Source organism: Luteimonas sp. MC1895, assembly GCF_016457215.1.
Lineage (GTDB): Bacteria > Pseudomonadota > Gammaproteobacteria > Xanthomonadales > Xanthomonadaceae > Luteimonas.
The window spans coordinates 55,952-509,467 of record NZ_JAEMDY010000002.1 but is presented as its reverse complement, the minus strand read 5'-3'; the positions used below and the strand labels follow the sequence as shown (position 1 = coordinate 509,467).

Here is a 453,516-nt window from a genome sequence, read left to right as displayed (position 1 = left end):
TGTGGTTTGCGCCCCGATGTGGTGTCGGCTTGAACGCATTGTTAGGTCGCTGCCACCGTGATCTTTAGGCCAAGCGCATGCGCGACCTTGGATACGGTAGCGAAGCTCGGGTTGCCTTGCCCCGAAAGAGCCTTGTACAAGCCCATTCGGGTCATGCCGGTTTTCTCGGCGAGCTGGGTCATGTTGCGAGCTCGGGCCACATCTCCGAGCGCAGCCACCAGCAGCGCGGGATCATCTTCTTCTGCGCATGCGTTCAAGTACGCAGCAATGTCCGCTTCCGTCTCCAGGTAATCTGCGGTGTCGTAGCGGCTGAACTTCTCTTTTACTTTGGTCATGGCTAGTCCTCCCATTGCTTGGCAATGCTCTGCGCAAGCTTGATGTCTTGGCTTTGGGTGGATTTGGTGCCGCCGCAGAGCAGCAGCACAAGTGTTTGATTACGAAGGTGTAGTAAACCCGATACCCGGGGCCGTGATCTATTTTGAGCTCGCAGATCCCACCCTTGAGCGCTCGGTGCTGCCCTGGGTTCTCCAGCGACAACCGCCGGATACGCACCTCTATGCGAGCCTTTACTTGACGGTCGCGCAAAGCGCGTAACCATGCATCGAAAGTGTCGCTCTTGAGGATCTCGACCATGGCAGGGAGAGTAAACCACGGTTGTCTATGTGTCAACCACGGTTGACTATCACCAGCGGCCTAACACCGGAGTTAAGCCGTGCCGCGAAGCGGCATCGGCTTGAACGATTTGTTAGACCGCAGAAATTGCCAAACTAAGTGCGACAAATCCAGCGCCCCGAAAAGCGAAGGTGAGCTGGCAGACTGGAAGGGACTCTGATCCGGCAAGAAAGGAGCCCCCAGCCGTGAAGTACTGCCAGCTCACCAGTGACGAACGATACCTGATCTCCCAGCTCCGCAAGGCCAAGTGCAGCGTGGCCGAGATCGCCGAGACTCTAGGCCGCCACCGCAGCACCATTTACCGCGAGATCAAGCGCAACCTGACCCCCTGTCCGAAGGGTGGGCATTACTGCCACAGGAAGGCCCAGGAACGTCGGAACGGGCGGCTGCGGCGAAGCCGCCGCGGCCAGCACCACGCGCCTTGGCAGGACGAACGGGTCGAGGCCCTGCTGATGCAGCAGTGGAGCCCCGAGCAGATCGCGGCCGTGCTGCGAAAGAACGAGTTCGCGATCAGCTTTCAATCCATCTACCGCCATGTGCGGCGCGACTGGCGAGCCGGCGGCACGCTCTATATGGAACTGCGGCGCCGTTACAAGCGGCGGAAGCGCCACTACGGTCTGGAGCGCCGCGGCCGGCTACAGGGCAAGCGCATGATCGAAGATCGACCTGCCGAGATCGAGGCTCGAGACGCGGTCGGCCACTGGGAAATCGACACGGTCATGGGCGCGTCCTGGGAGAAGCCGTGCATCGTGACCCTGGTCGAGCGTGCCACGGGATACCTCATGATCGGCAAGCTGCCCAACCGCACGACGAAGGCGCTGAATCGCCGCGTCGTCGAGATGATCAAAGCCGCGCCACTGCCCTGCGCCACGATCACGTCCGACAACGGCACCGAGTTCCATGGCTATGCCGAGATCGAAGCCGCAACCGGCACGACGATCTACTTCGCCCGGCCACACCACCCGTGGCAGCGCGGCACCAACGAGAACACCAACGGACTCATTCGCCAGTACCTCCCCAAGGGAAAGAGCATGGCGAACCTGACCCAGAAGCAGTGCGATGCGATCGCACACAAACTCAATACCAGGCCGAGGAAGCGCTATGAGTATCAGACGCCAGAACAGCGCGCTTGCGCTTGATCAGGATTGTCGCACTTGGTGGTTGAATTCACCGCGCACTAGCCGCCCCGTCCTGTAGCCGTTCTAGCTTTCTCAGCTTGTGGACCAGAAGCCTGGCCCCACTCTCATCCACGAAGTCCTCGTACATGACAGTGCTGTCTCTCAAGTGCAGCTCGAGGCGGTTTAGAACAGCCCGCAACGCCGCTAGCATCTGCTCCACGAGAGCCCTGCTTATGCCGCTCAGCGGGTCGGAGCCTCGATTGCTGAGGTAGTTGTGATCCTGATGAGCAATGCGCTTGTTGCGATGTTCGCGTGCAAACTCCGCCGAGTCCAACGCCTTGTCACAAAGGGATTGGACCTCGGCCCGTAGCACGAGATCCGTTATCAACGGAGGCAGCGACTGTATTGTGAGGTTCTTGTTCTTGCCTGTTGCCGGCGGATCTGTCATTCGCGAAACCCCGAGCAAGACACTGTCCCACAGCTCGTCCTGCACGATCTTGAAGAACAGGCCAGCGGTTCGATTAAGCAAGTGAACCGTCTCCGTGTCATCTCCGAACAGCTGACGGTACTGCTGCCAAAGGACGTGGAGCTCCACAAGCTTCCGATAGAGCTCGTAGAAGCTGGCACCTAGCTCCTCTCCCATCGAGGAGATGTATTCGGCACGTATCTCATCCATGGATCGCGTGATCATCCGGGTGCGCCCTAACGCCTGAATTAAGCCGAGCCGCGAAGCGGGTTCGGCTTGAATGAATTGTTAGGCCACAAGCCGCTAGAACTGAACTTGCGAGCCATACACAACCTCCCCGGACTTTACTTGCTCCTCCACGGCGCGCAAGCGTGATTGAACTTTGCGCCAATGCCTCAGCCAGTGGACAAGTAGCGGAAGACCAAAGAGCAACCACGAAAGGCCTGCCACCAGAACAGCGGCGTCACTCTCCAAAGGGTTCCGCCAGAGCAGAAGCATGGCGAGCAGAACGCTGAAGAGTATGCCGCCGGCACCAGCTGCAAGAACCGAACGCATACGCATGCGCGCAACGACTCGGCGAGCCTCCTTCAGGTCTTGCAACGTGATTCGATCTGAACTGTCCATGTGGCCTAACACCAGAATTAAGCCGTGCCGCGAAGCGGCATCGGCTTGAATGACTCGTTAGGCCGCCGATACCTGGCACCTGGCCCAACCCCTGAGCCGAACACTACAACAACTTGCCGCGCCTTTGCCGTGCCCGAGTGCGGAGCCGAGAGCGGCAACTCGCGCGGCGACGAACGCTCACGGCCAGCGACACGAGGCCGACTCGGGATGATCATGCTTGCGCTGAAGCCGCGCCTGTCCGAAGCCGGGGTGCTCCACGAGCGCCTGTCGATGCCTTCACCGCGCGTGCGAGGTGCAAATGCAATGAATGAGCGAGGCGCTACCGCGTGCCTGAAACCCGGCAACAACAGTGCGGGAAACAAGGCCTAACGCCCGAATTAAGCCGCGCCGCGAAGCGGCGTCGGCTTGAATGAATTGTTAGGCCGTGGCTACTCCATACCCCGCGCTTCTGCACACCAATCCTGAGAAGCCGGATCGAGCGTAAAGAACAACGTGAGAGAAGTTGAGTCTCCGCCGCTGCCCGAGCTCTGTCCAACGACTGCGACGGCGCGCCGCGCGCCTTGATTCAGGGCGTATGCGGTTTGCCGGAATGGGTTCGGGCCGGCGTGGCACAGGCGACGCATAGTGATGCCCGAGTCAGCCATCGCTCGCTCGAAGTCGAACTCGCAGCTGACGGTGTCACAGGACGGGGAGATGCTAATTTGCTCCGGGCCAAACTTAGCGAGGCCAGAAGAAGCCATGTGCAGCTCCCATTGCACAGGCTCCAAGCGCTGCCGGAGGTTCTGCAATTCTTTGCCTGCGACGCTGACCCTAGCGGTTCCACGACGGCAGGAACTAGAAGTTCCGCATCCTCTTGTTTCGACTCCGACGGATTGCCACAGAATCTCAGGAGTTGAAGCTGAAGCGCCCATGGACCACTCGGGAGCCGAGCCCGGCGAAGCCAAAAACGCAGACACAACCTTGTTGAGTGGGATGGGCTTATCAGCTGCGAAGGCAAAGGCGGGAACGAAGGCCATCAGTGCTGCGGCTACACCAAGCTTCATACTTCACACTCCTAGAAAGGTTGCTTCCACGGCCTAACACTTAAGTTAAGCCGCGCCGCAGCGGGGCGTGAAGCACATGGCAAGCTTTTTCTGCCATGTGGTTTGCGCCCCGATGAGGTGTCGGCTTGAACGCATTGTTAGGCGGCACCACGACACACCTCTGGCGGGCAGACCACCACGTGACAATTCTCGTGCGCTTCTAGCATGGGCGTCAGCACCCTATCGCTGGCGGAACAAAGTGCAACGGACATGACGCTTTTTGGGCCCAAGGCGCGGACAAGATCACGCGAGAAGAGTGCCTGGCCCATGAGGTACATGCCGAGCAGACTGTTCTTCGTTTGTACTGAGACGACGTCGCGACCCGCAACGTCGAAACGCGTGCCCGGCGGCGCGATAGCTGCAGGCTCTCCAAGCACGATAAGTCCGTCTAGCAACCTACGGCCTTGACCCGGCGCCCTCGGCACCACAAGAAACTCTTCGAGCAGTAGCCCACCGATCTGGCTCCAGTACCAGCGGGTCATCGGGGTTTCGAGTCTGCTCATGTGCCGCCTAACACCTAAGTTAAGCCGACCCGCGCAGTGGAGCGGTGCACATGGCAAGCTCTTCCTGCCATGTGGGCCGTGTAACGAAGCGGGTTCGGCTTGAACGCATTGTTAGGCCGCACCGCGACGGGCAGCCTCAATATCTCGGAGGAACTGCTCCTTGTTCCGTGGAGAAATCATGAGCGACCTTCCCGAGCCGTAGTCAATACGCAGCCGGTCCAATGAAAGCGCTGGGCTGGAGAGCGCGTTGGAACTGGGCGTAATGCTAGTGATGTCCGCTACTTTGATGTGCCACTTGAACGGGCCGCTTTGTACTCTTAGCTGACGGGGCTCCAACGTATAGCGCGTTGAAAGCAACAGCCAGATAGGCAGGCCGACGCCGATGACGGCGATGAACGCGGCCACGGGCCACGCAGCGGGGGACCCGTCAGACACGGTTACGATAGCGGCGAAAAGTGACACCGCAATCGCAACTGCGAGAATAGCAAGCAACCACGCATCAGTTTTTGATTTGTAAACGGTCGCCATAGCCTTCCTCTGCGGCCTAACGCCTAAGTTAAGCCGACCCGCGCAGTGGAGTGGACCAGGTGGCAAGCTTTACCTGCCGCCTGGGCCGCGTAACGAAGCGGGTTCGGCTTGAACGCATTGTTAGGCGGCACCTGGTTTGCTGCCGCCAGCGATGTGCCAGATTACGCCAACGCATACGCTCAGTAGACCGATACCGAACGCCACCGCAGCGGACGCCGGAGTTTGACCGGTCAAGTAGTAGACCCCAAGAGCTACGACGATACCCACAGCGGTTGGAATGATTATCCGACGCACGAGCAGTAGGTCTAGCCAGCTCCCCGCCAGGTCAAACAGATCGATCGCCATAGATTTCCCCAGTGCCGCCTAACACCTAAGTTAAGCCGTGCCGCGAAGCGGCATCGGCTTGAATGACTTGTTAGGCAGCACGCTCACGGCGCCGCCCGATGTAGATTGCAGCAACCAACAGGACAATTGAAGCAGCAAGCGTGGCGAACGACTGGTACAAGAGCCGCATGCCGACCTGACAGTAAGCCTCCGGGTGATCAAGCGAAGTGGCTCCGCAATGACCGAAGCGCAGATGGGCAGTCGCATGTGCGGAAAGAAGCCACCAAAGCCCTAGCAGCCCAAGGGCCGCACCAAAGATAAAAAGCACTGCTCGGATAGCCTTGCGCTTGCTCATGCTGCCTAACACCTAAGTTAAGCCGAGACGCGCAGTGGAGCGAAGCACATGGCAAGCTGTATCTGCCATGTGCTTTGCGTAACGAAGCGGCTTCGGCTTGAACGCATTGTTAGGCCGCGCGCCGCTCACGCCACGCAGCCACAGCCCAGCCGACGGCGGCTCCGCCAATACCGCCCCAGAGGCCCCCGAGGGTGAAACGCTCGCCTGCGAAGTACGCAACAGCCGCACCGATGGGGAAGCCCACCAACACGAACGCGGCGATGAAACGTCTGAGCGCAAGGCTTCGGTTCTCGACCTCACGCTTGCGCCGAAGCTCCGTCTGAACTTTCAGGTCCGGCTCAAGAATGGCTTGCGCGATCGCTTCGGCTTGCTGCTTTTCCATGTGCCGGGACTCCCGATTAGCGGCCTAATACCAGAGTTAAGCCGTGCCGCGAAGCGGCATCGGCTTGAACGACTCGTTAGGCCGCCGTTCCCTGGCACCTGCGCCCGGCGTGCGGCAGCCCAACCCCTGAGGCGAACAGTACAACAAGCGCCGTGCCTGGTGCTGCCGAAACGCACCATGCGCGCGGCCACGAACCCTCACCGCGCACTGCCCGAAGCCGACCCGGCAGGTCGAATCTTGCGAAGAGTCGCGCCTGTCCGAAGCCGAGGCGCTGAAGGGCTGACGGCCGATGCCCGCACCGCGCGTGCGAGGTGCAAACGCTGCGGATGAGCGAGGCGCTACGGATTGCCTGGAACCCGGCAACAACAGTGCGGGAAACAAGGCCTAACACCTAAGTTAAGCCGAGTAGCGTAGTGGAGCGAAACACATGGCAAGCTTTACCTGCCATGTGTTTTGCGTAACGAAGCGGATTCGGCTTGAACGCATTGTTAGGCATGCATGCTACGGCCCCCAGCCGTCGATGTTGCGAACTACGCCAAAACGACAGCATTCTGGGGCGCTCTTTGGCCGACTACCGGTACCATCTGGCTTGAACACCTCAAAGTCGCCAGTCACTCCAACTAGCCGCGGCTCTGGCAGCTCGCCTTGCCTGGTCTCCAGGAACGTCACGATATCGGGAATAGCCGGGCCCTCGAGCACCACGACTGACTGGGTGGCCGTCGCTTCTACAGCATCTTGGGTGAGGTAGAGCCATACCACTGGCCTGTCCGAGTGGTCACGACCTATAACTCCCCAACCACGCACCGAAATACGGCGCCCATCGTAGGTTCGCGGGTTGGCGAGCAGTTGTGTGCCAGTCGTTGCACAGGAGTGATCATCTGCACGGTTTCCAACGAAGACGCAAGCGCCTGCAGGCGCCCAGCCGCGTTCGAGTGGGGGCGCAGTCTCAGCGCCGCCACAGGCAGCAAGCATCAGGAGTAACAATGTGCCGACGAAACGAATAAGCATGCCTAACACCAGAATTAAGCCGCGTCGCGAAGCGACGTCGGCTTGAATGACTCGTTAGGCCGCACAGCCGCAGCCTGACGCTCTCGTAACAGCTTGCCTGACACCAACAGATTCTTTGCTGGAACGACCAAGCCTGACTCGAATGGGGTAAAAAGCACCGTCATTATGATCATCGGAACAAGGCCGATCGTCTTGGCAGTTGGGTCAATCGCTCGGCAAGTTCGATGTACCGCTGCTGCGTAGGTGATGACAGGGGGAACTGTGATGAGCGCCAGGAAGATTGAGCTGGCGACTACCGCTCTGGACGAGTGCGCCAATGCAGTGATGATCATGGCAGCGAACCACGCCACATGAACCAAATAGCTTTGTAGCAGCCGCCGCCTCTGCTTGATCAGTTTGGGGATCAGAGATGCGTCCATTGCGGCCTAACACCCAAGTTAAGCCGCGCCGCAGCGGGGCGTGAAGCACATGGCAAGCTGTACCTGCCGTGTGGTTTGCGCCCCGATGTGGTGTCGGCTTGAACGCATTGTTAGGTCGCTGCCACCGTGATCTTTAGGCCAAGCGCATGCGCGACCTTGGATACGGTAGCGAAGCTCGGGTTGCCTTGCCCCGAAAGAGCCTTGTACAAGCCCATTCGGGTCATGCCGGTTTTCTCGGCGAGCTGGGTCATGTTGCGAGCTCGGGCCACATCTCCGAGCGCAGCCACCAGCAGCGCGGGATCATCTTCTTCTGCGCATGCGTTCAAGTACGCAGCAATGTCCGCTTCCGTCTCCAGGTAATCTGCGGTGTCGTAGCGGCTGAACTTCTCTTTTACTTTGGTCATGGCTAGTCCTCCCATTGCTTGGCAATGCTCTGCGCAAGCTTGATGTCTTGGCTTTGGGTGGATTTGGTGCCGCCGCAGAGCAGCAGCACAAGTGTTTGATTACGAAGGTGTAGTAAACCCGATACCCGGGGCCGTGATCTATTTTGAGCTCGCAGATCCCACCCTTGAGCGCTCGGTGCTGCCCTGGGTTCTCCAGCGACAACCGCCGGATACGCACCTCTATGCGAGCCTTTACTTGACGGTCGCGCAAAGCGCGTAACCATGCATCGAAAGTGTCGCTCTTGAGGATCTCGACCATGGCAGGGAGAGTAAACCACGGTTGTCTATGTGTCAACCACGGTTGACTATCACCAGCGGCCTAACCCCTAAGTTAAGCCGACCCGCGCAGTGAAGCGAACCACATGGCAAGCTCTTCCTGCCATGTGGGGCGCGTAACGAAGCGGGTTCGGCTTGAACGCATTGTTAGGCCCCACCGGTAGAACCCACGAGTACCAGTACAAGATAGCTGAGAAGCCCAAGTGGCAGGCAAACGCGGATACGGCGCACGAAACGTGCAGCCACGGGAGCATTAAGTTGGCGAGCCCTTGAACCGAGGGCAATCTTCACTACCTCGGCTCCGACGTTCGGATTGGCGACTCGAGGAAAGCCGGTATAGAAGAAGTCCAATGCTCCACGAACATTGACCCATTCTGGCTTCTCGGCAGCGATGACTCCATGCAGCCGAAACATCGCATGCAAGTAAACGAATGTGCACAGGAATGCGATGACTGCTGCAATGGAGATCACGAGCTGCGCCATGTGGGGCCTAACGCCTGAATTAAGCCGCGCCGCGAAGCGGTGTCGGCTTGAATGAATTGTTAGGCCTACAGCGACTCATTGAAACTAGCCGAGCAGAACGGACAGCATTTTGCTTGGCGACCGAAACGACGCAGCGGACCAAAATGTGCAGCAAGTGCAGCCAAAGAGCCTGCGCACCTCGGGCAACGGAACGAGAAGCATAGCGCCAAGAGAAGCCCCGCCTGGATTGCGAGAAGGCCGACGGCAACCAGAAGGGCATATGGCGCTGCGGAAACGTCAAGCCAGATAAGTCCTACAGAAACGAGCCCGAGAACAATGATGGGCCAACCGTAGCGGTTTGCCTTTATCTGCAAGTGGTCGTCAATTGTCATGGAGGCCTAACACCAAAGTTAAGCCGGGGCGCAGCGGGGCGTGAAGCACATGGCAAGCTGTACCTGCCATGTGGTTTGCGCACCGATGCGGCCTCGGCTTGAACGCATTGTTAGGCACGCGTCTCGAGCAGGATGCCCAAGAAGACCGAGATGAATCCCGCGAGGAGCAAGCTGACCAAAGCCAAGCATAAGCCAGCAAGAAACCGAGCCCAACTACTCCGGAATTTCCGATCTATAACGACGGCAGCACTTCTCCCAAGTGGGAGCGCGATCGCACCGCCGACCAAGCCGCCTATAAGACCCAGTCCAATCACGAATCCGTAGGCAACGAAGGCCGTGACTAACCCCGTTAAAAGCTGCACATATCGGACAGAACGCGCGACACTGATTTCAGACGCCGTAAAGGCGGCTACTCTTTCAATGTTTTCTGCAGAGTAATCAAGTCCACGCCTCTTAAGTTCGGACTCCGCAACTGGGAGCGCATCGTCGGTGAACAGTGAAACGCCCCAGCGCCGCAATAGCTCTTCATCGCTGAGCGCGCCAATCGTTGTCCGCAATGTTTCCGATGAGACTTGCATATGAGCCCCCCCAAAGCGCCTAACACCTAAGTTAAGCCGACCCGCGCAGTGGAGTGGACCAGGTGGCAAGCTTTACCTGCCGCCTGGGCCGCGTAACGAAGCGGGTTCGGCTTGAACGCATTGTTAGGCCGCGGCCCACAACGCACCTACACATGCTTAATCCACTCCCGCACAATTGCAACCAGCGGGCCGCTCTTCTGCACCAAGTCTTCCCGACCGGTGATACCGATCGATGCGCGGTCGGGCCCAAGCCACTTAAGCAGCATGTGCGGATCCGCGATAGCGTCTCGCGGAACCGTCCGCTTGGATCTGGCTCCAAGGTGAAGGATGAGCTGCAGAGAGTTCTTAGCCCGCAGATGCATCGTGGCAAAGTGCTCAGACGTTTTGAAGCTCGGTGCGTTCCACTTGACCTCCTCGGTGATCTTCGGATCAGCCTTGAGCAGGACTTTTCTAAGTGCAACAACTTCTTGCTTGAGCGGGTGATCGAGCGCAGCAAGGAAGGACTGCACAGTAGCAGCTGGCTTGCGGCTCTTCTCTGCCATCTCCGTGCACCTCCCCTAGCGGCCTAACACTTGAATTAAGCCGCGCCACGAAGTGGCGTCGGCTTGAATGAATGGTTAGGTGCCCAGCGCACGCAGCTAGCCTACGAACTGCTTGGTGAGGAAAGCAACTAGTAGCGCGGCGACGATGCCGAACACCCACTTGAGCAGGGAAGAAACATGCTTGCCAGCCTTGCCAGTGAGAGATGCAGCACGAGCTCGCTCCTCCAGCACGCCAAGGTACTCACGGCCGGCAACAGTGATACGAGGATCAACGAAAGCCGAGCCGCTCAGGCTAGAAGCATCAATCGCCTCAAGGTGACCGGACTCGACGAGGTCTCGGACAGCCTCAGCGGGTACGGGTGAATTTGCGTCGACGTTGGCCGGCAAAGTGCCGGCAGCAGCCTGTCGCAGAATCAGCAAGTGCGGGTCAGTGTCCATGGGCGCCTAACGCTTGAATTAAGCCGCGCCGCGAAGCGGCGTCGGCTTGAATGAATTGTTAGGGCGCGCACTCATGATGTTGGCGTCACTGATCTATGTACTGACGATAACAAACGTACGGAATGCTGGCCTGTACTACTCGACCTGTTGAATCAGTCTCAACAGAGCCGGAGCAACTGTATGTTTTTCCGTCAATTGTCCAATCAAAATCAGCGTAGAACTCCGTCGGCGACTCCTTTGTTACATCTCCAACGGAAGAGACTACCGCCCCACCAATACTTATGTCCTTCTGCAGGGCATTGAGGACGTCTCGTTTGAAATCTGAAACTTGGCTGCCTGTCTGACCCGCACCGTGGCTCTGAGGCTCTGGATAAGAACACGCCGTCTCTATGATGTAGGCGTAGTTGGATTCGCTCGGCATCCTATGCCAGCCATCAGCGCTAAGGTTGGTCTTTGTTCTTAACGCGCCACTGCTACTGAACAGAAGAATTTCATTGAACTTGACGGCCCCAGACTCGCAGTTGAATTCGTTGAATGAAAGCGTGTAGTCGCCTTTGGGGTGTTCTCCATCACGGAGTTGAACGAGCTTTACCCAAGCTTGTCTCTCGGTGTGCTGAGCATTGCTGTACTTGATTGACTCTGCATCAATCAGAACGGCCTTGTCCGTTGTTCTTTCAATCTCAACCCAATCGGCAGATATTGCTGAAATTGGCAAGAGTGCCAGCAACGTGAGTGCCTTCATCCAGTCCCCCTGTTGTTTGGTAGCGCCCTAACACCTGAATTAAGCCGCGCCGCGAAGCGGCGTCGGCTTGAATGAACTGTTAGGCGGCGCACCAGAGTGTAATGCCGCCGATGACAAACAGTACCAACCACGACAGGTGCTTGCCCCTGGTAAGAAGCAGCGGCAGGACCCCGGACGCAACGAAGGTTAGCCCGATGATCTGGAGCATGCCCGACACTGTGAGGTCGCCGCGACCCGCGTGCACCAAGAGCGCAGCAAAGCCGAGCCACGCGACTGTGGTGATATGCCAGGCAAAGCGCAACGTTTGGGTCGTGAACTCCGAGCTGCCGAATAGCTTTGGCAGATCACTGCGACGAAACAGGCGAGTGAGGATGTACCGCTCCCCGAGGAACGAATGGGCCGCGCCCGAAGCCACGGCGAGAACTGCTGCGAAGTAGAGAAGTCCTTCCATAGCCGCCTAACAGTTGAATTAAGCCGCGCCACGAAGTGGCGTCGGCTTGAATGAATGGTTAGCCCACGGCTAGTTCAACTAGCCGCCGGCTCTTCTCAAGGATCTCTCGCCTACAGGACCCTTCGATGAGACCAAACTGTTCATGATCGCGCTGCTCATGTGACAGGGCCGATAGAGCTGTTAGCGCCCATCCCGATTGCTCTCCTCGATGCTCACAGTCATGTCGTGAGCAATTCCGAAGACGACGGAGAGAACTGCACCGAGCAGGCTCGTGATCCGCACCAAGTCAGGAGCCCAAGAACTGTTGGGCAACGAATAGACACCAAAGAAGACACCCCCCAACAGGTACGCGCTCAGGCCTAGCGGAGTGTGTCGCACCCATCCGCGCCCCCACACTGTTCCCAATCTACGAAGTGCGCGGTCAAGAGGCGATGCGAAGAACGTCGTCCCGGCCAGCGCCAAAGTGCAGAGGACAATTAGTAGCAGAGGATGGTCGCTTCGCTCGATTGGGATGTCTGGCATGGGGGCTAACGCCAGAATTAAGCCGTGTCGCGAAGCGGCATCGGCTTGAATGATTTGTTAGCTGCCGCCCGCGATACCGACGGCGCCCAGCAGCTTTCTCAATGTGGCGGACGAGTAGCGTACCTCCGTGGGCGTTTCCGACAAGGGCGGCGGGGCGTCTGCTTGTCTCAACGTCTCAGTGAGCCCGCTTGTACTTCCGTATATCGGTGCCATCACCGTGAGTGGCTCTGGGCTTGGCAGCGAACCACGAAGTGCTTGGTAGACGAGAATCGCGTTCAGTAGCGCTAATTCTTTTCCAGGATGCATGCCGTCAGGAGCAAACCACGTTAGCTCGGGCGCTGCACTGCGTAGGCGCCGCAGCTTCTCCGACACCTCGATGTATGGAATTCCCGCCTCCGCGGCTGCGGCAGACTCGGCTTCGATCAAGCGTTGAGACGCAGCCGGGTGAGGCTGGTACGACCCAAGAAGTACAACAGACGCTCCGCTCTGCTCGGCAAGAGCAGTCAAGTCCTTGATTGCTCGCCGCGACTGAACACAAGTGTCAGGACCGAAGGAGCACATCAGGTCGCCACCGCGCTCCTGAAGAACAAGTGCCGTGTACTTCCTCTCATCTAGCGCCCGCGCGACCGACCCGTCACCGACTCGCTGAGTCAGCGTTGCTCCGCCGCTCACGATCATGTCACTAGCGATGGGCTTCCCGTTGGCCGCGGCCAGGGCTGAGAAGACTGCTGGCGCATTCCCTACGTAGGTGAGGCTGTTCCCGACGAAAAGCACCCTTTCTGATTGTCGTGGCGGATTCTGCACGCTGCACGATGTGCAGATCATCAGGATGGAGAGAAGCAGAGATACGAGTGAGCGCATAGGTTCTAAGGCAGCTAACACCTAAGTTAAGCCGAGACGCGTAGTGGAGCAAAGCACATGGCAAGCTGTACCTGCCATGTGCTTTGCGTAACGAAGCGGCTTCGGCTTGAACGCATTGTTAGGCCGCGCCGCCAGACAGCCTGCCCCACGATTGCCGAAGACCCACAAGGTGGACGATGCCGATCAGAAGGCAGATTGAAGAGCTTACTACCCAGAAGGTCACGCTGTTTCCGGGGAAGTACGCCATGACCGGTACAAATGCGACACCCCGGACAATGTAGATGGCCGTGATCGCCGAAAGGACAGTACGCGGTAACGGCAGTCTGCGAATCACGCCGGCCCCGGACAGAGCGTAAGCGCTCCAAGCCGCAAGAACGCCGGCGATTACCAGGGTGACGACGGTGGGATACCAGTGGCCGGCCGAGTGCAGCTGTGCCATTTGCTCGCCGGCGCCCAAAAGCCGAAACAGCGGTGCGCCTATTACCAGGCACGCCAGATGCATCAGCGCTGCGAGCCCGCTAAGGGCGGCGCCGACTACGAGAAGCTTGTTGATTGGACTGGCCATGTAGCTCCCCAGCGGCCTAACGCTTGAATTAAGCCGCGCCGCGAAGCGGTGTCGGCTTGAATGAATTGTTAGGGCGCACCCGCATGGGTCAGCCCCGATCAATATCTATGACATGGCGAGGCTGAAACCAAAGAGGCATGCCGGCTTGGATGGTGTCTGTACAGTACGGGTCATTGTCCAGCGCCCCAAAGTACCAGTCACCGTGCCGCTCTTTGACTTGGACCCACATACGCTCCCCGTGATCTACGAGATCACCGGAGTCATTGGGCGCACGGATGTAGAAACGGATCTTGACGATTGACCCAGGCTCAAGCGACTTGCGGTCACTGAGCGGGGGAATCCAGAACTTGCCTGGATTCTCGGCATGCGCTATCTCGCCGTCGTCGATCATCCAGCCATCAGCCTCCAATGTTGTCAGTTGCGGAGTGGTCACAAGTGCGCCCTAACACCTAAGTTAAGCCGACCCGCGCAGTGGAGTGGACCAGGTGGCAAGCTTTACCTGCCGCCTGGGCCGCGTAACGAAGCGGGTTCGGCTTGAACGCATTGTTAGGCGGACACCCGCGATGCCCGCCACTCCTTGAAGAACTGCTCATTGTCAGCGATCAGTTCTGAAAGGTCTCCTTGAGCATCCAGTTGTTGAAGTGCATCTCGTGCGATCCGCATAGCGTCGTCGCCCTCTTGAATCGTGGTGCTGCTGCTCTTGAGAGTGAATCCAAGCGTGTCGATCGCGGACTGAATTGCTTTCTGCCGTTCAACCAGTCTTGCGTTCCGTTGCCTTGTGGTTCCGTTGGCCACAAGTCTTCGATAGGTCATGAGAGCCGCCAGGACTGCGACGACGAGAGCTACGGGAACGAGGAAGTCCATGATGTCCGCCTAACACTAGAGTTAAGCCGTGCCGCGAAGCGGCATCGGCTTGAACGACTCGTTAGGCCGCCGTTCCCTGGCACCCTGCGCCCGACGCGCGGCAGCCCAACCCCTAATACGAACAGTACAACAAGCGCCGTGTCTGGTGCTGCCGAAACGCGCCATGCGCGCGGCCAAGAACTCTCACCGCGGCCCGTCCGAAGCCGACTCGGCAGGTCGAATTTTGCGGAGAGTCGCGCCTATCCGAAGCCGAGCTGCTTCACGGCCTACCACCGACGCCGCTCACCGCGCGTGCGATGTGCAAATGCCATGGATGAGCGAGATGTTCCAGCTCGCCTGGACCTTGTCCCCGGCAGTGCGGGAAACAAGGCCTAACACCTAAGTTAAGCCGAGACGCGTAGTGGAGCGGACCAGGTGGCAAGCTTTACCTGCCGCCTGGACCGCATAACGAAGCGGCTTCGGCTTGAACGCATTGTTAGGCCGCCGCGGCCCGAACCAGACCTGCGCCAGCCCAACACCTGAGCGAACACTACAACAAGTCCTGGCCGGGAGTATCGGCTCGGTCTGATCGGAGTCGGACGTATCGAGCGCGCGGCCAAGAACTCTCACAGCGCCCTTTCCGAAGCCGACTCGGCCGGTCGAATCTTGCGAAGAGTCGCGCCTGTCCGAAGCCGAGGTGTTGCAGGGCTGACTGCCGATGCCTGTACCGCGCGTGCGAAGTGCAAACGCTGCGGATAAGCGAGGTGCTACAGGTCGCCTGGAACCCGGCAACAACAGTGCGGGAAACAAGGCCTAACGCCTGAGTTAAGCCGCGCCGCGTAGTGGAGCGAACACATGGCAAGCTTTATCTGCCATGTGGCTCGCGTAACGAAGCGGCGTCGGCTTGAACGAACTGTTAGGCCGCGCCCGCATGACTACATACAAGTAGAACAACGGGTCAGCGACCGATCAAACTTGGTTTGTGAATATTGCTCCAGGGCAGCCAGATCAGTGCTACAGAACTTGATGTAGTCGCCGGTTGTGAAGTTGCCAATCTTGGCGCTGGACATTGAGCCATGAGTCGCTGCGTGAACCATGGGGTATTGCGGCACCCTCCCAGCGCGATCGACGTTTGCGACGAAGCCGTGCGGGTTGGCCTGAACCCACCTGAGGTATCCAGTCTCGTCATTGTCAAACAGCTCGACCATGATTCTCTCCGGTTGTCGAAGCGGTTGATAGCGGCCTAACACTAAGTAGATCCCAAAAGCGGAATGTAGCAGCCCCACCTCGCCACACCCCACCGCCCAGTCACCAGAAAAATCCCACCCCGAATCAAGCCCTTGGCCCCTGCCGCCGCGTGCCGGCTGCGGTAACGCTTCCGGAAAATACCTCATGGACGAGGCGGTATGTCATACCGGGACAACGATGAGGCGGTAATCGGGATCCAGCAGGGTGCACCTCCGCCCCGTCTCCTCGACCAGGTTCGCATTCGCTGCCGGACCAGGCACTACAGCATCCGGACCGAGCGGGCCTACGTGGGCTGGGCGCGCCGCTTCATCCTGGCGAACAACCGCCGCCACCCGCGCGAGCTCGGGCTGGCCGAGGTCGAGGCCTTCCTGTCGTCGCTCGCGGTGCGTGACGACGTCGCGGCCAGCACGCAGAACCAGGCGCTCTCGGCGCTGCTGTTCCTCTACAGGGAGGTGCTGGGCGTCGAGCTGCCGTGGGTCGGCTCGGTCACGCGGGCCAAGCGCCCCAAGCGCCTGCCGGTGGTGTTGACGCACGCGGAGGTACGGGCGCTGCTCGCGCTGGTCGACGGCCAGGTGGGCCTGATGGCCTCGCTGCTCTACGGCGCGGGCATGCGCCTGCTGGAAGCGGCGCGGCTGCGGGTCAAGGACATGGACTTCGGGCGGCGGGAGATCGTGGTGCGCAACGGCAAGGGCGGCAAGGACCGGCGCGTGCCACTGCCGCGCCGGCTCGAGGCTGGCCTGCTTGCGCAGGTCGAGCGCGTGCGCGTGCTCCACGCGCGCGATCTCGCCGACGGCTTCGGGGAGGTCTGGCTTCCGCACGCGCTGTCGCGGAAATACCCGACCGCCGCCCGCGAATTCGGCTGGCAGTACGTGTTCCCGTCCTCGCGGCTGTCGGAGGACCCGCGCGGTGGGACGCGGCGCCGCCACCATGTCGACGAGGCCGTGCTGCAGCGCGCGGTCAAGGCGGCGCGCGTGCAGGCCGGCATCGACAAGCCGGCGACCTGCCACACGCTGCGCCATTCCTTCGCCACCCATCTGCTGGAGTCGGGCCACGACATCCGCACGGTGCAGGAGCTGCTGGGGCACAAGGACGTGGCCACGACGCAGATCTACACGCACGTGCTCGGCCGCGGCGCGGGCGGCGTGCTCAGCCCGCTCGACCGCGACTGAGCGCCGGTCGGGGACGCATCGCCTCAGGCCGGCGGCAGCGGCAGCCCGCGCATCGGCTTCACCGTGCGCAGCACGAAGCTCGAGTTCACGTCGCCCACGCCGGGGCGCGCCAGCACGCGGTCGAGCAGGAACCGGGAGAAGTGTTCGAGGTCGGCGACCATCACCTGCAGCAGGTAGTCCATGTCGCCAGTCAGGGCGTGGCAGGCCACGACCTCGTCCCATGCGTTAACGCCGCGGGCGAAGTCCGCGACCGCGGCGGCGTCGTGGTGGTTGAGGCGGATGCGCACGAAGGCGGTCAGTCCCAGGCCGATGCGCTCGGGGTCGACTTCGGCGCGGTAGCCGGCGATCACGCCGCTGCGCTCGAGCCGCTGCACGCGCCGCAGGCAGGCCGAGGGCGAGAGGTGCACGCGCTCGGCGAGTTCGGCATTGCTCAGCCGGCCCTGCCGCTGCAGTTCGGCGAGCAGCTGGAGGTCGGTGCGGTCGAGGCTGGTGTCGAGGCGGGGCATGCGGCGCTCCGTTCGGCGTGCAGCGCAAGGATATTGCGGGGATCGCCGACTTCATGGCAAGGATCGCAAGCATCTTGCGCACTCGAGGCGCTAGAGTCGATGGGTCATGGCGTCATCGCGCACGAAAGCTGCGTCGGCAGTCAGCGCGCCCCGCCGAACCAGGAGTCCACCATGTCCGCCCAGGCCCCCGTCCAGCCCCGCCGCGTCGAGAACCTCCACACCGACAAGGGCAAGGTGCCGGTCTACGCCACGGGCGTGGTCGACCAGAACTGGGGCGGCTACACCGCGGAGGACCACGCGACCTGGGCGACGCTGTTCGAACGCCAGCGCCGGCTGCTGGTCGGCCGCGCCAGCGAGGCCTTCCTCACCGCGCAGGACGCGATGGGCATGACGCCCGACCGCATCCCGAAGTACGACGACCTGAACGCGGTGCTGGAACCCGCCACCGGCTGGCGGCTGATCGGCGTCGAGGGCCTGCTGCCGGAGCTCGACTTCTTCGAGCACCTGGCCAACCGCCGCTTCCCGGTCACCTGGTGGATCCGTCGCCCCGACCAGATCGATTACATCGAAGAGCCCGACCTCTTCCACGACCTGTTCGGCCATGTGCCGCTGCTGATGAACCCGGTGTTCGCCGACTACATGGCCGCCTACGGCCGCGGCGGGGTCAAGGCGCACGGCATCGGCGCGGAGGCGCTGCAGAACCTGACGCGCCTGTACTGGTACACGGTGGAGTTCGGCCTGATCCGCGAGGCCGACGGGCTGCGCATCTATGGCAGCGGCATCGTCTCGTCCAGCGGCGAGTCGGTGCACGCGCTGGAGTCGCCGGCGCCCAACCGCATCGGCTTCGACCTCGAGCGCATCATGCGCACGCGCTACCGCATCGACACCTACCAGAAGACCTATTTCGTCATCGACAGCTTCGAGCAGCTGATGGCCGCGACCGGTCCCGACTTCACGCCGATCTATGCGCGCCTGGCCGAGCAGCCGTCGATCCCCGCCGGCACCGTGCTCGACTCCGACGCCGTCTTCCAGCGCGGCACCGGCGAAGGCTGGTCCACCGACGGCGACGTCTGACCCCGCCGCCCCACCCCCGCCCCGCGCCCTGCAGGAGCGGCCACAGCCGCGATCGCCCCGAACCTCCACGCCCTGTAGGAGCGGCTACAGCCGCGATCGCTCTGGGCCCTTGGCCAGCGGCCACCTGCCTGCCCGATACCCTGTGCCGATCGCGGCTGTAGCCGCTCCTACAGGTCGGTCCACGCGCCGGCGCGCCCACGCTCGCTGCTCCGGGCCGCAGCATTGCAACCACACCGTTCCGCGCCCGCGACCCGCGCTCACGTCCCCGGGCGCAGCCCACGGGCGACAATGTCGACATGACTGCCTCCCCCCTGCACCGCCTGCCGGCCATCGCGCTGGCCACCCTCTCCTTCGCCATCGCCACCGCCCTCGCCTCCGCCCCGGCGCAGGCCCAGGACATCGTCAGTCCTCGTGCCACGGCCTCCTCCCCCGCGAGCGCGCCCGATGCCTCCGGGTCCACGCCGGACTCCACCCCCACCTCCCTCGACGCCGTCGTGGTCGAAGCCACCCGCCTGCGCACCGTCCCGGCCTTCGACACCCCCGCCTCCACCGCCACCATCGACCTGGACGGCGAACGCGCGGGCGCCGATGGCGATGTCTCCGAAGTCCTGCGCGGCGTCCCCGGCCTGCTGGCGCGCGACCGCCAGAACCTGGCCCAGGACACCCAGCTCTCGATCCGCGGCTTCGGCGCGCGCGCGACCTTCGGGGTGCGCGGCCTGCGCCTGTACGCCGACGGCATCCCGGCCTCGATGCCCGACGGCCAGGGCCAGCTCTCGCACTTCAGCCTGGCCGGCGCCGAGCGCATCGAGGTGCTGCGCGGTCCGTTCTCGGCGCTGCACGGCAATTCGTCGGGCGGCGTGGTCTCGATCCACAGCGCCGACGGCCAGGCCGGCGATCCCTGGCGGCTGCGCGCGACCGTCGGCAGCGACGGCACCTGGACCGGTGCGGCGCGCCTGCTCGGCGGCAACGACGTGGTCGGCTACAACCTTTCGCTCTCGCGGCTGGACACCGATGGCTGGCGCGACCATTCGGCGGCACGCCGCGACGTGGCCAACCTCAAGCTCGGCTTCGACCTGGGCGATCGCCGCTCGCTGGACCTGGTGCTCAACCACGTCGACATCCCCGAAGCCCGCGATCCCCTGGGCCTGACCGCGCAGCAGGTGCGCGAGAACCCGCGCCAGGCGGTCGCCAACGCGTACCTCTACGACACCCGCAAGAGCGTGCGCCAGTCGCAGGCCGGCGCAGTGTTCGAGCAGGGCTTCGGCCAGGCGCAGGCGCTGCGGCTGTCGGCCTGGGGCGGCGACCGCGAGGTCACCCAGGTGCTGCCGATCCCGCCGGCGCCGCAGCGCAATCCGCTGCATTCCGGCGGCGTGATCGACCTCGACAACCGCTACGCCGGCTACGACGCGCGCTGGTCGTGGAGCGGCAGCCTCGCCGACCGCCCGCTCGAGGTCGCCGCGGGCATCGCCGGCGAGCGCCAGCGCCAGCGCCGCCGCGGCTTCGAGAACTTCGTCGGCGACGCGCTGGGCGTGCGCGGTGCGCTGCGCCGCGACGAGCGCAACGAGGTCGAGACCGAGGACCTGTACGCGCAGGCCTGGTGGCGGTTCGCACCGCGCTGGTCGCTGCTGCTCGGCGCGCGCCGCAGCGAGGTGGAGTTCACCTCGCGCGACGGTTACGTCACCGCCGGCAACCCCGACGACAGCGGCCGGGTCGACTACTCGGAAACCTCGCCGGTGGCCGGCATCACCTTTGCGCCCTCCGAGCACCTGCGGATCTACGCCTCCGCGGGCCGTGGTTTCGAGACGCCGACCTTCAACGAACTCTCCTACCGCGCCGACGGCGGCGCCGGCCTGGCCTTCGGGCTGCGTCCGGCGGTGAGCGACAACTACGAGCTCGGCCTGAAGTGGCGCACGGCCACCGGCGGCCAGCTCGAGGCGGCGCTGTTCCGCGCCGACACCGATGACGAGATCGCGGTGGCGACCAACGTGGCCGGCCGCAGCAGCTACCGCAACGCCGGCGGCGCCCGCCGCCAGGGCGTGGAGCTGTCGTGGCTGCAGCCTCTGGGCGATGCCTGGGACCTGCAGCTGGCGGCAACCCGGCTCGAGGCCGAGTTCCGCGGCGGTGGGGTGGACGCCGGCGCGATCGTGCCCGGTGCGCGCATCCCGGGCGTGCCGGAGCGCCAGGGCTTCGCCCGCCTGCAGTGGAACGCCGGCGGCCCCTGGACCGCCGCGCTCGAAGCCGAGGCCATCGGCGACGTGGTGGTGAACGACGCCGGCACCGAGGCCGCGTCCGGTTACGGGCTGCTGCACATGGAGGCCTCGCGCCGCTGGAACACCTCGGCCGGTCCGCTGCGCGTGTTTGCGCGCGTCGACAACGTCCTCGACCGGGACCACATCGGCTCGGTGATCGTCAACGAAGGCAACGGCCGCTTCTACGAACCCGGCGCCGGCCGCACCTGGCTGCTGGGCCTGGAGTGGCAGCTCGACCGCCGCTGACGGCCCACCCCCACCCCCGTCCTCCCCCTGCAGGAGCGGCTACAGCCGCGATCGCCTCGTCGTCGATCCATCGCCAGACCCGATCGCGGCTGTAGCCGTTCCTACAGGGGATGCCTCGCCCGCGGGGCGCGGGCCAACGCCCCTGCAGCCGCCGGGCCCTTGGGCGACAATGGCGGCCCCGTCCGCCACTGCGCAGGTCCGCGATGTCCAGCCATGTCTCCCTCACCCGCCACCTGATCGAGGAGCAGCGCGCCGGCCGCATCAATGCCGACCTGCGCCAGCTGATCGCGGTGGTCGCCCGCGCCTGCACCAGCATCTCGATCGCGGTCGGCAAGGGCGCGCTGGGCGGCGTGCTGGGTGACGCCGGCACCGGCAACATCCAGGGCGAGGCGCAGAAGAAGCTCGACGTGCTGTCCAACGAGATCCTGCTCGAGGCCAACGCCTGGGGCGGGCATCTCGCCGCCTGCGCCTCGGAAGAGATGGACCACTGCTTCCCGATCCCCGACGCGTATCCGCGCGGCAACTACCTGCTGCTCTTCGATCCCCTCGACGGCTCCAGCAACATCGACGTCAACGTGTCGGTCGGAACCATCTTCTCGGTGCTGTGCTGCCCCGAGGGCACGGCCGCGGCCTGCGACGAGGACTTCCTGCAGCCGGGCACCGATCAGGTCGCCGCCGGCTACTGCGTCTACGGCCCGCAGACCACGCTGGTGCTGACCTTCGGCCACGGCACCCACGCCTTCACCCTCGATCGCGAGTCGGGCACCTTCATGCTGACGCGCGAGGCGATCCGCATCCCCGAGGAGACGAAGGAGTTCGCGATCAACATGTCCAACCAGCGCCACTGGGAGGGGCCGATGCAGGACTACGTGCGCGACCTGCTGGCCGGCAAGGAAGGGCCGCGCGGCAAGGACTTCAACATGCGCTGGGTGGCCTCGATGGTCGCCGACGTGCATCGCATCCTGACCCGCGGCGGCATCTTCATCTATCCCTGGGACCGCAAGGACCCCGGCAAGGCCGGCAAGCTGCGCCTGATGTACGAGGCCAACCCGATGTCCTTCCTGGTCGAACAGGCCGGCGGCGCCGCCACCAACGGCCGCGACCGCATCATGGAGATCGCCCCCACGCAGCTGCACCAGCGCGTGCCGGTCTTCCTCGGTTCGAAGTCCGAAGTCGAAGCCGCCACCCGCTACCACCGCGACCACGACGGGGGCTGATTCGCTCCGGTCCTGGCGGTTGGAGCAGAGCTTTGCCACGGATCACGCGGATGACGCGGATTTGCGCGGATAGAGCAGGAGTAGAAGAGAGCTTCTGTCTGTCTTGCGCGTGGTCTGACCGTCGGCCATGGCGAAGCCCGGACGAAGCGCTTCAGCAATCGCCCGCCCAGTTTTCTCCGCCAACTGTTTCTCCGCCAACTGTTCTTTTCCGCGCAATCTGCTTCATCGCGCCATCCGCTTGATCCGTGTAAATCCGCTCTTATCCGCGTCCATCCGTGGCAAAAAAATGCTCTTCCCCCCACCCGGAGCCCGAAATGCACGACAGCGCTGACTTCATCGAAGTGACGCCCGGCGCGCTCGACGCGGCGACGTGCGCGGCGATCGTCGAGCGCATGCGGGGGAGCGATGCGCTGCAGCCGGGGCGGGTGGGCAGCGGGGTGTTTCCCGAGCTGAAGAAGAGTCGCGACATCGGCCTGGCCGGGCGTGCCGACTGGGCCGATGTCGAGCAGGCGCTCAATGTCGCGGTCTACTCGGGGCTGCTGGCCTATCTGCGCCGGTATCCGCAAGCGCTCATCGCGCCGCTGATGCTGCAGCAGCCAGGTCCGGACGGCGCGCTGCGACGCCTGGAGGCGGACGACATCACGGCGATGGACGACCGCGCGCTGGGCCAGTTGGCCATGGCCTGCCTGCGCCCGGGAACGGTCAACCTGCAGTGGTATGCCGACGGCGAGGGCGGCTATCCCTATTGGCACTGCGAGCTGTATCCCCGCGACGCGCCGGCCGAGACCCTGCATCGCCACCTGCTGTGGACGCTTTACCTCAATGACGGCTTCGAGGCCGGCGAGACCGAGTTCCTGTTCCAGGGCCGCAAGGTTGCACCGCGCACCGGCGACCTGCTGATCGCGCCCACCGCCTTCACCCACACCCACCGCGGCAACCGCCCGCGGGGCGGCGACAAGTTCATCGCCACCAGCTGGATCCTGTTCCAGCGCGCCGAGGCGCTCTTCCCCGCGTCCTAGATCCGGCCCGGCCGAGCTCTACGAATCCCGCGGGTGGTTGAGCATCAGCCAGTACAGCCCGACCTGCTTCACCGCGCCCATGAACTGGTCGAAGTCCACCGGCTTGCGGATATAGCTGTTGGCGCCCAGCGAGTAGCAGGCCTCGACGTCGAAGGGCTCGGTGCTGGTGGTCATGACCACCACCGGCAGGCTGCGCGTATCGCTGTCGGCACGGATCGCCTGCAGCACCTCGCGTCCGTCCATGCGCGGCATGTTGAGGTCGAGCAGCACCAGCGCAGGCGCGTCGTGGCGGACCTGGCCCGCCCACTGCCCGCGCCCGAACAGGTAGTCCAGGGCCTCGACGCCGTTGTCGACGACATGCAGCGGGTTCGCGATCTGCGCCTGCGCGAAGGCGATCCGCGTCAGCTCGACGTCGTCCGGATTGTCCTCCACCAGCAGGATCGGGCGGTTGCTCATGACGGCTCCCGCTCACCGACCGCCGGCAGTTCGACGTGGAACATGCTGCCTTCGCCCGGCACGCTCTGTGCGCCGATGCTGCCGTGCATCCGCGCGACGATGCGGCGCGCGATCGCCAGCCCGAGGCCATGACCGCCGCCATCGTCGGCCCCGTGCAGGCGCTGGAACGGTTCGAACACGCGTTCGCTGTGCCGGGCTTCGAAGCCGCTGCCCTGGTCGCGCACGCGGATGCGCACGCGCTCGCCGACGCGCTCGGCGTCGACCGTGATGCGCACCGACTCGCGTGCGGCGGAAAACTTCCAGGCGTTGTGCAGCAGCTGGTCGAAGACCTGCTTCAACTGGCGTTCGTCCGCGCGCACCCGCATGTCCGGCTGGACCGTGGCTTCGACCGCACGGCCGGGCTCGGCATCGCAGAGTTCGACCAGCGCCCAGTCCACCAGCAGGCTGGCGTCGACGTCGGTGATCTCCAGTGGATCGTGCGATGCACGCGACAGCGCCTGCAGCGAATCGATCAGCGCGGCCATGCGCGCGGCGGCGGCGCGGATGCGCGCGAGCTGTCCGCGCCCGGTGTCGTCCAGGCGTTCGCCCGAACCCGCTTCCAGCATGGCCGCGAAGCCCTCGATCGCGCGCAGCGGCGCGCGCAGGTCATGCGCGATACCGTGCGAAACCAGGGCATGGTCCTTGAGGACATCGGCAAGCTCGGCCTCGCAGTCACGCAAACGCTGGCCGAGGTCGTCCGGGGCCGTCGCCGCCGCGCCGGCCGGACCGCTCTGCCCGGCTGTCTCCGCGGCGTGGCCCAGTTGCTCTTTCATCGGCGCACCGTACACCAGGGGGACGTCGCCGGTGCGTGTAAGCAGCGCGGCCCAGGGCCTAGAACAGGCTTCCCTGGGGCGACGGTACAGGTTCGCGCACGGGCTTCGCGGGCGGTACGAACCGGCTGCAGTCGAGCGACGGCAGGCGGGTGAATCCCAGCTGTCGCCAGGCCTTGCGGAAGCGTGCCGCCAGCAGCTGGGCGAAGGGTCCTTCGCCACGCATGCGCGTGCCGAACCCGCTGTCGTAGTCGCGGCCACCGCGCATCTGCGAGACCAGGCTCATCACGTGCGCGGCGCGGTCCGGATAGTGCTGCGCGAGCCATTCACGCCACACCTCCTTCAGCTCGTGCGGCAGGCGCAGCAGCACGTATGACGCGTCGCGCGCACCCGCATCGCGCGCGGCGGTGAGGATCGCCTCGAGCTCGCCATCGGTGATCGCCGGGATGACCGGGGCCACCATCACGCTGACCGGCACGCCGGCTTCGTGCAGCCCGGCGATCGCCTTCAACCGCGCATGGGGCGCCGAGGCCCGCGGCTCCATGCGCGCGGCCAGGCGGTTGTCGAGCGTGGTGACCGAGAGCGAGACCTGCACCAGGCCCTGCGCGGCCATCGGCACCAGCAGGTCGAGGTCGCGCAGCACCAGCGCGTTCTTGGTGATCAGGTGCACCGGATGCCGGGTCTCGGCCAGCACCTCGAGCAGGCCGCGGGTGATGCGCTCGCGGCGTTCCAGCGGCTGGTAGGCATCGGTGTTCACGCCCAGGGCGATCGGCGAGCAGGCGTGGCGCGGGCGCGCGAGCTCGGCGCGCAGCAGCTCGACCGCATTGGTCTTCGCGAACAGCCGGGTTTCGAAGTCGAGGCCGGGCGACAGGTCGAGGTAGGCGTGGCTGGGCCGGGCAAAGCAGTAGACGCAGCCGTGTTCGCAGCCGCGGTAGGGGTTGATCGACTGGCTGAAGCCGATGTCGGGCGACTGGTTGTGGCTGATGATGCTGCGCGCGCGCTCCACGGTGACCACCGTGGCGGGGCCGGGGTCGAGCGCTTCGCCGCTGGCGTCGCTGAAGTCGTGGCCCGATCCCCAGCCATCGTCCTCGCGGCTGGCCGAGCGCTGTTCGAAGCGGCCGGTCACGCGCGAGGCCGCGCCGCGGCCCTTGAGGGGCCCCAGGGCGGCCAGCCTGGCTTTGCCATCGTCGCGCATGCGGCTAGCCTAGGCGCCGGTTGTCTCAGTCCCTGCGACGGGGGAAGCGTCTGGACGTGTTGCGCGATGCCTGGCAGGGCCTGCTGTCGATTCCCCACTTGGGCAGCTGGCTGATCGCGGCCTGGGCGGCCTACCTGTTGCTGCTGGGCGGCTGGATCGTGCTGCAGAAGCGCGAGCCGGTGGCGACGCTCAGCTGGCTGCTGGGCCTGGCCCTCCTGCCCTATCTCGGCTTCCTGATCTACCACGTGTTCGGACCGCAGCGGATCCGGCGCCAGCGCCTGCGCCGCGCGCGCAGCCGCGAGTCCATGGCCGCGTCTCCCGCCTTCGACGCGGGCGCGCACGTCGACGCCGCCGAGCTCGCCCGCCTCGGCACCGCCAGCACCGGGCTCGCCCCTTCCACCGCGCGCGACGTGCGCCTGCTGGTCGACGGCGCCGCCAAGTACGAGGCCCTGCTGGCCGACATCGCCCGCGCCACCCGCCATGTCCACCTCGAGTACTACATCTACGAGCCCGACCGGACCGGCACCGCGCTGCGCGATGCGCTGGCCGAACGCGCGCGGGCCGGGGTCGAGGTCAGGCTGCTGGTGGACGCGATCGGATCGGGCGCGGCGCGGCGATTCTTCCAGCCGCTGCTCGACGCCGGCGGCGAGCTGGCCTGGTTCCACCCGATGCGCCTGGGGCAGTTCTGGCGCCGGCCCTGGGCCAACCTGCGCACCCACCGCAAGATCGTGGTGATCGACGGCCGCATCGCCTACACCGGCGGCATGAACATCACAGACGAGCAGGACGAACGCCTCGGCGACGCTGCCTATCGCGACCTGCACCTGCGCCTGGAAGGCGAGGTGGTGCGGCGGCTGCAGCTGGTGTTCTGCGAGGACTGGGCCTACGCGACCGGCGACCGGCAGTTCCTGTCGAACGTCGCGCGCGATGCGCCGGCGGATGCCGCCCCCGGACCGGTGCGTGCGCAGGTGCTGGTCTCCGGACCGGACTCGCCCTGGGAGGCGATCCACCGCATGCACGTCTCGGCGATCCACGCCGCCAAGGCGCGGGTGTGGATGACCACGCCGTATTTCGTGCCCGGCGAGGCGGCGATGATGGCGCTGACCTCGGCCGCCGCCGCAGGCCTCGACGTCCGCCTGCTGGTCCCGCGGGAGAGCGACTCGAAGCTGGTCACGCTGGCCGCGCGCTCCTACTTCGGCGCCCTGCTGCTCGCCGGGGTGAAGATCTACGAATACGGCCCGCGCATGCTGCACAGCAAGAGCCTGCTGGTCGACGACGAACTGGTGCTGGTGGGCAGCGCGAACTTCGACCACCGCAGCTTCCGGCTGAACTTCGAGGTCTCGGTGCTGTTCGACGATCCCGGCATCGCCGCGCAGATGGCGGCCCTCTTCGAGGGCGAACTCGCCAGCGCCCCGCGCGTCCAGCGCGGCCGCCACCGCCCCCTCTTCCGCGCCCGCCTTCCCGAAGCCCTCGCCCGCCTCCTCTCCCCCCTCCTGTAGCCGCGGCTACCCGACCCTTGAGTCCGATCACGCTGCCCCGGCCTCGACACACCGCCAACCATCGCCGCCGCCGCCCCAAACTGCGACCAGCGGCAAGCTCCAAGCGCCCGGCGGCCGCGCGCCGCCCAGCCTAGCCGGGCTAGACTTCGCCATCGATCCCGCGGAGAAAGTCCATGCCCTGGCTGTTCCTCCTCCTGGCCGTGGCCGCGTTCGCGGTGGCGCTCAACGCATCCTCGATGGCGCTCGCCGTCCTCTGCCTGCTCGTGGCGCTCGCCGGCATCGTGGCCTGGGTCCTCGGCCTGCTGGCCCAGCGCGTCGGCAACCAGTCGCGCGACGACAGCATGATGCTCGACCCGCTGGAGCTGAAGCGCCTGCGCGAGGATGCGGAAGCCCGCCGCGCGGCTGCCGGATCTTCGATCGGCGCGACAGCGGCAGCGTCAGCAGGCGCGGCCGCGAGTTCTGGCGGGGCGGGCGCCCATGTCGCTCCGCAATCGGTGGACGTCTCCCAGGGCTGAGCCGCGTTGCGCGCTGCGATCCAGCCCCGATCCGGCGTTCACCGGACTCCCGTCTGCTTCCAGCCCTTCGTACGGGCCGGGCTCGAACGGCCCGAGCGGCGTATCCTCCCGCGTCATGACCCGCCTCAGCGTCAACCTCAACAAGGTCGCCGTGCTGCGCAACTCGCGCGGCGGCGCCGAACCGGACGTGCTGCGCGCCGCGCGCACCTGCCTGGATGCCGGCGCCCACGGCCTCACCCTGCATCCACGCCCGGACGCGCGCCATGCCCGTGCCGACGACGTCATGGCGCTCGCCGCCCTGGCGACGGCACGCGGCGTCGAGCTCAACCTCGAAGGCAACCCGTTCGCCGCTCCGCGCCCGGGCTATCCCGGCTTCATCGCCCTCTGTCGCGAAGCGCGCCCGGCGCAGGCGACCCTGGTTCCGGATGACGACGGCCAGATCACCTCGGACCACGGCTTCGACTTCGCCCGCGACCGTGAACGCCTGGCGCCGCTGATCACCGAGCTGCGCGGCTTCGGCTGCCGCGTGAGCCTGTTCGCCGACGCCGGCAGCGCCGTCGAGTCCGCGGCCGAAGCCGGCGCGGACCGCATCGAGATCTATACCGGCCCCTTCGCCGAGGCCCACGCCGCCGGCACCCCGGACGACGCCCTCGCCGCCTGCGCCGACACCGCGCGCCGTGCCAGTGCCGCCGGCCTGGGCGTCAACGCCGGCCACGACCTCAGCCAGGCCAACCTGCGCGACTTCGTGGCCGCCGTCCCCGGCGTCGAAGAAGTCTCCATCGGCCACGCCCTGATCAGCGAAGCCCTCTACGAAGGTCTCGACACCACCATCCGCCGCTACCTCACCCTCCTCCACCCCCTCCGCCCTCTCCGCGCCCTGTAGGAGCGGCTACAGCCGCGATGGCGAAGGACCTTTTTGCCACGGATTTACGCAGATCAAAGCGGATTGACACGGATAGAGCAGGGGTCACTCGGGATACAGAGGGTGACGGAAACGCCGCATTCCGCGACACGAGCGATGTGGCGGTACAGGGCGCGCCGAAACCCAGGGGATGCGGAACCACGGAGGCCCGCCCCTCGGGAATGTCCAAGCGATGGCCAACCCCCCAAACGCATCCGAAAGAGACTGGCTGCAGCGCCGCCCATTGGCCCTTGCCTGAAGCAGATCCGCGTAATCCGCGTAATCCGCGTAAATCCGTGGCAAAAGCTCTTCCCTTTATCCAGACAGGCGACTGCAGCCCCGTCCGATCTCGCCCTTTCCAACTCTCCTGCGTCGGCTCTATCCGTGTCAATCCGCTTTGATCTGCGTAAATCCGTGGCAAAAACAGGCCCTTCGCCATCGCGGCTGTAGCCGCTCCTACAGGGGCGTGCTCCCCCGATCGACGGGCACAAAAAAAAGCCGCCCCTGGGGGCGGCGCAAGAAAGCAAGCGTGTTGTTCCTCCCGGCGCGCTGCAGGCGACGCCGGGAAGATCTTGCGGATCAGTTCCTGACGAAACCGATCTTCATCATCTGTGCGTTCTTCGCTTCGGCCAGCACCTTGGCCAGCACCCCGTAGTCGGCATCGGCGTTGACGTCGATCTCGAGCGTGGGCTGGTTGTTCGGATCGCGCTGGACCTCGCTTTCCATCATGTTGCGCAGCGCCGACATCGGCGCCGGGCTGTCGTTCCAGAAGACCTGGCCGCCGGCATCGATGCGCAGGCGGATCGGCTCCGGAGGATCCACCGGGTTCACCGGTGGATTCGTCGAGCGCTGCGGCAGGTCGATGTCGATCGGATACGACAGCTGTGGGGCGGTGACCATGAAGATGATGAGCAGCACCAGCATCACGTCGCAGAGCGGAATGATGTTGATGTCGGCCATCGGGCCGTCACCGGAATCGGAAGAAAAAGCCATGGTGCAAACTCCGGATCAGTTGCTCTCGCGGGTGGCGACGAAGCCGACCTTGCGCATGCCTTGCTGCTGCGCGACCTGGACGACTTCCTTGACCATCCCGTACTTCGTGGTCTTGTCGGCGCGGACGTTGACCGGCGGCTGCGGGGTCTTCTGCGCTTCGACCGCCAGCGAACTCTCCAGAAGCTGGAGCGTCACCGGCGAATCGTTGAGGAAGATCTCGCCGCTGTCGGTCACCGCGATGGTGATGGGCATCGCGGCCGGAGCCGAGTCCGGCCGCTCGTCCAGGTTGGCCTGCGGGAGCTCGACCTTGACCTTGTGGGCCATCAGCGGCGCCGTGACCATGAAGATGATCAGCAGCACCAGCATCACGTCGACCAGCGGCACGATATTGATCGTGGCGTTGACCTTGTCATGGCCTCTACCACTTGAACTGTAAGCCATGTCGGTTCTCCTCGGGCCTGTCCGTCTGCGCTTAGTGCTTCTGCTCGCCGACGCGCGAGCCGGTGGCGAAGAAGTCGTGCAGGTCGTGGGCGAAGGTGTCGAGCTTGTTGTTCACGCCGCGGTTCAGGCGGACGAAGAAGTTGTAGCCGAGCACCGCCGGGATCGCGACGCCGAGGCCGATCGCGGTCATGATCAGCGCCTCGCCGACCGGACCGGCAACCGCGCCGATGTCGGCCTGGCCGCTGGCGCCGATGCGGATCAGGGCGCGGTAGATGCCCCACACGGTGCCGAGCAGGCCGACGAACGGCGCGGTCGCACCGACGGTGGCGAGCACGGTCAGGCCGGCCTCGAGCTTCAGCGACTCGCGGGTCACGCCCTGGCGCAGCGCGCGGTCGACGAACTCGGAGCGGTTGAGCGACTCGACCAGGCGCGAACCTTCATGGCGCTGGTGGTGCGCGGCGGCCTGGGCGGCATCGAGCGCGACCTTGGAGAAGGGCTCGCTGCGACGCTCTTCTTCCATCGAACGGATCGCGTCCTGCGCGTTCTGGGTTTCCCAGAACGTGTTGATCACGCGGTCGGAGCTCCCGCGCAGGCGGGCGTGCTTGATGGCGTTGAAGATGATCCAGTAGATCGACATGGCCGACATGATCAGGAGGGTGATGAGCACCACCCAGCCGACCGCGTCCATGTGTTGGATCATGTCCGCGAAGCCCATCTGCTGGAGCGCTGCGGCGTTGCTGCCTCCAGCGGCGGGGACGTTAGTGGTTTCCTGCAGCATGACGCTTACCTTCTAGATGTTGGAATGTTGGAAAAGGGTGGAGCGGGCGGAGCGGTGGGGCAAAGCTTGCAGCGGATCGCTGTTGCGGACGCTTCAGAGGACGAAGTCCACCGGGACGCGGACGCGGCCGGCCACGGGGACGCCATCACGCACTTCCGGGTTGAAGCGCCAGCGGCGGGCGGCATCGATCGCGGCGCGGTCGAGGTCACGGTTGCGGCTGGACTTCTCGACCGACACGTTGGTCACGTTACCCGAAGCATCGACCTCGACCACTAGGACGACCTGGCCGGTGATGCCGGCGCGAAGGGCGGCCGGCGGGTACTTCGGCGGGTTCATGCTCTTGGACGACGGATCCACGCTGGCGCCGATGCTCGGGGCCGGGGCCGGGGGAGCAGGCGGGGCCGGCGGCGGGGCCGGGGTGTCGATCGGCGACGGCTCGTCGAAGACCACCGGCGGATCCTCCGGCGGCGGCGGCAGCGGCGAGGGCTGCGGCGGCACCAGCTCGCGGATCGGCTGCGGCTCCGGCGGCTTTGGCGGCGGCGGCGGCGGCGGCGGGGGCGGCGGCGGCGGTTCGATGATCACCACGCGGGTGACCTGTTCCTCCTCCTGCGCGGCGCCGGGCGGATTGACCGGGGCGAGCAGGAGCAGGACGGCGGCGGCGTGGAAGGCCACCACCATGGTGAAACCGGCGATACGCGCCCAGTTGAGGCCCTCGTCCTGTTCGTTGTTCCGGTCAAGGGTCGTGGCGTGCTGCGTCATGCGGGGAACTCGAGTCTGGCCGGGCGGCGAGCGCCCCGAATGTTGTCTGGATCCGCGACCGTGTTCTGCGCGGGAATTTCCAAGCTTAACCCAATCGTGCAGCGCAGTACCACCGCACGAAAGGACATGTTTTGACCTGCCGTATCAGCGCGCAAGCAGCTTGCGCGCCTCTTCGGGATTGCTCAGGCCCTTGTCGAGGGCCTTCTGCGCCGCGGCCTTGGAGTCGGCCCCGCGGCCCTCGTTGGCCAGTGCCTTGGCCAGGTTGAGCCAGGTGCTGCCGTCATCGTCCAGCGGCGCGGCCTTGCCGTAGAACTCGATCGCCTTGTCGTACTGGTCGGTGAAGTAGTAGGCCTGGGCCAGCGAGGCATAGGTCCGGTAGTCGCCCTTGAGGATGCCCTTGTCGAGGCCCTCGTTGAGGACCGCGATGGCCTTGGCCTCGCCGCCCTCGGTGTTGAGGTAGAGCGCCGAGAGGTTGCTGTAGTCGCGATCCTCGCTGAGCTCGCCGGCCTGGCGCAGGCGCTCGTAGACCTCGATCGCCCTGGCGTGGTCGTCGGCCTGGAGGTAGATGTTGGCGAGGTTGAGCTGGGCGCGCTTGTCGCCGGGCACCTGCGCGGCGACCTGTTCGGCCAGGGCCGTGGCTTCGCCGGGGCGGCCGGCGTCGGCGTAGGAGGCCATCAGCAGCTGGGTCCAGTCCGGACGCGCGTCCGGATTGCCCTTGACGACCGGTTCGAGCGCGGCGATCGCCTCGTCGAAGCGCTCCAGGCGGTACAGGGCGTTGCCGCGCATCACGTGCACGTCCGCCTTCTCGGTGCGGGTCTCGGAGACCAGGCGATCGAGGGTGGCCAGCGCGCCGGTGTAGTCGTCCTCCACCAGCTGGATCTGCGCGATCGCCAGCATGGTGCCGTAGTGCTCGTTGTTGCCCAGGCCGTCGAGCTGGATCGCCTGCTGGAGCAGGTCGGCGGCGCGCGCGTTGTCCTCGTTGATCAGGAGGTCGGCCAGCAGGCGCAGGCTGATCGCGCGCTCGTAGGCATTGGCCTTGTCGTTGTCGAGGATCACCTTGGCCGCGGCTTCGGTCGCGGCCAGGTCACCAGCCTGCTGCGCTTCGGACAGTTTGTTGATCTGCGGGCCGATGCGCGGGGTCGCGCGCAGCCCGGGATCCTTGCGGGTGGCCGCGGGATATTCGTTCACCACGTCGGCCTTCGGCGCGGACGCTTCCTGCTGCTGGCGCGAGGAGCTACGGCGCTCGGAGGCGCCGCGGGCCTGCGCGAACGCATCGGCGGCGGTGCCCAGGGCGAGCACGGCGGCCATCGCGGCAACCAGGTAATGGCGTTGGGGATTCGAAGCGGACATGGGGACCTCTCGGGTGCGGTGCACGGGGGCCGCGTGTGCACGGGGGGTGCCAAAACTAACAGAACGGGAACCGCCGGCGCGACCGCACCATTGGCACATGCCTAACGCGTCAGCCGCAGGCAGGGCGACGGCCGCCGGCGCGGGCCTGCTCGTAGGTCGGGACCAGCGCCGCGGCCCGGGACTGGAGCTCGCCGATGCGCGCGGCGGGGTCCGGATGGGTCGACAGCCACTGCGGCGAACGCGCGCCACCGCTGGCGGCGATCATGTTCTGCCACAGGTTGACCGCCTCGCGGGGGTCGAAGCCGGCGGCCGCCATCAGGCGCTGTCCGACCACGTCCGCCTCGCTCTCCTGCACGCGCGAGCCCGGCAGCAGGAACGCCGTCTGCAGCGCCGCGCCGCCCAGCTGGTTGGTGGTCTGGGTGGCGCCCTCGCCGTAGCGCGAGCCCACCAGGGCGCCAACCACGCCCAGCGCGCCCTGTGCGCCCATCTGGCGGGTGATGCGTTCGTCGTGGTGCTTCTCGACCACGTGGCCGACCTCGTGGGCGATGACCGCCGCCAGCTGGTCCTGGTTGCGGGCCACGCCGAGGATGCCGGTGTAGACGCCGACCTTGCCGCCCGGCAGCGCGAAGGCGTTGGGGTTGTCGTCGACGAACACCGCGGTTTCCCAGGCGATCCGCCGCTGGTCGGCGGGCAGCTGGGCGACGATCGCGTTGACCACGCAGCTCACGTAGCGCTTCTGGCCCGCGTCGCCGGTCTGGCGCATCTGCGTCTTCTGCTCGGTGAAGGCCTGCGCCCCCATCTGGTCGAGCTGCTCCTGGGACACCGCCCCGACGTACTGGGTGCGCCCGGTGGACGAGGTGGTGGTGGCACAGGCCGCGACCGCCAGGGTGGCGGCGACGGCGGCGGCAATCGGGAGGGTCTTCATCGTGACGTCCTGGATGGGCTCTGGACGTTGTAGGCCCCGCGAGCTGAAGGCGGCGTCAACCGCCCTGTTCAGACGTCAAGATTCGACACCCGCAGCGCGTTGTCCTCGATGAAGGCCCGTCGCGGCTCGACCACGTCACCCATGAGGGTGCTGAAGATCTGGTCGGCACCCACGGCGTCCTCGATCGTCACCTGCAGCAGGCGGCGCGTCTCCGGATTCACCGTGGTGTCCCACAGCTGCTCGGGGTTCATTTCGCCCAGGCCCTTGAAGCGCTGGATCTGGCGGCCCTTCTTGGCCTCCTCGAGCAGCCAGGCCTGGGCCTGGGAGAAGCTGGAGATGGCCTGTGCACGGTTGCCGCGGATGATCTGGGCGCCTTCGCGCACCAGGCCGCTCAGCAGCGCCGCGGCGTCACGCAGCGCACGCAGTTCGCCGCCCTCGAAAGCCGAGAACGGCAGCACCTGGACCGCATCCACGCCCATGTGGCGGCGCTTGACCACCAGCGCCGGCCCCACGCCCTCGGTGGCCGGCTGGAACTCCAGCGCATAGCGCGGCTTGCCCAGGCCGGATTCGTTCAGGCGCTTTTCCAGCAGGTCGAGCTCGTGGCGCTCGTCGACGTTGCGGGTCAGCGCATCGGCATCCAGCGGCGTGAAGTCGACCAGCGCGCCCAGCAGCTCCGGATCGTAGCGCCAGGCGTTGCGGGCGATGGTGTCGCGCGCCGCGGCGTACGCCAGCAGCAGCCGCTCCAGGCCCTCGCCGGTGATCGGCGGCTCGCCGCTGGCGGGCACCAGCGAGGCGCCCTCGACCGCGTTGCCGGCCAGGTAGGCGTCGAGCGCCGCGTCGTCCTTCAGGTACAGCTCGGTCTTGCCCTGCTTGATCTTGTACAGCGGCGGCAGGCCGATATAGATGTGGCCGCGCTCGATCAGCTCCGGCATCTGCCGGTAGAAGAAGGTCAGCAGCAGGGTGCGGATATGGGCGCCGTCGACGTCGGCGTCGGTCATGATGATGATGCGGTGGTAGCGCAGCTTGTCCGGGTTGTACTCGTCCTTGCCGATGCCCGTGCCCAGCGCGGTGATCAGCGTGCCGACTTCGGCCGAGCCCAGCATGCGGTCGAAGCGCGCGCGCTCGACATTGAGGATCTTGCCCCTGAGCGGCAGCACCGCCTGGTTCTTGCGGTTGCGGCCCTGCTTGGCCGAGCCGCCGGCCGAGTCACCCTCGACGATGAACAGTTCCGACAGCGCCGGATCCTTCTCCTGGCAGTCGGCGAGCTTGCCGGGCAGGCCGGCGATGTCCAGCGCGCCCTTGCGACGCGTGAGGTCGCGGGCCTTGCGCGCGGCCTCGCGGGCGCGCGCGGCGTCGACGATCTTGCCGGCGATCGCCTTGGCCTCGCTCGGGTTCTCCTGCAGGAACTCCTGCAGCTTGGCGCCGAAGGTGTGCTCCACCACCGGGCGCACGTCCGAACTGACCAGCTTTTCCTTGGTCTGCGAGGAGAAGCTCGGGTCCGGCACCTTCACCGACAGCACCGCGATCATGCCTTCGCGCATGTCGTCGCCCGACAGGCTGACCTTGGCCTGCCTGGCAACGCCGTTCTGCTCGATGTAGTTGGTGAGCGTGCGCGTGAGCGCCGCGCGGAAGCCCTGCAGGTGGGTACCGCCGTCCTTCTGCGGGATGTTGTTGGTGAAGCAGAACATGGTCTCCTGGTAGGAGTCCGTCCACTGCAGCGCCACCTCGACGGTGATCCCGTTCTCCTCGCCCGACACCGCGATGACCTTGGGGTGCAGGGGCGTCTTCAGCTGCGCCAGGTGCTCGACGAAGGAGCGGATGCCGCCCTCGTACTCGAACACGTCGCGACGCGCCTCGCCGCGCTCGTCGGCCAGCGTGATCTTGACCCCGGAGTTGAGGAAGGACAGCTCGCGCAGGCGGCGCGCCAGGATCTCGTAGTGGAACTCGACGTCGCTGAAGATCCCGGTGGCGGGCTTGAAGCGCAGCGTGGTGCCGCGGCGCGTGCCGGCCGGGCCCACGGCCTTGAGCGGGTACAGCGGCTCGCCCAGCGCGTATTCCTGCTGGTGGTGTTCGCCGTCGCGCCAGATGTCGAGCCACAGGTGCTCGCTCAGCGCGTTGACCACCGACACGCCGACGCCGTGCAGGCCGCCGGAGACCTTGTAGCTGTTGTCATCGAATTTTCCGCCGGCGTGCAGCACGGTGAGGATGACCTCGGCGGCCGAGACGTTCTCTTCCTTGTGGATGTCGACCGGGATGCCGCGACCGTTGTCCGACACCGAGACCGAGCCGTCCTCGTGGATGATCACCGAGATGTCGTCGGCGTGGCCGGCCAGCGCCTCGTCGATCGAGTTGTCCACGACCTCGAACACCATGTGGTGCAGGCCGGTGCCGTCATGCACGTCGCCGATGTACATGCCGGGACGCTTGCGGACGGCCTCGAGGCCGCGCAGGACGGTGATCTTGCTGGAATCGTAGCCGGTGTTGGCGGCGGTCTCGGGGGTGCTGCCGTGGTCTTCGGTCATCGAGGTGCTTCTGGCCGTGGAAACGCCCGGCAATGGCCGGCGCACGGGGGCCGCGCGCGACACATTACTTATAGGGCTTGAGACGGCGATTATAGCATTTCGGGGCCGTTGGCAAGGGGTTTGGCGGGGCAGGCGCCGATGGGGCTGGGCGCGGGCATCGCGGGGGCATCAGCCAGGAATCAGCGTGCGGCTTTGAAGACAAGCTGCGGCAGCGCGACGCGCTTGATGCTGACGAGTCGAATCCCGCAGATTGGCTCAGTGTGGCCACGACAGGACGGCAGGATCAATGCGGAGGCCCTGAACACTCCGGAGCCGCAACGGCCTGGGGTTGGATACTTTGCATCTGCTCCACACGTTTCACGTGGAACACCCCGCCTGCCTCGAGGCGCCAGCCTGCCTCGGGCGAATTCCGCGATGATGCCGAGAGGCAATAAAAAAGGAGGGCGGCACGCTGACGCCGCAAACCGATGGCAGGTATCGACAGGGACATCCGTTCGTCAGGGGCGGCGTGGACAGGTGGATGGAGACCCAGGCGAGACCAGACTGAACCGCTCTAAGGCTGTGAGGGCACCACAGCACCTTGTTTCACGTGAAACAGGCGCGATCCCACACTCCCTTGGAGCTGATCCGTCCCGGTCACAAACGCCTGCGCCGGCGTGCCGCCAAGAAACGCCAACACGCGCGTCCGATGCTCCGCATCCAGCTCCGAGGCGAGGTCGTCCAGGGCGATCACCGGCCAGTCGCCGCGCTCTTCCGCACAATCCGTCGCCTGCGCGAACAGGCAGGACAGCGCCGCCAGCTTCGCCTGCCCACGCGACAGGGCCTCGCCGTCCTGCTTCCCATCAAGCCGAAGGCGCCAGTGGGCCCGGTGTGGGCCCACGCTGGTATGCCCGATCATCCGGTCCCGCTCCCGTGCCACGGCCAGGGCGTCCGCCAGAGACAGGTTCGACTGCCGCCAGCCCGGTTCGAAGTCCAGCTGGGGGCGCCCGAGCGACGGCGCCAGGGCCTGCGAGACCGTCTCCAGACGCTCCTGCAGCCGGTCAAGGTACAGGGCGCGCCGGCGCGTCAGCTCCTCGCCGGACGCCGCAAGCTCATGATCCCAGGCCGCGATCTGTCCGGCAGCGGCACCGGACTTCAGCAGCGCATTGCGCTGCTTCAATGCGCGAGAATACCGACGCCAGACCGGAAGAAACCCCTGTTCCACGTGGAACAGACCCCAGTCGACAAAGCGGCGTCGCGGTTCGCCCCCGCCGGACACCAGTGCGTGGCTTCCGGGTTCGAACGTGACCACCATGAAGGCTGCACACAGCTCCCCCAGATGACCGATCGCGCGCCCGTCGATCCGCGCCTCCCAGCTGGCGCCCGCGTGGCGCAGGCCCACCTTGTGGCTGGCTGCGTCCGCGTCGTCGCGCCATTCGGCGAATACCTCGACCGCGCTGGCTCCAGTCCGCACCAGGCCGTCGCGCACGCGGCCACGAAAGCTGCGCCCGTAGGCGAGCAGGTGCAGGCCCTCCAGCACGCTGGTCTTCCCGGCACCGTTGGGCCCGACCAGCACGTTGAGGCCCGGGCCCGGCTCAAGCGCCACCTCCACCAGGTTGCGCAGGTCCCTGAGCTGCAGCCGCGTCAGGCGCACACCCGCGCCCCCGGAAAAGCAGAACGCCCGGACCTGGCCGGGCGTTCCTGTTCCACGTGGAACCTGGCCGGGTTCACAGCCTCAGCGGCATCACGACATGGCGTGAACGCTCATTGGCCGCCTCGCGCACCAGCGCCGAGGAATTCGCGTCGCGCAGCGCCAGCACCACGGTCTCGTCGCGCAGGGCACCCAGGGCGTCGAGCAGGTAGTTCACGTTGAAGCCCACGGCCAGGCCGTCGACCAGGGTATCGGCCTCGATCTCTTCCTGCGCTTCTTCCTGCTCGGGGTTGTGGGCGCTGATCTTGAGCTGGCCCGGCGACACCTCGATGCGTACGCCGCGGTACTTCTCGTTCGACAGGATGGCCGCGCGCTGCAGGGCGGCGCGCAGGACCTCACGATCGACCTTGACCTCGCGGTCGGCGCCGATCGGAATCACCGCCTCGTAGTCCGGGAAGCGGCCGTCGATGAGCTTGCTGGTGAAGGTGACGTCGTCACGCTTCACGCGGATGTGGTTGCGGCCCATTTCCAGTTCCAGCACCCGGTCGCCGCCCTCCAGCAGGCGCTGCAGCTCGGTCACGCCCTTGCGCGGCACGATGATCTGGCGCTTGGCATGGGCGCCGCCCTCGAGCGCGGCCTCGCACAGCGCCAGGCGGTGGCCGTCGGTGGCCACGCAGCGCAGGCGATGTTCACCCAGGTCGAAGAGAAGGCCATTGAGGTAGTAGCGAACGTCCTGCTGGGCCATCGCGAACGCGGTGCGCTCGATCAGCTCCTTGAGCGCCGCCTCCGGCACCTCGACCCGCTCGGTGGCCTCGACCTCGTCGATCGACGGGAAGTCATTGGCGGGGAGGCTCGCCAGGGTGAAGCGGCTGCGGCCGGCCTGGACGGTGATCCGGTCACCGGACTGGCTCACCGTCACCTTGCTGCCGTCGGGCAGCGCCCGGACGATGTCGAACAGCTTGCGGGCCGGGATCGTGACCTCACCGTCCTGGGCGTCGTCAACCGCGCAGCGCGCCACCATCTCGACCTCGAGGTCGGTACCGGTCAGCGAAAGCTGGCCGTCCTTCACCAGGGCCAGCAGGTTTGCCAGCACCGGCAGCGTCTGCCGGCGTTCGACCACGTTGACGACCTGCGCCAACGGCTTCAGGAAGGCTTCTCGCTGCAGACTGAAACGCATGCCGGTGGTATCCCCTTGCCCTAGCTCTTGAATTGGATAAATACAAAAAACGGTGGTGGTGGTGTCCGGAAAATCAGTTGACAACCATCACAAACGATTGATTTTAAACGGTATTTCCTTCCGACAACCCCGTGGACAAGCCGGCTTCCAGCGGTGGGAGAACCTGTGGACAACTTCCGGTCCCCGATCGGGACGACGACTTGTCCACAGCTTGTCCCGGGTCCGTCCACCGGCTTTGCAGCCCCTGTTTCGACCCCACTGCCGGGCTCATTCGCTGAGCTTGCGGATGAGCTTGTCCCAGTCCTCGCGGAGCTTGCCGTCGGTCTGCGCCAGGGCGCGGATCTGCCGGCAGGCATGCAGGACCGTGGTGTGGTCCCGACCCGAGAAGGCGTCGCCGATTTCGGGCAGGCTGTGCTCGGTCAGTTCCTTGGCCAGCGCCATCGCCATCTGGCGCGGACGGGCCAGGGAACGGGTCCGCTTCTTGCCCAGCATGTCCTTGATCTGCAGACCATAGTAGTCTGCCACGGTCTTCTGGATATTGGGGATGCTGATCGCCGCCTGCTGGGCGCGCAGCAGGTCGCGCAGCGTCTCCTGGGCGAACTCGGTGGTGATCGCGCGGCCGGTGAAGTTGGCCTGGGCGGACAGCGTATTCAGCGCCCCCTCGAGGTCGCGCACGTTCGACGGCATCTTCTTGGCCAGCAGGAAGGCGACGTCCTCGGGGATGTGCACGCCGCGCTCGCGCGCCTTGGCCAGCACGATGGCCGCGCGGGTCTCGAAATCCGGCGGGTCGATGCCCACGGGCAGGCCCCAGGCCAGGCGCGACTTCAGGCGCGGCTCCAGGCCCTCCACTTCGCGCGGGAACCGGTCGCAGGTCATGATGATCTGCTGGCGGCCCTCGAACAGCGCGTTGAAGGTGTGGAAGAACTCCTCCTGCGTGCGGTCCTTGCCGGCGAAGAACTGGATGTCGTCGATCAGCAGCGCGTCGAGCTGCTGGAACTGGCGCTTGAACTGGTCCGCCGTGCGTTCCTGCAGCGCGCGGAAGAACGCGGTGTAGAAGTCGTTGGAGCGCATGTAAAGCACCCGCGCGCCGGGGTTGTTGCGGCGCATCTCGTTGCCGGCCGCGAACATCAGGTGGGTCTTGCCCAGCCCGGTGCCGCCGTACAGCAGCAGCGGGTTGTGCGCCCGGTCACCGGGCTTCTGCGCCGCCTGCCAGGCCGCCGCGCGACCCAGCTGGTTGCTGCGCCCTTCGACGAAGTTCTCGAAGGTGTAATGCGGATCGAGGTTGCCGTGGAACGCCGCCGCGCTCGCGGTCGCCGAGGCGGCATTGGCCGCGGCGGTCGCGGTCACGCGCTGCGGTGCCGGCGCCACGGGCATCGAACCGATTTCGAGCGAGACGTCGGCGCCGCCGCCGAAATGCCCCAGCAGTTCGCGGATGCGCGGCAGGTAGCGTTCCAGCACCGCATCGCGCACGAAGGCGTTGGGCGCGTAGAGCACGGTCGCATCCTCGCGGCGCGCGGCCTGCAGCGGCCTCAGCCAGGTGTGGACATCCTCGGCCGGGAGTTCGGCTTCCAGGCGTTCGAGGCAGCGGGGCCAGGCATCCATGTGGGAGTTCACATCACCGACAGCGAGACCGCCGCGCGTCGTGGCAGGCCACGTGTGGCGGAGGTGGAAAGGGGGAGGCCAGCCTATCACCGCGGTTCCCGGCCTGCTCGCGCGAACGCGCCCGGGCGGGCAGGGCGCGGAGCCCGGGTTTGACCCGGGCCGCCGTCGCGCACTAGAATCTCCGGTTCTTTCCTCCGCGTCACGCTCAGAGCAACCGCCATGGCCACCAAGCGCACCTACCAGCCCAGCAACCTCAAGCGCAAGCGCGACCACGGCTTCCGTGCCCGCATGGCGACCGCCGACGGCCGCAAGATCCTGGCCCGCCGCCGCGCCAAGGGTCGCAAGCGCCTCACCGCCTGATGACCGCGGGCGGCCTGCACTCCGGCCGCCCCGCCGCGTCCCACGTTCCGATGGACCGCCGCTTGCCGCGCCAGGCGCGCGTACGCGTGCGCGCGGATTTCGACCGCATCTTCGGCGAGGGCCGCCGCACCGGCACGCCCCTGCTCGCCCTGCACCTGCTCCGCGACGGCCAGCCGGCGCGGCTGGGCCTTGCCGTGTCGCGCAAGGTCGATCGCCGCGCGGTCGGCCGCAACCGCATCAAGCGCGCCCTGCGCGAGGAGTTCCGCGCGCTGCGCGACGTGCTGCCGCCGGCGGCCTATGTCGTGGTCGCGCGCCATGCCGCGGCGAGCGCCACCCGCGTCGCGCTGCGCATGGCCTTCCACGACGCCCTGCGCCGTGCCGGCGCGTTGCCCGCGCCCGACCCGGGCGTCACAATGCCCGCCGCTTCCCCCGTCCACGTCCCTGCGCCGCGCTCCAGCGGCGAATGAGCCTGCCTGCCCGATGAACCAGACCCGCACCTTCCTGATCTTCGCCTGGCTGATGGTGGCGACCCTGCTGTGGATGGAATGGGGCAAGGAGCAGCGCGAACCGTTGCCGGCCGCGGAGGCCACGAGCGCGACCGTGGCGCCCGGAGCGACGATCCCCGGCGCGCCCGCGGCCGTCCCCGGAACACCGGCCGTGCCCGGCGCGGTGCCCGACGCACCGCCCGCCGCGGCGCTGCCCGGCGTCAACGCGCAGGCGACCGCCACGCCGGACGCGCCCGGCCTGGTCGAGGTGCGCACCGATGTCCTCGACCTGGCCCTGCGTGGCGGCGCCGTCGCCCGCGCCGACCTGCTCGGCTTCCCGGAGACGCGCGACGAGGGCAGCGCGCCGGTGCGCATGTTCGACGACGCCCCCGCGCGCTTCTATGCCGCGCAGAGCGGCTGGGTAAGCTCGGCCAGCGCCGCGCCGAGCCACGAGTCCGGCTTCGTGCCGGAGTCGCCGGCGACGACGTACGCCCTGGCCGCCGATGCGGACACCCTCGAGGTGCCCTTCGTCTGGCACGGCCCGGATGGCGTCAGCATCCGCCGCAGCTACGTCTTCACCCGCGGCAGCTACGCCGTCGAGGTGCGCGACACCATCTACAACAAGAGCGACAGCGTCTGGCAGGGCCACGTCTATCGCCAGCTGGTGCGCCTGCCGCAGGTGCTGAAGACCGGCTGGACCAACCCCGAGTCCTTCAGCCTGTACGGCGCGACCTGGTTCAGCCCCGGCCAGGGATACGAGCGCGTGCGCTACGCCGACTTCGCCGACGAGGGCGCGGTCAACGCCCGCCAGTCCGGCGGCTGGCTGGCCATGCTCCAGCACCACTTCTTCAGCGCCTGGATCCCCGGCGCGAGCGACGAGGTCACGATCTCGCTGCACACCGTGCCCGGCCCCTCCGGCGGCATGCACCACCTGATCCGCGAAGTGGGACCCGGCCTGGCCGTCGCCCCCGGCGAGCAGGCCACCAGCAGCGCGCGCCTGTGGGTGGGCCCGAAGCTGGTCGGCCAGATCAAGGCCCAGCAGGTCCCGGGCCTCGACCGCGCGGTCGACTACAGCCGCTTTTCGGTGTTCGCGGTCCTCGGCGAAGGCCTGTTCTGGATCCTCGACAAGCTCCACGGCCTGTTCCAGAACTGGGGCTGGTCGATCATCGGCCTGGTGCTGGTGGTCAAGGCCATCCTGTACCCGCTGTCCAAGGCGCAGTACCAGTCGATGGCGAAGATGCGCAAGTTCCAGCCGCGCATCCAGCAGCTCAAGGAGCGTTACGGCGACGACAAGCAGAAGTTCCAGGTCGCCATGATGGAGCTGTACAAGAAGGAGAAGATCAATCCCGTCGGCGGCTGCCTGCCGGTGCTGCTGCAGATGCCGATCTGGCTGGCGCTGTACTGGGTGCTGCTGGAGTCGGTGGAGCTGCGCCACGCGCCCTGGATCGGCTGGATCCAGGACCTGACCGCGCGCGATCCGTGGTTCATCCTGCCGGTGCTCAACATCGCCGTGATGTGGGCGACCCAGAAGCTGTCGCCGATGGTCGGCATGGATCCGATGCAGCAGAAGATGATGCAGCTGATGCCGCTCATCTTCGGCGTCTTCATGATCTTCTTCCCGTCGGGCCTGGTGCTGTACTGGGTCACCAACGGCGCGCTGGGCCTGCTGCAGCAGTGGTGGCTGATCCGCAAGTACGCCGACACGACCGGCAGCAGCGACAAGCCGGACGCCGGCGGCAAGCCTGCGAAGGCCATTGCCAGGGACTGAAGCCGGGCGGCCCGCTCGCCGGCTGCCGCGATGACCCGCGCCGCCACCGAGACCATCGCCGCCGTGGCCACCGCGCCCGGCAGCGGTGGCGTCGGCATCGTCCGGCTGTCGGGTCCCGACGCGCTTGCGATCGCGCGCGTGCTCTGCGCGCGTGATGCCCTCACGCCGCGGCATGCGCACCATGTGCGATTCCTCGACGCTGCGGGCGACGCCCTCGACGACGGCATCGCCCTGTTGTTCCAGGCGCCGGCCAGCTACACCGGCGAAGACGTCGTGGAGCTGCAGGCACACGGCAACCCGGTGCTGCTGCAGGCGATCGTCGCGCGCTGCTGCGCGCTGGGCGCGCGCCTGGCGAGGCCGGGTGAATTCACCGAGCGCGCCTTCCTCAACGGTCGCCTGGACCTGGCCCAGGCCGAGGCCGTGGCCGACCTCATCGCCGCGGGCGACCTGACCGCCGCGCGGGCGGCCCGGCGTTCGCTCGATGGCCGCTTCTCGCGTCGCGTCGAGGCCATCGCCGCCGAGCTGCTGGCGATCCGCGTGCACGCCGAGGCCGCCATCGATTTCGCCGACGAGCCGCTCGAGACCCTCGGCGGCGCGCAGCTCGCGGCACGGCTGCAGCGCGCGCGCGCCGCCCTCGAGGCGCTGCTCGGTGACGCCAAACGCGGCCGCCGGCTGCGCGACGGCCTGCACGCCGTGATCGTCGGTCCGCCCAACGCGGGCAAGAGTTCGCTGCTCAACGCGCTGGCCGGCAGCGAGCGCGCCATCGTCACCGACGTCGCCGGCACCACGCGCGACCTGCTGCGCGAGACCGTGCACGTCGACGGTGCGGAACTGGTGCTGGTGGACACCGCCGGACTGCGCGAGGAAGGCGACGCCATCGAGCGCGAAGGCATGCGTCGCGCGCGCCAGGAGCTCGGGAAGGCCGGACTCGCCATCGCCGTGGTCGATGCGCGTGATCCCGACGCCGGTCGCGCCGCCGTGGCCGCCGACGTGGATGGCGTCCCGCAGGTGCTGTGGCTGCACAACAAGGCCGACCTGCTGGCCGCGCACGCGCCGGCGCCGCCGCCAGGCGAGCTGCGCGTCTCCGCGACGACCGGGCAGGGCATGGATGCGCTGCACGCGCGCCTGCGCACGCTGGTCATGGGCGACGCCGCGGGCGACGGCGAGTTCACCGCGCGCGCGCGCCACGTGGACGCGCTGCGGCGCGCCGCCCTTGCCCTGGACGACGCGGCGCACGCGCTGGAGGTCGAGGCGCTGGATCTGGCGGCCGAGTCGCTCCGTGACGCGCATCACGCTTTGGGCGATATCACCGGCCGGGTCGATGCCGATGCGCTGCTCGGCCACATCTTTTCCAGCTTCTGCATCGGAAAATAAGCGCCTGGACAACGTGACGGGTGTTGACAAACAGCGCCGCGTATCGCGTCCTAGGCACACGTGCGGTTCCGCACTCCAGGGGGAGTACACATCGATGTTGCTGAACAACCAAGCTTCCGCGTGGCGGGGACTGCCGCGCGTTGCGCTCGCCGCGGCGCTGGTCATCGCGATCGCGGCCTGCGGCAAGGACGACGCGCCGGCACAGCCGGACGCCGCCGCCACCGGCACCGCGGCGGCCGGCGCCAACGCGACCGAGGCCGCCGCCGAACAGGCCGCGGCGCAGGCCGACGCGCTGGCCGCGCTGGGCCCTGACGAACTCCGCGAGCGCGGCCGCACGGCCTATGCCGAAAGCCGGCTCTACGCCCCGGCCGGGGACAACGCGCTGGAGTACTACCTCGCCCTGCGCGAGAAGTCGCCGGGCGATGCGGCCGTGGCCAGCGCGCTCACCGACCTGATGCCGATGCTGGTGATCGCGACCGAGCAGGCGCGCGACCGCGAGGACTTCGAGGAGTCGCGCCGCCTGGCGGCGCTGGTCGCGCGCGCCGACGCCACCCATCCCGCGCTGCAACGCCTGCAGGCGTCGATCGACACGGCCGACGCAGCGGTCAAGCAGCGCATCGAGCAGCAGGCGCTCAGCACCGAACAGGAAGCCGAACGCCAGCGCCAGCTCGCAACCGAACGCGAAAAGGCCCAGGCCGACCAGCAGCGCGTCGCCGCCGAGCAGCTGGCCGAACAGCAGCGCACCGCCGAGCGTGACGCCGCGGCGCGCGTCGAAGCCGAGCGCGTCGCCGCGGAGCAGCGCGCGGCCGAACAGCGTGCCGCCGAGCAGCGCCAGGCCCAGCAGCCGGCCACGCCGCCGCCCGCCCCGGCCGCGGCCGCCGCGCCCACCCTGCGTCCGCTCAGCACGCCGGCACCGCGCTATCCCGCCGATGCCCTGCGCGCCGCGCAGTCGGGCGAGGTGCAGGTGGAGTTCACCGTGGCGCCCGACGGCAGCGTCAGCGACGCGCGCGTGGTGCGCGCCGACCCGCCGCGGGTGTTCGACCGCGAGGCCGTCGCCGCGGTCCGCCGCTGGCGCTTCGAGCCGGTCGCGCAGGCGGTCACCACGCGCCGCACCATCGCCTTCAACCCCGGCGGCTGACGGCGCGCGGCGGCGCCTCTGCCGCCAACGAAAAAGCCCGGCCACTGGCCGGGCTTTTTCATGTCCCGCGATCCTGGCTCAGGCCGAGATCGCCAGCTTCTCGCGGTGGTACAGCCGCGCCGCCATCAGCCACAGCAGCATGCCGAGGCCGAAGCCGGCACCCAGGTAGGTCGCCCACTCGAGCGGCGAGATCCACTCGCTGCGCACGATCTTCAGCAGCATCTGGTTCTGGCCCAGGAACGGCACCGCGAACTGCCACAGCTCGTTCTTGATCGGGTTCACCAGCAGCACGATCGTCGGCAGGATCGGCAGCAGCATCAGGATGCTCATGTAGCTCTGGGCTTCCTTCACCGACTTCACGCTGGCGGCGATCAGGGTCAGCAGGGTCGTTCCGATCAGCACCATCGGCAGCAGCACCGCAAGCACCTGCAGCATCATCGACGCGGAGACGGTCACCAGCTGGATCGACGCCGGCGCCAGCGCGAAGCTCAGCCGGAAGGCGACCAGGATCAGCGCCAGGCTGAGCATGCCGAACAGGCAGGCGGCGAGGATCTTGCCGCTCATGATCGCCGCGCGCGACGAGGGCGTGGCCAGCAGCGGTTCGAGCGATTGCCGCTCGCGCTCGCCGGCGGTGACGTCGATCACCAGGTAGGCGCCGCCCAGGAAGGCGCTCAGGATCAGGAAGTAGGGCAGGATCGCCAGCAACATCCCGCGCTTTGCCTCGGGCGTCGCGACGTCACGCTGCGCGGGCAGCACGGCCATCGTGGCTTCCGGGCTGATTCCGCGGCTGATCATGCGCAGCGCGCCGACCTGCTGGCTGTACTCGCCGACCGCGGCGCGCACCCGGTCGACCGGGATGCGGGAATCCTGGCGCGACGAGTCGTACAGGATCTCGACCGTCGCCATGCGGCTGCCGCGCCACTGCTCCGGAAACGCCTCCGGGATCCGCAGCACCACGTCGTGGTCCTGCTCGCGCAGGGCGCGTTCGGGCTCCGCGGGCGGATCGACCGCCTCGATGTCGCGGGTGCCGAGGAAGGCCACCAGGCTGGGCGCGTGCGCGGCACCGATCACCGGCAATTCCAGCACCGACTCCAGCTGGGTCCGCGCGCGCTTCTCGATCATCGTGCTCATGCCGATGACCAGCAGCGGGAACAGGAGGGGGCCCATCAGCAGGCCCAGCATCACCGTGCGGCGGTCGCGGAACAGGTCGACCAGTTCCTTGCGGGCCACGGTCCACAGCGTGTTGTTCGACAGTCTCATGCGGACAGGCCCTCCTCGGTGCCGATCAGGTTGACGAAGGCGTCCTCGAGGTTGTCCTCGCCCGACCGCGCGCGCAGCTCGTCGGGCGTGCCGCTGGCGCGGACCTCGCCCTGGGCGATGATCACGATGCGGTCACAGAGCGCGGCGACCTCCTGCATGATGTGGCTGCTGAAGATCACGCAGTGGCCCTGCGCGCGCAGCTCCTGCAGGAAGCTGCGCAGGCCGCGCGTGGTCATCACGTCCAGGCCGTTGGTCGGCTCGTCGAGGATCACGTTGCGCGGCGCATGCACCAGCGCGCGCGCGATCGCGGTCTTGGTGCGCTGGCCCTGCGAGAAGCCCTCGGTGCGGCGGTCGAGGAAGTCCTCCATGCCCAGCGTGCGCGACATCGAGTCGATGCGCGCCGCGATCGTGGCCTCGTCGAGCCCGTGCAGGCGGCCGAAGTAGGCGATGTTCTCGCGCGCGGTCAGGCGCTTGTAGACGCCACGCGCGTCGGGCAGCACGCCCAGGTTGCGGCGCACCGCGGTGGCGTCTGTGGCCACGTCCAGGCCGTCGACGCGCACCGAGCCGCGGTCGGGCGCCATCAGCGTGTACAGCATCCGCAGGGTGGTGGTCTTGCCGGCGCCGTTGGGGCCGAGCAGGCCGGTGATTTCGCCGTCGCGGGCGGCGAAGCCGACGCCGCGCACGGCGTGCACCGGGCCCGACTTGGCCTTGAAGGTCTTGTGCAGATCATGGACTTCGATCATCTCAGGGCTCCCAACCGTAATTGCCCGCGAAGGGCGGCGCCGCGGCGAGGCGGTCGAGGCAGCTGGCGTCGATGCCGGCGGCATCGGCGCGCTCGATGAACTGCGCGAACAGCTTCGGCATGCAGCCGACGCCGATCACGTTGTGGCCCTGGCCGGGCGCGACCAGGTGGCGTCCCTTGGGCAGGTGCCCGATCACCTCCTCGCCATAGCGCGGGGGGGTCACCGGATCGAACTCGCCGCTGATCGCCAGCACCGGCACGTCGCCGGTGAGCGGATCACGGAAGCCCTCGGCGCGCGGTGCCGTCGGCCACGCCGGGCACTGCGCCTGGAACAGCTCGACCATGCTGTTGCCGAGCAGGCTGCCGGCGTCGCCGGGATCGGGCGCCATGTCCATCGCGTCCTCGGTGCAGATCACCGACAGCTGCATGCCGTGCGCCATCTGGCCGCCGACCGAGTCCATCAGCATCCGCGACTGCGCCAGCATCGGTGCGTAGCGTCCGGCCGAGGCCTCGTGCAGCAGCAGGGGCAGGGTGGCGGCGGCCGCGGGCTGATAGGAGAACATGCGCAGCAGGACCGCCAGGTGCGCGAACGCCGGCTGCTCCTCCAGCCATTCGCCGCTGACCGGGTGGCGGTACTGCACCGGCGGCAGGCCACCGGCCTCGAGCGTCGCGCGCACCGCGCGCAGCTGCGCCGCCGGGTCACCCAGGTTGCGCGCGCAGGCGGGTTCGTCGCGGCAGCGCGCGAACTGCGCGTCCAGCGCCTGCTCCAGGTTCCGGGCGTGTTCCTGGCCCAGCACCATCGCGTTGGGCGCCACGCCGTCCAGCACCACGGTGCGGGTGGAGGCGGGAAAGGCCTTGGCGTACTGCTGGGCGACGCGCGTGCCGTAGGACACGCCGGCGAGGTTGAACTGCGGCGCGCCAAGCGCCTCGCGCACCCGCTCGAGGTCGCGCACGTGGTCCATCGTCGCGTAGCGGCGCAGGTCGGTGTCCACCGCCAGTGCGTCACGGCAGCGCTCGGTGAAGGCGCGCATGGCCGCGGGATCCAGGTCCTCCGCGCCGAAGGCGTTGTCGCCCTGCTCGTCCTCGCAGCGCAGCGGATGCGACTGGCCGGTGCCGCGGGCATCGACCAGCAGCACGTGGCGGTTGCGGCGCACGTCCTTGAACGCGGCCGCGACCTGGGGATAGGACTCCAGCGCCGACTGGCCCGGCCCACCGGCGATCATCACCACGGGGTCCGGCTCGGCCGGCCCCTCGGAGGGCAGCAGGGCGAGCGCGAGGCCGATGCGCCGGCCGTCCGGTGCGTCGTGGTCCTCGGGCACCTCGAAGTGGGCGCACTGGGCCTCGACCGCGCGCGCGCCGACCGCGCTCAGCGAACAGGGTTCGAACGCGATGTCGCCCACGCGCAGGTGGCCGTCGGGCGTCGCGCCGCCGGCGGTGCCGCTGTCCGGCGCTGCGCAGCCGGCGGCGAGCGCCGCGGCCAGCAGCGTGGCGAGGGTGTTGCCACGTGTACTCATGCGGGATCCTCGGGTTGGAAAATGGATTCGATGCTGGAGCCGAACAGCGCGGCGATGCGGAACGCGACCGGCAGGCTGGGGTCGTACTTTCCGGTTTCGATCGCGTTGACCGTCTGCCTGGACACGTTCAGACGTTCCCCCAGCTGCGCCTGTGACCAGCCGCGCTCCTCGCGCAGATCGCGCACCCGGTTCCTCACTGGTAGCGCCGGGTCAGCGCGGCGCGTATCAACGAGTACGCCAGCAGCAGGAGCGGAAACACCCACAGGCCGGTCCTGCCCGTGACCTCGACCGCGCCGGCCAGGTGCAGGCCACCGGCGGCGGCGACGACGCTGCAGGTCAGCGCGGTGGCGAGCGCGACCGAGACCAGCTCCACGCGCTGCTGGAGTTCGTCGAGCAGGCGCATGTAGCGCGCGAAGGCCCAGCAGGCCCACAGCACCAGCACCGCGGGCAGGCCGGCGGCCGCGATCCGCAGCCCACCGGCGGGCACGCTGTCGAGCAGGTCCGGCCAGCGGTCGATGGCCAGCGCGTACAGCAGCACCGGCGGCGCGAAGTCCAGCGCGATGCGCAGGGCGCGGGCGCGCGGATAGGTGTCCAGCAGCCCGGGCGACCACAGCAGCAGCAGCCCGGTGCTCAGCCCGGCGCTGCCGAGGGCGATGAGCCAGGGCGCGAGCGCGTCAGGTACCGCGACACGCGATGCGGGCAGCAGCACCACCAGGAGGACGACGGCACCCACCGCGGCCAGCAGGCCGTAGCGCAGGCGCGTGTTCGGGGCGGGTCGATCGCGGGTCATCGCAGGCTCGTGTCAAGGACGCTTGACACGAGGTTGCCGCAGCCGCGTCGATGTGTCAAGCGTCCTTGACACCTTTCCCGGGCTACTTGCTGCTGACGTATTTCTCGCGCCGGATATGCGGGATCGGCAGGCCCTGTTCCTTCAGCGCCTCGAAGCAGGCGTCGACCATGTCCGGATTGCCGCAGAGATACGCGATGTCGCCGCCGGCCGAGGGCGCGAACTCCGCGAGGAACTGCTGCACGTAGCCGTGGCGCACGTCGGGATGGTCGTGCGCGGAGCCGGGCCCGGGCAGCGCACGCGAGAAGCACGGCACGAAGCGGAAGCCCGGGTGTGCGTTGGCAAAGGCGCGGAATTCGTCACCGTAGAGCAGCTCGTCGGGCGTGCGGGCGCCGAACAGCAGCACCACCTCCGCGCCACGCGCGGCCATGGCCTGCTCCAGCAGCGGCAGCATCGCGCGATACGGGGTGACGCCGGTGCCGGTGCCGATCAGCAGGTAGCGGCGGTTGTCGTCGCGCGGCTGCAGGCAGAAGCGGCCGAAGGGGCCGCTGGCCTGCAGCGTGTCGCCGATGTCCAGGTTCTCGAACAGGGCCGTGGCCGCGCCGCCGGGGACGTAGCTCACCGCGATCTCGACCAGCTCGCCGGGGCCCATTGCGTGGTCGTGGATGGTCGCCAGCGAATAACTGCGCTTGGCCGCCGTGCCGTCTGCATAGGTGAAGTGCACCTGCAGGAACTGCCCCGGGATGTAGTCCAGCGGCTGCCCGTCGTGGCGGGTGAAGGCCAGATGGGCGACGGTGGGCGCCAGCATGCGGCGCGAGGCGAGCTTGAGCGGAAACAGTGCGGGCACGTTGGAACGGACCATTGCCGGGCCGGGGCCCACGGGACTCCTATACTACCGCTCCCCTGCGAACCCCCGCGGCAAGGAGTCCCGATGAGCGAAGCCGCCATGCCTGCCGCGCTGTCGGTGCGCGACCTGCGCAAGACCTACGACAACGGCGTCGAAGCCCTCAAGGGCGTGTCGCTCGAGGTCGCACCGGGCGATTTCTACGCGCTGCTGGGCCCCAACGGCGCCGGCAAGTCGACCCTGATCGGCATCGTCTCGTCGCTGGTCAACAAGACCTCGGGCGAGGTGCGCGTGTTCGACGTCGACCTGCACGCCGAGCGCGACCGCGCGATGCGCCTGCTCGGCCTGGTGCCGCAGGAAATCAACTTCAACATGTTCGAGAAGCCGCTCGACATCCTGGTCAACTACGCCGGCTTCTACGGCATCCCGCGCGCGGTGGCGATCGCGCGCGCCGAGGAGGAACTGCGTTCGGCCCAGCTGTGGGACAAGGCGGAGAAGATGAGCCGCACGCTCTCGGGCGGCATGAAGCGCCGGCTGATGATCGCGCGCGCGATGATGACCCGGCCGAGGCTGCTGATCCTCGACGAGCCCACCGCCGGCGTCGACATCGAGATCCGCCGCGGCATGTGGCAGACCCTGCGCCGCATCAACGCCGCCGGCACCACCATCATCCTGACCACGCACTACCTGGAGGAGGCGGAGAACCTGTGCCGCAACCTGGCGATCATCGACCACGGCCGGATCGTCGAAGCCGGGCCGATGCGCGCGCTGCTGTCGCGGCTGGACGTCGAAGGCTTCCTGCTCGACGTCGAGGACGCGCTGCCGGCGACCCTGCCGGCGATTCCCGGCGCCGAGGTGCGCGCGGTGGATGCGCACACGCTCGACGTCGACATGCCGCGCGCGATGGACCTCAACCGCGTGTTCGCCGCGCTCGATGCCGCGGGCATCCGCGTGCGCTCGATGCGCAACAAGTCCAACCGGCTGGAGGAGCTGTTCGTGCGCATGACCGGAGATGGCGCCACCGGCGCGACCGGCACGGAGGCCGCGGCATGAGCGCGAAGTCCCCGGCGTCGTCCGCCGGGCGCGCGCAGCCGGTGCTGCGCTCCAACCTCGTGGCGCTGGGCACCATCGCACGGCGCGAGGTGATGCGCATCCTGCGCATCTGGAGCCAGACCCTGGTGCCGCCGGCGATCACCATGACCCTGTACTTCCTGATCTTCGGCGGCCTGATCGGCAGCCGCATCGGGACCATGGACGGCATCGGCTACATGGACTTCATCGTCCCCGGGCTGGTGATGATGAGCGTGATCCAGAACAGCTACGGCAACATCTCCTCGAGTTTCTTCGGCGCCAAGTTCGGCCGCCACGTCGAGGAACTGCTGGTCAGCCCGATGCCGCCGTGGGTGATCCTGGGCGGCTACGTCGCCGGCGCCGTGCTGCGCGGGCTGCTGGTCGGCGTGATCGTGCTGTGCATCGCGATGCTGTTCACCACCGTGCGCATCCCGCATCCGTGGGTGACGCTGTCGACGGTGCTGCTGGGCGCGACGATCTTCTCGCTGGCGGGCTTCGTCAACGCGGTGTTCGCGAAGAAGTTCGACGACGTGGCGATCGTGCCGATCTTCATCCTCACCCCGCTGACCTACCTGGGCGGCGTGTTCTATTCGGTGCGCCTGCTTCCCGACTGGGCCGAGGCCGCGACGCATGCCAACCCGATCTTCTACATGGTCAACGCCTTCCGCTACGGCCTCCTGGGGCAGAGCGACGTGCCGCTGTGGATCGCGTATGCGCTGATGTTGGCCTTCGTGGTGGCGCTGGGCGCGCTGGGCCTGTGGCTGCTCAAGCGGGGCGTGGGCCTGCGCAGCTGAGGCCGTGCGGGTCGCGGCGCGCGCGCGGGCTTCGCTACACTCCATCTCCCCTGGGAGAGGAGAGTGCTGGATGCAGACGAAGACGACCCTGTTGGCCCTGGCCGTGGGCCTGGCCCTGATGGCCGGATGCGCGAAGCAGGACGAGACCGCCGCCGTGGCCGACGCTCCGGCGCCTGCCGCCGGCGAGGCCCCGGCCACCGATACGGCGGACACGCCGGCCGACGCGATGGTTGACCCGGCGGACGCCGCGGCCCCGGCGGCCGCCGAAACGGTGGCGCCGGCCGCGCCCGATGCCGCCGCGTTCGACATGGAGGCGATCCCTGTCAGCACCGCGACGCTGCCGGAGTGGCCCTACGTGCAGCTGCCGGCCGGCTACGTGTTCGACGACGCCGACCGCCTGGGCGAACGCACCAAGGACCTGGCGCGCATCCCGGTGTGGACCGGCGGCCAGCTGCTGTGGGTCGAAGGCAAGGTCTTCAGCGACGACATCGAGAACGTCGACGGCAAGACCTTCTCGCGGTTCGAGCTGGCCAAGGGCCTGCGCCAGCAGATCGAATCGCTCGGCGGCGTGCGCCTGGCCGAGCGCAGCTACGAACGCGACACCTACATGGCGAACGAAAAGGCGCTGGACGACTTCCGCCAGGAGTTCAGCGACGTCCAGGACGCCTACTGGTACGACAAGGACATGGAGACCTACGTGATCCGCCGCGGCGACAGCCTGGTGTGGATCGTCCTTGAAGCGCGCAACAGCAACGGCGCCGTGCTGGTCGCCGAGGGCCCCGCGCCGGAGGCGCCTGCCGGGTGACGGCCTAGCCGGCTGGAGCCGGCAGGCCGAAGAACGCGCGCGCGGTGGCCGTGGCATTCGCCGCGGTCACCGCGACCTCCTCGCCGCGGTCGCGCGCGAGTTCCTCGACGATGTGCCCGAGGTACATCGGCTCGTTGCGCCGGTCCCTGGGCCTCGGCTCGAGGGTACGCGGCAGCAGGTAGGGCGCGTCGGTTTCCACCATCAGCCGGTTTGCCGGGATGTTGCCGACGATCTCGCGCAGGTGCTGGCCGCGGCGCTCGTCGCACAGCCAGCCGGTGATGCCGATGTGCCAGTCGTGGTCGAGGCAGTCGAAGAGTTCTTCTCGGCTGCCGGTGAAGCAGTGCACCACGACGGGCCCGATGCGGCCTTCGAAGTCCTTCATGATCCCGACGAAATCGGCGTGGGCGTCGCGCTGGTGCAGGAACAGCGGCTTGCCGGTGTCCGCGGCGATCTCCAGCTGGCGCTCGAAGGCCTTGCGCTGCGCCGGGCGCGGGGAGAAGTCGCGGAAATAGTCGAGCCCGGTCTCGCCGACGGCCACCACTTCGGGATGCGCATGCAGCGCGCGCATTTCGGCGTCGCACTCGGCGGTGTATTCGCCGGCGTGGTGCGGATGCACGCCCGCGGTGGCGAACCATTCCCCGGGCCGCGTGCGCGCCAGCTCCAGGGCCAGCGGTGAATGCTCGCGGCTGGCGCCGGTCAGCACCGCCTGCACCACGCCGGCATCGCGGGCGCGCTGCCAGACCTGGTCGCGGTCGCGGTCGAAGCTGTCGTGGGTGAGGTTGAGGCCGATGTCGATCAGTTGCATGCGGCCATTGTAGGTGCCATGCCGGTATCCCGTGTCCGCGGTCATTGCAGCGGAAGTCCGTATCCTTTGCGCGTGCAGGACTCGACCTTGCCCATCGACGAGCTTCTTCCCGCGATCCGCGCGTCGCTGGAGCAGCACCCGCGCCTGGTGCTGGAGGCGCCGCCGGGCGCCGGCAAGACCACCCGGGTGCCGCTGGCGCTGCTCGTCGCGCCGTGGCTGGACGGCCGGCGGATCGTGATGCTGGAACCGCGCAGGGTCGCGGCGCGCGCCGCGGCCGGCTTCATGGCGGCGTCGCTGGGCGAGGAGGTCGGGCGCACCGTCGGCTATCGCATCCGCTTCGAGAGCCGGGTCTCGGCCGCCACGCGGGTCGAGGTGGTCACCGAGGGCATCCTCACCCGCATGCTGCAGGACGATCCCGCGCTCGAGGGCGTAGGTGCGCTGCTGTTCGACGAGTTCCATGAGCGCCACCTGGCCGCCGACCTCGGGCTGGCGCTGGCGCTCGACGTGCAGGCGGGGCTGCGCGAGGACCTGCGCATCGTGGTGATGTCGGCGACGCTCGACGGCGAGCGGCTCGCCGGGTTCCTCGACGCGCCGCGCCTGTCCAGCGCGGGCCGGAGCTTCCCCGTGGAGCTGGCCCACGTCCCGGCGCGGCGCGATGAGGCGCTGGAACACCAGCTGCGGCGCACGGTGGAGTTGGCGCTGCTGCGGCACCCGGGCGACGTGCTGGCGTTCCTGCCGGGACGGCGCGAGATCGCGCGCGCGGCGGCGGTGCTGGCGGGCAGCGACGCGCTGCGCGACGCCGGCGCCGACGTGCTGGAGCTGCACGGCGACCTGCCGGTCGAGGAGCAGTCCCGGCTGCTGCGTCCCGCCACCGACGGCCGCCGGCGCGTGGTGCTGGCGACCAACGTCGCCGAATCCAGCGTGACCCTGCCCGGCGTGCGCGTGGTCATCGACAGCGGGCTCGCGCGCGAGCCACGCCACGACCCCAACAGCGGCTTCAGCCGGCTGGACGTGGTGCGCATCGCCCAGGCCTCCGCCGACCAGCGCGCCGGCCGAGCCGGGCGGGTGGCCCCGGGCTGGGCCTACCGGCTGTGGCCGGAGTCGCAGCGGCTGGAGCCGCAGCGGCGCCCGGAGATCGCCCAGGTGGAGCTGGCGTTGCTGGCGCTGGAGCTCGCGGCCTGGGGCAGTGATGCGCTGCGCTTCGTTGATCCGCCGCCGCGCGGGGCGATGGCCGCGGCGCGCGACCTGCTGCAGCAGCTCGGCGCGCTGCAGGCGCCGCCGGTATCGCAGGGCGGCCGCGATGGCGCGCAGGACGTCGCGGGCACGGCTGCCCCGGCTGCCCCGACGTCCCTCCGGATCACCCCCGCCGGCCGGCGGATGCTGGCACTCGGCACGCACCCGCGCCTGGCCGCGATGCTGGTCGCCGCGCGCGGTCCGGTCGCCGGGGCGCTGGCCTGCGACCTCGCCGCACTGCTGGAGGCGCGCGATCCCCTGCGTACGCGCAGCGACGCGCTGGCGGCCCGCTGGCGGGCCCTGGCCGCCTGGCGCGACCGCCGCGTGCCGGCCGAGGCGAGCCGCTCGGCGCTGGCCGCGATCGACGCCGCCGCGCGCCAGTGGCGCCGCCGCCTGCGGCTGGAGGCCCCGCCGCCCGGCAACCTGCCGGGGCATGCGCTCGGTGACCTGCTCGCCCATGCCTTTCCCGACCGCGTCGCCGCGCGCCATCCCCTCGACCTGCGCCGCTACCAGCTGGCCAACGGCCGCATGGCGCGCTTGCTCGACGACAGCGAGCTGCTCGGCGAGCCCTGGCTGGTCGCCACCGAACTGCGCTTCGAGGCGCGCGGCGACGCCTTGCTGCTGCGTGCCGCGCCGGTGGACGAGGCCGCGCTGCGCCGGGACTTCGCCGATCGCTTCGTCGAGCGCGACGAGACCCGCTGGGACGCCGCCCGCCGTGCCCTGGTCGCCGAGCGCGTGCGCCGCTTCGCCGGCATCGTGCTCGACAGCCGTCCGGCCGGGCGCCCGGATCCGGCGGCGGCCGCGCAGGCGTTGACCGACGCGGTGCGCGACCTTGGGCTGGACGTGCTGCCGTGGAGCGAGGGCCTGCGCCAGTGGCGCGCGCGCGTGGCCAGCCTGCGCGCCTGGATGCCGGAGCTCGGCCTGCCCGATGTCGGCGATGACGCGCTGATGGCCGGCCTGGACGCGTGGCTGCGCCCGGCGTTCGAGGGCAGGTCGCGGCTGGACGCGCTCGGCACCGAGCAGCTGGCCGCGGCGCTGCGCGCGCGGCTGGACTGGTCGCTGCAGCAGAGGCTCGACGCGCTCGCGCCGCTGCGCGTCCGCGTGCCTTCCGGGCAGGAGCGCGCGATCGAGTACGCGATCGGCGACGACGGCGCGCCGCGTCCGCCGGTGCTCGCGGTGAAGCTGCAGGAGCTCTTCGGCCTGGCCGATACGCCGCGGATCGCCGACGGCCGGGTCCCGCTGCTGCTGCACCTGCTCTCGCCCGCGGGCCGGCCGCTGCAGGTGACCACCGACCTGCGCAGCTTCTGGGACCGGACCTGGCCGGAGGTGCGTCGTGAAATGAACGGCCGCTACCCCAGGCATCCGTGGCCCGAGGATCCGTGGAACGCCGTTCCCACCCACCGGGCGCGGCCGCGCGGCGGCTGAACGGGTGCGCGCCGGATCACGCCGGCACCACGGCGCGCGCCGGACACTGCGGCCCTGTCCCACCATCCCCCGCGCGGCCATCGCCGCCGTACCGCTTCCAGGAGTTCCGCATGCGCAAGCGCACCCTCATCCGCGACGTCCGCAACACCATTCCCGATCGCGCGCTGGACCTCGCCGGTCGTCTTGGCGACGGCTTCCGCCATGGCGCCGACGGCGCCGGCAAGTGGCTACAGGACGTGCCCGGCACGGCCGGCGACTGGCTGCACGGCGCACAGGCCGGGGCCGGCAAGTGGCTGCAGGCCGGCATGGCCATGGGCGCGGCCCGCACCGGCGTGCGCGCCGTGGGTACCGTCGCCCGCCGCCATCCGGTCGCCCTGACCGCGGCCGCGGTCGGCATCGGCGCGGCGCTGTATGCGGTGTCGCGTCATCGCCGCAAGCTGGCCGAGCGCGACGCCATCGAAGGTCGCTCGAGCCGCATCCGGAAGGCGCTGGACCGCCACGAGCAGGATCCGCACGCGAGCGACGTGGGCGACCACGCCGCATCGCGCCAGCAGGACTGACGTTCCGGCAGGCGTGAGTGGCGCGGGGCCGCAGGGTCCCGCGTCGCCTCAGGCGGCGGGCACTTCCGGCAGCTCCACCACGAAGCAGGCGCCACCGCCCTCGCGATCCTCGTACCAGAGCTGGCCGCCGGCGTCGGTCACGATCTGGCGCGCCAGTGACAGACCCAGGCCGCTCGAGGTGCCGGCGCGTGCCGGATCAGCCTCGGTCAGGCGCGCGAACGGCGTGAACAGCTCGCGCTGGCGGTCGCGCGGGATCCCCGGCCCCCGGTCGCAGACGCGCAGCTGCCAATAGCCCGGCGCGCCGGTCGCGCAGGCGACCTCGACGTCGCTGCCGGGCGCGTACTTCATCGCGTTGCCGATCAGGTTGCCGGCCACCTGGCGCAGCACCAGTTCGTCCATCGCCACCACGCCGTCGACGCGCTCGCCGACGTGCAGCTGGCTGCCGCTGTCCTCGAACTGCAGGCCGTAGCGGCCGACGATCCACTCCACCACCGTCACCAGCGCCACGCGCGCATCGCGGGCGCTGCGCGCGCCGCGGGCACGGGCCTGGGTTTCCAGGTAGCGGCTGATGTAGCCCAGGCCTTCGTCGGCGCTCTCGCGGATCATCTGCAGGTAGCGCGGCACGCGCTCGGGCTTGAGCGTGCCGGACACCAGGATGTCGCTGGCGAAGACCACGCTGGTCAGCGGGTTCTTCAGGTCGTGCGCCACCAGGTTGACCAGCTCCTGGCGCTCGCGCGCCACCTGCTCCAGGCGGTCGCGCGCGAGCTTGAGGCCGATGTGCGCGTTGACGCGCGCCACCAGTTCCTCGGGGATGAAGGGCTTGACCACGTAGTCGACCGCACCGGCCTCGAAGGCGCGCAGCAGCAGCCCGCGGTCCTGGGCGGCGGTCAGGAACACCACCGGAACCCGTGGCAGCAGGGCGCGCAGGCGGATCTCCTCCATCACGCCGAAGCCGTCCATGCCCGGCATCATCATGTCGAGCAGGATCAGGTCCGGCGGCTGGGTTTCGGCGATCACGAGCGCGGCCTCGCCGTCGCCGGCGACCGCGACCTCGTAGCCCTGCCGTTCCAGCAGCGCACTGACGACGCGCAGGTTGGCGGCCTGGTCGTCGACGACGAGGACCCGGCCCCGGTTCTGGTTTGCCTTCATGGCCCCATTCCGCGGTCCGCGGGACACCCTGTCACGCGGGGACCCAAAACGTTAGCAGAAAGTGCAGGCGCCCAATACAGCAAGGGCCGGGCGTGGCGTCGCGGACCTCGAGGCGGCCTGAACCGTTCAGCTGAAGACCCGGGCCGCGGGCAATTCGCGCCATTCCCCGGGCCCGAGGTCGTCGAGCGCCGCGCCGCCGATGGCGCGGCGCACCAGGCGCAGCGTCGGCAGGCCGACGGCCGCGGTCATCCTGCGGACCTGGCGGTTGCGGCCCTCGCGGATCACCAGTTCCAGCCAGGCATCGGGCACGGTCTTGCGCGCCCGGACCGGTGGATCGCGCGGCCACAGCGGCAGTGCGGGCTCAAGCAGGCGGGCGAGTGCCGGTCGGGTCGGGCCGTCGCGCAGTTCCACGCCGTCACGCAGGCGCTGCAGCTGCCCGGGCTGCGGATCGCCTTCCACCTGGACCAGGTAGGTCTTGGCCAGCTTGTGGCGCGGATCGGTGATGCGATGCACCAGGGCGCCGTCGTCGGTCAGCAGCAGCAGGCCCTCGCTGTCGTGGTCGAGTCGGCCGGCCGGGTAGACGCCGGCCGGAAGGCCGAAGCCGCCGAGGGTCGGCCGCGGCGGCGTGCTCCGGTCGGTGAACTGGCAGAGCACGCCGTAGGGCTTGTTGAACGCGACCAGCACTCAGGGCTTGATGAAGCGGAGCGTCATCCGGTCGCTCTCGCCGATGGCCTGGTACATCTGGCGATCCTCGGCGTCGTGGTTGTTGCCCGGCGGCAGGGTCCACACGCCATTGGGATGGTTGCGGGTGTCGCGCGGGTTGGCATTGATCTCGCTGGCCTCGTCCAGGCGGAAGCCCGCGGCGGTGGCCAGCGCGATCACCTGGTCCTGGCCGACGTAGCCGGTCTTGTCGTCGGCGGGCACGTCGGCCGCGGCGCGGTGTTCGACCACGCCCAGCACGCCGCCCGGCTTCAGCACGTCGAAGAAGCCCTTGAACATGCCCTCGGCGATGCCGTCCGACCGCCAGTTGTGCACGTTGCGGAAGGTCAGCACCGCATCGGCCGAGGCGGCAGGGCCAAACACCGGTGCCTTCGGGTCGTACAGCGCCACCCGGGCGTCGGAAAACTGTGCCGGCTTCGCGGCGAACAGCGCCTCCAGGCCATCCTTCGAACGCGTGGCGTAGTCGCGCGCGCGTCCTTCCGGCCGCGCCTGCGGATCGACCACCGCGGCGACGTAGCCGGTGCGCAGCCACGGTGCGAGGATCTCGGCGTACCAGCCGCCACCGGGCGTGACTTCGACCACGGTCTGGCCGGTTTCGATGCCGAAGAACGACAGCGTCTCGCGCGGATGGCGGTACTGGTCGCGCGCGACGTTCCCGGGCGAGCGCCAGGCGCCGCCCAGGGCCTGGTCGAGCAGCGGATCGGGGGCGCGCATCGACATGCCGGCGGCCTTGGCGGGCGTGGCGGCCGGCTCGGCGTGGGCGTGTGCAGCGTCGGCGTGCGCATCCTGGGTGTCCGCAGCCGGGCTGGTGGTGCAGGCGGCGAGCAGGATCGGGAGCAGCAGGGGCGAAAGGCGTGCGGCCATGGTCTGGGTTCCGTCGGGCGGTCGAGTCCGCAAGCCTAACCGCTCAGCCGGGCGGATGCGGGATACGGCGCCACGTCGAGGTAGCCGCCGCCGCGCAGGCGCGCCTGCACCTGGCGCCACCAGGCCGCCTCGAAGATCCCCGGATGTGCCTCCAGCAGCGCCGCGCGCAGCGCCGGCGACAGGCCGAGGAAACTCGGGAACAGCGCCGGGAACACGTGGTCGGCGCGCGCGTACAGCCAGTCCTCCAGCGGCCGGGTCTCGTCGTCCTCGTGCACCGGCGGCAGGTCGCGGAAGGTCACGTCCTCCAGCAGGCAGAGTTCGTCGAAGTCGTAGAACAGTGCGCGGCCGTGCCGCGACACGCCGAAGTTCTTCAGCAGCAGGTCGCCTGGAAAGATGCCGCTGCGCGCGAGGTCGGTGATCGACTGGCCGTAGTCGAGCACGGCGCTGCGTGCCTGTGCCCCGGGCGATTCCCGTGCGTAGAGGTCGAGCGGACGCAGCCGGCGCTCCACGTAGCAGTGGCGCACCAGCACCATGTCGCCCTCGGCGCTGACGGTGTCGGCGCAGCCCTCGAGCAGCTCATCCAGCATGTCGGGCTCGAACGCCGCACGCGGGAAGCGCAGACGCCGGAACTCCTGCGCCTCCACCAGCCGGCCGACGCGGTCGCGGCGCGCCACCAGGCGGTACTTGGCCTCGATGTCGGCGCGCACGCTGTCCTTGGGCTCGGCGAAGCGGTCGCGGATGACCTTGAACACCACCGGCAACCCGCGCGGGGTGAACACCGCCATGACCATGCCGCGCACGCCGTCGGCACGCACCAGCCGCTCCTCCGGGTGGGCGGCGAAGTGGCGCTGGATCTCGCGGTAGCGCTCGGTCTTGCCCTGCTTGCCGCGGCCGAGCACCGAGTACAGCTCCGACACCGGCTTGCCCGGCAGCAGCGCGTGCACGAAGGCCACCGCGTCGCCGACCCGGCGCAGGTCGGCCATGAACCAGCTGCGCGCGTAGCCGAACAGCATCGACACCTGCGCGCGCTCGGTGAGCACGGCATCGGCGCGCACGCCGTCGTCGCCATGCACCAGCGCCACCACCAGCGGGCGCGGGCCGTCGCCGGCGAATACCCGGCCCACCAGGTAGGCGCGGCGCTCGCGGAAGAAGACGGTGTCGAGCAGCTGGACGTCGGGGCCGCCGGGAGCGTCGGCCGCCGGATCCGATGGCGGCAGCCGCGCCTGGATCGCGTCGGCGATCGCGCGCGCGTCGCCATCCGGGTCGCGGTGCGGGAATCCGCGTGCGCCCAGCGCCGCGCGCCAGCGTGACGGCGCATCCGCGCCCGCCGGCAGCGGATGCAGTTCGCCCGGGCAGTCGGGATCACCGGCGGCGTCGCTGCCGGGCTCGTGGAACTCCAGCGCGGGCGCCACGCCCTCGGTCAGGAAGAAGCGCCGCGACATCGAGTTGAACAGCGTGCGCGCCATCGCCGCGTCGTGCCGGGCCGCGGTCAGCGCGGCATAGGCCTCGCACACCGCGGCCCAGAACGGCCGCGACCGCATGCGCTCGCCGACCAGGGCCTCGAAGCGTCCCAGCGCCTCGGCCAGGAAGCCGTCCTGCAGGTCGATGCGCGCCACGGCGTCGGCCTGCGCGCCCTGCCACTCGCGGCGCATGAAGCGCCGGCGCGCGCGCCGGGTCAGGTCGCCGAAACGGGCGTCGTAGTCCTCGAACGCGTCCAGCACCAGGGCGGCCGCGCGCTGCACCAGGGGATCGCTCGGGGATGGCGCCATGCGGCGAGTGTGGCGCAGATGGAGCGGGCGCGGGATCTCCGGCCGGAAACGACGATGCCCGCGACTCGCGTCGCGGGCATCGCCGGTCGTGCTGCAGCCGCTGGCGGGATCAGAGGTGCTTGATGATCTCGTCGGCGAACTCGCTGCACTTCACCTCGGTCGCGCCGTCCATCAGGCGGGCGAAGTCGTAGGTGACGCGCTTCGAGCCGATCGCCCCGTCCATCGCCTTGATGATGGCGTCGGCGGCCTCGGTCCAGCCCATGTAGCGCAGCATCATCTCGCCCGACAGGATCACCGAACCCGGATTGACCTTGTCGAGATCGGCGTACTTCGGCGCCGTGCCGTGCGTGGCCTCGAACACCGCGTGGCCGGTCACGTAGTTGATGTTGGCGCCCGGCGCGATGCCGATGCCGCCGACCTGCGCGGCCAGCGCATCGGACAGGTAGTCGCCGTTGAGGTTGAGCGTGGCCGACACGTCGTATTCGCGCGGACGCAGCAGGATCTGCTGCAGGAAGGCGTCGGCGATCGCGTCCTTGATGATGATGCCCGCGCCCGGCTTGCCCTCGGGGATGACGTGCCAGGGGCCACCGTCGAGTTCGACCGCGCCGAACTGCTCGCGCGCGACCTTGTAGCCGAAGTCGCGGAACGCGCCCTCGGTGAACTTCATGATGTTGCCCTTGTGCACCAGCGTCACCGACTTGCGGCCGTTGGCGATCGCGTACTCGATCGACGCCTTCACCAGGCGCTCGGTGCCCTGCCAGCTGACCGGCTTGATGCCGACGCCGACATTGACCGAGGTATCGGTGGCCGGCTGGCCGACCGCGCCAAGCTGGTCGTTCCAGGCGGTGGCCTTGTCGGCGGTGCCGAAGCGGATCTTGTCGAAGCCCTTCGGGAATTCCTTCTGCAGGAAGTCCAGCACCTTCTGCGCATCGGCCGAGCCCGGCTCGAACTCGATGCCGGCGTAGATGTCCTCGGTGTTCTCGCGGAAGATCACCATGTCGACGTCGCCCGGCTTCTTCACCGGCGAGGGCACGCCTTCGAACCAGCGCACCGGGCGCAGGCAGACGTAGAGGTCGAGCATCTGGCGCAGCGCGACGTTGAGCGAGCGGATGCCACCGCCGACCGGCGTGGTCAGGGGGCCCTTGATGCTCACCAGGTACTCGCGGCAGGCTTCGACGGATGACTCCGGCAGCCATTCGCCGGTCTGGTTGAAGGCCTTTTCGCCGGCCAGCACTTCCATCCACTCGAGCTTGCGCTTGCCGCCGTAGGCCTTGGCGACCGCGGCGTCGAGCACGCGCACGCTGGCGCGCCAGATGTCGGGACCGGTGCCGTCGCCTTCGATGAAGGGGATGATCGGGCGGTCGGGGACGCTGAGTCCCTGCGCGGTCTTGGTGATCGGGCTGCCGCCTGCGGGCACGGCCGGGGTGAAGTCTGCCATCGGGTTCCTCCGTGGGGTGCCGCGGCGCCGTGGCGCGCGGCGGATGTGGACCGCCATTGTCGCGCTTCGCGGCAGCGCCGGCAAAGCCGCCACACCGGGGTGAGGGCGGATCGCAGCTGTAGCTGCTCCAACAGGAGCAGGACGAGGCCACCCCGCGTATCTGTAGGAGCAGCTACAGCTGCGACCAGCAAAAAGCCCGGCCCCCTGGGGAGCCGGGCTTCTGGAGTACGCCGCCCTTAGCGGACCTCGAAATCGCGGGTCTGCACCACCCCGCCGTCATGCAGGATCTCGACCCGGTAGTTGCCGGTCGGCCAGCCGTCGGGCTTGCTGATCTTGAACGCGGTGGCGCCGGTGCCGGTGAAGTCGAACGCCTGGCTGGTCTCGTCGACGGCCTGGTCGCCCTCGTAGGTCCAGCGCGCGGTGAGCTGGCCGCGCTGCGGCGAGGCCGGATCGGACGAGGTCGTCGCAACCGACGCGTAGATGGTGTCGGTGGGGGCGAAGGTCGTGGCCGGGGTGGTCACGCGGTTGTCGGCACCGATCGCGTTGCCCAGGTCGACCGCGGTGACGCTGACCACGGGCGCGGCGGCGGGCGCCGGTGCCGGCGCGGGGGCCGGCGCGGCCACGGGCGGCGGCGGCGGGGCCGGCTCGTCCTTCTTGCAGCCGGCGAGCGCCAGCGTGGCCAGCAGGGCCGCGGCAAGCGCGACGGGCATCGGGTGTCGGGTCATAGGGTGTCTCCGTGGGGGCTGGTGGTGCCGCCGTCGTCCTCGCGGGTCGCGGCGGGAATCCTGAGCACCTGGCCGGGCTGGATCCGGTCGGGATCCTCCAGCTGGTCGCGGTTGGCCTCGAAGATGCGCGACCACTGGCTGGCCCGGCCGTAGTGCGCCTTGGCGATGTGCGAGAGCGTGTCGCCCCGCTGCACGGTGTACTGGCGTTCGCCGACGGCCTCTTCGGTCGAGGTGACCGACGACTGCACATTGCTGAAATCGGGCCGGGACGACGCGACCTGCTCGGTGCTGCTGACGCCGGACTGGACGTTGCCGAAATCGGGCTTGCCGGTCCGGTCCTGGTTGCCCGGGGTCGTGCCGCGAGGCTTCAGCGACAGCGAGCCGGGATCCTTCGGGTTCTGCGGTGTGCTCATGGGGCCTCCTGTGCCGCGCGAAGCGCCGACAGGTATACACCGGCCCCGTTAAGGAAATATCGAAGCGGCCCTACTGCCGCGGATCGCGCGCGGCGGCCGGTGGCGCAAGGCCGGGCGTGGCCCGCCAGGGGTTGATGTCGAGCCCCCCGCGGCGCGTGTAGCGCGCCTCCACCGACAGCGCCTCCGGCCGGCAGCGCGCCATCACGTCGACGAACACCTGTTCGACGCACTGCTCGTGGAAGCCGGCGTGCTCGCGGAAGGAGACGAGGTAGCGCAGCAGGCCGGCGCGGTCGATGCGCGGGCCGCGATACGCGACGCGGATGCTGGCCCAGTCCGGCTGGCCGGTCACCGGGCAGTTCGACTTCAGCAGCGCCGAGTGCAGGACCTCGTCGACGCGCGCGCCAGCGTCGGCGGTGAGCAGCGCGGCGTTGGGCGCGTCGTACTCGTCGCAGGCGAGGTCGAGGCCGTCGAGCGACACCGGGGCCGGCGCGCCCGGCGCCGTGCCGTCGCCGGCATCCACGGGCGGCAGGCCGAACTCGACCGCCACCGGGGCGCCAGCGGCGGCCGACAGGTCCGCGCTGATCCGCGCCTGCACGTCGGCGCGGCTGTCGAAACGGGTGCCGTTGAGCGAGTTCAGGTACAGCTTCAGCGACTTCGACTCGACCAGGTTCGGCGACTCCGCCGGCACCAGCAAAGTGGCCGTCTCCACCAACGGCCGTCCGCGACCGTCGAGCCACGACAGCTCATAGGCATGCCAGCGGTCATGGCCGGCAAAAGGCAGGCCCCCGCCACCGAACCCGAGCGCCGCACGGCCCTGCGCACGCGCGATCGGAAACAGCAGCGACGGATCATAGGCACGCGGATAGGCGACCTCGCGGCCAAGCGGGAGTTCACTGGTCATCCCGCCATTATCGCGCGTCGGTGTCGGCAGGTCCGGGAATCAGAAGAAGAAGCGTTGCCACGGATCACGCGGATCACGCGGATTACACGGATTGGTCCGCGGCGCGCCCACGCATCGACGTTGAGCAAAGGTGTCCAGGGCCGCCTCGGGCCACCTCTGATTTCCGGTTTGATCCGCGTAAATCCGCGTGATCCGCGTCATCCGTGGCAAAAAAAGCTCTCGAGCCCCCCCTCAGCTCCCGCCATGCAGGTAGTCCAGCGAGAGCTGCAGCATCGCGCGCAGGCCCAGGTCGAGAGCGGATTCGTCGAGGAAGAACTGCGGCGAGTGGTTGCTGGGGGCCTTCGCCGGGTCCTGTCCGGCGGGCGTCGCGCCGACGAAGAAGAACACCGCCGGCACTTCGCGGGCGTAGTACGAGAAGTCCTCGGCGCCCATGTTGAGCGGCATGTCGACGAGGTTGCCGGTCCCGGCCACCGCTTCCAGGCTCGGGCGCATTCGCGCGGTCAGCGCCGGGTCGTTGGCGGTGACCGGCGTGCCCTCGATGTCGGGGACCTTCGCCACCACCGTGGCCCCGTGCGCGGCGGCGACCTTTTCCGCCACGTTGGCCAGGTCGGCGAACACCGCTTCGCGCATGCCTTCGTCGAACGTGCGGATGGTCCCGACCAGCTCGACCCGGTCGGGGATGATGTTGAAGCGCACGCCGCCGCGGATCGCGCCGAAGCTCAGCACAACCGGCAGCCTGGAGATGTCCTGGCGGCGGCTGACCACGGTCTGCGCGGTACCGATGATGTCGGCTGCGGCCACGATCGGATCGACGCCGCCCCAGGGGCGCGAGCCATGCGTCTGCCGGCCCTGGACCACGATGTTGAAACGGTCGGACGCGGCCATCGTCGGCCCGCTGCGCACGCCGAGCTGGCCGGCGTTGAGGGTCGAGAAGACATGCAGGCCGAACACCGCGTCGGGCCGGAAGTCCTTGAAGATGCCCTGCGCCAGCATTTCCTCCGCGCCGCCCTGCTCGCCGTCGGGCGGGCCCTCTTCGGCTGGCTGGAAGACGAACAGCACCTCCCCCGGCAGCTCGTCGCGCATCGCCACCAGGGCTTCGGCCACGCCCATCAGGATGCTGGTGTGGGCATCGTGGCCGCAGGCATGCATCACCCCGACGGTTTCGCCGTTGAAGGTCGCGGTGGCCCTGGAGGCGAACGGCAGGCCGGTGGCCTCGGTCACCGGCAGCGCATCCATGTCGGCACGCAGCGCGATGCGCGGGCCGGGCCGTCCACCCTTGAGCACCGCGGTGACGCCGGTGGTGGCGATGCCGGTCTCCGGTTCCAGGCCCAGCGCGCGCAGGTGTGCGGCAACCAGCGCCGCGGTGCGCGTTTCGCGGTTGCCGAGCTCGGGGTGCTGGTGGAGGTCGCGGCGCCACTCGACCACCTTGTCCTGCAGCCGCTGGGCGGCGTCGGCCACCTCGGCGCGCTGGCTCGCCTGGGCGTGGACGGGATGGGTGGACAGCCCCAGCGCCAGCGCGCAGGACAGCAGCAGGAGCCTGGACATCGCGAGTTCCCCGGGTTGGCTGGTGGTGGCCGCCATCGTGCACCAGGCCGGGGCGGGGCGGAATGCACGGCGCGCGGGCCGCCCCGGGCCTTCACGGGGCTGGTCTATAAGGGGGCGCGGCGGATGGGGATCCGCCCACAACCCGACGGGAGAGAGCCGGTATGGGCAAGCGGACGAAAGCAGTCGTGCGCACGCTGCTGTGTGCGTCGCTGGGCATGGTGATCGGAACGGGTGCGGCCGTCGCGGCCGATGCAGGCACGCTGCTGCCGAAGCAGCTTGCGGGCCCGGCCACGGAGTTCGCCGCGATGCGGGCGCCGGATCCGGCGGACGCCGCGATCCTCTCGCGCAGCGCACTGCTGCCAGTGGCCTTCGATGCGTCCGGGCGCGCCGAGCTGCGCGTTCCGGTGCACCAGGGCCGGCTGGAGGCGATGCTGCTTTCCGGCGGCGCGGACTGGTCGCCGCGGCTGCTGTCGCCAGCCGGCGTGGAGCTGCCGCGCGCGACGCTTGCCCGCCACGCGCAGGACGCACGCCTGGGCGGCGAACACGATGGCCAGGGCGGCACCGTGCTCCGCCTCGACGGCCTGGTGCGCGGCGACTGGACGCTGCGCCTGCAGGCGCAGCCCGGTGGCGAACGCCGCGGCTACCTGCTGCTGAAGGGCGACGACGCGCTCGAGCTCGCCTCGCACCAGGCGCACCGTCGCCAACTGGTGGGCGAGCGGATGGACATCGTCGCGATGCTGGCCGCCGACGACGGCAGCGCTGTCGCGCTGGGCCGCGACGCCGGGCATATCCGCTCCGCGCAGCTGCGGATCGTGGCGCCCGACGGCCGCGAGTCCCTGCAGCCGATGTTCGACGACGGTCGCCACGGCGACGGCGCCGCTGGCGACGGCCGCCTGGCCGGCGGCTTCGTGCCAGGCGCGGCCGGTACCTGGATCGCGCAGGTCATCGTGCATGGCCACGACCGCAGCGGCACGCCCTTCGTGCGCACGGCCGAGCATGCGCTGCCGGTGATCGCCGCCGGCCCGCGGCTGGCGACGGCCGCGGCCACCGCGTCGTACGCGGCACCCGGCCGGCTGGCGGTGCGGCTGCCGCTTGCTGACGCGAAGCCCGGATCGCACTACCGCGTGCTGGCCGAGGTCTGGGGCCGCGACGGCCGGGGCGGCGAGGTGCCGGTGGCCTGGATCGGCGGCATGGCCGAAGCCGGTCCGGACGGCCTGTCGCTCGGTCTCGACGAGCGCTGGATCGCGCGCTCCGGGGCCGGGGCGCCGTTCGAACTGCGCGCGCTCCGGATCGAGGATCCCGACCACTTCATCCCGCTGGCCACCGCCGCGCGCCTGCCGCTGTCGACGCCGCGCCTGCGCCTCCAGCGCAGCGGCATGTCGACCGCCATCGACGAGCTGATGACCATGGGGCCGCGCCCGGCATCGCCCGATGCGCGCGCCACCGCCACCGGACGCAAGCTGGTGCTGGTGCATGGCTACTGTTCCGGCGGCGTGTGGCCGCAGGCGCAGTTCGCCAATTCGGCCACCTTCCTCGATGCCAACCAGAACCGCAGCCACGACCAGTTCGCCCAGCGCATCAAGACCTTCGGCGCGCAATGGAACTCGTTCGGCACCGTCGCCCACAGCCAGGGCGGCGCGGCTTCGCTGCACCTCTACGCCTACTACTGGAGCGGACTGGACAACGCCGCCGGTTCGCGGCTGATGCAGTCGGTGGGCACGCCCTATCAGGGCACCAACCTGTCGGGGATCCTGGCCACCGTGGGCAACTGGTTCGGCGTGGCCTGCGGATCGAACAGCAACATGACCTACAGCGGCGCCTCCGCCTGGCTGGCGGGCATCCCGACCTCGGCGCGCGCGAAGGTGAACTACTACACCACCGCCTTCCGCACCACGAACTGGTACACCAACGACTACTGCAACGCCGCCAGCGACCTGGTGCTGGGCGACCCGGAGGACGGCACGGTCGAACGCGCCTATGCCCAGCTTCCCGGCGCGACCAACCGCGGCCACACCGCGGGCCAGTGCCACACCGCGGGCATGCGTGATCCCGCGCAGTACCGCGACGCCGCCCGCAACGCCACGATGAGCGCAAACGCCGCGCGTTGACGTGGTCGCGCCCTGTAGGAGCGGCTGCAGCCGCTCCTACAGGTGGGGGCGGGCGAGGTAGGCGGTGGACTGCATCTCGCTCAGGCGGGATGCCGTCCGTTCGAAGGCGCCGGCCAGCCGCTCGCCCGCGTACAGGGCGTGCGGCGGCGCGTCGGCGGTGCAGACCAGCTTGACGTTGCGGTCGTAGGCCTCGTCGATGAAGGTGACGAAGCGGCGCGCGGCGTCGTCGCGCGTCGCATCCATCAACGGGATTCCACCCAGCAGCACGGTATGGAACTCGGTGGCGATCTCGATGTAGTCGGACGAGCCGCGCGGGCCTTCGCACAGCGCGGCGAAATCGAACCAGGCCATGCCCGGGCAGCGCGCGCGGGTGGCGATGCGGCGGCCGCCGAGCTCGATGCTGCCGTCGCGGTGCGCGTCGTCGCCGCCGAGCGCCCGCCAGCGCGAGGCCAGCCAGGCGTTGGATCCGGCGTCCAGCGGCGCCTGGTAGACCGGCGAGCGGGTCAGCTCGCGCAGCCGGTAGTCGGTGTCGCTGACGATCTCCAGGACCTGGCAGTGCGTCTCCAGCAGCGTGATCGCGGGCAGGAAGCGCGCGCGCTGCAGGCCGTCGGCGTACAGGCCCGAGGGCTGGATGTTGGAGGTCGTCACCAGCACGATGCCCTCGGCGAACATGCGCTCCAGCACGCGCGCCAGCAGCATGGCGTCGCCGATGTCGCTGACGAAGAACTCGTCCAGCACCAGCAGGCGCAGCGAGCGCCGCCATTCGGCCACGATCGAGGCCAGCGGGTCGCGCTCGCCGGCGTGTTCGCGCAGGCGCTCGTGGACCACGCGCATGAAGCGGTGGAAGTGGGTGCGGCGCTTGCCGTTGCCGTCGCCGCCGGTCGCGTCCAGCTTCGCCACCGGCAGCGGCAGCCCGGCGTAGAACAGGTCGACCATGAAGGTCTTGCCGCGGCCCACGCCGCCCCAGAGGTAGAGGCCCTGCGGAGTGGTCTGGCCCTTGCCGCCACCGAGGGTGCGCGCCAGCCAGCCGCGCCGGGGCGCGGCCAGCAGCGCGTGGTGCACGCGGTCGAGCGCGGCCAGAGGCGCGTGCTGCGCGGGATCGTCGGTCCACTCGCCGCGGGCAACGCCCTCGCGGTAGGCCTGCGACGGCGCCGGTGACGCGGCTGCGTCAGCCACGGGCCGCCGGCAGGTGGCGACGGACGCCGCTCCTGATCGCACCGCGCAGGTCGATCAGCTTGCGGTGGAAGAAGTGGCTGGTGTCGGGCATCCGCACCAGCTCCGGTTCGGCCTTGAGGCGCTCCAGCCAGGCATACACGGCCTGCGGGTCGACCACCTCGTCGGCTTCGCCCTGCACCACCAGCCAGGGCATGGTCGGGGTGGTGACCGACGCGAAATCCCAGCGCCCGGCCGGCGGTGCGATCGAGATGAGCATCGACGGCTGCAGCTCGGCGGCCATCGCCAGGCTGACATAGGCGCCGAAGCTGAAGCCCGCCAGCCACAGCTGGTCGTCCGGGCGGCTGGCGCGGACCCAGTCCGCCACCGCGCGCAGGTCGTCCTGTTCGCCACGGCCCTCGTCGTACTGGCCCCCGGATGCGCCGGTGCCGCGGAAGTTGAAGCGCACCGTGGCCAGGCCCGACTCGCGCAGCGCGCGCGCGGCCATCGTGACCACCTTGTTGTGCATGGTGCCGCCCTCGGTGGGCAGCGGATGGCAGACGATGGCGGTGGCCGGCAGCCGCTCGACGTCGTCGCCGGGCAGGTCCACCGCCACCTCGAGCGCGCCGGTGGGTCCGGGCAAGGTCAGGGTGCCGGATGCGTCCGGGAATGCGGGGTGGCTGGTCATGCGGCCATGATAAGCGCTGCGGCGCCGGCGCCCGGCGACGGCCGGCCGTTCAGCGCGGCGAGCGCAGCCGCAGACCCACGACGGCGGGGTCGTGGTCGGACGCACGCCACGGCGAAGATGCCTGTTCCCCGGCGTTGGCCGCCGGATCGACGACGTTCGACGCCTCATCGGCGTTGCTGTGCCAGATCGCCGCATCCTGCAGCCGGTCGCCGAGCGCGGGGCTCAGCAGCACGTGGTCGAGGCGACCCGCCTGGGCGTCGTACACATAGGTATAGGGCTGGCCCGCGTCGGCGGTGGCCAGCGCGTCGCGCCAGCCGGCGGCGATGAAGCCGCGGACCGGGTCTTCCTGCGCGTAGGCGTTGAGGTCGCCGAGCACCGCGACCAGGTCGCTGCCGCTGCCGGTGGGATCGCCGGCCAGCCAGTCGCGCAGGGCTTGGCCCGAGGCGCGGCGCGTGGCGTTGAAGCAGGCCTGGCCATCGCCCTGGTCGAGGTCGGCCCCGGCGGCGTCGCGGCAGCCCTTGGACTTGAAGTGGTTGGCGACCACGACGAAGGCCGGCCCGCGGCCGGCACGGAAGGCCTGGGCCAGCGGCGCCCGGCTGAGCGGCCCGAACGGCCCGGCCTCGAGCGTCGCCGGGCGACCGACCGGGGCCACGCGGTCGGCACGGTAGATCATGCCGACGCGGATGGGGTTGTCGCCGGGACCGCGGCCGGCATCCACCAGCCGCCAGCGCAGGCCCTGCGGATCCAGCGCGGCCACCAGCTGCGCCAGGCTCGACTCGGCGCCATGGCCGTCGTTCTCCAGCTCCAGCAGGGCGACGATGTCGGCGTCCAGCGAGGACAGCGTGGCCACCAGGCGCGCGAGCTGGGCCGCGTATTCGCCGGGGGTACGAGCGCCGCGTGCGGTGGGGAAACCGCCGCCCTGGCCGTCGCCGTTGAACAGGTTCTGCAGGTTGAGGCTGGCCAGGCGCAGTTCGCCCTCCACCGTCGGCGCCGCGGGCCGGGTGGCCGGCTGCAGCGTGTCGACGTCGGCCAGCGCCAGCCGCGGGCCGGCGTCATCGACGGTGAGCACGCCTTCCACCGCCTCGAGCGTTCCGCCGCTGCGCCAGACCTGCGCATGTCGCGCCACCCTGGGTGCCAGCACTAGGGTCAGGCTGCGCGCGCGGTTGGCCGCGGCCACGGCCTGGGCCGCCGCGCCCGGCAGCGCGACCTCGGTGGGCGTGCGCAGGCGTTCGCCGAACGCCGCGACCACGCTCGCGTCGCGCTCCAGGCGATGGTTGCCCGAGATCACCAGAGGCGCGGTGATGCGCACGCGCCGGCCATCCAGCGCGGACCAGTCGGACGGCGCCGTCGCGATGTCGACGACGCCGGCGGAGGTGGCCGGAGGCGCGGGCGCAGCCGGCGGACGCGACGCCAGGCCGGCGCAGCCGGCAAGCGCCAGCACCAGGCTCAGGGACAGGGCGGTGTTCATGCGGGTCATGGTCGTGCGTCCGGGTGGCGAGGGCGGAAACGAAGACGCCGCCCGGAAGGCGGCGTCGGTCGCGGCGGTTGGCCGGCTTACTGCAGGTTGTCGACCATCCAGTCGACGGTGGCCACGACCTGCTCATCGGTCAGCGCCGGGTTGCCGCCCTTGGCCGGCATCATGCCGGCGGCGCCGGTGAAGCCTTCGATGGCGTGGCGGTTCAGCGTCTCGGCACCCTGCGCGATGCGCGCGGCCCACTCGGCGCGCACCATCTTCGGCGCGCCACCGGCGCCCGAGGTGTGGCAGCCCGCGCACAGGTTGTTGTAGATCACCGAGCCATCGAGCGTCCCGCCATAGGCGACCTGCGCGGCGGCGGACGCGGCGGCTGCAGCGGCGGCCGCGGCCTGCGCGGCGGCGCCGGTGTCGCCGGCATACACGGCGCCGATCGGCGCGATGCGGCTGGCGGTGCGCTGCGCGACGCCCGGGTCGACTTCGGTGGGAAGCGACTTGTGCACGAAATAGGAACCCACGATCAGGCCGAAGGTGACCAGGGACAGGAAGCCGATCACCAGCGAGAAGCGCTTGAGGAAGTCGAGGTCGTAGTTGCGCACGGAACACCTTGATGGGCGTGGCCGGGCGGCCACAGCTGCGCAGGATTATAGAGCACAGGTCCGCGGGCGGGGCGCCATCTGCTAGGATGACGCCTTCGCCGCGCCTCCGATGCCTGCCGTCCATTGACGGTTTCCGGAGGTGCCCCAAGGCGCAGCTGGCCCGGTTTTCCCGCGCTGCAGACCCGCTCCGGACGCACCCCTGCGCCGGGCGACTGCGTGCTGCGTCCCGACAAGCCCGTGTGGCTTCACCAAGGGAGCGCCCGACCGCCCGTGGCCGAATCATCGTTCTACCAGCTCCAGACCCCGACCGTCCTGCTCCTGCTGCTCGCCTTCTACGGCGGCACGTTCCTGATGTCCCGGCGCATCGCGCTCAAGGACGAGAGCGTCGACGGCTACATGACCTCCAACGGCGCGGTGGGCTACGGCATCTCCGCCGCCAGCATGACCGCCACCTGGATCTGGGCGGCCTCCTTCTACGCCGCCGCCACCTCCGGCTACAAGTACGGCATCTCCGGGCCGATCCACTACGGGCTGTGGGGCGCGCTGATGATCCTCTTCATCTATCCCTTCGGCCGCCGCTTCCGCGAGGTCGCGCCCGAGGCGCATACGCTGGCCGAGATCATGCACGCCCGCCACGGGCGCTCCAGCCAGCTGATCCTGGCCGGCTCCAACATCGCCGGCAGCGTGATCAGCCTGATGGCCAACTTCACCGCCGCCGGCGCGCTGGTGGCGATGCTGTCGCCGCTGGACTTCGTGCACGGCGTGATGATCGCCGGCATCGGCACGCTGTCGTACACGCTGTGGTCGGGCTTCCGCGCATCGGTCCTGACCGACGTGGTGCAGGTGGCGGCGATGCTCGGCGCGGCCGCGCTGATCATTCCGCTGGTGTTCTTCAATGCCGGCGGCATCGAGGCCGTCTCGCAGGGCTGGGACCGGCTGAGCGCCGAACAGGCGTCGATGTTCTCGAAGACCGCCTTCCTCGAACAGGGCGCGCCGTACTTCGTCGCCGTGCTGGCCTATGCGATCGGCAACCAGACCATCGCCCAGCGCCTGTTCGCGGTGCGCGAGGACCTGATCAAGCCGACCTTCATCTCGGCCACCATCAGCTACGGCGCGACGGTGATCGGACTGGGCATGCTGGGCGTGGTGGCGCTGATGGTCGGCATCGAGCCGGCCGGCGGCGACCACAACAACCTGATCCCGCAGATGGCCTCGAACTACCTGGGCCCGGTGATGATCGGCGTGTTCTTCATCATGGTGATCGGCTCGCTGTCGTCCACCGCCGACTCCGACCTTGCCGCGCTGTCGTCGATCATGATGACCGACATCTACGGCAAGAACCTCGCGCGCGGCAAGGTGAACCCGGCCACGATGCTGTGGGTTGGACGCATCACCATGATCGTCGCCACCACCGCCGGGCTGATCTTCGCCAGCTTCCGGATCGACATCCTGGCGCTGCTGGTGTTCGTGGGCGCACTGTGGGGCTCGATCGTGTTCCCGGTGATCGCCAGCTTCTACTGGAAGAAGGTCAACAACCGCGCCTTCACCACCGCGGTCCTGGTGTCGCTGGTGGCGTTCACCGTGGCGCGTTTCCAGCTGCTGCCGATCGTGGGCGTGTACGCGCTGGTGCTGGAGCTGTTCGCGACCGTCGGCATTGGCGTGGTGCTGGGGCTGATGACCTTCGGCTTCTTCGGCAAGCGCGCCGGGCTGACCGTGGGCGCGCTGGCGATGGTGGTGCTCGCGCCGTTCACCTTCGGCTTCCTGCGCGACTACCCGGTGCTGCTGAGTTCACTCAACGCCTATGGCGTGAGCACCGTGGTCTGCTCGCTGCTCAGCTTCCGCAGCCGCGAGGATTTCGACTTCGCGCTGCTGGCCAAGCGCGTGCGCAACTTCGAGCCGGCTCCGCCAGCGCCGGCGCCCGCGTCCGCGGCGGGGCGAAACGATGGCATCCCGGCACTGGCAAAGGAGGCGACCCGATGAGGGACCTGTTGATGGTGGCCTACGTGCTGACCTGGCCGGTGATCGTGCTGGTGATGATGTTCGTCATGGGGCGCGGCGTCTGGCGTGACGTGCGCCGCGCGCGCCGCAGGCGCGAAGACCTGGTGTGAGACAGCGCCGGAAGCGCGCCATGCCTCGGCCCGTGCAGGCAAATGACGCGTTCATGCAGATTGCGCTGGCGTCCACGCGCCAGCCTTCACCCTGCTGGGATGGGAGGGGGGAGGAGACTCGGCCACCCCCACCCGATGGTTCCCCACAATGGACAGGCCACCCCATGCGTCACTCCGTCAGCCACAGGACCGCTCCGCGTCCGGGCAGGCGCTGGCCGCGGACATTTCCTTGCACGATTCACCGCGCTCGCTCGCCGCGGCGCCGCAGCCGATCCGGGTCCCCGGGACGCGTGGCTTCCCCCTCATCGTGCACTGCCATCTGCGCTGGGACTTCGTCTGGCAACGCCCGCAGCAGCTGTTCTCGCGCCTGGCGCCGGATCATCCGGTCCTCTTCATCGAGGAACCGATGCACGGGGCGGCGGAGCCGTCGCTCGACATCACCGAGCCCTTTCCCAACCTCGTCCGCCTGGTGCCGCAGCTGCCGCACGGCGCGGCCGGGGACAGCGACGGCGAGTGGCGCCTGCTGCTGCCGCTGATCGAGCACGCGCTGGCCACCCATCCGCTGATGGCCGGCCGCTATGACGATGCCGTGCAGTGGTTCTATTCGCCCATGAGCGCGCCGGTGCTGCTGGGCCGCTTCGGCACCCGGGGCACGGTGTACGACTGCATGGACGAACTGGCGAACTTCCGCTTCGCGCCGCCGGACATCACCGAGCGCGAGCAGTACCTGATGGCGCGCGCCGACATCGTCTACACCGGCGGCCACCAGCTCTTCGAATCCAAGTCGCGGCACCATTCCAACGTGCACTTCCACGGCTGCGGCGTCGATGCGAGCCACTTCGGCCGCGCGCGCCTGGCGTCGACGCAGGTGCCGGAGCGGGTGGCCAGCCTGCCGGGCCCGGTATTCGGCTATTTCGGCGTGATCGACGAGCGACTGGACTACGGCCTTATCGAAGCCCTCGCGCGCGACTTCCCGGAGGCCTCGGTCGTGATGGCCGGCCCGCTGGCCAAGGTCTCGGCCGAGGAGCTTCCCGACCTGCCCAACATCCATTGGCTCGGCCAGCAGGCGTATGACGCGCTGCCGGCGCTGGTGAAGGGCTTCGACGTCTGCCTGATGCCGTTCGCACTCAACGAGGCGACGCGCTGCATCAACCCGACCAAGACGCTGGAATACATGGCCGCAGGGAAGCCCATCGTTTCGACGGCGGTTCCGGACGTGGTCCACCACTTCACGCCGGTCGTCTCCGTGGCGCAGGACCACGAAGGATTCCTCGACGCGGTGGCGCTGGCCGCGCGCGAGCCGGATCCGGTGCTGCTGCGCGAAGGCATCGCGCGTGCCATGCAGGCGTCGTGGGACTCCACCGTCGCGACGATGCGGACCGAGCTGCTGGACGCGGTGCGCGCGGTGCGTGCCGAAGCGGCGACCGCGCAATGAAGCCGGTCCTGGTGGTCGGCGCCGGCTTCTCCGGTGCCGTGGTCGCGCGGCAGCTGGCCGAGGCCGGCCTGCAGGTGCTGGTGATCGACCGGCGCGACCATATCGGCGGCAACGCGCACGACCGCCCCGACGCGCACGGCGTGCTGGTGCATCCCTACGGGCCGCACATCTTCCACACCAACGCGGCGCGCATCTTCGATTACCTCTCGCGCTTCACCGGCTGGCGGCCGTACGAGCACCGCGTGCTGGCCAGCGTGGACGGGATGCTGGTCCCGGTGCCGATCAACATCGACACCGTCAACCGGCTGTACGGACTGGACCTGGACGAGGGCAGCATCCAGGCCTTCTACGACCGGGTCCGCGAGCCACGCGACCCGATCACCACCAGCGAGGACGTGGTGGTCAATGCCGTCGGCCACGACCTCTACCGCAAGTTCTTCCAGGGCTATACGCGCAAGCAGTGGGGGCTGGATCCGTCCGAGCTGGCGGCGTCGGTGGCCGCGCGCGTGCCGGTGCGCACCGACCGCGACGACCGCTACTTCACCGACCGCTACCAGTGCATGCCCGACGAAGGCTATACGCGCATGTTCGAGCGGCTGCTCGACCATCCGGGCATCCGCGTCGAGACCGGCGTCGACTTCTTCCGGCATCGCGACCGGCTGGACGCGCGGCACACGGTCTACACCGGGCCGGTCGATGCCTGGTTCGGGCACTACTTCGGCGCGCTGCCCTACCGATCGCTGCGCTTCGAGCACGAGCACCTGCCGGACACGCCGCAGTTCCAGACGGTGGGTACGGTGAACTATCCGAACGAACACGCGTACACGCGCATCACCGAGTTCCGCCATCTCACCGGCCAGGCGCACGGCGGCACTTCGATCGTGCGCGAATACCCGCAGGACGAAGGCGAGCCCTACTACCCGGTGCCCAGGCCGCAGAACGAAGCGCTGTACAAGCGCTACGAGGCCCTGGCCTTGCAGGAGCGCGGCGTGACCTTCGTCGGCCGGCTGGCGCAGTACCGGTACTACAACATGGACCAGTGCGTGGGCGCGGCGCTGAAGGCGGCCGAGTACGTGCTCGAGAAACTCGACCTGCCCGCGGTGGACGCGGTTCCGCAGCGCAGCGCGGCGATGGTGGCGGAGCCGGCGACGCCGGGCGCCTAGGGCCATGCGCGGCGCGGCCGCACGCCAGCCCTCCGGTGACGCGGCCCCCGAGCTGTGGGGCGGCGTGGAATGCACGATCAATCGGGTGCGCGATCGCTGGTTCAGCCAGCTCGAACGCAGCGGTCACCTGCAGCGCGAGTCGGATCTCGACGCCTTCGCCGCGCTGGGCGTGCGCGCGCTGCGCCAGCCGGTGCTGTGGGAACAGGTCGCGCCCGACGAGGCCCAGGACGGTGACTGGGCGTGGGCGACGCGTCGTCTGCAGCGCCTGCGCGCGCTGGACATCGAACCCATCGTCGGCCTCGTCCACCACGGCAGCGGTCCGGCGCACACCAGCCTGGTGTCGCCCTGCTTCCCGGCCAAGCTGGCCGCATACGCGGGGGCCGTGGCGACGCGCTACCCATGGGTCACCCACTACACGCCGGTCAACGAGCCGCTGACGACGGCACGCTTCAGCGGGCTCTACGGCCACTGGTATCCGCACGGCCGCGATCCCGCCATCTTCTGGCGTGCGCTGCACGCGCAGTGCCGCGGCACGGTGCTGGCGATGCAGGCGATCCGGGCGGTCCAGCCCGACGCGCGCCTGGTGCAGACCGACGACCTGGGCCGCACCTGGTCGACGCCTCGCCTGGCCCACCAGGCGGCGTTCAACAACCAGCTGCGCTGGCTGGGCTGGGACCTGCTGTGCGGAACCGTCGACCCGGGCCACGCGCTCTGGAGCTGGCTGCTGGACGTCTGCGCCGCGCGGCCCGACGAGATCCTCTGGTTCGCCGCGCATCCCTGCCCGCCGGACATCGTCGGCATCAACCACTACGTCACCAGCAACCGCTTCCTCGACGAGCGGCTCGAGCGCTATCCGCCCGACACCCACGGGGGCAACGGCCGCGAACGCTATGCCGACGTCGAGGCGGTGCGCGTGCTCGAGGGACACGCCGGTGGCATCGGCGCGCTGCTCGGCGAGGCCTGGGCGCGCTATGGCCGCCCGATCGCGGTGACCGAAGTGCACCTGCACGCGCCGCGCGAGGACCAGCTGCGCTGGCTGTGGGACAGCTGGCAGGCGGCCTGCGCCGCGCGCCGCGAGGGTATCGACGTGCGCGCGGTCACCGTGTGGGCGCTGCTCGGCAGCCGCGACTGGGACGGCCTGCTGACCCAGCACAGCGACTATTACGAGCCCGGCGCCTTCGACGTGCGCAACGGCCGCCGCCGCCCGACCGCAATCGCGCGGCTGGCGCGCGACCTGGCGACCGGCGACGCCCCGGGACACCCGGTGCTGTCAGGGCCGGGCTGGTGGGCGCGGCCGGAGCGGCTGCTGCATCCGCGGGTGGACATGGCCGAGGCGCGGAATGCCGCGGCTGGCCCGGGCGCGCCCGCGCGGCCGCTGCTGATCACCGGCGCGAGCGGCACGCTGGGCCGCGCGTTCGCCCGCATCTGCATCGCGCGCGGGCTGGCGCACCGCCTGCTGGACCGCGCCGCGCTCGATATCGCCGACCCGGCGGCGGTGCACGATGCGCTGGCGCGCTGGCAGCCATGGGCGGTGGTGAATGCCGCGGGTTACGTGCGCGTCGACGAGGCCGAGCGCGACCACGCACGCTGCTTCCGCGAGAACAGCGACGGGCCTGCCACGCTGGCCGCCGGCTGCGCCCGTGCCGGCGTCGCCTTCGCGACCTTCTCCAGCGACCTGGTGTTCGACGGCGCCGGCGACGCGCCCTACCTGGAGGACGCGGCCGTGGCCCCGCTCAGCGTCTATGGCGAGAGCAAGGCGCGCGCCGAATCACGCGTCCTGGCCCACCATCCGGCGGCCCTGGTGGTCCGGACCAGCGCGTTCTTCGGACCGTGGGACCCGCACAACTTCGTCTCCTGCGCGCTGCGCGCCCTGGGCCAGGGCGCGCCCTTCGCCGCGGCCGAGGACGTGACCGTCTCGCCGACCTACGTGCCCGACCTGGTGCACGCCTGCCTGGACCTGCTGGTCGACGGCGAATCGGGCGTCTGGCACCTGACCAATGGCCAACCCGTCACCTGGGCCGACTTCGCGCGCCGCGCGGCGGCCGCGGCCGGGACCGATGCACGCAGCCTCCGGCCCTGCAGGGCCGACGGACTGGGCTGGGTGGCGCGGCGTCCGCGCTACAGCGCGCTGGGAACGTCCAGGGTGTTCGCGATGCCGGGCCTGGACGATGCCATCCTGCGCTGCGTGCGCAGCATGGCGGCCTGATGCCGCGAAAGACGATGGCGCGCCTGGAGGGATTCGAACCCCCGACCAATGGCTTCGGAAGCCACTACTCTATCCGGCTGAGCTACAGGCGCGCAGACCGCCATTTTCCACTATCCCGGCGGATGTTGCGAGCGGCATGTAGCGTCGGCCCCGGCGCCTGCCCGCCGCCCGCGACGAAGGCCGGCGGTACCATGGGCGCCATGTCCTACGAACGTTACGAGTCGCGCACGCCTGCCGTGGCCGGCTGGCGCGAACGCCTTGGCCTGTACTGGAAACTCATGCGCGCGGACCGGCCGATCGGCTGGCTGCTGCTGCTCTGGCCCACGTGGTGGGGCCTGTGGATCGCGGCCGGGGGCCTGCCGCCGCCGTGGATCCTGTTCGTCTTCAGCGCCGGCGTGTGGCTCACGCGCGCGGCCGGCTGCGTGATCAACGATTACGCCGACCGATGGCTGGATCCGCACGTCAAGCGCACCCGCGAGCGCCCGCTGGCGACCGGTGCGGTCCGCGGCCGCGAGGCCCTGGCGCTGTTCGCGGTGCTGATGCTGGCGGCCTTCGCGCTGGTGCTGACGCTCAACCGGCTGACCATCCTGATGAGCCTCGTCGGCGTGTTCCTGGCCGCGACCTATCCCTACCTCAAGCGCTATACCCACCTGCCGCAGGTCTACCTCGGCATGGCCTTCGGCTGGGGCATCCCGATGGCCTTCGCCGCCGTGCAGGGCGAAGTGCCGCCGGTGGCCTGGGTGCTGTACGCCACCAACATCCTGTGGTCGACGGCGTACGACACCTGGTACGCCATGGTCGACCGCGATGACGACCTGCGCATCGGCTCGAAGTCGACCGCGATCCTGTTCGGCGACATGGACCTGGTGATCCAGGGCGTGCTGTACGCGCTGGTGTTCCTGGGCCTGGGCCTGGTCGGGCGGCAGGCGGAGCTGGGAACCTGGTACTGGGCCGGCCTTGCGGTGGCCTTCGTGCTGGTGCTGCGCCAGTTCTGGATCTGCCGCCATCGCGAGCGCGAGCCCTGCTTCCGCGCCTTCCTCGACAACCACTGGGTGGGCATGGTGGTGTTCGCCGGCATCGCGGCCGATCTCGCGCTGCGCGGGCCGGCCTGACCGCGCCGATGGCGCAGGCTCCCGACCAGCCGCCCGGCGTGACGCCTGGCCCGAGGCCCGACCAGCCGCCCGGCCCGACGCCGCGTCCGTCGGCGCTGTCGGCGATGCGCTATCCCGTGTTCCGCCGCGTCTGGCTGGCCAGCGCATCGTCCAACTTCGGCGGCATGATCCAGTCGGTCGGCGCGTCCTGGCTGATGCTCTCGATCGCGCAGTCGGCCGACATGGTCGCGCTGGTCCAGGCCTCGGTCGCGCTGCCGGTGGTGCTGTTCTCGCTGGTGGCCGGCGCGATGGCCGACAGCTTCGACCGCCGCCGGATGATGCTGGCGGCCCAGGTCTTCATGCTGCTGGTCTCGGTCGTGCTGGCGGTGTGCGCCTGGGCGGGGCTGATCACGCCGTGGCTGCTGCTGCTCTTCACCTTCCTGATCGGCTGCGGTTCGGCGTTCAACGCGCCGGCGTGGCAGGCGTCGGTGGGCGACATGGTGCCGCGAGCCGAGCTGCCCGGCGCGGTCGCCTTCAACAGCATGGGCTTCAACATCGCGCGCAGCGTGGGCCCGGCGATCGGCGGCGCGATCGTCGCGGCGGCGGGCGCGGCCGCGGCGTTCGCGGTCAATGCGGTGAGCTACGTCGCCCTGGTCGTGGTGCTGGCGCGCTGGCGCCCGGAGCGGAGCCCGCGCCAGCTTCCGCGCGAGGCGCTCGGCAGCGCGATGGCCGCCGGCCTGCGCTACGTGGCGATGTCGCCGGCCATCCGCACCGTGCTGGTGCGCGCGGTGGTCTTCGGCATCGGCGCGAGCGCGATCATGGCGCTGATGCCGCTGGTGGCCAGGGACGTGATCGCGGGCGGGCCGATGACCTACGGCCTGCTGCTGGGCGCCTTCGGGCTGGGCGCGATCGGCGGCGCGATGGGCAGCACGCGCCTGCGCGAGTCGCTGTCGAGCGAGTCCCTGGTGCGCTGCGCCTGCGTCGCGTTCGCGGCCGGCGCGGCGATCGCGGCGGTGAGCGGGATGCTGCTGCTGACGATGGTGGCCCTGTCGCTGTGCGGTGCGTCCTGGGTGCTGGCGCTGTCGACCTTCAACGTCACCGTGCAGCTGTCCACGCCGCGCTGGGTGGTGGCCCGGGCGCTGTCGCTGTACCAGATGGCGGCGTTCGGCGGCATGGCCCTGGGCAGCTGGCAGTGGGGCGCGATCGCCGACCGCAGCGACGTGCGCACCGCGCTGTTCGTGGCCGCCGCGACCATGCTGGCGAGCGCCGCGCTGGGCCTGTGGATCCCGCTGGCCCGGCTCGCCGAGCTCAACCTCGATCCGCTCCGCCCCTGGCGCGAGCCGGACACGGCGGTCCCGGTGCAGGCACGCACCGGGCCGGTGGTGGTCACGATCGAGTACCGGATCGGCGAAGAGGACGTGCTGGAGTTCCTCGGCGCGATGGCCGAGCGGCGCCGGATCCGCCGCCGCGACGGCGCGCGCCACTGGCGGGTGATGCGTGACCTGGCCGACCCGGAGGTCTGGATCGAGCGCTACGCGACGCCGACCTGGCTCGACTACATCCGCCACACCAGCCGCCTCACCCACGACGACGCCACGATCCCGGCGCAGCTGCGCGCGCTGCACCGCGGGCCCGAGGCGCCGCGCGTCCGGCGCATGATCGAGCGCCAGACCAGCGCCCTGCACACCGAGCCGGCCGCGGACCCGCAGGTGCTGACCGAACCGACCGCGGACTCCATCCGCCCCTCGTAGCGCTCACGGGGCGCGCGCGCAGACCCAGGCGTCGACGCGGTCGGCGCCGGCATCGAGCAGGGCATCGGCCGCCGCGTACAGGGTGGCGCCGGTGGTCATCACGTCGTCGACCAGGACCACGTGGGCGGGCACCGGCCGGGTGCCCGGCACCTCGAAGGCGTCGTGCAGGTTGGCCGCGCGCGCGCCGGCGTCCAGCCGCGACTGCGCGGCGGTGGCGCGCCTTCGGCGGAGCAGGTCGCCGCGCACCGGGATGCCGAGCATCCGGCCCAGCGGCCGGGCCAGTTCCAGCGCCTGGTTGTAGCCGCGTTCGCGAAGCCGCTGGCGGTGCAGGGGGATCGGGACCAGCGCGTCGGGTCGGCTGCGCTGTGCGAAGGCGACGGCCATGGACTGCGCCAGCAGGCGTCCCGCCGCCAGGTCGCGGTGGAACTTCAGCCGCGGCAGCAGGCGGTCGAGTGGAAAGCCGTAGAGGAAGGCGGCGTGCGCTTCCGCCAGCGGTGGCGGGTCGTGCTGGCAGGCGCTGCAGAGTCGGCTAAATGGGTACGCGGGCGGCCTCGCGGCCTTGTCCCCGTGTGTTGTGCAAGCGGCTTCCGTGCGGGCGCCTTCTGTAGGAGCGGCTACAGCCGCGATCGCCGTCGCGGTATCCCTGCCAATCGCGGCTGTAGCCGCTCCTACAAACGGCGGCAGCGGCAGCGGCAGCAGCGGCAGCGGCATCGCGCAGCTCAGGCAGGCCGGCGGCATCCACGGCAGGGCGGCCTCGCAGTGCGCGCAGAGGTCCAAGCGGCCGGGCGCGGGCTCCGTGCACACCAGGCAGCGCGGCGCCCAGAGTCGGCGGCCCAGCCGGGACAGCCAGCCGTCAACCGCGGCGGCCCGCGCGAGGTTGACAGGTCCGGGCATGCTTTCCAGACTGCCCGGTCTGCCTGCGCCAGGCCCTCAGGAACCCGCCATGCCCGCCGTCAGCGAATTCCCCGCCCGCGAGGCGGCCACGCCGCGCCATGACTGGACCCGCAGCGAGGTCGAGGCCCTGTTCGAGCTGCCGTTCCCCGAGCTGCTGTTCCGCGCCGCCAGCGTGCACCGCCAGGCCTTCGATCCCGCCGAGGTCCAGGTCAGCACCCTGCTGTCGGTGAAAACCGGCGGCTGCCCCGAGGACTGCGCCTACTGCCCGCAGGCCCAGCGCTACGACACCGGCGTCGACGCGCAGAAGCTGATGGAGACCGAAGCGGTGCTGGAAAAGGCCCGCCAGGCCAAGGCCGCCGGCGCCTCTCGCTTCTGCATGGGCGCCGCCTGGCGCTCGCCCAAGGACCGCGACATCCCGAAGGTGGCCGCGATGATCGCCGGGGTGAAGTCGCTCGGCCTCGAAACCTGCGCCACGCTCGGCATGCTCAGTGCGCCGCAGGCGCAGGCGCTGAAGGACGCGGGCCTCGACTACTACAACCACAACATCGACACCGATCCCGAGCACTACGGCGCGATCATCCGCACCCGCGAGCTGCAGGACCGCTTCGACACGCTCGGCCACGTGCGCGACGCCGGGCTCAAGACCTGCTGCGGCGGCATCGTGGGCATGGGCGAGACCCGCCGCCAGCGCGCCGGCTTCCTGCAGACCCTGGCGACGATGCCGGCGCACCCGGACTCGGTGCCGATCAATCGCCTGGTCCAGGTCGAAGGCACGCCGCTGCACGGCACCACCGAACTGGATCCCTTCGAGTTCGTGCGCACGATCGCCGTGGCCCGCATCCTGATGCCGCGTTCGATGGTGCGGCTTTCCGCCGGGCGCGAGCAGATGTCCGACGAGTTGCAGGCGCTGTGCTTCTCGGCCGGCGCCAACTCGATCTTCCACGGCGAGAAGCTGCTGACCACCGGCAACCCGGACGTCGCCCGCGACCAGGCGCTGTTCGAGCGCCTCGGCCTGCGCGCGATGCAGGTCTCCGTCGATGCCGAAGGCCATGACCATGGCGGCACCGTGCACGCCGACATCGTCGGCCAGCCCGGTCGCTGCGTCGCCTAGGATCGCCGCATGGCCGCCGCACGCCCCGATCTCCGCCGCCGCGTCCAGGCCCAGCGCGCGGACGCGCTCGCCCACGACCTGGTGCGCAGCCGCCGCGTGGTGACCCGCCGCGACGGCGTGCGCCTGCAGATCGACGACCGCTGGCTGCTGAACTTCTGCGGCAACGACTATCTCGGCCTCGCCCAGCAGTTCCAGGTGGTCGATGCGGTGCAGGGCGCGGCCGCGCGCGACGGCGTCGGCGGCATCGGCTCGCACCTGGTGTGCGGCCACCACGTCGCGCATGAAGCCCTGGAGCGCGAGGTCGCCGACTGGCTGCAGGTGCCGCGCGCGCTGGTCTTCGGCAGCGGCTATGCGGCCAACCTGGCCGTGCAGCAGGCGCTGCTGGGCGAGGACGACACCAGCGTGCAGGACCGCCTCAACCACGCCAGCCTGATCGACGGCGCGCGCCTGGCCGGCTGCCGCCTGCGCCGCTACCCGCACGGCGACGCCGAGGGCGCGCTGCGCCAGCTGCGCACCGTGCCCACCGGCGCCGCGATGCTGGCCACCGACGGCGTCTTCAGCATGGACGGCGACGTCGCGCCGCTGCGCCAGCTGGCGCTGGTGGCGCGCGTGCAGTCGGCGCTGCTGTACGTCGACGATGCGCACGGCGTGGGCGTGCTCGGCCCCGGCGGTCGCGGCAGCGTGGCCGAGGCGCGCCTGGGCGTGGACGAGGTGCCGCTGCAACTGGTGACCCTGGGCAAGGCGCTGGGCGGCTACGGCGCGGTGGTCGCCGGCGACGTCGACCTGGTCGAACACCTGGCCGGCAACGCGCGCCCCTACCTCTACACCACCGCGCTGCCGCCGCCGCAGGCCGCGGCGGCGCTGGCGGCGGTGAAGCTCGCGCGTCGCGAACACTGGCGGCGCGACAAGCTCGCCGCGCTGGTGCAGCGCTTCCGCGATGGCATGCACGCGCGCGGCTTCGCGCTCCCCGACTCCGCCACGCCGATCCAGCCGGTGCCGTGTGGCGACAACGCGCGCGCCCTCGACATGGCGGCGCGCCTGGAGGTCGAGGGTTTCCGCGTCGCCGCGATCCGCCCGCCGACCGTGCCCGAGGGTCGCGCGCGCCTGCGCGTGACGCTGTGCGCGGCCCACGGCGAGGACCAGGTCGATGCGCTGGTCGCCGCGCTCGCGCGGGCCCGCGACGCCATCGACGCCGCGCGCGCCGCCTGATCCCGTGTCGCCTGCAGCTCCCGCCACCAGCCGCGCGCTGGCCGCCGTCGGCCTCGGCCTGTGCTCGGCGCTGTTCTTCACCATGACCTACGTGCTCAATCGCGTCGGTGCGAATGCCGGCGGCGACTGGACCTGGACCGCCTGCCTGCGCTACCTGATCACCCTGCCGCTGCTGCTTCCGCTGCTGCCGTGGCAGGGCGGCGCGGCGCCGGTGTGGCGCGCCATCCGCCGCCATCCCCTGGCCTGGCTGCGCTGCAGCGCGATCGGTTTCGGCGCGTTCTACCTGCTGCTGTCGTTCGCCGCGTCCAGCGGCCCGTCGTGGCTGGTCGCGGGCAGCTTCCAGTTCACCGTGGTTGCGGGGATCCTGTGCGCGCCGCTGCTGTATCGCGACGCGCGCCGGCGGATCCCGCGCGCCGCGCTGATGGTCGCGGCGCTGATCCTGGCCGGCGTGCTGCTGCTGCAGGCCGGCCACGGCGGCGGTGCCATCGACCGCGCCGGCTGGATCGCGCTGGCCTGCGTGCTCGGCGCCGCGGTGGCCTATCCGCTGGGCAACCGCCTGCTGCTGCTGCACCTGGAGCGCAGTGGCGAGGACCTCAACGCCACCCAGCGCGTGTTCGGCATGACCCTGGCCAGCCAGCCGCTGTGGTGGCTGGTCGCGGCCTGGGCCTGGACGCGCAGCGGCGCGCCGCCGGCGGACCAGGTGTGGCTGGCGGCGGGCGTCGCGCTGAGCGCCGGCGTGATCGCCAGCATCCTGTTCTTCCAGGCCACCGGCATGGTGCGCGACAACCCGACGGCGCTTGGCGGCGTCGAGGCGATGCAGGGTTCCGAGCTGCTGTTCGCGATCGTGATCGGCGTGCTGTTCCTCGGCGAGCCGGTGCCCGGCGCGGTCGGCCTCGCGGGCGCGGCGCTGATCATCGGTGGCATCGGCGTCTTCGCCTGGCTGGTGTCGCGCCACGCGGCCGGCCATCCGGCGCGCCAGCGCGCGCTGCGCACGGACAAGGGCGCATGAGCGCGGACCTGCACATCGACGTGCACGGCCGCGGCGCGCCGCTGGTGCTGCTGCACGGCTGGGCGATGCACGGCGGCGTATTCGCACCGCTGGTGGCGCGGCTGGCGGATCGCTTCGAGCTGCATGTCGTCGACCTGCCAGGCCACGGCCGCAGCCGCGACAGCGCCGTCGCGCTCGAGCCGGACGCGGTGGTCGCGGCGGTGGCCGCGCGCGTGCCGGCCGCGCCCTGGCTCGGCTGGTCGCTCGGCGGCATGTTCGCGCTGCGCGCGGCGGCGCTGCGCCCGACGCAGGTGCCGGGACTGGTGATGCTGTGTTCGGCGCCGCGCTTCGTACGCGACGCTGCGCCGATCGCGGCTGTAGCCGCTCCTACAGCCCCGAGGCCAGCCGCGACTGCCACACCAGGCCATGCAACTGCAGGAGCGGCTACAGCCGCGATCGACGACAGCGGCAGATACGGCATGTCGGCGGAGATCTTCGCCAACTTCGCCAAGGGCCTGCGCGACGATTACCACGGCACCCTGGAGCGCTTCATCGCGCTCGAAGCCTTCGGCTCGGACGACGCCCGCGGCGCGCTGCGCGCGCTGCGCGGCGAGGTGTTCGCGCGCGGCGAGCCGCCGGCCGCGGCGCTGGCGCAGGGGCTCGACCTGCTGCGCACCGTGGACCAGCGCTCCCTGCTGCCGGGACTCGCGGTGCCGAGCCTGTGGATCGCCGGCCGTCGCGACCGCGTGGTGGATCCGCGGGCGATGCGCGCCGCCGCCGCGGCCGCGCCGGGCGCACACGTCGTGCAGATCGAACGCGGCGGACACGCCCCCTTCCTCACCCACGCCGACGAGGTGGCCGCGGCCATCGCCGGCTTCCTCGCGCAGGCCCGCGCGGGCACGGCGCCGGGCGCCACGGAATCGACATGAACGACGTCTTCGACCACCGCCAGGTCCGCCGCGCCTTCTCGCGCGCGGCCGGCAGCTACAGCGCCGCCGCCGACCTGCAGCGCGAGATCGAATCGCGCCTGCTCGAATCGCTGGAATACCTCGGCGAGCAGTCGCCGGCGAGCATCGTCGACCTCGGCAGCGGCCCCGGGACCGCCGCGATCGAGCTGCGACGGCGCTGGCCGAAGGCCCGCGTGGTCGCGATCGACCTCGCGCTGCCGATGCTGCGCCAGGTCGCGCCCAGGCGCGGCTGGAACCCGCTGCAGCGGCCCATCGACCGCATCTGCGCCGATGCCCGCGCGCTGCCCCTGGCCGACGACAGCGTCGACCTGATCTTCAGCAACCTCTGCCTGCAGTGGGTCGATGACCTCGACGCGCTGTTCGCCGGTTTCCGCCGCGTGCTGCGTCCGGGCGGCCTGCTGCTGTGTTCGACCTTCGGCCCCGACACCCTGCACGAACTGCGGACCGCGTTCGCCGGCGCCGACGCCGCGGCGCACGTCTCGCCCTTCCCGCCCATGGCCGCGTTCGGCGACGCGCTGATGCGCGCCGGGTTCCGCGATCCGGTGCTCGACCGCGACGTCGACGTGCATCGCCACCCCGACATGGCCGACCTCATGCGCGGCCTGCGCGCGCTGGGCGCGACCAATGCGCTCGCCACGCGGCGGCGTGCGCTGACCGGACGCGGGCGCTTCGCCGCCGCGCAGGCCGCCTACGAACCGTGGCGCGGTGAGGACGGCCTGCTGCCCGCCACCTGGGAAACCGTCACCGCGATGGCCTGGGCACCGGCGCACGGCCAGCCGATCCGCGAGGGCGGCGAGGACGTGGCGCGCTTCCCCGCATCCGGGATCCCGGTGCGCCGCCGCGGCGGCTGAGCCCGCCGGCAGCGGCACCCGCGCCGTGGCGCGCGGACACGCATGCGGCGCACCCGCGCCCGTGGCCAGCGTTCATCCTGCGGCGCAGGTCGCTGCATACACTCGCGCCATGCCGAACCTGCCGCCCCGAATCCAGTCCCGTCCCGCCATCGCGCGCTCCGGCCACGCCAGCCGCGCCACTGGCCTGCAGCACCGGCTGCGTCGCATGCTCGCGCTGCCGGCGCTCCTGCTCGCACTCGCGCCGGTGCTGTCGGCGAACGCCCAGCGCTACGACATCGATCTCTCCCAGCTCGATCCGTCCGCGGTGATGTCGCTTGGCGACGACGTGCTGCTGCGCGCGCCGGACCCGGCGATCGACCGCCTGTTCAAGGCCGTGCACGCCAGCTCCCGCTCGGACAGCGAATCCACCGCCCTGTGCACGCTGTTCGAGCCGGACGCCGCGCGCGACGTGGCGGCGTTCCAGCGCGCGGTCGATCGCCTGGGCGATGCCAGCCGCGAGCGCTTCGTGCTGGCCTTCACCGACATCGCGCTGACCGGGCTGCAGGGCCAGATGCAGCCCTACGATCCCGCGCATGCGCGCCAGGTGCTGAAGTCGGCCGCGGTCAGCGCGACCTTCCTGCACGAGGGGTTCATGCTCGGGCTCGCCTCCGAGGGGAGTGACGCGGCCAGCCGCGCCGCGCGCTGCCGCTCCTTCCGCTGGCTGGTGGGCGTGCTCGACGGCCTGCCGCAGGCCGACCGCGCCGCGGCCACGCGCTGGCTGCTGCGCGAAGGATTGACCCTGGTGGGGCAGGCCGGCTGACGGGGCGGCCGGCTCAGTCCGGCGAAACCACCAGGTCGCGGTGGAAGAAGTACACCTCGCGCGCGAGGAAGCGCCAGCGGGTGCGGAAGCTGCGGAAGCGCGTGCTGGGGGTCGGCGAGCCCACCGCGTCGATGCCGAGGTGGCGGCACAGCCGCAGCGCGCGCGCCATGTGCAGCGGGTCGCTGACCACGATCACGCGCTGCAGGCCGTGGTCGGACAGCAGGTCGCGGCTGCGCGCGAGGTTCTGGTAGGTGGTGCGCGACAGCGTCTCGATCAGGATCGCGTCCTCCGGCACGCCGGCGCGCAGCGCGAAGCTGCGCGCGACCTGCGACTCCGAGAAGCGCGCGCCGTCGCCGTAGCCGCCGGTGAACACCAGGGCACCGGCATAGCCGCGGTCGTAGAGCTCGATGCCGTGGCGGATGCGCTCGGTGAACACCGGCGAGGGACGCGTGTCGTAGGCCGCCGCCCCCAGCACCACGATCGCGTCGGCCGGCCGCGCCTGGTCGCGTCCACCGACATAGACGATCCACGCGGCCACGCCCAGCAGCCACAGCACCACCACCAGCAGCAGGCGCAGCGGCCAGCGCCACAGGCGCCGCGGCCGGGCGCCGCGGTGGCGTCGCCGGCGCCTCACGCCGCCGCGGCCCAGGGCAGGGCGTCGAGGTCGACGTTGCCGCCGCTCAGCACCACGCCCACGCGCAGCCCCGCGAAGCGCTCGCGATGCGCGAGCACCGCCGCCAGCGCGATCGCCGAGGACGGCTCGACCACCTGCTTCATGCGCTGCCAGATGAGGCGCATGGCCGAGACGGTGCTGGCGTCGTCGACCACCAGCACCTCGGCGCCGTGCGCGTGCAGGATCTCGAAGCCCGGCGCCCCGAGGGTGCCGCGCAAGCCGTCGCAGATCGTGTCGGGGACGAACCCGGTGACCCGTTCGCCGCGGGCCAGCGAGTCGCGGGTCTCGGCCGCGCCGGCCGGCTCGGCCAGCACCAGTCGGCATCCGGGCGCGCGGGCCGCCAGCGCCAGGGCCGTGCCCGCGGCCAGCCCGCCGCCGCCCACCGGCACCACCAGGGCATCGAACGGGCCCGAGCTGGCCAGCAGTTCCAGCGCCGCCGTGCCCTGGCCGGCGATGACCGCGGGATCCGCGTACGGATGCACGAACACGGCGCCGGTCGCGTCGATGACGCCGGCGCAGGCGGCTTCACGCGCGGCGATCCCGGCATCGCAGTGGTGCAGGACCGCGCCGTAGCCGGCGATCGCCGCGAGCTTGCTGGTGACTGCGCCCCGCGGCGCCACCACCTGGCAGCCGATGCGCCGCGTGGTCGCGGCCAGCGCCAGCGCGGCGCCGTGGTTTCCGGAGGAGTGGGTGGCCACCCCCCGCCGCGCCTGCGCCTCGGACAGGGCCCAGACCGCGTTGCAGGCGCCGCGGAACTTGAACGCGCCGGCGCGCTGCAGGTGCTCGGCCTTGAACGCGAGGTGGCAACCGGCCAACGCGTCGATGGCCGTGGAACGCAGCACCGGCGTGGGCTGCGTGTGGGGTGCGATCCGGGCGGCGGCGGCCAGGACGTCGTCGAAAGTGACGGCAGCGGGCATGCCGCCAGACTAGCGGACTTGCGGACGCGGTTCAGCTGCGTCCACCCTGCGGGTCCGGGGTTAAGCCGCAATTCAATGGCCTGGGCCGACCCTGTGACGGCAACCACACGGGGGAAGGCGACATGCGCAAGATCCTCATCGGCCTCGCCGCAGCCCTCCTGGCCGGTTGCGCGACGGGCTATGGCTACAGCGAGTACGGCGGCAGCTATGGCCGCGGCTACGGCGACTACTACCATGGCAGCGCCGCGCCCTACGGCCATTCCGGCTACTACGATCCGTACTACGGCGGCTATGGCTACGGCAGTCCCGGTTACTACCGCGGCTCGGGCTACTACGGCGGCCTCTACGGCGCGTGGGGCTCCCCGTGGTACGGCGGCTACCCCGGCTGGTACAGCCGTCCCGGATACCAGCACCGTCCGCCCTATCGTCCCCAGCCCGGCGGCCGGGACCGCCCCGATGTCCGCCCGCCGGTGAGCAGGGGGCCCGGATCCTCCAACCCGCGGATTCCGTCGTCGCTGGAGGAGTTCGAGCGGATACGGGACGCGCGGCGCGCGTCCCCGCGGCCGGGCGCCGCGTCCCCGCTGACGCGCGGCGTCGGTGAAGCGGCTCCGCCGCGCAGCCGCCTGCGCTCGCCCCAGGAGCTGCGTCGTCCGATGCCGCCGCTTCAGCGCAGCGCGCCGGTCCGGCAGCAGCCGACCGCACCGCCCCGCAGTCGTGTGCGCGATGGCGGTGCCCTGCGCGCGCCTGCGGGATCGGACGCGCCGCTGCGCTCCGCGCCGTCGCCGCGGATGCGCACGATGCCGGCCCCGCGGGCCCAGACCGCGCCGCCGATGCGGCAGGCACCGAGGCAATCGGCCCCATCGCGGGCCTCGGCTCCCACCCGCGTGTCTCCGCAGCGGCTGCGCCGGCCGGCGACCGAGGAAGAGCGGTAACGCGACCGCCGTCGCGCAAATCGGCCTCGGGAACGCTTGCGCCGGCATCGCAGTCGTCGCAAGCTAGGCCGACTGACCGGTTGCGTCGCTTCCTGACGTAAACCGGGGTGACCAATGTCGACACCCGGCGGGGGAGCCCGGATCCCCCCTGTTCCGCTCCTGCCGGGTGTCGGCGCCTTACCCGGCATCGCGGGCCTCCAGGGCCCGCCGAAAAAAAACGGGGCCGAACGTCCCCCGACGTCCGGCCCCTTCGCTTCCCCGGGATGCGCTTGGCCAGCCCTGTTCCAATCTCCGGCCACGCCCCCCTAGGCGATTGCCATCCCGGGTGCGCCTGTATCGAATGCAGGATGCGTGCCAACTTCCCTCCGCCCGCCGCATCGACGCGGCCAAGCGCGATAATTGCGAAATGCATCACGACTTCCATCGCCACGACGTCATCGTGATCGGCGGCGGCCACGCCGGCACCGAAGCCGCGCTCGCCGCGGCGCGTGCCGGCGCGCGCACGCTGCTGCTCACGCACAGCATCGAGACCATCGGTGCGATGAGCTGCAATCCGGCGATCGGCGGCATCGGCAAGGGCCACCTGGTGCGCGAGATCGATGCGCTGGGTGGACTGATGGCGCGCGCCGCCGACGCGGCCGGCATCCAGTGGCGCCGGCTCAACGCGTCCAAGGGTCCGGCCGTTCGCGCGACGCGCTGCCAGGCCGACCGCGCGCTGTACCGCGCCTTCGTCCGCCGTGCCGTGGAAGCGCAGCCGGGCCTCACGGTGTTCCAGGCCGCGGTCGACGACCTGGTGATCGAGGGCGGCACGGTGCGCGGTGCGATCACCCACACCGGACTGCGCTTCGATGCGCCGGCGGTGGTGCTCACTGCGGGCACCTTCCTGGCCGGCCGCATCCACGTGGGCGAAGCGCAGCACGCGGGCGGGCGCATGGGGGATCCGCCCTCGACGCGGCTGGCCGAACGCCTGCGCGAAGGCCCCTTCGTCGTCGACCGCCTAAAAACCGGAACGCCGCCGCGCATCGACGGCCGCACGCTGGACTATTCGGTGATGGTCGAGCAGCCCGGCGACGACCCGCGTCCGGTGTTCTCGTTCATGGGCACGCGCGACGACCACCCGGCGCAGGTGTCGTGCTGGATCACCCAGACCACGGCGCGCACGCACGACATCATCCGCGCCGCGCTGCATCGCTCGCCGCTGTATTCCGGGCAGATCGAAGGCACCGGGCCGCGCTACTGCCCCTCGATCGAGGACAAGGTGGTGCGCTTCGCGGAGAAGGACAGCCACCAGGTGTTCGTCGAACCCGAAGGCCTCGGCGTGGCCGAGATCTATCCCAACGGCATCTCGACCTCGCTGCCATTCGACGTGCAGCTGGCGCTGGTGCGCTCGGTGCAGGGCTTCGAGCGCGCGCACATCACCCGCCCGGGCTACGCCATCGAATACGACTACTTCGATCCGCGCGGACTCAAGGCGACGCTGGAGACCAAGGCCGTCGCCGGGCTGTACTTCGCCGGCCAGATCAACGGCACCACCGGCTACGAAGAGGCCGCCGCGCAGGGACTGCTCGCCGGGGCGAACGCCGCGCGCGCCGTGCAGGGCCGCGAGGGCTGGGCGCCGCGCCGCGACCAGGCCTACCTGGGCGTGCTGGTCGACGACCTCATCACCCACGGCACCGTCGAGCCCTACCGCATGTTCACCAGCCGCGCCGAGTACCGGCTGCAGCTGCGCGAGGACAACGCCGACCTGCGGCTGACCCCCGTTGGCCGCGGGCTCGGCCTCGTCGAAGACGCGCGCTGGAGCGCGTTCGCGCGCAAGCGCGACGCGGTCGCCGTCGAAACGCAGCGCCTGGGCGCGCTGTGGGCCTCGCCGAACAACGCCACCGGGCGCGACGCCGCCGCCACCCTCGGCATCGACATCAGCCGCGAGTGCAGCGGACTCGACCTGCTGCGCCGCCCGGAGCTCGACTACGCGAAACTGGCGTCCGTGGCGTCGTTCGGCCCGGCGGTGGCGGATGCGGCGGTGGCCGAACAGGTCGAGATCGAGGCCAAGTACGCCGGCTACCTCGAACGCCAGCGCGAGGAGATCGCGCGCCAGCGACGCAGCGAGGACGCGCTGATCGGGGGGGGCTTCGACTACGCCACCGTGCGCGGCCTGTCCGCCGAGCTGCGGCAGAAGCTGGAGCAGGTCCGGCCGCAGACCGTCGGCCAGGCGCAGCGAATCCCCGGCATGACCCCGGCGGCGATCTCGCTGCTGCTGGTGCACCTGGAGCGCGCGCGGCGCATCGCCGCGGCCTGAGGCTCGACGTGGGATGCGGCCGCGCGCCGCTGGCGAGCATCCGCTCCCGGGCGGCCTGGCCGATGGCGCCGCCGCGGTCCGGGCGGCAAGCTGTCGCCATGGACCGTCTCCATCTTCCCTCCACCGACGCGCCGGCCGCCGGCAGCGAGCAGGCCGTGCTGCGCGCGTCGATCTTCGCGACCGTGCTGGTGGCGGCGCTGGGCATCGTCGCGGGCCTCGCGTCGGGCTCGTTCGCGATCGTCTTCGACGGCGTGTACTCGCTGTTCGACGCCCTGGCCAGCATGCTCGCCCTGCTGGTGGCCAACATGATCGCGGCCTATGGCGCCAGCGGCGAGCGCGGCGGTGAGCTCGAGGAGCGCTTCACCATGGGCGTCTGGCACCTCGAGCCGATGGTGCTGGGGGCGACCGGCCTGCTGCTGATCGGTTCCACCAGCTACGCGCTGATCAATGCCATCGGCAGCTTCCTGTCCGGCGGCCGCGAACTTCAGTTCGGCCAGGCGATCGCCTATGCCGTGGTCACCCTGGCGGTCAGCCTGGCGATGGCCGCGTACGGCCATCGCGCCAACCGGCGCCTGCGCTCGCCGCTGGTGCTGATCGACGTGCAGGCCTGGCTGATTTCGGCGGCGATCACCGCGGCCCTGCTGGTGGCCTTCGTCGTCGGCGTGGCGATCCAGGGCACGCGCTACGACTGGATGGTGCCCTACGTCGATCCGGCGGTGCTGGCCCTGGTGTGCCTGGTGATCCTCCCGCTGCCGCTGCGCACCGTGCGCGCGGCGCTGGCCGACGTGCTGATGGTGACGCCGCCGCTGCTGAAGCAGCACGTCGACGCGGTCGCGCGCGCCTTCGTCGAACGCGAAGGCTTCCTGTCGCACCGGGCCTACGTGGTGCGCAAGGGCCGTGGCCGGCATATCGAGGTGTTCTTCATCGTGCCGCGCGGGTGGCCGGCGCGCACGCTGGAAGCCTGGGACGAGCTGCGCGACGAGATCGGCGAGGCGATCGGAGAAGACAGCCCCGACCGCTGGCTCACCATCGCCTTCACCGCCGATCGCGAGTGGGCCTGAGGCCTCAGTCGCCGGCGGCGCCGGGATGGCGCTCCAGCCATTTCGCCAGCTGCTCGCGGTAATACTGCAGCTCGTCGGCGTAGCTGTCGTTCACGCAGGGGTCGCAGCCGCTGTCGCAGCAGTCGCTGGGCAGGGGCGCTTCGGGCGGGACCGGGCGCGGGTCGGCGTCCAGGAGGGTGAGGGGCAGGCGCTGGGACATGGCCCGCCATTGTCCCATCACGCGGCTGCGGCTGCAGCCGCCGGGGCCGGGACTGCAGCCGCGAGGTGCGGCCCAGGCCCGTGCGGGCGCTTGCTACACTGCCGCGGAGACGTGAACAGGGGCACGTTGCGACCCGAATGCCAGGCGTGTCTTCCCGAATGTGCGCCGGCGTCGCGCCGCGGCTGCGCCGTGCGTGGGCGGTGCTGCTCGTCTGCGCGCTGCTGGCCGCGGCGGGCGCGGCCCTCGCGCTGGATCCGGGGCTGCCGCCCGAGCGCTACACGGTCACCCGCTGGAGCGCGGACGACGGCCTGCCGCACAGCCAGGTCCACGACATCGTCCAGACCGACGACGGCTTCCTCTGGATCGCCACCTGGGAAGGAACGGTGCGCTTCGACGGCCGCCAGTTCCGCGAGGTCGAAGCGCTCAACCACGCCGAAGGCCGCCGCCTGCCCTCGCGGCTGTTCTGGCGCGACGCCGATGGCAGCTTCCTGGCCGCCGTCGACCACCTCGGCCTGAGGCGGGTCCTCGCGGATGGCGCGGTGCGGCCGGCCTGCACCGGCTTCCCGCGGCTGGACGCGATGCGCGTGGCCGCGGGCCGCGATGGCCGGGCCTGGGTGGCGGCCCGCGACGGCCTGTACCGCGTCGGAGGCGAGGGCGACTGCATCCGGGTGGAGGGCGGTGCCAGCCTGGTGGCGCAGCCGGTGCTGGCCCTGGTCGCGCATCCGGACGGCAGCCTGTGGGTGGGCAACCGCCGCGGCCTGCACCGCTGGAACGGCGGCGAACTCGAGCCGCTGGGCGAACGCCTCGGCCTGCCGCGTGGCGAGGTCCGGGTGCTCGAGACGACCCGCGAAGGCGACATCTGGGTCGGCGGCGACGCCGGGGCCTGGCGCTACCGCCAGGGCCGGCTGGAGCGCCATCGCAGCGAACGCGTCGAGGGCCTGCTCGAGGACCGCCAGGGCGCGGTCTGGGTGGCCGCCACCGAGTCCAGGATGCTGCGGTTCTGGAAGGGGCGCTGGCAGGCGCTGGACGCCCGCCACGGCGTGGAGGGCTACGCCACCGGGGCGCTGTACGAAGGTCGAGAGGGGCTGGTCTGGTTCGGGACCACCCACGGGCTGTTCCGGGTCTCGGATGGCCCGGTCTGGGGCGTCGGACGCCAGCACGGCCTGCCCACCGACTACATCCGCAGCCTGCTGCAGACGCGCGACGGGCAGGTGTGGATCGGTCACTCCGGCGGCCTGAGCCGGATGCGCGGCGCCGACATCGAAGAGGTCTATCCGAAGCAGGGCCAGCCGCGCGGCTCGGTGCTGTCGCTGGCGCGCGCCGCCGACGGCGGCGTCTGGGCCGGCACCTACAACCGCGGCGTGCTCCACGTGGGCGCGGGCCCGGCGGCCCCGGTGCGCGCGCTGGGCGGGGTCGACGGCCGCCTGGCCACCGAGCAGGTCCGCGTGCTGGCCGAGGACGCGCAGGGCACGCTGTGGATCGGGACCGAGCGCGGGCTGATGGCCTGGCGCCGTGGCGTGCTCGAGGTCGAACCGCTGCCAGGGCTGCCGGCGCTGCCGGTGCGCGCGCTGCACTGGACCGGCAACGGGCGGATGTGGGTCGGGTTCCTCGGAGGGCTGGCACGGGTCGAACCCGACGGCCGCGTCGAGGTGCTGCAGGCCGAACGCGACTATCCCGCGCTGTCGGCGCTCGACTTCCTGCCCGCGTCCGGCGGCGGCCTGTGGATCGCCAGCGACCGTGGGCTGCTGCGCCACGATGCCGCGGGTTTCCGCCTGTACGGCCGCGAGCAGGGGCTGTCGGGCAGCACGGTGTTCCGGATCCTCGGCGACGACTTCGACAACCTCTGGATCAGCGGCAACGACGGCGTCACCCGGATCCCGCTCGCCGCCTTCGACGCCGTCGACCAGGGCCGCAGCGCGCGCCTGGACCTGCAGGGCTTCACCCGCGACGACGGCATGCCCAGCCGCCAGGCCAACGGCGGCAGCGCGCCCGCGGGATGGCGCATGCACGACGGCGAACTGTGGCTGCCGACCGCGCGCGGGATCGCGGTCTTCGATCCACGGCGGGTCATGGATGCGCTGGACGGCGTCGTCTCGCTGGTGGTCGACGACCTGGTGGTCGACGGTGCGCCGCTCGCGCCCGGCCAGCTGCAGGCGCTGCCCGCGGGCGCGCGCCTGGGCATCGGCTTCACCGGCATCAGCCTGCGCAACCCGGGAGGCCTGCGCTACCGCTACCGCATGCACGGCCTCGACGCCGGATGGATCGAGGCCGCGCACGCCGGCGAGGTCACCTACACCAACCTGCCGCCCGGCCCGTTGGGCTTCGAGCTGCAGGTGGCGCGCGCGCCGGTGGACTGGTCGCGCCCGGCCGGCACCGCCCGGCTGGAGCTCGAGGTCGCGGCGCCCTGGTGGTCGCGGCCGGACGCGCGTGCGGCGATGGTGGCGGGCCTGCTGCTGCTGTTCGCCGGGATCCACCAGTGGCTCGGGCGCCACCAGCGTGCGCGCCAGCGGCGGTTGGAGACGCGCGTGGCCCAGCGCACCGAGGAGCTGCGCGAGAAGAACCGCCAGCTCGAGGACGCCTCGCGCCAGCGCGAGCTGCTGATGGAGCAGCTCGCGCACCAGGCCAGCCACGACCCGCTGACCGGCCTGCCCAACCGCCGCGCCAGCGACCAGGACCTGGCCGCGGCGATCGGCCAGTCGGAAGCCGGCGGTGCGCCGATGTGCGTGGCGATCATCGACATCGACCGCTTCAAGGACATCAACGACCGCCATGGCCACCTCGCCGGCGATCGCGTGCTGGCGCGCGTGGCAGGGCAGCTGCACGCATCGCTGCAGTATCCGGCGGCCTTCATCGGCCGCACCGGCGGCGAGGAGTTCACCGTGGTGATCCGCGGCACCCGGCTGCAGGACGCGGTGCTGCGGCTGGAGCGCGCGCGGCGCGACGTGGCCGCGCTGCGCATCGCGCCCGATGGCGAGGTGCTGGCCTGCACGATCAGCATCGGCGTGGCCGAGCGCGCACGCGGCGAAGGCGCCGACGCCCTGCTGCGGCGCGCCGACCGCGCGCTGTACGACGCCAAGCAGCGCGGGCGCGACCGCGTCGTCGCGGTCTGAGGTCCGGTTCCGTCCCGCGTGTGGCGGGGACGGGACCGCCGGATCAGCCGCCCTTGGCGCGGGCGAAGGCGTCGGCCAACGCGCTGTTGGCCGGCGCGGCCGCCGGGCGCACGGAGCCGCCGCCACCACCGCGCGGCGCGGCGCCGCCGGCCGGACGCGAACCGCCGCCGCGGTGCCCCTGGCCAGCCCGCTCGCCCCTCGGACCGGCGTCGCGGCGCGCGTCCTGGCGCTGCTCGCGCGGCGCCGGGGCATCGTCCAGGCGCCGCGTCAGCGCGATGCGCTTGCGGGCCACGTCGACCTCCAGCACTTTCACCCGGACGATGTCGCCGGCCTTGACCACCTCGCGCGGATCCTTGACGTAGCGATCCGACAGCGCCGAGATGTGGACCAGGCCGTCCTGGTGCACGCCGATGTCGACGAAGGCGCCGAAGGCCGCGACGTTGCTCACCACGCCCTCCAGGATCATCCCTTCGCGCAGGTCCTTGATGTCCTCGACCCCGTCGGCGAACTTCGCCGCCTTGAACTCGGGGCGCGGATCGCGGCCGGGCTTCTCCAGCTCGGCGAGGATGTCGCGCACGGTCGGCTCGCCGAAGCGCGCGTCGACGTAGTCGCGCGGCTTCAACGTGCGCACGAAACCGCCGTCGCCGACCAGCGCCTGGATCGGCTTGCCGGTGGCGGCGACGATGCGCTCGACCACCGGATAGGCTTCCGGGTGCACGGCCGATGCGTCCAGCGGCTCGTCGCCATCGGCGATGCGCAGGAAGCCGGCGCACTGCTCGAAGGTCTTCTCGCCCAGGCGCGGCACCTTCAGCAGGTCCTTCCGGCGCTTGAACGGCCCATTGGCATCGCGGTGCGCGACGATGTTCGCCGCCACCGTGGACGACAGGCCGGACACGCGCGAGAGCAGCGCGCCCGAGGCGGTGTTGACGTGCACGCCGACCGCGTTGACGCAGTCCTCGACCCGCGCATCCAGCGCGCGGGCGAGCCTGAACTGGTCGACATCGTGCTGGTACTGGCCCACGCCGATCGCCTTGGGCTCGATCTTCACCAGCTCGGCCAGCGGGTCCTGCAGCCGCCGCGCGATCGACACCGCGCCGCGGATCGAGACGTCGAGGTCCGGGAATTCCTTCGCCGCGGTTTCCGAGGCGGAGTACACCGAGGCACCCGCCTCGCTGACCACGATCTTCTGCATCGCCAGCGCAGGGACGCGCTTCAGCAGGTCGCCGGCCAACCGGTCGGTTTCGCGCGAGGCGGTGCCGTTGCCGATCGCGACCAGCTGCACGCCATGCGCGGTGCACAGCTTCTCCAGGCTGGCCAGCGACTGGTCCCACTGCCGGCGCGGCTCGTGCGGGTAGATCGTGTCGGTGGCCACCAGCTTGCCGGTGGCGTCGACCACCGCGACCTTGACGCCGGTGCGCAGGCCCGGGTCGAGGCCGAGCACGGCTTTCGGGCCCGCCGGCGCGGCCAGCAGCAGGTCCTGCAGGTTGTCGCCGAACACCGCGATCGCCTCGGCCTCGGCCTTTTCGCGCGCCTGCGAGAACAGGTCGAGCATCAGGTGCAGCTGCAGCTTGGCGCGCCAGGCCAGGCGGCAGGCATTGAGCAGCCAGGCGTCGGCGGGCCGGCCGGAGGCGCGGATGCCCGCGCGCAGCGCGATCCGGCCCTCCGCATACGCATTGCCGGCCTCGACGTCGGCGCCCGGCTCCAGTTCGAGCGCCAGGAACTCCTCGCGGCGGCCGCGGAACAGGGCCAGCAGGCGGTGCGAGGGAATCTTCGCCAGCGGCTCGGCGTGGTCGAAGTAGTCCTGGAACTTCTCGCCCGCGGCCTCCTTGCCCTCGACCACCTTCGAGCGGATCACGCCGCGCTCGGCGAGCCATTCGCGCAGTTCGCCGATCAGCGCGGCGTCCTCGCCCCAGCGCTCGAGCAGGATCGCGCGCGCGCCGTCCAGCGCGGCCTTGGCATCGGCCACGCCTTTGTCGGTGTCGACGTAGCGCAGCGCGACTTCCTCGGGAACCTGCGAGGGATCGGCCAGCAGCCCGTCGGCCAGCGGCTCCAGGCCCGCCTCGCGCGCGATCTGGGCGCGGGTGCGGCGCTTCTGCTTGTAGGGCAGGTACAGGTCCTCCAGCCGCGACTTGCTGTCGGCGGCCTCGATGTCGGCGCGCAGTTCGTCGCTCAGCTTGCCCTGCTCGTCGACGCTGGCGAGGATCGCGGCGCGGCGGTCCTCGAGCTCCCGCAGGTAGGACAGGCGTGCTTCGAGGTCGCGCAGCTGGGTGTCGTCCAGGCCGCCGGTGACCTCCTTGCGGTAGCGGGCGATGAAGGGCACGGTCGCACCCTCGTCGAGCAGGCCGACGGCCGACTCGACCTGGCTGCGCTGGGCGCCGATCTCGGCGGCGATGGTCTGGGCGATCTTGCGCGCGAGCGCGGGGGACACTTCGGACATCGGGAGGCGGTCGTCATGCGGCGCTTGGCGCGGAACCGCCGATTGTCCCCCCGCATGCCGGCGCGCGGTACCCGTTGACACAGCGGACCGCGCGGGCCACGCGCAGGCGGCAGAGGTGGTGGACAGGGTCGCTGCCACGGTACGCTCGGGCCATGCGCACCGCCATCCTCGCCCTCGCCGTGCTGGGCCTCGTCGCCGGCTGCGGCGACGAGGCACCGGCGCCCGCCGCCGACGTCCCGTCCAGCACCGCCATCGCCGATCCCGCGCTCGAGCGCGTGGTCACCGGGTGGCCGCTGCCGGCCATGCTGCCCGGCTCCGCCCTGCCCGACCTGGTGGCGGTCGACGGCGACCGGCTGCTGCTGTCGTGGATCAACTCGCAGCCCGGCCGCCGGCACATCTTCCAGTTCTCCAGCTACGACCTCGCTGGCGCGCGCTGGGAGACCGCGCCGGCCACGATCGCGGTCGGCAACAGCATGTTCGTGAACTGGGCCGACACCCCGCACATCATGGCCACCGCCGACGGCGCGCTGTGGGCGCACTGGCTGCAGAAGAACGGCGATGCGCCCGCCGCCTACGACGTGGTGCTGGCGGTCTCGCGCGACGGCGGCCGCCGCTGGAGCGAGCCGGTGCGCCCGCACGCCGACGGCACCCGGACCGAACATGGTTTCGTCTCGATGTGGCGGCAGCCGCAGGACGGCCTGGGCATCGCCTGGCTCGACGGTCGCAACACCGCCGGTGCGCACGCGGCTGGCGGCGTCGGGGCGGACGGCGCGATGACCCTGCGCGCCACGAGCTTCGACGCCGGATTGCGCGGCGGCGCCGAGGTCGAGATCGACGCCAGCGTCTGCGACTGCTGCCAGACCAGCGCCGCGGTGACCGCGCGCGGGCCGCTGCTGGTCTACCGCGGGCGCACGGCGGGCGAAGTGCGCGACATCCTCGCCACCCGCCTCGACGGCGACGCGTGGACGCCGCCGAAGCCGGTGCATGCCGATGGCTGGGAAATGGCGGCGTGCCCGGTGAACGGCCCGGCCGTCGCCGCGCACGGCGAGGCCGCCGTGGTCGGCTGGTACACCGCCGCCTCCGGCGAGCCCGAGGTGCGCGTGGCGCACAGCGCGGATGCCGGGGACAGCTTCGCCGCTCCCGTGGTGCTCGACGCCGGCGATGCGGTGCATGGTCGAGTCGCCGTCGCGCTGGACCCGGCGCAGGCCTGGATCCTGTGGCTGCGCGAGGACGGCGAAGGCCAGTCGCTGTGGCTGTCGCGGCGCTCGCCCGACCTGGCCACCGAATACCAGCGCCTCGAGGTCGCACGGCTGGCGGGCCGTGGCCGCGGCACCGGTTTCCCGCAGCTGGCGGTGGCCGGCGGCGTGGCGCACGTGGTCTGGACCGACGCCGTGGACGGCGTCGCCAGCCTGCACGGCGCGCGCATCGTTCCGCGCTGACGCCGGTGGGCGCGGCGCGGCGACCGCCAGGCCGCCGCCGCGCGATCAGCGCTCGTGGCGGTAGTTGATCGAGCCGCGGCTTTCCAGCGAGCTCGACTCGATCTCGACGTCGAAGCCCTTGCGCAGCAGGTACTTCAGGGTCAGCACCTGGCCGCTGCCGAGCAGCGACACGCCGAAGCCGACGTACAGCCGCGGCGACAGCTGCTTGCCGATGCCGAACACGCTGCCGCCCAGGGTGCGCGACTCCATCACCCCGGCGTCGTCCAGGCCGATGCGCTTGCCGATCTGCCCGGCCAGCAGGCTGCCACCGGCGTTGAGCGCGGCCGAGGCGGCGTCGAGGTCGCTGGCCTGGCGACCGCTCAGGCTGGAAAGCGGGCGGCCCAAGGCGAGCAGCGCGAGCGCTTCGGACTCGTCGCTGGAGGGATCGGTCCACACCTGCGCGCGCGGCGCCGAGGCGCGCCCGCTGACATCGATGCCCGCGGTCACGTCGCCGACGCGGCGTTCGGCGCGGATGTCCAGCAGCGGATCCGACACCGGCGTGTTCGACCACGACAGGCGCCCGCGGGTGATCGCCAGCTCCTGGCCATAGGCCTCGTAGCGACCGCCGACCTCGAGCAGGCCATAACCCGTCATCTCGCGGCCCGCACGCGAGACCACGCGCAGCTCGCCGGTGAGCGCACCCTCGAGGCCAAAACCATTCATGCTGACCTCGTCGCCCATCGCCAGCGTCAGGTCGAGCTCCATCGGCAGCGACGGGCCTTCCTCGGGATCCACCGGATCGAGCACGACCACGTCGGGCGACGCGGACACGCCGTCGCTCAGGCGCTCCAGGTCCATGCGCGCGCTGGGCACCAGCACCCGACCGGTCACCTGCAAGGGGCGACCGGCGGCGTAGCGCACCTCGATGTCGGGGCTGGCCACGGCGCGCAGGTCGCGGGTGTCGGATACCAGCACGTCGCGACCGCTCACGCGCAGCTGCAGCGGCGCGCCTTCGCTGCGCCAGCCCAGGCTGCCGTCGATCGCCAGGCGGCTGTCGCCGCCGGTGCCGAGGCTGCCGCTGATGCGCGCGTTGCCGTCGGGCAGGGCGTCGAGCCGCGCCTGGCCGTCGACGATCGCGATCGCGAGCGCGGGCAGTTCGGCGGCGAAGTCCGACAGCGTCGCGTAGCCGCCCAGCGCCGGTGCCGCGCGGGTGCCCGACAGGGCGACGTCCGCGTCCAGCCGTCCGGTGGGCGAGACGATATCGGGGGAGAACAGCTCCAGCCAGGTCAGCTCGCTGGTCGCGGCGGTGAGCTGGCCCTCGAGCGGCGCGTACGCGTCCCAGCCGGTGCGCAGGCGCGCGGTGATGCGGCCATTGCCGTTGAAGCCCAGGCCCAGGCTGGCGTCGATGCGGTTGGCGTCGAACACCGCCTCCAGCGCCAGGCCGCTGTAGGACAGCACGTCGCGGCGTGAGCGCGCGCTGGTGCGCAGGGCGCCGTTGCCGGACGCGACGTTGACGTGGCCCTGCCAGGCGTTGCCGGCGGGACGCAGGCGGGCGTCGATGTCGAGGCTGCCGTCGAGGAACCAGGGCCGGCCGCTGTCCTGCGTCGGCAGGTAGGGCCCGACGAGGGCCAGCGGCAGCGCCTGGCCGTCGATCGCCAGCCCCTGCCGCGGCCAGTCGGCGCTCGCACAGAGCCGGCCACCGACGTCGGAGGCGAGGCAGGCCGGAGCAAGGGTGAAGCCGCCGCCAGCGGTCTGCGCGACGTTCGCCGCCGAGCCCAGCTGCCAGCTGGCGCCGAGCGCCGGTGCGGCCTGCAGGCTGTCGAGGGTGCCGCGCCACAGGCCGTTGGCGCGACGCGCGCTGCCCGAGAGCGACGCCGTGCCGATCCCGCCGGCCGCGCGCGCGTCCAGCCGGAGGTCTTCCACCGCCCCGCGTGCCTGCACTGACAGCGTGTCCAGCGCGATGCCGGCCTGGATCCCGGCCGCATCCACGTCCAGCGTGCCGCCGCCGCCGCGCCAGGGCAGGTGGCCGCGCAGCTGCAGGCGGTCGGCGGTGTAGTCGGCGTAGCGCAGGCCGCTGCCGGCAAGGTCGGCGCGGACATCCGGGCTGTCGCGCCCGCCGGCCACGGTCACCTGGCCCTCGATCCGGCCGGCCGCGCCGGGCAGAAGGTCGTCCAGGCGCAGCGGGGCCAGCGACGCCTGGATGTCGAGCCGGTCGTCGACGCGGCCGCTGGCGTCGATGCGGCTCTGGCCCACGCTCAGCGCCGCCTCGCCCTCGAACGCGGCGACACCGGTCCCGCCGGGCGCCGCGCCGCGCATGGCGAAGCCCGCGCGTCCGCCCAGCCGCCGCCCGCGCAGCTGACCGCCCAGCGCGTCGGCGTCGACGCGCAGGTCGAGGCCGCCGTCGTCGCGGGTGCTGCCGGTGGTGGCGAGGCGGCCATCGATGGCGCCGTCGAATCCGGGAGCGAAGTAGCCGGGGTCGAAGCCGGTCAGGGCCGCGGTGAAGTCCCAGCCCAGCGCCGGCGCCCAGGCCACGTGCCCGCTGCCCTCGAGGCGACCGGTGGGGGTGCTCGCCACCAGGGTGCCGATGTCCAGGCGCTGCTGGTCGCCGCGGCCCTTCAGCTCCACCTCGGCGGTCTCGCCGTTGCGTTCCAGGCTCGCCTCGCCGACGATCGCCCACAGCGCCGCGGTCCCGGCGATTCCCAGGTCGGCGTCGGCGCGGATCGTCGCGGCCGGATCGGGCGTCGGGGCCGGCGTGGCCGCGGCACCGGCGTCCGGGGTGGGCGACCAGCTCACGCCGCGTGCCACCACCGCATAGCGCAGGTCGGCGGCCTTCGGATCGCGGAAGTCGCCGCGGCCGGTGACGGTGACCCGGCCGTCGAGCACGTCGACCACCAGCGGATCGAACTCCAGCACCTGCTCGTCGAGGCTCGCGACCGAGGGCTGGATGGTCGCGCGCAGGTCGCCGTAGGCGAGGTCGCCCTGCAGCTCGGCCCGTCCGCCGGTGCCGCGGGCGGCGAGGTCGAAGGCCACCGGGGTGCCCGGCTCGCCCAGGCCCGCGAGCAGCGCCGGGTCCAGCGCCTCGCTCACTGCGCTGAAGCTCCACTCGGGCGCACCCGCGCCGCGCAGGCCCAGCGCCACGCGCACCGGGGCCGGCGCGTGTCCGGAAAGCGCGACGTCGAGCGCCGACACGTCGCCGCGCGCCACCAGGCCCAGGCGTGGCCGGGTGCTGCCGGCCGGCGCGGGCAGCAGGGCGGAGACGGTGAGGTCCATCCGGTAGTCGTCGGCCGGGGCGTACTCGCCATCGGCGAGCAGGTCGCCGCGGTCGCTGTGCACCATCATCTGGCGCAGCCGCAGCAGGCCGCTCCGGGCTTCCACGCCGCCGCGCACGTCGGCGATGTCGATCAGCGGCTCGCCGCCGCGCAGCACGCGGAAGCCGTCGATCTCGATGGTGTCGGCCTGCAGGCCCAGCGGCGGCTCGATCTGCGGCAGCACTTCGGGCCAGCGCGGCAGCGAGAAGGGCTCGCCGTCGTCGGACGGCGGCAGCTCCAGCAGCGCGCCCTCCACCTGGGCGGCGTCGAGCCGCAGCGTGCGGCCCAGCAGCGGACGCAGCGCCGGGTCGAGCGTGATCCGCCTGGCGCTGAAGCGCAGCGTGTTGGGCGCGGCGCACTGGCCGTAGGGCACCGGCTGGTCATCGACCTCCGGGCAGACCAGCTGCTGGAAGACCACGTCGTGCAGCGTCAGCGGGCCGGAAGCCGGGCCCTCGGCCGCGCGCCACTCCAGCGTGGTGCCGGCCGGCAGGCGCGACACCACCTGCGACAGCAGGAAGTCGCGGCCGCCGAGCGTGCCCAGCAGCCACCAGCCGGCCACCAGCACCAGCGCCACCAGCGCCGTGGTGCCGATGGCGCTGCGCCGCGCCAGCGTGCGCATGCGTGCCTTGCGGCGCGCGCGCAGCTCGCGGATCCGCGCCTCGCGCTCCTCGGGGCTGACCTCGGGCGGGACCGACGCGCGCGCCATCACAGGCTGGTGCCGATGTTGAGGTGCAGGGTGAAGGGGGAATCCGGATCGTCCAGGCCGCGCGCGACGTCCAGGCGCAGCGGACCCACCGGCGTCTGCCAGCGCAGGCCGACGCCAACGCCGGTCCGCAGCTCCGGCGAGCCGCCGAACGCGCTGCCGGTGTCGACGAAGGCGGCCATGCCCCAGGGACCGCCGCCGAAGTAGTGCTCGTACTCGGCGCTCGCGGTGACCACGTGGCGCGCGCCCAGCGCGAAGCCCTCGTCGTCGGCGTCGACCACGCGCGGGCCGACCTCGCGCCATTCGTAGCCGCGGATGCTGCCGTCGCCGCCGGCGTAGAAGCGCAGGCTTGGCGGCATGTCGACCAGCGCATCGGTTTCGGTGCGGCCGTACTCCCCGCGCAGGATCAGCCGGTCGCTCTCGCCGAAGCCCAGGTACCAGTGCGCGCGCGCGTGGAACTGGAAGAACGTGGCTTCCGAGCCCGCGCCCTCGACCCCGCCGCGCAGCTGCAAGCTGCCGCTGTAGCCGGCGCGCGGGAACAGGGTGTCGTCGAGGTCGACGTAGGTCGCGCGCAGCGACGGATAGGTGAAGGTCGCATAGCGGTAGACCGGCGGCGTGGTCGGATCGCCGTCGTTCTCGTACTCGTAGGCCCAGCGCTCGCGCAGCGCGTGCACCGAGGCCAGGAGGTTGAGGTTGCGGTTGTACTGGCCGCTGCGGCTGGCGGCGAACTCGACGCGGCGGGTATCGATGTAGTCGGTCTGCTCGTCGGCGGCCTGCAGTCCGACCGTGTACCAGCCGTCGAGCCAGCGGAAGGCCGGGATCCGGTACTGCAGCGACAGCGTCTTGCGCCGGCTTGCATAGTCCAGCTGCCACAGCGCCTTGTGCCCGCGCCGGTTGACGTAGCGGCGCTCCTGCCCGAGCCGGATGCCGGCGCCGCTGTCGGTGCCGTAGCTGAGGCCGGCGGTATAGACGTCGCGCTTGGCGGGCGTGAGGCTGACGTCCACCGGCACCTCGCCGTCAACGGCGTCTTCCGGGCGCGGCGTGATGTCGATGCGGCTGAAGTAGTCCAGGCGGCTGAGCGAGGTGCGCAGGCGATCCAGGCGGCCCTGGTGGTAGTACTCGCCCTCGTCCCAGTAGACCAGGCGCTCGAGCAGGGCGTTGTCGACCACTTCGGTGGGCGACTGAACGAAGCGGGTCGGCCCCATGTCGTAGCGCTCGCCGCTGGTCCACACCAGCTCGATGTCGGCGGCCTGCTCGGCGCGGGTCACCGCCACGCGGCGCGCGCTGAAGTCGGCGTCGAAATAGCCGCGCTCGGCCAGCCGGCGGCTGATCCGGGTCTTGCTGGACTCGTAGGACGGGTGGTCGAGGATCGAGCCCTCGCGCGGGATGAAGTCGTCCAGCTCCTCCTGCAGGTAGCGGTCGTCGTGGCCCTCGCCGATGATCGCGATGTCGGCGCGGCGCACGCGCACCGGTTCGCCGGGTTCGACCGTCACCACCACGGCCACCGGCGCCTGGGCATCGCCCGCGGCGCGGCTGGCGCCGGCCTCGCGCACCGCCTGCGCGGTGGCTGCGGCGCTGTCCGAGGCCTCCTGTTCCTCCTGTGCCGCGGTGTCGAGCACCACCCGGCGCTCGCCGCCGCGCACGCGCTCGACCACGATCCGCGGGGAGTAGTAGCCGAAGGGCTCGAGTGCCTCGCGGGTCTCGTCGCCGGCCGCGCGCATCATGTAGGCGAGCCGGCGCCAGGTGACGTCGCTGCCGATGGCATCGACCAGCGACAGCGAGGTGCGCACGTTCTCCTCCATCTCCTCGTCGAGCCCCACGATCTCGACCGAGGACACGCTGGCGGCGTGGGCGCTGCCGATGACGGCGCTGCCGGCGATGGCGAAGAGGACGGCGGCGACAGCGGCGCGGTGGGGCGTGGGCATTCGGGGAGGATACCGGTGGGGTGTCGACGGACCCTTAACGCAGGGTCCTTCGGATGCACTGGAATGCCTGTCGTCCCTGGACCCGCCCCCGCTGATCGGAACTGTAGGAGCCGCTACAGCGGCGATCGGGTTACCGGAGCATTCGATCGCCGCTATAGCGGCTCCTACAGGAGCACGGCGTGGTGCACGGGGGATCCGGAGGCTTCAGGCCGACAGCTGGCCGAGTTCCGCCACTGCGCCGAGGCGCTTCGCCAGCCGCTGGAGCAGGGCCAGGCGGTTGTTGCGCAGCGCCGGGTCTTCGGCATTCACCATCACCGCGTCGAAGAAGGCATCGACCTCGGGCCGCAGGCGCGCCAGGCGCGCGAGCGCCGCCACGTAGTCGCCGCGATCCAGCGCCGGACCCGCCTCGGACCAGGCCGCCTCGACCGCGGTCGACAGCGCCCGTTCGGCGGGCTCGACCAGCAGCGCGGTATCGACGTCCTCGGCCATCACGCCGTCGGCCTTGCGCAGGATGTTGCGGATGCGCTTGTCGGCGGCGGCCAGGGCCTCGGCCTCGGGCAGCTTCGCGAAACTGGCGATTGCCGCGATGCGCTGGTCGAAATCCGCCAGCGACGCCGGACGCAGTGCGGCGACGGCACTGAAGTGCTGCGTCGGCACGCCGCGGTCGGCGTAATACCCGCGCAGGCGGTCGAGGACGAAGTCGTAGAGCTCGGTGGCCAGCGTGCGCGCGGCGTCGCCCTGCGGGCGCGCGGCCTCGGGCAGCGCGGCGATGGCGGCGGCGAGGGTCGCGGGCAGGTCGAGTTCGAGCCCGCCTTCGATGATCGTCCGCGCAAGTCCGAGCGCGGCGCGGCGCAGCGCGAAGGGGTCCTTGTTGCCGGTGGGCCTGAGCCCCGCGGCAAAGCCGCCGGCCAGCGTGTCGACGCGCTCGGCCACCGCGAGCAGCCGGCCCAGCGGCGACGGCGCGATCGCGTCGCCCGCGCCGCGCGGCTGCCAGGCTTCGTCGAGCGCGTTCGCCAGCGCCTCGCGATCCTCGCGCGCCAGCCCGGCCAGGGCGGGATCCTGGATCGCGTAGTAGCGGCCGGCGATGCCCTGCAGCTCGGGGAACTCGTTGACCATGCGCGACTGCAGGTCGGCCTTCGACAGCAGCGCCGCCTCGCGGGCCAGGGCCGGAGCCACGCCGACGGCGGTTGCCAGCGATTCGGCCAGCTTCGCCACGCGCGCGGCCTTGTCGGCCACGCTGCCGAGCTTCGCCTGGTAGGTGACCCCGGCGAGGCCGGCGTTCATCCCCGTCAGCCCCTGCTTCATGTCCTCGACGAAGAAGAACCTGGCGTCGGCGAAGCGCGGGCGGATCACGCGCTCGTAGCCCTTGCGCACCTCGGTCTCGTCGCGCGGCACGACGTTGGCCACGCCGATGAAGCGCTCGGACAGCCGGCCCTCGGCATCGAGCACCGGGAAGAACTTCTGGTTGGCCTCCATGGTCGCCACCAGCGCCTCCTGCGGGACCGCGAGGAACTCGTGCTCGAACGAGCAGGCGACGGCATGCGGCCATTCCACCAGGCATTCCACCTGGGCGAGGTTGCCGGATTCGATGCGCGCCACGCCGCCGCCGGCGGTCGCCGCGGCCTGCACGCCTTCGACGATCGCGTCGCGCCGCTCTTCGGGATCGACCAGCACCCTGGCGGCGCGCAGGCCGTCGACGTAGTCGCCGGGCGTGCCGATCCAGACCGGCCGGTCGTGCATGAAGCGGTGGCCGCGGCTCATGCGGTCGGACGCGATGCCGAAGGCGCTCGCGGGCACGACCTCGTCGCCCAGCAGCACCACCAGCCAGTGCGCCGGCCGGGCGAATGCGTGCGCGTGCGCGCCCCAGCGCATCGGCTTGGGGATCGGCATCGCCGCGATCGCTTCGTCCAGCACCGCCTGCAGCAGGTCGCGGGTGGCCGCGCCCGGCGTGACCGAGCGGTGCACGAAGCGCTCGCCCTTCTGGTCGCGGGTGCGTTCAAGCGACGTCCACTCGACGCCGGCCTTCTGCGCGAAGCCCTGCAGCGCGCGCGTCGGCTGGCCGTCGCCGTCGAGGGCGATGTTGAGGTAGGGCCCGAGGACCTCCGAGGACTGCTCGGGCTGGGCGACGGCCACGCCATCGAGCAGCACCGCCAGCCGGCGCGGCGTGTACAGCGGACGCGCGCCATCGGCGAAGGCCACGCCGCGGCGCGACAGTGCATCGCGCACGCCGTCGAGGAAGGCGCGGGCCAGGCCGGGCAGCGCGTTGACGGGCAGCTCGTCGGTGCCCAGTTCGATCAGGAGCGGTGCGGTATCGGTCATCGTGGGGCCCCGGGGTCAGGCGGCGTGGGCCGGCGCGCCGCGCAGGCCGGGGAAGCCGAGCTTTTCGCGCTGCGCGTGGTAGGCCTCGGCGACGGCCTGCGACAGCTTGCGCACCCGCAGGATGTAGCGCTGGCGCTCGGTGACGCTGATCGCGCGCCGCGCGTCGAGCATGTTGAAGCTGTGGCTGGCCTTCATCACCTGCTCGTAGGCCGGCAGCGGCAGGCCGAGTTCGACCAATGTCAGCGCCTCGGCCTCGCAGGCGTCGAAGCGGTGGAAGAGTTCGGCGACGTCGGCGTGCTCGAAGTTGTAGGTGCTCTGCTCGACTTCGTTCTGGTGGTAGACGTCGCGATAGGTCACCGGCGTGCCGTCGGGGCCGTGCGTCCACACCAGGTCGAACACATCGTCGACGTTCTGCAGGTACATGCACAGGCGCTCGAGGCCGTAGGTGATCTCGCCGAGCACCGGGCGGCACTCGATGCCGCCGGCCTGCTGGAACCAGGTGAACTGGGTCACCTCCATGCCGTTCAACCACACCTCCCAGCCCAGGCCCCAGGCGCCGAGCGTCGGGGATTCCCAGTTGTCCTCGACCAGGCGCAGGTCGTGCACCAGCGGGTCGACGCCCAGGCTCTTCAGCGACTCGAAATACAACTCGACGATGTTGTCGGGCGAAGGCTTCATCACCACCTGGTACTGGTAGTAGCGCTGCAGCCGGTTGGGGTTCTCGCCGTAGCGGCCGTCGGTCGGGCGGCGGCAGGGCTGCACGTAGGCGGCATTCCACGGCTCCGGCCCGATCGAGCGCAGGAAGGTGGCGGGATGGAAGGTGCCTGCGCCGACCTCGAGGTCGAGCGGCTGGATCAGCACGCAGCCCTGCGCGGCCCAGTATTCGTTGAGCCGCTGGATCAGCTGCTGGAAGGTGGGTGCGGTCATGCGTGCTCCGGGCCGGCCAGGGGGACGCCGGCGCCATGAATTGGGGACGCGCTAGTATAGCGGGCCCCTCCGCCCGGCCCTTGCGGCTGCGCGCCTCTTTCCGGTGTCGTCGATGATCCGAAACTCGCGTCCCTTCCTCGTCGTCGAGACCGGCCAGCCAGTGCCTTCGATGCGTCGCCACGGCGGCTTCGCGCACTGGATCCGCACCGCCGCGGGACTCGCGCGCGGCGAGGTCGAGGTGGTGAACGTGCAGGCGGGCGATGCGCCGCCGGCACACGGCGAGCATGCCGGGGTGATCGTCAGCGGCTCGGGCGCCATGGTCAGCGACCGCGAAGCGTGGAGCGAGCGCACCGCCGACTGGCTGCGCGACGCCGCGCACGGCGGCGCCCCGGTGTTCGGCATCTGCTATGGCCACCAGCTGCTGGCGCATGCCCTGGGCGGCGAGGTCGCCGACAACCCGCGCGGGCTCGAGATGGGCACGGTCGACCTCGAACTGCATCCCGCGGCCGGCGAGGATCCCCTGTTCACCGGCCTGCCCGCGCGCATCCAGGCGCAGGCCACGCACCTGCAGAGCGTGATCCGCCCGCCGGAGGGCGCGATCGTGCTGGCCAGCTCCACGCTCGACGACCGCCATGCCTTCCGCTGGGGCGAGTCGGCCTGGGGCGTGCAGTTCCATCCGGAGTTCAGCGCCGACCACATGCGCGGCTACGTGCGCGCGCGCGCCGCCAACCTGGAGCGCGGCGGGCAGGATGCCGCGGCGATCCACGCCGCGGTGCGCGCAGCGCCGGACGCGCGCCGCGTGCTGCGCCGCTTCGTGCGCCGGGCGCGTCGCCACGCCTGAACCATCGGGTACGATGGCCGGCGTGGCGCCGCCACGCTGACACCACATGCAATCGGGGAACGGGATGACGACACGCACGATGGGCCCGGCCGCCGGCTGGCGCTGGCTGATGGCCGCTGTGAACCTGGGTGGAAGCAACCCCAAGGCGATCTTCGGCGGCGCGGCCCTGCTGCTGGTGGTGGTGTTCGCCGCGGCGATGGTCCTGAGCATCCTGGCGGCGATGCTGATGCCCGCGGGGATGGGCGCCCAGCTGGCGGGCAGCCTGCTGGTGACCCTGCCGCTGCTGGCGCTGATGGCCGCGCTGATGGTGGGCTACCTGCGGCTGATCGACGCGGTCGAGGCCGGTCGTCCCGCGAGCGCCACCCAGGTCTTCTCCGGTTTCTCCGATCGCAGCGCCTGGGTGCAGGCGATGGTGATCCTGGTGCTGCTGGCGCTGCTGCAGTACCTGCTGATCGCGGGCGGCGTGATGCTGGCCGCGCCCGACGCCGGACGCTGGTACCTCGAGAACATGGCCTCGGCGACGGCGGTGACGCCGGACCAGATGGCCGAGATGCCGCCCGGCTTCGGCCGCATGCTGGCGGTGGTGATGGTGGTGGGCGTGCTGACCTACGCCGCGCAGGCGATCGCGCTCGGCCAGGTGGCGCTGCGCAACCGCGGGATCGGCGGCGCGCTTGGCGACGGTGCCGCCGGCGCGGTGCGCAACGTGCTGCCGCTGGTGGTGCTGATGCTGCTGGGCCTGGTGGCGATGCTGGTGATCGGCATGGTGGTCGGCCTGCTGGCGGTGCTGTTCGGCGGCCTCGCCGGAGGCAGCACCACGGCGATGATCATCGCCGTGGTGGTCGGGATCCCGGTCTACCTGCTGCTGGTGCTGGTGATGATCGTGGTGAGCTTCGGCGTGATGTACGCCATGTGGCGCGACATCTGCGGCGACGGCGAGAGCGCCGGCCGCGACGACGGCACCCGCGTCGCCGTCTGACGCCCGCGGCCCGGCGTTTCGTCCGACCGCCGCCCCGGGCTCAGCCCCGGAGCGCGCGATCCAGGGCGGCCTGCATGGCCGCGCCCATGGCCGCCGCCGCCCAGGCGGTGGCCAGCAGCAGCGCGGCGGCCAGGAGCCACAGCCAGGCGCGTGCCCAGCGCGGCATCGTTGACGGCGCATCCGCCGCCAGGACCACGCGCGTCGCACTGAGGCGGTCGTGCAGTGCCGCATGTGCCGGCGGGATGGCGGCCAGCAGGTGGCCGACGTTGAGGCTCAGCCATGACAGCGTCCCGGCCAGGAAGCGCAGCAGCAGGCGTCCGGTCGCGGCATCGCCCCCGGCCACGGTGGCCACGCGCAGGCCCAGCGCGCGCTTGCCGGGCGTCGCGCGCAGCGACGAGCCTTCGAAGCCCACGCACCAGGCGAGGAACAGCGCCGCGAACACCGCGAGCGGCGGGACCGCGAGCGCGGCCAGCGCCGCCTGCACGTCGCGCGCCGCGGCGAGCAGCGCCGGATCGCGCAGCGCACCGCGCGTCAATGCCAGCAGCGCGCCGGCGCCGGAAGCCGCGTCCGCACCTGCACCGGTCGCCATCGCGCCGCTGACCACGCCCGCCATGCGCTGCGCCAAGGCGTCCACCAGCACGCTCCACGCCGCGGCCAGGGCGCCCGACGCCGGGCGCATCGACCCGACGCACAGCGCCAGCGTCGCCAGGCCGACGGGCAGCGCATCCAGCGACCACGCTGCGCCGCGTCGCCAGAAGCCGGCGGGACGCATCAGTCCGGGCCGGCGGTGCCGGCGGCGGGCTCGCGCCGCGACAGCATCCGCGCGGCGATGATCCCGGCCTCGTACAGCAGGCACATCGGGATCGCCAGCATCAGCTGCGAGATCACGTCCGGGGGCGTGATGATCGCCGCCAGGATGAAGATGCCGACGATCGCGTAGCCGCGCGCCTCGCGCAGCTGCGCCGGCGTCACCCAGCCCATCAGCACCAGGATCACCAGCGCCACCGGCAGCTCGAAGCTCAGGCCGAACGCGAGGAAGATCACCAACACGAAGTCGAGGTAGGCGTTGATGTCGGTCATCATCGCCACGCCTTCGGGCGTGACCATGGTGAGGAAGCCGAACACCGAGGGCAGCACCACGAAGAAGGCGAAGGCGCAGCCGGCGTAGAACAGCAGCAGCGAGCTCGCCAGCAGCGGAAACGCCAGGCGCTTCTCGCGCCGGTAGAGTCCCGGCGCGACGAAGGCCCAGGCCTGGTAGAGCAGCCACGGCATGCTCAGCACCAGCGCGGCGAAGAACGCCAGCTTGAGCGGCGCGAAGAACGGCGACGCGACCTCGACCGCGATCAGCTGCGCGCCCGCGGGCAGCTTGTCGACCAGCGGCTGCGACAGGCGGGTGTAGAGGGTGTTGGCGAACGGCAGCAGCGCGGCCAGCACCACGCCCAGGCCCACGAGCCCGCGGAGGATGCGCGAGCGCAGTTCGAGCAGGTGGTCGAAGATGTTGCCTTCGCCGTCAGCCTCGGCCATCGGCGTCTCCGTCGGCTGCGGGCGTGACCGAAGGTTCCTGCACGGCGGGGGTGCCGGATGCTGCGCCTTCGCCCGGGGTGGGCGCGTCCGGCGCCGCCCGCTCGCCGGCGAGATCGTCGCGCAGCGCCCTGAAGCCCTGGCGGGCGTCAGCGTCCGCCTTGCGCACGCCGGCGTCCAGGTCGTCGACCGCGCTGCGCGCCTGGCGCTCGAAATCGGTGGCGGAGCTGCGCACCGAATCCAGATTGCGCTTGAGCTCCTCGGCCGCCAGCTCGCGCTCCAGCTCGGAGCGCACCGAGTACCACTGCGCGCGTGCGCGCCGCACCCACAGGCCGGCGAAGCGCGCGGCCTTCGGCAGGCGCTCGGGTCCGAGGACCACGAGCGCCACCAGGGCGATCATCAGCAGTTCGCCGAAGCCGAGGTCGAACATGCCCGGACGCCGCGCCCGGGATCAGCGCCCGACGGAGTCGCTGTCGCGCTCGGCCTTGCGCTCGCCCTCGCGGGACTGGTCGCCGAGCTGGCCGGCGGGGGCGTCGTCGTCGGCCATGCCCTTCTTGAAGCCCTTCACCGCCTCGCCAAGGTCGCGACCGGCGCCGCGCAGGCGCTTGGTGCCGAAGATCAGCAGCACGACCACCAGGACGATGATCCAATGCCAGATGCTGAAACTGCCCATTGCCGCGGTACCTGGATGTGTTCGGGGGCTCAGGATAGCAAGTCACCCGCGACCGGATCGCGGGCGAGGGATGCTTCAGTCGATGGGATCGGGCAGCGGCGCCGGCAGGTTGTCGGCTGGCAGCGGTTCCGAGGTCACCTGCGTGCCGTCGACCGGCTCGAAGGCGCCGGGGCCCTGGGTCGGCGTCGTGCCGCTGCCGATCGGCGAGGTTTCCACCATCGCGCCCTGCGCCGGGGCGGGTGCGGGCGTCGCGGCCACGCGGGTGCGTGCGTGCGCGGCTGCGCCTTCGGTGCCGCGGTTGGCGCGCGCCAGCGCCGTGGCTTCCTCCAGGCTGTCGCGGAACTCGACCACCGGCGTGGAGGGCTGCCCGTTGGCGCGGCCCTCGAAGATCATCCGCGGCGTGGTGTCGCGGCCATAGGCGGCCTCGTTGGCCGCGTCGTCGATCGACAGCACCGCGCCGTCGAGCGCGATGCCCGCGAACAGGCCGCGGGCGCGCGACCAGGACCAGATCTCGGCCTTGAGCTCGCCGTCGGTGGCGGTGGACGCGTTGCGGCCGACGGGGCCGGCCGCGACCGCGGCATCCGCGCCCAGGGTGAACTTGCCGTTGACGATCGATTCCAGCCCGCGGTCGCTGCGGAACACCAGCACCACGTCGGCGGACTGCACGCCGGCCTGCAGGCCGATGCTGCCGCCGGTGAGCTTGACGAAGCTCGGGTTCGACCACGTGCCATCGGGGTTCTTCACCGACATCATGCCGTGGCCGCGGCGGCCACCGATGACCAGGCCGGCCTTGATGGTGTCGGGCACGACGACGATCGCGCGCGCCTCGTCGAAGAGCTTTTCCGGGATCGCCGACTCCGGGATCGCCTGGATGTCGGTGAGCACGCGCACCGCATTGACCGCGCGCGCGTCCTCGCGGGGACCGGCGGCGGCGGGCGCGGCGGCGAGCGCGAGGGACAGCGCAGTGGCCAGGACGGGCAGGCGGAGCAGGTGGCGCTTGGCGGTCATGTGGGACTCCGGACGGACGGATGCGTATGAGGATGCGGCGCGAAGCACGCGCTGTCGACCGCGGTGCGGCGCCTTGAGGCTAGGCGCGGCGCGATGAATCGGCCATGAGCCTCAGCGTTTCAGCGCCGTCGCGGGCGTGGCCGCGCGAGCCTCCGTACACTTGCGGCAACGCTCGCCGACGCCAGCCCGCTGACCGATGACCGACTCCATGCCTGCTTCCCGCGACGTCCTGTTGCTCGCCAACCTCGGCACGCCCTCGGCGCCAACCGCGGAGGCGGTCTCGCGCTACCTCGGCGAGTTCCTGGCCGATCCCCGCGTGGTGCAGCTGCCGCGGCTGTTCTGGCTGCCGCTGCTGCGGCTGGTGGTGCTGCCGCTGCGCTCGCGCCGGGTCGCGCACAACTATGCCGAGATCTGGATGGACGGCGGCTCGCCGCTCGAGGTGCACACGCGCCGGCTGGCCGCGGCGGTGCAGCCGCTGATGCCGGGCGTGCACGTCGAGCACGTGATGCGCTACGGCGAGCCCGCGCTCACCCGGCGGCTGCGCGAGCTGCGGGCGGCAGGCGCGCGCGTGCTGGTGCTGCCGGTGTACCCGCAGTACTCGACCACCACCACCGCGTCGGTGGCGGACGTGATCGGGCGCGAGCTGCCGGCCGCGCGCATGCTCGAGGACTACCACGTCGATCCGGGCTGGGTGGACGCCGTTGCCGGCTCGATCCGCCGCCACTGGGACCAGCACGGGCGCGGCCAGCGGCTGCTGTTCTCCTTCCACGGCATCCCGCAGCGCCTGGTCGACAAGGGCGACCCCTACGAGCGGCAGTGCCATGCCAGCGCCGAGGCCGTCGCCGCCGCGCTGGGACTCGCCGACGGCGAGTGGCAGCTGACCTTCCAGTCGCGCTTCGGCGGCGGCAAGTGGCTGTCGCCGGCCACCGATGCCACGGTGCGCGCGCTGCCGGCCGAGGGCATCCGGCGCATCGATGTCGTCTGCCCGGGGTTCTCGGCCGACTGCCTGGAAACGCTGGAGGAGATCTCGATGCAGAACGCGGAATTCTTCCGCGAGGCCGGCGGCGAGACGCTGTCCTACATCCCCTGCCTCAATGACGATCCCGCGCATGCGCGCGCGATCGCGGACCTGGCGCAGCGCGAATTCGCCGCGTGGGCCTGACCCGCGGCTTCGAGCTGGCGCTCCCGGGCGGCACGGTGCGCGGGCTGCGCGCCGGCGCCGAGGGCGCGCCGCGGGTGCTGGCCCTGCACGGCTGGCTCGACAACGCCGCGAGCTTCGCGCCGCTGGCGCCGTTCCTGCAGGGTCTCGACCTGGTGGTCCCGGACCTGCCCGGCCATGGCCGCAGCGACCATCTGCCGCGCGGCATGGACTATTCCTTCGCCGGCGCGGTGCACGGCGTGCTCGATATCGCCGATGCCCTGGGCTGGGAGCACTTCACCCTGCTCGGCCACTCGATGGGCGCCGGCATCGCCAGCCTGGTCGCCGCGGCCTGTCCGGCGCGCGTGCAGCGACTGGTCGCGATCGAGGCCCTCGGCGCGCTGGCCGAGGTACCCGAGCGCACGGTGGAGCGCCTGCGCCAGGCGGTCGAGGCCACCCGTGCCCTGCCCGGCAAGCGCCTGCGCGTGTTCCCGGACCTCGAGCTGGCGGTCCGCGCGCGCATGCAGGCCAACGGCCTCGGCGAGGCGGTCGCCCGCCTGCTGGTCGAGCGCGGAACCGAAGCGGTGGATGGCGGCTGGCGCTGGAGCAGCGACCCGCGCCTGACCCTGCCGACCATGGTTCGCATGACCGAGGCGCAGGTCGAGGACCTGGTGGCCGGGATCACCTGCCCGGTGAAGGTGCTGTTCGCGGATCCGGCCCAGCCCTACCTGCCCGACCCGGTGCGGCGCGCCCGCGCCGCGCTGCTGCCGGCGGGGGAGCTGCTGGTGATGGCCGGCGGCCACCACCTGCACATGGAGCAGCCGCGCGAGGTCGCCGCCGCGATCGGCGGATTCCTGCAGGGCTGACCGCGGTCGCGGCTACTGGCGGGAGGTGTCGCGCAGCTGGATGCCGACCTGCAGCGGTCCGCCGGCGTGGCGGGTGAAGGTGTAGGTCGCCTCGCGCGGGCCATGGCTGAAGCCGAGCATCGCGCTGTCGGCCTGCTGCATCGCCAGCGTCTGCGACCAGCCCTTGCCGGCCATGGCCGCGCGTGCGGTCTCGAACATCGATCCCACCGCGCCATCGGCCTCCAGGCTGACCAGGCGCGCGCCGCCGACGTCCATCACGCTGGTGACGCCGTAGCTGGGCGGCAGGAACAGGTCCTCCGGAAAGTCCGCCGGCAGCGCGATGCCGGCGCCGGTCGCGATGGTGACGTCGCCGTCCGCGGTCGCGATGCGCATGCGCTCGCCATCGCGATCGACGCTCACCTTCTGTCCGCTGGCGCGTTCGATCGCGACCTCGGTTGCGGCGTCGGCGGCGCGATGGCAGCCGGCGGACGCGGCCAGCAGCCCGAAGCCGGCCAGGACCAGGAGGGGGGTGGGATGGCGCATAGGGGTCGAACCCGGTGGCAGGTGCCTGACCGGTACAACGCCCTCAGGCTGTCGGACCGGACAGCTGCCGCAGCATCGCCTTGAGCCGGCGGCCATGGATCCGGAACCAGTCGCGCTCGTCGCGCCACTGCGGGAAGCGCGCCTCGACCTGGGCCCAGAATGCCAGCGAATGGTCGGCGTGCAGCAGGTGGCAGAGCTCGTGCACCAGCACGTATTCGAAGGCCGAAGGCCGGCCGAGCACCAGCGACAGGTCCAGCGCGAGCGTGCCGTCGGGCGCGAGCGAGCCCCACTGCGACGACATCGCCTTGAGCCGGATGCGCGCCGGCGCGCGCGGCAGCGTCGGCAGGTAGCGCGGCAGCCAGGCGCCGATGTCGGCACGCGCCTCGCCCTCGTAGAAATCGCGCAGCGCGCGCCGAAGGGCCGCGTCGCCGCCGCGTCCGGTGTGGCGGAAGACCAGGCCGTGGTCGTCGCGCACCACGCACGCGAAGCGGCCGGTCTCCCAGCGCAGCGGCTGCATCACCCCGCGCAGCGGCAGCGCCGGGGTCACGCCGCGCTCGAGCGGCATCACCAGGTCGTCGATGGCGTGCGCGCGCAGCTGCGCGGCCAGCCAGTCGCGGTGCTGTTCGAGGAAGCGCGTGCCCGACACCGCGCTCGCGCGCGGCGGAAGCGTCAGCCGCGCGCCGCGTTCGTCGACCGACAGGCGCAGCCGGCGCGCGCGCGGATCGCGCACGCGCACCACCTCGACCTCGCTGCCATCGTCCAGGGCGAGCGCGACGGTGTCGCGCGTGATGTTGCGGGTGCCCGGCGCTTCGGACTTCGTGAGCAGCAGGCGGAGCAGGGACGACATGCGGCGATTCTACAGCGCGATGTCCATGCGCAAGTGATCAGGCATCGACGCGCGACAGCTTCAGCGACGGCTCCAGGATCTCGAACAGCCTGCGCACTTCGGCCGACATCAGCGAGAAGCGCGCGTCGAGTTCGGCGCGCATGTCGTCGCGGTCGCCGCCTTCGAGCTGGTCGACGGCGCCGTCGAGGAACTTCAGCTTGCGCACCACCAGGTCTTCGCCGAGCACGAAGGACACGTGGTCGTCGAGCTCCAGCGCGAGTTTCGTGACCTGCTTTCCGGCCTCGAGGTGGTGGGTGATCTCCTCGCTGCCGAGGTCCTGGCGCTGGCACTTCACGATCGCGCCGGTGTCGTTGCCGTCCTTGAGCTCGCACTCCTCGCCAAGCGACAGGCCTTCGGGCAGCGGCTCGCCGGCGATCCAGCCGGTCAGCACGCTGCGCGGCGCGACTTCGGCATTGGCCGGCAGCGCGGGGAAGCTGCCCAGCGCTTGGCGCAGCGCCGACACCACCGCCTCGGCGCTCTTGCGCGAGGAGGAGTCGACGATGCACAGGCCGTGCTTGAGGTCGAGCAGGGCGTCGGTGCGCGAGGGACGGACGAAGGCGCGCGGCAGGAGCTCGTGCACGAGCTCGTCCTTCATCCGCTTGCGCGCGCGGCCGCCGGGGCGGCGCCCTTCGCGCTCCTCGGCCTCCTCGAGCTTGCGCGCGAGCATGTCGTTGACCACCGCGGCCGGCAGCAGGCGGTCCTCGCCGCCCACCGCCACCCACGCGGCGTCGCCGATGCGGTGCGAGTAGGCCTCGGAGTCGCGGCCCAGCGCGGGCACGAATCCGCGCGAGGACAGCTCGAGCGGGCCGACCGGCTTGAGCGGATGGGTGGCCAGGGCCTCCTCGAGGCCTTCGAGGTCGAGCGAGACGGGAAAGCGGAACAGGGTCAGGTTGCGGAAGAACATGGGGGAGGAAGCCTTGTGGTCGGGATGGGAGGCGCGCGTGGGACGGCGCGCGGATCAGGTCATGTGCGCGATGCGCGGACGCAGCGGCGTCCCGCGCGTGCGGGCGGGTGTGCTGCCGGGCCGGGCATCAGGCGGCGTCGCCGGCGCGCGGCGCGTCGTGGGGCTCGCCGGCCAGCCAGTCGTGAGCGTCGGCGACCGCCGCCGCGTCGCGATGGCCGAGGCCGAGGAAGTCGAAGAGCTTCGGATCCGCGAGCTGCGAGGGCCGGACGTCGCCCAGCGCGCGGGCGATCTGCTCGATGCGCCCGGGTGTCTCGCGCTCCCACTCGCGCATCATCCTCTGCACCTGCTTGCGCTGCAGGTTCTCCTGCGAGCCGCAGAGGTTGCAGGGGATGATCGGGAACGCCCTGGCCGCGGCATAGTCGGCGATGTCGTCCTCGCGCACGTAGGCGAGCGGCCGGATGACCACGTGGCGGCCGTCATCGGACAGCAGCTTCGGCGGCATCGCGCTGAGCTTGGCGTGGAAGAACAGGTTGAGGAAGAACGTGGCCACCATGTCGTCGCGGTGGTGGCCCAGCGCGATGCGGGTGTAGCCGTGCTCGGCGGCCCAGGTGTACAGCGCACCGCGGCGCAGGCGCGAGCACAGCGAGCACATGGTCTTGCCTTCGGGGACCACGCGCGAGACGACCGAATAGGTGTCCTGCTCGATGATGTGGAAGTCGACGCCGAGCGAGCGCAGGTAGTCGGGCAGCACGTGCTCCGGGAAGCCCGGCTGTTTCTGGTCCAGGTTCACCGCGGTCAGCGAGAACGACACCGGCGCCTTCTTCTGCAGCTGCAGCAGCACGTCGAGCATGGTGTAGCTGTCCTTGCCGCCGGACAGGCAGACCATCACCCGGTCGCCGTCCTCGATCATGCCGAAGTCGGCGATGGCCCGGCCGACCTGGTGGCGCAGCCGCTTGCCCAGGCGCTGCGCCTCGTGCGAGGCGCGGTGCGCGCGGGGCGCGGGTTCGGCGAGAGGCAGGACGATGCTCATGCGCGTATTTTAGCCGCCCGCGACAGCGTGTACCCTCGCCGCATGCCCAGCTTCGACCCAGCGGAGCAGGCGCGCCTGAGCGCGCGGCTGCAGGCGCTCCGGACCGAACACCGCGACCTCGACGCCGCGGTCGCGCGGCTGCAGCGCGATCCCGGTGCCGACGAGCTGATGGTCAAGCGCCTGAAGCGGCGCAAGCTGCAGCTCAAGGACGCCATGGAGCGCGTGGAGTCGGCGATGATTCCCGACGAACCGGCCTAAGCGCCGGCCCGCACAAGCGGTCGCCCGCCGCCCCGGCCAGCCGGCGTCACCTGCGCTGGCCGCTGGCGTGGCCCCGGCGCGTTGGCAACGGAGCCGGGCCTGCGCGCCGCGATGTCCGGCAGTCGCCATGCGGCGCATGTCCGGGAGCCGTCGCCATGGGTGTTCGCCTCAGCCTTGCCATTTGCATCCTGGGCCTGTGCGGCCCCGCACCAGCCCTGGCCGCGGACCATGGGGCGATTGCCGACCCGGCCAGGGCCGTGCGGGACCGTCCGGTCGCGATCGACGTCCTGGCCAACGACCCGGGCGTCAGCGCGCGCACGGTCATGTGGATCGCGACCCGGCCCGCCCATGGCACGGCGACCGTGCAGGGCCGGGAGATCGTCTACACGCCCACGGCGGGATTCGTCGGCCGCGACACGCTGCGCTACCTGGTCAAGACCGGCCGCCGCGTGGGCCTGGCGACGGTGACGGTGGACGTGGCTCCGGCCCAGCTGACGCTGGCCGGCAGGGTCACGGAAGGAGGAGCGGATGCGCAGGTGTCCGCGGTCTCCGGGCGGCTCCGGTTCATGGCGCAGGCGAATGCAGCCGGTGACTACGTGCTGCCCATGGCGGGCTATGACGACGACATGGTCAGGTTGCAGAGCCGCCGCGGGCAGGTCGCGCTGGCCAGTATCGTCGGGTCGTTCGGGCGCCTGCGCGGGGAGTCCGGGGCCGACGCCATCCTGTCGCGCGACGAGAACGCGCAGGTGCAGGTGACGCGCCTGGCCACGTCGCTCGCCTACCTCCTGCAGCTGGCCGGAAACGGGGCGCCGATCCTCGGGGAACAGCAGCTCGACGATGCACGTGCGGCGATCGACAGTGACGTGCTGCTGCAGATGGCCGCCGCGATCGACCTCGTTGCCGGCCATGGATACCCGCTGCCTCCAGGCATCGCCGACACGCTCGAACTGATCAGCGACACCGACGCCTACCGGCAGTTCGTCGCCGACGTCGCGGCCTCCGATCCGCAAGCGCTCCAGGAGGCGGTTGCGCAAATCCTGGCTGATCCAGAGGTCCTTCCGCCGACGGGGCGCGACGCGTTCGTCGGCGACTGGACCATGATTTTGTCCAGCGCCTCCGGAACGATCCGGGTCGGCGTGGTCTACGCCGAGCGGGTGTCGCTGCACGACGATGGTGGCGGGCAGTACGCTGATACAACGGCCGCGCCGCTGACCGCCGTCGACTGGACGTTCGTGGACGGAGAAGCCCGCGCCACGCTGCTGCCGCCACGCCGCGAGGAATACGAACTGTTCCGGGACGGAACCTTCGTGCGCCTCATCCACCTGATCGATCGCGTCGACCTTGTCCGGCTGGTGGACGGGGGCAGCGGCCGGCACGTCGTCGGGGCCCGCTACCACCAGCGCGAGATCCTTGCGGATCCGCCCTATACCGAGCGGAGCTATGTCACGAACGCGACGAGGCAGGCCCATGCGCCCGGGTTCCCGGGCCTGCCATTTCCTGCTTCTGAGTTCCCGGGCGCGCATGCCCTGCCCATCCACCGGCCGGAAATCTTCGGTGCTGGCGTAGCCGAAAGCTCTCTGACCGCAGCGAACTTCGGCATACACACCTTCTCCGCGGATGGAACCGGCACGGTCGACGACGGCCAGGCGTTCAACTGGTCGCTGGGAGCTGACGGCCGCCTCTCGCTGGGCTATTCCGATGGCGAAACCGTCGACATGACGCGGCTTCACGTCGACGGCCTGAAAGGCGTCGGGATCCTTGCCGAATACCTGCTGCCCGGGGGGCGCAGCAAGGTCGCCTACAGCCTCGCCTCGGCGCGCGACGGCAGCCTTTCGTTCACTCCGGGGGTCCTGACCGGGCCATGGCGGTCGGGGTTCGACGTCAGCCAGACCGCGTACGACTTCGCGCCGTTCTACGGCTTCTACCTGGTGCTCGACGCCATTGGCACGGGCAGCTACGTCAGCATCTCCGAAACCGGCTCCACCACGACCCCGCTGCGCTGGGACATCGTCAACGGCGTGATGGTGGCAAGGCAGTTCTCCGGGACCCAGGTCTCGCGTGAGCGCCGCTGGATCCCGGTGTCGCGGTCGGGTGACCGCATCTACGTCCACGAAGAGCTGTGGGCCGACCCCGACCTGGGCGGCCCCCTTCCCATGCTGCTCCAGAGCCAGCGAGCGAACTTCTACGATTCCGAGGCGCCGCCGGCAGCCGTGCGCCAGCCCCTGGTCCCGCGCTCAGCCCCGGGTGGCGTCCGCGGGCGCTGAAGCGGGGCGCGCCGCCTCCGGACTGATCTTCTCGATCGTATGCCGCAGCTCGCGGCCCAGGATGATCTTGGCGTCGCGCGCGAAGCCGGCCAGGCGCTCGTCGAAGGCCAGCTTGCTGTTCTGGTCCAGCTTCACCAGGCCCATTTCGCGCAGCTTCTGGATGAAGCCGCGGAACAGGGTCTTGTCGAAGAATTCCGGGGCGGCCGGCGCGTACAGCAGCGACAGCCGCTGCGCCGCCAGCTGGCACAGGCCCTCCAGCTCGCCGGCGCCGAGCGTGCCCGAGCCGTTCTTGGCCAGCACCGAGATCGCGATGTAGTAGCGCTCGAAGGCCTGCTGCAGCGGATGCCCGATCGCGCGCAGCCGGAAGACCTCGTCCGACTGCCCGGGGTGGCGCGCCAGGATGCCGCCGTCGTCGCCGCTGACCTGCTCGAGCAGGCCCTCGCGGATGAACAGCTCGATGGTGGCGTCGATCCGCGAGGCGAAGCCGTCCTCGTCCCAGGGCAGGAACAGCTCGCCCTGCAGGAACGGATACATCGCGCGGCCGATCCGCAGCAGGGTGTTGCGCGCCATCCGCCGGTTGTGCAGGAAGCAGCAGGCGATCCACGCCGACGCGGTGAACAGGTGGACCACGTTGTTGCGGAAGTACGACAGCAGCACCGCGGTGTCGCCGTCGACGCGCAGCACGTCGCCCAGCGGATGCACCACGCGGTGCAGCACGCCGATCTCCTCGCCGTGGGCGATGATCTGCGCCGGCGAATGCGGGGTCACGGTGACCAGCGCGCTGTAGGGCACTTCGGCCAGCAGCTTCTTCGACAGCACGATCTGCGCAACCAGGTCGGCCTCGCCCATCGCATGCTTGGGCGTGGACAGCAGGGCCAGCGCGATCAGGTTGATCGGGTTGACGTCGGCGGCGCTGTTGACCCGCTCCTGGATCCGCTGCGCGGTGGCGTCGACGGTGGTCGACAGCCAGGCGGGCTTGTCCTCGTCCGACAGCGGCCGGCCGTCCCAGTCGCTGGCGTGCTCGGCGAGCATGTCGGCCAGCGCGATCGGCTCGCCGAAGTTCACCACCACCTGGCCGTAGTTCTGCCGCAGCACCTTGGGGATGCCCCACAGCAGCGTCCAGATCGACTCCTTCTCCTTGGGCTTGCCGGAGAGCTCGTCGAGGTAGCTGTTGCCCTCCATCAGCTTCTCGTAGCCGATGTACACCGGCTGGAACAGCACCGGGCGCGTCGGCTGGCGCAGGAAGCCGCGCACCGTCATCGCGACCATCCCGCCCTTGGGCTGCAGCAGGCGGCCGGTGCGCGAGCGCCCGCCTTCGATGAAGTATTCGATCGAATAGCCGCCGGCGACCAGCTGCGCCACGTACTCGGTGAACACCGCCGAATACAGCGCGTTGCCGCGGAAGCTGCGGCGGATGAAGAACGCGCCGCCCTTGCGCAGGATGGTGCCGATCACCGGCAGGTTGAGGTTGATGCCGGCGGCGATGTGCGGCGGCACGATGCCGCGCGTGTACAGCAGGTAGCTCAGCAGCAGGTAGTCCATGTGGCTGCGGTGGCAGGGCACGTAGACGATTTCGTTGCCGGGCGCGACCGCCTTGAGCTGGTCGAGGTGGTGCACCAGCACGCCGCGGAAGATCCGGTTCCAGACCGTGGTCAGCAGGAAGCTGGCCGAGCGCACCACCGGATGCGCGTAGTCGGCGGCGATCTCGTAGGCGTAGCCGTGGGCCTTCTTCCAGGCCTCGGCCTGGCCCTTGGCGGGGTCGCCGCCCTCGCGCCGGGCCTGGTCGGCGATGGCCTCGCGCACCGGCCCGGACGACAGCACCTTGTCCACCAGCAGGCGGCGGGTCGACAGGTCGGGGCCGATGACCGCGGCGCGGATGCGGTTGAAGTGGGTGCGCAGCAGGCGCGAGAGCTTGCGCACCTCGCGCTCGGGCTCCAGGCCTTCGGCGACGATGGCACGCACCGCCACCGGCGGCGCGAAGCGCACCAGGGTGTCGCGGCCGTTGAGCATGATGGCCAACAGGCGCCGGAACCGCCCCACCAGGGCCCAGTTCTCCGAGAACAGCACCGAGAACCAGCCGCTGTTCTTGTCCGGCGCGCGGCCGACGAAGATCGACACCGGCACCAGCTGCACGTCCAGCAGCGGATCGCTGCGGTGGGCCTGGAGCAGCTTGGCCAGCGAATCGGAGTGGCTCTTCTTCTTCTCCGGCCGGCGTTGGGTGGCGATCTGGGTGGCCAGCGCCAGCGCGCTGCCGGCGTTGCGGCGCGACAGCGCGACATAGGCGCGCCGGCGGCCGAGCGGGTCATTGGCCAGCGGCACCAGGGGCGACGGCAGGCCGGCCTCGCGGCAGGCGCGGTCGAGGATCAGCGCGTTGGACAGGCCGTAGTCCTCGAGCACGTAGCAGACCGGGCGCTCGTCGATGTCCTGGCCGGGCGCCTGCGGCTCGATGCTCAGGCCGATCCACGGCGAGAGCAGGCGGCCCACCAGGCGTGCCCACCACGGGGCGGCGTGGCGCGTCGCGCTGCGTCGCGGGCGCGGACCGCCAGCGCCGGGCACCGTGGACTGCAGGTCAGCTGCGGACGCGTTGCCGTCGGCGTGGTCGGCGCCGGGCGCACCCGCGGCGCTGGATTCGAACAGGGAGGGCTGGTTGGGCATCCCCGGCATTATGCCCAACGGGGGGCCCGCGCCCGCGGCGCCGCGCCTGCTCACGGCGCGGCCACGGGTCCCTGGGGCGGCGGCGCGGCGGGTTCGGGGGCGTCCGCCGGCGTGGGCCGCCCGGCGTCGTCCCCGGCGGCTTCGCGGGCATGGCGCAGGTAGTCCGACAGATACCAGCGCCCGTCGATCCGTTCCATGTCCAGTACGGTGTCGACCGGGCTGCCGGCCAGCTCGTAGCGCAGGCGGACGCTGGCGCGGTCTCCCTGCTGGACCTGCAGGGAGGCCTGGGCGCTGTCGAAGGCGGCGTCGAGGTCCAGGCCATAGCCGGCCAGCACCGACCGCGCTTCGAGCGAGAAGGCGCCGATCCGGCGCAGCGAGGCCTCCATGCCGGCGTCCGCGATGCCTTCGGCGGTCGCCGGGCCGGCAGCGCGCGCGGCGGCGGCCAGGCGCGGGATCGCGGCGTGCGCCAGGGCACGGTCGGCGAGCGGCGCCTGCGCCGCCCACTGCGCCGCCGCGGTCACCAGCTGCGCGTAGTGGTCGCGCTCCCCCTCGCTGAAATCGCCCTGGTGCTCGACGTACTGGACACCGAACATGCCGAGCGTCGCGGCGGCGGCGCGGATCTCGCGCGGCGCGCTCGCGAACTGGCGGTCGAAACCGGCCACCAGCGCCGTCGCGGCATCAGGCGCGGCCAGCGCCGACATCACCTCGGGCAGCCGGTCGGCGAACGGCAGCTCGTCCAGCGGCCAGCGCGTGCGACCCTCGCGCCAGGCGCGGTCGACGCGGCCGTGGAGGGCCGGTGGCACGGCATCGCGGGCGAAGGCGGCGAAATCCCCGCTGCGCATGTGCCGGGTCAGCGCCTGCACCGCCAGGGCGGGCCGGCTGAGGTCGGTGTCCGCCTGCGCGTCATCGACCGGGGTCACCGGGCGGCAGGCCGCGAGCAGCCCGGCCAGCGCCATGGCGGCCAGCAGCGACCGCAGGGTTGGTGGCATCGGCATCGCATCCCCTCCCCGGGAGGCAGGGGGCATCTTGGCCACGGGCGCCTGCCCGCGGCAAGCCGACCCGGTCACAGGTCGCGGAGGACCCAGCCGTGGGCGGTGGTGGCCGGCGCATCGGCCGCGGCCGCGGCCACGCGCTCCGGTGACTCGCCGGCGGCCCAGGCCGCGGCGATCGCGGCGAGCCGCTCGCGGGTCGCCCGGGTGTAGGCGCCCTCGAGCTCGTTCTGGGCGTCGGCGGCCAGCTTCTGCGGATAGAGCAGGCGGGCATCCTCGCTGCGGTTGAGCATGGTGATCATCCGCGCCAGGGCCGCCTGGAAGCCTTCGGCGGAGAGCGCGGTCCGCTGCGTGCGCTGCAGGTGCCAGACCACCAGGTATTCCACCGGTCCCAGCATGCGTCGCGGCGTCGCGCCGAAGAAGTGTCCCGACAGCGCGCTCGCGGCCAGCGGCGCCCCGTGGTCGGGCAGGCCGGTCGCGCCCCACGAGCTCAGCGCGCCGCCGGGCAGGTCCATCCGCCGCAGGGCCGTGCCGAAGGTGTCGGCGAGCAGCCGCTGGGCGCGCTCGTCGTCGCTCTCGGCCACCACGCCGACGATGCGCAGGAACAGCGGGTACTGCTCCTCGCCCAGCCGGCGCACCAGCCGCTTGAGTACCGCCAGGCGGTACTCGGGATCGGTGTGCGCGGACAGCGCCGAGACCAGCCGGTCGGCGGCGGTGCGCAGGGCGTCCGGGGTCGGGAGGGGTTCGCTCATGGCCGCGGCATTATCGCGGCTCGACGACGCGGATGGGCGTCAGGCGAAGGCGTCGAGGACCGCGTCGACCGCGCCCTCGGCGGCCTGGGCCAGCGGCAGCGCACCCAGCCGGCCTTCCAGGCCGAGGTCGCCGGCCAGCATGCGGGCACCGGCGGTGTCCCAGGCCGGGGCGGCGAGAACCCGCTCTCCCGCATCGGCCAGCGCCCGGGGCGCGGCCTCCGCCTCGGCCGTCGGCGTGGTGCCCTGGACCTCGTGCGCATCGCCGCCCTGCTGGCGACGCAGGTCGTCGAGCGGCCCGTCGATCCGGTGGAGGCCGGAGGCGAGGCTGAGGTGGGAATCGGGGCCGATGGTGCTCATGCGCTGCGGATGTCAGGGGGATTGCGGGCGATGGAGCGACTGTATCGCCGTGGCCGGGCGCTGCCACCTCGGGCCGACCCTAGTCCGCGCGCTCCGTTCAGCCGCCGGTGGCCATGACCGCCGCGCATGCCCATGCTAGCGTCCCAGCGCCTAGACGCGGAGGGATGCGATGGCGAAGGACCAGGGCGCCGACAAGACCGAGCAGCCGACAGCCAAGAAGCTCCGCGACGCGCGCAAGGACGCCAACGTCAGCAAGAGCAAGGAGCTGACCAGCACCGTGCTGGTGCTCGGCTGGCTGGTCGGCGGCTGGATGCTGCTCGACTTCATGTGGGGACGGCTCAGGCACCTTTTCGACGCCAGCTTCGACAGCATCCACCTGCCCTTCGCCGAGGCCGCACCGGTCCTCGGCCGGCTGGCCTTCGACACCCTGGTCGCGCTGACCGTGCCGCTGCTGCTGCTGGCGCTGTTCCTCGGCGTGGTGGTGGAGTTCCTGCAGGTCGGCCCGGTGGCGAGCATGAAGAAGCTCGTGCCCGACGCCTCCAAGCTCAATCCGGTCGAGGGCGTCAAGAAGATGTTCTCGATGGACAACCTGGTCGAGCTGGTCAAGGCGTTCTTCAAGAGCGTCGCGCTGATCTTCATCGGCGGCGTGGTGCTGTACGGCATGCGCCACAGCCTGATGGCACTGCCGCACGCACCGCCCGAGGCGATGGGCACGGCGATCTGGCACGGGCTGCTCAGGATCGGCATCTGGACCATCGGCGTGTTCTTCTTCGTCTCGGTGCTGGACGCCTGGTACCAGAAATTCTCCTTCCTGAAGCAGATGCGCATGAGCCGCCGCGACATCAAGCAGGAGGTCAAGGAAAACGAGGGCGACCCCTACGTGAAGCAGCGGCGCAAGCAGCTGCACCAGGAGTGGTCGCAGCAGAACATGCTCAATGCCGTCAGGGGATCGAACGTCGTGGTGACCAATCCAACGCACATCGCCGTCGCGCTGCAGTTCGAGGACGGCGTCACCGACCTGCCGGTGGTCGTGGCCAAGGGCGAGGGCGCCGAAGCCGAGGAGATCAAGCGCGTGGCCGAGGAGGCCGGCGTGCCGGTGCTGCAGAACATCCCGCTGGCGCGCGGGCTGCACGAGAAGGTCGAGGTCGACGACTACATCGGCAACGAGTTCTTCGACGCGGTGGCCGAGGTGCTGTTCTGGGCCGAGGGCATCCGCCGCGGCGAGTGATCAGCCCAGCGCCTGGCGCAGCAGGCCGAGCAGGTGGCGGTTGCTGCCCAGGCGCTCGAGCAGGATCTCGACGTAGACGCCCAGCAGGATGAGGATCATCGCCGTGGCCAGCCAGGCCTTGATCGGCAGGGTCAGCGCGAACACGTTGAGCTGCGGCGCGTAGCGGTTCACCAGGCCGAACGACAGGTCGATGATCAGCAGCACCACCATCACCGGCGCCGCCAGCACCAGCACCGTGGTCATCATGTAGTTGAACTGCCCGACGAACAGGTTCATGCCCACCGCGGGCAGGTCGGGGAAGTAGGACGTCACCGGCCACAGCGCATAGCTGGACATCAGGATGTCCATGAACACCAGGAAGGCGCCGCTGGCCATGAACAGCCAGGTCGCCAGCTGCGACAGGAACTCGCCGTGCAGGGTGACCTGGTGGCCCTGGATGGGATCGAAGATCTGCGCCATGGACATGCCGACCTGGGTGTCGATGACGCCGCCCACCGCCGACACCGCCCAGAACACGATGCCGAAGGTGAAGCCGATGGCGACGCCGATGAAGACCTCCTTGAGGATGATCATCGGCCATTCGATCGTGCCCAGGTTGTCCATCGGCGTGCCCGCGATCGCGGCGGGCAGGACCATGATCCCCAGGCTCACCATGAAGCTGTTGCGCACCATCGGCGGCACCGTCTCCTTGGTCATCAGCGGCAGCATCAGGAAGGCGCCGATGACCCGCGGCAGCACCAGCGCCAGCGCCAGCAGGGGATTGCCGAGGAGTTCGAACACCGGTCAGTTCCGGACCACCAGGCCCGGGAAGTCGCGGAAGATGCGCTCGGTATAGCTGTACAGCGAGCCGCCGATCAGCGCCGCGGTGAGGAACAGCATCAGCACGATGGCGACGAACTTGCAGGCGTAGGCGAAGGTCTGCTCCTGCAGCTGGGTGGCGGCCTGCAGGAAGGCGATGACCAGGCCCACCAGCGCTGCGGCGCCGATCGGCGGCCCGGACAGCAGCATGACCAGGTACAGCGCTTCCTTGGTGAGCTCGAGGACCTCGTTCACGTCAGCCGCCCGCGTAGGTCAGCACGAGGCCGTGGACCAGCTTCGCCCAGCCGTCGACCAGCACGAACAGCAGCAGCTTGAACGGCAGCGAGATGGTCGTCGGCGAGAGCATCATCATGCCCAGCGCCAGCAGGATGTTGGCCACCACCAGGTCGATGATCAGGAACGGCAGGAAGATCAGGAAGCCGATCTGGAACGCGGTGGTCAGCTCGCTGACCGTGAACGCGGGGATGACGACGATGAAGTCGTCGACGTCGAGGTCGTCGCGCCGGTCGGCCGGCAGCAGGCGCTGCGCGCTCTTGAGGAAGAAGGCGCGCTCCTGGTCGTTGGAATGGCGGATCAGGAAGCTGCGCAGCGGCTCCTTGCTGGCCTCGAAGATGCCGAGCATGCGTGCGGCGTCCATCGGCGCCCCGGCCGTGGGCGTCGGCGGACGCGGCGCCCCGGTGGCGGTGATCACGATCGGACCGTCGTCGGTTCCGTCAGCGGTGGCAGCGTCGGAGGCGCCGGCAGGTGGATCGACGCCGTTGTCGACGTTGGCGAACTGCGGTGCGCGGACGAAGCCGGTCGCTGTCGCGGGAGCTGCGCCGTCGACAGTGCTCGCGCCCGCGTCGATCGCGTCTTGCCCTGGTGCCGCGCCTGCGCCGCGCGCCGCGGCCTCGGCCTCCGCGCGCAGCGCATCCGCGGCGGCCGGGCTGGCCGGCGGCGGCTCCGCGTCCGTGGGGCCGGCGGCGGGCGCCGGCGCGCCCTCACCGCCCTGTGGTGCCTGCGCACGGCGCGCGGCCATGCGCTCGGCGCGCGCGACGGCGCGCTGCTCGATCTGCGCCTGGATCTCCGCCGGCGGCGGCTGTCCGGCCATGTAGGCGCTCACCGCGGCGTGGGTGTCGAGGATCACCGGCGACATCACATAGGCCGACAGCACGATCGCAAGGCCGTTGATCACCACGTTCGGCGGCACCTGCTGCAGGCCGAGCGCGTTGCGCAGCAGGCTCAGCACCACCACGATCTTGGTGAACGAGGTCACCATCACCGCCACGAACGGCGCCAGCGCGATGGCGACGACGGTGACGAGGACGACCGCCGGCGAGAAGGTGGTGAAGTCCATGCCTCAGCTCCAGGACAGCAGGCGCACGCCCAGCGTCTCGCCCACGGCCACCAGCTCGCCGCGGCCGGCGATGCGGCCGTTTGCGCGGATGGTGACGCTCGCCCCTTCGAGCGGCGTGGCAAGCGGGAAGACATAGCCCGGCTGCAGGTCGGCGAGTTCGCCGATGCTCATCTCGGTGCGGCCGAGCTCGAATTCCACCTGGACCGGCAGGCTGCGGGCCGGATCGGATGCTGGCGCGGCACTTGCCTCGGACGGCGTGCCGTCGTGGTCCTGCTGGGTCATCGGGGAATCCTCGTGGTAGGTGGGTGCGGGTGTGGACGGGCCGCCGACGGTCCAGCCACCGGGGGCGGGCGCGAGCGGCCAGTCGCGGCCGCCGGCGCGCGCCACGCAGGCAGGTGGCTGCGATCGGTGGCCGGCGACGATCACGTCGCCCTGGCGCAGCGCGCGCCAGTCGCGCATCGCCAGGGTGACCGGGAACAGCACGTGCACCGTGGACTGCAGCGCACGCCAGCGGCCGGCGCCCGGGGCCGGGTCGTCCTCGTGGGCTGGTTCGGCACGCGCCGCGATCCCGGGCAGCCAGGCCAGCGGCAGGCGCAGGCGCGCGATCACGTGCGGTGGCGGCTGGTCGGCCTCGTCGTCGTCGACCGGCGGCGGATCGTCGATGCGCACTTCGAGCCAGAACGTCGCGGCATCCTGCGCGGGGTCCTCGCCGGCATCGCCCTCCAGCGACGGCAGCAGGGACATGCCCAGCCATTCGCTCAGGCGACGCAGCGTGGTCTCGTGGGCCAGGCTCCAGGCGAGCACGCGCGAGCGTCCGGCATGGTCGCTCCAGCGCAGGCGCGCGGCGTCGTGGCCGGCGGTCGCGGGCCCGTCCACCTGCAGCCGCAGCCGCGCGCCTTCGGCATCGATCGCGAACGCCGCCGGGGGCGCCGTGCCGCTCCGTGCGCGGACCGCGGCGCCATCGCCCAGCAGCCACCAGCGTGGCGCGGAGAAGAAGCCGCGCAGGGCCTCGCAGCCCGCCACATCGATCCCGCGCAGCAGGCCACGCAGCGCGCGCACCGGCGGCGCATCGGCAGGCGGCGTGGCCGCGGGCCGCGGGCGTCGTGGCCGGGCCGCGCGCGCGCCGCGCTCAGCCATGGCCAAGCGCCACCTTCATCAGCTCCGGAAGGGAGCGCACGCCCAGCTTGCTCATCATGTTGGCCCTGTGCAGTTCGACGGTCTTGATGCTGATGCCGAGGATGTCGGCGATGATCTTGTTCGGCTTGCTCGCGACCACCAGGTCGAGTACCTGGCGCTCGCGCGGACTCAGCTTCGCCAGCAGCTCGTTGGCCATGCCGCCGCCGGCGCCGCGGTTGCGCGAATGCGCCAGCGCGGTGCGCAGCGCGTCGACCAGCGCCTGCTCGGAGAAGGGCTTCTCGAGGAAGTTCGACGCGCCCTTGCGCATCGCCTCCACCGCCAGCGGTACGTCGCCGTGCGCGGTGACGAACACGATCGGCAGCTGGATGCCGCGCCGGCCCAGCTCGTCCTGCAGCTGCAGGCCACTCATCTCCGGCATGCGGATGTCCGACACCAGGCATTCGCTGGCATCGCCATGGCGGTGGCCGGCATAGGCCTCCAGGAAGGCCGCCCCGGACGCGAAGCTCTCGACCTCGAAGCCGCTGGTTTCGAGCAGCCACGCGGTCGAGTCGCGGAATCCATCGTTGTCGTCGACCAGGTAGACGCGGATCTCCGGCATGCCCTATCCCCTCCCGTCCGCCGTGGGCAGGGTGAAGCCGAACACGCTTCCGCCCCCCTCGCGCGGCTCGAAGAACAGCCGACCCTCGTGGTATTCGATGATCGAGCGGCAGATCGCCAGGCCGATGCCGAGGCCGTCGCTCTTGGTGGTGAAGAAAGGCGAGAACAGCTGCCGCCCCTGCTCTTCGCTCAGGCCCTCGCCGCGGTCGCAGACACGCACCTCGACTTCGCCGTCCAGGTTCACCCGGCCTTCGATGCGCAGCCCGCGCTGCGCCGCCGGCACCTCGCGCATGGCCTCGATCGCGTTCTTCACCAGGTTGAGCAGCACCTGCTCCACCATCACCCGGTCGGCATGGACCCGCGGCAGGTCGGCGGCCAGCGCGAGTTCGATCCGCAGCTGCAGGCGCTCGGCCTCCAGCCGCAGCAGCTCGACCACGGTGCCGGTGATCTGCGCCATGTCGTGGGCGTCGCGCCGCGGCTCGCGGGCGCGCACGAACTCGCGCACCCGCGAGATCACCGCGGCGGCGTGCTCGGCCTGGGTGCGCGCGGCCAGCAGCGCGCGCTCCACCTGCACCGGCCCGCCCGCCTGGTCGACCAGGCGCAGGCTGCCGTTGAGGTAGTTGACGATCGCCGCCAGCGGCTGGTTCAGCTCGTGTGCCAGGGTCGCCGCCATCTCGCCCACCGACATCAGGCGCGAGGTGAAGAGCAGCTTCTCCTGGCGGCTCTTGTGCGAGTCGAGCGCTTCGATGCGTGCGCTGATGTCGACCGCGGTCAGCATGTCGAGCCCCGCGCCGGCCACTTCGGCGCTGCCCCAGTGCAGGGCGTACCAGCGGTTGCTGTGCGGCGCATTGACCTCCAGCGGCGCAGCGGAGCCGTCACCGGCCTCGGCGTCGACCGCGCTCAGCGAGGCCAGCAGGCGGGCGCGGTCGTCGTGTCCCTCCAGGCCGCCGAACGCGTCGCGGTAGCTGCCGTTTGCCGCCACCAGCGTCCCGTCCGTGCGTGCGAACGCGGCGCAGGGGAAGGGGATCGCCTCGAGCATCGCCGCCACCAGGCCGTCATCGGCAGCGGTCGGCACGCGGCGCGCCGTGCCCCTGGCAGGGGTCACGCAGCGGGCTCCGGCGGGCGACGTCCGCGCAGACGGCTGCGGTAGGCTGCGCGCGCGCCCTCCGCGCGATCCCCGAGGCCGGAACGTCCCCACATGTCGAAGCGAATCCTGACTGCCATCACCGCCATCCTGTCCCTCGCAAGTGGCACTGCCATGTCGGCCGAAGCCGTCTCCGAAGCCCCCGCGACGTCATCGGTCGCCGGGGAGCTGCTGGCGATCCTGCTGCCCCTGGCGTTCATCATCGCCGGGCTGCTGGTCGTCCTGCGCCTGGTGCGGCGGCGCTACAAGCTGACCGGCGCCGATGCGCCGCTGTCGATCCTGCAGATCCTGCCGCTGGGGCCGCGTGAACGCCTCGTGTTGGTGAAGTCGCGCTCGGGGCGCGTATTCACCATTGGCGTCGGTGCCCAGAGCGTCAATTTCATCACCGACCTCGACGCTGCCGACCTCGTCTCCTCGGGTAAACCCGAGGTCGCGGTCGAATAAGCGCGAACGCCGTCACGTTTATCTGTTACCGCAAAATTTCCCTGCCGTTACAGGCGCTTGCCTCCACTGATCGATCACGAGCCAGCGCACGAAGGATAAAAATTTCCCGCGATTGCCCTTACAGCGAGACTATCGTAATTTGCCACAAAGTGACGCATGGGGTCAGCGATCGATGCGGCAGGCGAATGACATTGCAGGGCACGCGGAAAGGACCGGCCACGCCGTCCTTCCGGCGCGCCGCGTGGCAGCGACGAACGCATGCGCGCGCTGATCGAAAACCTCTTCGCGGCGCCGGCCAACCGCAAGCGCGCAGGGCTGGGCTACAGCGACATCGTGCTGGCCATCGCCGCGGTGCTGATCATCAGCGTGATGATCCTGCCGCTGCCGCTGGTGGTGATCGACGCGCTGGTCGCGGTCAACATCTCGATCGGCTTCGGCCTGCTGCTGCTGGCGATCTACATTCCATCGCCCGTGGCGTTCTCCAGCTTCCCGAGCGTGCTGCTGCTGACCACGCTGTTCCGACTCGCGCTGTCGATCGCGATCACGCGCTCGATCCTGCTCGATGCCGAAGGGGGCCACATCGTCGAGACCTTCGGCAACCTGGTCGCCGGCGGCAACCTGGTGGTCGGCCTGGTGGTCTTCATGATCATCACCGTGGTGCAGTTCATCGTCATCGCGAAAGGTGCGGAGCGCGTGGCCGAGGTGTCGGCGCGCTTCACCCTGGACGCGATGCCCGGCAAGCAGCTGTCGATCGACTCCGACCTGCGCTCGGGCCTGATCGACAAGGACGAAGCCAAGCGCAAGCGCCGCCACCTCGAAACCGAAAGCCAGCTGCACGGCGCGCTCGACGGCGCGATGAAGTTCGTCAAGGGCGACGCCATCGCCGGCATCGTCATCATCATCATCAACCTGCTTGGTGGCCTGGCGATCGGCGTCCTGCAGCGCGACATGGCGCTGGCCGACGCCACCCGCACCTACAGCATCCTGACCATCGGCGATGGCCTGGTCTCGCAGATCCCGGCCATCCTCGCCACCATCGCCGCGGGCCTGGTGGTCACGCGGACCACCAGCGAGGTCGACGACAAGCATCTCGGCGCGGCCATCGGCCGCCAGGTCAGCGGCCAGCCGCGGGTGATGCTGATCACCGGCCTGCTCGCGCTGCTGATGACCCTGGTGCCCGGGTTCCCTAAGCTGGTGTTCCTGGCGCTCGGCCTCACCCTGCTGGGCATGAGTGCCTGGCGCTACCGCCATGGCTTCCAGATGCTGCGCCGCGCGTTCCGCGTTCCCGAGGGCGAGCTGGCCGAGTCGGAGATCGCCGAGCAGGTGGACGACCTCGCCCCGCCGGCGCCGCTGCAGCTCGACCTGTCGCCGTCGCTGGCGCCGATGCAGGACGCGCTGCTGGCGCGCGTGTCGGCGGTCGCCCAGGGCATGCGCGACGAATTCGGTGTGCCGGTGCCGGCGCCAAAGCTGCGCCTGGTCGAGGGGCTTGGCGAGGGCGGATATCGCCTGAGCGCGTTCGGCGCGCGACTGGCGTCCGGCCAGCTGCGGACCGACGCGGCATTCCGCCGTGCTCCGGTCGTGGCGGGTGACAACCGGCAGGCCGGTTTCTTCCCTGCGCTGTCGGGAGAGTGGGTGGCCAGCGGCTCGCCGGATGCGCTGGCCCCCGAGGACCTGCTCGACGTGCATGCGCGCGCCGCACTGCAGCGCCGGCTCGGCGGCTTCATCGGCATCCAGGAAACCGCGAACCTGTTCGCGCGCATGCAGCGCGACTATCCCGACCTGGTGAAGGAGATGCTGCGCGTGGTCGCGCCCCAGCGCGTGGCCGACGTGCTGCGCCGGCTGGCCGAGGAAGGCGTGCCGATCCGCAACCTGCGCGACGTGTTCGAGGCGATCACCGACGTCGGCGGGCGCGAGAAGGACGTCGTGCTGCTGACCGAGTACGTGCGCGTGGCGCTGAAGCGCGAGATCGCCGAACGCCACGCGGACGCCGAACGCACGCTGCACGTGCTGCTGATCCATCCGGAGCTGGAAGACAAGCTGCGCCAATCGGTGCGCGTGGCGGGCGGTGCCAGCCAGCTGGCGATCTCGCCGGAGCTGGCCGCGCGGCTCGGTGGCGAGGTGCGCGCCCACCTTGCGCGGCAGGCGGCGGGCGTGCGCCCGGTGCTGCTGTGTTCGCTCGATGTGCGCCGGCACCTGCGCAAGCTGATGGAAGTCGATTTCTTCGAGCTGCCGGTGCTGTCGTACCAGGAGCTCGCGCCCGACCTGCGCATCGTGCAGGCCGGGCAGGTGAACGCCTGAACAGGTGATTCACCAGAGGGTAACGAGGCAGTCGCAGGATTCGTTCAACGGAGGTGGCATGGGCAAGGACCGACAGGACGGGGAGGCACGGATCGATCGCGGCGTCGTGCTGCGCGTCGTATCGGGCCTGCATTCCGGCGCCGAGCGCGAGCTGGCCGGCGGCGAGATGATCCTGATCGGCAGCGGCGAGGACTGCGACATGGTGCTGGCCGATGCCGGCGTCGCCTCGCACCACGCGCTGCTGAGCTTCCTCGACGGCCGCTTTTCGCTGCGCGCGCTGGACGCGCCGCTGCACGTCGGCACCGCGATGATCCATCCGGGCGACCCGGTCGAACTCGACCGCGTGCAGCGCGTTGGCATCGGCGAGGCCGCGATCGCCTTCGGCGCCGCCGACGATGCCGGCTGGGAGCGCCATGTGCCCGGCGGGCTGGGCCCGCGGCCCGCGCCCGAGCGCACGGCGCGTCCTTTCACCCGACGCCTGCCGGCGATTGCCGCGGTGGCCGTGCTGTCGCTGGCGGCGCTGGGGCTCTTCGCGGTGCTGATGCCGCAGACCGCGGAGACGCCCGACGGACGCGAGCAGCTGCAGCGCCTGGTGCCCGAGTACGGCATCGACGACGGGCAGGCGTCGCTGGATCCGCAGGGCCGGCTGGTGCTGACCGGTACGGTCATCGACACCGCCACCCGCGAGCGCATCGCGCGGCGCATCGCCGACGAGCAGATCGATGCGCGCCTCGAACTGCGCACCGGCGACGACATCGCCGGCGACGTCGCCGAGATCCTGCGCGGCCAGGGGATCACGGCGCGCACGCGCTACCTGGGCAATGGCGATGTCGAAGTCACCGGCGCCTTCGAGGACGAGGCCGCGCTGCGCGCCGCGTCCTTCTCGCGGGCGATGCGCGAGGTCAAGGGCGTGGTGCGCGTGATCCCGGTCGACGTGTCGCGCTCGGCCGTCGCGCGGCGCCAGGCGCCGGCGGCGCCGCCCAAGCCGGTGCGCATCCGGGTCGCCTCGATCGTGCGCGGCGACAACCCTCACGTGGTGTCCGGAAAGGGCGACCGCTACGAGGTCGGCGCCGAGCTGCCGGGCATCGGCACCCTGGTGTCGATCACCGAGGGTGCGGCGCACGCGCTGCGGCCCGACGGCAGCCTCGAGCGCCTGAAGCCCGAGCCGGCGCCGGCGGCCGGCGAAGAGCAGGCGGAACCGCAGGATTTCTCGAACGTACGCAGCGACGTGATGCCGCTGCGGATGTAGTACGCGCCGCGCCGAGGGGCGCGGCACCTGGCAGGACCACTGAAGACAAGCAAGGGAAGGAGAGGACCATGACCAATATCGCAGCGGGAACCCCTGGCATCGGCCAGATGATCGCGGGCGCGGCGGCCACCGGCGGCGCCGGCGGCATCCGTGGCGGCTCGTCGGCCGGCGACCGTGGCAGCTGGTACGAGGCCATGTCGCGGGCCTGGGGCCAGACCCTGGATTCGCAGGCGGCGGTGATCACCGACATGTCGGCCAACATCGGTGCCGGCGACGACCAGCCCTCGTCGATGGTGCAGCTGACCGCGGCCAGCCTGAAGATGCAGTTCATGTCCAACAACGCCTCGACCTCGCAGAACAGCGTGGGCCAGGCGCTGGAGACGCTGGGCAAGCGCGGCTAAGCGCCGCAACAGGAGATCGACATGATCGAAGCCATCCAGGTGGCGGCCATGGACCCGGCGATGGCCGGCCAGGCCGGCCCGCAGGGGACAGGGGGGCTGTCGCACGCCACGCCCTACGACGTCCGTGATTTCGCCGCGGCGCTCGAGCGCAGCGGCGGGACCACGGGCCCGCAGCAGGTGGGCGGCACGCCGCAGGTCGCCGACATCTCGCCGGCACAGCCCTCCGAGGGCACGCGGGCGCTGATCGAGGCCATCAACAATCTCAACACCGGCGCCGACAACATCAACGCGCTGTCGCGGAGCATGAGCGGCAATATCGCCGAGCTCACGCCCGGGCAGATGATGGAGATGACGATGAAGTGCCATCAGTTCCTGTTCCAGGCGGAGCTGACGTCGAACGTTGCCAACCGGACTTCGGACGGCATCCAGCAACTGTTCCGGCAGCAGTCCTGACCGCGGGGGTCCGTCCATGAAGTTCCTCCCGTGGTCGCGGACGCCGCGCGCGCTGCTCCTGGCGCTCGTGGCGGCCGCGCTGCTCGCCGCATGCGGCGGCAAGCCGCTCTACAGCCAGCTCGACGAGGTCCAGGCCAACCAGGTGATGGGTGCACTCATCGCCGCCGGCGTGGACGCGGACAAGAACCCGTCGCCGTCGAAGACGGGCTGGGAAATCCGCGTGGCGACGTCCGACTTCCCCTATGCCATGCAGGTGCTGGCCGCCCAGGGACTGCCGCGCGCCCAGTTCGCCAACGGCTGCGACGTGTTCAAGAAGGAAGGCTTCGCGTCCTCGTCCACCGAGGAGCGCGGGCGCGAACAGTGCGCGCTGCAGCAGGAACTCGCCGACACGCTGACCCGGTTCCCCGGGGTGGTGGATGCGCGCGTGCACGTGACCCTGGCCGAGCGTGATCCGCTTGGCGGGACCAGCCAGGATTCCTCGGTCGCGGTGGCGATCTTCGAGGCGCCGGGCACGAGCATGCGCGACCGCGAAACCGACATCAAACTGCTGATGAAGGATTCGGTGAAGGGCCTGGTCGACCTGAACAAGGTCACGGTCAAGTTCGCGGAGGCGCCGGCCATGCCGGCACGCAGGCCGCAGGGCCCGGCGCTGTCGGCGATCAGCCCGGTGGCGCTGGCGATCGCGGCCGGCGTGGTGATCCTGCTGGGACTGCTGGTGGCATTCCGCGGCCGGCTGCGCAATGGCGCGCAGGACAAGCAGGCGCCCGGCCAGGTCTGGAACGGCTGAGGCATGTCGCTGCGGGCGCTGCTGGCGGATGTCGATGCGGGATGGCTGGAGGATGCCGGCGTCCCGCTCGATCCCGCACTGGCCGCACGGGCCCGCGACAGTGCGCTGGGCCGGCGGCTGCTGGCCTCCTGGCTGGCCAATGGCCCGGCCGTGGCGCTGCTGGCACCGGACCCGTCGCGCGATCCCGACGCTGTCCGCAGCCGCTGGCGGCGTCCGCGCATCGACGCGCTGTGCCGCGACCTCGGCATCCTTGCGCATGCGCCGCCAATCCGCGCAGAAGTGCGCCGCGAGCCGGTCCGCCGGCTGAAGGCGGCGCTCGGCAACAGCTACCTGCTGGCCCTCGACCAGTCGGTCTGGGATGGCAGGCTCGCGCCGGACGGGCTGCAGCAGGCCGGCGCCAGCTTCAGGGCCGCGCTGGATGCGGCCATGTCCGGCGATGACCCCACGCCCCTGTACGCGGCCTTCGACCAGCAGGGCCGCGCGGAACTGCAGGCGTGGGCGGGCCGCCGGGACCCGGCGCTGGCCGACTGGTGCCGGCTGCTCTACCCGCCCGACGCGACCGCCGGGGCCACCGCGCGCCTGCCGGAGAAGCCGGTGCTCAGGGTCTACACGCACCATGAAACACGCGCGGCATGAGCGCGCCGACGGATCCTCGATGAACGCGGAAGCAGACAGCAGCCCCTCCAGCGCCCGGCCCGTAGCGGCTCCGTCGGGAGGCGTGGCGGTGTTCGAGCAGCGGCGCTTTTCGCGCTCGCTCGGCGCCAGCGTGGTCCCGGCGATGGCCTGGGCGAAGCTGGGCGAACTTGATGCCCTGCTCGAACGCGTCAATGGCCTGTACGACGAGGCGGTGGCCGACATCGCCCGCGCGCGGGAGCAGGGCCATGCACAGGGCTTCGCCGAAGGCATCGCCGCGGCCGAGCTGCAGATGACCGAACAGCTCGCGGCCCTGAACGAGCGCCGTGCCCGCGTGCTGGGCGAGGCCTCGGGTCGCATCACCGAACTCGCCTGTGCGATCGTCGACCGCATCGCCCCCGGCTTCGATGCGCGCACCGTGGTCCCGCCGCTGGTCATGCAGGCGGTGGAGGCCGCGCAGGCCGAGCAGTTCCTGCTGATCCGCGTCCACCCGAGCGTCCGCGACAGCGTCAGCGCGGGCCTCGGCGCCGTGCGCCAGGCCCACCCCGCGGTCGGGGTGATCGAGCTGGTCGACGATCCAAGCCTCGAGCCGACCAGCTGCGTCGTGGTGTCGGAGGCGGGCGAAGTCCGCGCCGGCGTCGCGCAGCAGATCGAGGCGATCCGCACCGCCCTTGCGGGCAGCGCCGGCCACGCGGGGCGCCAGGCATGAAGGCCACGGCCCCTGCAGCGTTCAGCGAGGCGGCGGGCAGCCCGGATCCGCTGCTGCACGCGCTTGCGCGGGTGCAGTCGATCGAGCGCGTCGGCCGCGTCGCCGAAGCCTATGGCACCCTGATCCGCGCCACCGGCCTCAAGGCCGCGATCGGCGAGCTCTGCGAGCTGCGCAATCCGCGCGGCGAGGGCGACCCGAGCTTCCGCCTCGCCGCCGAGGTGGTGGGCGTGTCGAAGCAGCTCACGCTGCTGACCCCGCTGGGCGCGCTCGACGGCGTCTCCGCGACCACCGAGGTCTATGCCAGCGGCCGCCAGGCCGCGGTGCGCGTCGGACCCGGGCTGCTGGGCCGCATCCTCGATGCCCATGGCGAACCCATCGACGATCTCGGCCCGGTCGGACCGACGGTCGACGCGCCGATCTATGCCGCCTCGCCCAACCCGCTGGCGCGCAACCTGATCGAACGTCCCTTCTCCACCGGGGTACGCGCGATCGACACCACGATGACCGCGGGCGAAGGCCAGCGCATCGGCATCTTCGCCGTCGCTGGCGGCGGCAAGAGCACCCTGCTGGGGATGCTGGCGCGTGGCGGCGACGCCGACGTCAACGTGATCGTGCTGGTCGGCGAGCGCGGGCGCGAGGTCAACGAATTCATCCACGACAACCTGGGCCCCGAAGGTCTGGCGCGGTCGGTGATCGTGGTCGCCACCTCGGACCGCCCGGCGCTCGAACGCAGCCGCGCCGCCTGGGTCGGTACCGCGATCGCCGAGCACTTCCGCGACCAGGGCAGGCGCGTGCTGCTGCTGGTCGACTCGGTCACCCGCTTCGCCCGCGCGCTGCGCGACGTCGGCCTCGCGGTTGGCGAGCCGCCGGCGCGACGCGGCTTCCCGCCGTCGGTGTTCAGCGCCCTGCCGCGCCTGTTCGAACGCGCCGGCAACAACGACAAGGGTTCGATCACCGCCTTCTACACCGTGCTGGCCGAGGACGAGGACGGCGGCGACCCGATCGTCGAAGAGGTGCGCTCGATCCTCGACGGCCACATCGTGCTGTCGCGCAAGCTCGCCGCCGCCTACCACTACCCGGCGATCGACGTGCTGGTCAGCCTCAGCCGCACCATGCCGCGCGTCGTCGACCACCCGCACGTGCGCGCAGCCGGGCAGCTGCGCAAGCTGCTCGCCAAGTACCAGGACATCGAGCTCCTGATCCAGCTCGGCGAATACAAGCGCGGGACCGACCCCGATGCCGACGCCGCGATCGAGAAGATCGGCGCCATCCGCCGGCTGCTGCAGCAGTCCGCGCAGGAACTGGTGCCGTTCGAGCAGTCGGCCGCGGCGCTGAAGGCGCTGTTTCCGTGAAGCGCTATCCGCTGCACACGCTGGTCCGGCTCCGCGAGCACCGCACCGAGGCCGCGCGCCAGCGCGTGCTGGAACGCCAGCGCGAAGCCCAGGACTGCCGCGACGCCTGCCTGAAGGTCGAGGGCGAGATCATCGCCCTGGACTTCGAGCAGAAGCAGCAGCGCGCGCGCCTGCTCGACCCGCCGCCGCCGGGCGTGCCCTGGCCCAACGCGCTCAGCCAGCGCGAGGCGCACATCGGGCTGCTGGGCGAGCAGGCCGATGCGGCACGCCAGCGGCTGTTCAAGGCGCAGGAAACCCTGCGTGCCGCCGAGGCCGCCGTCGCCGAGGCGCGCGCGGAGTTCTTCCGGGCCAAGGCGCGGCTGGACGCACTGCAGAAGCGGCGCGAGGTCTGGAACGGCGAACAGTCCATGCTCGAGGCACGCCAGGAAGAAGGCGCGGCCGAAGACCTGCTCCAGGCGCGGCATCTCGCCGCGCGCTGACGAGGGAGACCACGATGTCCATCGAACGCACGCAGTCATCGGCCTCCGAGGCCGCCCGCGCCCGCGAAGGCACCGCCGAAACGCGCGAGCGCGCACCAGCGGGCCGCGAACAGGCCGACCGCTTCCGCGATGCGCTGGATGGCGCGCGGCAGGGCGTGCAGTCGCAGCCCCAGCAGGCCCAGGCCACCGCCGGCGAGGGGGCGACCGAGGAGCCCGGCCAGCAGCAGACGGTGACCCGCGATGCCGTGCACGCCGCGCGCGACGGGGACCGTGGCGGCGGCCATGGCCAGGACGGAAGCGACGGCGAGGCGAAACTGCTCGATCCCGCCCTGCTCTGGCAGGCGCAGCATGCGCTGCGCGGCGGCGGCGAAGCCACGCCGGCCATGCCCGCTCCGACGGGGGCCAGCCATGCGGTCGCCGAGCTGATCGAACGCCACGTGCGCAGGCTGGCGGCGGGCGGCAGCGCCACCGGGGCCGACGGCGACGGGCGGGTGCTGCTGCGCATGTCCGACGCCACCCTGCCCGGCACGGACCTGCTGCTGAGCCGCGAGGGTAACGGCTGGGTGCTGCGTGCCGACGTGCGTTCGCGCGACAGCTACGACGCGATCCGCGACGCCGCGCCCGGCCTGACCCGGCGCTTCGCCGAGCGCAACCTGGGCGAGCTGCGGGTGGAGCCGCACTTCCACGGCTGAGGTCGCTGGCGGCGGGAGTCGAGCGCCGCCGCATCGGGTCGTCCCCACTTAGGGTCCGACCTAGCTGGTGACCGGCGGCGCGCCCGCCTGTAATGGCCCCGTACGCGGCGTGTGCCGCATGGCAGCGGGGCATCCCCATGGTCGGTCAGGTCAACAGCAACGGCGGCGCGCAGGTCCAGAACCTCGCCGGCGACAACCTCAGCCCGTCGGGCTTCGACTACAACCGGATCCAGGGCCTGCAGGCGAGCCCCCATGTCACGCCTGCGTTCATCGCCAAGGTCGAGGCCATGGCCGAGCGGCTCGGTACGCAGCCGGAATACCTGCTGGCGGTCATGAGCTTCGAGAGCGGCTTCAGCCCGAGCATCCGCAACCAGGCCGGCAGCGGTGCGACCGGCCTGATCCAGTTCATGCCGGGCACCGCGAGCGAACTGGGCACCACTACCGACGCGCTGGCCCGCATGAGCGCGGTCGACCAGCTCGACTACGTCGAGCGCTACTTCAACAACCGGTCCGATCCGGGTGAACTGGGCACGCTGGAAGGCGTCTACACCACGGTCCTGTACGGCAGTCCGCGGCCGGATCCGGGCTCCACGCTGTTCAGCCAGGGCACCGCGGCCTACCGGATGAACGCGCCACTCGACCTCAATCGCGACGGGCGAATCACCGCCGGCGAGGCGACCTCCTTCGTGCGCGACCGGATCGATGGCGACGCGCCGCCGCCACGCCCGGCGCCTGCGCCGGGCCCCGGCGGCAATGACGCCCCGGGTCCGGCGCCGGCACCGGACCCCGCCGGTTCGGTCACGGTGCGCAGCGGCGACACGCTCTCCGGGATCGCGGCACGCAACAACGTGTCGGTTTCCGACCTGCTCTCGGCCAATCCGCAGATCCGCAATCCGGACCTGATCTACCCCGGGCAGACCGTCCACCTGCCTGGCGGTGGCGGTGGCGGTGGTGGCGCCGAGGTCACCGTGCGCAGCGGGGATACGCTCTCCGGCATCGCCGCCCGCAACGGCGTCACCCTGGGCGCGCTGCTGTCGGCCAACCCGGGCATCGGCAACCCCGACCTGATCCATCCGGGGCAGGTGGTGAGGCTCCCGGGCGGCGCCGCGGCCACGCATGACGTGACCGTGCGCAGCGGCGACACCCTGTCGGGGATCGCGGCGCGCAACGACGTGTCGCTGCCGGCGCTGATCGCGGCCAACCCGCAGATCCGCAATCCTGACCTGGTCTACCCCGGACAGGTGGTGCATGTGCCCGGCGGTGGCAGCGCGCCATCGCCATCTCCGGGACCCGCGCCCGCACCTTCGCCCGCGCCGTCCCCGGCTCCGTCGGATGCGCCGACCTATGCGCCCTATACCGTCTACAGCACGGGGCACCAGCCGGCGATCGCGGTCTCGCATCCCGACCAGATGCAGCCGCACCACGATTACCAGACCCAGGTGCGCGAGGGGCAGCGGCTGGAGGTGCGTGACATCGTGCTGCACCGCCCCGGCCAGTCGCAGACCAACCAGGCGATTCCCTCGCCCGTCGCCGGGACCGTGGTATCCGCGGGTCCGATGGGCAATGCCGGCAACGCGGTGATCCTGCGCGGCGAGCAGGGCGAGCTGGTTTACATCTTCCACATGTCGAGCATCGACGTGCGACCGGGGCAGCGCGTGGGCTATGGCCATGACCTCGGCAACCAGGGCTCCACCGGCAACTCCACCGGTCCGCACGTGCATATCGAAGCCCCGACTGCGACCATCGACCGATGGGTCCACGACCTCCTCGACGGCCGCTTCGACGGTCGCCGCCAGTAGCGCGGCGGCGCGGGGCGTGGCTGGCGGCGCTGTGCGCCGCCGGCGTCGGGCTGGTCGGCTGCGACCGCGCCCCGGGCCATGCGGGCTCCGCCACGTCCGCCGATGGGCAGCGGCTGCCAGCGTCGGCGGCGATCGGCGCGACAGTGGACAGCAGCGCGCGACGCCGGTTCGTGGCCAGGGCGGAGACTTCAGGGGCCACCCTTCCGGATGACATCCTCCGCGGACTTTCGACCGACGCGCGCGTGCTCGACTGCGGAGGCGGTGTGGTCGCGGGGCGCTCCGCCTTCGAAGGAACCTGGGTCGTCGGGCACCCTGTGGATCTTGACGCCGACGGGCGCGACGACTGGCTGGTCGAAGGTCGTCATCGCTGCCTGACCGGCACCGATGGTGCGGACTGGTGGGTGTACTCGGGTGACACCGGGTCCGCGCGGCTGGTGGCAGCGGCGGGCCGTGCCCAGGCGGTCGAAATGCTGCCGGAGCGCCATGGCGGCTTCCGTGACCTGCAGCTGCAGGCGAAACAGGGCGATCTGACCCTGCGCTATGCCGCCGGCGCCTATACGTCCGTGGACCCTGCCGCGGACTGACCGCGCCGACGCACGCCGCGCCAGTCCTCCCGCCGCAGGCGCATCCGCAGGGCGGGCCGGCCGAACTGGCAGGTGGTCCCGTCAGGCTGGAAGCCGAGGCGCGCCAGGAGCGGCGGCACCGAGCGGTTGGCCGGGTCGCACAGGCCGACCAGCCGCGGCAGGCCGAGCGTGTCGAAGGCATGTCTGCACAGCGCCTCGCCGCCCTCGAGCGCATAGCCGCGGCCCCAGGCGCGCGGCAGCAGGCGGGTGCCGATCTCGGTCTCGGCGGGATTGAATTCCGCCATCAGCGAGAAGAAGCCGAGGAAGCCGCGTGCGTCATCGGCGCGCCAGACGCCGAGGCCGGGGCGTTCGCGATGCACGCGCGCGGAGGTCTCGACGAGCGCCGCCGCGGAGGCGATGTCGTCCACCGGCGCGTCCAGCAGGGCACGCGCCACGCGCGCGTCGCGCCCGAGGTGCTGCAGGTCGAAGACATCGGAAGGCCGCAGCCGGCGCAGCGTCATGCGCCGGGTCCTGAGGAACACGTCGACGTCGGGGCCGTTCGCCATGGCCGGAGTATGCCGCGCGGGGCGCGGCGCAGCCCCCGGGGCGACCCTAGATGGGGTACGCACCAGCTAGGAACCGCGGCGTGCCTGCGGAAACTGCGAGCTGTGCCCGGAGTCCACCGGGTTTCCATCCACTCCAGCGAGGACAAGGATATGGGCAGTCAAATCGGTTCCATGGTCGGCAGCCTGGTCGGCACCTACTTCGGCGGTCCGCTCGGACAGGCCATCGGCCAGCAGCTGGGCTCCTGGCTCGGCGGCATCGTCGGCGAGGGCATGACCGACGCCGTGGGCTTCAACTTCGACACGATCTTCGGCGGCGCCTATTCCGGCGGCTTCGACCTCGGTTTCGGCGGCAGCTGACGGATGTCCATCGAAGCCGCACCGCCGAAGACCCGCGAGGAGCTCGTCGAGCGCCTCGCGGACCTGCGCCAGCAGGGCGTCCTCGATTCGCACGAGGAAGAGCGCCTGCTGTCGCAGTTCGATTCCATGCTGCGCGACGTCAACGAGCAGAAAGCCACGCTCGAGCCGGAGTACAAGCGGCGCGTGCGTGACGACGGGCTCGACCAGGCGAATGCCTGGCTGCGCGAGGCCGCCGCCGAGCTCGGTCGCCGCCATGGCGAGGCCACCCGCGCAATCACCGACCAGCTGCGCGTGGTCACCGGCTGATCCCGGCAGCGATTGCGCGCCGGTCCTAGGGTCGGCCCCAGTTGTCCACCGGCCCGGCCCACGCGAAGCTGCAAGCCACACGATCCAACGCCCCTTCAACGCAGGATCCCGCCACGACATGCAAGGCCAACCGCCCCCGATGAAGCCGTCCCGCCGCGCGCTCACGCCAGGCGAGCTGATGGCCAGGAGCCAGCAGCGTGGTGGCGAGCGGGCGCAGGTCGAGGCCGGCGCTTCCGCGGAGACGGCGGGGCAGGCGCTGCTCGGCCAGTTCCAGGAGTTGCTGCAGCAGGAAGGCAGCCTCGGCCATGACGACCGCGAGGAACTGGCGCGGGTCTTCGAACAGGCGCTGCAGGATTCGGCCGCGTCGCCCTCGGCGGCGGCGTCCGATGCCTTCGACGCGTCGACCTGGCGCGAGACGGTCGAGATGCTGCTCCAGGGCGGATTCGTCGAACAGGGCGAAGCCGACCACCTGATCCGTTCGCTCAACGAGGCACTGGCTCCACTGCAGCGGCGTGAGTCGCGGCTTGCGATGGAGTTCAGTCGCCGCGTCGAGGCCGAAGGCCAGGAGAAGGCGCTGGAGTGGTTCCGCCAGGCCAGCAAAGCCGGGCAGGAACCGGCGGCGGCACGCGTCCCCGGTTCCGCGGCACCGGACAGGACGACAGAGTCGCCGCTGCGCGCCGATACGGTGAATTCGAGGTCGAGGCGGTTGCGCGGGCCACCGGGCCAGGGTTGGAGCTGACCCACCCCTGATCCAACGCACACACCAACTCGAATCGGAGAAACATCATGGCTGTCGACATCACCTCTTTCGTTGCAAACGCCACCACCATGCGCGAGGCCGAGGCCCAGCTGGCGTCCGCCCGCGGCGGCGGCTGGCTGATCGCCCTGGCCCAGGTCCTCGGCAAGATCGCCGACAAGATGGGCGAGGAAATCGTCGCCAAGGCCAAGGAGATCGATACCGCCGGTCCCGAAGCCGACAACATCAACGAGCTCAACGCCGAGCTGACCGCGATGAGCCAGGTCTTCAAGATGTTCATGGAAACCGTGAGCACCGTGATCAAGACCATCGGTGAAGGCAACGCCTCGGTGGCCCGCAAGCAGTAAGCGGCCCCGGACAGAAAACGCCCTGCTTCGGCAGGGCGTTTTTTTTTGGCCTTTTTTTCGTAGATGGAAGCAACGCCCGGTGCAGCGCCCGTGGCAGCGCCCGGGGCAGCGCTCGTTGCAACGCCGCAGCGCTTTGACGCATGGCCTGCTGCCGCTCATGTCCCCCGATGCCGGCCCGCCGGGCCGGCCTCTCCTCCTTGACTTCCCGTCAGCAGGCCACGCGCCAAAGCGATGCAGGGCTGCGGGTGCGCCGTAGAAGAGCCAAAGCTGCGTTCCGTGCCGATCATCCGTGTTGCGCTCTGCGCTCTGCGCTCTGCGCTCTGCGCTCTGCGCTCTGCGCTCCGCGCTCTGCGCTCTGCGCCCTGCTCCCTGCTCCCTGCTCCCAGCGACCTGCGTCCAGCGGCCGAACCGATCCGGACTGCGGTGCGATGCCTGCTGACGGGAAGTCAAGGAGGAGGCTTCGGCCACGGGCCGAAGCCGGGGGACATGAGCGGCAGCAGGCATCGCACCGCAGCACCGCGAAGCAGCCCGCCAAACGCCCCTCCAAGCGCCCCCGAACGCCCGGCAAAACGTCCCGCCGCACGGCGTGTGCCGAACAGGCGACGCGACTCTAGTCCCGGCAGACCGGCATCCGGCGCATCACCAGCGTGCCGCCGGCGGGATCGGGAACCGGCCGGACCTCGTAGGCCACGTTCCGGCAGTTCTCCAGGTCGGCGCGGCGTGCGCGCTTGCGGGGCTCTGCCGCCGTGCGGCCTGGCTGTTGGAGATCGTAGGTGAAGCGCAGCCGGGTTCCGCGCGGCAGGCCCCCGGCGTTGGGTTCGAGCAGCTCGACCACGACGACCATGTCGAAGGCCGCGTCCGACACCTCGCCGGTCACGGTGTACGCCAGTGGATGCGCATCGCCGCCGCCGCGGATCCGGCCTTGGCGGTCGATGTCCACCCGGACGTCCCCCATCCGGCCGCTCCAGCCCCCCGCCGGGGTCAGCTTTCCGTCGAGTTCGAGGCCGGCATCGCCTTGCGGGTCTGAGATCGCGCCGATCACGCTGAGCTTCATGGCCCCGCCGCTGCCGGGGACGAAGCGCGCCGTGCCGCGGCCACGCTCGTCGTAGGCGCGGCCGCCGGGCGGGTCGACCACCACGTCGACGCGGCCTTCGTAGGCGGTCGACGGGAACCGGGGACTGGCATCGCTCCCGTGGCAGGCACCCAGCACCAGGGCGAGGGCAAGCGGGAGCATGCGGAACTTCACTGCGGGCATGGTCATCTCGTCCGGGGAACCGGGCGCGCGACGTGGTGCAACGGCATATGGCGCAACGCGGGCACTCAAGGGCGCCGCGCGCCCAGCCTCTTCGCCAGCAGCCAGGCGACCGCGGCGGTCAGCAGGCCGACCAGCGCGGAGCCGCCGGTCCAGGTGCGCGCCGAGTCGCCGAGCACCTGCCCGCCCACCGGGAGCAACGCGACGATCGCGAAGCCGAGGCAGCCGTAGGCGATGATCGCCAGCAGCCAGAACAGCCACTGCATCGTCGCCTCGCGCAGTTCGCGCTCGACCGCGGCGGGGTCACGACCGGATGCACCCGTGTGCCCCTGGGCACCGAGGGCCACGAGCAGCGACGACAGTCCGCCCTCGAGCACGCGTGGACGCCGGTCGAGGCCGCGTCGCTGCGGGCCTTCGCCGGTGTAGCCGGCGGCATCGGGCCGGACCGGCAGGCCACGGTCGTTCACCGCCAGCGGGTTGGCGGCAGCGCGGGCCTCCGCCGCCTGCGCGGCCGCGGGCAGTGCGCTGGCCATGGTGCTGCCGGCGATGGTGGCGGCTGCCGCCGCACTGGCCAGGGTGGCCGCGGTGGTCGCCGAAGCCTGGGTGGCGCCGTGCCCCGTCGCTGCAGCGGCGGTGGTCGCTGCCGCCGCGGGTGCTGTGGCAGACCGCTGCAGGTTGGCCAGGCCGGGGTCCTGCGTGCGCGGGACCAGTCCGACATCGGCCGGCCGCGCCGCCAGCTGGGCCGCGTCCGCGCGCATGCCCGGTGCGACCTGGGCGCCCTGGGCCGACACGTCCGCGCGCTGGGCTGTGGCCTGGGGAGCGCCGGCATCCGCGCGCGGGGTAGCGGGCAGTGGCACCTGCGCCGGCTGGGCCAGCTGCTGCGCCGACATCGGAGTCGCCGCGCCCGCCAGCAGGCCATTCGCCAGGCCGCCCTGTCCGGGGGCGCCGGCTTGTGGCGAGCCCGGGACCTGCGGGCCTTGCGGTACCACCGGCTGGTGCACGGGCACCTGACGGGGGCCGCCCAGCACGTCGCGGATCACCTGTCCCGGTGCCAGCGGCAGCGGGCGTTCGCCGCCCTGGCCGGGCGCAGGCGCGGGCGCACCGGGACCGGGCCTTCCGGCATCCCAGCCGCTGCCGTTGGGGCGCTCCGCGCCGGGCGCCGGGTTGCCGGGCCCCTGCGGGCGTTCCGGGCCGGGACCCCAGCCGGTGCCAGCCGGTCGCTCGACGCCCGGCGGCATGCCGGGAGGCGCGGGTGCGAGTCCTGGCGGCGGGCCCGGTATTGGCCCGCCCTGGCGCAGCAGTCCGGGCGGGCCGAGGCCATCGGGGCCCTGGCCGCGCGCGCCGGGTTCGGGACGACCCGGGAAGCCCCTGTGGCCTTCGCCCCGGTGTGCCTGCTCGTGCGGGCTGCCCCAGGACATGTTGTGCGGCGCAGGCAGGCCCGCGGGCCCCTTGCCCAAGGGGCCGGGCAGATTGCTGATGACCCTGTCGATGATGGACATCGGTGCCTCGCAGCTGCGTGGGCGGCAACCCCCCGTTGTTCCCAACACACGGTAGGCGCTGTCGTCCCGGACTGCAGCCTCGGGTCAACCCGAGGTCGGCCGGGCTTCGGGCATAAAAAACGGGAGGCCGAGGGGCCTCCCGTGAAAACCGGCCGAAGCCGGAGGACTATGTTGTGGCGCGCCCAGCCTACCGCCGGGCGAATCCTTATGCAATACCTGAGGAGTACGCGTCTATCTGATTGAATTGACTAGCGATCAGTGCGCAGGGCTTCACGCTTCCGCGCGCGCCGGGAGTCCCGGGGAAGCGACCGCGCATTGTCGAACGCCGCGGATTCCCAGCTGCCATAGGTCGGGTTCGGCAGCACCCACCAGCGCGCGCCAAACCAGTCGCGATGGTCGGCATGCAGGGCGGCGTGCTGCGCCGGCGTGTTCGCGCCCGCCTGGACGAAGTCGCCCAGCTGGTCGCCGAACTGCATGAGCACACGGTGCGTGCGCCCCACCAGCTGCCGGCGACAGGTCTTGCCAGATCCCGCCTGCTCGCAGCCGGGCACGTCCAGGCCCAGGCCGAGGAACACCTCTCCATGCTGGACCGGCAGGCCCTGGCTGCGCAGGTTGTCCAGCGTCGCTCCGGTCAGCGCCGCGCTGCGGTTGGAGATGTAGAACACGGTGATGCCCTTGGCCGCCGCCGCGCGGGTGAAGTCGAGGGCGCCGGGAACCGGGATCGCCTTGCGCTCCTCGACCCAGGCGTCCCACGCGGGATCCGAGAACTCCTGGCCGTCGACGACCAGGCGCGCCTGGTAGGCGGAGTTGTCGAGCACGGTCTCGTCGATGTCGAGGATCACCGCCGGCGGCAGGTTCGAGGCGTCGCCGGCGGCGCTGCGCTCGGCGGCGACAAGGGCGTCCCAGGAGCGGTCGGCCAGGGCCGCGTCGAGGCGCTCGGTGGCGGCGCGGAACACCGACTCCGAAAGCGCGCGGTATTCCACCGAGCGCTGCACCCAGAGCACCGCGTTGAGGTTGTCGTCGGCCGGGACGGCGGCGGAGGACGCTGCCCCGGCGTGGGGCGCGGGGGTGGTGCCGTCGACCGGCAGGCTGCGGCAGCCGGCCAGCGCCAGGGCCGCGGCCAGCAGCGTGGCGGCACGGAGGGAGTTCTGGGACGACTGCAGGCGCATGGCGGACACCGTGTGCGGAAACGGTCCCAAGTCTATCCGAGCGCCCAGGAGTCCCGGCCCGCCACGCCCCTGGCCGCCACCGCCCCTGTAGGAGCAGCTATAGCTGCGATCGTGGTGCCAAGACCAGCGCGATCGCTCGCAGGGAACCGCATCGCAGCCATAGCTGCTCCTACAGGGGCGCGGAGGGCAGCGGCGGGCGCGGCGGTCAGCCCTCGAGCATCGCCCGGATCGCCGCGAAGCCGACGTCGGCGCGCTCCTTCTTGCGCGCGGCGTCCGCCACCGGGTCGGCGCCGTCGCGCTGCAGCTCGGCGGCGGGCAGCTCGGCGAGGAAGCGGCTCGGCACCAGCTTCAGACGCTCGCCCCAGCGCTGCGATTCGCGCGGGTAGGACAGCCACAGTTGCTCCTTGGCACGGGTGATGCCGACGTAGAGCAGGCGCCGCTCCTCGTCGATGCGGCCCTCCTCGACGCTGGCCTCGTGCGGAAGGGTGTCGTCGTCCACGCCGATGATGAAGACGTAGCGGAACTCCAGGCCCTTGGCCGCGTGCAGGCTCATCAGCCGCACCTGGTTGCCCGGCTCGCCCTTGTCGGCGTGGCTCAGCAGCGCCAGCGACGCGGCCAGCTCGCCGGGGCCGGCGCCGCCGCGGGCGCCATCGAACCAGTCGGCGAGCTCGTCGAGGTTGCCGCGGCGGATGCGGAACATCTCCTCGGTCTTGCACTGCGCGCGCAGCGCCGCGAGCAGGCCGGAGCGCTCGTTGAGCACGCGTACCAGCTCCGCGGGCGACAGGCGGAACGCCTCCGCGCGCAGTCCGCGGACCAGGTCGGCGAAGGCCGACAGCGACGATGCCGCACGCGGCGCCAGCTGCTTGAGCAGGCCGACCGACTCGATCGCCCGCGACATCGGCATGCCCGCGTTGCGCGAGAGTTCCGCCAGCTTCGCCAGCGTGGTCTGGCCCACGCCGCGGCCGGGCGCCTGCACCGCGCGCAGGAAGGCCGCGTCGTCGTCCGGGTTGGCCAGCATGCGCAGCCAGGCCAGCGCGTCCTTGACCTCGCCGCGGTCCAGGAAGGCGGTGCCGCCGGACAGGTGGTAGGGCACGCGCAGCATCTGCAGCGCCTTCTCCAGCGCGCGCGACTGGTAGTTGCTGCGGAACAGAATGCAGAACTCGCTCCACTCGACCTTGCGCGCGGCGTTGACGAACTGGATCTCGGCGGCCACCCGCTCGGCCTCGTGCGCCGCGTCGCGGCACTCCCAGATGCGGATGCGCTCGCCGTCGGCCTGCGCGCTCCACAGGGTCTTCAGGTGCTCGTGCGGGTTGTTGGCGATCAGCGTGTTGGCCGCGCGCAGCACGCGGTTGGAGCAGCGGTAGTTCTGCTCGAGCTTCACCACCCGCAGCGCCGGATAGTCGCGCGCCATCTGCGACAGGTTCTCGGGATTGGCGCCGCGCCAGGCATAGATCGACTGGTCGTCGTCGCCCACGCAGGTGAAGTTGCCCTTGTCGCCGGCCAGCGCCTTGAGCAGCCGGTACTGGGCGTCATTGGTGTCCTGGCACTCGTCGACCAGCAGGTAGCCGATGCGCTCGCGCCAGCCCAGCGCGCAGTCCTCGTGGGTTTCCAGCAGCTCCACCGGCAGCCGGATCAGGTCGTCGAAATCCACCGCGTTGAACGCGGCCAGGCGGGCCTGGTAGAGCTCGTACACCATTGCCGCCTCGTGCTCGGGCGTGGAGCGCGCCAGCGCGCGCGCCTGCTCCGGCGACAGCCCCTGGTTCTTCGCCCGCGACACCAGGCCCTGCATCGCCTGCACGGCGTCAGGCTTGGCACCGGGCATCAGGTCCTTGAACTGGGCCATCGAATCGTCGGAATCGAAGATCGAGAAGCCGCGCCGCAGGCCCGCGCGCTCGTGCTCGATCTGCAGCATGCGCAGGCCGAGCGCGTGGAAGGTCGAGACGGTCAGGCCTTCGGCGGCGTCGCCTCGGATGCGCTTGGCGACACGCTCGCGCATTTCCTTCGCCGACTTGTTGGTGAAGGTAATCGCGGCGATCCGCTTGGCCGGGTAGCGCCCGGAGCCGATCAGGTGCGCCATCTTCTCGACGATCACGCGGGTCTTGCCGCTGCCGGCGCCGGCGAGGACGAGCAGGGGACCTTCGCAGTGCGCGACCGCGGCCTGTTGCTGGGGATTGAGGGACATCGTGCCGGAGGGAATCGCTGGCCGGCCATTCTATCGGCCGCGGCGGCCCCGGGCCGGGGTCCCGTCCCACCCGCGCCGGTCTTAAACTTCGCCCATGGCCAAGCTCTACTTCTACTACTCGGCGATGAATGCGGGGAAGACCACCACCCTGCTGCAGTCCGCGCACAACTACCGCGAGCGCGGGATGCGCGTGCTGATCCTGGCGCCGGCCCTGGACGATCGCGCTGGCCGCGGGACGGTCGCCTCGCGGATCGGGCTGCAGGCCGAGGCCCGCACCTTCGGGCCGGGCGACGACCTGCAGGCGATGGTGCGCGAGGACATCGACGCCCGTGGCCGCCTGCACTGCGTGCTCGTCGACGAGGCGCAGTTCCTGTCGCGCCCGCAGGTCTGGCAGCTGTCCGAGGTGGTGGACGCGTTCGGCGTGCCGGCGCTCTGCTACGGGCTGCGCACAGACTTCCGCGGCGAGCTGTTCGAGGGCAGCCGCTACCTGCTGGCCTGGGCCGACGAGATCCAGGAGATCAAGACCATCTGCCACAGCGGCAGCAAGGCGATCATGACCGTGCGCGTCGATGACCAGGGCCACGCGGTGCAGGACGGTCCGCAGGTGGAGATCGGCGGCAACGAGCGCTATGTCTCGGTCAGCCGCGCCGAGTTCAAGCGCATCGTGCGCGGCGAGGGCCGGATCGACCCCGCGCAGCAGCAACTGCCGCTGGGCTGAAGCCGCTCCTACAGAGGCGCGTCGCAGCGCCGCTGCCACCGCTCCACCTCGCGCACGACCGAGCCGCCTTCGGGCCGCGCCATCCGCACCTGCTGGCCGAGGCCGGTGAAGATGGCCATCGACTCCGCGCGCCGCGGGCCGTCGCAGCGCAGCGCGGCGGCGCTGGCGCGCGCCAGCCAGGCCACCTTGCGCAGTTCGGCATCGGCTTCGCCCAGGCCGGCGAGCTGGTCCAGGCGGGCCAGCGCGCCCTCGGTGCCGAGCCGCGCTTCCAGCTGGGCCAGCGCGAGTTCCGCCCGCCGGCTCACCGGGTGGGTCGCGCCGTAGGACGCGCTGGTCAGCGCCACCGCCCGGCGCAGCGCGGCCAGGGCCGCGTCGTCGCGCCCGCGCGCGGCTTCGACCTCGCCCAGCAGGCGCAAGGTCGCGCCGACCAGGCCGTGGTCGCGCCCGAAGTGTTCGGCGCGCAGGCGCAGCGATTCCTGCAGCAGCGTGGCGGCGCGCGCCTGGTCGCCGAGCTCGTGCAGGACCATGGCCTCGTTGAACAGCCCGGCGGCGAGCAGGGTGGCGGCGCCGCGCTCGCGCCAGATCGCATTGGCCTCGCGCAGGCCCGAGAGCGCGCCGTCGAAATCGCCGCGCTCCCAGGCCACGATCGCCAGGCTGTTGGCGTTGCGGGCGACGTCGCTGTGCCGGCTGCCCAGGCGGGCCAGCAGCCAGGCGTGGGCGTCGCGGAAGACCACCTCGGCTTCGCCCAGGCGTCCGTCGTCGACCAGCAGCGCGGCCAGCTGGCGGCGCACGTCGACGGTGGCGTGGTGCTGGGCGCCGCGGATCTCGAGCGCGAGGTCGAGCGCTTCGCGGCAGTCGGCCTCGGCGGCGCGCAGGTCGCCGAGCTCGCGGTGCAGCGAGCAGGTGGCGCGCAGGATGTCGATCGCCAGCGGGTGCCGCGCGCCGACGTTCCGGCGCAGCAGGCCCAGGGCGACGTGCTGCTCGCGCAGGGCGAGCACGCTGTCGCCGGTGGCCGCGCGCAGCACGGCCAGGTCGACCAGGCTTTCGACCACGTCGGCCTCGTGCTGGGGGATCGAGCGGCGGATCGCCAGCGCACGCTGGAAACCCGCGCGCGCGGCATCGAACCCGCCCTCGTCGCGCTGGCAGCGGGCCAGCTGCCCATGGAAGTCCGCGACCACCGCCGGAAGGCGCTCCTGTTCGCGCAGCGCCAGCGGCAGCAGCGGCTGCATTGCCGCGCTGCAGGCCCCGGCCTGTCCGAGCAGGCGGCGGGTGCGGCCGATGTCGGTCGCCGCCTGCAGGCGCAGCCCGGGCGGCGGCGATTCGATGCCGGCGATCACCGTGCCCTGGCGCTGCTGCAGGGCCAGGGCCTGGGCGTAGTCGCCGAGCCCGGCGCGCAGGCGCGCGATCACGCCCAGCAGTTCGGCCAGCGCCACCGGCTGCTGGGCGAGTTCCAGTTCGCCGCGGCGCACGCCTTCCTCGAGCAGGCGGCGGATGTCGAGCGGCGCGCCGCCGGGCGTGCTGCCCGCGTTCTCGAACAGGCCGACCATGAAGTTCTGCAGCGCGCGGGCGCGCGCGGCCTGCTGGACCGCCTGCTGCGCCTGCCACAGCACCATCGCCAGGGCGGCCACGAGCACCACGACGATCGCCGCCCCGGTGCCGAGCGCCCAGCGGTGGCGCGCGACGTACTTGCGCACGCGGTAGGACAGCGCCTGGGGCCGCGCGCGCACCGGCTTGCCGTCGAGGTGGCGGCGGATGTCCTGCGACAGCGCCTCGACCGACGAATAGCGCAGCTCGGGGGCCTTGGACATCGCCTTGAGCACGATGTTGTCGAGGTCTCCGGCGATCCGGCGGGCCTCGCGCCGCAGCTGCGCCGCGGGCCGCGTCGGGGCGGCCCCGCTGCCGGCTTCGTCGGTCGCCGCGTCGCCGCGCTGCAGCGCCAGCGAGGGCCGCATCGGTTCGGCGCTGAGGATCGCCTCCTCCCACTCGGCGTCGCTGCGGCGCCGCGGCCGGTAGGGCTTGCAGCCGGCCAGCATCTCGTACAGCACCACGCCCAGCGAATAGATGTCGGTCATCGTGGTGACCGGTTCGCCGCGCACCTGCTCGGGCGCGGCGTAGTGAAGGGTGAAGGCGCGCACGTCGGTGCGGGTGCCCTCGCTGCCGACGTCGGGCGTGTCCAGCAGCTTGGCGATGCCGAAGTCGAGCAGGCGCACCTCGTCGAGCGGGGTCACCAGGATGTTCGAGGGCTTCAGGTCGCGGTGCACGATCAGGTTGGCGTGCGCGTGGCTGACCGCCTCGCAGACCTGCAGGAACAGGCGCAGCCGGGCCTCCACGGTCGGCTCGCGCAGGCGGCACCAGTCGGTGATCGGCTCGCCGTCGACGTAGTCCAACGCCAGGTAGGGCTGCTGGTCGCTGCTGATGCCGGCATCGAGCAGGCGGGCGATGTGGGCGTGTTCGAGCCGCGCCAGGATCTGCCGTTCGCGGGTGAAGCGCAGCCGCAGGTTGGGATCGGCCAGGCCCGGGCGCAGCAGCTTCAGCGCCACCCGGCGCTCGTACAGGCCGTCGGCGCGGCTGGCCAGCCAGACCTGGCCCATGCCGCCCTCGCCGATCAGGCGCTCCAGCCGGTAGGGCCCGATGACCGCGTGGGCGCGCGCCAGCGGCAGCTGCGAGACCACCGGCTCGGACAGGAAGTCCTCCTGGCCCTCCTCGAGTTCGAGCAGGCTTTCCAGCTCACCGGCGAGCGTCGGGTCTTCGCTCCTCAGCGCGGCCAGGCGCTGCGTGCGCGGGCCGGGCTCGAGCTCGAGCAGGGCGTCGAGCAGCGGGGACAGGCGTTGCCAGCGGTCCGGATCCATGGCCGCGCGCTGGCCGGCGGCCCGTCAGTCCGACTTCAGCGACGCGAGCAGGTACAGCCGCGCCTTCTGCCAGTCACGGCGGATGCTGCGCTCCGAGCGGTCGAGCAGCTCGGCGATCTCGACCTCGGACAGGCCGGCGAAGTAGCGCAGCTCGACCACGCGGGCGAGCCGCTGGTCGACGGCGGCCAGCCGCGTGAGCGCGACGTCCAGCGCCAGCATGTCCTCGTCCAGGCGCAGGCCGCCCTCGATGTCCTCGGGCAGGTCGGTGACGCGATGCAGGTCGCCGCCGCGCTTCTGCGCCATGCGCTGGCGCGCGTAGTCGACGACCACGCTGCGCATGGCCGAGGCGGCATAGGCGAAGAAGTGCGCGCGGTCGTCGAACTGGGCCTCGCGCCGGCCGATCAGCTTGAGATAGGCCTCGTGCACCAGCGCGGTGGCATCCAGCGTCTGGCCGTACTGCCCCGCCAGCTGGCGCCGCGCCATGCTGTGCAGTTCCTGGTAGAGCGTGGCCAGCACGCTGTCGAGCGCGCCGCGGTCCCCGCCGCGGGCGGCATCCAGCAACAGGGTGATCTCAGCGGTTCCGGCCATGGCACTCCCCTCGAGGGCCGATCATAGCGCCTGCGCTCAGCGCTGGCAGGTTCCGCACCAGACCGTGGCCCGCTGGGCCACCATCGCCTGGCGCATCGGCCGCCCGCAGCGCGGGCAGGGCTCGCCGCCCCGACCATAGGCCGAGAGCTCCTGTTCGAAGTAGCCGGGGGCGCCGTCCGGCGCGAGGAAGTCGCGCAGGGTGGTCCCGCCGCGGGTGATCGCGCGCGCCAGCACGGCGCGGATCTCGTCGGCGATGCGCGCGTAGCGCTCGCGCGAGACCTTGCCCGCGGCGCGCAGCGGCGAGACGCCGGCGGCGAACAGCGCTTCGGCGACATAGATGTTGCCCACGCCCACCACCACCCGCTGGTCCATGAGGAAGGCCTTGACCGGCCCACGGCGGCCGCGGCTCAGCCTGAACAGGTGGTCGCCGTCGAAGGTGTCGCCCAGCGGCTCGGGTCCCAGTCCGGCAAGGAGCGGATGGTCCTCGCCGGGAGGCTGCCAGAGCAGGCAGCCGAAGCGTCTCGGGTCGTTGAGGCGGAGCACGCGTTCCACGCCATCGCGGGCCGCCAGCGCGATGTCCACGTGGTCATGGAGCCGCGGCGGGGCGTCGGCCGGCAGCACGCGCAGGCTGCCCGACATCCCCAGGTGCAGCAGGGCGCTGCCGGCGTCGGTGTCCAGCAGCAGGTACTTGGCGCGGCGGCGCACGGCGTCGATGCGCTGCCCCGGGAGCCGGTCGACGACCTCGGGCGGGATCGGCCAGCGCAGGTCGGGGCGGCGCAGCAGCACCCGCTCCACGCGGGCGCCCTCGAGGTGGGGCGCCAGGCCGCGGCGGGTGGTCTCGACTTCGGGCAGTTCGGGCATGTGCCGAGCGTGGGGGCGGCCGCCCGCGGTCGCAAGCCGCACACCTTCGTGAACGACCGCGCGCGATGTGCGGGCGCGGGGTGGCAATCGACGCAGGCGCATTCCATGATGACGGTCGAATTCCCGCACAACTGTCCACGCCATGCTCGCTTCCCTGCTCGACTTCCTTGCCGGCGGCCTCGTCCAGTCCGGTTTCTGGGGCCTGTTGGCCTATTTGCTGGTGGTCACGCAGCTCACCATCTTCACCGTGACGCTGTACCTGCACCGCAGCCAGACCCATCGCGGCGTCGACTTCCACCCGGTGGTGTCGCACTTCTTCCGCTTCTGGTGCTGGCTCACCACGTCGATGATCACCAAGGAATGGGTGGCCATCCACCGCAAGCACCACGCGCGCTGCGAGACCGAGGAAGACCCGCACAGCCCCATGCACAAGGGCATCAAGGAGGTCTTCTGGAAGGGCGCGGAGCTGTACCGCGAAGCCCGCGCCAACCGCGCCGACATGGAGCAGTACGGCCGCGGCACGCCCGACGACTGGATCGAGCGCACGCTCTACACCCCGCATGCCAACCTCGGCCCGGTGCTGATGCTGGCGATCAACTTCAGCCTGTTCGGCGCCGGGGGCGTGGCGATCTGGGCCATCCAGATGCTGTGGATCCCGTTCTGGGCCGCGGGCGTGGTCAATGGCCTGGGCCACTGGTGGGGCTACCGCAACTTCGAGACCACCGACACCGCCACCAACCTCAGCCCCTGGGCGGTGTGGATCGGCGGCGAAGAGCTGCACAACAACCACCACGCCTTCCCGAGCTCGGCCAAGTTCGCCCTGCGCCGCTGGGAGTTCGACATCGGCTGGGCGGTGATCAAGGGCCTGCAGGCCGTGGGACTGGCCAAGGTGCTGCGCGTGGCGCCGTCGCTCGACGTCCGTCCGAACATCCACGTGCCCGACGGCGACACGCTGAAGGCACTGCTGGCGCTGCGCTTCCAGGCGATGACCGACTACCAGCGGCGCGTGCTCAAGCCCGCCCTGCGTGAAGAGGCGGCGGCGGCCGGCGCGCGGCTGCGCGCCCTGCTGCCGCGCAAGCTCCGCCGCGGCCTGGTCGACGACGGCCGCTGGCTCAATCCCGACGCGCGCGAACAGCTGCGCGACTGGGTCGAGCAGCGCCCGCGCATCCGCACCGTGGTCGAGTACCGCGCGCGCCTGGCGGCGGTCCTGGAGACGCGCAGCCACGACGCGGCCGAATCGCTGGCCAACCTGCAGGCCTGGTGCCGCGAGGCCGAGGCCAGCGGCATCCGCGCGCTGCAGGACTATGCCGCGCGGCTGAAGGGTTACTCGCTGCAGCCCGCGCGCGGCTGAGGCATGCGCGCGCGGGTGCTCGCCGGCTGCATCGTGCTCGTGGCGGCACTGCCCGTGCCTTCGCCGGCCCAGGTGATGGCCACCGCCGACTACCTCGCGCGCATGGACGGCGACGCAGACGGTCGCGTTTCACTGGGCGAGTACCAGGCGTGGATGAGCTATGCCTTCGACGGCATGGACCGCGATGGCGATGGCGTCCTGGCGGCGCATGAGCAACCCGGCGGCAAGGGACCCCCGCTGCCGCGCGCGGTCCACCTCGCCCGCCTTGCCGAACGGTTCGGCAGGCAGGACGCGAACGGAGACGGCTGGCTCGACGCCAGGGAACTCGCCGCACCGCCGCGCTAGCGCCACACGGGTCGCGACCTTGGTCGCAGGCCGGGGCACGGGGTGGCCGGCATGGCTAGGATGTCGGAACGTCCCAGGGGAGCTGACGGACCGTGAACGCGACGCCGATCGAACTCGTGGCCACCGTGCTGTTCGCACTCGCCGTGGCCCACACCTTCAGCACGAAGTATTTCCAGCGCCTGGCCGATCGCCAGCCCGCGCATTCCGGCATCTGGCACCTGCTGGCCGAGGTGGAGGTCGTATTCGGCGCCTGGGCCATGCTCTTCATCGTGGTGATGATGGCGCTCGTGGGGCCGTCGCAGGCCACCGCCTACGTGGAGTCGCGCAACTTCACCGAGCCGATGTTCGTGTTCGCGATCATGGTGATCGCGGGCACGCGGCCGATCCTCTGGCTCGCCACCCACCTGGTGGACGGCCTGGCCAGGCTGCTGCCCTGGCGCAACGGCCTGGAGTTCTGCTTCAGCGTGCTCGCGCTGGTGCCCCTGCTGGGTTCGTTCATCACCGAACCGGCGGCGATGACGCTGGCGGCGATGCTGCTGTCCCGTCGCGTCTATGTGGCGGACATCTCGACGCGTGCTCGCTACGCGCTGCTGGGGACGCTGTTCGTCAACATCTCGATCGGCGGCGTGCTGACGCCGTTCGCGGCACCGCCGGTATTGATGGTGGCGGGCAAGTGGAACTGGGACCTCGCCTTCATGCTGACCCACTTCGGCTGGAAGGCCGCGCTGGCGGTGGTGGTGAACGCGGCACTGGTGGTGTTCGTGTTCCGGAAGGAACTCGGGACCCTGAAGACCGGGGAAGCCGGCACGCGGCCGGACGCGATGCCGCCCTGGGTCGTGGCGCTGCACGTGGTCTTCCTCGTGGGCCTGGTGGTGTTCGCGCACCACCCGGCGATGTTCATGGGGATCTTCCTGCTGTTCATGGGCGTGGCCACGGCCTACAAGCGCTTCCAGGACCGCCTGATCCTGCGCGAAGGCCTGTTGGTGGCGTTCTTCCTCGCCGGCCTGGTGGTGCTGGGTGGCCAGCAGCGCTGGTGGCTGCAGCCGCTGCTGATGGACATGAGCACGGACGCGGTGTTCTTCGGGGCGACGGCCCTCACCGCCATCACCGACAACGCCGCGCTGACCTACCTCGGGTCGCTGGTGGAAGGCCTGAGCGATGAATTCAAGTACATGCTGGTGGCCGGCGCGGTGGCGGGTGGCGGCTTGACGGTGATCGCGAACGCGCCCAACCCGGCCGGCATGTCGATCGTGCGCCGGCATTTCAAGGAGCAGACCGTGCATCCGCTCGGACTGCTGCTCGCGGCGCTGCCCCCGACGCTGGTCGCGATCGTGGCGCTGCGCTGGCTCTAGCGCTTCAACACGGCCATCCTGCCACCTTCGCGTATTCCGACCGTGGCGCTGTGCTGGCGGCAGAGCGTCGGGCCGTCAGTTGCCGCAGGCGTTGCGCAGCACCGGGTCGTCGGCTGAGAGTTGCAGCCAGTTGGCATTTTCCAGGCCGCCGTCGGTACCGAGCTCGACCTGGTCGAGCAGGTCCGCGCGGCGATGCGCCGTGCAGTCGAACACCACGCCGTACTGCCGCATCGGCTCCCAGCGTCCGGCAAGGATGACGCGCGTCAGCACCTGTCCAGGGGCATCCGCATGGTGGCGGTCGAAGCGGTGGTCGACCGCGATCAGGCGGTTGGTCAGGGGCACCACGTAGGTCCAGGGCCGGTACCACGAGCGGACCTGGTTGGTCGAGGCCACCTGCACGCTCTCAGGGAAGGTGCCGGTGGTGCGCTCGAGCCACGAGTACTCCAGCCAGATCGCCATCAGCAGCATGCCGGCTCCCGCTGCTGCGGGAACGATCCACTGCGGCAGGCGCCTGCGCGTGGCGATGTTGACGGAAAGCGCGATGCCGGCCAGGCCGAAGCCCGCGGCGATGATGGCGATGAACTCCAGCAGCATGGACGCTCCCCGATGCGTTGGCGGTTGGAAGAAGGTCGATTGTAGTCAGGGCCGGGCGCAGCGCGTGGCCCCGCCAAGCAGAGCGGCCCGCCCCCGTCGCCGGGAGCGGGCCGCGTTGTCACGACTGCATCGGACTCAGTGCGCGATGGCCTCGCCCGCCCCGCGTGGGACGCGGATGTCCTCGACCAGGTGCTGGATGTGCTCCGGCACCGGGGCGGTCATCTTCATCACGACGTAGGCAACGATGAAGTTGATCAGCGCGCCGATCGCGCCGAAGGCCAGCGGCGAGATGCCGAACAGCCAGTTCTCGGGGGTATCGGCCAGCATGTTGGTGCCTGCGACGAAGAACCAGCCCTTGTAGGTGAACAGGTACACGCTGGTGGAGACCAGGCCGGCCAACATGCCCGCGACCGCACCGGTGGAGTTCATCTTCGTCGAGAAGATGCCCATCATGATCGCCGGGAACAGCGAGCTTGCCGCCAGGCCGAACGCGAAGGCCACCGTCTGTGCCGCGAAGCCGGGTGGGTTCATGCCCAGCCACGTGGCGACCACGATCGCCGCCGCCATCGACACGCGTGCCGCAAGCAGTTCCCCCTTCTCGGTGATGTCGGGCTTGAACGTGCGCTTGATCAGGTCATGGCTCACCGCCGACGAGATCGCCAGCAGCAGGCCTGCCGCCGTCGACAGTGCGGCCGCCAGGCCACCGGCCGCGATCAGGGCGATCACCCACCCTGGCAGGCCCGCGATCTCCGGGTTGGCCAGCACCAGGATGTCCTGGTTGAAGGTGACCATCTCGTTGCCCTGCCAGCCGCGCTCGGCCGCCACCGTCGCGAACTCGGTGCTGCCTTCGTTGTACGACTGGATCATGCCGTCGCCGTTCTTGTCCTCGAACGCCAGCAGGCCGGTCTGTTCCCAGTTGTGCATCCAGTCCGGGCGTGCCTCGTAGGTGAGCGACGCCGGCGCACGGGTGCCTTCGGGATAGATCGTGGTCAGGATGTTGAGGCGCGCCATCGCACCCACCGCCGGCGCCACCGTGTACAGCAGGGCGATGAACACCAGCGCCCAGCCTGCCGACTTGCGCGCGTCGGACACCTTGGGAACGGTGAAGAAGCGGATGATCACGTGCGGCAGGCCCGCGGTGCCGACCATCAGGGACAGCGTGAACAGCGTCATGTTGAGCGTCGAGTCGTGCAGCCCGGTGTAGTCATTGAAGCCCAGGTCGACCAGGATCTGGTCGAGCCTGGCCAGCAGCGGCATGCCCGAATCGATGTGGGTGGAGAACAGGCCCAGCTGCGGCAACGGATTGCCGGTCAGCTGCAGGGAAATGAACACCGCCGGGATGGTGTAGGCGATGATCAGCACGATGTACTGCGCCACCTGGGTGTAGGTGATGCCCTTCATGCCGCCCAGCACCGCGTAGACGAACACCACGGCGGACGCGATCAGCAGGCCGGTGTTGGTGTCGACCTCGAGGAAGCGCGAGAACGCAACGCCAGCGCCGGTCATCTGCCCGATCACGTAGGTGATCGAGATCATCAGCAGCGCCGCCACCGCCACCAGTCGCGCGGTCCGGCTGTAGTACCGGTCGCCGATGAAGTCGGGCACGGTGAACCGGCCGAACTTGCGCAGGTACGGTGCCAGCAGCATCGCCAGCAGAACGTAGCCGCCGGTCCAGCCCATCAGGTAGGCGGAGTTGCCATAGCCGACGAAGGCGATCAGGCCCGCCATCGAGATGAACGAAGCAGCCGACATCCAGTCCGCGGCGATCGCCATGCCGTTGGTGACCGGGTGCACGCTGCGGCCGGCGGCGTAGAACTCGGACGTGGAGCCGGCGCGTGCCCAGATCGCGATGATGATGTAGAGCAGGAACGAGCCGCCGACGAAGATGAGGTTGAGAGTGAACTGATCCATGGAATGGGTCCCTTAGTCTTCTTCGTGCACGTCGTACTCGCGATCGAGCCGGTTCATGTACCAGGTGTAGTAGGCGATCAGCGCGATGAAGGTCAGGATCGAGCCCTGCTGCGCGAACCAGAAGCCCAGGTCGGTGCCGCCGATGCGGATGCCCGCGAGCAGCGGGCGCAGGATGATGGCGAACCCGTACGACACCAGCGCCCAGATCCCCATGCAGATGAAGATGATCCGCAGGTTTGCCTTCCAGTAGTTCTGTGGTGATTTCTCGGACATGTCTTTCTCAGCCCCCTATGCGGTGGTCAGAAGGTGTATTTGACGGTGGTCTGGATGCGCTTGAGGTCACCCTTGCGGCTGTCCTCGAGCTCGCGCTGGCCCCAGCCGATCTCCGCGCCGATGTCGAGCTTGGGAAACGGCGAATAGATCAGGTTGGCGTGGAAGGACTGCGCACGTTCGGTGGCGGCGAAACTGCCCGGGCCCCAGCCCGTGAGGCTGCGGTCGTTGTCGAACTCCGCCACCGAATACATCAGGTTGCTGCGCAGCTGGCCGTTGAACGCATGCCGCCAGGCGACGAAGCCGCCGGCACCGTCCTGCGCGTGCAGGTTGCCGTTGGCATCGACCACCGAGTCGGCGCCCAGGCCGAAGCCCAGGTAACGGCCGATGCCGCTGCCGTAGTTGGCCATCCAGCGGATGTCGTCGTTGGCGCCCATGTTGAACCGGCCGGACAGGCTGATCGCGGCGCCGGTGGCGGTCTCGTCCCCGGACTTGAGCTGGCGCACGAGGCCGGCGGCGCTGAAATGACCCCAGTCGCCCTTGGCCACGTAGCGCGCGGTCAGGTCGGGCAGGGTGTCGCTGCCACCGGTGTTGTTGCGCGCGGCGCTGGTGATGCTGCTGACCGTGGTGTGGGGGTTCTCCAGCGCCACCGAGAACGGGCCGCTGGTGTAGCGGAGCTGCGCCTGGCGCACGAAGGTGGTGCCTTCGGTGACGCCCACGAAGTCCACGGCTTCCGGCAGCGCGGCCACGTCCTGGAAGTTGGACCAGGTCTGGCCGGCCAGCCAGTTGTTCCAGCTCACGAAGGCCTGGCGCAGGGTGATGCCGTGGGTGTTGGTGTTGACCTCGTTGCCGAGGTTCGCGCTGCCGCCGCCGTACATGTCGGCCTCGATGTAGGCGCGGAACTTGTCGCCACCCTCGGTGGTGTGGTCGGCGGCGAACCAGAAGCGCGAGAACGCCGCGTGGACATCGGTGTACGCGTCGCTGTCGGGCTCCGCGCCGTTGGCGGTGACCGGGATCGTGCTCGGCACGTAGAACAGGCGGCCTGCGGAGCCCTCGGCGATCGCGCCGTCGCTGGTGTCGGTGACCATGGCGTCGAACTTGATGAAGCCACCGTAGGTGAACACCGCCTCCGGGTTGGCCAGGATCGGCTTGGACTGCACCGGCTTGACCGCCGGCTGCGCCACCTGGACCTGATCGAGCCGGCTCTGCGTCTGCGTGATGCTTTCCTGCTGCTGCTGCTGCCCCTGCAGCAGGGTCTGGATCTGCGCTTCGAGCTGGGCGACGCGTGCCTCCAGCTCCTGTTCCTTCGCGCTCTGCGCGAAGGCCATGCCGGGCGCGGCCAGCGCGACCAGCACCGCGATCGCCAGCAGTCGCCGTGAATTGCGTCGTTTCGTCGTCATCGCTCCCTCCCACAGGATGCCCGCGCAGCGCGCGGTGTCCCGAGCCTGACTGCGCGGCTGGCGCCCGGGTATTCGCCATTGGTCGAATACCCGGGCGGTCCGGATGGCGTCGCGTGGCGCCCTATCGGCCGGCGATGTGCCTGTGCGGCGCCGGCGGCGATTGCAGCGCGAGCCAGCACAGGCCCACGGTGACCGCGTCCCCCAGCGCGCTGTGGCGGCCGAGCACCGGGACGCCCAGGCTGCCGGCGATGTGCCCGAAGTCGAGGTTGGGCGGCGCGTTGGGCGCGGCGCGGCGCGCGCGCGCCGCGAAGGCGTCTGCCAGGTCCACGCGCGGGTTGGGCAACCCGAATCCGGTGAGGCCGCGCACGTGCGGCGACAGCATCGCCAGGTCGAAGGCCAGGTGGTAGCCGAGCAGGGTCCGCCCTTCCAGCCAGTGCAGGAAGTCGCGCACCGCGGCCGTGACCGCGACGCCTTCGGCGGCCTCGTCGGGGGTGATGCGGTGGTGGCGGATGGACTCGATGCCGAAGGTGCGGTCGGCGCGGATGCGGCGCTCGAAGCGTTCGGAGGTGACCACCCGCCCGCCGCGCACCGGGACCGCGGCGAGGCTGAGGATGTGGTCCTGCCTCGGGTCCAGCCCGGTGGTTTCCAGGTCCAGGCTGACCCATTCCGCAGGGGGGGCGGGCCGCAGCAGCCCGGCCCACTCGCCCTGGCCGGCCTTGCGTCGCAGCCACCAGCGTCGGACCACGCGCATATCCTAGTCCCGCAGGTGGAAGCTTTGGCGGATGTGGCCGCGGAAGTCCTTCACCACGTGCAGCGCGTCGCGCATCAGCTCGCGGTCGAGCCGGCGCAGCCGCGACGGATCGATGTGGTTGCCGGGCGTTTCGCCGGCGTCCAGGGCGGCGAGCTGCGCGTCCAGGCGCATGTGCTGGAACACGTTGAGCGCCTGCGGCAGGTCGCGACCCAGGCCCGGCGACAGCTCGCCGCACTCGACCAGCGCGGCGCAGCGTTCGCGGCTTCCGGTGGCGGTGATCCCGCGGGCCAGCGCCAGGCAGCGCAGGCCATGGACCACCGGGAAGATGCCGCCCTTCTTGATGTCGGCACCGGCGCCACCGGCGCGCACCCGGCCGAAGAAGGTCAGCGGGGTGTCGAACTCGAGCGTGGCCGCAGCCAGGTGGTGGAGCAGGATCGCGTCGTCGCCCAGCGACATCAGCGCGCCCTTGACCGGGGCGAACAGCGCCGCGTTGCCGGCGATCGGCCGCGCGTCCAGCGCGATCGACAGGTCCAGCGCGCCCTGGCCACCGTGCACGCGCTTCCACCGGCCGATGCGATCGCGCCACTGCGTCGCGCTCATCCTCCAGTGCGGATTGTCGACCATCACCCGGCCCGGGCAGGGCGGGTAGCCGATCCTGGCCAGTGCGGCGCTGAAGCGGTCCATCGCCTCGGCCAGCCCCGGCCAGTCGAGGTCGTCGGCCAGCACCAGGGCGTTGTCCTGGTCGGTCTTGAGCAGCTGTTCGCGGCGGCCCTCGCTGCCCATGACCAGCAGGCAGATGCGGTCGCGGAATTCCACCGGGACCATCAGATCGAAGACCCGGCGCATCACCAGGTTGTTGAGCGCGCTGACCAGCTCGCTCATGTAGGGGATGCGCGCGCCATGGGTGCTCAGGCTGCGCACCAGCCGGGTCATGCCGGAGGCGGCCTCGGCGATGGCGTCGACGTCCCGGGCGCGCGCCAGGCGCAGGCTGATCAGGTGCGAATGGCTGGCGAAGTGGGCCAGCACCTCGGCCATGCCGAGGGTGCCCGCCACCCGGCTGCCCTCGGTGACCACCACGCGTTCGATCTGGCGCTCGGTCATGTCGATCAGCGCCTGGAACAGCACTTCGCCCGTGCCGATGGTGGCCAGCGGGCGCGTGGCCAAGGGGCCGATCGGTGCGTCCAGCGGCAGGCGCTCCCGGGTCAGGGCATCCAGCAGGTCGGTGCGGGTGACGATGCCGGGGTCGTCGTGGGCGCGGTCGTAGACCAGCAGGCAGTCCACGCGTCGCTCGCGCAGGCGCGCGCTGGCCGCGGCGATGGTGGTCGTGCCATCGACGCGCTCGGGCGGCGCCAGGTCCGCCTCGCCGACCCGGATCACCATCAGCTCGCCGGCATCGCGCCGTTCGCTGCTGCTGGAGAGCCGGCCCTTGGTGGCCAGGCCTTCGTTGAAGTACGCGGCCACGCGCGGGTTGTCGGCCAGCAGCTGGCGGAACGTGGCGGCCGGGATCAGGTGGCTCAGGCAATCGCCCTCGCAGCGGTAGCTCAGGCGCGCGCGCCCGGCCATGACCGCCCAGGCGCCGATCACGTCGCCCGGCCCGTAGTCGGCGAAGCGCTCCTCGCGGCCGCGCTCGTCGACCTGGAAGGCGTGGACCAGGCCCTTGAGGATGACGACGACGTGCGGCGAGTCCTTGCCGGCTTCGATCAGCGTGGTGCCGCCGGGATGGAAGCCCATGTCGACGCTGGACTGCAGCCGCCGCCGCCCGGCGTCGTCGAGCAGGTCGAACGGCGGCAGGCTGAGGTCCAGGCCGGGGACGGGATCCATGGCTGCATTGTGCGGCGATCGCGCAAACGCGTGAGTAGACGAAGGTCTAAACCGCGTGCGGTTGCAATCCGGCAAACTGGACGCGCCACGTTTGCACTGGGGTGCGCCGCCATGTCCGATCTCTATCCCGTGCCCGCCGCGTTCGCCGCGCAGGCCAACGTCACCCGGGCCGACTACGCCCGGGACTATGCCGAGTCCATCCGCGATCCCGACGCGTTCTGGGGCCGCATCGCCGGTCGCCTGGACTGGATGACGCCGCCGACGCGCATCCGCGACGTCAGCTACGACCGCCAGAATTTCCAGATCCGCTGGTTCGCCGACGGCGAGCTCAACGTCAGCGTCAACTGCCTGGACCGCCACCTCGCCGCGCGCGGTGACAAGACCGCGCTGATCTTCGAGCCCGACGACCCGGGTGCCGACCCGCAGCACGTCACCTACCGCGAGCTGCACGCCCGCGTCTGCCGCCTGGCGAACGCGCTGCGCAACCTGGGCGTGGGCAAGGGCGATCGCGTCACCATCTACCTGCCGATGATCGTCGAGGCCGCGGTGGCGATGCTGGCCTGCGCCCGCATCGGCGCGATCCATACCGTGGTCTTCGGCGGCTTCTCCGCCAACTCCATCGCCGACCGTGTCCGCGACAGCGGCTCGAAGCTCATCATCACCGCCGACGAGGGCCTGCGCGGTGGCAAGCGCGTGCCGCTGAAGGCCAACGTCGACGCCGCGCTGAAGCTCCCCGGCACCACCACCGTGGAAACGGTCGTGGTTGTGCGCCACACCGGCGGCCCCGTCGACATGCAGATGCCGCGCGACCGCTGGTACGACGCCGTCACCGACGGGCAACCCGACACCTGCGAGCCCGAGCGCATGAACGCGGAAGATCCGCTGTTCATCCTCTACACGTCCGGCTCCACCGGCAAGCCGAAGGGCGTGCTGCACACCACCGCCGGCTACCTGCTGTTCGCGGCCTACACCCACGAATGCGTCTTCGACCTGAAGGACGACGATGTCTACTGGTGCACCGCCGACGTCGGCTGGGTCACCGGCCACAGCTACATCGTGTACGGGCCGCTCGCCAACGGCGCCACCTCGCTGGTGTTCGAGGGCGTGCCCAGCCATCCCGACAGCTCGCGCTTCTGGCAGGTCATCGATCGCCACCAGGTCACCATCTTCTACACGGCGCCCACGGCGATCCGCGCGCTGATGCGCGACGGCGACGCGCCTGTGAAGAAGACCTCGCGCAGGTCGCTGCGCCTGCTCGGAAGCGTCGGCGAGCCGATCAACCCCGAGGCCTGGCGCTGGTACAACGACGTCGTCGGCGAAGGCCGCTGTCCGATCGTCGACACCTGGTGGCAGACCGAGACCGGCGGCATCCTCATCTCGCCGCTGCCAGGCGCGATCGACGCCAAGCCGGGCTCGGCCACGCTGCCGTTCTTCGGCGTGCAGCCGGCGATCGTCGATCCGGCCGGGAACATCCTCGAGGGCGAGTGCGAGGGCAACCTCGTCATCCTCGATTCCTGGCCGGGCCAGATGCGCACCGTCTACGGCGACGACCAGCGCTTCTTCGACACCTACTTCGCCGCCTATCCGGGCATGTACTTCACCGGCGACGGCTGCCGCCGCGACGCCGACGGCTACTACTGGATCACCGGCCGCGTCGACGACGTGATCAACGTCAGCGGCCACCGCATCGGCACCGCGGAAGTCGAAAGCGCCCTGGTGCTGCACCCGAAGGTCGCCGAGGCCGCGGTCGTGGGCTTCCCGCACGACGTCAAGGGCCAGGGCATCTACGCCTACGTGACGCTCGTGGCCGGCGAGGTCGAGAGCGACGCGCTGCTCAAGGAGCTGGTGGCGCACGTGCGCAAGGAGATCGGCCCGATCGCCTCCCCCGACTTCCTGCAGTGGGCGCCGGCGCTGCCGAAGACGCGTTCCGGCAAGATCATGCGCCGCATCCTGCGCAAGATCGCCGAAAACGCGCCCGACCAGCTCGGCGACACCAGCACGCTGGCCGACCCGTCCGTGGTCGACGCGCTGCTGGGCAACCGGCGGGGTGCATAGACGCACGTGGCCACCCTGCTGATCGCCGACGACCACCCCCTGTTCCGCGAGGCGCTGCGGGGGGCGGTCGCGCGCGTGCTGCCAGAGGCCACGCTGAAGGAAGCCGACAGCGTGGAGAAGCTCTACGCGCTCGTCGAATCCGAGCCCGACGCGGACCTGCTGCTGCTGGACCTCAACATGCCCGGCGCCCAGGGCTTCAGCGCCCTCGTGCACCTGCGCGCGCAGCACCCCGAACTGCCGGTGGTGGTGGTCTCGGCGCGCGAGGAGCCTGCGGTGATGCGGCGCGCGCTGGACCATGGCGCGATGGGCTTCATCCCAAAGTCAGCCGATTCCGGCACCCTGGGCCGCGCGCTGGCGCAGGTGCTGCAGGGCGACCGCTGGGCGCCGCCGGCCGCGCTGGCGGCGCCCGCCGCGGACGCCGACGAGCACGATGCGGCGCAGCGCGTGGCCGGCCTCACGCCTCAGCAGTTCCGCGTGCTGCAGATGCTGGGCGCGGGCCTGCTGAACAAGCAGATCGCCTTCCAGCTCGGCGTGTCCGAGGCGACGATCAAGGCCCACATGACCGCGATCCTGCGCAAGCTCGGGGCGAGCAACCGGACGCAGGCGGTGCTGATCGCGGGCAAGCTTGCCCTCGAGCCGGGCGCGATCACGCCCCAGCCCGACGAGGGCGACTGAGCCGGTCGGGCCGCTCAGCCCTGGACGCCCGCCGGCATCAGGGCGTATGGCCGGCCACGTGCGCGCTCCTCTGCGCGGCCAGGAACGCCCGCAGCGACGCCGGCTTGATCGGCTTGGTCAGCACCCGGTAACCGCGCGCGCGCGCGTCCCGCTTCACCTGGTCGCTGCCGTCCGCGGTGACCAGGGCACCCGGCACGCGCGGGCCCAGCTCGCGCAGCGCGTCGAGCGTATCCAGGCCGTCCAGGCGGTCGTGCAGGTGGTAGTCGACCAGCAGCACGTCCGGCGCCTCCGCCATTTTCTCCAGCGCCTCGTCCACGGTGCTGGCGCGCAGCACCTCGATCTTCCAGCGCCCGAGCAGCACCGCCATGCCGGCGAGGATGTCGGCATCGTTGTCCACGCAGAGCACGCGCATGCCGTCGAGCGAATCGGGCAGGCGTGCCTCCGGCAGCGGCGCGACCGGCAGGACGGCGTGCGCCGAGCGCGGCGCGCGGATCGAGAACATGCTCCCGTGTCCGCTGCGCGACCGGACGTCCAGCGGGTGGCCGAGCACGTTGGAGATGCGCTGGCAGATCGACAGGCCCAGGCCCAGGCCCTGCGCGTCCCAGCTGCCCGGATGTTCGAGCCGGAAAAACTCGTCGAAGATCTGCTGAAGGTGGTATTCCGGGATGCCCGGGCCGGTATCCCAGACCTGGAGCTCCACGTGGCCGTCGCGCCGGCGGGCGGCCAGCACGATGCGGCCTTCGCGCGTGTAGCGAAGCGCATTGGCGAGGAAGTTCTGCAGCACGCGACGCAGCAGGCGGCGGTCGCTGCGCACCGGCAGCTGGCGACCATGCACGCGCAGGTCGATGCCCCGCGCGGCAGCGAGCGGCGCGTATTGCGCGGCGAGGTCGGCCAGGAGTTCGGCGGCGTCGAAGTCCGACAGCTGGGGCTGCAGCGCGCCGGCGTCCAGGCGCGACACGTCGAGCAGTCCTTCCAGCAGCTCCTCGGCGGCGCGCAGCGAGGTGTCGACGCGTTCGGCGAGGTGGCGCTGCTCGGCGGCAGTGTCGCTCTCGCGCAGTGCCGATGCGAACAGCCGCGCGGCATTGAGCGGCTGCAGCACGTCGTGGCTGACGGCGGCGAGGAAGCGCGTGCGCGAGGCCTGCGCGGCCTCGGCCTCGCGCGTGCGGACGGCGACGCGCTGCTCCAGTGTCTCGTTGACTTCGCGCAGCTCGCGCTCGACGCGCTTGTACTCGGTCACGTCGCTGTAGCTGGTGACGTAGCCGCCTCCCGGCAGCGGCTGGCCGCGGATCTCGACCACTTGCCCGGTCGAACGGACGCGCTCGAACACGTGCGGCGAGCCGGCGCGCATGTAGTCGATGCGCTTGGCGATTTCCGCTTCGACGTCCGGATGTCCGCCGCCCAGCTCGCCGCGCAGGGCGTTGTAGCGGATCAGGTCCGCTACCGGGCGACCGACGTACAGCAGGCCGTCCGGATAGTCGTACATCTCCTCGTAGCGGCGGTTCCAGGACACCAGGCGCATGTCCCGGTCCACCACGCTCACGCCCTGGTCGAGGTTGTCCAGCGTCGACGACAGGATGGCGCGATCGAAACGCAGGTCCGGTCCGGCCTCGTCAAGCACCGCCACCACCTCGGCCACGTCCATGCCGGAGCCCTTGAGCGCGCTGGTCATCACCAGTCGGGCCGACGAGGCGCCGATGGCCGCCGCCAGCAGGCGCTCGGTGAATTGCGCCCAGCTGCGGTCCGTGGGCTGGGCGGGATCGAGCGGGCGTTGGCTGGCCGCCGCGTGGTCGGAGAAGGCGCGGCGCGCGGTGGAGATGCCGACGATCCGGCCGGCCAGGGTCATGAGGTCCCCGAGCTGCACCGCGGAGTGCGAGGCGCCGCTCCCGATCGTGCGCTGGGAGGCGGCATAGGGATCCAGGAACGGGGCGGTGCGCAGCCGCTCCTCGAAGCTCGGCCGCCAGCGCGCCGAGACCAGGAACAGCGCGCCGACGTTGACCAGCAGCGACCAGAACGTGCCGTGGGTCAACGGGTCCCAGCCGGCCAGCCCGAACAGCTGGTGCGGGCGCAGCCAGTCGATGCCGAACGGGCCGGTGGCCAGCCACGCGTCGTCGAACCAGCCGGCTTCGGTCAGTGTCGGCAGCAGCATGGTGTAGATCCACATCGCGAAGCCGAGCAGCAGCCCCACCTCCACGCCCTGGCGGCTGGCGCCGCGCCAGTACAGCCCGCCGATCAGCGCCGGCGCGAACTGCGCCACCGCGGCGAAGGACATGAGGCCGTAGGACGCGAGCGTCGCGTCGCTGCCGCTGACCCGGTAGTAGCCCCAGGCCAGCGCGGCGAAGCAGATGATGGCCACCCGGCGGATCCACAGCACCGTGGAGGCGACGTTGCCGCCATGGCGCTGCGCCCAGCCGCGGGCGATCAGCGGCGGCATGATCAGGTCGTTGGAGACCATCGTCGCCAGCGCCACGCTCGACACGATGACCATGCCGGTGGCCGCGGAGAACCCGCCGACGTAGGCGAACAGCGCCAGCATGTCGCGCCCCTCGGCCAGCGGCAGTGCCAGCACCAGGGTATCGGCCGAGGCACCGGCGCCGGCGCCGGGGCTGGTGCCCGACATCGCCAGCCCGGCCGCCGCGATCGGCAGCACCGCCAGCGACACCAGCGACAGGTAGCCGCCGAACATCCAGCGCGCGCGCCGGATGTCGGCGACGTCGGTGCACTCGACCACCGCGACGTGGAACTGGCGGGGCAGGCAGATGATCGCGGTGAACGCGAGCAGGGTCTGGCCGATGAACCCGACCGGCGTCGCCTGCGACACCAGGGCGCTCGTGGCCCCGGCCACGTCCAGTCCACGCCCCGGTAGCCACGCCAGCGCGAACACGCCGACGAAGACCAGGGCCAGCAGCTTGACCATCGACTCCAGCGCGATCGCCAGCATCATGCCCGGCCGGTGCTCCGTGGCATCGACCTGGCGCGTGCCGTAGAGGATCGCGAACAGGGCCATCATCGCGGCGACGTAGAGCGCCGGGTCGCCGACGCTGGCGAGCAGCGGATCGCGTCCCCCGAGCACCTGCAGGCTGAGCGTCACCGCCTTGTACTGAAGCGCCAGGTAAGGCACCGCCGCGATGAGCGCGATCAGGGTCACCAGGGCGGCCAGCCGCTGCGCCCGACCGTAGCGGGCGGCGATGAAATCGGCGATCGACACCGTGGCCTGGGTCTGTGCCACCAGGGCCAGGCGCTCGAGGATGCGCCAGCCGAACAGCAGCATCAGCAGCGGGCCGAGGTAGATCGCAAAGTAGCCGATGCCGTTGCGGGCAGCGGACCCGACGGCCCCGTAGAAGGTCCACGACGAGCAATAGACGGCCAGCGACAGGCTGTAGACCAGCGGGCGCAGCCAGGTGCCTCCGGCGCGCATGTGCACGGGGTTCCGGTCGCCCCACCAGGCGACGAGGAACAGCAGGGCCGCGTAGCCCAGCGACACCAGCAGCAGGATCCAGCCCGGCAGCATGCGCGTTCCCCTCCCCGAGGACAGAAGGCCCACCCCGAATACTGTAGGAGCGGCTACAGCCGCGATTGACGGTCGCGCACGCCGATCGCGGCTGTAGCCGCTCCTACACGTCACCGGGTGAGGATACCGCGTGCCATCGCGGCCATGGCCGCTCCCCCCATCGCGGCATGGCCGCTCCCACAACGGAAAAGCCCGCCTTGCGGCGGGCCTTTCCTCGATCCTGCAAGGCCGTGTCCTTACTTGATCTTGCCTTCCTTGTAGATCACGTGCTTCCGGACGACGGGATCGTACTTCTTGATCTCCATCTTCGCGGGCGTGTTCTTCTTGTTCTTGTCGGTGGTGTAGAAATGGCCGGTGTTGGCCGAGGAGATCAGTCGGATCTTGTCGCGCTTGCTGGGCATGGTCGGGTCCTCAGATCTTCTCGCCGCGGGCACGCAGCTCGGCCAGGACCGAGTCGATGCCATTCTTGTCGATGGTGCGCATGGCATTGGCCGACACGCGCAGCTTCACCCAGCGGTTTTCGCTGGCGACCCAGAACCGGCGCTCGTGCAGGTTCGGGAGGAAGCGGCGACGGGTCTTGTTGTTGGCGTGGGAGACGTTGTTACCCGTCTGCACGCCCTTGCCGGTGACCTGGCAAACTCTGGACATAACGCACCTCGATGGTGTCTTGGGTGTTCCCCATGGCCTGGGGGACGGCGGCCCCGGCAAGCCCAGTGGGCATGCCGTGCGAAACGGGTCAAGGCCGCTGCCGGGCGTGGCGCCGGATCGCACTCCGGGCCGCCGGGGCCACCCGCGAGGGGCAGCCGGACGCAGCGAGCCAAGCATTATGCGGGCCCACGCCCAGCCGTGCAAGCAAGCCACTCCCTGTAGGAGCGGCTACAGCCGCGATCGGGGTTGCCGTAGCACCTCGCCATCGCGGCTTTAGCCGCTCCTACAGGGGCGTGGCGAGTGGCGCGGCGCAGGCCGCCAGGCCACGCTCAGCGCTGGCCGCGCAGGCGCTCCAGCACGCCGTCCAGGGTGTCGAGGTCGCTGTAGTGGATCACCAGCTTCCCGCGGTTGCCGCGGCCGTGGGCGATGCTGACCTTGGCCGCCAGCGCCTCCGACAGCTCGTTCTCCAGCGCCAGGATGTCGGCCTGGGGGCGCGCCTTGCTGCCTCCGGCCTTCTTCTTGGCCGTGGCCGGTACGCGGCCGGCTGCGAACTGCTGGGCGCGGTGTTCGACCTCGCGTACCGACCAGCCGTGTTCGGCGGCGTCGGACGCCAGCCGGCTGGCCAGATCAGGGGACAGGGTGAGCAGGGCGCGAGCATGGCCCATCTCCAGCCGCCGGGCTTCCACCAGCGCGCGGATCGCCGGCGGCAGCTCGAGCAGGCGCAGCAGGTTGGACACCGCCGCGCGCGAACGGCCCACGGCCTCGGCGGCCGCGGCATGGGTCAGGTCGAACTCGTCGATCAGGCGCTGCAGCGCCTGGGCCTCCTCCAGTGGATTGAGGTCCTCGCGCTGGATGTTCTCGATCAGCGCCATGGCCACGACCGTGCGGTCGTCGACCTCGCGCACCACCACCGGGATTTCCGCCAGGCCGGCCTCGCGCGAGGCGCGCCAGCGGCGCTCGCCGGCGATGATCTCGTAGGTGCGGTCCGGGAGCTGGCGCACCACGATGGGCTGGATCACGCCCTGGGCGCGGATCGACTCGGCGAGTTCGGTCAGCTTGGCCGGGTCCATGTGGCGGCGCGGCTGGTACTTGCCGGGGCCCAGCGCGTCGACCGGCAGGGTGCGCAGGGTGTCGCCGGGGCGCGCTTCCAGCGCCGGCGCCTCTTCCGCGGCCTTGGGTCCCAGCAGCGCCTCGAGTCCACGGCCGAGCCCGCGCTTCTTCGCCGGTGCCGGCTTCCTGCCTGCGGTCATGCCGCCTTCTCCTTCTGTTCGCGCTCGCGCTGGCGGCGGATCATTTCGCCGGCCAGGCCAAGGTAGGCGATCGCGCCGCGCGATGCGCGGTCGTAGCCGACGATGCTCTGGCCATGGCTCGGCGCCTCGGCCAGGCGCACGTTGCGCGGCACGATGGTGCGGAAGACCTTGTCGCCGAAGTGCTCGACCAGCTCCGCCGAGACCGCGTTGGCCAGGTTGTTGCGCACGTCGAACATGGTGCGCAGCACGCCCTCGATCTCCAGCGCGGGATTGAGCTTCTGCTTCAGCGCATCGATCGTCTGCAGCAGCGAGGTCAGGCCTTCCAGCGCGTAGTACTCGCACTGCATCGGCACCAGCACGCTGTCGGCGGCGGTGAGCGCGTTGAGCGTGAGCAGCGACAGCGCCGGCGGGCAGTCGATGATGATGTAGTCGTACCCGGGGCGCAGGGTGTCGAGCGCGCGCTTGAGCCGCTGCTCGCGCCCTTCGAGATCCATCAGCTCGATCTCGGCCGCGGTCAGGTCGGTGTTGCCGGGCATCAGGTCGAAGCCCTCGGGTGTGCGGACCACCGCGTCGGCGGCCTTGACGTCCTCCAGCAGCACGTCGCAGGTCGAGGCCGACAGCTCGCGCTTGTCGACGCCGCTGCCCATGGTCGCGTTGCCCTGCGCGTCCAGGTCGACCAGCAGCACGCGCCTGGGCGTCTGCGCCAGCGCGGAGGCAAGGTTCACCGCCGTGGTCGTCTTTCCGACGCCGCCCTTCTGGTTGGCGATGGCGATGATTCGGGCCATGGGCTCGTCTGCCTCGATGCGGGATGCCGCGGGAATCCCCGACCCGGAATCCCCGGCCGGGCCGATGATTATGCCCCGCCCGGCGGCGACCGGCCCACCACCACCAGATGCCGCTCGGCCGCGAGTCCCGGCACGGCCAGCGGATGGATCGCCTCGACCTGCCAGCCCGCGGGCAGCGCGGCGATCTCGGCGTCCGGACGCACGCCCTTCATCGCCAGGAGCCGGCCGCCCGGCGCCAGCAGGTGGCCACCGGCGGCGATGATGTCGCCCAGGGTGGCCATCGCGCGGGCGGTGATCGCGTCGAAGGCGGCCGGCATGTCCACCGCCTCGGCGCGCGACTCGGCGACCCGTGCATTGGCCAGTCCCAGGCTGCGCACGGCCTCGCGCAGGAAGCGCGCCTTCTTGCCGTTGGATTCGACCAGGGTGACGGCGAGTCCGGGCCGTGCGATCGCCAGCGGGATGCCGGGCAGGCCGGCGCCGGTGCCGAGGTCGGCCAGCCGGGCGACGCCGTCCATGTGCGCGTGCATCGACAGCGAATCGAGCAGGTGCAGGGTGACCATCTCGCCCGGATCACGGATCGCGGTGAGGTTGTAGGTCCGGTTCCAGCGCGCGAGCAGGTCGAGGTAGCGGCGCAGCGGCAGGGCCAGCGCGGGATCCAGGCCCAGCGTGGCCAGGCCGGCATCGAGCGTTGCGTGGGGATCGTCAGACATGCGGCATTGTAGGTGCAGGCCCGGCAGGGCAGGCCTGGCAGGGCCCACCCGGCTCAGCCCCAACGTGCGCGCCAGGCGACGGTGGCGAGGTAGGCGGGCGCGGGGCGGAAGGTCCGCAGCGACCAGTCCGCCGGCGCGCCCAGCGCCGGGTCGCAGTCGACCAGCCGCCAGTCATCGCCTTCGGGCGCAAAGGCCAGCAGGTGCAGGCCGAAGGACAGGCCCTGCCCGTGGGCCTTCAGCACCGCCTCCTTGGCGCACCACAGGCGCACGAAGGCGGCTTCGCGCCGGTCCTGGGACATCGCCGCCAGCGCCGCCGCCTCGGCGGGGGCGAAGAAGCGGTTGGCCAGCACCTGGGCCTTGGGCCGCGGCCGCCGCACTTCCAGGTCGATGCCGACCCGCAGGTCGTGCGCCAGCGCCATCAGCAGGCCTTCGCCGCTGTGGCTCCAGCTCGCGTCCCACCCGCCGTGGACCGGGTCCAGGCAAGGCCGGCCCTGCGCGGTGCGGCGGATGACCAGGGCCTCGGCGGTCGTGCCGAGCTGCTCCGACAGCCAGTCCCGCACCAGCGGCTCGGCAGCCTGCCCGTGGCGGTAGGGCCGCCACGCGCAGCGGACGGGCCCCAGCTGGAGTTGGCCTGGCGCAAGCGGCATCGACGCGGGTCCTTTGGAGCGGGGCGGGCGCCCAGCGTAAAGTAACCGCCCCGGCGGCCAGGCGTTCCGGCGGGAGTCACGGGGGGCGCAGGCGCGTCCGGGAGAATCGAGCGCATGTCGGCAGTGATCAGCATCAACGGGCGGGAGGACGCCGGCGGCACGCGCTCGCCGGTGGTGAGCGGGTCCCCGGACCGGCCGCTGGCCTTCGGCGCCACCGGCGGCGTCGCGCTGCAGGATTTCCTTGCCGACGTGCGCGGCGTGGCCGCGCTGCTGCCGGACCGTCCGTTCGCGGTGAACCTGTGCGAGGACCGCTACCGCTTCCTGGTCGCCTTCGCCGCGGCCGCCGTGCGCGGCCAGGTCACCCTGCTGCCGCCCTCGCGCACGCGCGCGGCGATCGACGAGGTCCGCGCCCACCATCCCGACAGCTATTGCCTGGGCGACGCCGATGCCTGCGGCTGCGAGGACATCGCGCCGTTGCCGCACTACCTGCGGCTGCCCGACCTGCTGCCGCGTGGCGAAGGCGGCATCCCCGACGTGGCCGACGATGCCGTGGTCGCCATCGGCTACACCTCGGGCAGCACCGGCGCGCCCAAGGCCAACCTGAAGACCTGGGGCAGCTTCGCCGCCAGCACCGCGCAGAACATCGCCGCGCTGGACGGCCTGCTGCCGGGCGATGGCGGCACCGCCCACGTGGTCGCCACCGTGCCGCCGCAGCACATGTACGGGATGGAGATGTCGGTCCTGCTGCCGCTGGTGGGCGGCGTGGCCGTGCACGAGGCGCGCCCGTTCTTCCCGGTCGACATCGCCGCCGCGCTCGCTGGCGCGCCGCTTCCGCCGCTGCTGGTGACCACGCCGGTCCACCTGCGGGCCCTGGTGGAGTCGGGCGTCGCGCTGCCGCCGCTGGCCGGCATCGTCGCTTCCACCGCCCCGTTGCCGCCGGCCCTCGCCGCCGCAGCCGAAGCCGCATTCGGCTGCGAGGTGCGCGAGCTCTTCGGCTCCACCGAGACCTGCATCCTGGCCCGCCGGCGCACCGCGCTCGACGACGCCTGGACCCTGCTGCCCGGCGTCGAGCTGCAGCCCCAGCCCGACGGCACGCTGGTGCGCGCCGCCCACCTGGCCGAGGCGGTGGCGCTGGCCGACATCGTCGAGCTGCTGGACGGGGGACGCTTCCGGCTGCGCGGCCGCCAGTCGGACCTGCTCGAGATCGCCGGCAAGCGCGCCTCGCTCGGTGACCTGACCCATCGCCTGCTGGCGATCCCCGGCGTGCGCGACGCGGCCCTGCTGCAGCTCGAGCCCGATGCCTGCGGCGTGCGCCGGCTGGCCGCCGCGGTGGTGGCGCCGGGCATGTGCGAGTCCTCGATCCGCGAGGCCCTGCGCCAGGCGGTGGACCCCGTCTTCCTGCCGCGCCCGCTGCGCGTGGTCGGCTCGCTGCCGCGCAACGAGACCGGCAAGCTGCCGCGCAAGGCCCTGCTGGAGCTGCTGTCCGCGCTCTGAATGCGGACGGCGCGCCCCTACGCGGCCATCACGGCCTTCTCCCCAGACTGGCGCCGCGCCGCTGGGGCGAATGACAGGGAGACAACATGAACATCATCATCTGGTTGATCATCGGCGGCATCGTGGGCTGGCTGGCCAGCATCGTCATGAAGCGCGACGGTCAGCAGGGCATCCTGCTCAACATCATCGTCGGCATCGTCGGTGCGTTCATCGGCGGCTGGCTCATCGGCCCGCTGCTGGGTGCCGGGTCGATCAACGACGGCATCAGCGTCATGAGCTTCATCGTCTCGCTGCTGGGCGCGATCATCCTTCTGGCGATCGTGAACCTGTTCAAGCGGGGCAGCGTGCGCTGAGCCATCGCGCAGGCGAACCAGGCGAAGGCCCGGCCATGTGCCGGGCCTTCGCCGTTTCGGGCCTCAGCCCAGTTCCACCCAGGCCGGGGCGTGGTCGCTGGGGCGCTCCCAGGTGCGTGGTTCGCGGTCGATGCCCGAGGCCGTGGCTTCCGCCCGCAGCGCGTCGGAGACCAGGGTGAGGTCGATGCGCAGGCCCATGTCGCGCCGGAACGCCGCCTGGCGGTAGTCCCACCAGCTGAACACGCCGGCTTCGGCGCTATGCAGGCGGAAGGCGTCGTGCAGGCCGAGGTCGAGCAGCGCACGCAGCGCGTCACGCTCCGCGGCCGAGGTCAGGATGTGGCCTTCGTTCCAGAGCTCCGGGTCGTGCACGTCGCGGGCGTCGGGCGCGATGTTGAAGTCACCCAGCACCACCATCCGCGGATGCCGCTGCAGCTCGGCGGCCAGCCAGTCGCGCACCGCCGCCAGCCAGCGCAGCTTGTAGGCGTATTTCTCGCTGCCCACCGCCTGGCCGTTGACCACGTACAGGTTGACGATGCGCACGCCGCCGACGGTGGCCGCGATCGCCCGCTGCTGCTCGTCCTCGTAGCCGGGGATGCCGTACTGCACCTCGTCGATGGCGCGTTCGCGCGCGAGGATGGCAACGCCGTTGTAGGTCTTCTGGCCGCAGAACACGCTGCGGTAGCCCAGCGCGGCCAGCGCGTCGTCGGGAAAGCGCAGGTCCTCGAGCTTGGTTTCCTGCAGGCCGACGACGTCGGGCGCGAACGCGGTCAGCCACTGCTGCAGATGGGGCAGGCGGACATTGAGTGAATTGACGTTCCAGCTGGCGATTTTCATGCGGCGATGATCGTCCGTCGGCCCCGCCCAGGGCAAACGCGTCAGCGCGCCAGGAGCCGCACCAATCGGTCCGGCAGGCCACGCCAGGGCGGACGCAGCAGGTCGCTGGCGGCGAGGCGGCGCTGCCACAGCACCGGCATCGCCTTGGTCATGGCGTCGAAGCCGGCGCGTCCGTGGTAGGCGCCCATGCCGCTCGCGCCCACGCCGCCAAATGGCAGGCCATGCGCGGCGAAGTGCAGCAGGGTGTCGTTGACGGTGACCCCGCCGGCGACGACCTGCCCCAGGATGGCCTCGACCGTCGCGCGGTCGTGGCTGAAGGGATACAGCGCCAGCGGCCGCTCGCGCCGGCGCACGAAGGTGATCGCGTCTTCCAGACGGTCGTAGGCGATCACCGGTAGCACCGGTCCGAAGATCTCCCCCTGCATCAGCAGGGCGTCGTCGCCTGGATCCAGCACCACGGTCGGCGGAATGATGCGGTGGCGCACAGCAACTGCAGGGTCCACGTCGGCGAGTTCGATCACCTCGAGCCCGCGGGCGCGGGCATCGTCCACCAGCGCGCGCAGCCGGCGATGGTGATCGCCGTTGATGATCCAGGTGTAGTCCGACGAGGCCGCGAGGTCGGGGTAGCGCGCGCGGACCTCGGCGCGCAGCGCCTCGACCAGGGCGTCGCGGGAGCCGCGCGCCACCAGCACGTAGTCCGGCGCGATGCAGGTCTGCCCGGCGTTGAACCACTTGCCGGTCGCCAGCCGCGCGGCGGCCTTCGCCGGCGGGAAGTCCGCGGCGACGATCGCCGGCGACTTGCCGCCGAGTTCCAGTGTCAGCGGGGTCAGGTTCCGCGCAGCGGCGGCCATGACCTTGCGGCCGACGGCGGTCGAGCCGGTGAACACCAGATGGTCGAAGGGCAGCGCGGAGAAGGCCGACGCCAGCTCCGGGCCACCCAGCGCCACCGCCACGCGGTCGTCCGGGAACACCGAAGCCAGCAGCTCGCGCAGCCAGGCCGAGGTGCGCGGCGCCTGCTCGGACGGCTTGAGGTGGACGTGGTTGCCGGCCGCGATCGCGGTGGCCAGCGGCGCCAGCGCGAGGACCACCGGGTAGTTCCAGGGCGACATGACGCCGACGACACCGAGCGGCTCGCGCCTGACTTCCGCGCGTGCCGGCCACAGCCGCCAGCCGGCCTCGCCGCGTTCCGGACGCATCCAGCGGCCCAGCGAGCGCCGCAACCGGAGCACTTCCGACACCACGCCCATGCTTTCGGCCAGGAGCGTCTCGTGCGTGGAGCGATGGCCGAAATCGGCGTCGATGGCATCCACCATCGCGGCGCGCCCTTCGCGCAACGCCCCGGCCAGGCGATCGAGGTCGGCGCGGCGCTGGCGCGCGTCTGGACGCCTGGCTTCCCATGCGCCGCGCAGGCGGTCGAGCGTGGGCCGCAGTGCGTCCACCGGAGTCTGGTCATCCATGCGCGCGACTATAGCGGGGCTAGAATCCGCACATGGCCAACAACATCCGCCCCTTCCGCGGCACCCTGCCCACGCTCGGCGCGCGCGTCTACGTCGACCCTGCGGCCACGCTCATCGGCGACGTGGCGGTCGGCGAGGACAGCTCGATCTGGCCGGGGACCGTAGTGCGCGGCGACGTCAATTTCGTGCGCATCGGCGCGCGCTGCAACCTGCAGGACGGCACCATCGTGCACGTGAGCCACCGCGGCCCGCATTCGCGCATGGACGGCTACCCGACCCTGATCGGCGATGACGTCACGATCGGGCACGGCGCGATCGTGCATGCCTGCCGCATCGGCAACGGCGCGCTGATCGGAATGGGCGCCACGGTGATGGACGGGGTGGTGGTCGAGGACCATGGCTACGTCGGGGCCGGTGCGCTGGTGCCGCCGGCCAAGGTGGTGCGCAGCCGCGAACTCTGGCTGGGCAATCCGGCCAGGATGGTGCGGGTGCTCGACGACGCGGCGGTCGAGGGCCTGCTCTACAGCGCCGCGCACTACGTGCGGCTGAAGGACGAGTACCTCGCCGCCGGCTGAGGAACGGGTGCCTTCCAGCATGGAAACAGCTTGACTGTAGGAGCGGCTACAGCCGCGATCGGTCGTCATCGCGGCTATAGCTGCTCCTACAGCGGCGATCGGTCGTCATCGCGGCTATAGCGCTCCTGCAGCGGCGATCGGCAGCCATCGCGGCTATAGCCGCTCCTACAGCGGCGATCGGCAGCCATCGCGGCTATAGCGGCTCCTGCAGGGAGCAAGCGGTGGCGGATCAGTCCGCGGTCACGAGGTGCGCGTGCTCGGCGCGCAGCTCGCCGTAGATGTCGTCGGTCTCGGGGCGGAGGCCGTGCCAACGGGCGAACGAAAGCGCCGCCTGCTCCACCAGCATCCCCAGGCCGTCGACCACGGCATAGGCACCGCTCGCCCGACCCCAGGCGAGGAACGGCACGGCGGCCTCGCCGTAGTTCAGGTCGACCGCCGCCATCCGCCGGCCGACCAGCGAGCGCGGCAGCTGCGGCAGCCCGTCGCCGCGTGCGGCCGAGGTGGCGTTGACCACCAGCTCGAACTCGCCGAGCGAGCCGATGTCGGACAGATGCCGCGGATGCACGCGTCCCGGTTGGCCGAGCAGGTCGGCGAGCGCATCGGCGCGGCTGGAGGTGCGGTTGACGATGTAGAGGTCGCCGATGCCGGCATCGAGCAGCGCCGGGGCAACCCCGCGCGCGGCGCCGCCGGCCCCCACCAGGAGGGTGCGGCGCGCGCGCAGGTCCAGCGCATGGCGGCCGGTGAGGTCGCGCACCAGGCCGTCGCCGTCGGTGTTGTCGCCGTGCCACTGGTCGCCGTTGCGCACCAGCGTATTGACCGCGCCGGCGCGCCGGGCGCGTTCGGTGACGTCGTCGCAGAGCGCCAACGCCTCCTGTTTCAGCGGCAGGGTGACGTTGGCACCGGCGCCACCATGCGCGGCGAATGCGGCCAGGCGCTCGCGGAACTCGCCGATGTCGGCGTCGATCGCGCGGTAATCGATGGCGATGCCGGTCTCCCGGCCGAAGGCGGCGTGGATGCGCGGCGACAGCGAGTGCGCGACCGGATGTCCGAACACGGCGTAGTGCTTCATGACGGCCTCCCGCAAGCGTGCGGCGCGCGATGCGCCACACCCTCCGCCAGTCTACGCCCGCTGTGGTCGGTCCCGCAGGCTGGCGCTGCAGCCCGTTCCAACGGGAGCGGCGGTCAGCGCTCGCGCAGCCAGCGCGCCGCGTCGAGCGCGAAGTAGGTCAGCACGCCGTCGGCGCCGGCGCGCTTGAAGCCGAGCAGGGCTTCCATCGCGCAGGCGCGGCCGTCCAGCCAGCCGTTGGCTTCGGCGGCCTTGAGCATCGCGTACTCGCCGCTCACCTGGTAGGCGAAGGTCGGCACGCCGAAGCTGTCCTTCACCCGGCGCACCACGTCCAGGTAGGGCATGCCCGGCTTCACCATCACCATGTCGGCGCCCTCGTCGAGGTCGGCGGCCACCTCGCGCAGCGCCTCGTCGATGTTGCCGGGATCCATCTGGTAGGTGCGCTTGTCGGCCTTGCCCAGCGCCGATGCGCTGCCCACGGCGTCGCGGAACGGGCCGTAGAAACTCGACGCGTACTTGGCGGCATAGGCGAGGATGCGGGTGTGGACGTGGCCGTCCTCCTCCAGCGCCATGCGGATCGCGCCGATGCGGCCATCCATCATGTCGCTGGGCGCCACCACGTCGGCGCCGGCGCGCGCGTGTGACAGCGCCTGCTTCACCAGCGCCTCGACGGTGACATCGTTCTGCACGTAGCCGGTGTCGTCGACGATGCCGTCCTGGCCATGGCTGGTGTAGGGGTCCAGCGCCACGTCGGTGATCACGCCCAGCTCCGGGAAGCGCGCCTTCAGCGCGCGCACCGCGCGCTGGCACAGGCCCGCGTCGTCCCACGCGGCGGTGGCGTCGAGCGACTTGGCCCCGGGCGCGGTGACCGGGAACAGCGCCAGTGCCGGCACGCCCAGTTCGCAGGCCTGCTCGGCCTCTCGCAGCAGCTCGTCGATCGACATGCGCTCGATGCCCGGCATCGATGGCACCGCCACGCGCCCGTCGGGCTCGTGCACGAACACCGGATAGATGAGGTCGTCGACGGTCAGCGTGTGTTCGCGCATCAGGCGGCGCGAAAACGCGTCGCGGCGCATGCGCCGGAAGCGGAGGTCTGGATAGGTCATGGGCGGCATTCTACGCCCGTCCCGTGGCTCGGGCCCCGGGCCCCGGCCGCCGCCCGGGCATGAAAAAGCCGGCGCCACGAGGGCGCCGGCCTGGCTCACGATGGAACGATCAGCGCTTGGTGCAGAACGTCACGGCGCTCGCCTTGGACCTCGGCACGAAGCCGAGCTCACGCAGGCGGTTGACGAAGGGCGCGATGCAGCTGCGGTACGCGGCGGTGCCACCACCGTGCGTGTCGCGGCACAGCGAGTCGGCCGCCTGCAGGTTGGCGCCGCCGATCAGGCCCACGCCTTCCACGGCCGGCACGCCGGTGTTGCAGGTGCCGCCGTTGGTGGTCGCGTTGCCCGCGTTCACCGTCCAGCCCAGGTCCTGGTACAGGGCCGGGGTCAGGTCGAGGCGGAAGTTGCTGTCCAGGTCCTGGTTGATCGACGGCTCCATCAGCGCGTTGGGCGTGTGGCTGATGTCGAAGTGCGAGAACGTGGAGCCCTGCGCCAGCGTGGCCGGTGCGTACATCAGCGCGCGGCCCGCGTCGTCGGTGCCGGCGAAGGCGCCTTCGACTTCCGTCAGCGCGACCGTCACGCCGGGGATGCCGGCCTTGAGGGTGGCGCCATCGGCCTGCGAGACGCTGATGGTCGGCACCGTGGCGGCCACCGTCGCGTCGTCGGCCATCTGGATCACGCCGGTCGTGTTGTTGGCGATGACCACGGCGACCGCGCCGGCGTCCTGCGCCAGCCTGGCCTTGATCTCGAAGGCGCAGGTGCCGCGGTCGACAATGGCGATCTTGCCGGCGTAGGCGTTGGCCGGCGAGGCCGCGCAGCCCTGGTTCGGCGTGGCGCTGCCGTCATTGACCAGCACCAGCGCGCCGCTGAAGTTCGCCGGCGTGGGCGCCGGGCCGAACGCCGCCGTGCCGTAGAGGAACGTGCCGCTGACGCCGCCGCCCGCGGTGAGCTCGATCTTCGGCGCCAGCGCCATCGGAACCTCGTCGGTGACCTGGGCGCCGGTCCACACCAGTCCGCCGCCGGTCGCCGCGGCGATGCGCTGGGCGTTGGTCATCGCGATCCAGTCGAGGCCGGTGATGTTGTCGCGGATGTTGCTGGAATAGATGTCCGGATAGCCGCCGTTGGGCGCGCCGGTGCCCAGGTTGTAGAAGCCCTGGAAGTTCAGGCCGTGGCCGATCTCGTGCATGACCACGTCGAGGAAGTTGATCCTGCCCGCCGGCGTGTTGCCGTCCAGGCCGTAGTACCAGCCCGAGGTCTCCAGGCAGCCGGTCGTACCGAGGTTGGCGTTGAAGTTGCTGTTGATCTCTTCGCCGCCCGCCTCAGGGGTCAGGTCCTCGCCGGCGAGGGCGTTGGCCAGCGCCGCGCCGTACCAGGTTTCCTGCACGGCGGCGTTGGGGAAGTTGCCGTGGAGGCTGCGGGTGCCGGCCGAGCCGAGAACGCCGCTGGTGGCCTCGCAGGCCAGGGGCGTGAATTGGGCACGGACGTGGATGTCCACGTCGCTCTCCAGCACGGCGCCCCAGAGGTCGGCGGCGAACTGGTAGGCGATGCGGCGCTGTTCGCCGACCGTGGTGCCGGGGTTGCCGCCCACCGGGGTGGCCGGCGTGGTGTCGTTGAGTCCGACGCCCGGGAGGTTCATGTTGACGGGGATGATGTTCGCGGCCGAGGCGGCGCCGATCGCGAAGGTCGAGGCGGCGGCAAGCGCGCAGGCGAGAAGGGTCTTGTTCACTTGACGGCCTCCACGGTGGTGGCCGGTGCAGCGTGGCCGTCGGCGTCGCCGTGGCTGATGACGATCGAGCCGTCCTCGAGCTGGGTGGCGATGACGTTCGACATCATGTCTTCGGACACGAGCATGGACATCTGGCCGTCCGGATGGCGACGGAAGGTCCGCAGCGCCTCGGCCCGGGTCTTCGGACCCGGCTTGGCGATGGACATCGAGTCGGCGGTGCGCACGCGCGTGGACACGGCGGTGCGCAGCTTGGCCTGTTCGGCCGCGGTCGGCGCGCGCAGGCGGCCGGTGGCGGGATCGATGGCGACGGTGACGCCGGCGTAGGAGCCGGTGGCGCCGGCCTCTTCGGTGACGGGCTCGGCCGCGTGTGCGGCGAAGCCGGCGCCAAGGCCGGCAAGCAACAGCAAGGTGGTGCATTTCATCGGGTGGTTCCTCGAAAACGAGACACCCGGAGACGTCGTGGCCGCAGCCGCGCCCCCCCGGACGGTGCCTCCAAGATCAATGCGAAAGGTAGGTGTTGCTTCTGGACCGCGTCACCGTGGTCCGTCCCGAGTCTGCAACGATTCCGGGGCTCCGCTCAATCGTGCGCTGCAGCAGTACGCCGCCGCATGTTCCGGGCCGCAATTCAGCCCGGCGGATGTCCGTGGACGCCATCGATCTCGACCGCCAGTTCGCGGCGGCAGATGGCCGCGTGCAGCAGCAGGCAGGGCACCGCATCGCCGAAGCGGCGCTGCAGGGCGTCGGCGACCGGCTGCAGGTCGTCGCGGTCGCGCACGTAGACCTTGAGCCGGGTTCCGGCACCGAAGCGCGGCGGCAGCGACAGGTCATGGCCGCGCGCCGCGCCGACCAGGGCATCGAAGTTGTGGAAGGTCTCGTCGAGCTGGGCCAGCAGTTCGCCGTGGTGCATCGAGGCATGGCCGACGATCGCCGCGGTGCCCGACAGCAGCAGCGGCATCGCGCTGCCGGCCGGAGGCAGCATCGCGCGCGCGAAGCTCGGAGACTGCGGGCCGTACTGGCGCGGGTAGCGGTACGCGCTCATCTGCCGCGGGTTCTCCACCGGCGTGCCGGGTGCGGCCGAGGACAGCCAGTACACCTGCACCACGCGCTCGCCGTCGCAGCGGCCGATCGCGGTCGCCGCGGGCAGGCTGCGCACGTCGAAATCGCCCAGGCCGCGCGCCCGCCCGACGCAGAACGCGCGGTAGCGCTCGTCGTCGCCCTCGCCGAAGGTGATCGCGTCGACGTAGTTCCAGATCCGCAGCAGGTGCGGCGTGCGGCTGCCGGCGGTGAAGGCCGCCATCCGTGCATAGGCGATGCAGGCGGCGGCCTGCACGTCGCCGTCCTGTTCGGGGACCTCGATCACGCCGAACATCAGCTCGCCGTCGCTGGCCCAGCGCACGCCGTCGTCGCAGCCGCGCATCACCGGCGCGTTCGCGCGCCAGACCTCGAACGGCGCCGCACCGTGTGGCTCGAGCGGCACGCGCAGGTAGCGCGGGTCGTCCAGGGCCGCGGGCGCCGCGTGGCCGAAGCCGAACACCGCCAGCACGTCGTCGCCACGCAGCAGCCCGAGCGGGGCGTCGGTCGCGACATAGTCCACGGCAAGCCGGGCCTGGCCGTTGCGCGCGGCGTCGTGCATCGGGCGGCTCATGATTCCTCCGCCTGCAGCGTCTCGCCGCTGAAGTCGACGCGCGACTGGCGCCGGCGCCGCAGGCCGTTGCGCAGCGCGCGCGGAAGCATCGCCAGCGAGGTCACGGCGTACAGCGCGCGGAACACGCGCAGCCGGCGGCGCACGCGCGGATTGTCGAAGACGTCGCCGGCCAGCATCGCGACCACGGCGTCCTCCACCTGCAGCACGTTCCTGGGATTGGCGAACAGGTGGCGCATCGCAGGCGAGGTGAAGCGGTAGATGAACCACTTGAACTCGTCGGTACCGGCGTCGATGTGCCGGCGCAGCGCCTGCTGCAGCGCGGCCTCGCGCGCGGGTTCGCGCAGCGCGGCGTCGACCATCCCGGCGGCCTGTTCCGCGCCGTGCATGCCCAGGAACACGCCGGAGGAAAACATCGGATCGACGAAGCAGTAGGCGTCGCCCACCAGCACCCAGCCCTTGCCGGCCATCTCGGTGCACTCGTAGGCGTAGTTGCCGGTGGCATGCACGTCCGCGCAGCGCGTCGCCGCGGCCATGCGCTGCGCCACCTCGGGCACCGTGCGCAGGGTGCGCATCAGGAAGCCCTCGCTGTCGCCGCGGCGGGTCTTCATGTAGTCGGGATAGCAGACCGCGCCGACGCTGGTGACGCCATCGGGCAGCGGGATCATCCAGATCCAGCCGTGCGCGTGGCGGTAGATGCTGACGTTGCCGGCGTCCACGCCTTCGCGGCGCTCGACGCCCTCGAAGTGGCTGAACAGTGCGGCCGACTGGTGGCGCGTGTTGCGGCGCTTGATCCGGCGCTTGCCGCCGAGGAAGGCGTCGCGCCCGCTGGCGTCGACCACGTAGCGGGCGCGCCAGCTGCAGGGCCCGTCCGGACCGATCGCGGAAACCAGGCTGCCGCCGCAGGCCAGCGGCTCGACGGACACCACCCGCAGCTGCTGGCGCGCATCGACGCCTTCTCCGGCGGCGTGCTCGAACAGCACCCGGTCGAAGTCGGACCGGCGCACCTGGAAGGCGTGGTCGCAGCGCGCGTCGAGCGCGCGCTCGAAGCGGAACACGTTGTAGCCGCCGCCATCCGCGGGGAAATCGGCCCCGGACTTGCGCACGCCGATCGCCGCGACCTTGTCCAGCGCGCCCATGCGCTCCAGGATCGGCAGGTTCATCGGCAGCAGCGATTCGCCGATGTGGAAGCGCGGGTGGGCGTCCTTTTCAAGCATCGCCACCCGCCAGCCGCGGCGCGCCAGGAAGGTCGAGGCCGTGCTCCCGGCCGGGCCGCCGCCGATCACGAGGACGTCGCAGTCCCGGGTCGGAGCGTGGGTGGTGCTGTCTTCGGCGGGGCTCTGCATTTCGCGGCGTGCGGCGGCCATGCGATCATCTGGGACGCGAATGATAGCGCGCACCCGGCCGGCGGCCGGCCAGTCGCCGTCACCGCCCCACAGCCGCAATGGAAGCCGCCGCATGTCCACCCAGTCCGCAGCCGAACGTGAACTCGCCGAACTCCTCGTCGAGGCCCTGAACCTCGACGACGTCGATCCCGCCAGCATCGATCCCGAAGCGCCGCTCTTCAACGCCGGCCTCGGCCTCGACTCGATCGACGCACTCGAGCTGGCGCTGGCGGTGGGCAAGCGCTACGGCTTCCAGCTGCGTTCGGACAACGACGAGAACCGCCGCATCTTCGCCTCGCTGCGCGCGCTGTCGGCGCACGTCGAAGCCAACCGCGCCTGACGTCCGGCGCGGAGCCGGCCATGGGCCTGGCCCTCACCGTCGCCATGGCGGTGGCCTACGCGGTGCTGGCGCATCTCGCCAGCGCCACGCACGACGACCGCTACGCCTACGCCGCCCTGCTGTCGCTGGTGGCGATGATGCTCGCCGCCGGCCTGGTGGCGCGCCGCGGCTGGGCCTGGGTGGCGCTGCCGCTGTCGCTCGTCGCCTGCCACCTGCTGTACCGCGCGGGACTGGCGCAGCTGCCGCTGCTGCTGGTGCCGGTGGCCTTCGTGGCCGCCATCGCCTGGGTGTTCGCGCGCAGCCTGTGGGCACCGCGCGGCGCGCTGATCTCGCGCATCGTCGCGGCGATGGAAGGCGGCACGCCGGCCACCCTGGCGCCCGATCTGCTGGCCTACAGTCGCGGCCTCACCGCGGCGTGGGCGCTCGCGCTGGCGGTGCTGGGCCTGGCCAACCTGGCGCTGGCGATGGTCGCCTCGCCGGGCGGGCTGCTCGCGGGCCTCGGCCTGCAGCCGCCGCTGACGATCACGCGCGAACAGTGGTCGCTGTTCGCCAACATCCTCAACTACGGCATCGTCGGCGGCTTCTTCCTGGTGGAATTCGCCTACCGCAAGCGCCGGTTCCCGGGCCGCTACAGCAGTTTCGCCGGGTTCCTGCGCCAGATGGCGGGCCTCGGCCCGGCATTCTGGCGCGATTTCCTCCGCTGAACGGGAAGCCGCCGGCGTCCATTGGGTATGCTTTCCGGATGCAGCAACGCGTCGACAACATGGATGTGGCCGAATCGGCCGCGCGACGGCTGGCCTGGGGCGTGCACAACGCCGTCGGCTTCGTGTTCATGCTCGTCTGGACCGCCGGCTGCATCAGCCTGGCGCTCCTGGTGCTGCTCGCGACGCGCCGCCGTGACGTCGCGCTGCGCATGGCCGCGCGCGGATGGGCACCGGTGCTGCTGGCCGGCGCCCCGGCGCGGCTGGTGGTCGAGGGCGCCGATTCCGTCGACTGGTCGCGCCCGTACCTGCTGGTCGCCAACCACCAGTCGGTGATCGACATCTGCGCGCTGTTCCGCGCGGTGCCGGTGCCGCTGCACTTCCTGCTCAAGCAGGAGATGACGAAGGTGCCGTTCGTGGGCTGGTATGCCCGCGCCTGCGGGATGCTGTTCATCGAGCGCGACAATCCGCGCGCGGGGCCGCGCCTGCGCCGCGAGGCCGCGGCGCTGATGCGCGATGGCCACACCCTGTGCCTGTTCCCCGAAGGCACGCGCAGCCGCAGCGGCGCGGTCGCGCCCTTCAAGGGCGGCTCGTTCCAGTCCGCGGTCGACGCCGGGGTGGACGTGCTGCCGGTCGCGATCGACGGGGCCGGCGACGTGCTGCCGCCGGAGGGCTTCCGGGTTCGCGCGGGCGTGATCACCGTGCGCTTCGGCGCGCCGCTGCCCACCGCCGATGCGTCCGGCGCCGCCGGCCGCCAGGCCCTGGCCGACGCCGCCCACGCCTCGGTGCTGGCGCTGCTGCGCCGGTCCGCCTGAGGCTCGCGCACGGCGCCATGGAGTTCGTGGTCGAGCACTGCCATCCCTGCCTCCCCGGGCATTTTCCCGGTCGCCCGCTGGTGCCCGGCGTGGTCGTCCTCGACCACGTGCTGGCGGCGATCGAACGCGCGCATGGGCCACTCGGGGCCCTGCGCCTGCCGCAGGTGAAGTTCGCCAGCCCGCTGCTGCCGGGCCAGCGCGCGCGCGTCGAGCTTGACGGCGCGGCGCCGCGCTGGCGCTTCCGCGTGATTCGTGACGGCGTGGTCGTCGCTTCCGGCGAGGTCGTGCTCGCATGACCGGCGACTGGAAGCAGCGCCGGGAAGGCGGGCGACCCTTCGCGCTGCGGCTGCTGAGTGCGGTGAGCCTGCGCGGCGGGCGTCGGCTGGCGCGGCTGCTGCTGTATCCGATCACCGGCTATTTCATGGCGCGCCGCGGCGAAGAGCGGCGCGATTCGCGCGCCTACCTGTCGCGCGTGCTGGGCCGCCCCGCGCGGCTGTCCGAGGTCGCGCGCCACATCCATACCTTCGCCGCGACGATCCTCGACCGCGTCTTCCTGCTCGGCGGCGACATGCGCCGCTTCGACATCCGCGTCAGCGGCCTCGACTCGCTGCACGACGCGCTCGACCAGGGCCGCGGCGTGCTGGTCTTCGGCTCGCACCTCGGCAGCTTCGAGGTGCTGCGCGTGCTCGGGCGCCAGCGCCCCGACCAGCAGATCCGCGTGGTCCTCGACAAGGCCCACAGCCCCGCGGTGACCGAGCTGCTGGACGCGCTCAACCCCGAGATCGCGAACTCGGTGATCGACGCCTCGCAGGACGGCCCGGCGATCATGTTCGAGATCCAGAAGGCGGCGTCGGAAGGCGCGCTGGTGGCGTTGCTGGTCGACCGCACGCAGCCCGGCGAGCCGTCGCTCGCGGTGCCGTTCCTCGGCGATGCGGCGCACTTCCCGGTGGCGCCCTGGCTGCTGGCCTCGGTGCTGCAGGTGCCGGTGCAGCTGGCCTTCGGCCTCTACCGCGGGGGCAACCGCTACGATCTCGGGTTCGAACCGTTCAGCGACGGCCTCGCCATCCCGCGCCGCGAGCGCGCCGCCGCGGTACCCGCGCTCATCGCGCGTTATGCCGCGCGCCTCGAACATCACGTGCGCGATGCGCCGTACAACTGGTTCAACTTCTATGACTTCTGGGGCGACCGTGAACACAGCCGAAGCCAGCATGACCCGACGCCGCCCGCTGCCGCGCCCGGGCCGGTGCCCGCGTCGCCAGCCGGCCTGGCTGCTGGCCGCGCTGCTGGCGGCGACGGCGATGCTGCCGTGCGTCGCGCAGCCGGCGGCGGTTGAGGGCGCGGTCGATCCCGCCTGGATCCTGGAGCGGCTGGCGCGGCCGGCGCCGGTGAGCACGCCCTTCGTCGAGCTGCGCGGTTCGGCCATGCTGAAGGCGCCGCTGCGCATCCACGGCGAGTACGCGCGGCCCGACGAACAGACCCTGGTGCGCCGGGTGCGCGCGCCCTACGCCGAGACGACCACCATCCGCCAGGGCGAGGCGACCATCGCCCGCGACGGCCGCAGGCCGCGCAGCTTCGCGCTGTCGCGCGCGCCGGAGCTGGCGGGGCTGCAGGCCAGCTTCGGCGCGCTGCTGGCCGGCGATGCGGATGCGCTTGCGCGCGACTACCGGATCTCCGCCCGCGGCAGCCGCCAGGACTGGATCCTGGTGCTGGCACCGCGCGAGGCCGCGCTTGCCGCCAGCGTCCGCGACATCACCCTGCGCGGCCGCGGCGCGGAACTGCGCTGCATCGAGACCCGGCCGGTCGAGGGCGAACTGCAGCGCACCCTGCTGGCGGGCGCGGCGCGCTCGGCGGTCGCCGCCGGTGACGCGGCCAACGACGAGGCCCTGTGCCGCGAGCCCGGCGCCGCGGCGCGATGAGTCCTGCACGTCGGACCGCCTTCGCGCTGCTCTGGCTGGCGGCGCTGCTGGTCGCGGGCTGGCTGATCGGACAGCGACTCGAACTCAGCGGCGACCTGCGCCGCTTCATGCCCGAACCGCGCACGCCGGCGCAGAAGCTGCTGGTCGACGAGCTGGGCGACGGGCCGGGTTCGCGCCTGCTGTTGATCGCGCTGTCGGGCGCGGCGGCCGACGACCTCGCGGAGCAGTCGCGCGCGATGGTCGCGGCGCTGGGCGCCAATCCGGACTTCGAGTTCGTCGCCAACGGCGCCGACGCCGGGCTCGAGGCCGTGCCGGAATCGCTGCGCCCCTACCGCTACCTGCTGTCGCCGGCGCTCGACGGCCGGCGCCTCGATGCGGACTACCTGGGCGAACAGCTGGACGAACGCCTGCAGGACCTCGGCTCGCCCATGGCCGGGCTGGTCGAACCGCTGCTGCCGTCGGACCCGACGCTGGAGATGCTCACCCTGGCCGAGGCCTGGCAGCCGAAGGCGGCGCCGCAGCGGCTGCATGGCGTGTGGTTCGACCGAGGCGGCGGCGAAGCCCTGCTGCTGGCGCAGACGCGCGCCGGCGGCTTCGATCCCACCGCGCAGCAGCGCGCCTACGACGCGGTGCAGGATGCCTTCGCGGTCGCCGCCGGCGACAGCGGCGCGCGGCTGGGCATGACCGGCCCGGGCGCGTTCTCGGTCGAGATCGGCGGACGCACCGCGCGCGAAGCGCAGTGGATCGGCACCATCGACAGCATCGCCCTGGTGCTGCTGCTCCTGGTCGCCTACCGCAGCTGGCGCGCGCCGCTGCTCGGCGTGCTGCCGCTGGCGACCGCGGGCCTCGCCGGCCTGGGCGCGGTGGCGCTCGCCTTCGAGGCGGTGCACGGCATCACCATCGCCTTCGGCTTCACCCTGATCGGCGTGGTGCAGGACTATCCGATCCACTTCCTCAGCCAGCAGCGCGCCGGGATCAGCCCGCGCGACAACGTGCGCGCGCTGTGGCCGGCGCTCTTGACCGGCGTGGTCGCCACCTGCATCGCCTACCTGACCTTCCTGTTCTCGGGCGTGGACGGGCTGCGCCAGCTCGCGGTGTTCACGATCTGTGCGCTGGCGGCGGCCGCGCTGGCCACGCGCTTCGGGCTGCCGGCGCTGGTGGATCCGGCGCCGCGCGACCTCGCCGCCTCCCCGCGGCTGCAGGCGCTGTGGCGCGGCATCCAGCGCCTGCCCAGGCCGCGCTGGTCGCTGCTGCTGGTGGCCCTGGCCTGCGTGGCCGTGCTGGCCACCGCGCGCGGGCCGTTCTGGGAGAACGACCTGTCGAAGCTGACGCCGGTGCCCGCCGACGGCATGGCGCTCGACACCCGCCTGCGCCAGGAGCTGGGCGCCCCGGACGTGCGCTACATGGCGGTGCTGCGCGGCGCCAACGCCGACGCGGCGCTCGCCGCCACCGAAGCCCTGCATCCGCGCCTGGATGCGCTGGTGGTCGAGGGTGCGCTCGATGGCTGGGACAGCGCCGCGCGCTACCTGCCGCCGGTGGCCACCCAGCAGGCGCGGCAGCGATCGCTGCCGGAGCCGGGCGAACTGCGCGCCGCGCTGGCCGACGCCGTGGCCGCCTCCCCGTTCCGCGAGGATGCGTTCGCGCCGTTCCTGGCCGACGTCGAACGCGCGCGCAACGCCGCGCCGCTGCGTCCGGCCGACCTGGCGGGTACGCCGCTGGCCGCGACCGTCGAGGGCCTGCTGCTCGACACCGACGGCGGCGCCATCGCCCTGGTCTCGCTCAGCGGCATCAGCGACGTGCAGGCGGTGGCACGCACGGTCGGCGAAGGCGGCGGCGAGCTGATGGACATGAAGGTGGCCTCCGAATCGCTGGTGGCCGAGTACCGCGGGCGCGTGCTGGCGGCACTCGCCGTCGCCGCGTTGCTGCTGGCGGCCACCGTGTGGCTGTCGCTGCGCACGCCCGCCCGCGTCGCGCGGGTGCTGCTGCCGATGGCGCTGACCACGCTGCTGATCCTGGCGGTGCTGCGTGGCTTCGGCGTCGAGCTCAACCTGTTCCACCTGGTCGCGCTGATCCTGGCCGCCGGCCTTGGCCTGGACTACGCGCTGTTCTTCGAGCATGCGGGCGACCGCCGCGACGACCAGCTGCGCACGCTGCACGCGGTGCTGGTGTGCAGCCTGATGACGCTGCTGGTGTTCAGCCTGCTCGCGCTGTCGTCGATCCCGGTGCTGCGCGCGATCGGCAGCACGGTGGCGATCGGCGTGTTCTGCAACTTCCTGCTGGCCCTGCTGGTGTCGCGACATGATGGCGCCGAGCCCGGCGAACCCGCGGGTCCGACCGGTCCCGGCGCCCTCGCGGAAGGTACGCCACGATGATCGGCCGCGAGGACATCCTGGCGCTGGTGCCACACCAGGGCGCGATGTGCCTCTGGGACGAAGTGGTCTCGCACGACCGATCGCGCATCCTGCTGCGCGCCCGCAGCCACCGCGACCCCGCGCACCCGCTGCGCAGCGACGGCCAGCTGCGCGCCGTGCATCTCTGCGAATACGGCGCGCAGGCGATGGCGGTCCACGGCGGGCTGCGTGGCCGCGAGTCCGGCGCGCCGGTGCGCCCCGGCATGCTGGTCGCCCTGCGCGGCGTCGGCCTGCACGTCGCACGCATCGACGACCTGCCCGGCGTCCTCGAGGGCGAGGCGGAGCTGCTGATGGAGGGCGAGGCCAGCCAGCAGTACGCGTTCCGCATCTTCCACGCGGGCCAGCTGCTGGCCGAGGGCCGCGCGGCGGTGGTCCTGGGCGATGCGGCGGCAATGCCGGGATAATCGCCGCATGAACCCGCCTGCCACATCCATGTCCACGTCCACTCCCGCGCCAGCGGCCGCGCCCGGGCTCGCGCCCATGCCGACGCCCAAGCCCATCTCCACGCCCGCCCCGAGCCGCCGCGCCCTGGTGACCGGCGGCAGCGGCGACCTTGGCGGCGCGATCTGCCGCCAGCTGGCCGCCGATGGCCTGCACGTGATCGTCCACGCGAACGGGAACCGTGCGCGCGCCGCGGCCGTGGTCGCCGACATCGTCGCCGCCGGCGGCAGCGCGGAGGCGGTGGCCTTCGACGTCGCCGATGGCGATGCCGCCCGTGCCGCCATCGACGCGCTGCTCGAGGGCGGCCCGGTCCAGGTCGTGGTCAACAACGCCGGCATCCACGACGACGCGCCGATGGCCGGCATGTCGGCGGAGCAATGGCGTCGCGTCATCGATGTGTCGCTGCACGGCTTCTTCCACGTCACCCAGCCGCTGCTGCTGCCGATGGCGCGCACGCGCTGGGGGCGCATCGTCAGCGTCTCGAGCGTGGCGGCGGTGCTCGGCAACCGCGGCCAGGCCAACTACGCCGCGGCCAAGTCGGCGCTGCACGGCGCCTCGAAGTCGCTGGCGCGCGAGATGGCCAGCCGCGGGATCACCGTCAACGTGGTCGCCCCGGGCGTGGTCGCGGGGCGGATGGCCGAGGACGCGTTTCCGCCCGAGCTGGTCAGGCAGATGGTGCCGGCCGGCCGCGCCGGGTCTCCCGACGAGGTGGCGGCGGTGGTGCGCTTCCTGTGTTCGGACGCGGCCAGCTATGTCACCGGGCAGGTGCTCGGCGTCAACGGAGGCATGGGCTGAGTCCACCTGCACGGCAAGGCGGGATGGCCGGCCTCGCCAAACCCGGCGGTGACGCGGGGTTCATGCCGCCGCGAGGATGATCCGCGCATCAGCCCGAGGTGACGCCATGACTCCCGTACGCATGCTCCGCATCGCCGCCGCCAGCGCCGTGCTGCTGCTGGCCGGCTGCGCGTCGTCGCACATCCTGACCGGCACGCCGCGCGCGCCGATCGATCCCGCCCAGGTGCGCGTCTACTACGGTTCGCCCGGCGTGCCCTACGAGGAAATCGCGCTGCTCGAGACCTCCAGCGGCGCGCTGACCTACGGCGAGCAGAACAAGACCGACTCGGTGATGCGCAAGCTGCGCGAGGAAGCCGCATCGCTGGGTGCGAACGGCATCCTGTTCCAGGGCACGGCCGACGGCTACGGCGGCGGCGGGGTCAGCGTCGGCGCCGGGACCGGCCGCTTTGGCGGTCGCTCCTATACCAGCGGCGGCGTCGGCGTGAACATCAGCCCGCGCCAGAAACATGGCCGCGGCGTGGCGATCTGGCTGGCCAGCCCGCCGGCGGAGCATGCGCAGCCGCAGCCGCAGCCGGTGGAGTCGCCGGCGAACTGAGCGGCAAACAGGCGTCCGGCGCGGACGCCGACCGGCCTCAGCTGCGATCGGGCGCGGGCGCCTCGGCGGCTACCGCGCCCGACGCCTGGGAGGGCACCGCGCCCGTCGCCGGTCCGGGGATGACCCCGGGGGCGCGCCGGCCCAGGCACAGCGTCAGCAGCGGCCCGGTCATCACGGTGGTCAGGATCGCCATCACCAGCAGCATGGTGAACAGGTCCGGCCCGATGATGCCGGCGTCCAGGCCGACCTTCATCACGATCAGCTCCATCAGCGCGCGCGCGTTCATCAGCGAGCCCACGGCGAAGCTTTCGCGCCAGCCGTGGCCCGAGAGCCGTGCGCCGATCGCACCGCCCAAGACCTTGCCGACCACGGCAACGACGAGGATCAGCGCCATTGCGCCCAGCGCCGCGCCGGCGAAGGCGTCGCGCGTCGTGCTCAGGCCAGCCAGCGCGAAGAAGATCGGCATCAGCACCACGATGGCCAGGAACTCCACGCGCTCGATCAGCGACTTCAGCAGGCGGTCGTCGCGCGGCAGGCAGGCGCCGAACAGGAAGGCGCCGAACACCGCGTGCACGCCCAGCCACTCGGTGACCGCGGAACAGGCGAAGGCGCCGATCAGCAGCGCCGCCAGCACCATCAGCGACGGCACCCCGTCGGCGGCGAAGCGGCGCAGCAGCCAGCCATAGAGCGGGCGCAGCACGACGAACACCACGACCGCCAGCAGCGCCAGCCCCGCGGTCGCGCGCACGAAGCCACCGTAGCCGGTGCCGGCGCCGACCAGCGCCACCACCAGGGCCAGCATGATCCAGGCCAGCACGTCGGCGATCGCCGCGCCGCTCAGCGCCAGCCGCCCCAGCGGCGTATGCGTCATGGCGCGTTCCTTGAGGATGCGCGCCAGGATCGGGAAGGCGGTGATCGACATCGCCGCCGCCATGAACAGTCCGAACGGCGCCAGCGCCACGCCTTCGGGCGCGTACGGGTGCAGCAGCGGCGACACCGCGAAGCCCAGGCCCATCGGCACCAGCACGCTGGCCACGCCCACCAGGCCGGCCGATTTCAGCTGCGCACGCACGCCGTTGGGTGCGCGCAGCTCGACGCCGACGATGAACATGAAGAGCACCAGCCCGAGTTCGGCCAGCGAAGCCAGCCCGGGCAGCGAAGCCGGCGCGAACACCGCGGCGTGGAACCCGGGGAACCAGGCCCCGAACACGATCGGGCCGAGGATGATGCCCGCGGCCATCTCGCCGATCACCGGCGGCTGGCCGACGTAGCGCAGCAGCAGCCCGCAGGCCCGGGCAGTGGCGAGGATGATGACGAGCTGCAGCAGCAGGGGGCTGTGTTGCATCGGGATTCCAGGCAGGTCAGGCGGCGGCGTACCAGACGGCGTCGAGCGAAGGCGGCGGCGCGTCGCCGGCCAGCAGCGCGTCGAGGCCGTGGTCGCCGATCTCGGGATGCACGTCGCGTGCGCGGCCGAGGATCTCCGCGGCCAGCGCGTCCATCCGCGCCACGTTGGCGGCGATCCGCGCGTCGAACGCGGCGTCGTCGGCCTCGTCGCGCAGCTGGCGGTTGAGCTCGTGGAACCAGTCGATGCCGTACTGGTCGAGCACGCGGCCCGACGCCGGGGCGGTGGCCTGCGCGTCGTTGCGCACGCCCCACTCGCGCAGCAGGGACTGCATGCCGGCGTTGAGCGCGCTGCCGCGCTCGAGCAGCCCGCGCAGCCGTCCGTACATGGCGATGTCGGCGATGCGCCCGGCGAAGTACACCGGCGCCAGCAGCGCCCAGTAGAAGGTGTAGTCCCAGATCACCTTGACCGGCATGACCTGTTCGTCGCCGAACAGCGCGTACTGGTCCTGGTACAGCGTCATGGTGTTGGCGTAGAACGAGACGTAGAGCTGCTCGTACAGCGCGGCATGCGGCGCGAACTGGGTGCCGGCGCGGTCGCGCAGCACCAGGTCGGTGATGTAGGTGTTGGAGATCGCGATGAAGTCGCTGCCCGGCGAGTAGAACGGGTCGAGGAACAGCCCCGCCTCGCCGGTCAGCGCCCAGCGGTCGCCGAACACCTGGCGGCAGCCGTGGGAGAAGTGGCGCAGGAAGCGGAAGTCCATGACCGCGTGGCCCTCGAGCGACGCGGCCACGCGCGGCTGGTGCCGGCGCAGCCAGTCCATGGCCTTGTCATGGCTGTCCATGGTGTCGAGCGGGTGCAGGACCGCGTCGCAGACGATGCCCAGCGAGTGCGCGCCGGACGCCAGCGGGATCAGCCAGAACCAGTAGCCTTTGCCGCACATGTGGTTGGTCGAGCGCCAGCGGTCGGGCGGCGTGCAGCGGCCGACCCAGGCGGCATCGTCGGACCAGTCGTTGGGATCGACCAGGCCCTCCACGCGCCACCAGACCGCATTGGCGTCGTGCTCGTTGGCCTCGGCCAGTCCGAGCTTGCGCTTGAGCACGCCGGCGCGCCCGCTGGCATCGACCACCCAGCGGGCGTCCAGCGTGCCCTGCGCGTCGCCCCGCGACCAGGTGACGCGGTGGTCGCGATCGCCGTCGGCGAGCTCGACGCCCCGCACCATCGCGCCATCGCGGAAATCGATGCCCCGGGCGTGCGCGCGTTCGCCGAGCATGGTCTCGAAGCGGCCGCGGTCGATCTGCCACGACGGCGTCGGCAGCAGCCGGCTGACGCCGATCTCGGTGCAGCGGTCGATGTCGTCGCGGCCATCGGAGAAGAAAAAGCGGAAGCCGAACTTGCGGATCTGTTCCTGGTCGAGGTGCTCGCGCAGGCCCAGCACGTGGGAGAAGTAGTGCGCGCCGATCTCGACCGTTGATTCGCCGACCTTGAACGCGGCTTCGGGCGCCGGATGGCTGCGCCGCTCGAAGATCGTGATGGCCAGGGCCGGATCCGCCTGGCGGAGCTGCAGGGCGAGGGTCAGCCCCGCCAGTCCGCCACCGAGGATCGCCACGTCGACGCGCTGCGCGTTGTCCATCAACCGTGGCCTCCCTTGGCCTGTTCGAAATGCGTCCCGGCGTCCACGGCGAGTGGACCGTCGCGGTCGTCGTCGATGACCGGCGGGTTGCCGCGGGTGCGCGCATATTGCGCGATGAAGTCGCCGTGGCCCAGGACCTGGCCGACCACGTGCGAGGTGATCGCCCACAGGTCGCGGAACAGGCGGAAGTGGCTCTTGCGGAACTCGAGGCCGTGCGCGTGGCCCGCATAGCGGGTCTCGATCGGCACCGCGACCACGCGCGCACCGGCGTCGCGGGCGGCGGAGATCAGCATCTGCGCCTCGAACGCGAAGCCCTCGCCGGGGATGTCGCGCAGGGTGAACACCTCGCGCGGGTACAGGCGCTGCCCGCTCTGGCTGTCGACGACGCGGAAGCCGCAGCCCCAGCTGATGCCCCAGTCGCCGAAGTCGTTGCCCAGGCGGCGGTGCGGCGGCTGCGCGGCGCGCTTGCGCAGCCGCGCGCCGATGACCACGCAGCCGGGATGCCGGTTGGCCGCCGCGATCAGTCGCGGGATGTCGGCGGCGTCGTGCTGGCCGTCGCCGTCCATGGTGGCGACGGCGCGCGCGCCCAGGCGTTCGGCCTCGGCGAAGCCGCTGCGCAGCGCCGCGCCCTTGCCCATCCGCCGGGCGTGCCGGACCACGCGCACGGGCAGGTCGGCGATCCGCGCGACGGTATCGTCGTCGGAGCCGTCATCGACCACGATCACGTTCGGCACCTGGGCCAGCGCGCCTTCGACCACGCCGCGGATGCGCAGCGACTCGTTCAGCGCCGGGATCACCAGGGCGACGTCCTCGGGGCGCAGCGGCGCGTGCTCAGCCATGCGCGAGTTCCACCCGCAGCGTGCGGCCATGGCCGGCATGCAGCAGCGCGAGGTCGCCGCGACCGGCCAGGGCGTCGAACAGCGGCAGCATCGGCGCCATCGCGTTGCCGGCGCCGTGGCGCGCGAGCGGACCGTGCCGGGTGGGGGCATCGGCGTCGACCAGGGTGGCGCGCAGCAGGACGCCGTCGCCGGCCTCGCGCAGGCCCGATTCCGGGCAGGCGGCCAGCACCAGCGCACCGCCCAGCAGCCCGTGGCTCTCGGAGATCGCGCCCAGCGGACCGGTGCCCTCGGTGTCGTAGGCGGCCAGCAGCACGGCCTCGTCGCCGCAGGCCAGCTGCGCGAGCGCCTCGATCAGGCCCTGGGCGAAGCTGGCCCGGTGCGCGCTGAGCGCGGTCGCCGGGCGCAGGCAGCCGGCGCCGATCGTCCAGTAGCCGGCCGCGGCGTTGTGCACCGAGTTGTGGAACTTGGTCGGCGAGATCGCACGCGGATCGTCGGCGAGCGTCGCGCACATGTAGTCGGTGATGGCCAGGTCGCCATGGGTCGAGGCGAACACCGAGGGCAGCGCCGCGGGGTCGCGGCCCGCGGCTTCGCACGCGGCCAGCGCCACCTCGAGGGCGACCGCCACGGACGGCGGCGCGCGCCGGCGCTCGTTGGGCGCGAGCAGCTTCGGCGAAGGCTTGGCGGTGTCGCCGGGCGGGGTGGCCTCGCGCACGTGGGCGCGTGCGGCGTCCCACGACGGCAGGCCCGGGGCCCAGAAACCGATGCCTTCGATGCGGGCGGCGAGGGTGTTCATGCGCGGCCGAAGACCAGGGAGGCGTTGTTGCCGCCGAAGCCGAAGGAGTTGTTCATCGCATAGCGGATGTCGGCATCGGCATTGTCGAAACGGATCTGCGGCCCGCAGGCCGGGTCGGGGGTTTCGCTGTGCAGGATGCCCGGCAGCAGGCCGTGCTCGAGCGCGATCAGCGCGAACACCGATTCGACGATGCCCGCCGCGCCCAGCGTGTGCCCGGTCCAGCCCTTGGTCGAGCTGGCGTGCAGCGTCGCCGGGAACAGGGCCGCGACCGCCGCGCCCTCGACCGCGTCGTTGGCCGGGGTCGACGTGCCGTGGAGGTTGAGGTAGCCGACGTCGGCCGGCGCGATGCCGGCGCGCGCAAGCGCGTCACGCATCGCCAGCGTGGCACCCAGGCCTTCGGGATGCGGCGCGGACATGTGGTGCGCATCGCTGGATTCGCCGTAGCCGCACAGCTGCAGGCCACCGTCGCCGTCCGTCGCGCGCTCGAGCAGGGCGAAGCCGCCGGCCTCGCCCAGCGACAGGCCGTCGCGGTCGCGGTCGAAGGGCCGGCACGGCTGCGCGGAGACCAGGCCCAGCGAATTGAAGCCGAACAGCACGCTGCCGCACAGGGTGTCGACGCCGCCGACCAGGGCCGCGTCGACCAGGCCGGCCTGGACCAGGCGGGCCGCCTGCGCGAACACCTTGGCGCTCGACGAGCAGGCCGTGGCCACGGTCACGCAGGGCCCGCGCAGGCCGGTGGCGGCCTGGACGAAATCGCCCAGCGAGTGCGGCGTGTGCACGATCGGGCGCGCGAGATCGGCGGGAAAGCGCGGGTCGCCGTCGGCGCCCGGCTCCAGCCGCGAATACGCCTCTTCGCTGGCGCCGATGCTGGACGTCGAGGTCCCGATCACCACCGCCACGCGTTCGGCGCCGTGGCGCTCGCGCACGCGGGCCACGGCGTCCATCAGCCCGTCCTGCTGCAGCGCCATCCAGGCCAGCCGGTTGTTGCGGCAGTCCCAGTCGGCGAGTTCGGAGGGCAGCGCTTCGTCCTCGAGGCCGTCCACGCGGCCGATCCACGCCGGCAGCGGATCGGGGCCGAAGTCGTTGGGCCGCAGGCCGCCGCGGCGGTGGCGCAGCGCCTCGACCTGGGCCGCCAGTCCGCGGCCGAGCGCGGTGGTGGCGGTGTGGGCGGTGATCGCCAGGGCCGGCATGGGCGGCAACGACTGCGGTGACGGCAAGGCGACGGTCCGGCGGTGGAAAGGGGGCGAGTATAGCGATGGCCCCGGGAGGCCCGGATGATGCCCGGATCAGTCGTCCAGGCACTCCGACAGGAAGCGCTCGGCCAGCCGGTAGCGGTGCAGCGCGTCGGCGCCGCGCAGGCCGTGCTTGGCGCCCGGATAGGTCATCAGCCCGAAGCGCGTGCCGTTGGCCTGCAGCCGCGACATCAGCGCGGTGGCGTTGCTGAACAGCACGTTGTCGTCGGCCATGCCGTGGACCAGCAGCAGCGCATCGTCGCGCATGCCGTCGAGGTGGCTGAAGACGCTCGCGCCGCGATAGCCGTCGACGTTGGCCACCGGCAGACCCATGTAGCGCTCGGTGTAGTGGGTGTCGTAGAGCGCCCAGTCGGCGACCGGCGCTCCCGCGATCCCGCAGCGGAAGTCGTCCGGTGCCTGGCCCAGCAGCATCAGGGTCATGTAGCCGCCGTTCGACCAGCCGTGCACGCCGATGCGGTCGCCGTCGACCCAAGGCTGGGCGCGCAGCCACGCGACGCCCTTGCGCTGGTCGGCGACCTCCACGGTGCCCTGCTTCCCGTACAGCGCGCCGCCGAACGCGCGCCCGCGCCGCGGCGTGCCGCGGTTGTCGAGCGAGAAGACCACGTAGCCCTGCTGGGCAAGGTACTGGTTGAAGAAGGCATCGGCGCGGCCGGGCCAGCTGTCGAGCACCGTCTGCGCGGCGGGTCCGCCGTAGACGTAGGTCACCACCGGATGGCGACGCGCGGGATCGAAGCCGGCCGGGCGGATCAGGCTGTAGTGCAGCGGGGTGGTGCCGTCGGCGGCGGTGAGCGTGCCGAACTCCGTCGGCAGGTGCGCGCCCAGGTACTTCGCATACGGATGTTCCGGGTCGGCCGGATCGTTCCCGACCAGCGCGGCGATCCGCGTGCCGTCGGCGCGGTAGAGCTCCAGCTGCGGCGGCGTGCGCGTGTTCGACCAGCTGTCGACATAGACGCTGGCGTTGCCGGCGAAGGTGATGGCGTGCGTGCCGGGCGTGACCGTGAGCGGCCGGATGTCGCCGCCGGCCAGCGGTACCGCGTACAGCGCGCGCTGGGTCGGTGACTCACGCCCCGCGGTGAAGTACGCCAGGCCGCGCGCCTCGTCCACCGCTTCCAGCGCGTCCACCGGCCAGTCGCCGCGGGTCAGCTGGCTGAGCGAAGCGCCATCGGCGCTGGCGAGGTAGAGGTGCTCGAAGCCGTCGCGCTCGCTCGACCACAGGAAGCGGCCGTCGGCCAGGAAGCGCAGGTTGTCGTGCAGCGGCACCCAGGTGTCCGAGGTCTCGGTCAGCAGGGAGCGCTGGCGGCCGCTGGCCAGGTCCACCTCGACCAGGTCCAGCCGCTGCTGCAGGCGCGACTGGCGCTGGAAGGTGAGGCGTTGCGGGTCGCGCCAGTCGACGCGCGCGAGGTAGATGTCGGTCTCGGTGCCCAGGTCGACGCGGACCGGCGCGGCCTCGGGCGTGCCCGGGCGCGCGACGTACAGTTCGATGCCCACGTTGGCGTCGCCGGCGGCGGGATAGCGCTGCTCGACCACCTCGGTGCGGTCGGGATAGACCTCGTAGCGCTTCTGCACCGGCACCGGCGACTCGTCGATGCGCGCATAGGCGATGGCCGAGTCGTCCGGCGCCCACCAGTAGCCGGTGTGGCGCGCCATTTCCTCGTCCGCGACGAATTCGGCCACGCCGTTGGCGATCGCGCCGCCGCCGTCGCGGGTCAGCTGGATCTCGTTGCCGCCGGCGAGGTCGACCACCCACAGGTTGCGGCCGCGCACGAAGCTCACGTAGCCGCCCTTGGGCGACACCTTGGGATCGGTGGCGAACCCGCCGCCGCGGGTCAGCCTGCGCACCGCGTCCTGGCCGGTCCGGGCGAGGTCGTACAGGTAGAGTTCGCCGCCGAGCGGGAACAGCAGCCGGCGCGAATCCGGCGCCCAGTGGTAGTCGACGATGCCCGAGAGTGCGGCGATGCGCTGGCGTTCGCGACGCGCCTTCTCCTCGTCGCTCAGCACCTCCTCGCCGGGCAGGACCACGGCCGAGTCGACCAGCAGCGCGGTCTCGCCACTGGCCACGTCGTAGGCCCACAGGTCCAGGCGGTTGCGGTCGGCGTCCTTGCCGCGCAGGAAGGTCACGCGCGAGCCGTCCGGCGCCACCTTGGGCTTCAGCAGCGTCGGACCGGAGAGCGCGGCGTCGCCGGTGATCGCCTCCAGCGTCAGGGCTTCGCTGCGGAGGCCCTCGGGCGGGGCGGCATGGGCGTTGGAAAGCGTCAGGGTCATCACGGCGGTGGCCAGCAGCAGGCGCATGGGGCGCGGTCCGGAGGGAATCGAGGACCGCATGATGCCGGAGCCAGTCCGGGCCCGCAGGGCGCCGGCCCGGCGGGTCCGCGCGGCAGGCGCGCCGATCGCGCCCGTCCGGCGGCGCCCCCGCGGCGGTCAGTCGCGTTTTGCCCCCTGGCCGAACAGCACCGCCTTCTCCGCGTCCGACATCGGCGCGCCGGCCGCCGGATTGACCTGTTTCGACAGCGCGTAGGCGCGCTGCGTCGCCGGGCGCGCGGCGATCGCCGCCTGCCAGCGCCGCACCTCGGGGAACGACGCCAGGTCCAGCGGGGCGCGGTCGTAGACGTTGATCCAGGGATAGGCCGCCATGTCGGCGATCGAGTAGTCGCCGGCGATGAACGCGCGTCCCGCCAGGCGGCGCTCGAGCACGCCGAGCAGGCGCAGCGCCTCCTTCGTGTAGCGGTCGATGGCGTAGGGAACCGGCTCGGGCGCATACACGCTGAAGTGTCCGTACTGTCCGGTCATCGGTCCCAGTCCCGCCATCTGCCAGAACAGCCACTCCAGCACCTCGATCCGCGCGCGCGGATCCGCCGGCAGGAAGCGCCCGGTCTTTTCGGCCAGGTAGAGCAGGATCGCCCCGGACTCGAACACGGCCTGCGGCGCGCCGCCGTCGGCCGGGGCATGGTCGACGATGGCCGGCATCTTGTTGTTCGGCGAGATCGCCAGGAACGCCGGCGCGAACTGGTCGCCCTGGCCGATGTCGACCGGGTGGATGCGGTAGTCGAGCCCGGCCTCCTCGAGCAGCAGCGTCACCTTGTGGCCGTTCGGGGTGGGCCAGTAGTGGAGGTCGATCATGGCGGGGCTCCTCGGGTGGGGAACCCGAGTCTAGGCGGCCCGGGCGCGGAAAACCGCTTGGCAGCGGCGCACCGCGGCCTTTACGCTTCGCCGGCTTTTCGCCCGAAGGACTCCCGTGTCGAACCTGCAACCGCCCACCCCGCGGCTGGGCCCGCTGCCCGCCCTCATCTTCAGCTCGCGCTGGCTGCAGCTGCCGCTCTACCTGGGCCTGATCGCCGCACAATGCGTGTACGTGTTCCTGTTCGGCAAGGAACTCCTGCACCTGATCCAGCTGACGCCGTCGCTTGGCGAGCAGGACATCATGCTGATCGTGCTCGGCCTGATCGACGTGGTGATGATCTCCAACCTGCTGGTCATGGTGATCGTCGGCGGCTACGAGACCTTCGTCTCGCGGCTGGGCCTGAAGGACCACCCGGACCAGCCCGAGTGGCTGTCGCACGTCAACGCCAGCGTGCTCAAGGTCAAGCTGGCGATGGCGATCATCGGCATTTCCTCGATCCACCTGCTGAAGACCTTCATCGAGGCGGGCACGCTGGGCAGCGGGCTGCCGCACTGCACCTCGGCCGATGGCATCGCCGCCGCGGCGGCCGCCGTGGCCGCCGGCGTCAAGGGCAAGGCCTGCACCAATGCCACCGAAGTGGGTGTGCTGTGGCAGACGATCATCCACTTCGCCTTCATCCTGTCGGCGATGGGCATCGCCTGGACCGACAAGCTGATGACGGGCTCGGCCAGCCGGCGGGAGCACGTGGCACACTGAGGATCCGGGGAACACTCCGCGTGGACGCGGCCGGGGTGAGGATGGATGCATGAGGCAGGCGAGGAGCGGACCGGGTCCCGCGGGACAGCCCGGATGAGTGGCCGCCGGCAGCGCGAAGGCGATGCCGGCTCCGCGCGCCAGCGGCGCGCCTGGTGGTTGGGCGGCACGCTCATCGCGTGCGTCGTGCTCGCCACCGTCGCGGTCGCCCTGAACGACCTGCGTGTCCGCCGCGAGGCCGGCGAGCGCTACCTCCAGGCCCTGGTGGACAGCCATGCGCGCGAGGTCGGCCAGCGCATCGACGGTGTCCAGCGCGCATTCCACGGGCTGGTCAATGGCCTGGAGGCCATCGAGAGCGTTGCGCCCGGGGTCGCGCCGGTGTTCGCGCGCGAGCAGGTGGCCAGGATCGCGTCCGGCCATCCGCATGTGCACGGGCTTCGGATGGAGCGTGTCGCGCCGGAATTCGTGCCGCCCGATGCGTCCGAGCGCTACCGGCTGTACCTGGGCACGCCGGGCCGCGATGCCCGGGGCCGCTGGGTCATCCCGCTCGCGATGCCCTTCGACTGGGACGCGGCCGGCCAGGCCAGCCGCTGGCTGCGCGCGGAGCTCGATGCAGACGCGTTTACCGAGATCCTGCGCGTGCACGAGGTCGGCGCTCAGGGCGTCGCTTCGCTGCTGACCCTGGACGCGATCCTGATCGCGCGCTCCGATTCGGGCACGCGCCACGCCGGCCTGGATGTTGCACGGTCGCCGGTCTTCGCCCCTTCGGCGGACCCGCGGCAGGGCGTGGTGCGGGCCCGCAGCCTGCTTGACAGCGTGGAGCGGTTCGTCGGCTATCGCCGGATCGACGGGCGCCCCCTCATGGCCACCGTCGGCATGACCCCGGAAGCCATGTACGGCGGCTGGTGGACGTTCGTCGCCACCCTCGCGGCCGGCGTGCTGGCGCTGCTGGCCGCCTGGGTGGGCGGCATGGCGATGCTCGGGCGCGCGGCGGGGCGCGAAGCGCGCATGCGCCGGGATATCGCCGCCAGCGAGGATGCCGTCGGGCACCTGCGCGAACGCGTGCGCGACGCCGAAGCGCAGTACCGCTTCCTCTACCAGCAGCATCCGCTGCCGGCGATCGTCTACGACCGCGAGACGCTGGCGATCCTGGAAACCAACGACGCCGCGCTGCACCAGTTCCGCCGTGAGCGCGAAAGCATGCTCGGTATCGGGGTCGGCGATCTGCTGGTCGACGGCACGGGCGAGGACCTCCGCCAGGAGATCCTTGCCCACCCGCAGGCGTACGGCCATCGCACCTGGACCATGCGGCGCGGCGATGGCACCACCTTCAGTGGACTGGTGTTCGCGCGCGACCTGGTGGCCTTCGACGAGCGGCCGGCGCGCCTGGCGCTGGCGCTCGACGTGACCGACCGGGTCCGGGCCGAAGCCGACCTGCGGCTGCTGCGGCGCGCGGTGGAGGCGTCCGAAGAGGGCGTGTTCATCCTCGGGGCGGAGAGTGGCTCGCTGGTCTACGGCAACCAGGCATTCGCGCGGCTGACCGGCGTCGATACCGGACAGGACGGCAGCGAGCGGGCGGAGGCTGTCGACGCCATCGTCGACCCGCGGGCGCGCCGTCTGGTCACCCGCGCGATGGCGCGTGGCGAGGACGTGCAGGTCGAGGTCAGGGATGGTCGGAACCCGGCCGACGAACGCTGCCTCGAGGTCCGGCTGACGCCGGTGGTCGACCGCGAGGGCCAGGCCAGTCACTTCGTGGGCATCGTGGGCGACGTCACGATGCGCAAGCGCGCGGCCGAGGAGCTGGCGTTCCGGGCCAGCCACGACGCCCTGACCGGGCTCGCGAACCGCGACTGCCTGATCCGCGCCATCGACGAGGCGATGGAGGGCGGCGCAGCGCTGGCGGTGTGCCATCTCGATCTCGACCGGTTCCAGCTGGTCAACGACAGCCTGGGGCACGGCGTCGGCGACCAGTTGCTGGTCGCCGTCGCCAGGACGCTGGAAGCGGCGGCGGGGGCGCAGGCCCTGGTCGCGCGCCTGGGCGGCGACGAGTTCGGCGTGATGCTGCCACTGGCGCCCGGGGCCGTCGCCGGACCCTGCGTGGACGCGCTGCGCGCCGCCGTGGCCGGCCCGGTCGAGGTCAGCGGCATCTCGCTGCACGTCACGCCCAGCATCGGCTACAGCCTGCATCCGGGCGATGGCGACGACGGCACGACGCTCCTGCGTGCGGCCAGCCAGGCGGGCGCCCAGGCCAAGCGCCTGGGCCGCAATCGCAGCCTCGCGTACTGCAGCGGGTTCGACTCGCATGCCGGCGAGCGGCTGTTGCTGGTGCAGGAGCTGCACAAGGCACTCCAACGCGAGGAATTCGAGCTGGCGTTCCAGCTGCAGTACGGCGCCGAAGGCAAGCCCTGCGGCATGGAGGCGCTGGTGCGCTGGCGCCACCCCGAGCGCGGGGTGCTGGGGCCGGGCGTGTTCATGCCGGCCTGCGAGGATTCCGGCCTGATCCTGCCGCTGGGGCGCTGGGTGCTGCGCGAAGCGGTGCGCTGCTGGCGCAGGCTCGACGAGGCCGGCTGGGGCGCGCTGCGGATGGGCGTGAACGTCTCGGCGCTGCAGTTCCAGCAGCACCTGGTGGAGGACGTCGCCCAGGTCATGGCCGAGTTCCGGCTGCCGCGCGGACGGCTGGAGCTCGAATTGACCGAGAGCGTGCTGCTGGCGAGTCCCGTGGACGCCCGGCGGGTGATGGAGGCCCTGAGCGCGCTCGGCGTGTCGTTGGCGGTCGACGACTTCGGCACCGGGTATTCCAGCCTGGCCTATCTCAAGCACCTGCCGGTCGAGCGGCTCAAGCTCGACCAGTCCTTCGTGCGCGACCTGGGCCGCGATCCCGACAACGAGGCGATCTGCGACGCCATCCTGCGCATGGCCCAGGGCCTGGAACTGGCCGTCATCGCCGAGGGCGTGGAAACCTGGCACCAGCACGAGTGGCTGCGCGAGCGCGGCTGCGACGAGTTCCAGGGTTTCCTGCTGGCGCGGCCCGCGTCCTTCGACGCCGTGCTCCGCGAGCTTGGCGAGGGACCGGCGACCTGACGTCGCGGGGCGCGCGACGGGCCTCCCGTAGAATGCGCGGATGGATGTTTCCCACCTGCTCGACGGGCTCAACGATGCCCAGCGCGAGGCCGTGTCCGCGCCTCCAGGCCACTACCTCGTGCTTGCCGGCGCCGGCTCCGGCAAGACCCGGGTCCTCACCCACCGCATCGCCTGGCTGAACGAGGTCTTCGGGGTGCCGGTGCACGGCATCTTCGCGGTCACCTTCACCAACAAGGCGGCGGCCGAGATGCGCCACCGCGCCGACACCCTGCTGCGCAACGGGGCGCGCGGCCTGTGGATCGGCACTTTCCACGGCCTCGCCCACCGCCTGCTGCGCCTGCACTGGCAGGACGCCAGGCTGCCCGAGGGCTTCCAGATCCTCGATTCCGACGACCAGCTGCGCCTGGTCAAGCGCGTCGTGCAGCAGCTGGAGCTCGACGAGGCGCGCTTTCCGCCGCGCCAGATCGCCTGGTGGATCAACGCGCAGAAGGACGAGGGCCGGCGCCCGGCGCATATCCAGGACGGCCAGGACGAGTGGGGCTCGGTGATGCTCAAGGCCTATGCGCTGTACCAGGAGCGCTGCGACCGCGCCGGGCTGGTCGACTTCGCCGAGATCCTGCTGCGCGCGCACGAACTGCTGCGCGATACCCCGGCGCTGCTGGCGCACTACCGACAGCGCTTCGCCCACCTGATGGTCGACGAGTTCCAGGACACCAATGCGATCCAGTACGGCTTCATCCGTCTGCTGGCCGGCGACGAGGGGCAGGTGTTCGTGGTCGGCGACGACGACCAGGCGATCTACGGCTGGCGCGGCGCCAAGGTCGAGAACGTGCAGCACTTCCTGCAGGACTTCCCCGGCGCGCGCACCATCCGCCTGGAGCAGAACTACCGCTCCACCGCCGCGATCCTCGATGCCGCCAACGCGGTCATCGCGCACAACCCGGGACGGCTGGGCAAGAAGCTGTGGACCGACAGCGGCGCAGGCGATCCGATTGACCTGTTCGCCGCCTACAACGAGATCGACGAGGCCGACTACATCGTCGGCCGCATCCGCGAGTGGGTGCGCGACGGCGGCAGCCACGGCGACTGCGCCGTGCTCTACCGCAGCAACGCCCAGTCGCGGATCATCGAGGAGAAGCTGCTCGAGGCCCAGCTGCCATACCGCGTCTACGGCGGCGTGCGCTTCTTCGAACGCGCGGAAGTGAAGGATGCGCTCGCCTACCTGCGGCTGGTCGCCAACCGCGCCGACGATGCCGCCTTCGAGCGCGCGGTCAACACGCCCACGCGTGGCATCGGCGGACGCACCCTCGACGAGGTGCGCATGCGCGCGCGCGAGGATGGCGTGTCGCTGTGGGAGGCCTCGCAGCGCTGCGCGCAGGGCGGCGGGCTGGCCGGGCGCGCGCGCAACGCGCTCGCGGCCTTCCACGCACTCCTCGATGCCATCGACGGCGAACTCGCCGACCTGCCGCTCAAGGACAAGATCGACCACGTGCTCGAGCGCTCGGGCCTGCGGGAGCACTACGCGCGCGAGTCCAAGGGCAGCCTGGATTCCCGCGTCGACAACCTCGACGAGCTGGTGTCGGTGGCCTCGCGCTTCGTCCGTGGCGACGACGACGAGGCGGCGGCGCTGACCGAGCTGGTCGCCTTCCTCGCCTACGCCGCGCTCGAGGCGGGCGAAGGTCAGGCCCAGGCCGGCGAGGACGGGGTGCAGCTGATGACGCTGCACAGCGCCAAGGGCCTCGAGTTCCCGCTGGTGTTCCTGGCCGGCCTGGAGGAAGGCCTGTTCCCCAACGCGCGCTCGATCGACGAGAGCGGGCGCCTGGAGGAGGAGCGGCGCCTGGCCTATGTCGGGATCACCCGCGCGCGGCAGAAGCTGGTGCTGAGCCACGCCGAAACCCGGCGCCTGCACGGCCAGGACATGTACGGCATGCCGTCGCGCTTCCTGCGCGAGATCCCGCCGGCGCTGCTCAACGAGGTGCGCCCCAAGGTCCAGGTGTCGCGGCCGCGTTACGCGCAGGCGCCGCGCCGCGACTACGGCCACGCCGTGGTCGACGAGACGCCGGGGATCGCGGTGGGACAGGGCGTCAGCCACGCCAGGTTCGGCACGGGCGTGGTGACCGACATCGAGGGCGCGGGCGCGCATGCACGCGTGCAGGTGAACTTCGACGAGGCCGGCAGCAAATGGCTGGTGATGGCCTACGCCAACCTGCAGCCCGCCTGAGGCTCAGTCGCGCAGTTTGAAGCCCGGCGATTCGTTGAGCGAGCCGTCCGGCTCGAGGACCGCCCAGCGTTCGCCGGTGCGGTCGAAGACCACCGGAACCGGCTCGAGGAACATCGGCCTGCGGACGAAGCGGAGCGTCCACTTGAACTGCTCCAGCGTGTGCAGCGCCTTCAGCTGCCCGGGGGTCAGGCCGTCGCGCAGGGCGCCGGGGTCCAGCGGCGTGTCGCGGCGGCGTTCGCGTCCGTACATCAGGCTCCGGAGGGTCGTGGGTGCGACGGTCGATGGTGACGCCCGCGGCGCGGGAGCGATGTGAACGCGCGGGCGCCCGCCGGGTTAGCACGCCTGCTCACGCCATCCCGCCCAGGTGCTCGAACAGGATGAAGGCGCCGATCGCGATCAGCAGCACGCCACCGCCTATTTCCGCGCGCCGGCCCGCCATCGCGCCCAGCACCCGGCCGAGCAGGATGCCTGCGGTCACCATCACCAGGGTGGTCAGGCCGATGGTGGCCGCGACCGCCAGGATATTGACGTCGAGGAAGGCCAGGCCCACGCCGACCGCCATGGCGTCGATGCTGGTGGCGAAACCGGTGGCGGCCAGCGCCCAGAAGCCGTGGCGGACCGGCGCGTCCGCGGCATCGTCGTCTGCGCCGGCCATGCCGCGGATGCCGGCCCGGATCATGCGCAGCCCGAGCAGGGTCAGCAGGGTGAACGCGATCCAGTGGTCCCAGGCGGTGACGTAGGCGGAGGCCGCGGTGCCCAGCGCCCAGCCGACCACCGGCGTCACCGCTTCGATGGCGCCGAAGATCAGGCCGGCGCGCAGTGCATCGCGCAGCTGCGGCCGTCGCATGGCCGCGCCCTTGCCGACGGCCGCGGCGAAGGCGTCGGTCGACATCGCGATGCCGAGCATGAGGATGGAAAGCGGGTGCATTCAGGTTCCAGGGCCAGGCGCGCGGACGGCGGCACGCCGGCGCGCCTGGTCCTGCGCTGCGCCTGCGTACCGAAGGTCTCGCCAACCTGGAGGGGTGTCACGCGCCACGGCAGGGTTGCGGCCGAGTGTGTTGACGCGGACGCTTCCACGGATGGAAGCAGGCTACTCCCCGACGGGGACGTGGATTTTACCACGCGCCGACGTCGCGGGACCCGGACGCGGCGAGGTGATGCCCATCGACAGGTAGACGCTGGTCAGGGTGTCGATGCCGATATCGGCCGGCTTCACCCAGGCCGCGGGCACGTACAGCAGGCCGCCGCCCACCGGGATCGGCGCGGTCGGCACCAGCACGGTCAGGTGCATGCGCCCGTCGATCTCGATCGGCTCGGGATTGGGCAGCAGGCCGAGCACGGCCACGCCGTCGCCGCCGAAGAAGCACCAGACCGGGCTCATCGCGGCGATGTCGGCCTGCTGTCGGTCGCCGATGACCGACACGAAGCGTTCGGCCAGCGCATAGATGCTGCCCACCAGCGGAATGCGGCGCATGGTGTTGTCGAGCATTGCCTTGAACGGCGCCTTCAGCCGCGACTGCACCAGCAGGCCCAGCAGGTAGACCAGGACGATGGTCAGCGCCGTGCCGAGCAGCCAGGCCACTACCGGATGCGCGGCGAACCAGGTGCCGAAGACGGTGAACGAGCGGCCGAACAGGCTGTTCGGCCCCAGCACGCCGTTGACCACGCCCACCGCCCAGCCCAGCAGGACCAGGGTCAGGACCAGCGGCAGGACCGACAGCAGGCCGGTCAGCCAGGTGGTGAGCACAGGCTGCAGGTGACGGCGCAGGCCGACGTACCCGCTGTCGCCTCCTCGGTCGTGGCCGGGCGGGGTGATCAGTTCCACTCGAACAGCTTGAAGTAGACCGGTGACACGCCGTCGCGCTCGCTGTCGACGATGCCGTCGCCGTCGCGGTCGTAGAGGTAGTAGGTCGGGCCGCGCGAGGGTTCGACCTTCAGCGCGCGGACGCGGCCGTCGACGCGGTATTCGGTGACGGTGTCACCGTTGGCCTCGATGCGGACCGTCTCCTCCGCGCCCTCCGGAATGCCGGCCTGGACCAGCGGATCGGCGGACGTGGCGCAGGCGCCCAGCAGGAGCGCGGCGGCAAGGGCAGGCGCGAAGCGGTTCATGGCGTTCTCCCTGGAGGCTGGCCCGATTATGCGCCAGCGGCTCGGCCACGGACGGTGAGGACGTAGAATCCGGGCATGAAACGCCTGGTCCTGATCGACGGTTCCTCCTACCTCTACCGCGCCTTCCACGCGCTGCCGCCGCTGACCAACGCCGAAGGCGAGCCGACCGGCGCGCTGTTCGGCGTGGTCAACATGCTGCGCGCGACGCTGAAGGAACAGCCGGAATACGTGGCCTTTGTGGTCGACGCGCCCGGTCGCACCTTCCGCGACGACCTGTATCCCGAATACAAAGCCAACCGCGCGCCCATGCCCGACGACCTGCGCGCGCAGGTGCAGCCGATGTGCGACGTGGTGGAAGCGCTCGGCATGCCGATCCTGCGCGTGCCCGGCGTCGAGGCCGACGACGTGATCGGCACGCTGGCGCTGGATGCGGCCGCCCAGGGCATCGACGTCACCATCTCCACCGGCGACAAGGACTTCGCCCAGCTGGTGCGGCCCGGCGTGTCGCTGGTCAACACGATGAGCGGCAGCCGCACCGATTCCGACGAGGCGGTGTTCGCGAAGTTCGGCGTGCGCCCCGACCAGATCGTCGACCTGCTGGCGCTGATGGGCGACAGCGTCGACAACATCATCGGCGTGGAGAAGTGCGGGCCCAAGACCGCCGCCAAGTGGCTCGCGGCGCATGACACGCTCGACGGCGTCATCGCCGCCGCACCGGAGATCAAGGGCAAGGTCGGCGACAACCTGCGCGCGTCGCTCGAGCGCCTGCCGCTGAACCGCACGCTGGCCACCATCCGCACCGACGTCGGGCTCGAGGCCGGGCCCACCGACCTCGCGCTGCACGAACCCGATGTCGACACGCTGCGCACCTTCTATGCGCGCTACGGCTTCGGCCAGGCGCTGAAGGAGCTCGACGGCGGCAGCGCCAACGGCGTGGTGCCGGCGAAGGCGACGATCGCGCGGCCCGGGACCGGCTTCGTCGCGCCGGCGGCGGCTCCGGACGCCGCTGCGCTGGACCCGGCGCTCGCGGTTGCCGGTCGCCACGAGACGATCTTCGACGCCACGGCGCTCGAGGCGTGGATCGCGCGCCTGCGCGAAGCGGGCGTCTTCGCGCTCGACACCGAGACCGATTCGCTCGATCCGCTGCGCGCCAACCTGGTGGGCCTGAGCGTGTGCGGCGAACCCGGCCACGCCGCCTATCTTCCGCTGGCGCACGACTATCCCGGCGCGCCCGCCCAGCTCGACCGCGCGCAGGCGCTGGAGCGGCTGCGGCCGCTGCTGGAGGACCCCGGCGTGCGCAAGGTCGGCCAGAACGGCAAGTACGACCTGCACGTGCTGCGCCGCCATGGCGTCCGCGTGGCCGGCTATGCCGACGACACCCTGCTGGAAAGCTTCGTGCTCGACTCCGGCCGTGCGCGCCACGACATGGACTCGCTGGCGCGGCGCGAGCTGGGCTACCAGACGCTTGCCTACACCGACGTCGCCGGCAAGGGCGCGAAGCAGATCCCGTTCTCCCAGGTGGCCATCGACGACGCCACGCGCTATGCGGCCGAGGACGCCGACGTCACCCTGCGCCTGCACCGCGTGCTTTCGGCGCGGCTGGAGTCCGAGCCGGGCCTGCAGCCGGTGTACCGCGACATCGAGATGCCGCTGGTCGACGTGCTGGCGCGGGTCGAGGCGCACGGCGTGCTGCTCGACGGCGACGAGCTGCGCCGGCAGGGCGCCGACCTCGGCCGGCGCATGCTCGAGCTGCAGCAGCGCGCGACCGCGCTGGCCGGCCGAAGCTTCAACCTGGATTCGCCCAAGCAGGTCTGCGCGCTGCTCTACGACGAACTCAGGCTGCCGACGCTGGTGAAGACGCCCAAGGGCCAGCCCTCGGCCAACGAGGAGGCGCTGGAGGCCATCGCCGAACTCCACGAGCTGCCAAGGGTGATCCTCGACTACCGCAGCATGGCCAAGCTGCGCGGCACCTACACCGACAAGCTGCCGGAGATGGTCAACCCGGAAACCGGCCGCCTGCACACCAGCTACCAGCAGGCCGGCGCCGCCACCGGGCGCCTGGCGTCGAGCGATCCCAACCTGCAGAACATTCCGATCCGCACCGAGGACGGGCGCCGCATCCGCACCGCCTTCATCGCGCCTCCCGGGCGGAAGATCGTGGCCTGCGACTACTCGCAGATCGAACTCCGGATCATGGCCCACCTGTCGCAGGACAACGGCCTGCTCACGGCCTTCGCCGGCGGCGCGGACATCCACCGCGCCACCGCCGCGGAAGTGTTCGGCCGCGGCATCGACGAGGTCACCGGCGACGAGCGGCGCGCGGCCAAGGCGATCAACTTCGGCCTGATGTACGGCATGGGCGCCTTCGGCCTGGCGCGCAACCTCGGCATCTCGCGCGGCGAGGCGCAGGACTACATCGCCCTGTACTTCTCGCGCTATCCCGGCGTGCGGGACTTCATGGAGCGCACCCGCGCCCAGGCGCGCGAACAGGGCTATGTCGAAACCGTCTTCGGCCGCCGCCTGTACCTGGAGTACATCAGCCGCGGCACCCAGGCCCAGCGCGCGGGCGCCGAGCGCGCCGCGATCAACGCGCCGATGCAGGGCACGGCGGCCGACATCATCAAGCGCGCCATGGTGTCGGTTGACGGCTGGCTGGCCGACCGCGCCGACCGCGCGCTGATGATCCTGCAGGTGCACGACGAACTGGTGTTCGAGTGCGATGCCGACTTCGTCGACACCCTGCTGGCGGGGGTGGTCGCGCGGATGACCGGGGCCGCCGATCTGAAGGTGCCGCTGGTGGTCGACAGCGGATTCGGTGACAACTGGGAGCAGGCCCACTGAGGCCTGCGCTGCCTGAACGGGGCGGACTGATGCGGGCCGCACGTCCGCTGCAGACAGGCGCGGCTGGCGGGTGGTAAATGGCGGCTGAATCCAACAAAAACTTAACGCTGATCTTCACGAACCATCCATGTGCGCGATGGTCATATAGCCCGTGACAGATGCAAGGTCTGTCGCAGATCACTCCCTCCCCTGGAGATGATCGACCCCGGAACGACGGCTTCTCCCCGAGCCCCGTTCTCCAGCCCCGCCGGCCCCCCCTGCCTGCGGGGCTTTTTATTGCCCGCAGGTTTCTTGCGGGCGCCCCGGCGGCGGATGCGGCAGGATCAGCGCATGGACCCCAACCTGACCCAAGACAGCCCTTCCGGGGCACCGCAGCGACCCGCCGGCGCGGAACTCGCCCTGGTCGCCGACATCGGCGGCACGAACGCGCGCTTCGCGCTGTGCGATCCCGGTGCGGCCACGCCCGGCCTGCTGGAGCCCCGCTCGCTGCCGACGGCCGGCTTCGCCAGCCTGCAGCACGCCGCCGAGCACTACCTCGCCGGCGTCGCGGCGCGGCCGCGGCGCGCCGCGATCGCGCTCGCCTGCCCGGTGGGCGGCGACGAGATGCGCCTCACCAACCGCGCCTGGTCGTTCAACCGCCACGAGTTGCGCGAGGCGCTGGGCCTGGACGAACTGCGCCTGGTCAACGACTTCGGCGCGATCGCGCGCGCGGTGCCTGCGCTGGCCGAAGGCGAACGCGTCGTCCTGCATGGCCAGGACCACGCGCTGGAGCGCGGCCCGGTCAGCGTGATCGGACCGGGCACGGGCTTCGGCGTCGGCCTGCTGGTGGGCAGCGCGGAGCAGGGCTGGGAGGTGGTCGAAACCGAGGGCGGGCATGTCAGCTTCGCGCCGCTGGGCGACGAGGAGCGCGCGCTGGCCGACTGGGCGACCGCGCGCCACGGGCGCGCCTCCTGGGAGCGCCTGCTGTCCGGCAGCGGCCTTTCGGCCATCGACGCCGTGCTGCGCGCACCGCGTGCCTCTCCGGACGGGGCCATGCGCGACCCGGCGGAGGTCGTGGCCGCCGCGCTCGACGGCCACGACCTCGTGGCCCGCCGCGCCCTGGCGCGCTTCTGCGCGATCCTCGGCAGCGTCGCCGGCGACGTCGCGCTGGTGCACGGCGCCCGCGCGGTGGTGATCGCAGGGGGCATCGTGCCGCGCTTCCTGCCCTTCCTGCGCGCGAGCGCCTTCCGCGAGCGTTTCCTCGCCAAGGGCCGCTTCGCGACCTACCTGGAGCCGGTGTCGGTCCAGGTCGCGACGCATCCCAATCCCGGGCTGCTCGGCGCGGCCCTGGCGCTGGGGAGCGGCCGCGCCGGGGCCTGAGCCACGGGATCACCGGGTCACCGGGTCACCCGTCGAAGGCGAACCCTTCACGGCGACGCTGGCCAGATGGCGCCGACCCCCGAGCCGAGTGCGCCATGTCCGGACTGTTCGACCTTGCAATGCCGTGGTGGGAGTTCGTCCTCCGCGCGGTCGCCGTGTACGTCATCCTGCTGGTGATGCTGCGCCTGTCGGGCAAGCGCACCGTCGGCCAGTTCACCCCGTTCGACCTGATGGTGATCGTGCTGCTGGGCACGGCGGTGCAGAACTCGCTGATCGGCGAGGACTATTCGCTCCTCGGCGGGCTGATCCTGGCGGCGACGCTGATCGGCTGCAACTGGCTGGTGGGCTTCGCGACCGCGCGCAGCGACCGCCTCGACAAGCTGGTCGAAGGCAGCCCGGTGCTGCTGGCGCGCGACGGCGAGCTGTTCACGCCGGTGATGCGTGCGCAGAACCTGAGCAGGCTCGACGTCGACGAGGCGCTGCGCGACAACGGCCTGTCCGACATCTCGGGCGCCGCGCTGGTCACGCTCGAGGTCGACGGCACCATCACCGTGGTGCCCAGGGATGCGAAGTCCTGAGGGACGGGCGCTACCGGGAGGCGCCGAGCTCGCGCAGCCAGTCGCGCGGCCGCAGGTAGTCGGCCAGGCGTGATTCCGGGCTGCCCGGTTCGGGCTGGAAGCCGTATTCCCAGCGCGCGAGAGGCGGCAGGCTCATCAGGATCGATTCGCTGCGGCCGCCGGACTGCAGGCCGAAATGCGTGCCGCGGTCCCAGACCAGGTTGAACTCGACGTAGCGGCCGCGGCGGTAGAGCTGGAACTCGCGCTCGCGCTCGCCGTAGGCCATCGCCTTGCGGCGCTCGACGATCGGCAGCCAGGCCTCGAGGAAGCCATCGCCGACCGCGCGCATGTAGGCGAAGTCGCGTTCGAAGTCGTCGGCCAGGTCGTCGAAGAACAGCCCGCCGACGCCACGGGTCTCGCCGCGGTGCTTGAGGACGAAGTAGTCGTCGCACCAGGCCTTGTGCGCCTCGTAGCGCGATGCGCCGCCGAAGGGCTCGCACAGCGCGCGGGCGGTGCGGTGCCAGTGCAGCACGTCGGCGTCGAAGGGATAGAAGGGCGTGAGGTCGAAGCCGCCGCCGAACCAGGAGGCCACGGTCTCGCCGTCGCGCTCGGCGCGGAAATGGCGGACGTTGGCGTGGGTGGTCGGCAGGTAGGGGTTGCGCGGGTGGAACACCAGCGACACGCCCACCGCGCGCCACGAGGCGCCGGCAAGTTCCGGCCGGCTGGCGGTGGCCGAGGGCGGCAGGCGCGTGCCGGAGACGTCGGAGAAGCCGATGCCGGCCTGCTCGAAGACCGCGCCGTCGCGCAGGATCCGGGTGCGCCCGCCGCCGGAGAGTCCGCCGTCGGCGCGTTCGTCGGGGCGCGTCCACGCATCCTCGTGGAAGCGCGCCGCGCCGTCGGCGGCCTCCATGGCTTGGCAGATGCGGTCCTGGAGGCCGGTCAGGTAGCCGCGGACGGTGTCGAAATCGTTCATGCCGTCATTGTAAGGCGGGCGGGAACCGCCCTCCGCCCTGGCGGACCCAGCGAACCCCTGCAGGAGCGGCTGCAGCCGCTCCTGCAGGGGGTTATGGCGCTTTCAGGGTGCGCTCGAAGAGCTCGTGGATGCGCCGGTACTGGTCGTACCAGGAATCCGCGTGCACGTAGCCGTGGCGCTCCAGCGGATAGCTCGCCAGCTCCCACTTGTCCTTGCGCAGCTCGATCAGGCGCTGCGCCAGCATCACCGAGTCCTTGTAGAACACGTTGTCGTCGATCATGCCGTGGGCGATCAGCAGGTGGTCCTGCAGGCCCTCGGCGTACTCCATCGGCGAGGACTTCGCGTAGGCCTCGGGATCGAGCTCGGGCGTGTTGAGGATGTTGGCGGTGTAGCCGTGGTTGTACTGCGACCAGTCGGTCACCGGGCGCAGCGCGGCGCCGGCCTTGAAGGTCCCGGGTTCGCGGAACAGGCCCATGAAGGTCAGGAAGCCGCCGTAGCTGCCGCCGTAGATGCCGACGCGGTCGCGATCGCCCTGGCGGTTCGCCACGATCCAGTCGATGCCATCGAGGTAGTCCTCGAGCTCCGGATGGCCCATCTGCCGGTAGATCGCGGTGCGCCAGTCGCGGCCGTAGCCTTCGGAGGCGCGGAAATCCAGGTCCAGGACGATGTAGCCCTGCTGCACGAGCATGTTGTGGAACATCTGCTCGCGGAAGTAGTTGGGGTAGCGATCGCTGACGTTCTGCAGATAGCCGGCGCCGTGCACGAACAGCACGACCGGATACTTGCGGCCCGGCTCCATGGTCTTCGGACCGTAGTACTTGCCCCAGACCGTGCCCGCGCCGTGCTTCGACGGCACCTGCACGGTTTCCGGCTGCAGCCAGTCGTAGGCCTTGAACGCCGCGCTGCGGGTGTCGGTGAGCTGGCGCGCGGCGCCGCCATTGGCGGGCACCACCGACAGCTGCGGCGGCACGTAGCTCGACGAATGCCGCACCAGCAGCTGGCGGCCGTCGGGCGAGGCCACGAAATCCTCGACGCCGTCCAGCGCGGTCAGCTCACGCACCGCGCCGTCATCGGCACCGACGTGGCAGACCTCGTAGTCGCCGGGGCGTGCGCGGTTGCACAGGAACAGGAAGCCCTGCCCATCCGCGGTCGGCACCGGCTGCGAGGCTTCCCAGCGGCCCGACGTCAGCGCGCGCGCGCGGCCGCCGCTGGACAGGTACAGCTGCGACCAGCCGGACTCCTCCGACAGGAACCACAGCGTGCGGCCATCGGGCATCCAGCCGAATTCGTTGAAGCCCCAGTTGATCCAGGCCTCGTCGGTGAGGCGGTGCACCGGCTGCAGCGCGGCCCGCGACAGGTCGACGGTGGCCAGCCAGCGGTCCTTGTTGTCGACCGAGTGCAGCATGAGCGCCAGCGCGCGGCCGTCGTCGCTCCAGCGCGCACCGCCCGAGACGTCGCCGCCCCAGCCTTCGATGCGCACCGCGCGGTTGCCCTTCAGGGCGTCCTTGCCCGCGGCCTTGCGCAGCGCGGCCAGCGGGTCGGCGGTGATGCCGGGAAGGGCGTCGGTCTTCAGCTCGCGCACCTGGCCGTCGGCGATCGAGACCAGCCAGAGCGCCTGCGGCGCCGGATCGTTCCGGCCGACGCGGGTGCGCACGTCCTCGAACTCCTCGTAGCCGGATTCGGTGACGTACTTCGGCATCTTGCCGGCCTGGCCGGCCTCGGCGCCCTTGGCCTGGGTGACGGCCAGCAGCCAGCGGCCGTCGGGCGACATCGCGCTGCCCTGGATCTCGACGTCCTTGCCCAGGTAGGCGGGCGCCGGCGCGCGCGTCGGATCCTCGCTGCGCCAGGCCTCGCCCTGGGTGCGCAGCTCCTCGCGGCGCTCGCGCTCGACGCGCAGGGTCTCGATGTAGCGCAGTTGGCGCTCGCGCAGCGCATCCGGCTTCGGCGCGGTGCCCGGCGCGTCCTCGGCCTTCAGGCTCGCGGCCTGGCCGGCGCCGGTGCTGGCGGTCCAGCGGAACCAGTCGTTGCCGCTGCGCCAGCTCAGCGATCCGTCGCGGCCCCACTGCAGCTGGGATTCGCCGGCCTCGGTGCGGGTGAGCTGGGTGAGCGTGCCACCGCGCAGGTCACGCACGAAGACGTCGCCGCTGCGCAGGAAGGCCATGCGCGAGCGGGTGGCATCGAACACCGGGTTGGCCGCGTCGAGGTCGGCGCGCGCGGCGCCCTCGACCAGGCGCGCGCTGCCGCCGGTGACCGGCTGCGCATAGGTGTCGCGGACGTTGCTGCCGCTGCGCTTGGCCATGTAGTAGGCGGTGCCGCCGTCCCAGGACCACCACATCCGCTCCACCGGCGGACCGATCCAGTCCGGGTCGGCCATCACCTGGTGCAGGTCGAGCACCTGGGCCGGCTGGGCGGTGGCGGGGAGCGCGGGCACCGCGAGCATCAGCGGAAGCAGGACGAGCGAAGCGGCGGAACGTTGGCGCATGGTGCAGGGACCCCCGGACATGGACGCGCCAGCGTATCAGCCGCGGTCGCGGCGGCTCTGGGCCGGTGGTCATGGCCGAGACGCGCGGAAGCGTTCACGCCGCATGAACCGCAGCGCGCGCGCGCCGGCGCAGAATGGGGCCCGCCCTGCCCCCGAAGGTCGCGGAGAAACGCGTGGACGTCCTGTTGCTGTCGAGGATCCAGTTCGGCTTCGTCATCACCTTCCACATCCTGTTTCCGGCCTTCACCATCGGTCTCGCGCACTGGCTCGCCTTCCTCGAGTGGCGCTGGCTGCGCACGCGCGACGCGATGTGGCGCGACCTGTACTTCTTCTGGCTGCGGATCTTCGCCATCAGCTTCGGCATGGGCGTGGTCAGCGGCATCGTCATGAGCTTCCAGTTCGGCACCAACTGGGCGGTGCTCAGCGAACGTGCCGGCCCGATCCTGGGCCCGCTGCTGTCCTACGAGGTGCTGACCGCGTTCTTCCTCGAGGCCAGCTTCCTCGGCGTCATGCTGTTCGGCTGGAACCGGGTCTCGCCGAAGCTGCACTTCTTCTCGACCTCCATGGTCGCGCTGGGCACGCTGCTCTCGACCTTCTGGATCCTGGCCGCCAACAGCTGGATGCAGACGCCGCAGGGCCACGAGCTGGTCGACGGCGTGTTCGTCCCGGTGGACTGGTTCGCGGTGATCTTCAACCCGTCGTTCCCCTACCGGCTGGCGCACATGGTGCTGGCCGCGTTCATCACCACCTGCTTCGTGATCGGCGGCGTCAGCGCGTGGTACCTGCGGCGCGGCGTGCACGAGGAGGAGGGCCGCCGGATGCTGAAGCTCGCGGTGGCCTTCGCGGCGATCGCGCTGCCGCTCCAGGTGCTGGTCGGCGACCTGCACGGGCTCAACGTCGGCGAGCACCAGCCGACCAAGCTGGCGGCGATGGAGGGGCACTGGGAGGCCGGCGAACCCGGCGCCGGCGTGCCCCTGGTCCTGTTCGCGCTCCCGGACGAGGCGAACGAGACCAACCGCTACGAGCTGGCCATCCCGCGCCTGGGCAGCCTGATCCTCACCCACAGCTGGGACGGCGAGATCGAGCCGCTGACCGCGGTACCGGCCAGCGAGCGGCCGCCGGTCGCGCCGGTGTTCTGGGGCTTCCGGATCATGGTCGGCCTCGGCATGGCGATGCTGGTGCTGGCGCTGGCCTCCGCCTGGGCCTGGTGGCGCGGATGGCTGTTCGGATCGCGCTGGCTGCTCGATGGCTGGCGGCTGCTGAGCCCGGCCGGCTTCATCGCCCTGCTGGCCGGCTGGTACGTGGTCGAGATCGGTCGCCAGCCCTGGGTGGTCTACGGGCTGCTGCGCACCAGCGATGCGGTCAGCCCGAACATCACCGCCGCCGCGGTGGCGACCTCGCTGGCGACCTACGCGGTGGCCTATGCGGTCATCTTCGGCGCCGGCATCCGCTACCTGCTGGGACTGGTACGCAAGGGGCCGCAGCCGTTCGAGGAACCGCCGCGCACCGAAGGCGGCGAGAAGACGCCGGCGCGCCCGCTGTCGGTCGGCGAGCGCGAACATGCGAGCACGGCGCCGACCCGTACGGAGGATCGCTGATGGAGACCGCGACCTGGCTGCCGGTGGCCTGGTACTTCGTGATCGGCTTCGGCGTGATGATGTATGTGCTGCTGGACGGCTTCGTGCTCGGCCTGGGCGTGCTCGCGCCGTTCGCCGAGGACGGCGGCCAGCTCGACCACATGATGAACACCGCCGCGCCGATCTGGGACGGCAACGAGACCTGGCTGGTGCTCGGCGGCACGGGCCTCCTGGCCGCGTTCCCCAAGGCCTACGCGATCCTGCTGTCGGCGCTGTACCTGCCGGTGCTGGTGATGCTGGTCGCGCTGATCTTCCGCGGCGTCGCCTTCGAGTTCCGCTTCAAGGCGCAGCGCGGCAAGCGCTTCTGGGGCGGCGCGTTCGCGGCCGGCTCGACGGTGGCGGCCTTCGCCCAGGGCGTGATCCTCGGCGCACTGGTCGAGGGCATGCCGCTGGAGGAGGGCAAGTACCTCGGCGGCGCGCTGGACTGGTTCAGCCCGTTCTCGATGCTGACCGGCGTGGCGGTGGTGTTCGGCTATGCGCTGCTCGGAGCAGGCTGGCTGATCCTGAAGACCGAAGGGCGGCTGCAGCAGGTGGCGCGCACGCTGACCCGGCCGCTGGTGCTGGTGGTGGTGGCGTTCATGGGACTGGTCAGCGCCTGGCTGCCGTTCCTGGATTCCCAGGTCATGGCGCGCTGGTTCGAGGGCAACAACTTCTGGTGGCTGGCGCCGGTGCCCCTGCTGGCCCTGGTCAACGCGCTCTGGCTGTGGCGCGCGGCGATGCGCGAGGGGCGCGACGCCAGTCCGTTCCTGCTGACGCTGAGCTTCTTCGTGCTCGGCTTCGCGGGCCTCGTGGTCGGCATGTGGCCGAACATCATCCCGCCGTCGCTGAGCATCTGGGAGGCGTCGTCGCCGCCGTCCTCGCAGGGTTTCACCCTGGTCGGGCTGGCGATCCTGCTGCCGATCATCCTCGGCTATACCGCCTGGTCGTACTCGGTGTTCCGCGGCAAGATCCAGGCCGACGCCGGCTACCACTGAGCCGGCGTCCACTCTGCGCGCCGCCGCCGCCGGGCGCCGCGGCGCGCTTGCTTTATGCTTCCCTCTGCACGCGTGCGCCCGCGCGCTGGAGCCGCAGATGCAAGCCTTCGTCTACAAGAGCCTTCGCAAGGCTGATACCTACGTCTATCTCGCCGGCCTCGACGGTTTCGACCGCATCCCCGATGCGGTCCGCGAACAGCTGGGCGAGCTGCGCTTCGTACTCGATGTCGCCCTGGTGCCCGGGCGGCGGCTGGCGCGCGAGGACGTCGACACCGTGCGCGCCAACCTGGCCGCGCGCGGCTTCCACCTGCAGATGCCGCCCCGCGCGGACGTCGATCCGCTGACCGAGGACTGGGGCACCGATGCCTGAGCGCGCCACTTCGAAGGCCTGGCTGGCGCTCGCGGCCGGCGTCCTGCTCGCCCTGCTGGCCGGTGTTCCCGAGGCCGCGCTGGCCGCCGCGGCCGCCTGCCTGGCCCAGCCTGCGCTGGCGCTGGGCCTGCGCGGCACGCTCCCCACCGGCGCCGCGCTGCGCCGCGACCTGGTCGCGCTGCTGCTGCTGTGGGCGCTGGCCATGGCCGCGTCGGCGCTGCTGGTGGGCTGGCCGCTATCGGCGCTGCTGGCCAGCGGAGGTGCTTCGCTGGGGGCGGCGTTCGCGCTCAGCGCGACCGCGGGCCTGGGCGTGATCGCGCTCTGGCGGCTGTGGCCGCTGTGGCAGCGCGTGGAAGGCGAGGGCGGGCAGACGCTCGCCGGACAGTGGCGTTCGCTGGACGAGGTCGACGGATCCAGCTGGCGCGGCCTGGGCGCGGCGCTTGCGATCGCCGCGATCCTCGCGTTGGCCCTGCTGCTGGCGTGGCCGGGGCTGGTCACCGGCGGCGCGCGCTGGATCCTGGCGGCGCTGGCCGGACTGGCCTGGCCACTGCTGCACCGGGTGCTGCTGCGCGCCCCGCTGGCCGGCGCGGCGCTGGACGTGGTCGAGATGCCCGAGCCCGCGCAGTCGATACAGGTCGACGATGCCGATCCGGGCGATGCGACCGAAGCCCTGTACACCGCCGCGCGCAGCGGCAAGGTCGAGCGCGCCCTGGACCTGCTCGAACAGGATGCCGATCCACACGCGCTGCCCGGCGCGGACAGCCGCGACCAGCGTTCGCTCGCGGTGCTGGCCGCGGTGCTGCCCGACCTGCGCCTGCTGCGCGCCCTGATCGGCCGCGGCGTCGACCTCAACATTGCCCACGCCGGACTGACGCCGCTGCTGGCCGCCACGCGCGACAGCTGGCACGGCCGCCCCGAGGCGGTGATGACCCTGCTCGCCAACGGCGCCGACCCGCGTGCCGCCGACCGCGACGGCAACACGCCGCTGCACCATGCCGCGCGCAGCTCGGATCCCGGCGTGGCCGCGCTGCTGCGCGACGCCGCGGCCGAACTCGACGCGCGCAACGCCGAGGGCGTGACGCCGCTCGGCATCGCCTGCGGCAGCGGCAACTGGCGGCTGGCGCGCTTCCTGCTCGAACGCGGCGCGCGCACCGAGCCCGAAGACGGCTCCCCGCCACTGCTGGCGGCTGCCGGCGGTGATGACGACGACGCCGCCGGCGTCGCGCTGCTGCTCCGGCACAAGGCCCGCGTCGACGCCCGCGATGCGCGTGGACGCAGCGCGCTGCACGAGGCCGCGCTGGCCGGACACGTGGAGATCATCGGCGCCCTGCTCGATGCCAGGGCCGATCCGGACGCCCGCGACTCGGCGGGACGCACGGCGCTGCTCGATGCCGCCTGTGGCGGGCACGCGGCGGCGCTAGACCGCCTCGCCGCCCACGCCGATGCCCAGGCGGTCGACGGCGACGGCCGCAACGCCCTGCACCTGGCCTCCCTCTGTGGTTCGGGCGGTGCGGCGCTCGCGACCCGGCTGCTGGAGCTTGGCGTCGACGCCGGACAGCCGGACGCATCCGGAAAGCGGGCTGTCGACCATGCCGCCGCCGCGGGTCGCTGGGCGGTGGTCGCGGTGCTCGACCCCGAACATCCGCTGCCAACCAGCGTGCTGGGCGGCGACAGCGATGGCCCGGTCGACCGCGCGCCCCTCGACGTGCTGCGCGAGCAGCTTGCCGATGGCCGCCACGAGGGACTGGAGCCGCTGGTCCAGCTGGTGTCCCCGGCCGAGCTGGGAGGCCTGCTGCTGGCCGGCGACACGCCGCCGACGCCGGCGCACATCGAGTGGCTGCTGCTCAACGGCGCGGATCCGGATGCGCGTGCCGAGGGCGCGGACACCGCGCTGCTGCAGCTGCTCGGTCGCGGCACCGCGGCCCTGCCGGCCGTCCAGGCCCTGCTTCGCGGCGGGGCCTCGCCGGCGGGTGCCGGCGGCCTGGCGCGCTTCCTCGAAGCCTGCGTGCGCGAGGACCAGGCGTCACGCGGGCTGGAGCAGTTCGCACTCGAGCTGGTCGATCGTGGCGCCGACGTCTTCGCCCCGTCGCCGGGCGGCGAACCCGCCGCCGCGCTCTCGGTGCGCCTGGGCTGGATGCGCCTGCTCGAGCGCCTGGTCGCCGACGGCGTCGACCTCGACCGCCGCGATGGCCGCGGCATGACGGCCCTGCACCTGGCCGCTGCGCTGGGTCGCGAAGCGGCGCTGCGCCTGCTGGTCAAGGGCGGTGCCTCGCCGGCGGTGCGCGCCGCGGACGGCCAGACGCCACTGGGCGTGGCGCTGTCCGCCGGCCGCCGCGACCTCGCGGACTGGCTCGACTGGAATGGCTGGGCGCTGCCGGGGCGGCCGCTGCGCGAGGGCGACCTCCCGGCCGCGGCGATGGCCGGGGACGCCGCCGCGGTGCGCCGCCTGCTCGACTTCGGCTTCGCCGTCGATGCCGTCGATGACAAGGGCTGCACCGGCCTGCTGCGCGCGGCCGGTGGCGGCCATGCCGACGTGCTGGAGCTGCTGCTCGAGCGCGGCGCCGATCCGCAGCGCGCCGCGCATACCGGCGCCACCCCGCTGTCGGCCGCGGTCAGCATGCGCCACGGCGCCATCGTCGAGCGCCTGCTGCGCGCCCGGGTCGCGCTCGAACACCGCCTTCCGGGCGACGTGACCGTGCTGATGATCGCCGCCGCACTGGGCATGCCCGACATCTGCGCGCGCCTGCTCACCGCCGGCGCCAACATCCAGGCCGCCGACGCCCAGGGCCTGACGCCGCTGCACTGCGCGTCGCTCTACGGCTTCACCGCGCGCGACCGCCCACGCCTGCTCGCGTTGTTCGACACCCTGCTGCTGGCCGGCGCCGAGGCCGACGCCGAGGCCGCGGGCGGCGTCACGCCGCTGCTGCTGCTGCTGGGCGCGCGCGCCGAGCCGGGGACCGCCTGCGACGAGGACGTGGTGCTGGCCGCGGTGGATCGCCTGCTCGACGAGGACACCCGGCTCGACGCCCAGGACCCGCGCGGCTTCGGTCCCCTGCACCTGACCGCGCTGCACGGCCTGCTGCGCCTGGCGCGCCACCTGCTGCGCGCCGGCTGCGATCCGGGCCTGCGCGACGCGCTCAACCGCACGCCGCGCGAGGTCGCGGTGATGCGCGGCTTCGTCGACGTCGCCGCCGAGTTCGCGCCGGCGCAGGGCGGGGTGTCGATGGCGCGGTTCCTGCGCGACCGGGGCTGAGCCCGGGCCGCGCGGGAGCGGCCCGGCTCAGCTGCCGGGTTCGAGCGCCGAGCTCAGGCGCAGACCCGAGCCGTCGAGCATCGGCCGGCCAGGGATGCCAGCCATCCGGGCCTCGCCCGCGTCGTCGCCCGCGCGCGCCCACGGGGCCAGCCTGCGTTCGCCGGGGACGCGTGAGGTCCACTGGCCGTAGGTCATGGCCGTGCCGTCGTTCACCACGAACTGCACCGGCACGCGCAGCACGTAGTCCGGCTTTCCGGCATGCGGACCGGTCGCGGGGATGTGGTACGTCCACTCGCGCGCGGCCTCCAGGGTGGCGTCGGCGAGACGCTTGCGGACCTGTTCCGCCTGCCTCGGCCTGGCCAGCACGGTGAGGTCCACCTGTTCCACATGGGTGTCCACCACGCGGCCCGAGGCGTCGATCCGCAGCAGCACGTAGACGATGCCGCTGCCGCCGGCGCGCAGCAGGTCCACGGGGTAGCGGGGCGGCTGCATGCGGTCCGACCGCAGGCGTGCCTCCACCGGCAGGTCCTCTTCGATCGAGACGCCGAGGATGGAGATCGTGTAGTTCCGGTCATCGATCCGGCGCGCGACCAGGCGCAGGGAGAACGGCGACGACGAGGCCACCGGCACGCCGTCCACCGTCGCCGGATGCACGGTCCAGTTCGGCACGTGGCGCATGACGTGCCGGAGCGCGAGCGGATCCACCTGGTCCGGGTCCTGGATCGAGAAGCCGGCGATCCTGCCGTCGGCGGCCACGTCGATGCGGCCCTTGACCAGCATTGACGCTTCCAGCTCCTTCATCAGCCCTGCGCGCGTCTGCGCGGCGGCCGGTGCGGCCAGGGCAAGCAGCAGCACCATCAGTCCGCCGGCCAGCCGGCGGGTCCAGTTGCGTTCCATGCGATCTCTCCCGGGGTTCCCGGCGCGAGCTTGCCACAGCCGCGGCGGCCGGCGCTGTGCGCGGCGCCGCGGCTTGTTGCATCGGCCGGCCTCAATCCGCCGGCGACACCACCCAGGCCTGGCTGTCGATGCCGGCGCAGGTCGAGGCCTGCACCCTGCGCCGCATGGTGCGCGAGTGGTCCGTGCACAGCCCGCCCACGCGGAGCTCGCCGGCGGGCGTCGCCGCGAAGCGCTGGCTGGTGGTGCCGCTGCAGGCCTGCAGCTGCAGCGCCGCGCCGTGGGTCGTTCCCGCGGCCGTGGCGCAGCGGTCGGACGCCGGGTTGTACAGCGATCCGTCGCCACGCAGCACCCAGCGCTGGCCGCCGCCACCGACGCAGGGCCACGTCAGCAGGGCCGTGCCCGCGGCCGTCGACGGCGCGTGCAGGCACTGCTGGCTGGTCAGCGTCGAGATCCGCGACTCCCCCGTGTCCCCGGTGCCGACGATGCGGTAGAGCGTGCCGGTGAGGCTGGCCAGGTAGAGCTCGCCGTTCGCGTCCTCGCCGAAGGCCACTGGCTGGCTGATCGCGCCTGCCGGGATCGGGGTCTCCACCCTGGGCTGGCCGTCGGCGAAGGTGATCGTGCGCACCGCGGTGTTGCAGTAGTCGGTGAAGAAGTAGCGCCCGGCCAGCGACGGATGCGAGGAGCCGCGGTAGACGCGGCCGCCGGTGATCGAGCAGCTCCCGGCCGAGTGGCTGGTCGTGACCAGCGGCTCGAAGTAGCTGCCGCTGCAGCCGGAGGTGTTGTAGGGCTGGTCGCCCTCGTAGCAGCGCCAGCCGAAGTTCAGGCCGCCGCTGGTGCCCGCCTGGATGAAGTTGATCTCCTCGTAGGCGTTCTGGCCGACGTCGGCGATCCAGAGATCGCCCAGCAGGGCGTCGAAGGCGATGCGCCAGGGGTTGCGCAGGCCGAGCGCGAAGATCTCGTCGCAGCCGGCCCCGCCGGCGCCGTCGCCGTAGGCGTTGCCGGCCGGGATGCCGTAGCGGTTGCCGCCCACCAGGCTGCAGTCCGGCGCGCCGCCGCCGTCGACGTCGATGCGCAGCAGCTTGCCCAGCAGGCGGTTGGGATTCTGCGCGTTGTTCTGCGGGTCGCCGCCGCTGCCGCCATCGCCCGAGGCGATGTACAGGTAGCCGTCGGGGCCGAACTGGATGTCGCCGCCGTTGTGGTTGCTGTAGGGCTGCTCGAACTCCATCAGCACCAGCTCCGACGCCGGGTCGGCCACGTTGGGGTCAGCGCCCACCTTGAAGCGCGAGATGCGCGTGCGGTCGAGCCCGCTGCCGGGCGGGTCCCAGGTGTAATTGACGTAGAAGTAGCCGTTCTTGGCGTACCGCGGATGGAAGGCGAGGCCGAGCAGGCCCTGCTCGTTGCCCGAGTCGTCCACGCGTTCGCGGATGTCGAGGAAGGGCACCGGTCGCAGCGTGGCCTGGTCGATGATCCGGATCCGCCCGGGCTGTTCGGCCACGAACAGGCGCGCGTCGCCGGCATGGGTGATGGCCACCGGCTGCGAGAGGCCGGTGGCGAAGGGTTCAAGCACCGCTTCGGAGGGCGGCGGCGCCGGCGGCTCGGGCGGGGACCCGCTGCCGTTGCGCACCGTGATCGCGAGCTGTCCGGTGCCGATGCCGTCGCCGAGCAGGTTGAGCTGGCCGTTGCTCGAATTGCCGGCCGCGTACAGGGTGACCGGTCCGTTCCAGGCCGGTGCGCGCCAGCGGAAGCTGAAGCTCACCGCGCCGCCCGAGAATGCCTTCGGCTGCCTGTGCGAGATCTCGCCGCCAATGACGTGCACGTCCTTGCCCGAGGCCTGGAAGGTGCCGGCGGCGCCGGAGGCCGAGACGCCCAGGCCCGCGGTCGCGCCGGGTCCGCCGGTCAGGGTCACCGTGAAGTCGGCCACGGTGTTGGCGTCGAGGACCTGCGGTCCGCTGATGGTCACCGTTGGCGTGGCCGGTCCCGGCGCGTGGCAGGCGGCACAGGTCGCGCCGTTCTGGGTGCGCGGGTTGCCGGAGAAGCCGTTGCGCCCGTAGAGGCTGGCGTCGGCGCAGCCAAAGGCCAGCAGGGTGGCGAGTGCGAACAGCGGGCGGTACGGGGTCAGGCGCATGCGGGATCCCCAAGGCGTTGGTCGGGCCGAAGGGAGCGAGTATTGCCCATGCGGCGTCGCACCGTTTGCTGCAGGGCGGCATGGCGGGCCACCCGCCGCTTCGTGGCCCGCGGAAATGGAAAGGCCCCGCGGTGCGGGGCCTTTCCGTGTTGCGGTGCGACCGGACTCAGCGCTTCATCGAAGAGAAGAACTCGTCGTTGGACTTGGTGGTCTTCATCTTGTCGAGCAGGAACTCCATCGCCGCGATCTCGTCCATCGGATGCAGCAGCTTGCGCAGGATCCAGATCTTCTGCAGCAGCTCCGGCTCGATGAGGTAGTCCTCGCGGCGCGTGCCCGACTGGTTGACGTTGATCGCCGGGTAGACGCGCTTCTCGGTGATCCGGCGGTCCAGGTGCACTTCCGAGTTGCCGGTGCCCTTGAACTCCTCGTAGATCACCTTGTCCATCGCGCTGCCGGTGTCGACCAGCGCGGTGGCGATGATGGTCAGCGAACCGCCTTCCTCGACGTTGCGCGCGGCGCCGAAGAAGCGCTTCGGCCGGTGCATCGCATTGGCGTCGACGCCACCGGTCAGCACCTTGCCGGAGCTCGGCACCACGTTGTTGTACGCACGCGCCAGGCGGGTGATCGAGTCGAGCAGGATCACCACGTCCTTCTTGTGCTCGACCAGGCGCTTGGCGCGCTCGATCACCATCTCGGCGACCTGCACGTGGCGTGCGGCCGGCTCGTCGAAGGTCGAGCTGATCACTTCGCCGCGCACGCTGCGCTGCATCTCGGTCACTTCCTCGGGCCGCTCGTCGATGAGCAGCACGATCATGTGCACGTCGGGATGGTTGTAGGTGATGGCGCTGGCGATCTGCTGCATCATCATCGTCTTGCCGGCCTTGGGCGGCGAGACGATCAGGGCGCGCTGGCCCTTGCCCTGCGGGGCCATGAGATCGAGGATGCGGCCGGCGATGTCCTCGCTGGAACCGTCGCCGCGCTCGAGCTTGAACTTCCGGCGCGGGAACAGCGGCGTCAGGTTCTCGAACAGCACCTTGTTCTTCGACGCTTCCAGCGGCTCGCCGTTGATCGTGTCGACCACGTTGAGCGCGAAGTAGCGCTCGCCGTCCTTCGGCCAGCGGATGCGGCCACTCAGGTGGTCGCCGGTGCGCAGGTTGAAGCGGCGGATCTGCGAGGGCGAGATGTAGGTGTCGTCCGGGCCGGCGAGATAGCTCGCCTCGGCCGCGCGCAGGAAGCCGAAGCCGTCAGGCAGGATTTCCAGCACGCCGTCGGCGACGACGCCCTCGCCGTGGCGGGTCAGCACCTTCAGCAGGGCGAAGATCACGTCCTGCTTGCGGGCGCGGGCCACGCCTTCGTGGATGTTCAGCTGGTCGGCGATGTCGAGCAGCTTCTGCGCCGGCATCCGCTTGAGGTCCGACAGCGAATACTGCGGGAAGCCCTCGGGGATGTTCGGCGGCGGCAGGCGGTTGGCCTGGTCGTTGTTTTCGGTGGGCAGGCCGTCGTCACGCGGACGGTCGCCGCGCTGCTGCTGGCGGTCCCGGCGGTTGCGGAACCGCTCGCGGCGGTTGCCCTGGCCCTGCTGCTGGTGCTGGCCGCCGCCGGACTGCTGGCGCTGGCCGTTGTCCTGGCCACCCTGGTGGTCGCCATGGTCGCCGCCATCGTCGTGGCCGCCGGAGCCGGAGTGCCGGGGTGCGGCGTCGGCGGACGGCCTGGGAGCCGTGGCTTCGGGGGCGGGAGCGCGGGGCGTCTCGACCGGAAGTTCGGCCTGGACCGGCTTGGGGGCGGGCCGGGGCGCAGGTGCGTCGGCCGCGGCCGTCGGGGCGGGCGCGTCGGAACCCGCGTCGGCGGTCTTGGGGGCGCGCGGCTTGCGCACGCGCTTCACGGCGGTATCGCCGGAATCGGAAGGATTGTCTGACAAGTGCGGAACCTCGCTTGCTGCGAGCGCCCTGTGCGGGCGGCATGCGAATGGACTGGTGGGGTGTTGCAGAAGGTGCGGCGCGCAAGCTGCGCGCCGGGGTGTCGCTGAAACTAGCACCCCCGGCGGCCGGCGGCAAGCGCCGGGCCCCGGGGGCCGGGCCCTCAGAGGGCCTTGTCGATCATCTGGGCCAGGACCGGCTTGCCCACGGCACCGATCTGGGTGGCCTGGACCTGGCCGTCCTTGAACAGCAGCAGCATCGGGATCGAGCGCACGTGGTACTTGAGCGCGGTGGCGCGGTTCTGGTCGATGTCGATCTTCACCACTCTGGCGCGCCCGGCGTATTCGCCGGCCAGCTCGTCCAGGGCGGGGGCGATCATCTTGCAGGGGCCGCACCAGGGCGCCCAGAAGTCGACCAGCACCGGCTCCTTCGAGGCGAGGACGGTGGCGTCGAAATCGGCGTCGCTGGCGTGGATGACGGTTTGGCTCACGGGGTTCTCCTGCGTGGGGCGGCCGCCAGGGCCCGGCATGCGGGCGGTCGACGGCCGCGGTAACTGCTAAACTTGGGCGATTCGCGGTCGTTTCAAGGGGCTGCCCCGTCGGAGGGGGTCTGCTTCGAAGGCGGGCAGGCCGCCGCGACATTTCTCCATGGCAGTCTGCTTGGCTGCCACCTTCCACGCAAGCGCGCCACGCCGCGCAGACTTCCGACGAATGACCGACAAACCACTTACCGACGTCACCTTCTCCTCCTTCGATCTCCATCCGCGGCTGCAGGCCGGCCTCGAGACCGCAGGCTTCACGCGCCTCACGCCGATCCAGGCGCTGACCCTCCCGGTCGCATTGCCCGGGGGCGATGTCGCCGGCCAGGCCCAGACCGGCACGGGCAAGACGCTGGCCTTCCTGGTGGCGGTGATGAACCGCCTGCTGACGCGCCCGGCGCTGGCCGACCGCAAGCCCGAGGACCCGCGCGCGCTGATCCTGGCGCCCACCCGCGAACTCGCGATCCAGATCCACAAGGACGCGGTGAAGTTCGGTCCCGAGCTGGGCCTGCGCTTCGCCCTGGTCTACGGCGGCGTCGACTACGACAAGCAGCGCCAGCTGCTGCAGGAGGGCGTGGACGTCATCATCGCCACCCCGGGCCGGCTGATCGACTACGTCAAGCAGCACAAGGTGGTCAGCCTGCACGCCTGCGAGATCTGCGTGCTGGACGAGGCCGACCGCATGTTCGACCTCGGCTTCATCAAGGACATCCGCTTCCTGCTGCGCCGCATGCCGGTGCGCACCGAGCGCCAGACGCTGCTGTTCTCGGCCACGCTGAGCCATCGCGTGCTCGAGCTCGCCTACGAGCACATGAACGAGCCGCAGAAAATGGTGGTCGAGACCGAGACCATCACCGCCGCGCTGGTGCGCCAGAAGCTCTACTACCCCTCCGACGAAGAGAAGCTGCCGCTGCTGCTGGGCCTGCTCTCGCGCGGCGAGGGTGCCCGCACGATGGTGTTCGTGAACACCAAGGTGTTCGTCGAGCGCGTGGCCCGTGCGCTGGAACGCGCCGGTTACCGCGTGGGCGTGCTGTCGGGCGACGTGCCGCAGAAGAAGCGCGAGTCGCTGCTGAAGAAGTTCCAGGCCGGCCAGCTCGAGATCCTGGTCGCCACCGACGTCGCCGCCCGCGGCCTGCACATCGATGGCGTGAAGTACGTCTACAACTACGACCTGCCGTTCGATGCCGAGGACTACGTGCACCGCATCGGCCGCACCGCGCGCCTGGGCGAAGAGGGCGATGCGATCAGCTTCGCCTGCGAGCGCTACGCGATCGGCCTGCCGGACATCGAGGCCTTCATCGAGCAGAAGATCCCCTCCGAGCCGGTGAGCGCGGAGCTGCTGAAGGCGCTGCCGCGCAAGCCGCGCGAGGGCGTCGAGCTCGAGCCGGAAGAGGGCGAGAGCGTCAGCGAGATCTTCCGCGAGGCGCGCGAGCAGCGCGCCGCCGAGGATGCGCGTCGCGGCGGTGGTCGTCGCGAGGGCGGTGGTGACCGTTCGCGTGGCCCGCGCAGCGCCGGTGCCGGCGAGGGTCGCCGCGAGCGCGCTCCGCGCAAGCCGCGCGTGCCGGCGGCCGAAGCGGCTGCCGAAGGCGCCGTGGGCGCGGTGGCAGAGGGCGCCGGCATTGCCCCCGACGCCATCGCCACGCCCGCCAGCGCCGGCACGGCGCAGGCATCGGTGCCGGTCGCCGGGACCCCCACTCCGGGAGCCGACGGTGCGGAAGGCGAGCGCGCGCCGCGCAAGCGCCGCCGCCGCCGTGGTGGCCGCCGCATCAACGGCGAAGGCCAGCCGGCGCAGGACGGCCAGGCGACGGAACAGGCGGCGGGCGGCGAGCAGCCACGCGCCGCGCGTCCGCCGCGCCAGCCGCATGCACCCAGGCCGCAGCCGTCGCAGCCTGCCGCTCCCGCTCCGGCGCAGGACACGTCGCCTTCGCTGTTCGGCCGCATCGGCCAGGGCCTGCGCAAGCTGGTGACCCGGGCGCCGCGCTCGCAGCACTGAGTGCATCCGGGCAGCTGCCCGGACGGCAGCTGCCCCTCGTGTCCGGACCAGCGCGAGCGCGATCCGGGCCGGCGTGAGCACGGCGCCCGTCGGCTTGTCTGGCCCGATGGCGGCCGGCAAGCGATACTCGACGCTTCCTTCGACACGAGCTCCGCGATGCCGCCGGTCCTGCGCTTCGACAACGTCTGCAAGCAGTATCCGGGCGGGCACGTCGCGCTGCAGGACGTGAGCTTCAGCGTCGACGCCGGCGAGATGATCTTCGTCACCGGCCATTCCGGCGCCGGCAAGAGCACGCTGCTCCGCCTCATCCACCTCTCCGAGCGGCCCAACCGCGGCGCGGTGCTGTTCGGCGAACGCAACCTGCTCAAGGTACGCGGCGGCCGCGTGGCCATGCATCGTCGCGAGGTCGGCGTGGTGTTCCAGGACCATCGCCTGCTCGCCGACCGCAGCGTCCACGACAACGTCGCGCTGCCGCTGGTGCTGCGTGGCATGCGCCGCGGAGACGCCGCGCGCCGGGTGCGCGCGGTGCTCGAGCGCCTGGGCCTCGGTGCGCGCGGCAGCGCACTGCCCGGCGAGCTGTCGGCCGGAGAGCAGCAGCGCGTCGGGATCGCCCGCGCCGTCGTCGCCGAGCCGCGCCTGCTGGTGGCCGACGAGCCGACCGGCAACCTCGACCCGACCCTCGCCGCCGAGATCATGGCCCTGTTCGCCTCGCTGCCCGGGCAGGGCACCAGCGTGCTGGTGGCCAGCCACGACCTGGGCCTGGTGAAGCGGATGAAGAAACGCGTCCTGGTGCTGGACCATGGCCAGCTCGCCGACGACATCGCGCCGGAGGACCTGGCCGATGAATGAGCCGATCGCACGGAGCAAGCCGGCGACCCGCTCCCGTCCCGGCGCCTGGCTCGACCACCATGCCTACAGCGTGGTCGCCAGCCTCGGCCGCCTGCTGCGGCGGCCCTGGTCCACCGTGCTCACCGTCGGCGTGATGGCGGTGGCGCTGGCCCTGCCGCTCGGCCTGTGGCTGGTGCTGGGCAACGTCGAACGCTTCGCCGGCGACGTGCAGGCTTCGCGCCAGCTCACCGTGTTCCTGCACCAGGACACCGCGGAAACGCGCGTGGCCGAGCTGGCCGCGGAACTCGGGGCGCGCGCCGACATCGGCGCCATCGAGCACCGCACGCCGGCACAGGGCCTGGAGGAGCTGCGCGAACGCAGCGGCCTGGACGAGGCGATCGACACCCTGGGCGAGAACCCGCTGCCGCACGTGCTGGTCGTGACCCCGGCCGGTGACGAGGCGATGCTCGCCGATTCGCTGCGCACCCTGCCCGAGGCCGAGCTGGTGCAGCACGACGCGGTCTGGCGCCAGCGCCTCGACGGCTGGCTGCGCTTCGGCGGGCGCGTGGCCTGGGTGCTGGCGGCGCTGCTCGGGCTGGGCGCGCTGCTGGTGGTCGGCAACACCGTGCGCCTGGACATCCAGGCCCGGCGCGACGAGCTCGGGGTGCTGCAGCTGCTGGGCGCCAGCGACGGGTTCATCCGTCGTCCCTTCCTCTATCTGGGCGCGTGGTACGGCCTGGCCGCGGGCGCGCTCGCGCTGGGCCTGCTGACCGCCGCCGGCACCGCGCTGCGCGCGCCGCTCGCCGAACTGGCGGCCAGCTATGGCAGCAGCTTCGCGCTGCAGGGCTTCTTGCCCCGGCAGGCGCTGACGGTCATCGCCGGGGCCACCGTGCTCGGCTGGCTGGGCGCGGGTGCGGTCACCGGACACTTCCTGCGCCAGACCCGGCCGACGGAGACCTGAGCGTGGCCGGGCCGACCGACATCCGGCACCTCGACGGGGCCGCGCCACGGATCATGGTGGTCGACGGCTCGCGCCTGGTGCGCAAGCTGATCGTCGACGTGCTGAAGGCGCAGCTGCCCGAGGCCGAGGTGGTCGCCTGTGCCGGGCTGGGCGAGGCGCATGCGGCGCTCGCCGCCGCGCCGATCGACCTGGCCACCACCTCGCTGGTGCTGCCCGACGGCGACGGCCAGCAGCTCGCCCAGGTGGTGCGCGCCGCCGCCGGCCAGCGCTACGTGCCGGTGATCGTGATCTCCGGCACCGCCCAGGAGCATCTGGAAGGCCGGCATTTCAGCGATGACGTCACCGACTACTTCGACAAGTCCCACGGCCACCGCGCCCTGGCGGAGTTCATCCGCGGCTACGTGCAGCCCGCGCCGATCCCGGGCGCGCGGGTGCTGTACGTGGAGGACAGCCGCACCGTCGCGCTGGCCACCTCGCGCATGCTCAAGGCCCAGCAGATGGAGGTGGTGCACGTGACCAGCGTCGAGGCCGCGCTCGAGTTCCTGCACGCGCGCGTCGCCGCCGGCGAGGGGCCGGGCGTCGACCTGGTGCTGACCGACGTCTACCTGAAGGGCGAACTCGACGGCGGCGACCTGGTCGAGGCGGTACGCGGCGGGTTCGGCTGGTCCAAGCGCCGGCTCCCGGTGCTGGTCATGACCGGCGACGCCAATCCCGCCAACCAGGCCGCGCTGCTGCGCAACGGCGCGAACGACCTCGTGCTGAAACCGATCGAGGAGCGGCTGCTGGTGACCAAGGCGCTGTTCCAGCTGCGGCTGTCGCGGCTGAAAGAGGTCGGGGCCGGGGCGTGAGCACGGTGCCCGACCGGGTCCGGATGGACGCGTCCTGGAAGGCCCGCATCGGCGACTGGTTCGAACGCGAGGACATGCAGGCGCTGTCGGCCTTCCTGCGCGAGCGCAGGGCGGCCGGGGCGCGCATCTTCCCGCCGGGGCCCGAGATCCTGGCCGCGTTCGAGGCCACGCCCTTCGACCAGGTCCGCGTGGTCGTGCTGGGCCAGGATCCCTACCATGGCGCCGGCCAGTCGCATGGCCTGTGCTTCTCGGTGCGCCCGGGCGTCCGCGTGCCGCCGTCGCTGGACAATATCTACAAGGAGATCCAGCGCGACCTCGGCCTGCCGCGGCCCGACCACGGCTGCCTGCTGCCGTGGGCACGGCGTGGCGTGCTGCTGCTCAACGCGGTGCTCACCGTGGAGGAAGGCCGGCCCGGATCGCACCAGCGCCAGGGCTGGGAGGGCTTCACCGACCACGTGGTCGAGGTGCTCAACCGCGAGCGCGAGGGCCTGGTGTTCATGCTCTGGGGTGCGTATGCCCAGGCCAAGGGCAAGGTCATCGACCCGCGTCGGCACCGCGTCCTGCGCAGCACCCATCCCTCCCCGCTGTCGGCACACCGGGGCTTCCTGGGCTGCGGGCATTTCTCCGCGGCGAACGACTACCTGATGCGCCAGGGCGGCGCGCCGGTCGACTGGTCGCTGCCGCCGCTGGCGGCGCTGGAGGGAATGGGACTGGTCCCGGCACCGCTTCCGTGACACCCTTGCTGTCAGGACAATGCACGAGATACAAGGTCATTAAATGCATAAATGGAACATGAAGGAACTTCCCGCGTGTCCGGCAGTCTCACGGGTCCACTGCTAAAATCATGCCCATGACTGCAACCACTGCCAGCTATCCCCTCGTCGCCAACAATCTCCCGGTGCCCAGCGCGATCGGCTCGCTGGATGCCTACATCGGCGCCGTGCACCAGATCCCCGTGCTCTCGGTGGAAGACGAACAGGCCCTGGCCCGTCGTTTCCACGAGGAAGAGGACCTGGACGCCGCGCGCGAACTGGTGATGTCGCACCTGCGCTTCGTGGTCCACGTGGCCCGCGGCTACAACGGCTACGGCCTGCCGCTGGGCGACCTGATCCAGGAAGGCAACATCGGCCTGATGAAGGCCGTGAAGCGCTTCGACCCGGATGTCGGCGTGCGCCTGGTCTCGTTCGCGGTGCACTGGATCCGCGCCGAGATGCACGAGTACATCATCAAGAACTGGCGCATCGTCAAGGTCGCGACCACGAAGGCCCAGCGCAAGCTGTTCTTCAACCTGCGCAAGAGCAAGAAGCGCCTGGGCTGGCTCAACGCCGCCGAGGTCAGCGCGGTGGCCAAGGACCTCAACGTCTCCGAGCGCGAGGTGCTGGAGATGGAGTCGCGCCTGTCCGGCCGCGACATCGGCTTCGACATGTCCGCCGACGAGGACGACGAGCGCGCGCCGCCGGCGCCGGCGGCGTACCTGATGACGCAGGAGGAAGATCCGTCGCAGGCCTACGAACGCGCCGACAGCGAATCCAACCAGCTCGAGCTCCTGCGCGAGGGCCTGGCGACGCTCGATGCGCGCTCGCACGACATCGTCCAGCGCCGCTGGCTCGACCCGGACAGCAAGGTCACCCTGCAGGAGCTCGCCGACGAGTACGGCGTCTCCGCCGAGCGCATCCGCCAGGTCGAGGCCAATGCGCTGAAGAAGATGAAGGCCCTGTTCGCGGCCTGATCGCGGACCTCGCGTGACGGCAGGCGGCCCGGGAAACCGGGCCGTTTTTCATGGTGCCGGCCGCGCCGCTCCGGCGCCGGGCCTCACCACTTGAACAGCACGAGGCTGATCGCCAGCACGCCCATGCCGCTGACCAGTCCGTAGACGGTCTCGTGGCCCTTTGAATAGCGCTTGGCCGCCGGCAGCAGTTCGTCCAGCGCCAGGAACACCATGACCCCGGCGATGATGCCGAACACGCTGCCGAACACCGCGTCCGACATCCACGGCCGCAGCAGTGCATAGCCGATGATCGCGCCCAGCGGTTCGGCGAGCCCCGACACCATGCACGCGCCGAAGGCATAGGCCTTGTTGTGGGTGGCGAAGTAGACCGGCACCGCGATCGCGATGCCCTCGGGCACGTTGTGGATGGCGATGGCGAAGGCCAGCGGCAGTCCCACTCCGGGGTTCTCGAGCGTGGCGAAGAAGGTCGCCAGGCCCTCGGGGAAGTTGTGGATGGTGATCGCCATCGCCGTCAGCAGGCCCACGCGCCGGATGTAGGCGGCGTTGTGCTCGCGGAAGAACGGATCGTCGGCCTCGAGGCGTTCGTGCGGGTTCGGCACCAGCCGGTCCACCAGCATGATCAGCCCGACGCCGGCCAGGAAGGCCGCGGTGCCCAAGCTGAAACCGAGGCGTTCGCCATAGCCCTGGGTGAAGGACAGGATCGACTTGTTGAGGATCTCCGACAGCGAGACGTAGACCATCGCGCCGCCCGCGAACGCGAGGCCGAAGGCGAGCAGGCGCGCGCTGGGCGTCTTCTGCGCGAACACCAGCAGGCCGCCGACGCCCGTGGCCAGGCCGGCGGCCGTGGTCACGCCCAGCGCGACGAGCACGTTGGCGGTGGAGATCTCGATCATGCGGGTGCTTCCTTCGGGCGATGGGCCGCGGTGGCGACCGCGGCGCCATCGTATCCGAGGGTCCGCGGGCCCGGCGTGTGGTCGCCTGCGCTATTGTGCGCCGACCGCGCCGGTCGGGCGCCACGGGACTTCGCGCATGCCCACGCAGGAAAAGCGCATCGCGCTGCTGATCGACGCCGACAACGCGCCGGCCTCGAAAATCGAGGTGATCCTCGCCGAGATCGCGCGCCACGGCGTGGCCAACGTGCGCCGCGCCTACGGCAACTGGAAGAGCCAGCACCTGGTGGGCTGGGAGAAGTGCCTGCACACCTGGGCCATCCGGCCGATCCAGCAGTTCGCCTACACCAGCGGCAAGAACGCGTCCGACATGGCGATGGTCATCGACGCCATGGACCTGCTGTACGCGCGCAATCTGGACGGCTTCGCGATCGTGTCCTCGGACGCGGACTTCACGCCCCTGGTGATGCGCCTGCGCAACGACGGCGTCGCGGTCTACGGGTTCGGCCAGGAGAAGACTCCGGAGCCGTTCGTGCGTGCCTGCTCGACCTTCCTGTACCTGGAGAAGCTGGGCCAGCCGGATGGCGACGACGATGCCGCGTCCGCCGACGCACCGTCACCGGCGCAGCTGCAGCACGATGCCGACCTGGTGCGCCTGCTGCGCGGCGCCATCGACGCGACGCAGGGCGAGGACGGCTGGTCGAAGCTCGGTGCCGTCGGCAGCCACATCGGCAACCAGGGCTCGTTCGACTCGCGCAACCACGGCTACCGCAAGCTGAGCGACCTGATCGAGGCCATCGGACTGTTCGAGGTCCGGCGACAGGGGCAGGTGATCGAGGTGCGCAGCCGCAGGGGCCGGGGACGCAGGCCGCCGGCAGCCGAACCTGCCCCGGCCGTGGCGAAACCGGCACCGGACGCCAAGGCGTCGCCCGCCGCCCAGGCGAAGGCCACCGGCAAGCCGGCCACGGGCCAGGCCAACCCCGGCCGCACGACACGCACGACCAGGACGGCCAAGCGCACCCCCGCCAAGCCCGACGATCCCACCCTGTAGGAGCGGCTACAGCCGCGATCAAGGTGTCAGAAGAGGCGGGCTACCTTGTCAGCCATCGACGCAAGCAATCGCGGCTGTAGCCGCTCCTACAAGGTGGCGGCGCGGCGGGTGTGCGTGCGAAGCCTTCCGGCGACCCTGCCTCAGTAAAGATCCGACGGATCCACATCCAGCGACCAGCGCACGCGCCTGGCTTCCGGCAGTGCGTACAGCCCCGGCACCACGGCGCCGAGCACCGCGTGCAGCGCGGGCCGTCCGGGCGACACCAGCAGCAGCTGCGCGCGGTGCATGCCTGCGCGGCGGGGCATCGGCGCGGGTACCGGACCGGCCACCAGCAGTGCGCGCGCCGGCTCCCTGGGCAGCGCGTCGCGGGCGGCGTTGAAGGCCGTGGCCGCGGCCTGGAGGAAGGCTTCCGGCTGGCCGGCCTGCTGGGCCTCGGCGCGCACCAGCGCCATGTGCGCGAACGGCGGGAAGCCCGCGGCCTCGCGCTGGCCGAGCTCGGCGTCGGCAAAGGCGCGGTAGCCGCCCGTGACCAGCACCTCGAGCAGGGGATGCTCCGGATGGTGGGTCTGCAGCAGGACCTCGCCCGCGCGCTCGGCGCGGCCGGCGCGACCCGACACCTGCACCAGCAGCTGGGCGAGCTTCTCGCTCGCGCGGAAGTCGGCCGAGAACAGGCCCTCGTCGATGCCGACCACGCAGACCAGCACCAGCTTCGGCAGGTCGTGTCCCTTGGCCAGCATCTGGGTGCCGACGAGGATCCCGGGCCCGTCCTCCAGCTTGGCCAGCTCGCGCGCGAGGCCATCCCGGCGGCGCGTGCTGGCGCTGTCGATGCGCAGCACCGGCACGTCGCCGAAGCGCGCCGCCAGCAGCTCCTCGATACGCTCGGTGCCCACGCCCTGCGGCTGCAGCGCCAGGCTCGCGCAGTCCGGGCAGGCCATCGGCACCGGACGCCGCGATCCGCAGTGGTGGCACTGCAGGCGGCGGCCGCCCCCGTGCACCGTCATCGGCACCGGATGGTCGGGCGTGCTGCAGCGCGCGCAGGCCGCGCTCCAGCCGCAGTCGTGGCACAGCAGCACCGGCGCGTAGCCACGGCGGTTCTTGAACACCAGCACCTGGCCACCGCCGTCCAGTGCGCCGCGCACGGCGGCCAGCAGCTCTTCGGACAGCCCCGCCTGCAGCGGCCGCTTGCGCACGTCGTGCACGCGTACGCGCGGCGGCCTGGCCTCGCCCGCGCGGCTGCGCAGGCGCAGGTGCGCGTAGCGGCCGGCGCGCGCGTTGTGCAGGGTCTCCAGCGAGGGCGTCGCGCTGCCCAGCAGCACCGGCACGTCGAGTGCACGGCCGCGCACCAGGGCGACGTCGCGGGCGTGGTAGCGGATCCCGTCCTGCTGCTTGTAGCTGCCGTCGTGCTCTTCGTCGACGACCAGCAGGCCGGCGTTCGGCAGCGGGGCGAACACCGCCGAGCGCGTGCCGACCACCACCTGCGCCTCGCCGCGCCACGCGGCCGCCCAGGTGCGCGCGCGTTCGCCATCGGACAGGCCCGAGTGCAGCGCATGCACCGGCACCCCCAGCCGCGCGCGGAAGCGCGCCAGCATCTGCGGGGTGAGCCCGATCTCGGGCACCAGCACCAGGGCCTGCCGGCCGTGGGCCAGGCAGCGCTCGGCGATGGCTTCGAGGTAGACCTCGGTCTTGCCGCTGCCGGTGACGCCTTCGAGCAGCACCGGCGCAAAGCCCTCGGCGGCACGCAGCGCGTCCAGGGCGGCCGCCTGCTCGGCGTTGGGCGCGTGTCCCGGTCCGATGCCGGTGGCCGCGGCCGGGCCGTCCAGCACCACCCGCTGCACCAGCCCACGCTCCTCGAGGCTGCGGGCCGCAGTGCGCCAGCCCTCGACCCGGTCGTCGAGGACGTCTTCGGCCACCGCGGCGGCGCCCAGCGCCTCGGCCAGCCGGCGTGGCCGGCCGCCGCTGCGCAGGCCGGCGCTCGCCTCCACGCCGGCCGCGGTCAGGCTCCAGCCACGCCGCGCCGTGTCGGGCAGCGGCTCGCCGCGGCGCAGCGGCGCCGGCAGCGCGGTGGCGAGCACCTCGCCCAGCGGCGCGTGCAGGTAGCGGGCGAGCCACTGCGCGGTGGCCAGCAGCTCGCCATGGAGCAGGGGCGCGGGGTCCAGCCAGTCCAGGGCTTCGCGCAGGGCGGAGCCCGCGCCGTCGGCCGGCCCCGTGGCGGCGACCACGCCCACGAGCTCCCGCGGACCGAAGGGCACGCGGACCCTGCGCCCGACGTCGCCGGGTCGGGCCCCGCCGCCGCCCGGCGCGAGGTAATCGAACAGCCTCGGCAGCGGCAGGGGAAGGGCGATTCGAAGGACGGTGGCGGGCATCGCGAGAGTCTAGCGAGTCGCCCGGAGGACGCTTGGGGCGGTTGCAGGTCATAGCTGTCTTGCAAACTACGATTCGTCTGCAAGTCCCGGACCGGAAAGGGGATTTGGCTTATCCACACGTTCTGTGGATAAGTCTGTGCATGGTCGTGGGAAGGGGGGCCGGAAGTCGCGTGAAAGCGGCCTCCGCGCTGCTTTGGCTAAAAAATGATCAAACCGCGCATCCCCAGTGTTTTCAAGCACTTGCTCGTGAAACATGCGTGAAGCATTGCTCCACGTACCGCGAGCCCGCGGATCGATGACGATTCCATGACCGCTGTGAACAACCTTCCACGCGGTGGATCGTGCTTCGGACCGCGCTGGAGCGTGAACTGTGCGCGCCGTCAAGCCCCGGCGCCGGCGCCGGCGGCCGCTATGATGGCGCCGTGCCTGTGCCCGCCCTTCCATGACGCCCCGATCTCCCGCTGATCCCACAGGCGCTCCCGCCTCCACTGCGCTCGCCGCCTTCCTGCGCGGCGTGGAGCGTCGCGGGCTGGTCTTCGCCTGGCTGCTGGCCGGCTCCCGCGAGACCGGTGGGCAGGCCCTGGCCTGGGCGCTGGAGCGCTTCCGGCGCGAGGCCGGCCGGATCGCCTTCGGCGACTGGTCGCGCCACTTCTGGGCCCTGCTGCTGGCCGCCCCCGCGCTGCGCACGCCGCCCACGGCGCCCCGCTGGGAGGCGGGCCTCGCCTGGCTGTCGGGCATCGGCCATGGGCCGCGGGCGGCGCTGCTGCTGCGCCTGGTGGCGGGACTGGCCGAATCCGACGCCTCGACCGTGCTCGGGATCTCGCGTCCGACCTATCGGCTCGGCCTGCAGCGCGCGCTGCCCCATCGGGAGGACGGCAGCGCCGACGTCGAGGCCTGGGAGGCGCTGGGCCGCTCCGCCCAGGAGCTGGTGCGCAACCTGCCGCCCGAGCCCGTGGCCGCTCATGCCCCGACCGCCGATGACGACGATGCGACGCCGACGTCCGCGGGCGGCCGCCGCCCGCTGGGCCGTGGCCTGCGCGTCGCGCTGGCCCTGGTGGCCCTGCTGACCCTGCTGGCGCTGGGCCTGACATTCCGGATGGACCGGCTCCCCGACGGCCTGGACGCCGCACCGGGCCACATCCTGAGCGAAGCCCTGCCCGCGGCCGAGGCGCCGGCCGGCCGCTACGGCGAAGACGACGCGCTCGCGCTCCACCCCGACCTGGCCCTGCTGTTGGACGCGGGGAACGCGGACCCGGCGGCCGCCGATCCCGCCTTCCACGCCTGGCTGGTGGGCGAAGCGGCGGCCGCCGGCGGCGCGACCGAAGGCGCTGACACGCCAGCAGGCGCTGACAGGCCAGCCGATGCCGCTGTGCCCGTGGCGCCCGTCCCGGCGCCCGCGGACGCAGCGCGCATCGACGCCGCCGCCCTGCGCCCGGCCGACCAGCGCCTCGCAGACCTTGCCCCCGCCGCGCGCGGCCAGCTGTCCCGGCAGCGCGACCTCTGGGACGCCCTGCCGCACGCCGAGCGCGGCGAGCGCCGCGAGCGCTGGCTGGCCTGGCGCGACCTTGCCGCGACCGAGCGCGCGGCGATGCGCGCGGCGGCCGCGCGCTTCGCGGCGCGCACGCCCGCGGAGCAGGCCGCGCTGCGCGCGCGCTTCGACGCGCTGGACGCCAGCGACCGCCATGGCTGGCTGCTCGGTCCCGACCTCGGCCCGGACTACCCGCGCCTGCATGCGCTGGTCGCGCAGGTGCCCACGGACGCCCGCGCCGCCATGCTCGAGGTCCTGCGCGGGCTCGATCCGCAGGGGCGCGACGATCTGGCGGTGCTGGCCGCGCGCACGCCGCCGCAGTCGCGCGCCGAGCTGCGCGTCGAGCTCCTGGCCACGCCGGCCGCGCAGCGCGGCCGCTGGCTGCGCAACCGGGTGGCCCCGCCGCCCGGCGGCAGCGGACGCTGACGGCCGCCGCATGTCCCCGCCGGCAACGTCTGCGCGCTTCCCGGGTGAAGTGCGCGCAACCGCCGTCCTGGCCGGCCCCTTGGTACTGGGCCATGTCGCCACCGGCCTGATCGGGCTGGTCGACAGCGTCATCGCCGGGCGCCACGGCACCGCGACCCTGGCCGCGGTGTCGGTGGGCACGGCGATGTTCTGGCTGCCGATGATGATTCCGATGGGCACCCTGATGTCACTGCCGCCATCGGTGTCGCAGCTTGACGGCTCCGGTCGCCGCGACGAGATCGCGCCCCTGTTCCGCCAGTCACTGTGGCTGGCCCTGGGGCTCGGCCTGCTGCTGTTCGCCCTGCTCACCGTGGCCACCGCGGCTCTGGCGCCGATGGGCATCGCCGAGGACATCCGCCCGGGCGCGCAGGCCTTCCTGCACGGGATCCGCTGGGGCGTGCCGGCGCTGACGCTGTACTACGCCATGCGCTACCTCAGCGACGGCCTGCACTGGACGCTGCCGACCATGCTGTTCGGCTTCGGCGGGCTGCTGCTGCTGGCACCGCTGGGCTGGGCCTTCGCCTTCGGCCGCTTCGGGCTGCCGGAGATGGGCGCCGGCGGGCTTGGCCTCGCCTCGGCGCTGATGATGTGGGCGCAGGCGCTGGGCTTCGCGACCTACCTGGCCTGCTCGAAGCGGTTCGCGCCGCTGGGCCTGTTCGCGCGCTTCGATCCCCCGCGCTGGCCGCCGATCCGCGACCTGCTGCGCACCGGCCTGCCGATCGGCGTGACGGTGGCGATGGAGGGCGGGCTGTTCGTCGTCACCGCGCTGCTGATCGGGCGCCTGGGGCAGCTGGAGGCCGCCGCGCACCAGATCGCGATCAACGTCGCCAGCCTCTGCTTCATGATCCCGTTCGGCCTGGCCGAGGCCACCACGGTGCGGGTTGGCCACGCGCTCGGTGCGGGCGGCGGCCGCGACGGCGTGCGCCGGGCCACGCTCGCGGGCCTGGTGCTGGTGCTCGGAACCCAGGCGACGTCGGCGCTGGTGCTGGTGCTGGGCCACGACGCGATCGCCGCGATCTACACCACCGACGCCACGGTTGCGGCGCTGGCCGCGTCGCTGCTGGTGTACGCCGCCGCGTTCCAGTTCCCCGATGGCGTGCAGGTGCTGTCGGCCGGCGCGCTGCGCGGGCTCAAGGACACGCGCGTGCCGATGCTGCTGGCCGCGTTCGCCTACTGGGCGGTGGGCATGGCCACCGGCGCCTGGCTGGGCCTGGCCCTGGGCATGGGGCCGCGCGGGATGTGGATCGGGCTGATCGCCGGCCTGGTGGTGGCGGCCGTGCTGATGGCCGGACGCCTGGTGCGCACCACCGGCCACCTGCCCCGGACGGCGCAGTGACCAAAGGCGGGTGACGCCGCTCCGCGCCAGCGGCGATACTGGCTGCATCGCAGTTCCTGCCCCGGTTGCCCCATGTCCGAATCGCCCCGCAACGCCCCGCGTCGCCGCGGTCCCATCGCCCGCGTCGCCGTGGGCGCGTGGGATGCCCTCAACTTCACCCGCCGGCTGGTGTTCAACCTGCTGTTCCTGCTGCTGCTGGTGGTCGTGCTGGTGGCGATCTTCAGCGCCGAGCGCGCCAAGCCGCTGCTCGAGCGCACCACGCTGGTGATCGCGCCGGAAGGCGCGCTGGTCGAGCAGTTCAGCGTCGACCCGGTCAGCCGCGCCTTCGGCAAGCTCAGCGGGCAGGACACGCCCGAAGTCCGCCTGCGCGACCTGCTGCGCGTGATCGAGAAGGCCGCCGCCGACACGCGCATCGAACGCGTGCTGCTGCGCACCGACCGCATGGCCTTCTCCGGCTACGCCTCGATGCGCGAGCTGGCGGACGCCATCGGCAGCCTGCGCGAGGCCGGCAAGGAAGTGATCGCCTATGGCGACTACTTCGGCCAGGCGCAGTACCTGCTCGCCGCGCAGGCCGACGAGGTCTACATGGATCCCTATGGCGGCATGGTGCTCGAGGGCATTGGCCGCTACCGCCAGTACTACCGCGAAGGCCTGCAGGACAAGCTCGGCGTCGACGTCCACCTGTTCAAGGTCGGCGAGTACAAGTCCGCGGCCGAACCCTATGTGCTCGACCAGGCCTCGCCCGAGGCCAAGGAAGCCGACCTGTACTGGATGAACGACATCTGGCAGCGCTTCCTCGGCGACGTCGCGAAAGCGCGCGGGCTCGACGCCGGCGTGCTGTCGGCGGCCGTCGAAGGCCTGCCTGCCGGCGTCCAGGCCGCAGGCGGCGACCTGGCGCAGCTTGCGCTCGACCAGAAGCTGGTCGACGGGCTGAAGACGCTCGAAGAGGTGCAACTGCTGCTGGCCGAGCGCGGCGAAGCCGACGAGGACAGCGACAGCGGCGTGCGCGAGATGGCCTACGACGCCTATCTCAAGCACGTCACCAGCCCGATGCCCGCCGCCGACACCCGGCCGCAGGTCGCGGTGGTCGTGGCCGAAGGCCAGATCATGGGCGGCAAGCAGAACCCCGGCAGCGTCGGCGGCGAATCCACCTCGGCCCTGCTGCGCGCGGCGCGCGAGGACGACGAGGTCAAGGCGGTGGTGCTGCGGGTGGATTCGCCGGGTGGCGAGGTCTTCGCCTCCGAGCAGATCCGCCGCGAGATCGTCGCGCTGAAGGCGGCCGGCAAGCCGGTCGTGGCCTCGATGGGCGACCTGGCCGCGTCGGGCGGCTACTGGATCAGCATGGACGCCGACGCGATCTACGCCGACCCGTCGACCATTACCGGCTCGATCGGCATCTTCGGCATGTTCCCGACCATCCCGCGCACGCTGGAGAAGATCGGCGTGCGCACCGACGGCGTCGGCACCACGTCCTTCGCCGGCGCCTTCGACCCCACGCGTCCGCTGCAGCCCGAGGTGGGCGCGGTGATCCAGAGCGTGATCGAAAAGGGCTACCGCGACTTCACCGGCAAGGTGGCCACGGCGCGCGGACGCAGCGTCGGCGAGATCGATGCCGTGGCCCGCGGCCGCGTCTGGAGCGGCGCGCAGGCGAAAGAGCGCGGCCTTGTCGACGAGTTCGGCGGCCTGCGCGACGCGCTGGCCAACGCCGCCACGCGCGCGGAGCTGGGCGAGGCGGAGACGTGGGGCGTGAAGTACATCGAGAAGCCGCTGACGCCGTTCGAGAGCTTCGTCGCGGGCATGGCCGAGTCGCGTACCGGCGCGGCGCTGCTGGCACGCAGCGGCATCGCCAATGGCCTGCTGTTGCAGGCGTTGCCGGGAATTTCCGGCGACCTGCGCTTCATCGAACAGGCGCTGGCCCGTGGCGGCCATCCGGTGAAGGCCGTCGCGCACTGCTTCTGCATGCCGTGAGCGGCGTCGACCACCGCCCGCGCTGGCGCCTGGACGGACAGCTGGCGCTGGTGACCGGCGGCAGCGCCGGCATCGGACGCGCCATCGCCTCGGAGCTGCTGGGCTTCGGCGCGCGCGTGCTGATCGCCGCGCGCGACGGCGACGCGCTGGAGGCCGCGCGCGAGGAGCTGCTCGAACAGCACCCCGACGGCGAACTGCGCGCCCTGATCGCCGACGTCGCCGACGACGAGCAGCGGCGCGAGCTGCTCGACTGGGTGGAGGACCAGGGCGAAGGCCTGCACATCCTGGTCAACAACGCCGGCGGCAACCTGAGCAAGGCCTCGGTCGACTACACCGAGGACGAGTGGCGCGAGATCTTCGAGGTCAACCTGTTCAGCGCCTTCGAGCTCAGCCGCTACGTCCACCCGCTGCTCGCGCAGCATGCGGCCAGCTGCATCGTCAACGTCGGCAGCGTCTCCGGGACCACCCATGTCCGCACCGGCGCACCCTACGGCATGAGCAAGGCCGCGCTGCAGCAGATGACCCGCAACCTCGCCTGTGAGTGGGCCGAGGACGGCATCCGCGTGAACAGCGTGGCGCCCTGGTACATCCGCACCCGACGCACCTCGCCGTCGCTGGCCGATCCCGACTATCTGGACGACGTGCTGCTGCGTACCCCGATGGGACGCATCGGCGAGCCCGAGGAAGTGGCGGCCGCGGTCGCCTTCCTGTGCCTGCCGGCCGCAGGCTACGTCACCGGCGAGTGCATCGCCGTCGACGGTGGCTTCCTGCGCTACGGGTTCTAGCCGGCGCGCGGCGGCTCCCGGACGGGCGTGCCGCGGTCACGCGGCGGCGCGAGCGGATCGGCCGGCTGCGCCGGTTCCGGGTCGATCGGACGGTCCGGCACGGGATCGGTCGGCTGGTCGGGCACGGGGTCGATCGGCTGGTCCGGGACCGGATCGATCGGCTGGTCGGGGACCGGATCACGGGCGGGGTGGGGCGCTTGTCCCGGGACTTCGCGCGGGTCGGGCATCGCGGCCATCGGTCACTCCACGTGGGGTGGGGCAGTGATGCTGACGCACGCGGGATGGCATCGGCGTGAACCGGTCATCGAGGCAGTCGACGGCATCCACGCCAGCATCCGCGCACGCCGCTCCGACCGCCGGCACCGCCACTTCACGGACCCGCCATCGCGGCGGCGCTACGGTCATGCGCCCCGCATCGCGTGGAGACGCCGGTGGCGCGCAGCAGGACGCTGAAACTCGCGACCTTCAACGTCAACGGCATCGGCACGCGCCTGCCGCACCTGCTGGCGTGGCTGGACAAGGAAGCTCCCGACATCGTCGCGCTGCAGGAGCTGAAGGCGGTCGACGAGGCGTTTCCGGTCGACGAGCTCGAGGCCGCCGGGTACGGGGCGCTCTGGCACGGACAGCGCTCCTGGAACGGCGTGGCCCTGCTCGGACGCGACACCGTGCCGGTGGAAAGCCGGCGCGGCCTGCCGGGTGATCCGAAGGACATCCAGAGCCGCTACCTCGAGGCCGCGATCCACGGCATCGTCGTCGGCGCGATCTACCTGCCCAACGGCAATCCGTTCCCCGGCCCGAAGTACGACTACAAGCTGGCCTGGATGCGCCGGTTGCAGCGGCATGCGAAGAGCCTCGTCGACCTGCCGCATCCGGTGGCGCTGCTCGGCGACTTCAACGTGATCCCCCACGACAGCGACGTCTACGATCCGAAGTCCTGGCGCAGGGACGCGCTGTTCCAGCCCGAGGTGCGCGAGCGCTACGAGGAGCTCCTGGCGCAGGGCTGGACCGACGCGTTGCTGGAGGTTTTCGGCGAGGAGCGGCCGTACACCTTCTGGGACTACTTCCGCCAGCATGCCGAGCGCGACCGTGGCCTGCGCATCGACCACCTGCTGCTCAATCCGGTGCTGGCGAAGGGCCTGAAGGAGGCCGGCGTCGACCGCTGGGTCCGGCTGCAGGAGAAGGCCAGCGACCATGCGCCGACCTGGGTGGTGGTGAAAAAACCCGCGGCCTGACGGGCCGTGTGCTCAGCCGCGCAGCAGCGCCTGGAACGCGGCTGCGTCCGGAGTCGCGTGGCCGTGCGCGGTGTTGTCGAAGATGAGCCAGGCCTCGCCGCGTGGCGCCACGTGTGTGCGCACCCGCGCTGCCAGGTCCGCGCGCGCGTCGGCGTCGTATGCGCTGTAGTAGATCCGCGGCGACCCGTGCCAGCGCCAGTAGCCGAGTCCCGCGTGGCCGCCGGGTTCGGCCGCCTGCGGCAGCGGTGCCGGGTCGGCCGCGACGCGCGCGATGCGGTGGCGCTGCCACAGCGCATCGACGCGCGCAGTGAACCAGCTCGCATGCCGGGCCTCGCAGGCCACGCCGCCCGGCCAGCGGCGCCGCAGTCCCGCGAAGAAGGCCGACGCGACCCGGCCGTCGTAGGCCAGCGAAGGCGGCAGCTGGACCAGCAGGCAGCCCAGGCGCGTGCCGAGCCCGCCCGCCTGCGCGAGGAAATCGTCCAGCAGCGGCAGCGCGCCGCGCAGTCCGTGCTCGTGGGTGATCGTGCGCGGCAGCTTCACCGAGTAGCGGAAGTGCGCCGGGACCGTCTCCGCCCAGCGCGCATAGGTCTCGCGCCGGTGCGGTCGATAGAACGAGGAGTTGATCTCGGTCGCGTCGAACAGCGTCGCGTAGCGCGCGAGCGCGCTGTCGCCGGCGCCGAACAGGCCGCGGTGCGCGCTGGCGATCGACCAGCCGGCGGTGCCGATGCGGATCGTGGACCTGGGCGCGGGCGTTCGGGGCATGGGCAGCACGCGGCGGGCGGGTCGCATCGATAGCAGCCATCCGCGTCCCGGGGCCGTGAACGCGCGCGCCCAGCCGCCTGCCCGGTGCCGCTTCACGCAGCGGGGATGGCGCGCTGCGCAGCATGCACGGTCGTTTCCCTGCGCGGAGGATGTTCGAGTGACCGGGAGGATCTGGACCATCGGCCACTCCACGCGCAGCTGGGAGGAGTTCCTCGAGCTGCTCGCAGTGCACGGCATCGAAGCGATCGCCGACGTGCGGCGATTCCCCGGCTCCCGGCGCTATCCCTGGTTCGCCAGCGAGGCGATGGCGTCGGCGCTGCCCGAGGCCGGGATCGGCTATCGGTGGCTGCCACAGCTGGGTGGACGGCGGCGGGCGCAGCCGGGCTCACCCAACGGTGGCTGGCGCAACGCCGCCTTCCAGGGCTATGCCGACCACACCGCCAGCGCGGAATTCGCCGAGGGCCTGGCGCAGGCGCTGGAGCTGGCGCAGGCGCGGCGCACCGCGCTGATGTGCGCCGAGGCCGTGTGGTGGCGCTGCCACCGGCGCCTGGTCGCCGACCTGCTGGTGCACCGGGGCATGGAGGTGCTGCACGTCATCGACGCCAAGCCGCCGCAGCCCCACCCGCTCAACGAAGCCGCGCGCCCGGCGGGCACGCTGCTGGTCTATCCGCCGGTGCAGGCCACGCTGTTCGACGGCTGAGCCCGGCGTCGACGGGTGCGCGCCTCAGCCCTCCGGCAGCCCGCAGGTGGTGTCGGACAGGATCGTCGAGACGCGCGCGAAGGCGTCCTGCAGGGGACCGCGCGCCTCCCCGCGTGCGTAGCGCCAGGTGGATTCGATCTCGCGCCCGCGCTGCCGCCAGCCATCGCAGGCTTCACCGTCGGGGATGCGTTCGCAGCGGTCGTACTGCCATTCGCAGGCCGCGCCAGCGGCGAGGCCCGGGTCGCCATTGATGCCGACGGTCTGCAGCGGCACGCACCGCGGTTTGGGTTCGACGTCCTCGCTGACGTAGCGGTCGTTGCCCGGCGTGTGGCAGCGGAAGATCGGCGGCGGCGGCAGGCGGTCCGCATCGGCGATGCGCGCAGGAGCCGGCGCATCGGGGCGCTCGGGTGCCGCCTTCGCGGCCGTGGTTGCGGGGGCCTGCGCCGCGCCCTGGGCCTCACGCGGGGCGGGTGCGGGCGTCTGCGGCACATAGACCGGCATGGGCGGCGGCGGCTCGATGACGGTGCGTTCCTGCCGCGTGCCGGCGGGGCAGGCTTCATCGTTCTGCACGGTCAGCGCGCCCGCGGCGTCGGTGCAGCGGTAGATGACGACCTGCTGGGCGGCCGCGGCGGGACAGGCGCCCGCGAGGGCGGCCAGCGCGGCCAACAGGCCGAGCCGGCGTCGGGTGGATCGAAGCATCAGTACGTCCTGCAGTCGCGATCGAGGCGGGCGTTGAGTCCGCGCTCTTCGACGCGCAGGGTATCGCGCTCGACCTGCTGCGCGTTGAAGAAGCGCCGGCGGATGTCCTCGCGGCGGTCGCGCAGGCGCGCGCAGGTTTCCGCCGGCGGCAGGGCCTGGCAGGGATCGCGTTCGACGTAGCCGCCGATGGCACCGTGCGCATGGCCGCCGTGTGGCGGGCGTGGGCGCGGGCCGGCGGCGGCGCCCGGGTCGGGACGCGGTGGATCGGCGGGGATGCTGATGCGGCTGACCGGCGGCGCGCTCAGGCCACTGCCAGGACGGGTGGTCGGCCCGCGGGCGCCGATGTCGCCCCGGCCTCCAGCACCCGGGCGCCCCGGCCGGTTCGGGCCGTCGCCGTGCGCGTAGCCTCCGATGGGCCAGCCACCGCCGGTCCACGCCGGGATCCAGCGCTCCTCGCCGAGACCCGTGTCGCTCTCGTAGGTGCTGCCGTCCTCGCGCACGCATTCGTACAGGGGCTGTGCCGCGGGGACGGACACGTACTCCACCGTCGGCCCGCCTGGCGGCATGGACGGCTCCGGGGCGGCCGCGCGTGGCGCCGGGCGGCCATCCACCGGACGCACCATGCTGCGGACCTGCTGATCGGCACCGTCGCCGCAGGGGACGTTGCCGATCACGACCTGGCCGTCGGCGCCGGCACAGCGATAGATGGTGACTTCGCCGGCCGTGTCCTGCGCCAGCGCCAGCGGCGCCGACGCCAGCAGGCAGGCGGTCAGCAGCAGCGCGGCGAAGCGGGCAGGAACCGGGCTCATCGCCGCATCTTGCGCCGCCAGCTGCGGGGAGGGAAGCGCAGCGGCCAAGGCGACGCCCGTGGGGCGGGCGTGGTTCGGCGCGACCTCAGCCGCGCAGCACGGCTCCGCTCAGGGCGTCGCGGATGGCCGTGGGCTGCGAAAGGCCTCCCGTGTCGCCCGGCAGGATCGCGTCGACGGCGGCGCGCAGGGCGGGCGTGAGTTCCGCCTCCGTGCGTGCCGGCGGTTCCCCGGCGGCATTGGCGCTGGTCGAGACCAGCGCGCCACCAAAGCCGAGGCACAGCGCCCGCACCAGCGGGTGCCCGGAGACGCGGACCGCCACGCCGGCGTGGTCGCCGGTGATCCAGCGGGGCACGCGCGCGGTGGCGGGCACCACCCAGGTATTGGCGCCTGGCCAAGAGGCGAGGACCGCCTCGCGGCGGCCTGGCGGCAGTGCGTCCCAGTCCACCAGTCCGTCGAGTTGGCCCACGTCCGCGGCGACCAGCAGCAGGCCCTTGGCGAGCTCGCGCTGCTTGATCGCCAGGAGGCGCATCACCGCCGCTTCGCTGAAGGGGTCGCAGCCCAGCCCCCAGACGGCCTCGGTCGGACAGGCGATGACGCCTCCATCGCGGAGGGCGGCGAGCGCCGCGTCGAGTCGGGGATCTGGACGCATCGTGGGCAGGGCGTGGACCGGTATCGGTAGCTGGCTTGGGTGGCCAGCTTACCCGTGCCAGGGAGCAGCGGGTGCACCAAGGGCACTGGGCGTACCGGGCGTACCGGGCGCACCGGACGCACCCTGCGCTGGATGAAGGATCTGCGCCGGGTCCGGCCTCCGCGCCGACTGCGCCGCGACGGCCGCCAGCTTGCGATCGGACTCCTCGACCGGAACGAGCGCGGCGTGCACGACCGACACCTGGACACGTCGCTGCGCCGGATCGTCCAGCCGGCCTTCGATGGCGAACAGCTGTCCCGTCGTGCCCAGGACGACGTGGTCGACGCTCCGGAGCGCATGGACCGATCCGTGCGTTGGGTCGCCCTGCGGTCCATCGGCCCCGCGGCAGCGGGCCAGCAGGCAGCGACTGATGCGTTCGCAGGTGTCGACGTCATAGGGCTCGCCGCGGGCGGCGCCGATGTCGCGCACGCCCGCGCGGATGCACCGGTACATGGCGTGGTCGGGATGGGTTGGTTCGCCGGGATCGGCAAGCGTGGGCCCGTGCGCCGGCGTCGCGGCGTCACCGGGCCGCGCCCGCGCCGCCGCCATCCGGGCCGCCGGATCCAGCAACAGCCTGCGCGTGGACCCGTCGACAACGCCGGAAGCGTCGAGCCCGTTCCACAGCTGGAAGTTCTCCACCGCCTGGTGCGTGCTGGTCCCGAAGATGCCATCGGCAGCGAGTGCACGCCCCCGCCCGTCCCGGATACCGAGGCCGTCCAGCGCTTCCTGGAGCTCGCGCACGTGGCTGCCGTGCATCCCGAGCTGCAGGTCGCGGGACGCAGGCCTCGTCGGTTGGGGCGCTGGGGTCACGCGGAGGAAGTCGGGAAGACCGTCCCGGATCAATGGCGGCTCCGACGGTTGTGGCAACGTGAGTCGCTCGAGCGCCCGTCGAAGGTCGTGCGGCCACCCTGTTTGCTCCTCGAGTATTTCTGCCTTCACCGCAGCAATCAGCGCAGGCACATGCGCTTCCCACGCCGTGGCATAGCGCTTGCAATCCTCGGCCGCTTTGATCGTCCACTCTTGCCTGGTGATGCCGTTTACCACCCGTCGGGCGTTGTACGAGTCTTCTGTTTCGTTGTTGATGTACCGGTCCAGGCGGCGGCCCGTGAAAAGGCCGTCCCGCATTCCGATAACGAGGATCTTCGCCGCCAGCTCGGGATCCTTGGCCCCATCCGGATTGCTCATCAGTGTGCCACCCAACCCCAGAAGCTCGTCGAACTTCTTGTAGTTGTAGTCGTGGGTCAGATGCACGTATCCGCGCCCGTAATAGTCCTCGCCGCCGCTGTAGCCAAGCTTTCTCGCCTGGCTTCTCCCGAAGTCTTCGTCAGGTGCGGTGAAGTTTCGCGTCTCATGCTGTGCGGTCGCCAGGATGTAGGCGATCTGCTTGGGATCGTCTACCCCGTACTCGAGGGCCGTCCTGACGATCAGCCGCACAGATGCCGCCCGCTCGATTCCGAATCCGCCGGTGCTGCGGCCGTGTCCGCTCATTGCTGCACCTCCGTGTGCAGGTTGGCGCGTCACTTCGTGTCGATGATGACCCGGAGTTCGCCTTCTACCAGTCGCTCCGTCACGGTCGCAGGTGCGCCCTGGATCGAGTCGTCCGTGGTCACTCGCTCGACAAGTTCCGGGCGGCCGTCGTCGACCAGGTACGTTTCCCGCACCCGTACACAGCATCCAGTGAGTGAATCAGCGGTAATGCGCGAACCGTCGACGCCGAACAGCCCGGTGTATCCCACCGTGAGATCCGAGAGCGCCCGGTTGAGACGGAATGCACCCCGGGGTTCGTCGAACAGGTAGACGTCGAACGACGGGCCTCCATAGGCGCCGTCGCGCCCGGACCAGAGCAGAAGGTCCTCGTGATCATCGGCGTTGACGTCGCTGATCACGATTGAATGCGCCTCTGGCCTGGCATCGACGGGCAGCGGACCTCGGAACGCCAGGGCATCAGCCCTGACCAGCATCGGACCTGTGTTCAGCGCATGCTGCGTTGCGGCGTCGGGAAAGGCGATGTCCAGCTGTGTGCCGCTGCAGAAAAGCAGACCTTCGACGACTGCTTCGCAGTTGTCTGCCTTGAGTCGCATGTCCACGCCGCTCGCGTCGATCCGAAGGCCGTTGGGGCTTCGGAGAGTGTCCTGGAGCGATCCGCCAGCGGCTGGATCGGAGGCAGCGGGTCTGGATCCAGGCTTCGGCTCCTGATCGAGAGCCTCGGCCTCGGATGGCGTGAAGCCGCACGCACCCAGCAACACCACGCCAGCCAACGCCACTGCACGGAACTCCATGTCCATGTCACGTCCTTGTCGATCCAGTCACCGCTGTATATCACGGTGACCGGGCCGTCGCCCTCCGGACTCAGAACGGAGCGCTGTCGGAATCGTCCACCTTGGCCGTGGCCGCCCCGGAGACGACCTTGGCGGCGGTTTTCCGCGCAGCGGCCGGGGCCGCGGACTTCGCCACCGTCTTCGCGGCCGCCTTCTTCGCGGTCTTCCTGGCGACCTTCTTCGCGCCGGCCTTCTTCGTGGCCTTCTTCGTGGCCTTCTTCGTCGCGACCTTCTTCGCCGCCGCCTTCTTCGCCGGTGCCTTCTTGGCAGCGACCTTCTTCGCCGCGGCCTTCTTGCCGAAACGGCCGCGCGCGGGCTTGCCGGTTTCCTCCAGCAGCTGCACCACCTCGTCGAGCGTCAGCGAAGCCGGTTCGCGATCCTTCGGGATCTTGCCGTTGAGCTTGCCGTCGCTGATATAGGGGCCGTAACGGCCGTTGAGGACCTGGATGTCGCTGCCCTCGAACTCCTTGATGATGCGGTTGCGCGCGATCTCTTCCTTTTCCTCGATCAGGAACACCGCGCGGTCGAGTTCGATCGTGTACGGATCGTCTTCCTTGCCGAGCGAGGCGTAGCTGCTGCCGCGCTTGGCGAACGGACCGAAGCGGCCGACGCCGACGCTGACCTCCTCGCCGTTGTGTTCGCCGAGCGTGCGCGGGAGGCGGAACAGGTCGATGGCCTGCTCCAGGGTGATGGTGTGCATGCTCTGGCCGGGGCGCAGCGAGGCGAAGCGCGGCTTGTCCTCGGCGTCCTCGGCGGTGCTGCCGATCGCGGCGTAGGGTCCGTAGCGTCCCAGGCGGACGCTCACCGGCTTGCCGGACTTGGGGTCGGTGCCGAGCTCGCGCGCGCCCGTGGCCTGGCTGCGGTCGACGCTCTCGGTCTTTTCCTCGACGAGTTCCTTGAACGGGCCCCAGAACTTCTCCATCAGCGGCACCCAGTCCTCCTCGCCGCGGCTGACGGCGTCGAGCTCGTCCTCCATCTTCGCGGTGAAGTCGTAGTCCACGTAGCGGGTGAAGTGCCCGCTGAGGAAGTTCGACACCGCGCGGCCCACGTCGCTGGGGCGGAAGGCGCGGCCTTCCATCTCGACGTACTTGCGGAACTGCAGGGTCTGGATGATCGAGGCGTAGGTCGACGGGCGACCGATGCCGTACTCCTCGAGCGTCTTCACCAGCGACGCTTCGGTGAAGCGCGGCGGCGGCTGGGTGAAGTGCTGGTCGGCGTGCACGCGGTCGAGCGGGATGCGATCGCCGGGCTTCATGGCCGGCAGCTTGCGACCCTCGTCGTCGTCGTCCTTGCCCTTGGCGTCCTTGCCTTCCTCGTAGACGGCGAGGAAGCCGGGATCTACCACCGTGGTGCCGCTGGCGCGGAAGCCATGCTCGCTGCCGGCGGCGAGATCGACCGACACGGTGTTGAGCGTGGCCGGGACCATCTGCGAGGCCACCGCGCGCTTCCAGATCAGCTCGTACAGGCGGCGCTCGTCGTCGGACAGGAAGCGCGACACCTGCGCCGGCGTGCGCAGTGCGGACGTCGGGCGCACCGCCTCATGGGCTTCCTGCGCGTTCTTCGACTTGGTCTGGTAGAAGTTCGGCTTGTCGGGAAGCGCGCGCGTGCCGTAGTCACGGGCGATGACGTCGCGGATCTCCGACAGCGCCTCGGACGACAGGCTGACCGAGTCGGTACGCATGTAGCTGATCAGGCCGACCGCGCCTTCCTCGCCGATCGCCACGCCCTCGTACAGCTTCTGCGCCACCTGCATCGTGCGGCGGGTGGTGAAGCCGAGCTTCCGCGAGGCCTCCTGCTGCAGCGTCGACGTGGTGAAGGGCGGCGCCGGGCGGCGCTTGCGCTCCTTGCTGGCGACGTCGGTGACGTGCAGCGCGCCCTGCGCGGCGGTGACGATGCGCGTGCGCGCGTCCTCGGCGGTGTCGCCGTCGGTGACGGTGAACTGCTCGAACTTCCTGCCGTCGAGCTTCGTGAGCTTGGCGCTGAAGCCCTGCGACGGGTGCGCGCACTCGGCTTCGATGGTCCAGTACTCGCGGGCGACGAAGGCTTCGATCTCCTCCTCGCGTTCGACGATCATGCGCAGCGCCGGCGACTGCACGCGGCCGGCGGACAGGCCGCGCTGCACCTTGCGCCACAGCACCGGCGAGAGGTTGAAGCCGACCAGGTAGTCCAGCGCGCGACGCGCCTGCTGGGCATCGACCAGGTCGGTGGCGATGGCGCGGGGCTTCAGCATCGCCTCCTTGATCGCGCGCGGCGTGATCTCGGTGAACACCACGCGCTGCAGCTCCTTGCCTTCGAGCAGGCCGCGCTCCCTCAGGATCTCGGCGATGTGCCAGCTGATCGCCTCGCCCTCGCGGTCCGGGTCGGTCGCGAGGTAGATGCCGTCGGCCGCCTTGGCCGCCTTGGCGATCGCCTCGACGTGCTTCTCGTTCTTGTCGATCAGGTCGTAGCGCATCCGGAAGCCGTTGGCCGGATCGACCGCGCCCTCCTTGGGCACCAGGTCGCGGACATGGCCGTACGAAGCCAGGACCTGGAAGTCCTTGCCGAGGTACTTGTTGATCGTCTTGGCCTTGGCGGGCGACTCGACGATGAGGAGGTTCTTGGCCATGCGGCAGGGGTTTCCGGGACGGCGGCGCCGTGCCTTGAGGTGTGGACGTGTAGACGGCAACGCCCGGGACGAGGCCCCGGGCGTGCGACGGCTGCTATTTATAGTGGAATCACGGCGGCGGTGGGGCTGTCAAGGCGCGAGTCCGCGCCGGCATCCGCGCCCGGACAGGACTCAGTGCACGGTTTCGGGCTCGTCCACGAACATCTGGGTCTCCATCCAGGCATAGGCCGCCTCGGACCCCGGCTGGTTGAAAAGGACCATCAGCACCACCCATTTCAGGTCGTCGAGGTCCAGCTCGTCCTGGTCGAGGGCCATCGCGCGGTCGACCACCAGCTCGCGGCGGTCGGCGTCGATCACCCCGTGCTGCTCGAGGAACATCAGGAACCCGCGCGACTCGACGTCGAGCTTGGCCTCCTCGTGGCTGGAGAACAGGCGCGTGGGACCGTCGGCGCGCGCCGGCCCGTCCACCGGGCGCTGGGCGGCCAGGGCGTCGAGCCAGTCGAAGGCCTTGCTGGTTTCGGCGGGGCTGAATCCGGCCTGGAGCAGGCCGTTCTGGAGGGAGTCGCGGTCGCGGACCGGGTCCGCGTCTTCGGTGAAGTAGTGTTCGAACAGATAGAGCAGGACGTCCAGGATGCTCTCTTTCATTTCCCCCCGGCCTGCGCCCGGGGGCGCGTTACTGAGACTTTCGGGAATAGCGGCCGTGCCCGACCTCGACCCGACCCTCCAGCTCCATGAGCAGCAGCATGCTGCCTAGTTCCGCGGCCGTCAATCCGGTGCGCGAGACCAGTTCATCCATACCGGTGGGGTCGTGACCCAGTGCTTGCCACAAGCGCTGGTGGTCGGGAGTTGCAGGTGGGCCGGCGGCGCCGGGCACCCTCGCGGCGCTCCCGGGGGCATCAATGGGGGCGGCCAGGCGCCCGCGCAAGTCGTCGGCGAGGGTGGTCGCCAGGGCGGTGAGCGACTCGAGGACCTCCGAAGGCGTTTCCACCAGGCCGGCGCCGTCACGGATCAGGCGATGGCAACCGCGGGCCTTGGGGTTGTGGATCGAGCCCGGGACGGCGAAGACCTCGCGTCCGGCCTCGCCGGCGAGGCGCGCGGTGATCGCGGCACCCGAGCGCAGCGCCGCCTCCACCACCAGGACGCCCAGCGACAGCCCCATCACGATCCGGTTGCGGCTGGGGAAGGCGCCCTTGCCGTAGGCCGTGCCGGGCGGCAGTTCGCTGACCACCGCGCCCGACTCCGCGATCCGCGCGTACAGCGCCGCGTTGCGCCGCGGGTAGGGCTGGTCGATCGCGGTGCCGAGCACGGCCACCGTGCGCCCGGCCGAGGCCGCCAGTGCGCCCTCGTGGGCGGCGGTGTCGATGCCCGCCGCCAGGCCGCTGGTGACCGCGAGGCCGCCTTCGGCGAAGCTGCGGGCGAAGTCGTAGGCGTTGCGCAATCCGCCGGCGGTGGCCGCCCGGCTGCCGACGACGGCGATCGCCGGATGCCAGAGCAGGTGGGCATCGCCGAGGACCCAGAGCGCCAGCGGTGCGCCGGGAAGCCGCGCGAGCAGCGACGGATAGTCGGGATGGTGGATGCCGACCAGGCGGCGCCCGTGCCCGCCCTCGAGCCAGCGCTGCCACCGCGTGAGCTCCGCACCCCCATCCGTGGCCATCAGTGCGGCGCGCTGGGCGGGGTCCAGTCCGGCGGCGCGCCAGGCCGACGGGCCCGCACGCAGGGCAGCCGCCGCGCTGCCATGGGACTCCAGCAGCAGGCGCCGCGGCTCGCCGCGGCCGCCCGCCGCGAGCACGCGCAGCAGTGCCGGGATGTCTTCGCTGTCCATGGCCCAGCCTCGCCCGGAAACGGCGACGGCGCCCTGGGGCGCCGTCGCGTCGTTCGGTCGGGAAAGGCCGCGGCCTCAGTAGGTCGCGTCCGGGTGCTTCAGGTGGTAGCCGACGCGGCTCGGCTTGATGCTGTCCATGACCAGGCCGTAGCTGACCTTGTCGAAGGTGCGGAACACCATCACGTGGCCGGCGAACTCGTCGGGCAGGCGCACCTTGTTCTCGAAGAACACGGTGTCCTCTTCGCGGTCCAGGCCCTTCTCGACGCGGTCGACCGTGTTGGTGCCCTCGCGCCAGATGGAGAACACCGTGCCGTTGTCCACGCCCTCGCGGGCACCGACCGACAGCGCGATGACGTCGCGCGGGCCGCCGGAGGTCAGCATGTCGGTCACCGCCAGCACGCGCGCCTTGCCGTAGTCGGTCTGGACCTTGGGCGGATGCGGGAAGAACTGCAGGTCGTAGGGCTGGGCGTCCACCGGCACCACGCGGTCGCCGATGCGGACCTCGCGGCCCTCCTCGTCGAGCAGCAGGGTGCTGGCCTGGATGCCGCCGACTTCGCCGCGGGTCAGGGTGCCGGCGGTCACGCGCATCAGCTCGTGGCCCAGCACTTCCTGGCCCTTGTCGGGCATGACGACGTTGGCCCAGTACTGGCCCCAGTCGATGCTGCGGCGGCCAGTGGCGTCGAGCTCGTCCTTGCCGAAGGTGTCGCAGCACAGGCCGGCGCGAAGCAGGTGGGTGTAGCGCACGGTCGGACGCAGCACCGCGTAGCGGGTGCCGGGCGAAGCCTCGCCCAGGCCGCGGACGTAGACCACCTGGCCGCGGCTGGCGCGCATGCGGTCTTCCTCGAGGCCGACCACGTAGGGCATGTGGTCGAAGTCGTCGACGACGCGCAGGTCCTTGAGGAAGGGCTCGATCTCGGACAGCGGCACGGCGTTGATCGGCGCCGCCTCGGTCCGCGGGCCCGGCGTGACGCCGACGCGGTTGAGGTAGGCCAGGCTGATCACGTCGCCCGGATAGATCAGGTGGGGATTGGCGATCTGCGGGTTGGCCTGCCAGATCTCCGGCCACAGCCAGGGCTTCTGCAGGAAGCGGCCCGCGATGTCCCAGAGGGTATCGCCACGCACCACCACATATGTATCAGGATGGTCGCCGCGCAGGCCCTGGGCCGCCGCGTACGTAGCCACCGTCAGCATTGCTACTGCAACACCCGTGCGTAGCGCATTCGAAACGCGCTGAAGCTTGCCGGCCATCTACCTGCTCCCCTTGGAGATTTCCCCGTATAGCGACCGCACTATGCCTACAGGAACGGACCCTGCGCAAGCCTGCCGGCGGTACAATCCGGGGCCGTGCCGCACGGTTGTGACGGCCGCCACCCTTTCCCCCACGCCCGCATGTCCCTGATCACGATCCTCGAGCACCCCCATCCGAACCTGCGCAAGGTCGCCAGCGCGCGCGAGGCCGCGGCCATCGCCGACCCGGCGTTCCAGCGCCTGCTCGACGACATGTTCGAGACCATGTACGCGGCGCCCGGCATCGGACTGGCCGCCACCCAGGTCGACGTCATGGAGCGCTTCATGGTGATCGACGTCACCGAGGAGCGCGAGCAGCCGCTGGTGTTCATCAACCCGGTGATCCGCGAGCGCTCCGCCGAGCTCCGCGTGCACCAGGAAGGCTGCCTGTCGATCCCGGGGATCTTCGCCGATGTCACGCGCGCCGACGGCATCGAGGTCGAGGCGCTCGACCGCCATGGCAAGCCCTTCACCCTGGCCGTCGACGGCCTGCTGGCCACCTGCGTCCAGCACGAGGTCGACCACCTGGACGGCAAGCTGTTCATCGACTACCTCTCGCCGTTCAAGCGCGAGCGGGCGATGAAGAAGTACGACAAGCTGCGCCGGCATGACTGACCGCCGCGTGCCCGGCGCGACGGCGGTGGCGCGATGAGGATCGTGTTCGCCGGCACCCCGGAGTTCGCGGTGCCCTCGCTGCGTGCGGCCTGCGGCAAGGCCGAGGTGGTCGCGGTCTATACCCAGCCCGACCGGCCCGCGGGCCGCGGTCGCGGGCTGCAGGCCTCGCCGGTCAAGCAGGAAGCGCTGGCGCGCGGCATCCCGGTGCTGCAGCCGGAGACGCTGAAGTCCCAGGTCTCGCGCGACGCACTGCGCGCGCTCCGGCCGGACCTCATGGTGGTGGTGGCCTACGGCCTGCTGCTGCCGCAGAAGGTCCTCGACATCCCGGACGAAGGCTGCTGGAACGTGCACGCCTCGCTGCTGCCGCGCTGGCGCGGCGCGGCGCCGATCCAGCGTGCGATCGAGGCCGGCGACGCCGAGACCGGCGTCTGCCTGATGAAGATGGAGAAGGGACTCGATACCGGCCCGGTGCTGCTGTCGCAGTCGCTGGCGATCGGCGAGCACGAGACCGGCGGACAGCTGCACGACCGCCTGGCCGAACTCGGCGCTCAGGTGCTGTCCGACGGCCTGGGCCTGCTGCGCGCGGGCATCCGCCCGGTGCCGCGACCGCAGCCTGTCGCCGGCGTGACCTATGCCCACAAGCTCGACAAGGCGGAGGCCGGGCTTGACTGGTCGCAGCCGGCCGCGGTGTTGGCTCGAAAGGTCCGCGCGTTCAATCCCTGGCCGGTCGCCGAGGTGGTGCTCGCCGGCGAACGCCTGCGGATCCACGGCGCGGTGGCGGTCGATGCGCCGGCAGGTGCCCAGCCGGGCACGGTGCTGGCCGCCGGGCGTGACGGCATCGACGTCGCCTGCGGCGAGGGCGCGCTGCGCATCCGCGTGCTGCAGCGCGACGGCGGCAAGGCGATCACCGCCGCCGACTGGCTCAACGCCCGCCGCGACCTCGCTGCGCGATGAGTGGCCGCGCGCCGCGCGCCGCCGCCGCGCGCGTGCTCGACGCGGTGCTGCACCACGGCCGGTCGCTGAAGGCCGAACTGTCGCGTGCCCTGCCGGCGCTGCCCGACCCGCGCGACCGCGCCCTGGTGGAAGCGATCTGCTTCGCCGCGCTGCGCCAGCGTGCGCGCGCCGACGCTGCGCTCGCGGCTTGGATGCCGAAGCCGCCGGGTCGCCGTGACGGCGACCTGCGCGCGCTGCTGCATGTCGGCTTCGCCCAGCTCGACCCGCTGGGACTGGCGCCGCACGCCGCGGTGGGCGAGACCGTCGACGCCGCCCGCGATATCGGCCGCGCGCACCAGGCGAAGCTGGTCAACGCCCTGCTGCGGCGTGCCCAGCGCGAAGGCCTTCCCGCATCCAGCCCCGCCGACGCCTGGCCAGCCTGGCTGCGCGACGGGGTCGCGGCCGACTGGCCCGGCGACGCCGATGCGATCTTCGCCGCCAGCGCACGGCCGGCCCCGACCTGGCTGCGCGTGAACCGGCGGCGCGGCGGACGCGAGGCCTACCTGGCCCGCCTGCAGGCAGCGGGCATCGAGGCCGTGGCCGACGACACGCTGGACGATGCGCTGCGCCTCCCGGCCTCGATCGCCGTCGGCGCGTTGCCCGGGTTCGCCGAAGGCGACGTGTCGATCCAGGACGGCGCCGCGCAGGCGGTTGCCGATGCGCTCGCGCCTCCCGCCGGTGCGCGCGTGCTGGATGCCTGCGCCGCGCCGGGCGGCAAGTCGGCCCACCTGCTCGAGCGCGATCCGACGCTGCGGCTCCTGGCGCTCGACGTCGATCCGGCCCGGCTGTCCCGCGTGCGCGACACCTGGCGGCGCCTGGGCCTGGGCGAGGGCATCGATCCGGGCGTCACCGCGTGCGTCGCCGACGCGGCCGAGCCGGGCCCCTGGTGGGACGGCGAGCCGTTCGACGCGATCCTCGTCGACGCACCGTGCTCGGCGACCGGCATCGTGCGCCGCCAGCCCGACGTGCTGCTGCACCGGCGCGCCGCCGACATCGACGCCCTGGTCGCCCTGCAGGCGCGCCTGCTGGATACGGCGTGGACGATGCTGCGGCCCGGCGGCGTGCTGGTCTACGCCACCTGCTCGATCCTGCGCGCCGAGAACCATGCGCAGGTCGACGCCTTCCTGGCGCGGACCGTCGATGCGGTCGCCGATCCCCTGCCGGAGCACTTCGGCCGTGCGCCCGCGGCGGACTCCGCGCCGCACGCCCGCCAGCGCCTGCCTGGCGACGGCGGCATGGACGGGTTCTTCCTGGCCCGGCTGGCGAAGCGTCCGGGCTGAAACGGCGCGCGTGGCGCCTGCTCAGGCGCCTGCGGCCACGGCCCGGTAGTAGACCGCCTCGGTGGCATCGACGAAGCGTTCGATCCCGAACGCGCGCTCGGCATGCGCGCGCGCCGCCGCCCCCATCGCCGGTAGCCGGTCGCGCGCGTCCAGCAGCTGCAGGATGGCGTCGGCCACCCGCGGCGGACTGCGCGCCGGCACGACCCAGCCGTCGACGCCGGGTTCGATGTTTTCCGGAAGTCCGGCGTAGTCGCTGACCAGCACGGGCTTTCCCATCGCCATCATTTCCCGGCAGGCGAAGGAAATGGTTTCCACGTCCCAGGACAGCACGAAGCCCGCGTCGAGCGCCGCCACCATCGGCCGGATGTCGTCGAGCAACCCGGCGAAGCGGACCTGCCCGCCCAGCTCCAGCGCTTCGATCCTTGCCAGTGCATCGTCGGCCGGCGGCTCGCCCGCGAGCAGCACGCTGACGCGTGCGCGTTGCACCTCCGGGAGCAGTGCGAGCGCCTCGACCAGGTCCATCCAGCCCTTGTAGGCGATGGTGCCGGCGTTGGAGCCGAGCAGCAGCACATCGTCTCCGCCGGCCCCCAGCCACTGCCGTCGGGCCTGGCAGCGTGCGTCATCCGGCCAGGGCCGGTACCGCTCGAGGTCGACGCCGTTGGGCACGGCATCCATGGGCAGGCGACCGTAGGGCGTGTCGAGCAGGCGCTTGCGGGTGTCGTCGCAGACCGCGATGACGTGGTCGGTCCCGCGGCGGGCGCGCCACCAGGCGCCCACGCCGGACGCCGGTTTGGAGTTGTGCTTGGTGAACACGATCCGCGGCCGGACCGGCAGCCCGCGCAGCGCCGACAGCACCAGGCGGTGGTCCGCGGACCCGTTGACGTGGACGAGGTCGAAGCGCTCCTCGCGCAGCAGCGCGCGCAGGCTTGCGCGGGCGCGGCGGCGCGCGGCGAGCCGGCGGATCCCGTTGGGGAACGGCTGCGGCACCGCGGACACGCCTTCGAGCCCTTCGGCGCCGGCCAGCAGGCGGCTGCCCGGTGGAGCCGCGACATGGACGCGGTGGCGGCCGCCGAGTGCGCGCGCAAGCGCCAGCACATACGTGGTGTGGCCGCCGCCATGGCAATCGTGGAAGTTGGTGTAGAGGATCTTCATGGCGTCCGTTCGGAGTGCGGCGTGCCCTCGTGCAGCGCCTCCCGCCAGGCCTGGAACATCAGCACGCCCCAGAGGTGGGTGTGCCACTTGCGTTCGCCGGCCTGGAACGCCTGCCACAGCGCGCGGATCGGGGCGGGATCGAAATGCCCTTCCTCGCGCAGCCGGCGCGGATCCAGTTGCGCCTCGCCCCAGTCGCGCAGCGGCCCGCGCAGCCAATCGCCCACCGGCGCGCCGAAGCCGGATTTGGGCCGCTCGACCAGGGCGGTCGGCAGGTAGCGTTCCAGCAGCCGGCGTGGCAGGTGCTTGAGCCGGCCGTCGCGCCATTTCATCGCAAGCGGCAGCGACCAGGCGAACTCCGCCACGCGCCAGTCGAGCAGGGGCGCGCGCGCCTCCAGCGACGCCGCCATGCTCGCGCGGTCGACCTTGGCCAGGACGTCCTCGGGCAGATAGCAGGCGAAGTCGAGCGCCATCAGCGCGTCGGCGTCCCCGCCATTGCGCGGCAGCGCGGCGGGATCGTCATAGGCGGTGGCCAGGCGACGCGCGCCGGTGACCACGGCTTCGGGATGCCGCCAGCGCTGCACGCGGCCGCGGGCGACGTCCTGGATGGATCGCTCCGCGAGCGCGCCGCGCAGCGCCGCCACTCCGCCCAGTCGGGCGCCTTCGCCGTGGTCGCGGGCCAGCAGCGCGCGCAGCGGTGCCGGCATGCGCGCAGCCAGGCTGCGGTTGCGCAGCGCACGCGCGTAGCGGCCATAGCCGAAGAACAGCTCATCGCCGCCGTCACCGGAAAGCGCCACGGTCACGTGGCGCCGGGTCAGCTGGCACAGCAGGGTGGTGGGCAGCTGGGAGGAATCGGCGAAGGGCTCGTCGTAGATCTTCGGCATCGAGGGCACCAGGTCGAGCGCCGCGCGCCCGTCGACGTGCAGCCCGGTGTGCGCGGTTCCGAGATGGCGCGCGACGGCAGCGGCGTGCGCGCTCTCGTCATGCACCGCGTTGTCGAAGCCGATCGAGAAGCTGCGCACCGGATGCGGCGACTGCGCCTGCATCAGCGCGGTGACCAGCGAGGAGTCCGTGCCTCCGGAAAGGAAGGCGCCGAGCGGCACGTCGGCTTCCATGCGCAGCGCGGTGGCGTCGCGCAGCAGCGCGTCGAGCGCATCCAGCGCCGCGGCCTCGTCGCCGGCGAAGCCTTCGGCGATCGCCGCCTCCTGGCGTTCGCGCGCGTTCCACCAGATCTGCTGGTCACGCGCCGGGTCGTGGGCCGCGGCACCGGCGGCCACCCGCGACGCGTCGATGCGCAGCAGCCGCCCGGCGCACAGCTTGTGCACGCCACGCAGGATGGCGTGCGGCGCCGGGATGTAGTCGAAGCGCAGCAGCAGCGCCAGCGCGTCCGGATCGACCTCGGCCGACAGCGCGGGATGCGCGCGCAGCGCGGCCAGCTCGCTGCCGAAGACGAAGCTCCCGTCGGCGCACCAGCCGTAGTACAGCGGCTTCTTGCCGACCCGGTCACGCGCCAGCCAGAGTTCGCGCGCATGCACGTCCCAGGCGGCAAAGGCGAACATGCCGTTGGCACGCGCCAGCGCCGCGTCCACGCCCCATTCGGCGATCGCCGCCAGCAGCACCTCGGTATCGGAGTGGCCGCGGAAGCCGTGGCCCAGGCCTTCCAGCTCCGCGCGCAGCGCGGCATGGTTGTAGACCTCGCCGTTGTAGGCCAGCTGCCAGCGGCCATCGGCCGAGGCCATCGGCTGGTGGCCGAGCGGGCTGAGGTCGAGGATCGACAGTCGGCGGTGGGACAGCACCAGGCCGGCGTCGGCGTCCGCCCAGGTGCCCGCGTCATCGGGCCCGCGGTGCGCGATGGCCGTGCCCATGGCGGCGCCCAGCGCGTGCAGCACGCCGGCATCTTCGGCACGGGGCGCCCAGGCACCTGCGATTCCGCACATGGCAGCGGCCTCAGTCGGCGCGCGCGGACGGCGGCGTCGCCACCGGCTGCCCGTTCTGCAGCAGCCAGAGCATCACCGTCTTCTGGCGCACGTAGTTGGCGCGCACATAGGCGTAGACCAGCCCGTGCCAGCCGTCGAGGAAGCCGGCGCGCAGCACGTAGCCGCGCCAGAAGCGCCAGGCCGGCGCCAGCACCAGCTTGCGCAACGAGGCGCGGCGGCCGCGGGCGAAGTCATGCTCGGCCATCATCCGCGCGTAGCGCTGGGTCTTGGCCAGCTGCTGCTCCAGCGAGCGGTAGGGATAGTGGACCAGGTCGCCCGCCAGGGTGGCCACGCGGCCGTCGACGCTGGCGGCTTCATGCACTTCGCGGTTGCCGCGCCAGCCGCCGCGTCGGCGGTCGAACAGGCGCAGCACCCGGTCGGGATAGGCGTTGCCGTGGCGGAGGAAACGGCCGAAGTAGTGGTCGAGCCTGGCGAAGCGGTAGCCCGCCGCGCCGTCGAAACCAGCGGCGCGCGCGGCAAGGATCGACGTCCGCAGCGCGTCGTCCACGCGTTCGTCGGCATCCAGGCAGAGCACCCAGTCGTGCGTCGCCTGCCCGACCGCGAAGTCCTTCTGGCTGCGGAAGCCATCGAAGGCGCGCTGCAGCACCCGTGCGCCCGCGGCGCGGGCGATGGCTGCGGTGTCGTCGGTCGAGCCGGAATCGACCACGACGATCTCGTCGCAGAACGCGAGCGACGCCAGGCAGTCGCCGATCCGGTCGGCCTCGTTGAACGCGATAATGCAGGCCGAGAGGGCGGGCCCTGGGGCCGAGGACGTGTCGATGGCGGAATACCTGTTGTTCGCGACGGAACGCTATGCGCTGCCCATCCTGCAGCCGCTGGCCGATGCGCTGCAAGACGCCGGCCACGGCGTGCACGCCTGGCTGGTCGACGGCGCGGCGCAGTCGCGGCTCGCGGCGCCGGTGCGCGCGATCGCCAGCGCGCGCGAGGCCGTGGGATTGCGCCCGCGCGCGGTGTTCAGCGCCGCCAACTGGGTGCCGCCCTTCGTCGGCGGGGCCAAGGTGCAGCTGTTCCACGGCTTCAACGTCGAGAAGCGCGAGGACGCGCGCGGCCATTTCCGCCTGCGCGGACTGTTCGACCTGTACTGCACCCAGGGGCCGGCCACGACCGCGCCATTCCAGGCGCTGGCGAAGCAGGCCGGGCACTTCCAGGTGGTCGAGACCGGCTGGCCCAAGCTCGATCCGCTGTTCGGCCCGGAGCCACCGCTGGCGGCGTCACTGCGTGCGCAGGCCGGCGGCCGTGGCGTGGTGATGTCGGCGGCCACCTTCACCGAGCGGCTGAGCGCCGCGCCGCACCTCTACGAGGCGATCGCGGCACAGGTCGCCGATGGCCGGTACTACTGGCTGCTGACCCTGCATCCGAAATGCGCGCCGGCGCTGTTCGCGCGCTACCGCGCGCTGGCCGGCCCGAACGCGGCCTTCGTCGAGCCGGAGCAGCTGGTCGAGGCCCAGCGTGCCGCCGACGTGCTGCTGGCCGACACCACCTCGGTGGTCAGCGAGTTCGTCGTCCAGCGCAAGCCCGTGGTGACCTTCCGCAACCGCGCGCCGAAGCCGCACATGATCGACTTCGACGATCCCGCGCAGCTGCCGGCCATGCTGGACCATGCGTTCGCGCCGGAGCCGGGACTGCAGGCCGCGCTGGCCGCCTACGCCGACAGCATCCACCCCTGGCGCGACGGGCGGTCCTCGCAGCGCGTGCTCGCCGCCACCGAGGCGCTGCTGGCCGGTGAGCTGGGCCGGCTGCGGCGGCGGCCGCTCACGGCCCTGTATCGCGGCCTGCAGATCCGTCGCGAGCTGGGGTACTGGGGACCGACGGGGCGTTGAGGTCGTTCTGCAGCAGCCACAGCCGGATGGTCTTCTGGCGCGCGTTGTCGGCGGTCACGAAGGCGTAGACCAGGCCGGCCCAGCCGTCGAGGAAACCGCCGCGCAGCACGTAGCCGCGCCAGAAGCGCCACCACGGCGCCACGACCAGCTTCGACAGCGTCGCGCGCCTGCCGCGGGCGTGGGCGTGCCCGGCCATCATCTGCGCGTACTGGCCACCCTTTGCCAGCTGGTGCTCGAAGGAGCGGAACGGCAGGTGCAGGAGGTCTCCGTCGAGCGAGCGCACGGGGCCGTCGACGGTGGCACGCTCGTGGATCTCGCGGTCGCCGCGCCAGCCGCCGCGGCGGCGGTCGAACAGCCGCATCTGCCGGTCGGGATAGGCATTGCCATGGCGCAGGAAGCGGCCGAAGTACGCCGAGCAGCGCGCGAACCGGTAACCCGCGGCGCCGCGGAAGCCGTCCGCGCGCGCGGTGCGGATCGCGGCGGCCAGCGCGGGGCCGATACGCTCGTCCGCGTCCACGCACAGGACCCAGTCGTGCGCGGCCTGTTCGACCGCGAACTGCTTCTGGCTGCGGAAGCCGTCGAATGGCCGCACCAGCACCCGGGCGCCCGCGGCTTCGGCGATCGCGCGGGTGGCATCGGTGGAGCCGGAGTCGACCACGACGATCTCGTCGCAGAACGCCAGCGAGGCCAGGCAGTCGCCAAGGCGGTCGGCCTCGTTGAAGGTGATCACGGTGGCGGAGAGGGGCGGCATGGTCGGGCGGGGGGGTGTTGGCACGTGCCCGCGATTATCGCCCGCGGATTCGGGCGGATGCGTCGTGCGGGGCCGCCGCGGTGTCATCCAGTCCGGCCATAATCGCGCCATGGAGCGCAAGCCCGAAGCCAGCGTCATCTTCACCACCTACAACCAGCCGGAGTGGCTGGAGAAGGTGCTGCACGGCTTCGCCGCCCAGGACCGCGACGACTTCGAAGTGCTGGTCGCCGACGACGGCAGCGACGCGCACACGCGCGAACGACTGCAGGCGCTCATCCCGCGCCTGCCGATGCCGGTGCGCCACCTGTGGCAGCCCGACGAGGGCTTCCGCAAGTGCGAGGCCCTCAACAAGGCGATCGCCGCGGCGCGCGCGGACTACCTGGTGTTCACCGATGGCGACTGCATCCCGCGCGCCGACTTCCTGTCGACCCACCTGCGCGAGCGCGAGCGCGGACGCTTCCTCTCCGGCGGCTACCACAAGCTGCCGATGGCCACGAGCCGCGCCATCTCGGAGGAGGACATCCGCAGCCAGCGCTGCTTCGACGCGAGCTGGCTGCACGCCGAAGGCATGCCGCGGTCGCATCGGGACCGCAAGCTCACCGCCGGCCCGGGCATGGCCCGCCTGCTCGACCTGGTCAGCCCGGCGCGCGCGAGCTGGAACGGCCACAACGCGTCGGCGTGGCGGCGCGACGTGCTCGCGGTCAACGGCTTCGACCAGCGCATGCGCTATGGCGGCGAGGACCGCGAGTTCGGCGAGCGCCTGGCCAACGCCGGCATCCGCGGCAAGCGCATCCGCCACCGGGCGATCGTGGTCCACCTTGACCACCCGCGCGGCTACGTGACCGCCGAGGGCGTCGCCTTCAACCGCGCGCTGCGCGAGGAGACCCGCCGCGCCCGGCGGACCTGGACCGGATGCGGCATCGATGCCGGCCCGGCGCCGGACGTGCGGCCGGCCGCGACCATCGGGCAGGCCAGCCGCGCCTGACTGGCCCGCGGGCCGCTACCAGCGCAGCGGCATCCGCGCCAGCTCGGCCGCCAGCCGGCCATGCAGCGCGCGGGCCTCGGCCTCGGGGATGAAGCGCAGGCGCAGCGGTTCCGAGCCCGGCCGGGCGCCCGCGGTATCGAGCCACAGGCTGGCCATGCCGAAGGCGCGGTCCAGTGGTGACTGCTCGAGGCGCAGGGCCTGGACCTTGTCGATCTCGGCGAAGCGCCAGTGCCGCGACCACCAGCCGCCGCGCACCGCCAGCATCCGGCCATCCAGCGCGTAGCCCGCGCGACCGGCATGGCGGCGCGCGGCGAACAGCGCCCAGGGCAGCCAGGCGAGCGCGGCCAGTCCGACCGGGCCGGCGTACCAGGAGGCCGCTGCCGCGGCCACCAGCGAGAACGCCGCGCCCGGCAGGGCCAGGCGCTGCCAGGCCCGCCGATGCAGCCGACGCCAGCCGACCGGTGGCCAGGACACGCCCGGAAGGACCTCGCGCACCAGCGCGTCGCAGGCCTCGGGTGTGGCGATCGGCGCCAGCTCGCGCAGCGCGCGCTGCTCGCCGGCCTCGCCCGCGCCGCCGACGGTATCGACCTGCAGCGTGCGCCGCCCGAGCAGCCGGTGCAGCAGCCCCTCGTGCAGGGTCCAGGCCTGGATGCGCCGCCGCGAGACGCTGGTGCGCAGGCGCGTCAGCAGGCCGCGCTCGACGGTCACGCGCCGCCCCTGCAGCAGCAGCCGGAAGCCGTGGTACTGGGTCAGCGCCAGCAGCACCGACAGCAGCCGCAGCAGAGCCAGGGCGAACAGCACCAGCAGGGCCAGCGCCATGACCCGGACGGCCGCCCCGTGCACCAGGCTGCCCGCATAGCCCACGACCTGGCCGGCGTACTGGCGCACCAGGTCGGCCATGACGCGGTCGGGGAAGGCCTGCCAGGCCAGCGCGAAGGCGCCGGCCACCACGACCAGGCCGCGGTTGCTCACCAGCCCCAGCCGGACCTGTTCGCCGAAGGGCAGGGCCAGCAGGACCCGGCCGTCCGCGGGGTCGGCGTCGTCGGCGCCGGCATCGGCCGTGTCCGTGCCCGGGACCGCCGGCGTCGCGGCGCCGCGGGTGCGGATGAGTCGCTCGAGCGCGATCGCCTCGGCCATCGGCAGGACCCGCATCTCGGCCTCGGCCTTGGTGCCGCCGGCCGACTCCAGCCGGACTTCGGCGACGTCGAAGACGCGGTGCAGCAGGGTCTGGTGCAGCGCGACGTTGTGGATCCGCGCGAACGGGATCTGGCGCACCTGGCGCTCGAACACGCCTTCCCGCACCACCAGCCGGTCCTCGTCGACCCGGTAGCGGAAGGTGTAGTACTGCCAGACGGCGCTGACCACCAGGGCCGCGACACCGACCAGCGGCCACAGCAGGTAGCCGTCGTCGGCCCGGCCTCCCACGAACACCAGGACCACCAGCGGCACCAGGAACTGCCGCAGCTGCTGCAGCAGCACGAACAGCCAGGACCAGGGGTGCAGGCGGCGCTCAGCCGGCGGCGTGGTCATCGTCGTCCTGGTCGATCTGGCGCGCGAGGGTGTCGCGAAGGCGCGACGCATCCTCCGCATCCAGGCCGGCAACGGCGACGGCGCGGTCGCGCGTGCCGGCGGTGTGCACCACCAGGGTCGCGAGCCCGAAATGGCGCTCGAGCGGGCCGCGCTTCAGGTCGACGTGCTGGACGCGGGTGCGCGGCACCCGGGTCTCGACCTGCCACATGCGGCCGCGCCGATAGCCCAGCCCGGTGCCGTCGATCAGCCAGCGCGCGTAACGGAAGCGCCGCAGGGCCATCCAGATACCCCAGGCCGGGAGTGCGACCAGGGCGGCCAAGGCGACCGGCATCGCCGGCAACGGCCGCTCCAGCAGGACGCCGGCAAGGATGATGGCCGGCACCGCGAGCAGGCCCCAGCCGGCGGCGTCGGTGAGCAGGAACAGGGTGCGGGCCCTGGGCGGCAGGGACTGCCAGCCCTCGGCGTCGGCGCTCATCGTCCGGTCTCCAGGTCGCGATAGGGATTGGTTTCGCCGCTGCCCGGCGGGCGCAGGGTGTAGCGCTTGTAGGTCCACTGGTACTGCGCCGGCGCGCGCCGCGCCATCCGCTCCACGCCGGCATTGAGCGCTGCGACCGAAGCGGTGGTGTCGGGGTCGCGGATCGCCTCGGGTGCCGGGTCGATGCGCAGCGCATAGGCCAGCTCCGGTCCATCCAGCCGCTCGCAGCTGCAGAACAGCACGGTCGCGCCGCTGCGCTCGGCCAGCCGCGAGAGCAGGGTCATGGTGAGCGCCTGGCGGCCGAAGAACGGCGCGAAGACGCCGTCGCCGGACTTCGGCTGCTGGTCGGGGAGGATCCCGACCACGCCACCGTCCTTCAGGGTCTTGAACAGCTGGCGGATGCCCGGGCCTTCGGCGCGGACCTGGGTCACGCGGCCCGCGTCGGCGTCGGCGCGCACCCGGCGCAGGAAGGCTTCGCCCACCCTGGACTCCGGCGGCTTGTAGAGGATCGCCAGCGGGGTGCGCGCGGCCAGCCACTGGTTGAGCAGCTCCCAGTTGCCGTGGTGCGGCGCGGCCACGATCAGCCCGCGGCCGGAGGCCAGGGCCGCGTCGAACAGGGCTTCCCCGTGGCGCTCGCGGATCAGCGCGAGGTTGTCCGCGTGCGGGCGCGTCCACAGCCGCAGGGTTTCCACCGCCTGGCGGCCTGTCGTGCGCATCACCTCGCGGTGCAGGACCTGCCGGGCAGCCGGGTCCAGCGCGGGCAGCGCGAGCTCCAGGTTGCGCAGCGCGACCACGCTCTCGCGGGTGCCCAGGCGCCGCGCGAGCCCGCCCAGGCCGTTGCCGAGCGCACGCTGCAGCGGCCACGGCAGGTGTCCCACCGCGGTGGCCATGGCATGCAGGAGGCTTGCGAGCAGGTCGGTCATTGGCGAGAGTCTAGCCGGCCCTGAATGCCCCCCGGAGGACCCGATGCTCCTGCTGCTGCAGCGCGTGACCCGCGCCTGCGTCGAGATCGACGGCGCGACCGTCGGCCGTATCGGCCCGGGCCTGCTGGTGCTGGCGGGCATCGAACCCGCGGATGGCGACGCCGAGGTCGCGCGGATGGCGCGGCGCCTCTTGGCCTACCGGGTGTTCGCCGACGACGCAGGCCGGATGAACCGGTCGCTGTCCGACACCGGCGGAGGCCTCCTGCTGGTGAGCCAGTTCACCCTGGCCGCGGACACGCGTTCCGGGCTGCGACCGGGCTTCAGCACCGCCGCGGCACCCGCCGAGGCTGAACGCACGTTCAGCACCCTGCTCGCGGAATGCCGACGCCTGCATCCCCGGGGGGTGGAAACCGGCCGCTTCGGGGCCCATATGTCGGTAAGCCTGACCAACGATGGTCCGGTCACCTTCCTGCTGCGTTCCTGACCCCGCGCGACGGATGGTATAATTACGGGTTCACTTTTTCCTAGGTGTGCGCCACATGGCGAACGAGCGTCCAGCCCCCCAGTCCGACATCAAGCTCCTGATTTCAAAGGGGCTGGAGCAGGGCTACCTGACCTATGCCGAAGTCAACGACCACCTGCCCGACGACCTCGTCGATCCGGAGCAGATCGAAGACATCATCGGCATGATCAACAGCATGGGCATCCAGGTCCATGAGACCACGCCGGATGCCGAGACCCTGCTGCTGGCCGGCGAGTCCGATGGTGGCCGCGATGTCGACGACACCGCCGCGGAAGAAGCCGCCGCCACGCTCACCGCGCTGGACGGCGAGGGCGGCCGCACCACCGATCCCGTGCGCATGTACATGCGCGAGATGGGCACGGTCGAGCTGCTGACCCGCGAGGGCGAGATCGCCATCGCCAAGCGCATCGAGGAAGGCCTGAACCAGATGGGCGCCGCCCTGGCCAGCTTCCCCTGGTCGGTCGAGATGCTGCTGGAGGACTACGAGCTGCACAAGGCGGGCAAGAAGCGCCTGGCCGAGATCGTGGTGGGCTTCACCGACGGCCTGGACGACCCCGAGCCGCCGGCCCCGCCCGCGCCCGAGCCCGTCGCCGCGGCCGCCACCGCGGCCGATGACGACGCCGAGGCCGAGGAAGAGGAAGAAGACACCGCGGCCGAGGAACCCGGCCCCACCGGCCCGGATCCGGCCGAGGTCGCGCGCCGCATGGAAGAAATGGCCACCGCGTACGCGAAGTTCCAGAAGACCGTGGCCAAGAGCGGCCCCGAGGCCAAGCCGGCGCTCAAGCTGCGCGAGGAGATGGCGGCCACATTCACCAGCCTCAAGCTGCCGCTGCCGCTGACCGACGTGCTGGTGCGCAAGCTCCGTGACGTGGTCGGCGAGATCAAGGACCACGAGCGCCGCATCCTCGACCTGTCGACCCGCGTGGCCAAGATGCCGCGCAAGGACTTCATCCGCGCCTGGGACGGCAACCAGACCAACCTCGAGTGGGTCGACGAGCTGCTCAAGCGCAAGCAGAAGTGGGCCAGCGGCCTGCGCGACGTCAAGGACCAGATCGTCGCCGAGCAGGAAGCCACCCTCGCGATCGAGAAGGCGATGATGGTGACCCTGGGCGACCTGCGCGAGATCAACCGCGCGATGGCCTACGGCGAAGCCAAGGCGCGCAAGGCCAAGAAGGAAATGGTCGAGGCCAACCTGCGCCTGGTGATCTCCATCGCCAAGAAGTACACCAACCGCGGCCTGCAGTTCCTCGACCTCATCCAGGAAGGCAACATCGGCCTGATGAAGGCGGTCGACAAGTTCGAATACCGCCGCGGCTACAAGTTCTCGACCTATGCGACCTGGTGGATCCGCCAGGCCATCACCCGCTCGATCGCCGACCAGGCCCGCACCATCCGCATCCCGGTGCACATGATCGAGACGATCAACAAGTTGAACCGCATCTCCCGCCAGATGCTCCAGCAGTTCGGCCGCGAGGCCACGCCGGAAGAGTTGGCGAAGGAGATGGACATGCCCGAGGACAAGATCCGCAAGGTGATGAAGATCGCCAAGGAGCCGATCTCGATGGAGACTCCGATCGGCGACGACGAGGACTCGCACCTGGGCGACTTCATCGAGGACACCAACGTGGAGTCCCCGATCGAGGCCACGACCAACACCAACCTGCAGGAGACCGTGCACGAAGTGCTGGCCGGCCTCACGCCGCGGGAGGCCAAGGTGCTGCGCATGCGTTTCGGCATCGACATGAATACCGACCACACCCTTGAGGAAGTCGGCAAGCAGTTCGACGTCACCCGCGAGCGCATCCGCCAGATCGAGGCCAAGGCCCTGCGCAAGCTGCGCCATCCGAGCCGCTCGGAGCAGCTGCGGAGCTTCCTCGACATCGACTGAGCCGGAAGCCGCGTGGAACGACATGGAGCCCCGCGAACGCGGGGTTTCGTGTTTTTCCGGGCGCGGGAGTTGCGATGATCGAACCGCAGCGGACCCATGGCTCAATGGTTAGAGCGCCGAACTCATAATTGGTTGGTTCCAGGTTCGAGTCCTGGGGTGCCCACCAGCTGCACGTTCGGAGGTGATGTCGCGGCCGCGCGCTACGTCGGCGGCCAGGCTCGCGCACGACCATGCAGCAGACCGTGCGCGGGCTGCTTGCGACGCGCTCGCAGATGGGATAAGTTTTACTTCAGTAAAACATCCGAGGCTCGTTCCATGACTTGCACGGCGACGCTTCGCCAATCTGGCGGCTCCATCATTCTCTCGATCCCCAAGACCATCGCCCAGACCCTGGCGGTGGAAGCCGGGTCCGTGGTCGAGCTTGCTGTCGAAGGGCGCCGCCTGTCGGTGACTCCGGCGCGGCGCAGCTTGGCCGATCGCTTGGCCGCAAGCCCCAAATCCCCGGAAGCATGGCAGCGCGATGACGCCTCCCTGCGGGACGGCCCGTCGGGGCGCGAACTGCTGTGAGCCCCGCCATCCCAAGGAGGGGAGACATCCTGCAAATGAGCCTGGTCCCGACCCACGGCAAGGAGATCCGCGGGTCGCGACCGGTGCTGGTGCTGTCGGCCGATGCATTCAACAAAGCTTCGGGCCTGCTGTTGGTGGCGCCGATCACCCAAGGCGGTGCGGCAGCCCGCGAGACCGGCTTCAGCGTGACCTTGATGGGGTCGGGCACGGCAACGCAGGGCGTTGTGCTGTGCGACCAGACCCGCACCGTCGATGCGCGCGCGCGCAGTTTCAAGCGCGTGGAGAGGGCGCCCGATGCACTGGTAGAAGAAGCCTTGGACGCGGTGCGTTCGATACTGGAGTGATCCGTTGTCCCTGGCCGCCGTCCTGACAGATTCCTGCATTCGTTCCTTCCGGGCGATGCGTGGGTTTTCCGTCCGGCACGATGCAGTCGCGGTATGGCGCGACAGGAGATTCAGCGATGGGGCATAGCATCTATCGCTTGTGACCTGTTCCAGCTACCAGCCAAACGGGCGAGCCAGCCAAGTCAGACAGGGAGAAGTGCCACCATGGATCCGAGCGCATGGATAAACGGCCGTACATTGCAGGATGCAGTGAGGGTGCGTGGAACTCCGCACCGGTTCGGCAAGATCGATCCGACCAGTCGTGTCGCGCTGGATCTTTCCCAGGACAGTTACCTGCTTGGTATCGAGAGAACTCACGGATACACGTTTTTGTTCGGCGACGATACGCTCGTCACCATCCACGATTTCGACCTAACCGGAACCGAGGCCCGCTTCGCGCCCGAAGAAGTGCTTGAGCTTGGCAACATGAAATTTACCCGTAACGCGCTGGACAGTGCAGCAGCGGAATTTGCCGCAAAACCGGCAGGCAACGATCCCGATCGCTTCGCCACGCTGGACGAGGCGATCTCACTGGGCTCGGTTATGCAGTCGACGGCCCCGGCGACAACCTCTGGCTGCATGACTTGCAACGCCTGAAGCTCGAGCATCAGTTGCCGCACCGGATCGGCGACTTGGAAGGGAGCATTTTCGTGCTCGTGCGCCAAGGAGTTCGAGGCGCGCGCGGGCAGCCGCACTCATAGCAGATCTTCCGACAGGAGCCATTCGTCTCGCCGCCGCGGACCCCCGGCCCGGTGTATTGTGTGGTCAGCAGTTGGGCGACGGATTGACGTCTGCTATTCAGGGGGAAGGGATGAGTGAGGCGAGTCCGGTTGACCACCGGGAGTCTGGCGCGCGCGTGTCATTGGGCAATGAGAACCTGGTCGTCTTTCGCGCCAGCAGGTTGGACGCATTGCTCGATCCCCTGTTGGAACTCCTGAACCGGTTCCCCCCGGACGACGTGCTGGCGCCGCAATCCATCATTGCGGCGCAGCCTGGCATCAAGCAATGGTTGCCTGGAGCGTTGGCACGCAGGCGGGGTTCGTCCGGCATCGTCGCCAATGTGCAGATCCAGCTGGCCAGCGCGTGGTTGGACGCGTGCACGCACGAGTACCTGGGCGAATCCGCGGTCGCACTGCAGGACTACCGCACCGAGCGCCTGCGTTGGCGCATCCACGGCTTGTTGGCCGGCCTTGCCGATGACGGGGTTGCAGCCTGCCTAGACGGTCCAAACTCGAATTTGCGCAGATACCAGCTGGCCGACCGTCTGGCCAAGGTGTTCACGCAGTACGTGATGTATCGGCCCGACTGGCTTGCGGCCTGGCAGACTGGGCGGCCCGCTTCTCGCAACGCCGGTTTCCAGCCCGAACTGTGGCGCCGATTGCGGAACCAGATCGGGTTGCCGCATCGGGGAGAGTTGCTTGAACGCTTGATCGAACAGTTGCAGTCGGCAAGCACGGATATCCCGCAAGACCCCCTGCATGTCTTCGGCGTCAGTCATCTGTCGCCAGCCGAGCTGCGTCTGCTCACAGCCATGGCGGCGCGCCGGCCAGTGTGCCTTTACGTCCCCGACCCGTCCGCCAGGTATTGGGGAGATGCCTCCGCGACCGGCAGTCGCCAGCCGCGCCTGGTGGGGTTGCCAGCCTCTGCGGAACGCCGCGAAACCCTGAGGTCGGGTGAAGTCTTCGAAGCGGCTTCGGAGTCGCTGTTTCTTGATGAAGTAGGGCACCCCCTGCTCGCCAGCTGGGGCCGCATGGGCCAGCACTTCATGCTGGCGCTCGAGGCCAGCAACGTCGCCATGGACGTTCGCCATGGGGAAGACGAGGTTCCGCACCCTGTGGACGTGGCCCAGCCCCTGTTGACCCGGGTGCAGGCGAGTATCCGCGAGCTCGACCCGCACCTGCCGGTGCGCGCACGTGCCGCGCCCGCCGATGACGACGCCACTCTTCGCATCCACTCCTGCCACACGCGGTTGCGTGAGCTGGAGGTCCTGCGTGATGCCTTGCTTGCCGCACGCAGCGAGTTGCGCGACCTGAAGCCTGCCGAGATTGCGGTGATGGCACCGAACATGGGCGCCTACCTGCCCTTGCTGGCCTCGGTGTTCGGCCCGGCCGGAAGCGCAAACGTGGATCTTCCCTACCACCTCGCCGATGTGTCGGTGGCGCGCACGCACTCCATCTTCACCGCGTTCACCCAGCTGCTGTCGCTGCCGCAGTCGCGCATCAGCGCGCCTGAAGTGGTGGACCTGCTGCGCATTCCCCAAGTCGCCGCGGCCTTCGACATTGATCCGGGCGGAGTAGAGACGCTGGCCCAGTGGCTGCAGCGAGCCGGGGTTGCCTGGGGCTTGGACGGCGAGTTTCGCGCCAGGCAGTTCGACGTGCCTGCCAGCCCGGAGTTCACCTTTGCGTGGGGCATGGAACGCATGCTCGCCGGCTACGTATTTGGGCAGGAGGTTCCGGGACGGGCCTTGGACATGCCGGTCGCGGCCGAAGGCGAGCCCGGACGCCTGTGGCCGGTGGAGGGCATCGAGGGGCCGCAGGCACAGTTGCTGGGCGCGCTGGATTCGCTGCTGCTCAAACTGGCTTCGCTGCATAACGAGTCAACCATTCCGCGTGCCGCCTCGGCATGGAGCGCGACGCTGCTGGACTTCGTCGACGGTTTCTTCCGTATCGACCGGCGTGATCGCGATGCCCGCGAGGCGCTTGCCACCTTGCGCGGTCTGGTCGGGGCATTGACGGCGGACACCGTGGGAGCCGGCGATCCCGAACTTCCCTTCGAAGTGGTGCGCGAGGTGCTGCTTGAGCGACTGTCGGCGGTGTCCGATCGCCAGCATCTGTTGATGGGCGGAATCACCTTCTGCGGCATGGTGGCCGCGCGCTCGCTGCCATTCCGTGTGATTGCGGTGCTTGGCCTCAACGATGGCGAGTTCCCGCGCCAGGCCAACGGCGCCGGACTGGACCTGACCCTGCTACCGGGCAACCGCCGCATCGGTGACCGCGATGTGCGCAATGACGACCGCTATCTTTTCCTCGAGACCATGATGGCCGCCCGGGAGCGGCTGCATCTCAGTTATATCGGCGAGGGTGTCCAGGACGGGCAGCCGCGCAACCCGGCAGCGCCAGTGGCTGAATTGATGGGATTTCTCGATCAGGGCACTACCGCAGAAGGCACGCCGCTGAAGAAAGAGGATCCACTACGTCCCTGGTATTTCCGCCACCCGTTGCAGCCGTTCGATGCACGCTACTTCAAGCAAGGCAGTCGATTCTTTTCCTTTGACGCAGCCCTTGCGGCAACCTGCATCGGCAACGAGGAGCCTGTTCCCTTCATCGCCTCCCGCCGCCCCAGCGAACCCGATAGTGACGCCATCATTCCGTTGCGCAGTGTCATTGGCTGGTTCAAGGATCCCGCCAGACAGGTTCTGACCACCGCCCTGCAGATTCGCCTGGATGCGCTGGAAGAGGGGAGGCTCGCTGCAGACGAGCCGCTGGCCGCAAAGCTGCCTTCTGTCGACAGAGTCCCGCGGCGGCTGGCGTTGGAGGCGCTGCTTGGATCTCCCGAAGCCCGGGCTATTCCAACCGATGCGCCCGATTGGCTCCGGCTGGGCGGCCAGCTGCCTGCGGGTCGCCTGGGCGGCGCGGCTTGGGCGGGCGACAAGGGCGCGCGACCACAAGCTGTAAAGATGCTTGATACCATCCCGCCGGGCTTGGCTGGGCGACCGCTGCAGCGGTCGCCACAGGCGGTGTCCTGGGAGGGACGCGCAATCAGCGTAGCGGGTGAGATTGGTGACGTCTTGACCTCACTCGATGAGTCGACCCTCTGGGTGTTCGATGCCCATGCAAAGCCGGAAGAGAGGCTTGAGTTCAAGCAGCGCATTCCGCTCTTCCTGCACTGGGCGCTGGTGCGCCTGCAAGCGCCGGATCACGTCGACGTGCGTGTTTGCCTGTTGCTCAATGAAAGGGGCAACAACCCAGTTCGCGACTGGCGTGACTCACTTGAAGCGTGGTGCGCCGTGTTTTCCAACGACCCGGACAGTCGCGGTGACCTCCGCATTGAGCTGGGCGAACGGGTCCAGCAACTTATGGACGTCTATCTTGCTGCACAGCGCGACACCGTGTGGTACTTCCCTGCGACGTCCTGGGAAAGTCGAGCGGATGACTGTGCCGAAGCAGCGAGAAATGCGTGGGCCGGTGGTGAGCGAGTGACAGGAGAAATGGACTATTCGCCAGGCTATGCGGGGCTGTTCGGCCGGGGGATCGGGTTGGAGAAGTCACCTTCAAATCAAATCCATGCCGAACTGAAGCGCATCGCCCGGATGCTGGGCGGGATCATCCAGCTTGACCGCCCGCTGTCACCGGCAGAGCCGCTGCATGCAACAGCGGAAGTGGAAGCATGAGCGTCATCGAGCTAGAAAGCCCCACCATCGCCGGCTCCTGGCTGGACCTGTCCCTGGATGAAGCGGGGCGCAGCCTGATTGAAGCCAGCGCCGGCACGGGCAAGACCTGGACCATCGCCGTGCTGTATCTGCGACTGTTGCTGCAGCGCGAGTTGTCGCCGCGTCAGATCGTCGTCGCCACCTTCACCGAAGCGTCAGGCCAGGAACTGCGTGAACGCATTCGCCTGCGCGTGCGGGACGCCGCGCGCTGCAGCGAGCTGGCCGCTCGGGGCGAGACTCCTGAGGGTGAGGATGCCGCACTGCACTGGTTGCGCGAGCGCTGGGGATCGGTCTCCACGCCTGACGCAGACAGCAAGCGCCTGCAGCTGGCGCTATCGGAGCTGGACAGCGCACCGATTGGCACCTTGCACTCGTTGTGCCAGCGCATCCTGCGCGAGTATCCATTTGAAACAGGCAGCCAGTTCGAGCAGGGCGAACTGAGCAGCGGAAAAGACCTGCTTGCGGAATGCGCGCGCGACTTCCTTCGACGGGAAAACCTGCCCGAGGACAGCAGCGACAAGCCTCCGTCTTTGCTTGAAATTGAGCAGCAGCTAGTCGTGCTGTTGCGGCCCGGTATTTCGGTTCCTCGCATTGAGCCCGAGATGATTCGTGCAAGTCTGCCGAGTGATGCCGGCGGAAAGATCGAGGTCTTCGCGAACGACACGGAAATTTACACGAGAACTGACAAAGGAAAGCCGCAGAAGACCCTGCATCCGGCTTTGCTGGCCCTTGCCAGATGGTGCAGTGAGGGCGAAACCAGGATTCCGGACGCAGGACTGGGGCATCTGGGCAAGATGGAGAAAAACCTTCTGCCCGAGGCTTGGGAACGCTTTCGCGACGGCCCCGAGCTGACGCTGGTCGGAAAAGTCTTTGCGGCCTATAAGTTGATTCAGGACGCACCGAAGTTTCTACTTCTGGCTGAGCGGCAGGCTTTGGCGAAGGCCATGTGGGATCAGCGACTTGCCGCTCGAAACCAGCTGACGTTCGACTCGTTGCTCACGCGCGCACACGAGGCTGTGACCAGCAACCCTGCGCTTGCCAAGCAACTCCAGGAGGCCTGGCCCGTCGCACTCATCGATGAGTTTCAGGATACCGATGCACTGCAGTACGGGACCCTGGACGCAATCTACAGAAATGACGAGGGTGGGTTGCGCGGTCGCCTGGTGATGATCGGCGATCCGAAACAGGCCATCTACAGCTTCCGAGGCGGCGACATCGATACCTATCGACGCGCCGCAGCGAGCGTGACCGATCGACTGGTCCTCGACACCAACTACCGCTCGGATAAGCGCCTGGTTGAAGGGTTCAACAATCTCTATGCGCTTTCAGGCCAAGCTCTGAGCAGCAGGGATGCCCATGACATCCGCTACATCGATGTAGAGCCGGGGCAAGGCGCGGATCGCTACTGGATCGACTCGAAGCCGAGTCTCCAGCCTTTGGCGCTTCACTACCTGTCTGATTGCCCAGGCGCCGCGCCTGCCCGCAAGCAGCTCGCGCTGGAAGCCTGTGCCAACCAGATTGCGGGGATGCTCGCTTCCGGCTCGCATCAAGTTGAAGGGACGCAGTTGCAGCCCGGCCACATCGCGGTCCTGCTGCCAACCCACGATGCCGTTGCCGACTTGCGGAACCTCTTGAATGAACGAGGCGTGCCCAGTGTCGGCGCCGGACGCAGCAGCGTATTCGCAGGTGCGTGGGCGCAGGAAGTGCAGCTGTTCCTGCATGCGGTCCAGCACCCGCACTCCACGGCGGCCATCCACGCTGCACTGGCCACGCGGCTGGGGGGTATGGACTTCGGTGGACTACAGACGTTGCGCACCGAGCCGGCAGCACAGGCACGGGTGTCAAAACAGTTCGAAACCTTGCGGGAGATCTGGGCCGAAGCAGGTGTGCTGGCCGTCGTCAGCACGGTGCTCACTGCCGCGGCAAGTCGCCTGCTGGCCTGCAACGACGGCGAAAGGGTGATGACGGACGTCCGTCATCTTGGCGAACTGCTGCAGGAAGCTGAAGATGAAATGCATGGCGCGAGCCAGCTTCTGGCGTGGTTGAGTGACCAGCGCCAGGAGGCCAGGAGCAGCACCGAGGCCGAGGAATCTCAACTGCGGATGGAGTCAGATGCCCGTCGCGTCAAGCTGATGACACTCCATGCCAGCAAGGGCCTGCAATTTCCGTTCGTTTTTCTGCCTCTGATGTGGGCCCATGTCGGAAGGGCCAACGAAATGACCTTGCTTCCTGACGATGGAGCCGGGCGCAAAGTCGGATTTGGAGAAGAAGCCAAGCGTGTTTTCCAGCAGGCCAGCCAAGACGAACGTTTTCGTGTCCTGTATGTCGCGCTCACCCGCGCGCAGCACGCATGCCACGTGTATGTCTTGTCGCCTGCCCGACGGCAGGACGGCAGGACCGAGACACCAGCCGAAGACCCACACCGGTCGGCACTGGATGCGACGATCGCACGCCTCATGCGCGCCACGAACAACGGACAGGATCTGGCGTCCACCGCCGTAGGCTGGTCCGAAGGCTGGCCATGGACTGCACCACCCCGGCTTGCGTTTGACGAGCCTGAGCTCGGTCTGCGCCGAGCCCGGCCGATGCCGAAGCGAGTCCCCGTCCACGAGCGCCTCCACAGCTTTTCCAGCCTCAGCCAAGGTCGGCACCCGGTCCGCGAGGAGCAGCCGGCCGCGGACGAGGATGCCGAGGTGGTGGGTGAGGTCGATGGGGAAGCAATGCCGGAAGCCAGGCGGGAATCGCCTCCCGCGCCCGCAAGCACCGACTCATCCGCAGCGGACAAGGTCCTGAAGCAACTGTCCTGGATCCGCGGCGCCGAGTTCGGCAATGCGCTGCATCAAGTTTTTGAAGAGCGTCGGATCGGCAGCGCGATGGCCGACCAGCACCCGCTGATCGACAGTGCCCTGCGCCAGCACGGTGTCCGCATCAGCGAGATCCCGAAGGCCCGGCAAGGCGCGGGACGGGAGGAGCCGACACGCGCCGACGTGGTGGCGCGCATCGCCGAACGCGTGCAGGCGGCACTCGATGCCGACCTCGGCGACGGCATCCGTCTGGGGGCCCTGCCAGCCAGGGCGCTGCGCGCCGAGATGGCGTTCCACTACCCCGTCGACGGCGTCCGCGTAGCAGCGCTCCGTCGGCTCTGCGATGCCCACCAGATCGCGTTCCCCAACACCGCCATCCATCGGCTGTACGGCCTGATGCACGGCAAGATCGATCTGGTGTTCGAACACCAAGGACGTTTCCACGTGCTGGACTACAAGGGCAACCAGCTGGGTGACCGCGAAAGTGGCGGCACGCTGGCAGATTACGATCGCCCGTCGCTCGACCACGTCATGCGTCACCACTGCTACGAGCTGCAGGCCCTGTTCTATACGGTGGCCGTCGAACGCCTGCTGCGGCAGCGCGTACCCGGCTACCAGCGCGACCAGCATCTGGGCGACACGATCTACCTGTTCGTGCGCGCCGCCGGCCTCGCCCCCGGCGCGGGCGTATGGCGTCACCGCTTCAGCGACCTATTGCTAGAAGCCGCCGATGCCATCCTGGCGGGACGTGCCGAGCCTGAGCAGGAACCGCAGGCCCTGGAAGGGATGCAAGCATGACGGTCCTCAGTTTCAAGCCGGTTGCCAATGCCGCTCCCCTTCCCGAGACCTGGGGAACGCTGCAGCAGGCGCTCTACCGCTGGCTGGGCCAATGCGGGGCAAGTGAAGTAACGGCCACGGTGGCGGCATGGACCAGCCTGGCCGAGAGTGCGGGGCATACGGCGCTGGACCTGCGGCAGCCGGTCTTCGCGGAACTGCCTGCCTTGAGCGAGTCGGCCATGACTGCGCTGGAGGCCGACAAGCGTTTCGTGAGCGACGGCAACGGCCAGCCCACGGTGCTGGTGCTGGACGCCGAACAGCGGCTCACGCTTTGGCGCAACTACACCCACGAGACCGTGCTCGCCAAAGCGCTGCTCGCACGCCGCACGGCAGCCACCCGCGCGCCTGCTGGCGATCTCGAGGCTGAGCTCGATGTCCTGTTCCAGGGGCGTCGGGATGCGTCCGTGCAAGCGCAACGACAAGCGGTCGCAGGCGTCCTGGGCCAGCGCCTGTTCGTGCTGACCGGTGGGCCGGGTACCGGCAAGACCACCACCGTGCTGCGGATGCTGCTGATGCTGCAGCGACAGCAGCAGGCGCCGTTGAAAGTGCGCGTCGCCGCTCCTACCGGCAAGGCTGCACAGCGCCTGCGCCAGGCGCTGCGCGATGGCCGCCAGCAACTGCAGCTGGGGGACGCCGCGCGTGGGATTGCACCGCTGCCCGCGGACTGGCTGCCATCCCTGGACTGCATCCCCGACGGCGAGGCCCTGACTCTGCACCGCCTGCTCGGCTACGAGCCCTACGCCGAGCGCTTCAGCCGCAACGCCGAAAATCCCATTGCCGCCGATGTGGTGGTGGTGGACGAGGCCTCGATGGTCGACCTGCGGATGATGCGCAGCCTGTTCGACGCGGTGCGCCCGGATACCGTGCTGGTGCTGGTGGGCGATGCCGACCAGCTGACTTCCGTCGCAGCTGGCTCGGTGCTGATGGACATCGTCGGCGCGCTGGAGGGCAAGGGGCCGCTGGTCCGGCTTCGCCACAGCTTCCGGGCCGAGCAGGCGCTGCAGGCCATCAATGAGGCCATCCGCGAAGGCAGCCTGGCGAAGTTGGACACGGCTCTGGCGGATGCGGGCGAGCAGGCCAGCGTGCATGAGGTCGCCGACGCGGCCGCGCTGGTGCGGCGCGTGGACGCGTGGGCTAGAGAGCTTTCACTGCTGCCGATCCGCCCCGACACGGGTGAGGCCGGCGCCCTGCTGGCACTGCGCGCGCTCGCAGGCCAGCAGCTGTTGTGCGCCCTGCGCCGCGATGGCTTTGGCGCCACCGCCATCAATGCGCGTCTCGAGGCCCAGCTTCGCAAGGCCTGGGACGTGCCGGCCGATGAGGTCTGGTATGCGGGGCGCGCCGTGCTGATCACCCGCAACGACTACGACAGTGGCTTGTTCAATGGCGACGTGGGCCTCTGTCTTGGCGATGAAAGCGGCCAGCTGCGCGTCTGGTTCGAGACGGTGCTGGCCGATGGCAGCGCGGGTGTACGCAGCTTCGCGCCCGGCACGCTGCCGGCCCACGAAGGCGCCTTCGCCGTGACCATCCACAAGAGCCAGGGTTCGGAGTACGCGCGTGTTGCGGTCGTGCTGCCACCGGACATCGAGAACCGAATCCTCAGCCGGCAGTTGCTCTACACCGGCGTGTCGCGGGCCAAGCAGAAGGTGGAGATCTGGACCGTCCAGGCTTCGCTGGAGGCCGCCATGTCGACGCCGGTGCGGCGGATGGGCGGGCTCGCGTCCAAGCTCGGCACTGACGTGCAGTCATCTGCGTCCTTCAATCAGAACGGGCCGGCGGTCGCGCCCGACAAATCACTGGAAAACGCCCAGGCATGAAGTTCATCCACACCGCCGACTGGCAGATCGGCCGCCAGTACGGTTTCAAGGCCGCCGATGACAGCCCGGATCCGTCCGCGGCCATGCAGCAGGCCCGCTTCGATGCGGTGGCCCGCATTGCCGCCCTCGCCACCGCGGAAGAGGTGGACGCAGTGCTCGTGGCCGGTGATGTCTTCGACAAGCAGGGCCTGTCGGATGTTTCCCTGCGCCGGGTGATCCACGCGATGGAGGGATTCACGGGCAGGTGGATCCTGTTGCCCGGCAATCACGATGCAGCGCTGGCGGAAAGCGTCTGGAGCCGGTTGCAGCGTCTCGATGTCGTGCCGCCAAACGTGTCCATCCTGACCACGCCGGACGTCATCGATTTCGCCAACCTGGGCTTTGCCGTGTTGCCGGCTCCGCTGACCCAGCGCCAGACCCACACCGACCTGAGCGAATGGTTCGATACGGCGCCGACGGCACCGGGCCTGCTGCGTATCGGCCTGGCCCATGGCAGCGTTGCCGGCATTCTTCCGGAAAGCGCCGATTCCGCCAATCCCATTGCGCCGGACCGTGCCGCCACCGCGCGCCTGGATTACCTGGCCTTGGGCGACTGGCATGGCACCAAGCGCGTCGACGAGCGCACCTGGTACAGCGGCACCCCGGAACAGGATCGCTTCAAGGACAACGATTCGGGCAACGTGCTGATCGTGGAGATCGCTGGCCCGGGCAGCGTGCCCTTGGTGACGTCACGGCGCATCGGCCGCTTTCGCTGGCAGGAGCCCGGCGTTGAGATCAACGGCGCGCCCGACATCCAGCAATTTGCCGCCGAGTTGCAGGCGCTGGACCAGGATTGCGTGGTCCGCTGCCATGTCGCCGGCATGATCGACCTGGCCGGCAACGACCAGTTGCGCCAGGTGATCGAGGCGGCCCAGGCGCGCGCGCATGTGCTGGAAGTCGACACGGCCAGTCTCAGGCTCGAGCCCTCTGATGCAGACGTGCAGGCCATGCGCATCGATGGCGTGGTTGCCGAACTCGTCGATGAACTGCGCACGCTGCAGGAGGACCCGGACCAGGCTGCGACGGCCAATGAGGCATTGAAGCTGCTGTTCGACCAGCTGCAACAGCAGGGGGCCAGCGCATGAAGCTGCACCGCATCCGCATCGAACAGTTCCGAAAGTTCAACCAGGCGATCGAGATCGCCGGGCTGGAAGACGGCCTCAACGTCCTGCATGGGCCCAACGAGGCGGGCAAGAGCACCATCGCCGCTGCGTTGCGGACCCTGTTCCTGGAGAAGCACAACACCAAGGGTGAAGAGTTCATCAGTCTCCTGTCACCGACTGGCGGCGGCAATGCGGCGCCAACCGTGGCCGCCGAGTTCACTCTGCTGGGGCAGGAGTGCGGTGCCAGCAAGACCTTCTTCGTCAAGCCGCGTGCACGCCTGACGATCGGCACCGAGAGCTGGGAAGGAAGTGATGCCGATGACCAGCTGGCGAGCAGGCTTGGCTTCGGGCTATCCGGCAAAGGTGCGAGCCGTCCGGAAACGCGCGGCATCCCGGGCCTGCTGTGGATCGAGCAAGGCTCATCCTCGGTGCTTGAGCAGCCGGTCACCCACGCCGAAGCCTCCTTGGCCGAGCGTCTCAAGAGCATCATGGGCGACATCGCAAGCACGTCCGGCGGCAGGCTTGCGGTGGCCTTGCGCGCAGAGCTGGGCAAGCTACGCACCCCGACCGGAAAATCCACCGGCATCCTGGACGCTGCCGAAAAGACGCTTGCAGCCTCGACCGAGCGCCGCGATGCCTTGCTGGCAACCAGCCGCGAATACCAGGCACTGACCGACCGCCTGAGCCGTGACCTGGCCGAGCATGGCCGGCTGACTGCCGAGCGGCATTGGGAAAGCCTGGAGAGCGAACGGCGCGTGGCCGAGTCGCAGCTTGCCGAGCTGCAGCCGCAGCAGCGCGATCTGGATGCCAGTCGCCAAAGACTCCGTGAGCTCAACGCACGCATCACCAGCCTGCATACGCAGGCCGAGGACCGGACCAGGGAGTTGGCACTGCTGGCCGCCCAGCGCTCGACACTGACGCAGTTGCGCGAACAATTGAACCACGCGACGCAAACGATGCAGCGCACGGACGAAAACCGGAGCACGGCACGCGCGGCCCTTGGTGCTGCGCGCCAGCAGCACGAGGCCGCCCAGGCATGCCAGCAGCGCCTGGCCCTGCAGGCCGAGATCCAGCGCTGCGGAGACGACATCGTTGCCGTCGAAGGCACGCTGGCCAAGGCCCAGGCATTCCAGCTGGCGCTGGTCGGGTTGCGCGAGCAGTCCGCCGCGGTGCGCCTGTCCACGGCGGACCTGACCCGGTTCGAACAGCTAGACCGCGAGCTGCGCGAGACCCGCATCCAGCGCGAGGCCATTGCCACGCGCGTGGTGTTCCGGCTGGTCGAAGGCCAGCACATCGACGCGGGCAGCGGCGGGGTGCTCGAAGGCGATGGCAGCCTGCACATCACCGAGCCGCTTCTCATGCAGCTGCCCGGGCTGGGCGAAATCGAGATCGCCCCCGGCGGCGAGGACATCACCCGGCTGGCGGAGCAGGCCAGCCGCCTCGAGGAGGCGATTACACAGCTGGGCGCCAGCCTGGGCGTGGCCGATCTGGCCGAGGCGCAGGCCCGCTGCCGCCGCCACCAGGAGCTGGAGCGCGAGATTGAACTGAAGGACGTGGAGTGCAGCACGCTGCTCGGCGCTTCCGAGGTCTCGACCTGGCAGGCCAGGCTGGCGGACCTGCGCGGGCGTCAGCAGGACCAGGAGCAGGTGCTGGCCCGGTTGCCGGAGCTCCAGGTCGAGCTGTCGCTTGACGATGCCCGGCGCGCCAAGGAAGAAGCCGAGGCCGCGTTGACTGCCTGCGAGGAACAGTTTGAGCTCAACCGTCGCAGCAGTGTCGAAGCCGACCTGGAGTGCGAAGGCTTGCAGGGGCGGATCAAGGCCGCGACGGACCGGCTGGAAGGCGAGGCCGCGGACAGCGCGGCGCAGTCGGCGGGACGGGAATTGCTGGAGGCCGTTGCCCGCCGTGATGCCTTGCAGGAAAAGATCGGCGCGGCCGAGGCCAAGCTTGCAGCGCTGCGGCCGGAGGACCTGGAAGCCGACATGCAGCGGCTGCAACTGGCGATCGATCTGCTCAGCAAGCAGCGCAGCATGCTGCGCGACTCGATCGCGGCAGCCAGGGTCAAGCTGGAAACGCTGGGTGCCGACGGTCTGGATGAAAAGCTGTCGGGCGCGGAGATCGAAGTCGAGAACCTGGGCAAGCGCCTGGCGCACTATCAGTTGCGCGCCGATGCGCTGGGGCTGTTGTGCAGCCGGCTGGGGGCCAGGCAGGAGGAGGCGGTGCAGCGTCTGTATGCGCCGCTGCGGGCCAAGCTCGACCACTACCTGCGGCAGCTGTTTCCGGCCAACCAGGTGACGGTGGACATCGACAAGCTGCGGCCGAGTTCGATTGCGCGGGACAATGCGGCGCTGGGTTTCGAGCAGCACAGCCATGGCACTCGCGAGCAGCTGGGGGTGATTGCCCGCTTCGCCTATGCGGATCTGCTGAAAGAGGCGGGTCAGCCGACGTTGATTGTGCTGGACGATGCGCTGGTGCACAGCGACGAGGGCCGTCGGCAGCAGATGAAGCGGATCCTGCATGACGCCTCGCTGAGGCACCAGATCCTGCTGTTTACCTGTCATCCGGAGCATTGGCGGGATGCGGGGGCGCGAGTGATGGTTGATGTGGCGGGACTGTACGACGCCGCTGCATGACGACAATTGAATTCACATGTGATTCGGAGCATGGTTTGGAAAACGCAATCGCTGTAACGCCTTATCAGTCGCAGTACTACGCGTGGATGCTGACCAGCCATGTCGGTGGGGACTCGGTCGACGCGCTGGCCACGACCCTGGTCAATTCGCAGGTGGATCTCAACCCTCACCAGGTCGATGCAGCACTCTTTGCCTGCAACAACCCGCTGTCCCGCGGCGTGCTGTTGGCCGATGAGGTGGGACTCCGCTAGCAAGTGGGCATCGAAGGTCGCGTCCACGCTGGTGCGGTGCTGGCGCCGCCGCTGGGGCGCCATCCAAGACATTGGATCCTCTGGACGTCGCCGCCAGTGAGAAAGATGTGAGCTAGTGTCGATGAGTTGAATGTGGCGCAGGGGGCGTCGCAAAAGCTGGATGACAGGGGGCGTGATGGCAGTAGAGGAGAGGTTGGGGCGCGAATCCATTGATGGGCGGCCGCTTTACCAATACCAAGTTGATATGGGGCATCTGTCTGGTCTTGAGGTGTTGCTCAACCACCCTCTTGCGACCGATGAGCAGAAAATTCATACGCTAGCGCCCGTAGCGGCAGCTAGATTCGCTTCGAGCTACGAAGAAGGCGGCGTGCCGTCATGGGCGGATTGTGGGGCGGAAATCGACCGACTCTACGGCACCACTCAGTACAGTCAGGCCAGGTTCCGCACGCTGATGGAGCTGAGCTTGAGCCGGTACCGAGTACCCGTTATCAAAGGTGATAGGGGTGCAGTGCTCCTGCTCCAGACGATTATTTCTCAAGCGGGCCTGCCACGTGGGATGCTAAGACGGGGCAGGACGCTTCGAAGCGTCTTGGATGAGCTTGTGAGGGGGCGCGCACTTGGCAGCGACAATCTTCAATCGGAAGCCTCGAAACTGATTTCGGAGGCTGTTGATAACGGCAAGCTATGGAAGGCCCACCAGGAGGCAGGTCACCTCCCCAAATTGTGCGCAGACTTGGTTGAAGCGGTCGTTCGGTTGACTGAACGAGCCAAATGGGCGAGTGGTCCGCTGGATCCGCTGTGGGAACTTCCGAATTGGAGCAGGGAGCTGCCTTTCAGGGTAGAAGAAAGTACCGCACGAGAAATAGTCACAGAGCTTCTCGGCGTCGCCACCGCCGCTGTTGGCGGCGATGCCTTGGCCGTCGATCGGATACTTTCGTGCAGCGACGGCACCTGGTCCATGAAAGCGCGCGCAGTGGTTCCCAGCGAAGGCATTGAATTGCCAGATGAGAATCGCCAGACGCTCTTGATCCAGTACGCAATGGGGCAAGAACAAGAACCGGTAGGCGAAGCCTTCCGTCTCCAACTACAAAAGGATGGCTCGTACAGGCTGGCGAGGGACGTTGAAGAGGTTCCTGTCGGCAAGGTAGGCCAACGTATCTCGCTCGTCCGGCAGGATGTTGATGGGAGATATCTGCCATTGGAGTGTGCGTGGGGTGAGCCTCTGGGAGAAAGTGCAACCTGGGTGTTTGAACCACGCAGGGGCGAGTACGTGTACAAGGCAGATGCGCCCGTGCGGCTGCGCACCTCGGAACTGCTGGTAGCGGTGGCCGAAGGGACCGAAGTAACAGGCGATGCCGTGAGAACCGGTGAGCGCCTGTCGCTGCAAGGTGTGAGCAAGGCGCTCTGGAAAGTGACCGGAAGGGCGCAGGTCATGGATGCGGATGGCGAGTTGGCACTGATCCACGCGGGATACGACGGACCGCAGGTCTACCTCGATTTTAAAGGCAAGACTCCAGCTTTCCAAACGCACAAGTTCTCCGCAGTGTTCCTGGGAGATCCCATCCCCCGTCGTTCTGGAGCCCTTTCTGGGCGGATCGAGTGGCGAAAGGCGGGAGAGCAGGAGTGGAATACTCGGCCGGTACGAACGGAAACAGGCCATCTGTCGTTCCGACTGGTTTCAACCGACGGCGATGTGCTTGCAGAACGCCGCAGAGTGTTTGTGCTTCCAGAAGAGTTTCGGCCGACAATCACTAATAGATCGGTTTCGTTCAGTCTTTCCGGGAACTTTGGAGTCAAAGGCCATGTTCCAAATCCGGAAGGAAGCTACCTATTCGAATTTGGTCAGGATTCAAAGCTGGGCGTCACTATTCGATCCGAAAGTTCCGAGATAGGAATTACGTTCAAGCGGTCAATGTTGACCTCGTTCTCGAACGTGGCGACAGGAGAAGAGGTTCATGTCGGTACGAGCAAAGTCAGCTCCCGGGTCGCAGATGGTTTTGTAGCATCCTCTGATTTTCATGACAGCATCGAGGTTGGGCGCAAAAGGGACCACTGGGCTGCGGCTTATTCGGTTGGTTTGCAAGGCGGGAAGCTCTACCTTTCCGATGAGCGAGTCAAGGGCTACCGCAAGGCACTCTCGTTTCATCCGAGGGGGCGAACCCACGCGCTCGTTGTGCAATTCCAGAATGGTCCCAAACTTGAGATCGACGAATACAGGATCAAAAGGAATGGCAGCGTCCTGACCGTTGAAGGAGCTGCGCCGGACGTCTTGCTCGAATTGAAACGTATGGTTCCGGCTAATGACGTCCAGTCTGACATCGTGCAGCTGGAGCGCATTGACCCGGAAAATTGGGCAATTCCCGAATGGCTTGACAGCGCGTCGACCTACCTTGCCGTCGATACGACGCATCAGGCCGCCCCGTGCCTGGTTTCGGCCGAAAGGAACGATCAGGTTCAGAATCGGTGCTTCCACGCTGCGATCGAGATCACGAACGAATCGGAACGGGAAACCGAGCTCGTAGAGCTGTACAGGCAGTGGACTGACAGCACGCATGATGGCGTCGCGTCCAGTGAGATTGATGCCTGCCTTCAATGGATGGGGGAGTTTCAGTTCGAACTGCGATGGTTGGATCCGTTCCTGGTCCTGGCAGCGAATCCAGACCTGGCCATGCGGATGCTGGCGTTGGCAAGGCTAAGAGGACAGATTCAGGCTGAGCAGGGCCTGCGATGGGCCTTGGACGACGTGCCTCTCTTTTGGCATCGGGTCACTCACCGCGAACTCGAGATGCTCCGTGCGTGGGCGGGCCATCAGCTGGGGAATGGCGCGCTGGATGAAATCCATCAACTTATGGGTCAAGACGGCTTGTCTGTTCCAAGTCGACTGATGAAGTCCTCCACTTTGCGCCTCTGCCATCCCGCGTGGCTTGAAGGATGGCAGGAGCGAGTGATCGACTGGTGCAGTGCATCGGGTCGCGATTACCAACTTCGAGTTCCTGATGTTGGCGGGGCGGCAGAGGCTGTCTGGATGACAATTGAAGGGCACCACCTGTTCGATCAGGCGCGGCGTCGACCTCAGAGGCTTCCGGATAACATAGATCTGTTCCGAACCCATCTTCTCGCGCCCTATGAGCTCGCAATTCTGATGTCGCGCGGAGTCGAGCCTGAGCCGGGACTCAGGGACGACTTTCTCTTCGCGCGACACATGATTGATCCCGTTCAGTTCGATGACGCTTACTGCGTTGCGCTATCGCTGCTTGAAGGAACCTTGTGAAGACCTACGAGAACCTGAAAATCCATCCGCTCCTCGATCGAATCCCGGCGAGGCTGGCGGACGCAATGTTGAGCATGCTGCGACCAGCTGACGTGGGCCTTCGTGACTGGCTTGGGGATCGTCTTTCCGCCTATCCGGGAAGCCCTGGCGCCATTCTTGGTGACCCCTTGATTGAGTGTATGTACCGGTGGCAAGGCGGAGATCAGACGGTCGGTGATCTGCAAGCCGCCGGAATTCTTCAGCCGGGGTTCGTTGAGTCGCTGGAACGCGCGTCGGGCGACTACCACTTTCCCAGGGATCGCAAGCTCTTCACCCACCAGCTCTCGGCGCTGGAATCTACAAAAGCCGGGAAGTCCATTCTGGTATCTGCCGGAACCGGCGCCGGCAAGACGGAATCATTCCTGTTTCCGATCCTGAACGACCTGTGCGAGCAATCGGTTGGTTCCAAATCCACTCTGGAAGGAGTCCAAGCCCTTTTTATCTATCCACTTAACGCGCTGATCAGGAGCCAGAAGGAGCGGCTTGTTGCCTGGCTCGAAGCGCAGGAAGGTCGTCACCGGTTCGCGCTTTACAACGGTGACATGAAGGATGCCCTTCCCACAGCCAGTAGGGCGGCATTTCCTGCAGCGGAAGTGCCTGACCGGGAGCGGCTACGGGAGAGCCCCCCGCCGTTGTTGATCACCAATACGACGATGCTGGAGTTGATGCTTGTCCGTCCGCAGGACCGCCCAATTCTGGAGAAATCCGCTGGCAAGCTGCGCTGGGTCGTCATTGACGAGGCGCACTCATACACCGGCAGCCAGGCCGCCGAACTGACCCTGCTTCTGCGCCGCACGTTGCAGGCCTTCAAGGTGCACCCAAGCGAAGTTCGGTTTATTGCAACCTCCGCAACCATCGGCGACCAGAGCGAGGAGTCCACAAAGGCACTGAGGCGATTCCTTGCGGATGTGGCCGGGTGCGAAGAGGAGAGCGTCGATGTTATTCGCGGATACAGGGAAATTCCTTCGCTTGAGCCTGTTGTTGGCAACGCTCCGAGCCTCGAAGAACTTGAAGCGCTGTGCAATCAGCGAGGCAGTGATGCGGAGGAGCTTGTTTCAGCGCTTCGCTCTTCCCCGGTTGCCATGGCAACAAGAAACCTGTTGATCGAGCGATCTGCTGCAACCCTGAGCGAGATCCAGGAGCACTCCGGACTGTCGTCAATGCAGGAAGCAGCGCGCTGGGTGGACGTGGCATCGTCAGGCAAACAGGAAGACGCGCCGCGTTCGGATGGTCGATTTCTTCCCATCAGGGCTCACCTTTTCCAGAAGACCATCGATGGCATCTGGGCTTGCGTCAATCCCAGCTGCTCGGGCAGACCGCCGGCGGCTCTCGAGGATTGGCGACACGGTGCCCTTTTCGGTGAGATCCAGGGCAGCTGCGCGCATTGTGGCTCGCTCGTACTTGAAGTCTCGCTGTGCAATGACTGTGGTGGCACCGCTCTGCGGGGCGTCCTGTCCTCCGATGGAAAATACGTCAAAGGAATGCACGATGATGAGGACGAATTCCTCGCCGATGCAGAGACCACGGAGGATGAGGCGGGAGAGGCAGCAAAATACAAGCAGGTCATCCTCTCCAGTCTGGAGGACAACATTGCCAACGTTGACGCCGGGGATGCCCGATTCAACCCTGTCAGTGGAGAGATTGCAGCGCTGGACGGCCAGATCGCTTTTGCAGGCGTTGTCTGGAATCCGCACATCGCCGCGAGCAAGGCGTATGTCAAAGAAGCGAAGCGCGCTTGTCGATGCCCGCGTTGCGGAAGTTCAAATGAGAATCCAGATAAATCCAGGCGATCCATTCGGCTGGCTGCACCCTTTTCACTGAGTAACGTTGTTCCTGAGCTGCTGTCGGCTGCGCCACCAGACCCCAAGGCCATGGGAGACGGTGTGCTGATGGAAGGCCGGCGGCTGCTCATGTTTACAGATAGCCGGCAAGGAACCGCTCGCGGCGCGGCGCGTTTGTACGACGGCGCATTGCGCGACTACATCCGCTACGTGGTTCCTGAAATGCTGCCCAGGCCGCTCTCCGAGGAAGATCGCGAGTTCTACGCGGATGAGCGTGAGCGGCTTGTGGCCGAGGTGGAAAAGAACCAGAACGAAAGTAGGCGAAACCTGCTGGAGAACAGTCTTCGCGGGGTTGAAGTAGCGCTTGCTGGACGGGCCTCGATTGCTTGGCTGGAAGTTCAGGATGCCCTAGCGCAAAAGCGCGCGGTTGAGAGTGCAATTACCCCCTACTTTTCTGACCTCATGGGTGCTGTTGAAAAGGACAGAGTGGCTAGGCTCCTGCTGTTGCGGGAGCTGTACCGAAGGCCAAAGCGGACAAATTCGCTCGAGACGCTGGGGCTTGTGTCACTCAGGTATCCGGGCATTGAACGTATCCAGGCAGGGCAACTGCCGCGTGCCTGGGTAGAGATCGGCGGCAGCCTCAAGGATTGGAAGGATTTCCTCAAGATCTACCTCGACTTTGTTGTCCGCGAGAACGCGTGCGTCGAGTTGACTAACGACGAGAAGGACTGGATTGGAACCCGGTTCAGTCGCAAATTCCTTGTTGACGAAGTCGGGACAGGCGAAGGCCAGAGATATCTCTGGCCAAGACTGAATCCGGACACCGGAGCCGGGGAGCGCTCGCGCCTGCCCCGCCTGTTGCGCGCGGCATTTCCTGCGGTCCGTGACCTGCAAATCAGCGATGTACTGCAAGATGCCAAATCAATTCTTCTGGCCAGCGGCCACCTGACGAAAGGCGATCAGCCAGGCCACTTTCTCAACTGGGCGACGGTTGAGTTGGCTCGCCCGACGCAGCTCTGGCTTTGTCCAGTGACCCGGCGGCTGCTGGATACCACGCTGCGGGGCGTGTCGCCCTATCACCAAGGTGACGTATCTCCCGTCAGCTGCCAGCCGGTCACATTGCCGGTTCCGCCGCATGTGCTCTGGGAGCGTGATGGACAATCCGTTCCGGCCGGCGAGCGCGAAGCCTGGCTGTCCGGCAAGAAGGCGGGCCATCTGCTTCAAGCGCTTGGCCTTTGGCCGGAAGCCTTGGATCGTGCATTGACCGGCACTGAGTTCTATGCGGCCCGAGAGCATTCGGCGCAGATCGATCAGGCCAGGCTGGATGAACTCACCGGTGAATTCCAGTCAGGAAAGCTCAACGTGCTGAGTTGTTCCACGACCATGGAGATGGGTGTGGACATTGGCAGTCTGGCCGTGGTTGCCATGGCGAACCCACCGCCCACCGTGGCCAACTACCTGCAGCGTGCCGGTCGTGCTGGCCGCCGGGGTGAAACACGGGCGCTTGCGTACACCGTGTGCAGAGCAGAGCCACGCTCGCTCGCCATTTTCAATGCCCCGGACAAGTTCCTCTCGTCCACAATTAACCCCCCGGTCGTGCAGCTCGGTAGCCCGGTCATCGTCCAGCGCCACCTCAATGCTTGGCTGCTGCGCGACTTTCTGATGGAGGAAGGTACCGTGCACGGGGCGTTGGGTATGAAGGCCGGGGGCTTTTTTGGTGTCAGCGCCCCGACCATTCAGGGGCAGCCTGGTGAGGATCACTGGGACAACTCGATCTACCAGCGTCTGATGGCGTTCCTGCAGCAGCCACAAAACTATTCCGAGGCCAAGCGGAGACAGATCAGGAGTCTGCTGGATCGCTCCAGTCTTGTCGACGTTGAGCTAGAGGTCTTGCTCGACACAGCCCGAGAATCGTTTGAAGCCGCAGCTTCTGGCTGGCGCGTGGAGTGGGATGCGGCCAAGCGCCAATGGGATGAGGTGACCGCAAACGATGCCGCAAAAAAGGCGCTGACCTATCGGTTGACCCGGCTTTGTGATGAGTACCTGTTGCAACTATTGACGATACGAGGGGTGTTGCCTGCGCGTGGATTCCCGGTTGACGTTCGCGAATTGATCATCGTCCAGGGGAACGGCAAGGCCAAGGGCAAGGAGAGCGATCGGAAGGCCATGGGCAACCGCGCTCTTAGCCGTGAACTGCCTGTCGCACTACGCGAGTATCAGCCCGGTGCCAACGTCGTCGTGGGCGGCGCTGTCTATGCGGTCGGTGGCCTGACAATGAATTGGCGGCGTCCCGCACACGCCGGTGCCGCAAGCGAGATCCAGAACCTGCGCTGGCGCTTGCTCTGTCAGGGATGCAGTGAGGTAACTGACAGCCCGGTTCGCCCCGAAGCCTGCTCAGCGTGTGGGCATGGGGTTGAGGATGGTGCACGCAGCCGCTTCGAGTACATCGTTCCTGCCGGCTTCGTTGTACCCCTGGGCTCGAAGCCCAACGATGACATTTCGCGTCCAACCTATGTCCCCGGTGAAATGCCACTGTTCAGCATCCGTAACCGGGATGGGAGCTATGCCCTTCGGCGGATGTTGCGCAACCAGATGGGTTGGGTCCGTGTCGGCCGTTCCTCGGAGGTCTATCACCAGACGTTCGGCCAGGACCATAGCGGCTTCACGCTGTGCCTGGGCTGCGGCTGGTCCATTCCAGGTCGGGTCCAGCCTGCCCGGAACGGGACGATTCCCCACAGGCAGCCGTTCACGAATAAATCCTGTCAAGCTGCTATCGATAACCCTTGGATGGTGAGGCATCTGGGTGCTCTCGGAGCAACAACGCGTACTGATGTTCTTGAGTATGTGCTGGTGCCAAGGATAGACGGCAGTCCTCTGCAGGAGTCGGCCGTGGCGTCCACGCTGGCGGTCCTGCTCCGCAAGGTAATCGCCAAGCGGTTGGGCATTGACTCGCGCGAGATCGGCTTTGCCACCCAGAAGGTGCTGCTCCGCGGCAACAGAGGTTTGGCAGTCCTGGTATACGACACGGCCTCGGGTGGTGCCGGGTATGTCTCCGGTCTGGAAGGACAGGCCGAAGAACTGCTTTCCGATGCCATAGCTGAGGCCTGCAAGTGCCCGGCGAACTGTGACTCGACCTGCCCGGAATGCCTGCTGGCGCATGACACCCGGGATGTGGCCGGCGAGCTGGATCGCCATGCCGTAACCCGGGTGTTCGGCGGGCAGTTCAAGGGTTCACTTCTGGTGCCCGACGGCGCGAAGGACTGTCTCGGCAGTAATGCCGCCTGGGAGGTGAGGAGCTTGCAGGATGCCGTCGTCGCCACGTTGGCAACCGCGAGCCAAGCGTCCATTGCCTTTTACGATTCAGGCGAAGAACAAGCGACCGAAACTTCGCCGCTGATGGCCCTTGCCCGGCGCGTGCATGACCGTTATCCGGCGGTGGCGCGCAGGCTCGCTGTCTCGCGTGAGCGATTCCAGTCTGAACCGACTTTCCGCCGCCGCTGCGCCATCCTGCGCGAGGCTGGTGTGTTCTCGCAGATCGGTCTTTGGGACGAACCGGACGGGGAGTTCCTGCCGCAGGTGCTCGTTGAGACGCAAGGCGGGTTCTTCGCCTGGGTATCCGAGCGAGAAACCGGCATCCACGTTCGTGGCCAATATCCGGACTTCCCCGCAGTGGAATGGCTGGACACACCTGCGCTGGAGAGCGAGCTTCGAAGCGGTGGCAACGCTGCCATGATGGTGATCGACCCACATCCGCCCATGACGGCAAAAGATTTCTTCGACACGCTCTTTCTGCCCATGCTTGCCGAGCTGGACCCGACCTTGCCCAGCATGCTCAAAGAGAGCGTTATGCGGGTCGAGTACGGCGACCGTTACTTTCGCAGTCGTAGTAGCGCGGGCGCATTTGCGTCGCTGGTCAAGGGCGTGGTGGGACATTCGCGCCCGGCCGATCGCGAGGTCAAGATCGTCAGTATGTCCGTGATGGATAGACCGCCCGGCCAACACTCGGGTTATGGGGATTGGCAAAGCGATTTGGAGCGCGACCGCGACCTGAAGACGAGCCTGCCAGGCTTCAAGGTCGTCACAGTTGAAGTGACTCGCCGCAATGCACCCCACCAACGCACCTTGAGCGTCTACTTCGATGATGGTCGCGTGCTTCGGATCATGTTTGATCCAGGAGTGGACTATTGGGAACTGACGCGTGGCTTGGCCATCACGCCGAAGTCACGGAATACGCAAAATGGCGAGAAGCAGATTGTGATTTCCCGCCTGGAATCGGCAACAGGTCAGTGAGGCTACGTAACTCCCCATTGCACACGGCTGTGCTCAGTCAATAATCCTTCAATTTATAGAATCAGATGGCAATCAAGAAATCCGACCTCTATTCATCCCTCTGGGCCTCCTGCGACGAGCTGCGCGGTGGCATGGAGCCGTCCGAGTACAAGGACTACGTACTCTTCATGCTGTTCATCAAGTACGTCAGCGACAAGTACGCGGGCGACGAAGATGCGCCGCTGGTTATCCCACCCGGCGCCAGCTTCGAGGACATGAAGGCCCTGAAGGGCAAGCCAGATATCGGCGACCGGATCAACACCCAGGTCATCCAGCCACTGATCGAGGCCAACAGCAGCAGTCTGTCGCACAGTGACTTCCCGGACTTCAACGATCCGAAGAAGCTGGGCGAAGGCAAGGACCGTCAGGACACGCTGACCAATCTGGTCGCCATCTTTGAAAACCCGAAGCTGGATTTCTCCGACAACCGTGCCGAGCACGACGATATCCTCGGCGATGCCTACGAGTACCTGATGCGCCACTTCGCCCAGGACTCGGGCAAGAGCAAGGGGCAGTTCTACACCCCGGCGGAAGTCAGCCGCACGATGGCCCAGCTGATCGGCATCGGCCCGCACAACACCAACCGCCAGACCACGGCATATGACCCCACCTGCGGCTCCGGCTCGCTGCTGCTCAAAGTGGCAGCCGAAGCAGGAAAGCAGATCACCCTCTACGGGCAGGAGATCTCGGCGACCACCGCCGGTCTGGCCCGCATGAACATGATCCTGCACAACTTCCCGGACGCCTCCGTGCAGTCGGGCAACACCTTGGCCGAACCGAAGTACAAGGACGGCGACCGGCTCAAAACCTTCGACTACGTGGTCGCCAATCCGCCGTTCTCGGACAAGGCCTGGAGTTCCGGCCTGACCCCGGACGCGGACCCGTACCAGCGCTTTGGCTGGGGCGTACCGCCGGCCAAGCAGGGCGATTACGCCTACCTGCTGCACATCGTCCGCAGCCTCAAGGCCAGCGGCAAAGGCGCCTGCATCCTGCCCCACGGTGTGCTGTTCCGTGGCAATGCCGAGGCCGCCATCCGCCGCAACCTGGTCGATAGCGGCTACCTGACCGGCATCGTCGGGCTACCGGCCAACCTGTTCTACGGCACCGGCATCCCGGCCTGCGTCCTGGTGATCGACAAAGACAACGCCAACGCGCGCCGCGGCATCTTCATGATCGATGCCAGCAAGGGTTTCCTGAAGGACGGCAACAAGAACCGGCTGCGCGAGCAGGACATCCACCGCATCGTGGACACCTTCCGCAAGGCGCAGGATGTGCCCGGGTACGCGCGCATGGTCGGCTTCGACGAGATCCGCAGCGCGAAGAACGCCTATAACCTCAACCTGCCGCGCTACATCGACGCCAGCGCCGCCGAAGACCTGCAGGACATCGAAGGCCACCTGCTCGGTGGCATCCCGCAGCGCGATGTGGATGCGCTGCAGACCTATTGGGAGAAGATGCCCAAACTGCGGGACACCGTGTTCGAAAGCGCGGGTCGCCCGGGCTATCTGCAACTCAAGCTGCCGCAGGCCGAAGTAAAGCCGGCCATCCTGGGCCACGCCGAGTTCAAGGCGTTCCAGGCCACCGCGACTGAACTGCATGCCCGCTGGTCCAAGGCGATTCGGCCAGACCTGACCGGCTTCGGCCAGGGCGGCCATCCCAAGCAGTTCATCCACACCGTGTCCGAAAGTCTGCTGGCCGCCTACGCCCAGGCACCGCTGCTGGACGCCTATGTCATCTACCAGCACCTGATGGACTACTGGGCGCAGACCATGCAGGACGATGCCTACCTGCTGTCTGCGGATGGCTGGAAGGCCGAGCCTGTGGTCGAAACCAACAAGAAGGGCAAGGCCAAGGGCTGGACCTGCGACTTGGTGCCCAAGTCGCTGATCGTGGCGCGCTACTTCGCGGCCGAACAGCAGGGGCTGGATGAAGCCCGCACCGCGCTGGACACCGTCAGCAGCGCGCTGGAAGCGCTGGAAGAAGAACATGGCGGCGAAGACGGCTTGTTCGCCAGCCTCGACAAGCTCAATGCTGCCGAGGTAAAGAAGCGCATCAAGCAGATCGGCAAGTCCAAGGACGATGCCGAGGAACTGGCCGCGCTCAAGCAGTGGTCAACGCTGTCGGAGCAGGAAGCCGAACTGAAGAAGCAGCTCAAGGCGCTGGATGCGGAACTCGATGCCAAGGCCTTCGCCAAGTACGCGAAGCTATCGGCTGAAGAGATCAAGACGCTGGTGGTGGACGACAAGTGGTTGGCGGCGCTGTCCGCTGCCACGCATGGCGAAGTGGAGCGTGTGTCGCAGGCGCTCACGCGGCGGGTTAAGGAACTGGCCGAACGCTATGACACGCCGCTGCCGCAATTGGCGGCGCAGGTGGCGGTGCTTGAAGACAAGGTAGCCGGGCATCTAGTGAAGATGGGGTTTGCGTGGAACTGATCGCCGGCTACAAACAGACCGAGATTGGCGTTGTTCCCGAGGAATGGAATGTAAAGCCGCTCAGCGAGGTGCTCGAAAGAGCTCGGTTGGGAGGCAACTATCCGAATCAGGATGCTGAAAGCGATTTTCCGTTGATGAAGATGGGAAACATCGCGCGGGGCGTCTTTGACGTATCTGCGACCGAGTACATATCCCCACTCACGACCCCTGAAGCACAACATCGCCTTGCTAGCGGTGACGTACTCTTCAATACGCGAAACACGCTCGACCTCGTTGGCAAGGTGGCAATCTGGCGCGGGGAACTTCCAGTCGCCTACTACAACTCAAACCTTCTCAGGCTGGAGTTCAAGCCTTCCGAGATCGCGTCCAGTCTGTACGCGAACTATTGGCTTAACACCGCAACTGCAGTCTCAAAATTGAGGGCTCTGGCAACTGGAACCACCAGTGTCGCCGCAATCTACACACGCGATCTGCTGGGGTTTTCGATTGCAGTTCCGCCGTCGTCAGAACAATCCGCCATTGCCGCCGCTCTCGGCGACGTTGATGAGCTGCTGGCCGCGCAGGATGCGCTGATCGCCAAGAAGCGCGCCATCAAGCAAGGCGCGATGCAGGAACTGCTCGCCGGCAAGCGCCGCCTGCCGGGGTTCAGTGGTGAGTGGGAGATGAAGCCGCTGGGCGAGCTTTCGCGTATTCGTAACCAGAAGATCGCCACGCTTCTTGTTGATGCAGGAACCCTCTGTGTTGAGTTGGAGAACGTCGGGCAAGGAACGGGGTGTTTGGAGTCTCGGTCAACGGCAGGAAATGCAGTTTCGACGAAATACACTTTCCAAGCCGGAGACGTTCTCTTCGGCCGATTGCGCTCGTACCTGCGAAAGTACTGGCTTGCAACCGAGCCGGGGCTTTGCACAACCGAAATCTGGCCGTTGGCTGTTGATGCCGAAATACTGGTTCCCGGCTTTTTGTTTGCTGTTGTACAAACAGATGCTTTCATTGAAGCGGCGAGTATTGCATTCGGAACGCACATGCCCCGTGCTGATTGGGGTGTGATTCGGAACTTCGAGATTCAACTTCCCAATATTGAAGAACAATCTGCAATTGCGGAGGTGCTGAGCGAAATGGACGCCGGAATTACCGCACTCGAGGCCCAGCGCGCCAAAACCGCCCAGCTCAAGCAAGGCATGATGCAGGCACTGCTGACCGGCCGGATCCGGCTGATCTGAACCAAGGACGCCAGGGGAGTCCGCCACATGAAGATTTCGACCATCCTCGACCACATCGACAGCGGCCACATGGCCCTGCCCGAGTTTCAGCGCGGCTACGTCTGGAACGGTGATCAGGTCCGTGGACTGTTCGATTCCATGTACAAACGCCATCCGGTGGGTGGACTGCTGGTCTGGGCCACGGAATCAATGGGCGCCACCCACCGCGGGGACGGCACGCTGGCGCCGGGCATCGTCAAGCTGCTGCTGGACGGCCAGCAGCGCATGACCTCGCTGTACGGTGTCATTCGCGGTAAGCCGCCGAAGTTCTTCGACGGCAAGGCCAAGGCCTTCACCGGCCTGCAGTTCAACCTGGACACGCAGACCTTCGAGTTCTACCAGCCGGCCAAGATGAAGGACAACCCCTTGTGGGTGGACGTGTCCACGCTGATGAAAGGCGGCACCGATGGCATGGGCGCCTACATCAGCCAGCTGTCCACGCCCGCACTGGCGCCGAAACTCGGCGACTATGTGGCGCGCCTGAGCCGCGTGCTCGGCATTGCCGACATCGACCTGCACATCGAGGAAGTGACCGGCGCGGACAAGTCGCTGGACGTCGTGGTGGACATCTTCAACCGCGTCAACAGCGGCGGCACCAAGTTGTCCAAGGGCGACCTGGCGCTGGCCAAGATCTGTGCCGACTGGCCGACCGGGCGCGACGAGATGAAGAAGAAGCTCAAGGAGTGGCACGACCACGGCTACGACTTCAGCCTGGACTGGCTGCTGCGCTCAGTGAATACCGTGCTGACCGGTGAAGCCAAGTTCCTGTACCTGCACGAGCAAGGCCCGGCGGAAGTGCAGGACGCACTCAAGCGCGCCTGCAAGCAGATCGATGTCGGCCTCAACATGATTGCCGACCGGCTCGGCCTGGATCATGACCGGGTGCTGTTTTCCCGCGGCGGCTTCCCGGTCATGGCCCGCTACCTCGACCAGCGCCAGCAGAAGAAGCTGGGGCCGCCGAACGAGAAGGACCGCGACAAGCTGCTGTTCTGGTACTTCCAGTCCGGCATGTGGGGCCGCTTCTCGGGTTCGGTCGAATCCTTCATCGACCAGGACCTGGCGGTCATCGAGGACGGTGACCTGGATCGCCTGCTGGAGCAGCTACGCCTGTGGCACGGCGGGTTGCGTGCAGAAGCCGCCCACTTCACCGGGTGGAGCCTGGGCGCCCGGTTCTATCCCGTGCTGTACATGCTGACCCGGGTGGGCGAGGCGCGCGATTGGGGCTCGGGCATCGCGCTCAAGGCGAGCATGCACGGGAAGATGAGCAAGCTGGAAGTGCACCACATTTTCCCCAAGGCGCAGTTGTACAAGCGCAACTTCAAGAAATCAGAAGTCAATGCGCTGGCCAACTACTGCTTCCTGACCAAGGACACCAACCTGGTCATCAGCGACACGCTGCCGGAGGTCTATTTCCCGAAGATCGAGCAGGCGCATCCTGGTGCGCTGGCCTCGCAGTGGATCCCGATGGATCCGGAGCTGTGGAAGATCGAGAACTACCGAGAGTTCATGGAAGCGCGCAAAGTGCTTCTGGCGGCTGAACTGAACAAGCGTCTGGAAGGCTTGCTGCACGGTGATACGAAGTGGCTGTCCGGCGCCGCTGCGCCGATCGTTGGCACAGTCGTTGGCAGCGGTGTGGAAAGCGAGGCAGAAGAAGCCGAGTTGGAGGCACTCAACGCCTGGGTGGTGGATCAGGGCTTGCCGCGTGGCACCATCGACTACGACTTTGCGGACCCCCAGACCGGCGAGCAGTTCGCGGTGTTCGACCTTGCCTGGCCGATGGGCCTGCAGGAAGAGCTCAGTCAGCCGGTGGTGGTTCTTCTCAACGAGGAGGCACCCGTAATCACGCTGGCCAGTCAGGCGGGATACCGTTGCTTCACGGACATCGCGTCGTTCCAGAAGTACGTCGAAGCCGAAGTGTTGTCGGAGGCCGTAGATGTCTAGCCGCCCCAGGGCAGAGCGCACCACCCAGAACCGCGTTGTTGGGCTTTTCACTGATAAGACGCGTGCGGACTGCCTGGGCTACAAGTACCTGGGCGACTGGGGCAAGCGGGAGGGTAATCGCAATATCGAGGCTGAGTGTCTCTCTGCCAACCTGAGAAGGCGTGGCTACACCGATGCACAGATCTCAGCGGCTTTGCCTAAGCTGCACGCTGCCGCCGAGGTCAGCGGCAACACCCTCTACGACGCCAACCTCAAGACCTACAGTCTGCTGCGCTATGGCGCCGATGTGCAGACGGCGCTGGGCGAGCCGATCCGCAAGGTCCATTTCATCGACTGGGCTAATCCGGACAACAACGACTTTGCCTTGGCCGAGGAGGTCACCCTGCGCAGCGGCTTCGACCGCCGCCCGGACATCGTGCTGTACATCAACGGCATTGCCATCGCCGTCATCGAGCTCAAGCGCAGTAGTCGGGACATGGCCGAGGGCATCCGCCAGCTCATCAGCAACCAGAAGAAGCAGTTCAACGAAGGCTTCTTCAGCACGGCGCAGCTGTTGCTGGCGGGCAGTGATTCCCAAGGGATCTACTACGGCACGGTCGGCAGTCCTGAAGAGTTTTACGTCCGGTGGAAGGACGAGGCCGGCTTGGCGAGTGGCGAGGCCGGCGTCCTCCTGGACCGCCCACTGGCGCAGCTGTTCGACAAGACGCGTCTCCTTGATTTTCTTTACAACTTTGTGATTTTCGATGGAGGCATCAAGAAGGTGCCGCGCCAGCACCAGTACGCCGGCATCAAGGCGGCGCAGGAGCGCACGAGCAAGCGCGAAGGCGGCGTCATCTGGCACACCCAGGGGAGCGGCAAGAGCATCCTGATGGTGCTGTTGGCAAAATGGCTGCTGGAAGACGATTCGACTGCCCGCATTCTGGTCATCACCGATCGCGATGAACTCGATGAGCAGATCAGTCGGGTGCTGAAGAACGCTGGCCTCGATTCGTCGCGCGTGACATCCCGCGCCGACCTGGTGGATAAACTTGGTGCGACGACGCCAAGGCTGTTGTGCGCGCTGCTCCACAAGTTCGATACCACCGACCTTGCAGGCCTGCCGCCCCCCGTGCATGGCCGCTTTTACGTGTTCGTGGACGAAGCCCACCGCACCCAGGGTGGCGACATGAACAAGCAGATGAAGCGCTGGCTTGGCGACGCCATCTTCATCGGCTTCACCGGCACGCCGCTGCTGCGCAAGGACAAGCAGACGACCCACGACGTTTTCGGCACCTATATCCACACCTACAAGTTCCCGGAGGCGGTGGCCGACAAGGTGGTGCTTGACCTCCGGTACGAAGCACGCGAGGTGCCGCAGGAACTTGGCAGCAAAGAGAGAATCGAAGACTACTTCGCCAAGAAGACGAAGCATCTGAACAACTTCCAGAAAGCGGCCCTGCGAAAGCGTTGGGCCACGATGGAGGAGCTGCTCAGTTCCAAGGAGCGCAAAGACCGGATCATCAACAGCATCCTCGAAGATTTCGACACTCGTCGCCGCCTTAACGACGGCCGCGGCACCGCAATCCTGGTCGCGGACGAGATCTACGACGCCTGCCATTACTTCCGCCTGTTCCAGAACACGGAGTTCGGCAAGCACGTCGGCATCATCACGTCGTTCGAGCCCGACAAGTCCCAGTACTCGAAGGAGCCAGCCGGCAGCGACTACTGTTACAAGTACGACACCTACAAGGATTGGGTCCTTGACGGGTTCGACAGTACCGACAGGTACGAAGCCGAGATGAAGCGGCGCTTCAAGGACGAGCCGGCCAACTGCAAGCTGTTGATCGTGGTCAGCAAGTTGCTGACGGGATTCGACGCGCCCAGCTGCAGCTACATCTATCTGGATCGCAACCTCCGCGACCACGACCTGTTCCAGGCTATCTGCCGTACCAACCGTCTCGATGGAGACGACAAGGACTTCGGCTTTATCGTCGATTTCAAGGAGCTGTACGGCAAGGTGCAGGAAGCCATTTCCGTCTACAGCTCCGATCAGCTGGAGGTGGATTCAAAGGATGGCCAGGATGGCAATGTCACGTTGAAGAACTGGATTGTTGAAGGCACCAGAAAGCTGGAGGAAAGCCGGGACGCGCTGCTGCACTTGTGCGAGCCGGTGCTGCCGCCACGGGATCTGGAGCAGTTCATTGGCTACTTCTGCGGAGAATCGCAGGACGCCGAAGCGCTTGAGCAGTCCGAGCCGCTGCGGATTTCCTTCTACAAGCTGGTCACGGCCTTTGTACGGGCCTGGGCAGATATCGGAAGCGAGCTGGAGAACGCCGGATTCGACGCGGCCACAATCGCCGGGCTTGAGAAGGAAGTCGCCTTTTATGCCGAGATGCGTGCTGCCATCAAGAACCATTCTGGCGAGGAGTTCGACGTCAAGCCCTTCGAGGGTGACATGCGCGATCTCCTCAACCGTTACGTCAGGGCCGACGATGCCCGCGCGCTCGGTGACATGGGCGACCTGTCACTGGTCGACCTGATCGTCAAGACCGGCATCCACGATGCCATCGCGCAGAAGCTGAATGCCAAGGGCGCCAGCAACAAGGCCGTGGCCGAGGGGATTATCAACAACGTCCGCAAGGCCATCATCCAGGAACGGTTGACCGACCCGCGTTTTTTCACGGAGATGGCCAGCCTGCTGGAGGATTTGATCCAGCAGTCGCATGACGACGCGAAGGACTACGAAGAGTTCCTGAAGCAGGCCGAGGCGTTGGCCAGGAAACTGGCCGCGCATGCGACTGGTGGTGAGCAGGCGCCGGAGGCGCTGCATGGCCGACTCGAGGCGATCGTAGTCTACCGAAACCTGCCAGATATCCTGGCCAGGCCCGTCGACGCCAAGCATGTTGCACAGGTCCCGATCTGGCATGAAAGCGAGCTGATCAGCAAGGCAGTGCAGATCGATACTGCGATGCGTGAAAGTGTTCCGGCCGACTGGAAGGGCAACGAGATACGCGAACGAGTGGTAAGGGGTACTTTGCTCAAGCTGGTTGATGGCGACCGCGATGCAAGGGACAGGTTGTTTGAACTGGTCAAGAATCAGCCCGGCTATCGCTGATGGACACCCTGCAGCTTGGAGACATCGAGATTGCGGTGACACGCAAGGATGTCAAGCACGTCCACTTGTCTGTACACCCGCCGGAAGGAAGGGTGACCTTGGTCGCACCCTCGAAAACCCACTTGGACGTGCTGCGAGCCTATGCCATTACCCGGCTCTCGTGGATCCGCAAGCAGCAGACGGCGTTTCATGCGCAGGCGCGCGAGCCACCAAGGCGCCACGTCACCCGGGAGAGCCACTACCTCTGGGGCCAACGCTATCTGCTCGATGTCCAATACGTGGACGCCAAGCCTGGCGTTCTTCAGGACCACAAGCGCATCACCCTCGTGGTCCGCCCCGGGAGTGATGAAGCGAAGCGCGCGGACGTGATGCACGAGTGGCACAAGGCGCAGTTACATGCGGTCCTTCCCGGCCTCATCCGTGCCTGGGAGCCTCGGATCGGCGTGAAGGTGCGTGCCTACTACCTGCAACGCATGAAGACGCGCTGGGGCAGCTGCAACCATGCCCGCGGCCACATCCGTTTGAACACAGAACTGGTCAAGAAGCCCAGGCACCTGCTGAAGTACGTGCTGGTGCACGAAATGGCGCATTTGATCGCGCCGACGCACGACGAGCGTTTCATTGCGCTGTTGGATGAGCACTTTTCGCCATGGCGGGAAGCGCGGGCGGAGCTCAATAGACTTCCGCTGCCCGAGATTTGAAGCGCGCTGCAGCAGAGCGGCTTGACGAGTTATATGCAAAGTAAAGTATTACTTGCAATGTAATAAGTTATATGCAAAATACCAGCGTGGGGCCCGAACCGAGGAAGCACTGTGCCCGTCACGTTCCACAAGACATTGCGCCAGCTAAGGAATACCCGCGAACTGAGGGCGGAGACGTTGGACCTGGCGGCGAGGTTGGCTGCCAATCAGGCCAAGGGGCGGATGACCGTGGTCGACCCGGTGATCGGCGTTACCACCGTCCAGGAAGAGTGGGACCGCCTGCTGCCGGCCATCGCGTCGGGCGTGCGCGCCCGGATGACCCTCAGCATCGAACAGGGGCCCGAGGATTCCATCGGGAAGCGGGCCGGCTACCGCATCGAGTCGGGCATCCTGCCGCTGGATCGACCGAACTACCGTTTCGAGGTGCTGCGCCTCCTGTTGGGCGCCAATCTGGAAGACGATGGGCCGCAGCCGATCAAGGGCCTGATGGACAAGATCGGCGCCTCGCAAACGCCCATCCGTGAAGCGCTGGCCAAACTGAAACAAGCGGGCGTGGCGCACTCGTGGGGCCGCGGTATCGAAGTGGCTGCCGAGGACGTTTCCGCCGAACTCCTGGCAAAGATCCGCGCCCTGCCGCAAACGCTGCGGTTCCGCTTCGAGCGTGGCGCCCAGCTCAAGCCTCCGGCCATGCTGCTGAAGCGCGCTCTGTCCCTGCTGGGGCCATCGTCGCCCTCGGGATGGGAAAATCTGGCCCTGTCGGGTACCCCGGTTGCGCAGGCAGATGTCCCGGAACTCGACCTGATGGGCATGCCCCGCCTTGACCTGGTGGCCCATGTCCCACGCGACGCGAAGGTGTTCGACTCTCGGCTGCTGCGCTTGCTCGACGATGGTCTTGAGCTGGAGCCCAGCGTCCTGGTGCCGGCGCCTGTCGTTGTCACCCTGGTGCGGGCTGATACCCCGTTCGTGCGCGATGCCGGCCTGAATCAGGCACGCTGCGCTTATGGGATGGACGTGTTCCTGTCCCTGCTCGATATGGGGCTGCGCGAGCAGGCTCTGCAGTACGCCAGGGCGCTGCGCCGGTGAACCAGTACCTGGAGCTGGATGCCAGCAGCCTGCTGAAGCGGGTGGCCGAACAGGTTCCGCCCGCCCTGCGCGCCAATGTGGTGGTCATCGGCAGTATCGCCACGGCGTGGGCGTTCCGGGATATCTCAGGTACCCATTCCGTCGCCACCAAGGACATCGACCTGCTGCTGCGTCCCGCCATTGATGCAGTCGCGACGGCAGAAACGCTGGGGCAAGAACTGTTCGACAACGGCTGGACACCGCAGTTCACGCACGGGCGGGAACCCGGCAATGCCGACACGCCGCACGACGATCTGCCAGCGCTGCGCCTGAGTCCACCGGAGAGCAACGACGGTTGGTTTGTCGAGCTTCTGGCCGAGCCTCCGCAAGACCAAGCGACGCGCAAGCATTGGCGTCGCTTCCAGACGGAGCTGGGAGTGTTCGGCCTGCCGAGCTTCCGCTACATGCGCGTTGCCGTGCATGGCGCCCAGGAAACCGGGTTCGGTCTGCGCGTGGCGACACCAGCGCGCATGGCGTTGGCGCATCTGCTGGAGCATGCCGACCCGGACAGGACGCCGATCTCGAACTTGCCAGGTGGTCCGCCGCGATTCACCAAGGACGTGGGCCGTGCGATTTCGCTGTGGTGGCTGGCGAGAAAACAGTCGCCCGCCGCCGGTGAGGCTTGGCAGCGCGAGTGGAACGAGACACTGACAGTCTTGTATCCCGACAGCTCCGCCGAGATGAAGGCTGCCGTCCCGAGCGGCCTGACCAGCATCGCCGATTACCTGCGTGATGCCCACGCGATTGCCCTCAACGGTGTTCTTGCACCACATGGGACCACCCTCGACGCGTATCGCCGCGCCTATGCCAGCCTGCTGCAACTGATCGATCAACTTTGACCCATCGCGGCCTTCCGTCGCGAACAAGAGAAGCGAACCGCAATGACTGACATCAACCCTAGACAACCAGACCTGCGTCTTGGGTTCGAGCGAGTGCTATGGCCCGTCTGATTCCCGGCGATGTCCTCGCGAGCAGTCTCTCCAACCCGGCTGAACTACCGACCCTCCAGGCCCTCGGCGAAGGACTCCCCGCTGATTGGGTCGTTGTCCACGGGTGTCACTGGACCCTCCCGACCCGCCGCCGCCTCATGCAGGGCGAAATCGACTTTGTCGTCATTTCACCGGCCGGCGCAGTCGTACTGATCGAGCAGAAGAACGGCTCGGTCGAGTACGAAGGCGGGGAGCTGAGCAAGGCGTACGGCGGCCAGACCAAGTCGGTCAGCAAGCAGATGGCGCGCAATCGCGAGAGCTTCCTGCGCAAGCTGCAGCGCGGTCGCGTCCCGCCGCTGACGGGCTGCATCAGCGTGGGCTACTTCCCTGACGTGCGCATCAAGGATGTGCAGGACATTGCGCTGGACGACTGCTGCCTGGTCGACCAGGGGCGTGCCGATCGATTGCCACGTGTCATCGAGGAACTGATTGGCGGCGGGGAGCCAGAACCAGGGAAGGTCGCCGCAATCGTCTCCTTCCTCGAGGGCACCCTGGACCTGGTGCCCAGCCTGCACGGCCATCGCACCCTGGCCGACCGCATGCGCATCCAGTTGTCCGGGCCCATGCGCGTGGTCCTGGAGAATCTCGAGATGCAGCCGATGCGCCTGCGCATCGAGGCCTGTGCCGGCTCGGGAAAGTCGGAACTCCTGCGGGTGCTCGCCCGTCGGTCCGTGGCCGCTGGCAGGCGCACCTTGCTGACCTGCTTCAATCGGCCACTGGCGGACCTGCATCGGGACGGTTTGCCCGGGGCCACGGTGGAAACCTGGTTTGCCCTGCGCCGCAACCTGGCCGAGGCCCTGGGTATCGAGTTGAAGTTCCCGGAAAAGGCCGATTGGGTGTTCTGGAGACAGCTCGAGGAGGAGACGACGGAGGCACTTGAGAGGCTTGGATGGCCCGCAGAGTTCCTCTACGACAGCATCTTCGTGGATGAAGGTCAGGATCTTGCGGACGAAGACATCGACCAGCTGCTCAAGCTGCTGGCGCCCGACGGTGACTTTGTATGGGTGGGCGACCCGGCGCAGGACCTGATGGAACGCGCTGCCGGGCGTCACCGCGGCCATGCCGTGCTGCGGGTGCTGGACAACTACCGCACGCCGACGCGCCTGGCTGCCGAGTTGGCCGATGTGGCGCCAAGCGGCGTCCGCTTCCTCAACCCGGCGGAAGGCTCCGGGCTTGAGGTCCGCCAGCTGCACGGTGGCGAGCAGGACCTGATGGAAGCGTTGGAGCGGGAGATCGCCCAACTGCTGCGGAAGGGGCTGGACCTGTCGGACCTGATGGTCATCGGCATGCAGGGCACCAGCGGCCTCAAGCCCCTGGGTGACTCCATCGGTCCCTACTCACTCCGGCGCTTTACGGGTGGCTATACGCTCGACGGCGAGCAGGCCATGACGTCGGGATCCCTGCTGGCCGAGAGCGTGTCGCGCGCGAAGGGAAAGCAGTGCGCGCATGCGCTGGTGCTGGGCGGCAACGCTTCGAGCATGGGCGAGCCGGAATGGCGCCGTGCCCTGTATGTGGCGCTGACCCGGGCGACCGTGGGCGCCACGCTGTTTGTCGACATGAGCCGCTGAGGCGCTCGAAATGTCCCGTCATGCGCACCAGTCGCAGCTGGTGCGACGCCCCGGTTGCATGATGTGCGTCTGCCGCGGCACGCCCCATTCCATCTTCCCGCCAGTCGCGAAAATAGTCCTTGCGTACCAGCAACGTTGCAGTTAGAGTGCGCGCCGCAAATTCACCACCGCCGGTTTAAAGCAATAACTTCCAGGGCGGTCCCAAATCCTGGTAAAGCATTCGTCCTTCGGCACGGATGGGAGGCAAGTCCTTCCACTCCTCGCACGAAGCGTTGATCTGAGCATCCACCTGATCCTGCCGGCATGTCTGCCGGACCAACACCGATCCGATCCCGTACTCGACAGCCTGCTGTCGTCGACGCCACGTCGCGCCTGTCAGCGCCGTGGCCTCTGCGTGGCCTCACCTCAAATCAACTTTTCGCCTGGAGGATTGACCATGGTTGCTTCCGTCGCTGCGTCGCGTTCCGCTTCCCCCCGCCGTTCCAGCAACCCGACCGCGCTGCTGCGCCGGGGCTTCCTCGGGTCCCATGCCTGCGCCCAGGCTTTGGTTGCCCACGGCGTGTCGGCCCAGTCCCGCCGTGTGTATCCCACGGTGTTGGTGACCTACACCGCCGTCAACGTGCAGCTGCGTGAGGCTGTGGAAGTGGCCATGTTCCATCCGACGCTGGAGACGCTGCGCGATGCGTTTGCAGCAGCCGAAGCCGTGCTCGCCGCGGCCAAGCGCGCCACGCGTTCGATGGTGGCGGCGCGTTCGGTAAACCTGGCGGCCTGGTCGCTGGCCATGGCCGGGCTGCGCGCAGGCATCGAGGAGCTCGAGGAGGGCCTGGAGGTCATCACCCTGCTGCCGCCGTCGGCGCCGGACTATCCCGAGGAGGACTGAAAGCCCGGCGCGTGGTGTCCATTTCTGATGGGGGATAGGGAATGACGTTTGAAGAGCTGATGACCGCCCAGGCGGTGCACGATGTGCAGACCAGGTTGCCCTCTGTCGAGGTCAGGCGCTGGGTGGTGCGTGCCCTCGCAGCCACGCTGCGCGTGGCGGTGGCGGGTGGCGAAGCGGAGAACGTGCTGACGTTGCGTGCCTGCCGGTCCCTGTTGCAGCGCTTTGTCGGCATCGGCGGCGATGACGACGCCGGGGACATCGATGTTGGCAGGGCGTTGGCCGCCTGCGATGCGCAGTCGCGGCGGCTCGATGAGGAGCTGCGTGCGCTCGGCGCCCCCGACACTGAGGTGCTTGCCGATGGGCTTGCCAAGGCGCTGCGGTTCACCGCCGCCGAGCGCGCGCTGGTGTCGCTGGGCCTGCACGCCAATGTCTATCCGGAACTGCAGCGCGCCATCGACCTGGTCGGTGAAGTGGATGACGACGGCGCGGCGAAGCTGTTTGCACTGATGCTGGACCTGGAAGAGCGCGAGGTGCTCTCGGCGTTCCGCCGCGACAATCCGCTGCGTCGCACCAATGGCTTCGAACTGCGCCACACCTGCAGCCGGCCCTTCATGTTCATCCGCTTCAACCCGTCGGTGGTCGCGGTGTTGCGTGGGCCTGAAGCCACGGTTGAGGCCATTCTCGGCCAGTTCTTCCGCCCGGCGCCGCCGGCGCGGCTGAAGCTCGAGGATTTTGACCACGCCGCCAGCGACGTCGTATTGCTGAAACGCTATCTGTCCCAGGTGTTCGCGTCTAACCGCCTGGGGGCCAATGTTCTGTTGCACGGTGCCCCGGGAACGGGCAAGACCGAACTGGTGCGCGCGCTGGCCAGCGCGCTGGACGCCCAGCTGATGGAGGTGCCGGCGGTCGACGGGGACAGGGACCCGCTGTCCCCCATGCACAGGCTCACCAGTTACAGCGCCTGCCAGGAAGTGCTGCGCCACCAGCCACGCACGATGATGCTGTTCGATGAGGTCGAGGATGTGTTCCCGGACGACGGTGACGATGCGTTTCCGGGACGTCGCCGCGGTTCGCCACGGGACCGCAACAAGGGCTGGGTGACGGGCGTGCTCGAGGACAACGCGCGGCCGACGTTCTGGGTGAGCAATTCGGTGCGCCAGATCGACCCCGCCTATCTGCGCCGCTTCGACATGGTCATCGAGCTGGCCACGCCCACCCGTGCGGGGCGGGGCAGGTTGATTGCCCAACTGTTCGCCGACCTGCCGCTGTCGGAACGCGTGCTGCACAGGCTTGGCGGCGAGTCGGCCCTGACGCCCGGCCATTTGGAGCGCCTGGCGGCGGTGTTGCGCACCTTGGCGCCGGTCGACGAGGTGGACGGCGCGGCCTTGCTGCAGTCGCTGGTGCTGCAGACGATGAAAGCGCTGGACGCGAACCCGCAGGCAGGCTTGCGCGACAGCGCCATGCCGTATCGCGCCGATTGCGTGAATGCCGACGTGGACCTGAGGAGCCTGGCCCTGGGCCTGGCGGGCCAGCCTTCGGCGCGGTTGTGCCTGCATGGGCCGTCGGGCACCGGCAAGACGGAGTGGGCGCGGCAACTGGCCGCCGCGCTGGGACGGCCACTGCACGTCAAGCGCATCTCGGAGCTGAAGGGGATGTACGTCGGGCAGACCGAGCAGCTGATTGCCGCCGCCTTCCGCGACGCCGAGGCCGCTGGCGCGGCGCTGCTGATTGACGAGGCGGACAGCCTGCTCGGCAACCGCGAGCGTGCGTCACAGCAGTGGGAGGTGAGCATGGTCAACGAGATGCTTACCTGCATGGAGCGATTCGAGGGTGTGTTCATGGCCACGACCAATCGCATCGATGCCATGGACGCAGCCAGCGCGCGCCGGTTCGACTTCAAGGTGGGCTTTGATTACCTGGCCCCCGCGCAGGTGCGCGTGCTGTTCGCCGACCTGTTGCAGGCACTCGACGTGCAGGTGCCCATGCAGCTGCCTCTGAGCCTGGATGCGCTCAAGGTGTTGACCCCGGGCGACTTTGTGAACGTGTACCGGCAGGCGCGGCTGCTGCCGGAATCCCGGGAACCGGGGCGTCTGCGGGCCATGCTCGAGCGCGAGCAGTCTGGCAAGGCAGCGCATCTGCCGACCCGACGCATTGGCTTCCTGTGACTCCAACCAAGGGGCATACCATGCAAATCCAGTCTGAGATTCCCACCATTGTTGCGGAACGTTCTCCGCTCGAGTACTTCCATGGCCTGTATATCAAGGACGCTGCCGCGTTTGGCGGTGCCACGGCTTTCTGCTGGTTTATCGATGATGCGGAAGCGATCGCCCATTTGCGCGACCGCCTGGCGTTGGTCTACCTGGATTCGGAAGGCGAGGCAGACGAAGTCCAAGCAGTGGCGAAGGCCATCAGCACGGCATTGAATGGGGTGAACGCGCTCAAGGCCATCGACCTCGATTCCGTCAATGCAACTCTGGTCGGCCTGTGCGAACTCGTCTGGGCTGGTTCGCTGGACGACCTGCGGCGCGGTAATGAACCCTTCGAGCGCGACCTCCAAGACGACTACTACCAGAACGTGTTCGGCGATGAGCGGGGCATGGGAGATTCCGAATGGGACGACTTTGCCCATCACCTGACCCACTACAACGGATGACCACCATGCAACGGAACGTGGCCTGCAACTGCCTTCTTGTCGGGGCGCTCTTGCTCGTGTCCGGCAGTCCGGTGATGGCCGCCAGTGCGAAGGTGGACCAGCCTTCGGTCCTGTCCAACCCGACGGACAATCCGCACCTGCAAGTCGGCATGCAGGCAATCGCCTCGGGGCTGAGGATCTTTACGGTGTCCGTTGATGTCGGCCAGGAATCGGACTTGCCGCAGCGCATCAATCACGTGCACTTGGGCATGTCGCTCAGTGGCTGGAAATTCATTGCCCAAGACGTCCTGACCCACCAAGGGAGCAGTTCGACCGTGCTGCTGACCTACGGGCGGCGCGTGCCATGACATGCAGAGAATCAGATGGTGTTGAACTTGAAACCATGACGGGAGAGGAACAATGGCAAGCTGGGAAGTGACGATGGGTGGCAAGGGCGGCGGCACGGCGACGTTCAAGGTGGTGGTGCACGCGGGTACGCCTGACCAGGCACGACGCGCGGCCGAGGCACAGAACCCGGAGTACAGCGCGCAAGCCGTGCGCCGGCTGTACTAGCGTGATATCGGCCAGATGCCCTGGAGGGGACATGTATCGATTGGATATTGATGGTGATCTACCCCTGGCAGATCTGGTGGAGACGCGAATGCGCGCGCTGGGCCTGACGAAGGCGCAGCTGGCGGGGCGAATGGGGTACGCCTCGACCGTCGCCAAGGGCGTGCGCCGCATCGAGGCCTTGCTGGCCGGCGACCTCAAGCAATCACGAGAGCTGGCCGACAAGCTGGCTGCGGGGCTGGATGTGGACGAGGCTTCCGTCCTGGGAGCCATCGACGACAGCCGTTACGTTCAATGGGCGCGTGATGACCGCGCCTATCGGCAGTCCTTCCAGCCGCATGTGGTCTGGGCCACCACCTCCTCCATCCCGAGCCCGATTGTGGTCGCAGGGTTGGTGAATGCGAGGAGTCGCCTGTTCTGGTACCCGGATCCGGACAGTGCCGAAACCATCCTCCGGCAAGCTGTGGCGGCCATGCCGGAAGGCGTGGTGTGTTACGGGCGAGTGGTGGGCTTCTGCATCAACTACAGCCCCGATCACGCGGTGCGGTTTGACCGCGAGGCGGTCTCGCTCGAAACCCTGGCCCACGCGGTCCGGCTTGGATTCAGTCGCGCGTTGCTGGGTGGTCGTCCACTCGCGCCGAAGGATCTCTAGAAGGCCGGGACGTCGAGCAAGGGCGTGAGCTCATCCCGCCCCCGCAACCCGGTCCGCCACCGGCGGGGTATTTCCGAAAACCCATACCGTGCCCCCGCCACCCCGCCCGCAATCGCCGCGGTGGTATCGGTGTCATTGCCGAACGCCACCGCCCGGCGCACGCAGCTTTCAAAATCATCCGTCCCGATGACCGCCGCCCGCGCCGACCACAGCGAATCAACAACGTAGCCGGTGCCGTTGCACCGCCTGCCATGCACGGGGTCGAGCACCAGCTCGACTTCTGGCGGCGGCATCCCCAGTAGCGCTGCCAACCCGCGAAGCGTGGCCACCGCGTCGTCCCACGCATCATCCACGCCCGCAAGCGTGCGCCGCACCCACAGGCAGTACAGCGCACAGGCGATCTGCGAGCGGGCGTGTCCATGCGTGGGCAGTGACTGCCGCATCGCCAGACGGCAGAGGTCGACGTCAGGTCCCGTGTGCCACAGCGCGATCGGCAACACCCGCATCAAGGAGCCATTGCCGTTGTCACGCTCGCCGGCAGGTCCCGCCGACTCGGGCGGGACGCCCGCGCCCAGCCGGTCTAGCGCACGGCTGGTCTGGATGCCGATGTCGAAGACATCGCCATCGATGGCGCAGTAGCCCTCGTCGCGCCAGCGCAACAGACCTTCGGCGAAATCATCGAGGTCCAGCCTGCCGCATTCGAGCAGGCTGCGCGCGAGCACCAGTGTCTGTGCGCCATCGTCACTCCAGGTGCCGGGTGCGACACGCGGATGGGCCCGTCTGAAGTCCGGTGGCGGTTCGAAGTCAATCAGCTCGACTGGCGGCAAGTCGCGCGGCGAGTGGAACTCATAGGGGACGCCCAGCGCATCACCTACGAGAAGGCCTACAAGGCCGCCGGCGACGCGATCCCGATGATGTAGGGGTCGAGATGCAAGTCTCATTATTCCTCCAGGCAGGTCATGATCGGGGCACACCGTCGGGACTGCCGCGAGGGCCGAGTTTGCTGAATGGGATCCAAGCCCTGCCAGCTTCTTCGCATGGCCACCACGCGGCCACATGCATTGTGCGTCCCACGGCGCACCAAGGCGCCCGGAACAGGAGACCACATGAATACCACCGCCAAGACCCTCATCGCCTTCGGCTTCGCCGCCGCCCTCGCCGCCTGCAGCAACACCGACCAGGCCGCCAACTCCGCCCAGGAAGCCGCCGAGTCGGCGACCGAAGCCCATGAAGCGGCGGCCAACGCCTCCGCCACGGGTGACATGGCGGCGACCTCGTCGGCCCAGGCGGCCGCCGAAGCGGCTGACGCCGCGGCCGATGCTGCTTCGCAGATCGCGGGCCAGGTCGACACCGGTGACGAGCTGACCCGTCGCGACGACCTCGCCGACGCCGCCGAGAAGGCTGCCGACGCGGCCGAGCAGGCCCAGGACGCCGCCGAGGAGGCCAACGCGGCCGCCGACGGCGAGAACAACACCGACGGCATGTAATCCGTCGAAATCGCGAGCCGTGCGGCGGGTTTCCGCCGCACGATCGGATCGCGTGGTCGTGGCCAGTCACTCGTCGTCTGGTCGCGGCCGCGCGATTTTTTTTAGCGTTTCAACACTGTCGGCCGCGGGCGCCGGGGCATGACTACAATCTGCACCCGCGGGCCTATAGCTCAATGGTCAGAGCAGAGGACTCATAATCCTTTGGTTCCAGGTTCGAGTCCTGGTGGGCCCACCAACCGCACGCCGCGACCCCGACGGGCGCTCCCCGGTCCCGCGGTGGCACAATGGCGCTCTTTTCCGGCGCCTGCGCCGCACTGACCCGGGAGTCCCATGACGCGTCCTTCCTCCCTCGATCGCGAGCAACTGCTGGCCTGTGGCCGCGGCGAAATGTTCGGCGAAGGCAATGCCCGCCTGCCGGCCCCGCCGATGCTGATGATGGACCGCATCTCGCACATCTCCAGCGAGGGCGGCGCCTACGGCAAGGGCGTGATCCGGGCCGAGCTCGACATCAGTCCCGACCTCTGGTTCTTCGACTGCCACTTCCTCGGCGACCCGGTGATGCCCGGCTGCCTGGGCCTTGACGCGATGTTCCAGCTCGCCGGGTTCTACTTGCCCTGGCTGGGCGAGCCGGGCCGTGGTCGCGCGCTGGGTTGCGGGGAGCTGAAGTTCTCCGGCCAGGTGCTGCCGACGGCCAGGCAGGTCGGCTACGAGATCGACATCAAGCGCGTGATGCGCGGCAAGGTCCCGCTGGTGATCGCCGACGGTCGCACCTTCGTCGACGGCAACGAGATCTACTTCGTCAGCAGCATGCGCGTGGGCCTTTTCCGGAACCTCGAGGACAACTGATGCGCCGGGTAGTCGTGACAGGCATGGGCATCGTGTCCTGCCTTGGAAACAAGCTCGACGACGTCTCGCGCGCGCTGCGCGAGGGTCGCAGTGGAATCACCGCGGTGCCGGAATACGCGGAGCTCGGCCTGCGCAGCCAGGTCGCCGGCGTCCCGGCGATCGACCTCGAGGCCGAGATCGACCGCAAGCGCAAGCGCTTCATGGGCGATGCCGCGGCCTACGCGTGGGTCGCGATGCGCGATGCCATCGACCATGCCGGCCTCGCGCTGGACCAGGTCAGGCATCCGCGCGTGGGGGTGATCGCGGGATCGGGCGGCGGCTCGGCCGAGTGGCAGGTGGCAACCGCCGACCTGCTGCGCGACAAGGGCGTGCGCAAGGTCGGTCCCTACATGGTCCCGCGCACGATGTGCTCGACGGTCTCGGCCACGCTGGCGACGGCTTTCGGCATCCTCGGCCTCAGCTATTCCATTTCCGCCGCCTGCGCGACGTCGGCGCACTGCATCGGCGCGGCCGCGGACCTGATCCGCCACGGCGCGCAGGACGTGGTGTTCGCCGGCGGCGGCGAGGAGGAGCACTGGGCGATGAGCGTGATGTTCGATGCGATGGGCGCGTTGTCGTCCGGCTGGAACGACACGCCTGCGGTCGCCTCGCGTCCCTATGACGCCGGCCGCGACGGCTTCGTCATCGCCGGCGGCGGCGGCATGCTGGTACTCGAGGACTACGAGCACGCCAAGGCCCGTGGCGCCACGATCCACGCCGAGCTCGTCGGCTATGGCGTCACCTCCGACGGCGCCGACATGGTCGCGCCGAGCGGCGAGGGCGCGGTGCGCTGCATGCAGAACGCGCTGGCGACGGTGAAGACGCCCGTCGACTACCTGAACACCCATGGCACCTCGACGCCGCTGGGCGACATCGTCGAGCTGGAAGCGGTGCGCGCGGCGTTCGGCGACGCGGTGCCGCCGCTGTCGTCGACCAAGGCGCTGACCGGGCACTCGCTCGGCGCGGCCAGCGTGCACGAGGCGATCTACAGCCTGCTGATGATGCGCGACGGCTTCATCGCCGGCTCCGCGCACATCGACGATCTGGACCCGCGCGCGGAAGGTTTTCCGATCGTGCGCGAGAGCCGCGAGGCGAAGCTGGACACGGTGATGTCGAACAGCTTCGGCTTCGGCGGCACCAACGCCAGCCTGGTGTTCGCGCGCGTCTGACGCGCGCGTCGGGGCGGCTGCGCCCCGGCGCTGCGGCGTGGGTCGCTGCGGCGCGCACGGCGCTGCGGCACGGCGCGTCCGGGATCCATCGTTCCATGGCCGCGCACCCGCGGCCTTCGGCGTCGACGTAGATTGGATGCATCCCCCGCTGGAGCATCCGGACCCCTCCCATGAGCAGCCTGTTCAACCACTACGACCTTGCGGGCCTGGCGCTGCGCAACCGCATCGTCATGGCGCCGATGACGCGCTCCCGCGCGGTGACCACCGTGCCCGACGCGCTGACCGCGACCTACTACGCGCAGCGCGCCAGTGCGGGGCTGATCGTCACCGAGGGCGCGCAGGTGTCGGAGCAGGCGCGCGGGTACCTGTTCACGCCGGGCCTGCATTCCCGGGCCCAGGTCGCGGGCTGGAAATCCGTCACCGATGCCGTGCGTGCGAAGGGCGGCGCGGTGTTCGCCCAGCTCTGGCACGTGGGTCGCCTGTCGCACGTGTCGCTGCAGCCGGGCGAACGCGCCCCGGTGGCGCCGGTGGCCAAGGCCGCGGCCGGCGTCCAGGCCTTTGGCTACCGCGAGGACGGAACCCCCGGGCAGATGCCCGCCAGCACGCCCAGGGCGCTCGGCGCGGGTGAGATCCCGGGCATCACCGCGGACTTCGTCGCCGCGGCGCGCAACGCGGTCGACGCCGGCTTCGACGGCATCGAGATCCATGGCGCCAACGGCTACCTGTTCGAGCAGTTCATCAACGGCGGGCTCAATACGCGCGACGACGCCTACGGCGGCTCGATCGCCAACCGCCTGCGCTTCGTGCTCGAGACCGTGGACGCGGTGGTGGCGGCGATCGGCAGCCAGCGGGTCGGTATCCGCCTGTCGCCCTTCAACCGCATCTTCGACATGCCCGCCTTCGAGGACGAGGCCGATACCTGGATGGAGCTGGCGCACGAGCTCGCGGGGCGCGGCCTGGCCTATGTCCACCTGAGCAACCGCGAGGCGATCCTGGCGGCAGCGGGTGAACGCTTCATCCGTGAGTTTCGCGCCGCGCATGGCGGGACGCTGATCCTCGCCGGCAACTACACGCGTGCCACGGCGGAGTCCGACCTCGCTGCCGGTCTCGCCGACCTGGTCGCGTTCGGTCGGCCCTTCATCGCCAACCCCGACCTGGTGGAGCGCCTGCGCAATGGCTGGCCGCTGGCGGACGCCGATGGCGCCACCTTCTATGGCGGGAACGCGACCGGCTACACCGACTATCCGGCCTATAGCGAAGAGGTCGCGTCCGCCTGAGGGAGGTCGCGTGGTCAGGCCATGGCGCGGGGCGCCGTGCCATGGGATGGCTCCGCCGCCTGCGTGTGGGTCTGTGCAGGTATGTCCATGCCCCTTCCCGAGACCCCGTGCTCTGGCCGCCTGCTGCGCACAAGGGCGTCCTCGACGGGTGGGCCCAAGGCGTCTGCCATCGGCATCCACGCGCGACGCTGCGCGGGGTCGTCCAGCCGGCCCTGGACCAGGAACACGCGTGCCTCGTTCCCGCCCGGGCAGGCGCCGCCCACCAGCACGTGGTCCACACTTGAAAGGTGGTGCTCGACCGCCAGTCGGAGCAGCGCACCGGCGACCCGCTCGCGGTCGCAGTCCGACAGGCCAGGTCGCGCATCCAGCTGGCCCAGCCGGCCCCTGATCCGGTCCAGCAGACCCCGGTGCGCCGGCGACAGGGCTGGAGGGAGTTCGTCAGCCGCCGGCGGTGGCAGCGCGCGGCGGCCCGGCGTGAGGTCGAGTGCCGTCCGCCAGGTCGGCGCGTCGACGTCGCCGGAGGCCGGCAGGCCGTGGTCCTGCTGGAACCGCAGCACGGCGCCCTGCATCGACAGGCGATACACCCCGTCCACGGCGATGGGCGTGTCCCCGGCACCGCGGTAGCCGGCGGCGACCAGTGCACGCTGCACCGCTTCCACCCGCTCCCCGGACTCGCCCACCCGCTGCACGCCGTCGTCGACGAACGCGCGCGGCTCGACGCCGGCGCGATGCGCCGCCTGCACCGCGAGTCGACCTTCGACGAGGTCGAGCATGTAGTGCTCGAACTGCTGGTAGTAGCGGGTGTCGATCTCGATGTGCACGTGCTTGCCGGCCGATGCAACAAGGCCGATGTTGTTCTGCGTGCCCAGCGACTGGCCGTAGGCCACCGTGTCACCGGGCTGGACCGCGATCGGGCCGAGATGCCGGATCCGGGCGACGGGCGGGCCATCGGCGGTTTCGTGGATGTCGACCACGCCGTTGGCGGCATCGACCCGGCCGATGACGCCGGCCAGCGGCGAGGGCACGTCCACGCGCCGCGTGTCGCGTGCGGACATGTCGTCGAGGATGAAGTCCTTGATCAGCAGGACCTGGTCCGGTTGGAGGCTGCGGTACTTGTCGACGCGGCGGTCCAGGACTTCCTGGAACTCCCCGCCCACGACGGCATAGGAGCGCGTCAGCACGTTCTCCGCGCCCCTCGGCACCCCGTCCTCCAGCACGGCACTGAAGTTCCGCTTGGGATGATGCGTGTGGAGGCTGTCCAGGTCGGACACCGGTCCGTTCGCGACGGCCGTTGCGGGGGGCGCGCGACCGGATTGTGTAACCCGGTAGGCGCTCGGATTTTCCTGGGGCATTGGACGTTCCTTGTCGTGCCGTTGCTACCTGCAGCGTCTGTACGTGTACGCGCGCTCTCCGTTGGTGATCGTCAGCGCATCGCCCCGCAGGACATAGATGTCGGCCTCGCCCTGGATCTCTTCGGGGGCGATGTCGGAGATCGTCACCACGCGCCAGGCCATCGGCGACTCCGCGATCGGCTTGATCGACCGCACCGTGTCGTTGTTCTCGTACCCGTGCAGCACGGCCGGGGTGATCTGGATGCGCATGTCGCTGTCCGACGGGCCATCGTCGACGCAGGCCAATGGGTAGGCGTCCCAGACCCCCAGCATTTCCGCGGGAAACCGCGGCTGACCCGGGGCAGGGTCTGCGGCCGAGGCGAGCAAGGGCGTCGACAGCAGCAGGGTGATCGCGAGCCGTGGGCAGATACGCATGACGTCCTCCATGACATTCAATCGTCCGCCGAGCCTAGCACCGCCACGGCCGCGCGCAGAAGTGGGTGTTCGCCGCGGATCGCCACCCGCTTCGGCGACCGCGGGATCGGTGCGATAGTCGTCGTCCGCGACCGAGCGCCGGAGAGCCGCCATGATCGAACTCGTCATCCCGCAGCGCCGCCGTGACCTTGGCGCGTTCGAGGTCGGCCGCGTGCTGCCGTTCGGGAAGCGGCGCATGGTCGGGCCCTACATCTTCTTCGACCGTATGGGGCCGAAGGCGATCGCGCCGGGCCTGCCGCTGGAGGCGGACGTGCGTCCGCATCCGCACATCGGCCTGTCGACGATCACCTACCTGTTCCACGGCGAGATCATGCATCGCGACAGCCTCGCCTCCGAGCAGGCGATCCGCCCGGGCGAGGTCAACTGGATGACCGCGGGGCGCGGCATCACGCACTCGGAACGCTTCGAGGCGCTGCGCGCGCATGGCGGGCCGCTCGACGGGATCCAGGCCTGGGTGGCGCTGCCCGACGGGCGCGAGGAGATCGATCCGGGGTTCTGGCACTACGGCAGCGAGGCGCTGCCGGTGTTCGACGGCGACGGCATCGTGGGCCGGCTGATCGCGGGGCGGCTGGCAGGGGTCGAGTCACCGGTGAAGGTCGATTCGCCGCAGTTCTACGTCCACTGGCAGCTGCGCGCCGGGTCGCGTGCGTCCCTGCCGGCGGAGTACAGCGAGCGGGCGGTCTACGTGGCCGATGGCAGCGTGGAGGTGGATGGCCAGCGCATTGAGGCCGGCAGCATGGCCGTGCTCGCGCCCGGTCGCGCGGCCACGGTGGCCGCACTCGGGGACGCGGTGGTCATGCCGCTCGGTGGCGAGCCGGTCGGGCCGCGTCACATCGACTGGAACTTCGTCTCGTCCTCGAAGGAGCGCATCGCGCAGGCCCGCGCCGACTGGGCCGCGGGGCGCATGAAGCTGCCGGACCTGGACGACGGCGAGTTCATTCCGCTGCCGCCAGCCCTCGGCGCGGCGCCGGAGCCGATGTCCTGAGCCATGCCGCCGGTCCCATCGCGGGACGCGGCCGGCGGCTGCCTGGTCAGGGGGCCGGCCGGAACGTCACCTTCGTCGAGATCGCGACGTCGTCCGGGATGATCGAGACATCGCCCCAGTCGCCGGCCCCGACGCCGAAGTCCAGGCGCTTCACCGTCGCCCGCCCCTGCAGCACCGGATTGGCGCCGGGCGTCCAGGTGAAGGCCAGCGCCACCGGCTTCTTCACTCCGCGCAGTTCCAGCGTGCCGTTGGCGACGTAGCGGTTGTCGCCCAGGCTGCGGAAGCCGCTCGCGGTGTAGCGGGCGGTGGCGAACCGCGCGACGTTGAAGAAGTCGGCGGTCCCGAGGGTGCTGTCGCGGTCGCCGTTCTTCGTGTCGGCGGTCGTGAGCGGGATGGTGACGTCGAGCTTCGCGGCCTGCGGCGCCGCGGGATCGAAGCTCAGCGAGGTGCTGAAGCCGGGGAACAGGCCGACGAAGGTCTCGCCCTGGTATTCACTGGCGAAGCTCAGCGCGCCCGATGCCTGGACGTAGTCGGCGGCCATGGCGGGCGTGGCGAAAGCGGCGAGGCCGGCGGCCAGCGCCAGCGGAAAGGTACGGTTGCGAATGCCCATGTCAGTTCTCCGGGTTGGGGGCGTGGGCACGGCGCGCGGGGAGCATGCGGCGCAGCGTGTCGTCGCCCTGGAACAGGTGGTGGTAGAAGGCGGCGCCGGCATGCGCCAGCACCAGGAGCAGCAGCAGCCAGAAGCCGTATTCGTGCACGGCGATCGCGGTCGCGGCCAGCTCCTCGCTGCGCCCGGCGATCGCCGGCAGGTTGAACTGCTTGAACCACTGCAGCGGATAGCCGGACGCCGAGTTGAACACCCAGCCGCTGACCGGGATCGCGAACAGCAGCGCGTACATCGCCCAGTGGGTGGTCGAGGCGATGCGCGCCTGCCACGTCGGCGTGCCGGCAACCGGTGCCGGGGCGCCGGCGAACAGGCGCCAGGTCAGGCGCAGCGCGACCAGCGCCAGCAGGGTCAGCCCCAGCGACTTGTGCAGCGCGTAGGCATTGATCTTCGCCGGCGTGGGCGGCATGTCGACCATCGTGAGGCCCAGCCAGGCCATCCAGCCGATCAGGCCCACGATCGCCCAGTGCAGCAGCATGCTGATGGGGCCCCAGCGATCGGAAGGGTTGCGCAGTTGCATGGCGTGGCTCCGTCTTGAGGGTGGGATTATCCGAGACGCGGCAGGTCGAAGACGAGGATCTCGGCGCCGTCGCCGCGCTCGATGTCCACGCGCGGCTCGTCGGCGTACAGCAGGGCGTCGCCGGCGGACAGGCTCCTGCCGTTGACCATGGCCTGGCCGCGCGCCATGTGCACATAGGCGAGGCGGCCGGGGCCGATGTCCAGCGCCGCGGCTTCGTCGCCGTCGAACAGGCCTGCGTACATGCGCGCATCCTGCTGCAGGCGCACCGAACCGTCATCGCCACCGGGACTCGCGACCAGGCGCAGGCGCCCGCGCTTGTCGGCTTCGGGATACGCCTTCTGCTCGTAGCCGGGCTGGATGCCCATCGTGTCCGGGATGATCCAGATCTGCAGGAAATGCGTGGTCCGGTCGGCTTCGTGGTTGTACTCGGAATGGGTGACGCCGCTGCCGGCGCTCATGCGCTGCACGTCGCCCGGCACGATGCTGGCGGCGTTGCCCATCGAGTCCTTGTGCGCCAGGCTGCCCTCGAGCACGTAGCTGATGATCTCCATGTCCCGATGGCTGTGGGCACCGAAGCCCTGGCCGGCCTGCACGCGGTCTTCGTTGATGACACGCAAGGGCCCCCAATGCATGTGGGCGGGATCGCGATAGTCGGCGAAGGAGAAGCTGTGCCAGGACTCGAGCCAGCCGTGGCTGGCGTGGCCGCGTTCGCTGGCGGGGCGCAGGGTGATCATGGAATGGCTCCGGTAACTGGGCGGGGATGCCGCGGTGGAGCCAGTCTGATTGTGCTAGCTTTCGGGATAAACAAGCATGAAAGGACATCATTGTTCTATAAATGCCGCTAAAGATAGTTTCAGCAGGTGAATTCCGCAGTAGATGCACCAATCCGCTGTTGTTCTGAAAATGTGACCATTCGTTCCAAAAGAGGTGTATGCAAAGTCAATAATGGAACGATACCCTGTGCTCCTGGTCGGCGCGGCCTGTCCCGCCGGCCTCCCAGCATTCACCACCCATGCCTACCTTCCGGAGTTCCGATGAACATCAACCGCCTGTCCCGCGGCGTCCTCGCCGCCGCCCTCCTCACCGCTTCGGCCTACGCCCTGGCCGCGCCGGTCACCTACACCATGGACCCGGCCCATACCGACGTGATCGCGCAGTGGAGCCACTTCGGTTTCTCCAACCCGATCGCGCACTTCGGCCAGGTCGAGGGCACGATCACCTATGACCCGGACAACGTCGCCGCCTCGAAGGTCGAAGTCATGATGCCGCTCGCCGGGCTGTCCTCCCACGTCAAGGCGTTCGACGAGCACCTGCGCAGTGCCGATTTCTTCGACGCGGAGAAGTTCCCGCAGGCGACCTTCAAGAGCACCTCGGTCGAAGCCGTGGGCGAGGGCAAGCTCAAGGTCACCGGCGACCTGACGATCAAGGACATCACCAGGCCGGTGGTGCTCGACGCCACGATCAACAAGGTCGGCAGCAACCCGATGACCCAGCAGCCGGCCGCCGGCTTCGACGCCGTGGCCACCATCAAGCGCACGGAGTTCGGCCTGGGCATGTACGCGCCGAACGTCAGCGACGAGGTCCAGCTGCGCATCACCACCGAGGCTTCGGTCCCCAAGCAGGACAAGTAAGCCCCCCAGCGCGCGCGAAACCGGCGCGCCCCCGAAGGCCGCCGCACGGGATGCGGCGGCCTTCCGCCGTCCGCGCCGTGGACGTCGACCCGGTGCCTCGCGGACCTCGGGTCAGTCCGTGGCGTCCAGGTGGGACGGGTCGCGCGCGACCGCCCGCAGCGCCAGGTCGACGGCCGCCAGGCCATCGCGTTCCAGGTCGATGTGCCCGGGATCCAGCAGGAACATGCGCAGGGCCCCCGAGATCACGAAGTGCAGGGTGCGCGCGCAACTCTCGGCGGCCATGCCCTCGCGCAGCTGGCCGAGCACCTCGGCGCGCGCGAACGCGGCGGAAATCCGCGCGTGCGTCTGCCGCATGCCGCTCTGCCGCAGGCGGCTGATCATGTCGCCCTTGGCGGCAACCTCGCAGCGCAGTTCGATCACCTCCAACGCGTTGCGCACGCGCTCCACCTTGCTCAGGTCGGCGAACGAGGTGTGCAGCAGCTCGCGCAGGTCGCGGAGCGGCGTGGTGCCGTCGGCACGCGACACGCGCTCCAGGCCATGGAAGAAGGGCACGCTGACCCGGTTGACCATGGCCTCCAGCACTTCGTCCTTGTTCTTGAAGTGCCAATAGACCGCGCCGCGGGTCACGCCGGCACGGGCGGCGATGGCCTCCAGGCTGGTGCGCGACAGGCCGTGCTCCAGGAAGCAGTCCTCCGCCGCGTCGAGGATGTCCTCGCGCGTTTCCTGTGCGTCTTCTTTCGTCCTGCGCGCCATCTCAGTGTTCCAGTGATAGGCCGGATCCGGCCTTTGACAAACATACATTCATGTATGTATATTACACCTCATTCCTCTGTACGCCCAGTGCCGACCCGCGGTCCGCGGATCACGCGCATCTGGGCGTGCTCCTTTTTCAAGCTTCGACAAGGCCTTCCATGACCACGATCCGCGTCCTACCCATGCTTGCCGTGCTCTCCCTCGCCCTCGCCGCCTGCGGTGGCGGACAGCAGGGCGGCGAGCCTCCGAAGCCTGCGGTGACCGTGGCAACCCTGTCCGCGCAGCCGGTCACGCTGTCGCGCGAGCTGCCCGGCCGCACCAGCGCCTGGCTCGTGGCCGAAGTGCGCCCGCAGGTCAACGGCCTCGTGGCCAGGCGCCTGTTCACCGAAGGCGCGATGGTGGAAGCGGGGCAGCCGCTGTACCAGATCGACGACGCCACCTATCGCGCCGCGGCCAACAGCGCGCGCGCCCAGCTCAGCCGCGCCGAAGCGACGCGCACCGCCGCGCGCCTGACCGCCAACCGCACCGCCGAACTGGTGAAGGTGTCCGCGGTCAGCAAGCAGGACCACGACAACGCCACCGCCGCCCTGGCCCAGGCCGAGGCCGAGGTCGGCGCGGCGCGCGCGGCCCTGGATGCCGCCAACGTGACCCTGGGACATGCGCGCATCACCTCTCCCATCAACGGCCGCATCGGCAAGTCCAGCGTGACACAGGGCGCCCTGGTGACCGCCAACCAGCCGGCGCCGCTGGCAACCGTGCAGCAGCTCGACCCGATCCACGTCGACCTGACCCAGTCCAGCGCGGAGCTGCTGGACCTGCGCCGCGCGCTGGCCGAAGGCCGGCTGGAGCGTCCCGACGCCATGCCGGTGACCATCCTGCTGGAAGACGGCAGCCGCTTCGCCCACGCGGGCGTGCTGAAGTTCTCCGAAGTCGCGGTGGACCCGACGACGGGCAGCTTCTCGCTGCGCGTCGAGGTGCCCAATCCCGACCACGTGCTGATGCCCGGCATGTACGTCCGCGCCGCGCTCGGCAGCGGGGTGCGCCAGGACGCGGTGCTGGTGCCGCAGCGCGGCATCGCACGCGACCCGAAGGGCAACACCTCGGCGATGGTGGTCAATGCCCAGGGCGTGGTCGAACAGCGCCCGGTCGTGGTCGGCCAGGCCATCGGCGACCAGTGGCTGGTGGAGTCGGGTCTCGCGGCCGGCGACCGCGTCGTGGTTGAGGGCCTGCAGAAGATCCAGCCCGGCGCCGAAGTCGAGGTGACCGCCGAGATGGCGCAGAAGCCTGCGGCGGGCCAGGCGCCTGCGCCTGCGGCCGCGGCTGCAGCCGCGAACAGCGCCGATGCGGCCGATGCCGCCGACCCCGCCGGCACCGCCGGTGCGACCACCGACGCAGTGCAGGAGTAAGGGCGCGCCATGGCACGTTTCTTCATTGACCGACCCATCTTCGCGTGGGTCATCGCGATCATCATCATGCTGGCCGGTGCGCTGTCGATCACCAGCCTGCCGGTGTCGATGTATCCCACCGTCGCACCGCCGAGCGTCGAGATCCGCGCGATGTATCCGGGTGCCTCCGCCCAGGTGCTGGAGGACTCGGTGACCCAGGTCATCGAGCAGAACATGAAGGGGCTCGACGGCCTGATGTATTTCTCGGCGCAGTCGTCCTCGAACGGCTTCGCGACCGTCACCCTGACCTTCGAGAGCGGCACCGACGCCGACATCGCCCAGGTGCAGGTGCAGAACAAGCTGCAGCTGGCGATGCCGCTGCTGCCGCAGGAAGTGCAGCGCCAGGGCATCAACGTGTCCAAGTCCACGTCGAGCTTCCTCGCGGTGATCGGCTTCGTCTCAGAGGACGGCAGCATGGACCGCAACGACATCGCCGACTACGTCGGTGCCAACGTCGTCGATCCGCTGAGCCGCGTCGCGGGCGTGGGCAACATCCAGGTGTTCGGCTCCAAGTACGCGATGCGGATCTGGCTGGATCCGGGCAAGCTGCATACCTATGCGCTGTCGATCCCGGAGGTCACCGCCGCCATCCGCGCGCAGAACGCGCAGGTCGCGATCGGCCAGCTCGGCGGCACGCCGGCGATCGACGGCCAGGAGCTCAACGCCACCATCAACGCGCAGGACCGCCTGCAGACGCCTGAGCAGTTCCGCGACGTCATCGTGCGCAGCAACCCCGATGGTTCGCTGCTGCGCCTGGGCGACATCGCGCGGGTGGAACTCGGTGCGGAAACCTACGACTTCGTCAGCCAGTTCAACCGACAGGACGCCACCGGCGTCGCGATCTCGCTGTCCACCGGCGCCAACGCGCTGGATACCCGCCAGGGCGTGCAGCAGGCGCTCGACGACCTCGAGCCCTACTTTCCCGCGGGCCTGAAGGCGGTCGTTCCCTTCGACACCACGCCCTTCGTGCAGGTCTCGATCAAGAACGTGGTCGTGACCCTGGTCGAGGCGATCGTGCTCGTGTTCCTGGTGATGTACCTGTTCCTGCAGAACTTCCGCGCCACCCTGATTCCGACGATCGCGGTGCCGGTGGTGCTGCTGGGCACCTTCGCCGTGCTCGCCGCGCTGGGCTTCTCGATCAACATGCTGACCATGTTCGCGATGGTGCTGGCGATCGGCCTGCTGGTGGACGATGCCATCGTGGTGGTGGAAAACGTCGAGCGCATCATGAGCGAGGAGGGGTTGTCGCCGCTCGAGGCCACGCGCAAGTCCATGGACCAGATCACCGGCGCCCTGGTCGGCATCGGCCTGGTGCTGTCGGCGGTGTTCGTGCCGATGGCCTTCATGAGCGGCTCGACCGGCGTGATCTACCGGCAGTTCTCGGCGACGATCGTGTCGGCGATGCTGCTGTCGGTGGTGGTCGCGATCGTGCTGACCCCCGCGCTGTGCGCGACCATGCTCAAGCCGCTGGAGAAGGGCGAGCACCACGACAGCGGCAAGGGCCCCATCGCGCGCTTCTTCCGCTGGTTCAATGGCAAGTTCGACAGCACCAGCCGCCGCTACCAGGGCAAGGTCAAGGCGATCATCACCCGGCCGGGCCGCTACATGGCGATCTTCGCCGTGCTGGTGGCGGTCATGGGCGTGCTGTTCGTGCGCCTGCCCAGCTCCTTCCTGCCCAACGAGGACCAGGGCGTGCTGATGGCGCTGGTGTCGACGCCCGTGGGCGCGACCCAGGAGCGTACGCTGGAAGCGCTGGCGCACCTGGAGAACCACTTCCTCGAGAACGAATCCGAGGTGGTCGAATCGGTCATGGCCGTGCAGGGCTTCAGCTTCGCCGGCATGGGCCAGAACGCGGGCATGGCCTTCATCAAGCTCAAGGACTGGAGCGAGCGCCCGGACGCCGACCAGCAGGCGGGCGCGGTGGCCGGCCGCGGCATGGCCGCGATGAGCCAGGTAAAGGACGCGATGATCTTTACCTTCCCGCCCCCGGCGATGCCGGAACTCGGCATCGGTGCCGGCTACACCTTCTTCCTGAAGGACAACGCCGGCCTGGGCCACGAGGCGCTGCTCGGCGCGCGCAACCAGCTGCTCGGCCTGGCCGCGCAGAGCGAACTGCTGGCCAACGTGCGCCCCAACGGGCAGGAAGACACCCCGCAGCTGCGCCTCGACATCGACAATGCCAGGGCCGGTGCGCTTGGCCTGTCGGTGGACGCCATCACCGGCACGCTGTCGGCGGGCTGGGGCAGCCAGTACATCGACGACTTCATCGACCGCGGCCGCGTGAAGCGCGTCTACATCCAGGCCGATGCGCCCTTCCGCATGACGCCGGAGGACTTCCAGCTCTGGTCGGTCAAGAACATCCGGGGCGAGATGGTGCCGTTCTCCGCGTTCGCCACCATGCACTGGGACTATGGTTCGCCGCGCCTGGAGCGCTACAACGGCGTCTCGTCGATGGAGATCCAGGGCGAGGCGGCGCCGGGCGTGGCCTCGGGCGACGCGATGATCGAGATCGAGAAGCTGGTCGCGCAGCTCCCCGCCGGCATCGGCATGGAGTGGACGGCGCTGTCCTACCAGGAGCGCGAGGCGGGCGCGCAGACGCCGCTGCTGTACGCGCTGTCGTTGCTGATCGTGTTCCTGTGCCTGGCCGCGCTGTACGAAAGCTGGACGGTGCCGACCGCGGTGCTGCTGGTGGCCCCGCTGGGCATCCTCGGCGCGGTGCTGGCCAACACCTTCCGCGGCATGGAGCGCGACGTGTACTTCCAGGTGGCCATGCTCACCACGGTGGGCCTGACCAGCAAGAACGCGATCCTGATCGTGGAGTTCGCCAAGGCCAACGTCGACCAGGGCATGGAGCTGATCGAGGGCACGATGCAGGCCGTCCGCGACCGCCTGCGCCCGATCATCATGACCTCGCTGGCCTTCGGCCTGGGCGTGCTGCCGTTGGCGATCGCCACCGGCGCGGGCTCCGGCGCGCAGCGCGCGATCGGGACCGGCGTGGTCGGCGGCATGCTCGTGGGCACGCTGCTGGGCGTGTTCTTCATCCCGCTGTTCTTCGTGGTGATCCAGAAGATGTTCGGCGGCAAGGCCAAGGCCGGCGAACAGCCTGCCGCGGTGGGAGTGATCGAACATGAGTAAGCACGCGCGCCTCGCGCTGGCCCTGGCGGCGGCCCTCGCCGCCAGCGGCTGCGCCACCCTGGTGCCGGCGACGCCGCAGGCGCAGGCCGGTATCCCGGCCGCCTGGCCGATGCCGGAAACGACGCCGGCAGAGGTGGTTCCGGTTGTCGCCGGATCCAGCCACGCCACGGTCGCGCTGCCGATGGCCGACATCGGCTGGCGCGACTTCTTCGCCGACCCGCGACTGGAGCAGATCGTGGCGCTGGCGCTGGACAACAACCGCGACCTGCGCGTGGCGATCCTCAACGTCGAGCGCGCGCGGTCGCAGTACCGCGTCCGGCGTGCAGACCGCCTGCCCTCCATCGGTGCCGAGGCGATGATGGAGCGCGTGGGCGGCGACATCCCGGTGGGCGAGACCTACACCGCGGGCGTCGGCCTTGCCGCGTTCGAACTCGACCTGTTCGGCCGCGTGCGCAACCTGAGCGAGGGGGCGCTGCAGCAGTACCTCGCCACCGAAGAGGCGCAGCGTGCCGCGCAGCTGTCGCTGGTGGCGGAAGTCGCCGGCGCCTGGCTGGCGCTGGCCGCCGACCAGGAGCAGCTGCAGCTGTCGCAGCAGGCGCTCGACACCTACCTGCAGACGCTGGACCTGACCACCCGGCGCCACGAGCTGGGCGCGACCTCCGCGCTCGAGATCGAGCAGGTGCGCACCCAGGTCGCGACCGCACGCACCGACGTCGAACGCCTCAAGGGCCAGGTCGCGCGCGACCGCAACGCGCTCGACCTGCTGGCCGGCACGCAGCTGGACGCCTCGCTGCTGCCCGCCGCTGACGCCCGCGTCGCCCCGGTCACCGGCATCGCGGCGCTGCCCGCCGGCCTGGATGCGCGTGTCCTCCTGCGCCGTCCCGACGTGATGGCCGCCGAGCACCGCCTGGTGGCCGCCAGCGCCGACATCGGTGCCGCGCGCGCGGCGTTCTTCCCGTCGATCTCGCTGACCGGAAGCATCGGTTCGGCCAGCGACGCGCTGTCGGGCCTGTTCGACGGCGGCACGCGGGTCTGGAGCTTCATGCCGCGGATCAACCTGCCGATCTTCCAGGGCGGGCGGCTGAAGGCTGCGCTCGGAATGGCCGAGGCCGACCGCGACATCGCGCTGGCGCAGTACGAACAGGCCATCCAGTCCGGGTTCCGCGAGGTGGCCGATGCGCTGGTGCAGGCCGATTCGCTGGCCAGGCAGGTGGCCGCGCAGCAGGACCTCGTCGACGCGGCGACGCGCGCCGAGTCCCTCGCCCAGCTGCGCTTCGAAGCCGGCGTCGACAGCTACCTCACCCGGCTCGACGCCCAGCGCACGCTGTACGCGGCGCAGCAGGCGCTGGTGGCCACGCGCCTGGCCGAACAGGCCAACCGCGTGATGCTGTACCGCGTGTTGGGCGGCGGCTGGCGCGAGGACAGCGCCCCGCTCGCGCAGGCCCCGGCCGGCTGATCAGGCCGGATCGCCGTTCTCGTCGGGCGTCGGCACGGGCAGGTCCAGCCGGCAGTCCGACGGCGGCTGGCCGGTCGCCTCGGCGTGCGCCGCACAGGCGCGCTGCAGGTCGGCCTGCAGCACGTCGGCGTGTTTGACCATGGCCTTGAACCGCGGCTCCAGGCCCTCCACGCGCGTCCACGCGGCGCGCAGGTCGGCAAAGGCGTCGCGGCGCTGGATCGCGGTCGCGCGCGGCGACAGGTCGAGGTAGCCGGCGATGCGGTTGCGCAGGCCCGACACCGCGACCCTGGCCTTGCCGCGCGGGCTCGAGAGCGATGCCACCACGGTGACCGCGAGGATGCCGACGATCACCACCAGCGAACTCCAGGTGCTGATCTCGATCACCGGCACCGGTTCGCCGTCGTTGATGAAGGGCAGGTTGTTCTCGTGCAGTGCGTGCAGCACCAGCTTCACGCCGATGAAGCCCAGGATCGCCGCCAGCCCCAGCGACAGGTAGACCAGGCGTTCGAGCAGGCCGCCGACCAGGAAGTACAGCTGGCGCAGGCCGAGCAGCGAGAACGCGGTCGCGGTGAACACGATGAAGACGTTCTGGGTCAGCCCGAAGATCGCCGGGATCGAATCGAAGGCGAACAGGATGTCGGTGCCGCCGATCGCCAGCATCACCAGCAGCATCGGCGTCAGCGCGCGCTTGCCCTGGTAGGTGGTGAACAGCCGGTCGCCGTCGTAGTGCGGGCTGGAGTGGAACATCCTGCGCACGATCCGCACCACGATGTTCGGCTTGTCCTCGCTGTGGTCGTCGGGCGCCAGCAGGTTGCCCGCGGTCACCAGCAGCGCCAGGCCGAAGAGGTAGAACACCCAGGAGAAGCGCTCGATCAGCGCCGCGCCCAACAGGATGAACACCGTGCGCGCGATGAGCGCAAAGGTGATGCCGAACAGCAGCACCTTCTGCTGGTCCTCGCGCGGCACCTTGAAGCTGGCCATGATCACCAGGAAGACGAAGACGTTGTCGATCGACAGCGCCTTCTCGGTGATGTAGCCCGAGAAGTACTCGGCGCCCATGTCGGCGCCACCCCAGGTCCAGACCGCGACGCCGAACAGCAGGGCGATGCCGACGTAGAGGGCGGACCAGACCGCCGCCTCGCGCAGCGTGGGCGCGTGCGCCTTGCGCACGTGGAAGAAGTAGTCGAACGCCAGCAGGCCGATGATCAGGGCGATCGTGGCTTCCCAGACAAGGGGGGTGGTGGTCGGCATCGGGATCCCGGCGAGGACGGCGCGGCAGGATCGCACGCGTCGCGTCGCGCGCATGTCACGCCGCGGGCGCGATCGTTAGCGAGGCGTGAGCAAGGCGCCCGTTCGCGCGCTATATTCCGCGCGTTCCCCGCCCACGGCATCCCCCCTTGCATCGAAGAGAACTCCTGCTGGCAGGCCTGTCACTGCCGGTGGCCCTGGCGTTGCCCGCCGGTTCCCGTGCGGCGACGGCTGGCGGCGAGGCCTTCGACGCGGGCACCGTGCCGGCGCTGGCCCGGGCGCTCGCGGCCGCGCCCTACCGCGCTCCGTCGCGCGCCCTTCCGGACGCGCTTGCAGGCCTCGGCTACGACCGCTACCGCGATTACCGCTACCGGCCGGATCGCGCGCTCTGGCAGGGCCAGGGGCGGGGTTTCGAGGCCCAGTTCTTCCATCGCGGCTACATGTTCCTGGACCGCGTGGACATGCACGTGGTCGAAGGCGGGCGCAGCCGGCCGTTCCCGTACGCGACCTACCTGTTCCGCTTCGAGCACGGCGTTCCGGCGCCGCCGGCCGGGCGCGACATCGGCTTCGCCGGCTTCCGCCTCCACGGCGCCGTGCACCAGGCCGGCACCCTGGACGAGATCGCGGCGTTCCTGGGCGCGAGCTATTTCCGCGCGGTCGCACGCGGGCTGGGCTATGGGCTCTCGGCACGCGGGCTGGCGCTGGGCAGCGGTGACCCGGGTGCCGAGGAGTTCCCGGTGTTCCGTGCCTTCTGGCTGGAGACGCCGGCGCCCGGCGCCGCCGAGGCCGTGGTGCATGCGCTGCTGGACTCGCCCAGCGTCGCCGGCGCCTTCCGCTTCGCCATCACCGCGGGCGCGGACACCGTGTTCGACGTCGATGCCCGCCTGTATCCGCGGGTCGAGCTCGCGACCGCCGGCATCGCGCCGCTGACCAGCATGTACGAGTTCGACGCCCACGATCGCGCGGGCATCGACGATCCGCGGCCCGCGGTGCACGACTCCGACGGCCTGGCGCTGTGGCTGGGCAGCGGCGAGGAGGCGTGGCGTCCGCTGCGCAATCCGCGCCATGTCGAGCACAGCGGGTTCCAGGACCGGGATCCACGTGGCTTCGGTCTGATGCAGCGCAAGCGCCGCTTCGAGGACTACCAGGACCTCGAGGCCGGCTACGAGAAGCGCCCCGGCTGCCGGGTGGAACCGCTCGACCCCTGGGGCGAGGGGGAGGTGCACCTGGTCGAGATCCCGACCGCGAACGAGTACGCCGACAACATCGTCGCCTTCTGGCGTCCGCGTGCGCCGCTGGCACCAGGCCGCGAGCACCGCTTCCGTTACCGCCTGCACTGGTCGGACGGACAGGCGTGGATGCGCGGTCTCGCGCGCGTGGTCGCGACGCGCAGCGGAACGCTCGATGGTGCGCCGGGGCGGCAGTACCTGGTCGACTTCGTCGGCGACCGGCTGCCGCAGGGCGATGGCGCGGTGCGCGTGCGGGCATCGGCGAACGCGGGCGAGCTCCGCAATGCCACCGCCTACCGCAACCCCGCCACCGGCGGCTGGCGCGTGGGGCTGGAACTGCTGCCGGGCGATGCCGCGGCGGTGGAGCTGCGTCTCTGGCTCGAGGGTGACGCCGGGCGCCTGTCCGAGACCTGGCTGTCGCGGTGGACGCCGTGACCGGAGATCCCCTGGCACCGCGCGCGGCTCCGCTGCACGCCCTGCCACCGCTGCCGCCGGAGTGTCCGCTGCCGATGCCGGTGCAGGCGCTGGGTCGTGGCCGGATCGCCAATCCGCCGCGCCCGACCACGCCGCCGAACATGGCCTGGCGCCGGTTCGGCGTGATCGGCGGCGTGGTGCTGCTGACCCTCGTCGCGACCTACCAGATGTGGTGGCTGCTGCGCGGCGACGGCATCGACGTGCTGGAAGGGCTGCTGCTGGTGCTGTTCGTGGCGCTGTTCGCGTGGATCGTGCAGGCCTTCGTCGGCGCGATCGCGGGCTTCGTCCTGCTGCTGCAGCGCCGGCCGCTGCGCATGGGCATGCACGCCGATGGCCCGCTGCCTGCGCTGTCCACGTCGACCGCGCTGCTGGTGCCGATCTACAACGAAGATCCCGCGCGGCTGATGGCGGGCGTCCAGGCGATGCACGAATCGCTGGACGCCACCGGCCAGCTGGCGCGCTTCGACGTCTTCGTCCTGAGCGACAGCCGCAGGCCGGAGATCCAGGCGGCGGAGGCCGAGGCCTTCGTCGCGCTGCGCGGGCGGCTGGGTGCGAACGCGCGCGTCCACTACCGGCTGCGCCAGGACAACCACGAGCGCAAGGCCGGCAATATCGCCGACTGGGTCCGGCGCTGGGGCGGAGCCTGGCCGCAGTTCCTGATCCTCGACGCCGACAGCGTGATGTCGGGGGAGACCCTGGTGCGCCTGGCCGCGGCGATGGAGCGCCACGAGGACGTCGCGCTGATCCAGACGCTGCCGGTGATCGTCAACGGCAATACGCTGTTCGCGCGCATGCAGCAGTTCGCCGGCCGCGTGTACGGGCCGGTCATCGCCTATGGCGTGGCCTGGTGGCACGGCGCGGAGAGCAACTACTGGGGCCACAACGCGATGGTCCGCACGCGCGCCTTCGCCGGGTGCGCCGGATTGCCGGAGCTGCGCGGGGTGAAGCCCTTCGCCGGCACCGTGCTGAGCCATGACTTCGTCGAGGCGGCGCTGATGCGCCGCGGCGGCTGGGCGCTGCACATGATCCCGGGGCTGGGCGGCAGCTACGAGGAAGGCCCGCCGTCGCTCACCGACATGCTGGTGCGCGACAGGCGCTGGTGCCAGGGCAACCTGCAGCACGGCGCCGTGCTGCCCGCACGTGGCCTGCACTGGGTCAGCCGCTGGCACCTGATGATCGGCATCGGCCATTATTTCACCGCGCCGATGTGGGCAATGCTGATGATCGTCGGCGTCTCGATCCCGCTGCTGCATGCAGGATTCAGCTGGGGACACTTCTCGCTCGAGGGCTTCACCCCGACCGCCTGGTGGCGCGAGCAGGACGGCGACCGGTTCATCGCCGTCTTCGTGGCGACGATGTTCATGCTGCTGTCGCCGAAGCTGATGGGATGGCTGGCGACGGTCAGTGATCCGGCGATGCGCCGCGGCTGCGGCGGGGCGCTGCGCGTCTTCGTCGGCATGCTGCTGGAGACCCTGCTGGCCGCGCTGATGGCGCCGGTGACGATGTGGGTGCAGTCGCGCGGCGTGGCCGAAGTCCTGGCGGGCAAGGATTCCGGATGGGAAGCGCAGCGGCGCGACGATGGCGTCCTGCCATTGCGCGAACTGGTGCGGCTGTACGGCGGGCTGACGCTCGCCGGCGTCGTGGCCGCGGTCGCCGCGTGGATGGTCTCACCGGCGCTGCTGGCGTGGATGTCGCCGGTGGTCCTGGGCCTGCTGCTGTCGATCCCGATCGTCGCGCTGGGGGCATCGCCGGCGGCGGGGCGGTGGTTGCGGACGCGGGGCATCTTCCTGACCCCCGAGGAGTGCGCGCCGCCGCCGGTCCTGGTGCGCGCGACCGAGCTGCGCTCCCCGGGCACGAACGGGAACTGACGTCCCCCGGGGAGCCCCGGCCGGGCCATGCATAATGGCTTGCCACGTCCACGAGGGTTGCCATGCTGCTGGAATGCATCGAGCGCGAGACCGGGCCCGACCCGTCCTGGAGCATCCTCTGGCTGCACGGCCTGGGCGCCGACGGCAACGACTTCGTGCCGATCGTGCCCGAGCTGCTGCGTCCCGGCTGGCCCGCGCTGCGCTTCGTCTTCCCGCATGCGCCGGTGCGGCCGGTGACGATCAACAACGGCGTGCCGATGCGCGCCTGGTACGACATCGTCGACGTCGACCTGGCCAACCGGGCCGACGAGGGTGGCGTGCAGCAGTCGGTGGAGCAGGTCGAGGCGCTCATCGCACGGGAAGTCGAGCGCGGCGTCGCGCGCGAGCGCATCGTGGTGGCCGGCTTCTCCCAGGGCGGCGCCGTCACCCTGGCCATCGGGCTGCGCAGCGCCGCGCCGCTGGGTGGACTTGTCGCCCTGTCGACCTACGTGCCATCGGCGGGCAAGTCGCGACAGGTGCTGGCCGAGGGCGCCGCGCGCCAGCCGGTCTTCATGGCCCACGGCAGCCAGGATCCGGTGGTGCCGTTCCAGGCCGGCCAGCAGAGCGCCGCCCTGCTGCGAGAGCTGGGGTTCGACGTCGACTGGCATGCCTACCCGATGCCGCATTCGGTCTGCGCCGAGGAGATCCGCGACCTCGGCGACTGGCTGGCGCGGCGGTTCGCCGCGGGCTGAGCATGGGCGAGCGCGCCGCCGACGAGCCCTGGCTGCCGGACCTGTGCCGGCTGCCGCGGCTGGCGGCCATGCTCGGCATCGCCCAGCTGGTGGTGGTGGTCGTGGTGCTGGTGCCTGATGCAGGCACGCACTGGGACCTGGAGCGTGCGCTCTCCACCAGTGGATTCGCGCTGTGGATGGCGCTGTCGGTGTCGGTCCTGCTGTGCATTTCGCGCCGCGGCCTGTCACGCCTTCCCCAGCGGACCGGTGCGCTGCTCGCGGTGGCGCTGGCCGCGGCCGTGGCCGCGATCGTGGCCGGGATCGTGCATGCGCTGTTCGCGAGCGTGGGAGGCGCGGACCAGTGGCCTTCCGCGATGCGCTTCGTCACCGGCTCCGCCGGCGTGGTCACCCTGATCACGGCGCTGGCGCTGCGCTATTTCTACGTGATCGACCGTTGGCAGGCCCAGCTCGCCGCACACGCGCGCGCCGAGGCCGATGCGCTGCAGGCGCGCATCCGTCCGCATTTCCTGTTCAACAGTATGAACATGATCGCAAGCCTGCTGCGCCGCGATCCCGAAGTCGCCGAACGCGCCGTGCTCGACCTGTCCGACCTGTTCCGCGCCGCGCTGGGCGCAGGCGAGGACGACTCGTCGCTGGCCGAGGAAGTGCGCCTGTCCGAGCACTACCTCGGCATCGAGCAACTGCGGCTGGGCGAGCGCCTGCGGGTCGAATGGCAGCGTGTCGAACCGCTGCCGTGGGACCTGCCGATGCCGCGCCTGGTGCTGCAGCCGCTGCTCGAGAACGCCGTGCTGCATGGCATTTCGCGCCTGCCGGAAGGCGGCGCCGTGCAGATCAACCTGCAGGTCGAGGACGACAGGCTGCGGATCAAGGTCCGCAATCCCTCGCTGCCGCCCGATGCGCCGGACGCCCCGGGCGTGCACGGCGCCGGCCATGCCCAGCGCAGCATCGCCCACCGCCTGGGCTATGCCTTCGGCCCGCGTGCGCGCATGGCCTGCGGCTGGGGCGGGGGCTACTATGCCTGCGAGCTGGAGCTGCCGCTGGGGAGCGGGAGGAGGACCGCATGAGGGTGGTCATCGCCGACGACGAGCCGCTGGCCCGCGAGCGCATGCGCAGCCTGCTGGGCGTGCATCCCGACATCGAGGTGGTGGCCGAGGCCGGCGACGGCCGCGCCGCGCTGCAGGCCTGCGCCGAGCACGAGCCCGACCTGGTGCTGCTCGACATCGCCATGCCCGGGATCGACGGCCTCGAAGCCGCGCGCCACCTGGCCGCCTTCGAACCGCGGCCGGCGGTGGTGTTCTGCACCGCCTACGACGCCCACGCGCTGTCGGCGTTCGACGCCGCCGCCGTCGACTACCTGGTCAAGCCGGTGCGCGCCGAACGCCTGCAGGCCGCGCTCGACCGCGTGCGCACCTTCAATGCCGGCCTCGTGCGCAGCCGCGTCGAAGGCGGCGACGGCAAGCGCCGCACGCACCTGTGCGCACGGCTGCGCGGCAGCCTGCGTCTGATTCCGATCGAGGACATCCACTATCTCCAGGCCGACGAGAAGTACGTCGTCGTGCACCACGCCCGGGGGGAGGACCTGATCGAGGAATCGCTGAAGTCGTTGGAGGAGGAGTTCGGCGACCGCTTCCTGCGCATCCACCGCAACTGCCTGGTGGCGCGCCACGAGCTGGTCGAGCTGCGCCGCGACCCGGAAGGCCATGTCCACGCCATCCTCCGCCACGGACGCCAGCCGCTGGAGGTCAGCCGCCGCTGCGTGGCGCCGCTGCGCGAGGCGCTCCGGCAGTTTTGACGGGGGTCGGGGATAATCCCGGCATGACCCGCCTCCGCATCGCCACCCGCAAGAGCCCGCTCGCCCTCTGGCAGAGCGAACACGTCGCCGCCCTGCTGCGCACCGCCCACCCCGGCCTCGAGGTCGGACTGGTGCCCATGTCCACGCGCGGCGACGAGGTGCTGGACCGCTCGCTGTCGGCGATCGGCGGCAAGGGCCTGTTCCTGAAGGAGCTCGAGCTCGCCATGCTGCGCGGCGAGGCCGACTGCGCGGTGCACTCGCTCAAGGACGTGCCGATGCAGGTCGACGCGCCGTTCGCGCTGCCGGCGTTCCTGGCCCGCGCGGATCATGCCGATGCCTTCATCAGCAGCCAGTTCGCGACATTCGACGCGCTGCCGCCGGGCGCCTGCGTCGGCACCTCGTCGCTGCGCCGGCAGGCGCAACTGCGCGCGCTGCGCCCGGACCTGGAGATCCGCGACCTGCGCGGCAACGTCAACACCCGCCTGGCCAAGCTGGACGCCGGCGAGTACGACGCGATCATCCTCGCCTGCGCCGGCCTGCAGCGGCTGGGGCTCGGGGATCGCATCCGCGCGCGCCTCGATGCGCCCACCTGGCTGCCCGCGCCCGCGCAGGGCGTGATCGCGATCGAATGCCGGGAAGACGATGCCGCGGTGATGGACCTGTGCCGGGCACTCGACCATGCGCCCACGCGCACCTGCGCCGGCGCCGAACGTGCGCTCAACCTCGCGCTGCACGGCAGCTGCCACGTGCCGGTTGCGGCGTTCGCGCGGCTCGATGGCGACGCGCTGCACCTGGAAGGGCTGGTCGGCTCGGCCAGCGACGGGCGCGCGGTGCGGGCGGAAGCCCGCGGGCCGGCGTCGCAGCCGGACGCGCTCGGGCGCGAGGTCGCGGCCAAACTGCTCGACGCCGGCGCCGGCGAATCCCGCCGGGCCCCCCCCGTCCTGTCGGCGCGCCCACCGCCGCGATCGCCCTTGCCGGGTCAGTCCATCGCACCGTGGATCGCGGCTGTAGCCGCTCCTACAGGACGTCGAAGCCAGGACGTCGGGCAGCCGGTCCCGCACGGGCTAGAAGCGGTAGCGCAGGTTGACCGAACCCTCGGTGTCGGTGGCGCCGTCGCCGCCATTGCCGGCGCTGTCGTGGCGCAGCTCGAAGTTCGACTGCAGGGTCCACTGCGGCTGCAGCTGCAGGTCCAGGCCGATCACCTGGCGGGTGGTGGTATTGAAGCGGCCGGCTTCGACCAGGATGTTCTGGGTCAGCCGGGCGCGCTCGGCGATGGTCTGGCGCAGCTCCACGCGACCGCGCGCGATCGGTCCTTCCATCGCCGTGCCGTGGTCGGCGTACGGCTGCAGGCGGTAGCCGGTGCCGAACTCGAGGCGCACGTTGGTGTCGGGCGTGCGCACGGCCTCGTAGCCGAAGCCGGCGGTGAAGCGCGAGTGGCTGCCGTGGTTGACCCGCCAGTCGCGGCGCGAGGCCGGGGAATACAGCGGGTAGCGACGCGCGGCGATCGCCGGCAGCCGGATATTCGCCAGCGGGTCGACGCTGCCCGGCACCTTCGGCTGGTCGATGCGGGTGAAGCGGTTGGGTTCGCGCCAGCCCGCGTCCTCGCACACCAGCCGGTAGCACGGTCGCTTCAGCTCCGCGCGACCGGTCGCCAGCGCGAACACCGCCGGCTCGACCGGGGATTCGGGCAAGGGCGCGATGAACACGGGTGGGGCGGCGAGCGCGAGCCAGAGGGCCGCAAGCATGCTGGGTTCCAACGTAAACGGTTGCATCGCCATTATCCGCGCTGCCCGCGGCGGTTCAAAGGCGCGGCAAGCGCTCCGGTTCAGGAAGCGCGGCGCGATCGCGCGTCAGGGCAGTTCGCGGTGACGCAGGCGACCGCTGCCGAACAGCGCGACGCCGAGGGAAACCACCAGCCCCAGGGCGGCCCGCCAGCGCGGCGACGGCGCATCGAAGGCGCCCAGCGGGGTCGGTGCCGGCATGATCGAAGGATCGACCAGCGCCCAGGCGCAGGCCACCAGCCCGGCGATGCCGCCAAGCACCATCAGCACGCCGACGATGCGCCGCAGGGCGTTCATGCGTGGAACGGGAAATAGCGCGGGATCAGCACCACCGCCATCGTGATGAAGATGATGTTGAGCGGCAGCCCCACCTTGACGAAATCCTGGAACCGGTAACCGCCGGCGGCATAGACCATCGTGTTGGTCTGGTAGCTGATCGGCGTGGCGAAGCTGGTGGACGCGGCAAACGCCACCGCCACCAGGAACGGCTTGCTGTCGAGGCCGAGCGACTCCGCGGTCGCGATCGCGATCGGCACCACCAGGGCGGCGGAGGCGTTGTTGCTCATCACCTCGGTCAGCAGCGAGGTCATGATGTAGATCACCGCCAGCGTCGCCACCGGGCCGAGTCCGCCGACCAGGCCGATCGAGAAGTCCGCGATCAGCGCCGCGGCACCGCTGTTCTGCAGGGCGATGCCCAGCGGCAGCACGCCGGCCAGCAGCAGCACCACGCGCCAGTCGATCGCGGCGTAGGCCTCCTCGGGCTTGAGCACGCGCAGCAGCAGCAGCATGCAGCAGCCGATGATGGCCGAGGCGACGATGCTCATCAGGCCGGCCGCGGCCACCGCCACCACGGCGGTGAGGATGCCCAGCGCCATCAGCGAGCGGCGCAGCGAGGTGCGCGTCTGTTCACGCTCGCCCATCACCACCAGCCCGGGATCGGCGCGCATCAGGTCGAGCGCGCTTTCCGGCGCGTCGAGCAGCAGGACGTCGCCCACCGCCAGCGGCACCTGGTCGAGCCGCTGCCGGATCGCCAGCCGGTGGCGGTGCAGCCCCTGCACGCGGGCGCGGTACATGTGCGCGAAGCGCACGTCCGCCAGCGAATGGCCGATCAGGTGCGAACCGGGCGCGACCATCGCTTCGGCGTGCACGCGGCCGTCTTCGTCGTCGCCTTCGAGGTCGAGGTCGGTCGCCACCTGGTCGAAGGCCAGCTTGAGCTTGCGGCGCGCCTGCTCGACGTCGTTCCAGTTGCCGCGCACCAGCAGGCGGTCGCCGGGTTCGATCACGCCGTCGCGCGGCGAAGCCAGCGCGCCGCCGCCGCGGAAGATCTCCAGCACCACCACGTCGCCGCTGTCGGCAGGCAGCAACTCGGCGCCGCGACGGCCGACCGCACCGGACTTCCCGGGCACCAGCAGCTCGACCACGTAGCGCCCGGCATGGCCGCTGTCGGCCTGGTGGGGCACGCCGAGGTCGGGCAGCAGGAAGATGCGCGCGATCATCATGTAGACGACGCCGGCCGCGACGAAGAGGATGCCGAGCTCGCTGAACTCGAAGATGGTGAATCCCGCGTGCCCGGCCTGGCGCGCCATCGAATCCACCAGCAGGTTGGTCGAGGTGCCGATCAGCGTGCAGACGCCGCCGAACTGGGCCGCGTAGGACAGGGGAATCAGGAACTTCGACGGCGGCAGGTTGTTGGCCACGGCCGCGGCGATGATCAGCGGCAGGAACACGGCCACCGCGGCGGTATTGTTGATGAAGGCCGACACCGCCGCGGTGAGCAGCATCATCACCAGCGCCAGCAGCCAGCCCCAGCGGATGCGCGCGATCGCCTCGCCGAGGCGGTTGAGCGAGCCACTGTGCTGCAGTCCGGCGCTGAGCACGAACATCGCCGCCACGGTCACCGTGGCCGGGCTGCTGAAACCGGAGAGGGCTTCCTCGGTGCTGACCAGCCGCAGCGTGAGCAGCGCGGCCAGGGACAGCATCGCCACCACTTCGGGCGGCATCTTCTCGCTGACGAACAGCGCCACCGCGCCGGCAAGTACGAGAAACGTCAGCAGCATGTCTGGGGTCATGGGCGAGGCGCAGGGTAACGCACCGACCCGCACGGATGTGGATGCATCACGTGCGCCGGGGGATACTGGCGACTGTCCGGCGCTGTTTGGGGATCGCGTGACCAGTCCAGTTCCTTCGCGGGTCGACGTGGCCGTCATCGGCGGCGGCGCGAGCGGCACCCTCGTGGCGGCGCACCTGCTCGGCGCCGGGGCCGCGCCGCTGTCGGTCGCCCTGGTCCAGGCGGACGCGGCGGTCGGGGAAGGCGTGGCCTATGCCACGCGGCGTCCGGAGCACCTGCTCAACGTGCGCGCCGCGGGCATGAGCGCGCTGGACGCGAACCCGGGCGATTTCGTCGGCTTCCTCCAGTCGCTGCCCGCGCATGCCGGCGACGACCCGGCCGCGCTGGGCGCGCGCTTCCTGCCGCGCCAGACCTACGCCGGCTATCTCGCGGCGCTGCTCGACGGGCGACCCGGGCGCGCGCGGCTGCAGCAGGTGGTGGACCCCGCCGTGGACGTCTCGCCGGCCGATGGCAGCTACCTCGTCGAGCTCGCCTCGGGACAGCGGCTGCAGGCCAGGACGGTGGTGCTGGCGGTGGGCAACCGGCCGGCGCGGCTGCCGCTGCCGGCGCCGGGCGCGGCTGCGGTCGGCGCGGTGGAGGCCTGGGACTACCCGGCGATCGCCGCCATCGCCCCGGATGCCGACGTCGCCATTCTCGGCGCCGGCCTGAGCATGGTCGACGTGGTGCTGAGCCTGGTCGCCAACGACCATCGCGGTCGCATCACCTCGCTGTCGCGACGCGGCCTGGTCCCGCTGCCGCACGCGGCGCCGGCGCCTCCGGCCGCGGCCGACATCCCGGCCCTGCTGGCCATGGGGCTGGCCGCGCGGACCCGCGCGCTGCGCGCGCTGGCGGCCCACGAAGAGGCGCACGGACGCCCGTGGCAGGGCGCGCTGGATGCGCTGCGCCCGCACGTGCAGGCGCTCTGGACCAGCCTGGACGCGACGGCGCAGGCGCGCTTCCTGCGCCACCTGGTGCGGCACTGGGACGTCCATCGCCACCGCATCGCACCCGAGGTCGCGGCGCAGCTGGACGCGGCGACCGCCGCCGGCCAGCTGCAGCGGCTGGCCGGACACCTGGTTGCCATCGAGCCGGGTGCCCGTACCGCCATCGCCTGGCGTCCGCGCGGCCGCGACGTGGTCGAGCGCTTCGAGGCCGACGTCGTGGTCAACGCCCTTGGCATGGAGAAGCGGATCGACCGCGGCAGCGGCCTGCTGGCTGGACTCTGCGCGCGCGGCCTGCTGCGCCCCGGCCCGCACGGCATGGGCGCCGCCACCGTGGGCGAGGGCGTTCCGCTGGACGCCGCGGGGGCGCCGGTCCCGGGGCTGTGGACGCTGGGCACGCTGCGCATCGGCGACCTCTGGGAGACCATCGCCATGCCCGAGCTGCGCGGCCAGGCGCGGCGCGTGGCCGACGCCGTGCGCGCGCATCTGGGGCCATAATCCGGCCATGGACCGATACGAGCGCATCCTCTCGCTGCACCGCATCCTCAGCTCCTCGCGCTACCCGGTCACGGTGGCGAGGCTGCAGGACGAGCTCGGCTGTTCGCGCGCCACGGTCTATCGCGACGTCGCCTTCCTCCGCGACGGGCTGATGGCACCGATCATCGGCGACGGCGAGTCCGGCATCCGCTACGACAGCGAGGACAGTGGCCGCTTCGAGCTTCCCGGACTGTGGCTGAGTTCGGAGGAGCTGCACGCGCTGCTGGCCGCGCAGCAGCTGCTGTCGCGCAGCGGCGGCGGCGTGCTGTCCTCGGCGCTGGCGCCGCTGCAGTCGCGGATCGAGAAGCTGCTCAGCGAGCACGCCAGCGGCAAGGAATGGCCGGTCGAGCGCGTGCGGGTGATCCCGCACCGGACCCGCCACCTGGACGAGCACGTGTTCCGCAGCGTGTGTTCGGCGGTGCTGGGACGCAAGCGCCTGGCCTTCGACTACCGCGCGCGCTCCACCGACGAGAAGACCCGGCGCACGGTGTCGCCGCAGCGCATCACCCACTACCGCGACAACTGGTACCTCGATGCCTGGGACCACGAGCGCGAGGGCCTGCGCAGCTTCTCGGTCGACCGCATCGCGCAGGCGCGCGGGCTCGACCAGCCTGCGATCGACGTCGACGAGTCCGAACTCGACCGCCATCTCGGCGGCGGCTACGGGATCTTCTCCGGCGCACCCAAGGGCGTGGCGACGATCCTGTTCAGCGCCAAGGCCGCGCGCTGGGTCGCCGACGAGCACTGGCATTCGCAGCAGCAGGGCCGCTACCTGCCCGACGGGCGCTACGAGCTCAAGGTGCCCTACAGCGCACCGCGCGAGCTGCTGATGGACGTGCTGCACTACGGCAGCGACGCCGAGATCACCGAGCCGCAGTCGCTGCGCGAGCAGGCCCGCGCGCTGCTGTCGCTGGCGATGTCGAACTACGAGCGCTGAGTTCGCGCGCCGGGCTCAGCGCCCGGGCGCGGGCACGGCGGCCGGCTCGAAGCCCAGCCGTCCTTCCTGTTCCGGGACCTGCGCGACGCGGCGCAGCCGGTCGGTGTTGACGCCATGGCCGCGCATGCGGCGTTCCAGCTCGAGGTAGGCCTCGTCGGCCACCACCTGCGCGCGGGTCAGGATCCAGGCGTGGTCGCGGTCCTCGGCATCGAGCAGCAGCCAGCTGCCGTCCTCGGCCACCTCCAGCACACGCAGCGTCGCCGGCAGCACGCGCCAGGCGCGCAGCTTCCAGACGCGGCCACCCGGACCGCCGCGTCGCGCGATGCCGGCGTCGGATTCCAGTGCTTCGGAAAACCCGTCGCGCCAGCTGCGGAGTACTTCGACCTTCGACTCGCCGTCGGCCTTGAAGCTGATGCGCGAGGCCACCCGGCCGCGCTCGCCGAACCAGGGCACGTGCGCGGCCACGTGCCAGTCACCCATCAGCGTGTCGATCGGAAGCATGGCCACGTGCTGCCCGCTGTCGCCGGCGTCCTCGGCGCGCCCCTCGCGGGCGCCGCCGAACATCGAGCAGCCGGCAAGCAGCAGGCACCCGGCCAGCAGGCACAGCGTGCGCAGGATGTCGGGGCGGGCGAGGGCTCGGAAGGGTCGGGTCATGGGCGGGTTCGGGGCGCCGCGGCAGCCTGCCTGCGGCACGGCGAAGGGGGCGTCAACACGATCGCAGTCCGTGAGATGGGGCATCCGCAGGCTGAGCCGACATTCTGGAGGCCCATCATGACAGTACGCAGCCACGCCGTGTCCCGGCGGTTTCCCGCCGTGTTCCCGCCAGCGCACGCCGGCGCCAATGCGGCACCCGACTGGGCCGGGCGCGTCGTGCTCGCGCTGGCCTTCCTGGCGGTGGTCGCGATGCTCTCGCTGCCGGACGCGCGCTCGGCCAGCGCCACCTTCGGCCTGCTGCCGCTGTGGCTCGCCGGCCTGCCGGCCACCGCGGGGCTCGCGCTGGCCGCAACCCGGCGCCGCGCGACCGGCTGAGCGCGGGTTCCGGACACGACCTTCGGCCCGCGGGCCGGGTCGGGTGCTGTGCTAGCGTTGCCGGCCCATCCGACCCGCCGGAGCTATGCCGCGATGCCCACGTTGCCCCATGCCTGCCTGTTCGCAGCGCTTGCCGTCGCCGCCTTCGGCGTGAACGCCCAGGAGGGCGCCGCCGTGACCGATCCCCACCAGTGGCTCGAGGACGTGGAGGGCGAGAAGCAGCTCGCCTGGGTCCGCGAGCAGAACGCGAAGGCCGAGGCCGAGCTGGCCGACACCCCCGGCTTCAAGGCGCTGGAGGCCGACCTGCTGGCCATCTACGACTCCGACGACAAGATCCCCGGCGTCTACAAGCAGGGCGACTGGTACTACAACTTCTGGAAGGACCGGAACCACGAGCGCGGCCTCTGGCGCCGCACCACGCTCGAGGAATACCGCAAGCCGCAGCCGAAGTGGGAGACCGTGCTCGACCTCGACGCGCTCAACAAGGCCGAGGGCGAGAACTGGGTCTGGCACGGCGCCAACTGCCTGCGCCCCCGGCTCTCCACCGAACCGTACACGCGCTGCCTGGTCGCGCTGTCGCGCGGCGGCGCGGACGCCGACGTCACCCGCGAGTTCGACCTGTCGACGAAGCAGTGGGTCGACGGCGGCTTCTTCCGCGCCGAGGCCAAGGGCGGACTGGGCTGGGTCGACCAGGACACGGTCTACGCCTATACCGACTTCGGCGACGGCTCGATGACCAGCTCGGGCTACCCGCGCATCGTCAAGGAGTGGAAGCGCGGGACGCCGATCGAGTCGGCGGCGGTGGTGTACGAAGGCCAGGCCGATGACATGTACATCGCGGCCGGCCACGACCACACGCCCGGCTACGAGCGCGACTTCGTCATGCGCACGATCGCCTTCTACAACGACGAGCTGTACCTGCGCAACGCGGACGGTTCGCTGACCAGGGTCGACGTCCCCAATTCCGCGCAGAAGTCGGTGCAGCGCGAGTGGCTCGGCATCGAGCTGCGCGAGCCCTGGGAGGTCGGCGGCCGGACCTACAAGGCCGGCTCGCTGCTGGTGGCGAAGTTCGACGACTTCATGGCCGGCACGCGCGAGCTGGAGGTGCTGTTCGAGCCCAGCGACACCACCTCGCTGGCCGGCAGCTCGTTCACGAAGAACCACCTCGTGATCAACGTGCTCGACGACGTCAAGAACCGCATCTCGGTGCTCACCCCGGGTCCGGACGGCTGGACGCGCAGCGAGCTGGCGGGCGTGCCCGAATTCGGCACCGTCAGCGCCAGCGCCGTGGACAGCGACGAGTCCGATGCGCTGTGGATGACCGTCACCGACTACCTGACCCCGACCACGCTGATGCTGGCCAGCGCCGCGCCCGGCGCGGCCGCGCCGGAGGTGCTGAAGACCCAGCCTGCGTTCTTCGACGCCTCGAAGCACGCGGTCGAGCAGCACTTCGTCAGCTCGAAGGATGGCACCCGCGTGCCGTACTTCCTGGTGCGCCCGAAGGACATGGCGCTCGACGGGAAGAACCCGACCCTGCTGTACGGCTACGGCGGCTTCGAGATCCCGATGGTGCCGGGCTATTCCGGCGGCACCGGCAAGGGCTGGCTGAACGGGCCTGATGGAAGCAGGGGTGGCGTGTACGCCGTCGCCAACATCCGCGGCGGCGGCGAGTACGGCCCGCGCTGGCACCAGGCCGCGCTCAAGGCCAACCGCCGCAAGGCCTACGAGGACTTCGCCGCGGTGGCGCAGGACCTGATCGCGCGCAAGATCACCTCGCCTGCGCACCTCGGCATCCGCGGCGGCAGCAACGGCGGGCTCCTCACCGGCAACATGCTGGTGCAGTACCCGGAGCTGTTCGGCGCGGTGGTGATCCAGGTGCCGCTGCTGGACATGCAGCGCTACCACAAGCTGCTGGCCGGCGCGTCGTGGATGGCGGAATACGGCAACCCTGACAAGCCGGAGGAGTGGGCTTTCATCCGGAAGTTCTCGCCCTACCACCTGTTCGACCCGGCGAAGGACTATCCGCCGACCCTGATCCTCACCTCGACCCGCGACGACCGCGTCCACCCCGGCCACGCGCGCAAGATGCACGCGCTGATGTCGGCGGCCGGAAAGGACGTGCGCTATTACGAGAACATCGAGGGTGGCCACGGCGGTGCGGCCAACAACCGCCAGGCGGCGCACATGGACGCGCTGTACCTGACCTTCCTCTGGCAACAGCTCGGCCGCGGACGCGACGCCGAGTAAGGACCCGCGGGGCGCCTCCAGGGGCGCCCCGTTGCATTGCAACCCCGGAAGCCCCATCCATGAAGACCCTCGCCATCGCCAGCCTCCTGCTCATGACCGCCACCAGCCACGCCGCCACGCCCACGCCACCCGACGTCGAGAAGCGCGCGCACGAGGTTCGTGCGCCGCACGGCGCGGTGCGCCAGGACGAGTACTACTGGCTGCGCGACGACACCCGCGAGGACACCGGGATGCTGGCCTACCTCGAGGCGGAGAACGCCTACGTCGATGCGGTGATGGCGCCGCTGAAGCCCGTCGAGGACACCCTGTACGACGAGTTCGTCGCGCGCATCAAGCAGGACGACGCCAGCGTGCCGTTCCGCGACAACGGCTGGTGGTACTACTCGCGCTTCGAGACCGGCAAGGACTATCCCGTGCACGCGCGCCGGAAGGACGCCGATGGCCTGGGCGCGGCGGAGATCATGCGCCTCAACGAGGCCGCCGACTTCGCGGCCGAGGAGGTGCTGCTCGACGTCAACACGATGGCCGAAGGCAAGGAGTACTTCTCGGTCGGCGTGTACGAGACCAGCCCCGACAACCGCATCCTCGCCTGGGCCGACGACAGCATCGGCCGCCGCCAGTACACCATCCGCTTCCGCAACCTCGGGACCGGCGAGGTCTATCCGGAGTCGATCCCCGGCGTGTCCGCGGACATGGTCTGGGCCGACGACAACCGGACCCTGTTCTACGTCGAGAACGATCCCGAGACCCTGCTGACCGTGCGCGTCAGGAAGCACGTGCTGGGCACGCCGGTGGCCGACGACGTGGTGGTCTACGAGGAAACCGACGACAGCTTCTACATGGGCCTGTCGCGCACCCGCGACGACCGCTTCATCTGCATCGGCGTCGAGAGCACGGTGTCGAGCGAACTGCGCTGCACCCCGGCGGCCGCCCCGGGCGAGTTCGCCGTGCTGGCGCCGCGCGAGCGCGACGTCGAGTACGAGGCCGACCACTACGACGGCCGCTGGGTGATCCTGACCAACGCGCCGGACGCCGACGGCGGCAAGGCCCCGAACTACCGCATCGTCACCGCGCCCACCGCCGCGACCTCGCGCGCGGAATGGACCAGCTGGATCGCCCATCGCGACGACGTGCTGCTGGAAGGCTTCGAGTTGTTCGAGGGCTTTACCGCCATTTCCGAGCGTTCCAACGCGCTCGAGCGCATCCGCCTGCTCAAGGCCGACGGCGAGGAGTACGTGGCCGCCGACGAACCCGCCTATTCCATGGGCCTGTCGATCAACGCCGAGCCCGACACGCCGTGGCTGCGCTACGGCTACACCTCGATGACCACGCCGGCGACCACCTACGAGCTCAACGTCGCCACCGGCGAGCGCCGCCTGCTGAAGCAGCAGCCGGTGCTCGGCTACGACCCGTCGAAGTACGTCACCGAGCGCACCTGGGCCACCGCCCGCGATGGCACCCGCATCCCGGTCTCGCTGGTCTACCGCAAAGGCTTCCAGAAGGACGGCACCGCGCCGCTGCTGCAGTACGCCTACGGCAGCTACGGCATGTCGATGGATCCCGGCTACAGCCTGACCACCACCAGCCTGCTCGACCGCGGCATGGTCTATGCCATTGCGCATATCCGCGGCGGCATGGAAATGGGCCGCAAGTGGTACGACGACGGCAAGCTGCGCAACAAGGTCAACACCTTCACCGACTTCATCGACGTCACCGACCATCTGGTGGCCGGGGGCTGGGCGGCGGAAGACCGGGTGGCGGCCTACGGCGGCAGCGCCGGCGGCCTGCTGATGGGCGCGATCTCGAACATGGCGCCCGAGAAGTACCGGCTGATCCTTTCGCAGGTTCCGTTCGTGGACGTGGTCACCACCATGCTCGACCGCAGCATCCCGCTGACCACCAACGAGTACGACGAGTGGGGCAACCCGGAGCGCGCGGGCGACTACGCGTACATGGCCACCTATTCGCCCTATGACAACCTCGAGGCGAAGGCCTACCCGGCGATGTTCATCGGCACCGGCCTGTGGGATTCGCAGGTGCAGTACTGGGAGCCGGCGAAGTACGTGGCACGCCTGCGCGACCTGAACACCTCGGACGCGCCGGTCCTGTTCCGGACCAACATGGATGCCGGGCACGGCGGCAAGTCCGGCCGGTTCCGCCGCTACCGCGAGCTGGCCGAGATGTACGCCTTCATGCTTGACCAACTGGCCGTCGGCCCGGCAGACGCGCCGGCGAAGTGAGCCCGCGGCCCCAGCACACCCCGCCCGGCGGGCGCCGCACGCGCTTTCGCTGGGCGTGGTGGCTGCTGGCCTATGTCGCGCTCGGCCTGGGTCTGCTGGGCGTGGTGTTGCCGGGGCTGCCCACGGTGCCGTTCATCCTGCTCTCGGCCTGGGCCGCCGCGCAGGGTTCGGCGCGCCTGCACCGCTGGCTGCTGGCGCACCCGCGCTTCGGGCCGGTGATCGTCGACTGGCAGCGGCACGGGGCGCTGGCGCGCCGCTCGAAATGGCTGGCCACCGGCGCGATGGCGGCGTCCGCCGCGCTCCTGCTGGGGGTCGCCTGGGCCACGGGGTATGCGCGCTGGTGGGCGGTGGCGCTGCCGATCGCCTGCATGGCGGTGGTCTGCACGTGGCTGTGGATGCGGCCGGAACCGCCGCCGCGCTAGACTGCGGCCATGAACATCCGTCCCGTCCTGCCCGTCGTCCTGCTGTCCATCGCGCTCGCCCTCGCGGGCTGCGGCAACAAGGGCCCGCTGGTGCAGCCGCCGCCGCCCGAGGAAGGGGACTGGCCGGAGGATGAGGCGGATGACGCCGACGTCGACGCCGACAGCGACGCTGACGCGGATTCCGATGCGGATACGGACGCCGACGCCGACGCGGACGCCGACGCGGACGCCGGCGACCGGGACGCCCTGGACATCGACACCGACGCGGATACGGATACGGACGCCGACTCCGACGTCGACGTCGACGTCGACGCCGATGACCCGACGCCCGCTGCCGACGGTGATGGCGGCGCCTGATCCGGTGGATCCCGCGGCCGCCCCGGCCGGGCTGCGCTTCAGCAAGATGCACGGCGCCGGCAACGACTTCGTGGTGCTCGACCTGCGCGACGGCACGCCGCCGCCCGATCCCGCGCTGTGCCGCCACCTGGCCGACCGCCACCTCGGCGTCGGCTGCGACCAGATCCTGACCATCTCGCGCGCGCGCAGTGCAGGCGCCGTCGCCGGCTATGGCATCTGGAACGCCGACGGCTCGCCGTCGCGGCAGTGCGGCAACGGCGCGCGCTGCGTGGCCGCCTGGCTGGTGCGCGACGGCGCCGCCAGCGGCGCGTTCGTCCTCGACAGCCCGGGTGCCAGCCACCGCGTGCGCGCGCTGGGCGACGGCCGCTTCGAGGTCGCGATGGGCGTGCCGGCCTTCGCGCCGGCGGACATCCCGCTGGCCGGCGTCGACGCCCAGGCCGATGCCTACGCCTTCGACGTCGGGGGCCATGCCGTGTCGCTCGGCGCGGTCTCGATGGGCAATCCGCACGCCGTCATCGAGGTCGACGACATCGACGCCGCGCCGCTGGCCACGCTCGGCCCCGCGCTGCAGCGCCACGCCGCGTTCCCGCAGCAGTGCAACGTCGGCGTCGCCCAGGTGCTCGACCGCCGCCGCATCCGCCTGCGCGTGCACGAGCGCGGCGTCGGCGAAACGCTCGCCTGCGGCAGCGGTGCCTGCGCGGCGGTGGCGGTGCTCGCGCGGCGCGGCCGCGTGGACGCCGCGGCCGGCGTCGAGGTGGCGCTACCGGGCGGCACGCTCCGCATCCATCAAACGGCCGACGGCGTCCTGCACATGGCAGGCCCGGCGGCCTTCGTCTACGAAGGGGAATTCATCGCATGACCGACACCGTCGAGAAGCTCGGCGCCCACGAGGTCGCGGCCTGGCTGCGCCGCCACCCGGACTTCCTGAAACAGTTCCCGGACCTCGCGATCAGCATGGTGGTCCCGCGCGAGGATGGCCCGGCGGCATCGCTCGCCAGCTACCAGCTGGAAGTGCTGCGCGACAAGAACCGCGAGCTGTCGCGCCGGCTGCAGGACCTGTACGCGGTATCGCAGGAAAACGAGCGCCTGGCCGTGCGCACGCACCAGCTGACACTGGCGCTGATGCGCCCCGGCAGCGCCGCCGGCGTGGTGCGCGCGATGGTCGCGACGCTTGCCGAGGATTTCAGCGGCGACCTGGTGCGAGTGGTGCTGTTCGAAGCCCTGCCCGGACTGGCCGAAGAGGACTGGCTGCAGGTCATCGACCGCGACGAACGCCGCCTGCAGCCGTTCGCCGACTGCATCCGCGAGGGCGAGCCGCTGTGTGGCCGCCTGCATCCCGACAAGCAGGCCCTGCTGTACGCCGCGCGCATCGACGAGGTGGCCTCGACCGCCCTGCTGCCGGTCGCCGGCATCGGCCTGGTGGCCGTCGGCAGCCGCGATCCGAACCGCTTCTACCCCGGCATGGGCACGCTGTTCCTGCGCATGATGGGCGAGGCCTTCGCAGTGGCGCTGCGGCGCCATCGCGACTGAGTCGCGCGGGCGCGCGCCGGCCGTGACCACCCTGGATGCAGCGGGGCGCGCGGCGGCGGCAACGCACCCGGCGGTGGCCGACTACCTCGCCCACCTCGAAGTCGAGCGGCGCATGTCCGCGCACACGCTCGACGCCTACCGCCGCGATCTCGCGGCGCTGGCCGGCTGGGCGCAGGCGCAGGACCAGGGCGAGCTGCTGGCGCTCGACAGCGCCGCCATCCGCGCCTTCGTGGCCGCCGAGCACCGCCGCGGGCTCGCGCCCAAGAGCCTGCAGCGCCGGCTGTCCGGCTGCCGCAGCTTCTACCAGTGGCTGCTCCGGCATGCACGGATCCGCGCCAACCCGGCCACCGGGATCCGCGCGCCGCGCGCGCCGCGCAAGCTGCCGCAGGTGCTCGACGTCGACGAGGCCGTGGCCCTGGTCGAAGTCCCGACCGATGCGCCGCTGGGGCTGCGCGACCGCGCCCTGCTCGAGCTGTTCTATTCCTCGGGGCTGCGCCTGTCCGAACTGCGCCTGCTGTGTTGGCGCGACCTCGACCTGGCCGAAGGGCTGGTGACGGTGCTCGGCAAGGGCAGCCGCCAGCGGACCGTGCCGGTCGGTTCGCATGCCTGCCGTGCGCTGGAGGCCTGGCGGGCCGAGGGTGTCGCGGGGCAGCGCCCGGGGCTCGAGGCCCCGGTGTTCCCCGGCCGCGGCGGCGCGCCGATCAGCGCGCGCGCCATCCAGCTCCGGCTGCGCGCGCTCGGCCAGCGCCAGGGCCTGTTCAAGCACGTGCACCCGCACATGCTGCGGCACTCGTTCGCCAGCCACGTGCTGGAGTCGTCCGGCGACCTCAGGGGCGTGCAGGAACTGCTGGGGCACGCCGACATCGCCACCACGCAGATCTACACCCACCTCGACTTCCAGCATCTGGCCAGGGTCTACGACGACGCGCATCCGCGCGCCAGGCGGCGCAAGGGTCCGGTCGGCGACTGAGGCTGGCGGAAACCGCGCTGTCCGCTGCGCATCCGGCCTGCCGTTGGCGTGGAGACCACCACCGGAGCCCTGCCGATGCGCCTGCCGCTTGCTGCCGTCCTGCTGCTGGCTACCGGCGTCGCCTGCGCCCAGCCCTACAAGGGCCCGATCATCGATGTGCACCTGCACGTTGGTCCCGCGGCGCCGGGCGCGCCCAACCCCGCGACCGGCGAGCCGACCACCGCCGCCACCGACGCCGACCGGGAGCGCCTCACCCTGGAACGGATGCGCCGGCACGGCATCGTGCTCGGACTGGTCAGCGGCCCCGATGCCTACATGGCCAGCATGCGCCGGGCCGGCGGCGACGCGATCCGCGCCGGCGCGTTCATGGACGACGGCCGCACCCGCCTGCCGCCGCCGGACGTGCTGCGCGAGGCCTTCGCCAGCGGCGAGCTGCAGGTACTCGGCGAGATCGGCGCGCAGTACCACGGACTGGACGCGGGCGACACCTGGTTCGAGCCCTACCTGGCGCTGGCCGAGGAGTTCGATGTGCCGGTCGGCATCCATACCGGCCTGGGTCCGCCCGGCACGCCCTACGGCTGCTGCCCGGACTTCAGCATCGAACTGGGCAACCCGAAGCTGCTGGAGCCGATGCTCAAGCGACACCCGAAGCTGCGCGTGTGGCTGATGCACGCCGGATGGCCCTACCTGCAGGAGACCAAGGCGCTGATGTACGTCTATCCGCAGCTGCATGCCGACGTGTCGGTGATCAACTGGATCATCCCGCGGCAGGAGTTCCACGACTACCTGCAGGCGCTGCTGACCGCGGGCCTGGGCGACCGGCTGATGTTCGGCTCCGACCAGATGGTCTGGCCCGAGGCGATCACGCTGGCGGTGGAGGGCGTGGACAGCGCGCCCTTCCTCACCGCGGCGCAGAAGCGGGCGATCTTCCATGACAACGCGGCGCGCTTCCTGAAGCTGGAGCCCGCGCCCGGGAAGTGACGCGACCGACAGCGTCGCGGGCGGCTTGCATCCGCCGGGGCCGGTCCCCATCCATGGGTTTCAGCCCCCGGAGGCCCGCATGGACCCCAGCCAGAACCCCAATGTCTTCCACGCCACCACCATCGTCTCGGTGCGCCGCGAGGGCCGCGTCGCGATCGCCGGAGACGGCCAGGTGACGCTCGGCCATACGGTGATGAAGTCGAATGCGCGCAAGGTGCGCCGCCTCGGCAAGGATGGCCAGATCCTCGCCGGTTTCGCCGGCGCCGCCGCCGATGCCTTCACCCTGTTCGAACTGTTCGAATCCAAGCTCGAAAAGCACGGCCAGCTCACCCGCGCCGCCGTTGAACTGGCGAAGGACTGGCGCACCGAGCGCCGCTTCGGAAAGCTCGAGGCGCTGCTCGCGGTGGCCGACAAGGACACCTCGCTGATCATCAGCGGAACCGGTGACGTGATCGAACCCGAGGACGGACTGGTCGCGATCGGCTCCGGCGGCCCCTACGCGCTGTCCGCCGCGCGCGCACTGCTGGCCCACACGCAGATGGACGCGCGATCGATCGCCGTCGAGGCGCTCAACATCGCCGGCGACGTCTGCATCTACACCAACCGCAACGTCGTGGTGGAGGAACTCTGAGCATGGCCATGAAGATCGACACCTCGCACGCCACCATGACCCCGCGCGAGATCGTGCAGGAGCTCGACCGCCACATCATCGGCCAGCAGGACGCCAAGCGCGCGGTCGCGATCGCGCTGCGCAACCGCTGGCGCCGCGCCCAGCTCGGCGACGAGCTGCGCAACGAAGTGATGCCCAAGAACATCCTGATGATCGGCCCGACCGGCGTCGGCAAGACCGAGATCGCGCGCCGCCTGGCGACGCTGGCCAACGCGCCGTTCGTGAAGGTGGAAGCCACGCGCTTCACCGAGGTCGGCTACGTCGGCAAGGATGTCGAGCAGATCATCCGCGACCTGGCCGACACCGCGGTCAAGCTGTACCGCGAGCAGGCCAAGCAGAAGATGCGCACCCAGGCCGAGGAGCGCGCGGAAGACCGCATCCTCGACGCGCTGTTGCCCCGGCGCGAACAGCCACAGGCACCCTTCGGCTTCGGCGCGGCGGGCGGGCCGGGCAGCACCACCGTCGACATCGGCGCGGAGCCGTCGTCGCGTGAATCCGAGACGCGCCAGAAGCTGCGTCGCCAGCTCCGCGCCGGCGAGCTCGACGGGCGCGAGATCGAACTCGACCTCGCCGCCGGTGGCGGCGTCGACATCATGACTCCGCCCGGCATGGAGGAGATGGGCCAGCAGCTGCGGCAGATGTTCGCCAACCTCGGCAGCGGCAAGACCCAGAAGCGCACCATGGGGATCCACGCCGCGCGCCCGCTGCTGGTCGAGGAAGAGGCCGGCAAGCTGGTCAACGAGGACGAGGTGCGCGCGGCGGCGATCGAGGCCTGCGAACAGCACGGCATCGTCTTCATCGACGAGATCGACAAGGTCGCCAAGCGCAGCGAGGGCATGGGCGCCGACGTCAGCCGCGAAGGCGTGCAGCGCGACCTGCTGCCGCTGGTGGAAGGCTCGACGGTCAGCACCAAGTACGGACCGGTGAAGACCGACCACATCCTCTTCATCGCCTCCGGTGCGTTCCACCTCGCAAAGCCCAGCGACCTGATCCCCGAGATGCAGGGCCGCTTCCCGATCCGCGTGGAGCTGTCGGCGCTGACCAAGGACGACTTCGTGCGCATCCTGACCGAGCCGAAGGCGGCGCTGACCCGGCAGTACGTCGAGCTGATGAAGACCGAAGGCCTGGAGCTGGCGTTCGGCGCCGACGCGATCGACCGCCTGGCCGAGATCGCGGCCGACGTCAACGAGCGCCAGGAAAACATCGGCGCGCGGCGGCTGCATACGGTGCTGGAGCGGCTGCTGGACAGCCTGAGCTTCGAGGCGCCGGACCGCGGTGGTCAGGTCGCGATCGACCGCGCATATGTGGACGAGCAACTGGGCGAACTGGTGCAGGATCAGGATCTGAGCCGCTACATCCTCTGAGGGCTGGGCGGCCGGCGCCGCCGTGGCCGGAGACGGCTGCGGCGGTCGTTGCGCCATTGGCAGGTCGCCGCTGTGGCGACGTCGAACCCACCGCCATGCGCCGTGACCCCCGTTCCTTGCCGTATGCCGTGCTCCTGGTCGCCGCGGCATCCGCGGCGGGCGTGCCCGCCCCTGTCACTCCTGCCCCGCCGCCTGCGCCGCCCATATCCGGTCGGGCAGCCGGGCCCGCGGCACCGGCGTTGCCGGTCGCGACGGGTGCGCGCGCCGCCCACCTGGAGCGCTGTCGCGCCGGACACCGGCGGACCCATCCGCAGATGGCCGCCGCGGACATCGACAGCGACTGCGGGTACACGTGGGGAAAGATCGAAGCGGCCGGGCCGCTGGCCGACGCGATGCTGGCGGCAGTGCCGGCTCGCCCAGGCGAGCGCATCGCGCTCACGGACCTGCGCACGCGCGTGCCGGCCGCGCGCTGGGACGCGCGCCCGTCGGTCAGCGGATCGTCGACCGCCGTCGCCACCGGTCGCCTCGGCGCACTGGATGCCTGGGTCGACGGCACGGCCAGCGCGCCGAGTTCCCTCAGCCTGGGCTGGAGCGAGGTGGGCGCAGATACGCCCTACGACCTGGCGGGCGCGCTGATGGCGCGCGGGGCGGGGTCGAGCCGCTGGGCTGCTACCACTTCGGCCCGGGTGAAGTGAACGCCGTCGCCATCGTTACGGCACCCGGGCGCCCGCCGTTCGCGCTCACCGCCTACAGCCGCGGCGCGCCGCTCGCGCAGTCCACGGCGCAGCAGAACATGAGCGTCGCGCTCGATGGCGTGCTGCCGACGCGCGCCAGCCTGCGCGCCGCGCACCGCGATCCGCCTTGGGAGGATCCCTGTCCGTTCTAGCGCGGCGTTTGACGCGGGACCTCGTCCTCGCCGATATCCTCGTTCCACAGCGCCGGATTCGCTTCGATCCAATCGCCCATCATCGTGATGCAGCGCTCGTCGTCGAGCACGACCACCTCGGTACCGGCCTCGCGCAGCCACTCCACGCCGCCGGCGAAGTTCGCCGCTTCGCCCACCACCACGGTGCCGATGTTGAACTGCCGCACCAGGCCGCTGCAGTACCAGCAGGGTGCCAGCGTGGTCACCATGATCGTGTCGCGGTAGGAGCGCTGCCGGCCGGCCTTGCGGAAGGCGTCGGTCTCGCCATGGATCGAAGGGTCGTCCTCCTGCACGCGTCGGTTGTGGCCGCAGCCCAGCATCCGGCCGTCGCGGTGGTGGAGGGCCGCACCGATCGGGATGCCGCCCTCGGCCAGACCCTGCCGGGCCTCGGCGATGGCGGTGTCGAGCAGGGCGCGGTAGTCGGGGGTGGCGATCATGGGCGGCTCCGGGCGGGGGGTGCGATAATCCTCGCATGACCGAGCGCGACCCCCGCCACGACACCACCCACTTCGGCTTCCGCGACGTGCCGGTGGCCGAAAAGCAGAAGCTGGTGGGCGAGGTGTTCTCGTCGGTCGCCGGCAACTACGACCTGATGAACGACCTGATGTCGTTCGGCATCCACCGGCTGTGGAAGCGCTACTTCACCGCCACCGCCCAGGTTTCGAGGGGCGACCGCGTGCTCGACCTGGCCGGCGGCACCGGGGACATCGCGGCGCTGCTGCGCTCGCGCGTTGGCGACACCGGGGAGCTGGTGCTCGGCGACATCAACGGCAGCATGCTGCGCGTCGGCCGCGACCGCATGGTCGACCGCGGCAACGTGCGTGGCTTCAGCTACGTGCAGTGCAATGCGCAGGCGCTGCCGTTCCCCGACGCGAGCTTCGACCTGGTCACGATCGCCTTCGGCCTGCGCAACGTCACCGACAAGGACGCGGGCCTGCGCGAGATGCTGCGCGTGCTCAAGGTCGGCGGCCAGGCGCGGGTGCTGGAATTCTCCGAAGTGCCGGAGTGGTTCAAGCCGCTCTACGACTTCCATTCCTTCAAGGTGCTGCCGAAGCTGGGCCAGCTGTTCGCCGGCGACCCCGGCAGCTACCAGTACCTGGCCGAGTCGATCCGCAAGCACCCGCCGCAGGCCGAGCTGAAGGGAATGATGGAAGCCGCGGGCTTCGCGCGCTGCCGCTACCGCAACCTTTCGGGCGGGATCGTCGCCATCCACGACGGCTACAAGGCCTGAGGCCAGGGCCTGGCGCACGCCGGCGCGGCGCGCCCGGGCACCACGGCCCGCGCCACGGGCTAGAATCGACGGCTGTTCCAATCACCGGACCCCCGTCCATGACCCTGAGCCGTTTCTTCCGCCTCGCCGCGCTCGCGGCGCTGGTCGTGTTCGCCGTCGCCGCCTGCCAGCGCGAGCCGACGCCCACCGAAGTCGCCCCGGCCCCCAAGCCGCAGGCCGCCGCCGACACCGGCGACTACGACGAGCATTCCTATGCCGAGCCCGACAAGGTCGCGATCGACGACCTGGCGCTGGAGCTGGCGCTGGACTTCGACGCGCGCACGATCAGCGGCACCGCCACCTACACGCTCGACTGGCGCGACGACACCGCCACCGCGCTGGTGCTCGATACCCGCGACCTGACCATCGAACGCGCGGAAGGCGAGGGTGCCGGCGGTGCCTGGCAGCCGCTGCAGTTCGAGCTGGCCGGGCGCGACGACCTGCTCGGCAGCAAGCTCACCATCCAGGCCCCGGAGCGCAACGCGCGCATCCGCGTCGCCTATCGCACCTCGCCGGCGGCCTCGGGCCTGCAGTGGCTCGACGCCTCGATGACCGAAGGCAAGGCCACGCCGTTCATGTTCAGCCAGTCGCAGGCGATCCACGCACGCTCGTGGGTGCCGCTGCAGGACACGCCGCGCGTGCGCTACACCTACAGCGCGCGCGTGACCTCGCCGGCCGACGTGATGGTGCTGATGAGCGCCGACAACGACCCGGCGGCCGCGCGTGATGGGGATTACAGCTTCCGCATGCCGCAGCGCATCCCGTCCTACCTGATGGCGATCGCCGCCGGCGACCTGGTGTTCAAGCCGATCTCCGCGCGCGCCGGCGTCTGGGCCGAGCCGGCCACGGTCGACCGCGCGGTGGCCGAGTTCGAGGACACCGAGAAGATGATCGCGACCACCGAGTCGCTGTACGGCCCCTACCGCTGGGAGCGCTACGACCTGCTGATCCTGCCGCCGTCGTTCCCCTACGGCGGCATGGAGAACCCGCGCCTGTCGTTCATCACCCCCACGGTGATCGTGGGTGACAAGTCGCTGGTCGCGCTGATCGCGCACGAGCTGGCGCACAGCTGGTCGGGCAACCTGGTCACCAACTCCAGCGCCAAGGACGGCTGGCTCAACGAGGGCTTTACCAGCTACGTCGAGAACCGCATCGTCGAGGCGTTGTACGGGAAGGAACGCTCCGACATGGAGTACGTCATCTCGCGCAACGGGCTGAAGACCGAGATCGCGAAGATGAGCCCCGAAGAGCAGGCCCTGGCCGTGCGCCCGGGCGTGGTCAAGGATCCGGACGATTCGCTCAGCGCGGTGTCCTACGACAAGGGCGCCTGGTTCCTGCAGTTCCTCGAGGAGCGCTTCGGCCGCGCCGAGTTCGACGCGTTCCTGCGCGGCTACTTCGATCATTTCGCCTTCCAGTCGATCCCGACCGCGCGCTTCATCGAGTACGCCCAGGAGAACCTGCTCGACAAGTACCCGGGCAAGGTGACGCCGGAAGAGTTCGACGCGTGGCTGTACGAGCCCGGCATCCCGGGCAGCGCGCCGCAGGTGATGTCGCGCAACTTCGGCGTGGTCGACAGCGCGCGCCTGGCGTGGCTGGGCAGCGGCACCCTGCCGCCGCAGGCGATCACCGGTGAGTGGAGCACCCAGGAGTGGATCCACTTCCTCGAGGGCCTGCCGCCGACCCTGTCGATCGAGCAGCTCTCGCAGCTCGACACCGCCTACCGCTTCACCGGCACGCCCAACGCCGAGCTGGCGCAGCGCTGGTATCCGCTGGCGGTGCGCAGCAGCTACATGCAGGCGTATCCGGCGATCGCCGACTTCGTGCGCACCATCGGCCGGCGCAAGCTGATCATGCCGACCTACCAGGCCCTGGTGGCGACCGAGGGCGGGCTGGCGTTCGCGAAGGAACAGCTCGCCGCTGCGCGCCCGGGCTACCACCCGATCACCACCGGCTCGGTGGAAAAGCTGATCGCCGAGGCCAGGCCGGTGCCGGGCAGCGGCCTGCCGCCGGCTCCGGCCGCCGTGGCACCGGCCGCGCCGGCATCGGTCGAGGCCCCGACCGACCCCGCGACCCGTGAGATGCCGGTCGCCGACGGCGATCCGACCCGTCCGGCGCCGACCCGGCGCTGAGCCAGGACCGCACCCACCACCGCCGTCGCGGGACGCAGGCGTCCCGCGGCGCGCCAGCCGAGGACACGCGCATGCGCACGCCACGCTTCCCCCGCGCAGCCCGCACCGCCCTGCTCGCGGCATCGCTTGCCGCCGCCACCTCCGCGCTCGTTGCCTGCCAGGACCCGGCGGCCCGCGCCGAGGCCCAGGCCGCGGCGCAGCGCGAGGCCGACGAGGCGGCTGCAGGCCAGGCCGCCGCCGATTTCGACGCGGCCTACGCGGCCGAGAACTGGCCGCTGGCGGCCGCGCAGGGCGACGTCCTGCTGGCCCGCTACCCCGGCACCGCCGCCGCCGAGCGGATCGGTTCCCTGCACGCCGAGGCCCGCGCCAAGGGCAACGCGGTGCGCGAGGACGCGCGCCTGGCCGCGCTCTGGTCCTATAACGTCGAGGCGGTGAAGGGGGGCGAGCAGCTGTCCGCCGCGATCTTCGCCAAGGAAAACGTCGACAGCGACGGCAGCGGCGCGAAGCCGGTGCGGCTGATCTTCCGCGACCATCCGGACTGGGGCCGCAGCAGCTACCTGGTGATGCAGGCCGGCGACTTCGACTGCTACGGCGCCTGTCGCGTGGCGGTCACCGTGGACGACGCGGCCCCGGAGCGCATGGCGGCCAACCGCCCGAAGACCGACGAGGCCATCGCCATGTTCATCGACGACGAGAAGGCGCTGTGGCGCATGATCGACGGCGCGAAGCGGCTGGCGGTCGAGTATCCGGTCAAGGCCGGCGGGACGCGCACGGTGGAGTTCGAAGTCGGCGGCCTGGAGCGCGGCCGACTGCCTGCCTGGAACTGAGTTTCAGTCGAACCAGATCAGCGGCAGGTCGGCGTTGAGCGAGACGTTGCGGAAGTCGCCCGTCGCCTCGCCGATCGCTTCCACCGCATGGCAGCCCTCGGCCAGCGCTTCGGCTCCGGCGGAGAGCCAGCTGGTGCCCATGGTGCGCGTGCTGACCGCGTCGGGCCGGGGGCCCAGGGTCTGCGCGTTGCGCGCCACCTCGCGCCCGGCCACCCGCAGCGACAGGCTCACCGTGCCGCCCAGGTCGTGGTCGTCGCCCTGGATCCGGGTGCGGCTGGTGAACAGCACCTCGCCGTCGTGTCCGGGCGGGATGCAGGCCCGTCCCCGCGCCAGGACCACCTGGGTTCCGGTCGGCGGGCACTTTCCGGGGCGGAAGCCGTTGGTGCCGATGCAGATATAGGCGTAGCGGCGGTAGCGTCCGCGGGTCACGTAGTCCCACGCGGGCGCGTAGCCGCGGCCGACCACGCGCATGCCGCCGGACAGGGTCACCAGGCCGGTGCTGGAGCCCACGCGGTAGCGCACGCCGTTGGTGCTGGCCATGCGTGGCTGGTAGTAGGGCGATTCGCTGGCCACCAGCTGCACCGAGCTGTCGCGCGGCGGCGAGGGGAACAGCGCCTGCATGAACATCGGCGCCTGGACCTCGGCGCCCTCGAACAGGTCGTTGATCGACCAGGTGGCCGAGTGCAGCGGCGGCTCGCGGCCGTTGAGGAAGATGCCCCACATCGCATCGCCCGGCTGGTTCGACATCCAGGCGCGTCCCGACGCCATGGCCACGACCGGGCCGCCGTCATTTCCCGCCTGCACCGACAGCACCGGTGCCCAGCCGCGGCCGGCCGGCAGGGCGCGGCCTTCCGGCGTGTCGCGGGTGTCGAATTCAAGCCAGGGGGAAGAGGCGTCCAGGAACGCGCTCGACGCGTGCCGCGCGGCGTCGGTCAGCACCGAGAGGCTGCTGCGCGCCGTGGCCAGTGCCGCCCCGTCCGCCGTGCGCGCGTGCAACGCGACGCGCGAGCGTCCGGCGGGCAGGTGCACCGCGGCGATCGCGTTGAAGGCGTGGCGGTTGGGCGCGCGCGACCCGCGCCAGTCGACCACGCTCTGGTTGGACACCCGCCGCCCGTCGACGCTGATCCAGGCGTTGGCGATCGCCTCGCCCACCGGCGCCAGCCCGCCGTCGGCGTGCAGGTAGGTCCAGCCGGCGCGCTCGAGTTCGATCGTCGCCGACAGCAGCTCGACCGCGCCGCCGGGCTCGACCAGCCGGTCGGCCGGCAGCACCAGGTGGCGCGAGCCCTTCGCGGCGGCCGAAAGCGGCAGGAGGGCGAGCAGGGCTGCCGCGATCCATGCGGCCCGGCGAACGGCCGGCACGGGGTCCATGCGTGGGCTCCGGCCGGCGCTAGAGCGCGTATCCGAACTGCTGGGTGAACTGCGCGGCGAACTCGTCGTAGTCGAAGCGCTGGTTCTGGGTGCCCGGGTGCTCGACCTTCAGCGCGCCCATCAGGTTGCCGATGCGGCCGATGGTCTCCCAGCCGTAGCCCTTCTCGATGCCGAACAGCAGGCCGGCGCGGAACGCGTCGCCGCAGCCGGTCGGGTCGGTGACCCGGCTCTCGTGCGCCGGCGGCACGTCGTGGATCCTGCCGTCGGCGTAGATCACCACGCCCTTGGGGCCGCGGGTGGTGATGTAGGCCTTGACCTTGCCGGCGATGGTCGCCTCGTCCCAGCCGGTGCGCTCCTGCAGCAGGTTCGACTCGTAGTCGTTGACGGTGACGTAGTCGGCCTGCTCGATGAACGCGCGCAGTTCCTCGCCGTTGAACAGCGGCATGGCCTGGCCCGGATCGAAGATGAAGGGAATGCCGGCCTCGGCGAATTCCTTCGAGTTCTGGATCATGCCCTCGTAGCCGTCGGGGCTGACGATGCCGATAGTGACGCCGGGCACGTCGCGCACGTGGTTCTCGTAGGAGCGCATCATCGCGCCCGGGTGGAAGGCGGTGATCTGGTTGTTGTCGAGGTCGGTGGTGATGAACGCCTGCGGCGTGAACAGCTCCGGGATTTCCTTGACGTGGTCGAGCGGGATCCCGAGCTCGGCGAAATACTCGCGGTAGGGCCCGAAATCCTGGCCCACGGTCGCCATCGGGATCGGATCACCCCCCAGCAGCTTGAGGTTGTAGGCGATGTTGCCGGCGCAGCCGCCGAACTCGCGGCGCATCCGCGGCACCAGGAACGAGACGTTCAGGATGTGCACCTTGTCCGGCAGGATGTGGTTCTTGAACTGGTCGGGGAACACCATGATGGTGTCGTAGGCCAGGGAACCGCAGATCAGGGCAGGCATCGGGAAGGCGCTCCGGTGGGGTGCCGGCCCGGGGGACGGCGGTCAGGTTGCTCGGGGAACTGGCCGGGATCCGGCGCAGGGGCCACCGCCGCACAGGCAGCGGCGCGGGGCGCATAGGGTAGCCCGCGGCCGTCGGCGGGCCAAGCGCGGGCCCGGCCGCCGCACCAGGCGCGGCGCGGCCTGCAGGCCGGTTTTCCTTGCCCGGGGAGGGGGCGGTTGCTACGCTTCCCGATCGCCTTTTCGCGGGAATTCCCCCGTTCCCGCCCCCTCCTGACGGACGCGCGCCCCTGATGTTCAAGAAGTTCCGCGGCATGTTCTCCAACGACCTGTCCATCGACCTGGGCACGGCCAATACCCTCATCTTCGTGCGCGGCCAGGGCATCGTCCTCAACGAACCGTCGGTGGTCGCGGTGCGCCAGGACCGCAACGGCGGCCCGAAGGCGGTCGCCGCCGTGGGCAGCGAGGCCAAGCAGATGCTCGGCCGCACGCCCGGGCACCTCACCACCCATCGGCCGATGAAGGACGGCGTGATCGCCGACTTCACCTATACCGAGGAAATGCTCAAGTACTTCATCCGCAAGGTGCACAAGAGCCGCTTCCTGCGGCCGAGCCCGCGGGTGCTGATCTGCGTCCCGGCCGGTTCCACCCAGGTGGAGAAGCGCGCCATCCGCGATTCGGCGATGGAAGCCGGCGCGCGCGACGTGTCGCTGATCGAGGAGCCCATGGCCGCCGCGATCGGCGCCGGCATGCCGGTCACCGAGGCCCGCGGCTCGATGGTGGTGGACATCGGCGGCGGCACCACCGAGGTGGCGGTGATCGCGCTCAACGGCATCGTCTACTCGCAGTCCGCGCGCATCGGCGGCGACCGCTTCGACGAGTCGATCATCAACTACGTGCGCCGCAACCACGGCATGCTGATCGGCGAGGCAACGGCGGAGCGGGTCAAGATCGAGCTGGGCTGCGCCTATCCCCAGGAGAAGGTCCTGGAGACCGAGATCTCCGGCCGGCACCTGGCCGAGGGCGTGCCGAAGATGGTCAAGATCAGCTCCAGCGAGGTGCTCGACGCGCTGCGCGAGCCGCTGATGGGCATCGTGGCCGCCGTGCGCCAGGCGCTGGAGCAGACCCCGCCGGAGCTCAGCGCCGACGTCGCCGAGCGCGGCATCGTGCTGACCGGCGGCGGCGCGCTGCTGCGCGACATCGACCGGCTGCTCAGCGAGGAGACCGGCCTGCACGTCCAGGTGGCCGAGGATCCGCTGACCTGCGTGGCCCGCGGCGGCGGCCGCGCGCTGGAGCTGCTCGACATGCACGGAAACGAATTCTTCGCCTCGGAGTGAGCTGACAGACCGCGGCCACGACTGTGTCCCACTACGCCGGTCCCGCCACCCCCCGATCGAGTGACGTCACCGGCACGCTGCGGCTGCTGGCCTATCTCGCGATCTCGGTGGCGCTCATCGTGCTCGACCACCGCGGCGACTGGCTGGCGCAGGTCCGCGGCCATGCCAGCGTCGCCATGCAGCCGCTGTGGTGGCTGGCCGGGCTGCCCTCGCGCCTGGGCGAGGACCTGCGCGACGACGCCGCCACCCGCACCCGGCTGGCGGAGGAGAACCGCCTGCTGCGCAACGAGCTGCTGCTGGGCGCCGCGCGCCAGGCGCGCCTGCAGGTGGAGGCCGAGGAGAACGCACGCCTGCGCGGCCTGATGGGCGCCGCCGAGCGCGGCGGCCAGGACGTGCAGCTGGCGCCGATCCTCGACGTCGACCTCGACCCGACGCGCCAGCGCCTGATGCTCAATGCCGGCACCGCCAGCGGCGTGCGCCGCGGCCAGGCGGTGATCGACGCCGGCGGGCTGGTCGGCCAGGTGATCGAGGCCACGCCGTCCACCGCCACCGTGCTGCTGCTGACCGATCCGGACCACGCGGTGCCGGTGGCGGTCGCGCGCACCGGCGTGCGCCTGATCGTCTACGGCACCGGCCGCAGCGACATGCTCGAGCTGCGCAACGTGCCCCTGTCGAGCGACGTGCGCGCGGGCGACGTGGTGATCACCTCGGGCCTGGGCGGGCGCTTCCCGCCGGGCTTCCCGGTGGGCACGATCGCCGCGCTGCGCCCGGACGACAGCCGCGCCTTCCTCGTCGGCGACGTCGACGCCGCGGCCCAGCTCGACCGCGGCCGCGACGTGCTGCTGCTGCGCGACCAGCCGGCCAGCGCGGCGCCGCCGCCCGTCGACGAGGCCATTCCCGCCGATCCGGCGGCCACCGCGGCGGCCGCGGAATGAGCGCGCGCGGACGCTCCTGGGTGCTGCCGGTCAGCGTGCTGCTGGCGCTGCTGCTCGGCCTGTTGCCGATGCCGGGGCTGCTGCAGCCGCTGCGTCCCTACTGGCTGGCGCTGGTGGTCGCCTACTGGGTGATCGAGGACAGCGAGCGCGTGGGGCTCGGCTTCGCCTTCGCGGTCGGCCTGGTCGCCGATGTCGCCTTCGGCGGCCTGCTCGGCGAGCAGGGCCTGCGCCTGGTGGTGATGGCCTTCATCCTGCAGCGCTTCCGCACCCAGCTGCGCTTCTTCCCGATCCCGCAGCAGGCGCTGGCGATCGGCGGCCTGCTGCTCAACGACCGCGTCATCAGCACCATCATCCACCTGGCGCTGGGCGAGCCGGTGCTGCCGCTTGCCTACTGGTGGGCGCCGCTGGTGGGCATGCTGCTCTGGGCGCCGCTGTTCGTGCTGCTCGACGCGCTGCGCATGGGCCGCGGCGCACGGCTGTGATGGCCGGCGCGCGCGGCCGGAAGCCCCGGCGGCTGCGCAACCCCGAAGCCGAGGCGCGCCTGTTCGGCGGGCGCGCGCTGTTCGGCTTCGCCGTCGTGCTGCTGTCGCTGCTGGGCCTCGCCGGCTGGTACTTCAAGCTCCAGGTGCTGGACCACGACGCCTACGCCATGCGCTCGGAGGCGAACCGCATCAAGCCGCGCCCGGTGGTGCCGGGGCGCGGGCTGATCCTCGACCGCGAAGGCCGCATCCTGGCCGACAACGTGCCCGCCTACCGCCTCGACGTGACCCCGGACGAGGCCGGCGACCCGCAGGCGCTGATCGCGGCGTTGTCGCAGGTGGTGGAGCTGGCGCCGGAGGACATCGAGCGTTTCGAGGCCGCGCGCAGGACCACGCGCGGCTTCCGCGCCATCCCGCTCAAGCTGCGCATCAGCGACGTCGAAGCGGCGCGCTTCGCGGTCGAGCGCTGGCGCTTCCCGGGCGTGGAGCTGGTGCCCTACCTCAATCGCCGCTACCCCTACGGCGACCTGCTGGCGCACGTGATCGGCTACGTGGGCCGCACGGACGAAAGCGACATCGCGCGCTACGGCGAGGCCCACGGCGTGTTCACCCATACCGGCCGCACCGGACTCGAGCGCTACTACGACGAAGCGCTGCGCGGCCTGGTCGGTTACGAGCAGGTGGAGACCAACGTCGAGGGCCGCGCGCTGGGCCGGCTCGGCCTGGTCCCGGCCACGGCGGGCGCCGACCTGCGGCTGTCGGTGGACGTCGAACTGCAGCGGGCGATGGTCGCCGCGTTCGGCGAGATGCAGGGCTCGGCGGTGGCGGTGGATCCGGCCACCGGCCAGGTCCTGGCCATGGTCAGCCTGCCGAGCTACGACCCCAACCTGTTCGTCAACGGCATCTCCAGCACCGACTACCGCGCGCTGATGGACGATCCGGCACGGCCGCTGTTCAACCGCAACGTGCTCGGCGGCGGCCCGCCGGGCTCGATCGTCAAGCCGTTCATGGCGCTGGCCGGCGTCGACAGCGGGCTGCGCACGCCCGAGAGCCGGGTGTTCTCCACCGGCGAATTCTTCATCCCCGGCCAGAGCCGCGGCTACCGCGATGCGGGCCGCGGCGGCGGCTGGGTCGACCTGCGCGATTCGATCTCGCGCTCGATCAACTACTACTACTACAAGCTCGCCTACGACATGGGCATCGACCGCCTGGCCGAGTACATGCACCGTTATGGCTTCGGCGAACCCACCGGCATCGACCTGACCGGCGAAACCTCGGGCATCGTGCCCTCGCGCGAATGGAAGTCGCGCAACAGCCGCGAGCCCTGGTACCCGGGCGAAACCGTGATCGCCGGCATCGGCCAGGGCTACTGGGTGGCCACGGCGCTGCAGATGGCGCGCGGCACCGCGGCGATCGCCAACGGCGGCAGCCTGCACCCGCTGCGCCTGGTGGCCGAACGCCGCACCGGTTACGACGCGCCCTGGGTCCCGCTGCCCGCGGCACCGGCGCCGCGGATCACCGACAACCCGTCGCACCTGCGCGCGGTGCAGGAAGGCATGGAAAACACCATCCACGGCCGCGGCACCGCCATCGCCATGGCGCGCGGCGCGCCCTACCGCATGGCCGGCAAGACCGGCACCGCGCAGAAGATCAGCCGCCGCGGCAGCGTCAGCCTCGATCCGCGCTCGCTGCCCTACCACCTGCGCCACCAGGCGCTGTTCGCCGGCTACGCGCCGGCCGACAACCCGACGATCGCGCTGGCCGTGGTGGTCGAGCACGGCGGCTATGGCGGCAGCACCGCGGCGCCGATCGCGCGGCGCATCTTCGACGCCTGGCTGCTGGGCCAGATGCCGGTGATGCCCGGCGCCGACGGCGAGGTGGTCCCGGTGGTGGACCTGTTCGGCAACGTCGAATCCGCGGTGCTCGCAGGATCGGGCAGTGCGCCGGCCGCGGAGACCGCAGCGGCGCCGGATGGCCGTGGCGCCGATGTCGGCGCGCCCGCACCCCGGACGCCGGCGCGATGAACCTCATCCTCCGCTTCCTGCTCGACCTGCTGCTGCGCTTCGTGCGCACCCTGGACTGGGTGCTGCTGGGTGCGCTGGTGGCGCTGATGGGCATCGGGCTTGCCGTGCTGCACAGCGCCGGCGGGCAGAACCCGGCGCTGGTGCTGTCGCAGGGCGCGCGCTACGGCGTCGGGCTCGGCGTGCTCTGGCTGCTGTCGCGCGTGCCGCTGCTGCGCCTGCGCGACGCCGCGCCGGCGGCCTATGTGTTGTCGCTGCTGCCGCTGGTCGCGGTGCTGTTCCTCGGCACCGGGCGCAGCGGCGCGCACTGGCTCAACCTGGGCGTGTTCTATTTCCAGCCGGCCGAGCTGCTCAAGCTCAGCCTGCCGATGATGGTGGCCTGGTACCTCAATTCGCGGCCGCAGCCGCCGTCCTTCGCCACCACCGTCGTCGGCCTGCTGCTGCTCGCGGTGCCGACCGGGCTGATCCTGCTGCAGCCGGACTTCGGCACGGCGATGCTGGTGGCCAGCAGCGGCGTGTTCGTGCTGTTCCTCGCCGGCATGTCGTGGTGGTGGTTCGTGGCCGCGGCCGCGGGCATCGCCGCCGCGGCGCCGGCCGCCTGGTTCTGGATGCTGCGGCCCTACCAGAAGGACCGCATCCTGACCTTCCTCGACCCGGAGTCGGATCCGCTCGGCGCGGGCTGGAACATCATCCAGTCGAAGATCGCGATCGGCTCCGGCGGCCTGCGCGGGCAGGGCTGGGGACAGGGCTCGCAGTCGCACCTGAACTACGTGCCCGAGCACACCACCGACTTCATCTTCGCGGTGCTGTCGGAGGAGTTCGGCTGGATCGGCGTGGTCACCGTGCTGGCGCTGTACCTGGTGGTGGTGGGGCGCTGCCTGTGGATCGCGGCAGAGTCGCGCGACGGCTTCGGACGGCTGCTGGCCGGGGGCCTGGGGCTCGCGCTGTTCGTCTACGTGCTGGTCAACGGCGGCATGATCTCCGGCCTGCTGCCGGTGGTGGGCGTGCCGATGCCGCTGCTGAGCTTCGGCGGCACCGCCGCGGTGTCGCTGCTGGCGGGCATGGGCGTGGTGATGGCGGTGCACGCCGCACGCCCCGTGCGCGGCCGCTGAGCGCCACAACCGTGCATGAACGCGGCGCCCTGGCGGGCTGCAGGCGCGTGCTAACCTCGCCGCCGATGAACCGACACCCGCGACCGACCACGCCTCGACCGCGCCTGCTGCCGGTCCTTGCAGCGCCGCTGCTGCTTGCCGCCTGCGCGCCTCCCATCGTCCACTATCCGGCGGCGGCCGCCGATGCCGTACCGGTCGAAGCCGCTGCCGCGGCCCCGGCGCAGGCTCCCGGACTGCTCGCGCCCGTGCCGCAGCCACCCGAACGCCCGGTGGCCCCGCCTTCGGTGACCGATCCGGCGATCGAGCGCGCGCAGCGGATCACCAACTTCGTCGACTACACCGCCACGACCTACGGCGTGGACCCGGCGCATGTGCGCAGCGTGCTGGCCGGCGCCGAGCACAAGCAGTCGATCATCGACGCGATGTCGCGGCCGGCCGAGGCGGTGCGCCCCTGGCGCGACTACCGCCCGATCTTCATCAACGACGCGCGCATCAGCGGTGGCAAGGCCTTCTACGCCGAGAACCGCGCGGCGCTGGACCGCGTCGCCGCGGAGACCGGCGTGCCGGCCGAGTACATCGTCGCCATCATCGGCGTCGAGACCAGCTACGGACGCATCACCGGCAACCATCGCGTGCTCGACGCGCTGTACACGCTGGCCTTTGGTTTCCCCAGGCGCGCGCCCTTCTTCGCCGGCGAGCTGGCGCAGCTGTTCGCGCTGGAGAAGCAAGAGCCGCAGCTCGACCTCGCCGCGCTCAAGGGCAGCTACGCCGGTGCCATGGGCATGGGCCAGTTCATGCCGTCGAGCTACCGCCTGTGGGCGAAGGACGGCGATGGCGATGGACGTCGCGACCTGCTGACCCACAAGCCGGACGTGTTTGCCTCGATCGCCAACTACTTCGTGGTGCATGGCTGGCAGCGCGGCGGCCCGGTGGTCGCGCGCGCGGACAAGGCGGACGGCGCGGCCGACTTCGTGCCCAGCGGCGATCCGAAGTCGCTCGAGCCCGACCATCCCCTGCCGCGCCTGGCCGAGCTGGGTTTCACCCCGCGCGCCGGCCAGCCGGTGGGCGAGGGCGCCACCGTGATCGCCCTCGACGGCGACGCCGGACGCGAATACTGGCTGGGCTACCGCAACTTCTACGTCATCAGCCGCTACAACCGCTCGCCGATGTATTCGCTGGCGGTGCACCAGCTCGCGCAGGCGATCGCGGGGCGCGGGCCGTGAGGCGGCCCCGGCGCGCGCGGTCGGCGTGCTGGTCCATCGTCGTGTTCGCCGTGCTCCTGGCGGGCTGCGCGGGCACGCCGAAGCGTGATGCGCCGGGCGGTGGCACGGCGGCCGGTCCCGCTGCGCCGGCGACGCCAGCCACCGGCACCCGGGTGTCGCCCTATGCCCCGGCGCAGGAAGATCCGTCCACCCGCGGCGATTACGTCGCAGGCGGCCTGTACAAGCCGGGCGTCTCCGACACGATCCCCGACTATCTGCCGGACGTCGACGCCATTCCCGAGCCGGACGTGGTCGAGTTGCCGCGCTCGCGCTATGGCAACGGCCCGACCTACAAGGTGCTGGGCAGGACCTACCGCGTGCTCGACGACACCGAAGGCTTCGTCGAAAGCGGCCTGGCGTCGTACTACGGCCAGAAGTTCCACGGCCGACGGACCTCCAACCAAGAGGTCTATGACATGTACGCGTTCACCGCGGCGCACAAGTCGCTGCCGCTGCCGAGCTTCGCGCGGGTGACCAACCTCGACACGGGGCAGTCGGTGGTGGTGCGCGTCAACGACCGCGGCCCGTTCCACGAGGGCCGCGTGGTCGACCTCAGCTATGCCGCGGCGGTGAAGATCGGCGTGCATCCGCGCGGCACCGCGCGGGTCGAAGTGCGCGCCCTGGGTCCGGGCGAGAACGCGCGCGAACGACCTGCCGACACGCGCACCGCTGCGACCACGCCCGCCATCGATCCCGCGACCGGACTGCCGCCTGGCGTGCGCGTCGCGACCGGCAAGCCGCAGCCGGCGCCGCCGAGCGCCATGGACGGCCTGGTGGCCAGCGTGCAGGCACCGGCCGTCGCGCCGCCGGCACTGATCGCCGCGGTCTCTCAGCCCGCCGCGCTGCGCGCCGAGGCGTCCGCCGCCACGCAGGCCGGCGGCCAGGCGGCCGATGCGCCCACTGCCCAGCCGGCGAAGGCGGCCGGCAGCGGCGACTGGCGCTTCGACATGCACCAGGACGGGCGGGCGATGACCGCCGACGAATTCGATGCCTGGATGAAGTCGCGCCGCGCGCGCGTGGCCACCGGCCGCGCCGGCAAGCCCGACCCGCGCGATCCCGCGTTGGCCGCGGCAGGGTCCACGTCGTCCGCGCCTGCGCCTGCGCCTGCGCCCGCGGCCGCTCCGGCGCCCGCGGCCTCTCCGGCGTCCGCGCGGATGTCGGCCGCAGGCATCCTGCTCCAGGTCGCCGCCTTCGGCTCGCGCGACAACGCCGAACGCGCGCTCGCCATGCTGCGCGGCGCCGGGATCGGCGAGGCACGCCTCCAGGACGGGACGTCGGCGGGCAAGCCGGTCTGGCGCCTGCGCGTGGGCCCGGTCGCTCCGGCGACGGTCGCGGACCTCAGCGCCCGCGTCGCCGGCCTCGGCTTCGGCGCGCCGCAGCCCGTGCGCGAGTGACCCGCACGGTTAGAATCAACGCCTGTTCACGCCGCCCCGACACGGGTGGCCCGAAATTCCCGGAGTTCCCTGCCTGATGAAAGCCCACGCTGCCCGCGTCGCGCTGCTCGCCGCCGTTTCCGCCGCCACGCTCGGCCTCGCCTTCGCCCAGACCCCCGCGCCTGCGCCGACTCCCGCGCCGCCGGTCGCCGCCCTGAGTGACCAGCTGCCGGTGCCGGACGCGCCGGCGGTCACCGGCACCGCGTGGCTGCTGATGGACTACGCCACCGGCCAGGTGCTGGCCGGCGAAAACGTCGACCAGCGCGTGGAGCCGGCCAGCATCACCAAGGTGATGACCAGCTACGTGATCGCCGCGGAAATGAAGGCCGGCAAGATCAGCGACGACGACGACGTGATGATGTCGGTCAACGCCTGGCGCACCGGCGGCGCCGGCACTGACGGCAGCTACAGCGGCTTCGAGGTCAACAAGACCGCGAAGCTCCTGGAGATGGAAAAGGGCATGACCGTGCAGTCGGGCAACGACGCCGCGATCGCCCTGGCCGAACACATCGCCGGCTCCGAGCAGGCGTTCGCCTCGCTGATGAATGCCCATGCCGCACGCCTGGGCATGAAGGACACCCATTTCGAGAACGCCACCGGCCTGTCGGGCCCGGAGCACTACTCGACCGCGCGTGACCTGGCGACGCTGGGCCGTGCGCTGGCGCGCGACTTCCCCGAGCACTACGCCTACAACGCGATCAAGGAATTCACCGTCGGGCCGATCACCCAGCGCAACCGCAACGTGCTGCTGTGGCGCGACAAGAGCGTGGACGGCATCAAGACCGGCCACCACTCGGGCGCCGGCTACTGCCTGCTGGCCTCGGCCAAGCGCGGCGACCAGCGGCTGATCTCGGTGGTGATGGGCTCGACCAGCGAAAGCCAGCGCGCGACCGATTCGCAGGCCCTGCTCAACTGGGGCTTCCGCTTCTTCGAGACCCACGAGCTGTACACCGCCGGCGAGCCGGTGGCGACGCAGAAGGTCTGGAAGGGCGAGGCCAACGAGATCGGCCTGGGCGTGGCCCAGCCGCTGCTGGTGAGCATGCAGCGCGGCCAGTACGCGAAGCTGCAGCCGAGCATGGACGTGCCGCGCACCCTGGTGGCCCCGCTCGCCAAGGGCGAGGCGGTGGGCAAGGTGCGGGTGATGCTCGACGGCAAGCTGGTGGCCGAAGCGCCGCTGGTGGCGCTGGAAGAGGTGCCCGAAGCCGGCTTCTTCAAGCGCCTGTGGCACGAACTGCTGATGTGGTGGCAGTCGCTGTAGTCCCGGGCGTCAGCGCGCGTTCGACAGCTGGGTCGAGTTGACCCAGCCGCGGTTGCCGACCTCGTCCTCGACTTCCCACATCGTCCCCACCCTGGTGCCGGTGGGATAGAGCAGCATCCCCGGCTCGAGGTCGCGTACCGCGGTGCCGCTGCCGTCCGCCGCGGCCAGCAGCCGGCCCGGGCGCGTCAGCGTGACCGCCTGCGACACGTTCGACGCCGAGGCATCGGAGGGCAGTCCGCCGAGCTGGGCGACCAGGTCGCTGTACGCCTGCAGGTAGGCCTGGGCCACGACCTGGCCGATCTCGGTGTTCGCGTAGCCGGAGGCGCCTCCGGCCAGCAGCGCGCCGCCGATCCCGCCGCCGGCCCCACGCCAGCCGACGTCGGTCTTGGTGGCATGTCCTTCGGTCATCGCCACCTGCTCGGACGAGCGCGCGTCGGTCACGGTGAGCACCACGTCGGCGCTGCTGCGCTTGAGGTTGACGCCGCCGACCACCGCCGCGGCGCGGCGGTTGCCCAGGAGGCCACCGACCAGCCCGCCGATGTTGGTGCCGCCGGCGTCGCGGTTCTGCGAGACCACGTCGGGGACCAGCACGTAGTCCGCGGCGCGCACCTGGCCCTTGCCGATGTTGGAGCCGCCGCGCAGCTCGCCGGACGCGGCCAGCGCGCGCTCGGCCTGCATCGCCTGCATGCCGGTGCCGCGATCGACCAGGGTGAAGCAGCGCGACCGGTTGACGTAGACCTTGATCAGGGCCGCAGGCGAGGCCAGGCGCTGGCCGGTCCACCAGTTCTGGCCGGTCGGCTCGATGACCGCGATGCTGCCCAGGTTGCGCGAGCAGACCGGGACATCGGCCTGCTGGGCGAGCGCCAGCGGGGGCGCGGCGAGCAGGGCGACGGCGAACAGGGCGTGGCAGGTGCGGGACATGGGGGCTCCTTGCGGGTCGGTGCACTCACCTCGCAATACGGCAGGGGGCCTTCGCACCGGCCTTTGCGCGGCCCGCCGCGGTCCGGACCGTTGCGGCCGCGGCATTGGGATCCGACGCGGGCGGGTCCATAATCCGGGGCATGGAAATCAAGTCCGACAACCCTGAACACGGCTTCCAGTTTCCCGGCGATTTCGAGATCACCGCGATGGGTCCGGCCTCCGCACGCCTCGAGGTCGAGGTGCCCAACCTGCTGCGCGCGGCCGGGCTGACCGTGCTCCACGAGACCCTGACCAGCCGGCCCTCGAGCGGCGGCCGCTTCGTCTCGGTGCGGCTGGCCTTCCGCGCCAATTCGCGCGAGGAGTACGAGAGCGCGCACGCCGCGCTGCGCGAGCATCCCGAGGTGAAGTGGACGCTGTAGTCGCCGCGGGCAAACGGCCACTGCGGGTCCGCGACCTCGGCCGGATGGCCTACGAGCCGGTCTGGCGCGCGATGCAGGCCTTCACCGACGCGCGCGATCCCGATACCGCGGACGAGCTGTGGCTGGTCGAGCACGATCCGGTGTTCACCCTGGGCCAGGCCGGCAAGCCGGAGCACGTGCTGCTGCCCGGCGACATCCCGGTGCTGAAGGTCGACCGCGGCGGCCAGGTGACCTACCACGGCCCCGGCCAGCTGGTGGCCTATCCGCTGCTCGACCTGCGGCGCCTGGGCCTGGGCGTGCGCGACTACGTCTGCCGCATCGAGCAGGCGCTCATCGACACCCTCGCCGGCTGGGACATCCACGCGCAGCGCCGCGAGGGCGCGCCGGGTGTCTACGTCGACGGCGGCGCCAAGATCGCCGCCCTCGGCATCCGCGTCCGCCACGGCCGCAGCTTCCACGGCCTGGCCTTCAACATCGCCATGGACCTGGAGCCCTTCCACCGCATCAACCCCTGCGGCTACGCCGGGCTGGACGTGACCTCGGTGGTAGACTGCGGCGGTCCTGCAAGCCTCCAGGCCGCCCGCCCCGCGCTGGTCGCGGCCCTTGCCGCGCAGTTCGATCTGGCGGTGGTGGAGGCTTCGGAAGAAGAAGCTTTTGCCACGGATTTACGCGGATAAGCGCGGATTCACACGGATCAGGCGAAGAACTTTTTCACTGGTTTTGCTCTATCCGCGTGAATCCGCGCAAATTCGTGGCCAATGCTCCTGCTCTTTCTGCGTTCTTGCTCGATCCGTGCAAATCCGCGCTTATCCGCGTAAATCCGTGGCAAAAAAAGAAATGACCAACATCCCCGCCGCCAAGGCCATCCCGCTCGAAGTCGTCGCCGATGCGCCGCTGTCCCTGGTGCCGGGCGTGAAGCAGGTGGCCGGCGACAAGATCGCGCGGTCGCCGGTGGCGTTCGTCGATGCGCCGGTGCTGCGCAAGCCGTCGTGGATCCGGGTGCGGATCCCGTCGAACGGCGCGGTCGCGGCGCTGAAGTCGAAGCTGCGCGAGAACCGGCTGGTGACGGTCTGCGAGGACGCGAGCTGCCCGAACATCCACGAATGCTTCGGCCACGGCACCGCGACCTTCATGATCCTGGGCGACGTGTGCACGCGCCGCTGCAGCTTCTGCGACGTCGCCCACGGCCGGCCGAAGCCGCCGGATGCGGACGAGCCGCGCCGGCTGGCCGAAACGGTCGCCGACATGGGCCTGAAGTACGTCGTGGTGACCTCGGTCGACCGCGACGACCTGCGCGACGGCGGGGCGCAGCACTTCGTCGACTGCATCACCGCGATCCGCGCGCTGACACCGCAGACCCGCATCGAGGTCCTGACCCCTGACTTCCGCGGGAAGGGGCGCATGGACCGTGCGCTGGAGATCATGGCGGCCAACCCGCCCGACGTCTTCAACCACAACGTCGAAACCGTCCCGGACCTGTACCGCAACGTGCGCCCGGGCGCGGACTACCAGTGGTCGCTCACCCTGCTGCAGCGCTTCAAGGCGCAGCACCCGGAGGTCGCCACCAAGTCGGGGATCATGCTCGGCCTCGGCGAGACGCAGGAACAGGTCGAAGCCACGCTGCGCGACCTGCGCGCTCACGATGTCGACATGGTCACCATCGGCCAGTACCTGCAGCCCAGCGCGCACCACCATCCGGTGCTGCGCTACTGGACGCCGGAGGCGTTCAAGGCCTTCGAGGACTACGGCATGGCGCTGGGCTTCCACCATGTCGCGTCGGGGCCGCTGGTGCGCTCGTCCTACCACGCCGACCTGCAGGCCGCGGACGCCGGCGTCGTCGCCTGAACGCGGCTGCACGCCGCTTGGCGAACTGTTCACACCTCGCCCCAGGGCCGCGGTTAGAGTGGTCCGAGGGCGCTTCGAAGCGACTTCCAGCACTGTGCAGCCTGCCGCCGGCGGGCCATGTTGGGCAGGACGCGACGCCCCCCACGTGAGCACCGAGCACCCATGAAAGCACGCCAAGTCCTGTCCACTTCCGTCGTCGCACTCGCGCTGGCGATGCCACTGGCGCTCATGGCGCGCTCGGGCAGCGACGCCATCCCGGCCGGTCCGTCCACCGACCACGCGACCACGTCGAAGCTGGTCTACGGCCTGCTGTCGGACAGCCGCTACGCCTATCGCCCGCGCGGCCTCGACGCCTCGCTGTCGCAGGACATCTTCCGCCGCTATCTCGAGGCGCTGGACGGCAACAAGCTGTTCCTCGATGCGACCGACGTCGCGCGCTTCCAGCGCCACGAGCCGAAGCTGGGCGAGGCCGTGCGCCAGGGCGATCCGACGGCGGCGATGGAGATGTACGCGATCTACAAGCAGCGCGTGGCCGAGCGCGTGCAGTACGCGCGCGACCTGCTGGGCACGGACATCTTCGCCTTCGACGCCGACGAACGCTGGTACTACGACCGCGAGGACGCGGAGTGGGCGAAGGACCAGGCCGAGCTCGACACGCTGTGGCAGAAGTCGGTGCGCAACGACTGGCTGCGCCTGAAGCTGGCCGGCAAGCCGCCGGCCGAGATCCGCGCCACGCTCGACAAGCGCTACGCCAACATGGCCACCAGCGTGTCGCAGCTCAACCAGGAAGACGCGTTCCAGACCTTCCTCAACGCCTATACCGCGTCGATCGATCCGCACACCGACTACTTCAACCCGCGCACGGCCAACCTGTTCACCCAGAGCATGTCGCTGTCGCTGGAAGGCATCGGCGCCCAGCTGCAGCGCCAGGACGACGTGGTGGTGATCCGCGAGCTGATCGCCGGCGGTCCGGCCGCGGGCAGCGGCAAGTTCACGCCGGGCGATCGCATCGTCGGCGTCGGCCAGGGCACCAGCGGGCCGATGGAGGACGTCATCGGCTGGCGCATCGACGACGTGGTCGACAAGATCAAGGGCAAGGCAGGCAGCCAGGTGCGCCTGGACGTGGTGCCGGTGGAGGCGCTGCTCGACAGCGAGCCGGTGCGGATCACCCTGACCCGCGCCAAGGTGAGGCTCGAGGAGCAGGCCGCGAAGTCCAAGATCATCAACATCCCGGCCGGCCCCGCGGGCGACGCCCGGCGGATCGGCGTGATCGAGCTGCCGGCGTTCTACCAGGATTTCGAGGGCCGCCGCAGCCGGAACGGCGACTACGCCTCGGCCACCCGCGACGTCGCGCGCATCCTCGGCGAATTCCGCGGCAAGGGCATGGACGGCGTGGTGCTCGACCTGCGCAACAACGGTGGCGGTTCGCTCAACGAGGCGGTGGAGCTCACCGGCCTCTTCATCGACACCGGCCCGGTGGTGCAGGTGCGCGAGTCGGGCGGCCGGGTCAACGTCGAGTCCGACCGCAAGGCCGGCGTGGCCTGGGACGGCCCGCTGGCGGTGCTGGTCAACCGCGCCTCGGCCTCGGCCTCGGAGATCGTGGCCGGCGCCATCCAGGACTACGGCCGCGGGCTGGTGATCGGCGAGACCACGTTCGGCAAGGGCACGGTGCAGAACCTGTTCGACCTCGACCGTTGGCCGGCCAACGAAGGCACGCGCCATGGCCAGGTCAAGATGACCATCGCGCAGTTCTTCCTGCCCGGCGGCAGCAGCACGCAGAACAAGGGCGTGGTGCCGGACATCCGCTTCCCGGCCACCGTCAACGGCAGCGAGTTCGGCGAGAGCACCTACGACAACGCGCTGCCCTGGACCCGCATCTCGGCCGTGCAGCACACCCGCTACGGAAACTTCGCGCCGCTGCTGCCGCGCCTGGACGAGCTGCACTCGGCGCGCGTGGCGCGCGATCGCGAATTCCAGTGGTGGAAGGAAGACGTGGCCGAGTTCCGCGCCGAGGCCGACAAGGAGTACATCTCCCTCAACGAGGCCGAGCGCCGCGCCGAGCGTGACCGCCAGACGGCCAAGCGCGCGCAGCGCCAGGACGAGCGCAAGCGCCTGGGCCTGGATCTGGATCCGCTGGCCGAGCTGTCCGACGATGACGGCCTGACCGCCAACGAGCGCGACATCGCGACCGACACCGCACGCGAGGACGCCGCCGAGAAGCGTCCGGACCCGCTGCTGCGCGAGTCCGCGGCGATCCTCGCCGATGCCGTGCGCCTGCTCGACGCCGACCGCAAGCTGTCCGGCGTCGTGCTGCCCGAATCCACCGCCCCCGGCCGCTGGGCGCGCTGATCCACGCCGCTCCCGTCCCCGGGCGCCGGGCGCGGGCGCGCTGATCCCCGGCGCCCCGCCCACTGTAGGAGCGGCTACAGCCGCGATCAGGAGTCACGCCAGCCAGCGGCCTTCGGCATCGCCAGGCGATCGCGGCTGTAGCCGCTCCTACAGGGGGGCGGCATCGCGGCGGTAGCCGCCCCGGCGGGTGATGCGATCGCGACGGTGGGCATTTCCGCACGGGCGTGCCGGGGCCGTGCAGGCGTAGAATCGCGCTCCGGCCCGCGCCTGCGGGCCCTGCCGCTTTTCCTTCCACACTTCGCCCGGACGCCAGCATGGGTGCCGCTTCGCCGTCCCTCGGATCCCGCCCGTCGTCGCCCGGCCCCATGGCCGTCGTGCTTGCGCTGGGCGCGGTCTATGTCGTCTGGGGTTCGACCTACCTCGGGATCCGCTTCGCGCTGGAGGGCGGCTGGCCGCCGCTGCTGATGGCCGGCTGCCGCTTCCTTGCCGCCGGCGGGCTGCTCTACGCGCTGCTGCGCCTGCGCGGCGTTCCGGCCCCGACGCGCGCGCAGTGGCGCGACCTCTGGGTCATGGGCCTGCTGCTGCTCGGCCTGGGCAACGGCATGGTGTGCATCGCCCAGCAGACGGTGTCCTCGGGACTCGCCGCGGTGGCGGTGGCCTCCTGCCCGCTGTGGATCGGCCTGTTCGCGGCGCTGCGCGGCGAGCGGCCGTCGCGGCTTGAGGTCGTCGGCCTGGCGATCGGCTTCGCCGGCGTCGCCTGGCTCAACGCCGGCAGCTCGCTCACCGCCTCGCCGCAGGGGCTGATCGCGCTCCTCGTGGCGCCGCTGGCCTGGGCCTTCGGTTCGGTCTGGAGCCGCGGGCGCGCGCTGCCGTCGCCGTTCATGGCCGCCGCCGCGCAGATGCTCTGCGGCGGCGTGCTGCTGACGGTGGCGGGCTGGCTGCTGGGCGAACGCATCACCGCGATGCCGACGCCGCGCGGCTGGCTGGCCGTGTCCTATCTCGCGGTGTTCGGCTCGATCGTGGCCTTCTCGGCCTATGCCTGGCTGCTGCAGAACGTGCGCGCATCGCTGCTCGGCAGCTACGCCTACGTCAACCCGGTGATCGCCGTGCTGCTCGGCACCCTGCTCGCCGGCGAGCGCTTCGGCGCCCACGACATCGGCGCGATGGCGGTGATCCTGGCCGGCGTGGTGGCGATCACCGTGGCCAGCGCGCGCCGCCGCCGGGCCTCGCTGCAGCCCGCGCCCTCGACCGTGGCCGAGCCGATCGCGGCGGCGACCGACGCGGAGACGCGCGCTTGAGCATGGACGCGCGCACCCGCGGCCTGTGGATGGCGGTGGGGGCCTTCATCATCTGGGGCCTGATGCCGCTGTACTGGCACCTGCTCAAGCACGTGCCCTCGCTGCAGGTGGTGCTGCACCGCGCGCTGTGGTCGGCGCTGCTGGTCGCGGCCTTCCTCACCCTCACCCGCGGCCGCGGCTGGCTGCGCGCGGTCTTCGCCCAGCCGCGGCTGGCCGGCATGCTGCTGGCCTCGGGCCTGCTGATCGGCTTCAACTGGAGCCTCTACGTCTGGGCGGTGAACGCCGGGCACGTGGTCGAAAGCAGCCTGGGCTACTTCATCAATCCGCTGCTCAACGTGGTGATCGGCGTGGTCTTCCTGCGCGAGCGCTTGGTGCCCGCGCAGTGGGTGGCGGTGGTGCTGGCGGCCTGCGGGGTGCTGTGGCTGACGTTCAACTACGGCAGCTTTCCGTGGATCGCGCTGGCGCTGGCAGGCTCGTTCGCGATGTACGGGCTGATCCGGCGCCAGGCCCAGGTGGACGCGGTGGCCGGCCTCGGCGTCGAGAACCTGTACCTGCTGCTGCCGGCCGCGGCGCTGCTCGCCTGGCTCGAGCTGGGCGGCGACGGCGGCTTCAGCGACCTGCGCTGGGGCTGGGGCACCAACCTGCTGCTGGTGCTGGGTGGCGCGCTCACCGCGCTGCCGCTGATCGGCTTCGCCTACGCGGTGCGCCAGGTGTCGTTGTCCACCGTCGGCCTGCTGCAGTACCTCGCGCCGACCCTGCAGCTGCTGTGCGGCGTGCTGGTGTTCGGCGAAGCCTTCGGCCGCGACCGGGCGATCGGCTTCGCGGTGATCTGGGCCGGGCTTGCGGTCTTCGCGATCGACGGTTTCATCCGCGCGCGGCGGCGCGTGGTCGCCCAGCAGGCCTGATCGGCGACGGCCCGGTCGCCGGCATCGAGCCGGACCGGGCACGCCGGATCCGCGCGGCTCAGGCCGCGCGCAGCGCGTCGGTCACTGGCATCGTCGCCGCGCGCATGGCGGGGAACAGGCCGCCGACAAAGCCGATCGCCAGCGCCCACTTCAGGCCTTGCCAGAGGAGCTCCGGCGATACCTTGAACTCGAAGGTCAGCTGGGCCACGCCGCCGGCGAGCGTCGATGCGGTGTAGCCGTTGAACACCAGCCAGGCCAGCAGCCCGCCCAGCGCACCGCCCAGCGCGGCCAGCAGCATGGTCTCCAGCATCACCGCGACCACGACGGGGATGCCGCGGAAGCCGATCGCGCGCAGGGTCGCGATCTCGCGCGCCCGCGAGGCGACGCTGGCGAACATGGTGTTGAGCGCGCCGAACACCGCGCCGATCGCCATGATCGAACCGACCACGATGCCGATGATGCGCAGCACCTTGGACACGCCGGCCGACTGGCCCTGGAAATACGCCAGCGTGGTCTGCGCCTCCACCTGCAGGCGCGGGTCGGCGTCGAGCGTGGCCTTGAAGGCCTTGAACGCCGAGGGCGCGGTGAGGCGGGCGAAGACCGAGGCGCGGCTGGATCCGCGGCGGTAGGTGGTGGCGACCACCTCGGCGTCGGCCCAGATCTCCGACTCCATCGCGTCGCCGGACTCGAACACGCCGACCACCGTCCACGGCTGGTTGCCCAAGCGCAGCTCGGCGCCGGGCTCGAGCCCGGCGAACTGGCGGCGCGCGCCCTTGCCGACCACCAGTTCGCGCTTGCCGGGCTCGAAGCGCCGGCCTTCGACCAGCTGGATGTTCGGACGCACCGCCCAGGCCATGTCGCCGACGCCGCGCAGCTGCACGCTGCCGTCTTCCGCGGCATTCGCGCGCTGCGGCAGGTTGGCCGCGACCACCAGTTCGGGCGAGGCCAGCGGCCTGCCCGATGCGTCGCGGGCGATCTCCGGCGCGCGCTCGATGGCGGTGATCGCGTCGCGCGTCATCACCGACATCAGCTCGGCCGACGAGCCGCCGCGCAACACCACCGCGGTCTCCTCGTCGCCGCTGCTGCTGACGGTGTGCTGGTAGCCCTCGGCCATCGCCAGCAGCGCAACCAGCACCCCGACCACGCCGGCGATGCCGATCACCACCACGGACGAGGAGCCCACGCGCTGGCCCAGGGTGCTGACGCCCACGCCGGTCACCGACGCCGCCTGGCGGCCGCTGCGGGTGAGGATCATCCACAGCGCAAAGGCCACCGCCAGCGCCAGCAGCGCCGGCCAGGGCAGCAGGATCCAGGCGGCCAGGAAGGCGGCCAGCAGCAGCACCAGGCCGGTCCCGCGAAGCATCTTCTTCATGCGGTTCATCTGCAGGTCTCCGGTCAGCGGCCCGCGAGGGCGTCGACGATGTTGAGGCGCATCGCGCGGATCGCCGGCAGGGCGCCGACCAGGAGGCCGATCGCCAGCATCAGCGCGAGGCCCAGCAGCCAGCTCTCCAGCCCGACCGGCGGCAGGTTGACCAGTCCGCCGCTGCCGGCGGTGGCCGCCTTGCCGATGACTGCGGCCAGGCCGAGTCCCAGCACGCCGCCGATCACCACCATCAGCATCGATTCCGCCAGCACCATCATCAGCACGCTGGTACTGGTGAAGCCGATGGTCTTGAGCACCGCGAGTTCCGAGGTGCGCTCGCGCACCGCCTGCGCCATGGTGTTGCCGGTCAGCAGCAGCAGGGTGAAGAACACCGCGCCCATGATCGAGCCGACGATCAGGCCGATGTCGGCCATCTGCTTGAGCTGGGAGGCCATCGCCGCCTGCTCGCTCATGCTCTTGGTCTCGTGCGGCGAGTTGGCCGACAGCGCGTCGATCGCCTTGGCCGCGGCGTCGCTGCGGCGCACGTCGGAGACGCGACTGATGTACCAGCCCACGTCGCCGTCGATATAGGGCGATGACTCCTCGAAGTAGTCGTAGTGCATCAGGATCAGCGAGTCGGTGAAGCCGCCACCGGCGCCGCCTTCCTTCGCGCGCAGCACGCCGGCGATGTCGAAGGCCCAGTCGAGCGTGCCGTCGCTGTTGGGATAGATGGTCGACTGAAGCGGGATGCGCTGGCCGACTTTCCAGTCGAAGCGCTTCATCATCGCCTCGCCCACCAGCATGCCGGTGCGGTTGCGCTTCCACGCTTCCAGCTGGGCCGGATCGACCTCGATCTCGGGATAGAGCTCCAGGTAGTTCGGCGCCACGGCGAAGGTGAAGAGCTGGTTCTTCGGGTCCTGGTAGGCGCCGCCGAACCAGTTGGCGTGGGTCACCGCCTCGATGTTGTCGATGGTGGCGATGCGCGACTGCAGCGAGATCGGCAAGGTCTCGATGAAGGACAGCTTCGACGCGGTCTGCAGGCGCTGCGCGCCATCCGCGTTCTGCCCGAGCTGGGCGAAGCTGGTGCGGATGCCGTCGAGCAGGCCGAACAGCAGGAACGCGGCCACGATCGAGGCCAGCGTCAGGAAGGTGCGGGTCTTGCGCCGGAACAGCGCCGCCCAGACCAGATGGAAGTACTTCATGGCGACCTCCTCGGGTGGCCGGCGCGGTCAGGCCGCGTGCGACTGCTGTTCGACCAGCACGCCCTTGTCCAGGTGCAGGGTGTGGCTGGCGTGTTCGGCGGCCTTCGGGTCGTGGGTGACCATGACGATGGTCTTGCCGTGCTCGCGGTTGAGCTCCTGCAGCAGGCCGAGGATCTCCTCGGCCGACTGCCGGTCAAGGTCGCCGGTCGGCTCGTCGCAGATCAGCAGTGTCGGGTCTGAGACGATCGCGCGGGCGATCGCGACGCGCTGCTGCTGGCCGCCGGACAGCTCCGCCGGCTTGTGCGAGACGCGGTCGGACAGGCCCACCAGCTCGAGCGCGATCTGCGCGTTGCGCTTGCGCTGCGCGCTGCCAAGCTTCGTCAGCAACAGAGGCAGCTCGACGTTCTTCTGCGCGCTGAGCGCCGGCATCAGGTTGTAGAACTGGAAGACGTAGCCCACGTGCTGGCTGCGCCAGGCGGCGAGCTGCCCGGCGCCCATGCGGTCGATGCGCTGGCCGGCGACGTCGATCTCGCCGCTGGTGGGCGCGTCCAGGCCACCGATCAGGTTCAGCAGCGTGGTCTTGCCCGAGCCGGAGGGGCCCATCAGCGCGACGAAGTCACCGGTCGCGATGTCGAGGTCGAGGCCGTGGAGCACGTCGACCTTCTCCGGCCCGCGCTGGTAGGACTTGGTGAGGTTGCGGATCGATACCAGGGTGCTCATCACGATGCTCCGGTGGAAGTAGTGGATGCGGTGGACCCAAGCGGCCCTGTAGGAGCGGCTACAGCCGCGATCGGAGTCTGGCCATCGCGGCTGTAGCCGCTCCTACAGGTGAGGTCACCAATGTGGGTCTGGTGGAAAAGCGGCCTAGGGGCCGCCCAGGGTGACCTTGTCACCATCCGCCAGGTCGTCAGGTGGATCGAGCACAACGGATTCGCCCGGCGCCACGCCCGACAGCAGGATGCGCTGGCCGCCCGCGGCGCCGCCGGTGCTCACGTCGCGGCGTTCGGCCACGGCGTCGCCACCGCTGCCGGCGACCACGAACACCACGTCGCCGCCGTCGCGCGCGGCGACCGCCGCCTCCGGCACCCGCACGCCGCGCGGCGCGTCGTCGCCTTCGCCGGCCTCGGGGGCGCGTTCGAGGAAGCTCACGGTGACGCCCATGTCCGGCACGATCCGCGGGTCCTTTTCCTTCAGCGCCACGCGCACCTTGACCGTCGCCTTGCCGCGGTCGGCGGTCGGGATGATCGCGATCACCTCGGCCGGGATCTTCCAGTCGGGATAGGCGTTGAGCGTGGCTTCGACCGGCATCGCCGGCTGCACGCGGCCGATGTAGGCCTCGCCCACGTCGACCTCGACCTCGAGCGAGTCCATGTCGACGATCGTGCCGATACCGGTTCGGGTGAAGCCGCCGCCGGCCGACAGCGGCGACACGATCTCGCCCGGCTGTGCCGCCTTGGCGATGACCACGCCGGCGAACGGCGCGCGCACCACGGTGTTGTCGACGCCGATGCCGCTGATGCGCAGCTGCTGGCCGGCCACCTGTGCGTTCCGGCGTGAGGTGGCGAGCTGGGCGCGCAGCGATTCGCGCTGGGCCACGGCCTGGTCGTACTGCGCGCGTGAGACCAGCTGCTGTCCAACCAGGCTCGACAGACGCGTGGCATTCGCCTCCGCTTCGACCAGCTGCGCTTCGACCCCCGCGATCTGGCTGCGCGCGGCATCGACCTGGGCGCGGGCCAGCGCGTTCTGGGCGTCCGCATCGATCGGATCGAGCGTGGCCATCACCTGGCCCTCGGCCACCGCCATGCCTTCCTCGATCAGCACCTCGCGCACGCGGCCGGTGATCTTCGACGACACGGTGGCCATGCGCCGCGCGACCACGTAGCCGCTGGCGTCGAGCACGGAGGCCGCGGCCGCACCGCCGCCGGTGGCCACCGCGTCGGCGGTGCGCACCTCGACCGCGCGCGTGCCGCCAGCCAGCGCCCAGGCCAGGGCTGCGAGCGCCGCGAGCATGGCGGCCACCGCAAGCCCGATCCACGGGCCGCGTCGCGACGGCGGGGGCGTCGGCTGGCGGTCGATGCGCAGTTCCTTGAGCAGGTCGGCTTTTGTGTTCATCTCGGCATGGGACCAGGAAAGGGGATGGAGTGTGACCGCACGTGTCGCGGCGTCGCGCCACTTTCGCTGCGCGCGGCCGGCGTGTCACCTGAGGAGTGTCATGCGTTCCGGTGCGCGGCCTTTAGTCCGCGCGCAGGGCGTCGATCAGCCGCCCGCCCGCCAGGCGCCAGGTCGGCAGGAGTGCACTCAGCAGGCCCAGCGCCAGACTGTAGGCCATGACCGTGGCCCACAGGGCGGGCGTGATGGCCAACGGTGCCTGGATGGCCAGGCTGCCGGCCGAGGTGCCGAATACCCGCCCGGCCACGGCGAGCGACATCGCCGCGAGTGCAAGGACGGTGGCAACCATGCAGGCTGTCGGAGCCGCTGCCCACGTGCGCCAGCACGGGCGGGTCACCCTGTTGCAGGCGGGCCTCGATGGCCGCCGCGAGCTCGGCCAGCGCCCCAGCGGGTCGAGTGCGAAGCCGTGCAGCGCGGAGGGCGAACGGCGCCAGGCCTCCACATCGGCCGGGCTGATCCGGAGCCCGTGCAGTCGCCGCGCGGGGTGGTCGCCTCCCCAGCCGTTGAGCGTGGCGATGCCGGTGCGTGGAGACGGGCGGCAACGCACGCGGCGGGCCCGCGTGCAGCGACGTGACGCCTGTCATGTTGGATGGGTGATCGCGGCGACTGATCCCGGCGGCCGCGGCTTCCTAGTCTGTGGGCACACCGAGGAGGACGCCCCATGGACCATCCGTTCGACGCGCCGCTGGCGCGCCTGCACCACGCCACGAAGCGGTATGGCCAGTCGGTCGCGCTCGATGGCGTCGACCTTGAACTGCGCGCAGGCCAGGTGCTGGCGCTGCTCGGCGCGAACGGCGCCGGCAAGACGACCGCGATCTCGCTGCTGCTGGGCCTGGCCGCGCCCGATGCCGGCGAGGCACGCCTGTCCGGCCGCGATCCGCGCGAGCTTGCGGCGCGCCAGGGCGTGGGCGTGATGCTGCAGTCCGGCGCGCTGGCCCCCAACCTGAAGGTCGCCGAGCACCTCGACCTGGTCCGCAGCTACTACGCCGATCCGCTCGACGTCGCCACTTGCGTGGAGATCGCCGGACTCGACGGCCTGCTCGGGCGCCGCTACGGCCGGCTCTCTGGCGGGCAGCAGCGCCGCGTGCAGTTCGCGCTGGCAATCTGCGGCCGCCCGCGCGTGCTGTTCCTCGACGAGCCGACCACCGGCCTCGACATCGAGGCGCGCCAGGGCCTGTGGCGCGGACTGCGCGCGCTGGTCGCCGACGGGACCTCGGTGCTGCTGACCACGCACTACTTGGAGGAGGCCGAAGCCCTGGCCGACCGCGTGGTGGTCCTGGCCGGCGGCCGCGTGGTCGCGGCGGGCAGCCTCGACGAGGTGCGCGCCCGCGTCGACCAGCGCCGCATCCGCTGCGTCACCGTGCTGCAGGCCGCCGAGGTCGCGCGCTGGCCCGGCGTGCGATCGGCGAGCAGCGAGGAGGGTCGGCTGGAGGTGCTGGCCGGCGCCGCCGAGGACATCGTGCGCCGGCTGCTGGCCGCGGACGCCGCGCTGTCCGACCTCGACGTCAGCCGCGCCGGCCTCGCCGAGGCCTTCCTCGAAATCACCCGCGATGCACCGCTGAAGGAGGCTGCTTGATGAACACCCTGGCCCACGCAACCCCGGCGACAGGCAGGCACTCGCTGCTGCGCGCCCGCCTGCTCGAGGCGAAGTACGAATTCCTCGGGCTGCTGCGCACGCCGATCTTCGCGCTGCCGACGCTGCTGTTCCCGCTGATGTTCTACCTGCTGTTCGGCGTTGCGATGAACCGCGGCGGCAATGTCGGCCAGTACCTGCTGGCGACCTATGGCGTGTTCGGCGTGATGGGCGCCGCGCTGTTCGGCTTCGGCGTCACCGTGGCGATGGACCGCGACCACGGCCTGCTCGCGCTCAAGCGTGCGCTGCCGGTGCCGCCGGGCGCGTACCTGATGTCGAAGATGGCGATGGCGCTGCTGTTCTCGGCGATCGTGTCGCTGCTGCTGGCGGTGCTCGCGTCCACGCTGGCCGGCGTGTTGCTGGCGCCCGCGCAGTGGCTGGCGCTGTGGCTGGTGCACGTGGCCGGTGCGCTGCCGTTCTGCGCCATCGGCCTGTACATCGGCACGCTCGCCAGCGGCTCGGCGGCACCGGTGGTGGTCAACCTGGTCTACCTGCCGCTGTCCTTCCTGTCCGGCCTGTGGCTGCCGCTCTCGGCGCTGCCGGATGCCCTGGCCAGGCTGGCGCCGGTCTGGCCGTCCTATCACCATGCGCAGCTGGCGCTGAAGGTGGTGGGGATGGACGCCGGACAGCCGGTCGCCATGCACGTCGGCGTGCTGCTGGTGGTGACCATCGGGTTCTTCGTCCTGGCGCACGCCCGGCTGTCGCGACGTGGCTGAGCCGGCGCCACGCCGACGACGCTTCCGCCCTGAGAGTGATTTGCACGCCTTCCAAGGAGTCCTGCCATGAACCGCATTCCTGAAGTCCTCGCCGCCAGCGCCATCGCCGTCGCCATCGCCGGCGCCGTGGTGTGGGCGCAGCCATCGCGTCCAGCGGTCCCGGAATCCGCGGCCACCGCGCCCGTCACCCTTCCTTCCGGTGGCGAAAGCGCGGCCTTCGCCATCTCCGGCGTGCGCGTGTTCGATGGCGAACGCGTGCTGCCGAACGCGAACGTCATCGTCCGCGACGGCCGCATCGAAGCCGTGGGCGCCGGAGTCGCGATCCCCGAAGGCCTCGCGGTCGTCGAGGGCGCCGGACGCACGCTGCTGCCGGGCTTCATCGACGCGCATACCCACAGCTGGGGCGATGCGCAGCGCGACGCACTGCGCTACGGGGTCACCGCCGAGCTCGACATGTTCGGTGACTGGAACCGCATCCCGGCGCTGCGCGCACAGCGCGAATCGCTCGCGGCCACCGCGCTCGCCGACCTGTGGACGGCCGGCGCGACGGTCACCACCGCGGGCGGCCACGGTACCCAGTTCGGCATCGCGGTGCCGACGCTGGCGCCCGGCGACGATGCCGGTGACTTCGTCGCCGCGCGCGTGGCGGAGGGCTCGGACTACATCAAGCTGATCGTCGAGGACTTCAGCACGCATTCGGCCGAGCGCCGGCTGCCGACGATCACGCCGGCCCAGGTCGCCGCGGCGATCGCCGCCGCGCAGGCCGGGGAGCGCCTGGCCCTGGTGCACGTCGCCTCGCAGGCGGATGCGCTGCACGCGGTCGGATCGGGCGCGGACGGGCTGGTGCACGTCTTCCACGACGCGGCCGCCTCGCCGGCCTTCGTCGCCGCGGCGAAGCAGGCGGGCACCTTTGTCACGCCGACGCTGTCGGTGATCGCGGGCTTCGCCCAGGACGGCAGCGGCGCCGCGCTGGCCGACGACGCGCGGCTGTCGCCGTGGCTCGAGGCCGGGCAGCGCGACGGCCTGGCGGCGACGTTCCCGGGTGCGCCGCGTCCCGAGGCGCTCGACAACGCGCTGCGCAGCGTCGCGGCGCTGCATGCCGCCGGCGTCGACATCCTCGCCGGCACCGACGCCGGCAACCCGGGCACCGCGCACGGCGCCAGCATCCACGGCGAACTCGCCCTGCTGGTGCGTGCGGGCCTGACGCCGGGAGAGGCGCTCGCCGCCGCGACCTCGGTGCCCGCGCGCCGCTTCGGGCTTGCCGATCGCGGCCGGATTGCATCCGGATTGCGCGCCGACCTGGTGCTGGTCGAGGGCGACCCCACCGCGGACATCGCCGACACGCGCGCCATCGCCGGGATCTGGAAGAATGGCCATGCCGTGCCGCGCCCGCGCGTGGAGCAGGCCGCGGGGGCGCCGGTGATCAGCGCCGGCGCGCTGGTGGCCGACTTCGAGGACGGTGGCACCGGCGTGCGCTTCGGCCACGGCTGGCAGGTGACCACCGACGCGATGGCGGGTGGCCATTCGGTCGCGACCCAGGAAGCCGTCAGCGGCGGGGCGTCCAGCTCGCGCGGTGCGCTGCGCGTCTCAGGTGAGATCCGCCCGGGCTTCGCCTTCCCCTGGGCCGGCAGCATGTTCCATCCCGGCGCGCAGCCGATGCAGCCGGTCGACGCTTCGGCGCGCAGCGAGCTGGTGTTCCAGGTGCGCGGCGATGGCCGGACCTACCAGGCGATGCTGTTCTCGGGCGCGTCGCCGCAGGCGATGCCCGCGATGCAGTCCTTCACCGCGGGCCCGGAGTGGAGCGAGGTGCGCATCCCGCTGTCGGCCTTCGCCGGTGCCGACCTGGCCACGCTGCGCGCGGTGGCGATCACCGCGGGCCTGCCCGAGGGCGGCTTCGAACTGGTCATCGACCAGGTGGAGCTGCGCTGAGTGGGGCATCATCGCGCCATGTTGCAGGCAGGTGTCCGAGGCAAGGCGCAGGGGGGCTGGCGCGCGTGGTTCGCGCCGGCGCCCGATTCGCTGATGGCGGCGACGCTGCGGCTGGGACGGCCGCAGTGGACCGAATGGGTCCACCTGATGTGGACGCTGTGGGTCTTCATCACCCCGCTGTTCGCGCCCGGTGGCTACACGCTGCGCTGGCTGCTGCTGACCCTGGCCTCATACCCGCTGTTCGTCTGGCTGTACGCGATGGCGCTGCTGCAGCCGCAGCGCGTGGCCCCGCGCTACGCGCTGGCGATGGTGGCGCTCAGCGTCGTGCTGCTGCCCTGGTATCCGTCGGGAATGAGCTACTTCATCTTCGGCTGCGTGATGCTGCGCACCTGGCGCACGGCGACGCTGCGCGACTACCTGCTGGTGCTCGGGGCCCTGGGCGCCGGGTTCGTCGCGCTCGCGTTGTGGATCGGCTATCCGTGGCAGGCGCTGGTGTGGCTGCCGGTGGTGACGATCATCGTGGCGATGGTCGTCCACGCCGAGCACGTCGGCCAGCACAAGGACGCCGCGCTCCGGCTGTCGCACGACGAGGTGCGCAGGCTTGCCGGACTGGCCGAGCGCGAGCGCATCGGCCGCGACCTGCACGACCTGCTGGGCCACACGCTGTCGCTGGTGGCGCTGAAGTCCGACCTGGCCGGGCGCCTGGTGGAGCGCGACCCGGCGGCGGCGCGCCGCGAGATCGACGCGGTGAGCCACGTCGCGCGCGAGGCGCTGGCGCAGGTGCGTTCGGCGGTGAGCGGCATCCGCGCTGCCGGCATCGCGGCGGAACTGGCGTCGGCCAAGCTGCTGCTCGAGTGCGAGGGGGTGTCCCTGCGCCACGACTGGGACGAGCGCGGCCTGGCCGGCGACGCGCTGCCTGCGCCGGTCGAGAACGTGCTGGCGCTGGTGCTGCGCGAAGCCGCGACCAACATCCACCGCCACGCACACGCGCACCGGGCCGAGGTCGCACTGCGTCCGCAGGGCGACGGCGTCGTGCTGCGCATCAGCGATGACGGCCGCGGCGGGGCGATGGCGCCGGGCAACGGACTTGCCGGCATGCGCGAGCGCGTCGAGGCGCTGGGTGGCCGGCTGACGGTGGAGTCGGTGCGCGGTCGCGGCACCGTGCTCGAAGCCTGGCTGCCGCTGCACGGCCACGAGGTTGCTGGCACCAGCGCGCTGGACACGCACGGTTCGGACAAGCCCGATGCGGGAGCGCGGGCGTGATCCGCATCGTGCTCGCCGAAGACCAGGCCATGCTGCGCGGTGCGCTCGCCGCGCTGCTGGCGCTCGAGGACGACCTCGAGGTCGTAGGCACCGCCGGCGACGGCGAGGAGGCCTGGCGCGAGCTCCAGCGCCATGTGCCCGACCTGCTGGTGACCGACATCGAGATGCCCGGGCTGACCGGCCTCGAGCTCGCCCAGCGCATCCAGCGGCACGGCCTGGCGACGAAGGTGGTGATCGTCACCACCTTCGCCCGCGCCGGCTACCTGCGCCGAGCGCTGGACGCCGGCGTGCAGGGTTACCTGCTCAAGGATGCGCCGGCCGAGCAGCTGGCCGCGGCGCTGCGCCGCGTGCAGGCCGGCGGCCGGGCGATCGATCCGGAGCTTGCGCTCGAAGCCTGGTCCGAAGCCGACCCGCTCAACGAACGCGAGCGCCAGGTGCTGCGCCTGGCCGGCGAGGGCCAGTCGGCGGGCGCGATCGCCGCCGCCCTGGGCCTGTCCCAGGGCACGGTGCGCAACTACCTGTCGGAGGCCATCGGCAAGCTCGGCGTCGGCAACCGCATCGAGGCCTATCGCCTGGCCCGCCAGAAAGGCTGGCTGTAGGAGCGCTATCGCCCCGATGGCCGCGCCCGCCGCGGGTGCTGCCCGCAAGCTGCTGTGGGAGCGGCTAAAGCCGCGATTGCCGCGCCCTCGCTGGATCGGAACCGTCAGCCGGTGCAGGAACGCCTGCGCGGGCCTTCAGCATCGCGTAGGCGGCGCGCAGCCCCAGGGCTTCGCCGCCGGCCGGGCGGCCCGGGCGGTCGCTGTCGTTCCAGGCGTAGGTGTCGAGGTGCGCCCAGGGCATGCCCTTGGGCACGAAGCGCTCCAGGTACAGCGCGGCGGTCACGCTGCCGGCCATCTTCGAGCCGGCGTTGGCCATGTCGGCGACCTTGCTGGTCAGGTAGCGCAGGTACGGCCGCCACAGCGGCATGCGCCACAGCGGGTCGCGCACCTGCATGCCCGCGTCCAGCCACGCCTGCGCCAGCGCGTCGTCATTGCTGAAGAGCGCCGGCAGGTCCGGGCCGAGCGCGATGCGCGCGGCGCCGGTCAGGGTGGCGAAGTCGAGCACGAGGTCGGGCACCTGTTCGCCGGCATAGGCCAGCGCGTCGCCCAGGATGACGCGGCCCTCGGCATCGGTGTTGTCGATTTCGACGCTGACCCCGGTGCGGGTGGCGATCACTTCACCGGGCCGGAAGGCGTCGGGACCGATCGCGTTTTCCACCGCCGGCACCAGCAGGGTGATGCGCAGCGGCAGGCGGCGGGCCATCACCAGTTCGGCCAGCGCGATCGCGTGCGCGGCGCCGCCCATGTCCTTCTTCATGTTGCGCATGCCGTCGGCGGGCTTGATGTCCAGGCCGCCGGTGTCGAAGCACACGCCCTTGCCGACGATGGCTACGTGCGGATGCGAAGCATCGCCCCAGCGCAGGGCCAGCAGTCGCGGCGCGCGGTGCGAGGCGCGGCCCACGGCGTGGATCGCGGGGAAGTTCTGCGCCAGCAGGTCGCCGCCGGTGATGGCGGTGAGGCCGGCGCCATGTACCTGTGCAATGGCGCGCGCGACGTCCTCGAGTTCGTCCGGCCCCATGTCCTGGGTGGGCGTGTTCACCAGGTCGCGCACGCGCACGGTCGCGGCGAGCACGTCCAGCGTTTCCGCATCGAGCTCGGCCAGCGCCAGGCGCGCACGCACCGGCTTCGCGTCGCGGTAGCGGGTGAAGGCATAGCTTCCCAGGCCCCAGCCGAGCTGCAGCGCGCGCAGCGCCTCGGCCGCGGACTCGCCCGCCGGCGCCCAGTCGCCGGCCGGGAGTGCGCGTGGCGCATGGGCATAGGCGCAGGGGTCCTGCGCGTCGCCGATGCCGATCACCGCGGCCGCGGGCGCGCCATCGCTGCCGGGGATGACCAGGCAGCTGCCGGCCGAGGCGTCGAAGCCGTGCGCCGCCAGCCAGGCGGCCACCGGCGCCGGCTGTCCGGCACGCCAGGCCTCGAGGCCGCCCGCGTCGACCACGTGCAGCGGACGTGCGCCGGTGGTGCCGGCGGGGGCGTAGCAGGGGGGAAGGTTCATGCGTGGGAGCTCCGTATGGATGCGGCGGGCGCGGGCAGGGTCGCGTCCAGCCAGTCGGCCAGTCCGGCCAGGGAATCGAAATGCAGGTCCGGTTCGACCTCGGCGTGGCGCCAGGCCGCGCGCAGGCCGTCGTCGCCGGCGCGGTTGATCCAGCAGCTGCGCAAGCCCGCCCGCGCGGCACCGGCGACGTCGGCCTCGGGATGGTCGCCGACGTGCAGCACTTCGCCCGGCGGCGCGTCCAGCTGCGCGCAGGCGGCCAGGAAGATCGCGGGGTCGGGCTTGGCGCGACCGAAGCTGCAGGCGCTGAGCTGCGCGCTGAACAGGTGGTCCAGCCCGATGCGCGCGAGGTCGGCGTTGCCGTTGCTCAGCGCCGCAACCGGCAGCCGCGCGCTGATCCGCTCGAGCGCGCCGATGGCGTCGGGATAGCACTCCACGCGGTTGCGCTCGGCGAAGAACGCCTCGTAGGCCGCACCGGCCAGCGCCACGTCGCCGCCGCTCTCGCGCAGCGCGGCTTCCAGCGTCAGCCGGCGCAGCGCCGACATGTCGTGGGCCAGCGCCGGGTACTCATCCGCGACGCGTTCGCGCAGGGCGCGCATCGCCATGACCGGGAACATCGCCGCGGTAGCCGGGCTGTGCGCGCGCATCCAGTCGTCGAGCACGCGTTCGATGCGCACGCCGATCGGCGCGAACGGCCAGACGGTGTCATCGAGGTCGAGGGTGATGGCGCGGACGGCGAAGGCCATGCCGCCATTGTAAGGCGGCTACTCGAGCAGCCGGGCCCAGCCGTGCATGCCGTCGATCCGCGCCAGCACGCGCTTCACGCAGACCAGCAGCGGCACCGCCAGCAGCAGGCCGACGATGCCCCAGACCCAGCCGAACAGCACCAGCGCCAGGATCAGCACCAGCGGCGACAGCTGCATGCGCTGGCCGAGGACCAGCGGCGTTACCAGCTGGCCTTCCAGCGTGTGCAGGCCGAGGTAGATCGCGGCCGGCAGCAGGGAGGGGCCGACTTCGTCCCAGGTCACGAAGCCCATCGCCAGCATCAGCGCCACGCCAATGGCCGGGCCGACATAGGGCGCGAAGTTGAGCAGGGTCGCGATCGTGCCCCAGAGCAGCGCCTCCGGCACCTCCACGCCCAGGGCGAAATGCAGCACCGCGGCCAGCAGCAGGCCGACGGCGGCGTTGATCAGGGTGATGGTGAAGACGTAGCGGGACAGGTCGCGCTCGATCGCCTGCATGATCTCGACGGTGATCTTCTGCCGCTGGCGCGTCGGCAGGAGCGCGATCGCGCGCCGCTGCAGGTCTTCGCCGAAGACCATGAAGAAGAACGTCAGCAGCACCACCGCCAGCACGCCGCCGAGTGCCTTGGGCGCCCGCGTCAGGAGGGCGTAGGGGTCGTCGGGAACCGTGCGCACCACCTCGACCTTGCGCCCGCCCTCGCCGCTGGCCTGGCGCGCGATGTCTTCGGCCACGCGGTTGGCCTCGTGCACCGGCTTGACCAGCTCGCTCAGCTCGCGACCGACCTGGCGCATCTGCCGGGGTGCCTCCTGCATCCAGTCGACGGCCGGCGCCAGCAGTTGCTGGCCGAGGAGCCCGGCGCCGGCGATGCCTCCGACCAGGACCAGGAGCGCAGCCAGGGCACGCGGCACGTACAGCCGCCGCAGGCCACGGATGACCGGGTTGCCGACCAGGGCCAGGAACATCGCCAGCAGCACCGGCAGCACGACGCCCTGCGCGGCCCACAGCGTGTAGCCGACCGCCAGGATCGCGAGGACAACCACGGCGCCTGGCGCGCGCGGGCGCGGCGGGACCGGCGGTGCCGCGGGCGGCGGGGGAGCGGGACCTCCCGGGTCGCCATCCGCGGCGGAGGGAACGGGACTCGCGTCCGGACTGGCACCCATGGGGAAAACGGCGCCTCAGCGCCGTTCGGAGACTTCGGTGGCGGCTTCGGCCGGGCGCGGCGGGGACTCCCAGCTCGGATCGGGCACATAGCGGCGCGCGCTGGGCGACATCGGTGAAGCCGCCGGCGGAACCGCTGCCGGCACCGCCGTGGCCGCGGCGGTCGCCGCGGCCGATGCGCGCGCGGCAGCGGCGACATCCGCCGGCACCTTGGCACCGGGCGGCATCCCGCCGGCCACCGCGGCGGCATCGCCGGCATCCTCGGCCGCCTCCTTGGCATCGGATGCCGCGAACGCCGCGTGCACGGTGCCCGCTAGGCCTGCCAGGCTGGTCGCCAGCTGCAGCCAGCGGGCCGGCTGCACGCCGGCGATCGCCCGGCCCGGCTGTGCCCAGCCGGCGAGGAAGCCGGCCGCCAGGCCGGCGACCATGATCCGGGGCGGTGACCAGGTGTCGCGCCAGCAGCCGCCGAACACGCGGAAATCGGCGGCGACCTGGCGCTCACGCGCCTCCAGCGCGTCCTCGGCACGCGCGACCTTGGCCTGCAAAGCTTCGAAACTCATGTCCATGGCCTCATGGGGGCGTCTTGCCTTCGGCACGCGCGTCTTCGCGCACCACGGGTTCCGCGGCGCGGGCCGAGGCGGGCGAGCCGGGCGGCGGCATCAGGTCGGCAAGCTCGCCGATGCCCAGCCGTGCCAGCTGGCGGCGCGTGGCCTTGAGCCGCGTGTGTTCGAAATAGTCGGTGGCCTTCTGCAGCGCGAGCCAGGCGCCCAGCAGGCTGAGCAGCCCGCATCCCGCCAGTGACATCCACCACGGCAGCCCGAACTGGTTGCTCAGCACCACGATCAGCGCGGTCATCAGCAGCAGCCAGGCCGAGACGCCGAACATCACCGAGACGCCGGCGAAAACCGCGCTGCGCCCGGCCGCGCTGCGGGCCAGCGAGACATCCGCCGCCAGCAGCTCTCGCAGCGCCTTGGCCGCATCGCCGGCGGCCCCGATCCCGGCCTTGCCGCTGTCGCGGAGGCCGCGCAGCGACTCGGCCAGGTCGGGTGCCGGCGGCGGGGCCGGTTCCGGTCCGCCAGGCGGCAGCCCGCCAGCGGGCGGCGCGCCGGGTGGCAGGCCGCCCGGCAACGGGCCCGCCCGGCCGGACGCGGGTGGCGTCTGTGGCTCCACGTCTTAGCGGTCGCCGCCGCGGGCGAGCTTGGCGATGATCCAGCCGGCCGCGAACGCGGCGCCGAACGACGCGATCGGACGCTCGCGGATGAGGTCGGCGGCGCTGTCGATCAGGTCGCGGCCCTTTTCCATCAGCTGGTCGACCTGCTCGCTGCCGGCGGCGGTAGCCTCCTCCAGCGCGGACAGGGCGGCCACCGAACCATCGGCCAGGTCGGCCTTCAGGTTGGCGCGCCCGAGGCGGATCTCCTCGCCCGCGGCGGACGCGGCGCCGCGCACGGCCTCGGCGGTATCGCTCGCGGCCTGCTTCAGGTGGCCGCCGGCTTCGGACAGGTTGGTCTTCAGGTTGTCGGTATGGGTGGGGCTCATCGTGTTGTCTCCTTGGGGGATGGGGTGGGGTGGTTCATTCCATGACCAGGTTGCCCTGGCCTCGGCCACGCTGGATGCGCAGCACCAGCTGCGCGGGTGAGTCGGAGACCGCGGCGCGCAGCGCCGACAGGTCGGAGGTGCCGGATGCGCGTGCGCCGCCGGCGCCGAGGATGACGTCGCCCGCGCGCAGGCCATTGCGCGCGGCGCGGCTGGCCGTGGCGACCTCTTCGACCAGGACACCGGCCACGCCACCGCGGCGCAGCGCCTCGGGCAGCTCGGCGAAGCTGGCCCCGGCCAGGCGCGGGTCGAGCTGCTGGCCGGCGAGCACGCGCGGCTGCTCGCGCAGCGTCGCCTGCAGCTGTCGGGTGCTGCCGTCACGGCGCACGTCGAGCGTGACCCGCGCGTTCGCCGGCTGCAAGCCCTGGAAGTTGCGCAGGGTCTCGCTGTCGCCGATGCGCTCGCCGTTGGCCGCGACGATCACGTCGCCCGGCCGCAGGCCGGCTTCGGCGGCCGAGGAGTCCGCATGCACGCGCGTGACCACGGCGCCGCGGGTCCCGGCCGCCAGCCCCAGGCTCGCGGCCAGGCGGTCGTCGAGGTCCTGGGTGTCGATGCCCAGCGAGCCGCGGCGCACCTCGCCGGTGGAGGCCAGCTGCTGCATCACGTTGCGCGCCAGGTTGGCGGGAATGGCGAAGCCCAGGCCGATGTTGCCGGCCATGCTGCCGCGCGGGTTGAAGCTGGCGGTGTTGATGCCGACCAGCTCGCCACGCAGGTTGACCAGGGCCCCACCCGAGTTGCCCGGGTTGATGCTGGCGTCGGTCTGGATGAAGTTCTGGAAGCCCACGCCCGGCACGTTGCTGCGGCCGACCGCGGACACGATGCCCGAGGTCACTGTCTGCCCGACGCCGAAGGGGTTGCCTACCGCCACCACGAAGTCGCCGACCTGCAGCGCGCCGCTGTCGGCGAGCTGGATGGCCTGCAGCGGCTGGCCCTCGCCCGGCACCGGGATCCGCATCAGCGCCACGTCGGTGTCCGCATCGGAGCCGACGAACTCGGCGGTCATGGTGCGGCCGTCGGTCAGGGTGACCGAGACCTCGTCCGCGCCCTCGATCACATGGTGGTTGGTGAGCACGTAGCCGCGCGCGGCGTCGACGATCACGCCCGAACCCAGCGACTCGTTGATGCGTTCGTCCGGCACGTTGGGAAACATGCGGCGGAAGAAGGGATCGTTGGCGAAGGGGTTGTTGATCCGCACGCGCTGCCGCGAATGCACGCTCACCACCGCGGGCGTGACCCGGCGCAGCATCGGCGCCAGCGAGGGCAGCGCCTGGCCATCGACCACGGCGGGCAGCGACCCGGCCATCGGCACCGCGGCGACCGGCAGCGGTTCGGCGCGCGCCGGCGCCTCCAGTGCATCGCGCACGAAGGTGGCCGCGAAGCCCCCGAAGGCGGAGGCTGCGACGAGGGCAAGGAGCGTGGTGCGGGTGGAGGCGCGCATGTCGGACTGTTATCCCGGTTGGACGGTGGCTGACGTGTGAAAGCCGGGCGCTGGAGCGCCGCTTCGGCGGCGCCGATCGTAGCAACGGGATGCCGAATGGAGGCTGCGCGCCGCGCTGCGGGCGGCAGAGGGTTCCAGGCCGCGCGCCGGCTTCGCGGGATGTCCGGTGCCCCCCTACGCGCGCGGTCGGGTCGCGCATTGCGATGTGTCGCACGTCCGCTGCGGGGTGTGAACCGCGACACGGCTGGGGTCACGCGCCGGGGTCGCGCGAGCGATTGACTTCGGTCTGCCGCGGCCTTACGGTCTCACCTGTCGGCCACAAGATGTAGTGGTCGGCAGGAGAGGTTCAGCCCAGCGCTAGTTGTTGCCGGGCCGGCACGCCAACCATTGGGGGGTGGTTCGCATGCGTGACATGACGACTGGCCAGACTCGACACTGACGCACACACGGCATGGCGCGCCTGCGCGCCATGCGGCATTGCCGTCGGCGCGACCCGCAGCGGGACCGCGCCCGGCAGGACACGACCACCACGGCCGGTTCGCGCACGACCGGGCAGGATCAAGGAGATGGAAGCAGCATGAGCACGGTTCGCCTGGAGGCTGTGAAGAACACGATGGCTGGCACCGACCAGGACATCCCGATGCAGCCGGCTTCGGTCGACATCTGGGACAAGAAGTACCGCCTGAAGACCAAGCAGGGCGAGGCGCTGGATGCCGACATCGACGGCACCTGCCAGCGCGTCGCGCGCGCGCTGTCCGAGGCGGAAGAGACGCCCGAGAAGCGCAGGTACTGGAACGAGCGTTTCCTCTGGGCGCTGCGCCGCGGCGCGATCCCGGCCGGCCGCATCACGTCCAACGCCGGTGCGCTCGAGCACAAGCCCGCCACCAGCACCATCAACTGCACGGTCAGCGGCACCATCGTCGACTCGATGGACGGCATCCTGGAGAAGGTCCACGAGGCCGGCCTGACGCTGAAGGCGGGCTGCGGCATCGGCTACGAGTTCTCGACGCTGCGCCCGCGCGGCGCCTTCGTCGCCGGCGCTGGGGCCTACACGTCGGGCCCGATGTCGTTCATGGATATCTACGACAAGATGTGCTTCACCGTCTCGTCGGCCGGCGGCCGCCGCGGCGCGCAGATGGGCACCTTCGACGTGTCGCACCCCGACGTGCGCGACTTCATCCGCGCCAAGCGCGAGGACGGGCGCCTGCGCCAGTTCAACCTCTCGCTGCTGGTGACCGACGGCTTCATCGATGCGGTCAAGTCCGACGCCGACTGGCCGCTGGTGTTCCCGGTCAGCGCCAAGGAGCAGGGCGACATCGACCTGGCGGACGCCACGCAAGTGGTCTGGCGCGACTGGCCGCAGCACGCCGGCTACATCGTGCGCGAAGACGGCCTGGTGGCCTGCAAGATCTACGGCAAGGTCCGCGCGCGCCACCTGTGGGACATGATCATGGTCTCGACGTATGACTACGCCGAGCCGGGCTTCATCCTCATCGACCGCGTCAACGAGATGAACAACAACTGGTGGTGCGAGAACATCCGCGCCACCAACCCCTGCGGCGAGCAGCCGCTGCCGGCCTACGGCGCGTGCCTGCTGGGCTCGGTCAACCTGACCAAGTTCGTGCGCGATCCGTTCACCGACAAGGCCAGCTTCGACTGGGAGGAGTACCGCGAGGTGGTGCGCGTGTTCACCCGCATGCTCGACAACGTGGTCGAGGTCAACGGCCTGCCGCTGCCGCAGCAGCGCGAGGAGATCATGCGCAAGCGCCGCCACGGCATGGGCTTCCTCGGCCTGGGCAGCACGGTCACCATGCTGCGCATGAAGTACGGCTCGAAGGAGAGCTGCGACTTCACCGAGCAGGTCGCCCGCGAGATGGCGGTCGCCGGCTGGGAGATGGGCCTCGCGCTGGCGCAGGAGAAGGGTCCCGCGCCGATCATGGAGGAGCGCTTCACGGTCACCGCCGAGATGCTGCGCAAGCGCCCGGAGATGGCGAAGGACGGCTGGAAGGCCGGCCAGGAGATCCCCGGAAAGGTGCTGCACGCGCGCTACAGCCGCTACATGCAGCAGGTGGCCGGCGTGGCGCCGGAGCTGGTCGAGCAGCTCGCCGAGCACGGCGCGCGCTTCACCCACCACAGCTCGATCGCGCCCACCGGCACGATCAGCCTGTCGCTGGCCAACAACGCCTCCAACGGCATCGAGCCCTCGTTCGCGCACCACTACAGCCGCAACGTGATCCGCGAGGGCAAGAAGTCGAAGGAGAAGGTGGACGTGTTCTCGTTCGAACTGCTCGCCTACCGCCACCTGGTCAACGCCGCGGCGATGCCGTTCAGCGAGGACGCGGGCGCGCAGCTGCCGGAGTATTTCATCAGCGCCGACGACATCAGCCCGAAGGAGCACGTCGACGTGCAGGCCGCCGCGCAGAAGTGGGTCGACTCGTCGATCTCCAAGACCGCGAACGTGCCGACCGACTACCCCTACGAACAGTTCAAGGACATCTACCTCTACGCCCACGAGAAGGGCCTCAAGGGCTGCACCACCTTCCGCTTCAACCCGGCGGCGTTCCAGGGCGTGCTGGTCAAGGAGTCCGACCTCGCCGCCACCACCTACCGCTTCGAGCTCGAGGACGGGACCACGGTGGAGGCCAGGGGCAACGAGGAAATCGAGTACGACGGCGAGACCCACACCGCGGCAAACCTCTTCGACGCGCTGAAAGAGGGGTACTACGGCAAGTTCTGACCACGCCCGCGCGGCTCGCCGCGCGCTACATTCCGGCCTGCGGGCGCCCCGCCCGCGACCATGACGACGAGGCAAACACGATGAGCAACGGCAATGGGGTCGCAGCAACGCTCGGCAACGCCGCTGGAACCGTCGCCGAAAAGGCGAAGGACGTCGGCAGCACGGTGTCCAGGCGCGCGTCCAAGGCGGTGGAGCAGGTGAAGCAGGCCGCGGGCAAGGCGCAGAAGGCGGTGGTCGAGGGCACGGGCAAGGCCAGGAAGGCGGTCAGCCAGGGCACCGGGACCGCGAAGAAGGCGGTGGGCAAGCGCGTGGCGGGCGCCAAGCAGTCGCTGGCGGCGACCAGTGCCAGCGCGCGCGCCGAGGCCGCGGAACTGAAGCGCCGCAAGGCGGAAAAGAAGGTCGCCAAGAAGGCGGTGCGCAAGGCCGCGGCGAAGAAGGCGGTCGCCAGGACGGCCACGCCGCCGAAGCCGGCGGCCAGGACGGTCGCGGCGAAGAAGGCCGTCGTGAAGACGGCGGCCACGAAGAAGGCGCCCGCGCGCAAGCCCGCGGGCAAGTAAGACCCTCCGGCCTCCCCCGTCACCCGGGGGAGGAGCCGGCATCCCACGAATATCAGGAACACGCGTCATGGCCGTCAGGATCGAGAAGAAAATCACCGGGTACTCCGTCGCAACCGCCGATGGCGACAAGGCCGCCGCGCGCGCCGCAGCCGCCGATACCCAGGAGGCCGCCGTCGAGCGCCCTTCGGCCGAAGTCATCCAGATGCACGAGCGCATCGAGCGCCCCGAAGTGCTGGTGGGCAGCACCTACAAGATCAAGTCGCCGCTGGTCGAGCACGCCATGTACGTGACGATCAACGACATCGTGCTCAACGCCGGCAGCGAGCACGAGCAGCGCCGCCCGTTCGAGATCTTCGTCAACTCGAAGTCCATGGAACACTTCCAGTGGATCGTGGCGCTCACCCGGATCATGTCGGCCGTGTTCCGCAAGGGCGGCGACGTCACCTTCCTGGTCGAGGAGATGAAGGCGGTGTTCGATCCGCGCGGCGGCTACTTCAAGGCCGGCGGCGTGTACATGCCGTCGCTGGTGGCCGAACTCGGCGCGATCGTCGAGGACCACCTGAAGTCGATCGGCATGATCCACGACCCGGAGATGAGCGCCGCGCAGCGCGCGCTGATCGACGAGAAGCGCCGCCAATACGAGGCGCGCTCAAAAAAAAACAGTGACGCCGGCGTAGCCGCGGCCGATGCGGGTCCGGTGGGCGAGCTGCTCGCCGACCAGGGCGCCGACCGCAGCGGCGAGGACGTGGCCGTCACCGGCGAGGGCACCAGCTTCCCGCCATCGGCCACCATGTGCCACAAGTGCAGCACCAAGGCGGTGGTGGTGATGGACGGCTGCGCGACCTGCCTGAACTGCGGCTATTCCAAGTGCGGCTGAGCGCCGGCGCGCAGGCGTCCGGCTAGAATCACGCGTCGGGCGCGGGGGGCGCCACGGGGGACAAGACCATGGAACACATCCGGCGCGCCTGCGTGGCGCTGGCGCTGCTGCTTGCGCTCGCCTGGCCCGGTACGGCCGGCGCCAGGAAGAATCCGGCCCCGGCGGCGGCCGAACCGGTCCGCTGGGTGGCGCCGTGGCACCACGGCGTGGCCCTGCGCTACGCCAGCGAGGACTACGACGTGTCGGTCGGCGAAGCCGGCAAGGCGAGATCGCGGGTCACCGCCATCGAGACCATCCGCATCACCGGGGTGCTCGAGGACGGCTTCGTCCAGGCCTGGTCGTTCGACGACAGCCGCTACGAGCAGCTGGAGGGCGACGACGGCCAGGAGGCGCTGATGCGGCAGATCCTCGAGGCGCTGCCGGACCTGGTGCTGGAGGTCGAGCTGGACGCGACCGGCAACTTCGCCGCGCTCCGCAACCTGGACCAGCTGGCGGACAGCCTGCGTCCGGTGCTCCGGCCGGCCTACGACGCCGCCTTCGAGCGCGGGGTCCTCGCCGCGGGCGGCTGGCCGGATGGTGCGGAAGGCGAGGCGGCCAGGGCGCGCGGGCGCGAGTTCGCCGCCGGCATGGTTGAGCGCATGACCCGGCCCGAGGTCCTGGGCGCGCTCATGTCGCGTGATGCCCAGCAGTACAACGACATGTTCGGGGCCGAGCTCGCCGCGGGCGTGCCCTACGCGGTCGACATCGAGATCGACAGCCCCCTGGGCGGCGGCACGCTGCCGGCCCAGGTCACCCTGCTGATGCAGCCCGGCGCGCCGGGGTCGGACGAGGCCACCCTGGAGTGGACGACGCGGATGGACCGCGAGAAGTCGGCCCAGCTGGCGCTGGCGGCGGCCGAGCAGATGTACGGCATCGGCGTGTCGGCGGAGGACCGCGCGGAGGTCGCCGCCGACATGTCGATCGTCGACACCGGTCGCGCACGGTTCCGCCGTTCGACGGGGGTGACGCTGATGCTGGAAACCCAGCGCACGGTCGAGGCTGCCGGGGAGCGGCGCATCGAGCGCAGGCGCATGCGCCTGCTCGACGACGCCCATGGGCATGCCTGGCCGGACGACGGTGAACCCCGCCCGGCGGACCCGTCGGCCGAAGGCTCATTCAGCTAATCTGCGACCACCACAGGGGAGACACACGATGCACAGACTGACCGCGGGCCTGCTGGCCCCGCTGCTTGCGCTTGCCGCCGCACCCGCGCTGGCCGACACCGGACGGGGCGTTTCCGGCGCCGAGGCCATGGCCGTGCTGCAGGCGATGGAGCTGGAGCCGGAGATGCTCGAGGACAGCGTCGGCGACCCGATGATCCGGTTCCAGACCAACGGCCTCAATGCCTACCTGAACTTCTACGACTGCAACGCCGGACGCTGCGGATCGCTGCAGCTCGAGGTCGGCCTCGACCTGGAGAACGGCACCTCGCTGCAGGTCGCCAACGTCTACAACACCCGCTACCGCTACGGGCGGATGGTGCTCGACGACGAGATGGATCCGTTCCTGCACTACGACTTCGAAGTGCTGCACGCCGACCATGCGGCGCAGATCCGCAGCCAGGTCGAGATCTTCGGCCAGCTGCTGGGCGACTTCACCCGCAGCGTCGGCTTCTGACCGGTCGCCACCGGAGCGCGGTCGCGGTCCGGTGGCGACGGTGCATCAGGGGTCGCGCAGCGCCGGGAACTGGCGCGTCATGCGCACGCCGTCGGCCAGGCCCCAGCGGATCGCGATCCGCCGCAGGCGCGCGCGGGCGTGTTCTTCCAGATGCGCGGGGGCCAGCCGCATCACCGCATCGTGGCGTTCGGCCCAGGCGTTGGCATAGGCGAACAGGTCGCGATGCTTGAGCTGGAGGTCGGCCATCGCGTTCTCCAGTTCGGTGATGGCGCGATCGAGCGCGGCCGCCTGGTCATCGATGGGTGCTGCAATGGTCATCGTGTATCGCGTGAGGGCGTCGCGACCTACTATGGCAGCCTTTCGTGTTGGCGTGATGAACGGGCCCGCGGCTCCGCGCGCGCGCGCCACCCCCGGGAGATGCCTGTGCGACCGATCCTGCTGCTGTTGCCGATGCTGCTCGCCGCGTGCGGACCCGCGCCGCAGGAGGCCGCGGCGCCGTCCGCCGCCGCGCCCGCGTCCCGGCTCGACTACCCGGGGAAACTGGGCATCCCGGTGCGCCTGGACATGTTGCCCGCGGCCGAAGGTGGCCGCGCGGGGCCGATCGCCGGCGCCTGGCGTGGCGAGGTCGCGTTCGATGGTGGCAGCACGGCGCGCTGCGGGATCGACCGCGGCGGGCTGGCGGAGCTCGTCCCGGGAAGCAGCCACGAGGTGCGGCTGATCTGCGCCAGCGCCGTGCAGCTGTCCGGGGACGGCCGCCGTGGCTTCCGCGTGCTGGAGGACGGACGCCCGGTCGCCTCGGGCGTCGTCCTGCCCTGATCAGCCGGCCGGCAGCAGCTTCAGCAACCGTCCGCCTTCGCCGTCCTCGAGCAGCCACAGTCCGCCCTCGGGTCCCTGTTCGACCTCGCGGATGCGCTGTCCCATGTCGAAGCGCTCGGCCTCGCGCGCCGTCGTCCCGTCGAATTCCACGCGCACCAGCGCCTGCGAGGACAGCCCGCCGATCAGCGCGCTGCCCGTCCACTGCGGGAAGACGTCGCCGCTGTAGAAGACCAGGCTCGACGGCGAGATCACCGGTGTCCAGCCCACGGCGGGCGCGCTGAACTCCGGGCGGGTGTCATGGTCGGGAATCGGCGAGCCGTCGTAGTGGTCGCCGTTGGACACGAGGGGATAGCCGTAGTTGGCGCCACGCTCGACCAGGTTGAGCTCGTCGCCGCCGGCCGGGCCCATCTCCACGTCCCAGAGCCGGCCGCCGCCGTCGAAGGCCAGGCCGAGCACGTTGCGATGGCCCAGCGACCAGACCTCGGCCGCGACGCCGCCCTGCGCCGCGAAGGGATTGCCCGCCGCCGGGCGCCCGTCGTCTTCCAGGCGCAGGACCTTGCCCATGTTGGAGGCCATGTCCTGCGCGGGATCGAACTTCTGCCGTTCGCTGGAGCTGAGCCAGAGCTTGCCTTCGCCGTCGAAGGCGATGCGGTGGCCGTAGTGGCCGCGGCCATCGACCTTGGGGACCTGGCGCCAGATCACCTCGAGCCCGTCCAGGCGCGCGCCGCCGTCCTCGCCGGTCACCAGACGGGCCCGCGCGAGCGCGGCGCCGCGACGGTCGCCGCGGCCCGCTTCCGCATAGCTCAGGTAGACGATGCCGTTGTCGGCGAACCCCGGATGCGGCACGACGTCGCCGAAGCCACCCTGGCCACCGTAGTCGACGTCCGGCACGCCGGCGACGTCCTGGCTGGCGCCGCTCTCCACGTCGACCAGCTTCAGGCGACCCTTCTTCTCGGTCACCAGCAGGCGGCCGTCAGGCAGGAAGCTCATCGCCCAGGGCTCGTCGAACACCGCGATGACGTCGACCTCGAACGGCTGCCCCGCGGCGGCGGGCGCCGTCGCGCCATCGGCACCGGCGTTGGAGGCCGCGCCGGCGGCGGAGCCCGCGCTGCCGTTGCAGGCGGTGGTGGCGAATGCGAGCGCCAGGGCGCTGGCCAGCAGGTGCGGTTTCATCGCGATGGACTCCGGGACCGTGTCGGAGCCCCAGTATCGTGCAGGCCGCCGCCTCGCGCACCCGTGCCTAGCGTCCCGCCGGCCCGGAGTGGTTAAGGCGGAGTTTCCCGCCGGTCCGCGCAGCGGATGCGGTTAATGCAGGGGATTGCAGGGTGTGGACCCGGATGCCCCCGCATCCGCCCTGAGGAGATTCCCCGATGAAGAATGCAACCATGCCGATCGCCGCCGTCCTCGCCCTCGGTGCCGCGCTGGCCATGCCCGTGGCCCTGGCCCAGAGCGCCATCACCCCCGAGGTCCGCGCCGCCGAAGACGCGGCCGTCGAATCGGCCGCGACCGCCCGGCAGGCGCAGGACGGCACCCCGCAGACCCAGGACGCTGCCCAGACGCAGGCCCCCACCACCGACGGGCAGCCCGCCGGTCGCCAGCTCGGCTGGAACGACGTCGATGCCGACGGCAACGGCACCATTTCCCGCGAGGAGTCCGCGGCGCTGTCGGCGCTGGCGGCCGTGTTCGACGGCGCGGATGCCGATGGCGACGGCGAGCTGACCGCCGACGAGTACCGCAGCCACGCGGCCAAGGCCGGCGGCCAGGACTGACCGCCCGGCCGCCGCGCGCGGCCACCCATATCGTGCACGACGGCGGCAGGGATGCCGCCGTCGTTGCCGTTCAGGGATAATCGCCGGATGCCCAGCATCCGGATGGTCGGCTTCGACGCCGACGACACGCTCTGGCGCAGCCAGGACTACTTCGACCAGGCCCAGCGCGACTTCGAAGCCATCATCGCCGGCTACGTCAACGGCGACGCGCGGACCAGCGAACGGCTGTACGCGGTCGAGAAGGCGAACCTCGCGGTGTTCGGCTACGGCGTGAAAGGCATGACGCTGTCGATGATCGAGTCGGCGATCGACATCACCGCAGGCCGCATCAGCGGCGCCGACGTCCATCGCATCGTCGCGCTGGCCAAGGCGCTGCTGCGTCATCCGGTCGAGCTGCTGCCCGGCGTGCGCGAAGCCGTGCAGGCGGTGGCGGCCACGGTGCCGGTGGTGCTGATCACCAAGGGCGACCTGTTCCACCAGGAGGCCAAGGTGCGCGAGTCGGGCATGTCCTCGCTGTTCCGGCGGATCGAGATCGTCAGCGAGAAGGACGTGCCGACGTATCGACGCCTGCTGGAGGAGTTCGAGGTGGCCCCGGCCGAGTTCGTGATGGTCGGCAACTCGCTGCGTTCGGACATCGCACCGGTGCTCGAGCTGGGAGGCTGGGGCCTGCACCTGCCCTACCACCTGACCTGGGAGCACGAGCGCGAGGCCACGCTGTCCGCCGGCGACCAGGTGCGCATGGCGACGCTCGGATCGGCGGCCGAACTTCCCGCGGCACTGCGGTCGATCCTCGCCGCCTGACGCGGAGCGGTTGCGCCTGCGGCACAATCGACGCATGCCACGCCTCCACGCGCTCCTGGTCGCACTGCTGCTTGCCGGCGTCGCCGCGGGCTGCGTGCGCGAGCCCGATGACGCGGGGACGGCTCCGCCGGTGATCGGCGAGGGCGCGGCGGAATGGCGCGGGCGCCTGCCCTGCGCCGACTGCGAGGCGATCGACACCCGCCTGGTCCTCGAGCGGCAGGCCGGCCGGGACCGCTACCGGCTGGTCGAGGTGTATGTTGCCGTCGACGGCAGCCAGAGCTTCGACGAAGCGGGCGAATGGCGGCTCGACGGCCAGCTGCTCAGCCTCGAGCCGGGCACCGGCGGGCTGCGCCGGTATGCCCTGGTCGGCGGTGGCGCGCTGCAGGTCCGCGATCCCCAGGGGCAGGTGTTCCCGGGGCGCGAACACGACCTGCTGCTGCCGGTTGGCCGGCACCCCTGACGCGGAGACCGCATGAACCTTCGATACCCTCTGCTGCTCGCCTGCCTGCTGTGGCTGCTCCTGCCGCTGGCCGCGCTGGCGCAGGACGTCCCGACGCCGGACGCCCCGGCGACGTGGACGCCCGCCACCGGCGACGCCGTGGTCGATGTCCGCCTGGGCGACATCAACCGCTATGCAGGCCGCTATCCCGACGCCTTCGTCGACGAACTGGTGCGCTATTTCGACGCCCCGCGCCCGCTGCTGGAGGACCTGCTCGGCCGTCAGGAACGCGTGCCCGGCGACCTCTACTACGCCTGCGCGCTGGCGCGGGTGTCCGGCCGCCCCTGCCGGGGCGTGATCGAGGCCTGGTCGGCCGGTCACCCGGACGGCTGGCAGGGCATCGCGAGCGCCTTCGGCGTCGAGCCTGGCAGCGCCCGGGCCAGGCGGCTGCGCGAGGGGATGGCCGACAGCTATCGCCGGTGGGGCCGGCCGCTGCCCACGGACGGCTGACCCCGGGCCGCCTTGACCTTCCAGCGGTGGGAAGGTCTAGGCTGTCCCCATGGACAGACAGCAGCAGGAAAAGGCGCGCGGCCCGGCCGGCCCGCCCATCGAACTCGCCATCGAGGGCATGACCTGCGCCTCCTGCGTCGCCCGCGTCGAGCGCGCGCTGCAGGCGGTGCCGGGCGTGACCACGGCCGCGGTGAACCTCGCGACCGAGCGCGCGACGGTGCATGGCCCGACCGACTCCGCGGCCCTGCTGGCCGCCGTCGGCAAGGCCGGCTATGCCGCGCGCGCCCTCGACGCGAGCGGACCGCGCGACGACGCGGCCGAGTCCGCGAGGCGCGAGGCAGAAAGCGCGACCCTCAAGCGCGACCTGCTGCTGGCCGTGGCCCTGGCCCTGCCGGTGTTCGTGCTGGAGATGGGCGCGCACCTGGTGCCGGCCATACACCACTGGGTGGACCAGGGCCTGGGCCTGCAGCGCAGCTGGCTGATCCAGTTCGCGCTCACCACGGCGGTGCTGGTCGGGTCGGGGCGGCGCTTCTACACCGCCGGCATCCCGGCGCTGATGCGGCTGGCGCCGGACATGAACTCGCTGGTCGCGGTGGGCACGCTCGCGGCCTGGGGCTATTCGCTGGTCGCGACCTTCGCGCCGCGGCTGCTGCCGGCGGGCACGGTGAATGTCTATTACGAAGCCGCGGCGGTGATCGTCGCCCTGGTGCTGCTGGGCCGCTGGCTGGAAGCGCGCGCCAAGGGCCGCACCTCGGAGGCGATCAAGCGCCTGGTGGGCCTGCAGCCCAAGCTCGCCCGGGTGGTGCGCGACGGCGTCAGCGCCGAGATTCCCATTGGCGAAGTGCGGCCGAGCGACCTGGTCGAACTGCGCCCCGGCGAGCGCGTGCCGGTCGATGGCGCGGTGGTCGAGGGCCGCAGCTACGTCGACGAATCGATGATCACCGGCGAACCGGTACCGGTGGAGAAATCAGCCGGCGCGGCCGTCGTCGGCGGCACCGTGAACCAGCAGGGCGCGCTGACCCTGCGCGCGACCGCGGTCGGCGCGCAGACGGTGCTGGCCCAGATCATCCGCCTGGTGGAGCAGGCGCAGGGGTCGAAGCTGCCGATCCAGGGCATGGTCGACCGCGTCACCCTCTGGTTCGTGCCGGCGGTGATGCTGGTGGCGCTGCTGACCTTCGTCGTCTGGATGCTGTTCGGCCCGGAGCCCGCGCTGGGGCTGGCGCTGGTGAACGCGGTCGCGGTGCTGATCATCGCCTGCCCCTGCGCCATGGGCCTGGCCACGCCGACCTCGATCATGGTCGGCACCGGCCGCGGTGCCGAGCTCGGCGTGCTGTTCCGCAAGGGCGAGGCGCTGCAGCTGCTGAAGGATGCCGCGGTGGTCGCCGTGGACAAGACCGGTACGCTGACCGAGGGGCGCCCGGCGCTGACCGACCTCGAACTGGCCGAAGGCTTCACGCGCGGCGAGGTGCTGCGCCTGGTGGCCTCGGTCGAGTCGCGCTCGGAGCATCCGATCGCGCGGGCGATCGTCGCCGCGGCCGAGGGCGAAGGCATCGCGGTGCCGGAGCCGGGCGATTTCGCGTCGGTCACCGGCATGGGCGTGCATGCGCGGGTGGACGGCCATCGCGTCGAGGTGGGCGCGGACCGCTACCTGCGCGCGCTGGGCGTCGAGGTCGATGTCTTCGCCGCGGTGGCCGCGCGCCTGGGCAGCGAAGGCAAGTCGCCGCTGTACGCCGCGATCGACGGCCGGCTGGCCGCGATCATCGCGGTGGCTGACCCGGTCAAGCCCGACACCCCGGCCGCGATCGCCGCGCTGCATGCGCAGGGGCTCAAGGTCGCGATGATCACCGGCGACAACGCGCGCACCGCCCAGGCCATCGCCGCACGCCTCGGCATCGACGAGGTGGTTGCCGAGGTGCTGCCCGAAGGCAAGGTGGAAGCGGTCCGCCGGCTCAAGGCCGAACATGGCCGCCTCGCGTTCGTCGGCGACGGCATCAACGATGCGCCCGCGCTGGCCGAGGCCGACGTCGGCCTCGCGATCGGCACCGGCACCGACATCGCCATGGAAGCGGCCGACGTCGTGCTGATGTCCGGCAGCCTGCAGGGCGTGCCGAACGCGATCGCGCTGTCCAGGGCGACCATCGGCAACATCCGCCAGAACCTGTTCTGGGCCTTTGCCTACAACACCGCGCTGATTCCGGTAGCGGCGGGCGTGCTGTATCCGGCCTTCGGCATCCTGCTGTCGCCGATCCTGGCGGCGGGCGCGATGTCGCTGTCGAGCGTGTTCGTGCTCGGCAACGCGCTGCGGCTGCGGCGCTTCCAGCCGCCGGCGGTGGCGGCATGAGTCGCGCGCCCGGGCCGGCCGGGGAGCCGCGCAGGTGAACATCGGCGAGGCCGCACGTGCGTCCGGGGTGTCGGCGAAGATGATCCGCTACTACGAGGAGGCCGGGCTGGTTCCGCCGGCCGCGCGCAGCGCCGCGGGCTATCGCCTGTATGGCGATGCCGACGTGCACCGCCTGCGCTTCATCCGCCGGGCGCGCGACCTCGGGTTCGCGGTCGCCGAGATCGGCGGGCTGCTGGGGCTGTGGAGCGATCGCTCGCGCCGCAGCGCCGACGTCAAGCGGCTTGCGCAGGCGCATATCGCGGACCTCGAGGACCGCATCGCCCGGCTGCGGCAGATGGCGGACACCCTGCAGACCCTGGCCGATGGCTGCGCCGGCGACCACCGGCCGGACTGCCCGATCCTCGAGGGCCTGGAAGCGGACGCGGCCGGGGAACCCGGCGACGCGTGAACGTGGCCGGGTGGGGCCCTGCAGGCGGGCAGGGCGGCGTGTACCCTGTCGGCCCTGCGCGGCGCCTCCCGACCCTGCCAGCGCGGTGACCGGTATGACGACGACAGCCCCCCCCGACCTCGACGCAGCGGCAGCCCCGGACGCAGCGGGCCCGCGCCGCGACAGCGCGCGCTACGCGGCCTCCATCCGCCTCTCGGTCGCCCCGATGATGGATTGGACCGACTCGCACTGCCGTGTCTTCCACCGCCTGCTGGCGCCGAACGCGCGGCTGTATACCGAGATGGTGCACGCCAATGCGGTCATCCACGGCGATCGCGCCAAGCTGCTGGCGCTGGATCCGGTGGAGCATCCGGTGGCGCTGCAGCTCGGCGGCAGCGAGCCGGCGCTGCTGGCCCAGGCCGCGCGCATCGGTGCCGATCACGGTTTCGATGAGATCAACCTCAACGTCGGCTGCCCATCCGACCGGGTGCAGGCCGGGCGCTTCGGTGCCTGCCTGATGCGCGAGCCGGCGCTGGTCGCCGAGAGCGTGGCGGCGATGCGCGCGGCCTGCGACGTGCCGGTGACGGTGAAGTGCCGGCTGGGCGTGGACGACGACCACGAGTACGCGCGCTTCCTCGCCTTCATCGATACGGTCGCCGCGGCGGGCTGCCGCCTGTTCGTGGTGCATGCACGCAACGCCTGGCTGAAGGGGCTGTCGCCGAAGGAGAACCGCGAGGTCCCGCCGCTGCGCTACGACTGGGCCTACGCGCTGAAGCGCGAGCGACCGGGGCTGGCGGTGGTGGTCAACGGCGGTATCGCGGATGCGGCGGAAGCCACCGCGCACCTGGACCACGTCGACGGGGCCATGCTGGGGCGCGCCGCCTACCACGACCCCTGGCTGCTGCATCGGCTGGACGCGGCCTGGTACGGCGGTGCGGTGTCCACGCGCGCCGACATGCTGCGGGCCATGCGCCCCTACGTGGAAGCGCGGCTGGCGCGGGGCGCCCAGCTGAAGCACATCAGCCGCCACTGGCTCGGCCTGTTCCAGGGCGAACGCGGCGGCCGCGCGTTCCGCCAGGTGCTGAGCGAGGGTGCGCACCGTCCCGGCGCCGACTGGTCGCTGGTGGAACGCGCGATCGCGATGACCGCCGGTGGCGGCCGTGCTGTCGCCTGACATGGCGTCGCTGACCCGCAACCCCGCCGCCTTCCTCGCCTTCGCCCGCGGCTGCCCGCCGGACTTCGGTCCGGCGACCGCGCGCGCCGCCTTCCTGGTCGCGCCCGATGGCTTCGGCCGCGCCGACGAGTCGGCCAGCGACAACCGTTACATGGCCGAGGCCGACGGCTTCGACGCCGCGCGCGCATCGGCCCAGCACCGCGAGCTGCAGCGCGCGCTGGCGACGGTGCTGCCGACGCTGTGCTTTCCCGGCGATCCGCTGGCGCCCGATGGGCTGTTCCCCAACAACGTCTTCGCCACCGCGCCCGGCGCACTGGTGGTCGGGCGCATGCGCCACCCGGTGCGCCAGCGCGAGGCGCTGCGCGCCGACATCCGCGGCTTCTTCGGCGATCTCATGGGCCACGCCGTGCGCGACCTGTCGCAGCAGCCGCATGCCTGCGAACTCACCGGCGCCCTGGTCATCGATCGCGCACGCGGCCTGGGTCTGTGCGGGCTGTCCGAGCGCTGCGACGCCGAAGGGGCGCGCCTGATGCACGAGGCCCTGGGCCTGCGCGCGACCCTGATGTTCGACCTCGCCCCCGGCGAGTACCACACCAACGTCGTGCTCGCGGTGCTCGCCGGGCGTGCGGCGCTCATCTGCCCGGCGGGCTTCGCCGATCCGGCCGTACCTGACACCATCGCCGCGCTGTATGCGCCACACGCGATCCTGCTGTCGGAGGCGGAGCAGGCGGCCTTCGCCGGCAACGCCATCGCGCTCTCGCCGGACCTGGCCTGGATGAGCGAGCGCGCCGCGCAGGCGCTCTCCGCCGCGAGCCGGGCCGGGCTCGCGCAGGCGGGATTTTCGCTGCGCGCGGTCGCCCTGGATGCGATCGAGGCGGCGGGCGGTTCGCTGCGCTGCTGCGTCGCCGAGATCTACTGACGGCGTCGCAAACGGGCCGCGCGCCTGTCGAACGTGAACAGGGGCGGACCGCCTCCGGAAAAGTTAAGGGGTAATTCACCGCCTGCTTCCGAGAATCACTGCATCGCTGCGGTGCGCCACGCTGCCCGCGCCCGTAACTTTCTATATTCTTTCGGAAATGCCGCACATGACCGTCAGTCGTCCGCTTCCGCTGCTGTGCCTGCTCGCCACGCTTGCCGTGGCCGGCACCGCGCATGGCGATGACGGCCGACCCTCGCGGCGTGGCCAGGCGCAGCCGCCGCGCGCCGAGGCGCCGATCCCCGGCCTGCCGCCGCCGGCCCAGCGCAGCGCGCGCCGCGATGCGCTGTCGGATTCGGTGCGCCGGGTGCAGAGCCGCACCGGTGGCCAGGTGCTGAGCGCCGAGCGCGTGCCGTTCGACGGTCGCGACATCAACCGGGTGAAAGTGGTCGACGATCGCGGTCGCGTGCGCGTGTACATGGACGACCCGGACGCCCGTCCGCGTCGTGCGGCACGCCCTACACGCGGCGACGACGACTGAATGCGCACCCTGAGGCAACCTCTTCGCTGCGGCGGCCCAGCCACGCGGCGGCACACCGGAGACACCGATGCGCATCCTGCTTGTTGAAGACGAAGCCCCCCTGCGCGAGACCCTGGCCGCGCGCCTGAAGCGCGAGGGCTACGCCGTCGATGCCGCCCAGGACGGGGAAGAGGGCCTGTACATGGGCCGCGAAGTGCCGTTCGACGTCGGCATCATCGACCTCGGGCTGCCGAAGATGTCGGGCATGGAGCTGATCAAGGCCCTGCGCGACGAGGGCAAGCAGTTCCCGGTGCTGATCCTCACCGCCCGCTCGAGCTGGCAGGACAAGGTCGACGGCCTGAAGCAGGGCGCCGACGACTACCTGGTCAAGCCCTTCCACGTCGAGGAGCTGCTGGCGCGCATCAACGCGCTGGTGCGCCGTGCCGCGGGCTGGAGCAAGCCGACGCTGGAGTGCGGTGCGGTGGTCCTCGACCTCGCCGCGCAGACGGTGAGCGTCAACGGCGCCAACGTCGACCTGACCAGCTACGAGTACAAGGTGCTCGAGTACCTGATGATGCACGCCGGCGAGCTGGTCTCGAAGGCCGATCTCACCGAACACATCTACCAGCAGGACTTCGACCGCGACTCCAACGTGCTCGAGGTCTTCATCGGCCGCCTGCGCAAGAAGCTGGATCCGGACGGCACCCTGAAGCCGATCGAGACCGTGCGCGGTCGCGGCTACCGCTTCGCGATCCCGCGCAGCAACGAGGGTTGAGGCCGGCGGGGCGCCACGGCGCCCGGCATGGATCGGAGGCGGCGTGGGGCAGGCGCGCAAGGATCGGAGACTCGCGTGGCGGCCGCGTTCGCTGCAGGCGCGCCAGCTGCTGGCCGCGAGCCTGGGGCTGGTCGCGTTCCTGGCGGCGGCGGGCTACGCGCTCGACCGGGCCTTCGTCGATGTCGCCAGCGAGCTGCAGCGCGACCGCCTGCGCAGCTACGCGACCTCCTATGCCCGCGACATCGAGTTCGACCGCGCCGGCAACCTGATTCCCCCGTACACCCAGCCTGACGAACGCTTCGAGCGGCCCGGCAGCGGCCTGTACGCCCTGGTCGTGCTGCCCAACGGCACCTGGTCGTCGGAGTCGACCAGCGGACCGCAGCTGCCGGACGCGGAGCTGCTCGAGGGCGGGGTCGAGAAGTTCGAGGGGCCGCTGCCGATGACCCGCGCCGACGAGACCTATGGCGAGGTGCTGCGCTACGGCAAGGGCTTCATCTGGGACCTCGAACAGCGCCCCGAGGCCGAGTTCCCGTACACCATCTACATCATGGAAGACGCCGGCCTGCTGCCACAGCAGGTGCGCGTCTTCCGCGCCGCGCTGTGGGGCTACCTCGGCATCGCCGGCATGGTCCTGCTGCTGCTGCAGGCGCTGGTGCTGCGCTGGAGCCTGCGCCCGCTGCGGCGCGTGGTGGCCGAGCTCAACAAGGTGCAGCGCGGCCAGGCCGAACGCATGAGCGAGCTGCATCCGCGCGAGCTGGAGCCGCTGACCGAGAGCATCAACGCGCTGGTGGAGAGCGAGCGCCAGAACCTCGAGCACCAGCGCAACACCATGGCCGACCTCGCGCACAGCCTGAAGACGCCGCTGGCGGTGCTGCGCACGCGCCTGGACGGCGACGCCAGCGAAGCCGAGCTGCGCGCCGACGTCGCCGACCAGGTGCGGCGCATGAACGAGCTGGTGAGCTACCAGCTGAGCCGCGGCGCGTCGGGCGGACACCAGCTGTTCGCGGCGCCGGTGGAGATCGAGCCCTATGCGGAGGCGATCGTGCGCGGGCTGGAGAAGATCTATGCCGGTAAGGGCGCGGTCTGCGAGTTCGAGATCGATCCGGCCGCGCGCTTCCATGGCGAGCCGGGCGACCTGCAGGAGCTGCTCGGCAACCTGCTGGAGAACGCCTTCAAATGGGCACGCGGGCGCGTGCTGCTGACCGTGCAGCCCGGCGCCAGCGCGCCGCGCCGGCGGCCGGGCCTGCTGGTCGCGGTGGACGACGATGGCCCCGGCATCCCGCCCGAGCGCATCGCGCACGTGCTGCAGCGCGGCGTGCGCGGCGACGAGCGCGTCCAGGGCCACGGCATCGGCCTGTCGATCGTGCAGGACATCGTGCGCAGCTACCGCGGCGAGCTGGAGGTGTCGGCCGCGCCCGAGCTGGGTGGGGCGCGCTTCCTGGTGCGGCTGCCGCCGGGGCTCTGAGCCCGCCCGGTCGCGCGTGCGCTCAGGCGCTGGCGAAGGGCGGCGTGCCGTACAGCCGGCGGAGGTGTCCGGCGACCGCCGGCAGTTCTCGCGCCAGCAGGGCCGGGTCGCTGAAGTGGTATTCGCTGCAGACCGCGAAGAATTCCTCGGGCGCCTCGGCCGCGTAGGGATCGATGCGCGTGTGCAGGCCGCGGTCGACGCGCCCGGCGAAGCCGTCATAGGCCTGCTGGAAGTCGCGCGCCCATTCGCGCTGCCAGTCGCGCGGCAGCGGCGGGGTGCCGTCGAGCACGCCGTCCAGCGCATCGAGCTTGTGCACCATCTCGTGCACGGCCACGCAGCAGCCGTCGCGCGGGCTGGCCAGGTCGGCGCTGACGTCGGCCCAGGACAGCACCAGTGGGCCGTGCTCCCAGGCCTCGCCGGCCAGGTCGTCCTCCCACTCGTGCACTACTCCGGCCGCATCGACGTGGCTGCGGTCGACCCGGAACGCGTCGGGATAGACCAGCAGCTGCGACCAGCCATGCAGGCCTTCGGCGCCGAATTCGAGGAGCGGCAGGCAGCACAGCGCGGCGAGCGTGGTGCGGGCGGCGTCGTCGAGCACCAGTCCGGCGATGGGGGTGATGGTCTTGTCGCGCAGGAAGCGCGCGGCGAGCACGCGCAGCCGTTCGGCGCGCGCGTCATCCAGTGCAGCGACCCAGGGGACGGTGGCCTGCACCGTCTGCCAGTGGCGGGGATCGATGTCGGCGGGCGGGCGCCGGAACAGGCGCCTGATCACCCTATTGACCAGCACGCCGTCGCCTAGCGGAACATTCCCGGCAGGAAGCTGTGCCAGCGCGCCGGGCGCGAGGCGTCGGCGTCCGAGCCGGTGCCGCGCGGGATCGCCGGCTTGTCCGACTCGGGGCGCCTGGCGGCACGGACCGGGTCGACGTCGGGCCCGGTGCTGGCGGGGTAGTCGGTCGAGCACGCCGAACCGTCGCCACCCGGGCCGGACATGCGCGCCTCGCGGGCCTCCGAAGGGAGGGCCAGGGACAGCAGCGTCAGGACGAGAAGGGCGCGGACGGACATGGCAGAGGCCTGTTCGGTAACCGGGTCAACCTCCGGATCATACATGCATGCGGGCCGCTGCAAGGGGGCCGGCCGTCGACGCGCGGGCCGGTGTGATAATCCGGGCATGCCGACGCCAGACGACGCCACCACCGCCCGCGCGCCCGAACTGGTGGAAAAAGCCCTGCTGCGGCGCCTGGCCGGAGGCCCGGTGTCGGGCGACGTACTCGCCCGCGAGGCCGGACTGACCCGGGCGGCGATGTGGAAGCGGATCGAGGCGCTGCGCTCGGCCGGGATCGCGATCGCCGCGCGTCCCGGACGGGGCTATGCCCTGGAGGCGCCGGTGGACCTCCTCGAGGCGGGCGCGATCGCGGACCTGCTGCCCGACGGGGTCCGCGCCGCGATCCATGGACCGGACGTCGCCTGGACGATCGATTCCACCAGCAGCGAACTGCTGCGCCGGCGCACGCCGCCGACCGGCGTGGAGGTGCTGCTGGCGGAGCGCCAGACCGGCGGCCGCGGCCGGCTGGGCCGCGCCTGGGCCTCGCCCCTCGCCGCCAACCTGTACCTGTCGCTGGCCCGGGCCTTCGACGGCGGGCTGGCGCGGCTGGGCGGCCTGGGCCTGGTGGCCGGCGTGGCGGCGGCCGAGACCCTGCATGCCCTGGGCTACGACGCGGTCCGGCTGAAGTGGCCGAACGACCTCGTTGTCGTCGAGCCCCTGACCGGTGGGCTGCGCAAGCTCGGCGGCCTGCTGGTGGAGGGCGGCGGGGAACATGCCGGTCCGGTCCGCGCGGTGGTCGGGTTGGGCCTGAACGTGCGCATGCCGGCGACGGTGGCCGCCGCCATCGACCAGCCCTGGTGCGATCTTGCGGCGCTTGGCCCGGCCGCGCCGTCGCGCAACGCGCTCGCGGCGGCCCTGGTGGTCGGCCTGGTGCCGGCACTGGCGCAGTTCGACCGGGAAGGCCTCGCGCCCTTCCTGTCGCGCTACGCCGCGCTGGACGCGCTTGCCGGTCGCCCGGTGGAGGTGCGCGCCGGAAGCACCGTGCAGGCGGGCATCGCGCTGGGGCTCGCGCCCGACGGGGCGCTGCGCGTGGAGGTCGACGGCGTGGAGCGTCATGTCCATGCGGGCGAAGCGAGCCTGCGCGTGCGCGGGGCAGCGGCATGAGCGACTGGGCCTTCGATCTCGGCAACACGCGGCTGAAGCTGGCACCGCTGGACGCGGGCGGGGCGGGTGACGTCGCGGCGTTCGCGCACGACGGCCGCAACCTCGACCCGGCCTGGGCCGCGCACCTGCCACCGCGGATCGAAGTGGCCTGGGTCGCCAGCGTCGGCCCGGCCGCACTGCGCGCCGCCTTGCTGCAGGTGCTGGTGCCGCGCGCGAGGCGGGTGGTCGAAGTGCGCGTCGAGCGCGAGATGGCCGACGTGCGCATCGGCTACGAGGATCCGTCCCGGCTCGGCGTCGACCGCGCGCTGGCGATGGTCGGCGCGCGCGGGCGCGTCCGCGGCTGGGTGCTGGTGGTGGGCGTGGGCACCGCGTTGACCGTCGACCTGGTCGATGCGGATGGGCGGCACCTGGGCGGCTGCATCGCGCCATCGCCGACGCTGATGCGCGAGGCGCTGCATGCGCGTGCGCCGCAGCTGCCGCTGGATGGCGGGACCGCGACGCACTTCGCGACCGACACCGTCGATGCGCTGGCGACGGGCTGCCTGGGTGCGGCGCTCGGCCTGGTCGAGCGCAGCCGCGAACAGGCGCGGCAACTGGCCGGTACGTCGGCGTCGATCGTGGTGCATGGCGGCGGCGCCGCGGCGCTGCTGCCCGGGCTTGCCCGGGCCGTGCACCTGCCGTCGCTGGTCATGGACGGCCTCGCGCGGCTGGCACGCCAGCCGGCAGGCCCGGGCTAGAATCCGGGCATGCCTGCACGCGCCCTGCTTGTCCTGCTGGTCATGCTCAACTTCGGAGTCGCCACCTGGTGGGTGCTGCGGCCAGGCCCCCTGCCGCCGACGCCCTGGGCCCCCGCGGAAGGCGTGCCCACGCTGCGGCTGCCGGGCGAGCCCGTGCGCGACGGCGATGACGCCGCGTCGGGGTCGGCCGCTGCTGGCGGCGCGGGAGATGTCGCCGCTGCGGTCGGCTCGACTGGCAGCGGGGTCGCGCCGCCGGAACCCGCGTCCGGAGCCGACGGAACCATCGCGGCCGCGGGAACGGATTTGCGCGACGCCGCGATCGCCGATGCCGGCGCGAGCGGCGCGACTGGCGCCTCGAACCCCGCGGCAACGACGCCCCAGCTTCCGCCCGAATCGCCCCTGCGCTGCATGAGCTTCGGTCCCTATGCCGACGCCGCGTCGGTGGCCGCCGCGCGCGGCGCGCTGCAGCCGCTGGGTGCGACGCGCACGCGCGTGCGCGACGTCATCGATGCGCCGCGTGGCTGGCGCGTGACCATGGCGGCGCAGGCCGACCGCGCCGCGGCCGATGCGCTGGCCGCGAAGATCCGCGCGGCGGGCTTCGACGACCTGCTGGTGGTCCCGTCGGGGGACGAGGCCAACGCCATCGCCCTCGGGCGCTATGGCAGCGAGCCCGCCGCGCGCCGCCGCGAGTCCACGCTGCGCGCCGCGGGCTTCCCCGCCCGCGCGCAGCCGCTGGGCGAGGCCACGACGCGCTACTGGCTCGATCTGGCCGCGGGTCCGGCCTTCGATGCCGCCGCCGCGCGCGCCGCGGCCGGTGCGTCCGACGCCCGTACGATCGATTGCGCCGGCGTGGTCGCGGCCGCGGCGCGCTAGAATGCCGCGCGCCCTCGTGGCGCATGTGCCGGCATAGCTCAGCTGGTAGAGCAACCGCCTTGTAAGCGGTAGGTCGTCCGTTCGATTCGGACTGCCGGCACCATCTTTCCGTGCCCGCTGGAGTTCCGCATGCTGAAGCCGCAGCCCGTGTCCGTCTATGGAGTGCCCACCGACGTGGGTGCCGGCACGCGCGGCGCATCGATGGGGCCCGAAGCGTTGCGCGTCGCCGGCCTGGTCGAGGCGCTGGCGGCGCGCGGGATTGACGTGGTCGATCGCGGCGACGTCGGCGGGCCGCGCAATCCCTGGACCCGGCCGGACGGCGGATACCGCCACCTCGACGAGGTCGTGGCCTGGAACCGCGCGGTGATGGAGATGTCCGCGGCCGAACTCGCGGCCGGCCGCATGCCGGTGATGCTCGGCGGCGACCACAGCCTGGCGATGGGCTCGATCACCGCGGTGGCCCGCCACTGCCGCGCGCGCGGCAAGCGCCTGCGCGTGCTCTGGATCGACGCCCACGCCGATTTCAACACCTCGGCGATCACACCGTCGGGCAATGTCCACGGCATGCCGGTCGCCTGCCTGTGCGGACTCGGCCCGGACGTCCTGGTCAACCTGGGCGGGGAAGGGCCGATGCTCGCGCCGTCCGACGTGCGCCAGATCGGCATCCGCTCGGTGGATCCGGAGGAAAAGCGCCTGGTGCGCGAGCACGGCCTCGACATCTACGACATGCGCTACATCGACGAGGTCGGCATGAAGCAGGTGATGGAAGAGGCGCTGGCCGGCCTCGACGGCGACACCCACCTGCATGTCAGCTTCGACGTCGACGTGCTCGATCCGACCATCGCGCCGGGCACCGGGACGCGCGTGCCCGGTGGCCTCGACTATCGCGAGGCCCAGCTGATGATGGAGATGATCGCCGACGCGGGCGGCGCCGACTCGCTCGACGTGGTCGAAGTGAACCCGGCGCTGGACACGCGCAACCGCACCGCGCGCCTCGCGGTCGACCTGGTCGAGAGCCTGTTCGGCAAGTCGACGCTGATGCGCGACTGAATCCGGGACTGAACGGTCGCGCGAGCCCGGCCACGCGCGTGGCCGGCGTCAACGCGGATTTCACCTCGTGCTGCGTTTCATGTCCCTGACCGGGGCGGCTGCCGCCTGCGGCACCCTGCAAAGAAGGAGATCCACATGAAGCGTATTGCGATCCTGATGATGGTTTCGATGTTCTCGATCGGCATGCTCAGCGCCTGCAACACCGTCAAGGGCGCGGGCAAGGACGTGCAGAAGGTCGGCGAGAAGGTCGAAGGCGCGGCCGACGACACCGGTGCCACCGATCCGCGCTGAACGCACGTTGCCAAGGTGAAGGCCGGCGAACGGAATCTTGACCTGGTGGTGATGCGGGTTTCGGCACTGTGGGGGCGTACCGCAGCGATGCGGTCACTTTCCCCAAGAAGATCGAGGAGCAGCGCATGAACAAGGACATCATTTCCGGCAAGTGGAGCCAGCTCAAGGGCAAGGCCCAGGCACGCTGGGGCGACCTCACCGACGACGTGTTCGACGTCGCCGAGGGCAACGGCGAATACCTGTCGGGCAAGCTGCAGGAAAAGTACGGCTGGGAGCGCGACCGCGCCGACCGCGAGGTCCGTGACTTCGAGAAGACCCTCGGCTGATCCATCGCCCGCGTCACCCGAAGGGCCGGCACATGCCGGCCCTTTTCTGTTGTGGCGGGCCGCCCGGGGCAGCGCGGGCCGCGGGATAGAATGGGCATCAGTCCACTGTCGTCCCGTTTCCGTATGAGCCTGCGCGTCCTCACCGGCATCAAGCCCACCGGCGTTCCCCATCTCGGCAACTATGTCGGCGCGATCCGTCCGGCGGTCGCGGCCGCGTCGGCGGCCGGCACCGAGAGCTTCTTCTTCCTCGCCGACTACCACGCGCTGATCAGCACCCAGGATCCGCTGCGCGTGCAGCGCTCGACGCTGGAGATCGCGGCGAGCTGGATCGCCTGCGGGCTGGATCCGGACACGGTGGCGTTCTATCGCCAGTCCGATGTCCCCGAGACCACCGAGCTGACCTGGCTGCTGACCTGCGTCGCCGGCAAGGGCCTGCTCAACCGCGCGCATGCCTACAAGGCGGCGGTCGACCGCAACCGCGCCGAAGGCGTGGACGACGACGCCGGGGTGACCGCGGGGCTGTACATGTATCCGGTGCTGATGGCCGCCGACATCCTGCTGTTCAACGCCCACCGCGTCCCGGTCGGCCGCGACCAGGTCCAGCACATCGAGATGGCGCGTGACTTCGCGCAGCGCTTCAACCACATCTACGGCGAGCACTTCACCCTGCCGGAGGCGCTGGTGGAGGAGCAGGTCGCGACGCTGCCCGGCCTCGACGGCCGCAAGATGTCCAAGAGCTACGACAACGTGATCCCGCTGTTCGCGCCGCGCGACGAACTGCGCCGGCTGGTGTTCTCGATCGTCACCGACTCGCGCGCGCCGGGCGAGCCGAAGGCGACCGCGGGCTCGGCCCTGTTCCAGCTCTACCAGGCCTTTGCCGATCGCGACGAGGCCGAAGCCATGCGCGCCGCCTTCGCCGGGGGCATCGCCTGGGGCGAGGCCAAGGCCCGGCTGTTCGAACGCATCGATGCCGAGCTGGCGCCGCTGCGCGAGCGCTATCAGGCCCTGGTCGCCGACCCCGCGGGACTCGAGCGGCTGCTGCGCAGGGGTGGCGAGCGCCTGCGAGACGAGCAGGCACGGCCCTTCCTGGCGCGCCTGCGCGACGCGGTGGGGCTGCGCGACCTGTCGCTGGCAACGCGCGTCGAGGCCGGCGCCGACACGTCGAAGCCTGCCCTGCCGGTGTTCAAGCAGTACCGCGAAGCCGACGGCCGCTTCCACTTCAAGCTCGTCGACGGCGACCGTCTGCTGCTGCAGGGCGACGGCTTCGCGTCGCCGCGCGATGCCGGGCGCATCGTCGGCCTGCTGAAGTCGGGCGCCGCGGCGCCGCGCGTGGACGCGAACCGGCGCATGTGGCTGGACGATGCCGCGGTCGGCGCGGTGGCCGAGGGCGTGGACGTCGACGACGTGCTGGGCGCGCTGGAGCGCTTCGCGGGTGAGAGCGGATGAACCCCCTGCTCGAGGCCAACCTCACCCTGATCCTGTTCCTGCCCTGGTTCCTGATCCTGGCGACGCTGTTCTGGTTCTGGCCGCGCGAGCCACGCGGCGTCGCGCGCCGGCTCTACGACGTCGTGGCGCTGCTGCTGTCGCTGGCCGCCTTCGTGGCCAGCCTGTACTGGGTGCAGGACATCGCCGATCCCGCGCATGGCCGGATGTGGAAGCACATCCTGGCGACCGCGCTCGGCTACGGGGTCTTCCTGGGCGCGCTGCTGGTCGCGGTGCTGGTGCGCGCGCTGCTGTTCGGCCGGCGGCGGACGCCGGTGGCGTGAGCGGCGACGTCATCCTCGTCGATACCGGCTTCGGCGATCGCCCGGCGTTCTGCGCCGCATGGCTGGTGGTCGAGCAGGGGCGCGCCGCCTTCATCGACTGCGGCACCCTGCACAGCGTGCCTCGCATGCTGGCCGCGCTGGACGCCGTCGGCGTTGCGCACGACGCGGTCGATTACGTCATCGCTACCCACGTGCACCTCGACCACGCCGGTGGCGCCGGCGCGCTGCTGCGCGAGCTGCCCGCGGCCACCCTGGTGGTGCATCCGCGCGGTGCGCCGCACCTGGTCGATCCGGCCAGGCTCACCGCCAGCGCACGCCAGGTCTACGGCGATGCGCTGTTCGAGCGGTCCTACGGCAGCCTGGTGCCGGCGCCGCCGGAGCGCGTGCGCGCCGCGGCGGACGGCGAGGTCGTCGAACTCGCCGGCCGTCCGCTGCTGCTGGCGCACACGCCCGGGCATGCGCTGCACCACCTCTCGGTCTGGGACGAACGCAGCCGCGCCTGGTTCACCGGAGACGCCTTCGGGATCTCGTACCGCGAGTTCGACGTCGGCGGGCGGCCGTTCGCGATCCCCACCACCTCGCCGGTGCAGTTCGACCCGCTGCAGATGAAGGATTCGATCCGGCGGCTGCTGGCGACCCGGCCGCTGGCCTGCCACCTGACCCACTTCGGCACCGTGGCCGGCGATGTGCAGCGCGTCGGGCTGCGGCTGGTCGAGCAGGTCGACGCGATGGTCGCGCTGGCGCAGTTCCTGGCCGATGCGCCCGACCGGCATGCGGCGCTGGTGCGCGCGCTGACCCGGCTGTACGTCGACCGCGCGCGCATCCACGGCGCGGCGGATCCGGAGCGGCGGGTGCCGGAACTGCTGGACATGGACATCGAGCTCAATGCGCAGGGACTGGCGGTGTGGCTCGACCGGCAAGGCCGGCGCGCCACACCCCTGTAGGAGCGGCCACGGCCGCGATCCGGACTTGGGTCATTCCCACCGGTTGAGGTGCGGCCCGAAGGGCTCACGCTGCTGTCGCACCACGCAGAACCGGTGGCCGCTGGGCGCCTCCATCACCCACCAGGTGTGGACCTTGCGAACGCGCTTCGCGCCCAGGCGCTCCAGCCGGCCGGCCTCGGCCTCGACGTCGTCGGTTTCGATGTCGAGGTGGATGCGGCTGCCGTGGCCGACCTTCTGCAGCAGCAGGACCGGCTCGTCCGCGTCCGTCGACAGGCGCGCATAGCGGCCATCGCCGTCCTCGTCGGCAGCCGCCACCGGCTTGCCGAGCGCCTGGCTCCAGAATTCCACGTGTGGCGCGAGCTCCTCGACGTGGCAGTCGAGGACGAAGGTCGACAGGCGGCTGCGGTGGCCCATGTCAGGCTCCGGGGCGGGGTGTCCGATCCTCCGCCCGGGCCGGTGGCGGCGGCAAGTGCCGCCGCGGGTGCCTCAGTTCGGCAGCGCCAGGTCGTCGAGGATCGCCTTGAGGAAGCGCGCGGCCTCGCCGCCGGTGGCGGCGCGGTGGTCGAAGGTCAGCGAGATCGGCATGCGGCGGTGCACCTCGATGCCACCGATCACCGCGACCACGTCCTGGCTCAGCTTGCCCGCGCCGACGATGGCCACGCACGGCGGCACCACGACCGGGGTCGCGTAGCGGCCGGCGAACATGCCGAAGTTGGACAGGCTGATGGTGTAGCCCGACAGCTCGCTGGCCGGGATGCTGCGGTCCTCGACCTGGGCGCGCAGGCGCTGGATGCCGGTGCGGATGCCGGCCGCGTCGAGCACGTCGGCGTTGCGCAGCGCCGGGACGAACAGGCCGTCGTCGGTGTCCACGGCGATGCCGATGTCGACCTGCGGGTGCAGGGTGCGGGTCAGGTTCTGGCCGTCGAACCAGGCATTGAGCGCCGGCACGGTCTTCGCCGCGGCGCAGATGGCGCGGATCAGGCGCGCGGTGATGTCCTGCTTGCCGGACCAGGCGTGCAGGTCGGCGTCGTCGACCAGGGTGGTCGGCACGACCTGCGCGTGGGCTGCGGCCATGACCCGGGCCATGTTGCGGCGCACGCCCTTGAGCTGCTCGGGCTGGCCGCTGGCGGTGACGCCCGGCGGCTGGGTGCGCATCGGCTTGCCGGAGGCCGAGAGCGCGGTGCGCTCGGAGGCGGCGCGGCCTGCGGCGGCTCCTCCTGTAGGAGCGGCCATGGCCGCGATCGGGGCTGCGGGGATCGCGGCTGTAGCCGCTCCTACAGGGCCAGCGCCAGGGCCGGAGCGGCCGGCACCGCCACCGCCACCGCCGGCACCGATCGCGGCGCTGCCGTCGGCGGCCGCACGCTTCACGTCGGCCATGGTCACCGTGCCATCGGTGCCGGTGCCGCGCACGCGGCTCAGGTCGACCTTGAGCTTGCGCGCCTGCGCGCGCACGGCGGGCACGGCGCGCACGCCGCCCACGGCCACGGCCTGCTCGCTGCGCACGGCGTCGGAGGACTGCATCGCGCCGACCACGGTGCCGCTGTCGGCGCGCTCGCCGCTCGCGGCGGCCTGCGGTGCCGGTTCGCCGGATTCCTCGATCGCGCCGCCTTCGTCCGAGGCGACCACGCGGTCGTCCGGCGCGGGATCCTGGCTGCCGACGCCGTGTCCGCCACCGTGGTGGTGGCCCGTGTCCTGGCCTTCGGCACGCTGCGGCAGGTTCGGGTCGATCTCGAATTCGGCCAGCATCGCGCCGGTGATCACGACGTCGCCCGCGTCACCGGCGAGCTTCAGCACCTTTCCGGAGACCGGCGAGGGCACCTCGACCACGGCCTTGGCGGTTTCCATCGACACCAGGTTCTCGTCCAGGCGCACGGTGTCGCCCACTTTGACGAACCATTCGACGATGGTCGCGTCGGGCAGGCCCTCGCCGAGGTCGGGGAGGTGGAAGGTCTTCTTGTCGGCCATGGTGTCCTCGGGAATCCGGTGCTCGTGGGAGCGGTTGTGCCTGGCGCGGTCGCGCTGCCTGTTCGGTGTCGCGGACCGCCGTGCTTGATGGTGCAGGGCGCGGCCCGCGGGCCGCGCCGTGACGCGTGCGGAAGTGGTGCGGGCTCAGCCCGCCGCCATCGCCCGCTTCGCCGCGGCGACGATCTTGTCGACGCTCGGCAGGTACTTCATTTCCAGCCGGAACAGCGGGATGTGGGTGTCGTAGCCGGTGACGCGCTCGACCGGTGCCAGCAGGTCGTAGATGCATTCCTCGGCCAGGCGCGCGGCGATCTCGCCGCCGAAGCCCGCGGTCTTGGGCGCCTCGTGCACGATCACGCAGCGGCCCGTCTTGGCGACCGACTCGGCGATCGTGGCGAAGTCCAGCGGCTTCAGCGTGGCGACGTCGATCACCTCGGCGCTGATGCCGTCCTTCGCCAGCGCCTCGGCGGCCTCCAGCGTCTCCTTCACCTGCGCACCCCAGGTCACCAGGGTCAGGTCGGTGCCGTCGCGCAGCACGAAGCACACGTCCAGCGGCAGCGCCTCGCCGTCGTCCGGCACCACTTCCTTGTACTGGCGGTAGATGCGCTTGGGCTCGAAGAAGATCACCGGATCCTCTTCGCGGATCGCGGCCAGCAGCAGGCCGTAGGCACGCGCGGGCGACGAGGGCAGCACGACGCGCAGGCCCGGGACGTTGGTGAACAGCGCCTCGTTGGCCTCGGAGTGGTGCTCGGGCGCGCGGATGCCGCCGCCCCACGGCACCCGCAGCACCATCGGGCAGGTGAGCCGGCCGCGCGTGCGGTAACGGAAGCGCGCGGCGTGGCAGATGATGTGGTCGAGCATGGGATAGACGAAGCCGTCGAACTGGGCCTCGGCCACCGGGCGCATGCCCTGCGCGGCCATGCCGACGGTCAGGCCGGCGATGGTGGTCTCGTCCAGCGGGGTGTCGATCACGCGCTGGTCGCCGAACTCGGCATGCAGGCCCGCGGTGGCGCGGAACACGCCGCCGTTGACGCCGACGTCCTCGCCCAGCACCACGACCGACGCGTCATTGCGCATCTCGTAGGCGAGCGCCTGGGTAACGGCTTCGATCAGGGTGATCGCGGCCGGTGCCGCGTCCTTCGCAACGGCGCTCACGAACGCTTCTCCAGGGCGATGGCGGCGGCGCGCTGCTCGAGCAGGTCGGCCGGCGGATCGGCGTAGAGGTAGTCGAACATGGCTTCCACGGGCTGCACCTTGCTCTCCAGGTAGGCGTTGATTTCCACGTCGACCATCTGGCCGCATTCCTCGATCCAGGCCTTTTCCTGCGCCTCGTCCCACGCGCCCTGGGCGGTGAGCCAGGTGCGCAGGCGGGTCATCGGGTCGCGGGTCCAGCCGTCCTTGACCTCGGCCTCGTCGCGGTAGCGGCGGGCGTCGTCGGCGGTGGTGTGGTCATGCAGGCGATAGGTCATGAACTCGATCACGCTGCCGCCGCCGCCCGAGCGCGCGCGCTCCATGGCGCGGCGCATGCCCTCGAGCACGGCGAACAGGTCGTTGCCGTCCACCTGCAGGCAGTGCAGGCCACCGGCCAGGCCCTTCTGCGCCAGGGTCTTCGCCCCGGTCTGGGCCTTGCGCGGCACCGAGATCGCCCAGCCGTTGTTGATGATGCACTGGATGAAGGGCAGCGCATACGCGCCGGCCGAGTTGATCGCGGCGTAGGTGTCGGTCTTGGACGAGCCGCCGTCGCCGCAGCAGGTCACGGCCACGCGGTCCTCGCCGCGAAGCTTGAACGCGAGCGCGGAGCCCGCCGCGTGCAGGCACTGGGTCGAGATCGGCACGCACCACGGGAAGTCGTGCTTCGGGCCGGAGAAGTCGTTGCCGCGCTCGTCGCCGCCCCAGTACATCAGCACCTCGCGCGGCTTCACCCCGCGCATGAACTGCGCGCCGTACTCGCGGTAGCTGGGCGCGAACACGTCCTCGGGGCGCATCGAGGCGCCGATGCCGACGTGGGTCGCCTCGTGCCCGAGGCACGCGGCGTAGGTGCCGAGCTTGCCGGTGCGCTGCAGGGCGATGGCCTTGGCGTCGAAGGTGCGCACCAGCAGCATCTGCCTGAACAGCGGCAGGATGTCGGCGGCCGTGGGTGCCTCGGGCGGCAGCTCGGCCACCAGGGTGCCATCCGGGCCAAGGTACTGGAGGTATTCGATCTCGAAGCTAGCGGCAACGCTCATGCGGTCACGTGCTCGGTCATCCACGGGAGCCGGACATGATACCCGCAGGGTGCACAGGGGTCTTTGCGCGCTGCGGCAAGCGATGCCCCACGGCCAGAGGCGCGTGGCGCCCGCCGGAGCCACGGCCGCGGCCATGGCTCCTGGCGGGCCGGCGCTCGATCAGCGCACCATCCGCACGTCGAGCTCGCGGGAGTCGTTCGCCGGGACCGGGTCGGTCGAGGACGACGAGGTGCCGGCCGAGACCCGGAACTGCGGCGGCATCATCCGCGTGGACCCGTCGACGAGGAGTTGGAAAACCGCTGCAGACGGATACATGATTCCGGGTTCGGTCGTGCAGGTGGCGGCGAAGCGCTGACCAGGCGCACGGGCGCATGACCAGCCTTCCGGCGTGACGACGGTGACCCGTGCGGCGGTCAGCGTCGCCGCCAGGTGCACGTTCGGATCGATGGCGGGCGACGGTCCGCTGTTGGAAAGGAGCACGGAGTAGCGCAGCTGCTGGCCGTTGCGCCTGTACTCGGGGAATCCGTTGAGGGTGATTCTGAGGTCGGCGACCGCATCCACCGAGATGCTGGCCGAGTCGCCGTCGTTGGCCGGATCCGGATCCCGGGTCTGCGAGGTGGCGGCGGCGCTGAGCGTGACGCTGGCGCCGTCGGCCGCCAGCGGTGCGTTCGCCGAGGCGGTGAACGCGGCGGCCGACGCGCTGGCCAGGGCGTCCGCGGTGCACGCGGCGGTGGTCTCTCCGGCCGCTACGGTGGGGGCGTCGCAGACCCATCCGGAGGGCGCGGTGATCTGCAGGTCGGGCAGCGCCGCGTCCAGCGCGAAGCCGATGCCGGGAAACCGCGCGGCGTCGGGGCCGGCGTTGCTGGCGGTGACCTGCCACGTCATCCGGCCGGCCACCGGCACCGCTGTCTGCGGCGCGGTCACGACGGCCCGCATGTCGGCGAACGCCAGGGCGGGCAGTCGCAACATCAGCACCGACGGATCATGGTCGGACAGCCGCGCGGCGCTGCCGGCATCGTTGCGCGCGGTTTCCGGGAAGTCGGCGTTGAGGCGCGCATGGCTGATGGCCCAGGACTCGACCAGCGGCGAGGCGAGCGTCGCCTGGTTCACCAGGATGTGGTCGAGCGACTGCGCGTTGTTCTCGAACACGAACGAATAGCGCTCCGCGGGGTCCATCAGCCAGGTCGCGTTGACCAGGTCGGGTTCGACCAGGTCGATGCCGTCGCCGTTCACCGCGGTGGTGGCGTCGGCCGAGGGCATGCCGGTCACGGTGCCCATCACGTCGGCGTGGCCGTCGTTGAACTCGAAGGCGTTGAAGTCGCCGAGCACGACCAGGTTGCGCTCCGGGTCGTCGGCCTGCAGGCCCTGCAGCAGGTCGGCGAGGAACTCCGCCTGCAGCTGGCGCTTGCGCCGCACGCGGTCGCCCAGCGTGCCGGTGCCGGCCGGGTCCTCGCTGTTCACGTCATTGAGCGAGCGCTGATGCACGGCGACCACGGTCACCGGCAAGGCCCGCCCGTCGGCGAAGTTCACCACCGCGTCCAGCACCAGCGGCGGGCGGTCGTTGAGCAGGCTGGACTCGCCGGTGCCCTCGTAGGTCCAGGTCGCGTCCTTGCCCACCTGTTCCACCGACAGCACGTCGACGCGAGGGAGCGTCGCGCCGATGTCGCCGGCCTTGACCAGGAAGCCGACGTCGATGCCGCCGACGTCGTTGCCCTCGGCCAGGTAGGCCACGTAGCCCGGGTCGGGCCCGCCCAGCGCCACCGCGTCGGCATTGATCCTGCCGGCCAGGGCCTGCAGGGCGCCCAGGTTCTCGACCTCGCTGACGCCGATGATGTCGGGCGAATGCATGTAGGCGCGGATGCCGAGCGACGCCTTGTTGAGCCGGGCCGCGAATGCGTCGGCGGTGAGCACCGGCTCGCTGATCACGGGGTCGTTCACCGTGTCGAAGAAGCGCTGCAGGTTGTAGGTCGCGAAGCTGGCGTGGTCCGAGCCCGGCAGCACCGCGCCGCGCGGCTGGTCGAGTCCGTCGCATGCGATCGCAAGCTCAGCCTCGGGATAGACCGTGTAGCGGCGGAAGGTGTAGTCCAGCGGCCCGGTCAGCGTGTCGCCGGTCAGGATGCAGCCCGCGGCCACATCGGCCTGCGGCGCGCCGATGGTGTCGCTGTCGACCGCGATCACCTCGGAATTGAAATCCCAGCGCGGGATGGCGGTGGCGGTGGTGCCGCTGGGGTCCGGATCGGGCACCTGGATGCCCGGCTCGCGCAGCGGCCGCGCCAGGCCGGCGGCGACCACGGCGAACTGGCCGTTGCCGGTCGAGGTGGCACTGGACTCGTTGGTGAAACCGCGGGTCGGCGCGACCACGTGCGCGTCGGGCACGGTCACGCGCATGCCTTCGAAGCGCTCGAGCTGGTCGAGCCCGCCGTCGGGCGAGGCGCGCTGGGCATCGATCACCACCGGAGCCGGCAGCGCGTGGCCGGTGGAGAGCTGCGCTACGGTGGCGAAGCCGAGTTCGGTCATCGGCAGCTGGTGCGGATCGGCCGCCGGGATGTACTCGAGCACCGTGCCCTGCACGCGCACCCGATGCCCGACGGTTGCCTCCGGGCCGGGGGCGCCGGCGGTGAACACGAACAGGCCTTCGGACGTGGCCTCGTCGCCGTCGTCCTGGCCGTCCGGCGTCTGCATGAAGAAGCCGTTGGACTTGCGCGCAGTGACGATGCCGGTGGTGACCACCACCTGGTCCACCAGCGGCGAGGTCGCGCCCGGCCCCTGGATCGCGGAGATCGGCACGATGACGAAGTCGTCGTTGATGATCGTGCCGGTGCCCGCCAGGGTGCCGCCGAGCGCCCCGTTGATGTTCGACAGCACGAGCCCGAAGGTTTCTTCGGGCTCGACCACGGTGTCGCCGATCACGCTCACCGACAGGGTCACCGACATGTCGCCTTCGGCGATGTTGGCCGTGCCGCTCTTCGCGACGTAGTCCGCGCCAGCCAGCGCGGTGTCGTCCACGGTGGCGTAGTTGAAGCTGACCCCGCCGGGTCCGGCCGGCTGGCTCAGCGAGACCTGGAAGAACATCTCGGTGGGTCCGGAATCACCCTCGGCCACGCTGCCGTTTCCGATGCCGATGACCGGGACCGGTCCGCCGCCGCCGCCGGCCACCACGCGGATGTCGTCGATGCCGATCCATTCGTCGCTGCCCACGGCGTCCGCGGTCATGACCCGCAGCTCGACCAGGGCCTGGTTGTCGACCGCCGCGGGCAGGGTCACCGAGACCGGCGTGTCCTTGGTGAGCGACGGGCCGGCGCTGGCGTCGGCGACGAACGCCTCCGGCACGTTGACGAAGTCGCCGCTCCCGCCGACGCGGTACTGCAGAGATACCGGCTGCACCGAGTTGTCGGCGTTGCTGTCCAGGTCGCGCAGCAGGTAGGACACCTGGATAGCGCTCGCGCCGCGCGTGTCGAGGTGGATCCGGATGTACGGCGCGCGGGCGGTGCCGCTGCCCTGGAACGCGACGACCGGGTTGGCGACCTGGAACTCCGCCACGCCGCCGGTGTTGTTGGTGTTCGGGTTGGCCTGGTTGGCGATGACGTTGACCACGCCGGGCGCGTCGGGCGCGAGGATCGTTTGCGGATTGGCGCCGGTGCCGCTGGCCAGGCCGTCGCCGCGGAAGCCGATGATACCGGGCACGCCCGACCAGTCGTTGTTGGCCGTGATCAGCGCGGTGTCGCTCCAGTCCTGCGCGAACGGCAGTGTCTGCGGCGAGGAGTCGGCCTGCGCCCCGCCGATGGCGGCGGACAGGGCAAGGGCGAGCGCCAGGCGGCGCGGAGTCGGTTGCATGGCGTGTGGTCCCCTGGAAGATGTGGCGCGGCCCCCGCCGCGGCTTCGGGATTGTGCACCAGCCATGCGGCAGCGGGGTGACACCCGGCCAGGCGGGCGGAGGGCGGCCCGTGCCCGCCCTGCGTTACCCTTCCGCGCATGAGCATCGACCAGAACGAGCGCGCGCTGGAAGCCGGCATCCACACTGAGCTGTCGGGCCGCATGACCTATGGCGGCTACCTGCAGCTGGACCGGCTGCTGTCGGCGCAGCAGCCGGTGTCGGACCCCCCGCACCATGACGAGATGCTGTTCATCATCCAGCACCAGGTCTCGGAGCTGTGGCTGAAGCTGCTGGTGCACGAGCTGCAGGCGGCGGTCGGCCACCTGCGCGAGGGGCGGCTCGATCCCTGCCAGAAGATCTTCGCGCGCTGCAAGGCGGTGCTGCGCCAGCTGACCGCCATGTGGTCGGTGCTGGAAACGCTCACGCCCTCCGAGTACGCCGAGTTCCGCCAGTTGCTCGGGCCCTCGTCGGGCTTCCAGTCGGCGCAGTACCGCACCGTCGAGTTCCTGCTCGGCAACAAGAACGCCGGGATGCTCAAGGTGTTCGCCCACGACCCCGAGGCCCAGGCCATGCTGCGCGGCGCGCTGGAAGCGCCGAGCCTGTACGACCAGGCCCTGCGCTACCTGGCGCGCAGCGGCCACCCGGTGCCGGCGCGGCATCTCGAGCGCGACTGGACCCGCCCGCACGTGATGGATCCGGAGCTGGTGCCGGTGTTCGAGCGCATCTACGGCGAAACCTCGGGGCACTGGGAGGCCTACCACCTCTGCGAGGACCTGGTCGACCTGGAGACCGAGTTCCAGCTCTGGCGCTTCCGCCACATGCGCACGGTGATGCGCATCATCGGCTTCAAGCGCGGTACCGGCGGCTCCAGCGGCGTGGGCTTCCTCAAGCAGGCGCTGGAGCTGACTTTCTTCCCGGAGCTGTTCGAGGTGCGCACGCGCATCGGCGGGGCACCGGGCAGCGCCTACTGAGTCGCCGTGGGCGCCGGCAACGGACTGCCGCCCGGGGCCACGTCCCTGGCCTGGGTGCTGGCGCTGGCCGTGCTGGCGCTCGTGAGCCGCGGCCTGCGGCTGGAGCGCTACCGCGGTGATGGCGCAGGCGAGGCCCGGCGCGTGTTGCTGGCCGCGACCGTGGCGGTCATGGCGCTGCGCTGGTTCAACACCTCGGCCTTGCAGGGCGTGGTCCTGCACTTCCTCGGCGCCACCATCGCCACGCTGATGTTCGGCGGGCGGGTCGCCTGCTGGATGATGGCGCTGGCAAGCCTGGCCGGCGTGCTGCTCGGCGCGGCCTGGCAGGGCAGCTGGCCGTTTGATTTCCTGCTCTCGGGCGCCCTGCCGGTCGCGGTCACCGTGGCGGTCGGCATGGCCGCGACACGCTGGGTGCCGCCGAACATCTTCACCTGGGTGATGGTCAACGCCTTCGCTGCCGCCGCGCTGGCGATGGCCGCCTCGTCGCTGGCCACGGCACTGTTCGCGGCCCTCATCAGCGGTCCCGAGGCGGTCTTCGGCGGCCCGGCCACGGCCTATCTCGCGGCCACGCCGCTGATGAGTTTCGGCGAGGCCTTCCTCACCGGCGGGGTCATGGTGCTGGTGGTGGTCTATCGGCCGCAGTGGTGCCCCGGCTTCGACGACCGCACCTACCTGGGGCCCGGGCGACCGATGTAGCGCCAGGCCCCGCGTAAAACCGCCTGATAGGATCCGCGGTTTGCCAAATGGTGGACCCACAGCATGATGCAGCCCGTTCCGGAGACCGCGCCGCCGTCGCGCGGCGCCATGGCCCGCTTCCTCGACGCGATCGAGCGCGTCGGCAACCGCCTCCCGGATCCCGCGATGCTGTTCCTGCTGCTGATGCTCCTGGTCTGGGCCCTGTCCTGGGCGCTGTCGGGCATCGATTTCGCCGCGTCCGACCCGCGCACCGGCGAGCCCATCCGCATCGTCAACCAGCTGGCCGGCGAATCGCTGACCGCCTTCATGGCCAACATGGTCCGGGTCTTCCTCGGCTTCGCACCGCTGGGCGTGGTGCTGGTGGCGATGCTCGGCCTGGGCGTGGCCGAGCACACCGGCTTCATCAACGCCGCCCTGCGCCGCGCGCTGTCGGTGACGCCAAAGCAGCTGCTGACGCCGGCCCTGGTGGCGGTGGCGGTGCTGAGCCATGTCGCGGTGGACGCGGGCTACGTGCTGGTGATCCCGCTGGGCGGGGTGATCTTCTACGCCGCGGGGAGGCATCCGATCGCCGGCATCGCCGCGGCATTCTGCGGCGTCTCGGGCGGCTTCTCGGCCACGCTGTTCGTGCCCTCGTCGCTGGACCCGATGCTCGCGACCTTCACCCAGAGCGCGGCGCAGATCCTCGATCCGGCGCACGTGGTCAACCCGCTCAACAACTGGGTGTTCACCACCGCGTCCTCGTTCCTGATCATCGCCATCGGCTGGTTTGTCACCGACCGCATCGTCGAGCCGCGGCTGCAGCGCATGCAGGTCGACGGCGACACCAGCGACCTGCCGACCATGGAGCCGCTGACCGCGCCCGAGCGCCGCGGCCTGGCCTGGGCGTTGGCGGCCATGGCCATCGCCGGCCTGCTGTTCGCGCTGAGCCTGTGGCCGGACACCAGCCCCTGGCGCGCCGCGCCCGACCAGGTGCCCGACGGCAGCCACCCGCTGCTGGTCGCCGCGGCGCCGGTGATGCAATCGATCGTGGCGCTGATCTTCGTGTTCTTCCTGCTGCCGGGCGTGGTCTACGGCTACGTCGCCGGCACCGTGCAGTCGCATCGCGACATCATCGGCGCGATGACCAGGGCCATGGCGGGCATGGGCTATTACATCGTGATCGCGTTCTTCATCGCCCAGTTCCTGGCCGGCTTCAACGGCTCGGGCCTGGGTACGCTGATGGCGGTCGAGGGCGCCGATTTCCTGAAGGCACTGGGCCTGCCGATGTGGATGACGATCATCGGCCTGATCGCCATGACCGCGATCGTGAACCTGTTCATCGGCTCGGCCTCGGCCAAGTGGGCGCTGCTGGCGCCGATCATGGTGCCGCTGATGATGCAGCTGGGCGTCTCGCCGGACCTGACCCAGGCGGCCTATCGGGTTGGCGACTCGATGACCACCATCCTGACCCCGCTGATGCCGTATTTCCCGCTGATCGTGGTGTTCTGCCAGCGCTACGTGAAGTCGGCCGGCATCGGCACCCTGGTGTCGACGATGCTGCCGTACTCGGTGGCGCTGTCGGTGCTGTGGACGCTGTTCCTGCTGGCGTTCTGGGCCTTCGACGTGCCGCTCGGGATCGGCGCGAGCTACGGCTACCCGTCGGACTGAGCCATCTGCGGCCGGCCATGGCCGCAGGCAGTTCCCAAGACCCCGCCGTCCGGGATAAGTTTGCGCCCGAGACGACCGGCGAAAGCGCGGCCGTGGCGCCGCCGGAGCCCGTGCCTGGGCGTGTGCGGAAGTCCGTTGCACCCAAAGGGGAGTCACGTTGATGAGTTCAAACCGCGTCGAGCCCGCCGGGCCTGGCATGGATCCACCTGCCGCCGGCTCCGGCATCCCGGAGTTCGCCCAGGTCATGGGTCACCCGCGTCCGCTGTGGATGCTGTTCATGACCGAGTTCTGGGAGCGCTTCGCCTTCTACGGCATGCGCTGGGCCCTGGTGCTCTACATCGTGGCCCAGTTCCACGGCGGTGACGCCTCGGGCGAAGCGCCGGCCAGCGAGCTCTACGGCGCCTACCTGGCCCTGGTGTACGCGGCGGCGATCTTCGGCGGCTATGTCGCCGACAAGCTGATCGGCTACCAGCGGGCGATCCTGCTCGGCGCGGTGTTCATGGCCGCGGGCCTGTTCATGATCACCACGCCCAGCGATGCCTGGCTCAAGCTCGGCCTGGCGACGGTGATCGTCGGCAACGGCCTGTTCAAGCCGATCATCTCGACCATGGTCGGCAAGCTCTACGCCACCGGTGACCAGCGGCGCGACTCCGGCTTCACCATCTTCTACATGGGCATCAACATGGGCGCCTTCATCGCGCCCATCCTGACCGGCTGGCTGGCCGAGAAGGTCTTCGGCGCCGACGGCATGCCGGCCTACAAGGTGGTGTTCATCGCCTCGGGCATCGGCATGCTGGTCAGCCTGCTGTGGTTCTGGTTCGGCCGCGCCCAGCTCAAGGGCATCGGCGCGGCACCGGCGGACGCGCCGGGCATGGGCCGCGTGCTGGCGGTGGCGGTCGGTGCCCTGGCCGCGATCCCCGCGTTCTACGCCCTGCTGACGATCGAGGCCGGCGTGCTCAACTGGATCCTGCTGGCGCTGTTCGTGGTGCCGGCGATCATGCTGCTGGTCGAGGGCATCCGCGAAGGCTCGAAGCAGCGCGACATGGTGATCGCGATGCTGATCATCTTCGGCTTCAACGTGCTGTTCTGGATGTTCTTCGAGCAGGCCGGCAGTTCGTTCAACTTCCTGGCGCAGAACATCGTCAACCGCGACCTCGGCGGCTGGATCTTCCCGGTGGGCTGGTTCCAGTCGGTGAACTCGATCGCGATCATCACGCTCGCGCCGATCATCGCGTGGCTGTGGGTGAAGATGGGCCGCGCGAACCCGTCGATCCCGCGCAAGTTCGGCCTGGGCCTGATCTTCAACGGCCTGGCCTTCCTGCTGCTGATGCTGGCGCTGTCGAGCATGGTCGATCCGGCCACGCTGAAGATCCCGTTCTGGACGCTGTTCATGGTCTACGTCATCCAGTCGATCGGCGAGCTCTGCCTGTCGCCGATCGGCCTGTCGATGACCACCAAGCTGGCGCCGTCCAAGCTCACCGGCCTGGCGATGGGCGGCTGGTTCCTGTCGATCGCGATCGGCAACAACCTGTCGGGCATGTTCGCCTCCAGCGTCAGCGGCGAAGGCGGCATGACCGTGGAATCGGCGCATGCCGGTTACACGTTCGGCTTCTGGGCACTGCTCGGCGCGGGCGTCCTGCTGTTCCTGATCGCGCCGCTGATCCAGCGGCTGATGCATGGGGTGAAGTGATCGGGAGCCGGGCGCAGGCGATGTCCTGACCCGGCGCGGCGCCACGCGCGTCGCGAGGGATCCACGCAGCGGCGGCCTTCGGGCCGCCGCTTGCGTTCTGGCTGGCGCCTGGCGCAGTGCGTGGTGACGGCGGCACTTTGACTGGCGCCAAGATCGCGCGCTCCGGGCCGTGGACTTGCCGTCGCTCCGATGGGGATCGCGCGGCCCGTCCCGCACACAGGGGGTGTGCTCCCCCGTCCTGTCCGCATCCTGCTCCCAAGGCCGGCCGCCGGCCATCCATGGCCGGCTGTACGCACACCCCCTGTGCGCGGGACGGGCTGTGGCCAGTGTCGGCTTCGGGGGAAGAGCAAGGGCAACGGCTGAGTGAAAGCCGCAGCTGCAGCCAGAGCTACAGCCACAGCCACCACCACTACAGCCAGAGCTACAGCCACGCCAAGGGCGATCGCGGCTGTAGCCGCTCCTACAGGGGCAGGGGCGCGAGGCTTGGGATTTCGGGTCTTCCCGATCGCGGAGGTGGTGGTGCCTGCCACGGATGCAGGGGGGATGACCAGAGCCGGCCATGGATGGCCGGCGGCCGGAACTGGGAGCAGGACGCGGACATTCCGGCTGGGCATCCCCCCTGCATCCGTGGCAGGCGGCGCGGTCCTCCAAAGAGCGTGCCTCCCACGACGGCGAGGCCTGTTCAGCTTCCATGCGGCGACTTCACGCGTTAAGTTGGCCGATTCGGCTCGTGGAATGCGGGCGCAATCACGGAGTAGCGAGTTGGCCCATCCAGACCACGCCCTCGAGGCCCAGAAGACCATCCTCGGTCACCCGCGCGGCCTGTTCGTGCTGTTTTTCGCCGAGATGTGGGAGCGTTTCTCCTACTACGGCATGCGCGCGCTGCTGATCTTCTACCTCGTGCAGCACTGGATGTTCTCGGACTCCGATGCCTCGGTGATCTACGGCGCGTATACCGCGCTGGTGTACATCGCGCCGGTCGTGGGCGGCTATCTCGCCGACCGTTACCTGGGCCAGCGCAAGGCGGTGCTGTTCGGCGCCGTGCTGCTGACCTTCGGCCATTTCCTGATGGCCTTCGAAGGCACCGGCGGCCAGGACGCGCCGGAGATGAACATCTTCTGGCTGGCGCTGTCCTTCATCATCGTCGGCTCGGGCTTCCTCAAGGCCAACATCTCGGTGATGGTCGGCCAGCTGTACCCGCGCACCGACATCCGTCGCGATCCGGCGTACACGATCTTCTACATGGGCATCAACCTGGGCGCGATGCTCGGTTCGCTGATCGCGGGCTACCTCGGCCAGACCTACGGCTGGAAGTACGGCTTCGGTGCCGCCGGCGTGGGCATGCTGCTGGGCCTGGTGGTGTTCGTGATCGGCAAGCCGATGCTGATGGGCCGCGGCGAGTCGCGCGCACCCGAGCGGCTGGCGAAGCCGGTGCTCGGCGGCATCACCTTCGAGTGGGTGCTGTACGCGCTGTCCTTCCTGTCGGTGGGCCTGGTGTGGTTCATGATCCAGAACCAGAAGCTGGTCGGCTTCCTGCTCGGCGGCGCCGGCGTGGTGCTGCTGGGGTATGTGCTGGTCACGGCGGTGTTCAAGCTCAGCCGCGAAGAGCGCAACCGCATCATCGCCGCGCTCTACCTGATCGTGGGCTCGATCCTGTTCTGGGCGCTGTTCGAGCAGGCGGGCGCTTCGCTCAACCTGTTCACCGACCGCTCGGTGGATCGCGCGATCTTCGGCTGGGAAGTCCCGGCCTCGATGTTCCAGTCGCTCAACTCGATGTACATCATCGCGCTGGCGCCGCTGTTCGCGATGTTCTGGCTGTGGCTGGCCAAGCGCGGCTGGGAGCCGTCGGCGCCGGCGAAGTTCGCGCTGGGCGTGGTGATGGTGGGCCTGGGCTTCCTGGTGCTGGTGTGGGGCGCGCAGGCCGCCGGCCCCGGCGCCACGCCGGTGATCTTCATCTTCCTGATCTACCTGATCCACACCATGGGCGAGCTCTGCCTGTCGCCGGTGGGACTGTCGGCGATGAACCGCCTGGCACCCGCGCAGATGGCGAGCCTGATCATGGGCGCGTGGTTCTTCGCCTCGGCCACCGGCAACTTCGCAGCCGGCCTCATCTCCGCCGCGACCGGTGGCGAGGGCGGCGGCGTGGACCGGGTGATGGAGGTCTACTCCAACGTCGGCTGGCTGGCGGTGGGCGTGGGCGTGGTGATGCTGGTGATCGCGCCGGTGGTCAAGAAGCTCATGCACCTCGAGACGCTGCGTGACGATGACCTCGCGGGGCAGAGCGAGCTCGGCGAGCCGGCCGCTGCCGGGATGGACGTCACCGAGGAACGCCGCTGAGCGGCGCCCGTGCGTACTCGGGCTGAGTGACATGCCGCGCCCTCCGGGGCGCGGTTTTTTCTGCGCGGAGTTCAGTCCAGCGTGACGCCGAGGCCGGCGGCAAGCGGGCCGAGGTGGTCGCGGTAGGGCAGCCAGTCGGGCGCGCGCGGCGCCCGCAGGCCCGAGCGCACCTGCGCGGCGCTGGCGGTGGCGACCGCGCCGCCGCTGCGTTCGGGCTTCAGTACCGCGGGATCGAAGGCCAGGCCGAGATGGCCGGTCACGCGCTGCATCGTGGCCTCGGGATCACGCAGCAGCTCGTGGTGGCGCACATCGAGCACCCTCGGGCCCAGCACGTCCCGCCAGTGCGACATCAAGGCCGCGTGCGCCTGGTGCCAGGCCGCCAGTTCGCCCTGGTCATAGGACCAGCGCGCGAAGCCGCCGTAGAGCATGCGCAGGTTGGAGAAGCACACGTCCATCGGCGCGCGCGTGGTGTGGATGAAGCGCGCCCGTGGCAGCGCGCGGGCGATGCAGCCGAGGAGCAGCGAGTTGGTCGGCAGCTTCTCGGTCCACAGTGCGCGGCCGCGGGCCCGCCACGCATTCGCGGCCATGAAGTCGCGGCCCAGTGCGGGCCAGTCGACCGCGTCCAGCCGCTCCAGCAGCGTCGTGTCGACCAGACCCTGGGCGCGGTGGTCGGCCGCCAGGCGCAGCGCCGCGGCGAAGCCCATGCTCTCGCCGCCTTCGGACACCGACGGATGACCGCCGAGCATGCGCTCGAGCACGCTCGAGCCCGAGCGGAACAGACCGACGATGAACACCGGCGCTGGAGCGTCACGGTCGGCCACGTGTCCCGCGCGCGCGACGAAGTCCGCATCGCAGCGCGCGCGGATCGCATCCACCAGCCGCAGGTCGTCGCCGGCGTCATAGCGCAGCGTCGCCCGCTTGGCGCGCATGCCGCGTTCCAGCTCGGGCCAGGCCTGCGCGTGTTCACCGAGGTCGTGCAGCTCGTCGAACAGCGCATGGCTGAAGTGGATGTCGTGTTCGCTGCCCGGCGCGACGCGCGCGCGCTCTTTGCGCAGCCGCGCGATGCGTACGGGCGCGCCCACGCGGTCCTCGGCGCGCAGCTGCGACAGCCGGCGGTGGGCGTGCGCGAAATGGGGCGCGGCGGCGATCGCCTGCTGCAGGTCCTCGCGCGCACCGGGCATGTCGCCCAGGAACAGCCGGACGCTGCCGCGCACGTAGCGTGCCGGCGCGTGCCCGGGCTCGCGCGTCACGGCGCGGTCCAGCCAGGCCAGCGCCTCCCGGTGCAGGTCTTCGTCGACGAGCAGATCGGCGAGGGCGACGAGGTCGTCGACGGGCGGTGCATCCGCGTGCCCGCCGAGCGTCGCGGACAGCTCGGCCAGCGCACGGGTTTCATGCAGGCCGCGCAGCAGGCGCGCGAGCGCCAGCGCGTGCGGCCAGCCACGCGGTCCGGCCGCATCCGCGCGCAGCGCAGCGGCGTGCATGTCGCGATAGTGGCCGGCGCGGCCGCTGGCAGTGGCCAGTCCGATCCAGGCGCCGGCGTCATCGGGGGTGGCCGCCGCCAGCGCGGCATAGGCCGAAGCGGCGCCGGTCCAGTCGCGGGCCGCGGCCAGCGCGTCGGCGCGCTGCCGGGCGTCGGCGTGCAGAAGATCGGGAGCGCCGGGGCCGGGGACGGACGACATCAGCGCGAGGCGTCAGAGACCGTAGCGTTCCCCGAGCCGATCGAGCATGCGCGAGAACTGCACGCGCTCCTCGTCGCTCAGCGGTGCCAGCAGTTCGCGTTCGTAGGACAGCGCCAGCGGGGCGACTTCGGAGTAGACCTCGCGGCCGGCATCGCTGAGCTCGAGCACCGAGCGCCGGCGGTCGTCGCCGTGGGTCTCGCGATGCAGCAGCCCGCGCTCGAGCAGGCGCGCGACCGCGCGGCTGACCGCGACCTTGTCCATGGCGCTGCGCTCGGCCACGCCCACCGCCGACATGCCGGGGAAACGCCCCAGCACGGCGAGGATCCGCCACTCGGTGATCGCCAGGCCGAAGCGGTCGCCGTAGGCTTCGGCGATCTCCTGGCTGACGACATTCGACAACACGCTCAGCTGGTAGGGAATGAAGCGCTCGAGATCGAGGATCGCGGCGCCGTCGTCGTCTGCGGCAGGGGGCGGAGGAGTTGCGTTCATTGCTGCGTCGCGCCTTGCAACTGGTTTCATCTGAAACTATAACAGTCGACCCCTCCCC

General features: G+C 70.5%; 396 protein-coding genes, 4 tRNA genes and 6 pseudogenes. 222 read left to right on the top strand and 184 right to left on the bottom strand.

Going from position 1 to position 453,516, the window contains the following annotated elements; all coding sequences use genetic code 11:
* Positions 1-41 precede the first annotated feature (41 nt).
* On the bottom strand, positions 42-335 hold the full coding sequence (locus JG616_RS07960) for an addiction module antidote protein (RefSeq protein WP_199363105.1): 294 nt from the start codon (positions 333-335) through the stop codon (positions 42-44).
* Positions 232-633: a type II toxin-antitoxin system RelE/ParE family toxin gene (locus tag JG616_RS07955; RefSeq protein ID WP_235973017.1), complete on the bottom strand. Its 402-nt coding sequence runs from the start codon at positions 631-633 to the stop codon at positions 232-234. Before JG616_RS07955 ends, JG616_RS07960 begins: the two co-directional genes overlap by 104 nt.
* A 224-nt stretch (positions 634-857) precedes the next feature.
* On the opposite strand from JG616_RS07955, the gene JG616_RS07950 reads away from it, so the two are divergent.
* The gene (locus JG616_RS07950) at positions 858-1,811 is read left to right on the top strand and encodes an IS30 family transposase (RefSeq protein WP_199392230.1); all 954 of its coding nucleotides are present in this window, start codon (positions 858-860) and stop codon (positions 1,809-1,811) included.
* Between the two features lie 28 nt (positions 1,812-1,839).
* Here the strand turns inward: JG616_RS07950 and JG616_RS07945 are convergent, their stop codons facing one another.
* From JG616_RS07945 to JG616_RS07870, 16 genes are all read right to left on the bottom strand, one after another.
* Entirely contained in the window at positions 1,840-2,481 is a 642-nt protein-coding gene (locus JG616_RS07945) for a hypothetical protein (protein WP_199392229.1), read from the bottom strand.
* A gap of 1,579 nt (positions 2,482-4,060) precedes the next feature.
* Complete coding sequence (locus JG616_RS07940; RefSeq protein ID WP_199392228.1) at positions 4,061-4,465, bottom strand: hypothetical protein; 405 nt, start codon at positions 4,463-4,465, stop codon at positions 4,061-4,063.
* 111 nt (positions 4,466-4,576) lie between these two features.
* On the bottom strand, positions 4,577-4,993 hold the full coding sequence (locus tag JG616_RS07935) for a PH domain-containing protein (RefSeq protein WP_199392227.1): 417 nt from the start codon (positions 4,991-4,993) through the stop codon (positions 4,577-4,579).
* 415 nt (positions 4,994-5,408) lie between these two features.
* Positions 5,409-5,672 carry a hypothetical protein gene (locus JG616_RS07930; protein ID WP_199392226.1) on the bottom strand — a complete coding sequence of 88 codons (264 nt, stop codon included), beginning with the start codon at positions 5,670-5,672 and terminating at the stop codon, positions 5,409-5,411.
* 109 nt (positions 5,673-5,781) lie between these two features.
* Positions 5,782-6,054, bottom strand: a complete 273-nt coding sequence (locus tag JG616_RS07925; protein ID WP_199392225.1) for a hypothetical protein — start codon at positions 6,052-6,054, stop codon at positions 5,782-5,784.
* A 1,537-nt stretch (positions 6,055-7,591) separates the two neighbouring features.
* A complete protein-coding gene (locus JG616_RS07920) occupies positions 7,592-7,885 on the bottom strand; it encodes an addiction module antidote protein (protein ID WP_199363105.1) in 294 nt (97 codons plus the stop codon).
* Positions 7,782-8,183, bottom strand: a complete 402-nt coding sequence (locus JG616_RS07915) for a type II toxin-antitoxin system RelE/ParE family toxin (RefSeq protein ID WP_235973017.1) — start codon at positions 8,181-8,183, stop codon at positions 7,782-7,784. The genes JG616_RS07920 and JG616_RS07915 overlap by 104 nt, the downstream gene beginning before the upstream one ends.
* Positions 8,184-8,347: 164 nt before the next feature.
* Entirely contained in the window at positions 8,348-8,683 is a 336-nt protein-coding gene (locus JG616_RS07910) for a hypothetical protein (protein WP_199392224.1), read from the bottom strand.
* A gap of 1,095 nt (positions 8,684-9,778) precedes the next feature.
* Positions 9,779-10,174: a DUF1801 domain-containing protein gene (locus tag JG616_RS07905; RefSeq protein WP_199392223.1), complete on the bottom strand. Its 396-nt coding sequence runs from the start codon at positions 10,172-10,174 to the stop codon at positions 9,779-9,781.
* A 96-nt stretch (positions 10,175-10,270) separates the two neighbouring features.
* Complete coding sequence (locus tag JG616_RS07900; protein ID WP_199392222.1) at positions 10,271-10,612, bottom strand: hypothetical protein; 342 nt, start codon at positions 10,610-10,612, stop codon at positions 10,271-10,273.
* Between the two features lie 85 nt (positions 10,613-10,697).
* Positions 10,698-11,354, bottom strand: a complete 657-nt coding sequence (locus JG616_RS07895; RefSeq protein ID WP_199392221.1) for a surface-adhesin E family protein — start codon at positions 11,352-11,354, stop codon at positions 10,698-10,700.
* A 79-nt stretch (positions 11,355-11,433) separates the two neighbouring features.
* Complete coding sequence (locus JG616_RS07890; protein ID WP_199392220.1) at positions 11,434-11,805, bottom strand: hypothetical protein; 372 nt, start codon at positions 11,803-11,805, stop codon at positions 11,434-11,436.
* A 1,501-nt stretch (positions 11,806-13,306) separates the two neighbouring features.
* Positions 13,307-13,753: a hypothetical protein gene (locus tag JG616_RS07885; RefSeq protein WP_199392219.1), complete on the bottom strand. Its 447-nt coding sequence runs from the start codon at positions 13,751-13,753 to the stop codon at positions 13,307-13,309.
* A gap of 88 nt (positions 13,754-13,841) precedes the next feature.
* Positions 13,842-14,144 (bottom strand): hypothetical protein, encoded by a 303-nt coding sequence (locus JG616_RS07880; protein ID WP_199392218.1) that lies wholly within the window; start codon positions 14,142-14,144, stop codon positions 13,842-13,844.
* A 155-nt stretch (positions 14,145-14,299) separates the two neighbouring features.
* Positions 14,300-14,617: a hypothetical protein gene (locus JG616_RS07875; RefSeq protein ID WP_199392217.1), complete on the bottom strand. Its 318-nt coding sequence runs from the start codon at positions 14,615-14,617 to the stop codon at positions 14,300-14,302.
* A 914-nt stretch (positions 14,618-15,531) separates the two neighbouring features.
* Positions 15,532-15,804: a hypothetical protein gene (locus JG616_RS07870; protein ID WP_199392216.1), complete on the bottom strand. Its 273-nt coding sequence runs from the start codon at positions 15,802-15,804 to the stop codon at positions 15,532-15,534.
* Between the two features lie 198 nt (positions 15,805-16,002).
* Here JG616_RS07870 and JG616_RS07865 point away from each other — a divergent pair, with 198 nt between their 5' ends.
* Positions 16,003-17,013 (top strand): integron integrase, encoded by a 1,011-nt coding sequence (locus tag JG616_RS07865; RefSeq protein ID WP_199362634.1) that lies wholly within the window; start codon positions 16,003-16,005, stop codon positions 17,011-17,013.
* 23 nt (positions 17,014-17,036) lie between these two features.
* Here the strand turns inward: JG616_RS07865 and JG616_RS07860 are convergent, their stop codons facing one another.
* The gene (locus tag JG616_RS07860; protein WP_199392215.1) at positions 17,037-17,519 is read right to left on the bottom strand and encodes an Lrp/AsnC family transcriptional regulator; all 483 of its coding nucleotides are present in this window, start codon (positions 17,517-17,519) and stop codon (positions 17,037-17,039) included.
* A gap of 171 nt (positions 17,520-17,690) precedes the next feature.
* Between JG616_RS07860 and phhA the strand changes: the two genes are divergently transcribed.
* The 4 genes from phhA to JG616_RS07840 all read left to right on the top strand — a co-directional run bounded on the left by phhA (position 17,691) and on the right by JG616_RS07840 (position 23,324).
* The gene (phhA, locus tag JG616_RS07855) at positions 17,691-18,593 is read left to right on the top strand and encodes a phenylalanine 4-monooxygenase (RefSeq protein WP_199392214.1); all 903 of its coding nucleotides are present in this window, start codon (positions 17,691-17,693) and stop codon (positions 18,591-18,593) included.
* Between the two features lie 296 nt (positions 18,594-18,889).
* Positions 18,890-21,088, top strand: coding sequence for a TonB-dependent receptor (locus JG616_RS07850; RefSeq protein ID WP_199392213.1), 2,199 nt, complete (start codon positions 18,890-18,892; stop codon positions 21,086-21,088).
* Between the two features lie 203 nt (positions 21,089-21,291).
* A complete protein-coding gene (locus tag JG616_RS07845; RefSeq protein ID WP_199392212.1) occupies positions 21,292-22,305 on the top strand; it encodes a class 1 fructose-bisphosphatase in 1,014 nt (337 codons plus the stop codon).
* Positions 22,306-22,619: 314 nt separating this feature from the next.
* Positions 22,620-23,324 carry a 2OG-Fe(II) oxygenase gene (locus tag JG616_RS07840; protein ID WP_199392211.1) on the top strand — a complete coding sequence of 235 codons (705 nt, stop codon included), beginning with the start codon at positions 22,620-22,622 and terminating at the stop codon, positions 23,322-23,324.
* 18 nt (positions 23,325-23,342) lie between these two features.
* Here the strand turns inward: JG616_RS07840 and JG616_RS07835 are convergent, their stop codons facing one another.
* From JG616_RS07835 to JG616_RS07825, 3 genes are read right to left on the bottom strand one after another with little or no spacing between them, the layout of a single operon-like run.
* Positions 23,343-23,780: a response regulator gene (locus JG616_RS07835; protein WP_199362628.1), complete on the bottom strand. Its 438-nt coding sequence runs from the start codon at positions 23,778-23,780 to the stop codon at positions 23,343-23,345.
* Complete coding sequence (locus tag JG616_RS07830) at positions 23,777-24,592, bottom strand: ATP-binding protein (RefSeq protein ID WP_199362627.1); 816 nt, start codon at positions 24,590-24,592, stop codon at positions 23,777-23,779. Before JG616_RS07830 ends, JG616_RS07835 begins: the two co-directional genes overlap by 4 nt.
* 58 nt (positions 24,593-24,650) lie before the next feature.
* The gene (locus tag JG616_RS07825; RefSeq protein ID WP_199392210.1) at positions 24,651-25,784 is read right to left on the bottom strand and encodes a PA0069 family radical SAM protein; all 1,134 of its coding nucleotides are present in this window, start codon (positions 25,782-25,784) and stop codon (positions 24,651-24,653) included.
* 50 nt (positions 25,785-25,834) lie between these two features.
* On the opposite strand from JG616_RS07825, the gene cls reads away from it, so the two are divergent.
* From cls to JG616_RS07810, 3 genes and pseudogenes are all read left to right on the top strand, one after another.
* Positions 25,835-27,283 carry a cardiolipin synthase gene (gene cls / locus JG616_RS07820; RefSeq protein WP_235973058.1) on the top strand — a complete coding sequence of 483 codons (1,449 nt, stop codon included), beginning with the start codon at positions 25,835-25,837 and terminating at the stop codon, positions 27,281-27,283.
* A gap of 173 nt (positions 27,284-27,456) precedes the next feature.
* Positions 27,457-27,690 (top strand): annotated as a pseudogene (locus tag JG616_RS07815) (hypothetical protein); the annotation flags it as partial.
* Between the two features lie 223 nt (positions 27,691-27,913).
* The gene (locus tag JG616_RS07810; RefSeq protein WP_199392209.1) at positions 27,914-28,681 is read left to right on the top strand and encodes a pyridoxine 5'-phosphate synthase; all 768 of its coding nucleotides are present in this window, start codon (positions 27,914-27,916) and stop codon (positions 28,679-28,681) included.
* A gap of 597 nt (positions 28,682-29,278) precedes the next feature.
* On the opposite strand, the gene JG616_RS07805 is transcribed toward JG616_RS07810, so the two are convergent.
* The 10 genes from JG616_RS07805 to dnaA all read right to left on the bottom strand — a co-directional run bounded on the left by JG616_RS07805 (position 29,279) and on the right by dnaA (position 40,876).
* Entirely contained in the window at positions 29,279-29,692 is a 414-nt protein-coding gene (locus JG616_RS07805) for a biopolymer transporter ExbD (protein WP_199362624.1), read from the bottom strand.
* Between the two features lie 15 nt (positions 29,693-29,707).
* On the bottom strand, positions 29,708-30,133 hold the full coding sequence (locus tag JG616_RS07800) for a biopolymer transporter ExbD (RefSeq protein ID WP_199362623.1): 426 nt from the start codon (positions 30,131-30,133) through the stop codon (positions 29,708-29,710).
* A 31-nt stretch (positions 30,134-30,164) separates the two neighbouring features.
* Positions 30,165-30,911: a MotA/TolQ/ExbB proton channel family protein gene (locus JG616_RS07795; protein WP_199362622.1), complete on the bottom strand. Its 747-nt coding sequence runs from the start codon at positions 30,909-30,911 to the stop codon at positions 30,165-30,167.
* Between the two features lie 93 nt (positions 30,912-31,004).
* Positions 31,005-31,670, bottom strand: coding sequence for an energy transducer TonB (locus JG616_RS07790; protein ID WP_199362621.1), 666 nt, complete (start codon positions 31,668-31,670; stop codon positions 31,005-31,007).
* Between the two features lie 144 nt (positions 31,671-31,814).
* The gene (locus tag JG616_RS07785; RefSeq protein WP_199392208.1) at positions 31,815-33,020 is read right to left on the bottom strand and encodes a tetratricopeptide repeat protein; all 1,206 of its coding nucleotides are present in this window, start codon (positions 33,018-33,020) and stop codon (positions 31,815-31,817) included.
* A 109-nt stretch (positions 33,021-33,129) separates the two neighbouring features.
* The gene (locus JG616_RS07780; RefSeq protein ID WP_199362619.1) at positions 33,130-33,945 is read right to left on the bottom strand and encodes a M48 family metallopeptidase; all 816 of its coding nucleotides are present in this window, start codon (positions 33,943-33,945) and stop codon (positions 33,130-33,132) included.
* 68 nt (positions 33,946-34,013) lie between these two features.
* Positions 34,014-36,467, bottom strand: coding sequence for a DNA topoisomerase (ATP-hydrolyzing) subunit B (gene gyrB / locus JG616_RS07775; protein ID WP_199362618.1), 2,454 nt, complete (start codon positions 36,465-36,467; stop codon positions 34,014-34,016).
* A gap of 553 nt (positions 36,468-37,020) precedes the next feature.
* A complete protein-coding gene (gene recF, locus JG616_RS07770) occupies positions 37,021-38,085 on the bottom strand; it encodes a DNA replication/repair protein RecF (RefSeq protein ID WP_235973056.1) in 1,065 nt (354 codons plus the stop codon).
* An 88-nt stretch (positions 38,086-38,173) separates the two neighbouring features.
* Positions 38,174-39,274 (bottom strand): DNA polymerase III subunit beta, encoded by a 1,101-nt coding sequence (dnaN, locus tag JG616_RS07765; RefSeq protein ID WP_199392206.1) that lies wholly within the window; start codon positions 39,272-39,274, stop codon positions 38,174-38,176.
* Positions 39,275-39,541: 267 nt separating this feature from the next.
* Complete coding sequence (dnaA, locus tag JG616_RS07760; RefSeq protein ID WP_199362615.1) at positions 39,542-40,876, bottom strand: chromosomal replication initiator protein DnaA; 1,335 nt, start codon at positions 40,874-40,876, stop codon at positions 39,542-39,544.
* A 219-nt stretch (positions 40,877-41,095) separates the two neighbouring features.
* Here dnaA and rpmH point away from each other — a divergent pair, with 219 nt between their 5' ends.
* The 5 genes from rpmH (at position 41,096) to JG616_RS07735 (ending at position 46,001) form a co-directional block, all read left to right on the top strand.
* Positions 41,096-41,236: a 50S ribosomal protein L34 gene (gene rpmH / locus JG616_RS07755; RefSeq protein WP_027083663.1), complete on the top strand. Its 141-nt coding sequence runs from the start codon at positions 41,096-41,098 to the stop codon at positions 41,234-41,236.
* Positions 41,237-41,286: 50 nt separating this feature from the next.
* On the top strand, positions 41,287-41,703 hold the full coding sequence (rnpA, locus tag JG616_RS07750; RefSeq protein ID WP_199362614.1) for a ribonuclease P protein component: 417 nt from the start codon (positions 41,287-41,289) through the stop codon (positions 41,701-41,703).
* Between the two features lie 13 nt (positions 41,704-41,716).
* On the top strand, positions 41,717-43,489 hold the full coding sequence (yidC, locus tag JG616_RS07745; RefSeq protein WP_199392205.1) for a membrane protein insertase YidC: 1,773 nt from the start codon (positions 41,717-41,719) through the stop codon (positions 43,487-43,489).
* A 30-nt stretch (positions 43,490-43,519) separates the two neighbouring features.
* On the top strand, positions 43,520-44,863 hold the full coding sequence (mnmE, locus tag JG616_RS07740) for a tRNA uridine-5-carboxymethylaminomethyl(34) synthesis GTPase MnmE (RefSeq protein WP_199362612.1): 1,344 nt from the start codon (positions 43,520-43,522) through the stop codon (positions 44,861-44,863).
* Positions 44,864-44,957: 94 nt separating this feature from the next.
* Positions 44,958-46,001 (top strand): energy transducer TonB, encoded by a 1,044-nt coding sequence (locus JG616_RS07735; RefSeq protein WP_199362611.1) that lies wholly within the window; start codon positions 44,958-44,960, stop codon positions 45,999-46,001.
* Between the two features lie 78 nt (positions 46,002-46,079).
* Here the strand turns inward: JG616_RS07735 and JG616_RS07730 are convergent, their stop codons facing one another.
* The 6 genes from JG616_RS07730 to JG616_RS07705 all read right to left on the bottom strand — a co-directional run bounded on the left by JG616_RS07730 (position 46,080) and on the right by JG616_RS07705 (position 51,166).
* Positions 46,080-47,261, bottom strand: coding sequence for an ABC transporter permease (locus tag JG616_RS07730; RefSeq protein WP_199362610.1), 1,182 nt, complete (start codon positions 47,259-47,261; stop codon positions 46,080-46,082).
* Complete coding sequence (locus JG616_RS07725; protein WP_199362609.1) at positions 47,258-48,004, bottom strand: ATP-binding cassette domain-containing protein; 747 nt, start codon at positions 48,002-48,004, stop codon at positions 47,258-47,260. Before JG616_RS07725 ends, JG616_RS07730 begins: the two co-directional genes overlap by 4 nt.
* Position 48,005: 1 nt before the next feature.
* On the bottom strand, positions 48,006-49,517 hold the full coding sequence (locus JG616_RS07720; RefSeq protein ID WP_199362608.1) for an alpha/beta fold hydrolase: 1,512 nt from the start codon (positions 49,515-49,517) through the stop codon (positions 48,006-48,008).
* Positions 49,514-49,714, bottom strand: coding sequence for a helix-turn-helix transcriptional regulator (locus JG616_RS07715; protein WP_199392204.1), 201 nt, complete (start codon positions 49,712-49,714; stop codon positions 49,514-49,516). Before JG616_RS07715 ends, JG616_RS07720 begins: the two co-directional genes overlap by 4 nt.
* Positions 49,711-50,307, bottom strand: a complete 597-nt coding sequence (locus tag JG616_RS07710) for a hypothetical protein (RefSeq protein ID WP_199362606.1) — start codon at positions 50,305-50,307, stop codon at positions 49,711-49,713. Before JG616_RS07710 ends, JG616_RS07715 begins: the two co-directional genes overlap by 4 nt.
* Before the next feature lie 82 nt (positions 50,308-50,389).
* Positions 50,390-51,166 (bottom strand): ferredoxin--NADP reductase, encoded by a 777-nt coding sequence (locus JG616_RS07705; RefSeq protein WP_199362605.1) that lies wholly within the window; start codon positions 51,164-51,166, stop codon positions 50,390-50,392.
* 69 nt (positions 51,167-51,235) lie between these two features.
* On the opposite strand from JG616_RS07705, the gene JG616_RS07700 reads away from it, so the two are divergent.
* The 3 genes from JG616_RS07700 to JG616_RS07690 all read left to right on the top strand — a co-directional run bounded on the left by JG616_RS07700 (position 51,236) and on the right by JG616_RS07690 (position 53,818).
* Complete coding sequence (locus JG616_RS07700) at positions 51,236-52,201, top strand: ABC transporter ATP-binding protein (protein ID WP_234446534.1); 966 nt, start codon at positions 51,236-51,238, stop codon at positions 52,199-52,201.
* A complete protein-coding gene (locus JG616_RS07695; protein ID WP_199362604.1) occupies positions 52,198-53,013 on the top strand; it encodes an ABC transporter permease in 816 nt (271 codons plus the stop codon). Before JG616_RS07700 ends, JG616_RS07695 begins: the two co-directional genes overlap by 4 nt.
* Positions 53,014-53,083: 70 nt before the next feature.
* Positions 53,084-53,818 carry a hypothetical protein gene (locus JG616_RS07690; protein ID WP_199392203.1) on the top strand — a complete coding sequence of 245 codons (735 nt, stop codon included), beginning with the start codon at positions 53,084-53,086 and terminating at the stop codon, positions 53,816-53,818.
* A gap of 4 nt (positions 53,819-53,822) precedes the next feature.
* On the opposite strand, the gene JG616_RS07685 is transcribed toward JG616_RS07690, so the two are convergent.
* Positions 53,823-54,623: a TatD family hydrolase gene (locus JG616_RS07685; RefSeq protein ID WP_199392202.1), complete on the bottom strand. Its 801-nt coding sequence runs from the start codon at positions 54,621-54,623 to the stop codon at positions 53,823-53,825.
* 18 nt (positions 54,624-54,641) lie between these two features.
* On the opposite strand from JG616_RS07685, the gene hrpB reads away from it, so the two are divergent.
* Together hrpB and JG616_RS07675 are read left to right on the top strand one after the other, a co-directional pair.
* The gene (gene hrpB / locus JG616_RS07680) at positions 54,642-57,281 is read left to right on the top strand and encodes an ATP-dependent helicase HrpB (RefSeq protein ID WP_199392201.1); all 2,640 of its coding nucleotides are present in this window, start codon (positions 54,642-54,644) and stop codon (positions 57,279-57,281) included.
* Between the two features lie 110 nt (positions 57,282-57,391).
* A complete protein-coding gene (locus JG616_RS07675; RefSeq protein WP_199362600.1) occupies positions 57,392-57,841 on the top strand; it encodes a hypothetical protein in 450 nt (149 codons plus the stop codon).
* 48 nt (positions 57,842-57,889) lie between these two features.
* Here JG616_RS07675 and JG616_RS07670 read toward each other — a convergent pair whose 3' ends face one another.
* The 9 genes from JG616_RS07670 to JG616_RS07630 all read right to left on the bottom strand — a co-directional run bounded on the left by JG616_RS07670 (position 57,890) and on the right by JG616_RS07630 (position 67,365).
* Positions 57,890-58,990 (bottom strand): hybrid sensor histidine kinase/response regulator, encoded by a 1,101-nt coding sequence (locus JG616_RS07670; protein ID WP_199362599.1) that lies wholly within the window; start codon positions 58,988-58,990, stop codon positions 57,890-57,892.
* Between the two features lie 126 nt (positions 58,991-59,116).
* Entirely contained in the window at positions 59,117-59,674 is a 558-nt protein-coding gene (locus JG616_RS07665; RefSeq protein ID WP_199362598.1) for a pseudouridine synthase, read from the bottom strand.
* A complete protein-coding gene (locus JG616_RS07660; RefSeq protein WP_207748957.1) occupies positions 59,675-60,574 on the bottom strand; it encodes a class I SAM-dependent methyltransferase in 900 nt (299 codons plus the stop codon).
* Between the two features lie 35 nt (positions 60,575-60,609).
* The gene (gene aceK / locus JG616_RS07655) at positions 60,610-62,343 is read right to left on the bottom strand and encodes a bifunctional isocitrate dehydrogenase kinase/phosphatase (RefSeq protein WP_199392200.1); all 1,734 of its coding nucleotides are present in this window, start codon (positions 62,341-62,343) and stop codon (positions 60,610-60,612) included.
* A 109-nt stretch (positions 62,344-62,452) separates the two neighbouring features.
* On the bottom strand, positions 62,453-63,781 hold the full coding sequence (icd, locus tag JG616_RS07650; RefSeq protein ID WP_199392199.1) for an isocitrate dehydrogenase (NADP(+)): 1,329 nt from the start codon (positions 63,779-63,781) through the stop codon (positions 62,453-62,455).
* Between the two features lie 236 nt (positions 63,782-64,017).
* Positions 64,018-64,506 (bottom strand): hypothetical protein, encoded by a 489-nt coding sequence (locus tag JG616_RS07645; protein ID WP_199362595.1) that lies wholly within the window; start codon positions 64,504-64,506, stop codon positions 64,018-64,020.
* Positions 64,503-64,877, bottom strand: coding sequence for a LysM peptidoglycan-binding domain-containing protein (locus JG616_RS07640; protein ID WP_235973054.1), 375 nt, complete (start codon positions 64,875-64,877; stop codon positions 64,503-64,505). Before JG616_RS07640 ends, JG616_RS07645 begins: the two co-directional genes overlap by 4 nt.
* Positions 64,878-64,989: 112 nt before the next feature.
* Positions 64,990-65,820 (bottom strand): NADPH-dependent 7-cyano-7-deazaguanine reductase QueF, encoded by an 831-nt coding sequence (gene queF, locus JG616_RS07635; RefSeq protein ID WP_199392197.1) that lies wholly within the window; start codon positions 65,818-65,820, stop codon positions 64,990-64,992.
* A 231-nt stretch (positions 65,821-66,051) separates the two neighbouring features.
* On the bottom strand, positions 66,052-67,365 hold the full coding sequence (locus tag JG616_RS07630; RefSeq protein ID WP_199392196.1) for a M20 family metallopeptidase: 1,314 nt from the start codon (positions 67,363-67,365) through the stop codon (positions 66,052-66,054).
* A gap of 161 nt (positions 67,366-67,526) precedes the next feature.
* Here JG616_RS07630 and JG616_RS07625 point away from each other — a divergent pair, with 161 nt between their 5' ends.
* A complete protein-coding gene (locus JG616_RS07625) occupies positions 67,527-69,473 on the top strand; it encodes a choice-of-anchor X domain-containing protein (RefSeq protein ID WP_199392195.1) in 1,947 nt (648 codons plus the stop codon).
* Between the two features lie 36 nt (positions 69,474-69,509).
* Here JG616_RS07625 and zapE read toward each other — a convergent pair whose 3' ends face one another.
* The 4 genes from zapE to JG616_RS07605 form a co-directional block, all read right to left on the bottom strand.
* Complete coding sequence (zapE, locus tag JG616_RS07620) at positions 69,510-70,649, bottom strand: cell division protein ZapE (protein WP_199362590.1); 1,140 nt, start codon at positions 70,647-70,649, stop codon at positions 69,510-69,512.
* Complete coding sequence (locus tag JG616_RS07615) at positions 70,642-71,313, bottom strand: alpha/beta fold hydrolase (RefSeq protein ID WP_199392194.1); 672 nt, start codon at positions 71,311-71,313, stop codon at positions 70,642-70,644. The genes zapE and JG616_RS07615 overlap by 8 nt, the downstream gene beginning before the upstream one ends.
* Before the next feature lie 49 nt (positions 71,314-71,362).
* Positions 71,363-72,790 (bottom strand): ExeM/NucH family extracellular endonuclease, encoded by a 1,428-nt coding sequence (locus tag JG616_RS07610; RefSeq protein ID WP_199392193.1) that lies wholly within the window; start codon positions 72,788-72,790, stop codon positions 71,363-71,365.
* A 77-nt stretch (positions 72,791-72,867) separates the two neighbouring features.
* Positions 72,868-73,383 carry a c-type cytochrome gene (locus JG616_RS07605; protein ID WP_199362587.1) on the bottom strand — a complete coding sequence of 172 codons (516 nt, stop codon included), beginning with the start codon at positions 73,381-73,383 and terminating at the stop codon, positions 72,868-72,870.
* A 270-nt stretch (positions 73,384-73,653) separates the two neighbouring features.
* On the opposite strand from JG616_RS07605, the gene JG616_RS07600 reads away from it, so the two are divergent.
* From JG616_RS07600 to JG616_RS07585, 5 genes are all read left to right on the top strand, one after another.
* Positions 73,654-75,363: a sodium:solute symporter family protein gene (locus JG616_RS07600; RefSeq protein WP_199362586.1), complete on the top strand. Its 1,710-nt coding sequence runs from the start codon at positions 73,654-73,656 to the stop codon at positions 75,361-75,363.
* Complete coding sequence (locus JG616_RS13655) at positions 75,360-75,491, top strand: putative transporter small subunit (RefSeq protein ID WP_235973014.1); 132 nt, start codon at positions 75,360-75,362, stop codon at positions 75,489-75,491. Before JG616_RS07600 ends, JG616_RS13655 begins: the two co-directional genes overlap by 4 nt.
* Before the next feature lie 229 nt (positions 75,492-75,720).
* Positions 75,721-76,926 (top strand): glycosyltransferase, encoded by a 1,206-nt coding sequence (locus JG616_RS07595; RefSeq protein ID WP_199362585.1) that lies wholly within the window; start codon positions 75,721-75,723, stop codon positions 76,924-76,926.
* The gene (gene glf / locus JG616_RS07590; protein ID WP_199392192.1) at positions 76,923-78,089 is read left to right on the top strand and encodes a UDP-galactopyranose mutase; all 1,167 of its coding nucleotides are present in this window, start codon (positions 76,923-76,925) and stop codon (positions 78,087-78,089) included. Before JG616_RS07595 ends, glf begins: the two co-directional genes overlap by 4 nt.
* Before the next feature lie 4 nt (positions 78,090-78,093).
* On the top strand, positions 78,094-80,295 hold the full coding sequence (locus JG616_RS07585; protein ID WP_199392191.1) for a sugar nucleotide-binding protein: 2,202 nt from the start codon (positions 78,094-78,096) through the stop codon (positions 80,293-80,295).
* A 15-nt stretch (positions 80,296-80,310) separates the two neighbouring features.
* Here the strand turns inward: JG616_RS07585 and JG616_RS07580 are convergent.
* Positions 80,311-80,387, bottom strand: a tRNA-Arg gene (locus JG616_RS07580).
* 108 nt (positions 80,388-80,495) lie between these two features.
* Between JG616_RS07580 and ubiA the strand changes: the two genes are divergently transcribed.
* Both ubiA and JG616_RS07570 read left to right on the top strand, forming a co-directional pair.
* Positions 80,496-81,407 (top strand): 4-hydroxybenzoate octaprenyltransferase, encoded by a 912-nt coding sequence (gene ubiA, locus JG616_RS07575; RefSeq protein ID WP_199392190.1) that lies wholly within the window; start codon positions 80,496-80,498, stop codon positions 81,405-81,407.
* Between the two features lie 8 nt (positions 81,408-81,415).
* Complete coding sequence (locus JG616_RS07570; protein ID WP_199362581.1) at positions 81,416-83,137, top strand: MFS transporter; 1,722 nt, start codon at positions 81,416-81,418, stop codon at positions 83,135-83,137.
* A gap of 3 nt (positions 83,138-83,140) precedes the next feature.
* Here JG616_RS07570 and JG616_RS07565 read toward each other — a convergent pair whose 3' ends face one another.
* Complete coding sequence (locus JG616_RS07565; protein ID WP_235973012.1) at positions 83,141-84,031, bottom strand: ComF family protein; 891 nt, start codon at positions 84,029-84,031, stop codon at positions 83,141-83,143.
* 49 nt (positions 84,032-84,080) lie between these two features.
* On the opposite strand from JG616_RS07565, the gene bioB reads away from it, so the two are divergent.
* From bioB to JG616_RS07535, 6 genes are all read left to right on the top strand, one after another.
* Complete coding sequence (gene bioB / locus JG616_RS07560) at positions 84,081-85,142, top strand: biotin synthase BioB (protein ID WP_199392189.1); 1,062 nt, start codon at positions 84,081-84,083, stop codon at positions 85,140-85,142.
* 9 nt (positions 85,143-85,151) lie between these two features.
* The gene (gene bioF, locus JG616_RS07555) at positions 85,152-86,351 is read left to right on the top strand and encodes an 8-amino-7-oxononanoate synthase (protein ID WP_199392188.1); all 1,200 of its coding nucleotides are present in this window, start codon (positions 85,152-85,154) and stop codon (positions 86,349-86,351) included.
* 4 nt (positions 86,352-86,355) lie between these two features.
* Entirely contained in the window at positions 86,356-87,360 is a 1,005-nt protein-coding gene (locus tag JG616_RS07550; protein ID WP_343224997.1) for a multidrug resistance efflux transporter family protein, read from the top strand.
* A gap of 8 nt (positions 87,361-87,368) precedes the next feature.
* Entirely contained in the window at positions 87,369-88,268 is a 900-nt protein-coding gene (locus JG616_RS07545; protein ID WP_199392257.1) for an alpha/beta fold hydrolase, read from the top strand.
* On the top strand, positions 88,265-89,158 hold the full coding sequence (bioC, locus tag JG616_RS07540; protein ID WP_199392186.1) for a malonyl-ACP O-methyltransferase BioC: 894 nt from the start codon (positions 88,265-88,267) through the stop codon (positions 89,156-89,158). The genes JG616_RS07545 and bioC overlap by 4 nt, the downstream gene beginning before the upstream one ends.
* A 109-nt stretch (positions 89,159-89,267) precedes the next feature.
* Entirely contained in the window at positions 89,268-89,957 is a 690-nt protein-coding gene (locus tag JG616_RS07535; RefSeq protein WP_199392185.1) for a hypothetical protein, read from the top strand.
* Between the two features lie 13 nt (positions 89,958-89,970).
* Here the strand turns inward: JG616_RS07535 and JG616_RS07530 are convergent, their stop codons facing one another.
* A complete protein-coding gene (locus JG616_RS07530; protein WP_343224996.1) occupies positions 89,971-90,591 on the bottom strand; it encodes a YdcF family protein in 621 nt (206 codons plus the stop codon).
* On the bottom strand, positions 90,588-91,547 hold the full coding sequence (locus JG616_RS07525) for a pyridoxal-phosphate dependent enzyme (protein ID WP_199392184.1): 960 nt from the start codon (positions 91,545-91,547) through the stop codon (positions 90,588-90,590). The genes JG616_RS07530 and JG616_RS07525 overlap by 4 nt, the downstream gene beginning before the upstream one ends.
* 122 nt (positions 91,548-91,669) lie before the next feature.
* On the opposite strand from JG616_RS07525, the gene JG616_RS07520 reads away from it, so the two are divergent.
* From JG616_RS07520 to JG616_RS07510, 3 genes are all read left to right on the top strand, one after another.
* Positions 91,670-92,479, top strand: a complete 810-nt coding sequence (locus tag JG616_RS07520) for a hypothetical protein (protein ID WP_199392183.1) — start codon at positions 91,670-91,672, stop codon at positions 92,477-92,479.
* Between the two features lie 406 nt (positions 92,480-92,885).
* The gene (gene mnmG, locus JG616_RS07515; RefSeq protein WP_199392182.1) at positions 92,886-94,775 is read left to right on the top strand and encodes a tRNA uridine-5-carboxymethylaminomethyl(34) synthesis enzyme MnmG; all 1,890 of its coding nucleotides are present in this window, start codon (positions 92,886-92,888) and stop codon (positions 94,773-94,775) included.
* A gap of 98 nt (positions 94,776-94,873) precedes the next feature.
* A complete protein-coding gene (locus JG616_RS07510; protein WP_235973011.1) occupies positions 94,874-95,836 on the top strand; it encodes a cation transporter in 963 nt (320 codons plus the stop codon).
* A 4-nt stretch (positions 95,837-95,840) separates the two neighbouring features.
* Here the strand turns inward: JG616_RS07510 and JG616_RS07505 are convergent, their stop codons facing one another.
* Complete coding sequence (locus tag JG616_RS07505) at positions 95,841-96,035, bottom strand: oxidoreductase-like domain-containing protein (RefSeq protein WP_199392180.1); 195 nt, start codon at positions 96,033-96,035, stop codon at positions 95,841-95,843.
* A 158-nt stretch (positions 96,036-96,193) separates the two neighbouring features.
* Between JG616_RS07505 and JG616_RS07500 the strand changes: the two genes are divergently transcribed.
* The gene (locus tag JG616_RS07500) at positions 96,194-99,145 is read left to right on the top strand and encodes a ligand-binding sensor domain-containing diguanylate cyclase (RefSeq protein ID WP_199392179.1); all 2,952 of its coding nucleotides are present in this window, start codon (positions 96,194-96,196) and stop codon (positions 99,143-99,145) included.
* Positions 99,146-99,188: 43 nt separating this feature from the next.
* Here the strand turns inward: JG616_RS07500 and JG616_RS07495 are convergent, their stop codons facing one another.
* Entirely contained in the window at positions 99,189-101,582 is a 2,394-nt protein-coding gene (locus tag JG616_RS07495; RefSeq protein ID WP_199392178.1) for a Tex family protein, read from the bottom strand.
* 152 nt (positions 101,583-101,734) lie between these two features.
* On the opposite strand from JG616_RS07495, the gene JG616_RS07490 reads away from it, so the two are divergent.
* Positions 101,735-103,021, top strand: coding sequence for a sialidase family protein (locus JG616_RS07490; RefSeq protein ID WP_199392177.1), 1,287 nt, complete (start codon positions 101,735-101,737; stop codon positions 103,019-103,021).
* A 45-nt stretch (positions 103,022-103,066) separates the two neighbouring features.
* On the opposite strand, the gene JG616_RS07485 is transcribed toward JG616_RS07490, so the two are convergent.
* The 4 genes from JG616_RS07485 to glyQ form a co-directional block, all read right to left on the bottom strand.
* Complete coding sequence (locus tag JG616_RS07485; protein WP_199392176.1) at positions 103,067-107,014, bottom strand: translocation/assembly module TamB domain-containing protein; 3,948 nt, start codon at positions 107,012-107,014, stop codon at positions 103,067-103,069.
* The gene (locus JG616_RS07480) at positions 107,014-108,936 is read right to left on the bottom strand and encodes an outer membrane protein assembly factor (protein WP_234446528.1); all 1,923 of its coding nucleotides are present in this window, start codon (positions 108,934-108,936) and stop codon (positions 107,014-107,016) included. Before JG616_RS07480 ends, JG616_RS07485 begins: the two co-directional genes overlap by 1 nt.
* A gap of 204 nt (positions 108,937-109,140) precedes the next feature.
* Entirely contained in the window at positions 109,141-111,255 is a 2,115-nt protein-coding gene (glyS, locus tag JG616_RS07475) for a glycine--tRNA ligase subunit beta (protein ID WP_199392175.1), read from the bottom strand.
* A gap of 15 nt (positions 111,256-111,270) precedes the next feature.
* Positions 111,271-112,182, bottom strand: coding sequence for a glycine--tRNA ligase subunit alpha (gene glyQ, locus JG616_RS07470; protein WP_199362566.1), 912 nt, complete (start codon positions 112,180-112,182; stop codon positions 111,271-111,273).
* Between the two features lie 112 nt (positions 112,183-112,294).
* On the opposite strand from glyQ, the gene JG616_RS07465 reads away from it, so the two are divergent.
* Both JG616_RS07465 and JG616_RS07460 read left to right on the top strand, forming a co-directional pair.
* Complete coding sequence (locus JG616_RS07465) at positions 112,295-113,023, top strand: glutamine amidotransferase (RefSeq protein WP_199392174.1); 729 nt, start codon at positions 112,295-112,297, stop codon at positions 113,021-113,023.
* 64 nt (positions 113,024-113,087) lie between these two features.
* Positions 113,088-113,999, top strand: a complete 912-nt coding sequence (locus JG616_RS07460; protein WP_199362564.1) for a hypothetical protein — start codon at positions 113,088-113,090, stop codon at positions 113,997-113,999.
* Between the two features lie 40 nt (positions 114,000-114,039).
* Here the strand turns inward: JG616_RS07460 and JG616_RS07455 are convergent, their stop codons facing one another.
* From JG616_RS07455 to JG616_RS07435, 5 genes are all read right to left on the bottom strand, one after another.
* Positions 114,040-114,771, bottom strand: a complete 732-nt coding sequence (locus JG616_RS07455; RefSeq protein ID WP_199362563.1) for an RDD family protein — start codon at positions 114,769-114,771, stop codon at positions 114,040-114,042.
* Positions 114,771-115,523 (bottom strand): twin-arginine translocase subunit TatC, encoded by a 753-nt coding sequence (gene tatC / locus JG616_RS07450; RefSeq protein ID WP_199392173.1) that lies wholly within the window; start codon positions 115,521-115,523, stop codon positions 114,771-114,773. The genes JG616_RS07455 and tatC overlap by 1 nt, the downstream gene beginning before the upstream one ends.
* The gene (gene tatB, locus JG616_RS13650; protein ID WP_235973010.1) at positions 115,510-115,950 is read right to left on the bottom strand and encodes a Sec-independent protein translocase protein TatB; all 441 of its coding nucleotides are present in this window, start codon (positions 115,948-115,950) and stop codon (positions 115,510-115,512) included. The genes tatC and tatB overlap by 14 nt, the downstream gene beginning before the upstream one ends.
* Before the next feature lie 21 nt (positions 115,951-115,971).
* The gene (gene tatA / locus JG616_RS07440) at positions 115,972-116,193 is read right to left on the bottom strand and encodes a Sec-independent protein translocase subunit TatA (protein ID WP_199392172.1); all 222 of its coding nucleotides are present in this window, start codon (positions 116,191-116,193) and stop codon (positions 115,972-115,974) included.
* Positions 116,194-116,268: 75 nt separating this feature from the next.
* Positions 116,269-117,183: a lipid-binding SYLF domain-containing protein gene (locus tag JG616_RS07435; RefSeq protein WP_199392255.1), complete on the bottom strand. Its 915-nt coding sequence runs from the start codon at positions 117,181-117,183 to the stop codon at positions 116,269-116,271.
* A 226-nt stretch (positions 117,184-117,409) separates the two neighbouring features.
* On the opposite strand from JG616_RS07435, the gene hemH reads away from it, so the two are divergent.
* Complete coding sequence (gene hemH, locus JG616_RS07430; RefSeq protein ID WP_199392171.1) at positions 117,410-118,363, top strand: ferrochelatase; 954 nt, start codon at positions 117,410-117,412, stop codon at positions 118,361-118,363.
* Positions 118,354-119,205, top strand: coding sequence for an alpha/beta hydrolase (locus JG616_RS07425; RefSeq protein ID WP_343224994.1), 852 nt, complete (start codon positions 118,354-118,356; stop codon positions 119,203-119,205). The genes hemH and JG616_RS07425 overlap by 10 nt, the downstream gene beginning before the upstream one ends.
* Positions 119,206-119,217: 12 nt before the next feature.
* On the opposite strand, the gene JG616_RS07420 is transcribed toward JG616_RS07425, so the two are convergent.
* The 4 genes from JG616_RS07420 to ttcA all read right to left on the bottom strand — a co-directional run bounded on the left by JG616_RS07420 (position 119,218) and on the right by ttcA (position 122,547).
* Positions 119,218-119,727, bottom strand: coding sequence for a hypothetical protein (locus JG616_RS07420; protein WP_199392170.1), 510 nt, complete (start codon positions 119,725-119,727; stop codon positions 119,218-119,220).
* Between the two features lie 43 nt (positions 119,728-119,770).
* Positions 119,771-120,574, bottom strand: a complete 804-nt coding sequence (locus JG616_RS07415; protein ID WP_199392169.1) for a SprT family zinc-dependent metalloprotease — start codon at positions 120,572-120,574, stop codon at positions 119,771-119,773.
* A gap of 37 nt (positions 120,575-120,611) precedes the next feature.
* A complete protein-coding gene (locus JG616_RS07410; RefSeq protein WP_199362556.1) occupies positions 120,612-121,517 on the bottom strand; it encodes a recombination-associated protein RdgC in 906 nt (301 codons plus the stop codon).
* Between the two features lie 127 nt (positions 121,518-121,644).
* On the bottom strand, positions 121,645-122,547 hold the full coding sequence (gene ttcA, locus JG616_RS07405; RefSeq protein ID WP_199392168.1) for a tRNA 2-thiocytidine(32) synthetase TtcA: 903 nt from the start codon (positions 122,545-122,547) through the stop codon (positions 121,645-121,647).
* A gap of 42 nt (positions 122,548-122,589) precedes the next feature.
* Between ttcA and JG616_RS07400 the strand changes: the two genes are divergently transcribed.
* On the top strand, positions 122,590-122,805 hold the full coding sequence (locus tag JG616_RS07400; RefSeq protein ID WP_199362554.1) for a YdcH family protein: 216 nt from the start codon (positions 122,590-122,592) through the stop codon (positions 122,803-122,805).
* Positions 122,806-122,960: 155 nt separating this feature from the next.
* On the top strand, positions 122,961-125,069 hold the full coding sequence (locus JG616_RS07395) for an Ig-like domain-containing protein (protein ID WP_199392167.1): 2,109 nt from the start codon (positions 122,961-122,963) through the stop codon (positions 125,067-125,069).
* Here the strand turns inward: JG616_RS07395 and plsB are convergent.
* The 4 genes from plsB to JG616_RS07375 form a co-directional block, all read right to left on the bottom strand.
* Positions 125,040-127,706 carry a glycerol-3-phosphate 1-O-acyltransferase PlsB gene (gene plsB / locus JG616_RS07390; protein ID WP_235973049.1) on the bottom strand — a complete coding sequence of 889 codons (2,667 nt, stop codon included), beginning with the start codon at positions 127,704-127,706 and terminating at the stop codon, positions 125,040-125,042. The two genes, JG616_RS07395 and plsB, sit on opposite strands and share 30 nt — an antisense overlap.
* A gap of 68 nt (positions 127,707-127,774) precedes the next feature.
* The gene (locus tag JG616_RS07385) at positions 127,775-128,713 is read right to left on the bottom strand and encodes a hypothetical protein (RefSeq protein ID WP_199392165.1); all 939 of its coding nucleotides are present in this window, start codon (positions 128,711-128,713) and stop codon (positions 127,775-127,777) included.
* Between the two features lie 74 nt (positions 128,714-128,787).
* Positions 128,788-129,465 carry a hypothetical protein gene (locus JG616_RS07380; protein ID WP_199392164.1) on the bottom strand — a complete coding sequence of 226 codons (678 nt, stop codon included), beginning with the start codon at positions 129,463-129,465 and terminating at the stop codon, positions 128,788-128,790.
* Between the two features lie 39 nt (positions 129,466-129,504).
* Complete coding sequence (locus JG616_RS07375; RefSeq protein ID WP_199362549.1) at positions 129,505-129,822, bottom strand: hypothetical protein; 318 nt, start codon at positions 129,820-129,822, stop codon at positions 129,505-129,507.
* A gap of 169 nt (positions 129,823-129,991) precedes the next feature.
* Here JG616_RS07375 and sctU point away from each other — a divergent pair, with 169 nt between their 5' ends.
* Positions 129,992-131,050: a type III secretion system export apparatus subunit SctU gene (gene sctU, locus JG616_RS07370; protein ID WP_199362548.1), complete on the top strand. Its 1,059-nt coding sequence runs from the start codon at positions 129,992-129,994 to the stop codon at positions 131,048-131,050.
* Here the strand turns inward: sctU and sctT are convergent, their stop codons facing one another.
* Genes sctT through JG616_RS13790 form a run of 6 tightly spaced genes read right to left on the bottom strand, consistent with a single transcriptional unit; the run spans position 131,051 to position 136,044 of the window.
* Positions 131,051-131,830 carry a type III secretion system export apparatus subunit SctT gene (gene sctT / locus JG616_RS07365; protein ID WP_199362547.1) on the bottom strand — a complete coding sequence of 260 codons (780 nt, stop codon included), beginning with the start codon at positions 131,828-131,830 and terminating at the stop codon, positions 131,051-131,053. It lies immediately after the preceding gene.
* Positions 131,831-131,833: 3 nt separating this feature from the next.
* Positions 131,834-132,103: a type III secretion system export apparatus subunit SctS gene (gene sctS / locus JG616_RS07360; protein ID WP_199362546.1), complete on the bottom strand. Its 270-nt coding sequence runs from the start codon at positions 132,101-132,103 to the stop codon at positions 131,834-131,836.
* A 1-nt stretch (position 132,104) separates the two neighbouring features.
* On the bottom strand, positions 132,105-133,205 hold the full coding sequence (locus JG616_RS13755) for an EscR/YscR/HrcR family type III secretion system export apparatus protein (RefSeq protein ID WP_305067992.1): 1,101 nt from the start codon (positions 133,203-133,205) through the stop codon (positions 132,105-132,107).
* Between the two features lie 3 nt (positions 133,206-133,208).
* A complete protein-coding gene (gene sctQ / locus JG616_RS07345; RefSeq protein ID WP_199392163.1) occupies positions 133,209-134,342 on the bottom strand; it encodes a type III secretion system cytoplasmic ring protein SctQ in 1,134 nt (377 codons plus the stop codon).
* A complete protein-coding gene (locus tag JG616_RS07340; protein WP_199392162.1) occupies positions 134,335-134,940 on the bottom strand; it encodes a response regulator in 606 nt (201 codons plus the stop codon). Before JG616_RS07340 ends, sctQ begins: the two co-directional genes overlap by 8 nt.
* Positions 134,941-134,943: 3 nt before the next feature.
* Positions 134,944-136,044: an ATP-binding protein gene (locus JG616_RS13790; protein ID WP_199362543.1), complete on the bottom strand. Its 1,101-nt coding sequence runs from the start codon at positions 136,042-136,044 to the stop codon at positions 134,944-134,946.
* 93 nt (positions 136,045-136,137) lie between these two features.
* Between JG616_RS13790 and JG616_RS07330 the strand changes: the two genes are divergently transcribed.
* The 13 genes from JG616_RS07330 to JG616_RS07270 all read left to right on the top strand — a co-directional run bounded on the left by JG616_RS07330 (position 136,138) and on the right by JG616_RS07270 (position 147,963).
* Positions 136,138-136,527, top strand: a complete 390-nt coding sequence (locus JG616_RS07330; protein ID WP_199362542.1) for a flagellar biosynthetic protein FliO — start codon at positions 136,138-136,140, stop codon at positions 136,525-136,527.
* Positions 136,528-136,785: 258 nt separating this feature from the next.
* Positions 136,786-138,825 carry a type III secretion system export apparatus subunit SctV gene (gene sctV, locus JG616_RS07325; protein WP_199362541.1) on the top strand — a complete coding sequence of 680 codons (2,040 nt, stop codon included), beginning with the start codon at positions 136,786-136,788 and terminating at the stop codon, positions 138,823-138,825.
* Between the two features lie 58 nt (positions 138,826-138,883).
* Positions 138,884-140,074 carry an FHA domain-containing protein gene (locus tag JG616_RS07320; RefSeq protein ID WP_199392161.1) on the top strand — a complete coding sequence of 397 codons (1,191 nt, stop codon included), beginning with the start codon at positions 138,884-138,886 and terminating at the stop codon, positions 140,072-140,074.
* 68 nt (positions 140,075-140,142) lie between these two features.
* Positions 140,143-140,475, top strand: a complete 333-nt coding sequence (locus tag JG616_RS07315) for a hypothetical protein (RefSeq protein WP_199362539.1) — start codon at positions 140,143-140,145, stop codon at positions 140,473-140,475.
* A 21-nt stretch (positions 140,476-140,496) separates the two neighbouring features.
* Positions 140,497-140,928, top strand: a complete 432-nt coding sequence (locus tag JG616_RS07310) for an EscI/YscI/HrpB family type III secretion system inner rod protein (RefSeq protein ID WP_199362538.1) — start codon at positions 140,497-140,499, stop codon at positions 140,926-140,928.
* A gap of 16 nt (positions 140,929-140,944) precedes the next feature.
* Positions 140,945-141,715: a hypothetical protein gene (locus JG616_RS07305; protein ID WP_199362537.1), complete on the top strand. Its 771-nt coding sequence runs from the start codon at positions 140,945-140,947 to the stop codon at positions 141,713-141,715.
* Positions 141,716-141,718: 3 nt separating this feature from the next.
* Complete coding sequence (locus JG616_RS07300) at positions 141,719-142,351, top strand: hypothetical protein (RefSeq protein WP_199392160.1); 633 nt, start codon at positions 141,719-141,721, stop codon at positions 142,349-142,351.
* Positions 142,352-142,370: 19 nt separating this feature from the next.
* On the top strand, positions 142,371-143,057 hold the full coding sequence (locus tag JG616_RS07295) for a FliH/SctL family protein (protein WP_199392159.1): 687 nt from the start codon (positions 142,371-142,373) through the stop codon (positions 143,055-143,057).
* Complete coding sequence (locus JG616_RS07290) at positions 143,054-144,409, top strand: FliI/YscN family ATPase (protein WP_199362534.1); 1,356 nt, start codon at positions 143,054-143,056, stop codon at positions 144,407-144,409. Before JG616_RS07295 ends, JG616_RS07290 begins: the two co-directional genes overlap by 4 nt.
* A complete protein-coding gene (locus JG616_RS07285) occupies positions 144,406-144,888 on the top strand; it encodes a hypothetical protein (RefSeq protein ID WP_199362533.1) in 483 nt (160 codons plus the stop codon). Before JG616_RS07290 ends, JG616_RS07285 begins: the two co-directional genes overlap by 4 nt.
* A gap of 14 nt (positions 144,889-144,902) precedes the next feature.
* Positions 144,903-145,580, top strand: a complete 678-nt coding sequence (locus JG616_RS07280) for a hypothetical protein (RefSeq protein ID WP_199392158.1) — start codon at positions 144,903-144,905, stop codon at positions 145,578-145,580.
* Positions 145,581-145,717: 137 nt separating this feature from the next.
* Positions 145,718-147,379, top strand: a complete 1,662-nt coding sequence (locus JG616_RS07275) for a LysM peptidoglycan-binding domain-containing protein (RefSeq protein ID WP_199392157.1) — start codon at positions 145,718-145,720, stop codon at positions 147,377-147,379.
* A gap of 170 nt (positions 147,380-147,549) precedes the next feature.
* Complete coding sequence (locus JG616_RS07270; protein WP_199392156.1) at positions 147,550-147,963, top strand: hypothetical protein; 414 nt, start codon at positions 147,550-147,552, stop codon at positions 147,961-147,963.
* Here JG616_RS07270 and JG616_RS07265 read toward each other — a convergent pair.
* The gene (locus tag JG616_RS07265) at positions 147,933-148,508 is read right to left on the bottom strand and encodes a GNAT family protein (RefSeq protein ID WP_199392155.1); all 576 of its coding nucleotides are present in this window, start codon (positions 148,506-148,508) and stop codon (positions 147,933-147,935) included. The genes JG616_RS07270 and JG616_RS07265 overlap by 31 nt on opposite strands.
* Positions 148,509-148,658: 150 nt before the next feature.
* Between JG616_RS07265 and JG616_RS07260 the strand changes: the two genes are divergently transcribed.
* The 4 genes from JG616_RS07260 to JG616_RS07245 all read left to right on the top strand — a co-directional run bounded on the left by JG616_RS07260 (position 148,659) and on the right by JG616_RS07245 (position 150,275).
* A complete protein-coding gene (locus JG616_RS07260; RefSeq protein WP_199362528.1) occupies positions 148,659-148,865 on the top strand; it encodes a hypothetical protein in 207 nt (68 codons plus the stop codon).
* A gap of 3 nt (positions 148,866-148,868) precedes the next feature.
* Positions 148,869-149,171, top strand: a complete 303-nt coding sequence (locus JG616_RS07255) for a hypothetical protein (RefSeq protein ID WP_199362527.1) — start codon at positions 148,869-148,871, stop codon at positions 149,169-149,171.
* A gap of 139 nt (positions 149,172-149,310) precedes the next feature.
* The gene (locus JG616_RS07250) at positions 149,311-149,910 is read left to right on the top strand and encodes a hypothetical protein (RefSeq protein ID WP_199392154.1); all 600 of its coding nucleotides are present in this window, start codon (positions 149,311-149,313) and stop codon (positions 149,908-149,910) included.
* Between the two features lie 47 nt (positions 149,911-149,957).
* A complete protein-coding gene (locus JG616_RS07245) occupies positions 149,958-150,275 on the top strand; it encodes a hypothetical protein (RefSeq protein WP_189498326.1) in 318 nt (105 codons plus the stop codon).
* Positions 150,276-150,885: 610 nt separating this feature from the next.
* On the opposite strand, the gene JG616_RS07240 is transcribed toward JG616_RS07245, so the two are convergent.
* From JG616_RS07240 to JG616_RS07225, 4 genes are all read right to left on the bottom strand, one after another.
* A complete protein-coding gene (locus JG616_RS07240; protein ID WP_199392153.1) occupies positions 150,886-151,530 on the bottom strand; it encodes a hypothetical protein in 645 nt (214 codons plus the stop codon).
* A 65-nt stretch (positions 151,531-151,595) separates the two neighbouring features.
* Positions 151,596-153,026, bottom strand: a complete 1,431-nt coding sequence (locus JG616_RS07235) for a hypothetical protein (RefSeq protein WP_199362524.1) — start codon at positions 153,024-153,026, stop codon at positions 151,596-151,598.
* 248 nt (positions 153,027-153,274) lie between these two features.
* On the bottom strand, positions 153,275-154,195 hold the full coding sequence (locus tag JG616_RS07230) for a 5'-nucleotidase, lipoprotein e(P4) family (RefSeq protein ID WP_199392152.1): 921 nt from the start codon (positions 154,193-154,195) through the stop codon (positions 153,275-153,277).
* 205 nt (positions 154,196-154,400) lie between these two features.
* A complete protein-coding gene (locus tag JG616_RS07225; RefSeq protein WP_199392151.1) occupies positions 154,401-156,377 on the bottom strand; it encodes a UvrD-helicase domain-containing protein in 1,977 nt (658 codons plus the stop codon).
* Positions 156,378-156,471: 94 nt separating this feature from the next.
* On the opposite strand from JG616_RS07225, the gene JG616_RS07220 reads away from it, so the two are divergent.
* A complete protein-coding gene (locus JG616_RS07220) occupies positions 156,472-157,095 on the top strand; it encodes a thymidine kinase (RefSeq protein WP_199362521.1) in 624 nt (207 codons plus the stop codon).
* Positions 157,096-157,103: 8 nt separating this feature from the next.
* Here JG616_RS07220 and JG616_RS07215 read toward each other — a convergent pair whose 3' ends face one another.
* From JG616_RS07215 to mutM, 3 genes are read right to left on the bottom strand one after another with little or no spacing between them, the layout of a single operon-like run.
* Positions 157,104-159,944: a serine/threonine-protein kinase gene (locus JG616_RS07215; RefSeq protein WP_199362520.1), complete on the bottom strand. Its 2,841-nt coding sequence runs from the start codon at positions 159,942-159,944 to the stop codon at positions 157,104-157,106.
* Between the two features lie 24 nt (positions 159,945-159,968).
* A complete protein-coding gene (locus JG616_RS07210; protein WP_199362519.1) occupies positions 159,969-160,532 on the bottom strand; it encodes an ECF-type sigma factor in 564 nt (187 codons plus the stop codon).
* A gap of 36 nt (positions 160,533-160,568) precedes the next feature.
* The gene (gene mutM / locus JG616_RS07205) at positions 160,569-161,393 is read right to left on the bottom strand and encodes a bifunctional DNA-formamidopyrimidine glycosylase/DNA-(apurinic or apyrimidinic site) lyase (RefSeq protein ID WP_199362518.1); all 825 of its coding nucleotides are present in this window, start codon (positions 161,391-161,393) and stop codon (positions 160,569-160,571) included.
* A 142-nt stretch (positions 161,394-161,535) separates the two neighbouring features.
* Here mutM and JG616_RS07200 point away from each other — a divergent pair, with 142 nt between their 5' ends.
* From JG616_RS07200 to JG616_RS07190, 3 genes are all read left to right on the top strand, one after another.
* Complete coding sequence (locus tag JG616_RS07200; RefSeq protein WP_199392150.1) at positions 161,536-162,744, top strand: fatty acid desaturase; 1,209 nt, start codon at positions 161,536-161,538, stop codon at positions 162,742-162,744.
* Positions 162,745-162,747: 3 nt separating this feature from the next.
* Entirely contained in the window at positions 162,748-163,089 is a 342-nt protein-coding gene (locus JG616_RS07195; protein ID WP_199392149.1) for a hypothetical protein, read from the top strand.
* A 92-nt stretch (positions 163,090-163,181) separates the two neighbouring features.
* The gene (locus tag JG616_RS07190; RefSeq protein WP_199362515.1) at positions 163,182-164,441 is read left to right on the top strand and encodes a putative Na+/H+ antiporter; all 1,260 of its coding nucleotides are present in this window, start codon (positions 163,182-163,184) and stop codon (positions 164,439-164,441) included.
* 75 nt (positions 164,442-164,516) lie between these two features.
* On the opposite strand, the gene JG616_RS07185 is transcribed toward JG616_RS07190, so the two are convergent.
* From JG616_RS07185 to JG616_RS07160, 6 genes are all read right to left on the bottom strand, one after another.
* Positions 164,517-165,035, bottom strand: a complete 519-nt coding sequence (locus tag JG616_RS07185) for a hypothetical protein (protein ID WP_199392148.1) — start codon at positions 165,033-165,035, stop codon at positions 164,517-164,519.
* Positions 165,036-165,170: 135 nt separating this feature from the next.
* Positions 165,171-166,946, bottom strand: a complete 1,776-nt coding sequence (locus tag JG616_RS07180; RefSeq protein WP_199392147.1) for a sodium:solute symporter family protein — start codon at positions 166,944-166,946, stop codon at positions 165,171-165,173.
* Positions 166,947-166,958: 12 nt separating this feature from the next.
* Positions 166,959-167,219 (bottom strand): DUF4212 domain-containing protein, encoded by a 261-nt coding sequence (locus tag JG616_RS07175; protein WP_199362512.1) that lies wholly within the window; start codon positions 167,217-167,219, stop codon positions 166,959-166,961.
* A gap of 26 nt (positions 167,220-167,245) precedes the next feature.
* Complete coding sequence (locus tag JG616_RS07170; RefSeq protein WP_199362511.1) at positions 167,246-168,616, bottom strand: DcaP family trimeric outer membrane transporter; 1,371 nt, start codon at positions 168,614-168,616, stop codon at positions 167,246-167,248.
* Positions 168,617-168,737: 121 nt separating this feature from the next.
* Positions 168,738-169,361, bottom strand: coding sequence for an exonuclease domain-containing protein (locus tag JG616_RS07165; RefSeq protein ID WP_199392146.1), 624 nt, complete (start codon positions 169,359-169,361; stop codon positions 168,738-168,740).
* A gap of 9 nt (positions 169,362-169,370) precedes the next feature.
* On the bottom strand, positions 169,371-171,188 hold the full coding sequence (locus JG616_RS07160; RefSeq protein ID WP_199392145.1) for a DUF294 nucleotidyltransferase-like domain-containing protein: 1,818 nt from the start codon (positions 171,186-171,188) through the stop codon (positions 169,371-169,373).
* Positions 171,189-171,299: 111 nt separating this feature from the next.
* Here JG616_RS07160 and acs point away from each other — a divergent pair, with 111 nt between their 5' ends.
* Positions 171,300-173,243, top strand: coding sequence for an acetate--CoA ligase (gene acs, locus JG616_RS07155; RefSeq protein ID WP_199392144.1), 1,944 nt, complete (start codon positions 171,300-171,302; stop codon positions 173,241-173,243).
* A gap of 6 nt (positions 173,244-173,249) precedes the next feature.
* Positions 173,250-173,918, top strand: a complete 669-nt coding sequence (locus JG616_RS07150; protein ID WP_199362507.1) for a response regulator transcription factor — start codon at positions 173,250-173,252, stop codon at positions 173,916-173,918.
* Positions 173,919-173,955: 37 nt separating this feature from the next.
* Here JG616_RS07150 and JG616_RS07145 read toward each other — a convergent pair whose 3' ends face one another.
* The 7 genes from JG616_RS07145 to JG616_RS07115 all read right to left on the bottom strand — a co-directional run bounded on the left by JG616_RS07145 (position 173,956) and on the right by JG616_RS07115 (position 181,466).
* On the bottom strand, positions 173,956-177,426 hold the full coding sequence (locus JG616_RS07145; RefSeq protein WP_199392143.1) for a PAS domain-containing hybrid sensor histidine kinase/response regulator: 3,471 nt from the start codon (positions 177,424-177,426) through the stop codon (positions 173,956-173,958).
* 236 nt (positions 177,427-177,662) lie between these two features.
* Positions 177,663-177,827 (bottom strand): 50S ribosomal protein L33, encoded by a 165-nt coding sequence (gene rpmG / locus JG616_RS07140; RefSeq protein WP_199362505.1) that lies wholly within the window; start codon positions 177,825-177,827, stop codon positions 177,663-177,665.
* Positions 177,828-177,837: 10 nt separating this feature from the next.
* Positions 177,838-178,074, bottom strand: coding sequence for a 50S ribosomal protein L28 (rpmB, locus tag JG616_RS07135; protein WP_199362504.1), 237 nt, complete (start codon positions 178,072-178,074; stop codon positions 177,838-177,840).
* A gap of 329 nt (positions 178,075-178,403) precedes the next feature.
* Positions 178,404-179,324: a ParB/RepB/Spo0J family partition protein gene (locus JG616_RS07130; protein WP_199362503.1), complete on the bottom strand. Its 921-nt coding sequence runs from the start codon at positions 179,322-179,324 to the stop codon at positions 178,404-178,406.
* Complete coding sequence (locus tag JG616_RS07125) at positions 179,321-180,109, bottom strand: AAA family ATPase (RefSeq protein WP_199392142.1); 789 nt, start codon at positions 180,107-180,109, stop codon at positions 179,321-179,323. Before JG616_RS07125 ends, JG616_RS07130 begins: the two co-directional genes overlap by 4 nt.
* A gap of 68 nt (positions 180,110-180,177) precedes the next feature.
* Positions 180,178-180,819: a 16S rRNA (guanine(527)-N(7))-methyltransferase RsmG gene (gene rsmG, locus JG616_RS07120; RefSeq protein WP_199392141.1), complete on the bottom strand. Its 642-nt coding sequence runs from the start codon at positions 180,817-180,819 to the stop codon at positions 180,178-180,180.
* A 53-nt stretch (positions 180,820-180,872) separates the two neighbouring features.
* Positions 180,873-181,466, bottom strand: a complete 594-nt coding sequence (locus JG616_RS07115; RefSeq protein WP_199392140.1) for a 4'-phosphopantetheinyl transferase superfamily protein — start codon at positions 181,464-181,466, stop codon at positions 180,873-180,875.
* Positions 181,467-181,580: 114 nt separating this feature from the next.
* Here JG616_RS07115 and JG616_RS07110 point away from each other — a divergent pair, with 114 nt between their 5' ends.
* Positions 181,581-182,960: an AMP-binding protein gene (locus JG616_RS07110; protein WP_199392139.1), complete on the top strand. Its 1,380-nt coding sequence runs from the start codon at positions 181,581-181,583 to the stop codon at positions 182,958-182,960.
* Between the two features lie 86 nt (positions 182,961-183,046).
* Positions 183,047-183,313 (top strand): GlsB/YeaQ/YmgE family stress response membrane protein, encoded by a 267-nt coding sequence (locus JG616_RS07105; protein WP_199362498.1) that lies wholly within the window; start codon positions 183,047-183,049, stop codon positions 183,311-183,313.
* A gap of 63 nt (positions 183,314-183,376) precedes the next feature.
* On the opposite strand, the gene xth (JG616_RS07100) is transcribed toward JG616_RS07105, so the two are convergent.
* A complete protein-coding gene (xth, locus tag JG616_RS07100; protein WP_199392138.1) occupies positions 183,377-184,147 on the bottom strand; it encodes an exodeoxyribonuclease III in 771 nt (256 codons plus the stop codon).
* 41 nt (positions 184,148-184,188) lie between these two features.
* On the bottom strand, positions 184,189-185,604 hold the full coding sequence (locus JG616_RS07095) for a coniferyl aldehyde dehydrogenase (protein WP_199392137.1): 1,416 nt from the start codon (positions 185,602-185,604) through the stop codon (positions 184,189-184,191).
* A 32-nt stretch (positions 185,605-185,636) separates the two neighbouring features.
* Between JG616_RS07095 and JG616_RS07090 the strand changes: the two genes are divergently transcribed.
* Positions 185,637-186,179: a gamma carbonic anhydrase family protein gene (locus tag JG616_RS07090; RefSeq protein WP_199392136.1), complete on the top strand. Its 543-nt coding sequence runs from the start codon at positions 185,637-185,639 to the stop codon at positions 186,177-186,179.
* Positions 186,180-186,408: 229 nt separating this feature from the next.
* Here the strand turns inward: JG616_RS07090 and aroE are convergent, their stop codons facing one another.
* The 6 genes from aroE to JG616_RS07060 all read right to left on the bottom strand — a co-directional run bounded on the left by aroE (position 186,409) and on the right by JG616_RS07060 (position 193,062).
* Complete coding sequence (gene aroE / locus JG616_RS07085; protein ID WP_199392135.1) at positions 186,409-187,248, bottom strand: shikimate dehydrogenase; 840 nt, start codon at positions 187,246-187,248, stop codon at positions 186,409-186,411.
* Positions 187,249-187,361: 113 nt separating this feature from the next.
* Entirely contained in the window at positions 187,362-188,351 is a 990-nt protein-coding gene (gene hemB / locus JG616_RS07080; RefSeq protein ID WP_199392134.1) for a porphobilinogen synthase, read from the bottom strand.
* Between the two features lie 109 nt (positions 188,352-188,460).
* Positions 188,461-190,074, bottom strand: a complete 1,614-nt coding sequence (locus JG616_RS07075) for a PA domain-containing protein (protein WP_343224993.1) — start codon at positions 190,072-190,074, stop codon at positions 188,461-188,463.
* The gene (locus JG616_RS07070; protein WP_199392133.1) at positions 190,071-190,496 is read right to left on the bottom strand and encodes a hypothetical protein; all 426 of its coding nucleotides are present in this window, start codon (positions 190,494-190,496) and stop codon (positions 190,071-190,073) included. Before JG616_RS07070 ends, JG616_RS07075 begins: the two co-directional genes overlap by 4 nt.
* Before the next feature lie 203 nt (positions 190,497-190,699).
* A complete protein-coding gene (locus JG616_RS07065) occupies positions 190,700-191,719 on the bottom strand; it encodes a pteridine-dependent deoxygenase (RefSeq protein WP_199392132.1) in 1,020 nt (339 codons plus the stop codon).
* Positions 191,716-193,062, bottom strand: coding sequence for an NAD(P)/FAD-dependent oxidoreductase (locus tag JG616_RS07060; RefSeq protein WP_199392252.1), 1,347 nt, complete (start codon positions 193,060-193,062; stop codon positions 191,716-191,718). The genes JG616_RS07065 and JG616_RS07060 overlap by 4 nt, the downstream gene beginning before the upstream one ends.
* A gap of 112 nt (positions 193,063-193,174) precedes the next feature.
* Here JG616_RS07060 and JG616_RS07055 point away from each other — a divergent pair, with 112 nt between their 5' ends.
* The 10 genes from JG616_RS07055 (at position 193,175) to JG616_RS07010 (ending at position 201,115) form a co-directional block, all read left to right on the top strand.
* Positions 193,175-193,441, top strand: coding sequence for a phosphopantetheine-binding protein (locus JG616_RS07055; protein ID WP_199362490.1), 267 nt, complete (start codon positions 193,175-193,177; stop codon positions 193,439-193,441).
* 20 nt (positions 193,442-193,461) lie between these two features.
* Positions 193,462-194,145 (top strand): ketosynthase, encoded by a 684-nt coding sequence (locus JG616_RS07050; protein WP_199362489.1) that lies wholly within the window; start codon positions 193,462-193,464, stop codon positions 194,143-194,145.
* A gap of 59 nt (positions 194,146-194,204) precedes the next feature.
* Positions 194,205-194,957, top strand: a complete 753-nt coding sequence (locus tag JG616_RS07045; RefSeq protein ID WP_199392251.1) for a lysophospholipid acyltransferase family protein — start codon at positions 194,205-194,207, stop codon at positions 194,955-194,957.
* Between the two features lie 17 nt (positions 194,958-194,974).
* Entirely contained in the window at positions 194,975-195,253 is a 279-nt protein-coding gene (locus JG616_RS07040) for a hypothetical protein (RefSeq protein ID WP_199392131.1), read from the top strand.
* The gene (locus JG616_RS07035; RefSeq protein ID WP_199362487.1) at positions 195,250-196,290 is read left to right on the top strand and encodes an acyltransferase; all 1,041 of its coding nucleotides are present in this window, start codon (positions 195,250-195,252) and stop codon (positions 196,288-196,290) included. The genes JG616_RS07040 and JG616_RS07035 overlap by 4 nt, the downstream gene beginning before the upstream one ends.
* Positions 196,256-196,873, top strand: a complete 618-nt coding sequence (locus JG616_RS07030; protein WP_305067991.1) for a LolA-related protein — start codon at positions 196,256-196,258, stop codon at positions 196,871-196,873. The genes JG616_RS07035 and JG616_RS07030 overlap by 35 nt, the downstream gene beginning before the upstream one ends.
* Positions 196,870-199,245: an MMPL family transporter gene (locus JG616_RS07025; protein ID WP_199392130.1), complete on the top strand. Its 2,376-nt coding sequence runs from the start codon at positions 196,870-196,872 to the stop codon at positions 199,243-199,245. Before JG616_RS07030 ends, JG616_RS07025 begins: the two co-directional genes overlap by 4 nt.
* Positions 199,242-199,688, top strand: a complete 447-nt coding sequence (locus JG616_RS07020) for a phosphotransferase (protein WP_199392129.1) — start codon at positions 199,242-199,244, stop codon at positions 199,686-199,688. The genes JG616_RS07025 and JG616_RS07020 overlap by 4 nt, the downstream gene beginning before the upstream one ends.
* Before the next feature lie 76 nt (positions 199,689-199,764).
* Positions 199,765-200,520 carry a 3-oxoacyl-ACP reductase FabG gene (gene fabG, locus JG616_RS07015; protein WP_199392128.1) on the top strand — a complete coding sequence of 252 codons (756 nt, stop codon included), beginning with the start codon at positions 199,765-199,767 and terminating at the stop codon, positions 200,518-200,520.
* Between the two features lie 106 nt (positions 200,521-200,626).
* Positions 200,627-201,115 (top strand): hypothetical protein, encoded by a 489-nt coding sequence (locus JG616_RS07010; protein ID WP_234446526.1) that lies wholly within the window; start codon positions 200,627-200,629, stop codon positions 201,113-201,115.
* A gap of 37 nt (positions 201,116-201,152) precedes the next feature.
* On the opposite strand, the gene JG616_RS07005 is transcribed toward JG616_RS07010, so the two are convergent.
* The 7 genes from JG616_RS07005 to JG616_RS06975 form a co-directional block, all read right to left on the bottom strand.
* Complete coding sequence (locus tag JG616_RS07005; RefSeq protein ID WP_199392127.1) at positions 201,153-202,460, bottom strand: cation:proton antiporter; 1,308 nt, start codon at positions 202,458-202,460, stop codon at positions 201,153-201,155.
* A 16-nt stretch (positions 202,461-202,476) separates the two neighbouring features.
* Complete coding sequence (locus JG616_RS07000) at positions 202,477-204,090, bottom strand: tryptophan 7-halogenase (RefSeq protein ID WP_199392126.1); 1,614 nt, start codon at positions 204,088-204,090, stop codon at positions 202,477-202,479.
* The gene (locus JG616_RS06995) at positions 204,090-204,929 is read right to left on the bottom strand and encodes a glycosyltransferase family 2 protein (protein ID WP_199392125.1); all 840 of its coding nucleotides are present in this window, start codon (positions 204,927-204,929) and stop codon (positions 204,090-204,092) included. The genes JG616_RS07000 and JG616_RS06995 overlap by 1 nt, the downstream gene beginning before the upstream one ends.
* On the bottom strand, positions 204,922-205,722 hold the full coding sequence (locus JG616_RS06990) for a beta-ketoacyl synthase chain length factor (protein WP_199392124.1): 801 nt from the start codon (positions 205,720-205,722) through the stop codon (positions 204,922-204,924). The genes JG616_RS06995 and JG616_RS06990 overlap by 8 nt, the downstream gene beginning before the upstream one ends.
* Positions 205,719-206,912, bottom strand: coding sequence for a beta-ketoacyl-[acyl-carrier-protein] synthase family protein (locus tag JG616_RS06985; protein ID WP_199362665.1), 1,194 nt, complete (start codon positions 206,910-206,912; stop codon positions 205,719-205,721). Before JG616_RS06985 ends, JG616_RS06990 begins: the two co-directional genes overlap by 4 nt.
* A gap of 96 nt (positions 206,913-207,008) precedes the next feature.
* Positions 207,009-209,264 (bottom strand): S9 family peptidase, encoded by a 2,256-nt coding sequence (locus JG616_RS06980; protein WP_199392123.1) that lies wholly within the window; start codon positions 209,262-209,264, stop codon positions 207,009-207,011.
* A 129-nt stretch (positions 209,265-209,393) separates the two neighbouring features.
* Positions 209,394-210,092, bottom strand: coding sequence for a glutathione S-transferase N-terminal domain-containing protein (locus JG616_RS06975; RefSeq protein ID WP_199392122.1), 699 nt, complete (start codon positions 210,090-210,092; stop codon positions 209,394-209,396).
* Positions 210,093-210,216: 124 nt separating this feature from the next.
* Here JG616_RS06975 and JG616_RS06970 point away from each other — a divergent pair, with 124 nt between their 5' ends.
* From JG616_RS06970 to uvrD, 3 genes are all read left to right on the top strand, one after another.
* A complete protein-coding gene (locus tag JG616_RS06970) occupies positions 210,217-210,849 on the top strand; it encodes a TIGR00645 family protein (RefSeq protein WP_199392249.1) in 633 nt (210 codons plus the stop codon).
* Between the two features lie 93 nt (positions 210,850-210,942).
* Positions 210,943-213,927 carry an EAL domain-containing protein gene (locus tag JG616_RS06965; protein ID WP_199392121.1) on the top strand — a complete coding sequence of 995 codons (2,985 nt, stop codon included), beginning with the start codon at positions 210,943-210,945 and terminating at the stop codon, positions 213,925-213,927.
* A 40-nt stretch (positions 213,928-213,967) separates the two neighbouring features.
* Positions 213,968-216,148 carry a DNA helicase II gene (gene uvrD, locus JG616_RS06960; RefSeq protein ID WP_199392120.1) on the top strand — a complete coding sequence of 727 codons (2,181 nt, stop codon included), beginning with the start codon at positions 213,968-213,970 and terminating at the stop codon, positions 216,146-216,148.
* Positions 216,149-216,151: 3 nt separating this feature from the next.
* Here uvrD and JG616_RS06955 read toward each other — a convergent pair whose 3' ends face one another.
* The 4 genes from JG616_RS06955 to JG616_RS06940 form a co-directional block, all read right to left on the bottom strand.
* A complete protein-coding gene (locus tag JG616_RS06955) occupies positions 216,152-216,397 on the bottom strand; it encodes a hypothetical protein (RefSeq protein WP_199362475.1) in 246 nt (81 codons plus the stop codon).
* A 97-nt stretch (positions 216,398-216,494) separates the two neighbouring features.
* Positions 216,495-217,076 carry a manganese efflux pump MntP family protein gene (locus JG616_RS06950; RefSeq protein ID WP_199362474.1) on the bottom strand — a complete coding sequence of 194 codons (582 nt, stop codon included), beginning with the start codon at positions 217,074-217,076 and terminating at the stop codon, positions 216,495-216,497.
* A 162-nt stretch (positions 217,077-217,238) separates the two neighbouring features.
* Positions 217,239-217,973, bottom strand: coding sequence for a DUF502 domain-containing protein (locus tag JG616_RS06945; protein WP_199362473.1), 735 nt, complete (start codon positions 217,971-217,973; stop codon positions 217,239-217,241).
* Complete coding sequence (locus JG616_RS06940; RefSeq protein ID WP_199362472.1) at positions 217,964-218,257, bottom strand: DUF2782 domain-containing protein; 294 nt, start codon at positions 218,255-218,257, stop codon at positions 217,964-217,966. The genes JG616_RS06945 and JG616_RS06940 overlap by 10 nt, the downstream gene beginning before the upstream one ends.
* Positions 218,258-218,332: 75 nt before the next feature.
* Between JG616_RS06940 and polA the strand changes: the two genes are divergently transcribed.
* From polA to JG616_RS06925, 3 genes are all read left to right on the top strand, one after another.
* Positions 218,333-221,098, top strand: a complete 2,766-nt coding sequence (gene polA / locus JG616_RS06935) for a DNA polymerase I (RefSeq protein ID WP_199392119.1) — start codon at positions 218,333-218,335, stop codon at positions 221,096-221,098.
* A gap of 330 nt (positions 221,099-221,428) precedes the next feature.
* Complete coding sequence (gene glk / locus JG616_RS06930; protein WP_199392118.1) at positions 221,429-222,457, top strand: glucokinase; 1,029 nt, start codon at positions 221,429-221,431, stop codon at positions 222,455-222,457.
* A 95-nt stretch (positions 222,458-222,552) separates the two neighbouring features.
* On the top strand, positions 222,553-223,035 hold the full coding sequence (locus JG616_RS06925; RefSeq protein WP_199362469.1) for a YetF domain-containing protein: 483 nt from the start codon (positions 222,553-222,555) through the stop codon (positions 223,033-223,035).
* 10 nt (positions 223,036-223,045) lie between these two features.
* On the opposite strand, the gene hemF is transcribed toward JG616_RS06925, so the two are convergent.
* Both hemF and JG616_RS06915 read right to left on the bottom strand, forming a co-directional pair.
* On the bottom strand, positions 223,046-223,987 hold the full coding sequence (gene hemF / locus JG616_RS06920) for an oxygen-dependent coproporphyrinogen oxidase (RefSeq protein WP_199392117.1): 942 nt from the start codon (positions 223,985-223,987) through the stop codon (positions 223,046-223,048).
* Between the two features lie 91 nt (positions 223,988-224,078).
* Entirely contained in the window at positions 224,079-226,469 is a 2,391-nt protein-coding gene (locus JG616_RS06915) for a prolyl oligopeptidase family serine peptidase (protein WP_235973006.1), read from the bottom strand.
* A gap of 173 nt (positions 226,470-226,642) precedes the next feature.
* Between JG616_RS06915 and JG616_RS06910 the strand changes: the two genes are divergently transcribed.
* The 4 genes from JG616_RS06910 to JG616_RS06895 all read left to right on the top strand — a co-directional run bounded on the left by JG616_RS06910 (position 226,643) and on the right by JG616_RS06895 (position 232,703).
* Positions 226,643-228,067, top strand: a complete 1,425-nt coding sequence (locus tag JG616_RS06910) for a cytochrome ubiquinol oxidase subunit I (RefSeq protein ID WP_199392116.1) — start codon at positions 226,643-226,645, stop codon at positions 228,065-228,067.
* Positions 228,067-229,080 carry a cytochrome d ubiquinol oxidase subunit II gene (gene cydB, locus JG616_RS06905; protein ID WP_199362466.1) on the top strand — a complete coding sequence of 338 codons (1,014 nt, stop codon included), beginning with the start codon at positions 228,067-228,069 and terminating at the stop codon, positions 229,078-229,080. Before JG616_RS06910 ends, cydB begins: the two co-directional genes overlap by 1 nt.
* A 97-nt stretch (positions 229,081-229,177) precedes the next feature.
* Complete coding sequence (locus tag JG616_RS06900) at positions 229,178-229,450, top strand: YcgL domain-containing protein (protein ID WP_199362465.1); 273 nt, start codon at positions 229,178-229,180, stop codon at positions 229,448-229,450.
* Positions 229,443-232,703 (top strand): ankyrin repeat domain-containing protein, encoded by a 3,261-nt coding sequence (locus JG616_RS06895; RefSeq protein WP_199392115.1) that lies wholly within the window; start codon positions 229,443-229,445, stop codon positions 232,701-232,703. The genes JG616_RS06900 and JG616_RS06895 overlap by 8 nt, the downstream gene beginning before the upstream one ends.
* Before the next feature lie 27 nt (positions 232,704-232,730).
* Here the strand turns inward: JG616_RS06895 and JG616_RS06890 are convergent, their stop codons facing one another.
* From JG616_RS06890 to trxA, 4 genes are all read right to left on the bottom strand, one after another.
* On the bottom strand, positions 232,731-233,600 hold the full coding sequence (locus JG616_RS06890; protein WP_199362463.1) for a hypothetical protein: 870 nt from the start codon (positions 233,598-233,600) through the stop codon (positions 232,731-232,733).
* 91 nt (positions 233,601-233,691) lie between these two features.
* Positions 233,692-235,725, bottom strand: a complete 2,034-nt coding sequence (locus tag JG616_RS06885; RefSeq protein ID WP_199392114.1) for a PQQ-dependent sugar dehydrogenase — start codon at positions 235,723-235,725, stop codon at positions 233,692-233,694.
* A 166-nt stretch (positions 235,726-235,891) separates the two neighbouring features.
* Entirely contained in the window at positions 235,892-237,643 is a 1,752-nt protein-coding gene (rho, locus tag JG616_RS06880; protein WP_199362461.1) for a transcription termination factor Rho, read from the bottom strand.
* A gap of 161 nt (positions 237,644-237,804) precedes the next feature.
* Positions 237,805-238,131: a thioredoxin gene (gene trxA, locus JG616_RS06875; RefSeq protein WP_234446524.1), complete on the bottom strand. Its 327-nt coding sequence runs from the start codon at positions 238,129-238,131 to the stop codon at positions 237,805-237,807.
* 220 nt (positions 238,132-238,351) lie between these two features.
* Between trxA and rhlB the strand changes: the two genes are divergently transcribed.
* The 6 genes from rhlB (at position 238,352) to rpoH (ending at position 244,538) form a co-directional block, all read left to right on the top strand.
* Positions 238,352-240,172 carry an ATP-dependent RNA helicase RhlB gene (gene rhlB / locus JG616_RS06870; RefSeq protein WP_199362459.1) on the top strand — a complete coding sequence of 607 codons (1,821 nt, stop codon included), beginning with the start codon at positions 238,352-238,354 and terminating at the stop codon, positions 240,170-240,172.
* A 156-nt stretch (positions 240,173-240,328) separates the two neighbouring features.
* A complete protein-coding gene (locus tag JG616_RS06865) occupies positions 240,329-241,021 on the top strand; it encodes an ATP-binding cassette domain-containing protein (protein WP_199392113.1) in 693 nt (230 codons plus the stop codon).
* Complete coding sequence (ftsX, locus tag JG616_RS06860) at positions 241,014-241,961, top strand: permease-like cell division protein FtsX (protein WP_199392112.1); 948 nt, start codon at positions 241,014-241,016, stop codon at positions 241,959-241,961. Before JG616_RS06865 ends, ftsX begins: the two co-directional genes overlap by 8 nt.
* Positions 241,962-242,014: 53 nt before the next feature.
* On the top strand, positions 242,015-242,809 hold the full coding sequence (locus JG616_RS06855; protein WP_199392247.1) for a response regulator: 795 nt from the start codon (positions 242,015-242,017) through the stop codon (positions 242,807-242,809).
* A gap of 23 nt (positions 242,810-242,832) precedes the next feature.
* Entirely contained in the window at positions 242,833-243,543 is a 711-nt protein-coding gene (ung, locus tag JG616_RS06850) for a uracil-DNA glycosylase (protein WP_199392246.1), read from the top strand.
* A gap of 110 nt (positions 243,544-243,653) precedes the next feature.
* Complete coding sequence (gene rpoH / locus JG616_RS06845) at positions 243,654-244,538, top strand: RNA polymerase sigma factor RpoH (RefSeq protein WP_199392111.1); 885 nt, start codon at positions 243,654-243,656, stop codon at positions 244,536-244,538.
* A gap of 83 nt (positions 244,539-244,621) precedes the next feature.
* Here the strand turns inward: rpoH and zupT are convergent, their stop codons facing one another.
* On the bottom strand, positions 244,622-245,431 hold the full coding sequence (gene zupT, locus JG616_RS06840) for a zinc transporter ZupT (protein WP_199392110.1): 810 nt from the start codon (positions 245,429-245,431) through the stop codon (positions 244,622-244,624).
* 136 nt (positions 245,432-245,567) lie between these two features.
* Here zupT and JG616_RS06835 point away from each other — a divergent pair, with 136 nt between their 5' ends.
* Positions 245,568-246,479: an NYN domain-containing protein gene (locus JG616_RS06835; RefSeq protein ID WP_199392109.1), complete on the top strand. Its 912-nt coding sequence runs from the start codon at positions 245,568-245,570 to the stop codon at positions 246,477-246,479.
* Between the two features lie 140 nt (positions 246,480-246,619).
* Here JG616_RS06835 and JG616_RS06830 read toward each other — a convergent pair whose 3' ends face one another.
* Complete coding sequence (locus JG616_RS06830) at positions 246,620-248,842, bottom strand: primosomal protein N' (protein ID WP_199392108.1); 2,223 nt, start codon at positions 248,840-248,842, stop codon at positions 246,620-246,622.
* Between the two features lie 442 nt (positions 248,843-249,284).
* Between JG616_RS06830 and JG616_RS13640 the strand changes: the two genes are divergently transcribed.
* The 4 genes from JG616_RS13640 (at position 249,285) to JG616_RS06810 (ending at position 254,924) form a co-directional block, all read left to right on the top strand.
* Positions 249,285-250,796 carry a DUF3106 domain-containing protein gene (locus tag JG616_RS13640; protein WP_235973005.1) on the top strand — a complete coding sequence of 504 codons (1,512 nt, stop codon included), beginning with the start codon at positions 249,285-249,287 and terminating at the stop codon, positions 250,794-250,796.
* Between the two features lie 10 nt (positions 250,797-250,806).
* Positions 250,807-252,171 carry an MATE family efflux transporter gene (locus JG616_RS06820; protein ID WP_199392107.1) on the top strand — a complete coding sequence of 455 codons (1,365 nt, stop codon included), beginning with the start codon at positions 250,807-250,809 and terminating at the stop codon, positions 252,169-252,171.
* 72 nt (positions 252,172-252,243) lie between these two features.
* The gene (gene sppA / locus JG616_RS06815; RefSeq protein WP_199362451.1) at positions 252,244-254,139 is read left to right on the top strand and encodes a signal peptide peptidase SppA; all 1,896 of its coding nucleotides are present in this window, start codon (positions 252,244-252,246) and stop codon (positions 254,137-254,139) included.
* Complete coding sequence (locus tag JG616_RS06810) at positions 254,136-254,924, top strand: SDR family oxidoreductase (RefSeq protein WP_199392106.1); 789 nt, start codon at positions 254,136-254,138, stop codon at positions 254,922-254,924. Before sppA ends, JG616_RS06810 begins: the two co-directional genes overlap by 4 nt.
* On the opposite strand, the gene JG616_RS06805 is transcribed toward JG616_RS06810, so the two are convergent.
* Positions 254,921-255,160, bottom strand: coding sequence for a hypothetical protein (locus JG616_RS06805; protein ID WP_199362684.1), 240 nt, complete (start codon positions 255,158-255,160; stop codon positions 254,921-254,923). The two genes, JG616_RS06810 and JG616_RS06805, sit on opposite strands and share 4 nt — an antisense overlap.
* A gap of 195 nt (positions 255,161-255,355) precedes the next feature.
* On the opposite strand from JG616_RS06805, the gene xth (JG616_RS06800) reads away from it, so the two are divergent.
* A complete protein-coding gene (gene xth, locus JG616_RS06800; RefSeq protein ID WP_199392105.1) occupies positions 255,356-256,156 on the top strand; it encodes an exodeoxyribonuclease III in 801 nt (266 codons plus the stop codon).
* A gap of 12 nt (positions 256,157-256,168) precedes the next feature.
* Here xth (JG616_RS06800) and JG616_RS06795 read toward each other — a convergent pair whose 3' ends face one another.
* Positions 256,169-256,918: a DUF72 domain-containing protein gene (locus tag JG616_RS06795; RefSeq protein WP_199392104.1), complete on the bottom strand. Its 750-nt coding sequence runs from the start codon at positions 256,916-256,918 to the stop codon at positions 256,169-256,171.
* 157 nt (positions 256,919-257,075) lie between these two features.
* On the opposite strand from JG616_RS06795, the gene JG616_RS06790 reads away from it, so the two are divergent.
* Complete coding sequence (locus tag JG616_RS06790; protein ID WP_343224992.1) at positions 257,076-257,618, top strand: DUF488 domain-containing protein; 543 nt, start codon at positions 257,076-257,078, stop codon at positions 257,616-257,618.
* 24 nt (positions 257,619-257,642) lie between these two features.
* Here JG616_RS06790 and JG616_RS06785 read toward each other — a convergent pair whose 3' ends face one another.
* The 9 genes from JG616_RS06785 to JG616_RS06745 form a co-directional block, all read right to left on the bottom strand.
* On the bottom strand, positions 257,643-258,317 hold the full coding sequence (locus tag JG616_RS06785; RefSeq protein WP_199362446.1) for a DUF4124 domain-containing protein: 675 nt from the start codon (positions 258,315-258,317) through the stop codon (positions 257,643-257,645).
* Complete coding sequence (locus JG616_RS06780; RefSeq protein WP_199392102.1) at positions 258,317-259,126, bottom strand: DUF4124 domain-containing protein; 810 nt, start codon at positions 259,124-259,126, stop codon at positions 258,317-258,319. Before JG616_RS06780 ends, JG616_RS06785 begins: the two co-directional genes overlap by 1 nt.
* Before the next feature lie 85 nt (positions 259,127-259,211).
* The gene (locus JG616_RS06775; protein WP_199392101.1) at positions 259,212-259,775 is read right to left on the bottom strand and encodes a Sua5/YciO/YrdC/YwlC family protein; all 564 of its coding nucleotides are present in this window, start codon (positions 259,773-259,775) and stop codon (positions 259,212-259,214) included.
* Between the two features lie 48 nt (positions 259,776-259,823).
* Positions 259,824-261,302, bottom strand: a complete 1,479-nt coding sequence (locus JG616_RS06770; RefSeq protein WP_199392100.1) for an XVIPCD domain-containing protein — start codon at positions 261,300-261,302, stop codon at positions 259,824-259,826.
* Between the two features lie 29 nt (positions 261,303-261,331).
* Positions 261,332-262,099, bottom strand: coding sequence for a hypothetical protein (locus JG616_RS06765; RefSeq protein ID WP_199362442.1), 768 nt, complete (start codon positions 262,097-262,099; stop codon positions 261,332-261,334).
* Between the two features lie 64 nt (positions 262,100-262,163).
* Positions 262,164-264,737, bottom strand: a complete 2,574-nt coding sequence (locus JG616_RS06760) for a DNA topoisomerase I (RefSeq protein ID WP_199392099.1) — start codon at positions 264,735-264,737, stop codon at positions 262,164-262,166.
* A 171-nt stretch (positions 264,738-264,908) separates the two neighbouring features.
* Positions 264,909-265,382 (bottom strand): DUF494 family protein, encoded by a 474-nt coding sequence (locus JG616_RS06755; protein WP_199362440.1) that lies wholly within the window; start codon positions 265,380-265,382, stop codon positions 264,909-264,911.
* A gap of 28 nt (positions 265,383-265,410) precedes the next feature.
* Entirely contained in the window at positions 265,411-266,559 is a 1,149-nt protein-coding gene (dprA, locus tag JG616_RS06750; RefSeq protein WP_199392098.1) for a DNA-processing protein DprA, read from the bottom strand.
* A gap of 75 nt (positions 266,560-266,634) precedes the next feature.
* Positions 266,635-267,750 carry a LysM domain-containing protein gene (locus tag JG616_RS06745; RefSeq protein WP_199362438.1) on the bottom strand — a complete coding sequence of 372 codons (1,116 nt, stop codon included), beginning with the start codon at positions 267,748-267,750 and terminating at the stop codon, positions 266,635-266,637.
* A gap of 198 nt (positions 267,751-267,948) precedes the next feature.
* Between JG616_RS06745 and def the strand changes: the two genes are divergently transcribed.
* From def to rsmB, 3 genes are read left to right on the top strand one after another with little or no spacing between them, the layout of a single operon-like run.
* Positions 267,949-268,461, top strand: a complete 513-nt coding sequence (def, locus tag JG616_RS06740) for a peptide deformylase (protein WP_199392097.1) — start codon at positions 267,949-267,951, stop codon at positions 268,459-268,461.
* A gap of 33 nt (positions 268,462-268,494) precedes the next feature.
* A complete protein-coding gene (fmt, locus tag JG616_RS06735) occupies positions 268,495-269,415 on the top strand; it encodes a methionyl-tRNA formyltransferase (protein WP_199392096.1) in 921 nt (306 codons plus the stop codon).
* A complete protein-coding gene (rsmB, locus tag JG616_RS06730) occupies positions 269,412-270,734 on the top strand; it encodes a 16S rRNA (cytosine(967)-C(5))-methyltransferase RsmB (protein WP_199392095.1) in 1,323 nt (440 codons plus the stop codon). Before fmt ends, rsmB begins: the two co-directional genes overlap by 4 nt.
* Before the next feature lie 21 nt (positions 270,735-270,755).
* Here rsmB and JG616_RS06725 read toward each other — a convergent pair whose 3' ends face one another.
* From JG616_RS06725 to JG616_RS06715, 3 genes are read right to left on the bottom strand one after another with little or no spacing between them, the layout of a single operon-like run.
* Positions 270,756-271,886 (bottom strand): glycosyltransferase, encoded by a 1,131-nt coding sequence (locus JG616_RS06725; protein WP_199392094.1) that lies wholly within the window; start codon positions 271,884-271,886, stop codon positions 270,756-270,758.
* Positions 271,883-273,820 (bottom strand): asparagine synthase (glutamine-hydrolyzing), encoded by a 1,938-nt coding sequence (gene asnB, locus JG616_RS06720; protein ID WP_199392093.1) that lies wholly within the window; start codon positions 273,818-273,820, stop codon positions 271,883-271,885. The genes JG616_RS06725 and asnB overlap by 4 nt, the downstream gene beginning before the upstream one ends.
* A 10-nt stretch (positions 273,821-273,830) precedes the next feature.
* Positions 273,831-274,640, bottom strand: coding sequence for a glycosyltransferase family 2 protein (locus JG616_RS06715; protein ID WP_199392243.1), 810 nt, complete (start codon positions 274,638-274,640; stop codon positions 273,831-273,833).
* Here JG616_RS06715 and JG616_RS06710 point away from each other — a divergent pair.
* A complete protein-coding gene (locus JG616_RS06710) occupies positions 274,639-275,700 on the top strand; it encodes a CDP-glycerol glycerophosphotransferase (RefSeq protein ID WP_199392244.1) in 1,062 nt (353 codons plus the stop codon). The genes JG616_RS06715 and JG616_RS06710 overlap by 2 nt on opposite strands.
* Here JG616_RS06710 and JG616_RS06705 read toward each other — a convergent pair.
* Positions 275,633-276,451 carry a glycosyltransferase family 2 protein gene (locus tag JG616_RS06705; RefSeq protein WP_199392092.1) on the bottom strand — a complete coding sequence of 273 codons (819 nt, stop codon included), beginning with the start codon at positions 276,449-276,451 and terminating at the stop codon, positions 275,633-275,635. The genes JG616_RS06710 and JG616_RS06705 overlap by 68 nt on opposite strands.
* A gap of 109 nt (positions 276,452-276,560) precedes the next feature.
* On the opposite strand from JG616_RS06705, the gene JG616_RS06700 reads away from it, so the two are divergent.
* On the top strand, positions 276,561-277,436 hold the full coding sequence (locus JG616_RS06700) for a glycosyltransferase family 2 protein (RefSeq protein ID WP_199392091.1): 876 nt from the start codon (positions 276,561-276,563) through the stop codon (positions 277,434-277,436).
* A gap of 15 nt (positions 277,437-277,451) precedes the next feature.
* Here the strand turns inward: JG616_RS06700 and JG616_RS06695 are convergent, their stop codons facing one another.
* From JG616_RS06695 to JG616_RS06685, 3 genes are read right to left on the bottom strand one after another with little or no spacing between them, the layout of a single operon-like run.
* Positions 277,452-278,966, bottom strand: a complete 1,515-nt coding sequence (locus JG616_RS06695) for a PH domain-containing protein (protein WP_199392090.1) — start codon at positions 278,964-278,966, stop codon at positions 277,452-277,454.
* Complete coding sequence (locus JG616_RS06690) at positions 278,947-279,441, bottom strand: PH domain-containing protein (RefSeq protein WP_199392089.1); 495 nt, start codon at positions 279,439-279,441, stop codon at positions 278,947-278,949. The genes JG616_RS06695 and JG616_RS06690 overlap by 20 nt, the downstream gene beginning before the upstream one ends.
* A complete protein-coding gene (locus JG616_RS06685) occupies positions 279,438-280,364 on the bottom strand; it encodes a lauroyl acyltransferase (protein ID WP_199392088.1) in 927 nt (308 codons plus the stop codon). Before JG616_RS06685 ends, JG616_RS06690 begins: the two co-directional genes overlap by 4 nt.
* A 43-nt stretch (positions 280,365-280,407) precedes the next feature.
* Here JG616_RS06685 and dtd point away from each other — a divergent pair, with 43 nt between their 5' ends.
* The 28 genes from dtd to JG616_RS06545 all read left to right on the top strand — a co-directional run bounded on the left by dtd (position 280,408) and on the right by JG616_RS06545 (position 324,892).
* Entirely contained in the window at positions 280,408-280,848 is a 441-nt protein-coding gene (dtd, locus tag JG616_RS06680; protein ID WP_199392087.1) for a D-aminoacyl-tRNA deacylase, read from the top strand.
* A gap of 55 nt (positions 280,849-280,903) precedes the next feature.
* A complete protein-coding gene (gene rpoD / locus JG616_RS06675) occupies positions 280,904-282,775 on the top strand; it encodes an RNA polymerase sigma factor RpoD (protein ID WP_199392086.1) in 1,872 nt (623 codons plus the stop codon).
* 98 nt (positions 282,776-282,873) lie between these two features.
* Positions 282,874-282,941, top strand: a tRNA-Ile gene (locus JG616_RS06670).
* A 149-nt stretch (positions 282,942-283,090) separates the two neighbouring features.
* The gene (locus JG616_RS06665) at positions 283,091-283,342 is read left to right on the top strand and encodes an AbrB/MazE/SpoVT family DNA-binding domain-containing protein (protein ID WP_199392085.1); all 252 of its coding nucleotides are present in this window, start codon (positions 283,091-283,093) and stop codon (positions 283,340-283,342) included.
* 35 nt (positions 283,343-283,377) lie between these two features.
* Positions 283,378-283,686, top strand: coding sequence for a type II toxin-antitoxin system PemK/MazF family toxin (locus tag JG616_RS06660; protein ID WP_199392084.1), 309 nt, complete (start codon positions 283,378-283,380; stop codon positions 283,684-283,686).
* A 204-nt stretch (positions 283,687-283,890) separates the two neighbouring features.
* Entirely contained in the window at positions 283,891-284,322 is a 432-nt protein-coding gene (locus tag JG616_RS06655) for a hypothetical protein (protein ID WP_199392083.1), read from the top strand.
* Between the two features lie 214 nt (positions 284,323-284,536).
* Positions 284,537-288,115 (top strand): exodeoxyribonuclease V subunit gamma, encoded by a 3,579-nt coding sequence (gene recC / locus JG616_RS06650; RefSeq protein WP_255529236.1) that lies wholly within the window; start codon positions 284,537-284,539, stop codon positions 288,113-288,115.
* Entirely contained in the window at positions 288,112-291,756 is a 3,645-nt protein-coding gene (locus tag JG616_RS06645; protein ID WP_199392081.1) for a UvrD-helicase domain-containing protein, read from the top strand. The genes recC and JG616_RS06645 overlap by 4 nt, the downstream gene beginning before the upstream one ends.
* Positions 291,753-293,609, top strand: a complete 1,857-nt coding sequence (recD, locus tag JG616_RS06640) for an exodeoxyribonuclease V subunit alpha (RefSeq protein WP_199392080.1) — start codon at positions 291,753-291,755, stop codon at positions 293,607-293,609. The genes JG616_RS06645 and recD overlap by 4 nt, the downstream gene beginning before the upstream one ends.
* The gene (locus JG616_RS06635) at positions 293,606-294,733 is read left to right on the top strand and encodes a DNA repair exonuclease (RefSeq protein WP_199392079.1); all 1,128 of its coding nucleotides are present in this window, start codon (positions 293,606-293,608) and stop codon (positions 294,731-294,733) included. Before recD ends, JG616_RS06635 begins: the two co-directional genes overlap by 4 nt.
* Positions 294,730-297,381 carry an AAA family ATPase gene (locus tag JG616_RS06630; RefSeq protein ID WP_199392078.1) on the top strand — a complete coding sequence of 884 codons (2,652 nt, stop codon included), beginning with the start codon at positions 294,730-294,732 and terminating at the stop codon, positions 297,379-297,381. The genes JG616_RS06635 and JG616_RS06630 overlap by 4 nt, the downstream gene beginning before the upstream one ends.
* Positions 297,378-297,632, top strand: coding sequence for a hypothetical protein (locus tag JG616_RS06625; protein WP_235973004.1), 255 nt, complete (start codon positions 297,378-297,380; stop codon positions 297,630-297,632). Before JG616_RS06630 ends, JG616_RS06625 begins: the two co-directional genes overlap by 4 nt.
* A 172-nt stretch (positions 297,633-297,804) precedes the next feature.
* Positions 297,805-300,903, top strand: coding sequence for a hypothetical protein (locus JG616_RS06620; RefSeq protein ID WP_199392077.1), 3,099 nt, complete (start codon positions 297,805-297,807; stop codon positions 300,901-300,903).
* Positions 300,900-307,013, top strand: a complete 6,114-nt coding sequence (locus tag JG616_RS06615) for a DEAD/DEAH box helicase (protein ID WP_199392076.1) — start codon at positions 300,900-300,902, stop codon at positions 307,011-307,013. The genes JG616_RS06620 and JG616_RS06615 overlap by 4 nt, the downstream gene beginning before the upstream one ends.
* 65 nt (positions 307,014-307,078) lie before the next feature.
* On the top strand, positions 307,079-309,484 hold the full coding sequence (locus JG616_RS06610; protein WP_199392075.1) for an N-6 DNA methylase: 2,406 nt from the start codon (positions 307,079-307,081) through the stop codon (positions 309,482-309,484).
* A complete protein-coding gene (locus JG616_RS06605; protein WP_199392074.1) occupies positions 309,475-310,704 on the top strand; it encodes a restriction endonuclease subunit S in 1,230 nt (409 codons plus the stop codon). The genes JG616_RS06610 and JG616_RS06605 overlap by 10 nt, the downstream gene beginning before the upstream one ends.
* Positions 310,705-310,731: 27 nt before the next feature.
* Positions 310,732-312,684, top strand: coding sequence for a DUF262 domain-containing protein (locus JG616_RS06600; RefSeq protein ID WP_199392073.1), 1,953 nt, complete (start codon positions 310,732-310,734; stop codon positions 312,682-312,684).
* Entirely contained in the window at positions 312,677-315,778 is a 3,102-nt protein-coding gene (locus JG616_RS06595) for an HsdR family type I site-specific deoxyribonuclease (RefSeq protein WP_199392072.1), read from the top strand. Before JG616_RS06600 ends, JG616_RS06595 begins: the two co-directional genes overlap by 8 nt.
* Entirely contained in the window at positions 315,778-316,479 is a 702-nt protein-coding gene (locus JG616_RS06590; RefSeq protein ID WP_235973002.1) for a SprT family zinc-dependent metalloprotease, read from the top strand. The genes JG616_RS06595 and JG616_RS06590 overlap by 1 nt, the downstream gene beginning before the upstream one ends.
* 111 nt (positions 316,480-316,590) lie before the next feature.
* Positions 316,591-317,562, top strand: coding sequence for a GntR family transcriptional regulator (locus JG616_RS13785; RefSeq protein WP_199392071.1), 972 nt, complete (start codon positions 316,591-316,593; stop codon positions 317,560-317,562).
* Positions 317,559-318,440: a hypothetical protein gene (locus JG616_RS06580; RefSeq protein ID WP_199392070.1), complete on the top strand. Its 882-nt coding sequence runs from the start codon at positions 317,559-317,561 to the stop codon at positions 318,438-318,440. Before JG616_RS13785 ends, JG616_RS06580 begins: the two co-directional genes overlap by 4 nt.
* A gap of 98 nt (positions 318,441-318,538) precedes the next feature.
* Positions 318,539-320,158: a nuclease-related domain-containing DEAD/DEAH box helicase gene (locus JG616_RS06575; RefSeq protein ID WP_199392069.1), complete on the top strand. Its 1,620-nt coding sequence runs from the start codon at positions 318,539-318,541 to the stop codon at positions 320,156-320,158.
* Positions 320,159-320,756: 598 nt separating this feature from the next.
* Complete coding sequence (locus JG616_RS06570) at positions 320,757-321,038, top strand: hypothetical protein (protein WP_199392068.1); 282 nt, start codon at positions 320,757-320,759, stop codon at positions 321,036-321,038.
* A gap of 41 nt (positions 321,039-321,079) precedes the next feature.
* The gene (locus JG616_RS06565) at positions 321,080-323,203 is read left to right on the top strand and encodes an AAA family ATPase (protein WP_199392067.1); all 2,124 of its coding nucleotides are present in this window, start codon (positions 321,080-321,082) and stop codon (positions 323,201-323,203) included.
* 20 nt (positions 323,204-323,223) lie between these two features.
* Positions 323,224-323,691 (top strand): hypothetical protein, encoded by a 468-nt coding sequence (locus tag JG616_RS06560; protein WP_199392066.1) that lies wholly within the window; start codon positions 323,224-323,226, stop codon positions 323,689-323,691.
* On the top strand, positions 323,688-324,038 hold the full coding sequence (locus tag JG616_RS06555; RefSeq protein WP_199392065.1) for a hypothetical protein: 351 nt from the start codon (positions 323,688-323,690) through the stop codon (positions 324,036-324,038). Before JG616_RS06560 ends, JG616_RS06555 begins: the two co-directional genes overlap by 4 nt.
* Positions 324,039-324,090: 52 nt before the next feature.
* Positions 324,091-324,243 carry a hypothetical protein gene (locus tag JG616_RS06550; protein WP_199392064.1) on the top strand — a complete coding sequence of 51 codons (153 nt, stop codon included), beginning with the start codon at positions 324,091-324,093 and terminating at the stop codon, positions 324,241-324,243.
* Positions 324,244-324,274: 31 nt separating this feature from the next.
* Positions 324,275-324,892, top strand: a complete 618-nt coding sequence (locus JG616_RS06545) for a hypothetical protein (protein ID WP_199392063.1) — start codon at positions 324,275-324,277, stop codon at positions 324,890-324,892.
* Here the strand turns inward: JG616_RS06545 and JG616_RS06540 are convergent.
* Complete coding sequence (locus JG616_RS06540; RefSeq protein WP_199392062.1) at positions 324,889-325,833, bottom strand: ADP-ribosylglycohydrolase family protein; 945 nt, start codon at positions 325,831-325,833, stop codon at positions 324,889-324,891. The two genes, JG616_RS06545 and JG616_RS06540, sit on opposite strands and share 4 nt — an antisense overlap.
* Positions 325,834-325,998: 165 nt before the next feature.
* Between JG616_RS06540 and JG616_RS06535 the strand changes: the two genes are divergently transcribed.
* The 5 genes from JG616_RS06535 (at position 325,999) to JG616_RS06515 (ending at position 329,710) form a co-directional block, all read left to right on the top strand.
* Positions 325,999-326,379 carry a hypothetical protein gene (locus JG616_RS06535; protein WP_199392061.1) on the top strand — a complete coding sequence of 127 codons (381 nt, stop codon included), beginning with the start codon at positions 325,999-326,001 and terminating at the stop codon, positions 326,377-326,379.
* Positions 326,380-326,538: 159 nt separating this feature from the next.
* Positions 326,539-326,614 (top strand) — tRNA-Ile (locus JG616_RS06530).
* 95 nt (positions 326,615-326,709) lie between these two features.
* Positions 326,710-327,225 carry a 3-hydroxyacyl-[acyl-carrier-protein] dehydratase FabA gene (gene fabA, locus JG616_RS06525; protein WP_199362424.1) on the top strand — a complete coding sequence of 172 codons (516 nt, stop codon included), beginning with the start codon at positions 326,710-326,712 and terminating at the stop codon, positions 327,223-327,225.
* A complete protein-coding gene (gene fabB, locus JG616_RS06520) occupies positions 327,225-328,433 on the top strand; it encodes a beta-ketoacyl-ACP synthase I (RefSeq protein WP_199362423.1) in 1,209 nt (402 codons plus the stop codon). The genes fabA and fabB overlap by 1 nt, the downstream gene beginning before the upstream one ends.
* A gap of 170 nt (positions 328,434-328,603) precedes the next feature.
* On the top strand, positions 328,604-329,710 hold the full coding sequence (locus JG616_RS06515) for an alkene reductase (protein WP_199392060.1): 1,107 nt from the start codon (positions 328,604-328,606) through the stop codon (positions 329,708-329,710).
* Positions 329,711-329,724: 14 nt separating this feature from the next.
* Here the strand turns inward: JG616_RS06515 and JG616_RS06510 are convergent, their stop codons facing one another.
* Together JG616_RS06510 and JG616_RS06505 are read right to left on the bottom strand one after the other, a co-directional pair.
* Entirely contained in the window at positions 329,725-330,981 is a 1,257-nt protein-coding gene (locus tag JG616_RS06510) for an XVIPCD domain-containing protein (protein ID WP_199392059.1), read from the bottom strand.
* Positions 330,982-331,086: 105 nt separating this feature from the next.
* Positions 331,087-331,644 carry a hypothetical protein gene (locus JG616_RS06505; protein ID WP_199392058.1) on the bottom strand — a complete coding sequence of 186 codons (558 nt, stop codon included), beginning with the start codon at positions 331,642-331,644 and terminating at the stop codon, positions 331,087-331,089.
* Between JG616_RS06505 and JG616_RS06500 the strand changes: the two genes are divergently transcribed.
* Positions 331,628-332,521 (top strand): pirin family protein, encoded by an 894-nt coding sequence (locus JG616_RS06500; protein WP_199392057.1) that lies wholly within the window; start codon positions 331,628-331,630, stop codon positions 332,519-332,521. The genes JG616_RS06505 and JG616_RS06500 overlap by 17 nt on opposite strands.
* A gap of 46 nt (positions 332,522-332,567) precedes the next feature.
* Here the strand turns inward: JG616_RS06500 and JG616_RS06495 are convergent, their stop codons facing one another.
* Genes JG616_RS06495 through JG616_RS06485 form a run of 3 tightly spaced genes read right to left on the bottom strand, consistent with a single transcriptional unit; the run spans position 332,568 to position 334,439 of the window.
* The gene (locus tag JG616_RS06495) at positions 332,568-333,131 is read right to left on the bottom strand and encodes a YceI family protein (RefSeq protein WP_199392056.1); all 564 of its coding nucleotides are present in this window, start codon (positions 333,129-333,131) and stop codon (positions 332,568-332,570) included.
* A 1-nt stretch (position 333,132) separates the two neighbouring features.
* Positions 333,133-333,705, bottom strand: coding sequence for a cytochrome b (locus JG616_RS06490; protein WP_199362417.1), 573 nt, complete (start codon positions 333,703-333,705; stop codon positions 333,133-333,135).
* A 26-nt stretch (positions 333,706-333,731) separates the two neighbouring features.
* Positions 333,732-334,439, bottom strand: a complete 708-nt coding sequence (locus JG616_RS06485; RefSeq protein ID WP_199362416.1) for a pirin family protein — start codon at positions 334,437-334,439, stop codon at positions 333,732-333,734.
* Between the two features lie 300 nt (positions 334,440-334,739).
* Here JG616_RS06485 and JG616_RS06480 point away from each other — a divergent pair, with 300 nt between their 5' ends.
* Positions 334,740-335,336 (top strand): YceI family protein, encoded by a 597-nt coding sequence (locus JG616_RS06480; RefSeq protein ID WP_199392055.1) that lies wholly within the window; start codon positions 334,740-334,742, stop codon positions 335,334-335,336.
* Positions 335,337-335,447: 111 nt separating this feature from the next.
* On the opposite strand, the gene JG616_RS06475 is transcribed toward JG616_RS06480, so the two are convergent.
* The gene (locus JG616_RS06475; protein WP_199362414.1) at positions 335,448-336,089 is read right to left on the bottom strand and encodes a TetR family transcriptional regulator; all 642 of its coding nucleotides are present in this window, start codon (positions 336,087-336,089) and stop codon (positions 335,448-335,450) included.
* Positions 336,090-336,247: 158 nt separating this feature from the next.
* On the opposite strand from JG616_RS06475, the gene JG616_RS06470 reads away from it, so the two are divergent.
* The 3 genes from JG616_RS06470 to JG616_RS06460 are packed head-to-tail and all read left to right on the top strand — an operon-like array spanning position 336,248 to position 342,125.
* A complete protein-coding gene (locus tag JG616_RS06470) occupies positions 336,248-337,495 on the top strand; it encodes an efflux RND transporter periplasmic adaptor subunit (protein ID WP_199392054.1) in 1,248 nt (415 codons plus the stop codon).
* Positions 337,496-337,504: 9 nt separating this feature from the next.
* Positions 337,505-340,669: an efflux RND transporter permease subunit gene (locus tag JG616_RS06465; protein ID WP_199392053.1), complete on the top strand. Its 3,165-nt coding sequence runs from the start codon at positions 337,505-337,507 to the stop codon at positions 340,667-340,669.
* On the top strand, positions 340,662-342,125 hold the full coding sequence (locus tag JG616_RS06460) for an efflux transporter outer membrane subunit (RefSeq protein ID WP_199392052.1): 1,464 nt from the start codon (positions 340,662-340,664) through the stop codon (positions 342,123-342,125). The genes JG616_RS06465 and JG616_RS06460 overlap by 8 nt, the downstream gene beginning before the upstream one ends.
* On the opposite strand, the gene JG616_RS06455 is transcribed toward JG616_RS06460, so the two are convergent.
* Entirely contained in the window at positions 342,126-343,376 is a 1,251-nt protein-coding gene (locus JG616_RS06455) for a TerC family protein (protein WP_199392051.1), read from the bottom strand.
* Positions 343,377-343,522: 146 nt separating this feature from the next.
* On the opposite strand from JG616_RS06455, the gene JG616_RS06450 reads away from it, so the two are divergent.
* The 6 genes and pseudogenes from JG616_RS06450 to hemC form a co-directional block, all read left to right on the top strand.
* Positions 343,523-345,037, top strand: coding sequence for a glucan biosynthesis protein G (locus JG616_RS06450; protein ID WP_199392050.1), 1,515 nt, complete (start codon positions 343,523-343,525; stop codon positions 345,035-345,037).
* Positions 345,034-346,944 carry a glucans biosynthesis glucosyltransferase MdoH gene (gene mdoH, locus JG616_RS06445; protein ID WP_343224990.1) on the top strand — a complete coding sequence of 637 codons (1,911 nt, stop codon included), beginning with the start codon at positions 345,034-345,036 and terminating at the stop codon, positions 346,942-346,944. The genes JG616_RS06450 and mdoH overlap by 4 nt, the downstream gene beginning before the upstream one ends.
* Before the next feature lie 62 nt (positions 346,945-347,006).
* Complete coding sequence (locus JG616_RS06440; RefSeq protein ID WP_199392049.1) at positions 347,007-347,675, top strand: alpha/beta hydrolase; 669 nt, start codon at positions 347,007-347,009, stop codon at positions 347,673-347,675.
* Between the two features lie 2 nt (positions 347,676-347,677).
* The gene (locus JG616_RS06435; protein ID WP_199392048.1) at positions 347,678-348,739 is read left to right on the top strand and encodes a sensor histidine kinase; all 1,062 of its coding nucleotides are present in this window, start codon (positions 347,678-347,680) and stop codon (positions 348,737-348,739) included.
* Positions 348,736-349,467 (top strand): LytTR family DNA-binding domain-containing protein, encoded by a 732-nt coding sequence (locus JG616_RS06430; RefSeq protein WP_199392047.1) that lies wholly within the window; start codon positions 348,736-348,738, stop codon positions 349,465-349,467. Before JG616_RS06435 ends, JG616_RS06430 begins: the two co-directional genes overlap by 4 nt.
* Positions 349,468-349,490: 23 nt before the next feature.
* Positions 349,491-350,387: pseudogene (gene hemC / locus JG616_RS06425) on the top strand (hydroxymethylbilane synthase); the annotation flags it as partial.
* 1,154 nt (positions 350,388-351,541) lie between these two features.
* Here hemC and JG616_RS06415 read toward each other — a convergent pair.
* A complete protein-coding gene (locus JG616_RS06415; protein WP_255531860.1) occupies positions 351,542-353,455 on the bottom strand; it encodes an SLC13 family permease in 1,914 nt (637 codons plus the stop codon).
* Between JG616_RS06415 and JG616_RS06410 the strand changes: the two genes are divergently transcribed.
* Both JG616_RS06410 and JG616_RS06405 read left to right on the top strand, forming a co-directional pair.
* Positions 353,415-354,794: an FAD/NAD(P)-binding protein gene (locus tag JG616_RS06410; RefSeq protein ID WP_199362401.1), complete on the top strand. Its 1,380-nt coding sequence runs from the start codon at positions 353,415-353,417 to the stop codon at positions 354,792-354,794. The two genes, JG616_RS06415 and JG616_RS06410, sit on opposite strands and share 41 nt — an antisense overlap.
* Positions 354,795-354,801: 7 nt before the next feature.
* On the top strand, positions 354,802-355,770 hold the full coding sequence (locus JG616_RS06405; RefSeq protein ID WP_199362400.1) for a YafY family protein: 969 nt from the start codon (positions 354,802-354,804) through the stop codon (positions 355,768-355,770).
* 15 nt (positions 355,771-355,785) lie between these two features.
* Here the strand turns inward: JG616_RS06405 and JG616_RS06400 are convergent, their stop codons facing one another.
* Positions 355,786-356,424, bottom strand: coding sequence for a lipocalin family protein (locus tag JG616_RS06400; protein WP_199392046.1), 639 nt, complete (start codon positions 356,422-356,424; stop codon positions 355,786-355,788).
* Between the two features lie 117 nt (positions 356,425-356,541).
* Here JG616_RS06400 and JG616_RS06395 point away from each other — a divergent pair, with 117 nt between their 5' ends.
* From JG616_RS06395 to JG616_RS06335, 13 genes are all read left to right on the top strand, one after another.
* The gene (locus JG616_RS06395; protein ID WP_199392045.1) at positions 356,542-356,799 is read left to right on the top strand and encodes a hypothetical protein; all 258 of its coding nucleotides are present in this window, start codon (positions 356,542-356,544) and stop codon (positions 356,797-356,799) included.
* A 93-nt stretch (positions 356,800-356,892) separates the two neighbouring features.
* Positions 356,893-359,046: a prolyl oligopeptidase family serine peptidase gene (locus JG616_RS06390; RefSeq protein WP_199392044.1), complete on the top strand. Its 2,154-nt coding sequence runs from the start codon at positions 356,893-356,895 to the stop codon at positions 359,044-359,046.
* Between the two features lie 59 nt (positions 359,047-359,105).
* On the top strand, positions 359,106-361,286 hold the full coding sequence (locus tag JG616_RS06385; RefSeq protein ID WP_199392043.1) for a S9 family peptidase: 2,181 nt from the start codon (positions 359,106-359,108) through the stop codon (positions 361,284-361,286).
* Positions 361,283-361,708 carry a YbaN family protein gene (locus JG616_RS06380; RefSeq protein ID WP_199392042.1) on the top strand — a complete coding sequence of 142 codons (426 nt, stop codon included), beginning with the start codon at positions 361,283-361,285 and terminating at the stop codon, positions 361,706-361,708. The genes JG616_RS06385 and JG616_RS06380 overlap by 4 nt, the downstream gene beginning before the upstream one ends.
* Positions 361,709-361,717: 9 nt before the next feature.
* Complete coding sequence (locus JG616_RS06375; RefSeq protein WP_199392041.1) at positions 361,718-362,065, top strand: lipoprotein; 348 nt, start codon at positions 361,718-361,720, stop codon at positions 362,063-362,065.
* Positions 362,052-362,924, top strand: coding sequence for a diaminopimelate epimerase (gene dapF / locus JG616_RS06370; RefSeq protein WP_199392239.1), 873 nt, complete (start codon positions 362,052-362,054; stop codon positions 362,922-362,924). The genes JG616_RS06375 and dapF overlap by 14 nt, the downstream gene beginning before the upstream one ends.
* On the top strand, positions 362,921-363,595 hold the full coding sequence (locus JG616_RS06365; protein WP_199362394.1) for a DUF484 family protein: 675 nt from the start codon (positions 362,921-362,923) through the stop codon (positions 363,593-363,595). The genes dapF and JG616_RS06365 overlap by 4 nt, the downstream gene beginning before the upstream one ends.
* Positions 363,596-363,617: 22 nt before the next feature.
* On the top strand, positions 363,618-364,565 hold the full coding sequence (gene xerC, locus JG616_RS06360) for a tyrosine recombinase XerC (protein WP_343224989.1): 948 nt from the start codon (positions 363,618-363,620) through the stop codon (positions 364,563-364,565).
* Between the two features lie 75 nt (positions 364,566-364,640).
* A complete protein-coding gene (locus JG616_RS06355; RefSeq protein WP_199392040.1) occupies positions 364,641-365,546 on the top strand; it encodes an amidohydrolase family protein in 906 nt (301 codons plus the stop codon).
* Positions 365,547-365,625: 79 nt separating this feature from the next.
* Positions 365,626-366,177: an ATP-dependent protease subunit HslV gene (gene hslV / locus JG616_RS06350; RefSeq protein ID WP_199392039.1), complete on the top strand. Its 552-nt coding sequence runs from the start codon at positions 365,626-365,628 to the stop codon at positions 366,175-366,177.
* A gap of 2 nt (positions 366,178-366,179) precedes the next feature.
* Entirely contained in the window at positions 366,180-367,580 is a 1,401-nt protein-coding gene (gene hslU / locus JG616_RS06345; protein WP_305067852.1) for an ATP-dependent protease ATPase subunit HslU, read from the top strand.
* Positions 367,581-367,894: 314 nt separating this feature from the next.
* On the top strand, positions 367,895-368,275 hold the full coding sequence (locus JG616_RS06340; RefSeq protein ID WP_199392038.1) for a hypothetical protein: 381 nt from the start codon (positions 367,895-367,897) through the stop codon (positions 368,273-368,275).
* Positions 368,272-368,466, top strand: a complete 195-nt coding sequence (locus JG616_RS06335) for a hypothetical protein (RefSeq protein WP_199392037.1) — start codon at positions 368,272-368,274, stop codon at positions 368,464-368,466. The genes JG616_RS06340 and JG616_RS06335 overlap by 4 nt, the downstream gene beginning before the upstream one ends.
* On the opposite strand, the gene JG616_RS06330 is transcribed toward JG616_RS06335, so the two are convergent.
* Positions 368,463-368,942 (bottom strand): nucleoside deaminase, encoded by a 480-nt coding sequence (locus JG616_RS06330; protein WP_199362390.1) that lies wholly within the window; start codon positions 368,940-368,942, stop codon positions 368,463-368,465. The two genes, JG616_RS06335 and JG616_RS06330, sit on opposite strands and share 4 nt — an antisense overlap.
* A 35-nt stretch (positions 368,943-368,977) precedes the next feature.
* On the opposite strand from JG616_RS06330, the gene ubiE reads away from it, so the two are divergent.
* The 3 genes and pseudogenes from ubiE to JG616_RS06315 all read left to right on the top strand — a co-directional run bounded on the left by ubiE (position 368,978) and on the right by JG616_RS06315 (position 372,731).
* A complete protein-coding gene (gene ubiE, locus JG616_RS06325; RefSeq protein WP_199362389.1) occupies positions 368,978-369,736 on the top strand; it encodes a bifunctional demethylmenaquinone methyltransferase/2-methoxy-6-polyprenyl-1,4-benzoquinol methylase UbiE in 759 nt (252 codons plus the stop codon).
* A 98-nt stretch (positions 369,737-369,834) separates the two neighbouring features.
* A pseudogene (locus JG616_RS06320) lies at positions 369,835-371,757 on the top strand (M1 family metallopeptidase); the annotation flags it as partial.
* Positions 371,758-371,975: 218 nt separating this feature from the next.
* Positions 371,976-372,731: a hypothetical protein gene (locus JG616_RS06315; protein ID WP_235973001.1), complete on the top strand. Its 756-nt coding sequence runs from the start codon at positions 371,976-371,978 to the stop codon at positions 372,729-372,731.
* Between the two features lie 3 nt (positions 372,732-372,734).
* On the opposite strand, the gene JG616_RS06310 is transcribed toward JG616_RS06315, so the two are convergent.
* Entirely contained in the window at positions 372,735-374,099 is a 1,365-nt protein-coding gene (locus JG616_RS06310) for a hypothetical protein (RefSeq protein WP_199392035.1), read from the bottom strand.
* 19 nt (positions 374,100-374,118) lie between these two features.
* A complete protein-coding gene (locus tag JG616_RS06305; RefSeq protein ID WP_199392034.1) occupies positions 374,119-375,051 on the bottom strand; it encodes a carbohydrate kinase family protein in 933 nt (310 codons plus the stop codon).
* Positions 375,052-375,341: 290 nt separating this feature from the next.
* On the opposite strand from JG616_RS06305, the gene JG616_RS06300 reads away from it, so the two are divergent.
* From JG616_RS06300 to JG616_RS06265, 8 genes and pseudogenes are all read left to right on the top strand, one after another.
* Entirely contained in the window at positions 375,342-376,385 is a 1,044-nt protein-coding gene (locus JG616_RS06300; RefSeq protein ID WP_199362385.1) for a rod shape-determining protein, read from the top strand.
* A 23-nt stretch (positions 376,386-376,408) separates the two neighbouring features.
* Positions 376,409-377,320, top strand: a complete 912-nt coding sequence (gene mreC / locus JG616_RS06295; protein ID WP_199392033.1) for a rod shape-determining protein MreC — start codon at positions 376,409-376,411, stop codon at positions 377,318-377,320.
* The gene (mreD, locus tag JG616_RS06290; RefSeq protein ID WP_199392032.1) at positions 377,317-377,802 is read left to right on the top strand and encodes a rod shape-determining protein MreD; all 486 of its coding nucleotides are present in this window, start codon (positions 377,317-377,319) and stop codon (positions 377,800-377,802) included. The genes mreC and mreD overlap by 4 nt, the downstream gene beginning before the upstream one ends.
* Positions 377,802-379,652 (top strand): annotated as a pseudogene (gene mrdA, locus JG616_RS06285) (penicillin-binding protein 2); the annotation flags it as partial. The gene mreD and the pseudogene mrdA, both read left to right, overlap by 1 nt.
* A 167-nt stretch (positions 379,653-379,819) precedes the next feature.
* Entirely contained in the window at positions 379,820-380,932 is a 1,113-nt protein-coding gene (gene rodA, locus JG616_RS06280; RefSeq protein ID WP_199362381.1) for a rod shape-determining protein RodA, read from the top strand.
* A gap of 65 nt (positions 380,933-380,997) precedes the next feature.
* Positions 380,998-382,155 carry a lytic murein transglycosylase B gene (mltB, locus tag JG616_RS06275; RefSeq protein ID WP_199392030.1) on the top strand — a complete coding sequence of 386 codons (1,158 nt, stop codon included), beginning with the start codon at positions 380,998-381,000 and terminating at the stop codon, positions 382,153-382,155.
* A 41-nt stretch (positions 382,156-382,196) separates the two neighbouring features.
* On the top strand, positions 382,197-383,588 hold the full coding sequence (locus tag JG616_RS06270) for a septal ring lytic transglycosylase RlpA family protein (RefSeq protein ID WP_343224988.1): 1,392 nt from the start codon (positions 382,197-382,199) through the stop codon (positions 383,586-383,588).
* Positions 383,589-383,664: 76 nt separating this feature from the next.
* Positions 383,665-384,885, top strand: a complete 1,221-nt coding sequence (locus tag JG616_RS06265; RefSeq protein WP_199392029.1) for a D-alanyl-D-alanine carboxypeptidase family protein — start codon at positions 383,665-383,667, stop codon at positions 384,883-384,885.
* 9 nt (positions 384,886-384,894) lie between these two features.
* Here the strand turns inward: JG616_RS06265 and JG616_RS06260 are convergent, their stop codons facing one another.
* Positions 384,895-385,806, bottom strand: coding sequence for a CsgG/HfaB family protein (locus JG616_RS06260; protein WP_199392028.1), 912 nt, complete (start codon positions 385,804-385,806; stop codon positions 384,895-384,897).
* 140 nt (positions 385,807-385,946) lie between these two features.
* Here JG616_RS06260 and JG616_RS06255 point away from each other — a divergent pair, with 140 nt between their 5' ends.
* The 6 genes and pseudogenes from JG616_RS06255 (at position 385,947) to rarD (ending at position 392,622) form a co-directional block, all read left to right on the top strand.
* Positions 385,947-386,225 (top strand): DUF493 family protein, encoded by a 279-nt coding sequence (locus JG616_RS06255; RefSeq protein ID WP_199362376.1) that lies wholly within the window; start codon positions 385,947-385,949, stop codon positions 386,223-386,225.
* Positions 386,213-386,902, top strand: a complete 690-nt coding sequence (lipB, locus tag JG616_RS06250; RefSeq protein WP_199362375.1) for a lipoyl(octanoyl) transferase LipB — start codon at positions 386,213-386,215, stop codon at positions 386,900-386,902. The genes JG616_RS06255 and lipB overlap by 13 nt, the downstream gene beginning before the upstream one ends.
* 160 nt (positions 386,903-387,062) lie before the next feature.
* Positions 387,063-388,070, top strand: coding sequence for a lipoyl synthase (gene lipA / locus JG616_RS06245; RefSeq protein WP_199392027.1), 1,008 nt, complete (start codon positions 387,063-387,065; stop codon positions 388,068-388,070).
* Positions 388,071-388,232: 162 nt separating this feature from the next.
* Positions 388,233-390,419 carry a carboxy terminal-processing peptidase gene (locus tag JG616_RS06240; RefSeq protein WP_199392026.1) on the top strand — a complete coding sequence of 729 codons (2,187 nt, stop codon included), beginning with the start codon at positions 388,233-388,235 and terminating at the stop codon, positions 390,417-390,419.
* Positions 390,420-390,733: 314 nt separating this feature from the next.
* A pseudogene (gene yedA / locus JG616_RS06235) lies at positions 390,734-391,636 on the top strand (drug/metabolite exporter YedA); the annotation flags it as partial.
* 83 nt (positions 391,637-391,719) lie between these two features.
* Positions 391,720-392,622, top strand: coding sequence for an EamA family transporter RarD (gene rarD / locus JG616_RS06230; protein ID WP_199392235.1), 903 nt, complete (start codon positions 391,720-391,722; stop codon positions 392,620-392,622).
* A gap of 58 nt (positions 392,623-392,680) precedes the next feature.
* Here rarD and JG616_RS06225 read toward each other — a convergent pair whose 3' ends face one another.
* From JG616_RS06225 to JG616_RS06205, 5 genes are all read right to left on the bottom strand, one after another.
* The gene (locus JG616_RS06225) at positions 392,681-393,994 is read right to left on the bottom strand and encodes an ABC transporter permease (protein ID WP_199392024.1); all 1,314 of its coding nucleotides are present in this window, start codon (positions 393,992-393,994) and stop codon (positions 392,681-392,683) included.
* 23 nt (positions 393,995-394,017) lie between these two features.
* Entirely contained in the window at positions 394,018-395,187 is a 1,170-nt protein-coding gene (locus JG616_RS06220) for an ABC transporter permease (RefSeq protein WP_199392023.1), read from the bottom strand.
* A 27-nt stretch (positions 395,188-395,214) separates the two neighbouring features.
* Positions 395,215-395,907: an ABC transporter ATP-binding protein gene (locus JG616_RS06215; protein WP_199392022.1), complete on the bottom strand. Its 693-nt coding sequence runs from the start codon at positions 395,905-395,907 to the stop codon at positions 395,215-395,217.
* A gap of 144 nt (positions 395,908-396,051) precedes the next feature.
* Entirely contained in the window at positions 396,052-397,299 is a 1,248-nt protein-coding gene (locus JG616_RS06210) for an efflux RND transporter periplasmic adaptor subunit (protein WP_199392021.1), read from the bottom strand.
* Between the two features lie 121 nt (positions 397,300-397,420).
* The gene (locus JG616_RS06205; protein ID WP_199362368.1) at positions 397,421-397,645 is read right to left on the bottom strand and encodes a hypothetical protein; all 225 of its coding nucleotides are present in this window, start codon (positions 397,643-397,645) and stop codon (positions 397,421-397,423) included.
* A 372-nt stretch (positions 397,646-398,017) separates the two neighbouring features.
* Here JG616_RS06205 and JG616_RS06200 point away from each other — a divergent pair, with 372 nt between their 5' ends.
* The 5 genes from JG616_RS06200 (at position 398,018) to JG616_RS06180 (ending at position 403,496) form a co-directional block, all read left to right on the top strand.
* On the top strand, positions 398,018-398,932 hold the full coding sequence (locus JG616_RS06200) for an ABC transporter ATP-binding protein (RefSeq protein ID WP_199362367.1): 915 nt from the start codon (positions 398,018-398,020) through the stop codon (positions 398,930-398,932).
* A complete protein-coding gene (locus JG616_RS06195) occupies positions 398,932-399,705 on the top strand; it encodes an ABC transporter permease (RefSeq protein WP_199392020.1) in 774 nt (257 codons plus the stop codon). Before JG616_RS06200 ends, JG616_RS06195 begins: the two co-directional genes overlap by 1 nt.
* Positions 399,706-399,771: 66 nt before the next feature.
* On the top strand, positions 399,772-401,634 hold the full coding sequence (locus JG616_RS06190) for a CIA30 family protein (RefSeq protein ID WP_199362365.1): 1,863 nt from the start codon (positions 399,772-399,774) through the stop codon (positions 401,632-401,634).
* Between the two features lie 93 nt (positions 401,635-401,727).
* Positions 401,728-402,897 carry a sensor histidine kinase gene (locus JG616_RS06185; protein WP_235973000.1) on the top strand — a complete coding sequence of 390 codons (1,170 nt, stop codon included), beginning with the start codon at positions 401,728-401,730 and terminating at the stop codon, positions 402,895-402,897.
* On the top strand, positions 402,894-403,496 hold the full coding sequence (locus tag JG616_RS06180) for a response regulator transcription factor (protein ID WP_199362363.1): 603 nt from the start codon (positions 402,894-402,896) through the stop codon (positions 403,494-403,496). The genes JG616_RS06185 and JG616_RS06180 overlap by 4 nt, the downstream gene beginning before the upstream one ends.
* A gap of 64 nt (positions 403,497-403,560) precedes the next feature.
* On the opposite strand, the gene JG616_RS06175 is transcribed toward JG616_RS06180, so the two are convergent.
* Genes JG616_RS06175 through JG616_RS06145 form a run of 7 tightly spaced genes read right to left on the bottom strand, consistent with a single transcriptional unit; the run spans position 403,561 to position 409,918 of the window.
* Positions 403,561-404,988, bottom strand: a complete 1,428-nt coding sequence (locus tag JG616_RS06175; RefSeq protein ID WP_199362362.1) for a leucyl aminopeptidase family protein — start codon at positions 404,986-404,988, stop codon at positions 403,561-403,563.
* Positions 404,985-405,731: an HAD-IA family hydrolase gene (locus JG616_RS06170; RefSeq protein ID WP_199362361.1), complete on the bottom strand. Its 747-nt coding sequence runs from the start codon at positions 405,729-405,731 to the stop codon at positions 404,985-404,987. Before JG616_RS06170 ends, JG616_RS06175 begins: the two co-directional genes overlap by 4 nt.
* Positions 405,732-405,749: 18 nt before the next feature.
* The gene (locus tag JG616_RS06165) at positions 405,750-406,889 is read right to left on the bottom strand and encodes an AI-2E family transporter (protein ID WP_199392019.1); all 1,140 of its coding nucleotides are present in this window, start codon (positions 406,887-406,889) and stop codon (positions 405,750-405,752) included.
* A gap of 15 nt (positions 406,890-406,904) precedes the next feature.
* Complete coding sequence (locus JG616_RS06160; RefSeq protein WP_199362359.1) at positions 406,905-407,447, bottom strand: protein sip-5; 543 nt, start codon at positions 407,445-407,447, stop codon at positions 406,905-406,907.
* Between the two features lie 10 nt (positions 407,448-407,457).
* Positions 407,458-408,015: a phage holin family protein gene (locus JG616_RS06155; RefSeq protein ID WP_199392018.1), complete on the bottom strand. Its 558-nt coding sequence runs from the start codon at positions 408,013-408,015 to the stop codon at positions 407,458-407,460.
* Between the two features lie 45 nt (positions 408,016-408,060).
* Positions 408,061-408,423, bottom strand: a complete 363-nt coding sequence (locus tag JG616_RS06150; protein ID WP_199362357.1) for a hypothetical protein — start codon at positions 408,421-408,423, stop codon at positions 408,061-408,063.
* Positions 408,424-408,457: 34 nt separating this feature from the next.
* Entirely contained in the window at positions 408,458-409,918 is a 1,461-nt protein-coding gene (locus JG616_RS06145; RefSeq protein WP_199362356.1) for a Do family serine endopeptidase, read from the bottom strand.
* A gap of 577 nt (positions 409,919-410,495) precedes the next feature.
* Between JG616_RS06145 and JG616_RS06140 the strand changes: the two genes are divergently transcribed.
* The 5 genes from JG616_RS06140 to JG616_RS06120 all read left to right on the top strand — a co-directional run bounded on the left by JG616_RS06140 (position 410,496) and on the right by JG616_RS06120 (position 415,745).
* Complete coding sequence (locus JG616_RS06140) at positions 410,496-412,655, top strand: adenosylcobalamin-dependent ribonucleoside-diphosphate reductase (protein ID WP_199392017.1); 2,160 nt, start codon at positions 410,496-410,498, stop codon at positions 412,653-412,655.
* An 80-nt stretch (positions 412,656-412,735) separates the two neighbouring features.
* The gene (locus JG616_RS06135; protein ID WP_199362354.1) at positions 412,736-413,212 is read left to right on the top strand and encodes a hypothetical protein; all 477 of its coding nucleotides are present in this window, start codon (positions 412,736-412,738) and stop codon (positions 413,210-413,212) included.
* Between the two features lie 67 nt (positions 413,213-413,279).
* Complete coding sequence (locus tag JG616_RS06130) at positions 413,280-414,089, top strand: NrdJb (protein ID WP_199392016.1); 810 nt, start codon at positions 413,280-413,282, stop codon at positions 414,087-414,089.
* Between the two features lie 68 nt (positions 414,090-414,157).
* On the top strand, positions 414,158-415,252 hold the full coding sequence (locus tag JG616_RS06125; RefSeq protein WP_199362352.1) for a hypothetical protein: 1,095 nt from the start codon (positions 414,158-414,160) through the stop codon (positions 415,250-415,252).
* 28 nt (positions 415,253-415,280) lie between these two features.
* On the top strand, positions 415,281-415,745 hold the full coding sequence (locus JG616_RS06120) for a YbjN domain-containing protein (RefSeq protein ID WP_199362351.1): 465 nt from the start codon (positions 415,281-415,283) through the stop codon (positions 415,743-415,745).
* Between the two features lie 45 nt (positions 415,746-415,790).
* On the opposite strand, the gene JG616_RS06115 is transcribed toward JG616_RS06120, so the two are convergent.
* Entirely contained in the window at positions 415,791-416,063 is a 273-nt protein-coding gene (locus JG616_RS06115; protein ID WP_199362350.1) for a hypothetical protein, read from the bottom strand.
* 105 nt (positions 416,064-416,168) lie between these two features.
* Between JG616_RS06115 and JG616_RS06110 the strand changes: the two genes are divergently transcribed.
* Positions 416,169-416,561: a hypothetical protein gene (locus JG616_RS06110; protein WP_199392015.1), complete on the top strand. Its 393-nt coding sequence runs from the start codon at positions 416,169-416,171 to the stop codon at positions 416,559-416,561.
* On the opposite strand, the gene JG616_RS06105 is transcribed toward JG616_RS06110, so the two are convergent.
* Positions 416,562-417,734, bottom strand: a complete 1,173-nt coding sequence (locus JG616_RS06105) for a PQQ-dependent sugar dehydrogenase (protein ID WP_199392014.1) — start codon at positions 417,732-417,734, stop codon at positions 416,562-416,564.
* Between the two features lie 197 nt (positions 417,735-417,931).
* On the opposite strand from JG616_RS06105, the gene JG616_RS06100 reads away from it, so the two are divergent.
* The 11 genes from JG616_RS06100 to JG616_RS06050 all read left to right on the top strand — a co-directional run bounded on the left by JG616_RS06100 (position 417,932) and on the right by JG616_RS06050 (position 427,698).
* On the top strand, positions 417,932-418,330 hold the full coding sequence (locus JG616_RS06100) for an EF-hand domain-containing protein (RefSeq protein ID WP_199392013.1): 399 nt from the start codon (positions 417,932-417,934) through the stop codon (positions 418,328-418,330).
* An 87-nt stretch (positions 418,331-418,417) separates the two neighbouring features.
* Positions 418,418-419,131: an HAD family hydrolase gene (locus JG616_RS06095; RefSeq protein ID WP_199392012.1), complete on the top strand. Its 714-nt coding sequence runs from the start codon at positions 418,418-418,420 to the stop codon at positions 419,129-419,131.
* Positions 419,132-419,165: 34 nt separating this feature from the next.
* Positions 419,166-419,591: a copper resistance protein NlpE N-terminal domain-containing protein gene (locus tag JG616_RS06090; protein ID WP_199392011.1), complete on the top strand. Its 426-nt coding sequence runs from the start codon at positions 419,166-419,168 to the stop codon at positions 419,589-419,591.
* A 12-nt stretch (positions 419,592-419,603) separates the two neighbouring features.
* Positions 419,604-420,080 carry a hypothetical protein gene (locus JG616_RS06085; protein ID WP_199392010.1) on the top strand — a complete coding sequence of 159 codons (477 nt, stop codon included), beginning with the start codon at positions 419,604-419,606 and terminating at the stop codon, positions 420,078-420,080.
* Positions 420,081-420,129: 49 nt separating this feature from the next.
* Positions 420,130-422,421, top strand: a complete 2,292-nt coding sequence (locus JG616_RS06080; RefSeq protein ID WP_199392009.1) for a heavy metal translocating P-type ATPase — start codon at positions 420,130-420,132, stop codon at positions 422,419-422,421.
* Between the two features lie 34 nt (positions 422,422-422,455).
* On the top strand, positions 422,456-422,869 hold the full coding sequence (gene cueR, locus JG616_RS06075; RefSeq protein WP_199362342.1) for a Cu(I)-responsive transcriptional regulator: 414 nt from the start codon (positions 422,456-422,458) through the stop codon (positions 422,867-422,869).
* A 94-nt stretch (positions 422,870-422,963) separates the two neighbouring features.
* Complete coding sequence (dusA, locus tag JG616_RS06070; RefSeq protein ID WP_199392008.1) at positions 422,964-424,022, top strand: tRNA dihydrouridine(20/20a) synthase DusA; 1,059 nt, start codon at positions 422,964-422,966, stop codon at positions 424,020-424,022.
* Positions 424,009-424,941, top strand: a complete 933-nt coding sequence (locus JG616_RS06065; protein WP_343224987.1) for an arginine deiminase-related protein — start codon at positions 424,009-424,011, stop codon at positions 424,939-424,941. Before dusA ends, JG616_RS06065 begins: the two co-directional genes overlap by 14 nt.
* Positions 424,942-425,107: 166 nt before the next feature.
* Entirely contained in the window at positions 425,108-425,479 is a 372-nt protein-coding gene (locus tag JG616_RS13780) for a hypothetical protein (protein WP_343224986.1), read from the top strand.
* Between the two features lie 67 nt (positions 425,480-425,546).
* A complete protein-coding gene (locus tag JG616_RS06055; RefSeq protein WP_199362340.1) occupies positions 425,547-426,233 on the top strand; it encodes a response regulator transcription factor in 687 nt (228 codons plus the stop codon).
* Positions 426,234-426,276: 43 nt separating this feature from the next.
* A complete protein-coding gene (locus JG616_RS06050; RefSeq protein WP_234446517.1) occupies positions 426,277-427,698 on the top strand; it encodes a sensor histidine kinase in 1,422 nt (473 codons plus the stop codon).
* A 22-nt stretch (positions 427,699-427,720) separates the two neighbouring features.
* Here the strand turns inward: JG616_RS06050 and JG616_RS06045 are convergent, their stop codons facing one another.
* Both JG616_RS06045 and JG616_RS06040 read right to left on the bottom strand, forming a co-directional pair.
* A complete protein-coding gene (locus JG616_RS06045; RefSeq protein WP_199362647.1) occupies positions 427,721-428,527 on the bottom strand; it encodes a M90 family metallopeptidase in 807 nt (268 codons plus the stop codon).
* A complete protein-coding gene (locus JG616_RS06040; protein WP_199362683.1) occupies positions 428,494-428,760 on the bottom strand; it encodes a hypothetical protein in 267 nt (88 codons plus the stop codon). Before JG616_RS06040 ends, JG616_RS06045 begins: the two co-directional genes overlap by 34 nt.
* 148 nt (positions 428,761-428,908) lie before the next feature.
* Between JG616_RS06040 and birA the strand changes: the two genes are divergently transcribed.
* The 10 genes and pseudogenes from birA (at position 428,909) to JG616_RS05995 (ending at position 435,891) form a co-directional block, all read left to right on the top strand.
* A complete protein-coding gene (gene birA / locus JG616_RS06035) occupies positions 428,909-429,904 on the top strand; it encodes a bifunctional biotin--[acetyl-CoA-carboxylase] ligase/biotin operon repressor BirA (protein ID WP_199392233.1) in 996 nt (331 codons plus the stop codon).
* The gene (locus JG616_RS06030) at positions 429,901-430,641 is read left to right on the top strand and encodes a type III pantothenate kinase (RefSeq protein WP_199392007.1); all 741 of its coding nucleotides are present in this window, start codon (positions 429,901-429,903) and stop codon (positions 430,639-430,641) included. Before birA ends, JG616_RS06030 begins: the two co-directional genes overlap by 4 nt.
* A 9-nt stretch (positions 430,642-430,650) precedes the next feature.
* Entirely contained in the window at positions 430,651-431,514 is an 864-nt protein-coding gene (locus tag JG616_RS06025) for an SPOR domain-containing protein (RefSeq protein ID WP_199362338.1), read from the top strand.
* Positions 431,515-431,541: 27 nt separating this feature from the next.
* Positions 431,542-431,617 (top strand) — tRNA-Thr (locus JG616_RS06020).
* Positions 431,618-431,643: 26 nt separating this feature from the next.
* On the top strand, positions 431,644-432,564 hold the full coding sequence (gene rocF, locus JG616_RS06015) for an arginase (protein WP_199362337.1): 921 nt from the start codon (positions 431,644-431,646) through the stop codon (positions 432,562-432,564).
* A gap of 135 nt (positions 432,565-432,699) precedes the next feature.
* Positions 432,700-432,855 (top strand): entericidin A/B family lipoprotein, encoded by a 156-nt coding sequence (locus JG616_RS06010; RefSeq protein WP_199362336.1) that lies wholly within the window; start codon positions 432,700-432,702, stop codon positions 432,853-432,855.
* A gap of 125 nt (positions 432,856-432,980) precedes the next feature.
* A complete protein-coding gene (locus JG616_RS06005; RefSeq protein WP_199362335.1) occupies positions 432,981-433,181 on the top strand; it encodes a CsbD family protein in 201 nt (66 codons plus the stop codon).
* A 123-nt stretch (positions 433,182-433,304) separates the two neighbouring features.
* A pseudogene (locus tag JG616_RS06000) lies at positions 433,305-434,522 on the top strand (tryptophan--tRNA ligase); the annotation flags it as partial.
* A 101-nt stretch (positions 434,523-434,623) separates the two neighbouring features.
* Positions 434,624-434,947: a hypothetical protein gene (locus tag JG616_RS13630; RefSeq protein ID WP_235972998.1), complete on the top strand. Its 324-nt coding sequence runs from the start codon at positions 434,624-434,626 to the stop codon at positions 434,945-434,947.
* Positions 434,944-435,891, top strand: coding sequence for an MBL fold metallo-hydrolase (locus tag JG616_RS05995; protein WP_343224985.1), 948 nt, complete (start codon positions 434,944-434,946; stop codon positions 435,889-435,891). Before JG616_RS13630 ends, JG616_RS05995 begins: the two co-directional genes overlap by 4 nt.
* A gap of 30 nt (positions 435,892-435,921) precedes the next feature.
* On the opposite strand, the gene JG616_RS05990 is transcribed toward JG616_RS05995, so the two are convergent.
* The 5 genes from JG616_RS05990 to JG616_RS05970 all read right to left on the bottom strand — a co-directional run bounded on the left by JG616_RS05990 (position 435,922) and on the right by JG616_RS05970 (position 443,912).
* A complete protein-coding gene (locus JG616_RS05990; protein ID WP_199392004.1) occupies positions 435,922-436,305 on the bottom strand; it encodes a VOC family protein in 384 nt (127 codons plus the stop codon).
* Between the two features lie 72 nt (positions 436,306-436,377).
* Positions 436,378-437,856, bottom strand: a complete 1,479-nt coding sequence (locus JG616_RS05985; RefSeq protein WP_199392003.1) for a dihydrolipoamide acetyltransferase family protein — start codon at positions 437,854-437,856, stop codon at positions 436,378-436,380.
* 144 nt (positions 437,857-438,000) lie between these two features.
* Positions 438,001-439,008, bottom strand: a complete 1,008-nt coding sequence (locus tag JG616_RS05980; RefSeq protein ID WP_199362330.1) for an alpha-ketoacid dehydrogenase subunit beta — start codon at positions 439,006-439,008, stop codon at positions 438,001-438,003.
* Positions 439,005-440,078, bottom strand: coding sequence for a pyruvate dehydrogenase (acetyl-transferring) E1 component subunit alpha (gene pdhA / locus JG616_RS05975; protein ID WP_199362329.1), 1,074 nt, complete (start codon positions 440,076-440,078; stop codon positions 439,005-439,007). The genes JG616_RS05980 and pdhA overlap by 4 nt, the downstream gene beginning before the upstream one ends.
* A 159-nt stretch (positions 440,079-440,237) precedes the next feature.
* Complete coding sequence (locus JG616_RS05970) at positions 440,238-443,912, bottom strand: Calx-beta domain-containing protein (protein WP_199362328.1); 3,675 nt, start codon at positions 443,910-443,912, stop codon at positions 440,238-440,240.
* A gap of 138 nt (positions 443,913-444,050) precedes the next feature.
* Between JG616_RS05970 and JG616_RS05965 the strand changes: the two genes are divergently transcribed.
* From JG616_RS05965 to JG616_RS05945, 5 genes are all read left to right on the top strand, one after another.
* Positions 444,051-444,923, top strand: coding sequence for a tryptophan 2,3-dioxygenase family protein (locus JG616_RS05965; RefSeq protein ID WP_199362327.1), 873 nt, complete (start codon positions 444,051-444,053; stop codon positions 444,921-444,923).
* A gap of 6 nt (positions 444,924-444,929) precedes the next feature.
* Entirely contained in the window at positions 444,930-445,616 is a 687-nt protein-coding gene (locus tag JG616_RS05960) for an energy-coupling factor ABC transporter permease (RefSeq protein ID WP_199362326.1), read from the top strand.
* Between the two features lie 63 nt (positions 445,617-445,679).
* Positions 445,680-447,263 (top strand): AbgT family transporter, encoded by a 1,584-nt coding sequence (locus JG616_RS05955; RefSeq protein WP_199362325.1) that lies wholly within the window; start codon positions 445,680-445,682, stop codon positions 447,261-447,263.
* A gap of 196 nt (positions 447,264-447,459) precedes the next feature.
* Positions 447,460-448,953, top strand: coding sequence for an oligopeptide:H+ symporter (locus tag JG616_RS05950; RefSeq protein WP_234446656.1), 1,494 nt, complete (start codon positions 447,460-447,462; stop codon positions 448,951-448,953).
* Between the two features lie 762 nt (positions 448,954-449,715).
* On the top strand, positions 449,716-451,290 hold the full coding sequence (locus tag JG616_RS05945; protein ID WP_235972996.1) for a peptide MFS transporter: 1,575 nt from the start codon (positions 449,716-449,718) through the stop codon (positions 451,288-451,290).
* A gap of 71 nt (positions 451,291-451,361) precedes the next feature.
* Here the strand turns inward: JG616_RS05945 and JG616_RS05940 are convergent, their stop codons facing one another.
* Positions 451,362-452,969 (bottom strand): sulfotransferase, encoded by a 1,608-nt coding sequence (locus JG616_RS05940; RefSeq protein WP_199392001.1) that lies wholly within the window; start codon positions 452,967-452,969, stop codon positions 451,362-451,364.
* Between the two features lie 12 nt (positions 452,970-452,981).
* Positions 452,982-453,458 (bottom strand): MarR family transcriptional regulator, encoded by a 477-nt coding sequence (locus tag JG616_RS05935; protein WP_199392000.1) that lies wholly within the window; start codon positions 453,456-453,458, stop codon positions 452,982-452,984.
* Positions 453,459-453,516: the final 58 nt, after the last annotated feature.

Coding starts and splice junctions, on each gene's coding strand:
- JG616_RS06710 (WP_199392244.1), top strand. CDS start 274,639: ATGGCGGAATACCTGTTGTTCGCGACGGAACGCTATGCGCTGCCCATC.
- JG616_RS05965 (WP_199362327.1), top strand. CDS start 444,051: ATGAGCATCGACCAGAACGAGCGCGCGCTGGAAGCCGGCATCCACACT.
- JG616_RS07840 (WP_199392211.1), top strand. CDS start 22,620: ATGCACGACAGCGCTGACTTCATCGAAGTGACGCCCGGCGCGCTCGAC.
- sppA (WP_199362451.1), top strand. CDS start 252,244: ATGTCCGAATCGCCCCGCAACGCCCCGCGTCGCCGCGGTCCCATCGCC.
- JG616_RS06315 (WP_235973001.1), top strand. CDS start 371,976: ATGCGCACGCCACGCTTCCCCCGCGCAGCCCGCACCGCCCTGCTCGCG.
- JG616_RS06835 (WP_199392109.1), top strand. CDS start 245,568: ATGCCCACGCAGGAAAAGCGCATCGCGCTGCTGATCGACGCCGACAAC.
- JG616_RS06925 (WP_199362469.1), top strand. CDS start 222,553: ATGTCCGGACTGTTCGACCTTGCAATGCCGTGGTGGGAGTTCGTCCTC.
- ung (WP_199392246.1), top strand. CDS start 242,833: ATGGACGCGTCCTGGAAGGCCCGCATCGGCGACTGGTTCGAACGCGAG.
- recD (WP_199392080.1), top strand. CDS start 291,753: ATGACGGTCCTCAGTTTCAAGCCGGTTGCCAATGCCGCTCCCCTTCCC.
- ftsX (WP_199392112.1), top strand. CDS start 241,014: ATGAATGAGCCGATCGCACGGAGCAAGCCGGCGACCCGCTCCCGTCCC.
- JG616_RS07395 (WP_199392167.1), top strand. CDS start 122,961: ATGGGTGTTCGCCTCAGCCTTGCCATTTGCATCCTGGGCCTGTGCGGC.
- JG616_RS07115 (WP_199392140.1), bottom strand. CDS start 181,466: ATGCCGCTTGCGCCAGGCCAACTCCAGCTGGGGCCCGTCCGCTGCGCG.
- JG616_RS06940 (WP_199362472.1), bottom strand. CDS start 218,257: ATGAACCGCTTCGCGCCTGCCCTTGCCGCCGCGCTCCTGCTGGGCGCC.
- dnaA (WP_199362615.1), bottom strand. CDS start 40,876: ATGGATGCCTGGCCCCGCTGCCTCGAACGCCTGGAAGCCGAACTCCCG.
- JG616_RS06685 (WP_199392088.1), bottom strand. CDS start 280,364: ATGACCGACCTGCTCGCAAGCCTCCTGCATGCCATGGCCACCGCGGTG.
- JG616_RS07330 (WP_199362542.1), top strand. CDS start 136,138: ATGTCGAAGCGAATCCTGACTGCCATCACCGCCATCCTGTCCCTCGCA.
- JG616_RS06130 (WP_199392016.1), top strand. CDS start 413,280: ATGGCCGTCAGGATCGAGAAGAAAATCACCGGGTACTCCGTCGCAACC.
- JG616_RS05955 (WP_199362325.1), top strand. CDS start 445,680: ATGATGCAGCCCGTTCCGGAGACCGCGCCGCCGTCGCGCGGCGCCATG.
- JG616_RS06550 (WP_199392064.1), top strand. CDS start 324,091: ATGGCAAGCTGGGAAGTGACGATGGGTGGCAAGGGCGGCGGCACGGCG.
- JG616_RS06655 (WP_199392083.1), top strand. CDS start 283,891: ATGGATCCGAGCGCATGGATAAACGGCCGTACATTGCAGGATGCAGTG.
- JG616_RS07320 (WP_199392161.1), top strand. CDS start 138,884: ATGGGCAAGGACCGACAGGACGGGGAGGCACGGATCGATCGCGGCGTC.
- JG616_RS07005 (WP_199392127.1), bottom strand. CDS start 202,460: ATGCAACACAGCCCCCTGCTGCTGCAGCTCGTCATCATCCTCGCCACT.
- JG616_RS06830 (WP_199392108.1), bottom strand. CDS start 248,842: ATGCCCGCCACCGTCCTTCGAATCGCCCTTCCCCTGCCGCTGCCGAGG.
- JG616_RS05970 (WP_199362328.1), bottom strand. CDS start 443,912: ATGCAACCGACTCCGCGCCGCCTGGCGCTCGCCCTTGCCCTGTCCGCC.
- rpmB (WP_199362504.1), bottom strand. CDS start 178,074: ATGTCCAGAGTTTGCCAGGTCACCGGCAAGGGCGTGCAGACGGGTAAC.
- JG616_RS06495 (WP_199392056.1), bottom strand. CDS start 333,131: ATGGGCATTCGCAACCGTACCTTTCCGCTGGCGCTGGCCGCCGGCCTC.
- JG616_RS06400 (WP_199392046.1), bottom strand. CDS start 356,424: ATGACCCGACCCTTCCGAGCCCTCGCCCGCCCCGACATCCTGCGCACG.
- ubiA (WP_199392190.1), top strand. CDS start 80,496: ATGTCCTACGAACGTTACGAGTCGCGCACGCCTGCCGTGGCCGGCTGG.
- JG616_RS06595 (WP_199392072.1), top strand. CDS start 312,677: ATGTCTAGCCGCCCCAGGGCAGAGCGCACCACCCAGAACCGCGTTGTT.
- JG616_RS06995 (WP_199392125.1), bottom strand. CDS start 204,929: ATGGCTGAGCACGCGCCGCTGCGCCCCGAGGACGTCGCCCTGGTGATC.
- JG616_RS07025 (WP_199392130.1), top strand. CDS start 196,870: ATGAGTCCTGCACGTCGGACCGCCTTCGCGCTGCTCTGGCTGGCGGCG.
- mnmE (WP_199362612.1), top strand. CDS start 43,520: ATGACCCGCGCCGCCACCGAGACCATCGCCGCCGTGGCCACCGCGCCC.
- mnmG (WP_199392182.1), top strand. CDS start 92,886: ATGCATCACGACTTCCATCGCCACGACGTCATCGTGATCGGCGGCGGC.
- JG616_RS06635 (WP_199392079.1), top strand. CDS start 293,606: ATGAAGTTCATCCACACCGCCGACTGGCAGATCGGCCGCCAGTACGGT.
- glyQ (WP_199362566.1), bottom strand. CDS start 112,182: ATGACCGCACCCACCTTCCAGCAGCTGATCCAGCGGCTCAACGAATAC.
- JG616_RS06100 (WP_199392013.1), top strand. CDS start 417,932: ATGAAGAATGCAACCATGCCGATCGCCGCCGTCCTCGCCCTCGGTGCC.
- JG616_RS06460 (WP_199392052.1), top strand. CDS start 340,662: ATGAGTAAGCACGCGCGCCTCGCGCTGGCCCTGGCGGCGGCCCTCGCC.
- JG616_RS06955 (WP_199362475.1), bottom strand. CDS start 216,397: ATGTACGGACGCGAACGCCGCCGCGACACGCCGCTGGACCCCGGCGCC.
- JG616_RS06210 (WP_199392021.1), bottom strand. CDS start 397,299: ATGAACACAAAAGCCGACCTGCTCAAGGAACTGCGCATCGACCGCCAG.
- JG616_RS06890 (WP_199362463.1), bottom strand. CDS start 233,600: ATGGAACGCAACTGGACCCGCCGGCTGGCCGGCGGACTGATGGTGCTG.
- JG616_RS07630 (WP_199392196.1), bottom strand. CDS start 67,365: ATGTCCAGGCTCCTGCTGCTGTCCTGCGCGCTGGCGCTGGGGCTGTCC.
- hemH (WP_199392171.1), top strand. CDS start 117,410: ATGCCTGCTTCCCGCGACGTCCTGTTGCTCGCCAACCTCGGCACGCCC.
- JG616_RS06540 (WP_199392062.1), bottom strand. CDS start 325,833: ATGAGACTTGCATCTCGACCCCTACATCATCGGGATCGCGTCGCCGGC.
- JG616_RS07300 (WP_199392160.1), top strand. CDS start 141,719: ATGTCGCTGCGGGCGCTGCTGGCGGATGTCGATGCGGGATGGCTGGAG.
- JG616_RS06485 (WP_199362416.1), bottom strand. CDS start 334,439: ATGATCACCCTGCGCCCCGCCAGCGAACGCGGCCACGCCAGCCACGGC.
- JG616_RS07625 (WP_199392195.1), top strand. CDS start 67,527: ATGGGCAAGCGGACGAAAGCAGTCGTGCGCACGCTGCTGTGTGCGTCG.
- rpmG (WP_199362505.1), bottom strand. CDS start 177,827: ATGCCCAGCAAGCGCGACAAGATCCGACTGATCTCCTCGGCCAACACC.
- JG616_RS06090 (WP_199392011.1), top strand. CDS start 419,166: ATGCCACGCCTCCACGCGCTCCTGGTCGCACTGCTGCTTGCCGGCGTC.
- JG616_RS07800 (WP_199362623.1), bottom strand. CDS start 30,133: ATGGCTTACAGTTCAAGTGGTAGAGGCCATGACAAGGTCAACGCCACG.
- rnpA (WP_199362614.1), top strand. CDS start 41,287: ATGGACCGCCGCTTGCCGCGCCAGGCGCGCGTACGCGTGCGCGCGGAT.
- JG616_RS06145 (WP_199362356.1), bottom strand. CDS start 409,918: ATGCGCGCCTCCACCCGCACCACGCTCCTTGCCCTCGTCGCAGCCTCC.
- JG616_RS06010 (WP_199362336.1), top strand. CDS start 432,700: ATGAAGCGTATTGCGATCCTGATGATGGTTTCGATGTTCTCGATCGGC.
- JG616_RS06745 (WP_199362438.1), bottom strand. CDS start 267,750: ATGCTGACGGTGGCTACGTACGCGGCGGCCCAGGGCCTGCGCGGCGAC.
- JG616_RS07170 (WP_199362511.1), bottom strand. CDS start 168,616: ATGACGACGAAACGACGCAATTCACGGCGACTGCTGGCGATCGCGGTG.
- JG616_RS07175 (WP_199362512.1), bottom strand. CDS start 167,219: ATGTCCGAGAAATCACCACAGAACTACTGGAAGGCAAACCTGCGGATC.
- JG616_RS06915 (WP_235973006.1), bottom strand. CDS start 226,469: ATGCGCCAACGTTCCGCCGCTTCGCTCGTCCTGCTTCCGCTGATGCTC.
- recC (WP_255529236.1), top strand. CDS start 284,537: ATGAGTGAGGCGAGTCCGGTTGACCACCGGGAGTCTGGCGCGCGCGTG.
- JG616_RS07375 (WP_199362549.1), bottom strand. CDS start 129,822: ATGAGCACCATCGGCCCCGATTCCCACCTCAGCCTCGCCTCCGGCCTC.
- JG616_RS07780 (WP_199362619.1), bottom strand. CDS start 33,945: ATGAAGACCCTCCCGATTGCCGCCGCCGTCGCCGCCACCCTGGCGGTC.
- JG616_RS06775 (WP_199392101.1), bottom strand. CDS start 259,775: ATGCGTCCAGATCCCCGACTCGACGCGGCGCTCGCCGCCCTCCGCGAT.
- JG616_RS06700 (WP_199392091.1), top strand. CDS start 276,561: ATGGAGCGCAAGCCCGAAGCCAGCGTCATCTTCACCACCTACAACCAG.
- JG616_RS07825 (WP_199392210.1), bottom strand. CDS start 25,784: ATGCGCGACGATGGCAAAGCCAGGCTGGCCGCCCTGGGGCCCCTCAAG.
- JG616_RS07865 (WP_199362634.1), top strand. CDS start 16,003: ATGTCATACCGGGACAACGATGAGGCGGTAATCGGGATCCAGCAGGGT.
- JG616_RS06895 (WP_199392115.1), top strand. CDS start 229,443: ATGCCTGAGCGCGCCACTTCGAAGGCCTGGCTGGCGCTCGCGGCCGGC.
- JG616_RS06375 (WP_199392041.1), top strand. CDS start 361,718: ATGAACATCCGTCCCGTCCTGCCCGTCGTCCTGCTGTCCATCGCGCTC.
- JG616_RS07310 (WP_199362538.1), top strand. CDS start 140,497: ATGATCGAAGCCATCCAGGTGGCGGCCATGGACCCGGCGATGGCCGGC.
- rpoD (WP_199392086.1), top strand. CDS start 280,904: ATGGCGAACGAGCGTCCAGCCCCCCAGTCCGACATCAAGCTCCTGATT.
- JG616_RS06665 (WP_199392085.1), top strand. CDS start 283,091: ATGACTTGCACGGCGACGCTTCGCCAATCTGGCGGCTCCATCATTCTC.
- JG616_RS07885 (WP_199392219.1), bottom strand. CDS start 13,753: ATGGCCAGTCCAATCAACAAGCTTCTCGTAGTCGGCGCCGCCCTTAGC.
- JG616_RS07245 (WP_189498326.1), top strand. CDS start 149,958: ATGGCTGTCGACATCACCTCTTTCGTTGCAAACGCCACCACCATGCGC.
- JG616_RS06795 (WP_199392104.1), bottom strand. CDS start 256,918: ATGCCCCGAACGCCCGCGCCCAGGTCCACGATCCGCATCGGCACCGCC.
- zupT (WP_199392110.1), bottom strand. CDS start 245,431: ATGATCGAGATCTCCACCGCCAACGTGCTCGTCGCGCTGGGCGTGACC.
- JG616_RS07145 (WP_199392143.1), bottom strand. CDS start 177,426: ATGCTGCCGGGCTGGATCCTGCTGCTGGTGTCGCTGGGCTACGCGGCC.
- JG616_RS07385 (WP_199392165.1), bottom strand. CDS start 128,713: ATGCCACCAACCCTGCGGTCGCTGCTGGCCGCCATGGCGCTGGCCGGG.
- glk (WP_199392118.1), top strand. CDS start 221,429: ATGGACCCCAACCTGACCCAAGACAGCCCTTCCGGGGCACCGCAGCGA.
- JG616_RS07945 (WP_199392229.1), bottom strand. CDS start 2,481: ATGATCACGCGATCCATGGATGAGATACGTGCCGAATACATCTCCTCG.
- JG616_RS07930 (WP_199392226.1), bottom strand. CDS start 5,672: ATGAGCAAGCGCAAGGCTATCCGAGCAGTGCTTTTTATCTTTGGTGCG.
- JG616_RS06900 (WP_199362465.1), top strand. CDS start 229,178: ATGCAAGCCTTCGTCTACAAGAGCCTTCGCAAGGCTGATACCTACGTC.
- JG616_RS06305 (WP_199392034.1), bottom strand. CDS start 375,051: ATGCCTGCCCTGATCTGCGGTTCCCTGGCCTACGACACCATCATGGTG.
- JG616_RS07645 (WP_199362595.1), bottom strand. CDS start 64,506: ATGACCCGACACCCGATGCCCGTCGCGCTTGCCGCGGCCCTGCTGGCC.
- pdhA (WP_199362329.1), bottom strand. CDS start 440,078: ATGAGCGTTGCCGCTAGCTTCGAGATCGAATACCTCCAGTACCTTGGC.
- JG616_RS07400 (WP_199362554.1), top strand. CDS start 122,590: ATGCCCAGCTTCGACCCAGCGGAGCAGGCGCGCCTGAGCGCGCGGCTG.
- JG616_RS06030 (WP_199392007.1), top strand. CDS start 429,901: ATGAGCGACTGGGCCTTCGATCTCGGCAACACGCGGCTGAAGCTGGCA.
- JG616_RS07960 (WP_199363105.1), bottom strand. CDS start 335: ATGACCAAAGTAAAAGAGAAGTTCAGCCGCTACGACACCGCAGATTAC.
- JG616_RS07920 (WP_199363105.1), bottom strand. CDS start 7,885: ATGACCAAAGTAAAAGAGAAGTTCAGCCGCTACGACACCGCAGATTAC.
- JG616_RS07065 (WP_199392132.1), bottom strand. CDS start 191,719: ATGAGCCGCCCGATGCACGACGCCGCGCGCAACGGCCAGGCCCGGCTT.
- aroE (WP_199392135.1), bottom strand. CDS start 187,248: ATGAAGCACTACGCCGTGTTCGGACATCCGGTCGCGCACTCGCTGTCG.
- JG616_RS07125 (WP_199392142.1), bottom strand. CDS start 180,109: ATGGCCCGAATCATCGCCATCGCCAACCAGAAGGGCGGCGTCGGAAAG.
- JG616_RS06135 (WP_199362354.1), top strand. CDS start 412,736: ATGAGCAACGGCAATGGGGTCGCAGCAACGCTCGGCAACGCCGCTGGA.
- tatC (WP_199392173.1), bottom strand. CDS start 115,523: ATGGCCGAGGCTGACGGCGAAGGCAACATCTTCGACCACCTGCTCGAA.
- JG616_RS07250 (WP_199392154.1), top strand. CDS start 149,311: ATGAAGCCGTCCCGCCGCGCGCTCACGCCAGGCGAGCTGATGGCCAGG.
- JG616_RS06470 (WP_199392054.1), top strand. CDS start 336,248: ATGACCACGATCCGCGTCCTACCCATGCTTGCCGTGCTCTCCCTCGCC.
- JG616_RS07955 (WP_235973017.1), bottom strand. CDS start 633: ATGGTCGAGATCCTCAAGAGCGACACTTTCGATGCATGGTTACGCGCT.
- JG616_RS07495 (WP_199392178.1), bottom strand. CDS start 101,582: ATGTCCGAAGTGTCCCCCGCGCTCGCGCGCAAGATCGCCCAGACCATC.
- JG616_RS07030 (WP_305067991.1), top strand. CDS start 196,256: ATGCTGCCGTGCGTCGCGCAGCCGGCGGCGGTTGAGGGCGCGGTCGAT.
- JG616_RS06885 (WP_199392114.1), bottom strand. CDS start 235,725: ATGCGCCTGACCCCGTACCGCCCGCTGTTCGCACTCGCCACCCTGCTG.
- JG616_RS07785 (WP_199392208.1), bottom strand. CDS start 33,020: ATGTCCGCTTCGAATCCCCAACGCCATTACCTGGTTGCCGCGATGGCC.
- JG616_RS06765 (WP_199362442.1), bottom strand. CDS start 262,099: ATGGACATGGAGTTCCGTGCAGTGGCGTTGGCTGGCGTGGTGTTGCTG.
- JG616_RS07485 (WP_199392176.1), bottom strand. CDS start 107,014: ATGGCGCGCGCGTCGGTCCCGCCCGAGGTCAGCCCCGAGGAGCGCGAG.
- JG616_RS07705 (WP_199362605.1), bottom strand. CDS start 51,166: ATGGTCCGTTCCAACGTGCCCGCACTGTTTCCGCTCAAGCTCGCCTCG.
- JG616_RS06980 (WP_199392123.1), bottom strand. CDS start 209,264: ATGCGCCTGCTGCTGGCCACCGCCGTGATGACCCTGACGCTTTCCAAC.
- JG616_RS06185 (WP_235973000.1), top strand. CDS start 401,728: ATGGCGGCGACGCTGCGGCTGGGACGGCCGCAGTGGACCGAATGGGTC.
- JG616_RS07480 (WP_234446528.1), bottom strand. CDS start 108,936: ATGCCCACGCCCCACCGCGCCGCTGTCGCCGCCGTCCTCTTCGCCATC.
- JG616_RS07830 (WP_199362627.1), bottom strand. CDS start 24,592: ATGAAAGAGCAACTGGGCCACGCCGCGGAGACAGCCGGGCAGAGCGGT.
- bioB (WP_199392189.1), top strand. CDS start 84,081: ATGCCCGCCGTCAGCGAATTCCCCGCCCGCGAGGCGGCCACGCCGCGC.
- sctV (WP_199362541.1), top strand. CDS start 136,786: ATGCGCGCGCTGATCGAAAACCTCTTCGCGGCGCCGGCCAACCGCAAG.
- JG616_RS07110 (WP_199392139.1), top strand. CDS start 181,581: ATGTCGGCAGTGATCAGCATCAACGGGCGGGAGGACGCCGGCGGCACG.
- JG616_RS07795 (WP_199362622.1), bottom strand. CDS start 30,911: ATGCTGCAGGAAACCACTAACGTCCCCGCCGCTGGAGGCAGCAACGCC.
- JG616_RS13780 (WP_343224986.1), top strand. CDS start 425,108: ATGACCGTCAGTCGTCCGCTTCCGCTGCTGTGCCTGCTCGCCACGCTT.
- JG616_RS06415 (WP_255531860.1), bottom strand. CDS start 353,455: ATGACGGCCACGTCGACCCGCGAAGGAACTGGACTGGTCACGCGATCC.
- JG616_RS06265 (WP_199392029.1), top strand. CDS start 383,665: ATGAAAGCCCACGCTGCCCGCGTCGCGCTGCTCGCCGCCGTTTCCGCC.
- acs (WP_199392144.1), top strand. CDS start 171,300: ATGTCCGATCTCTATCCCGTGCCCGCCGCGTTCGCCGCGCAGGCCAAC.
- JG616_RS07275 (WP_199392157.1), top strand. CDS start 145,718: ATGGTCGGTCAGGTCAACAGCAACGGCGGCGCGCAGGTCCAGAACCTC.
- JG616_RS06600 (WP_199392073.1), top strand. CDS start 310,732: ATGAAGATTTCGACCATCCTCGACCACATCGACAGCGGCCACATGGCC.
- JG616_RS07525 (WP_199392184.1), bottom strand. CDS start 91,547: ATGCCCGCTGCCGTCACTTTCGACGACGTCCTGGCCGCCGCCGCCCGG.
- JG616_RS07935 (WP_199392227.1), bottom strand. CDS start 4,993: ATGGCGACCGTTTACAAATCAAAAACTGATGCGTGGTTGCTTGCTATT.
- JG616_RS07455 (WP_199362563.1), bottom strand. CDS start 114,771: ATGCGTCCCGCCGGCTTCTGGCGACGCGGCGCAGCGTGGTCGCTGGAT.
- JG616_RS07505 (WP_199392180.1), bottom strand. CDS start 96,035: ATGTCCCAGCGCCTGCCCCTCACCCTCCTGGACGCCGACCCGCGCCCG.
- rpmH (WP_027083663.1), top strand. CDS start 41,096: ATGGCCACCAAGCGCACCTACCAGCCCAGCAACCTCAAGCGCAAGCGC.
- JG616_RS05950 (WP_234446656.1), top strand. CDS start 447,460: ATGGATCCACCTGCCGCCGGCTCCGGCATCCCGGAGTTCGCCCAGGTC.
- JG616_RS06760 (WP_199392099.1), bottom strand. CDS start 264,737: ATGGCCAAGAACCTCCTCATCGTCGAGTCGCCCGCCAAGGCCAAGACG.
- gyrB (WP_199362618.1), bottom strand. CDS start 36,467: ATGACCGAAGACCACGGCAGCACCCCCGAGACCGCCGCCAACACCGGC.
- hslV (WP_199392039.1), top strand. CDS start 365,626: ATGGACCCCAGCCAGAACCCCAATGTCTTCCACGCCACCACCATCGTC.
- def (WP_199392097.1), top strand. CDS start 267,949: ATGTCCCTGATCACGATCCTCGAGCACCCCCATCCGAACCTGCGCAAG.
- JG616_RS06565 (WP_199392067.1), top strand. CDS start 321,080: ATGACGTTTGAAGAGCTGATGACCGCCCAGGCGGTGCACGATGTGCAG.
- mltB (WP_199392030.1), top strand. CDS start 380,998: ATGAACCGACACCCGCGACCGACCACGCCTCGACCGCGCCTGCTGCCG.
- JG616_RS07735 (WP_199362611.1), top strand. CDS start 44,958: ATGTTGCTGAACAACCAAGCTTCCGCGTGGCGGGGACTGCCGCGCGTT.
- glyS (WP_199392175.1), bottom strand. CDS start 111,255: ATGACCGATACCGCACCGCTCCTGATCGAACTGGGCACCGACGAGCTG.
- hemF (WP_199392117.1), bottom strand. CDS start 223,987: ATGAACGATTTCGACACCGTCCGCGGCTACCTGACCGGCCTCCAGGAC.
- JG616_RS06385 (WP_199392043.1), top strand. CDS start 359,106: ATGAAGACCCTCGCCATCGCCAGCCTCCTGCTCATGACCGCCACCAGC.
- mutM (WP_199362518.1), bottom strand. CDS start 161,393: ATGCCCGAACTGCCCGAAGTCGAGACCACCCGCCGCGGCCTGGCGCCC.
- JG616_RS07000 (WP_199392126.1), bottom strand. CDS start 204,090: ATGGACAACGCGCAGCGCGTCGACGTGGCGATCCTCGGTGGCGGACTG.
- JG616_RS07895 (WP_199392221.1), bottom strand. CDS start 11,354: ATGAAGGCACTCACGTTGCTGGCACTCTTGCCAATTTCAGCAATATCT.
- JG616_RS07305 (WP_199362537.1), top strand. CDS start 140,945: ATGAAGTTCCTCCCGTGGTCGCGGACGCCGCGCGCGCTGCTCCTGGCG.
- JG616_RS07130 (WP_199362503.1), bottom strand. CDS start 179,324: ATGACCGCAGGCAGGAAGCCGGCACCGGCGAAGAAGCGCGGGCTCGGC.
- JG616_RS06535 (WP_199392061.1), top strand. CDS start 325,999: ATGAATACCACCGCCAAGACCCTCATCGCCTTCGGCTTCGCCGCCGCC.
- JG616_RS06625 (WP_235973004.1), top strand. CDS start 297,378: ATGACGACAATTGAATTCACATGTGATTCGGAGCATGGTTTGGAAAAC.
- JG616_RS06590 (WP_235973002.1), top strand. CDS start 315,778: ATGGACACCCTGCAGCTTGGAGACATCGAGATTGCGGTGACACGCAAG.
- JG616_RS07490 (WP_199392177.1), top strand. CDS start 101,735: ATGCGCACCGCCATCCTCGCCCTCGCCGTGCTGGGCCTCGTCGCCGGC.
- JG616_RS07195 (WP_199392149.1), top strand. CDS start 162,748: ATGCGCGCGCGGGTGCTCGCCGGCTGCATCGTGCTCGTGGCGGCACTG.
- JG616_RS06080 (WP_199392009.1), top strand. CDS start 420,130: ATGGACAGACAGCAGCAGGAAAAGGCGCGCGGCCCGGCCGGCCCGCCC.
- JG616_RS06025 (WP_199362338.1), top strand. CDS start 430,651: ATGCCTGCACGCGCCCTGCTTGTCCTGCTGGTCATGCTCAACTTCGGA.
- JG616_RS07180 (WP_199392147.1), bottom strand. CDS start 166,946: ATGGATCAGTTCACTCTCAACCTCATCTTCGTCGGCGGCTCGTTCCTG.
- JG616_RS07415 (WP_199392169.1), bottom strand. CDS start 120,574: ATGTCGTCCCTGCTCCGCCTGCTGCTCACGAAGTCCGAAGCGCCGGGC.
- JG616_RS07500 (WP_199392179.1), top strand. CDS start 96,194: ATGTGCGCCGGCGTCGCGCCGCGGCTGCGCCGTGCGTGGGCGGTGCTG.
- JG616_RS06695 (WP_199392090.1), bottom strand. CDS start 278,966: ATGACCACGCCGCCGGCTGAGCGCCGCCTGCACCCCTGGTCCTGGCTG.
- JG616_RS07940 (WP_199392228.1), bottom strand. CDS start 4,465: ATGAGCAGACTCGAAACCCCGATGACCCGCTGGTACTGGAGCCAGATC.
- JG616_RS06575 (WP_199392069.1), top strand. CDS start 318,539: ATGGCCCGTCTGATTCCCGGCGATGTCCTCGCGAGCAGTCTCTCCAAC.
- JG616_RS06755 (WP_199362440.1), bottom strand. CDS start 265,382: ATGAAAGAGAGCATCCTGGACGTCCTGCTCTATCTGTTCGAACACTAC.
- JG616_RS06805 (WP_199362684.1), bottom strand. CDS start 255,160: ATGGCCGCGATGCCCGACCCGCGCGAAGTCCCGGGACAAGCGCCCCAC.
- JG616_RS06505 (WP_199392058.1), bottom strand. CDS start 331,644: ATGACGAGTTCGATCATGGCGGCTCTCCGGCGCTCGGTCGCGGACGAC.
- fabG (WP_199392128.1), top strand. CDS start 199,765: ATGCCGACGCCCAAGCCCATCTCCACGCCCGCCCCGAGCCGCCGCGCC.
- JG616_RS07835 (WP_199362628.1), bottom strand. CDS start 23,780: ATGAGCAACCGCCCGATCCTGCTGGTGGAGGACAATCCGGACGACGTC.
- JG616_RS07220 (WP_199362521.1), top strand. CDS start 156,472: ATGGCCAAGCTCTACTTCTACTACTCGGCGATGAATGCGGGGAAGACC.
- JG616_RS06545 (WP_199392063.1), top strand. CDS start 324,275: ATGTATCGATTGGATATTGATGGTGATCTACCCCTGGCAGATCTGGTG.
- JG616_RS06225 (WP_199392024.1), bottom strand. CDS start 393,994: ATGAAGAAGATGCTTCGCGGGACCGGCCTGGTGCTGCTGCTGGCCGCC.
- JG616_RS07045 (WP_199392251.1), top strand. CDS start 194,205: ATGGATGTGGCCGAATCGGCCGCGCGACGGCTGGCCTGGGGCGTGCAC.
- JG616_RS06610 (WP_199392075.1), top strand. CDS start 307,079: ATGGCAATCAAGAAATCCGACCTCTATTCATCCCTCTGGGCCTCCTGC.
- JG616_RS13630 (WP_235972998.1), top strand. CDS start 434,624: ATGAACCCCCTGCTCGAGGCCAACCTCACCCTGATCCTGTTCCTGCCC.
- JG616_RS07570 (WP_199362581.1), top strand. CDS start 81,416: ATGGCGCAGGCTCCCGACCAGCCGCCCGGCGTGACGCCTGGCCCGAGG.
- JG616_RS07040 (WP_199392131.1), top strand. CDS start 194,975: ATGGAGTTCGTGGTCGAGCACTGCCATCCCTGCCTCCCCGGGCATTTT.
- JG616_RS06310 (WP_199392035.1), bottom strand. CDS start 374,099: ATGGACCCCGTGCCGGCCGTTCGCCGGGCCGCATGGATCGCGGCAGCC.
- sctU (WP_199362548.1), top strand. CDS start 129,992: ATGGCGAAGGACCAGGGCGCCGACAAGACCGAGCAGCCGACAGCCAAG.
- JG616_RS06480 (WP_199392055.1), top strand. CDS start 334,740: ATGAACATCAACCGCCTGTCCCGCGGCGTCCTCGCCGCCGCCCTCCTC.
- JG616_RS06260 (WP_199392028.1), bottom strand. CDS start 385,806: ATGTCCCGCACCTGCCACGCCCTGTTCGCCGTCGCCCTGCTCGCCGCG.
- JG616_RS06300 (WP_199362385.1), top strand. CDS start 375,342: ATGTTCAAGAAGTTCCGCGGCATGTTCTCCAACGACCTGTCCATCGAC.
- fabA (WP_199362424.1), top strand. CDS start 326,710: ATGACGCGTCCTTCCTCCCTCGATCGCGAGCAACTGCTGGCCTGTGGC.
- JG616_RS06175 (WP_199362362.1), bottom strand. CDS start 404,988: ATGAACCTTCCCCCCTGCTACGCCCCCGCCGGCACCACCGGCGCACGT.
- queF (WP_199392197.1), bottom strand. CDS start 65,820: ATGACCAGTGAACTCCCGCTTGGCCGCGAGGTCGCCTATCCGCGTGCC.
- dprA (WP_199392098.1), bottom strand. CDS start 266,559: ATGGACAGCGAAGACATCCCGGCACTGCTGCGCGTGCTCGCGGCGGGC.
- JG616_RS06150 (WP_199362357.1), bottom strand. CDS start 408,423: ATGAGCCCCACCCATACCGACAACCTGAAGACCAACCTGTCCGAAGCC.
- mreD (WP_199392032.1), top strand. CDS start 377,317: ATGAGCGCGCGCGGACGCTCCTGGGTGCTGCCGGTCAGCGTGCTGCTG.
- JG616_RS07380 (WP_199392164.1), bottom strand. CDS start 129,465: ATGAGCGAACCCCTCCCGACCCCGGACGCCCTGCGCACCGCCGCCGAC.
- JG616_RS06330 (WP_199362390.1), bottom strand. CDS start 368,942: ATGATCGCCACCCCCGACTACCGCGCCCTGCTCGACACCGCCATCGCC.
- JG616_RS06435 (WP_199392048.1), top strand. CDS start 347,678: ATGGGCGAGCGCGCCGCCGACGAGCCCTGGCTGCCGGACCTGTGCCGG.
- JG616_RS07020 (WP_199392129.1), top strand. CDS start 199,242: ATGATCGGCCGCGAGGACATCCTGGCGCTGGTGCCACACCAGGGCGCG.
- rodA (WP_199362381.1), top strand. CDS start 379,820: ATGAACCTCATCCTCCGCTTCCTGCTCGACCTGCTGCTGCGCTTCGTG.
- JG616_RS13755 (WP_305067992.1), bottom strand. CDS start 133,205: ATGGACTTCACCACCTTCTCGCCGGCGGTCGTCCTCGTCACCGTCGTC.
- hrpB (WP_199392201.1), top strand. CDS start 54,642: ATGCCGGTATCCCGTGTCCGCGGTCATTGCAGCGGAAGTCCGTATCCT.
- JG616_RS07805 (WP_199362624.1), bottom strand. CDS start 29,692: ATGGCTTTTTCTTCCGATTCCGGTGACGGCCCGATGGCCGACATCAAC.
- tatB (WP_235973010.1), bottom strand. CDS start 115,950: ATGTTCGACCTCGGCTTCGGCGAACTGCTGATGATCGCCCTGGTGGCG.
- JG616_RS07340 (WP_199392162.1), bottom strand. CDS start 134,940: ATGCCGGAGATCCGCGTCTACCTGGTCGACGACAACGATGGATTCCGC.
- uvrD (WP_199392120.1), top strand. CDS start 213,968: ATGGATGTTTCCCACCTGCTCGACGGGCTCAACGATGCCCAGCGCGAG.
- aceK (WP_199392200.1), bottom strand. CDS start 62,343: ATGGCGCCATCCCCGAGCGATCCCCTGGTGCAGCGCGCGGCCGCCCTG.
- JG616_RS07905 (WP_199392223.1), bottom strand. CDS start 10,174: ATGGCAGAGAAGAGCCGCAAGCCAGCTGCTACTGTGCAGTCCTTCCTT.
- JG616_RS07465 (WP_199392174.1), top strand. CDS start 112,295: ATGATCCGAAACTCGCGTCCCTTCCTCGTCGTCGAGACCGGCCAGCCA.
- ttcA (WP_199392168.1), bottom strand. CDS start 122,547: ATGAGCATCGTCCTGCCTCTCGCCGAACCCGCGCCCCGCGCGCACCGC.
- JG616_RS07090 (WP_199392136.1), top strand. CDS start 185,637: ATGGCCAACAACATCCGCCCCTTCCGCGGCACCCTGCCCACGCTCGGC.
- JG616_RS13655 (WP_235973014.1), top strand. CDS start 75,360: ATGAGGGACCTGTTGATGGTGGCCTACGTGCTGACCTGGCCGGTGATC.
- JG616_RS06190 (WP_199362365.1), top strand. CDS start 399,772: ATGAACCGCATTCCTGAAGTCCTCGCCGCCAGCGCCATCGCCGTCGCC.
- JG616_RS07585 (WP_199392191.1), top strand. CDS start 78,094: ATGCGCGGCGCGGCCGCACGCCAGCCCTCCGGTGACGCGGCCCCCGAG.
- JG616_RS07725 (WP_199362609.1), bottom strand. CDS start 48,004: ATGATCGAAGTCCATGATCTGCACAAGACCTTCAAGGCCAAGTCGGGC.
- JG616_RS07845 (WP_199392212.1), top strand. CDS start 21,292: ATGTCCAGCCATGTCTCCCTCACCCGCCACCTGATCGAGGAGCAGCGC.
- JG616_RS07685 (WP_199392202.1), bottom strand. CDS start 54,623: ATGCAACTGATCGACATCGGCCTCAACCTCACCCACGACAGCTTCGAC.
- JG616_RS07925 (WP_199392225.1), bottom strand. CDS start 6,054: ATGGAAAAGCAGCAAGCCGAAGCGATCGCGCAAGCCATTCTTGAGCCG.
- JG616_RS06170 (WP_199362361.1), bottom strand. CDS start 405,731: ATGGCCTTCGCCGTCCGCGCCATCACCCTCGACCTCGATGACACCGTC.
- JG616_RS06165 (WP_199392019.1), bottom strand. CDS start 406,889: ATGGGTGCCAGTCCGGACGCGAGTCCCGTTCCCTCCGCCGCGGATGGC.
- JG616_RS06140 (WP_199392017.1), top strand. CDS start 410,496: ATGAGCACGGTTCGCCTGGAGGCTGTGAAGAACACGATGGCTGGCACC.
- JG616_RS06340 (WP_199392038.1), top strand. CDS start 367,895: ATGGCCGCCGCGGACATCGACAGCGACTGCGGGTACACGTGGGGAAAG.
- JG616_RS06865 (WP_199392113.1), top strand. CDS start 240,329: ATGCCGCCGGTCCTGCGCTTCGACAACGTCTGCAAGCAGTATCCGGGC.
- JG616_RS07670 (WP_199362599.1), bottom strand. CDS start 58,990: ATGAAGGCAAACCAGAACCGGGGCCGGGTCCTCGTCGTCGACGACCAG.
- JG616_RS07720 (WP_199362608.1), bottom strand. CDS start 49,517: ATGAGTACACGTGGCAACACCCTCGCCACGCTGCTGGCCGCGGCGCTC.
- JG616_RS07210 (WP_199362519.1), bottom strand. CDS start 160,532: ATGGCCGGAACCGCTGAGATCACCCTGTTGCTGGATGCCGCCCGCGGC.
- JG616_RS07420 (WP_199392170.1), bottom strand. CDS start 119,727: ATGCGCCATCCCACCCCCCTCCTGGTCCTGGCCGGCTTCGGGCTGCTG.
- JG616_RS07890 (WP_199392220.1), bottom strand. CDS start 11,805: ATGGAAGGACTTCTCTACTTCGCAGCAGTTCTCGCCGTGGCTTCGGGC.
- JG616_RS05940 (WP_199392001.1), bottom strand. CDS start 452,969: ATGTCGTCCGTCCCCGGCCCCGGCGCTCCCGATCTTCTGCACGCCGAC.
- bioC (WP_199392186.1), top strand. CDS start 88,265: ATGAACGACGTCTTCGACCACCGCCAGGTCCGCCGCGCCTTCTCGCGC.
- JG616_RS07010 (WP_234446526.1), top strand. CDS start 200,627: ATGACTCCCGTACGCATGCTCCGCATCGCCGCCGCCAGCGCCGTGCTG.
- hslU (WP_305067852.1), top strand. CDS start 366,180: ATGGCCATGAAGATCGACACCTCGCACGCCACCATGACCCCGCGCGAG.
- JG616_RS06120 (WP_199362351.1), top strand. CDS start 415,281: ATGCACAGACTGACCGCGGGCCTGCTGGCCCCGCTGCTTGCGCTTGCC.
- JG616_RS06490 (WP_199362417.1), bottom strand. CDS start 333,705: ATGCAACTGCGCAACCCTTCCGATCGCTGGGGCCCCATCAGCATGCTG.
- JG616_RS06855 (WP_199392247.1), top strand. CDS start 242,015: ATGGTGGTCGACGGCTCGCGCCTGGTGCGCAAGCTGATCGTCGACGTG.
- rpoH (WP_199392111.1), top strand. CDS start 243,654: ATGCCCATGACTGCAACCACTGCCAGCTATCCCCTCGTCGCCAACAAT.
- rocF (WP_199362337.1), top strand. CDS start 431,644: ATGCTGAAGCCGCAGCCCGTGTCCGTCTATGGAGTGCCCACCGACGTG.
- JG616_RS06395 (WP_199392045.1), top strand. CDS start 356,542: ATGACAGTACGCAGCCACGCCGTGTCCCGGCGGTTTCCCGCCGTGTTC.
- xth (WP_199392138.1), bottom strand. CDS start 184,147: ATGAAAATCGCCAGCTGGAACGTCAATTCACTCAATGTCCGCCTGCCC.
- JG616_RS07200 (WP_199392150.1), top strand. CDS start 161,536: ATGCTCGCTTCCCTGCTCGACTTCCTTGCCGGCGGCCTCGTCCAGTCC.
- JG616_RS07695 (WP_199362604.1), top strand. CDS start 52,198: ATGAGCGCGAAGTCCCCGGCGTCGTCCGCCGGGCGCGCGCAGCCGGTG.
- JG616_RS07315 (WP_199362539.1), top strand. CDS start 140,143: ATGACCAATATCGCAGCGGGAACCCCTGGCATCGGCCAGATGATCGCG.
- fabB (WP_199362423.1), top strand. CDS start 327,225: ATGCGCCGGGTAGTCGTGACAGGCATGGGCATCGTGTCCTGCCTTGGA.
- rhlB (WP_199362459.1), top strand. CDS start 238,352: ATGACCGACAAACCACTTACCGACGTCACCTTCTCCTCCTTCGATCTC.
- asnB (WP_199392093.1), bottom strand. CDS start 273,820: ATGTGCGGAATCGCAGGTGCCTGGGCGCCCCGTGCCGAAGATGCCGGC.
- rsmB (WP_199392095.1), top strand. CDS start 269,412: ATGAGTGGCCGCGCGCCGCGCGCCGCCGCCGCGCGCGTGCTCGACGCG.
- JG616_RS07055 (WP_199362490.1), top strand. CDS start 193,175: ATGTCCACCCAGTCCGCAGCCGAACGTGAACTCGCCGAACTCCTCGTC.
- JG616_RS07295 (WP_199392159.1), top strand. CDS start 142,371: ATGAACGCGGAAGCAGACAGCAGCCCCTCCAGCGCCCGGCCCGTAGCG.
- JG616_RS07710 (WP_199362606.1), bottom strand. CDS start 50,307: ATGACCCGCGATCGACCCGCCCCGAACACGCGCCTGCGCTACGGCCTG.
- JG616_RS06255 (WP_199362376.1), top strand. CDS start 385,947: ATGGAAATCAAGTCCGACAACCCTGAACACGGCTTCCAGTTTCCCGGC.
- JG616_RS06475 (WP_199362414.1), bottom strand. CDS start 336,089: ATGGCGCGCAGGACGAAAGAAGACGCACAGGAAACGCGCGAGGACATC.
- JG616_RS06515 (WP_199392060.1), top strand. CDS start 328,604: ATGAGCAGCCTGTTCAACCACTACGACCTTGCGGGCCTGGCGCTGCGC.
- dnaN (WP_199392206.1), bottom strand. CDS start 39,274: ATGCGTTTCAGTCTGCAGCGAGAAGCCTTCCTGAAGCCGTTGGCGCAG.
- JG616_RS06365 (WP_199362394.1), top strand. CDS start 362,921: ATGACCGACACCGTCGAGAAGCTCGGCGCCCACGAGGTCGCGGCCTGG.
- JG616_RS05935 (WP_199392000.1), bottom strand. CDS start 453,458: ATGAACGCAACTCCTCCGCCCCCTGCCGCAGACGACGACGGCGCCGCG.
- JG616_RS07235 (WP_199362524.1), bottom strand. CDS start 153,026: ATGTCCATCATCGACAGGGTCATCAGCAATCTGCCCGGCCCCTTGGGC.
- icd (WP_199392199.1), bottom strand. CDS start 63,781: ATGGCAGACTTCACCCCGGCCGTGCCCGCAGGCGGCAGCCCGATCACC.
- JG616_RS06390 (WP_199392044.1), top strand. CDS start 356,893: ATGCCCACGTTGCCCCATGCCTGCCTGTTCGCAGCGCTTGCCGTCGCC.
- JG616_RS06215 (WP_199392022.1), bottom strand. CDS start 395,907: ATGAGCACCCTGGTATCGATCCGCAACCTCACCAAGTCCTACCAGCGC.
- JG616_RS07730 (WP_199362610.1), bottom strand. CDS start 47,261: ATGAGACTGTCGAACAACACGCTGTGGACCGTGGCCCGCAAGGAACTG.
- JG616_RS06105 (WP_199392014.1), bottom strand. CDS start 417,734: ATGAAACCGCACCTGCTGGCCAGCGCCCTGGCGCTCGCATTCGCCACC.
- polA (WP_199392119.1), top strand. CDS start 218,333: ATGAAACGCCTGGTCCTGATCGACGGTTCCTCCTACCTCTACCGCGCC.
- JG616_RS06465 (WP_199392053.1), top strand. CDS start 337,505: ATGGCACGTTTCTTCATTGACCGACCCATCTTCGCGTGGGTCATCGCG.
- JG616_RS06630 (WP_199392078.1), top strand. CDS start 294,730: ATGAAGCTGCACCGCATCCGCATCGAACAGTTCCGAAAGTTCAACCAG.
- JG616_RS06095 (WP_199392012.1), top strand. CDS start 418,418: ATGCCCAGCATCCGGATGGTCGGCTTCGACGCCGACGACACGCTCTGG.
- JG616_RS06430 (WP_199392047.1), top strand. CDS start 348,736: ATGAGGGTGGTCATCGCCGACGACGAGCCGCTGGCCCGCGAGCGCATG.
- tatA (WP_199392172.1), bottom strand. CDS start 116,193: ATGGGCAGTTTCAGCATCTGGCATTGGATCATCGTCCTGGTGGTCGTG.
- JG616_RS07860 (WP_199392215.1), bottom strand. CDS start 17,519: ATGCCCCGCCTCGACACCAGCCTCGACCGCACCGACCTCCAGCTGCTC.
- JG616_RS06990 (WP_199392124.1), bottom strand. CDS start 205,722: ATGAACACCCTCGCCGCCCGCATCGAAGGCATCGGTTTCTGGGCCCCG.
- phhA (WP_199392214.1), top strand. CDS start 17,691: ATGTCCGCCCAGGCCCCCGTCCAGCCCCGCCGCGTCGAGAACCTCCAC.
- JG616_RS07870 (WP_199392216.1), bottom strand. CDS start 15,804: ATGGTCGAGCTGTTTGACAATGACGAGACTGGATACCTCAGGTGGGTT.
- JG616_RS07675 (WP_199362600.1), top strand. CDS start 57,392: ATGCGCAAGCGCACCCTCATCCGCGACGTCCGCAACACCATTCCCGAT.
- JG616_RS07900 (WP_199392222.1), bottom strand. CDS start 10,612: ATGGACACTGACCCGCACTTGCTGATTCTGCGACAGGCTGCTGCCGGC.
- JG616_RS06780 (WP_199392102.1), bottom strand. CDS start 259,126: ATGAGCCCGGTTCCTGCCCGCTTCGCCGCGCTGCTGCTGACCGCCTGC.
- JG616_RS07215 (WP_199362520.1), bottom strand. CDS start 159,944: ATGGATCCGGACCGCTGGCAACGCCTGTCCCCGCTGCTCGACGCCCTG.
- JG616_RS05985 (WP_199392003.1), bottom strand. CDS start 437,856: ATGGCCGACAAGAAGACCTTCCACCTCCCCGACCTCGGCGAGGGCCTG.
- yidC (WP_199392205.1), top strand. CDS start 41,717: ATGAACCAGACCCGCACCTTCCTGATCTTCGCCTGGCTGATGGTGGCG.
- JG616_RS06725 (WP_199392094.1), bottom strand. CDS start 271,886: ATGAAGATCCTCTACACCAACTTCCACGATTGCCATGGCGGCGGCCAC.
- rsmG (WP_199392141.1), bottom strand. CDS start 180,819: ATGTCTGACGATCCCCACGCAACGCTCGATGCCGGCCTGGCCACGCTG.
- JG616_RS07260 (WP_199362528.1), top strand. CDS start 148,659: ATGGGCAGTCAAATCGGTTCCATGGTCGGCAGCCTGGTCGGCACCTAC.
- JG616_RS06500 (WP_199392057.1), top strand. CDS start 331,628: ATGATCGAACTCGTCATCCCGCAGCGCCGCCGTGACCTTGGCGCGTTC.
- JG616_RS07850 (WP_199392213.1), top strand. CDS start 18,890: ATGACTGCCTCCCCCCTGCACCGCCTGCCGGCCATCGCGCTGGCCACC.
- JG616_RS07660 (WP_207748957.1), bottom strand. CDS start 60,574: ATGGCCGCACGCCTTTCGCCCCTGCTGCTCCCGATCCTGCTCGCCGCC.
- JG616_RS07690 (WP_199392203.1), top strand. CDS start 53,084: ATGCAGACGAAGACGACCCTGTTGGCCCTGGCCGTGGGCCTGGCCCTG.
- JG616_RS06125 (WP_199362352.1), top strand. CDS start 414,158: ATGGAACACATCCGGCGCGCCTGCGTGGCGCTGGCGCTGCTGCTTGCG.
- JG616_RS07225 (WP_199392151.1), bottom strand. CDS start 156,377: ATGTCCCTCAATCCCCAGCAACAGGCCGCGGTCGCGCACTGCGAAGGT.
- JG616_RS07565 (WP_235973012.1), bottom strand. CDS start 84,031: ATGCCCGGACCTGTCAACCTCGCGCGGGCCGCCGCGGTTGACGGCTGG.
- JG616_RS07035 (WP_199362487.1), top strand. CDS start 195,250: ATGACCGGCGACTGGAAGCAGCGCCGGGAAGGCGGGCGACCCTTCGCG.
- JG616_RS07615 (WP_199392194.1), bottom strand. CDS start 71,313: ATGACCAGCCACCCCGCATTCCCGGACGCATCCGGCACCCTGACCTTG.
- JG616_RS06040 (WP_199362683.1), bottom strand. CDS start 428,760: ATGTCCGTCCGCGCCCTTCTCGTCCTGACGCTGCTGTCCCTGGCCCTC.
- JG616_RS06705 (WP_199392092.1), bottom strand. CDS start 276,451: ATGCCGCCCCTCTCCGCCACCGTGATCACCTTCAACGAGGCCGACCGC.
- JG616_RS06005 (WP_199362335.1), top strand. CDS start 432,981: ATGAACAAGGACATCATTTCCGGCAAGTGGAGCCAGCTCAAGGGCAAG.
- JG616_RS06455 (WP_199392051.1), bottom strand. CDS start 343,376: ATGCCGACCACCACCCCCCTTGTCTGGGAAGCCACGATCGCCCTGATC.
- JG616_RS13640 (WP_235973005.1), top strand. CDS start 249,285: ATGACGCCCCGATCTCCCGCTGATCCCACAGGCGCTCCCGCCTCCACT.
- JG616_RS06195 (WP_199392020.1), top strand. CDS start 398,932: ATGAACACCCTGGCCCACGCAACCCCGGCGACAGGCAGGCACTCGCTG.
- dapF (WP_199392239.1), top strand. CDS start 362,052: ATGGCGGCGCCTGATCCGGTGGATCCCGCGGCCGCCCCGGCCGGGCTG.
- JG616_RS06220 (WP_199392023.1), bottom strand. CDS start 395,187: ATGAAGTACTTCCATCTGGTCTGGGCGGCGCTGTTCCGGCGCAAGACC.
- JG616_RS06160 (WP_199362359.1), bottom strand. CDS start 407,447: ATGAGTTTCGAAGCTTTGCAGGCCAAGGTCGCGCGTGCCGAGGACGCG.
- JG616_RS07060 (WP_199392252.1), bottom strand. CDS start 193,062: ATGCAGAGCCCCGCCGAAGACAGCACCACCCACGCTCCGACCCGGGAC.
- JG616_RS07460 (WP_199362564.1), top strand. CDS start 113,088: ATGACGACACGCACGATGGGCCCGGCCGCCGGCTGGCGCTGGCTGATG.
- JG616_RS06950 (WP_199362474.1), bottom strand. CDS start 217,076: ATGCACCCGCTTTCCATCCTCATGCTCGGCATCGCGATGTCGACCGAC.
- JG616_RS06820 (WP_199392107.1), top strand. CDS start 250,807: ATGTCCCCGCCGGCAACGTCTGCGCGCTTCCCGGGTGAAGTGCGCGCA.
- JG616_RS06770 (WP_199392100.1), bottom strand. CDS start 261,302: ATGAGCGGACACGGCCGCAGCACCGGCGGATTCGGAATCGAGCGGGCG.
- JG616_RS07700 (WP_234446534.1), top strand. CDS start 51,236: ATGAGCGAAGCCGCCATGCCTGCCGCGCTGTCGGTGCGCGACCTGCGC.
- JG616_RS07240 (WP_199392153.1), bottom strand. CDS start 151,530: ATGCCCGCAGTGAAGTTCCGCATGCTCCCGCTTGCCCTCGCCCTGGTG.
- hemB (WP_199392134.1), bottom strand. CDS start 188,351: ATGACCTATCCAGACCTCCGCTTCCGGCGCATGCGCCGCGACGCGTTT.
- JG616_RS07230 (WP_199392152.1), bottom strand. CDS start 154,195: ATGCGCCTGCAGTCGTCCCAGAACTCCCTCCGTGCCGCCACGCTGCTG.
- JG616_RS07790 (WP_199362621.1), bottom strand. CDS start 31,670: ATGACGCAGCACGCCACGACCCTTGACCGGAACAACGAACAGGACGAG.
- JG616_RS07535 (WP_199392185.1), top strand. CDS start 89,268: ATGCCGAACCTGCCGCCCCGAATCCAGTCCCGTCCCGCCATCGCGCGC.
- JG616_RS06975 (WP_199392122.1), bottom strand. CDS start 210,092: ATGATCGACCTCCACTACTGGCCCACCCCGAACGGCCACAAGGTGACG.
- JG616_RS06440 (WP_199392049.1), top strand. CDS start 347,007: ATGCTGCTGGAATGCATCGAGCGCGAGACCGGGCCCGACCCGTCCTGG.
- JG616_RS06240 (WP_199392026.1), top strand. CDS start 388,233: ATGAAAGCACGCCAAGTCCTGTCCACTTCCGTCGTCGCACTCGCGCTG.
- JG616_RS06555 (WP_199392065.1), top strand. CDS start 323,688: ATGACCACCATGCAACGGAACGTGGCCTGCAACTGCCTTCTTGTCGGG.
- JG616_RS06985 (WP_199362665.1), bottom strand. CDS start 206,912: ATGCCGGCCCTGGCGATCACCGCCCACACCGCCACCACCGCGCTCGGC.
- lipA (WP_199392027.1), top strand. CDS start 387,063: ATGACCAACATCCCCGCCGCCAAGGCCATCCCGCTCGAAGTCGTCGCC.
- JG616_RS06085 (WP_199392010.1), top strand. CDS start 419,604: ATGAACCTTCGATACCCTCTGCTGCTCGCCTGCCTGCTGTGGCTGCTC.
- JG616_RS06405 (WP_199362400.1), top strand. CDS start 354,802: ATGGACCGATACGAGCGCATCCTCTCGCTGCACCGCATCCTCAGCTCC.
- JG616_RS07610 (WP_199392193.1), bottom strand. CDS start 72,790: ATGACCCGCATGAACACCGCCCTGTCCCTGAGCCTGGTGCTGGCGCTT.
- JG616_RS07160 (WP_199392145.1), bottom strand. CDS start 171,188: ATGGATCCCGTCCCCGGCCTGGACCTCAGCCTGCCGCCGTTCGACCTG.
- JG616_RS07520 (WP_199392183.1), top strand. CDS start 91,670: ATGCGCAAGATCCTCATCGGCCTCGCCGCAGCCCTCCTGGCCGGTTGC.
- JG616_RS07255 (WP_199362527.1), top strand. CDS start 148,869: ATGTCCATCGAAGCCGCACCGCCGAAGACCCGCGAGGAGCTCGTCGAG.
- JG616_RS06785 (WP_199362446.1), bottom strand. CDS start 258,317: ATGCTTCGATCCACCCGACGCCGGCTCGGCCTGTTGGCCGCGCTGGCC.
- JG616_RS06965 (WP_199392121.1), top strand. CDS start 210,943: ATGAGTGGCCGCCGGCAGCGCGAAGGCGATGCCGGCTCCGCGCGCCAG.
- JG616_RS07410 (WP_199362556.1), bottom strand. CDS start 121,517: ATGTTCTTCCGCAACCTGACCCTGTTCCGCTTTCCCGTCTCGCTCGAC.
- sctQ (WP_199392163.1), bottom strand. CDS start 134,342: ATGGCTGAGCGCGGCGCGCGCGCGGCCCGGCCACGACGCCCGCGGCCC.
- JG616_RS07095 (WP_199392137.1), bottom strand. CDS start 185,604: ATGGATGACCAGACTCCGGTGGACGCACTGCGGCCCACGCTCGACCGC.
- JG616_RS07290 (WP_199362534.1), top strand. CDS start 143,054: ATGAAGGCCACGGCCCCTGCAGCGTTCAGCGAGGCGGCGGGCAGCCCG.
- JG616_RS06200 (WP_199362367.1), top strand. CDS start 398,018: ATGGACCATCCGTTCGACGCGCCGCTGGCGCGCCTGCACCACGCCACG.
- JG616_RS07880 (WP_199392218.1), bottom strand. CDS start 14,144: ATGATCGACGACGGCGAGATAGCGCATGCCGAGAATCCAGGCAAGTTC.
- JG616_RS07185 (WP_199392148.1), bottom strand. CDS start 165,035: ATGCTGCTGGAGTTCATCGCCATCATCGCCGCGGGCTTCGGCCTGGCC.
- cydB (WP_199362466.1), top strand. CDS start 228,067: ATGGAGACCGCGACCTGGCTGCCGGTGGCCTGGTACTTCGTGATCGGC.
- JG616_RS06645 (WP_199392081.1), top strand. CDS start 288,112: ATGAGCGTCATCGAGCTAGAAAGCCCCACCATCGCCGGCTCCTGGCTG.
- JG616_RS07280 (WP_199392158.1), top strand. CDS start 144,903: ATGTCCATCGAACGCACGCAGTCATCGGCCTCCGAGGCCGCCCGCGCC.
- JG616_RS07070 (WP_199392133.1), bottom strand. CDS start 190,496: ATGAAATGCACCACCTTGCTGTTGCTTGCCGGCCTTGGCGCCGGCTTC.
- JG616_RS07050 (WP_199362489.1), top strand. CDS start 193,462: ATGGGCCTGGCCCTCACCGTCGCCATGGCGGTGGCCTACGCGGTGCTG.
- JG616_RS07510 (WP_235973011.1), top strand. CDS start 94,874: ATGGACCGTCTCCATCTTCCCTCCACCGACGCGCCGGCCGCCGGCAGC.
- dusA (WP_199392008.1), top strand. CDS start 422,964: ATGACGACGACAGCCCCCCCCGACCTCGACGCAGCGGCAGCCCCGGAC.
- dtd (WP_199392087.1), top strand. CDS start 280,408: ATGCTCCTGCTGCTGCAGCGCGTGACCCGCGCCTGCGTCGAGATCGAC.
- JG616_RS07915 (WP_235973017.1), bottom strand. CDS start 8,183: ATGGTCGAGATCCTCAAGAGCGACACTTTCGATGCATGGTTACGCGCT.
- fmt (WP_199392096.1), top strand. CDS start 268,495: ATGAGGATCGTGTTCGCCGGCACCCCGGAGTTCGCGGTGCCCTCGCTG.
- JG616_RS07875 (WP_199392217.1), bottom strand. CDS start 14,617: ATGGACTTCCTCGTTCCCGTAGCTCTCGTCGTCGCAGTCCTGGCGGCT.
- JG616_RS07105 (WP_199362498.1), top strand. CDS start 183,047: ATGAACATCATCATCTGGTTGATCATCGGCGGCATCGTGGGCTGGCTG.
- rarD (WP_199392235.1), top strand. CDS start 391,720: ATGGACGCGCGCACCCGCGGCCTGTGGATGGCGGTGGGGGCCTTCATC.
- JG616_RS06660 (WP_199392084.1), top strand. CDS start 283,378: ATGAGCCTGGTCCCGACCCACGGCAAGGAGATCCGCGGGTCGCGACCG.
- JG616_RS06355 (WP_199392040.1), top strand. CDS start 364,641: ATGCGCCTGCCGCTTGCTGCCGTCCTGCTGCTGGCTACCGGCGTCGCC.
- glf (WP_199392192.1), top strand. CDS start 76,923: ATGAAGCCGGTCCTGGTGGTCGGCGCCGGCTTCTCCGGTGCCGTGGTC.
- JG616_RS06055 (WP_199362340.1), top strand. CDS start 425,547: ATGCGCATCCTGCTTGTTGAAGACGAAGCCCCCCTGCGCGAGACCCTG.
- JG616_RS07910 (WP_199392224.1), bottom strand. CDS start 8,683: ATGGCGCAGCTCGTGATCTCCATTGCAGCAGTCATCGCATTCCTGTGC.
- JG616_RS07810 (WP_199392209.1), top strand. CDS start 27,914: ATGACCCGCCTCAGCGTCAACCTCAACAAGGTCGCCGTGCTGCGCAAC.
- bioF (WP_199392188.1), top strand. CDS start 85,152: ATGGCCGCCGCACGCCCCGATCTCCGCCGCCGCGTCCAGGCCCAGCGC.
- JG616_RS05990 (WP_199392004.1), bottom strand. CDS start 436,305: ATGGGCCACCGCAGCCGCCTGTCGACCTTCGTCCTCGACTGCCACGTC.
- JG616_RS06690 (WP_199392089.1), bottom strand. CDS start 279,441: ATGAGCGCCGACGCCGAGGGCTGGCAGTCCCTGCCGCCCAGGGCCCGC.
- JG616_RS06205 (WP_199362368.1), bottom strand. CDS start 397,645: ATGGTTGCCACCGTCCTTGCACTCGCGGCGATGTCGCTCGCCGTGGCC.
- ubiE (WP_199362389.1), top strand. CDS start 368,978: ATGACCGAGCGCGACCCCCGCCACGACACCACCCACTTCGGCTTCCGC.
- JG616_RS07265 (WP_199392155.1), bottom strand. CDS start 148,508: ATGGCGAACGGCCCCGACGTCGACGTGTTCCTCAGGACCCGGCGCATG.
- JG616_RS06115 (WP_199362350.1), bottom strand. CDS start 416,063: ATGACCATTGCAGCACCCATCGATGACCAGGCGGCCGCGCTCGATCGC.
- JG616_RS06560 (WP_199392066.1), top strand. CDS start 323,224: ATGCAAATCCAGTCTGAGATTCCCACCATTGTTGCGGAACGTTCTCCG.